The 461,373-nt window shown below is 70.4% G+C and carries 312 protein-coding genes, 2 tRNA genes and 19 pseudogenes (1 of these 333 only partly in view); 174 read left to right on the top strand and 159 right to left on the bottom strand.

Annotated elements, in window-relative coordinates:
• Window positions 1-615, top strand: partial view of an MFS transporter gene (locus ACH41F_RS05805; RefSeq protein ID WP_398833652.1) — the final stretch only. Its footprint begins 897 nt before the window's first position; the window shows 615 of its 1,512 coding nt (coding positions 898-1,512); the start codon falls outside the window, past its left edge; the stop codon is at window positions 613-615.
• Between the two features lie 88 nt (window positions 616-703).
• On the opposite strand, the gene ACH41F_RS05800 is transcribed toward ACH41F_RS05805, so the two are convergent.
• Both ACH41F_RS05800 and ACH41F_RS05795 read right to left on the bottom strand, forming a co-directional pair.
• Complete coding sequence (locus ACH41F_RS05800) at window positions 704-1,267, bottom strand: hypothetical protein (RefSeq protein ID WP_398833276.1); 564 nt, start codon at window positions 1,265-1,267, stop codon at window positions 704-706.
• Between the two features lie 3 nt (window positions 1,268-1,270).
• Window positions 1,271-1,636 (bottom strand): hypothetical protein, encoded by a 366-nt coding sequence (locus ACH41F_RS05795; protein WP_391232198.1) that lies wholly within the window; start codon window positions 1,634-1,636, stop codon window positions 1,271-1,273.
• A 162-nt stretch (window positions 1,637-1,798) separates the two neighbouring features.
• Here ACH41F_RS05795 and ACH41F_RS05790 point away from each other — a divergent pair, with 162 nt between their 5' ends.
• The 4 genes from ACH41F_RS05790 to ACH41F_RS05775 all read left to right on the top strand — a co-directional run bounded on the left by ACH41F_RS05790 (window position 1,799) and on the right by ACH41F_RS05775 (window position 4,496).
• Entirely contained in the window at window positions 1,799-2,791 is a 993-nt protein-coding gene (locus ACH41F_RS05790) for an ArsR/SmtB family transcription factor (protein WP_398833273.1), read from the top strand.
• Window positions 2,792-2,987: 196 nt separating this feature from the next.
• Window positions 2,988-3,566 (top strand): sigma-70 family RNA polymerase sigma factor, encoded by a 579-nt coding sequence (locus tag ACH41F_RS05785; protein ID WP_391232200.1) that lies wholly within the window; start codon window positions 2,988-2,990, stop codon window positions 3,564-3,566.
• Window positions 3,538-3,849, top strand: coding sequence for a hypothetical protein (locus ACH41F_RS05780; protein ID WP_398833270.1), 312 nt, complete (start codon window positions 3,538-3,540; stop codon window positions 3,847-3,849). Before ACH41F_RS05785 ends, ACH41F_RS05780 begins: the two co-directional genes overlap by 29 nt.
• A gap of 89 nt (window positions 3,850-3,938) precedes the next feature.
• A complete protein-coding gene (locus ACH41F_RS05775) occupies window positions 3,939-4,496 on the top strand; it encodes a YcxB family protein (RefSeq protein ID WP_398833267.1) in 558 nt (185 codons plus the stop codon).
• Window positions 4,497-4,557: 61 nt separating this feature from the next.
• On the opposite strand, the gene ACH41F_RS05770 is transcribed toward ACH41F_RS05775, so the two are convergent.
• The gene (locus ACH41F_RS05770; RefSeq protein WP_398833264.1) at window positions 4,558-5,757 is read right to left on the bottom strand and encodes a phosphatidylserine/phosphatidylglycerophosphate/cardiolipin synthase family protein; all 1,200 of its coding nucleotides are present in this window, start codon (window positions 5,755-5,757) and stop codon (window positions 4,558-4,560) included.
• 399 nt (window positions 5,758-6,156) lie between these two features.
• Here ACH41F_RS05770 and ACH41F_RS05765 point away from each other — a divergent pair, with 399 nt between their 5' ends.
• Window positions 6,157-7,386, top strand: a complete 1,230-nt coding sequence (locus ACH41F_RS05765) for a hypothetical protein (RefSeq protein WP_398833261.1) — start codon at window positions 6,157-6,159, stop codon at window positions 7,384-7,386.
• On the top strand, window positions 7,370-8,140 hold the full coding sequence (locus ACH41F_RS05760) for an alpha-ketoglutarate-dependent dioxygenase AlkB (RefSeq protein ID WP_398833259.1): 771 nt from the start codon (window positions 7,370-7,372) through the stop codon (window positions 8,138-8,140). Before ACH41F_RS05765 ends, ACH41F_RS05760 begins: the two co-directional genes overlap by 17 nt.
• 119 nt (window positions 8,141-8,259) lie before the next feature.
• Here the strand turns inward: ACH41F_RS05760 and ACH41F_RS05755 are convergent, their stop codons facing one another.
• The 5 genes from ACH41F_RS05755 to ACH41F_RS05735 form a co-directional block, all read right to left on the bottom strand.
• Window positions 8,260-8,682 (bottom strand): DUF350 domain-containing protein, encoded by a 423-nt coding sequence (locus ACH41F_RS05755; RefSeq protein ID WP_398833256.1) that lies wholly within the window; start codon window positions 8,680-8,682, stop codon window positions 8,260-8,262.
• A 174-nt stretch (window positions 8,683-8,856) separates the two neighbouring features.
• Window positions 8,857-10,008 (bottom strand): alpha-lytic protease prodomain-containing protein, encoded by a 1,152-nt coding sequence (locus ACH41F_RS05750; protein WP_391232208.1) that lies wholly within the window; start codon window positions 10,006-10,008, stop codon window positions 8,857-8,859.
• Between the two features lie 250 nt (window positions 10,009-10,258).
• Complete coding sequence (katG, locus tag ACH41F_RS05745) at window positions 10,259-12,451, bottom strand: catalase/peroxidase HPI (RefSeq protein ID WP_398833254.1); 2,193 nt, start codon at window positions 12,449-12,451, stop codon at window positions 10,259-10,261.
• A 342-nt stretch (window positions 12,452-12,793) separates the two neighbouring features.
• Window positions 12,794-13,141 (bottom strand): PRC-barrel domain containing protein, encoded by a 348-nt coding sequence (locus ACH41F_RS05740; protein ID WP_391232210.1) that lies wholly within the window; start codon window positions 13,139-13,141, stop codon window positions 12,794-12,796.
• A 585-nt stretch (window positions 13,142-13,726) separates the two neighbouring features.
• Window positions 13,727-16,000: a catalase gene (locus tag ACH41F_RS05735; RefSeq protein ID WP_398833250.1), complete on the bottom strand. Its 2,274-nt coding sequence runs from the start codon at window positions 15,998-16,000 to the stop codon at window positions 13,727-13,729.
• Window positions 16,001-16,384: 384 nt separating this feature from the next.
• Here ACH41F_RS05735 and ACH41F_RS05730 point away from each other — a divergent pair, with 384 nt between their 5' ends.
• Genes ACH41F_RS05730 through ACH41F_RS05710 form a run of 5 tightly spaced genes read left to right on the top strand, consistent with a single transcriptional unit; the run spans window position 16,385 to window position 20,291 of the window.
• Window positions 16,385-16,567, top strand: coding sequence for a hypothetical protein (locus ACH41F_RS05730; RefSeq protein ID WP_391232213.1), 183 nt, complete (start codon window positions 16,385-16,387; stop codon window positions 16,565-16,567).
• Window positions 16,568-16,589: 22 nt separating this feature from the next.
• On the top strand, window positions 16,590-17,306 hold the full coding sequence (locus ACH41F_RS05725) for a hypothetical protein (RefSeq protein WP_398833247.1): 717 nt from the start codon (window positions 16,590-16,592) through the stop codon (window positions 17,304-17,306).
• Complete coding sequence (locus ACH41F_RS05720) at window positions 17,303-18,283, top strand: DUF6895 family protein (protein ID WP_398833244.1); 981 nt, start codon at window positions 17,303-17,305, stop codon at window positions 18,281-18,283. The genes ACH41F_RS05725 and ACH41F_RS05720 overlap by 4 nt, the downstream gene beginning before the upstream one ends.
• Window positions 18,280-19,203 (top strand): DUF6895 family protein, encoded by a 924-nt coding sequence (locus ACH41F_RS05715; RefSeq protein ID WP_398833241.1) that lies wholly within the window; start codon window positions 18,280-18,282, stop codon window positions 19,201-19,203. Before ACH41F_RS05720 ends, ACH41F_RS05715 begins: the two co-directional genes overlap by 4 nt.
• Window positions 19,200-20,291, top strand: coding sequence for a serine hydrolase domain-containing protein (locus ACH41F_RS05710; protein ID WP_398833239.1), 1,092 nt, complete (start codon window positions 19,200-19,202; stop codon window positions 20,289-20,291). Before ACH41F_RS05715 ends, ACH41F_RS05710 begins: the two co-directional genes overlap by 4 nt.
• A gap of 89 nt (window positions 20,292-20,380) precedes the next feature.
• Here ACH41F_RS05710 and ACH41F_RS05705 read toward each other — a convergent pair.
• From ACH41F_RS05705 to ACH41F_RS05675, 7 genes and pseudogenes are all read right to left on the bottom strand, one after another.
• Window positions 20,381-21,754, bottom strand: a pseudogene (locus ACH41F_RS05705) (alpha-lytic protease prodomain-containing protein).
• A 313-nt stretch (window positions 21,755-22,067) separates the two neighbouring features.
• A complete protein-coding gene (locus ACH41F_RS05700) occupies window positions 22,068-23,273 on the bottom strand; it encodes an acyl-CoA dehydrogenase family protein (RefSeq protein WP_398833237.1) in 1,206 nt (401 codons plus the stop codon).
• Window position 23,274: 1 nt separating this feature from the next.
• Window positions 23,275-24,240 carry a 3-hydroxyacyl-CoA dehydrogenase NAD-binding domain-containing protein gene (locus ACH41F_RS05695; RefSeq protein WP_398833234.1) on the bottom strand — a complete coding sequence of 322 codons (966 nt, stop codon included), beginning with the start codon at window positions 24,238-24,240 and terminating at the stop codon, window positions 23,275-23,277.
• A complete protein-coding gene (locus ACH41F_RS05690) occupies window positions 24,237-24,986 on the bottom strand; it encodes an acetoacetate decarboxylase (RefSeq protein ID WP_398833232.1) in 750 nt (249 codons plus the stop codon). The genes ACH41F_RS05695 and ACH41F_RS05690 overlap by 4 nt, the downstream gene beginning before the upstream one ends.
• A 7-nt stretch (window positions 24,987-24,993) precedes the next feature.
• Window positions 24,994-25,785, bottom strand: a complete 792-nt coding sequence (locus ACH41F_RS05685) for a crotonase/enoyl-CoA hydratase family protein (protein WP_398833230.1) — start codon at window positions 25,783-25,785, stop codon at window positions 24,994-24,996.
• A 19-nt stretch (window positions 25,786-25,804) separates the two neighbouring features.
• On the bottom strand, window positions 25,805-26,974 hold the full coding sequence (locus tag ACH41F_RS05680; protein ID WP_398833228.1) for a CaiB/BaiF CoA transferase family protein: 1,170 nt from the start codon (window positions 26,972-26,974) through the stop codon (window positions 25,805-25,807).
• A 154-nt stretch (window positions 26,975-27,128) separates the two neighbouring features.
• Entirely contained in the window at window positions 27,129-28,040 is a 912-nt protein-coding gene (locus ACH41F_RS05675) for a LysR family transcriptional regulator (RefSeq protein WP_398833226.1), read from the bottom strand.
• 354 nt (window positions 28,041-28,394) lie between these two features.
• Here ACH41F_RS05675 and ACH41F_RS05670 point away from each other — a divergent pair, with 354 nt between their 5' ends.
• Complete coding sequence (locus tag ACH41F_RS05670; RefSeq protein WP_398833223.1) at window positions 28,395-30,410, top strand: prolyl oligopeptidase family serine peptidase; 2,016 nt, start codon at window positions 28,395-28,397, stop codon at window positions 30,408-30,410.
• 126 nt (window positions 30,411-30,536) lie between these two features.
• Here ACH41F_RS05670 and ACH41F_RS05665 read toward each other — a convergent pair whose 3' ends face one another.
• Window positions 30,537-31,442 (bottom strand): LysR family transcriptional regulator, encoded by a 906-nt coding sequence (locus ACH41F_RS05665; protein WP_398833221.1) that lies wholly within the window; start codon window positions 31,440-31,442, stop codon window positions 30,537-30,539.
• A gap of 140 nt (window positions 31,443-31,582) precedes the next feature.
• On the opposite strand from ACH41F_RS05665, the gene ACH41F_RS05660 reads away from it, so the two are divergent.
• From ACH41F_RS05660 to ACH41F_RS05645, 4 genes are all read left to right on the top strand, one after another.
• Window positions 31,583-32,401 (top strand): inositol monophosphatase family protein, encoded by an 819-nt coding sequence (locus ACH41F_RS05660; RefSeq protein WP_398833219.1) that lies wholly within the window; start codon window positions 31,583-31,585, stop codon window positions 32,399-32,401.
• Window positions 32,402-32,442: 41 nt separating this feature from the next.
• Complete coding sequence (locus ACH41F_RS05655; protein ID WP_398833217.1) at window positions 32,443-33,039, top strand: NADPH-dependent F420 reductase; 597 nt, start codon at window positions 32,443-32,445, stop codon at window positions 33,037-33,039.
• A gap of 216 nt (window positions 33,040-33,255) precedes the next feature.
• Window positions 33,256-34,098, top strand: a complete 843-nt coding sequence (locus ACH41F_RS05650; protein ID WP_398833650.1) for a phosphotransferase — start codon at window positions 33,256-33,258, stop codon at window positions 34,096-34,098.
• A gap of 535 nt (window positions 34,099-34,633) precedes the next feature.
• Complete coding sequence (locus ACH41F_RS05645) at window positions 34,634-36,364, top strand: SpoIIE family protein phosphatase (protein ID WP_391232234.1); 1,731 nt, start codon at window positions 34,634-34,636, stop codon at window positions 36,362-36,364.
• 124 nt (window positions 36,365-36,488) lie between these two features.
• On the opposite strand, the gene ACH41F_RS05640 is transcribed toward ACH41F_RS05645, so the two are convergent.
• Together ACH41F_RS05640 and ACH41F_RS05635 are read right to left on the bottom strand one after the other, a co-directional pair.
• Window positions 36,489-37,016, bottom strand: coding sequence for a hypothetical protein (locus tag ACH41F_RS05640; protein WP_398833214.1), 528 nt, complete (start codon window positions 37,014-37,016; stop codon window positions 36,489-36,491).
• Window position 37,017: 1 nt separating this feature from the next.
• Window positions 37,018-37,482 carry an ATP-binding protein gene (locus tag ACH41F_RS05635; RefSeq protein WP_391232236.1) on the bottom strand — a complete coding sequence of 155 codons (465 nt, stop codon included), beginning with the start codon at window positions 37,480-37,482 and terminating at the stop codon, window positions 37,018-37,020.
• Window positions 37,483-37,666: 184 nt separating this feature from the next.
• On the opposite strand from ACH41F_RS05635, the gene ACH41F_RS05630 reads away from it, so the two are divergent.
• Window positions 37,667-37,897 carry a DUF397 domain-containing protein gene (locus ACH41F_RS05630; protein ID WP_391232237.1) on the top strand — a complete coding sequence of 77 codons (231 nt, stop codon included), beginning with the start codon at window positions 37,667-37,669 and terminating at the stop codon, window positions 37,895-37,897.
• A 104-nt stretch (window positions 37,898-38,001) separates the two neighbouring features.
• Window positions 38,002-38,922, top strand: coding sequence for a Scr1 family TA system antitoxin-like transcriptional regulator (locus ACH41F_RS05625; RefSeq protein ID WP_391232238.1), 921 nt, complete (start codon window positions 38,002-38,004; stop codon window positions 38,920-38,922).
• A gap of 34 nt (window positions 38,923-38,956) precedes the next feature.
• On the opposite strand, the gene ACH41F_RS05620 is transcribed toward ACH41F_RS05625, so the two are convergent.
• From ACH41F_RS05620 to ACH41F_RS05605, 4 genes are all read right to left on the bottom strand, one after another.
• The gene (locus ACH41F_RS05620) at window positions 38,957-39,775 is read right to left on the bottom strand and encodes an SAM-dependent methyltransferase (protein ID WP_391232239.1); all 819 of its coding nucleotides are present in this window, start codon (window positions 39,773-39,775) and stop codon (window positions 38,957-38,959) included.
• A 155-nt stretch (window positions 39,776-39,930) separates the two neighbouring features.
• Window positions 39,931-40,347 carry a VOC family protein gene (locus tag ACH41F_RS05615; RefSeq protein WP_391232240.1) on the bottom strand — a complete coding sequence of 139 codons (417 nt, stop codon included), beginning with the start codon at window positions 40,345-40,347 and terminating at the stop codon, window positions 39,931-39,933.
• A 53-nt stretch (window positions 40,348-40,400) separates the two neighbouring features.
• Complete coding sequence (locus ACH41F_RS05610; protein WP_398833208.1) at window positions 40,401-41,006, bottom strand: dihydrofolate reductase family protein; 606 nt, start codon at window positions 41,004-41,006, stop codon at window positions 40,401-40,403.
• A gap of 207 nt (window positions 41,007-41,213) precedes the next feature.
• Complete coding sequence (locus tag ACH41F_RS05605) at window positions 41,214-43,478, bottom strand: ATP-binding protein (RefSeq protein WP_398833206.1); 2,265 nt, start codon at window positions 43,476-43,478, stop codon at window positions 41,214-41,216.
• A 105-nt stretch (window positions 43,479-43,583) separates the two neighbouring features.
• On the opposite strand from ACH41F_RS05605, the gene ACH41F_RS05600 reads away from it, so the two are divergent.
• From ACH41F_RS05600 to ACH41F_RS05590, 3 genes are all read left to right on the top strand, one after another.
• Complete coding sequence (locus ACH41F_RS05600) at window positions 43,584-44,417, top strand: alpha/beta fold hydrolase (protein ID WP_391232243.1); 834 nt, start codon at window positions 43,584-43,586, stop codon at window positions 44,415-44,417.
• Window positions 44,418-44,717: 300 nt separating this feature from the next.
• Complete coding sequence (locus ACH41F_RS05595) at window positions 44,718-45,599, top strand: SpoIIE family protein phosphatase (protein ID WP_391232244.1); 882 nt, start codon at window positions 44,718-44,720, stop codon at window positions 45,597-45,599.
• 8 nt (window positions 45,600-45,607) lie between these two features.
• The gene (locus ACH41F_RS05590) at window positions 45,608-46,630 is read left to right on the top strand and encodes an MASE1 domain-containing protein (RefSeq protein WP_398833203.1); all 1,023 of its coding nucleotides are present in this window, start codon (window positions 45,608-45,610) and stop codon (window positions 46,628-46,630) included.
• A 126-nt stretch (window positions 46,631-46,756) separates the two neighbouring features.
• Here the strand turns inward: ACH41F_RS05590 and ACH41F_RS05585 are convergent, their stop codons facing one another.
• Window positions 46,757-47,116 (bottom strand): hypothetical protein, encoded by a 360-nt coding sequence (locus tag ACH41F_RS05585; protein WP_391232246.1) that lies wholly within the window; start codon window positions 47,114-47,116, stop codon window positions 46,757-46,759.
• Between the two features lie 413 nt (window positions 47,117-47,529).
• On the opposite strand from ACH41F_RS05585, the gene ACH41F_RS05580 reads away from it, so the two are divergent.
• Entirely contained in the window at window positions 47,530-47,970 is a 441-nt protein-coding gene (locus tag ACH41F_RS05580) for a hypothetical protein (protein WP_391232247.1), read from the top strand.
• 170 nt (window positions 47,971-48,140) lie between these two features.
• On the opposite strand, the gene ACH41F_RS05575 is transcribed toward ACH41F_RS05580, so the two are convergent.
• A complete protein-coding gene (locus ACH41F_RS05575; RefSeq protein ID WP_391232248.1) occupies window positions 48,141-48,908 on the bottom strand; it encodes a GNAT family N-acetyltransferase in 768 nt (255 codons plus the stop codon).
• A gap of 1,001 nt (window positions 48,909-49,909) precedes the next feature.
• Between ACH41F_RS05575 and ACH41F_RS05570 the strand changes: the two genes are divergently transcribed.
• From ACH41F_RS05570 to ACH41F_RS05555, 4 genes are all read left to right on the top strand, one after another.
• On the top strand, window positions 49,910-50,233 hold the full coding sequence (locus ACH41F_RS05570; RefSeq protein ID WP_391232249.1) for a MerR family transcriptional regulator: 324 nt from the start codon (window positions 49,910-49,912) through the stop codon (window positions 50,231-50,233).
• 419 nt (window positions 50,234-50,652) lie between these two features.
• Entirely contained in the window at window positions 50,653-50,856 is a 204-nt protein-coding gene (locus ACH41F_RS05565) for a cold shock domain-containing protein (protein ID WP_391232250.1), read from the top strand.
• A 323-nt stretch (window positions 50,857-51,179) separates the two neighbouring features.
• A complete protein-coding gene (locus tag ACH41F_RS05560; RefSeq protein ID WP_398833200.1) occupies window positions 51,180-52,685 on the top strand; it encodes a DEAD/DEAH box helicase in 1,506 nt (501 codons plus the stop codon).
• A 53-nt stretch (window positions 52,686-52,738) separates the two neighbouring features.
• On the top strand, window positions 52,739-53,143 hold the full coding sequence (locus ACH41F_RS05555; RefSeq protein WP_391232252.1) for a CBS domain-containing protein: 405 nt from the start codon (window positions 52,739-52,741) through the stop codon (window positions 53,141-53,143).
• A gap of 174 nt (window positions 53,144-53,317) precedes the next feature.
• Here ACH41F_RS05555 and ACH41F_RS05550 read toward each other — a convergent pair whose 3' ends face one another.
• The 3 genes from ACH41F_RS05550 to ACH41F_RS05540 all read right to left on the bottom strand — a co-directional run bounded on the left by ACH41F_RS05550 (window position 53,318) and on the right by ACH41F_RS05540 (window position 56,541).
• Window positions 53,318-54,247 carry an ADP-ribosylglycohydrolase family protein gene (locus tag ACH41F_RS05550; RefSeq protein ID WP_398833197.1) on the bottom strand — a complete coding sequence of 310 codons (930 nt, stop codon included), beginning with the start codon at window positions 54,245-54,247 and terminating at the stop codon, window positions 53,318-53,320.
• Between the two features lie 112 nt (window positions 54,248-54,359).
• A complete protein-coding gene (locus ACH41F_RS05545) occupies window positions 54,360-55,478 on the bottom strand; it encodes a fatty acid desaturase (RefSeq protein WP_391232253.1) in 1,119 nt (372 codons plus the stop codon).
• A 7-nt stretch (window positions 55,479-55,485) separates the two neighbouring features.
• Entirely contained in the window at window positions 55,486-56,541 is a 1,056-nt protein-coding gene (locus ACH41F_RS05540) for an FAD-binding oxidoreductase (protein WP_391232254.1), read from the bottom strand.
• 86 nt (window positions 56,542-56,627) lie between these two features.
• On the opposite strand from ACH41F_RS05540, the gene ACH41F_RS05535 reads away from it, so the two are divergent.
• The gene (locus tag ACH41F_RS05535; RefSeq protein WP_391232256.1) at window positions 56,628-57,767 is read left to right on the top strand and encodes a helix-turn-helix domain-containing protein; all 1,140 of its coding nucleotides are present in this window, start codon (window positions 56,628-56,630) and stop codon (window positions 57,765-57,767) included.
• A 189-nt stretch (window positions 57,768-57,956) separates the two neighbouring features.
• Window positions 57,957-58,295 carry a thioredoxin domain-containing protein gene (locus ACH41F_RS05530; protein ID WP_391232257.1) on the top strand — a complete coding sequence of 113 codons (339 nt, stop codon included), beginning with the start codon at window positions 57,957-57,959 and terminating at the stop codon, window positions 58,293-58,295.
• A gap of 122 nt (window positions 58,296-58,417) precedes the next feature.
• On the opposite strand, the gene ACH41F_RS05525 is transcribed toward ACH41F_RS05530, so the two are convergent.
• Entirely contained in the window at window positions 58,418-58,783 is a 366-nt protein-coding gene (locus ACH41F_RS05525; RefSeq protein ID WP_398833193.1) for a DUF6083 domain-containing protein, read from the bottom strand.
• Window positions 58,784-59,148: 365 nt separating this feature from the next.
• Here ACH41F_RS05525 and ACH41F_RS05520 point away from each other — a divergent pair, with 365 nt between their 5' ends.
• Complete coding sequence (locus ACH41F_RS05520; RefSeq protein WP_398833191.1) at window positions 59,149-59,835, top strand: beta-glucanase; 687 nt, start codon at window positions 59,149-59,151, stop codon at window positions 59,833-59,835.
• A 134-nt stretch (window positions 59,836-59,969) separates the two neighbouring features.
• Here ACH41F_RS05520 and ACH41F_RS05515 read toward each other — a convergent pair whose 3' ends face one another.
• Together ACH41F_RS05515 and ACH41F_RS05510 are read right to left on the bottom strand one after the other, a co-directional pair.
• Window positions 59,970-60,968, bottom strand: coding sequence for a YdcF family protein (locus ACH41F_RS05515; protein WP_398833188.1), 999 nt, complete (start codon window positions 60,966-60,968; stop codon window positions 59,970-59,972).
• A 520-nt stretch (window positions 60,969-61,488) separates the two neighbouring features.
• Window positions 61,489-63,393, bottom strand: coding sequence for a BTAD domain-containing putative transcriptional regulator (locus ACH41F_RS05510; protein ID WP_398833186.1), 1,905 nt, complete (start codon window positions 63,391-63,393; stop codon window positions 61,489-61,491).
• Between the two features lie 229 nt (window positions 63,394-63,622).
• On the opposite strand from ACH41F_RS05510, the gene ACH41F_RS05505 reads away from it, so the two are divergent.
• The 7 genes from ACH41F_RS05505 to ACH41F_RS05475 all read left to right on the top strand — a co-directional run bounded on the left by ACH41F_RS05505 (window position 63,623) and on the right by ACH41F_RS05475 (window position 107,515).
• Complete coding sequence (locus ACH41F_RS05505; RefSeq protein ID WP_391232263.1) at window positions 63,623-64,141, top strand: hypothetical protein; 519 nt, start codon at window positions 63,623-63,625, stop codon at window positions 64,139-64,141.
• Window positions 64,138-66,267, top strand: a complete 2,130-nt coding sequence (locus ACH41F_RS05500; protein WP_391232264.1) for a PfaD family polyunsaturated fatty acid/polyketide biosynthesis protein — start codon at window positions 64,138-64,140, stop codon at window positions 66,265-66,267. The genes ACH41F_RS05505 and ACH41F_RS05500 overlap by 4 nt, the downstream gene beginning before the upstream one ends.
• 72 nt (window positions 66,268-66,339) lie before the next feature.
• On the top strand, window positions 66,340-67,200 hold the full coding sequence (gene fabD, locus ACH41F_RS05495; RefSeq protein WP_398833183.1) for an ACP S-malonyltransferase: 861 nt from the start codon (window positions 66,340-66,342) through the stop codon (window positions 67,198-67,200).
• Between the two features lie 5 nt (window positions 67,201-67,205).
• Window positions 67,206-79,973: an SDR family NAD(P)-dependent oxidoreductase gene (locus ACH41F_RS05490; protein ID WP_398833180.1), complete on the top strand. Its 12,768-nt coding sequence runs from the start codon at window positions 67,206-67,208 to the stop codon at window positions 79,971-79,973.
• A 3-nt stretch (window positions 79,974-79,976) separates the two neighbouring features.
• Window positions 79,977-92,267: an SDR family NAD(P)-dependent oxidoreductase gene (locus ACH41F_RS05485; RefSeq protein WP_398833177.1), complete on the top strand. Its 12,291-nt coding sequence runs from the start codon at window positions 79,977-79,979 to the stop codon at window positions 92,265-92,267.
• A complete protein-coding gene (locus ACH41F_RS05480) occupies window positions 92,264-106,432 on the top strand; it encodes an SDR family NAD(P)-dependent oxidoreductase (protein ID WP_398833174.1) in 14,169 nt (4,722 codons plus the stop codon). The genes ACH41F_RS05485 and ACH41F_RS05480 overlap by 4 nt, the downstream gene beginning before the upstream one ends.
• Before the next feature lie 3 nt (window positions 106,433-106,435).
• The gene (locus ACH41F_RS05475) at window positions 106,436-107,515 is read left to right on the top strand and encodes a MupA/Atu3671 family FMN-dependent luciferase-like monooxygenase (protein ID WP_398833172.1); all 1,080 of its coding nucleotides are present in this window, start codon (window positions 106,436-106,438) and stop codon (window positions 107,513-107,515) included.
• Between the two features lie 59 nt (window positions 107,516-107,574).
• Here the strand turns inward: ACH41F_RS05475 and ACH41F_RS05470 are convergent, their stop codons facing one another.
• Window positions 107,575-108,330, bottom strand: coding sequence for a thioesterase domain-containing protein (locus tag ACH41F_RS05470; RefSeq protein ID WP_391232271.1), 756 nt, complete (start codon window positions 108,328-108,330; stop codon window positions 107,575-107,577).
• A 215-nt stretch (window positions 108,331-108,545) separates the two neighbouring features.
• Between ACH41F_RS05470 and ACH41F_RS05465 the strand changes: the two genes are divergently transcribed.
• The 8 genes from ACH41F_RS05465 (at window position 108,546) to ACH41F_RS05430 (ending at window position 116,763) form a co-directional block, all read left to right on the top strand.
• Window positions 108,546-110,369 (top strand): amino acid adenylation domain-containing protein, encoded by a 1,824-nt coding sequence (locus tag ACH41F_RS05465; protein WP_391232272.1) that lies wholly within the window; start codon window positions 108,546-108,548, stop codon window positions 110,367-110,369.
• A 35-nt stretch (window positions 110,370-110,404) separates the two neighbouring features.
• Entirely contained in the window at window positions 110,405-110,887 is a 483-nt protein-coding gene (locus tag ACH41F_RS05460; RefSeq protein ID WP_391232273.1) for a hypothetical protein, read from the top strand.
• Between the two features lie 49 nt (window positions 110,888-110,936).
• On the top strand, window positions 110,937-111,722 hold the full coding sequence (locus ACH41F_RS05455) for an alpha/beta fold hydrolase (protein WP_391232274.1): 786 nt from the start codon (window positions 110,937-110,939) through the stop codon (window positions 111,720-111,722).
• A 74-nt stretch (window positions 111,723-111,796) separates the two neighbouring features.
• Window positions 111,797-112,282, top strand: coding sequence for a MarR family transcriptional regulator (locus ACH41F_RS05450; protein ID WP_391232275.1), 486 nt, complete (start codon window positions 111,797-111,799; stop codon window positions 112,280-112,282).
• The gene (locus ACH41F_RS05445; RefSeq protein ID WP_398833168.1) at window positions 112,279-113,187 is read left to right on the top strand and encodes an ABC transporter ATP-binding protein; all 909 of its coding nucleotides are present in this window, start codon (window positions 112,279-112,281) and stop codon (window positions 113,185-113,187) included. The genes ACH41F_RS05450 and ACH41F_RS05445 overlap by 4 nt, the downstream gene beginning before the upstream one ends.
• Window positions 113,177-113,968, top strand: coding sequence for an ABC transporter permease subunit (locus tag ACH41F_RS05440; RefSeq protein WP_398833166.1), 792 nt, complete (start codon window positions 113,177-113,179; stop codon window positions 113,966-113,968). The genes ACH41F_RS05445 and ACH41F_RS05440 overlap by 11 nt, the downstream gene beginning before the upstream one ends.
• Before the next feature lie 132 nt (window positions 113,969-114,100).
• A complete protein-coding gene (locus ACH41F_RS05435) occupies window positions 114,101-114,763 on the top strand; it encodes a YitT family protein (protein WP_398833164.1) in 663 nt (220 codons plus the stop codon).
• 407 nt (window positions 114,764-115,170) lie between these two features.
• Window positions 115,171-116,763 carry a cation acetate symporter gene (locus tag ACH41F_RS05430; RefSeq protein ID WP_391232280.1) on the top strand — a complete coding sequence of 531 codons (1,593 nt, stop codon included), beginning with the start codon at window positions 115,171-115,173 and terminating at the stop codon, window positions 116,761-116,763.
• A 54-nt stretch (window positions 116,764-116,817) separates the two neighbouring features.
• Here ACH41F_RS05430 and ACH41F_RS05425 read toward each other — a convergent pair whose 3' ends face one another.
• From ACH41F_RS05425 to ACH41F_RS05380, 10 genes are all read right to left on the bottom strand, one after another.
• Complete coding sequence (locus ACH41F_RS05425; protein ID WP_398833162.1) at window positions 116,818-118,131, bottom strand: RICIN domain-containing protein; 1,314 nt, start codon at window positions 118,129-118,131, stop codon at window positions 116,818-116,820.
• Window positions 118,132-118,230: 99 nt separating this feature from the next.
• Entirely contained in the window at window positions 118,231-120,162 is a 1,932-nt protein-coding gene (locus ACH41F_RS05420) for a glycosyl hydrolase 53 family protein (RefSeq protein ID WP_398833160.1), read from the bottom strand.
• A gap of 86 nt (window positions 120,163-120,248) precedes the next feature.
• Window positions 120,249-122,486 (bottom strand): family 43 glycosylhydrolase, encoded by a 2,238-nt coding sequence (locus ACH41F_RS05415; protein ID WP_398833158.1) that lies wholly within the window; start codon window positions 122,484-122,486, stop codon window positions 120,249-120,251.
• On the bottom strand, window positions 122,446-123,795 hold the full coding sequence (locus ACH41F_RS05410; RefSeq protein ID WP_398833156.1) for a right-handed parallel beta-helix repeat-containing protein: 1,350 nt from the start codon (window positions 123,793-123,795) through the stop codon (window positions 122,446-122,448). The genes ACH41F_RS05415 and ACH41F_RS05410 overlap by 41 nt, the downstream gene beginning before the upstream one ends.
• A 110-nt stretch (window positions 123,796-123,905) precedes the next feature.
• The gene (locus ACH41F_RS05405) at window positions 123,906-124,706 is read right to left on the bottom strand and encodes a carbohydrate ABC transporter permease (RefSeq protein WP_398833647.1); all 801 of its coding nucleotides are present in this window, start codon (window positions 124,704-124,706) and stop codon (window positions 123,906-123,908) included.
• Between the two features lie 25 nt (window positions 124,707-124,731).
• On the bottom strand, window positions 124,732-125,748 hold the full coding sequence (locus tag ACH41F_RS05400) for a carbohydrate ABC transporter permease (RefSeq protein ID WP_398833153.1): 1,017 nt from the start codon (window positions 125,746-125,748) through the stop codon (window positions 124,732-124,734).
• Window positions 125,749-127,032: an extracellular solute-binding protein gene (locus tag ACH41F_RS05395; RefSeq protein ID WP_391232287.1), complete on the bottom strand. Its 1,284-nt coding sequence runs from the start codon at window positions 127,030-127,032 to the stop codon at window positions 125,749-125,751.
• Window positions 127,033-127,337: 305 nt separating this feature from the next.
• Complete coding sequence (locus tag ACH41F_RS05390) at window positions 127,338-128,207, bottom strand: SGNH/GDSL hydrolase family protein (RefSeq protein WP_391232288.1); 870 nt, start codon at window positions 128,205-128,207, stop codon at window positions 127,338-127,340.
• A 34-nt stretch (window positions 128,208-128,241) separates the two neighbouring features.
• Window positions 128,242-129,315 carry a rhamnogalacturonan acetylesterase gene (locus ACH41F_RS05385; protein WP_398833150.1) on the bottom strand — a complete coding sequence of 358 codons (1,074 nt, stop codon included), beginning with the start codon at window positions 129,313-129,315 and terminating at the stop codon, window positions 128,242-128,244.
• A 68-nt stretch (window positions 129,316-129,383) separates the two neighbouring features.
• The gene (locus tag ACH41F_RS05380) at window positions 129,384-130,442 is read right to left on the bottom strand and encodes a glycosyl hydrolase 53 family protein (RefSeq protein ID WP_391232290.1); all 1,059 of its coding nucleotides are present in this window, start codon (window positions 130,440-130,442) and stop codon (window positions 129,384-129,386) included.
• A gap of 765 nt (window positions 130,443-131,207) precedes the next feature.
• Between ACH41F_RS05380 and ACH41F_RS05375 the strand changes: the two genes are divergently transcribed.
• The 5 genes from ACH41F_RS05375 (at window position 131,208) to ACH41F_RS05355 (ending at window position 138,913) form a co-directional block, all read left to right on the top strand.
• Window positions 131,208-133,025, top strand: coding sequence for a rhamnogalacturonan lyase (locus ACH41F_RS05375; RefSeq protein ID WP_391232360.1), 1,818 nt, complete (start codon window positions 131,208-131,210; stop codon window positions 133,023-133,025).
• 744 nt (window positions 133,026-133,769) lie between these two features.
• Complete coding sequence (locus tag ACH41F_RS05370) at window positions 133,770-134,447, top strand: 2Fe-2S iron-sulfur cluster-binding protein (protein ID WP_391232291.1); 678 nt, start codon at window positions 133,770-133,772, stop codon at window positions 134,445-134,447.
• Window positions 134,448-134,453: 6 nt separating this feature from the next.
• Window positions 134,454-135,434, top strand: coding sequence for an FAD binding domain-containing protein (locus ACH41F_RS05365; RefSeq protein WP_398833147.1), 981 nt, complete (start codon window positions 134,454-134,456; stop codon window positions 135,432-135,434).
• Entirely contained in the window at window positions 135,431-137,635 is a 2,205-nt protein-coding gene (locus ACH41F_RS05360; RefSeq protein WP_398833145.1) for a xanthine dehydrogenase family protein molybdopterin-binding subunit, read from the top strand. Before ACH41F_RS05365 ends, ACH41F_RS05360 begins: the two co-directional genes overlap by 4 nt.
• A 135-nt stretch (window positions 137,636-137,770) precedes the next feature.
• The gene (locus tag ACH41F_RS05355) at window positions 137,771-138,913 is read left to right on the top strand and encodes an XdhC family protein (RefSeq protein WP_398833143.1); all 1,143 of its coding nucleotides are present in this window, start codon (window positions 137,771-137,773) and stop codon (window positions 138,911-138,913) included.
• 37 nt (window positions 138,914-138,950) lie between these two features.
• Here ACH41F_RS05355 and ACH41F_RS05350 read toward each other — a convergent pair whose 3' ends face one another.
• The 5 genes from ACH41F_RS05350 to ACH41F_RS05330 form a co-directional block, all read right to left on the bottom strand.
• Window positions 138,951-139,838, bottom strand: a complete 888-nt coding sequence (locus ACH41F_RS05350; RefSeq protein ID WP_391232296.1) for a helix-turn-helix domain-containing protein — start codon at window positions 139,836-139,838, stop codon at window positions 138,951-138,953.
• Window positions 139,839-140,007: 169 nt separating this feature from the next.
• Window positions 140,008-141,246, bottom strand: a complete 1,239-nt coding sequence (locus ACH41F_RS05345; protein ID WP_391232297.1) for a cellulase family glycosylhydrolase — start codon at window positions 141,244-141,246, stop codon at window positions 140,008-140,010.
• A gap of 245 nt (window positions 141,247-141,491) precedes the next feature.
• Window positions 141,492-142,376 carry an alpha/beta hydrolase family protein gene (locus tag ACH41F_RS05340; RefSeq protein WP_398833140.1) on the bottom strand — a complete coding sequence of 295 codons (885 nt, stop codon included), beginning with the start codon at window positions 142,374-142,376 and terminating at the stop codon, window positions 141,492-141,494.
• A gap of 473 nt (window positions 142,377-142,849) precedes the next feature.
• Window positions 142,850-143,818, bottom strand: a complete 969-nt coding sequence (locus ACH41F_RS05335; RefSeq protein ID WP_391232299.1) for a PaaX family transcriptional regulator C-terminal domain-containing protein — start codon at window positions 143,816-143,818, stop codon at window positions 142,850-142,852.
• Between the two features lie 636 nt (window positions 143,819-144,454).
• Window positions 144,455-146,464, bottom strand: a complete 2,010-nt coding sequence (locus tag ACH41F_RS05330; protein ID WP_391232300.1) for a GDSL-type esterase/lipase family protein — start codon at window positions 146,462-146,464, stop codon at window positions 144,455-144,457.
• A gap of 665 nt (window positions 146,465-147,129) precedes the next feature.
• Between ACH41F_RS05330 and ACH41F_RS05325 the strand changes: the two genes are divergently transcribed.
• Window positions 147,130-147,804, top strand: coding sequence for a LysE family transporter (locus ACH41F_RS05325; RefSeq protein ID WP_391232302.1), 675 nt, complete (start codon window positions 147,130-147,132; stop codon window positions 147,802-147,804).
• A gap of 343 nt (window positions 147,805-148,147) precedes the next feature.
• On the opposite strand, the gene ACH41F_RS05320 is transcribed toward ACH41F_RS05325, so the two are convergent.
• Complete coding sequence (locus ACH41F_RS05320; protein WP_391232303.1) at window positions 148,148-148,504, bottom strand: anti-sigma factor antagonist; 357 nt, start codon at window positions 148,502-148,504, stop codon at window positions 148,148-148,150.
• 198 nt (window positions 148,505-148,702) lie between these two features.
• On the opposite strand from ACH41F_RS05320, the gene ACH41F_RS05315 reads away from it, so the two are divergent.
• Window positions 148,703-149,182 carry an ATP-binding protein gene (locus tag ACH41F_RS05315; RefSeq protein ID WP_391232304.1) on the top strand — a complete coding sequence of 160 codons (480 nt, stop codon included), beginning with the start codon at window positions 148,703-148,705 and terminating at the stop codon, window positions 149,180-149,182.
• A 289-nt stretch (window positions 149,183-149,471) separates the two neighbouring features.
• Here ACH41F_RS05315 and ACH41F_RS05310 read toward each other — a convergent pair whose 3' ends face one another.
• The gene (locus ACH41F_RS05310; RefSeq protein ID WP_391232305.1) at window positions 149,472-149,975 is read right to left on the bottom strand and encodes a GNAT family N-acetyltransferase; all 504 of its coding nucleotides are present in this window, start codon (window positions 149,973-149,975) and stop codon (window positions 149,472-149,474) included.
• 328 nt (window positions 149,976-150,303) lie between these two features.
• On the opposite strand from ACH41F_RS05310, the gene ACH41F_RS05305 reads away from it, so the two are divergent.
• A complete protein-coding gene (locus ACH41F_RS05305) occupies window positions 150,304-151,131 on the top strand; it encodes a MarR family transcriptional regulator (RefSeq protein WP_391365991.1) in 828 nt (275 codons plus the stop codon).
• A gap of 173 nt (window positions 151,132-151,304) precedes the next feature.
• On the opposite strand, the gene ACH41F_RS05300 is transcribed toward ACH41F_RS05305, so the two are convergent.
• The 3 genes from ACH41F_RS05300 to ACH41F_RS05290 form a co-directional block, all read right to left on the bottom strand.
• Entirely contained in the window at window positions 151,305-152,495 is a 1,191-nt protein-coding gene (locus ACH41F_RS05300; RefSeq protein ID WP_398833133.1) for a PP2C family protein-serine/threonine phosphatase, read from the bottom strand.
• 313 nt (window positions 152,496-152,808) lie between these two features.
• Complete coding sequence (locus ACH41F_RS05295) at window positions 152,809-153,678, bottom strand: alpha/beta fold hydrolase (RefSeq protein ID WP_391232308.1); 870 nt, start codon at window positions 153,676-153,678, stop codon at window positions 152,809-152,811.
• 184 nt (window positions 153,679-153,862) lie between these two features.
• Window positions 153,863-154,615 (bottom strand): phosphotransferase family protein, encoded by a 753-nt coding sequence (locus ACH41F_RS05290; RefSeq protein WP_398833130.1) that lies wholly within the window; start codon window positions 154,613-154,615, stop codon window positions 153,863-153,865.
• Between the two features lie 671 nt (window positions 154,616-155,286).
• Here ACH41F_RS05290 and uppS (ACH41F_RS05285) point away from each other — a divergent pair.
• Window positions 155,287-155,973 carry a polyprenyl diphosphate synthase gene (uppS, locus tag ACH41F_RS05285; protein WP_391232310.1) on the top strand — a complete coding sequence of 229 codons (687 nt, stop codon included), beginning with the start codon at window positions 155,287-155,289 and terminating at the stop codon, window positions 155,971-155,973.
• Window positions 155,970-157,433, top strand: a complete 1,464-nt coding sequence (locus ACH41F_RS05280; protein ID WP_398833128.1) for an oxygenase MpaB family protein — start codon at window positions 155,970-155,972, stop codon at window positions 157,431-157,433. Before uppS (ACH41F_RS05285) ends, ACH41F_RS05280 begins: the two co-directional genes overlap by 4 nt.
• 253 nt (window positions 157,434-157,686) lie before the next feature.
• On the opposite strand, the gene ACH41F_RS05275 is transcribed toward ACH41F_RS05280, so the two are convergent.
• The 3 genes from ACH41F_RS05275 to ACH41F_RS05265 all read right to left on the bottom strand — a co-directional run bounded on the left by ACH41F_RS05275 (window position 157,687) and on the right by ACH41F_RS05265 (window position 160,591).
• A complete protein-coding gene (locus tag ACH41F_RS05275; protein WP_391232313.1) occupies window positions 157,687-158,424 on the bottom strand; it encodes a dienelactone hydrolase family protein in 738 nt (245 codons plus the stop codon).
• A gap of 74 nt (window positions 158,425-158,498) precedes the next feature.
• Complete coding sequence (locus ACH41F_RS05270) at window positions 158,499-158,873, bottom strand: hypothetical protein (RefSeq protein ID WP_398833124.1); 375 nt, start codon at window positions 158,871-158,873, stop codon at window positions 158,499-158,501.
• A 695-nt stretch (window positions 158,874-159,568) separates the two neighbouring features.
• Window positions 159,569-160,591 (bottom strand): substrate-binding domain-containing protein, encoded by a 1,023-nt coding sequence (locus ACH41F_RS05265; protein ID WP_391232315.1) that lies wholly within the window; start codon window positions 160,589-160,591, stop codon window positions 159,569-159,571.
• 659 nt (window positions 160,592-161,250) lie between these two features.
• On the opposite strand from ACH41F_RS05265, the gene ACH41F_RS05260 reads away from it, so the two are divergent.
• Both ACH41F_RS05260 and ACH41F_RS05255 read left to right on the top strand, forming a co-directional pair.
• Window positions 161,251-162,384: a methyltransferase gene (locus tag ACH41F_RS05260; RefSeq protein WP_398833122.1), complete on the top strand. Its 1,134-nt coding sequence runs from the start codon at window positions 161,251-161,253 to the stop codon at window positions 162,382-162,384.
• A 578-nt stretch (window positions 162,385-162,962) separates the two neighbouring features.
• Window positions 162,963-163,178 carry a hypothetical protein gene (locus tag ACH41F_RS05255; protein WP_391232318.1) on the top strand — a complete coding sequence of 72 codons (216 nt, stop codon included), beginning with the start codon at window positions 162,963-162,965 and terminating at the stop codon, window positions 163,176-163,178.
• A 152-nt stretch (window positions 163,179-163,330) separates the two neighbouring features.
• On the opposite strand, the gene ACH41F_RS05250 is transcribed toward ACH41F_RS05255, so the two are convergent.
• On the bottom strand, window positions 163,331-164,809 hold the full coding sequence (locus ACH41F_RS05250; RefSeq protein WP_398833119.1) for an MFS transporter: 1,479 nt from the start codon (window positions 164,807-164,809) through the stop codon (window positions 163,331-163,333).
• A gap of 126 nt (window positions 164,810-164,935) precedes the next feature.
• On the opposite strand from ACH41F_RS05250, the gene ACH41F_RS05245 reads away from it, so the two are divergent.
• The gene (locus tag ACH41F_RS05245; protein WP_398833117.1) at window positions 164,936-165,931 is read left to right on the top strand and encodes an Lrp/AsnC family transcriptional regulator; all 996 of its coding nucleotides are present in this window, start codon (window positions 164,936-164,938) and stop codon (window positions 165,929-165,931) included.
• Between the two features lie 250 nt (window positions 165,932-166,181).
• Window positions 166,182-166,526 (top strand): VOC family protein, encoded by a 345-nt coding sequence (locus tag ACH41F_RS05240; RefSeq protein WP_391232322.1) that lies wholly within the window; start codon window positions 166,182-166,184, stop codon window positions 166,524-166,526.
• 610 nt (window positions 166,527-167,136) lie between these two features.
• On the opposite strand, the gene ACH41F_RS05235 is transcribed toward ACH41F_RS05240, so the two are convergent.
• A complete protein-coding gene (locus ACH41F_RS05235) occupies window positions 167,137-167,547 on the bottom strand; it encodes a hypothetical protein (RefSeq protein WP_398833115.1) in 411 nt (136 codons plus the stop codon).
• A 759-nt stretch (window positions 167,548-168,306) separates the two neighbouring features.
• On the opposite strand from ACH41F_RS05235, the gene ACH41F_RS05230 reads away from it, so the two are divergent.
• From ACH41F_RS05230 to ACH41F_RS05215, 4 genes are all read left to right on the top strand, one after another.
• A complete protein-coding gene (locus ACH41F_RS05230) occupies window positions 168,307-169,890 on the top strand; it encodes an FMN-binding glutamate synthase family protein (protein ID WP_398833113.1) in 1,584 nt (527 codons plus the stop codon).
• A 14-nt stretch (window positions 169,891-169,904) separates the two neighbouring features.
• Window positions 169,905-171,668 (top strand): thiamine pyrophosphate-dependent enzyme, encoded by a 1,764-nt coding sequence (locus ACH41F_RS05225; protein WP_398833110.1) that lies wholly within the window; start codon window positions 169,905-169,907, stop codon window positions 171,666-171,668.
• Window positions 171,669-171,859: 191 nt separating this feature from the next.
• Window positions 171,860-172,003: a hypothetical protein gene (locus ACH41F_RS05220; RefSeq protein WP_398833108.1), complete on the top strand. Its 144-nt coding sequence runs from the start codon at window positions 171,860-171,862 to the stop codon at window positions 172,001-172,003.
• A 50-nt stretch (window positions 172,004-172,053) separates the two neighbouring features.
• Window positions 172,054-172,590: a TerD family protein gene (locus tag ACH41F_RS05215; RefSeq protein WP_398833105.1), complete on the top strand. Its 537-nt coding sequence runs from the start codon at window positions 172,054-172,056 to the stop codon at window positions 172,588-172,590.
• A gap of 199 nt (window positions 172,591-172,789) precedes the next feature.
• On the opposite strand, the pseudogene ACH41F_RS05210 reads toward ACH41F_RS05215, so the two are convergent.
• A pseudogene (locus tag ACH41F_RS05210) lies at window positions 172,790-173,311 on the bottom strand (DM13 domain-containing protein).
• 320 nt (window positions 173,312-173,631) lie between these two features.
• Between ACH41F_RS05210 and ACH41F_RS05205 the strand changes: the two are divergent.
• Window positions 173,632-174,831 (top strand): PP2C family protein-serine/threonine phosphatase, encoded by a 1,200-nt coding sequence (locus ACH41F_RS05205; protein ID WP_398833103.1) that lies wholly within the window; start codon window positions 173,632-173,634, stop codon window positions 174,829-174,831.
• A gap of 400 nt (window positions 174,832-175,231) precedes the next feature.
• On the opposite strand, the gene ACH41F_RS05200 is transcribed toward ACH41F_RS05205, so the two are convergent.
• On the bottom strand, window positions 175,232-175,876 hold the full coding sequence (locus ACH41F_RS05200; protein WP_398833100.1) for a carbonic anhydrase: 645 nt from the start codon (window positions 175,874-175,876) through the stop codon (window positions 175,232-175,234).
• Window positions 175,877-176,120: 244 nt separating this feature from the next.
• Here ACH41F_RS05200 and ACH41F_RS05195 point away from each other — a divergent pair, with 244 nt between their 5' ends.
• On the top strand, window positions 176,121-176,438 hold the full coding sequence (locus ACH41F_RS05195) for a hypothetical protein (RefSeq protein ID WP_391237713.1): 318 nt from the start codon (window positions 176,121-176,123) through the stop codon (window positions 176,436-176,438).
• Window positions 176,439-176,951: 513 nt separating this feature from the next.
• The gene (locus tag ACH41F_RS05190) at window positions 176,952-178,595 is read left to right on the top strand and encodes a right-handed parallel beta-helix repeat-containing protein (protein WP_398833097.1); all 1,644 of its coding nucleotides are present in this window, start codon (window positions 176,952-176,954) and stop codon (window positions 178,593-178,595) included.
• Window positions 178,596-178,823: 228 nt separating this feature from the next.
• Here ACH41F_RS05190 and ACH41F_RS05185 read toward each other — a convergent pair whose 3' ends face one another.
• From ACH41F_RS05185 to ACH41F_RS05170, 4 genes are all read right to left on the bottom strand, one after another.
• A complete protein-coding gene (locus tag ACH41F_RS05185; RefSeq protein ID WP_398833094.1) occupies window positions 178,824-180,245 on the bottom strand; it encodes a UDP-glucose dehydrogenase family protein in 1,422 nt (473 codons plus the stop codon).
• Window positions 180,246-180,297: 52 nt separating this feature from the next.
• Complete coding sequence (gene galE / locus ACH41F_RS05180) at window positions 180,298-181,320, bottom strand: UDP-glucose 4-epimerase GalE (protein ID WP_398833092.1); 1,023 nt, start codon at window positions 181,318-181,320, stop codon at window positions 180,298-180,300.
• Window positions 181,321-181,355: 35 nt separating this feature from the next.
• A complete protein-coding gene (locus tag ACH41F_RS05175) occupies window positions 181,356-183,245 on the bottom strand; it encodes a glycosyltransferase (protein ID WP_398833090.1) in 1,890 nt (629 codons plus the stop codon).
• A gap of 112 nt (window positions 183,246-183,357) precedes the next feature.
• A complete protein-coding gene (locus ACH41F_RS05170; protein ID WP_398833088.1) occupies window positions 183,358-184,455 on the bottom strand; it encodes a UDP-glucuronic acid decarboxylase family protein in 1,098 nt (365 codons plus the stop codon).
• A 761-nt stretch (window positions 184,456-185,216) separates the two neighbouring features.
• Between ACH41F_RS05170 and ACH41F_RS05165 the strand changes: the two genes are divergently transcribed.
• The 3 genes from ACH41F_RS05165 to ACH41F_RS05155 all read left to right on the top strand — a co-directional run bounded on the left by ACH41F_RS05165 (window position 185,217) and on the right by ACH41F_RS05155 (window position 187,969).
• The gene (locus tag ACH41F_RS05165) at window positions 185,217-185,447 is read left to right on the top strand and encodes a hypothetical protein (RefSeq protein WP_398833086.1); all 231 of its coding nucleotides are present in this window, start codon (window positions 185,217-185,219) and stop codon (window positions 185,445-185,447) included.
• A gap of 328 nt (window positions 185,448-185,775) precedes the next feature.
• Window positions 185,776-186,687 carry a GntR family transcriptional regulator gene (locus ACH41F_RS05160; RefSeq protein WP_391237695.1) on the top strand — a complete coding sequence of 304 codons (912 nt, stop codon included), beginning with the start codon at window positions 185,776-185,778 and terminating at the stop codon, window positions 186,685-186,687.
• Between the two features lie 175 nt (window positions 186,688-186,862).
• A complete protein-coding gene (locus tag ACH41F_RS05155) occupies window positions 186,863-187,969 on the top strand; it encodes a phosphotransferase family protein (protein ID WP_398833083.1) in 1,107 nt (368 codons plus the stop codon).
• A gap of 46 nt (window positions 187,970-188,015) precedes the next feature.
• On the opposite strand, the gene ACH41F_RS05150 is transcribed toward ACH41F_RS05155, so the two are convergent.
• Window positions 188,016-188,333 carry a hypothetical protein gene (locus ACH41F_RS05150; RefSeq protein ID WP_398833081.1) on the bottom strand — a complete coding sequence of 106 codons (318 nt, stop codon included), beginning with the start codon at window positions 188,331-188,333 and terminating at the stop codon, window positions 188,016-188,018.
• 338 nt (window positions 188,334-188,671) lie between these two features.
• The gene (locus ACH41F_RS05145; RefSeq protein ID WP_398833078.1) at window positions 188,672-189,577 is read right to left on the bottom strand and encodes an NADP-dependent oxidoreductase; all 906 of its coding nucleotides are present in this window, start codon (window positions 189,575-189,577) and stop codon (window positions 188,672-188,674) included.
• A 426-nt stretch (window positions 189,578-190,003) separates the two neighbouring features.
• Between ACH41F_RS05145 and ACH41F_RS05140 the strand changes: the two genes are divergently transcribed.
• The 10 genes from ACH41F_RS05140 (at window position 190,004) to ACH41F_RS05095 (ending at window position 238,615) form a co-directional block, all read left to right on the top strand.
• Window positions 190,004-190,360 (top strand): MerR family transcriptional regulator, encoded by a 357-nt coding sequence (locus ACH41F_RS05140; protein WP_398833075.1) that lies wholly within the window; start codon window positions 190,004-190,006, stop codon window positions 190,358-190,360.
• A 1,162-nt stretch (window positions 190,361-191,522) separates the two neighbouring features.
• Window positions 191,523-191,861 carry a TfoX/Sxy family protein gene (locus tag ACH41F_RS05135; protein WP_391237679.1) on the top strand — a complete coding sequence of 113 codons (339 nt, stop codon included), beginning with the start codon at window positions 191,523-191,525 and terminating at the stop codon, window positions 191,859-191,861.
• 638 nt (window positions 191,862-192,499) lie between these two features.
• Window positions 192,500-193,237 carry a thioesterase II family protein gene (locus ACH41F_RS05130; protein ID WP_398833073.1) on the top strand — a complete coding sequence of 246 codons (738 nt, stop codon included), beginning with the start codon at window positions 192,500-192,502 and terminating at the stop codon, window positions 193,235-193,237.
• Between the two features lie 1,812 nt (window positions 193,238-195,049).
• On the top strand, window positions 195,050-196,258 hold the full coding sequence (locus ACH41F_RS05125; protein WP_391237673.1) for a cytochrome P450: 1,209 nt from the start codon (window positions 195,050-195,052) through the stop codon (window positions 196,256-196,258).
• A gap of 212 nt (window positions 196,259-196,470) precedes the next feature.
• Window positions 196,471-197,820, top strand: coding sequence for a serine hydrolase domain-containing protein (locus ACH41F_RS05120; protein WP_398833069.1), 1,350 nt, complete (start codon window positions 196,471-196,473; stop codon window positions 197,818-197,820).
• Window positions 197,821-197,979: 159 nt separating this feature from the next.
• A complete protein-coding gene (locus ACH41F_RS05115) occupies window positions 197,980-216,708 on the top strand; it encodes a non-ribosomal peptide synthase/polyketide synthase (RefSeq protein ID WP_391237667.1) in 18,729 nt (6,242 codons plus the stop codon).
• 13 nt (window positions 216,709-216,721) lie between these two features.
• The gene (locus ACH41F_RS05110) at window positions 216,722-236,788 is read left to right on the top strand and encodes a non-ribosomal peptide synthase/polyketide synthase (protein WP_398833066.1); all 20,067 of its coding nucleotides are present in this window, start codon (window positions 216,722-216,724) and stop codon (window positions 236,786-236,788) included.
• A gap of 111 nt (window positions 236,789-236,899) precedes the next feature.
• Complete coding sequence (locus tag ACH41F_RS05105) at window positions 236,900-237,103, top strand: MbtH family NRPS accessory protein (protein WP_391237662.1); 204 nt, start codon at window positions 236,900-236,902, stop codon at window positions 237,101-237,103.
• Between the two features lie 263 nt (window positions 237,104-237,366).
• Window positions 237,367-237,873, top strand: coding sequence for a GNAT family N-acetyltransferase (locus ACH41F_RS05100; protein ID WP_391237659.1), 507 nt, complete (start codon window positions 237,367-237,369; stop codon window positions 237,871-237,873).
• Between the two features lie 451 nt (window positions 237,874-238,324).
• A complete protein-coding gene (locus ACH41F_RS05095) occupies window positions 238,325-238,615 on the top strand; it encodes a hypothetical protein (protein WP_391237656.1) in 291 nt (96 codons plus the stop codon).
• Here ACH41F_RS05095 and ACH41F_RS05090 read toward each other — a convergent pair.
• A pseudogene (locus ACH41F_RS05090) lies at window positions 238,596-238,805 on the bottom strand (transposase); the annotation flags it as partial. The gene ACH41F_RS05095 and the pseudogene ACH41F_RS05090 sit on opposite strands and share 20 nt — an antisense overlap.
• A gap of 199 nt (window positions 238,806-239,004) precedes the next feature.
• Between ACH41F_RS05090 and ACH41F_RS05085 the strand changes: the two are divergent.
• Window positions 239,005-239,472, top strand: a complete 468-nt coding sequence (locus ACH41F_RS05085) for a hypothetical protein (RefSeq protein WP_398833675.1) — start codon at window positions 239,005-239,007, stop codon at window positions 239,470-239,472.
• Between the two features lie 148 nt (window positions 239,473-239,620).
• On the opposite strand, the gene ACH41F_RS05080 is transcribed toward ACH41F_RS05085, so the two are convergent.
• Both ACH41F_RS05080 and ACH41F_RS05075 read right to left on the bottom strand, forming a co-directional pair.
• Window positions 239,621-240,169, bottom strand: coding sequence for a hypothetical protein (locus tag ACH41F_RS05080; RefSeq protein WP_398833062.1), 549 nt, complete (start codon window positions 240,167-240,169; stop codon window positions 239,621-239,623).
• Window positions 240,170-240,363: 194 nt separating this feature from the next.
• Window positions 240,364-240,963, bottom strand: coding sequence for a TetR family transcriptional regulator (locus tag ACH41F_RS05075; protein ID WP_398833060.1), 600 nt, complete (start codon window positions 240,961-240,963; stop codon window positions 240,364-240,366).
• A 169-nt stretch (window positions 240,964-241,132) separates the two neighbouring features.
• Between ACH41F_RS05075 and ACH41F_RS05070 the strand changes: the two genes are divergently transcribed.
• The 3 genes and pseudogenes from ACH41F_RS05070 to ACH41F_RS05060 all read left to right on the top strand — a co-directional run bounded on the left by ACH41F_RS05070 (window position 241,133) and on the right by ACH41F_RS05060 (window position 244,355).
• Window positions 241,133-242,581 (top strand): FAD-dependent monooxygenase, encoded by a 1,449-nt coding sequence (locus ACH41F_RS05070; RefSeq protein ID WP_398833057.1) that lies wholly within the window; start codon window positions 241,133-241,135, stop codon window positions 242,579-242,581.
• Between the two features lie 48 nt (window positions 242,582-242,629).
• Window positions 242,630-242,784, top strand: a pseudogene (locus ACH41F_RS05065) (sodium-independent anion transporter); the annotation flags it as partial.
• Window positions 242,785-242,924: 140 nt separating this feature from the next.
• The gene (locus ACH41F_RS05060) at window positions 242,925-244,355 is read left to right on the top strand and encodes a protein kinase (RefSeq protein ID WP_391237641.1); all 1,431 of its coding nucleotides are present in this window, start codon (window positions 242,925-242,927) and stop codon (window positions 244,353-244,355) included.
• Between the two features lie 481 nt (window positions 244,356-244,836).
• Here the strand turns inward: ACH41F_RS05060 and ACH41F_RS05055 are convergent, their stop codons facing one another.
• Window positions 244,837-245,853 carry a substrate-binding domain-containing protein gene (locus ACH41F_RS05055; RefSeq protein ID WP_391237637.1) on the bottom strand — a complete coding sequence of 339 codons (1,017 nt, stop codon included), beginning with the start codon at window positions 245,851-245,853 and terminating at the stop codon, window positions 244,837-244,839.
• Between the two features lie 283 nt (window positions 245,854-246,136).
• On the opposite strand from ACH41F_RS05055, the gene ACH41F_RS05050 reads away from it, so the two are divergent.
• From ACH41F_RS05050 to ACH41F_RS05035, 4 genes are all read left to right on the top strand, one after another.
• Window positions 246,137-247,447, top strand: coding sequence for an extracellular solute-binding protein (locus ACH41F_RS05050; RefSeq protein WP_398833055.1), 1,311 nt, complete (start codon window positions 246,137-246,139; stop codon window positions 247,445-247,447).
• Between the two features lie 98 nt (window positions 247,448-247,545).
• On the top strand, window positions 247,546-248,517 hold the full coding sequence (locus ACH41F_RS05045) for a carbohydrate ABC transporter permease (protein WP_398833053.1): 972 nt from the start codon (window positions 247,546-247,548) through the stop codon (window positions 248,515-248,517).
• Between the two features lie 13 nt (window positions 248,518-248,530).
• Window positions 248,531-249,472 carry an ABC transporter permease subunit gene (locus tag ACH41F_RS05040; protein ID WP_391237627.1) on the top strand — a complete coding sequence of 314 codons (942 nt, stop codon included), beginning with the start codon at window positions 248,531-248,533 and terminating at the stop codon, window positions 249,470-249,472.
• 91 nt (window positions 249,473-249,563) lie between these two features.
• A complete protein-coding gene (locus ACH41F_RS05035) occupies window positions 249,564-251,003 on the top strand; it encodes a GH1 family beta-glucosidase (protein ID WP_398833050.1) in 1,440 nt (479 codons plus the stop codon).
• A gap of 256 nt (window positions 251,004-251,259) precedes the next feature.
• On the opposite strand, the gene ACH41F_RS05030 is transcribed toward ACH41F_RS05035, so the two are convergent.
• Complete coding sequence (locus tag ACH41F_RS05030; RefSeq protein WP_398833644.1) at window positions 251,260-252,051, bottom strand: MBL fold metallo-hydrolase; 792 nt, start codon at window positions 252,049-252,051, stop codon at window positions 251,260-251,262.
• Window positions 252,052-252,144: 93 nt separating this feature from the next.
• Here ACH41F_RS05030 and ACH41F_RS05025 point away from each other — a divergent pair, with 93 nt between their 5' ends.
• From ACH41F_RS05025 to ACH41F_RS04970, 12 genes are all read left to right on the top strand, one after another.
• Window positions 252,145-252,753 (top strand): ABATE domain-containing protein, encoded by a 609-nt coding sequence (locus ACH41F_RS05025; RefSeq protein ID WP_398833048.1) that lies wholly within the window; start codon window positions 252,145-252,147, stop codon window positions 252,751-252,753.
• Between the two features lie 521 nt (window positions 252,754-253,274).
• Window positions 253,275-254,408 carry a cellulose binding domain-containing protein gene (locus ACH41F_RS05020; RefSeq protein ID WP_398833046.1) on the top strand — a complete coding sequence of 378 codons (1,134 nt, stop codon included), beginning with the start codon at window positions 253,275-253,277 and terminating at the stop codon, window positions 254,406-254,408.
• A gap of 120 nt (window positions 254,409-254,528) precedes the next feature.
• Window positions 254,529-256,769: a glycoside hydrolase family 3 N-terminal domain-containing protein gene (locus ACH41F_RS05015; protein ID WP_398833044.1), complete on the top strand. Its 2,241-nt coding sequence runs from the start codon at window positions 254,529-254,531 to the stop codon at window positions 256,767-256,769.
• 43 nt (window positions 256,770-256,812) lie between these two features.
• Complete coding sequence (locus tag ACH41F_RS05010; protein WP_398833041.1) at window positions 256,813-259,023, top strand: glycoside hydrolase family 6 protein; 2,211 nt, start codon at window positions 256,813-256,815, stop codon at window positions 259,021-259,023.
• Between the two features lie 100 nt (window positions 259,024-259,123).
• Window positions 259,124-260,206, top strand: coding sequence for a lytic polysaccharide monooxygenase (locus ACH41F_RS05005; RefSeq protein WP_398833039.1), 1,083 nt, complete (start codon window positions 259,124-259,126; stop codon window positions 260,204-260,206).
• Window positions 260,207-260,552: 346 nt separating this feature from the next.
• Window positions 260,553-260,882 carry a hypothetical protein gene (locus ACH41F_RS05000; RefSeq protein WP_391237607.1) on the top strand — a complete coding sequence of 110 codons (330 nt, stop codon included), beginning with the start codon at window positions 260,553-260,555 and terminating at the stop codon, window positions 260,880-260,882.
• Window positions 260,883-261,075: 193 nt separating this feature from the next.
• Window positions 261,076-261,315: a hypothetical protein gene (locus tag ACH41F_RS04995; protein ID WP_398833036.1), complete on the top strand. Its 240-nt coding sequence runs from the start codon at window positions 261,076-261,078 to the stop codon at window positions 261,313-261,315.
• On the top strand, window positions 261,299-263,563 hold the full coding sequence (locus tag ACH41F_RS04990) for a heavy metal translocating P-type ATPase (RefSeq protein ID WP_398833034.1): 2,265 nt from the start codon (window positions 261,299-261,301) through the stop codon (window positions 263,561-263,563). Before ACH41F_RS04995 ends, ACH41F_RS04990 begins: the two co-directional genes overlap by 17 nt.
• Window positions 263,560-264,081 (top strand): copper chaperone PCu(A)C, encoded by a 522-nt coding sequence (locus tag ACH41F_RS04985; protein ID WP_391237601.1) that lies wholly within the window; start codon window positions 263,560-263,562, stop codon window positions 264,079-264,081. The genes ACH41F_RS04990 and ACH41F_RS04985 overlap by 4 nt, the downstream gene beginning before the upstream one ends.
• A 266-nt stretch (window positions 264,082-264,347) precedes the next feature.
• Complete coding sequence (locus ACH41F_RS04980; protein ID WP_391237599.1) at window positions 264,348-264,983, top strand: ATP-binding cassette domain-containing protein; 636 nt, start codon at window positions 264,348-264,350, stop codon at window positions 264,981-264,983.
• Window positions 264,980-265,858, top strand: a complete 879-nt coding sequence (locus ACH41F_RS04975; RefSeq protein WP_391237596.1) for a metal ABC transporter permease — start codon at window positions 264,980-264,982, stop codon at window positions 265,856-265,858. Before ACH41F_RS04980 ends, ACH41F_RS04975 begins: the two co-directional genes overlap by 4 nt.
• Window positions 265,807-266,631, top strand: a complete 825-nt coding sequence (locus ACH41F_RS04970) for a metal ABC transporter solute-binding protein, Zn/Mn family (RefSeq protein WP_398833031.1) — start codon at window positions 265,807-265,809, stop codon at window positions 266,629-266,631. Before ACH41F_RS04975 ends, ACH41F_RS04970 begins: the two co-directional genes overlap by 52 nt.
• A gap of 67 nt (window positions 266,632-266,698) precedes the next feature.
• Here ACH41F_RS04970 and ACH41F_RS04965 read toward each other — a convergent pair whose 3' ends face one another.
• Window positions 266,699-268,366 carry an AMP-binding protein gene (locus tag ACH41F_RS04965; RefSeq protein ID WP_391237591.1) on the bottom strand — a complete coding sequence of 556 codons (1,668 nt, stop codon included), beginning with the start codon at window positions 268,364-268,366 and terminating at the stop codon, window positions 266,699-266,701.
• Window positions 268,363-270,102 (bottom strand): CoA transferase, encoded by a 1,740-nt coding sequence (locus tag ACH41F_RS04960; RefSeq protein WP_398833028.1) that lies wholly within the window; start codon window positions 270,100-270,102, stop codon window positions 268,363-268,365. Before ACH41F_RS04960 ends, ACH41F_RS04965 begins: the two co-directional genes overlap by 4 nt.
• Window positions 270,103-270,227: 125 nt before the next feature.
• On the opposite strand from ACH41F_RS04960, the gene ACH41F_RS04955 reads away from it, so the two are divergent.
• Entirely contained in the window at window positions 270,228-271,409 is a 1,182-nt protein-coding gene (locus ACH41F_RS04955) for an acyl-CoA dehydrogenase family protein (RefSeq protein ID WP_398833026.1), read from the top strand.
• 111 nt (window positions 271,410-271,520) lie between these two features.
• Here ACH41F_RS04955 and ACH41F_RS04950 read toward each other — a convergent pair whose 3' ends face one another.
• Together ACH41F_RS04950 and ACH41F_RS04945 are read right to left on the bottom strand one after the other, a co-directional pair.
• Complete coding sequence (locus tag ACH41F_RS04950; RefSeq protein WP_398833024.1) at window positions 271,521-272,549, bottom strand: sugar ABC transporter permease; 1,029 nt, start codon at window positions 272,547-272,549, stop codon at window positions 271,521-271,523.
• Complete coding sequence (locus tag ACH41F_RS04945; protein ID WP_398833022.1) at window positions 272,546-273,688, bottom strand: MFS transporter; 1,143 nt, start codon at window positions 273,686-273,688, stop codon at window positions 272,546-272,548. Before ACH41F_RS04945 ends, ACH41F_RS04950 begins: the two co-directional genes overlap by 4 nt.
• 256 nt (window positions 273,689-273,944) lie before the next feature.
• Between ACH41F_RS04945 and ACH41F_RS04940 the strand changes: the two genes are divergently transcribed.
• The 3 genes from ACH41F_RS04940 (at window position 273,945) to ACH41F_RS04930 (ending at window position 276,201) form a co-directional block, all read left to right on the top strand.
• The gene (locus tag ACH41F_RS04940) at window positions 273,945-274,664 is read left to right on the top strand and encodes a hypothetical protein (protein ID WP_398833020.1); all 720 of its coding nucleotides are present in this window, start codon (window positions 273,945-273,947) and stop codon (window positions 274,662-274,664) included.
• A gap of 193 nt (window positions 274,665-274,857) precedes the next feature.
• The gene (locus tag ACH41F_RS04935) at window positions 274,858-275,478 is read left to right on the top strand and encodes a sigma-70 family RNA polymerase sigma factor (RefSeq protein WP_391237576.1); all 621 of its coding nucleotides are present in this window, start codon (window positions 274,858-274,860) and stop codon (window positions 275,476-275,478) included.
• Window positions 275,479-275,706: 228 nt separating this feature from the next.
• Window positions 275,707-276,201 carry an ATP-binding protein gene (locus ACH41F_RS04930; protein WP_391237573.1) on the top strand — a complete coding sequence of 165 codons (495 nt, stop codon included), beginning with the start codon at window positions 275,707-275,709 and terminating at the stop codon, window positions 276,199-276,201.
• A 165-nt stretch (window positions 276,202-276,366) separates the two neighbouring features.
• Here the strand turns inward: ACH41F_RS04930 and tkt are convergent, their stop codons facing one another.
• The 5 genes from tkt to ACH41F_RS04905 all read right to left on the bottom strand — a co-directional run bounded on the left by tkt (window position 276,367) and on the right by ACH41F_RS04905 (window position 283,974).
• Window positions 276,367-278,577 (bottom strand): transketolase, encoded by a 2,211-nt coding sequence (gene tkt / locus ACH41F_RS04925; RefSeq protein WP_398833017.1) that lies wholly within the window; start codon window positions 278,575-278,577, stop codon window positions 276,367-276,369.
• 348 nt (window positions 278,578-278,925) lie between these two features.
• On the bottom strand, window positions 278,926-279,348 hold the full coding sequence (locus tag ACH41F_RS04920; RefSeq protein ID WP_391237567.1) for an anti-sigma factor antagonist: 423 nt from the start codon (window positions 279,346-279,348) through the stop codon (window positions 278,926-278,928).
• Window positions 279,349-279,430: 82 nt separating this feature from the next.
• Entirely contained in the window at window positions 279,431-281,866 is a 2,436-nt protein-coding gene (locus ACH41F_RS04915; protein WP_398833012.1) for a SpoIIE family protein phosphatase, read from the bottom strand.
• Between the two features lie 283 nt (window positions 281,867-282,149).
• Entirely contained in the window at window positions 282,150-282,887 is a 738-nt protein-coding gene (locus ACH41F_RS04910) for an ABC transporter permease (protein ID WP_398833011.1), read from the bottom strand.
• A gap of 58 nt (window positions 282,888-282,945) precedes the next feature.
• On the bottom strand, window positions 282,946-283,974 hold the full coding sequence (locus ACH41F_RS04905) for an ABC transporter substrate-binding protein (RefSeq protein WP_398833642.1): 1,029 nt from the start codon (window positions 283,972-283,974) through the stop codon (window positions 282,946-282,948).
• Window positions 283,975-284,245: 271 nt separating this feature from the next.
• On the opposite strand from ACH41F_RS04905, the gene ACH41F_RS04900 reads away from it, so the two are divergent.
• Window positions 284,246-285,031, top strand: a complete 786-nt coding sequence (locus tag ACH41F_RS04900) for an ABC transporter ATP-binding protein (RefSeq protein ID WP_398833009.1) — start codon at window positions 284,246-284,248, stop codon at window positions 285,029-285,031.
• Complete coding sequence (locus ACH41F_RS04895; protein WP_391237555.1) at window positions 285,028-285,972, top strand: TIGR03560 family F420-dependent LLM class oxidoreductase; 945 nt, start codon at window positions 285,028-285,030, stop codon at window positions 285,970-285,972. The genes ACH41F_RS04900 and ACH41F_RS04895 overlap by 4 nt, the downstream gene beginning before the upstream one ends.
• An 88-nt stretch (window positions 285,973-286,060) precedes the next feature.
• Here the strand turns inward: ACH41F_RS04895 and ACH41F_RS04890 are convergent, their stop codons facing one another.
• Entirely contained in the window at window positions 286,061-286,987 is a 927-nt protein-coding gene (locus ACH41F_RS04890) for a LysR family transcriptional regulator (protein ID WP_398833006.1), read from the bottom strand.
• A 234-nt stretch (window positions 286,988-287,221) separates the two neighbouring features.
• On the opposite strand from ACH41F_RS04890, the gene ACH41F_RS04885 reads away from it, so the two are divergent.
• Together ACH41F_RS04885 and ACH41F_RS04880 are read left to right on the top strand one after the other, a co-directional pair.
• Entirely contained in the window at window positions 287,222-288,187 is a 966-nt protein-coding gene (locus tag ACH41F_RS04885; protein ID WP_398833003.1) for a hypothetical protein, read from the top strand.
• 34 nt (window positions 288,188-288,221) lie between these two features.
• A complete protein-coding gene (locus ACH41F_RS04880; protein ID WP_398833002.1) occupies window positions 288,222-288,686 on the top strand; it encodes a hypothetical protein in 465 nt (154 codons plus the stop codon).
• 318 nt (window positions 288,687-289,004) lie between these two features.
• On the opposite strand, the gene ACH41F_RS04875 is transcribed toward ACH41F_RS04880, so the two are convergent.
• Both ACH41F_RS04875 and ACH41F_RS04870 read right to left on the bottom strand, forming a co-directional pair.
• Window positions 289,005-289,775, bottom strand: a complete 771-nt coding sequence (locus ACH41F_RS04875) for an isocitrate lyase/phosphoenolpyruvate mutase family protein (protein WP_398833001.1) — start codon at window positions 289,773-289,775, stop codon at window positions 289,005-289,007.
• Window positions 289,765-290,487, bottom strand: a complete 723-nt coding sequence (locus ACH41F_RS04870) for an SDR family NAD(P)-dependent oxidoreductase (RefSeq protein ID WP_398832998.1) — start codon at window positions 290,485-290,487, stop codon at window positions 289,765-289,767. Before ACH41F_RS04870 ends, ACH41F_RS04875 begins: the two co-directional genes overlap by 11 nt.
• 104 nt (window positions 290,488-290,591) lie before the next feature.
• Between ACH41F_RS04870 and ACH41F_RS04865 the strand changes: the two genes are divergently transcribed.
• The gene (locus tag ACH41F_RS04865; protein WP_398832996.1) at window positions 290,592-291,569 is read left to right on the top strand and encodes a sigma-70 family RNA polymerase sigma factor; all 978 of its coding nucleotides are present in this window, start codon (window positions 290,592-290,594) and stop codon (window positions 291,567-291,569) included.
• A 161-nt stretch (window positions 291,570-291,730) separates the two neighbouring features.
• On the opposite strand, the gene ACH41F_RS04860 is transcribed toward ACH41F_RS04865, so the two are convergent.
• Window positions 291,731-292,039: a hypothetical protein gene (locus ACH41F_RS04860; protein WP_391237535.1), complete on the bottom strand. Its 309-nt coding sequence runs from the start codon at window positions 292,037-292,039 to the stop codon at window positions 291,731-291,733.
• Between the two features lie 258 nt (window positions 292,040-292,297).
• On the opposite strand from ACH41F_RS04860, the gene ACH41F_RS04855 reads away from it, so the two are divergent.
• Complete coding sequence (locus tag ACH41F_RS04855; protein ID WP_391237532.1) at window positions 292,298-292,738, top strand: SPW repeat protein; 441 nt, start codon at window positions 292,298-292,300, stop codon at window positions 292,736-292,738.
• Window positions 292,739-293,237: 499 nt separating this feature from the next.
• Here the strand turns inward: ACH41F_RS04855 and ACH41F_RS04850 are convergent, their stop codons facing one another.
• From ACH41F_RS04850 to ACH41F_RS04840, 3 genes and pseudogenes are all read right to left on the bottom strand, one after another.
• Entirely contained in the window at window positions 293,238-293,594 is a 357-nt protein-coding gene (locus tag ACH41F_RS04850) for a hypothetical protein (protein WP_398832993.1), read from the bottom strand.
• Window positions 293,595-293,643: 49 nt separating this feature from the next.
• Complete coding sequence (locus tag ACH41F_RS04845; protein ID WP_398833640.1) at window positions 293,644-294,282, bottom strand: hypothetical protein; 639 nt, start codon at window positions 294,280-294,282, stop codon at window positions 293,644-293,646.
• A pseudogene (locus ACH41F_RS04840) lies at window positions 294,279-294,527 on the bottom strand (hypothetical protein); the annotation flags it as partial. The gene ACH41F_RS04845 and the pseudogene ACH41F_RS04840, both read right to left, overlap by 4 nt.
• A 731-nt stretch (window positions 294,528-295,258) precedes the next feature.
• Between ACH41F_RS04840 and ACH41F_RS04835 the strand changes: the two are divergent.
• Together ACH41F_RS04835 and ACH41F_RS04830 are read left to right on the top strand one after the other, a co-directional pair.
• Window positions 295,259-296,458, top strand: coding sequence for a hypothetical protein (locus ACH41F_RS04835; protein WP_391237517.1), 1,200 nt, complete (start codon window positions 295,259-295,261; stop codon window positions 296,456-296,458).
• Between the two features lie 11 nt (window positions 296,459-296,469).
• Window positions 296,470-297,060, top strand: a complete 591-nt coding sequence (locus tag ACH41F_RS04830) for a hemerythrin domain-containing protein (protein WP_391237515.1) — start codon at window positions 296,470-296,472, stop codon at window positions 297,058-297,060.
• A 285-nt stretch (window positions 297,061-297,345) separates the two neighbouring features.
• On the opposite strand, the gene ACH41F_RS04825 is transcribed toward ACH41F_RS04830, so the two are convergent.
• The 3 genes from ACH41F_RS04825 to ACH41F_RS04815 form a co-directional block, all read right to left on the bottom strand.
• Window positions 297,346-297,879 (bottom strand): hypothetical protein, encoded by a 534-nt coding sequence (locus ACH41F_RS04825; RefSeq protein ID WP_398833638.1) that lies wholly within the window; start codon window positions 297,877-297,879, stop codon window positions 297,346-297,348.
• Window positions 297,880-298,028: 149 nt separating this feature from the next.
• A complete protein-coding gene (locus ACH41F_RS04820; RefSeq protein WP_391237512.1) occupies window positions 298,029-298,574 on the bottom strand; it encodes a DUF1360 domain-containing protein in 546 nt (181 codons plus the stop codon).
• A 106-nt stretch (window positions 298,575-298,680) separates the two neighbouring features.
• Window positions 298,681-299,775, bottom strand: coding sequence for a glutamate--cysteine ligase (locus tag ACH41F_RS04815; protein WP_391237508.1), 1,095 nt, complete (start codon window positions 299,773-299,775; stop codon window positions 298,681-298,683).
• Between the two features lie 395 nt (window positions 299,776-300,170).
• Between ACH41F_RS04815 and ACH41F_RS04810 the strand changes: the two genes are divergently transcribed.
• From ACH41F_RS04810 to ACH41F_RS04795, 4 genes are all read left to right on the top strand, one after another.
• The gene (locus ACH41F_RS04810; RefSeq protein WP_391237505.1) at window positions 300,171-300,845 is read left to right on the top strand and encodes a hemerythrin domain-containing protein; all 675 of its coding nucleotides are present in this window, start codon (window positions 300,171-300,173) and stop codon (window positions 300,843-300,845) included.
• Window positions 300,846-301,889: 1,044 nt separating this feature from the next.
• The gene (locus ACH41F_RS04805; protein ID WP_391237502.1) at window positions 301,890-302,357 is read left to right on the top strand and encodes a hypothetical protein; all 468 of its coding nucleotides are present in this window, start codon (window positions 301,890-301,892) and stop codon (window positions 302,355-302,357) included.
• Between the two features lie 400 nt (window positions 302,358-302,757).
• Window positions 302,758-303,768 carry a helix-turn-helix domain-containing protein gene (locus ACH41F_RS04800; protein ID WP_398832986.1) on the top strand — a complete coding sequence of 337 codons (1,011 nt, stop codon included), beginning with the start codon at window positions 302,758-302,760 and terminating at the stop codon, window positions 303,766-303,768.
• 216 nt (window positions 303,769-303,984) lie between these two features.
• Entirely contained in the window at window positions 303,985-304,404 is a 420-nt protein-coding gene (locus ACH41F_RS04795; protein ID WP_391237497.1) for a hypothetical protein, read from the top strand.
• 212 nt (window positions 304,405-304,616) lie between these two features.
• On the opposite strand, the gene ACH41F_RS04790 is transcribed toward ACH41F_RS04795, so the two are convergent.
• Together ACH41F_RS04790 and ACH41F_RS04785 are read right to left on the bottom strand one after the other, a co-directional pair.
• The gene (locus ACH41F_RS04790) at window positions 304,617-306,359 is read right to left on the bottom strand and encodes an endo-1,4-beta-xylanase (protein ID WP_398832983.1); all 1,743 of its coding nucleotides are present in this window, start codon (window positions 306,357-306,359) and stop codon (window positions 304,617-304,619) included.
• 117 nt (window positions 306,360-306,476) lie between these two features.
• Complete coding sequence (locus ACH41F_RS04785; protein WP_398832981.1) at window positions 306,477-306,953, bottom strand: hypothetical protein; 477 nt, start codon at window positions 306,951-306,953, stop codon at window positions 306,477-306,479.
• Between the two features lie 519 nt (window positions 306,954-307,472).
• Here ACH41F_RS04785 and ACH41F_RS04780 point away from each other — a divergent pair.
• The 3 genes from ACH41F_RS04780 to ACH41F_RS04770 all read left to right on the top strand — a co-directional run bounded on the left by ACH41F_RS04780 (window position 307,473) and on the right by ACH41F_RS04770 (window position 310,125).
• Complete coding sequence (locus ACH41F_RS04780) at window positions 307,473-307,718, top strand: hypothetical protein (protein WP_391237489.1); 246 nt, start codon at window positions 307,473-307,475, stop codon at window positions 307,716-307,718.
• Window positions 307,719-308,359: 641 nt separating this feature from the next.
• Window positions 308,360-309,019: a response regulator gene (locus ACH41F_RS04775; RefSeq protein ID WP_391237749.1), complete on the top strand. Its 660-nt coding sequence runs from the start codon at window positions 308,360-308,362 to the stop codon at window positions 309,017-309,019.
• The gene (locus ACH41F_RS04770) at window positions 309,016-310,125 is read left to right on the top strand and encodes a histidine kinase (RefSeq protein WP_391237486.1); all 1,110 of its coding nucleotides are present in this window, start codon (window positions 309,016-309,018) and stop codon (window positions 310,123-310,125) included. Before ACH41F_RS04775 ends, ACH41F_RS04770 begins: the two co-directional genes overlap by 4 nt.
• 585 nt (window positions 310,126-310,710) lie before the next feature.
• Here the strand turns inward: ACH41F_RS04770 and ACH41F_RS04765 are convergent.
• Together ACH41F_RS04765 and ACH41F_RS04760 are read right to left on the bottom strand one after the other, a co-directional pair.
• A complete protein-coding gene (locus ACH41F_RS04765; protein ID WP_398832976.1) occupies window positions 310,711-312,498 on the bottom strand; it encodes an ABC transporter ATP-binding protein in 1,788 nt (595 codons plus the stop codon).
• 45 nt (window positions 312,499-312,543) lie between these two features.
• The gene (locus ACH41F_RS04760) at window positions 312,544-312,759 is read right to left on the bottom strand and encodes a hypothetical protein (protein WP_398832975.1); all 216 of its coding nucleotides are present in this window, start codon (window positions 312,757-312,759) and stop codon (window positions 312,544-312,546) included.
• Window positions 312,760-312,974: 215 nt separating this feature from the next.
• On the opposite strand from ACH41F_RS04760, the gene ACH41F_RS04755 reads away from it, so the two are divergent.
• Entirely contained in the window at window positions 312,975-314,237 is a 1,263-nt protein-coding gene (locus tag ACH41F_RS04755) for a DUF418 domain-containing protein (RefSeq protein ID WP_398832972.1), read from the top strand.
• 311 nt (window positions 314,238-314,548) lie between these two features.
• Here ACH41F_RS04755 and ACH41F_RS04750 read toward each other — a convergent pair whose 3' ends face one another.
• The gene (locus ACH41F_RS04750) at window positions 314,549-315,538 is read right to left on the bottom strand and encodes a hypothetical protein (protein WP_391237746.1); all 990 of its coding nucleotides are present in this window, start codon (window positions 315,536-315,538) and stop codon (window positions 314,549-314,551) included.
• Between the two features lie 553 nt (window positions 315,539-316,091).
• Between ACH41F_RS04750 and ACH41F_RS04745 the strand changes: the two genes are divergently transcribed.
• Genes ACH41F_RS04745 through ACH41F_RS04735 form a run of 3 tightly spaced genes read left to right on the top strand, consistent with a single transcriptional unit; the run spans window position 316,092 to window position 320,506 of the window.
• Entirely contained in the window at window positions 316,092-317,735 is a 1,644-nt protein-coding gene (locus ACH41F_RS04745; protein WP_391237473.1) for a ricin-type beta-trefoil lectin domain protein, read from the top strand.
• Between the two features lie 38 nt (window positions 317,736-317,773).
• Window positions 317,774-319,204 carry a glycoside hydrolase family 43 protein gene (locus ACH41F_RS04740; protein WP_398833636.1) on the top strand — a complete coding sequence of 477 codons (1,431 nt, stop codon included), beginning with the start codon at window positions 317,774-317,776 and terminating at the stop codon, window positions 319,202-319,204.
• A gap of 18 nt (window positions 319,205-319,222) precedes the next feature.
• The gene (locus ACH41F_RS04735; protein WP_398832969.1) at window positions 319,223-320,506 is read left to right on the top strand and encodes a cellulose binding domain-containing protein; all 1,284 of its coding nucleotides are present in this window, start codon (window positions 319,223-319,225) and stop codon (window positions 320,504-320,506) included.
• Between the two features lie 72 nt (window positions 320,507-320,578).
• Here ACH41F_RS04735 and ACH41F_RS04730 read toward each other — a convergent pair whose 3' ends face one another.
• From ACH41F_RS04730 to ACH41F_RS04720, 3 genes are all read right to left on the bottom strand, one after another.
• Window positions 320,579-322,090 carry a family 43 glycosylhydrolase gene (locus tag ACH41F_RS04730; protein WP_391237467.1) on the bottom strand — a complete coding sequence of 504 codons (1,512 nt, stop codon included), beginning with the start codon at window positions 322,088-322,090 and terminating at the stop codon, window positions 320,579-320,581.
• A gap of 41 nt (window positions 322,091-322,131) precedes the next feature.
• Complete coding sequence (locus ACH41F_RS04725) at window positions 322,132-324,267, bottom strand: alpha-galactosidase (RefSeq protein ID WP_398832967.1); 2,136 nt, start codon at window positions 324,265-324,267, stop codon at window positions 322,132-322,134.
• A gap of 135 nt (window positions 324,268-324,402) precedes the next feature.
• On the bottom strand, window positions 324,403-326,754 hold the full coding sequence (locus ACH41F_RS04720; protein WP_398832965.1) for a xyloglucanase: 2,352 nt from the start codon (window positions 326,752-326,754) through the stop codon (window positions 324,403-324,405).
• A 560-nt stretch (window positions 326,755-327,314) separates the two neighbouring features.
• On the opposite strand from ACH41F_RS04720, the gene ACH41F_RS04715 reads away from it, so the two are divergent.
• Window positions 327,315-330,251, top strand: a complete 2,937-nt coding sequence (locus tag ACH41F_RS04715; RefSeq protein WP_398832962.1) for a glycoside hydrolase family 3 C-terminal domain-containing protein — start codon at window positions 327,315-327,317, stop codon at window positions 330,249-330,251.
• A 195-nt stretch (window positions 330,252-330,446) separates the two neighbouring features.
• On the top strand, window positions 330,447-331,829 hold the full coding sequence (locus tag ACH41F_RS04710; RefSeq protein ID WP_398832960.1) for a condensation protein: 1,383 nt from the start codon (window positions 330,447-330,449) through the stop codon (window positions 331,827-331,829).
• Between the two features lie 103 nt (window positions 331,830-331,932).
• Here ACH41F_RS04710 and ACH41F_RS04705 read toward each other — a convergent pair whose 3' ends face one another.
• The 8 genes and pseudogenes from ACH41F_RS04705 to ACH41F_RS04670 all read right to left on the bottom strand — a co-directional run bounded on the left by ACH41F_RS04705 (window position 331,933) and on the right by ACH41F_RS04670 (window position 344,263).
• Window positions 331,933-333,363, bottom strand: a complete 1,431-nt coding sequence (locus tag ACH41F_RS04705; RefSeq protein ID WP_398832957.1) for a glycoside hydrolase family 43 protein — start codon at window positions 333,361-333,363, stop codon at window positions 331,933-331,935.
• 201 nt (window positions 333,364-333,564) lie between these two features.
• Window positions 333,565-334,983, bottom strand: a complete 1,419-nt coding sequence (locus ACH41F_RS04700; RefSeq protein ID WP_391237449.1) for a non-reducing end alpha-L-arabinofuranosidase family hydrolase — start codon at window positions 334,981-334,983, stop codon at window positions 333,565-333,567.
• A 168-nt stretch (window positions 334,984-335,151) separates the two neighbouring features.
• Complete coding sequence (locus tag ACH41F_RS04695) at window positions 335,152-337,461, bottom strand: beta-L-arabinofuranosidase domain-containing protein (protein WP_398832954.1); 2,310 nt, start codon at window positions 337,459-337,461, stop codon at window positions 335,152-335,154.
• 1,073 nt (window positions 337,462-338,534) lie between these two features.
• Window positions 338,535-338,769: pseudogene (locus ACH41F_RS04690) on the bottom strand (MFS transporter); the annotation flags it as partial.
• A gap of 5 nt (window positions 338,770-338,774) precedes the next feature.
• Entirely contained in the window at window positions 338,775-340,586 is a 1,812-nt protein-coding gene (locus ACH41F_RS04685) for an ABC transporter permease subunit (RefSeq protein WP_398833634.1), read from the bottom strand.
• A 74-nt stretch (window positions 340,587-340,660) separates the two neighbouring features.
• Window positions 340,661-342,160, bottom strand: coding sequence for an ABC transporter substrate-binding protein (locus ACH41F_RS04680; protein WP_398832951.1), 1,500 nt, complete (start codon window positions 342,158-342,160; stop codon window positions 340,661-340,663).
• A gap of 293 nt (window positions 342,161-342,453) precedes the next feature.
• Entirely contained in the window at window positions 342,454-343,116 is a 663-nt protein-coding gene (locus ACH41F_RS04675) for a response regulator (protein ID WP_398832947.1), read from the bottom strand.
• On the bottom strand, window positions 343,091-344,263 hold the full coding sequence (locus tag ACH41F_RS04670) for a sensor histidine kinase (protein WP_398832945.1): 1,173 nt from the start codon (window positions 344,261-344,263) through the stop codon (window positions 343,091-343,093). The genes ACH41F_RS04675 and ACH41F_RS04670 overlap by 26 nt, the downstream gene beginning before the upstream one ends.
• A gap of 176 nt (window positions 344,264-344,439) precedes the next feature.
• Between ACH41F_RS04670 and ACH41F_RS04665 the strand changes: the two genes are divergently transcribed.
• Both ACH41F_RS04665 and ACH41F_RS04660 read left to right on the top strand, forming a co-directional pair.
• Entirely contained in the window at window positions 344,440-346,713 is a 2,274-nt protein-coding gene (locus tag ACH41F_RS04665; RefSeq protein WP_398832943.1) for an MMPL family transporter, read from the top strand.
• 87 nt (window positions 346,714-346,800) lie between these two features.
• The gene (locus ACH41F_RS04660; protein ID WP_398832941.1) at window positions 346,801-347,220 is read left to right on the top strand and encodes a TetR/AcrR family transcriptional regulator C-terminal domain-containing protein; all 420 of its coding nucleotides are present in this window, start codon (window positions 346,801-346,803) and stop codon (window positions 347,218-347,220) included.
• A gap of 376 nt (window positions 347,221-347,596) precedes the next feature.
• On the opposite strand, the gene ACH41F_RS04655 is transcribed toward ACH41F_RS04660, so the two are convergent.
• A complete protein-coding gene (locus ACH41F_RS04655) occupies window positions 347,597-348,985 on the bottom strand; it encodes a M1 family metallopeptidase (RefSeq protein ID WP_398832938.1) in 1,389 nt (462 codons plus the stop codon).
• Window positions 348,986-349,048: 63 nt separating this feature from the next.
• Window positions 349,049-350,068, bottom strand: a complete 1,020-nt coding sequence (locus ACH41F_RS04650) for an AraC family transcriptional regulator (protein WP_398832936.1) — start codon at window positions 350,066-350,068, stop codon at window positions 349,049-349,051.
• A gap of 59 nt (window positions 350,069-350,127) precedes the next feature.
• Between ACH41F_RS04650 and ACH41F_RS04645 the strand changes: the two genes are divergently transcribed.
• Complete coding sequence (locus ACH41F_RS04645) at window positions 350,128-350,808, top strand: NAD(P)H oxidoreductase (protein WP_391237423.1); 681 nt, start codon at window positions 350,128-350,130, stop codon at window positions 350,806-350,808.
• A 201-nt stretch (window positions 350,809-351,009) separates the two neighbouring features.
• Entirely contained in the window at window positions 351,010-351,420 is a 411-nt protein-coding gene (locus ACH41F_RS04640; protein WP_391237420.1) for a TIGR03618 family F420-dependent PPOX class oxidoreductase, read from the top strand.
• Between the two features lie 248 nt (window positions 351,421-351,668).
• Here ACH41F_RS04640 and ACH41F_RS04635 read toward each other — a convergent pair whose 3' ends face one another.
• The 4 genes from ACH41F_RS04635 to ACH41F_RS04620 form a co-directional block, all read right to left on the bottom strand.
• Window positions 351,669-352,082: a hypothetical protein gene (locus ACH41F_RS04635; RefSeq protein WP_391237417.1), complete on the bottom strand. Its 414-nt coding sequence runs from the start codon at window positions 352,080-352,082 to the stop codon at window positions 351,669-351,671.
• 21 nt (window positions 352,083-352,103) lie between these two features.
• Window positions 352,104-352,583: a hypothetical protein gene (locus ACH41F_RS04630; RefSeq protein WP_398832931.1), complete on the bottom strand. Its 480-nt coding sequence runs from the start codon at window positions 352,581-352,583 to the stop codon at window positions 352,104-352,106.
• A gap of 63 nt (window positions 352,584-352,646) precedes the next feature.
• Window positions 352,647-353,966, bottom strand: a complete 1,320-nt coding sequence (locus ACH41F_RS04625; protein WP_398832929.1) for a helix-turn-helix domain-containing protein — start codon at window positions 353,964-353,966, stop codon at window positions 352,647-352,649.
• Between the two features lie 530 nt (window positions 353,967-354,496).
• Window positions 354,497-354,727, bottom strand: a complete 231-nt coding sequence (locus ACH41F_RS04620) for an excalibur calcium-binding domain-containing protein (RefSeq protein ID WP_398832928.1) — start codon at window positions 354,725-354,727, stop codon at window positions 354,497-354,499.
• Window positions 354,728-354,768: 41 nt separating this feature from the next.
• Between ACH41F_RS04620 and ACH41F_RS04615 the strand changes: the two genes are divergently transcribed.
• Both ACH41F_RS04615 and ACH41F_RS04610 read left to right on the top strand, forming a co-directional pair.
• Window positions 354,769-355,605: an aldo/keto reductase gene (locus tag ACH41F_RS04615; RefSeq protein ID WP_398832926.1), complete on the top strand. Its 837-nt coding sequence runs from the start codon at window positions 354,769-354,771 to the stop codon at window positions 355,603-355,605.
• A 58-nt stretch (window positions 355,606-355,663) separates the two neighbouring features.
• Window positions 355,664-356,410 (top strand): SDR family oxidoreductase, encoded by a 747-nt coding sequence (locus tag ACH41F_RS04610; RefSeq protein WP_398832925.1) that lies wholly within the window; start codon window positions 355,664-355,666, stop codon window positions 356,408-356,410.
• Window positions 356,411-356,749: 339 nt separating this feature from the next.
• On the opposite strand, the gene ACH41F_RS04605 is transcribed toward ACH41F_RS04610, so the two are convergent.
• The 5 genes from ACH41F_RS04605 to ACH41F_RS04585 all read right to left on the bottom strand — a co-directional run bounded on the left by ACH41F_RS04605 (window position 356,750) and on the right by ACH41F_RS04585 (window position 362,489).
• Window positions 356,750-358,336: an oxidoreductase gene (locus tag ACH41F_RS04605; RefSeq protein WP_398832922.1), complete on the bottom strand. Its 1,587-nt coding sequence runs from the start codon at window positions 358,334-358,336 to the stop codon at window positions 356,750-356,752.
• A gap of 721 nt (window positions 358,337-359,057) precedes the next feature.
• On the bottom strand, window positions 359,058-359,999 hold the full coding sequence (locus tag ACH41F_RS04600; protein WP_398832920.1) for an aminoglycoside phosphotransferase family protein: 942 nt from the start codon (window positions 359,997-359,999) through the stop codon (window positions 359,058-359,060).
• A 112-nt stretch (window positions 360,000-360,111) separates the two neighbouring features.
• Window positions 360,112-360,348 carry a hypothetical protein gene (locus tag ACH41F_RS04595; protein WP_398832917.1) on the bottom strand — a complete coding sequence of 79 codons (237 nt, stop codon included), beginning with the start codon at window positions 360,346-360,348 and terminating at the stop codon, window positions 360,112-360,114.
• Window positions 360,349-361,205: 857 nt separating this feature from the next.
• Window positions 361,206-362,192, bottom strand: coding sequence for an RICIN domain-containing protein (locus tag ACH41F_RS04590; RefSeq protein WP_398832914.1), 987 nt, complete (start codon window positions 362,190-362,192; stop codon window positions 361,206-361,208).
• A gap of 24 nt (window positions 362,193-362,216) precedes the next feature.
• Window positions 362,217-362,489 (bottom strand): family 43 glycosylhydrolase, encoded by a 273-nt coding sequence (locus ACH41F_RS04585; RefSeq protein WP_398832912.1) that lies wholly within the window; start codon window positions 362,487-362,489, stop codon window positions 362,217-362,219.
• Between the two features lie 929 nt (window positions 362,490-363,418).
• Here ACH41F_RS04585 and ACH41F_RS04580 point away from each other — a divergent pair.
• Window positions 363,419-366,307: a tetratricopeptide repeat protein gene (locus ACH41F_RS04580; RefSeq protein ID WP_398832909.1), complete on the top strand. Its 2,889-nt coding sequence runs from the start codon at window positions 363,419-363,421 to the stop codon at window positions 366,305-366,307.
• 264 nt (window positions 366,308-366,571) lie between these two features.
• Here ACH41F_RS04580 and ACH41F_RS04575 read toward each other — a convergent pair whose 3' ends face one another.
• The 3 genes from ACH41F_RS04575 to ACH41F_RS04565 form a co-directional block, all read right to left on the bottom strand.
• Entirely contained in the window at window positions 366,572-367,882 is a 1,311-nt protein-coding gene (locus tag ACH41F_RS04575) for a cytochrome P450 (RefSeq protein ID WP_398832907.1), read from the bottom strand.
• Between the two features lie 82 nt (window positions 367,883-367,964).
• Window positions 367,965-368,147: a hypothetical protein gene (locus ACH41F_RS04570; RefSeq protein ID WP_391237381.1), complete on the bottom strand. Its 183-nt coding sequence runs from the start codon at window positions 368,145-368,147 to the stop codon at window positions 367,965-367,967.
• Window positions 368,144-370,114 carry a prolyl oligopeptidase family serine peptidase gene (locus tag ACH41F_RS04565; RefSeq protein WP_398832903.1) on the bottom strand — a complete coding sequence of 657 codons (1,971 nt, stop codon included), beginning with the start codon at window positions 370,112-370,114 and terminating at the stop codon, window positions 368,144-368,146. Before ACH41F_RS04565 ends, ACH41F_RS04570 begins: the two co-directional genes overlap by 4 nt.
• Window positions 370,115-370,345: 231 nt before the next feature.
• On the opposite strand from ACH41F_RS04565, the gene ACH41F_RS04560 reads away from it, so the two are divergent.
• Both ACH41F_RS04560 and mscL (ACH41F_RS04555) read left to right on the top strand, forming a co-directional pair.
• The gene (locus ACH41F_RS04560; protein ID WP_391237377.1) at window positions 370,346-371,623 is read left to right on the top strand and encodes an MFS transporter; all 1,278 of its coding nucleotides are present in this window, start codon (window positions 370,346-370,348) and stop codon (window positions 371,621-371,623) included.
• Window positions 371,624-372,094: 471 nt separating this feature from the next.
• On the top strand, window positions 372,095-372,538 hold the full coding sequence (mscL, locus tag ACH41F_RS04555) for a large conductance mechanosensitive channel protein MscL (RefSeq protein ID WP_391237375.1): 444 nt from the start codon (window positions 372,095-372,097) through the stop codon (window positions 372,536-372,538).
• 45 nt (window positions 372,539-372,583) lie between these two features.
• Here mscL (ACH41F_RS04555) and ACH41F_RS04550 read toward each other — a convergent pair whose 3' ends face one another.
• Complete coding sequence (locus ACH41F_RS04550) at window positions 372,584-373,084, bottom strand: transposase (protein ID WP_398832899.1); 501 nt, start codon at window positions 373,082-373,084, stop codon at window positions 372,584-372,586.
• Window positions 373,085-373,215: 131 nt separating this feature from the next.
• On the opposite strand from ACH41F_RS04550, the gene ACH41F_RS04545 reads away from it, so the two are divergent.
• The 4 genes from ACH41F_RS04545 to ACH41F_RS04530 all read left to right on the top strand — a co-directional run bounded on the left by ACH41F_RS04545 (window position 373,216) and on the right by ACH41F_RS04530 (window position 379,121).
• The gene (locus tag ACH41F_RS04545) at window positions 373,216-373,356 is read left to right on the top strand and encodes a hypothetical protein (RefSeq protein WP_391237371.1); all 141 of its coding nucleotides are present in this window, start codon (window positions 373,216-373,218) and stop codon (window positions 373,354-373,356) included.
• Between the two features lie 55 nt (window positions 373,357-373,411).
• On the top strand, window positions 373,412-374,485 hold the full coding sequence (locus ACH41F_RS04540) for a HesA/MoeB/ThiF family protein (protein ID WP_398832896.1): 1,074 nt from the start codon (window positions 373,412-373,414) through the stop codon (window positions 374,483-374,485).
• Window positions 374,482-375,693, top strand: coding sequence for a hypothetical protein (locus ACH41F_RS04535; RefSeq protein ID WP_391237367.1), 1,212 nt, complete (start codon window positions 374,482-374,484; stop codon window positions 375,691-375,693). The genes ACH41F_RS04540 and ACH41F_RS04535 overlap by 4 nt, the downstream gene beginning before the upstream one ends.
• 65 nt (window positions 375,694-375,758) lie before the next feature.
• On the top strand, window positions 375,759-379,121 hold the full coding sequence (locus tag ACH41F_RS04530; RefSeq protein ID WP_398832893.1) for an AfsR/SARP family transcriptional regulator: 3,363 nt from the start codon (window positions 375,759-375,761) through the stop codon (window positions 379,119-379,121).
• Here the strand turns inward: ACH41F_RS04530 and ACH41F_RS04525 are convergent.
• The 11 genes and pseudogenes from ACH41F_RS04525 to ACH41F_RS04475 all read right to left on the bottom strand — a co-directional run bounded on the left by ACH41F_RS04525 (window position 379,097) and on the right by ACH41F_RS04475 (window position 390,894).
• A complete protein-coding gene (locus ACH41F_RS04525; RefSeq protein ID WP_398832890.1) occupies window positions 379,097-379,873 on the bottom strand; it encodes a BTAD domain-containing putative transcriptional regulator in 777 nt (258 codons plus the stop codon). The genes ACH41F_RS04530 and ACH41F_RS04525 overlap by 25 nt on opposite strands.
• 95 nt (window positions 379,874-379,968) lie before the next feature.
• Window positions 379,969-380,733: a hypothetical protein gene (locus tag ACH41F_RS04520; RefSeq protein ID WP_398832888.1), complete on the bottom strand. Its 765-nt coding sequence runs from the start codon at window positions 380,731-380,733 to the stop codon at window positions 379,969-379,971.
• Window positions 380,730-381,578, bottom strand: coding sequence for a DUF692 family multinuclear iron-containing protein (locus tag ACH41F_RS04515; protein WP_391237356.1), 849 nt, complete (start codon window positions 381,576-381,578; stop codon window positions 380,730-380,732). Before ACH41F_RS04515 ends, ACH41F_RS04520 begins: the two co-directional genes overlap by 4 nt.
• Window positions 381,575-383,368 (bottom strand): ABC transporter ATP-binding protein, encoded by a 1,794-nt coding sequence (locus ACH41F_RS04510; RefSeq protein ID WP_398832884.1) that lies wholly within the window; start codon window positions 383,366-383,368, stop codon window positions 381,575-381,577. Before ACH41F_RS04510 ends, ACH41F_RS04515 begins: the two co-directional genes overlap by 4 nt.
• Window positions 383,365-384,003, bottom strand: coding sequence for a nitroreductase family protein (locus ACH41F_RS04505; RefSeq protein WP_398832882.1), 639 nt, complete (start codon window positions 384,001-384,003; stop codon window positions 383,365-383,367). Before ACH41F_RS04505 ends, ACH41F_RS04510 begins: the two co-directional genes overlap by 4 nt.
• Window positions 383,994-385,691, bottom strand: coding sequence for a TOMM precursor leader peptide-binding protein (locus ACH41F_RS04500; RefSeq protein ID WP_398832879.1), 1,698 nt, complete (start codon window positions 385,689-385,691; stop codon window positions 383,994-383,996). The genes ACH41F_RS04505 and ACH41F_RS04500 overlap by 10 nt, the downstream gene beginning before the upstream one ends.
• On the bottom strand, window positions 385,684-386,310 hold the full coding sequence (locus tag ACH41F_RS04495) for a TOMM precursor leader peptide-binding protein (RefSeq protein WP_391237344.1): 627 nt from the start codon (window positions 386,308-386,310) through the stop codon (window positions 385,684-385,686). Before ACH41F_RS04495 ends, ACH41F_RS04500 begins: the two co-directional genes overlap by 8 nt.
• Window positions 386,289-387,503, bottom strand: coding sequence for a YcaO-like family protein (locus tag ACH41F_RS04490; protein ID WP_398832877.1), 1,215 nt, complete (start codon window positions 387,501-387,503; stop codon window positions 386,289-386,291). The genes ACH41F_RS04495 and ACH41F_RS04490 overlap by 22 nt, the downstream gene beginning before the upstream one ends.
• 235 nt (window positions 387,504-387,738) lie before the next feature.
• Complete coding sequence (locus tag ACH41F_RS04485) at window positions 387,739-387,870, bottom strand: hypothetical protein (RefSeq protein ID WP_391237338.1); 132 nt, start codon at window positions 387,868-387,870, stop codon at window positions 387,739-387,741.
• Window positions 387,871-388,106: 236 nt separating this feature from the next.
• Window positions 388,107-388,523 (bottom strand): annotated as a pseudogene (locus ACH41F_RS04480) (NADP oxidoreductase); the annotation flags it as partial.
• A gap of 454 nt (window positions 388,524-388,977) precedes the next feature.
• The gene (locus ACH41F_RS04475; protein WP_391237335.1) at window positions 388,978-390,894 is read right to left on the bottom strand and encodes an NAD-binding lipoprotein; all 1,917 of its coding nucleotides are present in this window, start codon (window positions 390,892-390,894) and stop codon (window positions 388,978-388,980) included.
• Between the two features lie 293 nt (window positions 390,895-391,187).
• Here ACH41F_RS04475 and ACH41F_RS04470 point away from each other — a divergent pair, with 293 nt between their 5' ends.
• Window positions 391,188-393,215, top strand: a complete 2,028-nt coding sequence (locus ACH41F_RS04470; RefSeq protein WP_398832875.1) for a flavin monoamine oxidase family protein — start codon at window positions 391,188-391,190, stop codon at window positions 393,213-393,215.
• Window positions 393,216-393,497: 282 nt separating this feature from the next.
• On the opposite strand, the gene ACH41F_RS04465 is transcribed toward ACH41F_RS04470, so the two are convergent.
• Window positions 393,498-395,978 carry a SpoIIE family protein phosphatase gene (locus tag ACH41F_RS04465; protein WP_398832872.1) on the bottom strand — a complete coding sequence of 827 codons (2,481 nt, stop codon included), beginning with the start codon at window positions 395,976-395,978 and terminating at the stop codon, window positions 393,498-393,500.
• A gap of 513 nt (window positions 395,979-396,491) precedes the next feature.
• Between ACH41F_RS04465 and ACH41F_RS04460 the strand changes: the two genes are divergently transcribed.
• From ACH41F_RS04460 to ACH41F_RS04445, 4 genes are all read left to right on the top strand, one after another.
• Window positions 396,492-397,100 (top strand): ABC transporter ATP-binding protein, encoded by a 609-nt coding sequence (locus ACH41F_RS04460; protein WP_398832870.1) that lies wholly within the window; start codon window positions 396,492-396,494, stop codon window positions 397,098-397,100.
• A complete protein-coding gene (locus ACH41F_RS04455; protein WP_391237324.1) occupies window positions 397,097-397,960 on the top strand; it encodes an ABC transporter permease in 864 nt (287 codons plus the stop codon). The genes ACH41F_RS04460 and ACH41F_RS04455 overlap by 4 nt, the downstream gene beginning before the upstream one ends.
• Window positions 397,961-397,976: 16 nt before the next feature.
• Window positions 397,977-399,860 (top strand): polyprenyl diphosphate synthase, encoded by a 1,884-nt coding sequence (gene uppS, locus ACH41F_RS04450; protein ID WP_398832866.1) that lies wholly within the window; start codon window positions 397,977-397,979, stop codon window positions 399,858-399,860.
• Window positions 399,861-400,197: 337 nt separating this feature from the next.
• Complete coding sequence (locus ACH41F_RS04445) at window positions 400,198-401,541, top strand: cytochrome P450 (protein WP_398832864.1); 1,344 nt, start codon at window positions 400,198-400,200, stop codon at window positions 401,539-401,541.
• Window positions 401,542-402,016: 475 nt separating this feature from the next.
• On the opposite strand, the gene ACH41F_RS04440 is transcribed toward ACH41F_RS04445, so the two are convergent.
• Window positions 402,017-402,577, bottom strand: a complete 561-nt coding sequence (locus tag ACH41F_RS04440; RefSeq protein ID WP_398833632.1) for a hypothetical protein — start codon at window positions 402,575-402,577, stop codon at window positions 402,017-402,019.
• Between the two features lie 288 nt (window positions 402,578-402,865).
• Between ACH41F_RS04440 and ACH41F_RS04435 the strand changes: the two genes are divergently transcribed.
• The 6 genes from ACH41F_RS04435 to ACH41F_RS04410 all read left to right on the top strand — a co-directional run bounded on the left by ACH41F_RS04435 (window position 402,866) and on the right by ACH41F_RS04410 (window position 408,739).
• Window positions 402,866-402,935: transfer RNA gene (locus ACH41F_RS04435), tRNA-Gly, on the top strand.
• 480 nt (window positions 402,936-403,415) lie between these two features.
• Window positions 403,416-403,489 (top strand) — tRNA-Met (locus tag ACH41F_RS04430).
• Between the two features lie 349 nt (window positions 403,490-403,838).
• Window positions 403,839-404,465 carry a hypothetical protein gene (locus ACH41F_RS04425; RefSeq protein ID WP_398832863.1) on the top strand — a complete coding sequence of 209 codons (627 nt, stop codon included), beginning with the start codon at window positions 403,839-403,841 and terminating at the stop codon, window positions 404,463-404,465.
• Window positions 404,466-405,515: 1,050 nt separating this feature from the next.
• A complete protein-coding gene (locus ACH41F_RS04420) occupies window positions 405,516-406,370 on the top strand; it encodes an alpha/beta hydrolase (protein WP_398832861.1) in 855 nt (284 codons plus the stop codon).
• A gap of 1,056 nt (window positions 406,371-407,426) precedes the next feature.
• Window positions 407,427-407,957, top strand: coding sequence for a SigE family RNA polymerase sigma factor (locus tag ACH41F_RS04415; RefSeq protein WP_391237309.1), 531 nt, complete (start codon window positions 407,427-407,429; stop codon window positions 407,955-407,957).
• Complete coding sequence (locus tag ACH41F_RS04410; protein WP_398832859.1) at window positions 407,954-408,739, top strand: hypothetical protein; 786 nt, start codon at window positions 407,954-407,956, stop codon at window positions 408,737-408,739. Before ACH41F_RS04415 ends, ACH41F_RS04410 begins: the two co-directional genes overlap by 4 nt.
• 605 nt (window positions 408,740-409,344) lie before the next feature.
• Here the strand turns inward: ACH41F_RS04410 and ACH41F_RS04405 are convergent.
• A complete protein-coding gene (locus tag ACH41F_RS04405) occupies window positions 409,345-409,503 on the bottom strand; it encodes a hypothetical protein (RefSeq protein WP_391237303.1) in 159 nt (52 codons plus the stop codon).
• A gap of 933 nt (window positions 409,504-410,436) precedes the next feature.
• On the opposite strand from ACH41F_RS04405, the gene ACH41F_RS04400 reads away from it, so the two are divergent.
• On the top strand, window positions 410,437-411,309 hold the full coding sequence (locus ACH41F_RS04400) for a pentapeptide repeat-containing protein (RefSeq protein ID WP_398832856.1): 873 nt from the start codon (window positions 410,437-410,439) through the stop codon (window positions 411,307-411,309).
• A gap of 465 nt (window positions 411,310-411,774) precedes the next feature.
• On the opposite strand, the pseudogene ACH41F_RS04395 reads toward ACH41F_RS04400, so the two are convergent.
• Window positions 411,775-412,159 (bottom strand): annotated as a pseudogene (locus tag ACH41F_RS04395) (transposase family protein); the annotation flags it as partial.
• A 422-nt stretch (window positions 412,160-412,581) separates the two neighbouring features.
• Window positions 412,582-413,625: a GlxA family transcriptional regulator gene (locus ACH41F_RS04390; protein WP_398832853.1), complete on the bottom strand. Its 1,044-nt coding sequence runs from the start codon at window positions 413,623-413,625 to the stop codon at window positions 412,582-412,584.
• Window positions 413,626-413,761: 136 nt separating this feature from the next.
• Here ACH41F_RS04390 and ACH41F_RS04385 point away from each other — a divergent pair, with 136 nt between their 5' ends.
• The 3 genes from ACH41F_RS04385 (at window position 413,762) to ACH41F_RS04375 (ending at window position 416,456) form a co-directional block, all read left to right on the top strand.
• Window positions 413,762-414,688 carry an NADP-dependent oxidoreductase gene (locus tag ACH41F_RS04385; protein ID WP_010982638.1) on the top strand — a complete coding sequence of 309 codons (927 nt, stop codon included), beginning with the start codon at window positions 413,762-413,764 and terminating at the stop codon, window positions 414,686-414,688.
• 122 nt (window positions 414,689-414,810) lie between these two features.
• Window positions 414,811-415,806: an NADP-dependent oxidoreductase gene (locus ACH41F_RS04380; RefSeq protein ID WP_398832850.1), complete on the top strand. Its 996-nt coding sequence runs from the start codon at window positions 414,811-414,813 to the stop codon at window positions 415,804-415,806.
• Window positions 415,807-415,853: 47 nt separating this feature from the next.
• Entirely contained in the window at window positions 415,854-416,456 is a 603-nt protein-coding gene (locus tag ACH41F_RS04375; protein WP_398832848.1) for a TetR/AcrR family transcriptional regulator, read from the top strand.
• A 691-nt stretch (window positions 416,457-417,147) separates the two neighbouring features.
• On the opposite strand, the pseudogene ACH41F_RS04370 reads toward ACH41F_RS04375, so the two are convergent.
• The 3 genes and pseudogenes from ACH41F_RS04370 to ACH41F_RS04360 form a co-directional block, all read right to left on the bottom strand.
• Window positions 417,148-417,898 (bottom strand): annotated as a pseudogene (locus tag ACH41F_RS04370) (transposase family protein).
• Window positions 417,899-418,071: 173 nt separating this feature from the next.
• Window positions 418,072-418,476: an FKBP-type peptidyl-prolyl cis-trans isomerase gene (locus ACH41F_RS04365; protein ID WP_398832846.1), complete on the bottom strand. Its 405-nt coding sequence runs from the start codon at window positions 418,474-418,476 to the stop codon at window positions 418,072-418,074.
• A gap of 507 nt (window positions 418,477-418,983) precedes the next feature.
• The gene (locus ACH41F_RS04360) at window positions 418,984-419,391 is read right to left on the bottom strand and encodes a transposase (RefSeq protein ID WP_398832843.1); all 408 of its coding nucleotides are present in this window, start codon (window positions 419,389-419,391) and stop codon (window positions 418,984-418,986) included.
• A gap of 231 nt (window positions 419,392-419,622) precedes the next feature.
• On the opposite strand from ACH41F_RS04360, the gene ACH41F_RS04355 reads away from it, so the two are divergent.
• A complete protein-coding gene (locus tag ACH41F_RS04355; protein ID WP_391237280.1) occupies window positions 419,623-420,840 on the top strand; it encodes an FAD-dependent oxidoreductase in 1,218 nt (405 codons plus the stop codon).
• 129 nt (window positions 420,841-420,969) lie between these two features.
• On the top strand, window positions 420,970-421,515 hold the full coding sequence (locus ACH41F_RS04350; protein WP_398833630.1) for a beta-propeller fold lactonase family protein: 546 nt from the start codon (window positions 420,970-420,972) through the stop codon (window positions 421,513-421,515).
• Between the two features lie 175 nt (window positions 421,516-421,690).
• Here ACH41F_RS04350 and ACH41F_RS04345 read toward each other — a convergent pair whose 3' ends face one another.
• The 6 genes and pseudogenes from ACH41F_RS04345 to ACH41F_RS04320 all read right to left on the bottom strand — a co-directional run.
• Window positions 421,691-423,454 carry an FAD-dependent oxidoreductase gene (locus ACH41F_RS04345; protein ID WP_398832841.1) on the bottom strand — a complete coding sequence of 588 codons (1,764 nt, stop codon included), beginning with the start codon at window positions 423,452-423,454 and terminating at the stop codon, window positions 421,691-421,693.
• 456 nt (window positions 423,455-423,910) lie between these two features.
• Window positions 423,911-424,279 carry an anti-sigma factor antagonist gene (locus ACH41F_RS04340; RefSeq protein WP_391237274.1) on the bottom strand — a complete coding sequence of 123 codons (369 nt, stop codon included), beginning with the start codon at window positions 424,277-424,279 and terminating at the stop codon, window positions 423,911-423,913.
• A 5-nt stretch (window positions 424,280-424,284) separates the two neighbouring features.
• On the bottom strand, window positions 424,285-425,745 hold the full coding sequence (locus ACH41F_RS04335; RefSeq protein ID WP_391237271.1) for a SpoIIE family protein phosphatase: 1,461 nt from the start codon (window positions 425,743-425,745) through the stop codon (window positions 424,285-424,287).
• A 314-nt stretch (window positions 425,746-426,059) separates the two neighbouring features.
• Complete coding sequence (locus ACH41F_RS04330; RefSeq protein WP_398833673.1) at window positions 426,060-426,677, bottom strand: hypothetical protein; 618 nt, start codon at window positions 426,675-426,677, stop codon at window positions 426,060-426,062.
• 67 nt (window positions 426,678-426,744) lie between these two features.
• Window positions 426,745-427,185, bottom strand: a pseudogene (gene mscL, locus ACH41F_RS04325) (large conductance mechanosensitive channel protein MscL); the annotation flags it as partial.
• A 292-nt stretch (window positions 427,186-427,477) separates the two neighbouring features.
• Window positions 427,478-427,798: pseudogene (locus ACH41F_RS04320) on the bottom strand (transposase family protein); the annotation flags it as partial.
• A 428-nt stretch (window positions 427,799-428,226) separates the two neighbouring features.
• Between ACH41F_RS04320 and ACH41F_RS04315 the strand changes: the two are divergent.
• Window positions 428,227-428,397, top strand: coding sequence for a hypothetical protein (locus ACH41F_RS04315; RefSeq protein ID WP_391237268.1), 171 nt, complete (start codon window positions 428,227-428,229; stop codon window positions 428,395-428,397).
• A gap of 122 nt (window positions 428,398-428,519) precedes the next feature.
• Here the strand turns inward: ACH41F_RS04315 and ACH41F_RS04310 are convergent, their stop codons facing one another.
• Both ACH41F_RS04310 and ACH41F_RS04305 read right to left on the bottom strand, forming a co-directional pair.
• Window positions 428,520-428,999: an RICIN domain-containing protein gene (locus ACH41F_RS04310; protein WP_391237265.1), complete on the bottom strand. Its 480-nt coding sequence runs from the start codon at window positions 428,997-428,999 to the stop codon at window positions 428,520-428,522.
• A 334-nt stretch (window positions 429,000-429,333) separates the two neighbouring features.
• Window positions 429,334-430,134, bottom strand: a complete 801-nt coding sequence (locus ACH41F_RS04305; RefSeq protein WP_398832836.1) for a hypothetical protein — start codon at window positions 430,132-430,134, stop codon at window positions 429,334-429,336.
• Window positions 430,135-430,307: 173 nt separating this feature from the next.
• Here ACH41F_RS04305 and ACH41F_RS04300 point away from each other — a divergent pair, with 173 nt between their 5' ends.
• From ACH41F_RS04300 to ACH41F_RS04290, 3 genes and pseudogenes are all read left to right on the top strand, one after another.
• On the top strand, window positions 430,308-430,508 hold the full coding sequence (locus ACH41F_RS04300) for a hypothetical protein (protein WP_398832834.1): 201 nt from the start codon (window positions 430,308-430,310) through the stop codon (window positions 430,506-430,508).
• Window positions 430,509-430,588: 80 nt separating this feature from the next.
• A pseudogene (locus tag ACH41F_RS04295) lies at window positions 430,589-431,367 on the top strand (transposase family protein).
• Window positions 431,368-432,006: 639 nt separating this feature from the next.
• A complete protein-coding gene (locus ACH41F_RS04290) occupies window positions 432,007-432,426 on the top strand; it encodes a hypothetical protein (RefSeq protein WP_391237767.1) in 420 nt (139 codons plus the stop codon).
• An 87-nt stretch (window positions 432,427-432,513) separates the two neighbouring features.
• Here the strand turns inward: ACH41F_RS04290 and ACH41F_RS04285 are convergent.
• Window positions 432,514-432,714, bottom strand: a pseudogene (locus tag ACH41F_RS04285) (transposase family protein); the annotation flags it as partial.
• Window positions 432,715-433,670: 956 nt separating this feature from the next.
• Here ACH41F_RS04285 and ACH41F_RS04280 point away from each other — a divergent pair.
• Window positions 433,671-433,878 (top strand): annotated as a pseudogene (locus tag ACH41F_RS04280) (glycoside hydrolase family 2 TIM barrel-domain containing protein); the annotation flags it as partial.
• A 257-nt stretch (window positions 433,879-434,135) separates the two neighbouring features.
• On the opposite strand, the gene ACH41F_RS04275 reads toward ACH41F_RS04280, so the two are convergent.
• The 5 genes and pseudogenes from ACH41F_RS04275 to ACH41F_RS04255 form a co-directional block, all read right to left on the bottom strand.
• Window positions 434,136-435,035: a LysR substrate-binding domain-containing protein gene (locus tag ACH41F_RS04275; protein WP_391237256.1), complete on the bottom strand. Its 900-nt coding sequence runs from the start codon at window positions 435,033-435,035 to the stop codon at window positions 434,136-434,138.
• Window positions 435,036-435,191: 156 nt separating this feature from the next.
• Window positions 435,192-436,049 (bottom strand): NAD-dependent epimerase/dehydratase family protein, encoded by an 858-nt coding sequence (locus tag ACH41F_RS04270; RefSeq protein WP_398832831.1) that lies wholly within the window; start codon window positions 436,047-436,049, stop codon window positions 435,192-435,194.
• A gap of 204 nt (window positions 436,050-436,253) precedes the next feature.
• Window positions 436,254-436,474 (bottom strand): annotated as a pseudogene (locus tag ACH41F_RS04265) (IS21 family transposase); the annotation flags it as partial.
• A 308-nt stretch (window positions 436,475-436,782) separates the two neighbouring features.
• Entirely contained in the window at window positions 436,783-438,537 is a 1,755-nt protein-coding gene (locus ACH41F_RS04260) for a cellulase family glycosylhydrolase (protein ID WP_398832828.1), read from the bottom strand.
• A 280-nt stretch (window positions 438,538-438,817) separates the two neighbouring features.
• Window positions 438,818-440,803 carry a beta-galactosidase gene (locus ACH41F_RS04255; RefSeq protein WP_398832826.1) on the bottom strand — a complete coding sequence of 662 codons (1,986 nt, stop codon included), beginning with the start codon at window positions 440,801-440,803 and terminating at the stop codon, window positions 438,818-438,820.
• Window positions 440,804-441,403: 600 nt separating this feature from the next.
• Here ACH41F_RS04255 and ACH41F_RS04250 point away from each other — a divergent pair.
• A complete protein-coding gene (locus ACH41F_RS04250) occupies window positions 441,404-441,889 on the top strand; it encodes a hypothetical protein (RefSeq protein WP_398832824.1) in 486 nt (161 codons plus the stop codon).
• Here the strand turns inward: ACH41F_RS04250 and ACH41F_RS04245 are convergent.
• Window positions 441,882-442,199, bottom strand: a pseudogene (locus tag ACH41F_RS04245) (transposase); the annotation flags it as partial. The gene ACH41F_RS04250 and the pseudogene ACH41F_RS04245 sit on opposite strands and share 8 nt — an antisense overlap.
• A 601-nt stretch (window positions 442,200-442,800) precedes the next feature.
• Between ACH41F_RS04245 and ACH41F_RS04240 the strand changes: the two are divergent.
• The gene (locus ACH41F_RS04240) at window positions 442,801-442,926 is read left to right on the top strand and encodes a hypothetical protein (protein WP_398832822.1); all 126 of its coding nucleotides are present in this window, start codon (window positions 442,801-442,803) and stop codon (window positions 442,924-442,926) included.
• A gap of 841 nt (window positions 442,927-443,767) precedes the next feature.
• Here ACH41F_RS04240 and ACH41F_RS04235 read toward each other — a convergent pair.
• Complete coding sequence (locus tag ACH41F_RS04235) at window positions 443,768-444,265, bottom strand: cupin domain-containing protein (RefSeq protein WP_391237238.1); 498 nt, start codon at window positions 444,263-444,265, stop codon at window positions 443,768-443,770.
• Window positions 444,266-444,430: 165 nt separating this feature from the next.
• Here ACH41F_RS04235 and ACH41F_RS04230 point away from each other — a divergent pair.
• From ACH41F_RS04230 to ACH41F_RS04220, 3 genes and pseudogenes are all read left to right on the top strand, one after another.
• Window positions 444,431-444,757 (top strand): annotated as a pseudogene (locus tag ACH41F_RS04230) (ABC transporter); the annotation flags it as partial.
• A 140-nt stretch (window positions 444,758-444,897) separates the two neighbouring features.
• Window positions 444,898-445,155: a hypothetical protein gene (locus ACH41F_RS04225; RefSeq protein ID WP_391237235.1), complete on the top strand. Its 258-nt coding sequence runs from the start codon at window positions 444,898-444,900 to the stop codon at window positions 445,153-445,155.
• Window positions 445,156-445,174: 19 nt separating this feature from the next.
• Entirely contained in the window at window positions 445,175-445,735 is a 561-nt protein-coding gene (locus ACH41F_RS04220) for a hypothetical protein (RefSeq protein ID WP_391237232.1), read from the top strand.
• Window positions 445,736-446,351: 616 nt separating this feature from the next.
• Here the strand turns inward: ACH41F_RS04220 and ACH41F_RS04215 are convergent.
• Window positions 446,352-446,558 carry a hypothetical protein gene (locus tag ACH41F_RS04215; RefSeq protein WP_391237229.1) on the bottom strand — a complete coding sequence of 69 codons (207 nt, stop codon included), beginning with the start codon at window positions 446,556-446,558 and terminating at the stop codon, window positions 446,352-446,354.
• A gap of 639 nt (window positions 446,559-447,197) precedes the next feature.
• Here ACH41F_RS04215 and ACH41F_RS04210 point away from each other — a divergent pair.
• The 8 genes and pseudogenes from ACH41F_RS04210 to ACH41F_RS04175 form a co-directional block, all read left to right on the top strand.
• The gene (locus ACH41F_RS04210) at window positions 447,198-448,043 is read left to right on the top strand and encodes a TIR domain-containing protein (protein ID WP_391237226.1); all 846 of its coding nucleotides are present in this window, start codon (window positions 447,198-447,200) and stop codon (window positions 448,041-448,043) included.
• A 35-nt stretch (window positions 448,044-448,078) separates the two neighbouring features.
• Window positions 448,079-448,363, top strand: coding sequence for a hypothetical protein (locus tag ACH41F_RS04205; RefSeq protein ID WP_391237223.1), 285 nt, complete (start codon window positions 448,079-448,081; stop codon window positions 448,361-448,363).
• Window positions 448,364-448,428: 65 nt separating this feature from the next.
• Window positions 448,429-450,498, top strand: coding sequence for an MMPL family transporter (locus tag ACH41F_RS04200; RefSeq protein WP_398832817.1), 2,070 nt, complete (start codon window positions 448,429-448,431; stop codon window positions 450,496-450,498).
• A gap of 108 nt (window positions 450,499-450,606) precedes the next feature.
• Complete coding sequence (locus ACH41F_RS04195; protein WP_398832813.1) at window positions 450,607-451,956, top strand: sensor histidine kinase; 1,350 nt, start codon at window positions 450,607-450,609, stop codon at window positions 451,954-451,956.
• A complete protein-coding gene (locus ACH41F_RS04190; protein ID WP_398832811.1) occupies window positions 451,953-452,624 on the top strand; it encodes a response regulator in 672 nt (223 codons plus the stop codon). The genes ACH41F_RS04195 and ACH41F_RS04190 overlap by 4 nt, the downstream gene beginning before the upstream one ends.
• 429 nt (window positions 452,625-453,053) lie before the next feature.
• Window positions 453,054-453,434: an AQJ64_40280 family protein gene (locus ACH41F_RS04185; RefSeq protein ID WP_398832808.1), complete on the top strand. Its 381-nt coding sequence runs from the start codon at window positions 453,054-453,056 to the stop codon at window positions 453,432-453,434.
• A 550-nt stretch (window positions 453,435-453,984) separates the two neighbouring features.
• Entirely contained in the window at window positions 453,985-454,302 is a 318-nt protein-coding gene (locus tag ACH41F_RS04180; RefSeq protein ID WP_398832806.1) for a transposase family protein, read from the top strand.
• 179 nt (window positions 454,303-454,481) lie between these two features.
• A pseudogene (locus ACH41F_RS04175) lies at window positions 454,482-455,018 on the top strand (transposase family protein); the annotation flags it as partial.
• A gap of 225 nt (window positions 455,019-455,243) precedes the next feature.
• Here the strand turns inward: ACH41F_RS04175 and ACH41F_RS04170 are convergent.
• From ACH41F_RS04170 to ACH41F_RS04160, 3 genes are all read right to left on the bottom strand, one after another.
• Window positions 455,244-458,042 (bottom strand): tetratricopeptide repeat protein, encoded by a 2,799-nt coding sequence (locus ACH41F_RS04170; RefSeq protein WP_398832803.1) that lies wholly within the window; start codon window positions 458,040-458,042, stop codon window positions 455,244-455,246.
• Between the two features lie 932 nt (window positions 458,043-458,974).
• The gene (locus ACH41F_RS04165; RefSeq protein WP_391245496.1) at window positions 458,975-459,397 is read right to left on the bottom strand and encodes a DUF6093 family protein; all 423 of its coding nucleotides are present in this window, start codon (window positions 459,395-459,397) and stop codon (window positions 458,975-458,977) included.
• Window positions 459,394-459,660, bottom strand: coding sequence for a DUF6093 family protein (locus ACH41F_RS04160; RefSeq protein ID WP_398832800.1), 267 nt, complete (start codon window positions 459,658-459,660; stop codon window positions 459,394-459,396). Before ACH41F_RS04160 ends, ACH41F_RS04165 begins: the two co-directional genes overlap by 4 nt.
• 61 nt (window positions 459,661-459,721) lie before the next feature.
• Between ACH41F_RS04160 and ACH41F_RS04155 the strand changes: the two genes are divergently transcribed.
• Window positions 459,722-460,471, top strand: a complete 750-nt coding sequence (locus ACH41F_RS04155) for a transposase family protein (RefSeq protein ID WP_398832798.1) — start codon at window positions 459,722-459,724, stop codon at window positions 460,469-460,471.
• Here ACH41F_RS04155 and ACH41F_RS04150 read toward each other — a convergent pair.
• Window positions 460,449-460,694 (bottom strand): transposase domain-containing protein, encoded by a 246-nt coding sequence (locus ACH41F_RS04150; protein WP_398832796.1) that lies wholly within the window; start codon window positions 460,692-460,694, stop codon window positions 460,449-460,451. The two genes, ACH41F_RS04155 and ACH41F_RS04150, sit on opposite strands and share 23 nt — an antisense overlap.
• A 472-nt stretch (window positions 460,695-461,166) precedes the next feature.
• Between ACH41F_RS04150 and ACH41F_RS04145 the strand changes: the two are divergent.
• Window positions 461,167-461,280, top strand: a pseudogene (locus ACH41F_RS04145) (IS5/IS1182 family transposase); the annotation flags it as partial.
• Window positions 461,281-461,373 lie beyond the last annotated feature (93 nt).

Genomic DNA, 461,373 nt, shown 5'->3' with positions numbered 1-461,373 from the left:
GGCTTCAGCGGGGTGTGGCTCGTCTTCGCGCTCTTCTACCAGCGGGGGCTCGACTTCACCCCGTTGCGGTCCGGGCTGGCGGTCACCCCGTTCGCCCTCGGCTCCGCAGCCGCCGCGGTGGTGGCGGGCCGGCTCGTGGACCGCTTCGGCCGGCTGCTCACGGTGTGCGGGCTGAGTGCCGTCATCGTCGGCATGGGGGGCGCCGCGCTGCTGCTGTGGCTCGTCGCGGACGAGTCGGCGCCCTGGGCGGCCGCACCGGCGCTGTTCGTCGCGGGCATCGGCGGGGGCTTCGTCGTCTCCCCGAACATCACCATGACCCTGCGAGACGTGCCCGTCCGGATGGCGGGGGCGGCGGGCGGCGCCCTGCAGACAGGCCAGCGTCTCGGGGCGGCCGTGGGTACGGCGGCCCTGCCCGGCATCTACTACCTGGTCCTGGGCAGCACCGACCACTACCGCACGGCACTGGTCACCGCCCTCGGCGTGGCCCTGGTCGGCATGACCGCCTCGTTGGCACTGGCCACCGCCGACTGGCTGCGCGACCGCGGCGGCGACGCCGGGCACCGCTCCTGCCCGGACGAGGTCGCCAACAGCCCCGTCCATTCCCGGCACGCCTGACCTGGAGGCCGTACGGGGTCCCGTCCGCTCTGCGTTGCAGAGCGGACGGCAGGAGTCCGGATGCGGGCGGGGCGGGTTCCCTCAGGGTTCAGATGCGTACGACGGCGAAGTCGGGCAGGTCGGGGTAGAGCTCCTGCCGTGTCTGCGTCACACACTCCACGACGACCGGCTCGTCGCGGGCGGTGGCGGCGAAGTCCGTGGCGTTGTGCTCGGTGCCCGACAGGTTCACCCCGCGGCCTTCGAGGCACTCGCCGACGGCTCGTCTCAGCGGCTGGTCCATCACCTTGCGGTGTGATTCCACGTACGTGGGCTCGATCATCGACAGATGGCCGAGGTTGCAGCGCTGCACCCGGTCGTTGTAGGTCGCCGGTTCTCCCGACGGGGTGATGTCGTACAGCAGGCTCAGTCCGTCGATGGGGCTGAGCACCGGGTTTCCGGTGCGGTAACCGCTGTCCTCGACGCAGGTGAGGAAGCGTGTGATCGCGGTGCGGTACTCGCCCGGCGTCACCCGGCCGTCTCGTAGTGCCCAGCGCTGGCCCGGAAGGGGCACGTCCTCGTTCGCCCCTTGTGTACCGCTGTCGGTGCTGCCGGGGGAGCAGGCCGCCACCGCGACTGCCGTCAGCAGCGCGGTGGCGACGCATCGGAAGCGCACCTGCTAGCTCCGGGTCACGTTGCACGAGTCGCAGCCCCAGTGCAGCCCGTTGGCGGCCCTGGTGGTGGAGGTGTGCGAGGTGTAGGCGTTCTCGCTCGTGCCGTAGGCGCGGGGCGTCCACCAGCCGGTGCCGTACTCGATGGCCGAGCTCAGCCGGCCGCTGCAGTCACCGCTCTGCTTGCGGGTCTGGGCCCAGTTGTAGCTGCCGGTGAACCCGCTGGAGACGTAGTTCGTCCCGCAGGAGCGGCTCACCGCCCGGTTGTTGCCGAGTGCGTTCGCGGACGGTGCCGCGAGAGTCGAGACCACGATGGCGAGGACTCCTGTCGCCGCCACTTTCGAAAGCCGTCTGCCCGCGAGAATTCGTCCCATCACTTCTCCTCCTCGATGGAAGCCAGAGCCGGCGGTGGCCCCGCGAGGCGCACGGACCGGTTGGCGCGAACTCATGTTCCCGGGCCCTGACCTCTGCTGTCATGCTCATGCGACCCTGCTGACACATGGCAGATGAGAGATCTGAGCACAGGGGGGACCACGTTGCTCCGCTTTCATTTCACGCCTGAGGACCTGACCAGACTCAGGATCGCCACCGCACCGCACCCGCTGTGGGAGATCGCAGCGAGCCTCCACCGCTTCCAGACCCAGGAAGGACGATGGGCCTACGCGCCCTGGTACCGCACCGCGCGCTCGGTCCTGTGCGGAACCGGCCTGGACCGCATGGTACGAACCGTCCTGCTGCCCCTCTTCCCGCGGGCGCACTACTTCCCCGACTTCCTCACCCCGGCCGACGGCATCGCGGGCCTCGACGCCGGGCTCGAATCCATCCTGGCCGCGCCGGCACGACAGGTCGCCCAGGAGGTGACCAAGCTCCGGGAGATCGTCGGCGCTCCCGCCTGGACCCGCAAGCTCACCGACGGCGGGATGCGGGACCAACTCGTGCGCGCGTTACGCGCCTACCACCACGCCGTGATCACCCCGTACGAGGAGTGCCTCGACGGCCGTCTGCACGCCGAGCGCGCCCGGCAGACCCGCACGCTCTGCGGTACGGGCATCGAAGGCGTCCTCAACACCCTGGCGCCCTCCATCCGATGGCGCCCGCCCGTCCTGGAACTCGGCAGATACCCGACCGAGGGCGACATCCACCTCGGTGGTCGCGGACTGCTCCTCATCCCCTCCTACTTCTGCTGGAACACCCCGGTCTCGCTGGCCGACCCCGACCTGCCTCCCGTACTGCTCTACCCCCTCCACCACCCGCCCCCCGCGCCCCAGCACGCCGCCGGCCACGCACCGCTGCACGCCCTGCTCGGCAGCACCCGCACCGGCATCCTGCGGGCCGCGGCCATCGGCGCCACCACCACCGAGGCGGCCCGGCACGCCGGTGTCACCCCGACGACAGCGAGCCACCACACGACCGTCCTGCGCGACGCGGGTCTGATCACCAGCCACCGCCACGCCAACACCGTGCTCCACGCCCTGACACCCCTCGGGGCCTCCCTGCTGCAACAAGACGGGTGGCAGCGCATCCCCTGACCCCGCTGGACGGCGCGATCAAGTTTTCCGGGTGCAGGCCGAATCCTTTCGGCGGGCCCGTGCCTCCTATACATGTGCCGACGAACGTCGGGACGGAACGAGGAGGTTGTCATGCTCGTAGGTGTCGCCATCGCCGCCGGAGCCGTACTGCTCTGCACGTGCAGCTACGTCGTCATGCGCAAGCGAAAGCACGCCCGTGGCTGAGTCGTCCTGGCCCGCTGAGCAGCTGATCGTCGCCGCCCAGCGCGGCGACGTCGATGCGATCACCGCGCTGGTGTCGGGTTCGCACCCGAACGTGCGGCGGTTCGCGCGCTCCCTCTGCGCCACACCCGAGGACGCCGAGGACGCGACGCAGGAAGCCTTGATCATCCTCTATCGCAAGATCGGGATGCTACGGGCGTCCGGCGCACTGGCGTCGTGGATGTTCCGCATCGTCCGCAACGAGTGCCTGCGACGGGTGCGGACGACGCGGGTCCACGCACCCCTGCCGGATGCCGCCGTGCGCTCGGCCGAGGAGGTGGTTCTGCAACGCATCGAGGCGGGGAGGGTGGCAGCGGCCGTCGCCGCTCTCCCGGAAGAGCAGCGCAGCGTGTTGATCATGCGGGACATCCAGGGCTACAGCGGACGCATGACCGCCGATGCGCTCGGCCTCAGTACCGCCGCGATGAAGTCCCGCCTGCACCGCGCCCGCGCCGCGGTTCAGCAGTCCCTCCGTGTCCCACCCGAACCCGAGCCTGGAGATACGCATGACGACAACCAAAGCCGACCGTCCTGACTTCGCGAGTTCCTCCCTGCCCCGGCACCTGCTCCGGGGCGTGATCGGGTTCGGCAGCCTGATCGGCTCGGTCGCGTTCCTCTCGACCGTCGGTCCGGTGAGTCTGCTGCTCCTGCCGGTCGGCCTGTTGGCGCTGCGGGGCTGCCCGATGTGCTGGACCATCGGCATGATCCAGACCATCTCGCGCAACCGCCTTCAGCGCACCTGCGAGGACGGCCAGTGCAGGCTGGCCGTGGCGGATCGCGACCACGGGGAACGCCCGAGCGAACTGGTCTCGCCGTAGCGGAACCGCGGGTTCGGTGTCCGTCTCCGTGATGTCCGGGCCGGTGAGTCACCGATAGGATCCGCGGGTTGTCTCAACGGGGAGGGACCATGGCCGAAGGCCAGGAGATGATCAACAGCGGCGGGGAAAGTATCGCCGAGACGCAGGACCAGGCGGCGGTGCAGGTGGTGTACCGGCCTCAGCCGGCCGACACGTTGGTCGCGCTGCGGGTCCGGCAGCGGATCAAGCGGTGGGGGCTGGTGCTGCGGAGCGTGTTCCTCGTCCTGTGGGTGGGACAGTGGCTGCTGGTCACGATCGGCCGCGGCCGTGTCGACTTCGTGGCCACCGTCCTGTTCCTGCTGGTCGTCCTGTTGACAGTCGGCTATCCGCGCTTGCAGGCCGCCCAGGTGCAGCGTGTCGTCGCGGGACAGGGCGAGTACCGCACCACCGTGTCCGGTGCCGGCCTCACTACCAGCAACGACCACAGCACGCTCATCCAGAAGTGGTCGGTCCTCCAGGGCTACCGGGAGACGCCGGGCCACTTCGTCCTGCTCAGTCGGGATCCCAACGTCCTGTGCCTCGAGGTCCTGCCCAAGCGCGGGTTGAGCGGGGCCGAGGACGTCGACCGGCTGCGTGCCCTCCTGGATCGCCACTCCGTCCGGGTCTGAGCCGCGCGCCCACGCGGAGGGATGTCTCTCGCCTCGTGCACTGGGCGTGCGGGGGAGCGGTTCACAGGAAGCGGCGGATCGGAGTGACCGCGGCTTCCTTGGCGCGTTGCAGCGGTGCGCGTCGTTCCCAGCGGGAAAGGTCGATGTCCACGCTCTGTTCGAGGTCGGCGTCGTAGTCGCGGTCGAGCGCGGCGGTGAACGTCTCGTCCAGGACGGCGAGCATGACTTCCTCGTCGTGTTCCATGGAGCGGCGGTTGAAGTTGGTCGATCCGATCAGTGAGGCGACCGAGTCCACCGTGATGATCTTGGCGTGCATCATCGTGGGCTGGTACTGGCGGATGTGCACCCCGGCTTCCAGGAGCCGTGTGTAGTGGTGCTGGCCGGCGAGTTGGCAGGCGCGCTGGTCGGTATGGGGGCCGGGCAGGAGTATCTCGACCCGCACGCCGCGACGTGCGGTCTGGCACAGCAGGTCGATGAAGTAGGTGTCGGGCGCGAAGTAGGCGGTGGCGAGCCGGAAGCGCTCTTCCGCGGAGGTGAGCATGATCCGGACGAGGGTCTGCATGTCCTGCCAGCCGATGCTCGCCGATCCGCGCACCACCTGAACCACCGACGAGCCGACCTGCTCGTGTTCCGTGAAGCGGTCGCAGTGGTCGAAGAGTTCGTCGTGGCACTCCGCCCAGTTCTGCGCGAACGCGGCCGCGATCCCGTCCACCGCCGGGCCGCGTACCTGGACGTGGGTGTCCCGCCATTCGGCAGGATTGCGGGCGTTGCCGCACCACTCCTCGGCGATCCCGACGCCGCCGGTGAAAGCGGTGTGCTCGTCGACGATGAGGGCCTTGCGGTGGCAGCGGTGATTCTGTTTGAACGGCGAGAGCCACACGGGTTTGCGGAACCAGGCCACCTTCACGCCCGCGCCGCTCATGAGGTCCAGCAGTTCCGGCTCTATCTCCTTGGCGCCGAAGCCGTCCAGCAGCAGTCGCACGCGGACCCCGGCGGCGGCGCGTTCGGCCAGCGCGGCGGCGAAGGTGTGCGCGATGTCACCACGCCAGTACACGAACGTCATCATGTCGATGGTGTGCCTGGCCGAGCGGATGGCCTGGAGCATCGCGGGGAAGATCTCGTCACCGTTGCGCAGGGGGACCAGGTCGTTCCCCTCGGTCGCGGCGATGCCGATGAGCCGTTCCAGACGGCGGCGCAGGCGTTGCTTGCGCGCTGCCTGCGCATCGACAGGTGAAGGCGCAGGTCTGCCGTCGAGTCTCACGCGGAACCTCCTGTTGGGGTAGGGAGTCGAAAGGCTCGCCCCATCGGACGAACCCGAACAACCTCCTGCCCTGCGCTTGCCTCGGCATGCCGCCCACCAACGGGGGCCGCACGGTCCGACCGGCGGTGCCCCCGCTCGCTCCCGAAGCAGCGGCACAGCCTGTTGGCCAGGCCCTGCCGTCTCGTCCACCTCGGTCTCGCCGCGGAGCGTCGCGCATCCGGCGTGCGGCCATCCGGCGTGCGGCACAGGCCGTTGCCCGCTGTAGGGCCCCATGAGAGCATCAAGCCGGTCCGTCTGCTTTCTCTTGCGTTGCGCGACGTGAGCGAAAGGGGGCGGGCCGTCGCCGTGCCGAGGGTAAAGCACCATCCATCAAGGTCTGCGAATGACGGGTACCGCCTGATGTCCACAACTGAGCCGAGGGAAGCGCGTATCGAGGACGCGGGCAACGTTCTGGTGGCGCCTTCGGCGCTGCGGGACGATGGCTCGGTCCGGGATTTCTTCGGATCCGTGATCACCCCGGAGGACCTTTCCTCTGCCGCATTCGACCTTGCGCGGAAGACCGTCTACCTGTGTGGTGACATCTCCGGGATCAATGGCGTCCAACTGCGCGAAGCGGCGCGGGTGTTCGTGGTACGTCAGCTGTCGCACGGCTACGTCGAGGATGCCGCCCAGGACTGGACTGTGGTCGATCTCGGCCGAGTTCCCGTCCGTGTGCAGAGCGTGGGCGTGTACTACCGCCGGTTCTTCGACACGGGGGCCGATTATTTCGGACGGATCCGTGCGGAGCACGCGTTCCAGTCCCTGACCGAGTCCACCAAACCCGGAACGGCCCGTCGCAGCGGGATCTACCTGACGCCCGTGACGCGCGACGGCGGCGAACTGCATTTCCGTCTGCTCCGCTGCTCCACGAATCTTTCGGGGCCGACGGAGGGTTTCGGTCCGACCGACGCGCACATCGTCGAGGAGTTGAACCGCGAGGCTGATGCCGTCTTCCGGGACCATGCGCCGCTGAATCACGTTCTGGCGCAGATCTACCACAACACCCGTGCCACCGCTGAGCGCAGACAGTCAAAGGCCAAGATCTCGGCCCACGCCGACAAGACCAAGGACATGCCCGTCAACGGCGTCATGGCCTTCTGTACCTTCTACGATCGGCTCGACGGGATGGAACCCCTGGACGAAGACGCCTTCGATCACGGAGTGAGGGGGGTCAGTGGACTGACCAGACTTCACTTCCGGCTCAAGGAGGGGGCCGAGGAACGCGAGGGGAAGGCGCTGCCCGCGCATTTCACCCTGACGCTCCATCCCGGCTCCGTGTTCTTCATGCCGTTGTCCACCAACCGTCTGTACACGCACGAGATCCGTCCCTCGGCGCTGGACGCCGAGTCGCTTCCGACCCGACTCGGGTATGTGGTGCGCTGTTCCCGCACCGAAGCCGTGCACAAGGACGGGCAGACGTTCCTCAAAACGGCGGGAGGCCCGGTGCCGCTGGAGCCGCCCACACAGGCCGGCATGGACGAGCTGCGCAGGCTGTACGCGGAGGAGAACCGGACCTCGTCGTTCGTCGACTACGGCGACGGATTCGTCTTCAGCATGAACACGGGAGACTATCTTGCCCCCCGAGCCTAGGATCCCGGACGAGATCCTCACGTACGGGTTTCCGGCTGTCGAGAATCCCTTCACCGAGCTGTTCGCCTCTGTCCGTTGGGAGGACGTGGGAAAGGGCCGACGGGGCGCCGTGCTCACCAAGTCGGACGAGGCGGGTGGCGTACCGCTCGTGCGCACCACCACTCGATACCGCAATCCGGCGCAGCGCTTCAGGACGGTGCACGAACGGCTGGCACGGCAGGTCCAGGAACACGCGGCACTCCCGGTCGCCTTCAACAACGCCCTGATCGAGTGCTACACGAGCGCCTACACCACCATGGGGAGCCATTCGGACCAGGCTCTCGATCTGGCTGACGGCTCGTTCATCGCCGTCTTCTCCTGCTACGAGCGTCCTGAGGCGGGTCTGCCGCGGCAACTGATCATCGAATCGAAGGGGAGCGGCGGCGAAAGGTACGAGATTCCCCTCGCACACAACACAGTTGTCGCGTTCTCCCTCGATACCAACCGGCGGTTCAGGCACAAGATCGTATGGGACGGGTCCGCGCGGGCGGCGGACAACCAATGGCTGGGCGTGACGTTCCGGACGTCGAAAACCCTGGTCCGCTTCGACGACGGGCAGGTGCAACTCCCGCAGGGCGCGCGCCTCGTGGTGGCCGACGAGGAGCAGAGGCGCGAGTTCTACCGGCTGCGACGCCGTGAGAACGAGGAGACGGACTTCGTCTATCCCCCGCTGACGTACACCGTCAGCGAGAGTGATCTCCTGCCACCGCTCTGACCTGAGTGCGCTGCGGGTGTGCGATGTCGCGGTAGGGATGAACCACCGGGCTCCGGGCCGCGCCCGCGCCTGAGTACCGCCTCGGCGCGGCCCGAAGGGATGCGAGCCCGGGACAGGCCTCAGGCGATGGATGCCGAGATGATGGCGGAGACGGCGAGGTTGCAGGAGGCCGTCACCCAGACCGCGGGGTGAGGTTCCGTCTCGACCAGGGTCGCACCCAGGCGCCCCGGGGTGATCAGGTCCACGATCCAGAACGCCACGGCCATCATCACCAGCCCGAGCAGCCCGAACGTCCCGGTCGAGGCCAGCCCCTTGCCGAAGTCCTCGTACGTCGTCCAGATCGACGTGAACACGATGCCGCCTATGCCGAGCAGTGCGGAGCTGAGCACCAGGGCGGCGTTGCGGTTGCGCTCTTCCCAGATCTGTCGGCCGAGCTTTCCGGGCGTCAGTACGTCGACCAGGACGATGCCGAGAACCAGCAGGACCAGGCCCAGGCCTCCGTATGCGGTGGCCCGTCCGAGGCCGTTGACGATGTCGCTCATGAGGTTGCCGACTCCGTGAGGTGAGGGATCGTGAGTGATCGCGGTCAAGGAGAGGCAAAGTTAGCGCACCCGGGTGGTCCGCTGACCGGCGCCCGGGCCCGGGCGGGAGAGGAGGCCCGAGCGGGCTCCGGCGCCGGCCGCCGACGGAGCCCGCTCGGTGATGCCGGTGAGTGGTCAGGTGGTGTGCAGGGTCAGCCCGTAGCGGTTGAGGATCTCGTTGACGGGCTGGTGCCAGGTCTGGCCACCGCTGCCGCAGTTGCCCCAGCCGCCGGAGGTGACGCCCTGGGCCTGGTCGCCGCTGATGAAGGAACCGCCGGAGTCGCCCGGCTCGGCGCAGACGCTCGTCTTGGTCATCTGGTAGACGGCGCCCTGGCTGTAGTTCACGGTCTCGTTCTTTGCCAGGACGGTGCCGCAGTGCCAGTGAGTGGTGGAGCCCGAGCGGCATATCGAGGCGCCGACAGGGGCCTCGGCGGAGCCGCGGACGAGTTGGTCGGGGACCGTGCCCCAGCCGAGGACCACGGGCACGGTCCACCAGCCGCTGCCGACGTTCACCCAGGCGTAGTCGTCGCCCGGGAACGAGGAGCCCTGGAAGTTGCCGATGTAGGAGCGGTCCCAGCCGTACACGGCGGCGCTCGGCCGACCGCAGTGCCCGGCGGTGACGAAGCCGCCGTGCACGGAGAAGCCAATGGAGCAGCGGACGTTGCCCGTGTAGTAGGGGTCGCCGCCCACGGTGCCGGCGGCGAAGGTGCGTGGCGCCGTGGGCACGTCCCGCACGGTGACGGGTCCGGCCTGGCGGGCTCGGGTGAGGAAGGAGCGGACATCGTTGTCGTCCCGGTGCGCGGCGACGACGTTCACGACGACGGTGTTGGTCCTCGCGTCCACGTGCCAACTGCCGACTCCGGCGGGCGCGGACAGCGCGTCGATGCGCTTCTTCGCGGCGTCGAGTCGTGCCGCGTCATGGCGTACGAGGCGTACGTTCGCCCCGGCCGCGCGTACGGCGTCGGCCCGTGCGGGGCTCGTGACGGCGACGGTGAGCCGGCCGCGGTCGGCGTCGAACCAGGAGCCGGCGTAGGCGGAGCCGGCGGCGCTGCGGGCCTTGGGTTCGACGGCTGTGGCGGTCTTCTCGGCGGCCAGGCGGGTCTCGGCCTCGTCCCGGGTGAGCCCGAGGTCGCGCTGCATCGCGGCCAGCAGGTCGGCGGAGGCCGGTGCCTGGGGTGAGCGGGTGGGTGTGTCCGCGGCCGAGGCCGGCAGGGTGCTGGCGGTCGCCCAGGTGCCGAGGAGCAGGAGGGCGGACAGGGCGGTGCGCGGAAGTGTGGTGCGTCTCAAGGGAGTGACCCTTCGTTGTTCCAGCAGGGTGGGGGTGGAACAGCCGTGCTTGAGAGCGCTCTCGTGCGGGCAGAGCCTAGCCCGTGATCATGGATTGGTCCATGCCAACTTCAGCCGTCTGTCATGACGTTGGCGTCGGTGTCGGTGTCGGTGTCGCCAGGGAAGGTCGGCGGACCCGTTGGCGTCGTGCCCCGGAACGCCCACCGGCCAGGAGCTCGGGGGCTCCTGGCCGGTGGGCTGGGCATCGCGCTCAGCGGCGGACGTCGTACCGGTCGAGGTTCATCACCTTGTCCCACGCGGCGACGAAGTCCCGTACGAACTTCGCGTCGGCGTCACCGGAGGCGTAGACCTCGCTGAGGGCGCGGAGCTGGGAGTGCGAGCCGAAGACGAGGTCGACGGCGGTCGCGGTCCACTTCACCTCACCCGTGTTCCCGTCCCGGCCCTCATAGACGTTCTCGTCCGTGGCCGACGTGGACCACTGCGTCCTCATGTCGAGGAGGTTGACGAAGAAGTCGTTGGTCAGGACCTCGGGACGGTCGGTGAGAGCGCCGTGTGCGGAGCCCTTGTAGCCGGTGTTGAGGGCTCGCATGCCGCCGATCAGGACGGTCATCTCGGGGGCCGTGAGGTTCAGCATGTTCGCACGGTCGAGCAGGAGAGTCTCCGGGGAGAGCTTCTCGCCCGCCTTGAGGTAGTTGCGGAACCCGTCCGCCTTGGGTTCGAGCACGGCGAACGACTCCACGTCGGTCTGCTCCTGCGTGGCGTCCGTACGTCCGGGAGTGAAGGGGACGGTCACCTTGTGCCCGGCGTCGGCCGCGGACTTCTCGATGGCCGCACAACCGCCCAGGACGATCAGGTCGGCGAGGGAGACCCGGGTCCCGCCGGTCTGTGAGCTGTTGAAGTCCTGCTGGATCTGCTTGAGGGCGCGTACCGTCTCGGTCACCTCGGGAAGGTTGTTGACCTCCCAGTCCTTCTGCGGTGCGAGCCGGATGCGGGCCCCGTTGGCGCCGCCACGCTTGTCGGTGCCGCGGAAGCTGGCCGCCGAGGCCCAGGCGGTGGTGACGAGCTGGGAGACCGACAGGCCGGAGGCGAGGACGGTGGCCTTGAGGGCGGCGATGTCCGCGTCGGTGACCAGGTCGTGGTCGACCGGGGGGACCGGGTCCTGCCACAGCTGCGGCTCGGGGATCCACGGGCCGAGGTAACGCGAGCGCGGACCCATGTCGCGGTGCAGGAGTTTGAACCACGCCTTGGCGAAGGCGAGCGCGAACTGGTCCGGGTTCTCGTGGAAGCGCTTGGCGATCGGCCCGTAGACGGGGTCCATCCTCAGCGCGAGGTCCGTCGTCAGCATGATGGGGGCGTGCCGCTTGGACGGGTCGTGCGCGTCGGGCACCTTGTCCCGGGCGGAGGGGTCGGTGGGGGTCCACTGCTTGGCGCCGGCCGGGCTCGTCGTGAGTTCCCATTCGTAGCCGAACAGGTTGTCGAGGAACCCGTTGTCCCACTTCGTCGGCTCGTACGTCCACGCCCCTTCGAGCCCGCTGGTGAGCGTGTCCCCGCCGACTCCGCTGCCGCAGGTGTTCCGCCAGCCCAGGCCCTGCTGCTCGATGGGGGCGCCCTCGGGCTCGGGGCCGAGGTAGCTGGGGTCGACCGCCCCGTGACACTTGCCGAACGTGTGGCCGCCGGCGATGAGCGCCACCGTCTCCTCGTCGTTCATCGCCATCCGCCCGAACGTCTCACGGATGTCCCGGGCGGCGGCCAGCGGGTCCGGGTTGCCGTTGGGGCCTTCCGGGTTGACGTAGATCAGGCCCATCTGTACGGCGCCGAAGGGGCCGGTCAGTTCCCGGTCGCCGCTGTAGCGCTCGTCGCCGAGCCAGGTGTCCTCGGGTCCCCAGAAGATCTCCTCGGGTTCCCACTGGTCCTCCCGCCCGAAGGCGAACCCGAACGTCTTGAACCCCATGGACTCCATGGCGCAGTTTCCGGCGAAGACCAGGAGGTCCGCCCAGGAGATCTTCTGCCCGTACTTCTGCTTCACCGGCCACAGCAGGCGGCGCGCCTTGTCCAAGCTCGCGTTGTCCGGCCAGCTGTTCAGCGGGGCGAATCGCTGCGAGCCGCTGCCGCCGCCGCCCCGGCCGTCCGCCGTCCGGTAGGTACCGGCGGAGTGCCAGCTCATACGGATGAAGAGCGGACCGTAGTGACCGTAGTCGGCGGGCCACCAGTCCTGCGACGCGGTCATCACCTCGAAGACGTCGCGCTTGAGCGCTTCCACGTCAAGGGTCGCGAACTCCTTGGCGTAGTCGAAGTCCTCGTCCATCGGATTCGAATGCGATGAATGCTGATGGAGGATCTGGAGGTCGAGCTGGTTCGGCCACCAGTCACGGTTCGTCCGAGGACGGCTCGCCGAGGGGGTGGGGGAGGGGATTGCCGGGTTCTCGCTCTCACTGCCGGGCATGCGCGCAACCTGCTTCCTGCTCGGATGTGTCCTTTTGCCGGTTGTTGGTCCTGACGTTGTTCGCTTTGCCGGAGCCGGGCAATCCGACACGCACGCGGAGGGCGCCATGGCGCCCACAGGATGGAAACCCCGGCCCGGGCCGCGTCTCGTTCCGCTGTAGCGGCAGCACGGTAGAGACTCCTACGGGCGAGACTCCTACGGGCGAGGACGGGTCTCAAGGGGGCAGGTTCGCCGCCGTGGCCGTCGAGCGGCCGAGCGGGGCGGCTGAGCGGCCGGGAGGGCCGGGAGGGCTGCGCCGAGGCGGCCCCCGCGGCCCTTCTCAGGGGCCCTTCGCGCGCCCGGTCAGTGGCCCGAGCCCTGGGTGCCGCCGAGCTGGTCGCGGTAGCGGGGGTCGCCGAGGTACTTCTCCTCGTCGAAGACGGGCGCGGCCTTGACCTGGTCCTTGGTCCAGCTCAGGTGCACGGTCCGGGCCGCGTGGTCGATGCCCGAGACGGCCTCGGACGGGATCACCACGTCCTTGCCCAGCAGGGGGAGGCCGGTGTGCACCACCGCGTGGTGCGGCCCGAGGTCCGCGGAGTGCGCGCCGATCTTGCCGACCTCGGCGTCCACCGCGTGCACGTGGTAGCCCGTGAGGTCGTCGTCCGGGGTGTGGCCGGCGGTCGGCACCTGGTCGCTCTGGAACTCGTTCACTTCGTCCTCCCTGTTGTCCTGGACCTGCGTCTGCCCACCACGAGCCGCGGCAGACGTCCGCCGACCGGCTCGTTCGGATGTCCGTTCGGATGACCGACCACGCTCGCGGGCGCCGGGGACGTGACCACAGGTGATGCCCATGGCCTCGCACACCCCAGGACGGCAGCACGAGGTCGTGCCGCCGCCCGCCTGCCGCAGGGGCCCGCCCTGGGCACCGAGGTGCACGGGACCAGTCGGCCGCTTGGCGTACGCATAGCCGAAGGCCACCGTGTGGCGGCGAGCGCGCCCCGACCCGGTCGCCCCGGCCGCCGACAGCGAGGGCGCCCCGCGTCCGTGCGGTGGGGCACCCCGATCGTGAGGCCGGCCCTGCGATGGGGCGTGCCGCGACCTGCCCGTCGCGCCCTGGGAACGCACGAGATCCCGGCGGCGCCGTCATGGACAGCTGCCGCCGGGACCTCGCGGGGACGACCCTGGCCGGTCACCGGCGTGAACCGCTCCCGGCCCGGGCGGACCGCTCACCGACCCGGGGTGGGGCAGCGGGGGAGGGGAACCGCTGCGAGCCGCGCCCCGCCCCCGGTCGGCCGGTCACGCCGCGGTGAACCGTTCCCAGACGCGATGCGCGCCCAGCAGTTCGCCGAGCTTCTCCAGCGTGGCGGTCACGCTGTCACCGACGACCACACCCGGCCCCGCGGTGGGCAGCCCCGCCCACTCGAGCACGGCCTGGGTGCCGTTGAGCCCGCCGATCGCCTTGCCGTGCCGGAAGGCCTCCGACAGCAGTAGCGCGACGCGCGGGTCGTAGGCGGCCTGCTGGGCGTCCGTCAGAGGTGACTTGGCGTCCCGGCCGCCGAACGCGTCGCCGCCGACGCCCGGCACGGCCACGAGCAGCAGGGCGTCGAACTCGACGGAGCGTGCGGTGGCGTAGGTGCGCTGCACGGTGACGGCGCTGTCGCCGGAGCCGAGGACGCCGCCGGTCGGGGCGACGACGAGGGGCACCATGCCGGCGGCGAGGATGGTCTCGCGGGCGCCCTGGACGGCGTCCAGATCGGCGTCGGGTCCGGTGACGATGCCGATGAGGCGTCCGTCCGTCGGCCAGGTCTCACCGACCTGCGAGAGGGCGGGGCTGGGCGTGACGTCCGCCAGTGGGACCGTGGGTTCCGGGGCGGGCAGTCCGAGGCCCTCGGCGACCTGCGCGCACAGATAGGGGTCGATGTTGGCCAGGACCTGCAACGCCCTTTCCCTGATGGCCTGTTCGTAGCACTTGCCCAGTTCGAAGGTGTAGGCGCCGATGATGTGCTCGCGCTCGATCGGGCTCATGCTCAGCCAGAACCGGCGGGGTTGGCTGAAGTGGTCGGCGAAGGACTCCGGTGCCTTGCGTACCTTGGTCGCCTCCGGCACCCGCACCGGTGTCTCGACGTAGGCGCTCATGTCCGCGCCCGCCGTGAACGGGCAGCCGCCGTCGAGGGTGTTGGGCCGGTAGGGCGCGCTCCCGCGGTGCACGGCGGTCTGGTGCATGCCGTCGCGCAGCATGTCGTTGACGGGGGAGTGCGGGCGGTTGATGGGCAGTTGCGGGAAGTTGGGGCCGCCCAGGCGGGTGATCTGGGTGTCGAGGTAGGAGAACAGGCGCCCGGCGAGCAGCGGGTCGTCGGTGATGTCGATGCCCGGGACGAGGTGCCCGACGTGGAAGGCGACCTGCTCGGTCTCGGCGAAGTAGTTGGAGGGGTTGCGGTTGAGCGTGAGCAGTCCGATGGGCTGCACCGGCGCGAGTTCCTCGGGGACGATGTTCGTCGGGTCCAGCAGGTCGATGCCTTCGAACGTCTGGTCCGGGGTGTCCGGGAAGGTCTGGATGCCGAACTCCCACTGGGGGTAGGCGCCCGCCTCGATGGCGTCGGCGAGGTCCCGGCGGTGGAAGTCGGGGTCGACGCCGTTGATGATCTGCGCCTCCTCCCAGACCAGGGAGTGGACGCCCAGCTTGGGCTTCCAGTGGAACTTCACCAGGGTCGTCTCGCCCGCGGCGTTGACCAGCCGGAAGGTGTGGACGCCGAAGCCCTCCATGGTGCGGTAGGAGCGCGGGATGCCCCGGTCGGACATGTTCCACAGCGTGTGGTGGGTGGCCTCGGTGTGCAGGGTGACGAAGTCCCAGAAGGTGTCATGGGCGCTCTGGGCCTGCGGGATCTCGCGGTCCGGGTGCGGCTTGCCGGCGTGGATGATGTCCGGGAACTTGATCGCGTCCTGGATGAAGAAGACCGGCATGTTGTTGCCCACCAGGTCGAAGACGCCCTCGGTGGTGTAGAACTTCGTCGCGAACCCGCGGGTGTCGCGCACGGTGTCGGACGAGCCGCGCGAGCCGAGGACGGTGGAGAAGCGCACGAAGACCGGCGTCTCCACGTCCTTGGCGAGGAACGCGGCCTTGGTGACGCCCTCGGCGGTGCCGTAGGCCTTGAAGACGCCGTGCGCGGCGGCACCGCGGGCGTGGACCACGCGCTCGGGAATGCGCTCGTGGTCGAAATGCATGATCTTCTCGCGCAGGTGGTGGTCCTGGAGCAGGACGGGACCGCGCGCGCCGGCCTTGAGCGAGTGGTCGGTGTCGTACAGCCGGGTGCCCTGCGCGTTGGTGAGGTAGGCGCCGCCCTGGGCCACCTGAGCCTGGTCGGTGCCCGTGGGCTGGCCGGTGGGCGAGTAGGTGTCCGGGCCGCTCTGGTCGTGCTTCGGCGGCAGCGGCTCTCTGGGCTCGGTCGGCTCGGCGACCGTGGGGGACTGGGGGCCGGGCTTGCCGGGGACGCCGTCCTCGGGTCCCGTGTCCGAGGGCAGGCTGTCGGCGATCTTGTGTGCGGCGCGCTTGAGGGGATTGGCTTCGCTCATGGGGGGTGACCTGTCTCCGTTCTCCTCGGGCACCTGCGGTTGCGGTGGCACCGAGAGGGGTGATCTCCGTGGACACGGAGTCCCCAGCGAGGACGCCGCCAAACGATCTGTCCCATGAGGCGGTGCGCGGTTCCGTGCTGCTGGGGCGTGACGCCAGGTCAGTCGGGGGTCCGCGTGCGTGTGTTCGATCGGTGCGGGTGCGGTGGTTCTGGGGGGCGGGGCGTGACGGTTCGTGACTCAACTTCCGCGTCCGGCAGTAGATCGATCACTTTGATGTTGAAGACAACATCAACAAATTCCGAAAAATCCTGCATCAATCCCCATGAAGCGGACACCCCGAACGATGAAGCCGAATCCACTTCTAGACATCGAGGAGATGGTGGTATGGCTGCCGAGAAGATCGCTCAGGAAACCCGCCTGGCGGACATCGACATCGAGGCGGTGCTCGACCCCGCCGAGCCGGACGGCGTCTACCGCGACAGCAGGCAGTGCGGCGCACTGGCGCTGTCCTCCGGGACGACCAACCTTCTGCTGTCGCCGCCGACCCCGCGGCCGAAGAAGGGCTGAACGGATCGACGGGAGCAACCCCATGAAGCAGTCAGGTACCTCCGCCCTCCTGCAGGGCGCGGTGCAGGACCTCGCTTCGAGCGTGGTCTCCGCCCTTCGGGGCGGAGGCCACGCGCCTTCGGCCGCTGCGGCCGCGGGCGCCTCGCTCGGCGACGACCTCACCTTCGCGGCCGCCCGTGTGCTGGGCGCCGACCTCCTGCTGCCAGGCATCCTGCGCCGCACCACGCCCCCGCAGGAGCACCTCGCCGTCATCCGGCGGACCCTCGCCCTCTTCCCGCCCCGGCCGCAGGCCGCGCCCACCGTCCAGTGGAGCCACTGGGCCATGCGGCGCTCGCTGCGTCTGGCCGGCGACGCACCCACGACCACCGGCTCATGGGCGACGGGCCCCGAGGAGCCGGAACCCGACACCGCCTGGATCGACGGCGTCCCCTGGCCCCAACTGACCCACCAACTCGCCGTGCTGGCACCCCTAGCGCTGCCGGGCGAGGGCTGCGCGGTCGCCCGCGTCGCCCGCGCCCGCCCCCTCGACGTCTCCCGGGGCTTCGTCCGGGCCGTACGGCGCCGGGACTGGCAGCAGGCGGCCGGCGCCGGACGATGGCTGGCCACCCTCGACGACGTGCCGCACACCCTGGGCCTGGACAAGGGCCTCGACTTCGTCGAACTCATGAGCGACGGCGATCCCCGGGTGCTGCTCCAGGTGCAGGCGGCACGGCTGATGAGAGCCGGAGCGTACGCGTGACGGCGGCACCGGCCGCACGGGTGCGCGACGCGGCGCTGCACTGGCTGGGGCGCAACCGGGAGCGGTTCGCCCTGGACGCCGACGCGCTGTCCCCGGACGGCCGCGCGGACCGCAGCTGGAAGCCACTCGGCGAACTGGCCCAGGTCGGCGCCACGCTCACCCTCCGCACCCCGCCCGGCGACCCCGCGCAGGGCCGGGCACGCGAACTCCTCGCCTTCGCCTGGCAGCAGACGCATGACGGCGCCCTGTTCGTCCGCCTCCAGCGCGCGGAGCCCTTCGCCACCTACCCCCTGGAGGTCTACTCCGCCTTCGCGGCCGCCGGGCTGCGGCACCCCGACTACGAGCGGGTCGCCGCCACCATGGCGCGCATCCGCGGCTGGCGGTGCGCGGAACAGGACCCCACCCGGCGCCTCGGCGTCCTCCAGGCCGAACGGCACACGGGCGCGGACCGCGGTGCGCCGCTGGAGCCGATCCTCGCCGCCACCTGGCTCGGCGGACTGCCGGAGCCCTGGAGTTTCGAACGCTCGTCCGGCTACGCGCTCACCCACGTCGTCTTCCACCTGACCGACTGGGGACGCGGCGGTCCCGGCACACCCCCCGCCATGACCGCCTACCTTCACGACTGGCTGCCCGCGTGGCTCACCACCTGCCTGGAGGCCGGGATGTGGGACCTCGGGTGCGAACTGCTGGCCGTGGCGGCGAGCCTCCCGCGCCCCGACGAGGCGCTGCTGCGCGAGAGCTGGACGCGACTCGCCGACGCGCAGGACCCGTCCGGGGCCCTGCCCGAGCAGGACGGGCTTCCCACCAGCGGCGAAGCCGACTTCATCCACACCTACCACTCCACCCTGATGGCCGCCTTCGCGGCCGGCCTCACGGTCGCCCCGGCGGTCCGGACCGACGCCTCCCGCACGCTGCGGCACCCGCAGCGGGCACGGGCCGTGCGAGTGGTGCACGACGCACAAGGAGTGTCCGGATGACCGACACCCGCCTGTTGCACACCGTGGGCGCTCGGGCCGTCGAATGGCTGTGGGCCCACCGCGACGGATTCCGGCTCGAAACCGACGTGGACCCGGAGACCGGTTTCCTGGAGCGGTTCAAGCCCATCGGCGAACTCGCCCTGGTCTGCAAGGTGCTCTTCCGAGAGGGGGCCGCCGGCTCGGTCCAGGCCGAACTGGCCCGCCGACTGCTGGACCACGTCTGGCGCGACACCCTGGACGGCGGACGGATGCTGGTCCGCGGGCAGCGCATCGAGCCGATCTCCCCGATCCCCTTCGAGGTCTACCTGCCGTTCCGTGAACTGGGCTACAGCCAGCCCGACATCGAGCACGCAGCCCGGCTCAACCACCGCCTGGAGAGCTGGACGTCCTTCGAGACGACCCCCACCCGACGACTGGGCCTGTCGACGTTCCAGCGCCGCTTCGGCCTCACCCCGCACCCGTCCGAGCACGAGGCCCTCACCACGACCTGGCTGGCCCGCACCCCCGAACCCTGGACGGTCGAGGGACACATCGCCTACGACGTGACACACGCCGTCTTCCATCTCACCGACTGGGGCGAGAACCCCGACGGCCTGCCCCCCGACCTCGCCGACTACCTCGCCGCCTGGCTGCCCGCCTGGATCGACGACTGGCTGGACCTCCAGCGCTGGGACCTCCTCGGCGAACTCCTCGTCGTGGACGCCTGTCTGCCCCGGCCGACCCTCCACGAGGACGCCTGGGCGGCCTTCGCCGCGGCGCAGCAGCCGGACGGCGCCATGCCCGCGGTGCGCGCGATGCCGGTCACCGACGACCGCGACGAACTCTTCGACCTCATCTACCACCCCACCCTGGTCGCCGCCTTCGCCTCCACCCTGGCCACCTCCCGCTCCCTGAGCCAACTCGCGCAGGCCGCCTCATGACCGGCAACGACCTGCCCTGGCTCGCCCTCGACGACCTCTCCGTCGGGCTGGTGAGCGTGGGCCGGACGCCCGAGCCCCGTCGTGAGCCCGAGGCGGAGCTGGACGCGCGCCTGGCCGCCGCCGTGGACGCCGTCGGCGCCCCCGACGCCGTGTTCGCCCTCTCCCGCCACGGCCGCCGCCTGGTGCGCTCCGGCGGCACCGCCCCCGCGCCGGCGGCCAGCCGCGCGGAACGGCGCTACGAGATCGGCTCGGCCACCAAGACCTTCACCGCCCTGCTGCTCACCCGGCTGATCGACACCGGAGCCGTCACCGGCAGCGAACCCGCCGCCACGCTCCTGGCACCCGCCGACTCCGCCCCGGCGTCCCCCGCCACCCTGGCGCACCTGATCACCCACACGGCGGGACTGCCCCCGCTTCCCAGGGACTTCTACGTCAACGCCCTGCCCGCCTGGCGCACGAACCCCTACGCCCGCTATCCCGCCCCGCGCGTACGGGAGGCCTTCCTGCGCCACCACCCCCGGCACCGGCCCGGCACGCGCTGGCGCTACTCCAACTTCGGCGTCGCCGTCCTGGGCCTGGCCCTGTCGGCGGCCACGGGCACCACCTGGGAGGAGCTGCTGGCCGCCGAGGTCCTGCACCCCCTGGGCCTCGCCGACACGGCCACGCGCGGGGATCACGTCCGCGACGCGGTCGGCCACCGCAAGGACGGTGTCACCCCGACCCCCGGGTTCGACGCGGGCGGCTTCCAGGCGGCCGGAGCGCTGCGCTGCACCCCCAACGACCTGCTGACCTTCCTCGAAGCCCATCTCCAGCCCGCGGCAACGCCCTTGCGGGAGGCGCTCACCGCCGTACAAAGGCCCGTGCTGCGCCGGGGCCTGACCCACCGGCACGTCCACACCGCGGGCTGGTTCCGGCACCCCACCGAGGGCGGGCCGATGTACTTCCACAGCGGCGCCACCCTCGGCCAGCAGGCGTTCCTGGGGTTCAGGCCGGACACCGGGACGGCCCTGGCGGCGGTGTGCACCCGCCGCTTCGGCGCACGGGATCCGTTCATCCCGACCGCGTACGGGCTGCTGGCGGGGCAGTAGCGCGAGCCGCTCTCAGGCGGCCACAGGGCCTGCCGGACGCGACCCGGCCCGGGCGCGCGCAGGTGCCGCGCCCGGGTGCGGACCGGTCGTCACAGACGCTGCCACAGGGCGGGCGTGACGTCCGGGGCCCAGACGCCCTGCGCCTGGTGCGTCTGGAGGCACCGGTAGCTGTACTGGCCCTGCGTCACCGTGGCGCCGACCTCGTAGACCCGGCCGGTGCTTCAGGCGTCGGCCGCGCCGCCGTTCTGCTCGGGGGCCGCGCCGCTCTGCGTGGTGGTCTTCAGCGTCAGTCCGTAGTCGCCGAGGATGGGGTTGACCGGCTGGAAGAAGGTGGTGCCGCCGCCGGTGCAGTCGCCGGAGCCACCCGACAGGACCCCTTGCGCCTGGGCGCCGGCGACATAGGACCCGCCGGAGTCGCCGGGCTCCGCGCACACGTTCGTGCGGGTCACCCCGTCCACGGTGCCCTCGGCGTAGCTGACGCTGGTGTCCTGCTGCTGGACGGTGCCGCAGTGCCAGCCGGTGGTGGAGCCCGAGCGGCACACCGCGGCCCCCACGACCGCCTGCACGGAACCGGCGACCTGGACCTTCTCGCCGTTCTCGGCCTTGACGTCCGGGGTGGCGGTCCAGTCGGCGTTGACGGCCACCCACGACATGTCCTTGCCCGGGAACGCGGAGCCCTGGAAGGTGCCCTGGGCGCTCTTGTCCGCTCCGGCGGTCGTGGAGCCCGCGGTGCCGCAGTGGCCGGCCGACACGAAGCCCTGCTGTTCGGCCTTGGTGGCGGAGAAGCCGATGGAGCAGCGTGCCTTGTCGTCGATGTAGTAGGCGTCGCCGCCGACGAGGTCCTTCAGGACGCGCGGGCGCTGCGTGGTGAGACGGACGCTCGTCATGTCGGCGTCGACGTCGGCCGCGGCGAGGAAGGCGGTGGCCGCGGCCTGGCTGGTGGCCTCGACGGTGACCCGGTTGCTGGGGATGTCGACGTACCAGACGGGGGTGGCGGTGGTGTCGGTGTCCGCGGCGGCCTCGCTGAGCTGTTTCTTCACGTCGCGCAGGTCGCCGAGGCCGAAGCGGACGACCGCGGCGGTGGCGCCCTGGGCCTCGATCAGGGGGACGTCGGCCTTGTCGGTGGTGGCGACGGTCAGTTCGGCGGAGGTGGCCCCCGTGACCCAGGCGCCGGCGAAGTGCGTACCCAGGGCGTTGTGCAGGATGCCCGCGCGGGTGCCGGCCTCCGCCTCGTTGGCCAGCCGCTCGGTCGCCTCCTCGGGGGTGAGGTGGAGGTCGCGCTGGAGCGCCCGCAGCACCTGGGGCGCGGGTCTGTCGGCCCCGAGGGTCTGGGCGGCGCTCGGGAGGGGGCCCCGGACGGGCGGCGGCTCGGCCGACGCGGCGGAGTGGACGGCGGTCAGTACGAGCGTGCCGAGAGCGACGAGGGCGGCGCTGCGTCCGCCGATGCGATGTCTGCCTGCCATGGGCATGCCTTTCGGAAGCGGTGAGCCATGCGAACAACAGGCCTAGCCGCCGCCACCAGGGGTGCTATCGGGAGGGCGGTCCTTTTGGGTACTTCGGGGGACACCGGAGGGGGCATGTGCAGTAGCCGGGGCCCGCGGCGCCCTTGACCGAGGCCTCCGTGTCTCGCGTGTAGCCGGGCCGACGCGGACAGGCGGGACACGACGCGGAACGCCCCGGGGCTCATGGCCCCGGGGCGTCGAGCGGCGCGGTCCGCCGCGGGACCGCCGGGTGCCGGTACGGCCGGTCCTTGGTGCGGCCGAGCGGCACCGTGTCTCACACGAAGGCGCTCTGGCCGGTGATCGACTTGCCCACGATCAGGGTGTTCATCTCGCGGGTGCCCTCGAAGGAGTAGATCGCCTCGGCGTCGGCGAAGAACCGGAAGATGTCGTGGTCCAGGAGGATGCCGTTGCCGCCGAAGATCTCCCGGCTCCAGCCGACGACCTCCCGCATCCGCGCGGTGACGAACGCCTTGGCCAGCGAGGAGTGTTCGTCACGGAAGATCCCGGCGTCCTGGAGGCGGGCGAGCTGCACCAGCATGCCCCAGGAGGCGGTGACGTTGCCGAGGCTCTTGACCAGGAGGTCCTGCACGAGCTGGAAGCCGCCGATGGGACGGCCGAACTGCTCACGTTCCCGGGCGTAGTCGAGGGCCAGTTCGTAGGCGCCGGCCATGACACCGAGCGCCTGCCAGGCCACCCCGGCGCGGGTGGCGCGCAGGATCTCGGCGACGTCGCGGAAGGAGTTGATGCCCTGCAGGCGGTTCGCCTCCGGGACGCGGACGTCGGTCAGCGTGATCTCGGCGTTCTCGACGATGCGGAAGGCGACCTTGTGCTGGATCTTCTCCGGGGTGAACCCGGGAGTGCCCTTCTCGACGACGAAGCCCTTGACGTGGTTGTCGTCGACGTCCCGCGCCCACACGACGACGTAGTCGGCGAAGGTGGCGTTGCCGATCCACTTCTTGGCGCCGTTCAGGATCCAGTCGTCGCCCTCGCGCCGGGCGGTGGTCCGCATCCCGCCCGCGACATCGGAACCACCGAGGGGCTCGGTCATCGCGAAGGCGCCGATCTTGTCCATCGCGGCCATGGCCGGCAGCCAGCGGTCGCGCTGTTCCTGGTCGCCGCCGGAGTGGATCGAGTACATCGCCAGTCCGTTGTGGACGCCGAAGAACGTCGACACCGAGGCGTCGGTACGGGCCATCTCCATGGCGAGCGTGCCGGACAGGAGGTTGCTCGCGGCGGGCTTGTGCTCGCCGTAGCCCTCGTAGGGCAGGCCGGCCAGGCCGCTGTCGCGGAACAGGTCGATGAGTTCCGTGGGGAACTCGCCCTTCGCCCAGTGGTCGTTCACCAGCGGCTTGACCTGGTCGCGCATGAGGTCACGGGCCTTGAGGAGGATCTTGCGCTCCTCGTCCGGGAGCAGCGACTCGAAGTGGTAGAAGTCGGCGGTCAGTTCGCCGGTGAGGGGTCCGGCTGTCGGGGTGGTCATCTCAGTTCTCCTCCTTGGGCTGGGTCGTTCCGGTCGCACTGTCCAGCGCGTCCAGGACGGCCAGTTGCTTGCGGTCGCGCGTCTCGGCGAGTTCCGAGTACGTGGAGGAGCCGTAAGCCTTTTCCACGGCTTCGATGAGCCGTTCCTGCTGGGCGGGGGTCTGTGCGGGGCGGTCGAGGCCGTCCCCCATGGCCTGCATCGAGGCGCCGATGTGTTCGACCAGGTGCCGGTAGCCGCCGGGGCCCCCGCCCAGGTGGGAGCCGAGGAACGGACCGACCGTGGCCCAGCGCAGGCCGAGGGAGTTGGTCACGACCCGGTCGAGGTCCTCGGGGGTGACCACGCCCTGCTCGACGAGGTGCACCGCTTCGCGGCTGAGCGCGTTCTGCAGGCGGTTGCCGACGAAGCCGGGGATCTCCTTGCGCTCGACGACCGGGGTGCGGCCGACCGAGGTGTAGAAGTCGAGCGCGGCCTGTATCGCGTCCTCGCCGGTGCGTTCGCCGGGGACGACCTCGACCAGCGGGAGCAGGTGCGGCGGGTTGAAGGGGTGGCCGATCAGGACGCGGGCGGCGTCCTCGTCCGCCAGCTCCCCCGTGAACGCCGTGGACGCGATCGCGGACGAGGAGCTGAGCAGCAGCGCGTGGGTGGGCGCCTCGCGGGCCAGCGTGGCGAACAGGTCCTTCTTGAACTCGACGCGCTCCGGGCCGTTCTCCTGGACGACGTCCGCGTCCCGGACCGCCTCGGTCACGTCGGCGGCGAGGTGCACCCGGTCGGCGAGGCCGGTCACATCCAGGTTGCGGGCGGCCAGATGCGGCGCGTACCGGGCGAGGGCCTCGTCCACCGCCCCGGCGAGGTCCTCGCGCGGGTCGCTCACCCGGACGGTCAGGCCGTACGCCGCGAACAGCGCTGTCCAGGACAGTCCGATGGTGCCGGCGCCGATGACGGCGGCCGTACGGAAGGGGCGGTTCATGCGGAAGCGCCTCCCTTCAGGTAGTCGTGGACCGGCTCGACGCCGTTGAGCGTCAGGTCGGTGAGGATGTGGCTGGCGGAGACGACCTCCAGCACCGGCAGGTCCGCCAGCGGCGCCAGCACGTGCTGGAACAGCTGGAGCCGGGCCGGTCCGGTCCAGGCCTGCTTGACGGTGAGGTCGGTGATGCGGGTGCGCACGAGTTCCTGCACGCGCGGTGTGCCGTCGTAGCCGGGGATGGTCTTGAGCATGAACGTCGGCACGCCGACCTGTTCCTCGGCCTCGCGCCGGTCCAGCTCGTGGTGCTTGTAGCCCATGGTCGCGGTGGCGACCCGCAGTGAGCCGTGGTCGAGGGTGCCGACCAGCGCGCCGGAGTCGACGTACAGCGACGGGGAGCCCATGACCTTCGGGTACGCGGAGACCTCGCGGCCGGAGGCGGTCGCCGGGAAGTTGTCGAGGTACATCGCGTGCAGGTACTCGCCCCGCTCGCCCTCGAAGCTGACGGGGATCGCCTGGCCGGCCTCCGTGTAGGGGCCGTAGCCGCTGACGTCGCCCATCTTCATGACCTCGAACCGGACCAACGGCTCGTCGATCCGCAGCGGTTCGGGGACGACGGCCCGCAGGGCGCCGGGATCGGTGCGGTAGACGATGTTGAGGTACTCGCGGTCGGTGAACCGCGGGACCATCGGCGCGTACGCGGGGCTGGTGAGCGGGGTGGTGAGGTGCTGCCGTACGTCCTGGGTCCTCATGCCTGCCTCACCGCCCCGTCCAGCGCGGCGCGCGGCGCTCGGCGAAGGCGGTCATGCCCTCGGTCACGTCGGCGGAGGCCATCAGGGTCCTCATCTCACCGCGCTGGAAGGCGAAGGCCTCGGCGTCCGGGGCTCCGTCGGCCGCACGGACGACGCGCTTGACGGCGGCCAGCGCCAACGGGGCGTTCGTGGCCAGCTGTTCGGCCAGGCGCACGGCCTCGGCGACGGCCAGGCCCTTGGCGGTGACCCGGTTGGCCAGACCCAGCTCCCCGGCGCGGCGCCCGTCGACGGGCTCGCCGGTCAGCAGCAGCTCCATGGCCAGGTGGTGCGGGATGCGCTTGGGCAGCCGGATCACGCCTCCGCCCGCGGCGATCAGGCCGCGCTTGACCTCGGGCAGGCCGAACCGGGCGTCCTCGGCGGCGACGATCAGGTCGCAGGCCAGGGCGAGTTCGAAGCCGCCGCCCATGGCGAAGCCCTCCACGGCGGCGATCAGCGGCTTGGTGGGCTCGGCCTCGGTCAGGCCGCCGAACCCGCGCCCCTCGACCTCGGGTGACTCGCCGCGCAGCGCGGCCTTGAGGTCCATGCCGGCGCTGAACGTGCCGCCCTCGCCGGTCAGGACGCCGGCCCGCAGTTCGGAGTCGGCCTCCAACTCGGCGAGCGCGGCGGCCAGTTCGGTGGCGACGGCCGCGTTGACGGCGTTGCGTGCCTCGGGGCGGTCGAGGGTGATGAGGAGGGCGGTCCCGACGCGTTCGGTGCGAACGACGGGAGGTTGGGCCTGGGTGGGGGTTGGGGTGCTCATGGGGTCTTCTCCTGCCCGATCAGTGGGTGGTGGCGGCGAGTTCGGCGAGGACGTCCTCGGTGTCCTGGCCCGCGACCGGGGCCAGCCGGCGGATCGAGCCCGGAGTGGCGGAGAACCGCACCGGGATGCCGATGGTGCGGACGGTGCCCTCGGTGGGATGCTCGACGCTGTCCAGCAGGTGGCCGTCCTGGACGTACGGGTCCTCGTGGGCGCGGTCCAGTTCCAGCACCGGGGCCATCGGGATGCTGTGCTTGGCGCACACCTCCGCCCACTCCTCGGTGGTCAGCGCCGGGGCGCAGGTCTCCAGAAGCGCGGCCAGGGCCTCGTGGTCGGCGCTGTCGATGCTCTCGCCGTTGACACGCGGGTCCTCGGCGAGGTCCGGGCGTCCCGCGGCGGTGAGGAAGTCCCGGTAGTTCTGCGGGTTGTACGGCATGACGCAGGCCAGGCCGTCCTTGGTGCGTACCGCCTTGTGGCCCTTGAGCATCGACAGGGCGAAGCCGGTGGGGCCGGTCTCGGGCACGTGGGTGTGGCCCGCGAGGTGCTCGACCAGGTTGAACGCGATCAGGGTGTCGGTCATCGGGATCTCGACGAGCTGGCCCTGGCTGGTGCTGTTCCGGTGCAACAGGGCGGCCAGCACGCTGTAGGCGATGGTCAGTGAGGAGACCTTGTCGCCGATGATGGTCGGCAGGTAGACGGGCTCGCCAAGGGCGCGGTCGGCGATGTCGACCAGACCGGAGGCCGCCTGGACGGTCTCGTCGTACGCGGCGTTGCCTGCGCGGTCGGAGTCGCTGCGGAAGCCCTGGGCGTGCGCGTAGACCAGGCCGGGGTTGCGGGCGGCGACGTCGTCGTAGGACAGGCCGAGGCGGTGCAGGGCGCCGGGCCGCATGTTGGTGATCAGCACGTCCGCGGTGTCGATCAGCTGGAGCGCGCGCTCGCGGTCGGTGTCGTCCTTGAGGTTGAGGGACACGCTGCGCTTGTTGCGATTGACGTTGAGGTTCAGCGGGGTCATGCCGGGCGTGGTGCGGTAGTGGCCGACGCGGACGGTGTCGGCGGGAGACTCGATCTTGATCACGTCGGCGCCGAGGTCTCCGAGGATCTGGGCGGCGTAGGGGCCCATCACCACGGTCGAGAGGTCGATCACGCGGGTGCCCGCCAGGGGGCCGGTGACGGTGTCTGCGGAATCCGTCATGGCTGTTCCTCACTCCTTGCTTAAATGTTCTCCGTGTATCTGCCAACTAAGTTACGCCGGATTGTGTCGCGAATGAAGTCGAGGGAATGACCGAATAGCGAAAGACGGTATGACCGCAGCGGTCACACCGTCTTTCGTGAAGGATGTGTGGCGGTTATGAGTGGAGTGGATCGGTGAAGATCTCGCGAGCCGCCTGAGCTACTTCTTGCAGGTCACCGCCATCGCCCCGGTCCTTCCGCCATATCAGGCCGGTCTCCAGTCGAGGATGGAAATCGGAGAACGGGAGGACCGTCACATTGTCCAGATGGAAATTCCTGACCGGACTTCTGTCGTCCAGCATGGAAATGGAGAAAGCCAGCCCGCTGGACACTATCTCGGAAATGCCGTCGAATGTGGTGCTGCTGATCTCGATGCGTTTCTTGATGCCGAGGCCGGACAGCTGCTGGTCGAGTCCGCGGAAGTACGCCGTGGTCATGCCCGCGGGGGAGACCACGTAGGAGAGGTCGGCCAGTTCCGCGAGGGCGACGGACTCCCGTCCGGCGAACCGGTCCCGGGGAACGACCGCTCCGAGCCGTTCGGTCATCACCGGCAGCAGCTCCAGTGCCGGGTCGCCGCCGACCGGGAGGCGCGCCAGCGTCAGCGCGAGTCTGCCGTCGCAGACGGCGTCCACGAGACGGTCGTTGCCGCCCGGCCAGCGCTTGATCTCGTAGCGGTCGCCGACCCGCTCGGCCAGGGCGTCCAGCCGCTCACGCAGATCCGGATGGATACCGGTGGGCACGCCGACCAGCAGGGTGGTCCGCTGCGGGCGCGCCGTCTCGTCCAGCCGCCACTGGATGGAGTCGACCTGCTCCAGTACGCCCCGCGCGATCGGCAGCAGCGCGTTGCCGGCCGGCGTGAGGGCCACATGGTGGGTGTCGCGGTCGAAGAGACGGTGCCCGAGCTCCTTTTCGAGATCCTTGATCCGTCTGCTCAGTGGGGAGGCCGCCATGTGCAGCTTGCGTGCCGCGGTCGAGAAGTTCAGTTCCTGGGCGACGGCGACGAAGTAACGCAGATGCAGGAGTTCCACGGTGCCACGGTAGAGGGCCGCCCGCAGGACATGATCAAGGGCCTCACCGGAGGCCGACCGGGTGGGGGGCGCGGCAGCTCGGTCGCGGAGGGCCGGTGGGGTCGAACTGGTCAACAGCCGTTCTCCGCCGGGGCCTGTTCCCTCCGCTATTTGTCCTTCTTGAGCTTGTGCTCCCGCCAGAGCGAGATCGATCCGCTGAGGACGGTGATCACGATGATCATGATGGCGGCGCAACTCGCAGACGGTGAAGGCGATCCCGTCCGACCGAACCGATAGGGCGGGATCTTCGTGTTGAGCTGTGCGTCGGCCCGAACTCCCTGGCCGGGGCGTCGCCTTGGGGCGACAATCACCCGCATGACCGAGTCCTCCGGTGGCGCATCCACCTTCCGTGACCTGTCCGCCTTCGTCGCCCGCCCCCGCGTCACCTCCCTTGCCCTGTCCTGCGACGGCAGTCGTCTCGTCGCGGCCGTGCAGTCGTTGTCCGGGGACGGAACGCGCTACGTGTCGGGTCTGTGGGAGATCGACCCGGCCGGGAAGCGGGACGCGCTGCGGCTGACCCGCTCCGACAAGGGGGAGGCGGCGCCGGTGTTCGGTCCGGACGGGACGCTGTATTTCCTGTCCGGTCGCGCCGCCGCGGACAGTGACGGCGACGAGGACGAGGGCGCCGCGCTGTGGGCGCTCCCCCCGCGCGGCGAGGCCGCCATCGTGGCCCGGCACCCGGGCGGGATCACCGCGGTCACCGTCGCCCGGGCCTCCGGGGCGCTGTGCCACACCGCGGGCCTGCTGCCGGGTGCTGCCGACGCCGAGGCACACGGCAAGCTGCGCGCGGCACGCAGGGACGCGAAGGTCACCGCGATCCTCTACGAGGCCGGCCCGACCCGCGCCTGGGACCACGACCTGGGTCCGGCGGAGCCGCACACCTTCGTCCGCGCCGGTGTGGACGCGGAACCGGTCGACGCCGGTGGACAGGGGGTCGGCCTGGAGGACCCGGGGGACACGGCGCTGTCGCCGGACGGCACACGGGTCGCGTACCGCCGGTTCGTGCCCGGGCGGGTCCCGGACGAGCACCGCACCGCCGTGGTGGTGGCCGACGCGGCGAGCGGCGAGGAGATCTACGTCGTCGGCGATCTGGAGCACCTGTATGAGGCCCCGCGGTTCACGCACGACGGTTCGGCCGTCGTGTGCCGCCGGATGCGCTACCCGACGTATGACGAATCCGGGGACGTGACCCTCGTCCGGATCGACCTGGCCGACGGCCCGGTGCGGGACCTGCTGCCCGGATTCGACAACTGGCCCGGTGACGTGGCCTGTTCACCGGTCGACGACACCGTCTTCTTCACGTCCGACGAGCAAGGGCACGCGCCCGTCTTCCGCCGCGACCCGGACGGCGGCGTCACACGACTGACCGCGTCGGGCGCGTACGGCTCGCTGACCGTGGCCCCCGACGGGCGGACGCTCTACGTCCTGCGCCACGCGGTCGACGCCCCGCCGACACCCGTCCGGATCGCTGCCGATGCCGTCGACCAGACTCCGGTCGAGCTGCCTGCCCCGGGGGACGTCGGGGAGCTGCCCGGCACGCTCACCGAGGTGCACGCGGAGGCGGACGACGGGTTCGTCCTGCGCGGCTGGCTCGTGCTGCCCGAGGGCGCGTCCGCCGAGCGGCCCGCGCCGCTGCTCGTCGCGGTCCACGGCGGACCGCAGTTCAGCTGGAACGGCTGGACCTGGCGCTGGAACCCGTGGCCGTTCGCCGCGCGCGGCTATGCGGTGCTGCTGCCGGACCCGGCCCTGTCGACCGGTTACGGACAGATCAACCACCGCCGGGGTTGGGGGCAGTGGGGCGGGCGGCCCTTTACCGATGTGATCGCGCTGACGGACGCGACCGAGGCCCGGGACGACATCGACGCCGGACGCACGGCGCTCGCGGGCGGCTCGTACGGCGGTTACATGGCGAACCGGGTCGCCACCAGCACGGACCGGTTCAAGGCGATCATCAGCCATGCGGGCCTGTGGGACCTGCGGATGTTCCAGGGCGACACCGACGTGCCCTGGTACTTCCAACGGATCTTCGGCGACCCCCTGACCCACCCCGAGCGCTACGAGGCGGACTCCCCGCACCTGGACGTCGCCACAATCCGCACCCCGATGCTCGTCATCCACGGGGCGAAGGACTACCGCGTGCCGGTCGGGCAGGGCGCCACGCTCTTCCAGGAACTGCAACGCCACGAAGTCCCCGCGAAATACCTCTACTTCCCGGACGAGAACCACTGGATCCTGAAGCCGAACCACGCGCGCGTCTGGTACGAGACGTTCCTCAACTTCCTCGACCACCACGTCCTCGGGGCCGAATGGCAGCGACCCGGACTGCTCTGACCGGCCGAGCCGGGTGCGGGCACGCCCGTCCCCGCGTGCCGGTGATCTGATCCGGGGTTCGCTCAGCGGGTGGCCGTACGACCCAAGGGGGTTGTATGGGCGTAGAAGTGAGGCGGGCGGCGCCGATTACGACTCTTCGCGCATGGCCAGTGCGTTCCGTGCCAGCTCGCGCAGCCAGGTGTGGGCGTGGTCGGTGTCGTAGCGCTGATGCCACGACAGGTACAGGAGGGCCGGTGGCAGGTCGAGCGGGAGGGGGAGCGCGACCAGGCCGAGGTCGGCGATCGATGACCGCGTGGTGACTTCGGGGACGCTGACCAGGAGGTCGGACGCGCGCGCGAACTCCAGCGCGGCTGCTTCCGTGGGCGCCGTCGCCACCACGCGGCGGGTGAGGCCGAGTTGGGCGAGGGCGTCGTCGAGCGCGTTGCCGAGGTTTCCGCGGCGCGAGACGCTGACGTGCTCAGCGGCGGCGTACTGCTCTGCGGTGACGGTCCCGGCGCGGGCGAGAGGGTGCCCCTGTCTCGCGACGATGACGAGGCGGGTCTCGCCCACCTTCTCGGCACGGATCTCAGGTGCGCTCGGCCGGTTGGCATTCGCCTCCAAGTCGACCTCGCCGCGCCGCAACTCGGGGGTGTCGCCGCTCGATTCCGAGAGGAAACGCAGCCGCACGCCCGGCGCCCGTGCGCGCACGGCCGCGAGCAGGGCAGGGCCGCTCAGGGTGACCAGGGAATCGTGCCAGCGGAGTGTGAACGTGCGCTCCAGCGTGGCCAGGTCGAGTTCGCGGCTCGGTGCCAGCACCGCCTGGACCTGGTGCAGCAGTTCGTGCACCTGTTCCCGGACGGCGATCGCGTACGGCGTCGGGGTCATCGTGCGGCCGGTGCGCACCAGGATCTGATCCCCGGTCGTGCGCCGGATGCGGCCCAGGCTCCGGCTCATCGCGGGGGCGGTGACGTGCAGGCGCGCGGCCGCCCCGGCCACACTGCCCTCCTCCAGCAGGGCGTCGAGCGCGGCGAGCAGATTCAGATCCAATTGCATGCGAGTAATCCTAGGCGTGCTTGACATGCATTTGAAGTTAATCGTCGGGCTCTCTACCGTCGATGCGAGAGCGCAGGACGGAACGCACAGCGTGGTCCCGCCGGCCTCCTCATCACCCCTCCTCACACGGGAGTTCCACCATGTCCGAAACGCCCCAGGCCCCCGATGGCGCCGCTTCCGACGCCGATGTGCTCGACCACACCGCGAGCGCCGTGCGCGCGGCCGGTTCGGTACTGCGCGAGCGCTTCGGCGAGGTGGTCCGCTACCAGAGCCGCGAGGAGTTGATGCGCGCGCTCGCCGCCAACGACTACGCGGCGCTCGACATCCTGCGCCCCCGCCTCACGCGCCTGCGCCCGGACGCCGGCTGGGTCGAGGACGAGCTGGACGGCGGGGCGCTGCCGCCCGGCGAATGGTGGGTCGTGGATCCAGCCGAAGGCAACGTCAACCACCTGCACGCGCTGCCGGAGTGGGCGGTGACCGCCACCCTCGTACGCGAGAACCAGCCGGTGCTCACTGCGGTCCACCTGCCGTTGACCGGCGAGACCTACACCGCGCTGACCGGAGCGGGCGCCTACGTCGACGGCCGGCCGCTGCGGGTCTCCCCGACCGAGGATCTCGCCTTGAGCATCGTGGCCACCAGCCAGGCCCGGCCGGACGAGGACGAGCAGGTCGTGCGGCGCGTCGGCTCCTCGATCACCGCGATGCTCTTCGACGCGCTCGTCGTCCGCACCGCCGTGCCCGCGACCCTGCACCTGCTGAACGTGGCCGCCGGACGGATCGACGCGTTCTGGCAGTTCGCCGCCGCCCGCGCGGACCTGCTGCCCGGGGCACTGCTCGTCACCGAGGCCGGCGGACAGATCTCCGACGCCGAGGGCCGCCCCTGGACCCCGCAGAGCGAGAGCTTCCTGGCCGCCGCGCCCGGCGTCCACGCCGAGGCCGTCGCCACGCTCTCGCGCTGATCGCGCACCACACCACGTACGTACGGAAGGACCAGACCATCATGAGCACGATCGCAGTCCTCGGCAACGGCCGCGTCGGCGGCAACCTGGCCGCGGCTCTCACCCGGGCAGGACATGAGGTGACCGTGGCGGACCGCACGCCGGGCGCCTCCGCCGACGCCGCCCGGGGCGCCCAGATCGTCATCAACGCCACCCCGGGCGCCGGTTCGCTCGACGCACTGGTCGCCTTGCGCGAGGAACTGTGCGACAAGATCCTCATCGACGTCTCCAACGCCACCGTCGACGGACCCGACGGACTGCCCGCCGACCTGATCTACCCCGGCTCGAGCCTCGCCGAGCAACTCCAGCAGGCGCTGCCCGAGACGCGCGTCGTCAAGACCCTCAACACCATGCTCTTCCCGGTGATGACCGCGCCGAGCACGCTCACCCAGGCGCCGGACGCCTTCCTCTCCGGCGACGACCCACAGGCCAAGCAGACCGTCCGCGAACTGCTCATCGACCTCGGCTGGCGCAAGGAGTGGATCACCGACCTCGGCGGCATCCAGACCGCCCGCGCCACGGAGGCCGCGATCCTGTTCGTACCGCACGTGATCCGGTCCAGCGGATTCGCACCCTTCGCGATCTCGATCGCCCGCTGACCCGGCCCGGACGGCAAGCCGGGACCGACCATGTCCGGAGCCATGCGACCCGGGCCGCCGAGCCGGCCCGGCCGAAATTCCCAGGCTCATGCAGGCCGCTCCTGCGATGCTGTTCGCCGCCGCGGAGGTTTGGGCGCTGCATGCTCCGCGAAGACGGCAGGGACGCCGCAGTCGTTCTCAAGACGTGTACGCGTGCTCGACCATGAGGGGGACGACATGGAGCCGCCGGAACTCAGTCGCGCAGTGGAAGCGGGACGTACGACCGCTTCTGCACTGGGCCTTCAGGTCGACGATGTGTTCGTCATCCACAACTCGGATCGCGTGGCACTGCGCCTGGCTCCGTGCGATGTGCTGGCTCGGGTCGCGCCTCCAGGGCATCTGGCTGGTTCCGAGTTCGAGGTGGAGGTCGCCCGCCGTCTTGCCGACGTCGACGCTCCCGTGGGCGAACTCGATCCTCGGGTGGAGCCGAAAGTCTTTGTGCGTGACGCCTTCGCCATCTCGCTCTGGACCTACTACGAGCCTGCGGAGTCGGAGATCGCTCCGGCCGACTACGCAGACGCGTTCAAACGGCACCACGACGCCCTGCGCCGAATCGACCTGGACGCCCCGCACGTCACCGATCGGGTCGCGAGGGCACTCGGAGAGGTGAAGGACCGGGAGAGGACCCCCGCGCTGCCCGAGTCCGACCGAGAACTCATCATCAGCACGCTCAGCGTCCTGGGCGCCGCGATCGGCCCTGACCGAGTCGGCGGCCAGCTGTTGCACGGCGAGCCGCATCCGGGCAACGTCCTCGACACCCGCAGGGGGCCCCTCTTCGTGGATCTCGGTACGTGCTGCCGCGGACCGATCGAGTTCGACCTCGCCCACGCGCCCGAAGAGGTGGCGACGCACTATGAGGGTGCTGGTCACGGGCTGATTCGCCAGTGCCGCGCCCTGAACTGGGCGATGTTCTCAGCCTGGCGCTGGCGCCGAGATGACCAGATGCCGGACCGGCACCACTGGAGAGCGGCGGGGCTCGACCATGTCCGCGCGGCACTCGATCGCTGCGAGCTGGGCTGAAGCGGAGAGTCGGCGATGGTCACGAAGGCGTCAGTGGGGGAGCGGATGCCGGCCGACGACCGCACCTGGGTGCTGGAGGCAGCCCCCCCGGCACGGCTGGCGTCCTCGGCGCGTGTCACCTCATCGGCCCTGTCACCGGCAAAGGACTGCTTATCGCCTGCCGTGAGGACGAAGCCGCAGCTCACGCCGTCCGCGCGGTGATCGAGAGGCGCACCGGGGGGATCTGGGACGTGGGACGCCAGCTGCGAGGCGTTCATCCAGCCAGCGATCTGCCAAGACATCCGGCCACGGGTGACGCGGCGCCATTTGGCCACGGGTAACGCGGCGCCATCAAGCACGTGCGCGAGATGATGTAGCTCCCGACCCACGCCTCGACTGGGCCTCACGCCCTGCCATCCATGACGTGCCGTCGGGCACACCGCGTGCTGGTGTGACTATGTTGGGGCACTCGCTCAAGGAACGTAGGACTGGAAGCGGACGCGGGTGCCGATGTGCAGTGGGTGGCGCGGGTCGGCAATCGCAAAGGAGGACGGGCGTGACGGGGCCAGAAGGGGCCGAAAGAGCCGATCAGTGGTCTCGCAGGGCGGCTGACACCGCCCTGGTCGGGGCGCTGGCCGCGATCGGCGCGGGGGCCTACGTGGTGGACGCCAAGGGTTGCATCCTTGCCGTCAATGCCCGCGCGGAGCAGCTGCTGGCCCGTACCGCCGAGGAGCTCGTGGGGCATGACGCGCATGATCTGCTGCACCGGGATGCCCGTGGCCAGGCCCTGCCGACCAGCCGATGCAGCATGCGACAGGCGTTCTACGCCAGGCACACGGCTCAGACCGAGGGGGACTGGTTCGCTCGCGGTGATGGCTCCCTGCTGCCCGTCTCCTGGATGATCGCCCCCTACGACATGGGCGGTCCGGACGCGGCCACGCTGGTCATCTTCCACCGTGACCAGCAGCACCAGGAGGCGGACCGGCGCTCGGAGCAGGCAGCCGAGCCGCTGACGGAGCTCGAGCGGCTGGCCTTGTTGGCGGAGACCACCACGCAACTGACCTCCACCTTGGACGTCGACGAGACGCTGCGTCGGCTCGTGGCCCTGGTGGTGCCGCGCTTGGCGGACTGGGTGATCATCGACATGATCACCGAGCGCGACGAGGTGTGGCGCACCGCCGTCATCCACGCCGACGGCGACAAGCTGGTGCACCGCGACGACCTCGAAGGACCCATGCCGCCGGTACCGGAGGAATCTCCGATGCCCCTGTCCAGAGCCCTGCGCGGGGTGGCGTCCACCGTCGCCAGTCCGCAGACCTACGAGGGCAGCCCGGACTCCGGCATCGCGGTCGAACAGCGCCGCCTCTTCGAGGCCACCGGTATCCGCTCCGCGGCCATCGCTCCCATCCGCAGTACCCGCGAGGTCCTGGGCGCCCTGACCCTGGGCCGCGCGGACCAGGCGAGGGACTTCACCAGCGCGGACCTGGCGCTGATCGAGGACATCGCGCGACGGGCCGCGGTCGCCCTGGACAACGCCCGCCTCTACCAGCGTCAGCGCACGGTCGCCGAGACCATGCAGAACCACCTGCTGCCTCAGTTGCCTCGGGTGCCCAGGCTGGAGATGGTCGCCCGCTATCTGCCCGCACCCGACGCCTCACAGGTCGGCGGCGACTGGTACGACGCCTTCCGTCTGCCCCAGGGCGCCACCGCACTGGCCGTCGGCGACGTCGTCGGGCACGATCTGGAGGCCGCGGCCGGTATGGCACAGGTGCGCAACATGCTCCGCGCCTACGCCTGGTCCCAGAAAGAGCCGCCGAGCAGGATCGTGGAGCGGCTCGACGAGGCGCTCACGCACATCACCAATGTGCCCATGGCCACGATGATCTACGCCCACCTCGAAGACACGGGGGACGGCCAGTGGGAGCTGTGCTGGACCAATGCCGGGCACCCGCCGCCCCTGTTGATCACCCGTGACGGTCTCACGCGCTACCTCGACGAGGGCCACGGCATCCTCCTGGGCACCGGGACCCGCAGGCCCCGCCCCGACGCCACCGTCGTGCTGCCGCCTGGCTCCACCCTCCTGCTCTACACCGACGGCCTCATCGAAGAACCCGGGCACTCCCTGGACGAGGGACTCGCACGCCTGCGCCAGCACGCCGCCGCCCTCGCCCACCGCTCCCTGAAATCCCTCACCGACCAGCTCCTGCGCCGGGTCCGCCCCGCCGACAACGACGACGACGTGGCCCTGCTGGCTCTGCGGACCCCGTTCAACAAGCGGACGAGGTGAGGAGCGGGGTCCGGCAAGGCGACCACGCGCCCACCCGCTCCGACGGCGGCTGCACGCTCCTCGCACGCGAGCCATTCCTTCGCCGACGCAGCGGTTGCCCGTCAGGCCCGGGCCGCCGTGGCCGTCACCGGGCCAGCGTGGAGGCGAGCGCCTCGGTCGCGTCCACGAGCTCGCTGTCCCGCTCGGCCAACAGGCGCGGGATGACACTGCGTTGCGCGCGCACGGCCTGGCGGGCGTCCGACTCCCAGGCGATGTCGTCGCCGTGGTGGCGGCGCAGCTTCGGGTAGGCGGCGGCCGTGGTCTCCCACTGGCGAGCCTCGGCTATGTTCCGCAGCAGGTGCAGGATGTGCACACGACACGTGATCTGCGGTCGTTGGGCCAGGTCCCACAGGAAGGGGACGGTGACGGCTGTCGCCTGTCCGACGAGGAAACCGTGCCGGCAGATGCGGTGCCGCAACCGGCCCAGCGCGTCGCGCGCGGCGGCCTCGTCGCCTGAGGCGATGGCGGCGAGCAGGAAGGGGATGGCGGCGGCGGACCCCGACGAGTCCTTGATGTCGCTCCAGGGCACGAGACCGGCGTCGCGGAGCGCGAGGGCCTGATACGGCCGCGGCGCGGCTCTGTCACCGCTACGGACGTCGGAGGACCGCTGCATGTCAGGCCCGCGGACCTATGGGCAGCATGGCCCAGACGGTCTTGCGCAGGGGCGAGTGCCGGGTCCAGCCCCAGTGCCGCGACAGCGCCTCCACGATGAACAGTCCACGCCCGCTCTCGCCGAGCTCGTCCGGCGCGTGCGGGGGGCACGGATGTCCCTCGCCCTGGTCGGTCACGGCGCACACCAGGTGCGCGGTCCGGCGCGTAAGGCGCAGCCACACCTCGGACTCGGCGTCGGCGTCCAGGTCGCCGCTTCGGCCGTGCAGCACGGCATTGGCGGTGAGTTCGGAGACGACGGTCAGCGCGTCGTCCCGGTATTCACCCAACCCCCACTCGCCCAGGACGCGTTGGGTGAACTCGCGCGCCTGTGCACAGCCCTCGTTGTTGCCGGGCAGTCGCAGGGTGGCGCTTGTGCTGGTGGGGCGGGGGTGGGCGCTGGGGGGTGCGGGCCGGTGTGCCGGGAGCACGGTGGGGCCAGACCAAGGTGCTGGGCGTGCGGGCTGCGACACGGCATCTCCTGAGGTGACGTCAGGACTGGGCGCCAGCACGGATGTTGGCGACGGGGTTATTATCCATCTCGTCAGCCGGTCCGTGCAATTTCACGGGAAATTGCGCGTGCGGATCGAGCCAGTCATGCGCGAGGAGACTGCGATGCCATCTTTTCCGAACGGAGTGCAAGCGAGTTCCTTGGACGTCCGCTGGACCAAGAGCCGACACAGCAACGCCGAGGGCAACTGTGTCGAGGTGGCTCCCCTGGCCCAGGGAGGCGTGGCCATACGCAACTCCCGTGACCCGCACGGCCCGGCGCTGGTCTACACGTCCGCCGAGGTGGCGGCGTTCCTGGCAGGGGTGAAGGACGGCGAGTTCGACGACCTGATGTGACAGGGGGCGCGCGCCGTCCGCACCGAGCTGGGGACGGAGCATGCGCGCAGGGGCCAACCGGTGCGATAATGCGGGCTGTTGCCTTCTGTCCACCGGGAGTCAGGATGCCCTCCGAGTCACCGCGCGTCTCCCGTCTCGAACCGTACCTGCAGCGCACCGAACCCGCGCCGACTTTGCTCAAGATGCTGGTCGGCGTGCAGTTGGCGGGCTTGCGCGAAGACGCGGGCATGGCGCAGGAACAGGCGGCGCGTGCCGTCGGGTTCAGCGCGGCGAAGCTGTCCCGCATCGAGGCGGGCAAGGGCCGCCGGCCACCCTCCGAGGGTGACGTCCGCGCCCTGCTGGACCTCTACAAGACGGAGGACTACGAGGCGTCGGTCCTGCTGCAACTGCTGCGGAGGGCCGGTGAACCCGGATGGTGGCAGCGCTTCGACAAGCGGCTGATGCCGGAGTGGTTCGATCGGCTCGTCGGCCTCCAGGAAGCGGCCGATTTCATCCGTACGTTCGAGATCCAGTACGTACCCGGACTGCTGCAGACGCCGGCCTATACCCGCGCCGTGGTGGAGCGCGGCCTGCCCTCGGCCCCGACCCGCGAGGTGAACCGCCGCGTGGAGCTGCGCATGAAGCGGGCGGAGCTGCTGGGACGGCCGGACGCACCGCAGCTGTGGGCGGTCGTCGACGAGTCGGTGCTGCTGCGGGTCCTGGGCAGCCGCGAGATCATGCGCGAACAGGTGGAGTACCTCATCGCGATGGCCCAGCAGCCGCATGTCGTCGTGCAGGTCGTCCCCCTGGACGTGACCAACGCGTCCGCACCGGCCATCCCGGTCACGTACCTGCGCTTCGGCGGTCTCGATCTCCCGGACATCGTCTACCTGGAGCACATCAGGAGCGCCACGTTCCTGGAGGACCGCGACGAGACCGAGCAGTACCGCGTGGCACTGGACCAACTGGCCGACGACGCGCTCAGCCCTCGTGACACCCTCGACTGCCTGCGCAGGACCGTCAAGGAGCGCTACGGGGGCCAGTGAGCCGGTGCGGCACCGTCACAGCGGTGCCGCACCGTCACAGCATGCGGCCGACCCCGCCGAACTCGACCCACTCGTGGGTCTGCTGACGCGGCGCCACCTCGGTGTCGGGCCGCCAGGTGGACACCTCCACCAGGCCCGGTTCGAGGATCTCCAGCCCCTCGAACCACTGCGCCACGTCCTTCTCCTGGCGCACCCGGCCCCAGTGCCCCTGAGTGGCCTTGTCCATGAAGTCGGTGACGAACTCCCGCACCTTGGGGTCCTCGCTGACCAGTTGGCACATCACCAGGCAACTGCCGGGCACGAGCCGCTCGGTCACCCGCTTCACCACCGCGAGGGGGCCGTCCGTGTCGCTGTCCGGGATGCAGTGGAAGACCGAGTTGAACAGCACGCCCACCGGCTGCGAGAAGTCGATCAGCCGCTGGGTGTCGGGGTGGGAGAAGATCACGTCGGTGTCGCGCAGGTCGGCCTGGATCACGGCCGTGCGGTCGTTCTGGTCCAGCAGAGCCCGGCCGTGCACCAGAACCATCGGATCGTTGTCCGCGTACACGACGCGCGAGGTGGGATCGATGGCCTGGGCCACCTGATGCACGTTGTTCTGCGTGGGCAGACCGGACCCATGGTCCAAGAACTGCCGAATGCCGTACTCCTGCGCCAGCGTCCCCACCACCCGCTGCAGGAAGCGCCGGTTGTTCAGCGCCAGCGCCCGGGTGCTGGGCACCACCTTGTCCAGTTCCTCGCAGGCGGCACGGTCGACCGCGTAGTTGTCCTTGCCGCCCAGGTAGTGGTCGTACATGCGCGCGGCCGTCGGAACCGTGGCGTCGATCTTGGTGGACAACCGCTTCCCGGATTCCATCGTCTCCCCAGTCACCTACCCGCACCGGCCCGACCGGCGCGTCAGGCAATACATCCTAGGGACAAGGCACTTGAGGCAGCCACCGTCTCCACGAAGTCCAACCGCCGGGTGCCCGCGAGGTCTCCGGTGTCCGGGTCTTTGTGGTCGACGAACCGTTACCGGGTGCCGTTGGTGGGCCAGATGAGGCCCTGATCGGTCCAGATGACGCCCTTGTTGCGGCAGAGGCAGAAGGGGTGGCCGACGGGGTCGGTGTAGACACGGAAGCCGTAGCCGTCGGAGTCGGTGCAGTCCCGCTTCAGGGTCGCGCCGAGGGCCAGCACGCGACGCTGTTCGGCCTCGATGTCGTCGACTTCGAAGTCGAGGTGGAACTGCTTGGGATGCTCGCTGTCGGGCCACTGCGGGGCCCGGTAGTCGTCCACCTGCACGAAGGCCAGTTCCAGCTCGCCGAACCGGATACCGGCCCAGTGCTCGTCACTGTCCTCTTTGACGGGGACTCCCGTCACCTCGGAGTAGAAGGCTGCCAGCTTCATCGTGTCGGGGCAGTCGATGATGAAGTCGGTGAGTCGTAGCATCCCGTGATCTTGCCACACGACCACATGAACCGAAGTCCGGGCCGGGCCCAGGCCTAATAGCTGTCGTGGCTCGGCTTGCCGTGGGGCCGGTAGACGCCGACGATGGTGCCGCTCTTCGTGCTCGACACGCTGACCGGCTCCAGCGCGGTGGGGATCGCCCTGTCGGCGAACAGCCGCTTGCCGGTGCCGATGATCACCGGATGGATGCAGAGCCGGTACTCGTCGACGAGGTCGTGCCGCATGAGGGTCTGGGCGAGGTCTCCGCTGCCGACCACGTTGATGTCGGCGCCGTCGGACGCTTTGAGCTCGCGTACGGCAGCGGCGAGGTCGCCCTCCAGCAGCGTGGAGTTCTGCCAGTCGACGGACGTCAGAGTCCGGGACGCCACGTACTTGTGCATGCCGTTCATCCGGTCGGTGAACGGGTTCTCAGGATCAGCGGTCGGCCAGTACGACGCGAAGATCTCGTACGTCTTGCGGCCGAGCAGCATGGCGTCGGAGCCTTCGTACCAGCCGGCGACGGCCATACCGACCTCGTCGTCGCTCACCGGCTTCTGCCAGCCGCCGTGCTCGAAGCCGCTCTCGGCGTCCTCGTCCGGACCGCCCGGCGCCTGCATGACGCCGTCCAGCGTCAGGAAGGTACAAACGATGATCTTGCGCATGGTGCGCTCCCTTCGTCGAGGGGTAGACCGCACAGCCGCCGGAGACTCATCGGTGAAACTCGCGGGGGCCTGGTTCACTCATGGAACTCGCCGAGTCGGCGCTGCGGCCCGCGGCTGGTGAGGCGGCGCTCACGACGGTGCGGGTCGGCCGCATCCGCTTGTTTTTCCTCGACCACGAGGACGGCCGCCGGGGCCGGGCCGACGCCCTCACGCAAGCCTGGCCAGGGCGGTCGCCGTCTCGTCGGCTGAGGTCGTGTCGCCGGCCGTGACGAACAGGCGGTGGGCCTCGGTGAAGCGGGCATGGGCCTCGGTCAGCTCGCCGCACCGCTCCAGGGCTGTGGCGAGACCGGCGAGGGCCCGGGCCTGAAACCGACTGGTGCCGCCGTGGGTGACGGGGGCTATGACGGTGCGGAAGGCCTGTACCGCCTCGGGCCACCGCTCCAGGGCGAGCAGATCTTGGGCTATCTGATGGCGCACGATGGCCTCCGCGAACTCCTGGAAGCCCGGCACGTCACCGGCCCGGACGCCCAGCAGCGCCAGGTGGACACTCAGTGCCTCCTCGGCGCGCCCGGCCTCACGCAGGGCGCTGCCGAGGACACGGCGGGAGACCGCCTGGCCCGCCTCGTCACCGGTGGTCGCGAAGAGCCGCACAGCGCTCTCGGCGGCCTCGGCAGCCTCCGCCGGGCGGCCCAGGGACATGCAGGCCCCGGCGATGTACGTCGACGCCCAGGCCTGCTGCGCGATGTCGCCCGCGTCCGTGGCCAACTCCAGTGCGCGGCGGGCGTGTTCCTCGGCCTCCTGGTGACGGCCGTCGCTCACCGAGTATGTCCAGGCCAGGCAGTTGAGCTGGTGGGCCTCGGCCGGCCGGTCACCGAGCGCCGCCGCCGCGCGGACGCCGTGGGAGAACAGGGTGCGCCACTCGGGCCAGGAGTCCCAGCGGTCGGAGAACCAGTACAGCGTGCGGGCCGCGTGCAGGATCTCCCGGTGCCGGCCGGCCGCCGACATCACCGGCAACGCGCCTGCCCAGTGGGCGCGTTCGGTGGTCAGCCACTCCTCGGCCTCCGCGGCGGACGAGGGGGTGAAGGGTGCGGGCTCGCCCTTCCACGGCTCCGGCGCGGTGTCCGGTGCCTCGAACAGGCGGCCGGCTGCCGAAGCCGAGCGCAACAGCCAGTCCGCCACCTGGAGATGGACCGTGTCCGCGTCCTCCTCCTCGTCCCGCAGCCGCTCACGGGCGAAGAGCCGCACGAGATCGTGCAGGGCGTATCGGTGGGGTGTCGTCTCCTCCAGCAGGCCCCGGTCGACCAGCAGGTCGAGGGAGGCCTCGGTGGTGAGCGGGTCCTCGCCGCCGAGGACGGCCGCGAGGTCCGGGCCGGCGTCGTGACCCGGCAGCAGGGCGAGTCGGCGCAGCAACCTTTGGTGAGCAGGCGCGAGTTGGCCGTACGACAGGGCCAGCGCGCTGCGGACGGCGAGGTCGCCCGCGACCAGTCCGCTCAATCTGCGTTCCTCGTCGGTGAGTTGGCTCACCAGTCGGGCCGGGGTCCAACTCGGGCGGCTGGAGAGGCGGTTGCCGACGATCCGCAGGGCCAGGGGGAGGTGGCCGCACAGTTCGGTCAGCCGGGTGATCGCTTCCGGCTGGCCGTCGGTGCGCGGGGTCCCGAGGATCCGTTCCAGCAGTCGTGCCGACTCGCCGCCGCTGAGCCCGCCGAGCCTGATCCGCCGGACGCCTTCCAGTCCGGCCAGCGGCCGTCTGCTGGTGACCAGCACGAAACTGCCCTCCGCGTCCGGCAGCAGTGGTCTGGTCTGACCCTCGTCGGCCGCGTCGTCCAGGACGACCAGTGCCCGCCGGCCCGCGAGCGTGGCGCGGTAGAGCGCCTCCCGGGCGACCGGGTCGACCGGGATCCGGTCGGGTGGGTGGCCGAGCGCTGTGAGCAGGAGGACCAGGGCCTCGGCCGGGGGCAGCGGGGAGTCGCTCATGCCGTGCAACTGGACGCAGACACAGCCGTCCGGGAAGGCGCGCGACAGCCTTCGTACCGCCTCCGCCGCCAGTGTCGTCTTGCCCTGCCCGCCCGGCCCGAAGAGCACCACGGCCCGCGTCCGGGCCCCGCCGGCGAGGGCCTCCAGGTCGGCCAGTTCCTGTTCCCGGCCGGTGAAGTCCGGGACCGTGCGCAGGAGATACGGCGATGTCGGCGCCCCTCCGCGTTCCCGTCCGGCGTCGGCGAGGCGCTGGAGGCGCTCGCGCTGCTCGGCGTCGAGACGGAGGGCGGCGGCGAGCGCCTCGACGGTACGGCGCTGCGGTCCACGGCTGCGGCCGCGCTCCAGGTCACCGAGGGCGCGCACGCTCACTCCGGACGCCTCGGACAGCTCCTCCAGGGTCAGCCGGGCGGCCCTGCGCAGGGAGCGGAGCAGCCCGCCGAAGGCGGTGCCGCCGGGGGAGGAGTCGGACTGCGGGGATTCAGATGTGTGACTGGTCATCACGACAATTAGAACAAGCGTTTTCTACTTCCGCCTGTACTTCTGCCTGGCGGGCCGGGGCCGCCCCTGATGAGCTGGAGTCTCCCTACGACAAGGACGACCGACATGCCGTACATCACCGTTGGCCAAGAGAACAGCGCGCCCATCGAGCTCTACTACGAGGACCACGGCACCGGACAGCCCGTCGTGCTGATCCACGGGTACCCGCTCGACGGCCACTCCTGGGAGCGCCAGGTCCCGGCACTGCTGGAGGCCGGCCACCGGGTCATCACCTATGACCGCCGCGGCTTCGGCCGTTCCTCGCAGCCGACCACGGGCTACGACTACGACACCTTCGCCGCCGACCTCAACAAGGTGATCGAGAAGCTGGACCTGACCGACGCGGTCCTGGTCGGCTTCTCCATGGGCACCGGTGAGGTGGGCCGCTACCTGGGCACGTACGGCTCGGGCCGGATCGCCAAGGCGGCCTTCCTCGCCTCGCTGGAGCCCTTCCTGCTCAAGACCGACGACAACCCGACCGGCGTCCCCCAGGAAGTCTTCGACGGCATCTCGGCCGCGGTCACCAAGGACCGGTACGCCTACTTCAGCGCCTTCTACCAGGACTTCTACAACCTGGACGAGACGCTGGGCAGCCGGATCAGCGAGGAGGCCGTGCGCCACAGCTGGAACGTGGCCGCGGGTTCCTCGGCCCACGCCTCGGTGGCCTGCGTGCCCACCTGGATCACCGACTTCCGGGCCGACGTGGCCAAGGTCGACGTACCGTCGCTGATCGTGCACGGCACCGGCGACCGCATCCTGCCGATCGACGCGACCGGACGGCCCTTCCACGCGCTGCTGCCTTCCGCCGAGTACGTCGAGATCGAGGGCGCCCCGCACGGGCTGCTGTGGACGCACGCGGAGGAGGTCAACGCGGCGCTGTTGGCGTTCCTCGCGAAGTAGTTCCCAGCGGGACACCCCTGAGCCAGCGGGACACCCCTGAGCCAGCGGGACACCCCCTTAGTCAGCGGGACACCCCCTGAGGCGGTCACCGCCGACAGCCCGGCCGCCATCGCCGGGTGGTGATGACCGCCTTCACCCATCGCATCCGTGCCCCGGCACCGCCGTCTCCGGTCGGTGCCGGGGCGCCTGCGTCAACGAGAGAGGGCCTTGGACCGGCGATTCCGAAAGTTCCGCTAGCATTCGATATGACTGCTTTTGGGCTAATGTCCGACAAAGGATGAACATTTTTCGGAGTGGCGCATGTCCCGCAAGGGCCCCGCGTACGACGGCGACGAGCTGCTGGCCAGGCTCGGCTCGCTGACTTCTCGGGCGCGTGAGCACGCGGAGCTACAGCGCTCCCAGGTCGAGCTGGCCATTGCCCTGCAGCGTGGCATGCTTCCCGCGGAGATGCCGACCGCGCCCGGCTACCACCTCGCGGTGCGCTACGCACCGGCCTTTCACGGCCTGAACGTGGGTGGGGACTGGTACGACGCCTTTCACCTCCCGGACGGCCGGATCGGGCTGTCCATCGGGGACGTCCAGGGCCACAACATAGAGGCGGCCGCTTTCATGGGGCAGGTGCGTGTCGGGTTGCGCGCCCTCGCCTCGGTGACGAGCGAACCCGGCGAACTCCTCGCGCGGACGAACGACCTCCTCCTGTCCCTCGGCACCGATCTCTTCGCCACCTGCACCTTTCTGCGCCTCGACCCGACCACCGGCGTACTGGAGAGTGCCCGGGCCGGGCACATTCCCCTCGTCTGGGCGACGGCGGACGGCAGGAGCGGTATCGGCGGCGACGAGGGCGGTCCGCCGCTGGGTGTTCAGGCCGGCACGACCTACCCCGTCACCTGTTACCGGCTCACCACGGGCGGCGTGCTCGTCCTGCTCACGGACGGTGTGGTGGAGGGGCCGTCCATGGAGCTCGGCCAGGGCCTGGACCAGGTCGTACGCCTTGCCGGGGTCGCCGCCGTGGCGGGCATGGACGCCGGCGCGCTCGCCACCGCCGTGATGCGGGGCGCGGACCAGGTGGGGCATGAGGACGACGCCGCCGTGCTCGTCGTCGGGTACGAAGGGGCCGAAGCTCAGCCGTGGGGCGGCATGCGGCCGCTCCCGCCTCGCCGGAGCGGCGGCCTCGGTGTCTGATGGCTGGTGTGGTGGGTACCGAGAATCTGCGCCGGGACGGCGTCTTCGCCCTCCAGACGCTGGCCGTCGCCGGTTGCTACTACGCCGCGGGACGACTCGGACTCCTCTGGAACCTGGCCGTCGAAGGGGCGGTGTTCACTCCCATCTGGCCGCCGACCGGTATCGCGGTGGCCGGACTGCTGATCTTCGGGCTGCGCGTCTGGCCCGGAATCGCACTCGGAGCCCTGCTCGTCGTCCTGCACCTCACCTCGCTCAGGCCCGAGGTGCTCGGGAACCTGGCCGGCAACACGGCCGCGCCCGTCTGCGCGTACCTCATGCTGCGTGCGGTGGGCTTCCGTACCGGCCTGAGCCGGTTGCGGGACGGTCTGGCGCTGGTGTTCCTCGGGGCCCTGACCGGCATGCTGATCAGTGCCACGGTGGGTGTCGGCATGCTCGTGGTCACGGACCGGCTGCACACCCACAGCTTCTGGGGGGTGTGGCTGGCATGGTGGGTGGGCGACGCGATGGGTGTCTTGATCATTACGCCGCTTCTGCTGGTGCTGTACGAGGCACGCTGGCCCCCGCCGCTGTCCCGTTGGCCGGAGGCCACGGCGCTGACGATCGTCACCTGCGCCGTCATGCCACTGGTCACCCACAGCAGGCTCAGCGTGCTGTTCCTCGTCTACCCGCTGCTGATCTGGGCTGCCCTGCGCTTCCAGCTGGTCGGCAGCATGCTCTGCGCTCTCATCGCGTCCGTCATGGCCACGGTCTCCGCCGCGGAGGAAGTGGGCCCTTTCGAAGGCCTGAACCAGATCGAGATGATGATCAAACTGCAGGCGTTCAACGGCACCATCGCCCTGACCGCCCTGCTTCTCTCTGCCGTGATGACCGAGCAGCGCAACACCCGGCGCTCGGTGGAGCGGGCCTGCCAGGAGCTTGTCGAGGTCCTCGAACATCTCACCGCGGGTGATGCGGCACGAGGCAGGCCGTCGCGGCCGAAGGGGGAGGCGGAGACCGACGACGGGCCCCGGCAGCGGGAGGGCGGACGTTGAACCTCGCGCCCGTGGCATGCCGCGCTGCCAAGTGCGGCTCACTGCCCCGGGTCGGGACGCCGCCCTACCGGCGCGCGCCGGTAGGGCCCTCGATGCGTTCCGTGCCGTTCTCGGCGCGGCGGCGGATCAGTGGTCGGAGTAGCTGAAGTCGCCCACGGTCCAGGCGCTGACGTCCTCGATCGCCACGCGGTACATCCCGCCCGTCTCCGGGATCCCCACGGTGCCCTGCAGGATCCGGGCGACATGGAAGTGCAGATGCGTGGGCGGCCCCTCCTCCTTCGTGGGGGTGTCGAAGACGGCGGAGAAATCGCCGAGGTCGGAGGAGTCCGCAAGCACCTCCGACACCCGCTGCCTCCACACGGCTTCGGGAGCCAGGCGACCGGTGATGACAGCACCACCGGTCACCACGGTCAGGGACATCTGATTACTCTGCCCGGACTCCACACGGGCGGCGATATCTACGATCAGCGCGTCAGGCTTCGACATGAGATCGGATTCTACGCACCGACCCGCTCGGGCAGGCCGAGTGGTGGCCCTACCTGGCAGAACAGGCGCGCGAGGTGCTGCTGCCGACGGGCGGAGGAGGACTGCGCTGGTGTCGACGCCACTGACTCGGCTTCCAGGAGTCCGCGGGATGACCAAGTCAGGCTGCCGACCGCAGCGTGCCTCGTACGGGGCGCCACCGTAAATAGCCGTCAGGCTTGCTCGGCGGCCGAGGAAACGGACCTGGTGACGGCCGCACGAGCGGGCGGACAACCCGCAGTTGGCGTAACGACCCTTGTGACACCAGTGACAGGACCGCGACAAAAAAGGCCACAACTGTCAGTGGGGCTTTCCGGTCTCACTCTGCGTGGACGGCAACGACCGGCCGTCCCGATGACATCAACAGGGGGAACACCATGAAGTCGATCCGCAACAAGGCAGTCACCGCCGGCGCCCTTGCCGTTCTGGCCCTGGGCGGCACGCTCGCCGCGACCACACCGGCCTCGGCCGCCACCACAGGCGCGTACAACGGAGCGTGCGGCCAGGGGTACGAGGTCTTCATGTCGACCCCGATCAACTCCTCGCAGACCACCGTGGCCGCCACCACGTACGTGGCCTACAGCTCCGCGGACGAGCAGTGGTGCGCTGTGACCGTACGCAACAAGCCCGGCGCCCGCGTGTTCATGGAGGTCACGCTGGACACCTGGCCGACCAGCAGCTCCCCGGCCAGGGACGCCGGCTCCTACACGACCTACGCCGGCCCGGTGTACAAGGACCTCCCCGACGCCGGTCAGTGCATGACCTGGAGCGGTTCGATCGACATCTACTACAACTCGGACAAGGGCCTGTGCCCGTGACCTGACGGCAGCCGACGTGGTCGACCTTCGGGTCGGTCACGCCGCTGACATGCAAGAGCAGAGCCCCCGGCGCGGCCGGGGGCTCTGCTCTGTCCGCGGGGTGCCGCTGACCAGAGTGTGCATTTCGGTGGCGTCCCGAGCGTGAACGGGCCCGCGCTCGGCTGGTGCTGTCAGGGTTGCTGCGCAGGCGGCAAGGAGAGGTAGAGGCGCGTGCCTTGCGGGCGGAAGCCGACGCGTTCGTAGACGCGGCGGGATCCTTCACCGGAGTACTCCAGCCAGACTGATCCGGCTCCCTGGGTGAACATCGCTTCGCTGAGCACGGCGGTGACCGCAGCGGCGATGCCGCAGCCACGGCAGGCGGGGCGGGTGCCGACGCCGGTCAGCTCTGCGGTGTTCTCGGCAGGAGGGGAGCAGGACGCCCCGCCGGCGATGCCGCCCCGTGGGTCACGCACGAAGCGCACCGCGCCGCCGCTCTGCTGGGTGTGACGCAGCCGGGCCGCGCCCTGTGGGGAGGGGGAGAAGAGGCCACCAAACGCTTCGGCCAAGGCGGCATCGAGCTCGGCGAACTCCTTGTCGGTGGTCGGGGTCTCCACCTGCGGGGAGTCGGGGGACTGGGGGAGCACCAGCGTGCGGGGTGTGCAGACGAGGTATTCGTGCGCGGCCTCGGTGCCGAAACCCGCCGCCCGCAGGGCCGGTGCCACGGCGGGGGCGGCCTGGGGGACGAACTCCAGGCGTGGCAGCAGACCCCGTTCCCGGAAGGCCCCGATGAGCGCGGCGACGTCCCGGGCCGTGGGTGCCGTGCCGGGTAGTGGCGTCGCGTAGTTCATGTAGGGGTTGTCGGTATCGGGGGTGAAGCCGGCTACGAAGCCGCCGGTCTCGACGACCACGGGACGGCGGCGGAGGTTGATGACGGCAAAGCTCTGGACCTGGGTGTCCATGGTGGGTATGACCTCACGGAGTCTCTGGAGGAGCCCCTGGTGAACTTGGGAAGTCCGGGGCGCGAGAGCGGCGATGCGTCAGGCATCGCGTCGTGGGGTCGCCGTAGCCAACAGCGTGGCCGGCTGAGGCTGCCGCGAAGCGGGGGCTCAGGGCCGACGGCGACCGCTGGGGGACGCCGAGCACATGGACTTCGTTCCTCACCGTGAGTGTGTCTGCGAGGTCGCAGCGTGCGGGACACGCTTCCACGACCAACCGCCATGGGCAAGCAGTTATTTGCGCTGCGGGCAGGGGGTGGCCGGGCTCTCCCCGGAGCCACCACCGCCGCAGTCTCAAGGGTGGGCTGGGACTTCAGGCGGGCCGCACCTGGCACACGCTGAGAGGCACTCAGGAAGGGAAGCTGTACGCAGTCTTCGCACCCGGGCTCGTCCCGATCTGGGCCGCCGACAGCCGGCCGCTCGCTGTTCCGTTCGAGGCGGACTACCTCATGGTCAAGGGCGCGAAAATCTACAGTGGCGAGAGTAGACATTGGATGCCCGGCCAGTTATGGTTTTTCTCGTAGCCGAGATCTAGAAGGGCCCGGCAGAGACGAACTGCCGGGCAGCAGTACGCAGGACGGTGCGGCAGTGGAGTTCCGAAGCCAGGGTTGTTGCATGACGGCGACGGGACTGACGGCCGGACCGGGTGGCCCGCAGTGATCAGGGGCCGCCACGAGCAGGACCGCAATACCAGTTCGGCAAGTGATTGATCAGAGGGAAGAACGGAGGAGCCGAGCGCCATCAGGATCGCCCGGACGAGTAGTGGGTCCGGGTACCGCAGGACATCGATAGTGAGGTGGTCTCCGGTCACGCATTCGCGATCCCCGCACCCCCGGCAGTGTTCAGGCCGAGCACGCGGAAACAGAAGGCCGGCGCATTACTGGGGCCGGCAGATGGTGTAGTTCCTTCGGGGTCCTGGTGCCGATGGCACCAGGACCCCTCCACGTGTTCCACAGAGAGGTGCGATGACGGCAGACGACTCCTTCGGGCGACTTGATGACGACGACTACCCCGCCTACACCATGGGCCGCGCTGCCGAGATGCTCGGGACCACCCAGGGCTTCCTTCGCGCCGTCGGCGAAGCGCGCCTCATCACCCCGCTGCGCTCCGCAGGCGGACACCGCCGCTACTCCCGCTACCAACTGCGCATCGCCGCCCGGGCCCGCGAACTCGTCGACCAGGGCACGCCCATCGAGGCCGCCTGCCGCATCATCGTCCTCGAGGACCAACTCGAAGACGCCCTGCGGATCAACGCCGAACACCGCCGCGCAGCCGAAACGTCCACGTGACCCGCAACCTGAGACAGTGCGCCACGGGGGTGCACGGGGCAAGCGGGGGGCGCGGCGGGCGGAAAATCGCCGCTGGAATAAGCGCTCTTTGAGCGCGTAAGCGAGACCCCTGTTCCTGAAACGCTGCGCTGCTGCTCGGCCAATATCTATGGCCGCGAAGTGAGAATTTGCCGCGTCGCGCAGAAAATATTGCTGCCGGGGTGGGCGGGGCTGGAGAATTTATCGGACTCGGTCCGCCATCCCGTGCTACTGTTGATCTCAGTTGCAGTTGTGGTTCCCAAAAACTTCAAACGCCTTCACCGGCATTTCAGCCGGTGGCGGTGTTTTTTTGCCGGTCATTTCCCGGACGGGGCATCATCGCGGCGACCCGGTTTCCGTGCATCGCGGGTCCCGGCGTACTGCCCAAGAGGAGATATGACATGGCTTCAGGCACTGTGAAGTGGTTCAACGCGGCCAAGGGGTTCGGCTTCATCGAGCAGGACGGTGGGGGCGCCGACGTGTTCGCCCACTTCTCGAACATCGCCGCCCGTGGCTTCCGCGAGCTGCTCGAAGGTCAGAAGGTCACCTTCGACATCGTGACGGGCCAGAAGGGCCCGACGGCGGAGAACATCGTCCCCGCCTGACGCTGACGCGCGCTTCGTAGCTGGGGCCCGCACCCCGAGGGGTGCGGGCCCCAGCTACGGACATTTCCCGCAGTGGTGCGACCTGCGGGACGAGAAATGTCCGCGGTCCCCTGTCCGGGGCGGGCACCTCGTCGAAGGCGCAACCGGTGGAACGTCCGGGATTTCACATTCCGACGACATTGAAAACTCTACCGATGCAATTAGCGCCAAATCTATCGCATTCCTCATTCTTTTTCATGTCCATTCGGTCCGGTCTTGTGATTCCCAGCGCTGCTTTCGCTGCGGGAATTCCTTGATACGTGCCGTATCAAGGAGGGTTCTCAATGAACTTTGCACGCACCACTGACCGTTCTTCCCGCCGCGGCCGCGGCGAGGCCGCCGCTTTCGGTACCGGCTCCGGCGCCAGGCGCAGCAGCCGTTTCGCCTCGTCCGCCCCGAAGGGTTCAGGGGGTCCGAGCCGTTCGGGCGGCTACGGCCGGCGGCCCGCAGCGGTTCAGGGGGAGTTCGCGCTGCCCAAGACGATCACTCCCGCGCTGCCCGCGGTCGAGGCGTTCGCTGACCTCGACATGCCCAAGCAGTTGCTGGCGGCACTGACCGTGCACGGCGTGAGTGTCCCGTTCCCGATCCAGGGCGCCACCCTGCCCAACACCCTCGCGGGCCGCGACGCCCTGGGACGCGGACGCACCGGCTCCGGCAAGACCCTCGCCTTTGGCCTGGCCTTGCTCGCCCGCACCGCGGGCCAGCGCGCCGAGCCCCGCCAGCCCCTGGCCCTGGTCCTCGTACCGACACGCGAGTTGGCCCAGCAGGTGACCGACGCGCTCACCCCCTACGCCCGCTCGGTGCAACTGCGACTTGCCACCGTCGTCGGAGGAATGCCGATCGGCAGGCAGGCCCATGCGCTGCGCAACGGTGCCGAGGTCGTCGTCGCGACACCGGGCCGGCTCAAGGACCTCATCGACCGCGGCGAGTGCCGGCTGAACCAGGTCGCGATCACCGTCCTGGACGAGGCGGACCAGATGGCCGACATGGGGTTCATGCCCCAGGTCACCGCGCTCCTGGACCAGGTCCGCCCCGAGGGCCAGCGGATGCTGTTCTCCGCCACCCTCGACCGCAATGTCGACCGCCTGGTCCGCCGCTACCTCACCGACCCGGTCGTCCACTCCGTCGACCCGTCCGCGGGTGCGGTCAGCACGATGGAGCACCATGTGCTGCACGTCCACGGCGCGGACAAGCACTGGACGACGACGCAGATCGCGGCACGCGAGGGCCGAGTGATCATGTTCCTGGACACCAAGCACGCCGTCGACCGGCTGACGCAGGACCTGCTCAGCAGCGGGGTGCGGGCCGCCGCGCTGCACGGCGGCAAGTCGCAGCCGCAGCGCACCCGGACCCAGTTCAAGACCGGGCATGTCAGCGTGCTCGTGGCCACGAACGTCGCCGCCCGCGGCATCCACGTCGACAACCTCGACCTGGTCGTCAACGTCGACCCGCCGACCGACCACAAGGACTACCTCCACCGCGGCGGTCGCACCGCGCGGGCCGGCGAGTCCGGGCGTGTCGTCACCCTGGTCACCCCCAACCAGCGGCGCGAGATGACCCGTCTCATGGATGCCGCCGGCATCGTGCCCCAGACCACCCAGGTCCGCTCCGGCGACGAGGCACTCAGCCAGATCACCGGCGCCCAGACGCCCTCCGGCATCCCCGTGACGATCACCGCGCCGGTCACCGAGCGGCGTCAGCGCAGCACGTCGCCGTCACGCGGCCGTCGTAGCCCCGCCTCGGCTGCCCGACGCAAGACCCGGCAGTCCACGCTCAACGCGGCGGCGTAAGGACTTCGTGTTCAGGTTCAGCACCCCTGGTCCACCTCTGTAGGAGGCACGTTTTGACGATGGTTCAGATGCAGCCCCGCTCGACAGGCGCCGACTTCGTTCCCAGGACGGTGGCCGACGCCATGGACACCGCCGGACCGCAGGTGTGCGACGACATGACCGTCGAGGTGGCCCTGTCCGTCATGGCCAGCGCCCGCACCACGCACCTGCTCGTCTGCGACAACGACGGCGTGTGCACCGGACTTCTCACGCAGGCTCAGCTCACCGCGGTCCGCGAAAGCGCCGTGTACACGGACCGGGTCCAGCTGCGGGACATCGCCGTCGACCCGGGGCCTTTCGCCTCTCCCGTGACCACGATGGCCGAGGCCGAGCATGCGATGCGCTACCGCAGCCTCCACGCCCTGCCCGTGGTGGATGCCCAGGGCAATGCCCTGGGCATCCTCGCCCTCGTCCGGTGATCCGCCTCGATCGCGGCAGAACCATCCCGTCGTTCTTCTCCCCCTTGCAGAAGGCATCCGCGATCCTCGGAGCCCCGGCGGCCGTGTGACCGACGTCGCAGCAGCGGCGAGCGGTGACGCTGCTGCCGCGGGCTGGAGTCCGTGGAGGGTGCCCGCGCCCGAGCAGCACCCGGCTCAGTGCCCGAGGCGGTGTGCAAGGTCGAGCAGATCTGCCAGGCGCAGCACCCGCCCGTCGAAGCCCGGGAGGGGGACATGGAGTGGCCGTGTCCAGCGGGCGGGGATGGCGTCCAGCCCGTAGTACGCCCCCGCGAGGCCTCCGGTGACCGCGGCGACGGTGTCCGTGTCGCCGCCGAGGTCGATCGCCGCGCGTATCGCGTCCTCGAAGTCCGCGGTGGTGCGCAGGGCCCAGACGGCGGAGCCCAGGCAGGGCCAGACGGCACCGTTGAACTCGGTCGCCTGATCGGGGTGCCAGTCAGGCGCGAGGACGGTGGCGTAACGGTCGCGGTGGTCGGGGTGGACGAGGGCCAGGATGTCCGGGAGCGCGGCGAGGGGGTCGGTCTCCTCCAACGTGAGACGGACGAATTCGTGGAAGATCGCGGTGCCCTCCCAGGCAGCGCGGTCGCCATGGGTGAGGGCGGCGATCCGACGTGCCGCGTCCATACTGGCTTCTGGGCCGGCGGCCGCGAAGTAGACCGCGGAGGTCGACGCCCGCATCAAGGAGCCGTTTCCCGCTGCTCGTTGGTTGACCTGGAAATGGATCGCGGCGGCGAGGTCCCAGGGCATGCCGTTGGTCAGGACGTCCTCGGTCTGCAGGCCGATGTCCTTCGGCTCTGACGCTGCCCACCGCTGGAAGCGGCCGAAGATGTCCGGCAGATCCAGGCCGCACCGCTCCAGCAACGACTCCGCGACCAGGACGGCCATCTGTGTGTCGTCGGTCGCCTCGCCGGGCTCCCAGCCACCGCCTCCGCACATCTCGCCACCGGCGCCAGGCACGGGAAACCGCGCGGAGAACGCTCCCTGGGGACCGAACTCGAACGGGCCGCCCAGGGCGTCACCCACCGCCGAGCCGACGACCGCGCCGGCCGCTCGCTGAATCCGCTTCATGCGCGGAGGCTATCCGCGGCCGCGCTTTGCCGCGCCGAACGGCGGTCGCAACAGACCTCACCGGACCCGGCGTTGGCGGGATCCGGTGAGAGGTCTGAGGCAATACCGGTGATCAGGCCGCGACGAGTTCCTGCTCGCGCACCGGTGTCGTGGCCTTGGGCTTGCTGTTCGGCAGCGAGAGTCGGATGACCTTGCGCCACGCCGAGAACACCTGCTTGGGCAGGGGGCCGGTCACGTACTCCAGCTCGTACTTCTCGAACAGCGCGCGCACCTTCACGGCGACCTCGGCGTAGCGGTTGCTCGGCAGGTCCGGGAACAGGTGGTGCTCGATCTGGTGCGAGAGGTTGCCGGTCATGAAGTGCATGGCCTTGCTGCCGCTGATGTTGGCCGAGCCCATCATCTGGCGCAGGTACCACTGGCCGCGCGTCTCGCCCCTGATCGACCGGCGCTCGAAGACCTGCACACCCTCGGGGAAGTGCCCGCACATGATCACCGAGTGGGACCAGATGTTGCGGACCAGGTTCGCGGTGAAGGTGGCGGCGAGCGTGGGGAGGAACGACGGGCCCGACAGCGCCGGGTGGATCACGTAGTCCTTGAGCACCTGCTTGCGGATCTTGCGGCCCACGGCCTTGGCCCGCTCGCGGAACTCCGGGTTCTTGCGGCGGCGCTTGCTCAGGTTCTTGCCGAGCTCCAGGTCGTACGCCGCGATGCCGTACTCGAAGAAGCAGGCGTTGATGAAGTTCCACAGCGGCTGACCGAGGTGGAAGGGGTGCCACTTCTGGTCCTCGTCGACGCGCATGATGCCGTAGCCGAGGTCGTTGTCCTTGCCGAGCACGTTGGTGTACGTGTGGTGCAGCTCGTTGTGCGAGTGCTTCCACTGCTCGGCCGGCGATACGTGGTCCCAGTCCCAGGTGGAGGAGTGGATCTTCGGGTCCCGCATCCAGTCCCACTGGCCGTGCAGGACGTTGTGGCCGATCTCCATGTTGTCCATGATCTTCGCCACGGACAGCCCGGCAGTGCCGACCAGCCACGCGGGCGGGAAGAACGAGAACAGCAGCACGCCCCTGCTGGCCAGCTCGAGCTTGCGCTGCGCCGAGATGACCTTGCGGATGTAGGCGGCGTCTTTCTCACCGCGGCTGGCGATCACTTCGTCGCGGATCGCGTCCAGCTCGCGGCCGAGCTCCTCGATCTGCTCCGCGGTCAGGTGGGCTGTGGGGTCGATAGCGGTCAAGGTGTTCCTAACGTTCGATGTCGCAAGGGCCCGCGGCAGCGGACACGCAGGTCTGGATGAGGACGCCCGGTTCGGCCTCGGTGATCTCGCCGGTGCGCAGGTCGCGGACGGCGCCCGCTTTGAGCGGCGTGATGCAACCGAAGCAGATGCCCATGCGGCACCCCGACGGCATGAGCACACCGGCCGCCTCACCGACGTCCAGCAACGGGGTCGCACCATCCGCGTCAACCGTCTTGCCGCTGGTGCTGAAGGTAATCTCGCCGCCGTCACCGGTGACGACGATGCTGGGGCGGAAGCGTTCGATGTGCAGGCGCTCCGGGACGCCGTGTTCGCTCCAGTGCTTCTCGGCGGCGTCGAGCAGGCCCGTGGGCCCGCAGGCCCAGGTCTCGCGCTCGGCCCAGTCGGGCACGAGCGCGTCGAGACGGGTGATGTCGAGGATGCCGTCCGTCTCGGTGTGCACCTCGGTGAGCCGCAGTTTGTCGCCCGCGACCAGGTCGTGCAGTTCGTCGCGGAAGATCACGTCCTGCGGCCGTGGCGCGCAGTGGACCATGACGACGTCGTCGAACGCGGTGTCGCGCAGCATGCCCATCACGGGCGTGATGCCGCTGCCGGCCGTCAGGTAGAGCACCTTGGCGGGCTTGGCCGACGGCAGCACGAAGTCGCCGGTGGCCTGGTCGAGCTGGATCAGTGTGCCCGGTCTCGCCTTGCGGACCAGGTGGTTGCTGACCTTGCCGTCCGGGATCGCTTTCACCGTGATCGTGATGCGGCCGTCCGGGCGGTTGGTCGGCGAGGTGATGGAGTAGGCGCGCCACAGGCGCACCCCGTCGACGTCGACCCCGATCCGTACGTACTGACCGGGCGTGTGGCCGCGCCAGCCCCGTCCCGGTCTGATCACGATGGTCGCGGCGTCAGGCGTCTCGGGGTGCACGGCCTCGATGCGCCCACGAAGGTCAGCGCCCGCGCGCAGCGGGCTGACCAGGTCGAGGTAGTCCGACGGCAGCAGCGGCGTCGTGACCATCTCGAGCAGTTTCCACGCCCTGCTGCGGAGGGCTGTACTCGTCATGTCTCCAGCTTGCTGCGCTTCAGGGCGTAAAGTCCTGTCCGTAGGACGTAAATCTGGACGGTTGAATTGTTCGCAGGGAACAAAACATGAGTCATGCGATCCAGCGGGCCAGCGAACTGGCCCTGGATGAGACGACGGTCGCCGCGCTTCGGGCCGCGGTGAGGACCACCGCGGACGAGGTCGTCCAGGCGATCATCGACGAGGTCCCTTCTTACGCCAACGCCCTCTCCGGCCGCATGGGTGGCACCATCCGCCGAGCCGTCCGCACCGCTCTTGGGCACTACCTGGACCTCGCCAGCGGGAAGGCCACGGGTGGCGACGCCGGTGACGCAGCCTACGAGCTGGGCCGCGGTGAGGTCCGCGACGGGCGCTCGATGGACGCGCTGCTCAGCGCCTACCGCGTCGGCGCCCGCGTGGCCTGGCGATGCCTGGCAGCGGGTGCCGTCCCCGCGGGCCTGCCCGCCGCCGAGGTCGCCAAGTTCGCCGAGCTGACCTTCGCCTACATCGACGAGCTCTCCGCCGCGAGCGCCGCCGGCCACGCCGACGAACTGGCCGCCCGGGGCCGGGCCCAGGAGCGCCACCTGGAACACCTGGCCCGCGACCTCCTCAGCGGCGCGAGCCCGGAGGTGCTGCTGGCCTCCGCCCAACGGGCCGGCTGGCAGCCTCCCGTCTCGCTGACCGCGGTGCTGTTGCCCGCAGCCCAGGCCCGACCCGCCTACCGCGTGCTCGATCCGAGCACTCTCGTCCTCGACGATCAACCGGACGCCACCGGTGTGCTGCTCGTCCCCGACGCCGACCGATCACATCTGCTGCGGCAGCTGACCGACCGCACCGCCGTTGTCGGCCCGGCCCGGCCGTGGACGCGTGCGTCCGCCTCGTACGCACGAGCCGCACGCGCGCGTTCCCTGTCCTCCGAGATCCGCGACACCGAGGACCACCTGCCCGAGCTGGTGCTGAGCGCCGACGCGGAGGCGTTCGCGGACCTGCGTGCCCGTGCCCTCGCACCGCTGCGGACCGTGCCCGAGGCGACCGCGCGGCGGCTGGAGGAGACGTTGCGGGAGTGGCTGCTGCACCAAGGCAGGAGGGAGGAGGTGGCGGCGGCGTTGTTCGTCCACCCCCAGACCGTCCGGTACCGCATGTCGCAACTGCGGGAGCTCTTCCCGGACCTCGCATCGCCCCAGCGGGTCCTTGAACTGACGCTGGCCCTGGGCCTTCGGGACAGCTGACGCGTGCCGCGTGAGCCGGCTGATGGGACCGAGGGCGAGGCGCGTCTCCTGGGCCGCTCACCGCGTGCGGCGAAGCCCGTGCCTGGCTCCCTGCCCATCCGGTGCGGCCGGACATCCGTCCGGTCGGCCCGGCGTACCGGGCGGGAGATGATGGGGGCGACATGACGGAACGCGAGGTCAGGAGCTTCCATGGCGAAGCCGGTTCACCGGCCCCGTGAGGACGCGGAGTTCGACTTCATCCTCGGGATGAGCGCGGTCCCGGTCCTCGCGTACTTCACCGGGACATGGCCCAAGGCGATCGAGCCCTGCCGGGTGATGGACCTCGTCGTGGGTGACCTCGCCGATCACTACGCGGGCCGCCTGACGACCGTCCGCACCGACATCACGCGGTGTCCGGCCGCAACCACGCGATACGGGGTCACCGGAGCCCCCTCCTACGTCCTTCTGAAGGACGGAGAGGCGGTGGCGCACGGCACAGGGCCCATGACCACCGCCGAGCTACGGACGTTCCTGGACGGCCACCTCTGAGTGGCCGCTGCGGCTCGCGTTCTTTGCCACCGCTCACGTCGGCCACTTCCTGGTCCGCCTCCCGCGCCGGCAGACGAAGCACGCGGTCTGTGGACCTGCCGCGCACCTATCTGGACCCCGTTCTAGTCGGGCACGCACATGACGTGGTGCGCCGGTACGACGGGCTCACCAGGTGCCGGATCGAGTCCGCGGACCCGCACAGCGACGATGTCGGTGGCGATGAGGGAAGGGCCCGGCAGCTTCGTCAGTCGCCACCTGAAGGGCTCCGGGACGTCCTTGGCGGGCAGTTCGACCGTACTGAGGCTCACCCAGCGGTCGTAGTTGGTCGGGTACACGCGGACCGATGCTCCGCACTCGGGGCAGATGGGCGGCTCGATCCATGACGTGTCGTCGGGGTCAGGCTCAGGTCTTGGTGCGGCTGTGGCGCCGTCGGCTTCGGCCATCTCGTTCGCGAGGATGTTCCAGCACCGCTCACAGAGTCTCGCCATGAGGTCGATCCGCCCTCGATCGCGCACTGTCGGGTTTGTCTCCCCGCAGCGATCGCATAACAACTCTTGATCCCTTAATGCCCCCATGTGTTCGAGTGTGAGTGAATCTGGCCGGATCGCAGTAGGTGGCGATTCGGCCTCGTTTGGTGACTTCTCGCCGGTGAGGTCGAAATGGAGCCCTGTCGATCGAGTTGCGCGGCTGTGTCGCACTCACGACGACCGTGATCACCTGTCAGACCCGCTTATCGGTGTTGTCACCCGGGAGGCTGAATTGCACGTCGGGTGTGGGCAGATGGCGCATGAGGGCGGGCGGGTGAGGAGATGCAACGGGGGCGGGGTTGTGGCTGACAGCAAGGAGAGCGCAGGTGACAGCCGTTGCGTTCAGTGCCGATTTCTCCTCGGAACGACAATGGGTCGCGGGCCGCTCCTGGGCCTATCCGGACGGAGGGCCCACGAATCCGGGCGACAACAAACTCGATCACCTCACGGTCGACCCCGCCTATTCCCGGACGGGGACGTTCAGGGCCCGGCGCAGGGCGGACGGCTTGTGGGACGCGGGGTTGCTGACTACGGAGGAGAGTTCCGAGGGGTTCATGGTGGCCACCGGGGACCACCTGGACGCCACCGTACGGCTCCCTACCCGGCTGGGTGCCTGGCCCGCCATCTGGACCTGGCGGGACGGCGGCAACGAGGTCGACGTCTTCGAGTACCACCCTGACAACCCTGACCTTCTGGAACTGACCAACCACGTACGGCAGAGCCAGAGTTACGTCCGCCACGACGCGGTGCGTCCGGGCGCCGTCCTGGACGTGGGCGTGACCTTCGGCCGACGCAGCGTGGTGTGGACCCTCGACGGCGAGCGGATTTTCGCCGACGGACGCGGCGTGGGATCCGACTGGCAGGCCTACCTCATCGTCAACCTGTCGGTGTGCGCGGGCCGTTACCACCCCGCCCCCGAACCCGAGACCACCGAGATGTCCTTCGAGGTGCGCCGTCTCGTGGTCACCCGGCCGTTCGGGGGTGTCTCGGACGACCCGGCGGAGGGGGACTGACCCGTGGGCGCCTCGTCGCGGGAGACCTGTCGAGATCGTCAGCCGCGCGCGCCCGGTGCAGCGGGCTGCGCGCACCGGTCGGGCAGCCTAGCCAACGTCAACCGCGCTTTGCCTGCGGCAGGGCCTTTGCGAGGTCAGCGCTCGAAGACCGCCGTCGCCACGGGCACGGCCAGCAGCAGGCTGAGTCCGATCAGGGGGAGGCGGTCCAGCCACAGGATGGCGGCGAATTCGCGCAGGGTCGCGGCCAGCCAGTAGGCGGGGGAGGTCGGCGCACCCACGACGTGCACGGGCACGCCGACGCGGCGGGCCAGCAGGCTCGTGCGGTAGACGTGGAAGCCGCTGGTGACGACCGTGGCACGCTGGTCGGGTGTGGTGCCGTCCACCAGGGCCGCGCTGAAGCGGAGGTTCTGCCCGGTGTTGACGGAACGGTCTTCCCGCACGATCCGGTCGGCGGGCACCCCGCGTCCGCGCAGATAGTCGGCCATCGCGTCCGCCTCGGAGCGGACCTCGTCGCTGCCTTGACCGCCCGACACGACGAACACCACTTGCGACGTGTCCGGTGCGTGGGCGGCGTCGATCGCGAGGGCGCGCTCCAGCCTGCGTGTCAGCAACGGGCCGGGCCGGTCGCCGTTGAGCCCGGCGCCCAGGACGACGACGTGGGTGGTTTCCGGCAGGGGGGTGCTACGGCCCCGGACGAACACGTAACCGGCGAAGACGAGGAAGAGCAGGGAGAGATATCCCGCCGCCGCGTTCACCGCGATCACGAGGGCACCTAGCGCCTCGCCGCCCACCGCGTGGAAGACCACGTCGAGGCCGAGCACCGCCAGCACCGCGCAGCCGGCGGCCCCGGCCGCCAACAGGGCTGCCTGCGGTCCGTAGCGCCGGACCAGGAGGACGCCGTCGGCCAGCAGCAGCAGGCCCAGCGCGAGCCCCAGGAGCAGGGCGGTGACGGCAAGGACGGTGGCGACGGTCGGGTGGGCGGCCGCGCTGCGAACGGCCACGCCGAGTCCGCCAGAGGTCACCGCGAGGCAGAACAGGACGGCGGTGGAGAACCGGTGCGGTGCCAGCAGGGCGTTGACGCCGCCGCCGACGGCGAACACGGCCGCGGCGAGGTACTCCGGGTACTCCAGCATGTGCCGCACCGCTCCGCTCTTCCGCCCGCCTCTCGTCGTCCGCACTTCCCGGACCCGGTACGGACAGCTGCCGGCCATCCTCCCAGACCTGCTGTGGTCCGCCGAACGCGGGCGACTTCATGGCCTGGTCTCTGTGGAAGGTCACCCGGCAGTGTCGCTGCGGCGCTGCCGAAACCACACGGTTACGTATCCCGCGAGGGCGAAAGCGAACAAGACCGACATAGCCATACGCAGGACGAGCCATGGCTGTCCGTCGGGATCCCACAGTGCCTCTGCCAGATTGAGAAGCAGTGTGAGGCACAGTGTGACCAAGAGGGCAGCCTTCGCCCATGCGGGCTTCTGTCGTGTGGTTTCCATCAGTGGTCTCTCACTCCGTGACCCGCGCAGCGGCCGTTCTTATGGAGGGTACGACTGGGTGGTTCCGTCGGCGGTGTGCGGTCCGGGGCCCGTGCCGCTTGTGTCATCGGACTGACCGCTACCCCGGTGGCCCGACGGTATTCGAGCGGCGTGTGCGTGTGGGTCAAGTGGCCGGCGGTGCCGTGCAGGCGTTCGCGCAGGCCATCGACCGAGGGTCGGGCTGCGGTGACGGGGAGGGGCGGGTCGGTCGGGTGTGGTGTTCCGCGGCGTAGAGGCGGACCAGGTGGTGCACGACGTACTCCTGTGGGCCGTCCTCGGCCAGCAGGTGCTCCCGGGCGAGGGCGGCCAGCGCGCGCTCCGCCTGCGCCGGGGTGCAGCGAGCGTGCGCGGCGAAGTGCTCCGCGCGGAAGGAGGGGGTGGGGACAGAGGCCAGGTAGGGGAAGAGGCGCTGCGCGTCGCCGGGCAGGTGCGCGAAGGATGAGTCGAGCAGGGCGCGGACCGAGAGGGTGTCGGACGAGTCGGTGCGCAGTACGTTCAGCGGTGAACACGTGTCGAGTTGCCGGGACGCGGTGGCCAGGGAGGCTTCTGGGCGCAGTTGCAGTCGGGCGGCGAGTACCTGAAGGGCGAACGGCAGCCCTCCGCACGCCTCCGTCAGCCGGGCGGCGGCCTCCGGCTCCGCCCGAGTACGGGACGGGCCGAGGAGCAGCTTGAGCAGTTCGGTGGACTCCGGGCCGGTGAGGGCGGGCACCGTCAGCCGTTGGGCGTGGTGGTGGACCACGAGACGGTCCAGGCGTCGGCGGCTGGTGATCAAGGTGGCGCATCCGCGTCCGGCCGGCAGCAGGGGTTCCACCTGTTCCGCGTCGGCGGCGTCGTCGAGCAGGAGGAGCAGGCGCCGCTCCGCCACGACCGACCGCCACAGCGCGGACAGTTCGTCCCAGTCGCCCGGGTGTGGGGTGACGGAGATGCCGAGCTGCCGCAGACAGCGGGCGAGCGCGGTCGCGGGGTCGAGCGGGGGCTGCGAGCCGCTGCCGTGCAGGTCGACGTACAACTCGCCGTCCGGGAACTCCGCTCGGGAACGGTGCGACCAGTGCAGGGCGAGTGCGGACTTGCCGACGCCCGCCAGTCCTTCCAGGATCAGGGTCCGTCTCTGGCTGGATCTGTTCGTCAATACGGCGTCCAGAACGCGCAGTTCTGGGGAACGGCCGGTGAACGTGGGGCAGGCCGGGGGCAGCTGGGCCGGGCGGGCGACCGCCGGAATCCCCGAAGCGGCTTCGGTGAGGGGGGTCGGGGGTTCCGGAGCGGGGCTCGCCAAGGGAGTTGAGCGGAGCAGTTCCTGGTACAACTCCTGCGTGGCCGGGCTGGGGTCGAGTCCGAGTTCGTCGGCGAGGAGCCGGCGGGTGTGGTTGTAGCGGGCGACGGCTTCGGCGCCGCGGCCGCACCGGTGCAGGGCCGTCATCAGGTGGCGCAGTGAGGCCTCGTCGTAGGGGCGTTCGGTGGCAATGGCCTCCAGCTCCGGCAGGAGCGTGACGTGCCGACCGGCCCGTAGCTCGGACGCGTGGCATTCCGTCAGTGCGGCGGTCCGTTCGCGGGTGAGGGTCTCGCGCACCGCTTCCACCCAGGGGCCCGTGAGGCCGAGCAGGGGCTCGCCCTGCCACAGACCCAGCGCGGCGCGGTAGCGCTCGGCGGCGAGCGCCGGTTCGGACGTGGCGATCGCGCGGGCGGAGGCGACGAGCCCGCGGAAGCGGTGCAGGTCGACATGGGAGGGGGAGACCTGGGCCATGTAGCCGCCCGCGGAGTGGACGATGGCCGGCCCCTCGGGCTCGGCTGAAATACGGGGCAGTAATCGGCGGATCCGTGCGACATAGCTGTAGAGGACCGCGCGGCCCGTGGCGGGGGGTGTGTCGTGCCAGACCCGGTCGAGGAGGGCGTCGACCGGGATGACGCGGTTGGCGTCGATGAGGAGGGCGGCCAGTACGCACTGCTGTTTCGCGGGGCCGAGTCTGATGTGACGAACCCCCTGGCGTGCGGTTATGGCTCCTAGCAGGCGAAAGTTGAAGTCAGCGGACACAGCCGTTCCTTCGTCAGTTGTGGGGGACTGCATCACCGCGCTCATCAGAACACGTGACCGAGTCGTCACGGTAGGAGGCACTGGCCTCTACAGGGCGTGCAGGGCATGTGATCAGCCATTGCAGATTTCTGTCAGGTTCGTTCCAGACCGGTCGGACATGATGTGGCACACCCACTGCAAACCAGTGCTGCCTGACACGGGCCACCGCCCGAAGGGATGGGGGATACCTATGGGAACCGATGCGAACGAAGCCAGTGCCGCACTGGCCGGTCTCAGCGCGGCCGAGCGCATCATCGTCGAGGGCGTCGCCGACTACTACTGGCGCAACGACGGCATGCCGCACGAACGCGGCCATGTCATCGGCTGGCTCATGATCAGCGACCCGGTGGAGCAGACCACCGCGGAACTCATCGCCCGGCTCGGCACCACGCGTGCGGCCATCGACCGTGTCGCCGACCAGCTCGTCCCGGCCCGCGTGGTCCTGCGCAGGGACATCCCGGGCACCGACGAGTACGCCCTGCACATGAACGACGAGTCCTGGCCCAACGCCGTTCTCAACGTCTTCGCGAACATCCCGGAGTTCGACCGCATCCTGCGCGACGCGCAGGAGATCCTCAAGGACGAGGACCCCGAGCGCCGGCAGCGGCTCGACCGCACCCAGCATCTGTTCGGCTTCATCGCCCGAGAGATCCCCCAAGTCGTGACGACCTACGCGGAGCGCGAGAAGGCCGCCGCCCAGGGCGGGTGATCGCGGCCACCGACGCCCGGAACCGGGCGGTCCAGCAGCCGGCCTCGCCCGAACCGGACATCGTGCTGCACCTCGCCCGGCCCGTACCGGGCGAGGGGGACGCCGTCCGCCAGGACCGCCTGCGGGTGCTCGCCCCCCAGGAGCGGCAACGCGCCGAAGGGTTCCTGCGGTCCGCCGACCGGGACGAGTTCGTCCGCGCCCACTGGCTGCTGCGGCACGCGTTGTCCGAGGGGACGTCGGTGCCGCCCGGGGACTGGGACTTCACCCAGGACCGGTACGGCAAGCCTCGTATCGCCGAACACTTCGGCGACAGCCGGGAGTTCAGCCTCTCGCACTCGGCGGGTGTCGCTCTCGTCGCGATCTCCACGGGCAGGCCGGTCGGGGTGGACATCGAACGGCTCGCGGACGACGACCGCTCCCTGCTGCGCAGTTGCCTGACACCTGCCGAGTGGACAACGCTGTCAGCGCTGCCGGGCCCGGACCGGTATCCCGCCTTCGTACAGCTGTGGACGCTGAAGGAAGCCCTCGCCAAGGCCATGGGCATCGGACTGCGTCTGCCGTTCGGGGACGTGGACTTCACCTGGCGGGACGGGCGCCCCGTGCTGCGCCCGACGGCCTCCGTACGCGAGCCGCATCTGTGGACGTGCCACCGCCTTGACGCCCCCGTGGGGCTGCGCGCCGCGCTCTGCGTACGCGGGCCGCGCCCCCGCGGCCGCACCTATCCGAGGAGTACGCGCGAGATGACCACCCTGGACGGGTTCGCACCCACGGGCGTACGGCAGGCCGACGGCGAGGCGCTCGGCAGCGCCGCGTTCCGCCGTCGTCACGGTGTACGCCTCGCCTATGTCAGCGGTTCGATGTACAAGGGGATCGCCTCCGCCGCGCTGGTCGCGAGAATGGGCCGGTCGGGGCTGCTGGGCTACTTCGGCACCGGTGGGCTGCGCCCCGAGCAGATCGACGAGGCCATCACCCGCATTCGCGCCGAGGTCGGAGCGGACGGCCCGTTCGGCATGAACCTGCTGGCCCACCCGGACCATCCGCGCCGGGAGGAGCAGGCGGTCGACCTCTTTCTCGCCCGCGGCGTCCGGCGGGTGGAGGCCGCCGCTTTCCTCCAGCCCAGCGCGGCCCTGGTCCGCTACCGCCTCACGGGCGTGCGGCGGCGCGACGACGGCTCCGTGGCCGCGCCGAACAGTGTGCTCGGCAAGGTCTCGCGCCCCGAGTCCGCCCGGGCCTTCCTCGGACCTGCCCCGGCCCACCTGGTGGCCGCTCTCCTGGACAGTGGTGCGCTGCGTGCGGAGGAGGCCGCGCTGGCGCCGTACCTACCGATGGCGGACGACCTGTGCGTGGAGGCGGATTCCGGGGGGCACACCGACCAGCGGCAGTTGATCACCGTGCTCCCGGAGATCGTCCGGCTGCGCGACACGGCCGCGGGCGTCGGGCATTCCGTGTGCGTCGGCGCGGCGGGCGGCCTCGGCACTCCCGAGGCGATCGCGGCGGCCTTTCTGCTGGGCGCCGACTTCGTGCTGACGGGCAGCATCAACCAGTGCACCCCGGAGGCCGGCACCGCCGACGACGTCAAGGACCTGCTCCAGTCGGCCGGGGTCCAGGACACCATGATGGTCCCGGCAGGCGACATGCTGGAGATCGGTGCCCGCGCCCAGGTGCTCGGCAAGGGGCTCTTCTTCCCCGCCCGCGCCAACAAGCTCTACGACCTCTACCGGCGCTACGACTCCCTGGACGCCATCGACGCGCCCACCCGCCGCCAGCTGCAAGAACGTATCTTCCGGCGGCGCTTCGAGGAGATCTGGCAGGAGACCGCCGCCTACTACGCCACGCGTGACCCGGCGGAACTCGCGCGCGCGGACGCCGACCCCAAGCACCGTATGGCGCTCGTCTTCAAGTGGTACTTCGTGCAGTCCACCCGGCTCGCCATGTCCGGCAGCAGCGACCGGCGGGTCGACTACCAGGTGGCCTGCGGTCCGGCCATGGGCGCCCTCAACGGCTATCTCGCCGGCACCGAGCTGGAGAACTGGCGCGCCCGCCATCCCGACATCCTCGCCGACCTGCTGATGACGGAGGCCGCCCGCCTGCTGCGGGCCCGGCTGGCGGCACTGGTCCGCGCCTGAAGAAACCGGCCCCGCCGTCCGTCCGGCCCCGCGCGCCCCACCCGCGCCTACCTCTTCTCGGAGGGACCCCTCATGACCCTTGTCCACCTCTTCCCCGGCCAGGGCGCCCACCGGCAGGGCATGGGACGCGAGCTGTTCCCTCGCTACCCCCACCTGGTGAGGCGCGCGGACGCGCTGCTCGGCTACTCGATCGAGGAACTCTGCCTGGAGGCGCCGGCGGACAAACTGGCCGACACCCGCTACACCCAGTGTTCGCTCTACGTCGTGGGCGCGCTGGGCTACCTGGACCTGGTGCGGGAGAGCGGCGAGGTGCCCGATCTCGTGGCCGGGCACAGCCTGGGCGAGTTCGTCGCCCTGTTCGCGGCCGGTGCCTACGACTTCCTGACCGGCCTGGAGGTGGTGCGGCACCGCGCCGAAGCCATGGCCAAGGTAGGGCCGGGTGCGATGGCGGCCGTGATCGGACTGTCCGAGGAGCAGGTGCGTGACGTGCTCGCCGCGCACCCCGAGGTCGACATCGCCAATCTCAACGCCCCCACCCAGATCGTCGTCTCGGGCGCCGAGGGCGCGGTCCGGGATGCGAGCCGCGCTCTGCGCACCCATGCCGAAGCCGTGATCCCGCTCAGGGTCAGCGGGGCGTTCCATTCCCGTCACATGGCAGCGGCCGCCGAGGAGTTCGGGCGGGTCCTGAGCGGGTACCGCCTCGCCCCCCTGCGCATTCCGGTCGTCGCCAACACCACCGCCCGGCCGCACACCGACGACCAGCTGACGAGCGAGCTGAAACGGCAGCTCACCTCGCCGGTGCGGTGGACCGAGTCGGTGCGCTACCTGCTGTCGCTGCCGGCGCCGCAGCTGCGCGAGGTGGGCCCCGGCCAGGTGCTCACCGGGCTGGTCGAGAAGATCCGTGACGCGGCGCCGGTCGGCGCGGAGAGGTGACCGAGGTGTCGTCGAGCGAGTTCCGCATCACCGAAGAGGACATCCGGCGCTTCGCCGCCGCGAGCGGTGACGCCAACCCCCTGCACACGGACGCCGAGTACGCCGCCCGCACCTCCTTCGGCCGCCCCATCGCGCACGGCGCGCTGGTGACCCTGCACGCCCTCGCGGCCCTGCCCGCCCGGCGCACCCCCCGTCGCCTGACCGGGATCGCCGCCCGGTTCCACGCGCCCGCCTACCCGGGCCAGTCCTACCGGCGCACGCTCGAACGCACCGAGGACGGCTTTCGCGTACGGGTCATGGACGGCAGCAGACTGCTGCTCGACCTCACCGTCACCGCGACGGCCGGCCGCACCACGGCGGACGCTCCGGCGGACGTCCCCGGCCCCCGCCGGGCGACCGCCGCGACCGTGACCGCCGACCGGGCCCGACCCGGTCGGCGGTACCGTGCCGGCTGCCCGGCGGCCGCCAACCTGTGGCGGGAACTGCTGAGTGACATCGGCGCCCACGCCGCCGGAATCTCCGTCCGCCAGGCCCTGCCGCTGGGCTGGGCCAGCTACCTGGCGGGCATGGAACTCCCCGGCCGGGACGCGCTGGTGTCCGGCCTCACCGTCCACTACGACGCCGCGGACGGCCGGGGCAGCAGGGACAGCGGAGACAGCCGGGACAGCCGGGACGGCGGGGATGGTCGGGACGCCGAGGACGGCCGGGGCAGCAAGGACAGCGGAGACAGCCGGGACGGTGGGGAGTGGGAGGTCGCCTCGGCCGACGCCCGCTACGGACTGATCGACCTGGCCGGCACGCTGCCCGGACTCGGCCGTGTGGAAGTGCGCGCCCTTGCGCGGCGTACGGCCCCGCGGTCCGACGTGGGCCGGCTGCGCGAACTGATCCCGGCAGGCGAACCCGGCGCCGCCCGCACGGCACTGGTGGTCGGCGGCAGCCGGGGTCTCGGCGCCAGCCTCACGCAGGCCCTCGCCCTGGCCGGATACACCGTCTACCTGGGACACCGGCGCAGCGCCGACGACGCCGCCCAGGTCCGTGCCGACCTCGGCGACGCGGCCGACCGCGTGCACCTGCTGCCCGGCGACGCCGCCGATCCCGCCTGGGCCGAGACCGCCCGCGACCGTATCCTCGGCGCCCACGGGCACCTGGACGTACTGATCCTCAACGCCTTCCCGCCGGTCACCTCCCTCGCCCTGGAACCAGAGACCGACGAGCGCGCCGCCGACTACCTGCGCGACGCCCTGCAACTGGCCAGGGCGCCCCTCGCGGCGCTCCTGCCCGCGCTCGCCACGCACGCCGGGCACCTGGTCGCCGTGTCCACCGCCTGGGTGGACTCACCGCCACCCGGCTGGTCGCACTACGTGAGCGCCAAGCTGGCCCTGGAGGGCCTGGTACGGGCCGCCGCGGCCGAACACCCCGAGCTGGCCTGCACGGTCCTGCGCCCGGGGCGGATGCCCACCGCCTTCTCCGACTCCGTCCTCGACGCCGAGCCCGCCCTGACCACCGAGCAGGTCGCCGCGACGGTGATCGCCCGGCTCGGCACCGCGTCCGAACGGGGACAGGTCGCCGTCGTCGACCACTTCGACACCCCCGGTACCGAGGAGGCGCCCCAGGAGAGCACCGGGCGCCTGGTCGTCGCCGCCACCTTCACGACCGACCCGCTGCACGAGGACCTGCGCTCCTGGACAACGCGCCTGGACCTCGGCCTGGAGCCCGTGTTCGCCGACTACGGCCAGGTCTTCCAGCAACTCCTCGACCCGGCCGGCGACATGGGCCGCAACCGGGCCGGCTGCAACCTGATCCTGCTGCGCGTCGAGGACTGGCTCGGCGACGACGCCGCGCGGACCGTCGACGAGTTCGCCCGCGCCGCGGCCGGACTGTGCGCGCGGTCCGCCGTACCGCTGCTGGTCCTGCTGTGCCCCGACGCCCCGGAGGCGGACGCCGCGGCGACGGCGCCGCTGCGCACCCGGCTCGCCGAGGCCCTCGCGCCGGTCGCGGGAGCGCATCTACTCGACGCCGACGAGTGGCGTGGCGGCGGCCCCGCCCTCGCCGCACTGCACGACCCCGGACGGCTGCGCATGGCACACATCCCCTACACCGCCGCCGGATACGCCGCCCTCGCCACCGCCGCCGCCCGTGTCACCCGTGCCGCGCTCGTCCCCGCCGCCAAGGTGCTGGTGCTGGACTGCGACAACACGCTGTGGCGCGGTGTGCTGGCCGAGGACGGCCCGCACGGCGTCACGGTCGAGCCCGGACACCGCCGACTGCACGAGTGGGCCCTGGAGTTGCGTGCCCGCGGAGTGCTGCTCTGCCTGGCCAGCAAGAACGAGGCGCGCGACGTCGCCGAGGTGCTGCGGCTGCGCGAGGACATGCCCCTGGGCGAGGAGCACCTGACGGCGCGCCGCGTCGACTGGGAACCCAAGTCCGCCAACCTCGTGAGCCTCGCCCGAGAACTCGACCTCGGCCTCGACTCGTTCGTGATGATCGACGACAACCCCGTCGAGATCGCCGCCCTGCGCGCCGCCTGCCCGCAGGTGCTCGCCCTCACCTGCCCGGCCGACCCCGCCGCCCTGCCCGCGTTCCTGGACCGCGTCTGGGCCTTCGACCGGCTCCAGGTCACCGCCGAGGACCGCGGTCGCGCCACGTTCTACGAGATGGCGGGCCGACGCCGGGAGCTACGCGCGTCCTCCGCCACGCTCGCCGACTTCATCCGCGACCTGGACCTGCGCATCGAGGTCCGTGAGGCGGCGGGCGACGCGCTCACGAGGGTCGCCCAACTCACCCAGCGCACCAACCAGTTCACCATCGCGCCGATCCGGCGACAGGTGTCCGAACTGCGCGCCCTGCTCGCGGACGACTCCTCGCTGCGCTGCCGCACCGTACGGGTCTCCGACCGGTTCGGCGACTACGGCGTGGTCGGCGCGGCCCTGCTGCGCACCGCAGGCGAGGCGGCCGTCCTGGAGACGTTCCTGATGAGCTGCCGGGTGCTGGGCAAGGGCGTCGAGCACGCCTTCCTGGCCCACCTGGCCGAGGAGGTCCGCGACGCGTGCGCGGTCCTGCGCGTCGTGCACCGGCCGTCCGAACGCAACGCGCCCGCACGGCGGTTCCTGGACTCGGTGGCCGGTGACCCGGTACGCGAGGAGACCGACGGAGCGGTGGTGTACGAGCTGCCCATCGAGGCGGCCGCCGCCGTGACGTTCAGGCCCGATTCCTTGGCGGAGGAGCCCCAGGAGCAGCAACAGGCCACCCCCGTACGGCAGTCGGCGCGCCCCGGGCACTCCGCGCTCGTGGAGATCGCCGAACAGGCGGCGGGCCCGGCCTCGGACGCACCGGTCGCTGCCGCCGACGCACCTGCCCCGACCGGCTCGACCGAGCCGTCCGGCGCGGGCGGACGCGGCACGGCGCTCGCCCGGATCGTGGAGGTGCTCTCCCGCACCCTCGGCGTGCCGGCCGCGACCCTGGACGCCGAGACCACGGTCGAGCGACTACGGCCCTCCTCCCTGGCCGTCGTGGACGCCACGGTCGCGCTGGAGCGGTGGTACGGCGAACTGCCGGCCACGCTGCTGTACGAGCACCGCACTCTCGGCGCGCTCGCCGACACCCTGGCCGCCCGGCGACACCCCGACCCCGCGGACACCGGCGAGCACCAGGCGCCCGTTCCCGGCCCCGCCGCGGGTGCACACCCCACTTCCGTCCCCGACCTCATGGGCTCCGGCGCGCACCCGACTCCCGTCCCTACGGCCGCCGGTGAACACCCCACTCCCGCCCCCGACCTCGCGGACGCCGACGAACACCCCACTCCTGCCCCCGCCTTCGACACCGATGCGCGGTACCCCACGCCCGTCGCGGCGCACCCGGCGCACCCGGCGCCACCGCCCGACGCCCAGGACCCCATCGCGGTCATCGGTTTGGCCGGGCGCTACCCCGGTGCCCGTGACATCGACGAGCTGTGGCACAACCTCCTCGCCGGGCGGGACTGTGTCGGCGAGGTCCCGGCCGAGCGCTGGGACCACACCGCCCTGCACGACCCGGACGGCGGCCCCGGCCGTACCTACTCGCGCTGGGCGGCGCTCATCGACGGTGTCGACGAGTTCGACTCCCTCTTCTTCGGCATCTCACCCGCCGAGGCCGAACTGATGGACCCCCGCCAGCGGTTGTTCCTGGAGACCGCCCATCAGGCCCTCCAGCACGCGGGTTACACACCTGCCGGCATCGGCCGCGACACCGGTGTGTACGTGGGCGCGATGGCCAACGACTACGGCCTGTTCAGCGCCCTGGGCGCGCTCACGGGTGACAGCCCCTACCCGTGGGCGGAGGGCTACCAGATCGCCAACCGGGTCAGCTACCTCTTCGACTTCACCGGCCCGAGCCTGACCGTGGACACCGCCTGCTCCGCCTCCGGCACCGCCTTGGAACTGGCCTGCGGCGCGGTACGGCGCGGTGAGGTCGGCGCGGCCGTCGCCGGCGGGGTCAACCTGGTGCTGCACCCGGCGCGGCACGTGCAGTACGCGCAGATGGGCATGCTCTCGCGCACCGGCCGGTGCCATGCCTTCGGCGCCGGGGCGGACGGCTTCGTACTCGGCGAGGGGGTCGGGGCCGTGGTGCTCAAGCGGCTCGACCGGGCGCTGGCCGACGGCGATCACGTGCACGGCGTGATCCGCGCGGCCGTCGCGGGCTCCGACGGGCGGACCAACGGTTTCACCGTGCCCAGCCCCACCGCCCAGGCCGAGTTGGTGCGCCGCGCGCACCGCGCCGCGGGTGTCGAGCCGGGTTCCATCGGTTACGTGGAGGCGCACGGCTCCGGCACCGCGCTCGGTGATCCCATCGAAGTACGCGCCCTGACCGAGGCGTTCGGCGCACCGGCGGCGCCCGACGCCTGGTGCGGCATCGGCAGCATCAAGAGCAACATCGGCCATCTGGAGTCCGCCGCGGCCGTGGCCGGACTCACCAAGGTGCTGCTCCAGTTGCGCCACCGCACCCTGGCACCGACGCTGCACGCGGACCCGGTCAACCCGCGCCTCGACCTCGCCCGCACCCCGTTCCTCCTCCAGAGCGCCGCCGAGCCGTGGCAGGGCCGCGGCGGTCCGCTCCGGGCCGGACTCAGCTCGTTCGGCGCCGGAGGCGTCAACGTCCACCTGGTGGTGGAGGAGGCGCCGACCTCGCGTACGGTCGGCACGGATCACACGTCCGGACCCAGCCTCGTCGTGCTCTCCGGCCGGGACGAGGCGGACGTACGGGACTACGCGGGCCGACTGCGGGCCGCTCTTCTGGACGCCCCGGACCACCGGCTCGCCGACATCGCCTTCACTCTCCAGGTCGGCCGGCCCGCGCAGGACGCACGGATCGCCTTCCCCGCCGCGGACCGCACACAGTTCCATGCCGCCCTCGAACTCGTCGCCGCCGGGCGCCCCGAGGACGTGCCCGGCCTGGTGAGCGGGCGGCTCGGTGGACAGCAGGGACTCGGAGACCTGTTCGGGCCCGGCCAACAGGGCGCGGCCTTCCTGCGGGAACGGATGCGTGCCGGGGACCTGACCCAGGCTGCCCGGCTCTGGGTCCATGGCGCGGAGCTGCCCTGGGCCGACCTCGCCGAGCCTGGTCGCCGCCGAGTACCGCTGCCCCCGACGCGCTTCGCTCCCGTACGGCACTGGTTGCCGGACCGCCTCACGGCGTCACTGCTGCCGGGCGGGGTGAACGGCAGCGACGAGGACCGGCCCGCGGGGGAGAGGGACGGTGGGCCCCGGTCCGCGGGGGAGAGGGACGGCGAGTCCCGGTACGAGACGGTGCTCTACCGCTCCGCGTGGGTTCTCGCCGGTGCCGCGCCCGTGCCGGTCGTCGACGCCGGGCTGCTGGTGGTGACGGTCGGCGCAGAGGTGCCGGAATCCGCTCCGGACGGGTTGCCGGCCGGTGTACGGGTGGTGCGCGCGGCGGACGCGGACGTCGTGGAGGGGCTCCTGGACCCCGGCGCGGACCGGATCGTCGTGGTGGATGTGCGGCAGTTCAGCGGACCGCCGCTGTCACTGGAGGCGGCGGCCGAGCTGCCGCTCGCCCTCGCCCGCTGGTCGGGGCGGACTGGACGACCGGTCGACTACGCCGTGGTGTGCGGGCCGGGTGAGCCGGCCGTGGTCGCACTGGACGCGCTGGGCCGGTCCCTGGCTCTGGAAGGGGTGAGGTTGCGGCTGGGCCGGGTCGAGGTCGCCGACGGCGTACTCCCTTCGCTGTCCCGCCTGTTGGCCGAGGCGCTGGGCGCGGACCGCGAGGTCCGGCTGGACGGGGAGCGACGCTGGACACCGCGGCCCGAGCCGGTGCGACCGGTGGCCGGGCAGCCGTCGCGCCAGGGCACCGGGGGCAGGGGCGCCGTCGTGATCACCGGTGGGGCCGGAGGGCTGGGGCGGCTCATCGCCCGGCATCTGGTCGAGCGGCACCGCGTCGATGCCCTCGTCCTGCTCGGCCGTTCACCCGCTTCCACCGACACCGAGCGGCTCCTGGCCGACCTCACACGGCAGGGGGCACGCGCCCAGTACGCGCGCGCCGACATCACCGACGAGGACTCCCTGCGCGCCGCCCTCGACCGTGCCCGTGAACTGGGCGGTGGTCTGCGCGGCATCGTCCACGCGGCGGGAGTCCTGGAGGATGCCCCCCTGGCCGCCAAGACAGCCCTGTCCGTGCGCCGGGTCCTGGCGCCGAAGACGGACGGCACCCTGCTCCTGGACCGCCTCACCAGCTCCGACGACCTGGACTTCCTGCTGCTGACGTCGTCCTTCGTCGGCTGGACCGGCAACGCCGGGCAGTGCGACTACGCGGCGGCCAACCGTTTCCTCGACGCCTTCGCCGAACAGCGCGAGCAGCTGCGCCGGCGCGTCCTGCGGCACGGGCGCACCGTCTCCGCCGCCTGGCCGCTCTGGCGGGAGGGAGGCATGCACATGCCGCCGGACGTCATCGAGCTCACCGCGGCCACCACAGGTCTTCGGCCCCTCACCACCGAACAGGCGCTGCGCGCCCTGGACGAGCTGCTCACGGTCGAGTCCGGTGCGTATCTGGTCGGCCATGGCGACCAAGCCCGCATCAGCGCCGCGCTCGGCGGCGAGGTGGACGCGCGGGCCGCGGGGGAGCGGGCGACCGGTGAAGCCGTCCACGAGCGGGTCGCCGCCGAGGTGTGCGCCCTGCTCAAGCTGCCCGCCCAAGTGCTCCGCCCCGACGACCGGTTCGGGGACGTCGGCATGGATTCGGTGCAGACGGTCCGGCTGGTCAACCGGCTCAACGAGGTGTACGGGCTGGCCCTGACACCGGTGGCGGTCTACGAGCACCCCACGGTCGGGGAGTTGAGCCGGCACCTGACACAGGCGCACGGAGTCGTCGAGACGGCGGCCCCTGCTGCCGTCGGTACGCCAGAGCCCCCCGTTGTCACCGGCGCGGAGCCGATCGCCGAGACGGTGCCCCCAGCGGCGGCGTCCCACGCCCCCAGCCGTACGCCGGAACCGCCCGCTGACACCGGCGCGGAGCCCATCGCCGTCATCGGCATGGCCGGACGCTTCCCCGGGGCCGAGGACGTGGACGCGTTCTGGACGAACCTCCTCGCCGGACGGGACTGCGTCACCTCCGGCGCCGCGGACACGCCCGGTGAGCGGGTCGGCGGCCCGGTGCGGGCCTGGGCGGACGGGACCGGACCGCAGGGTGGGTTCCTCGCCGACGTGGACGCCTTCGACGCGGAGTTCTTCGGGATCTCGCCGCGCGAGGCCGCCCTGATGGACCCCCAGCAACGGCTGTTCCTCCAGGCGAGCTGGCATGCCATCGAGGACTCCGGCCGCGATCCGCGGACGCTGGCCGGTTCCCGCACGGGGGTGTATGCCGGGGCGACCCTCAGCGACTACACCGAGCTGCTCGCCCGCAGCGGCGACACCGCGCATCCCCACCTCGCCACCGGCAACGTGCACAGCGTCATCGCCAACCGGGTCTCCCACCAACTCGATCTGCGGGGCCCGAGCGAGGCGGTCGACACCGCCTGCTCCAGCTCGCTGGTGGCCTTGCAGCACGCTGTCACCGCGCTCCGCTCGGGCGACTGCGACCTGGCTCTGGCCGGGGGCGTCAACGTCCTGCTCTCGCCCACGTACTTCGCGTCGCTGACCGGAGCCGGGATGCTCTCCCCGACCGGACGCTGCCACACGTTCGACCGGGCCGCCGACGGCTACGTCCGGGGCGAGGGCGTGGCGGCGGTGCTCCTCAAACCGCTGGCCCGGGCCCTGGCTGACGGTGACCCCGTGCACGCCGTCCTGCGCGGGATCGCCGTCGGGCACGGCGGCCGGGCGCACTCGTTGACCGCGCCGCGCCCGTCCGCCCAGGCGGACGTGGTCACCGCCGCGCTGCGGGACGCCGGGGTGCCCGGGCATTCGCTCGCGTACGTCGAGACGCACGGCACCGGCACCGCGCTGGGCGACCCGATCGAGATCGAGGGGCTGCGGATGGCCCTCGGCGGTACGGGCTCGGAGCCCGCCGGCTGCGTGCTGGGCGCGGTCAAGGCCGCCATCGGGCACCTGGAGTCGGCATCCGGCATGGCCGGGCTGATCGCCGTGGTGCAGGCCATGCGCCATCGCACACTGCCCGGCACGCCCCTGCTGAAGGAGGTCAACCCGCACATCGACCTGTCGGACGGCACCCTGCGGCTCGCCACCGCTCCGGAACCCTGGGAGCGGCGCGGCACACAGCCCCGGCGGGCGGGCGTCAGCTCCTTCGGCTTCGGCGGCACCAACGCCCACGCCGTCGTGGAGGAGGCGCCGCCGGTCGTCGCCGCCACGCCTTCCGCCGATCAGGGCCCGCAGATCGTCACGCTGTCGGCCACGGACGACGAACGGCTGCGTGCCTACGCGGCCCGCCTGTACGACTTCCTCGCCGACAACGGCACCCCGCTGGCAGACCTCGCCCACACCTCCCGCACCGGGCGCACCGAACTGCCCAGGCGGCTGGCGCTGGCCTGCCGCGACACAGCCGAACTGCGCGTGCTTCTCGCCGACTTCCTCGCGGGACGCGAGTCCGCCGCGCGGACGTCACTCCCGGGCCCCCTGGAAGAGGCGGTGCGCGAGTGGACGGCGGGCGGCAGCGTGGACTGGTCGGCGCTGTTCCCGCAGGGCGGCCGGCGTGTCCGCTTCCCGCTGTATCCGTTCACCACCAGTCGACGCTACGGCCCTCCAGGCGCCGCGGACACCGGCGGGGCGAGGTCCGACCACACTCGCGACACGCCCCGGCGCGCCGATCGGCCCGACGCCGGTGACGCGGCGGCCGCACTCCCGCACCGGAGCACCAGCCGTCCCGAGCGGGACGACGTCCAACTCTCGGGAAGCGCTGACCCGTTGAGCGCGCCGACCGCGGTCCGGTACGAGCCCGCCTTGTTGAGCCGTTCCTGGGAAGCCGTACAGCCGGTACCCGCCGCGCCCACCGGATCGCGTCCGGTGTGTGTCCTGTTGCTCGGCCGTGGCACCACGCTGCCGGTGACCGCCGCCCTGCCCGGTGCCGACTCGGTCGAGTGGATCGTCGTACGGGAGCGCTCCGCGCTGCCCCGGCTGGGTCGTGACGAGCATGAACTCGATCCGGACGACGGCGTGGCGGGCCGGTCCCTGGGCGAGCGGCTGCGCTCGGCGCACCCACGCCTCGACGTGGTGGCGGACCTGACCGATCTGACCGCCCCGGCCGTACCGAGTGCCCTGACCGGCCAACTCGGGCGCGTGGGGCTGCTGCAAGCCCTCGTGGCGTCGGCCGAGGGCCGTCCGCTGCGGCTGCTGCACCTCACCTCCGCCACGGGCGGCTCGCCCTGGGGTGCCGCTCGCATGGCCACCCTGGTCCGCTCGCTGGGGGCCGAGTACTCCCACGTGTCCGCCACCACGCTCACCTGCGACACGCCCGCGGATCACGGTGAGGCCCTGCTCGCCCTGGTGACGACCGAACTGGCCCTGGCCGCAGGCGAGTCCGAGATCCGGTTGAGCGGGGGCCGGCGGCTTGTGCCGCGGCTGATCCGGGTCCAGCGGGCAGAGCCGGCGCCGGTGCGGGTCGAACCGCTGCGGAGCTATCTGATCACCGGGGGCACCGGTGGGCTCGGCATGGCCGCGGCCCGGCGGCTGGCCGAACGCGGTGCGCGGCGACTGGCCCTGCTCGGCCTGCGCCCGCTGCCCCCGCGCCCCGCCTGGACGGCGGACAGCTCCGACCCGCGCGTCGCCGGACTCCTTGAGCTGGAGCGCATGGGCGTACAACTCCTGGTGCATTCCGGCGAGTTGACGGACGCGGTCGGTCTGCGGGCCTTCCTCGGCCGGGTCCGGGAGGAACTCGGGCCGCTGGGCGGGGTGTTGCACTGCGCCGGGTCCGTCGACCGCGTCACGCCCGCCTTCGTCCACAAGGACCTGGACTCCGTACGGGCCACCTGGCGGCCCAAGGGGGAGGGGACGCTGACGCTTTTGACCGAGCTGCGCGAGGACGCACCGGAGTGGATCGTCCTGTACTCCTCGCTGTCGGCCGCCCTGCCGGAACTGGCCGTGGGAATCGCCGACTACGCCGCCGGCAACGCGGTGCTGGACGCCGTGGCCGAGCAGCACTCCGGCTCCCCCCGGATCCTCTCCGTGGCCTGGGGCAGCTGGGCCGGCGCCGGCATGGGCGAGGTGCGCAGCCCTCGGTACGCGGAGCACGGCTTCGCCCCGCACAGCGTCGAACAGGGCCTTGATCTCCTGGAGGCCGCCCTGGCATCGGGCCGCTCCCACTGCGTGGCAGCCGCCGTCGACCCGGCCGTATGGCCCGAATCCGATCCCGCCCCCGGACCCGAGGAAGCATTCATGCCCGAGCCGGACACCGACGGCGCCGCACAGCCGGCCGTCGCCGAGGCCCTCGCCCGACTGCTGGCCCGTGCCCTGCTGATGCCCGTCGAACGGATCGGCCCCGACACGCACTTCACCCGGCTCGGCGTCGACTCCATCCTGGTGGCTGCCATCGTGGCCCAGCTGGAGGAGCTCGTCGGGGAGTCGCTGTCACCTTCGCTGGTGCTGGAGTACCCGACCTGCGCCGAGCTCGCCGCGCATCTGTGCGACGAACATCCCACGGGCACGGCCCGCTGGATGCGCGAGGAGTCGGGGGCCGGGCAGACGCGGGTGACCGTGAACCCGCGGAAGGACGCCGCCGAGGTGCCCGCGGCTGCCGCACCCGCCCGCGAGACACGTTCCGACCTGGTCGCCGTCATCGGCGCCGCGGGCCGCTACCCCGGTGCGCCCGATCTGGAGAGCTTCTGGCAGCTGCTGCGGGACGGCCGCAGTGGCATCACGGAGGTGCCCGCCTCCCGCTGGGACCACCGCCGGCTGTGGTCCCCCCAGCACACGCCCGGGCGCACCGTCAGCAAGTGGGGCGGTTTCCTGGACGGGATCGAGGAGTTCGACCCGGAGTTCTTCGAGATCGACCCGGCCGACGCCAGCCATGTGGACCCGCTGGTGCGGCTGTCGCTGGAGACGGTCGAGCAGACGTTGCGCGACGCCGGCTACTCCCGCGCGGACGTGGCCGGGCGGCGGATCTCGTTCTTCATGGGATCCGGCACCAGCACCTACGGCAGCCGGGTGGCCGTTCCGCACCGCAACACCGTCACCGGCCTGAACCAGAACTTCATCGCCGCCCACGCCGCCCACGTGTACGACCTGCGGGGCCCGCACGTCACCGTGGACAGCGCCTGCTCCTCGTCGCTGACCGCGCTCCAGCTCGCCCTGCGCGCACTGGCCGCCGGTGACTGCGAGGCGGCGCTGGTCGGCGGCGGTGATCTTCTGCTGGACGAGACACCGTTCCTCAAGCTCAGCGCATCCGGCGCGCTGTCCCCGGACGGCGCCTGCCACGTCTTCGACGCCGCCGCCAATGGCATCGTGCTGGGCGAGGGAGTCGGGGCGGTGCTGCTCAAACCGCTGGACCGGGCGCTCGCCGACGGCGACCGCGTGCACGCCGTGATCGAGGCCTGTCTGCTCAACAACGACGGCCGCACCATGGGGCTGACCACGCCCAACCCCCAGGCCCAGGAGGAGCTGGTCGCCGAGACGCTGGCCGCGGCCGGAGTCGGCGCGCAGACGGTGACGTACGTCGAGGCGCACGGAACCGGCACCATGATCGGCGACCCGATGGAACTGCAGGCGCTCACCCGTGCCTTCCGTCGTACGACGGACGCGGTCGGCCACTGCGCGGTCGGCAGCGTGAAGTCCAACATGGGCCATCTGCTGATGGCCGCCGGGATGGCCGGGCTGCACAAGGTCATGCTCTCGCTCGTCCACGGCACCATCCCACCCACCCTGCACTGCGAGCGGCCCAATCCCCGCTTCGCCTTCGACACCTCGCCGTTCCGGCCGGCACTCACCGCCGAGCCCTGGACACCGGACTGCGGTGTGCGACGGGCGGGGCTGAGCGCCTTCGGGTTCGGCGGCACCAACGCCCATGTGCTGCTGCGCGAACTGCTCCCCGAGGAGCGGGAGCGCTACCACCCCCGCCGCACACCGCTGCCGCCCGCCCCGTACCGCCGGACCCGGCACTGGCTCGACCGGCCGGAGACCCGTCCGGCGGCGCGGACGCTGCTCGCGCTGGAACCGGACCCCAGCCTGCCCACGCCGTCCGTCCCGCCGGTGCCGTCCGTTCCGTCACGGGCCGCGCCGGACACGGCGGCCCGAACCCCGGTCCCGGCCGACGTCCCCGCGTACGCCGGCCCGCCCGAACCCCGCCCCCGGCCCTCCGGTGCGGTCCGCCGACCCATGCTCGAACTCCACGAGGAGCTGACCTGACCTATGTCGACCGTGGTTGATCCCCGCTTCGAGGCCGATCAGCACCGACTGGCCGGCCGACACCTGGTCACCAGCGTCACCGCCCAGGACGAGATCGTGCGTGGCCACCTCGTGCACGGCACGCCCGTCCTGCCGGGCGTCTTCTTCCTCGACCTGGTCCTCAGGCTCCTGCGGCACGCAGGCGTGGACCCGGCCGCGGCCGAACTGCGCCGCTGCCTGTTCATCGCCCCCGTGGTGGCCGCCGGGGACCGCGACCGGCAACTGCAGATCGCCGTGGACTCCCCGTCCCCGCAGGGTGTGCTGCCGGTGACCGTGCGCAGCAGGCCGGTCAGCGCGGGAGTCGTGCTCGACGAGGCCTGGGAGACCAACTTCCAGGCGGAGATACGCCTTTCCGCGCCCGAACCGGCCGGACACGTCGACACCGACCGGCTCAAGGCGGCGGCCGACCAGATCTGCGACGCCGACGCGCTGTACGCCTTCGCCCGCCAAGTGGACATCCACCACCGGGACTTCATGAAGGTGGACGGCACCGTCTACCGCGGCGACGGCTACTCCCTCGGCGACGTCCGGCTCGGCCCCGACGCCCAGGAGTACCTGGACCACTTCCACATCCACCCGGTCACCCTGGACTTCTCCACCCTGGTGCCCTTCCTCCAGTTCGAGTCCGCACAGCGGGAACAGGCCGCGCGCCCCTTCATCCCGATCTACATCGAGTCGTTCCGCGCCCACGCCCCGCTCGGCGCCGCGGCGCAGGTGTACGTGCCGCGCGTGGAGCAGCGCGAGCTGGACGCCGAGACCGTCACCGCGGACCTGCACATCTGCCACCCGGACGGCAGCGTCGTCGCCCGCATCACCGGGTTCCGCGCCAAGCGCGTGCGCAGCGCCGACCTCATCACCCGGCTCGCCGAGGGCGCCACGACCCCCGCACAGCTCCCGCCCGCACCGCGCCCGCCGAAACCGGCCGACCCGCCGGCCGCGGAAGGGCAGCGCACGCTGGAGACGGCCATCAGCGACCTCGTGGCGGAGGCGCTCGGGAGCGGCGACGCGCCCATGGACCAGGACCGGGGCTTCTACGACCTAGGCCTGGACTCGGTGAACCTGCTCACGATCGCCGTGTCTCTGGAGAAGCTGCTCGACACCGAGCTGTACCCGACCCTGCTGTTCGAGTACCCCACCGTCAACAGCCTGGCCGCCCATCTGCGCGGCCAGGGACACACGCTGCCCGGCGGCACCCCCGCCCCCCAGGAACCGGTCGCCGATCAGGCCCCCGCCCCGCGGGCCGAGCCCCAGGGGGCGCCCCGGGCGGAACCGGCCCCGCACGCCCACGACGAGCCGATCGCCGTGGTGGGCCTCGCCGGACGCTACCCGGGCGCCGCCGACATCCGTGAGTTCTGGCAGGTGCTGCGGGACGGCCGCGACTGTGTCAGCGAGGTGCCGCCCACGCGCTGGGACCACACACCCTGGTTCGCGCCCGGCCGGCACATCAGCGGCAAGACCCATGGCAAGTGGGGCGGATTCCTCGAGGGCGTCGAGGACTTCGACCCGCTGTTCTTCAACATCTCCCCGCGCCAGGCCGAGTTGATGGACCCGCACGAGCGGCTCTTCCTGGAGACCGCCTGGCAGACCGTCGAGGACGCCGGATACACCCCCGAGCAACTCGTCGGGCAGACCGGTGGCGCGGTCGGCGTCTTCGCGGGCGTCATGTGGAACGACTACCAACTGCACGCCCTGGAGCAACTCGCCCGCGACAACCCGCAGATCGTGGCCTCCACCTTCTCGCTGATCACCAGTCGCGTCTCCTACGCCTTCGACTTCCGCGGCCCCAGCGTCTCCCTCGACACCGCCTGCTCGTCCTCGCTGACCACCATCCACCTGGCCTGCGAGGCGATACGGCGCGGTGAGTGCCGGGCGGCCCTGGCCGGCGGGGTCAACCTCTCCCTGCACCCCTTCAAGTACCTGCGGCTGGCGGAGAACAACCTGCTGTCCACCGACGGCCGTTGCCGGGTGTTCGGCGAGGGTGCCGACGGCTACGTGCCCGGCGAGGGCGTCGGCGCCGTGCTGCTGCGCCCGCTGTCCGAGGCCGAGGCGGCCGGCGACCACATCTACGGCGTCATCCGCGGCTCGGCCGTCCAGCACTCAGGGCGTACGAGCGGTTTCGCCGTGCCCAGTCCGGACGCGCAGGGCCGCGTGGTGCTGGAGGCGCTGCGCCGCGCCGACGTCGACGTCGAGACCATCACCAGCATCGAGGCGCACGGCGCCGGCACCACGCTAGGCGACCAGATCGAGATCGCCTCGCTCACCAAGGCCTACCGCCGCTCCACCGACCGGCGCGGCTTCTGCGCGGTCGGCTCGCTGAAGTCCAACGTCGGCCATCTGGAGGCCGCCGCGGGCATCGCCGCCCTCACCAAGGTGCTGTTGTCGATGCGGCACGGCACCATCGTGCCGACGCTGCACACCGAGCGGCTCAACCAGGAGATCCCCTTCGACGACAGCCCGTTCTACGTGGCGCGGGAACGCTCCGCCTGGCCCCGAGTCGTCGACCCGCGCACCGGACAGACGGCCCCGCGCCGCGCCGGGATCAGCGCCTTCGGGTTCGGCGGGGCCAATGTCCACATGGTGCTGGAGGAGTACCAGCCCGAGGGCGCCGCACCGTCGGACCGGCCCGCCGGGGCGCAGGTCGTCCCCCTGTCCGCCCGCACGCCAGAGGCCCTGCGGGTGCAGGCCGACCGGCTGCGCCGGTTCCTGAGCGAGGATCCGGACCTGCCCTTCGCCGATGTCGCCCACACGCTGCGCACCGGCCGCCGCGCCCTGGAGCACCGGCTCGCCGTGGTGGCCCACGACACCGCGGAGCTGGTGGAACTGCTCACCGCGTACGGCGCCGGACAGGCCGACCCCGCCCGGGTGTTCACCGGCCGCCCCGGGCGGGACGGCGGCGGCCGCGCGGACGGCGCCGACCCGGCGCGGACGGCCGCGGCGTGGGTCCGCGGCGCCGAGACCGACTGGGCGACGCGCAGCGGACGCCGCGTGCCGCTGCCGACGTACCCCTTCGAGCGCAAGCGGTGCTGGATCCCGATGGCTGACCCGGCCGCTCCGAGCCCGGCGCCGGACGGGGTCCGAGCCGTGACGGACGCCCCGGACCCGGTGGCCGTCACGTCGGGCCCGTCAGCGAACGGTGACGGTCCGGCGGTCGGTGGCGAACCGACGGCTCCCCCCGCGGCTCCTGCCGCCCACGCCCCCGCACCCGCTCCCACCGCCGTACCGGACGGCCTGCTCGTCTACGAACCGGTGTGGGCGCGGCGGGACCCCGAGGGGGGCACGCTGCCCGACGGCGTGCTGCTGGTGCTGGACGACGACTCCGCACGGGTCGCCGAACTGCGCCGCCGGGTGGCGGCGCGGGTGGTGGCGGTGCGTGCCGGGACGGGGTTCGCCCGGACGGGCGCGGATGAGTTCACCGTCGATCCGACCGCCGAGCAGGACCACCGAGCCGTCGCCCAGGCCCTGCGCGCCGAGGGCGCCGACCCGGCGGCGGTCCTGGACCTGTGGCCCCTGTCCGGGGCGCTCGGTCCGTCGGCGGCGCGCGACAGCGCCTTCGCCCTGGCGCGTGCCTGGCTGACCTCGTGCACGGCCACCGTGCCCGTGGTCTACGCCTACGCCTCGGACGCCGAGGACCCCGAGCACGCGGCCGTGGGCGGCCTGGCGCGCGGTGTCCGGCGTGAACAGCCCAAGCTGGCGCTGAAGACGGTGTGCCTGGACCCGGCGTTCGGCGTCGAGGAGCAGTGCCGGGCGGTCCTCGCGGAGGCCGTGGCCTGGCAGGACATCGAGGTACGGGTCCGGCGGGCGGGACGCGAGGTGCTCGGCTTCCGACGCGTGACGACCCCGGCCGCCTCCGATGTGCCCCTCGCCCGCGACGGCGGCACCTATCTGATCACCGGGGGCGCCGGCGGACTGGGCCGGCTGGTGGCCCGCCGCCTGGCCGAGCGGGCGCGCGTGCGGATCGCCCTGGTGGGCCGATCCGTACCCGGCGCGGAGCAGTCCGCGGCCGTCGCCGAACTCACCGCGCTGGGCGCACAGGCCCGCTACTACCCCTGTGACGTGACCGACCGCGCCGCCGTGGCGGACACCGTGGCGGCCGTCGTCGCCGACCTCGGCCCGCTCACCGGCGTCCTGCACGCCGCCGGAGTGGTCGAGGACGGGCTGCTGCTCCACAAGGACAGCACCGGCATCCAGCGGGTCACCGCGCCCAAGATCCTCGGCACCCGTCTGCTGGACGAGGCGACCCGGGACGCCTGCCTCGACTACTTCCTGCTGTTCTCCTCCACCACCTCGGTGCTCGGCACCATCGGCACCACCGACTACACCACCGGAAACCGCTACCTGGACTCCTTCGCCCACCTCCGCCAGGACCTGCGGGCCCGCGGCGAACGCCACGGCCGCACCCTGTCGGTCAACTGGCCCCTGTGGGCGGACGGCGGCATGCAGATCAACCCCGCGGTGGAGCAACCGGTGTTGGAGGTCAACGGCCTCGAACCGCTGAGTACGAGCGACGGACTGGCCGCGCTGGAGTTCGCCCTCGGCCACCCCGCCGCCCAGCTCGCCGTGTTCCGTGGGGACGTGCGGCGGCTGGAGCAGCGCCTCACCCTGCACCCCGACGCCCCGCCCGCCGCGCGACCCGGTGTCGACGCCGACGCGCTCTGCCAGGAGCTGGCGGGCATCTTCGCCGACGTGCTGAAGGTGCCGGTGGCGGACCTCGATCCGGAAGAGGATCTCAGCGACTACGGCGTGGACTCGATCGCCGCCATGCGGGTCCTCGATGTCGTCGAACAGCGCTACGGCACCGCCATCGTGCCCTCCGTGGTGGCCCGGCGCCGCACCCTGCGCGCCCTGGCCGATCACCTCGCCGGTGAACTCCCGGCGACGGTCAGCGACCCTGTCAGCGATCCGGTCAGCGCCGCGGTCCCGCAGCCGGACGCCCGCGACCGGGCTCCGCGAACGGCTCCCACACCGTCCGTCGCGCCGACACCGTCCGTGGCGCCGACACCTTCTGTCGCGCCGACAGCCCCGGCGACCGTGCGGCCCGACGCCGTCCGCGAGCGGCCCTCGGCCTCCGGGCGGATCGCTGTCGTGGCCGCGGCGGTGCGGCTCCCGGGTGCCGCCTCCGTGGAGGAGTTCTGGCAGAACCTCGTCCGTGGCATCCACTCCGTCTCCCGCACCCCGGCCGACCGCTGGTCGCCGGACTGGTTCGACAGGGCCGATCCGGACGTCGTCGAGGCTGCCCGGTGGGGTGGGTTCATCGAGGGGATCGACCGGTTCGACGCGGAGTTCTTCGGCATCAGCGAGCAGGACGCCGCCTGGATGGACCCCCAGCAGCGACTCTCCCTGGAACTGGCGCAGGAACTCCTCGACCGGGCCGGCTACGCCCGCAAGGAACTCGCCGGGGAACGTGTCGGGGTCTTCCTCGGCGTCGGTGCCAACGACTACGTCCGCCGCAACTGCATCGGCGGCCCGCCCACCACGCCACAACTCCTGGTCAGCGCCCTGCCCAACATGGTGGCGACCCAGATCAGCCACGTGTTCGACTTCCGTGGCCCGTCCCTGGCCGTGGACACGGCCTGCTCGTCCTCGCTGGTCGCCGTCCACCAGGCCGTGCAGAGCCTGCTCGCCGGTGAGTGCGACCACGCCGTCGCCGGCGGCTGCGAGCTGCTGCTCGATCCCTTCGTCTACCTCGGCCTCGGCCGCGCGGGGGTCCTCTCGCGGGACGGCCACAGCCGGGTGTTCGACCGCGAGGCCACCGGCACCGTGCCGGGCGAGGGGCTCGGCATGGTGCTCCTCAAGACCGAGGAGCAGGCCCTGCGCGACGGCGACCAGGTGCTCGCCACCCTGCTCGCGTCCGCCGTGAACAACGACGGCCGCACCCTCGGCCTGACCGCGCCCAGCCACGAGGCACAGACCGAACTGCTGCGCACCGCGTTGCGGGCGGCGCGCGTCGACTCGCCCTCGATCGGCTACCTGGAGGTCAACGGTTCGGCCAGCCGGTTCGGCGACCCGATCGAGATCCACGCGGCCGCCGAGGTCTACCGCGGCCTCGGCAGCGACTCCCAGCACTGCGCCGTGGGCTCGGTGAAGTCCAACGTGGGAGCGCTGCTGCACGCCGGCGGCATCGCGTCCCTGGTCAAGACGGTGCTCGCCGTCCAGCACGGCTATCTGCCCGCCACCTTGCACTGCGACGACCCCCACCCCCGGCTCGGCTTCGAACGCACCCCCTTCTACCCCGTCACCTCCGGCCGCCCCTGGCCGGAGACGACCGGGAGCCCGCGTCGCGCGGCGGTGTCCTCCTTCGGGTTCGGCGGCACCAACTGCCATGTGGTGCTGGAACAGGCCCCCGAGGGGCACACCCCGCGCCGCACCCCGCTCGCGCTCACCCGCTTCGACCGCAGGCGCCGTTGGATCACCGCCGGCGCGGGCAGCCCCGGCAGCGATCTGCCCCCGGCCAGCACCCCCCGCACCTACGGCGAGCCGCCCGCGGCCCGCACCGGACCAGACACCGCCACTGCCGCGGAGGCGACCCCCATGACCTCGGGCGACCCCGTCCTCGACGCCGTCACCGACCACCTCGACGAACTGGTCCGCGAACGACTGGGCACCCCGGTCCCGCCGGACCGGGCCGGATTCCTCGACCTCGGGCTCACCTCGGCGGACCTGATGGCCCTCAACGACCGCATCGAGAGCGACCTGGGCTGCGCACTCGTCCCGACCGTCTTCTTCCGCCACCCCGACGTGCCCCAGCTCGCCGCCCACCTGCGCGCCGAGTTCCCCGAGGAGACCGCCCGCCTAGCCCAGGCCGCCCAGACGCGACAGGCGCCGGAACCGGTCCTCGCCCGTACGGCGGAGCCGGTCACCTCGGGGCAGGCGGCCCCGGCACGGCCCGCCGACCGCCCGTCCGACGGGGCCATCGCCGTCATCGGCATGGCCGGACGCTTCCCGGGCGCCCACGACACCGCCACGCTCTGGCAGCGCCTGCTGAACGGCGACGACCTCGTCACCGATGTCCCGGCGGAGCGCTGGGACCACCGGGCGGTGTACGACCCCCAGGGCGGGGACGGCCGTACCGACTGCCCGCGTGGCGGCTTCGTCGCCGACGCCGACAGCTTCGACGCCGGGCTGTTCGGCATGTCCCGTGACGAGGCGCAGACCATGGACCCGCAGACCCGGCTGCTGCTGGAGGTGCTGTGGGAGACCGCCGAGGACGCCGCGGTCGCCGGGCGGCTGCGCGGCTCCGACACCGGTGTGTTCGTCGGCCGCTCCTTCCGCGACTACGAGGAGGAGATGATCCGCGCCGGGCACGCCGAGGGCCCGTACGCGCCGATCGGCACGGCGGTCTCCATGTCCGCCAACCGGCCCTCGCACTTCTTCGACCTCACCGGTCCGAGCCTCACCGTCGACACCGCGTGCTCCGGCTCGCTGTACGCCGTCCACCTCGCGGTGAACGCGCTGCGGCGCGGCGAGTGCCGGATGGCCCTCGCCGCCGGCACCAACCTCATCCTCACGCCCCGGCACTACACCCAGCTGTCCGCGATCGGCGCCCTGTCGCCGAGCGGCGCCTGCCACGCCTTCGACGACCGCGCCGACGGCTACGCGCCCGCCGAGGCGGTCGCGGCCGTCCTGCTCAAGCCGCTCGCCGACGCCCTGCGCGACGGCGATCCGGTGCACGCCGTGATCAAGGGCAGCGCCGTCAACCACGGCGGCCGAGCGGGTTCCGTCACCGCGCCCAACCCGGCCCGCCAGACAGACCTGTTGCGCGCCGCCTGGGCGGATGCGGGCATCAGCCCCGACACCCTCGGCTACCTCGAGGCCCACGGCACCGGCACCAGGCTCGGCGACCCGGTGGAGGTCGACGGTCTGACCGCCGCCTTCGCCGAACACACCTCCCGCAGCGGCTTCTGCGTCCTGGGCACCGCCAAGGCGCACCTCGGCCACACCGAGGCGGCCGCCGGCCTGACCGGCCTCATCAAGGCGGTCCTGACCGTCCGGCACGGCGTCCTGCCCGCCATGCCCGGCTACGCGCACCCCAACCCCTACTGCACGCTCGACGACGGGCCGCTGCGCGTCAACCGCTCCACCGAGCGGTGGGAAACCGCCGCCGGTACGCCGCGGCGGGCCGGGGTCAGCTCCTTCGGCTTCGGCGGGGCATACGCCCACGTCGTCCTCGAACAGGCCCCGCAGGCCCAGGAGTTCCGAGCGCCGACCGACGGGGTGATGGTGTTCCCGTACTCCGCCGCGGACGACGCCCGGTTGCGGGAGGTGATAGCCCGTCAGCGCAGCTTCGTCGCCGACTCGGACGTGCCGCTCGCCTCGATCGCCGCGACGCTCCAGCACGGCCGCTTCCCGCTCCCCGCCCGGGCCGTAGTGGTCGCCGCGGACCGGCGCTCGCTCCTTCGCGGCCTGGACGAACTGCTCGCCACGGGACTGACCGGTGACCGGGTACGGGTGATCGGCGGCAATCCCGAGGACGCCCCCGCGCGGGCCGCCCGCCTCTGGACGGACGGCACCACCGACACCTGGCCCGCGCTGCCGGAGGCGACGGCCCCACGCGTGTCCCTTCCCACGTACCCGTTCGCCCGCGAACGCCACGGACTGACCAGGCCGCCGGCCACGCTCGACCGCACACCCGCGCCTGCCTCAGGACCTGCGCCCACCACCCCGCCCACGGGACCCACCAGGCCCGACACCGTGCCGCACCCGGTGCCGGGCACCGCGCCCGGCACCTCCCTCGGGTCGGCCTCCGCCGCCGCGGCGGAACGCGCCGCCGACGCCTACCTGCGCGACGCCTCCTACGACGGCCGGAAGGTCGCCGCGGCCCTCAGAGAGCTCGGAGTCACCGCCGGCCGGATGCTCGACGCCGACCTGCGGGCCCGACTGGGCCGTGACCCGCTGGCCCCGGGAGCGCTGGACACGCTGGCCGCGGACCCGTCGTACGAGCGGCTGACCCGGGTGATCGAAGGCGTGCTGCGCCGCAGCCGCGCCGCCGATCCGAGCCCGTTCGCCGCGGGGGAACTGAAAGCCCTGCTCGCCCGGCACCCCGAACTCTCCGCCCACGTGCGTCTGGTGGCCGAGTGCCTGCCCGCGCTCCCCGACGTACTGGCCGGGCGGGTCGACCCGCTGGAGCTGTACTTCTCCGGCGAACACCCGGACGTCCTCGCGGACATCTACCGGGGCAACGCCATCGCCGACCACTACAATGAACTCGTCGCCCGTGCCGTGCACGGCTTCGTGAGCGCACGGCTCGCCGCCGAACCCGGCCGGCCGGTGCGGATCGTCGAGGCGGGCGCGGGCACCGGAGGCACCACCGACCGTGTGCTCCAGCTCCTCGCGACCCTCGGCCAGGACGTCGCGCGCGTCGACTACCGCTACACCGACGTCTCGGCCTCCTTCTTCCGCGCCGCCGAGCGCGAGTTCGGCGGCCGCGGGGTGCCGCTGCGCTTCGACGTGCTGGACCTGGAGGCCGATCCGGCGGAGCAGGGCTTCGCGCCCGGCTGCGCGGACCTGGTCCTGGCCGCCAACGTCGTGCACGCCACCCGACGGGTCTCCCGCAGCCTCGGCAGGCTGCGCGGCCTCCTGGCCGACGGGGGAGTGCTGGTGCTCAACGAGGTCACCTGCAATCTCGACTACCTGGCCCTGATGTTCGGGATGATCCCGGGCTGGTGGGCGTTCGAGGAACCGGCCGAACGCCTGCCCGGCGCCCCGCTCCTGGACGTCCCGCGCTGGCGCACGGCATTGGCGACGGCGGGATTCGACGGCGTGCGCGCGCTCGGCGCCGCCGGGCTGCCGGAGGACGAACTCGACCAGTCCGTGCTTCTGGCGGCGGCCAGCGGGCCGGTGCCCACCCCGGCCACGGGAGCCACACCCGCAGCGGCCGACTCGTCGACCGCCGCCGCACCGGTCGCGTCCGGAGCCGCCGCCGGGGACGGTGTGCTCCACCATCTCGCAAGCGTCTTCGCGGAGTTCCTGCGCGTACCCCTCGCCGACATGGACCCCACGGCGACCTTCGACCGGTACGGGCTGGACTCGCTCGGCGCGATCCAGCTGGTGCGAAGGCTGGAGCAGGACTTCGGCCCGCTGCCCAAGGTGTTGCTCTACGAATGCACCACGCTCGACGCTGTCGCCCGCCACCTGCGCGAGCACGCCCCCGACGCGTGTGCCCGCTTCACGGTCAGCGCGGCGGACACCCCTACGGCGGACTCTCCTTCGGCGGGCACCCCCGCGCCGCAACTGCGGCAACCGGACCAGGAGCCGACGCACACCGACGACCCGGCAGCCACCGACGATCCGGCAGTCACCATCGATCCGGCCGTCACCAAGAACCCGCCCGTCACCGACGACCCGGTGGTCATCGTCGGCCTGTCCGCCCGCTTTCCCGGCTCACCCGACCTGGACACCCTGTGGCGCAACCTGCACGACGGCGCCGACCTGGTCACCGAGATCCCCGCCGAGCGGTTCGACTGGCGGCGCATCTACGGCGACCCGGTGCGCACCCCCGGTCGCACCAACAGCAAATGGGGCGCCTTCATCGACGGTGTCGCCGAGTTCGACGCCGGGTTCTTCGGCATCTCCCCGCTGGAGGCCGACCTGATGGACCCCCAGCAGCGCCTCTTCCTCCAGGCCGCCTGGGCGGCGGTGGAGGACGCCGGGCACAGCCCCTCCTCGCTGCGTGGCACCCGCACCGGCGTGTTCGTCGGCGCCACCTCGCACGACTACGACGGCCACCTCACCGCGCTCGGCCGCGACCGCGAGGCCCACTCCAGCAGCGGTCTCGCCCACTGCATCATCGCCAACCGCGTCTCGTACCTGATGGATCTGCACGGGCCGAGCCAGTCCGTCGACACCGCCTGCTCCAGCTCCCTGTTCGCGTTCCACGCCGCCGTCCAGGCCATCCGCAGCGGTGACTGCGACCAGGCCATCGCGGGCGGCGTGCATCTGCTGCTCACCGAGCCGCTGTATGTCGCGCTCGGTCAGACCGGCATGCTCTCGCCCACCGGACGCTGCCGCACCTTCGACGAGTCCGCCGACGGATTCGTCCGCGGCGAGGGCGTGGCCGCCGTGCTGCTCAAGCCGCTGAGCCGGGCCCTGGCGGACGGTGACACCGTGCACGCGGTCGTCCGGGGCAGCGGCACCGGCCACGGCGGCCATGTCCAGTCCCTCACCGTGCCCAACCCCGCCGCTCAGGCCGGTCTGGTCTCCTCCGTGCTGCGCGGGGCCGGCGTCGACCCCCGCACGGTCAGTTACGTGGAGGCGCACGGCACCGGCACGGTCGTCGGCGACCCGATCGAGGTCCGGGGTCTGCGGCTGGCCTTCGCCGAACTCACCGGTGAGCGCGAGGTGCGCGAACCTTGGTGCGGTCTGGGCACCATCAAGTCCAACATGGGCCACCTGGAGGCGGCGGCCGGCATCGCGGGCCTGGTGAAGGTCGTCCTGGCGATGCGGCACGGCATCCTGCCCGCCAGCATCCACTACCAACGGCCCAACCCCCTGCTGGAGTTGGAGGGCAGCCCCTTCCACATCGTGGGCGCCACCCGGCCCTGGCACCGGCTCAAGGACGCCTCGGGCCAGGAAATTCCGCGCCGGGCAGGCATCAGCTCGATGGGCTTCGGTGGCGGCAACGCCCACGTCCTGCTGGAGGAACCGCCCCCGCGTGAGCCCGCCACCAGTGCGCCGTACGGACCCCGGCTCTTCGTACTCTCCGCACGCGACGAGGACCGACTGCGGGCAGCGGCCCGGCGCCTGGACGAACACCTGGGTCGTCATCAAGTCCCCCTGGACGACCTTGCGTTCACCCTCCAGGAGGGCCGCGACGCGATGACCGTGCGGTTGGCACTGGTCGCCGCTGATCAGGACGGACTGCGCGAGCAGCTCGACGCCTACCTCGAAGGCCGGCCCGGCCGGTACGTCACCGGGACGGCTTCACCGGGTGTCACGCTGCCGACGGGGCCCGTGCCGGCGGACCCGCTGGACTGGGGCCGGGCCTGGACCGCGGGCGCCGACATCGCCTGGTCCGCCTTGCGTGCGCCCGGCCTGTCCCCCCGGCGGGTCTCCCTGCCCGGCTACCCCTTCGCCCCGGAACGCCACTGGGCGGACCCCGTGCCCGGTGGTTCCCCGGGCGCCGCCGGCGCCGCGGAGCAGGTGTCCGCGGTGCCCGACACACGGCTTCAGGACGTCCTGGAGGCCTTGCAGCGCGGCGAGTTGACGGTCGACGAGGTCGACCGACTGATGGCCACGAGTGAGAACGGATCCCACGCATGAGCGCTGACTCCGCCCCCCCGCAGGGAGGTTCCCTCCGCCGCAGCATCCTCGCCCGGGTCGACGCGGGCGACCTCACGCCCGCCGAAGCCGTAGAACTGCTCAAGCCCGACGCGCACAGCCTGGCCCTGTTCCGCTCCCGGTGGTCGCCGAGGCCCGCCTCCCCGGCGTCGCGGCCCGGACCGTCCCGCGGGCTGGCGGTCGTGGCGAGCGACGCACGGTCCCTCGCCGCCGCCCCGGCCGGAGCGCTCCGTGTCGCCCTCGGCCCGGCGGAAGGGCTGCCCGAGGACGTCCACCGCATAGCCGACCGGGCCGACACCGCGGCCTGGGCAGCCCTGTGGGCGCGGCGCCGCACTGCGGGCGAGCCCGTGCGCCAGGCCGTGTTCCTGGTCGACGTGGCCGCCGAGGAGGCGGAGTACGCGCTGGACCCGGTCTTCGCGGCCGTGAAGGCACTGATCGCCGACAGGCAGGGCGACCCGCTGGACCTCGCCTGTGTGGTCGCCGGGCCCGGTCGCGAGTCGGTGGCCTCGGCCCTGGGCGGGTTCTGCCAGATCGCGGGCTTCGAGGACCGCCGCGTGCGCGCCGTCGCCATCGAGGCCCCGGACCTGCCCGCGGGAGGGGCCGGAGCCGAGGACGCCGTCCGTCTCGCGCTCGACGAACTCTCCCTGGCCCGGCCCGGATCCGCCCAGGTGCGCCGCGACCGGACGGGGCGGAGCCTGCGCGACGTCGAGCTCGTCGAGGCCCCGGCCGCGGACCGACCGGTCTTCCGGCGCGGCGGCACCTATCTGATCAGCGGCGGCGCGGGCGGTATCGCGCTGCGCCTGGCCGAACTGCTTGCCTCCCGCCACGGCGCCCGCTTCGTCCTGATGGGCCGCTCCGAGCCCGGCGAGCGGCAGCGCGCCGCCTGCGCGCGCATCGCCGAACTCGGCGGGCAGGCCCGTTACATCAGCGGCGACGTCCGCACACCGGCCGACGCCGAGGCCGCCGTCCGGCTGGCGGTGCGGGAGTTCGGCGCGCTGCACGGCGTGCTGCACTCAGCGGGCATCAACAACGACACGTACGTGGTCAACAAGGACCCCCGTGACGTCCTCGCCGTCACCGGCCCCAAGCTCGCCGGCGCCCGGAACCTCGACCTGGCCACCGCCGACCTGCCCCTGGACTTCTTCGCGCTGTTCTCCTCCACGGCCGCCTACCTGTGCATGGCCGGGCAGAGCGACTACGCCGCCGCCAACCGGGGCCTCGGCGGATTCGCCGCGACCCGTGAGGCCCTGGTGGCCCGGGGCGACCGCAGCGGACACACCGTGTCGGTGTGCTGGCCGCTGTGGAGCGGCGGCGGCATGGATCTGGAGGCGAGCGACAAGCGGGTCCTGCGCGAACTGCAAGGTATGGTCGCCATGCCCGCGGCCCAGGGCCTGGCCGCGCTGGAGGCGGCCCTGCGGGGCGAGGGCCCGGAGTGGCTCGTCGTCTACGGCGACCGGACGCGCGCGGCCGACTTCATCGCCGGGCGCATGGCGGACCGGACCCACGACACCGGCTCGGACGCCGAACCGCCGCACAGCACAGCCGACTTGACCACCGACGTCGAGCAGTGGCTGCTGCGGCTGGTGTCGGACACGGTGCGGCTGCCCCCGGGACGGCTGCGCCGCGAGCAGGAGTTCGCCACCATCGGCGTGGACTCCATCCTCATCCGCAAGCTCACCACCGTCCTCGAGGACGAACTGGGCCCACAACCCGTCACCCTCTTCTTCGAGTACCGCAACGTGGCCGAACTGGCCGCCCAGCTGATCCGCACCCACCGGGCCGAGCTGGCCCGACGCTTCACCACGCCCATGCCGGACGAAAAGACTCCGGCTCCGGCTCCGACTCCGGCCATCGTGCCCGCGCCCGCGCCCGCGCCGCCGTCGGACGCCATCGCCGTCGTCGGCCTGGCGGGACGCTATCCCGGCGGCGAGGACCTGGAGGAGTTCTGGCGTTCCCTGTCCGAGGGCCGCGACTGTGTCGGTCCCATCCCCGCGGACCGCTGGGACCACTCGGCCTACCACGCGCCAGGCGGCCGCCGGCCGGGCCTGGCGTACGGGGACCACGGCGGCTTCCTGAACGACGTGGCCCGCTTCGACGCCGCCTACTTCAGCATCTCCCCGCGCGAGGCCGAGCGCAGCGACCCCAAGGAACGGCTGTTCCTCGAGGTCGCCGCGAGCGCTTTGCAGGACGCCGGCTACTCCCGGAGCCTGCTCCAGGCGCGCACCCGCGACGCCCGCGGCCGACACGCCATCGGGGTGTTCGTCGGCGTCACCGGCTCCTCGTACGGGCTGCTGGGGGCGGAGGAGTGGGGCCGGGGCAATCGTGTGATCGCTCCGGCGATGGACTTCTCGGCGGCCAACCGGCTGTCGTACTGGCTGGACGCGCACGGGCCGAGCATGGTCGTGGACACCGCCTGCTCCGCCTCGCTCACCGCCCTCCACCTGGCCTGCGAGAGCCTCAGGTCGGGGGAGAGCCGGATCGCCGTCGCCGGCGGCGTCTGCGTCAACGTCCACCCCAGCAAGTGGGTGGTCCTCTCCGAACTGCGGATGCTCGCACCCGGCGGCCGCTGCCGGGCCTTCGGCGCGGGCGGCGACGGGTTCGTGCCCGGTGAGGGCGTGGGAGCCGTCGTCCTCAAGCCGCTGGCCGCCGCGATCGCGGACGGCGACCCGATCCGGGGCGTGATCCGCGGCACCGCCGTCAACCACGGCGGCCGCACCAACGGCTACACCGTGCCCAGCCCGAAGGCCCAGGGCTGGGTGGTCGCCGACGCCCTGCGCGCCGCCGGCGTCGACGCCCGCGACATCGGCTACGTCGAGGCCCACGGCACCGGCACCCCCCTCGGGGACCCGATCGAGGTGGAGGGACTGCGCCGGGCTTTCGGCGAGTACACCGACGCCACCGGCTTCTGCGCCCTCGGCTCGGTGAAGTCCAACATCGGACACACCGAGTCGGCGGCGGGCATCGCCGGGCTCACCAAGATTCTGCTGCAGATGGAGCACGGCACCCTCGCGCCCACCCTGCACTGCGACGAGGTGAATCCGGCCCTGGACCTCGCCGGCACCCCGTTCGTGCTGCCCCGCACCGCCCGCTCCTGGCAGCGGGCCGAGGGCCGGCCGCGGCTGGCCGCGCTCAGCTCGTTCGGCGCGGGCGGCGCCAACGGCCATGCGGTGGTGGAGGAGTACGTGCCCGCCCCCGCCACCGGGCCGGATCGGTCGGAAGGGCCCGAGCTGATCGTTCTGTCCGCCGACACCGAGGAGCAGCTGCGGACCGCGGCCGAGCGCCTGGCCGACCGGTTGGCCAGGCCCGGCGCCGACGCCCTGCCGCTCGCCTCCGTCGCCGTCACCCTGCAACAGGGCCGTGAGCACCTGACCCACCGGCTCGCCCTGGTCGCGCACAGCGTCGCCGAGATCCCCCCTGCCCTGCGCGATCACCTCGCGGGACGCGAGGTCCCCGGCCTGCTCACGGGGCGCGCCGATCCGGCCGCGCCGGGCGAGGAGAACCCCGACCGGCTGCGGCAGTTGGCCCGCAGTGGCTCGCCCGACAGCCTCGCCCGCGCCTACACGGCCGGGGCCGACATCCCCTGGGAGCAGGCGGACCGGGCGGGTGTGCGGCGCCTCGCCCTGCCGACCTACCCGTTCGCGGGCGGACGCCACTGGATCCGTACCACCACCTCCGGCCGGCCCGAGCCGGTGGCCGCGCTCACCTCGGCAGAGGCGCCCAACACGGTGACGGTCCGTCTGGACCCCGCCGATCCGCTCGTCGCCGACCATCTCGTCGACGGACGTCGCATCGTCGCTGGCGTCCTCCAACTGGAGCTCGCCCGCGCCGCCGCCGGCGCCCGAGCACCCGTGGCCCTGACGGACGTGCGCTGGCGGGTGCCGCTGGAGGTGGCCGAGGGCGGCACGGACGTACGGGTCGTCCTGACCGAGGTCCCGCACGGAACGGCGTACGAGATCGTCACCGGTGACGGCGGCACGCGAACCGTGCACAGCACCGGCACGCTGGTCGTCGCAGACCAGGAGCCGCCCGGAACGCTGCTGCTGCACGCCCTTCGCGCCCGCTGCCGCAGCACGGTTCCCGGCCACGAGCTGTACATGCGCGCTGCCGCGGCAGGCCTGGAGTACGGGCCCGCGTACCGCCGGGTGCGGACCCTGCTGTGCGGCGACGGCGAGGCGGCGGTCGAACTCGAGCCGGACGGCGCCACCGGAGCCCCGGGCACCCTGCCCGCCGGGCTGATCGACAGCGCCCTGCACGCCGTCCAGGGCATCCTCCCGGAGGCTCTCGCCGCCCGCGCCCCGGTCCCGGCGACCGCGGGGGCAGTGCGGCTGCTCGGCGACCCCACCACCGCTCGGCACGCCCACGCCCGGCTGCTGCGCGCCGACGACACGAGCGCCCGTTGCCAGGTGGTCGTCGCCGACGACAGCGGTCGACCGGTGCTGGTCCTGGACGACTTCACCGTCGCCGCCCGCCCCGGCGGGGACCCCGTCCACTACCTCAGCCCGCGTTGGACCGCGATCGGGGCACCGCCCCGCGCGCACGGGACGCGGGGCCGTGCCCTGGTGCTTTCCACCCCCGACGACTTCCGTCTGGGCGCACGGCTCGCCGCACGTTTCCCGGGCGCGGTGACCGCCGACCTGAGCCGGCTCGACGCCGCCACCGATCTGCCGCGACTGCTGGACGCGGCGGGACCCGAGCCCGATGTGTACTTCCTCGGCGGAGTCGACGCCGTCCGCTACAGCCACGAGGACCTGGCCCACCTGGAGCGCAGCCAGCAGCACGGCGCGATCGCCCTGTTCCACCTGGCGCGCGCCCTCGCCACGGCCCGCCCGCGCGGAGCCCGGCTGACCGTGGTCACCAGCGGGGTCCAGCAGATCGACCCGGCCCGCCCCGCGCGCAACCCCTTCGCCGCCTCGCTGATCGGGCTCACCAGATCACTGTCCAGGGAACTGCCGTTCCTCGACACCGGACTCCTCGACCTCGACCCGGACGAACTGGCCTCGCACCAAGGCGACATGGACGGTGAAGCCGGGGCCGCCCTCCTGGACGCGGTTGCCTCGGCCGCCGCCGAGGGTCCCGTGGCCGAGCGCGCCCTGCGAGGCGGGGTGTTGCTGGAGTGCGAGCTGGGCGCGGTGGAGCTGCCCGCCGTCCGCGAAGAGGCCCTGCCGCTGCGCAAGGCCGGCCGGTACCTCGTACTCGGCGGAGCGGGTGGGCTCGGCTCGGTGATCGCCCGTCACCTCGCCGAGCGGTACGGCGCACGCCTGTTGCTCGTCGGGCGTCGGCCCGCCGACGCGCTGACCGAGGGATACCTCGACGGACTGCGCAGGGCCGGAGGTGACGTGCACTACGCGTCGGCCGATGTGGCCGACGCCGAGGCCATGCGCCGGGTCGTGCGGACGGCGGACACGCGTTTCGGTGGCGTCGACGGCGTCATCCACTCGGCGTTCGTCCTCGCGGACCGCACGCTGGAGCGAATGGACGAGCCGACCTTCCGGGCCGTCCTCGACCCCAAGGTGCGCGGCACGGCCGTACTGGAACAGGTCCTCGCCGACCGGGAACTGGACTTCATCGCCCTGTTCTCCTCCGCCATCTCCCACACCGCCAACGCCGGCCAGGCCAACTACGCCGCCGGATCCACCTTCCAGGACGCCTTCGGCCGCTATCTGGCCGCCCGGCTCGGCCGTCGCGTCCGCCTGTTCAACTGGGGGTTCTGGGGCGAGAGCGGCTCCGTCGCCACCGACGACTACCGGACGCGGATCAGCCGCTCCGGGGTCGAACCGCTCACCGACGAACAGGGCCTGGGAGCGTTCCGTCGGGTCATGGGCGCCCCGGTCACCCAGGTCGCGCCGATCCGGCTCACCACGCCGCCCGGCGGGGACATACGGCTGCTCGCCCCGGTCCCGGGTCCCGACCTGGCCCGCGCCTCCGGCCGTGGCGCCGCGGACACCCTGACCAGCGTGGACGCGGGGTCGCTGCCGGGCGGCGACTACTTCGACCGTGTCGAGCGACTCGCCCGCCGGCAGATCATGGACGCGCTGCGCGGCCCGGCCGGACTACGGGCGGGGGCGCGGGCCGAGCCGGACCGGCTCGCCGAGCGGCTGGGCGTCGTCCCCGGCCAACGCCGCCTGCTCGACGCCACCTTGACGGCACTGCGCCACGGAGGCCACATCACCACCGAGGGCACCGTCACGGACACCGGTGAGGACGCCGGTGCGCTGCGCGCCGAGGTGGCCGCCGCGTACCCGCACAGCGCGGGCGCCCTGGAACTCATCGCTGACTGCGCCGCAGCGCTGCCCGACGTGCTCGCCGGCCGCCGCAGCGGACTGGAGGTGCTGTTCCCCGGCGGCTCCGACCACCGCCTGGCGCCGCTGTACCACGACGACCCGAGGTCGGCGTACTTCAACGCCGCCTGCGCGGGCGCCGTCCGGGCGGCCGTGGCCCGCGTGCTGGACGCCGACCCCGGCGCCCGGGTGTCGGTCCTGGAGGTCGGGGCCGGCACCGGCGGCACCAGCCGACCCGTACTGGAGGCCCTCGCACCGTACGCGGACCGGATCGGCTACGACTACACGGACCTCGCCACCGGCCTGGTGCGCCGCGCGGAGCAACGCCTGGGCGCCGAGCATCCGTTCGTCCACTTCCGGGTGCTCGACATCGCCGCCGAGCCGGAGCAGCAGGGCTTCCGCGACGGCGGCTGGGACGTGGTGCTCGCCGCGAACGTCCTGCACGCCACCCCCGACCTGCGCCGCACCCTCGCCCACGCCCGCCGACTGCTGCGGCCGGGCGGCGTGTTGATACTGAACGAGGCCACCCGGGTGCTCGACTCCGTCAACGTCGTCTTCGGACTGACCGACGGCTGGTGGGCCTACACGGACGGTGAACTGCGGCTCCCGCACTCGCCGTTGCTCGGCCCCGGTGCCTGGCGGGCCGTGCTGGCCGCAGCCGGCTTCCGTGACGTCCAGGCCTACGGCGTGCCAGGCGTGCCCGGCGCGGAATCGGGTCAGCACATCGTGATCGCCGAGCGGGACGCGTGGGCCCATGTGGGCCCTGCGAAGGCGGTCCCGGTTAAGGCACCCTCAGTGACCGACACGCAGGTGACGGCAGGTCCGGCACGTGCGGGCCGTCCGGCACGGGAAGGCGCGGACGACGTCCACCGCAGGGCGGTCGTCTGGCTGACCGAGGCCTTCGCCGACAGCTTGCGCATGCAGGCCACGGACCTGGACGCGGGTGCGCCGCTGGAGGTCTACGGCGCCGACTCGCTGATCACCATGGAGATCGCCGACCGCGTGGAGCGGGAACTCGGCGCGGTCAGTGGCCCGTTGCCGTTCATCGGGGGGACGATCGGCTCCGTCGCCGAGGCTCTCGTCGCCTCGGGGGTGTTCACGGACGAGGGCCGCGGGGACTCCACGGAGCCCGTCCAGGCGGCGCCGACAGAGCAGTCCGCCGCGGTCCAGGAGCCCGTCGCGGCCGGACAGGCCCTGGCCTCCCCGGCACCCGAGGAGCGGCCCACGGCCACCGGCGGCGAGCGCCCCGCCACCGGCCGACGTACCGCCGTGGCGCCGGACCCGTCCGATGGCGCGCGCCGGGCCGAACCCGTGGCCATCGTCGGGATCGCGGGCCGCTACCCCGGCGCCGACGACCTGGAGACCTTCTGGGAGAACCTCCGCAGCGGCCGACGCTGCCTGGTCGAGGTGCCGACGGAGCGCTGGACGGCTGCCGAGCACCAGGACGCTCCCGGCCGTACCCCGCACCGCTGGGGCGGCTTCCTGCACGGCGTGGACCTGTTCGACCCGCTGGTGTTCCGCATGTCGCCCCGCGAGGCGGAGCGGACGGACCCGCAGGAGCGGCTGTTCCTGCGCTGTGTCTGGGAGGCACTGGAGGACGCCGGCAGCACCGCGGCGCGGCTGACCGCCCAGGCCGGCCCCGCGGGCGTCGGTGTGTTCGTCGGCGCGTCCGGCGCCCCGTACCAGCAGCTCGCCCTCGAACGCTGGGGTCGAGGGCACCGTGAGGCGCCGCCCTCCGGTCCCTGGTCGGTCGCGAACCGGGTCTCGCACGTGTTCGGGTTCGGCGGGCCCAGTCTGGCCGTGGACACGGCCTGCTCGTCGTCGCTGACCGCCGTGCACCTGGCGTGCCAGGCCCTGCGGGAGGGCGACTGCGAGGCGGCCGTGGTGGGCGGGGTGAGTCTGATCCTGCACGCGTCCCACCATCTGGCCCTGTCCGCGGCGACCATGCTGTCCTCCGACGGCCGCAGCCGGGCCTTCAGCACCGAGGCCGACGGATTCACCACAGGCGAGGGCGTCGGCGCGATGGTCCTCAAACCCCTGCGTGCCGCCCTGCGCGACGGTGACCGGGTGCACGCCGTACTGCTCGCCTCCGGCGCCAACGCCAACGGGCCCGAGGGTGCCTACGCCTCGCCCGACGGCACCGCTCAGACGCGCCTGCTGCGCACCGTGCTCGACCGGGCGGGGCTGGGTCCGCATGACATCCAGTACGTGGAGGCGGCCGCGTCCGGGTCCCCGCTGGCCGACCCGCTCGAGGCGGCCGCCCTCGGTGAGGTGTACGGGTCCGGTGGGCGCGGCCTGTCGGTGGGGTCCGTCAAGCCCGCCATCGGCCACCTGGAAGCCGCGTCCGGCATGGCGCAGTTGACCAAGGTGGTCCTCCAGATGCGGCACGGACGCCTGGCGCCGACCCTGGACTGCGATCCGGTACGTCCGGACGTCGAGGCAGCGGGGCTGCGCCTGGTCCGCGAGGAGACCGAGTGGGCCCGGCCGACCGATGGTCAGCGACGGGCCGCGATCAGCGCCTTCGGTGCCGGGGGCGCCAACGCGCACCTCATCGTCGAGGAGGCGCCACCCGTCCCGCCGCGCGCGACCGGTGGTCCCGCCCGCCCCCAGGTGATCGTGGTCTCGGCGAACCGGGAGGAACAGCTCCGCGTCGCCGTACGGCGGCTGCGTGACCGGCTGGCCACCGCCGACCCCGCGCTGCCGCTGCCGGACGTGGCCCGCACCCTCCAACTGGGCCGCGCCGCCCTGCCGTACCGACTCGCCTTCGTCGCCCCTGACACCGTCGCCGCTGTGACGGCGCTGACCGCCCATCTCGACGGCCACGGGAGGGAACACGGCGTGATCACCGGCCGTGCGGGCCGTACCGCGCGCCCCTTCCATCGAACCGACGATGTCGCGGCGCTCGCCGCCGCCTGGGTCTCAGGCGAGGACGTCGACTGGACCGAGCAGGACCGCGACCAGGAACGCGCGGTCGTCTCGCTGCCCCACTACCCCTTCGCCGAGGAGCGTCACTGGATGCCCGACATACCGGCACCGCACCCGACTTCGGACATCGCCGCCGCCGTACCGCGGCTCACCCCCGACACGTGGTCCGCTCAGGCCGCCGTACCGGGGCTCGCGCCCGAGCCGGGGCCCGCTCTGGCCGTCCTGCCGCCCGACCCGGCCTCCGGCTCCGCGCCCGTCACGCACCCTGCCGTCTCGTCCACCGAGCGGGTACGAGCCGCCGTCGTGGCCGCGATCGGCGAGGTGCTCGGGGTCAGGTCCCAGGACCTCGACTTCGCTGACCGGCTCAGCGACTACGGGTTCGACTCGGTCAGCGTGATGACCCTGGCCGCGCGACTGGAGGCTGATCTCGGCGTACCGGTCAGCCCCACGGCCCTGTACGCGGCACCTGATCTGGCGGGTCTGGTCGACCTGCTCGCGGTGCCGCCCGCGGCACCGCAGATCGCGCCCACGGCACCGCAAGTCGCGCCCCATGCACCGCAAGTCGCACCCACGGAACCGCAGGCCGCGCCGCCCACCCTGGTCGGCGAGCATGCCGCCCGGCTCGGTCCCGGGGCCGGCCCGGAAGTCGCAGAGCCGCGTACCGGACCGGAGCCCGTGGCGATCGTCGGCATGGCCGGCGCGTTCCCCGGCAGCCCGGACCTGGAGTCCTTCTGGGCCAACCTCGTCGCGGGCCGGGATCTCGTCGGCGCCGCCCCGTCCGGGCGCCCACAGGCGAGCACGCCCGGTGGGACCGGCGGATTCCTCAGCGACATCGACCACTTCGACGCCGAGTTCTTCCGCATCTCCCCGCGCGAGGCACGGCTGATGGACCCCCAGCACCGCCTCTTCCTCCAGACGGCCTGGCACGCCGTCGAGGACGCGGGGCACGACCCGCGCCGCCTCGCCGGCAGCGACACCGGGGTGTTCATCGGGGTCGCGTCCTCGGAGTACTCCCAGCTGCTGCTCTCCCGCGGTGTGCCGGTGGACGGGCAGATGGCGACCGGCAACGAGCACAGCGTGCTCGCGGGCCGCCTGTCCTTCCTGCTGGACCTGCACGGCCCCAGCGAGCCGGTGGACACCGCCTGCTCCAGCAGCCTGGTGGCGGTGCACCGGGCCGTGCGGGCCATCCAGGACGGCGACTGCTCGGCGGCCCTGGTCGGCGGCGTCAACCTCATCCTCAACGCCAACGGCTACGAGGCGTTCGGCAGTTCGGGGATGCTCGCCGGTGACGGGCGCTGCAAGACCTTCGACCACCGGGCCGACGGCTACGCGCGCGGCGAGGGCGTCGGAGCGCTGTTCCTCAAGCCGCTCAGCCGGGCCGAGGCCGACGGCGACACTGTCCACGCCGTGATCCTGGGCAGCGCGGTCAACCACGGCGGCCGGGCCACCTCCCTGACCGCGCCCAACCCGGCGGCCCAGGCGGCCGTGATCGGCGCCGCGCTCAGGCGGGCCGGTGTCGGAGCCGACACGATCGGCTACGTCGAGGCGCACGGCACGGGTACACCGCTCGGCGACCCCATCGAGGTGGAGGGCCTGACCCGGGCGTTCCGCGACCACGGGTGGGACGGTTCGGGTCGGCACTGTGCCCTGGGCACGGTGAAGACCAGCGTCGGCCACCTGGAGACGGCGGCCGGCATCGCGGGTCTGATCAAGACCGTGCTGGCGATGCGGCACCGCATCCTGCCGCCGCTGCTGCACCTGGAACGCCCCAACCCGCTGCTGGAACTGGAGCGCAGCCCCTTCCACCTGGTGGACACGGCCGTGCCCTGGGAGCGGCGCTCCACCGGGGACCGGGAGCTGCCGCGCCGCGCCGGAGTCAGTTCCTTCGGCTTCGGGGGCGCCAACGCCCATGTGGTCCTGGAGGAGTACCCCGACCGGCGCTCCGCTCCGGCCGCCGGCGGAGCGCAGCTGATCGTGCTGAGCGCCCTGGACGAGGAGCGGCTCGGCGCGTACGCAGCCCGTCTGCTGGACCACGTACGACGCGTCCTCATGCGGGGCTCCGACGGGGGCGCCGCACTGGCCGACCTGGCCTGGACCCTCCAGACGGGACGCTCCGAACTGCCCAGCCGGCTGGCGTTGGTGGTGTCCTCCCTGCCCGACCTGGTCGCGGCGCTGGAGGCCGTGGCCGACGGCACACCCGGGGAGAACCTGTTCCGCGGCCATGCCGGTGCCTCGGCCGACGACCTGGCCCTCGCCGACCCGGACCCGGCGCGCCTGCTGGCCGACGGCAGGGAGGAGGGCCTACGGCGGGTCGGCGCGCTGTGGGTCCGCGGCGCCCGCTTCGAGTGGCCCGCGCTGCACGACAACGACCGCCGGCCCGTCCGGCTCCACCTGCCGACCTACCCCTTCGCCCGGCAGAGCCACTGGCTGCCCGAAACGGCCTCGCAGAGCGCCGGCACGGCCCCGCTGCCCACACCCGTCGCGTCCGAACGCAAGGCAGCTCCCGCCCGGACGGCACCGGAGACAGCGCCGCTGCCGACGCCCGAGCCGCCGACCCCGAAGCCCGTGACCACGCGGCGGGTGCCGCAGCCGACGGGAGAGCGGCCGCCCGTGGAGCCGGTGACGGCGGAGCTGCCTCCCTTGGAGCCGGTGACTTCCCAGAACCGGCCGACGGCAGAGCTGCCGCCCCTGGCGCCGGTGACGACTCCCCAGGACCCGCCGACGGCCGGGACCGCGGCCTCGGAACCCATGACAACACCCTCGTCGGTGACCGCGTCGCCCACCGACGCCGTGCAGGACCTGCGGGCCATCATCGCCGAGGGCGTCGGCATGCCCCCTGAGAGCCTCGACGTCGACCGGGACTTCGCCTCGTACGGCATCGACTCGATCGCGGCGCTGCGCATCATGCAGCGTGTACAGGCGCACTTCGGTGACGACGTCCCGATGGCGGCCATCTTCGAGTTCGCCACCGTCAGGAAGCTCGCCGCACACCTGGCCGAGGAGGGCCTGGCGTCGCAGGCGGCGCCGGTCGCGCAACTCCCCGACCGTTCCGGCGAGGCGCCCGGTGGTGCGGGGCAGCCGTCCACCGCCCCGACGCCGGGTGAGGCCGCCGACAAGGGGACGGGTGGTGCCCGGTCGCCGCAGTCGGTCCCCGCCCCCGAACCGCCGGCCGTTTGCAGGGTCTTCGAACTCACCGACCCGGCCGACCCGGACGCGACCCCCGTCTTCGCCGTCCACGGCGGCACCGGTGAACTGAGCTGGCTGACCCATCTGCTCGACGGTCTCAGTGACGGCGGAGCCGTCCTCGGCGTCCAGGCGCCCGGATTCCCGAACCGGGCGCCCGACCCCGGCCTGTCGATCGACGCACTCGGCGGCATGTACGCCGCGGAAATCCTCAGGACGCGGCCGGCGGGACCGTTCCGGCTGGCCGGGCACGCCACGGGAGCGCTCGTGGCGATCGAGACGGCCCGTGCGCTGGCCAGCCAGGGGCATGAGATCGAGCGCCTGACCCTGATCGACCCGGCCACCCCGGGCGGCGACGAGGCCGGATCGGAGGCCGATCACCTGCGGGCCGCCGCCCTGGTCCTCGGCGAGGCCTGGGGAGCCCAGGAGTCCCTGGCGCAGCGGCTCGCGCCCGCCCGTACCGCTGCCGAGGCCGCCGGTCTCCTGCGGGAGCTGGCCGAACCGCCCATGTCGCAGGAGAAGTTGACCACGTGGCTGACGGCGGCGGGCGCGTGGCACGCGGCGCTCGCCCGGGCCGCGACCGCGTACGCACCGGCTCCCCTCACGGACGCGGACCGCACCCTGGTCGTCACCACCGCCGACGCCGAGCCCACCGACTGGCAGCGCCTGATCGTGCCGCCGCCGCTGGTGCTCGAACTCCCCGCCGGGACAGGTCTGTTGAGTGACCACGATGTCGTCACCTGGCTGCGTGACGCCGATCGGGGCGTGGTCGCCGGGTCCGGAACGAGCGCGGACGACGACACGGCGCCGGCTGGAACGGACGAGCCCGTCGAGTTCGACACCGCCGACGAGAACGAGGACGAGGACGAGGGCGCCCACCTGGTCTCCGTCAACGGCGGCGGCCGGCGCCCTGCCACCTTCTGGACCCACCACCTCTTCGGTGACGTCAGCTACTGCGTCTACCTCTCCCGCCACCTGGGCTCCGACTACCCGGTCTTCGCCCTGGAACAGGTCGACTACCAACTCGCCTTCCGTTCCTTCGACGACATCCAGCAGATGAGCTCCGCCTATCTGGCCGCGTTGCGGGAGCGTCGGCCGCACGGCCCGTACCGGATCGGCGGCTGCTCCTTCGGCGGGGTGGTCGCCTACGAGATGACCCAGCAACTGCTGGCGGCGGGGGAGGAGGTGTCGCACCTGTACCTGGTGGACCCGCTGATGCCGGGCACCGGCGCGTGGGACGGCGTGGACGCCAGCGGGATCGAGGAGAGCGAGGGGGAGAACCTGGCGCTGATGCTGATCGGCAACTCCGCCTGCCAGTTGTGGCGGGTGGACGAGCAGATCGGCGTCGAGAAGCTGCACGGCCTCACCCTGGACGAGCAGTTCACCGCGATGGCCGAGCACGTCGTCGCCAACTCGCCCGCCACGCTGGCCCACGACCACGTGCTGAAGCTGATGCGCAGCAAGTGGGACGTGCTTCAGCTCAACGGCAAACTCCTCGACGGCTACCAGGCGGTTCCCCTGCGGGCGCCGGTGGACGTCACCGTCTTCCACGCGAGCCGCGGCTTCTCCGCGGAGGGCAACCCGTTCGGCATGCCGGCCATCCCCCGCACCGACGGGGACACCAGCAACGGGCTCGCCGGGCTGGTCCCGGAGCGTGATCTGACCGTCCATGTCATGGACGCCGACCACTTCACCATCGTGCTGGAGGAGAACCTCCAGCGGATCGCGGGCCTGCTGCGCCCCTCACTGGACGGGGAGTGACCGATGGAGTTCAGCGTCTACTTCTTCGCGGCGGACGACCGCCAGTCACCGCGTGACCGGTACCGGTTCATCCTCGACGTCGCCCGCTTCATCGACACCCGCGGCTTCCGGGCGATCTGGGTGCCCGAGCGCCACTTCCAGGAGTTCGGCGGCAGCTTCCCCAACCCCTCGGTGCTGGCCGCGGCCATCGCCGCCGTCACCGAGCGCGTCGAGCTGCGGGCCGGCAGCGTGGTCGTACCGCATCATCACCCGGTGCGGATCGTCGAGGAGTGGTCGCTGGTGGACCAGCTCTCGGCCGGCCGGGTCGGGCTGTGCCTGGCGACCGGCTGGCACAGCGGGGACTTCGTGTTCCAGCCCGGCCACTTCGCCGACCGGCGCGAGTACACCCTCGACACCGTCGACACCCTGCGTGCGCTGTGGCGAGGGGAGGAGCGGTCCTTCCCCGGCCCCGAGGACGGCACGCTCTCCGTGCGGACCTTCCCCCGGCCGCACCAGCCGGAGCTTCCCCTGTGGCTGGTGCACACCTCCAACCCCGCCACCTGGCTGGAGGCGGGCCGCCGTGACCTCGGTGTGCTGACGCTGCTGGACAGCTGGGAGCGGCTCGCGGACAACATCGCCGCCTACCGCAAGGAGCGGGCCGCCGCCGGACTCGACCCGGCGGCCGGCACGGTCACCGTGGGTATGCACACCTACCTCGGCGACGACGAGGACCAGGTGTGGGACGTCGTCAGGGATCCGGTACGCCGGTACCTGTCCACCTTCCTCAACCAGAAGCGGAGCGACGACAGCTCCGCCGCCATGTCGGACGCGGAGCAGGAGCAGCTGGCCACGCTGGTGGCCCGGGACTTCTACGACCGGCGCTCCCTGCTCGGCACGCAGGGCAAGTGCGCCGAGGTGGTCGAGCGGCTGGCCGGCATCGGCGTGGACGAGGTCGCCTGTCTGGTCGACTTCGGGCTGCCGTTCGCCGACGTGCTGGCCGGCCTGCCCCGGCTGGACGACCTGCGCCGCGCCTGCGCGCCCACCGCCGGGCGCACCCGGCCGACGCCGCCGGCGCGTCGGCTGGGCAGCTACTACGACCAGTGATCCGCGTCCGGACACTACGGTGCCCCCGCCAGAGAAGGACGGGGGCACCGGGCCCGGAATCAGCCGGCCTGTTCCACCAGGAGTTTCACCACCGATTCACGGGAGGTCTGGAAGAAGAAATGGTCGCCCGGTAGCACGTTGAGGGTGAACTTTCCCGACGTGTGGACCTGCCATGCCTCCAGGTCGGTAATTCTGCATTCCGTGTCGGATTCCCCGCCGAAAGCCGACACGGGACATTCGAGCGGAGTTTCCGGAAGGTATTCGTAGGTTTCCTCCACGGCCACGTCGGCGCGCATGGCGGGAACGTACACCTCCTGCATTTCCCTATCGGTCCGCAGGGCGTGCGGAACGCTGTGGCAGCGCTCGTCCAGCGCGTTGAGGAAGCGCTCCACGGGCAGGTCGTGGATGGGTCCGTAGCGCGGCGGGAGGTGGGGTGCGGGCTGCGCGCTGACGGCGAGCAGGGCGGGCAGGCGGCCGTGCTCCCGGCGCAGCCGACGGGCCACGTCGAAGGCGACCAGTGCGCCCGAACTGTGCCCGAAGAGGACGAACTTGCCGGTCAGAGCCTCGGCGCAGGCGGCGGCAGCGGGTCCGGCGAGTTCGCTCATCGTGGTGGCGAGCGGTTCCTGGCGGCGCACCTCGCGGCCCGGCAGGCGCAGCATCCACAGGTCGACGTCGGCGGGCAGTTCATCCGCGAGGCCGTGGTAGGCGGCGGTGCCGCTGCCGGCCCAGGGCACGGCGAGGACGGTCAGCCGGGGATTGGTTCTGCGCCCGGCACGGAGAAACCAGCGGTCGGGATCCAGCCGAAGGGAAGTCATGCAGCGAAATGATAGAGCAGTTCAGGTGGGTGTCGGTCAAGAGCCCGAGAATGTCCGGAACCGTGGGTGCCCCGACGCGGGAGAGGGCGGAAATTTCGTCAAGACTTATTCCGCGCTATTGATCGGGTGCGACGGCATGGCTAGTGTCGGGATGCGACAGAGATTCACGAGGCCCTGTACGGCCCTTTTCTCGCGGCCGGAGGAGGAATTTCTTCATGCGCGCTCTCAGCGGTGACGTCGACGCGGACCCGAGCGGCCCGTCGACACTGCACGGACTGGCGCTGGTCCAGGCCCGGCAGCGGCCGGACGCCGTCGCCGTACGCCACGCCGGGCGCGCCACCACCTACCGCGAACTCGACGACCGCAGCGCGGCCCTGGCCCGACTGCTGCTCGACCGCGGCCTCGGCGCCGGCGACCTGGTCGGGGTCTCCATGGCGCCCAGCGACCACATGGTGGTCGCCGTACTCGCCGTGTTGCGGGCCGGAGCGGCCTACGTCGCGGTGGACCCGGCCTACCCCGAGGAACGCATCCGGTTCATCCTGGCCGACAGCGGAGCCCGAACGGTCCTGGTGGACGAGGCGTCCGCCTGGGTGCCCGGTCTCCTGGGCCTGGAGGGACTGCGCGCGGACCGGCCCGCCGAGCCGGGTGCGCCGGTCCCGCTGCCCGAGGTGGACGCCTCCCAACTCCCGTACCTCATCTACACCTCCGGTTCCACCGGGCGCCCCAAGGGCGCCATGAACCGGCACGGCGGTGTCGCCCTGACCATGCGGGGCCTCGCCGCGGCGATAGGCCTGGACGACACCGACCGGGTGCTGCAGGTGTCGTCGCTCAACTTCGACCTGTCCGTCATCGAGATCTTCGCGACGTTCGCGGTCGGCGGCACCGTGGTCGTCCCGCTCGCGGCGGAGCGCGGTGACCCCGGCGCGCTCCTCGATCTGCTGAGTGCCGAGTCGGTGACCGTGTGGTCCTCGGCACCGGCCCTCCTGCGCCCCCTCACCGACACCGCCCGGCGACGCGGCGGGGCCCTGCCCGAGGCGCTGCGCACGGTGGTGCTGGCCGGTGACCGCTTCCCGCCCGTCATGGCCGCCACTCTCGGTGAACTGGCGCCCTCGGTGCGGGCGTTCAACGTGGCCGGGATGACCGAGGTGTCGTGCTGCAGCACCGTCTACCCGGTGCGCAAGGAGGACGCCGAACGGGAGTCGATCCCCTGGGGTCACACCCTGCCCGGCCACACCGCCTACGTCCTCGGCGCGGACGGCCGGCCGGTCCCGCAAGGCGAGCGCGGCGAGTTGTACATCGGCGGGGCCGGCGTCGGGCAGGGCTACTGGCGGCGCCCGGAGCTGACCGAGGAACGCTTCGTGCCCGACCCGTTCGCCGAGGCACCGGACGCGACGATGTACCGCACCGGGGACCTCGCGGCCGTCCGGCCGGACGGCGGCATCGAGTTCTTCGGCCGGTTGGACGGCCAGGTGAAGATCCGCGGCGTCCGGGTGGAGACGGGTGAGCTGGAGACCGCCCTGGAACAGCACCCCGACATCCGCGAGGCGGCCGTGGTGGCCCGCCACGACCGCGTCGGCGAGGGGTTCCTGGTCGGCTACGTCGTACCGGAGCCCGGTCGGCTGCTCACCGCCGCCCAGTGCCGCGAGCACCTGGCCCGGACCGTCCCCGCCCACTCCATACCCGGCCGGTTCTTCTTCCTCTCCGGCATCCCGCTCCTGCCGAACGGCAAGGCGGACCGCTCCGCCCTGCCCTTCCCCGAGGAGCCCGTCTCGCCCGCGGCCGAGACCCCCTCGGCGGACGACGCGCTGGTCGCGGCGGTCATCGGGGTGTGGGAGGACGTGCTGGGCCGTCAGGGCATCGGCGCGCACGACGAGTTCAGCGAGATCGGCGGGCAGTCGCTGGCCGCCATGGAGATCGTCGGCCGTATCCGCGAGGGCTGGGGAGCGAGCACCGGCCTGGCGGCCTTCCTGGACCACTCGACGCCGACGCGCTACGCGGCGCACCTGCGTGCGGCCGGGGCCGTGGCGCCCGAGAACTGACACACCCGCAACCCACAACCCACGAAGGGCATTCCGTGACCACAGCGAACGCCATCCCCGCCGCCGAGCGTGAGATCGTCACCCGGATCGGCGCCTACTACGAGAAGGACGGCATGGCCGCGGACCGCGGCGAGGTGATCGGGTACCTGCTGATCTCCGAACCGGCACGGCAGCTGGCCAGTGAGATCAGCGCCAAGCTCGGCATCCCCCGCGACGCGGTCGACAAGATGTCCGACCAGCTGGTTCCGGCGGAGTTCTTCATCCGTGAGGAGGCCGAGGACGGTGACTACTACCTGACGCTCCAGGACGCCACCTGGCCGCGGGTCATCCAGCACACCTTCCTCAGCTGGCCGAACTTCCACGAGACCATGGCCGAAGGCCTCAAGGCCCTTGAGGCCGAGGGGGCTTCGGCGGAGCGGCTGGCCCGGTTGCGGAACATGGAGAAGCTCTTCGGTTACCTCGCCCAGGAGATGCCGGCGCTCTGGCACCGCTACGAGAAGTCCGCAGCCGATTCCTGACCGGGCCCTCGGGCGGTCCGTCTCGCGCACGCACACAAGGGGGAGTTCCATGCAGACACCGGCTCCGATCACCCGCCCGGCGGTCGATCCCAGGTGGGTGCTCCGTCCGGAGCCCCGGGACGGGGCCGCGGTGCGACTGCTGTGTGTGCCGTACGCGGGTGGCGGCACCACGGTCTTCCACGGCTGGGCGGCCGGGCTGCCCGACTGGATCGACGTGTGGCTGCTGCGGCTGCCGGGCCGTGAGGTGCGGCTGCGGGAGAAGCCCCGTACCGACCTGCTCCGCCTGGCGCGTGAGGCCGCGGACGCTCTGGCACCGGGTCTCGACGGCCCGTTCGCGGTGTTCGGCCACAGCCTCGGCGCGCTCATCGGCTTCGAGGTGGCCCGGGAACTGCGCCGCCGTCACGGCCTCGAGGTGTCCCATCTGACCGTGTCGGCGCGCGGTACCCCGGAGATCCCGCAGGCGGAGCGGATGTCCCACCTGTTGTCGGACGAGGAGTTCCTCGACGCGCTGGACCGCCGCTTCCGCGCGGTGCCGCCGCAGATCCGCCAGGACCCGGAGATGCGGGCCCTGTACCTGCCGGTGCTGCGTGGTGACATCGCCATGCTGGAGACGTACCGCTACCGCGCCGAGCGGCCGCTGCGGTGTGCGATCACCGCGCTGTCGGGCACCGAGGACCAGGAGGCACGCGAGGAGGACATGCGCGGCTGGCGCCACCACGGGGCCGGCGGTTTCACCCAACACGCCTACCGGGGCGGCCACTTCTTCCTCCAGGAGCACCGGGCCGCCCTGCTGGGCCTACTGGCACAGGACCTCGCGCGCACCGTGGTGCCGTGACCTGCTCACTCGTACGGGTGGCTGAGGTTCCGCTTGTCTTGTCAGTTCAGTACGTTCGGAATACGCTGAACGACATGGCAATCACACACGACGAGGCCCTGCGCTTCGCCGAGGACGTGGCTCTGTACTTCGAGCAGGACGCCGGTCTTCCCAGGATCACCGGCCGCGTCATCGGGTGGCTGCTGATCTGCGAACCGTCGGAGCAGACGGCGGGGCAACTGGTGGAGACCCTGGGCGCGAGCAAGGCATCGATCTCGACATCGACCCGGCAGCTGATGCAGGCGGGCCTGGTGGAGAAGGTGTCCGTCCCCGGAGACCGGCGTACGTACTACCGGATCAACGACGAGGGGTGGGTCAACTCGGTCTTCGAGCGCCTCGCCGCCGTCACCAACATCCTCAAGGTGCTGGACAAGGGCAGCGCACTCCTGGCGCACGAATCCCCGGCTCGCCGGGCGCGCCTGGAGAACGTGGCCGACCTGTACCGGTGGATGCAGAGCGAACTGCCGCCGTTGCTCGCCCGCCACCGCGAGCAACGGCTTCACGATGGAGGAGAGAAGTGACCTTAGCGGCGATCGAGACCAAGGGTCTCACGAAGCGGTATCCCGGGGGCCGCGGCGTCGCAGACCTCGATCTCACCGTCCGGCGCGGGGAGATCTTCGGTTTCCTCGGCCCCAACGGGGCCGGGAAGACGACGACCATGAAGATGATCCTGGACCTGATCCGCCCCACGTCGGGCACGATCCGCGTCCTGGGACTCGACCCCGTGGCCCAAGGCGCGGAACTGCGTACGCAGATCGGCTACCTGCCTGGCGAACTCGTCCTGGAAGGTGCCGAGAACGTCGGCGAACTGCTCGGGTTCTTCGCGCGGTTGCAGGGCCATGTGGACCCCGCCTGGGTGAGCGAACTGAGCGAGCGCCTGGAACTGGACCGCACCCGCAAGGTGAAGAACCTGTCCAAGGGCAACAAGCAGAAGGTCGGCATCGTCCAGGCCTTCATGCACCGGCCCGCGCTGCTCGTGCTCGACGAACCCACCAGCGGCCTGGACCCCCTGATGCAGCAGGTCTTCCTGAACCTCGTCACCGAGGCCAAGGCCGCCGGACAGACGGTCTTCATGTCCTCCCACATCCTCAGCGAGGTCCAGGAGGTCGCCGACCGGGTGGCCATCATCAAGGACGGCCGTCTGGTGACCGAGGGCACCGTGGAATCGCTCCAGCGGCAGGCCGTCAGCCAGGTCGAGATCCACTTCGGAGAGCCCGTCAGGACCGACGACTTCACCGCGCTGACCCATGTCGCCGGTGTCCGCGTCGAGGGGAACACACTGCACTGCAGTGTCGACGGCAGTGTGGACGCCCTGATCAAACAGGCGGCCCACTACCGCGTGGACGCACTGTTCTGCCACAAGCCGGACCTGGAAGCCATCTTCATGGACGAGTACGTCAAGGAAGGCGCCCCCGTTGTCCACTGAACTCCCCGTTTTCGGCAAGGCGATCCGCGACCAGCGGCGCGGACTGCTGCTGTGGGCACTGGGCATCGCGGTCGTGATGGCCATCTACACCTCCTCCTACGCCCAGGTGAAGGACCAGGGTGACGCCCTGGACTCGATCCCCTCGGGCATGGCGGGCGCCATGAACTTCGACGACCTCACCAGTGGCGCCGGCTTCCTCGAAGGCACCGTCTTCGGCCTGCTCGGGCCGCTGCTCCTGCTCATCTTCGCCATCTCCACCGGTACGCGGGCCATCGCCGCCCCGGAGCAGGCCGGGGTGCTCGACCTGTACCTCGCCTACCCCGTCACCCGCCGCCGCCTCGGCCTCGAACGCTTCGGCGCGCTCTTCGCCGCGGTCCTCGCCCTCACCCTGCTGATCGCCCTGGAGGTGACCGGCCTGGCGTCCTCGCAGGACATGAACGTCCCGGCCGGCAACATCGTCGCCGGAGCGGTCCAACTCGGCTTGCTGGCCCTGTTCTTCGGCGCACTCGCCCTGTGCATCGGAGGCGTCACCGGCAGCAGGCCCGTCACCCTCGGCGCGACCAGCGCCGTGGCCGTCGGAACGTATGTGCTCAACGCGATCGCCTCGCAGATCGACGGCCTGCACTTCCTGCAGCGCATCTCACCCTTCTACTGGGCGCAGAGCACCCATCCGCTGCGGGAGGGTCTCTCCCTCGGCGGCGTGATCGTCCTGCTCGCCGCGACCGGGGTCGTCCTGGCCCTCGGCATGCGGTCCTTCTCCAGGCGCGACATCAACAGCTGACCCGCGCCGCGCCCCTCGCTCACCGCGCATTCCCGCACAGAACCCTGTCGGGGCCGGACCCCTTTCCCGGCCCCGACAGGGCTTGCAGTGCTGTCCCGTGCCGCTCGTCCGACCGTGTGGAGGTAGGCGTCCATGGCAAGGCCGGTGATCTCACACCAGCGTGGTCCTGACCGTTCGCAGTACGTGGCGTACCTGGCCGGTTGCGTGACCTTCTCCTACGGGGCCTCGTGCTTCATCGCGGCGGACCTGGGCACCGACCCGCTCGACGTCTTCGCGCTCGGCCTGCTCGAGCACCTGCCGTTGACGATCGGTATCGCGCAGGCGCTCTTCGCGGCCCTGTGCATAGCGATCTGGGCGGCCTGGAATCGCCGCCGCCCGGTGATCTCGCCGTTCGTGACTTTCTTCTTCTGCGGCAGCCTCATCGACATCGCCCGCGCCGCCGACCTCGCCGAACTGCCCGTGCCGAACACCGTCCTGATGTTCATCGGCAGTCTGCTGTGCGCGTACGGCTCTTCCCTGATCATCATCAGCGGCATCGGCATCCGGGCCATGGACCTGATCGCCATCAGCATGACCGAACACTGGCGACTGCCGTTCTGGGCCGCCAAGTCCAGCACCGAACTCGTCCTGCTGGTGACCGGCTGGCTGCTCGGCGGGCCCGTGGGCATCGGCACGGTCTGCTTCCTCGTCGTGGTCGACCTCCTCGTGCAGCCCCTGATGCGTCTGAACGGCACTGTGCTCCGCCTGCGCAACGCGGGCATCCCCAGCCTGAGCGTGGCCGAGAGCCGTGCCTGACGAGTGCCGAGCCGCCGTCCGGTACGCCAACCGGCGCTGATCGGCGCGCAGACGACGGTCGCCTGCCGAAAGCCTGCTCCAGAAGCCCCGCTGCGGCCCGGGTGAGCCGGAGCAGGGCGGGGCAATGTGCCCGCGAGGGGCCGTCACTGTCCCCCTCAGGCCGTCTGTGCCCGCGCACACACCTCGTCCTGACCCGTTGTGCGCGGGTCTCGCGATGCCGAGGAGTCCTGGACCACGTATCGGGCGGCTGATGGCATGACCGCCATGTCAGCCGCATCCGTCGTCGCGCAGTCCCGGTCCGCGCGTACGCGACCCACAGGCCACGCCCTCGCCGTCACTCCGTCCACTGGCCCGGAACGGGACGTCCTGGCCGTTCACGGCACCGCACGGGCAGCGGGGCGGGGCCGGTGAACTCCACGGACGGGCAGTCCCTCGCCGCGATGGTCTTCCTCGTCTTCGTCGCCGGATCGCTGTTGCTGTGCGGGCTCGCCGCCGCCGACCTGGACGAGCCCGAGCACTTCTACGCCGGTGGCGGCGCCGCCTTCGGCCCGGCGGGCAGCGGTCTCGCGATCGCGGGCGACTACGTCTCCGCCGCCACCTTGCTCAGCACCACGGGCGCGGTCGCGCTCGACGGCGCCGACGGCCTCCTGTTCGCGACGGCCACCGTGGTGTCGCTGTGGCTCGTGCTGCGGATCCTGGGCGAACGCCTGCGCGGCGAGGGGGTGTTCACCGTAGGCGACTTCGTCGCGGCCCGGCTCGGCGATCCCTCCGCGCGCACGCCACTGGGAGTGGCCGCTCTCGTCGTGCTGACCCCGCTGCTCCTCGTACAGCTGTCGACCGCCGGCCACATCGTCGTGGCCATGTTCGGCCTGCCCGAGGCAGCCATCACGGGGTGCACCATCGGGAGCGGCGTCCTGATGATCAGTTACGCCGCGTTCGGCGGGATGCGAGGCATCGGGTACATACAGATCCTCAAGATCGTCGTGGTGCTGGTCGCGGTGCTGCTGCTCGCCGGTCTCGTCCTCGCGCGCCACGGCTGGTCGCCCCCGGCCCTGTTCGAGGCCGCGCGCGATCAGTCGGGAGCGGGGACCGACTACGCCGTTCCCGGACTGCACTTCGGGCCCTCGCTCGTCGGCCGGCTCGACCTGCTCGGCTTCGCCGTCACCCTGCTGCTCGGCGCTGCCTGTCTGCCGCACCTGACCATGCGTCTGCATCCGTTGCGCGACGCCCGTACGGCGCGCCGCGCCGTGGGGTGGGCGGTGGTCCCGGTGACACTCGTCTGCCTGGGCGTGGCGGTCGCGGGGCTGGGTGCGTGCGCCCTGCTCGGCCGGGACGCGATCCGGGCGGCCGACCCCACCGGGTCCACCGCCCTGCTCATGGTGACCGGCGCGCTCGACCCGTCCGCTGCCGGCACCCGGCACAGCATGCTGTTCGCGATCGTCGCCTGCGCGGTCTTCGCGACCACCCTCGCAGCCGTCGCCGGCATCACCCTGGCGGCAGCGGCGGGCCTGGTGAGGGACTTCGCCAACCGCCCCCACCGCGGGCGCCGTTCGGGCGGCGAGGTCCGTCGCGCCAGAGCGGGAGTCGTCCTGTTCGGCGCCGCCGCCGTCCTGCTCGCCGTCCTGCTGCGGGATCGCGGCACCCTCACCCTGATCTCGCTGTCCCTGACGACAGGCGCGTCCGTTCTCGCCCCGGTCCTGCTGTACGCGATGTTCCTGCCCCGGTTCACGGCGGCCGGGGTGCGATGGACCGTGTTCGCGACCCTGCCGCTGATCGTGACCATCATGCTTCTCTCACCGGCGGTTTCGGGCACCCCGACGGCCCTGTTCCCCGACCGCGACTTTCATCTCTTCCCCTTGCAGACACCCGGCCTGCTCACGATTCCCGTCGGATTCCTGCTCGGGCTCCTCGGCAGGGCCCGCACCCCCCGCACGCGACCGGCGTGGGGGAGGCGGCCGACGGGGGCGGGGGCGGGCCGAGTAGGCTCGGGGTCGGCCTGACGTGTCGGGACACCGCCCGCCCTGCTGCCCGGGCGGTGCCCCGACACGGTCCGGTCAGACGCGGCGGCGGGTGAAGCGCTGGTTGGGGTTGCCGCTGTAGGTGTACTGGGCGATGCGGGCGCCGTCGGCGGTCGAGTGCTCCCAGACATCCATCGCCAGACCGGACTCCCGGTTGACGAGGCTGATGACGCCGCCACCGTGCTCGACCACGCGCCACTGCTGGCCGGTGGCACCGGTGTCGGCCTGCTGGACGACATCCGCTCCGGTCGCGGTGCCCGTGGGCTGGAGGAACAGGCCACTGTGTCGTGCCCTGACGCGGACGTGGCCGTTGCCGGCGTCGATGAACTCGAACTGCTGGTTGGGGCGAGTGTTGCTGGTGCGCTGGACGAGTTGTGCGCCGGCGGCGGTGGAGGCCCCGTTGATCTCGGCGGCCTTGCCGCTGTGCTGGGCCAGCAGGGTGTAGAGGCCCGGGCCGCCGGGGGAGTCGCCCAGCTGGGCTTCCCACCTGGTGTTGGACCCGGACGCGTCAGCCGGGAGGCGGTCCCGTGCGGCGGTGTCGCCGTACATGGTCCAGCGAGCCCAGTCGACGACGGTCCTGGGGAAACGCTGGTCGCTCCAGAAGCTGGTGTGGCTGCCGCCGACGAAGGTGAGGAACGCCTTGGGCCAGGTGGTCTCCGAGTACGCCTGCCGGGCCGAGGAGTACGACGTGGTCGAGTCCCGGTCGCCGTGGACGAACAGGACCTTGGCCGAGACCGAGCCGGCCGGGTTGCCCATGTCCACGCAGGACTGGGGGTTGGCGGAGACGATCCGGCTGTCGGGCCAGGAGGTCAGCAGACCGTGCGTGACCATTCCGCCCAGGGAGTGGCCCGAGACGCCGACGCCGATCCCGGTGTTGATGTGCCCGGCCAGCGGTCCGCTCGCGTTGAGCGCGAGGGTGTTGGTGAGGATCTGCGAGACGTCCTTGGAGGTGTTGCCGTTGTTGACGTCGGTGAAGTTGTGGTTGAAGTGCGGGGCGGGGACGATGAAGCCCGCCGAGGCCAGGGCCCGGATGATGAACAGGGAGTTCTGCGGGCTGCTGCCGTAGCCGTGGGTCATGTTGTAGACGGGGAAGACCCCGGCCGCGACCGGGGCGTCCGTCACCGGGTTGCCGCCGGCGGTGCCGGTGGCCGGGTAGTAGACGTAGGTGGTGCACGGGCGGCTGCCGCGGGTCCAGTTGTACCGGCGCACGCCGACCGCGAACGGTGTGGTCGGCGCGGTGTCCAGCGGCCCGGCGGCGGCCGGTGCCTGGCCTGTTCCTAGCAGGGACAGGCCCACGCCCGTCGCTCCGGCCGCGCTCAGGCTGAGGAAGGTTCGTCGGCGCAAGGTCATGGTGACTCCTTGGGTGCGGGGATGGGGTGAGCGAGGGGCGTACGGCTGGACTCGTTGCCGGGTGGAGGCGCGGTGCGGGCAGCCGGCGGCCGGGGGAGGCTAGGAGGGGGTCACGCCGTGTCCACCGCGTCTGGGAACGACGTCGACGACCGCGGTGACCGGTCCTGCGTCGGTCGTCCCGGTGACGGTCACCTCACCCGGCCTGTCGGTCGCGCCAGGAGGCAACGGCTGCCAACGGACGGGTACGGTGCTGATCTTGTTGTTGGCGGTGGTGAGCATGCGGAGGGAGGAGGGCAGCTTCGGGGCGGTCCCCACCACGGTGCCGGTGTAGACGGTGTCCTGGAGGATGCGCCTGGCGCGGCTGGCGTTGAAGACGTCGATGGACGCGTGCGGCTCCCACGTGTTCGCCAGTCCGGGCACGGCCCGGAACATCGGCTGGTAGCCGGCCGGCTCCCACACCAGCACACCTGAACCTCGGTTGTCGACCACGTCATTGGCGGCCTGGAACACCCTGCGGATCGCGTCCGCCTGCCCCTGGATGGTGCGCGGGTACGGCGAGTTGGGCAACGGCGAGCCGTCGCCACCAGAGGCGGGGTAGGCGGTTTCCGCGATGTCGATCTCGTAGTCGGGATAGGTGGTGGCCATCGTGTTGAGGTTGAGGTCCAGCGCCTCGGGCGTGCCGTGCCATTCCGGGTAGTACGAGATGGCCAGCACATCGGGGTTCTGGCCCTTTGCCTTCACCCGGGTGAGGAACTGGTGCCAGAACTCCATCGTCTTGGCGAGCTTGTCCTTGTCGACGATCACGTGTATCTCGACCTTGGATCTCGGTGACGCGTCGCGGACGGCCTTGATCCCGGCCGCGGCCAGCGTGGTGAACCGGTCCCACGACTGGTCGTAGAGCTGCCGCTCCACCGGGTCGGTGGACCGCCAGTACTTCCACAGCAGGCCACCGCCGGGCTGCGACTGGTAGACATCGGCCTGGTCGACGAAGTACGGCGGATTCGTCGTGCCGATCTGGGCCGCCTCGCTCCCGTACATGAACCCGTTGATGATCTCGTTGCCGACGGCCACCTTCTCCGGCGTGGTGCCCTGGCGGATCAACCGCTTCAGATAGTCGGCGGTGAAGCCGTACACGGCCTGGGACAGGTCCGCGAACTCCAGCTCGGCCCAGGCGCGTGGCTTCGGTTGCTTGCTCGGGTCCGCCCAGGAGTCCGCGTAGTGGAAGTCGATCCCCAGGCTCATGCCCCGCTGCTTGATCTGCTGGGCTGAGACCAGGGAGCGCTCCGGGCCCTGGCGCGGTACCGGCGTCGGTTGGCCGGTGCTCTCGCTGCGCGGCTCGTTGAATATCCGCAGCCGGGTGTGCTGCATGCCGCGGTCCTTGGCCACGTCGAGCAGGTGGGGGCCGGCGCCGCGGTCCTGGGCCAGGGGGTTGACCCAGTACTGCTGGTCCTGGACATCGTCCATCCAGGACAGGTCGGCGCCGAGGGTGAGGTCGGCGCGCAGGTAGTTGAAGACCTGGAGCTCGCTGACACCCGCCGGGGCACGGCCCGGTCCACCGGTGAAGGTGAGCCGCACGAAGCGCGTTCCCGGCCGGGTGAACAGGTGGACTTCCCCTCGTGACACGGCCCGGTTGTGGGACCTGTCGGCGAGGGTGCTCCACCGGCGGCCGTCGGATGAGGCCTCGACGACGTACCGGTGTGCCGTGCCACGGTCCGGGAAGAGCACCTTGACCTTGCGCAGGTTGTCGTAGGTCCCACCGAGGTCGACGGTGAGCCACTGACGGGCGCCGGCGCGGTCCGGGTTCCAGGACGTCGTGGGGTCGCCGTCGATGGCCAGAGGGGCGCTCGACATACCGGTGGCGGCCGTTGCCGAGGCCCAGGGCTTGGCAGCGATATTGCTCTCGATCGGCTTGATGTCCGCGGTTCCGTAGATCGCGTGGGCCTGCTCGGGCACCATGAGTAGGTTCGCGGACACCATGGTGACCAACGTCGTCGTGACCGCGAGGGCGCGGGGCAGACGCTTGCTGCTCATGTCCTTCTCCTGACGAGGTGACGTATGCGCGGCAGGGGCCGGTCCGGACGCTCCGCCGGTCGCGAAGACCGGCGGAGCACGGGATGTCAGCCGGCCGCGGCACCGACATCGAGGTAGTCGACGTTGGGTAGCCCCGCCGCCGTGGTCGGATCCAGCCGGATGGTGTTGCTGCCCGCGTTGAGCGAGACGGTGGCGGTCTTGGTCGCCCACGTGGTCCACGCACCGGTGGACTCGAACGAAAGCGTCCCCACCGTGGATCCGTTGACGACCAGGTTCGCCAGCCTCGCACCGGTGCTGGCGCCGTTGGCGAATCGGATGCCCAACGTCGCCGTACGGGCGGTCTCGGAGTTCACGGTGAATTCCGCGAAGGCCCCCACAGCGCCGTCGCCGTTGCAGAACCCGCTGCCGGAATAGCCGGCTTGATTCGAGTCGATCGTGCCCCGGCACTGCGCCGGAGCGGTCTCTGCCTCGTGACGCCCCGGAGCCGGGGGTGTGTCGGCCGAGGTTTTGACGAGTGAGAGCTGGTCGACGATGACACCGCCCGAACCCGACGCCCGCACGGTGACGGTGGCGGCCCCGCCGGGCAGCTCGATGCCGGTGAGTTCGCGCTTGGCCCAGCCGCTCGACGACGGGATACCGAGGGTGCGTTGGCTGCCGTTGGCGCCGGTGATCACGACCTGTCCGGCGCTACCGCGAGCGTGCAGGGCCAGGGTGTAGGTGCCTGCGGGCACCGACGCTGTCCGCTGCTCGACGCCGCCGCTGTTGCTCACCTGGAGGGCGAAGCGTGATCCGTTCACGCCACCGTTGACGTTGGTCACCGAACCGCCGAGGTTCCGCCATCCCCGTACGCTGGAGACGATGATGCGGTCGGCCTGGATGTCGGGGTTGAGGATGTAGTTGTTCGCCGGGCCGACGCGCCACTCCCCGGTGGTGGCGTTGAACTGCCACTGGCTCACCGAGTGGAACTGTGGCCGTGTGCCGGTCTTGGTGATCGGCACCCACTGGTTGTACCCGATGCCGTTCCAGGCGAAGTCGGCCCAGCGGTCGCCGGCGTAGATCACCGTGTTCTGCTTGGTGCCCTTGACCGTCACGAAGAACCCGGTCTGGGTCACGTGGCTGTAGTCCATCTCGGTGCCGGCAAGGACGTACTCGCTGCTGTAGGAGCCCTGGACATTGCTGCCGGTCGACTCGTTGACGTAGTTGACCGAGGTGTTCCAGCCGTGCAGGTCCGACGCCGCGTGGTAGTACTTGCCGTCGAGCTTGAACATGGCGTTGCCCTCGCGACCGGCACCGCTGCGGATCTGCACGGCTGGCTCGATCCGCAACGAGTCGGACTCCCGGAACTTGGCCACGAAGCCGCGAGAGCGTCCTTCGCGGTTGGAGAAGATCAGGTAGTCCTTGCCGTCGTCGTCGGTGAAGACGGTCTGGTCTCCGGTGCCGGTGGTGGGCGAGTTGGTGATCTGGGTCTGGAAGTAGCCGTAGTCGAAGGTGTCGGTGGGGGAGTCGCCCTGCAGCAGCAGAACGCCGTGCCCGCCTCCGACATAGGCCTGGGTGGCGAGCACGTACTTTCCGGTGTTCTCGTTGTACGAGACCCCGAGCCGCCCGACCCACCCCGCCTGGCCGAGGGTGGCGCCGTTCTGGATCTGGGTCGAGCGCGTCGCGACGCGGTTCTCGAACTTCCAGTTCACCAGGTCCTTGGACGAGTACACGGGGATCGAGGCGAAGCTGACGTTGCCGTCGTACTTCCTCGTCGGATTGGCCCGGTAGAGCTCGGCGCCGGTGTAGTGCACGCCGTACCAGTAATAGGTGTCGCCGAACTTGAAGACCCCTCCGCCCTGCGAATAGATGGGGTTGCCGCTGGTGTCGTTCCAGAAGGTGTTGTTCGTGATGGTCTGGAACGTGCCTTCGTCGGCGGCCTTCAGATCGGCGGCGGCGGTCATCAGGGCCGTCTTCGCGTCGGCGACCTCCGACGTGGTGGCCGACGTGTCGTCGGCGACATCGGCGGCGGTGGTCAACGCCTTGGCGAAGGGCTTCCAGGAGTCAGCCGTGTACTTAGACGGAGTGCGTGTCCGGTAGTCCGACACCAGGTGTTTGAGGCCGCGGTCCACCACCGGTGCGGCGGCGGCATTCCCATCCTGGAGGGCTGTCGCCGAGGTCTTCGTCGCAGGTGTCTCCGCCGCAGCCGTGCTCGCTGAGAGCGGTGCCGCCAACGCCACGGACAACAGTGTGGCGGCGGCCACCTTCCAGTACTTCGCAATGACGCGCGATCTTTGCTTCACAGAATCACCTTCCCTCGTTCTCAAAGGCGCCCAGATCCGGCGCATTTCCGATGAATGGCAGTCCCACGTCGGTGCCCCTGTCGATCAGGGCGCTGCTCGTCGCGAGACGGAGGTGGGGCAGCACGGGGAGGCTTCCGTTGGTCTGGCGGGGCGCGTCCCAGCCGGACGTCGACACACTCTGGAAATCGGAGTTCGCCAGGGGGACGCCGAGGTTCCAGGAGTTGTACGTGGCGTTCGTGCCGGTCAGATACGACGTCGGCGTTCCGGTGTAGGCGATGTTGTTGCGCAGGTTGCCTCGGCCGACGGCGGCGCCGCTCGAGTCGACGCCACGCATGTTGAAGTTGGGGTGGTTTCCGTAACCGGTGTTGTTGAAGAAGTCGTTGGCCACCGGGTGGTGGTTGGCGTAGAAGCCGGCCGCCTTGTTGAGGAACGCCACCGACGAACGGACGGTGTGCTTCGGCGCGTTGGCCTCGTAGTCGCCCCCGTAGCCACCGGACTTGAAGCCGGCTCCGTTGCCGGAGGGCGTCGTCGTCCCCGGCACGTACCCGTTGCGCCAGGCCCACGAGTTCTCGATGAGCACGGGCGAGTAGGTGGAGATGAGGTCGAACCCGTCGTCGGCGTTCCACCACGCGCGGCAGCCCCGGAACACGTTCGCGGCGCGGCCGGTCGGCGTGTAGTGCGAACCGAACCCGTCGGCGTTCTCGCCCGGGCCGTCGCTGCTGCGCGGGTCGTAGTTGTCATGCGCGTCCGAGTTGAGGACGAGGTTGCCGGCCCCGCCGCTGATGAACAGGCCGGTGCCCATGTGGTGGTGGGTGTTGATCTGCTCGAAGACGTTGTTGCTGCCGGACACCCAGAGTCCCCAGGACTCGGCGTTGCGGTTGTTGTTCTGGGGAACACCCTTGGCTTCCAGTCCTTTGAGGTGGATCCAGCTGCCGGTGACGTTGAAGCCCTTGATGCGGCAGTTGTCCGTCATCCGTGAGAAGTCGAAGACCGGCCTCTCGCCCGGCTGGGCCCAGTACCGGATGGGGTTGCCCGAGCTGCCGCTCTTGTTGAGGGTGATCGCGTCGACCTTGGCGGTCTGGCTCGAGCAGGCGCTGTTCGCGCGGGTGTAGGCGTAGGTGCCGCCCCGGAAGTAGACCGTGTCGCCCGCCTTGGCGACGGCCTGTGCACGGGCGATCGATGCCCACGGAGCGGCCTGCGTGCCCGCTGCTGCGTCGTTCCCGTTCGGGGCGACGTAGTAGGTGTTTCCGGCCGCCGCGGTGTTCGCGGACGCCACGGCGGGGGGCACTGTGACGGAACTCGCGGTGACCACAGAGAGCAGGAGGGCAGGGGTGGCGAACTTCACGGTTCTCACAGCGTCATCTCCCGAGTCAGGTGCGTTCCCGTGTGGCAGCGGGGCTCGTGCCTGGCTGAAGAACTCAGCGCAGGTGTGGAAGCTGGTTTCGAAGGGCGGGACCACGGGCTTCAGAACTTCATGGCGCCGGCTGCCAGGTTGGCGATGAAATGGCGCGAGCCGATCAGGAAGACCCCGATGAGCGGGATCACGGACATGAGCGCTCCGGCGATGACCATCGACTGGTCGGTGGTGTAGACGCCGTTCAGTTGCTGCACGGCCACCTGGAGAGTCACCTTGCCCGGGTCGGTCATCACGATGAGCGGCCACAGGTAGTCGTTCCAGATGTGGAAGAAGGTGAAGATCCCCAGGAACGCCAGCCCCGGGCGCAGTACCGGCAGCCCGACCGTCCACCACTGGCGGAAGAAGCCCGCGCCGTCGACTCTCGAGGCCTGGATCAGCTCGTCGGCGATCGCCCCCTGCGCGTACTGGCGCATCCAGAAGATCCCGAACGCGTTGGCCGCACCGGGGATGATCAGGGCCTTGAGCGAGCCGACCCAGCCGAGCCAGGCCAGGGTGACGAACTGCGGCACCAGCGCCAGCTGCATCGGAATCATGAAGGTGGCCAGCACGATCCAGAACAGCACCGTGCGCCCGGGGAAGTCGTACTTGGCGAAGGCGAAGGCGGCCAGCGAGTCGAAGAGCAGCACCAGGAACGTCACGGTGGTGGCGGCCACGACGGTGATGCCCATCGACCCCCAGAAGTCGATCCCGTCGAACACCTTGTTCATGTTCTCCCACAGGTGGGAGCCGGGAACGAGCTTGGGCGGGTAGGCGAAGATGTCCCCGGTGGTGTTGGAGGCCATCACGAACATCCAGTAGAACGGGAAGATCGTGATCAGCACGCCCAGCAGGAGCACGGCGTGGCCCATGATGGTCCGCGACCGGGCGGCGGTCTCAGCGCGCACTAGACTTCCCCTTCCGCTTGCCGGTGCCCAGCACGTCCTCGTCCCTGCCGCCGATCAGCCGCCAGTTGATGACGGAGAACACCGCGATCAGCAGGAACAGCGCCCAGCCGACGGCAGCGCCGTAGCCGAACCGGTTGAAGACGAAGGCCTGTTGGTACAGGTAGAGCACGATGGTGGTGGCCTCGCCGCCGGGCCCGCCGACGTTGCCGTTGTCGTCCACCGGGAACAGCACCTGCGGCTCGGTGAACAGTTGCAGTCCGCCGATGGTGGAGGTGATGGCGACGAACAGGATCACCGGGCGGAGCATCGGGATGGTGATCCGGAAGAAGGTCTGACGGTTGTCGGCACCGTCGACCTTGGCCGCCTCGAACACGTCGCTGGAGATGGCCTGCAAGCCGGCCAGGCAGATGATGGCGTTGTAGCCGACCCATCGCCAGACGGTGATCGCCGCCACGGAGATCTTCATCGCCCACGGGTCGGACAGCCAGCCGACCTCGCCGGAGTTGATCGCCCGCAGCGCACTGTTGAGCAGTCCGGAACTGTCGCTGAAGACCGAGCCGAGCACCAGGGTCATCGCCACGATCGAGGTGATGTTCGGGACGAAGTAGGCCACCCGGTAGAACGCCTTGAACCGCACCGCGGTGTGCAGCGCGTAGGCGATGACCAGGGCAAGAAAGACCATCGGGACGGTGGACAGGATCCAGATGATCAGGGTGTTGGCGATCGACTGCCAGAAGTCGGAGTCGGTCACCAGGTACGCGTAGTTCTCCCAGCCGATCGACCGCATCTCTCCGATGCCGTCCCACGACATGAACGACAGGTAGACGGAGAAGCCGACCGGGAAGACACCGAACACGGCGAAGAGGAGGAAGAACGGGGAGACGGCTGTGTACATCGGCCAGTAGCGGTGCCAGCCGGGCAGCGGCCTGGACCCGTCCGGCGGTGGCGTGGCGGTCCTTCCGCGCCGCTCGACGGGCTTCCCGCGCGGCACTTGGGCGAAACCCATTCAGATCGCCCCCTCGCGGGTGAGTTCACGCTCGATGGTGTTCTGGGCGTCCCTCCATGCCGTGTCGACGTTCTTGCCGGACTCCACGTTGGCGAGCTCGGCGGCGAAGACGGGGTCCATCACCCGGTCGTAGGGGCTCCTGTAGACGGTCCTGACCTGCCGCGCCGACGGTCCGAACACCTCGATGGTGCGCTGTCCGCCGTAGAAGGGCCGCGCCTCACGCATCTCCGGCCTGGTGAAGGAGTGCGGGGAGGAGGGGAACAGCGACATCTCCGTGAACGCCTTGACCTGGTTCTCGGGAGACTGCAGCCAGGTGATGAACTGGTAGGCCGCTTCGGGGTTCTTGGAGTACTTGGTGATCGCCAGGAAGGACCCGCCGACGTTGCCGGCGCCGCCGGGCGGGTCGGTCACCCGCCACTTGCCCTTGGTCTTCGGCGCGGCCGACTCGGGGAAGGCGAGGCCCCACCAGACCGCGCCGATACCGACGGGCTGGCGACCGCTGGTGATCACTCCGTACAGGTCGGGGGAGCCCTCCGGGGCGCCGGCCGACAGGCCGTCCCGGCCGACCCGGTAGGCCAGTTCGAACGCCTCGCGCAGTTCGTCCCGGTCGCCGATGTACCGGCCGTCCTCGGTCATGAACCTGCGGCTCAGCTGGCCCAGGCGGATGCTCCAGACGTGGCGGATGTTGGGGCAGATCACCGCGCGCTCCTGTGACTTGCGCAGTTCCTTGCCCAGGGCGATGAAGCCGTCCCAGTCCGGGGCTCGGGCGGCGAGTTCCTTCGGGTCGGTCGTGATGCCGGCCTCCTGAAGCAGGTCGGCGCGGTAGAACAGCCCGGTGGGGCCGGTGTCCATGGGGAACGCGATCATCCGGCCCTCGGGCGTGACGCACTCGTTCCACTTCCAGTCCAGGTACCGGCCCTTGAGCTCGGCCGCGCCGAAGTCGTTGAGGTCGACGAACACGTCCTGGTTGGGGAAGTAGGTGGCCACGTCGGAGTTGATGCCGATGATGTCCGGCACCAGGGACTTGCCGGCGAGTGCGGTACGCACCTTGGTGTTGAAGTGGCCGCCGATGTTGGTGCGGCTGAGTCTGAAGCCCGGGGCCCCGGGAATGCCCTTCGTCTCTGCCCGGGCGACCAGTTCGTCGCTCACCGACCGGTCCCAGGTCCACAGCGTGATCTCATCCGGGTCGCCGAGCGAGCGCTGAGACCCGCAGCCGAGCGGCCCGAACCCTCCGGCCACCGCTCCGGCGCCCAACGCCAGAAGCCGTCTTCGTGACACTGCCATGGACGCGTGTACCACCTTCCGAGCGAGCGGCCCACCCCTGATCACTCAGGCGGTGGCCGAACAGACATCACGAACAGCTGCTCTGGTAGGACGGGGCGGTGTATTCGAGGCAGCCCGGGCCCGAAGGGATCAACCGGCGGGCCCACGGTGCGTGTCCGGGCTGCGTCGGCCGTCCGGGCGGGGGGAGGAGTACGGCGCGCACGTCGTGTCCCACGGCACCGCGCGAGCGCCGTACTCCCGTCCCTTGCTCCCCCTCGTCGAGGCCACCCGCGAACCGGCCGGACTCGGTTCGCGCCCACCGCGTGCTATCGGAGATACGCGGCGAGCGGGAGGTTCTGGCGGCGCACGTCACCGGCGACGAGCCCGGCGATCCGCTGGGCGCCGTAGGTGTCGAAGTGGGTGTGGTCGTTGCAGAAGAAGGTGCCCAGGGGGCCGCTGCCTCCGTAGTCGCCGTTGTTCGGGCAGAACCGCAGACTGTTGTAGAGCGAGACGCTGAGCGTCTGCAGGTCGATGACGGGCGCCCTGGTGGCGGAGCCGGCGGCGAACGTCTCGTTCACGAAGCCGCGGTTCTTGGTCGCTGTGCCGCCGGAGCAGGTGATGGCGGCCACCGGGGTGAGCAGCACCGGGTGCGCGCCCCGGGCCAGGGCTGCCTGCGCCATCATGGTCATCAGCTGCTGGTACCGGGCCCGGCCGACGTGCCGGGGGCAGGTCGAGGAGGAGTCGTTGATGCCGAACTGGATGAAGAGGTAGTCGCCGGCCTTCATTCCGGTGGTCGCGTTCAGCATCGCCTGCCAGCGGGAGGAGTAGGTGGTGGAGGTGAGGCGGCACTCACCGTCGGTGCCCTTGGTGCTGCTCACGTTCCCCTCGTACAGCCAGGTCTGGATGCTGCGGCCTCCGACGGCCTGGTTCTTGACGGTGACGTCGGTGTTGAACAGGGCGTCGAACTGGCTGCCCCAGCCGACCGGGCAGCGGCCGGAACTGGGGTTGGCCATGGTGGAGTCGCCGGCCAGCCAGACGGTGACCGGTGCGGCGGCCGCCCGTGCGGCCGGGGTCTGGGCGCCGGAGGCACTGGGGCAGTGCGCGGCGACGCGGTCCGCGGCGGATGCGGTGCTGACACCGAGGCTCGACAAGGCGATCACGAGCGCGGTCGTGATGACGGTCCGTAAGTTCCTCAACGGGTCCCTCCTTGGGACGGGCGCCGGGTGTCGGTCAGCGCAGGTGTGTGGCCAGGGGCAGGCGCTGTTCGCGGATGCTCTGGAGCACCAGCCCGCCCATCTGGCTCGCGCCGTACTGCGAGAAGTGGGTGTTGTCCGTGACACCGTCGACGGATGAGCGCAGGAAGAGCTGTGCGGAGGCGGACGGACCGAGGGACTCGACCAGCGTCTTGCTCTTGGTGGTCAGATCGATCACCGGCACGTTCTGCGCGGCGCCGACCGAGCGCATCTCGGCCGGCAGGTTCACTCCGACGCCGTTGACGTGCAGTGCTGTGGGCGTGAGCCGGCTGCCGTTGAACTGCCGACGGACCGGCGGGGTCACCAGGACGGGGACGCCGCCCTTCGCGCGGACCTGCGTGATCATGGAGTTGAGGTTGCTGCGGAACGCTGACGCGCTGGTCTGCTTGTCGTTGTGGCCGAACTGGATGAAGACCGCGTCACGTGCCTTGACCTTCGCCAGCAGCGCCGGGAAGAGCGCCGAGTTCCTCAGGAAGCTGCCCGAACTCTCCCCCGAGTCCGCGTAGTTGGCGACGGACGCGCCCGGGCCCACCGCCGGCGTGATCATCTGGCCCCATCCCGTGTACGGGGCCACGGACTGGTCGCACACGGTCGAGTCACCGGCGAGGTAGGCGACCAGAGGTTGGGCCGCCGGTTTCACGGAGAGGGCCGACACCTGCGGGTTGGCCCTCGCGAACCGGATGTCAAGGCCGGGGTTCCCGGTGCCGCCCTGGCCGGTCGGCTGCCCCTCCGGCTGCCGCACATTGACCGTGAACGAGTACGTGGCGGTGGCGCCGGCGGCGGTCTTCGTCGCCGGAAGCATCTGGCGCCGGGACTCCACCCACATGTCGGTCTCGGCGGCAGCACCGCCACCACCGATGGAGACCGTCACGTCGTAGTTGCCGGGGGAGAGCGCATAGTGACACTTGATCGGCGCAGTGCCGGAACAACCGGCCGGCAGCGCCCGCGTGGCGGAGTCGGCATGCGTAGCACCGGTGCTGACCAGTGTCGCGAGGGTCAGCAGACCCACTGCTCCCAGCCTGGCCCCGTGCCGTTCGGAACGCACTGTCATGCTCATTACAATCACCTCTCGATCGTTCACCGGAGAGTTGCCCGCGTTGAGGTTCCGTGGCCTGTCGCTCAGGCTTGGGTGAAGCCGTTCATGATGACGGAGGGCCGCTTCGTGGCGGAGTCCCAGGCGCCCATGGTGTAACCGGTGAACGGGGACATGCACTCCGGCTCCCAGTAGAAGATGCCCTGCCCGCCGTTGGCCTTGAGGGCCCTGATGTAGGCGACAAGCGCGGCCTGGGTGGAGGAGGCGCGATCCACCCGACCACCGAACTCGCTCTGCAGGAACGGTTTGCCGTAGGCGTCGGAGATCCTCCTCATGTTCCCCACGATCCCGGCCGCGACGTCGGCGCTGCCGTAGGAGGAGAACACCGACATGTCCCACTTGCCGCCGTTCGCGGCGAAGCGACTGAAGAACGTCGTCATCACGTCGTACTTCTGCGGCTGGGCCAGGTGGATGCACACGGTCGAGTTCGGTGACACCGCCTTGACCTGGTCGTATGCGGCGTTGAGGAGCCCGGTCATCTGTGCCGGGCTGGAGACGCTGCCCACCGGGCGGCAGATCCCGCTGTTGATCTCGTTGCCGATCTGCACCCAGGTGGGCAGCACGTCGTTGTTCCTCATGACCGTCATGGTCTGGTTCACATACGTGCCGATCGCGGTGCGCATCTGGCTGTAGCTCATGTTCCGCCAGGCCGCGGGCGGGTTCTGCACGCCGACGGAGTTCCAGGTGTCGCCGAACATGTAGTCGAGCATGATCGACATCCCGGCGGCCTTGACCCGCTTGGCGAAGGCGGCCACCTCGTTGATGGAGCAGTGTCCGTTGGCCGGGTCGTTGGAAGGGTTGACGAACGTGCGCAGGCGTACGGCGGTGATGCCGTAGCCCTTGAGGATGGTCAGTAGGTCCTGGGTCTGCCCGTTGGCGTTCTTCCAGGAGTAGCCGCGCGCCTCCATCTGAGGTGCCCAGCTGATGTCGACGCCCTTGACGAAGCCCGCCGCGGCCTCGGCAGGGGTCTCGAGTTCGGCGAACGCGACGGCGGTGGCGACCGCTCCGGCGGTGGCGGTGGTGGCCTTGAGCAGAGTTCGTCGGCTGATGCGTCCGGCAACTGGTGTGGGGGGTTGCGGGGACATGGTCGGTCCTTTCCTTCCGTCGGCCTTGGGGGAGACGTCGCGGTCGGCGGAGAGCGGGCGGTGGGAGAGAAGGTCGAGGAGCGGGACGGACGGGGTGGAGAAAACAACTGCTTCCTGGACGCGTGGAGTTGGTGGGATCGCGTGCGGTCCAGGCGATGCGCCTCCCTCGGTGCGGCGAACAACTACGGCAGGAGTGTTGATGAGTGGCACGTGTCGAAGGGGGCGGCCTGGGCGTTCCGGGGACGCTCCCAGAGGTCGGATCTGTGAGCGATCACAGCGGTGCGGTGACGGAAGTGCGCAACCGCATCACGACGAACTCGAGGTGCATCACGCAGCTTCTCGACCGGACATCAAACTGTCAACCATTGCTCACCAATCCTTGGAAGAAGCAGTGTGATCCTGTGGGCGGGGATCGCTGCGCCTCGGCTGCGAGCAGTTGGAAGCGCAGGGACTAAGCCCCAGTTCAAGTGCCCTTCGAGGAGGCATGCGGCAACGCGGCGAGGGTGCGCGCCGGACATCTGGAGAACTCGCATCCGAACACGCTCGAACAAGGAAAGCCAACATAATGCTTGACGGGCTATCAGTGGATTCCTACCCTCGCAGCGAATGGGAGCGTTCCCACGCTGTGGTCAGATCGCCGTCCCCGCGATCTGCACATCACCCCCCACATCGGAGGTCATCGTGACCGACCCGCACCGGCATTTGCCCACCTCATCGCGTCCATGGCGAGTCCAACGCCGTTCGACCAAGAGGCTGTTCGGCGGCCTGACGGCCGCCACCGCCCTGGCCCTCTCCGTACTCGCCGGGCCGCAGACCGCGCAGGCCGCGACCGCGCGGCAGGTGGAACGCCTCGACCGGGGTCTGACCAGCGTCCACACCGGCAGCGGGAACCTGGTGTCATGGCGGTGGCTGGCCACTGACCCGAACGACGTGTCCTTCAACGTCTACCGTGGCGGCACCAAGCTCAACTCCTCGCCCCTGACCACCTCGACGAACTACCTGGACGCCGGCGCCCCGGACGCGGCCGACTACACGGTGCGCGCGGTGGTGAACGGCATCGAGCAGGCGCCGTCCGAACGCGCGCTCCAGTTCCGCACCGGGTACAAGGACGTGCCGATATCCCCGCCGCCCGGGGGCACGTCACCGGGCAACTCGCCGTACACCTACGAGGCCAACGACGCCTCCGTCGGCGACCTCGACGGCGACGGCGCCCTGGACATCGTTCTGAAGTGGCAGCCGACGAACGCCAAGGACAACGCCCAGTCGGGCTACACCGGCAACACGATCGTCGACGGCGTCAAGCTCGACGGCACGCGGCTGTGGCGTGTCGACCTGGGCCGCAACATCCGCTCCGGCGCGCACTACACCCAGTTCCAGGTGTACGACTACGACGGCGACGGCAAGGCGGAGGTGGCCATGAAGACCTCCGACGGCACGAAGGACGGCACCGGCGCGGTCATCGGCAGTTCGTCGGCCGACCACCGCAACTCGAGCGGGTATGTGCTGTCCGGCCCCGAGTACCTGACCATGTTCAACGGCCAGACCGGCAAGGCGATGCAGTCCGTCGATTACGTCCCGGGCCGAGGCACGGTGTCGTCCTGGGGCGACTCCTACGGCAACCGCGTGGACCGGTTCCTCGCCGGCACCGCGTACCTGGACGGCGCCCGCCCGTCACTGATCATGGCGCGCGGCTACTACACCCGCTCGGTGATCGCGGCCTGGGACTGGCGGAACGGCCAGTTCACCCGCCGCTGGACCTTCGACTCCAACGCCAACAGCGGCTACGCCGGCCAGGGCAACCACCAGCTGTCGGTCGCGGACGTGGACGGAGACGGCAAGGACGAGATCGTCTACGGCGCCATGGCCGTCGACGACAACGGCAACGGCTTGTGGACGACGCGGAACGGCCACGGGGACGCGATGCACGTGGGCGACCTTGACCCGTCCAGGCCGGGTCTGGAGGAGTTCAAGGTCGACGAGGACAGCTCCAAGCCGTCCTCCTGGATGGCGGACGCGAGGACCGGCCAGATCCTCTGGTCCACCCCGTCCGGCGGTGACAACGGCCGGGGCGTGTCCGGTGACATCTGGTCCGGCAGTGCCGGCGCCGAGTCATGGTCGTCCCTCGTGAGTGGCGTCCGCAACCCCAAGGGCGCGGTGGTCACCAGCCGTAAGCCCGGGTCCAGCAACTTCCTGTCGTGGTGGGACGGCGACCCCACGCGCGAACTCCTCGACGGCAACCACATCGACAAGTACGGCACCTCCGGCGACACCCGCCTGCTCACCGGGTCCGGGGTCCACTCCAACAACGGCACCAAGGCCACGCCGTCCCTGTCCGGCGACATCCTCGGCGACTGGCGCGAAGAGGTCATCTGGCCGACGTCCAACAACACGGCCCTGCGGATCTACTCCACGCCGTACCAGACCACCACGCGGATCACGACCCTCCTCCACGACACCCAGTACCGCACGGCCCTTGCCTGGCAGAACACCGCCTACAACCAGCCCCCGCACCCCAGCTTCTTCATCGGCAGCAACATGGGCACTCCGCCCCGCCCCACGGTCATACTCCCGAACCGCCTCTGATCTGGACGGCCGACTTCCCTGGTGCTTGCGCGGGTTCAAGCACCAGGGAAGTCGGCGTTTTCGAGCGAGTGAAACCCGGGCGGGTGCCTGAGCACCGGCTGCAGGGCATGTGGCCGGGCAAGGGTGTCCGTCATCCACGACCAGTCCGGCCACCAGCCCGGCACAGGCGTACCGCGTCGTCGCCGCCGGACCGCTCAGCCTGCTACTGCCAGAGGTACGAACGCCGTTGGTACCTGCCGGAGTCGTCCCAAAACCGTGCGCTCGTTGTATCGCGCCGGGTGCCGCAGAGTGGACGTCGTGCCCCATCGAAGTCCCGGTGGCACGAACGCCGAGTGTGATGAGCGCCGGCGGCCCACCTACAGCAGTCGTCCACGCACCGAGCAAGGAGCCCCCGCTTGTCGCGCCGCTTTCTGGATCCCGCTCCCGGGCATCCGTTCCCAGACCCCACATCCTGCGGTACGGCACGCGGCACCTTGCCGCGCGGTCACGACACCCGCACCTGACGGCCCCAGGGGCACCACGGCACCGGCGCCCGCGAAGAGGTTCTTCGCCCAGGGCACGCCACCGCCCATCCCCAGGCGGCCGCACACGGCCCGAGCCCCGCCCACAACCCGCCGCATCACCGTCCTGCGGCACCACCGCGCCCCCACCCGCATGTGCGCCGTGATGTCTCGCCTCACACATATCTGCACATGACGGTACCGGGAACCGCCCCTCCGCCTTCCGTCGACCGAGAGAGTGGTCATGTCACCCGAGGCCCCCGAGTCAACCGTTTCTCCTCCCGCCGGATCTCCTGAGCAGTCATCCGATGAGCAGTCTTCCGAGGGATGCGTGCCCGCGCCGTCCCGGCGCACGTTCATCGCGACCAGCACCGCTGTCGGTGGTGTGGTGGCGGGTGGCCTGGTGGCGGGGCCGTTCGTGGTGGGTGCCGTGCCCGCGGCGGCCGCCCAGGCACCGCCCGGCAGCCGCGTTTCCCTGGTCGTCAACGGCAAGCAGCACACCGTCACGGTCGACAACCGGACCTCGTTGCTGGACCTGCTGCGCGAACACCTGAACCTGACCGGCGCGAAGAAGGGCTGCAACGCCGGTGCCTGCGGCGCCTGCACCCTCCTGGTCGACGGCCGCCGGATCAACTCCTGCCTGACGCTGGCCGTCCGTCTGGAGGGCGCCGAGGTCACCACCATCGAGGGCCTGGCCGATGGCGAGCAACTGCACCCGCTGCAGCAGGCGTTCATCGACCAGGACGCCTTCCAGTGCGGCTACTGCACCTCAGGCCAGATCATGTCCGGCGTCGGCTGCATCGACGAGGGACGCACCGGCTCACCGGAGGAGATCCGGGAGTTCATGAGCGGCAACATCTGCCGCTGCGGCTGTTACGTGAAGATCGTGCGCGCGGTCGAGCAGACCGTCCGCGGAAAATGAGGGCCGATGTACCCCTTCGCCTTCACCAAGGCGTCCGACACCCACCAAGCCCTCGACGCGGGCCGCGCCGGCGGCCGTTACATCGCCGGCGGCACCACCCTGGTCGACCTGATGCGCGAGACCGTCGAACGCCCCCGCACGCTGGTCGACATCAGCGCCCTGCCGCTGCGCGACATCATGGTCACCCGGCGCGGGGGACTGCGCATCGGCGCCCTGGTACGCATGTCCGAGGCCGCCACCCACCGCGGGGTGCGTGCCCTGTACCCGGTGATCTCCCAGGCCCTGGAGTTGAGCGCGTCCGCCCAGTTGCGCAATATGGCGACCATCGGCGGCAACATCATGCAGCGCACGCGCTGCACGTACTTCCGTGACGTGAGCGCCGACTGCAACAAGCGCGAGCCCGGCTCGGGTTGTGCGGCCCTGCACGGCGTCAACCGCACCCACGCCATCCTCGGCACCTCCGACGCCTGCGTGGCCACGCACCCGTCCGATGTCGCGGTGGCCTTCGCCGCCCTGGAGGCGACCGTGCACCTGCGAGGGCCGGCCGGCGAGCGGACCGTGCCCTTCGCCGACTTCCTGCTCCAACCGGGCAGTACACCGAACCGTGAACAAGCTCTGGGTGACGGTGAGTTGATTACGGCGGTCGAGCTTCCACCCCTCCCTCGCCCGCTGAGTTCGGGTTACCTGAAGGTGCGGGACCGCCAGTCCTACGAGTTCGCGCTCACCTCCGCGGCCGTCGCCCTGCACATCCGCCGAGGGGTCATCCAGGAGGCGAAGGTGGCCGCGGGAGGCGTGGGCACCGTGCCCTGGAAACTCGCCGCCGTGGAGCGTCAGCTCATCGGGAGGCGGCCGTCCGCCGCCCTGTGGACCAAGGCCGCCGAGCGGGCCGCCGACGGCGCCCGCCCCCTCCAGCACAACCGCTTCAAAGTCGAGTTGCTCCAACGGACCGTCGAGCGCCAGCTGCGCATCGTAGGAGGTGGCAAGTGAGCCGGCAGCCGCAGTCAGCCGTCGGAGCACCGCTGACCCGGGTCGACGGACGACTGAAGGTCACAGGCCAGGCCGAGTACGCCGCCGACCACGACATCGACGGTGTCGTCCACGCCGTCGTCATCGACAGCACCATCGGGCGCGGCCGTATCACCGGCATCGACACCCGCGCCGCCGACGCCCAGCACGGCGTCCTCGGCGTCATCAGCCACCTCGACAAGCCCACGCTGGCCTACCGCGACAACCCGGGAAACCGCATTCCGGGCCAGCGCCTGCGCGTCTTCCAGGACGACGCCGTCCGCTTCTTCGGCCAGCCGGTCGCCGTCGTGGTGGCGACCACACTGGAGGCCGCACAGCACGCCGCCCATTTGGTCGAGGTCACCTACGACGCCGAGCAAGCGTCGACCGACCTGACCCGCAGCCCGGCCGTGGACGGGCCCGCGCCCTTCGCACGGCCCTACGCGCGGGGCAACGCCACGCAAGCACTGGACTCCGCGGACGTCCGCCTGGACATGACCTACCGGCTCTCGCGCAACCACCACAACCCGATGGAGACCCAGGCCACCATTGCCCGCTGGGACGGTGACCAGCTCACCCTGTGGGACAAGACCCAGCACGTGATCGGCACGCGGGACGAGATCGCGGCCGTGTTCGGCATCCCGCAGGAGAACGTGCGCGTCCTGTCTCCGTTCATCGGCGGTGCCTTCGGCAACGCCCTGCGGGCCTGGCCGCACGTCACCATCGCGGCCCTCGCCGCCCGCGCGACCGGCCGCCCGGTCAAACTCGTGCTCACCCGCAGACAGATGTACTTCACGGTGGGCTACCGGCCCGCGTACGAGTACAAGCTGAGCCTGGGCAGCACCCGGCGCGGGCGGCTGACCGCGATGACACACGAGATGAAGTACGAGACCTCCCGCTACGAGCAGTTCTGGGAGGCCAACCAGGCGCTCGGACAGATGCTCTACGCCGTGCCCGACGTCAGCCAGAACGTCAAGATCGTGCCGCTCGACGTCAGCACCCCGCAGTGGATGCGCGGCCCCGGCTACAGCAGCGCGGCCTTCGTCATCGAGACCGCGGTGGACGAAGTCGCCCACCAGCTCGGCATCGACCCGATCGAACTGCGGCTGCGCAACGAACCCGGTGAGGACCCGTCCACGCAGCAGCCCTTCTCCACCCGGCGACTGCGCGAGTGCTTCCGTACTGGCGCCCGGGAGTTCGGCTGGCACCGGCGCGACCCCAGAGCACGGGCCACACGGGACGGCGACTGGCTGATCGGCACCGGGGTGGCCACCGGCTGCTACGACGTCCTCCGGGGGCAGGCACAGGCCCACGTCAGGCTCGACGCCGACGGTACGGCGGTGCTGCAGTCCGCGACCCACGACACAGGCACGGGTACGTACACCTCCATGACCCAGGTCGCCGCCGACGCCCTCGGCCTGGCCGTACGCAACGTCGAGTTCCGGCTCGGCGACTCCGCCATGCCGCCGGCCCCTGCCCAGGGCGCCTCGCAGACCATGCTCAGTGTGGGATCCGCCGTTCAGGACACCTGCGACAAGCTCCGGAAACAGGCCGTCACACTCGCGGTCAAGGACGAGCGCTCACCACTGCACGGCGTCGAGACAGGCGATGTCGTGGTCCGCGGCGGACGGCTGCACGTCAAGGGTGACGCCGCGCGCGGGGAGAGCTACCGGCAGCTCCTCGCCCGCAACAACCTCACCCACCTGGAGGCGCGCGGGTCGTACACGCCGGAGGCCGAGAGGCGGTTCTCGATGTACGGCTACGCCGCGATGTTCGCCGAGGTCGCCGTCGACGCCCGACTCGGCCTGGTCCGGGTACGGCGGATGCTCGGGGTGTACGACGCGGGCCGCATCATCAACCCCAGGCTCGCCGAGAGCCAGGCGATCGGCGGCATGGTGGGCGGCATCGGCGCGGCGCTGCTGGAGCACACGGTCACCGACCACCGCGACGGCCGGATCGTCATCGCCAACCTCGCCGACTACCTCGTGCCCGTCAACGCCGACATCCCCGACCTCAAGGCCGTCTACCTCGACGGGGAGGACTACGACGCCGACCCCATCGGCGTGAAGAGCCTTGGCGAACTCGTGCAGATCGGCGTGGCACCCGCCATCGCCAACGCGGTCTTCCACGCCACCGGCCGTCGCGTCCGCGAACTGCCCATCACTGCCGAAGCCCTGCTCTGAACCCGGGCGGCAGGGCCCCTCCCGCCACGCGGACAGGTGCTGAACGCCGTCCCACCGACCGACCCGCCACCGTGCCCCGTGCTCCCCCCCGGTGGCACAGTGGCGAGCCTTCCACTCCCTCCAGGAGAACCACTCATGCTGAACATCGCGGACACGTTGTACCGCTGGTGCCGCGAGAACCGTCCCTTCGCCCTCGCGACCGTCGTCCAGGTCAGCGGCAGCGCACCCCTGCCACCCGGCACCGCACTGGCGGTGGACACCACGGGCGCGGCAGTCGGCAGCATCTCCGGAGGCTGCGTGGAAGGCGCCGTCTACGACCTGTGCCAACAGGTGCTGGAGACGGGCGAACCCCCGTTGCGCAGCCGTTTCGGCTACTCCGACGACGACGCCTTCGCCGTGGGCCTGACCTGCGGCGGTGAGCTGGAGGTCCTGGTCCAGCGGATCGACCCCGCCGGCCGGCCCCACCTGACCACCGCCCTGGAGGAGGCGCTGGCAGGCCTGCCCGTCGCCGTGGCACAGGTCGTGGACGGCCCGCGGCGCCTTCTCGGCCACACCCTGTCCGTGCTCGGGGACGGCGGCGGCTACGTCGGGACACTGGGCGACGAGCAGGAGGACCGCAGGGTGGCCACGCAGGTGCGTGCGCTACTGCGCGCGGGCCGTACCGTCCGCATCGAGATCGGCGGGGACGCCGCCACCTGCCCGGAGAAGATGTCGCTCCTGGTCCACACCCAAGCGCCCCGGCCCCGCATGCTGATCTTCGGTGCCGTCGACTTCGCCGCCGCCCTCACCCAGGCCGGGCGCTTCCTCGGCTATCACGTCACCGTCTGCGATGCCCGCCCCGCCTTCGCCACACCCGAGCGCTTCCCGCACGCCGACGAGGTCGTCGTCGACTGGCCCCACCGCTACCTGGAGCGCACGGAAGTCGACGCCCGTACCGCGATCTGCGTCCTCACCCACGACGCCAAGTTCGACCTCCCCCTGCTGCGCCTGGCCCTCGGTCTCCCGGTCAGCTACATCGGCGCGATGGGCTCCCGGCGTACCCACGAACACCGCCTGAGGCGACTGCGCGAGGCCGGTGCGTCCGAGGGACACCTCGCATCCCTGCGCTCGCCGATCGGACTGGACCTCGGTGCCCACACCCCCGAGGAGACAGCGATCTCCATCACCGCCGAGATCATCGCCCACACCCGCCACGGCACCGGCCTGCCCCTGTCCCGCGTCCCCGGCCCCATCCACGGTTCCGCCCCGCTGCCACCGGTCTCGGTGCCGGTGGAATGACGGCCCGCGGCATCCTCACCCCGGCCGGTTCTGTGCCTCAGCCCTGCGACTCCGTCTCCCCACTGGCCAGCACACGCAGGGCCTTCGCCGACGGGGACCCCGGTTGTGCGTGGTAGGTGTTCAGCCGCATGGGGGCGCCCCCGGGCAGCGCCATGGGCTCGTACACGAGGTCGAACTCTCCCACCAGCGGATGCCGCAGGCGCACGACCTCGCCGGCAGAACCGCAGCTCACCTCATGGCGCGCCCACGTGCGCCGGAACTCCTCGCTGTTCTGCGACAACTCACGGATCAACGAGGAGAGATGGGGGTCGTCGGGACTTTTACCGGCGTTCCTCCGCAGAACGCCGGCGACCTTCGCCGTCATGCGGTCCGGTTCGGCGAACCGGTCGCGCACTTCGGGCGAGAGGAAGAGCAGCCGGGCCATGTTGCGTTCCCCGGGCGGTACGTGGGCCCAGTCTCCGAAGACGGCGGTGGCGAGCCCGTTCCATCCGAGGATGTCCAGACGCCGACTGACGACGTACGCGGGAACGCCGAGCGTGTCCAGGAGGTTCTGGACACTGGGCCGTAGCGGCTGGGCCGGGGGCGCGGGCTGCGATGCGCGGTCGCGATCGGGCTGGGCCAGCCGGATCAGATGGTCCCGTTCCTCCTCATCCAGGCGCAGGGCCTGGGCCACGGCGTTCAGCACCTCGGCCGACATGGTCTCACCGTGACCCTGTTCCAGCCGCGCGTAGTAGGCGTAGGACACTCCCGCGAGTTGCGCCAATTCCTCGCGCCGCAAACCGGGTACCCGCCGTCGCTCGTACGAGGGCAGGCCGATGTCCTTGGGTGTGATCCGGGCCCTGCGAGAGCGCAGAAACTGCCTGAGCTCGGCGCGCCGGTCCAGGCCGGCAACCACCTTTTCACCGGGCGCCACAGGTGAAGACATCGCTGTTCTCCGCTTGGTCAAACGTGCTCGCAGATGCGAAGCAGCCTAGCTTCTCCGTCTGGTCGGCGCGCAGTTGGACGAGATCGACACCATGTGGCATCGCCATGCTCGCCCGAACTGCGCGCCCACCGAGGTCCGTTCCGACCCGTTGCCGGGTCTTGCGGTCCTGCTATGCGCCGGACGGAAGGCCCTGATCGGCTGCTCGGACGCCGACGCCGCTCATGATGCCGTTGATGATGCCCTGCTGGGTCACCGCGAGGGAGCGCCGGTCGAACAGCCCGAACCCGTACCGACCGGTCGCGCCGTTGTCCCAGTAGATGCTGGCGGCCCCGTATTTCTTGGCCGTGGCAGCGACGGCCCGGGCGAAGTCCGCGCGATACCTGTTGTTCGATGAATCGAACGACGACTTGTCGATCGCGCCGTACTCGCCGACAACCACCGGATACCCCTTCGTGACGAACACGTCGTGCATCAACTTGAGCTGGGCATCCAGATAGTCTTCCTGCCCCCAGGTCGACTTCCTCGCGGGATTGGTCGCTGCCCGTCCCCACTGCGTGATGGTGCCGTTTTCCTCTCCGGCGAAGTCCCACGGGCTGTAGTGATGGACGGAGATCATGATCCGCCGCTCACTGGCGGGAATGGAGGAGGAGCGGTACTGGTCGGTCGGGAGCTTGAAGCCGTAATTCCCCGCGGTGTAGTCGATGTTCGTGTTCCAGCCGGCCACGAGCAGCCATCGTGAACTGTTGTTGCCGCCCGTCTTCCGCACGGTGTCCACGAAGACCTGGTTGTAGCTGTTGATGTTGGAGTAGCACGGCTGGGTCGGACGGCCGAACTGCCCGTCGAACTCCTCGTTCATGGACTCCAGGATCAGGCGCTGGTCGTAGTTCTTGAACCTGTTCGCGATCTGCTGCCAGGCCTTCTCGTACTTGGCCTTGATCGTCGTCTGGGAGGACGAGTCGCAGATCAGCCAGGAACCGGCCACGTTCTTGTAGCCGTCACCGTGCATGTTGATCAGCACATGCAGGCCCCTGTTGTAGGCGTAGTTGACGACCTCCTGGATTCTGTTCAGCCAAGAGGCGTTGATCGTGTAGTTCGGGCCGGGTCCTATGTATCCCAGGTAGGAGACGGGGATGCGGATCGTCTTGAACCCCGCCGCCCGCACCTTGTCGATGAGGGCCTGCGTCACGGCCGGCTGGCCCCACGCCGTCTCGCTGGGGTATCCGTTGGTGGTGGCTTCGAGTTGGTTCCCCAGATTCCATCCCGCGCCCATGTCGGCCACGATCTGCGAAGCGCTCGACTGTGCCACGGTATCGGCTGATGCCTGATGCGTCGCACCGTACACAGATGCGGAAACCGCCATCAGGACGGCAAGGAAAATGACTCTGATCTTCCCTGCTGGTGAAGTCATGGGCTTTCCTCTCTTGCAGTCTTGGGGGTGTCGGACCCCCAAGTGGACCTTTCTGCCCGTGAGCGGGCGGCCGGAGCCGCCCGGCTGTTCGGGGGGTGTGAGTTGCGGGGCCCGGGCCTGGGGCCGTACACGGTCGGCCGGGCGTCCGCGGGCGCGCGTCCGCGGGCGGTGGCGCATCCCGAGCGGCCCGGTAGTGCCGCGCTCACGGCCGGCGCGCGCTCCCGGGGTCGTGCGTGGCGGGTTTCTCAGCTCAGGGCGGATTCCCAGGTGGTCGTGCTGGAGGTGGCGTCGGAGCGAAGGCGGTCGCGGGCCGCGGTGTCGCCGTACAGACTCCACCGCATCCAGTCGACGCACGTGTTGACGGTCCGGGAGTCACCGAAGTAGTTGCTGTGGCCCGCGCCGCGGAAGGTGAGGAACGCCTTGGCGGCGGGCAGTTCCCGGTACGCCTGGCGGGCGGAGGAGATCGGGCACGTGCCGTCCCGGTCGCCGTGCGTGAACAGGACCTTGGCGCGGACCGACGGGCTCGGGTTGCCCATGTCCACACAGGACATGGGGATCGCGGCGGTGATCCGTGCGTCCGGCCAGGCCGTGAGCAGGCCGTGGGTGGTCATGCCGCCCATCGAGTGGCCGGAGACCCCGACTCCGACCGCTGTGTCGAGGTGGCCGGCCAGCGGGCCCCCGGAGGTGTTCAGGGCGAGGGTCCGGGTGATGACCTCGGAGACGTCCTTGGACTGGTTGCCGTTGTAGACGTCCTGGCCGCTGAGGTTCGTGAAGTGGGGGGCGGGGACGACGAAGCCGGCCTCGGCCAGCGGGCGGATGATCGCCAGGGACTTCTGCGGGCTGCTGCTGTAGCCGTGCATGAACTCGCAGACCGGGAAGACGCCTTGCGCGACGGGGGCGTTGGTGACCGGGGCACCGCCGGGGGCGCCGGTGGCGGGGTAGTGGACGTAGGTGGTCCACCGGCGGCTGCCGCGGCTCCAGGCGTAGGGGCGCACGCCGACCGCGAACCGCTGGGTCGGAGCTCCCGCCCGCGCGGCGGCGTCTGCTTGGCCCGTGCCGAGCAGGGGCATGCCCACGCCGGCGGCTCCGGCCGAGCTCAGGGTCAGGAAGCTACGCCGTCGCATGGTCATGAGGACTCCTGGTGTGGGGGGTTCGGAGCGCTGCTCGGTCAGGTGCAGGGAGGAGGCATCGGCGATGCCGGGGGGCGTACTGACCGAGGTGGTGGTGGGGTTGTAGCCGTGGGGTTGGTCAGGCGGGCATATCGCGCACGGTGGGGGACGTTCCGGTCCTGCACGTGGCAACGACCGTGGTGGTGATCGATGCGGCGTTGCCTTGCGTGCGGAGACAGGGCGAGCCGGTGAACACCTGCCGACCCCGCGGGGGCGTGCCAGAGGGTGCCTCTCCTTCCACGTGCGGTGTGCTGCGCCTCTGGGAGCGTTCCCACGTCGGGTTGCAACAGTCAGAGTCCCGATCGGGTGCCAATCTGTCAATCATTGGCGCCCAACTCTGTTGTCTTCGACGCGCATTCGACAGATCAAGGGGCGGATGGCGCGGTGTGACGTCTCCGCTCACCATCCGGGGTCACGCTCGCGACGGCCCCTCGTCAGGCGTGACCGACACCCGCACTCATGCCGGCGATCGTATGGGCCTTGATGTCGAGGTGCGGTCCCTCGGCGAACCGGGACACCACGGCGCGGACATGGTCCTGGGCGGGCTGGAGCAGCCCGTCGTACACCGCGACGCAGACTTGCCGCGCCCGTGGCCGGGGCCAGTCGGACGGCAGTAACCCGATGGGGAGCAGCGGGTCCAGGATGGGGAAGTGCCGGTAGGCGTGCATGACCTCGGTCCGGGCCCGCACCGCGTCGGCACCGGTGACGCCGCCGGCGCTGATGCGCGCAAGCAAGCCGCTCCAACGGCCGATGAAGGCGTGGTAGTGCTCGGCGATGCCGGTCAGGTCCCACGCCTGGACCGGGTTGCGGTCCACCTCCGTGTCCAGTTCCTCCTGCCGCGCGCGGAACACGGTCACCGCTCCCCGCGCCAGGTCGGCCACCTCGATCCGCCCTTTGGGGGTCAGGGGATGCGGCGACACCCAGAGCGCGTCGTACAGCGGCGCGAATCCACGCCAACGCAGCGCGGTGCGCAACGCCCGCCGCCGCGTGCTCTCCTGTTCCGGGACGGAGAAGGCGATCAGTGTCCACCGTCCGTCCCACGAGTCGGGCTGGGTGGTGAAGGTGGCGATCGAACTGGCCCCGCTCCACAAGTCGGCGGCGGCCTGCGACGTCAGCCGGTAGGAGCTGTACCGCCCTTGCCGGCTGCCCTCCAGCACTCCACGGCGCATCAGCCTGCTGATCGTCGTGCGGGCGGCACCCGCGCTCACGTGGAACTCGCCGAGCAGCGCCACGATCGCCGCCGACGGCAACCACGCCCGCGCGGGGAACGTGTAGTCGGCGATCAACGTCACCGCGAGTCCCTGCGGTGAGACGGTGCTCTGCCAGCCGGGCGACCGCACGGGGCCGGCGGCGCCGTCACCCGCGTCCGAGAAGATCTCCTCGAGATGGGACAGGTTCGGCAAGGTCGGCTCCGACGCGGTGGACAGGGTCGGCCTCACTGTAACGGTTGGGAAATCGCCGGGTGGGACTCCGGCGGGATTGCCCCAGCTGCCAGGGCAGCAGGGCCAGATGCCGGACTCGCCGTGCTTCCTTCGACCCCGAGACCGGGGGAGGGGAGTGGATCTTCAGCACGTCGATCTCGGACCCGGCGAGGATGCCCCGGCGATCGCCCCGAGAGCTCGAGCTCGGTGATCCACTGCTCGTAGGTCTGCCCGGCGGGGGCTGCGACACGCTCAGCTGTGACCGGGCACGCACTTCCGGCGTGCCGTGCCCACATCCATGTCCAACGGTCAGGAGACGATCTTGCTGCCGTACCGGGGCAGGGAGGCTGCCAAGGCGGCCGGATCGGGGCCGGTTCCTGGAAGGCGAGCGGGGGGAATGCTGCCGGGGCGGGGACCGTGGTGCCTGTCTCGAAGAGATGTCAGGGCCAAAAGCTGAGCACCGCGCGCGCTCCCTGAGCCGGCGGATCACAGTGTGATCATCAGGTGCAAGCGCGGTGCGGCGATCTCGCCGTCGAGCCGGGCCGGGGGCCGGGCGCCCGCGCAGGCAGCGGAGGCGCCGCCTGCGCGTCGCGGTCCGAACGGCCCCGGCCGCCCCCGTCACATACCGATCCGCGCCGCGATGATCGGTGCCAGCCGGTCCGCGATGGCGCGGTGCCCCTGGTCGTTGGGGTGGACCGAGTCCGACAGGTCGCCCGAGCCCAGCCAGCCGGTGGTGTCGACGAAGGAGACCCGGGAGTCGCCGCCGTCCACAGCCGCCTTGACCGCCGCCTGGGTCTGCGGGACGTACCGCCCGCGGAAAGTCTCCAGTGCGAAGATCCACGCCTGCGGGTACGCGGCGCGGACCTTGCGCAGCAGGCTGGTGTACGCCGTCTGGAACTGCGCGGAACTCACCCCGTGGCCCACGTCGTTGGTGCCGAGGTTGATGACGACCGCGTTCGCCTGGTAGCGGGCGAAGTCCCAGTCGGGGGTGGCCGCGTTCGGGTTGAGCTTGGTGAACTGCCGCTCCAGACCGACGCATCCGTCCGCGGCGGCGACCAGACAGGCGCCGCCCTGGGCGATCTGGGTGTGCTCGGTGCCGAGCCGTTCCCCGATCAGCCAGCCGTACGCGGTTCGGGCGTTCTGCGACGACGTCGTCCCTACCGTGATCGAGTCGCCGACGAACTCGATCAACTTGCCGGGTGACGGCGGGGCGAAGGTGGTGGCGCCACTGTCGAGGACCAGCCCCTGGAAGACGGCGTCACCCCGGTACGAACCGGCGACCACCTGGTAGTTGACCTGGAGGGTGTGGTTGCCGGCGGACAGCGGGGAGGGCGTCAGGTTCACCGTCCCTTTGACGTCGTCGTAGAACTTCACCGGGCCGTTGTCGATCCTCGCCCAGAAGTCGATCGTCCCGCGCTGCTTGAGCTGGACGGTCCGGCCGGTGAAGCCGACCCGGTAGTAGGCGCCCGCCCAGTACGGGGTGTAGGCGGTGGAGGTCCTGGTGTCCCAGCGGCCCACGAACTTGATGTTCGGGTCGCCGGGTTGGCCGGGACCCGCCGCCAGGGTGGACGCGGGGTCGCCGAGCCGGGCGGCGATGACGGGGGCGAGACGGTTCGCGAACTTGGTGTGGCCGGCCTCGTTGGGATGCCCGTTGCCGTCCTCGTAATCGGTGCCGTCGGTCAGCCAGCCCGTGGTGTCGACGTAATGCACCCTGCTGTCACCGGCGTTGGCGCGAGCGGTGACAGCCGCCTTGGTCTCGGTGACGTAGCGCTTCTTGAGCGTCTGCACGGCGAACAGGTGCGCGTCGGGGTAAGTGGCGCGCAGGTCGGCGAGGAACTTGGTGTACGCCGACCGGAAGGCGGCGCCGGTCACGCCGTGACCGATGTCGTTGGTGCCCAGGTTGATGACGACAGCGTCCGCCCGGTAACGGGAGAAGTCCCAGTTCTGGGTGCCGGTGCTCGCCGTCCTGAAGAACTGGGTGCTCAGGCCCGTGCATCCGGACTGGGCGACGAGGCAGTAGCCGGAGCGGGCGATCTGGGTGTGGCGCGCCCCCAGTTGCTCACCTGCCTTCCAGGCGTACGAGTCCAGTGCGAGCCGGTCCGTGAGCGCGCCAGCGGTGATGGAGTCGCCGACGAACTCGACAAGCCGGGAAGGGGTGTTCGGTGCGACCGTGCGCGCACCGGCGTCCAGCACCAGGCCCTGGAAGACGGTGTCGCCGGAGCGGTACGAGATGCGCAGGGTGTGGGTGCCGGCCGACAGCGGTCGGGGAGTGAGGTTCACCGTGCCGCGCACGCCCGCGTGGAAGACGTCGGGGCCGCCGTCGATGCTGACGTACAGGTTGACCGCGTCTCTTGCCTTGACCTTCACCGTGGTACCGGTGAAGGCCGTCTGCAGATAGGCCCCGGTCCAGGAGGGCACCGCCGCCGTGCCTGCGCTGGTGTCCCAGCGCCCGACGTAGACGATGTTGGGGTCGGAGACCGAGCCGTCACCCGGCGCGGCGTGGGCGGGGGAGTTCCCCGTCCAGGACAGCAGACAGGCGACGAGAACGGCCGCGACGAGCGCGGGGAGGGTTCGAGCGTGGCGGCGTAAAGAGGTGACGTGGGGGGTGGTGTGGGGGGTGGTCTGCACGGGGGATCCCTTTCGGCGTGGGGTGGGAGCGTTCCCAGAGGCAGCCTCTCGAGAGAAGCAATGAAACGGTTCAGCGTCAAGGGTTCGCGTGAGGCGGGCAATTCACCGATAGGCGGGGGGAGTTGCTAGGGCCGTCTCTGGCCATCAGGGCTTGGCGGGACGCTGGCGTCTGCGCTGCGTTGCACTGCGTGAGGCGTGAATGTCGTCCAGCCGTCCTGGGCCCGGGGAGGGGGCAGCGGGTGATCCGGTGGCCGTCGCCGGGTGAGTCAAAGGCGGGTTCGGGGCTACTCGGGGGGTATGACAGGACTGCGTCTTCCAGGGATGCGCTGCGGGCGCACCGTACCGTCCTGCTCGCTCGGAGCGGCGGAACTGGTCCCCGACGTGCATCCCCGCGGTGCCCACCGCTGTCCAAGTCCCTGCTGGAGACGTCCGGGCCGCGGTCCGCGCCACGAGGTGGCCAAGGCCTTGCCGCCGCCGCTGACCGTGGCGGACGAGCAACCGGGGCGGGGCTTCGATACTCGGGGAGCCCGTCGCCTCGGTGGTCGGCAGGCCGGCCCGCGCAGCCCGACGAATCCAGCCACCTCACCTCTTGAACTGACGATCTTCGCGCGGCGGACCGGCCGCGGGGCCGGCGGAGCCGGCTGGGCCGGCGAAGGGGAGGACAGGTGTCGGTCGACCTCGTCGGCTTCCTAGGCGTAGTGCTGGTGGCGTATGTGGTCCCTGGCCCGGACTTCCTCGTGGTGGTGAGATCGGCCGGCGAGAATCCCGCCAAGGGGCGGGCCGCGGCGCTGGGCGCGCAGACCGGACTGTGCGTCCACATGGTCGCCGCTGCGGTCGGACTGTCCCTGATCGCTGCCCGATCGCCGGCTGTCTACGACACCATCAAGCTGTTGGGCGCGGCCTACCTCGTCTATCTCGGGGTCCGGGCTGTCCTGGCCGCGCGACGGGCCGCCCGTGAGCGGGCCGCCGGGTCAGAGGCAGTCGACGGTCTGGCAGACGGCGTTCCTTCGCGGGCTTCGGCCGAGAAGGGGCGAGTCCATGGCGAGTGGCGTTCGGGCTTCACCCAGGGCTTCTTCACCAATGTTCTGAACCCCAAGGCGGCCCTGTTCTTTCTCAGCATCTTGCCGCAGTTCGTCAACGGCGGCGGCTCCGCAACACGGCAGATCTTTCTCCTCGGCACCCTGGACATCGTCCTCGGTGTCGCCTACTGGTTCATCGTTGTCGCGGTCACCGCGCGGCTACGGGCCTTCCTGGCCCGCCCGAAGGTTCGTCACCGCTGGGAGTTGACCACTGGCTGGCTCTTCATCGGCATCGGCCTGGGTGTTGCCGTGGCAGCGTGAGGGCGCTGCTCCGGGTTCCCGCCGGCGCGGCAGTTCCTCACGCCCACCGATGCGGAACGGGGCGCCCGAGCACGGCACCTGACGGTACGTCGGATCAGCCGTGGTCTATCAGTCATGCGGGGCTGATTGTGCGCGGGTGGCGGAAAGCCCGGCGTGCCTGCGTCCCCTGCTGCCAGTGTCCCGGTTGGTCACTGCGCGCGCCGAATGTGACTGTCCACAATGGCGCTGTCGCAGGCAGCGACACCCTCCTGGTCAGCTGTAGGAAGCACGGCTGGCGGTGGAGCACGCCGTGGAGTGGCCCCGGGCGGGGCCGCCGGGTCGAGCCGCCTGTGCCCGGAGGGGATCAGGCGGCGCCCTGTGCGGTGAGGGCCCCGTTCAGGGTGGGGTAGAGCGGGAGGACGGCGTCCAGTCCGACGATGTGCAGGAGGTCCAGGACGCGTGCCGGAATGTGGGCCAGGCGCAGCCAGCCGCCTTCGGCGCGGGCGGCGTTGTTCGCGGCGACGAGGACGTTGATGCCGCTGGAGTCCATGAAGGTGACGTCGCAGAAGTCGACGACCGTGCAGTGGGAGGACCCGTGGTCCGCGGTGAGGGCCTGGCGGAAGGTGTCGGCCGTGGTGTGGTCGATCTCGCCGAACAGGGCGAGGACGTGCACGCCGTCAGCGGTGGTGTGCCGGGTGACGGTCAAGTGGGCCTGTCGCATACCGTCTCCTGTCCGTCGTAGGCGGGCTCGCCGCTACGAGGCCACTGCCCACGCAAACGCATGCCGCCCTACGATGTCAACTGTCCCACGGTCGGACGGGCCTGAAGAGGCTCAGACGGGGCAGATGCCAGGCGCTGTGGGGCAATGGGCAGGCACAGGATGAATATCGTGTGCTGATCATGTGAGGCGGGTGGGTGCATGGGGCAAACCGCGGGGGATGAGGGACGAACGGCCAAGGATCGCGATCTGCTGTCGGTGTCGGCCGCCTTTGACGGCGACTCCTCTTGCATCAGCGCCGCGCGTCATCTGGCCACCGGCTTCCTCGCCGAGGTGCAGGCCGTTCACGGGCTGCCGGTGTCCGAGCGGGCGATGGGTATGACGGAGCTGGTGGTCAGCGAGCTGGTCACCAACTCGGTGAAGTACGCGCCGGGGCCGGTCATACTCGACCTGCAGATCAGCCAGGGCTCGGTCCGCGTGTCGGTGTGGGACAGCGATCCGGTCCTGCCGGACGTCGCGGCCACCGATCCGGAGCGGGTCGGGCGGCACGGGTTGGAGATCACCCTCGCCGTCAGCCAGGGCTATGAGGTCCACCGTGAACCGGTCGGCAAACGCATCACGGCGCTGATCGCGCTGGCCGACGACCCCGGCGGCAGCATCGCCGGCCGCACCGCGCCATAGAGCCCGACCGGGCCGGCAAGTACGACGGGCTAGATCCGGGGAGTACGGGCGCGCGAGGGCGCCACCCCCGTCCGTACAGGCAGGTCGCGAATGCCGTCGGCCGTCGGACTCTGGAACAGCACGAGCCGATTGCTCGGCGCCGAGGCGACGGCCTGCGTGAGGAAGCCGACCGCAGAGCCGTTCTGGAGGCCCTCCGCGCACGTGCCGAGCGTCCGCCTATCACCCGTGAGCATCCGATCGAGACGGCAGTTCGATCACCAAGGCCCCAGAGCATTACGACCCAGGCTGCTTACGCGTCGGGGTGCACCGGCAGGGCGAGCCAGTCCGACCAGGAAATCTCGCGGCCGAGGAAGCGCGGCTGCTCGAACGGCCAGTCGGCGGCGATCCACTGCGGCACCAGCTCCTCGAGGGCCTGCTCGACCTCGCTGCCCACCAGCTCGTCCACCACCCACCAGGAGATCTCTCCGTCCGCGCCGACCCTCTCCGGCGGGTCGATGTAGACGCAGCCCAGCAAAGCTGTCTCCGCCGCGTCGAACAGCGCGTAGTTGAACGACTGGTGCGCGGCGATCTCCTTCTCGTGCCGCACCAGGTCGGCCTGGTCGGCCTCGTAGGTCATGGTGGCCGCGGGCCAGCCCCAGGCCGGGCCGAAGATGGTCCACAGCCGCTCGCGCGAACCCATCACAGCCGGGTAGTCGAGCGGGGTGTCCGACTCCCGGATCGGCCGCAGATGATGACGACCGCCCGGCAGCGGTACCAGGACGGGATGGACGAAGTCTTCAGGGAGCCAGCTCATAGCGCCCGACCGTAACAGCGCGCAGGCGTTCGTTCCGCTGGATTTCCCCCGCAGACCGCCAGGCCCCGCTCTCATCCGGGGCAGTGCCCGCGATCATCCGATGGAGACTCCCGCTCAATCGACCCGGCTCCATGATCCCTAACCTCATCCTCAGCCTTGACCCCGATCGTCTCGACCAGGACCGCTGCGCCGCGCCGGCACCAGCTCGCTTTCTCCCGCTACCCGGCGATCCGGTCCGGTGGCGCCGATGAGTTCGGCTGTGCCGGACGGTCCAAGTCGGCACACCTACCAAGGGGAGAACCCGATGGACAAGACGAGCGTGCATCCGATGACTCACATCGCCCGGCGCATGTACGAGCTCCTGGAGCCGATCTGCCTGGTCACCTACTTCGCTGACGAGTGCAATGAGGAACTGGCCGCACTCGGGCACCGCACCTACTGGGACGGCTATTTCGCCAGCAGGGCCGCTCCGCTGGGGCGGGTACCGGCCGAGGTCGTGCACGCCGCCTTCTACAACTTCGCCGACGGGGAAGCCGCACGGCACATTCCCAGTGCCTGGGAGACCATCCCACCCGAGGCGTCCGTCGCCGCACGGGAGCGGGGCAGCGCCGCCTCCCTGCGGCGGATCCTGGGCGAGGAGCTGGCTGGTTCCCCAGGCCTGGTGCGCGCCGCTGACTTGACCACCAAGGCCGCGACGAGCGCGCCCATGGAAGGCCGGATGATGTACGCCGGGATGCGCACCCTCGCCGTGCCGAGCGACGCCGTCGCCCGCCTCTGGCACTCCGCGACCATGCTGCGCGAGCACCGTGGCGACGGGCACATCGCCGCTCTCCTCGGGGTGCGCATCGGCGGCACGGCAGCTCATGTCCTGTCCGCGCTGGAGATGGGCATCCACCCGCCGGAGTCGTTCGGGCGCATCCATCACCTACCGAAGGAGCGGTTGGCCGCGGTCATGGACGACTTGCGCGAGCGCGGGCTCGTCGACACCGATGGCCGCTTCACCGACGCCGGTCGCGAGACCAAGCGGCGCATCGAGGCTCTGACCGACGAACTCGCCGCACCGCCCTACGACGCCCTGACTCCCGCCGAACTCGACGAACTGATCACCGAGCTGGAACCCATTGCCGCGGCCCTGCTGGCAGAACGCGCGCAGTGAGGCGCGCGCCCGCTGCCTCACGCCGCCCCTCCGAAGTCGCGCGGATCACCGAGCACCATGAGGCGTGGGCGCCCTCGCAGCAATTGACCGGCAGCTGCCTCCCGAGGAGATGGCGCTGCCGGCCAACCGCTGCTTTCCATGGCCGGGGCCAGACACAGGAGACCCAGCGCGGGTCAACTCCCCGCCTCCGGCCCGGTTTCGTCCGGGCGACTGCGGTTGCTGTGCCAGTCCAGTATCAGGACGGTGGCGTCGTCCCTGAGATTGCCGTGGCAGGCGTCGAGCACCGCGGTGGTCAGACTCTGGACGGCTTCTCGCGGATGCAGCGCACGGGTGTCGTGCACGATCGATGCCAGGTCGACGGCCGCGGCACCACGCTCCTGCATTCCGTCGGTGAGCAGGACCAGGCGGTCCCCGGGAAGCAGTTGCAGCTGCTGCAGACGGTAGGAAGTGGGCGCCGCCACGCCAAAGGGCAGATTGACGGCGAGTTTCACCTCTTCAACCACGTTGTCACGCAGTCGCAACGGCCGGGGGTGACCGGCGTTGACCAGTTCACACAGACCCGTATCGAGGTCGACGCACAGCAGTTGGCCGGTGGCCAGGCCGCGGCTGTGACTCAACAGAGCCTGGTGGGCATGGCTGGCTTGCTTGAGGGCGTCACAGCCGCTGCGGCGCGCCCGCCGCAAAGCACCGACCAGCAGGGTGGCCAGGAGCGCGGAATTCGTGTCGTGGCCCATGGCGTCGGTGATGGACAGGTGCAGGGTGTCGCGGTCGAGGGTGTAGTCGTAGGTGTCGCCACCGATGTCATCGGCCGGGACCAGCCCGGCGGCGAGGGTGAACTGGGCCGCCTCGCAGCAGGACGCCGAGGGAAGCAGCTGGTGCTGGATCTCCGCGGCCAGGCTGGTGTCCGTGGTGCGCCGGCCCAGGTGGTAGAGATCGGTGAAACGGCGGTCCGTGACGATGATGTAGGCGAGCGCGTGGGCCGCGTCGCGGACCTGCCTGAGCACGGTGTCGTCGGCGGATTGCAGGGTCACCTCCAACACCCCGAGGCAGTCACCGCGGTTGGTGACCGGGGTGATGACACGCCGTCCGCCCTGTCCGTCCTCTTCCACAAGCTGACGCTGGCTGCGCAGAACGGTGTCGTAGACGGTGCCCTGCAGGTCGATCGGACGTTCACGGTCCACGCCGGCTTCGGTCGCGGCGAGCCGTACCAGCCTCTGCCCTATGAGGTCGACGAACAGGAACGACACGGCCTCCGCACCGAACCGCTTCCGCAGATCGTGCGCCACCACATCGACGGACTCACCGGGCGGCGCCGCTTCTGCTGCGGCCAGCAGCTCGCCCAGTTCAAGGTCTCCACCCTTCACGACAACCTCCATTCGGCTGTCGCCTCTTCTTCCCCGAGTCTTCGCAACCTCACCTGTCAGGTACGTTCTGCCTGGTCAAGGCAGGGAACGGCGTGTCCGGTGCCCTGGGCGACGGTCGTGTCCGCAGGCGGAGCGGCCTGAGGGTCGACGTCGCCGATGGCGCCTGTGGGCGGTGGAGTGGACGAAGCGGTTGTCGGTACCGGACACCGGGACACCGGCCCGTTCGAAGGCGGCCGCGGACCGGCTGATCGTTCGGCGCGAGATGTGTTTGGGGGAGTAGGCGTACCCGGCAAGTTCTCCGGCCGCCGGTCGTCTACAGGGTGCCGTCCAGGACCTGGCGCAGTCGATGCGCGAACTCGTCCGGCTTCCCCCCATGACCGTACTCGCCGTCGCAGAACCCGCCGTGATGGCTCGGGAAGACGGTCACCCGCTGCCCGAGCAGTTCGGCGGTTGCGAGGGAGGTTCGTCCGGTCAGGACGCCTTCGGACTCCTCGCCCACGGCGATCACGATACGAGTGGGCGCAGCGGCGAGCGCGTCGACATCCGGCCGATAGCTGCTGATCGCCCAGGACCGGTCGGACAACAGCGGATCGTCACGTGAGCCATCGTCTTCCGTGGGCATCCCGAACGCGGCGGGATCGGCTTGCGGTTGTGCGAAGTACGCGTCGGTGAACTCGCCCTTCCACGAGATCATGGTCACGAACGCAGCCATCCCGGCCCCCCATCCCCGCTGCTCGTAGGCCTCCCGGACTCCGGCCCGCGCCCGTGCGGCCGCCGGGCCGTCCGGAACGAGGGTGATGAGTGGCGGTTCGTGAGCGAGCAGGGTGGACACGTCTGCGGGATACGTCGCCACGAGCGCGAGCGCGGTGACCGCTCCGCCGCTGCTGGCGAACATCTCGACAGGTCCGGCACCGAGCGCCTCGATGACGGCGTGCACGTCGTCGGCCTCGGGCTGGGGCGCGTGGTCGACCCGCCCGTCCTTGCGGGTGCTGCGCCCGAGCCCGCGCGGATCGTAGGTGATCACGGTCCGCTCGGGGAAGCGTGCGGCGAGCGCGGCGAAGCCGGCGGCGTCCATGGGCTGCCCGATCATGAACAGCGGCGGGCGCCCGTCTGCGGTCGGCAGCGGTCCTCGAACGTCATACACGAGGTCCGCACCGGTTGTCCTGAGGGTATGAGTCTCCATGGTGGTGCAGACCGGCTTCGACTCGAAAACTAATCGGCCCGGCGGGCGTGGCTCGAGGGTCCGGCGGACCTTTCACCCGGGTCAGATCTCGGGCACGCCGCTACCCAGCGGGGCGACACCGGGCGCAGCGGCAGAAGAAGGCTGATCATCTGGATGTGGGTGTCCGTGCGAGGGCTGCGCGGGCTCACATCCGGGATCGCAGCGCGTCGACCTCACAGCCCGGCGCGAAGGGGTCGAAGCCCTGCTCGATCAGCGAGCGCACTGCCAACAGGCTTCGCAACGACGACCACGCGCGGATCACACCGAGGTCGATATCGATGTCGGTGCCGTACCCGGCGAGGACGTCGTCGAGGTGCTCCTCGTGTCCGAGTACGAAGGTGGCCAGGTCGTACAGGGCATCTCCCCGGCCCGCCTCGGACCAGTCGATGATGCCGGTGACCTCGTCGCCGTCGACGAACACGTGTGCGATCTGCAGGTCGCCGTGCGTGAACACCGGAGTCCACGGCCGCAGCGCAGCCTCGGCGACCTGGCGGTTACGGGCGACCAGGTCGGCTGGCAGGACACCGTTCGTCACCAGCCACTCGCACTCGTCGGCGAGCTCCTTCGCCCACTCGTCGATGCCCCGGCCGGCCCGTCCAGGCCAGGGCGGCAGCGGTGCGTCGTGCAGCTTCCGGATGGCGGCACCCGCCGCGGCCCACGCCGCCGGCGCCCCGGTCGCCGGGCCGCCGAGGCGCCCGAGCGTCGTGCCACGGAGTGCGGTGGTCGCGAGCACGGGCGGCTTGCGCCACAGCACCTCCGGGGTCGGAACCGGCGCGAGGGACATCGCCTCGACCTCGACGTCGATGCGCGCCTGATCGGCGTCCACCTTCAGGAACACATCACCGACGCGCAGAGTGGCGCGCTCGGAATGGGCGACGACGACTTCGGCCTCATCCATGGGCGACCAGTATCCCGGGCCTCTGACCGCCGACGCCGCCGGATTCAGCGCATCCGATCACGCGACGGACCGCGTCCGGGCGATCTTGCCAACGTCCTTGAATCGCGCCGTCCGCCCAGCAACGGCCCGCGCACATGCGACTGCCGCCACCGCCGCTGATCGGCACCGAGCACCCAGCGAAGGAACCAGTCGAGCAGCTGCGCCGCGAACGCCTCCAGGCCCTCCCACACCCCGGCCAACTCCACCGGTGTCACACCCAACTCAGCGGCACCCACGAGCAAACAGAACGCCACGCACGAGCCAATACTCAGCCCTACGAGCCCCCGAGAAAGATCCGAACGTACGAGTCAAGGGTGGCGGCCACTCGTTCGGCCGGTCAGGGCCCGTCGGCGCTGTCAGACTCCAGAAGGAAGTGCGCCGGTGGAGCGTGGATGCGGCGGGAGCAGCGAGGCAGGGTGGGTGTGACCGAGGGCTGTACGGGCGGTCGTGCCGCTGCGGACGGGGCGGGGCCGGACATGACGGACCACAGCGTTCCGCACGCACGCGCGGCCACGGAGGACCGGCTGGGCGGGAGACAGCGCGACGACGGTCTCGGCGGGCAGTGGCGGGATGTCGGGTCGGTGCATGCGGCGCCTTCAGTGCCTTTGGTACCGCGGCACGTGGCCTGTGTGATGGACGGCAACGGCCGCTGGGCGCAACGGCGTTCGCTGCCTCGTACGGCGGGTCACCTGGCTGCTGAGAGCACGGTCATCGACATCATCGAGGCGGCCCGGGCCGCTGGTGTCGAATGGCTCAGCCTGTACGCGTTCTCCACCGAGAACTGGAACCGCCCTGGTCCCGAGGTCGAATTCCTGATGCGCCTGGTCCGTCGGGTCGTGCGCAAGCATGCGCCGCTGTTGCTCGCCCGTGGCATCCGTTGCCGTTTCCTGGGGGTTGCCGACCCGCGCATCCCCCGCGAACTGGCCCGGGACTTCGACGATCTGGCCACGCTGACGGCCGAGAACCGGGGGATGACGCTGACCGTGGCCTTCGACCACGGGGGGCGCCGGGACATCGTGGAGGCCGCCAGATCGCTGATCCGCAGCAAGACGCCGGCCGATGAGGTGACCGAGCAACTCTTCGCGGAGCACCTGCCGTTCCCCGACACCCCGGACGTGGATCTGGTGATCCGCACCTCTGGTGAGCAGCGCATCTCCAACTTCATGCTCTGGCAGGTCGCTTACGCCGAGTGGGTCTTTCCCGAGTTGCTGTGGCCGGACTTCCGGGCTCCCGACTTCCTCGCCTGCCTGCACACCTACCGGCGCCGCGACCGCCGCTTCGGCGGCGTGCCGCCCCGGACGAACGGAGATCTTTCATGACCACTGAAACCACGGGGACACACAACGGGATGCCCCTGTTCGGGCCGCAGTCGAAGTTCAGCGGCTTCTTCGACGACCCGCGGTGGGCGCTGGCCATCATCCGCGCCACCGTGCTGGAGGCCGCACACCCGCAGATCGGCGCCGCCCTCGTCGACAACTCCACCTTCGTCGCACACCCCTGGCGCCGGCTGCGCAACACCTTCCTCAGCATGCGGCGCATGTTCGGCGACGACCCGGCGGTACGCGAGAGGGAGGCCGCTCGGCTCAACCGGCTGCACGCCCGCATGAGTGGCACCGACCCCCGCGGCCGTGCCTACGACGCCATGGACCGCGCGACCCGCGCCTGGGTGGTCGCCACCCTCTTCGAGAGCGCCGTCACCATGTGCCGACTGAGCGGTCAGCCGCTCGACCAGGACACCATGGAGCGGATGTACGCCGAGTACCGCACCTTCCTTGCCGCGCTCGACGGCGACGCCACGGAACTCCCCGAGGACCTGAACGACTTCTGGCCGTACTTCGACCAAGTCGTCGAGAACGAGCTGGAGAACACCGAGGCGGCCCGTGTCATCCTCTACCGCCTCTTCGACCACCTGCCCGCCCCCGCCCTGCTCGACGGCGCGCCGACACTGTGGGCGGCCGGCCGTGCTGTCGTCGGACCGCTGCTCGGTACGATCACCGTCGCCTCGCTCCCGGAGGCATACCGGCGCCGGGCCGGCCTGCCGGAGATGCCCGGCGCCGAAACCCTCATGCAGGGTGCCTATCTCGCCGCTGGGCTCGCCCGTTTCCTGCCTGAGGGCTGGATCAACGCAGAAAGCATCATCGAAGCGGTCTCCCTCTCGCCCGACAGCGACGACCCCCGTGCCCGGACCGTCGCAGCCCTGCGCACTCGCATGAAGCGGGCATCGGCCCTGCTCCGCCTCCTCACACCACTGAGCGGCGACCCGGCCCCTGCCCAGGCGCCTTCCGCGGGTACAGAAGAGAGCCGACGCTCGGCGGAGGAGTTCTTCCGAAAGGTGCTGGACCAGACCGGCGACGGCCACCTCGACTGGCCCGACCTCGCTGCCATGGCCCGCGAACTCTCCACCCGCCTCGACCTGGACGAACCCGAAGAGAGCCGCCTCTACGACGCCTTCGCCGCCTGGTGGCGCGAGCTCCAGGCCGCCCTCGACACCGACGGCGACGGTCGCGTCAGCGCCGACGAGTACGCCGTCGCCGTCCCCTCCCTCGCCGGTCCCGCGCTCATCCGCGTCGCCGAGATCCTCTTCGACGCCACCGACAAGGACGGCAACGGAACCATCGACGCCGACGAATACCGGGCCCTCTTCCGCACCGCCTTCCACCGCGACCTCACCCTCACCGACGGCACCTACGGCCGAAGCGTCTTCGTTGGAGACTTCCTCTCCTTCATGTCCGGCCGCCGCCCAAGCAGCCCGTATGACCCCCTCCTCGCCGACGCCTAAGGAACTTCAGCAGGGGAGGGGGACAGCCCGGCCCCTTCTCGCGACACGCCCGCGAGCCGCAGGCCGCGCCGCGCACACGGCCCCGCCGCTGGAGCCAGCCGCGGAATGCGCTGGAGCTGTAGCATCTGTCGCCCAGGACGTGGGCGGCGACGCACGCACCCGGCCCGCACTTGGTTCTGTGTACGGACTTGAGGGGGAGGGGACTGCCAGTGCGCGACGCGGACCAAGCCTGGCGCTGACCTGTTTGCCTAGGTCAGGCCCCCACCTCCGCCGTCACGGGCAGGCACTCGGTGAGCAGGTCGATGACGTCGCGCCAGGCTCGCTGTGCGTGCTGTGGGTGGTAGCCGACGGCGGGGAGGGTGGGGTGGTCGACCGGCGGATGGTGGAAGGCGTGCAAGGCACCGCCGTAAACCGTGAGGCGCCAGTCGACGCCCGCGTCCTGCATCTCAGCTGTGAACGCGTCCCGTTGCGTGGGCGACATGATGGGGTCTTCCGACCCGACCCCGGCCCACACCGGGCAGCGAATGCGCGCCGCCTCGCCCGGTCGGCCCGTGAGTGTCGCGTTGACTGTCCCGATCGCACGCAAGTCGACGCCGGCGCGCCCGAGTTCCAGCCCTATGGCACCCCCGGTGCCGTAGCCGACAGCGGCTATGCGGTCGGGGTCGGTTCTCGGTTCGGCGCGCAGCACGTCGAGTGCGGCATTGCCGATACCTCGCATCCGGTCGGGATCATCGAGCAGTGGCAGGCAACGGGCCAGCATCTCCTCAGGGTCGCTCAAATAGCGGCCGCCATGAATGTCGAAGGCCAGCGCTACGTAACCCAGTTCGGCGAGAGCGTCCGCCCGCCGGCGCTCGACGTCGCTGAGCCCGATGCCCTCTGGTCCGAGCAGCACCGCGGGCCGGCGGTCGACACCGGCCGGGAGCGCGAGGTGCCCGATCATCGTCAAACCGTCCGCCGGATACTCGACCGTGCGCGTCGTGATCGTCGTCATGAGACTGGACTGTAGGGAACATCGGGCCCGGTCAGCCGATCTTCTGCCGCTGGCAGAACCGCATCGCCTGACGGTCACACAGGGATCGGATGGGGCGGAGACACGTCTGACGCCTCAACACCGTCTGTGACCGGGGCGGTCCGGGGCGGCGTCTTCTCGGCGACGTCCGCGTCCTCCCCGGTGCGCAGCTTCGTCTTGCGGTCGTCGAACCGGCTCTTGACCTTCATGGCGGCGAGGGTGGCCGCGACGGACGTCACCGCCGTGGCGCCGACGATGCCCGCGACAACCCGTCCCGCGGGAAACAGGTCGGCGTGCCCGACGAGATTGTTGCCGCTGCCGCGCAGAAGACTGCTGAATGCGCCTGCCGTGCTGGAGTTGGACAGGGACGTCCACTCCGGCCGCTTGACCAGCATCAAGGACCAACTCGCGCCCTTCCAGCGAATGTTCATGGCGCCACTGTAGGGTCGCTACCGCACGCTGCGGCGCGGAACGTGATGTTCCTGAATCCAGGTCAGCTACGCATTGAGCTGGCGAGACCGCTCTTCCTGTCGGAGTCGCACCCCTCTCAGCATCTGATTGGGTCGCGTCACACACCGTCAAGGCGGCTTGGCCCATAAAGAGTAGAGGGAAAGAGCGGGACTTCGATTGCCGCCGGGGCTCTTGTGGGTGCGGTAGGCAGCAAGGTGGGAAGGGGAGCAAGGGTGCTCGGCGCTTCCAGAACAATGGATCAGGGCATCGACGTGGCCGACTGGGCCGGGGGCGCAGGTGTCGGTCTATTCATGTGACCGGCTTGTGACAGGCTGAGGGGATGGACATGTCGTTACCGCTTGCTCGTTCCGGCGCCGCTGTCGGGGGCAGCGTCGGAGCCGCCATAGCCATCGTCATCATCGGGCTTCTCATCTTCGCGATCCTCACCCTGCGGCGCCGCAGGAGAGACGGGAAATGACAGCCGTCTGTCCGTGAAGTGGGAACGACGTGCTGATCGGTGGTTAGCGTGTAGGAAAATCCGCTGAATGAGGGCGTTCGACCGCCACTGGTCGAGCGCCCCGTCGGACATGCGACGGGAAGAAGCGGCGCATCAGCGATTACTGCCCGTCGGACGCGCATCCGATGACCGCCCCGGGGCAGCCGGTGCGGACGACCCTCAGGTCGACTCGCGGACCACCAGCTCCGTACGGAGGATGACGTGACGCCAGGCCACGGCGCCCTCCTCCATCTCCTCCAGGAGCAGTCGGATCATGGCCCGCCCGATCTCCTCGAGCGGCTGACGGACCGTCGTCAGCCGTGGTTCGGTCCGCTGCGCCAGCGGAAAGTCGTCGAAGCCGATCACGGCGACATCCTCGGGCACCCGGCGTCCGGCCGCGCGCAGGGCCTCCAGTGCCCCCGCCGCCGTGGTGTCCGACGCGGCGAGGACGCCGTCGATGTCCGGGTGCCGTTCGATGAGTTCGGCCATGGCACGGCGTCCGCTCTCCGCCGTGAAGTCGCTTTCGGCGACACGAGTTTGATCAACCTTCAGACCTGCCAGGGCCAGGGCCTCTTCGTAACCGCGCAGTCGGCACTGGGCGGCGTGCAGGTCGAGCGGCCCGGTGATGGTGGCGATGACCCTGCGGCCCCGCTGCAGCAGGTGGGAGACGGCGCTGCGGGCTCCACCGACATTGTCCGCGTCGACGTAACTGACGTACTCGTCACCGGAGCGGCGCCCCAGCAGCACGGTCGGCAACCGGGCCTCGGCGAGCATGTCGGGCAGCGGGTCCCCGGCGCGCACGGACATCAGCAGCACGCCGTCGACCCGGCCGCCGCGCGCGTACTCGAGGAAACGCTGCCGATCGGCGTCGGAGCGGACCAGGGTCAGGAGCAGCTGTATTCCGGTGTCGGTCAGGGCGTCCCCGAGCGAGGTGACGATCTCGGAGAAGAACGGTTCCGCGAACTGCCGCCAGTCCGGCTCCGTCATGACCAGGGCGACGGCGTCGGCCCTGCGTCCGGCCAGGGAACGGGCGGCGAGATTGGGGACGTAACCCAGCTCCTCGATGGCCCGTTGCACGGCCAGGCGGGTGGATTCCTTCACGCCCGCGGCGTTGTTGATGACGCGGGAGACCGTGCCGCGCCCCACCCGTGCGTGGGCGGCCACCTCCTCCAGCGTCGGTGCCTCCGGGCGCCGTCTGCCCATGCCACCTCCCCCCAAGAGATCACCGATCTTACCGGCCGGAGGGGATCGAGCACATGACTTCACCAGGCCATGGCAACATACGGTCGTCCTGCCCCGATCGTTGGGAGCGTTCCCGGTCCAACGCAGGGAGGCATGAGCGCGATTGCCGGTGGCCGGTAGTCGAACTCGCCCTGTAGGTCGCGTTGGCAGCGCAGTGGCCGACCCGGGCTTGGTTCTCCGCCCAGTTCCAGCAGTTGGTCCAGAACGCGTACCCGCCGCTCTCATGACCTGCTGGCGCGATGCGCGATCCGCCGGGATCGGTCCTGCGGTTAGACCCGGGGGGCCGATCCTCGTGATGTCCGCAGTCCCCACGCCAAGAGGAGGACCAGGACCCGGCGGGGCAACAGCCGTTGTGATGGCGGGACAGCTCTCCCGGTTCAGCCCATGGGCTGGTTTGCCAGGGGAGCGAGGGCTGTGCGAGCCTCTTACCTCGTCTCTCTGAAAGGGCTGGTCGTGACGCTCGGTATGGTTCTCGGCGACTCCTCCTCTCGCGCTTCGACGCGGGAGCGGTAGCCCTACCTGCCCTGACACGCGCCCGTGCTGCAGCATGGGCCGTTTGCCCTGCTCCTCGTCGAAGTGCTCTTCGTGCCCCCCGCACGTTCGATCACGAGGAGTATGTGGTGTCCACGATCTACTGGACCGAGACGAACACCCGCCGTTCCGCCCGCTGGCATTCCGAGAGCAGCACCCCGCCTCCCAGCCGGGTCATCCGCGCGGACGACCGCATGAAAGCCGACGCTGCCTACCGTCTGGCCTGCGAAGGAACCGCCTTGCTGTGGCAGGGCGACTTCCACACCGCACGTCAACTACTGCAAGCGATGGGTCGCCGCATCGCCCGGAAACCTTCCCGGCAAGGCGACAGCCCGACAGACTCGTTCCACCTGCACCGCAGGGCACGCGGTCACCGTGCCCGCGTGCTCGGCAGGCTCCTCGTCGTGCTGGGCGAGGACTACGGCCTGAACCTGCGCAGGGCCCCCGATGTGCGCCAGGCATGCATCGAGGCGTACGGTCCCGCGTCCGAGCCGATGGCCGTCTCGTTTACCGAACTCCTGGGCGTGATCGGAGCGCACCAGTGGCGCACGAAGGGCGTGGAGGTGCCGGCGCTGAAGGCTCGCATCCACCCGCACTACGGCGTGTTCTCCCCGGTCAGAGGCGAATACGTCGACCTCGTCGCACAGGCACCGCTCCCTGCGTTGGCGGCGCGTCGCGAGGACCGCGGCACCGCGTTCGACCTCGGGACGGGGACGGGAGTACTCGCCGCCGTCCTGGCCCGCCGGGGGATCGACCGCGTCGTGGCCACCGACATCAGCCCGCGTGCCTTGGCCTGCGCACGCGAGAACGTCCGCCGACTGGACCTCGCCGGGCGCATCGCCATCGAGGGCCCGGGCCTGTTCCCCGAAAGGCGCGCGGACCTGATCGTCTGCAACCCACCCTGGATTCCAGCCCGGCCCACCTCAGCCGTGGAGCAAGGTGTCTACGACCCGGACAGCAGCATGCTCCGCGACTTCCTGAACGGGCTCACCGCGCACCTCGAACCGGGAGGTGAAGGATGGCTCATTCTGTCGGACTTGGCGGAGCGCCTCGGACTCAGGACGCGCAGCGAACTTCTGGCCGACATCAAGGCAGCGGGCCTGCGCGTGGTGAACAGGACCGACATCCGGCCGCGTCATCCGCGAGCGGCGGACACCGCAGATCCCCTCCACGCCGCCCGCGCCGCGGAGGTCACGTCGCTTTGGCGCCTCGCCGGCGCTTGACGTTCAGGGTTGTCCGTCGCCGGGGGCGAGCGGGTTGTGCCCTCGGTGTGTTCCTTGGCCGAAGCACGTGTTCCGCCGAAGGCCGCTTCCGTGTACCCCTCGATGGCCCGGCGGACCTTGGCCCGCATCTCGGCGCTGGCCCCGTACGCGTTGCACAGGACCTTGGACACCGCGGTGGTGGACACCTGGACCTGGCGGGGCCACGTCGACGATGGCGACGCGCGAGGCTGTACGGGCGGTGCTGCACGCGAGCACGACCAACTCCGGGCCCACGAAGGTGGGTTCGGCGTCGTTCCACCACCCCGCGCTGGTTTGGCGGCCACGACGACGAACGGCGTGGACGCCGGATTCATCCGTGAGTCGGCGGGCACGTTGAATCCCATGACGATCCGGGGGAGTCGTACTCCTACCTCACCGACGCCACGGGGAATGTGCCCGACCTGGTGGACGACGCGGGCAAGCGCACTCACATGTGCGCCCGTTCGAGCCCGCACACCTATGCCGACCGCCTCTGAGGGGCAGACACAGGGAAGTGCTCGCTGGGCGGGCAATACACCTTCTGGACACGAGGAGCATCAGTGAACGTCGCCGTCGGTATTTTCATGGCCGTCTTTGGCCTGTCATTCGCGATCTTCGCGCCTCGCTTTTCAAGGGCCAGTGCCGCCAGCTCCAAGGAATTGTTCGGGACGAGCGGCGGCAGGCCGATGTACATCTGGAACCGGACAGTCTTCGTGGTGGTTGGACTCATTCTGGCCGCGTTCGGGATCCTCTACGCCGCCGGTGTAGTCGGATGACCGTGATGTAGCGCCCCGTTGGGCCTGCACCGGTTCCAACGGAGCACACACAATCCGTAGTTCGGTACACACGGCCGAGCCCGCCAACTGACAAGCGCCGGAATGACCTTGTGACGGGGGCTGCCCCGCGGATGCGACAGCCGGTGCACCGGTCAGCCCGCCTCGTTCTCCGCCTTGTTGGTGGGAACGGATGGTCGGGTACGACGCGCCGTCAGCACACCGGCGGCCGCTGCGGTGGCGGCCAGGAGCACCGCGGCTGTGCCGAGGGCGTGTTCGGCCGCGGTGCGCGGGCCGCCGGTCGTGTCGAGGTAGATCCCGCCGATGAGAGCGACGCCGAGCGTTCCGCCGAGTTGTTGGACGGCGTTGAGCAGTCCGGCTGCGGACCCGGTCTCTTGCGGTCCGACGGCTCTCAGCGCAATGGTGAAGAACGGCGGCGTGAACAGCCCGGAGCCCGCCCCCACCAACGCGAGGGCGAACGGGAGGGCCGTCGGGTAGGCGTCGGGGGCGGCGGCGCGGTAGGAGAGGGCGGCGGCGGCCAGGCCCCCGGCGAAGGTTGCGAGGCCGGCATGCATGACACGCCCGCCGTACCGGGGGACCAGATGGCTTCCGGCGGCCCAGGAGGCGACGGCCAGCCCCGTGGACCAGGGCAGCAGGGTTAGCCCGGCGGTGAGCGGCCCGTCGTGGAGGCCGAGTTCAAGGTGCAGCACGACCGTGATCATGACGCCGTTCATCACGGCGAAGAACAGCGTGGACGTGGCGAGTGCTGCCGGAAAGGAGCGTCCGCGCAGCAGAGCGGGTTCGATCAACGGGGCTTTGCCGCGACGGGCGGTGCGGCGTTGCTGGGCGACGAACACCGTGAGGACGACGGCACCGGCCGCGGCGGTCGCCCACGCTGCGGGCCCGGGGCGGCTGGTGGCGAGCGGGCACACCAGCAGGGCCGTGCCGAACATGGCAAGTGCGGTGCCGGTCGGGTCCAGGCGTGGACGGACGGGGGCGCGGTCCTCGCGCAACCGGGGTGTGGCGACCAGCACGGCCGCGGCGAGGGGGAGGTTGACGAGGAAGACGGCGCGCCAGGAGGCGCCGAGCAGGTCGGCGTGGGTGAGAACGCCGCCGAGCGCGGGGCCGGCAACGGCGGACATCCCCATGACAGGGCCGATCATGCCGAGAGCCTTGGACAGTTCGGTGCCGGTGAACATGGCGCGGATCAGCCCGAACGTCTGCGGGATGATCGCGGCCGCAGCAGCCCCTTGCAGGGCGCGCAGGATGATGAGGACAGTGGCGGTGGGCGCGAGTGCGCACGCCAGGGAGGTCGCGGCGAACGCGACGACCCCGGCACGAAAGACGCGCTTGCGGCCGTGAATGTCGCCAAGGCGGGCGCCGGTGAGCAGGCCGAGGGCGAAGGCGAGGGTGTAGGAGGCGCTGAACCACGGGATGGTGGCGTCCGCTCCACCGAGATCGGTGTGGATGACAGGCGCGGCGACCTGGACGATGGTGACGTCGAGCAGGTTCATGGCCTCGGCGGCGAGGAGTGCGGCGAGCGCTGTCCAGCGCCACCGGTACGGCGCGGGCGCGTCGGCGGGGGTGCCTGCTCCGGCGGGCGCAGTCGGGGGCGTGCCGGTCGTGCGAGACATGCGGTCTCCCTAGGAATACGGGTCGTGACAAACCGGCGACCACCGTGCCCGCACACCCGCAACAGCTTCCATTTCTTCGCACCAGATGTGCGATAACTTCCATTGAAGTCAGCTAATTTGCTGGATATGCTCGTACTGGATGACCTGGACCGAGGCCTGATCCATGCCTTGCAGGTGGACGCGCGGGCGCCGTTCACGCTGATTGCCGAGATCCTCGGCTCCTCGACGCAAACCGTCGTCCGCCGCTACCGCCGCCTGCACGCGCAAGCCGGGCTGCGGGTGGTGACGCTGCCGACACCGCGCAGCGCGGGCACACACCAGTGGTTCGTGCGGCTGACGGCCGCGACGCGCAGCGCGCACGACATCGCGGTCGCGCTCGCGCGCCGGCCGGACACGTCGTGGGTACGACTGACGTCCGGCGGCACGGAGATCGTGGCGATCATCCACACGGCACCCTCCGGTCCGGACGCGCACGCGCTGCTGCTACGCGACATCCCACGCACTGCCGGGATCACCTCGGTCTCCGCGCACTACCTCCTGCACACCTACCTCGGCGGGCCGACCGCCTGGCGAGGACGGGTGAACGCCCTGGACGAAGAGCAGCAGGCCCGACTACGCGCTGAACGGGACACAAGCGGCGCCGGCGGGCAAGCCGCGCACCCTGCGGAGGAGCCGTACCTACTCACCGACGCGGACCGGGTGTTGCTGAACGCGTTGCGTGAGGACGCACGCGCCAGCTACGCAGAACTGGCGGCGGCGACCGGCACGACGGCGTCGACAGTGGCCCGCAGGCTCGCCGAACTGCGGGCACGCGACGCATTGTTCTTCGACGTGGACGTGGACCCGGCGCTGGTGGGCATCACGGTGTCGGCGCTGTTGTGGATGCAGGTCGCGCCCGCGCACCTGGAGACGGTGGCCACCGCCCTGGCGGGCCATGACGAACTGGCGCTGGTCGCGGCGACGACCGGGCCGACGAACCTGGTCGCGCACGCGCTGTGCCGGGACGGAGAGGCGCTCCACGCATACCTCACGCGACGCGTGGCATGGGAGGCAGTGGCACGGATGGAAACGGCGCCGGTGCTGCGTACATACAAGGCAGCGGTGGCAGTGCGGACGCCCTGAGCGTCTTCCAACCTCCGCTGCCGACTGTGCAGTTGGCCCGGCAGCCGGATGGAGCTCCTATTGACCACCCCTCCGTAACGGGCGCCTTATGCCAGCTCGCGGCAGGCTCGGGACGGCACCACCAGCGTCTACCACTGCGTCACCGGGGCCGTCGAACGCCTGAGCCGCAGCCGAGCACGACATCATCGACCGATGAGTCTGGGTCACGGGAGCGGTCCGACTTCTGAAATGACTGTGAGGAGTGAGCCGAGTGGACCTGTACAGCGTCATGTGTGTAAGTGACCGGATCAGGGCACGTGAGTGGTTCGAGGCCTTCTTTGGGCGCCCGGCAGACGAGCTCATCGGCGAGGAATACCTGTGGCAGGCCGGTCAAAACGCATGGGTCGTCGTTGACGATCGGGACATCCGCGCTGAGCGGGTGGGCCGAGCCATGATCACGCTCGGCGTGAACGACCTCGACGACATCCTGTCCCGGCTCGCCGCACACGGGATCGACCACGAACCGGTCGAGACCTACAGCAACGGCGTGCGCCACGTCGTCGTGCTGGACCCCGACGGGAACAGCCTGTCACTTGCCGAGGCGCCCGCTCGGTGAGTTACCCACCTGTGCGCTGCGCTGCACCTGACCTGCTCAGAGGGGGAGACAGAGCGCATCGGATATCGCCGGAGAAGTGTCACAGCAGGCGAAGTTGTGAAGGAGTGTCGAATGACCTTGTTGAGCGCGGCAATAACTGACAACCCGCCCGTGACCGTCGCCGTGCTCGTCATCGGCTTGTCCATCACGATCTTCGTCATGATCAGGGGCCGAAACAAATAGGGGGGCGCTGCATCCTGGTGGACTACGCATCCACCTGTGCATGCGGGCCGCCTCATAGTGTGTCCTCTGCCGCTGTGACCGTCCCGCGGATGGAGACCGATTACCGGTACCTGATCCGTGGCGAACGGCGAACGCGCCGGTCTTGCCGAGCGTCGCGACCGTGGCGAGCAACGTGCCTTCCGTGCGGAGGCAGACACGGAATTCGCCGGCCGGGGTTTGACAGCGCGACTGGCCCAGAGGCACGACGGCGCGTGCTCGGGAATGGGTCGTTGGCGTGACAGTGGATCGCCACGCCAACGATGAGGGGCTCCGAGCTGTGCCACTCATGCCGAAGGCAACCTATTTCATGCGTGTCTTACACCTAGAAGGATGGAGTTCCGGTGAGTGTTCAGCGGTAGACCCAGCTGCAGCGGTCCTGTACCAGCCAATCGTCCTTCTCGAAAATGGCGACGTCGACAGTCACAGCCGCTATCCCGGCCGGGTCAGACGCGTGCGTGTCCCAGATGTCGGCGGCTCCCTTGCCGCCGTAAGTGTGGTGCCAGGACCACGTCTTTACGGAGCCCCCATTGGTCTTCGTCACCAGACGAATTGCTGGGTGGTGGCCATCGGCGGCCGTGTCGTACAGGTGGAGCTCCAGAGGGTCCAGTTCGGTGCTGCTCGACCAGTCTCCCCACCAGTACCCATAGGAACCGTCCACCTCACATCCCGACGATGAAGCAGCAGACGCTGACGGTGTCGAGAGCGAAATCAGCCCAGCCGCCATCACTACAGTGCTCAGCAATGCAGGAAGTTTGCGCATATCATTCCCTTTTCCTTGGCCCACCAAGTAAACGCACTAGACGCCCGGTCGTGATCAACAAGAATTCGGACGCCGCACCGATGGACGTCAGAAGGACGAACAATCAGCGCCGGGCGAACCGAGTTGCAAGGCATTTTGGTGCTGTAGCCGGTGGGATCACCTTGGCCGGTGATGATCTTAGGTTCGGATAGCGGTTCGCCGGAAGACTCAAGCGTGCACAGCCCTCCTCGCTCACGGCTCACTTGTGCACAGCTCGTCACTAATTTCTCAGCACAGACCCAGACCCAAACTCAGGCAACGCCGTCCCGGCGTCTTCGGAGAAGCGCTCGGTCGGTGGGTATACCGCCGGTCAACTCGTGCACGGCGTTCTTCCCACTGTTGGTGTGATCGCTGTTATCGTGGTCTTTTCCCTCTCACTTGAAATCTGGTTCACCAAATTCTTCATTGAGCGCTGGGTCGGGATGAGGATGCACTCCCATCAGGCCTGAAAATCTAAGCCAACCCAGCAGCACGCACCATGCGCGCTCCACCGAGCCGCAACTGGGAGCCGGTGAGTGCACGGGAAAGGGGTGGCCCCCGGGATCCGGAGCCCTGCGCGGGCGAGCGTGACACCCCGCCGCTTCTGCTGCCGGCAGGCCGTTCCACGGCGCAGTGCTTCGGGCACTGCCGAGGAGCGTGCGCGTACCGCTACATCCCGCCTTGCCGGTTTCTTGACGAAACCGCAGGACTGGAGGGCCGATCATGGGCAAGGAGCGGAACGTGACTCGTATGGCAATCGTCGTCCTGACTCTGGCCCTCGGCGCGCTGGCGGCCATCGCAGCGGTCGGTCTCTCGCTGTGGTGGTGCGCTGCCGCCGTGCCGCTCGTCCTGCTGGGTCTGCTGGGTGCGGCGGACCTGTTGCAGCGCCGGCATTCGGTGTTGCGCAACTATCCCGTCGTGGGGCACGCCCGCTTTCTTCTGGAGCGGATCCGTCCTGAGTTGCAGCAGTACTTCGTCGAGCGGAACTTCGACGGGCGTCCCTTCGACCGGGATGTCCGCACCATCGTCTACGAGCGGGCGAAAGGTACGGACGCCGAGCAGCCGTACGGCACCGAGCGTGACGTGTATGAGCCCGGTTACGAGTTCCTGGTGCCGTCGATGGCTCCGTGCCCGGTGCCGAAGTCGCCTCCGCGGGTGCGGGTCGGTGGGCCCGACTGCAGCCGTCCCTATGACATGGCGCTGCTTAACGTATCGGCGATGAGCTTCGGCTCGCTGTCGTCCAACGCCATCCTCGCGCTCAACGGCGGCGCCGCGGCCGGCGGCTTCGCCCACGACACCGGTGAAGGCGGCCTCTCGGAGTACCACCTGAAGCCGGGCGGGGACCTGGTCTGGGAGATCGGCACCGGGTACTTCGGGTGCCGTACCAAGGACAGCGACTTCGACCCCGCCGAGTTCGCCGAGAAGGCCGCGCACGATCACGTCAAGTGTGTGTCCCTGAAGCTCTCGCAGGGCGCCAAGCCCGGCATCGGCGGTGTCCTGCCGGGCACGAAGGTCAACGCCGAGATCGCGAAGGTGCGGGACGTGCCCGAGGGCCAGACGGTCATCTCGCCGCCGTACCACAAGGTGTTCTCCACGCCGCGCGAACTCGTCCGCTTCATCGCCCGGATGCGAGAGCTGTCCGGTGGCAAGCCGACCGGGTTCAAGCTGTGCGTCGGGTCGCGTCGGCAGTTCCTCGCCGTGTGCAAGGCCATGCTGGCGGAAGGCACGGCCCCCGACTTCATCGTCGTGGACGGCGGCGAAGGCGGCACCGGAGCCGCGCCTCTGGAATTCGCCGACCACGTGGGAACACCGCTGACCGAGGGCCTGCTCACCGTGCACAACGCCCTCGTCGGCGCGGGCCTGCGCGACCGGATCAGGATCGGGGCGAGCGGCAAGATCGCCACGGGCACCGATCTGGTCAAGCGCCTGGTGCAGGGCGCCGACTACGGCAACGCGGCGCGGGCGATGATGTTCGCCGTCGGCTGCATCCAGGCTCAGCGGTGCCACACGAACACCTGCCCCACCGGTGTGACAACCCAGGACCCCCGACGCGCCCGCGCCCTCGACGTCCGTGACAAGACGCCGCGCGTCCAGCGCTTCCAGGAAGCGACCGTGGCCAGCGCCTTGCAGCTCATGGCGTCCATGGGCGTCACCGATCCTGCCGACCTGCGCCCGCACATGCTGCGCCGGCGCATCGATCCCTACACCGAGCGCTCCTACGAGGAGCTGTACGAGTGGCTCGAACCGGGCCAGTTGCTCGCCGAGCCGCCTGCCGCCTGGGCGGCCGACTGGCAGGCCGCCGACCCCGACCGATTCACCGTCTGACCTGGAGGACTCAAGTGTCCCGAACCGTAGCCCGCGTCATCGTGGACGCCCTCAGCGAACTCGGCGTGCGCCAGGTGTTCGGCGTCGTGGGAGATGCGCTCAACCCCCTGACGGACGCCATCCGCACCACCGAGGGCCTGGAATGGGTGGGCTGCCGGCACGAGGAGGCGGCGGCCTTCGCCGCGAGCGCGCAGTCGCAACTCTCGGGCACCCTCGGTGTCTGCATGGGCACGGTCGGTCCCGGTTCCGTCCATCTGCTCAACGGGCTGTACGACGCGGCCAAGAGCCACACCCCCGTCCTGGCGATCGCCGGGCAGGTACCGCTAGCCGAACTGGGCACCGACTACTTCCAGGAAGTCGACAACGACGCGCTCTTCAGCGACGTCGCCGTCTTCCGCGCCACCATCACCTCTCCCGACCAACTGCCGCAGATGCTCGAGACGGCGGTACGCCACGCCCTGGGCCGCAAGGGGGTCGCCGTCCTGACCGTGCCCGGCGACCTCGGCGAGCGCGAACTGACCTCGGACCGCCCTGCCCGGTTCTCCCTGAACCCTCCGCTCAGCCGGCCCGAGGAGTCCGCCGTACGGCGTGCCGCCGAACTCCTGGACCGCTCCGAGAAGGTCTCGCTGCTCGTCGGACGGGGCGCACGCGCCGCACGCGAGGACGTACTGGCCCTCGCCGACCGGCTGGCCGCACCCATGGTGCTCACGCTCAAGGCGAAGGAGGGCTTCGAAGGCGACACCAATCCCTTCCAGGTCGGCCAGACCGGGCTGATCGGCAACCCGGCCGCCGCGTCGGCCCTCCACGACGCGGACACCCTGCTGCTCCTGGGGACCGACTTCCCCTACCGGGACTGGTATCCGGAGGGGAAGACCGTCATCCAGGTCGACACCGAGGCCGCCCACATCGGGCGGCGCGTACCGGTCGACGTCGGCCTCGTCGGCGACACGGGCGAGACCGTCCGTGACCTCCTCACCCACCTCGCCACCGCTCCCGCCGGGACGGAAGGCGCCCGTGACCGCACACATCTGGAGAAGGCGCGTGAGCGGTTCGAGCACTGGCGCGAGGGCCAGGCACGGCTGGCCGACCCGGCACACGACAAGGGCCTTCTCGGCCGTGTGCGTTCCTCGCTCGACAACCGGACCCACGACATCCGGCCGGAGGCGTTGGCCGCGGTGGTGGACCGGCTGGCCGACGACGACGCCATCTTCACCTCCGACACGGGCATGGCGACGGTGTGGCTCTCCCGATTCGTCGAGATGCGCGGCGCGCGGCAGCTCATCGGTTCCTACAACCTCGGCTCCATGGCCAACGCGATGCCGCAGGCGCTGGGAGCCCAGTGCCTGGACCGCGAACGGCAGGTCGTGGCCTTCTGCGGGGACGGCGGACTGAGCATGCTCCTCGGCGACCTCATGACACTGAAGACACACCAGCTCCCCGTGAAGCTCGTCGTCTTCGACAACCGCCGTCTGGGCATGGTCAAACTCGAGCAGGAACAGGTCGGGCTCCCGGAGTTCGGCACCGTCCTGGACAACCCCGACTTCGCCGCCGTGGCCACCGCCATGGGCATCCCCGGCATCCGCGTGACGGACCCGGACGACCTGGAGAAGGCCGTACGCCGCGCCTTCGACACCCCCGGGCCGGTGCTGCTCGACGTCCTCACGAACCCGGACGAGATCGCGGTGCCGGCCAAGCCGACCGTCGAGCAGGGCTGGGGGTTTGCGGTGGCCAAGGTCAAGGAGGTCGTGCGCAGCCACGGGGATGACAGCCCGCACTGATCTGGCCGCGAAGGCCTGCCCCGACGTCCGGCATACCTGCCGCGTCGGGGTGGGCGGGCGGACGTCGGTGAGTGAACCGAGGGCACGACGACTGGACTGGCCCGCCCAGGAACTCTGACGCGCTCCGCGGATGAGGTCAGGTGCGGGTCACTTCGCCGGAGCCTTCGCGGGCTGCCCTGGGCGCCCTCGCTGTGGAACACCGCATCCTCGTCTTCGCCGCCGCCAGCCGTCCGCAACGCGAACGACACACCATCGCCAAGTCGTTCGAAACCGGCTCCTGGCGGGTCGCCGCGCTGCAGGCCGGGTTCAACACATCGGCCGACAGCCATACTTGAGTATGCGGGGCCCTCCCGTGGTGGCGTGACTCGGGAGAGGCTGCAATCCGGTGAACAGCGACAGCACTCAGCGTGTGAGCAAAATCGAGGTACGGCTCAAGTGGGACCCGAGTCCCTGGAACCAGCCGTCTCACCATCTCGACATCATCGCCACGACCTACTCGGCGGAATCGCCCTTCAGCCGGCCCGTGTACGTCGTCCACTTCGACAGCCGCTCACCGGACGGCACCATCAACATGGGCCGGCACAGCCAGACCGGTCAGGGTTTCGGCTACGTCGAGGTCATGACCCTGGAGCTCGATCGCCTCGGTTCCTCCTTCGCACGGGTGGTCGTGGGCGTGGCGATCCACCAGAACAACGGCCCCAAAACCTTCGGCGACGTCTCGAACGCCGGCGTACTGGTCGTCGAGGGGTACAAGGAGCTCCTCAAGGACGACTTCACCCAGCTCTCGGGAGCCACCGCGGCGACGGTCGCGGAGTTCACCCGGGATACGTCCGGAGCCTGGAGGTTTCACGAGATGGTCCGCGGGTTCGACAGCGACCCCACGCTCTTCACCGCCGAGATGGGCCACGCCCCGCAGTCATGACCCGGATCCGGAGCACTCCGCGGTGACCAGCACGGTGGGGCGGCGCTGACCAGAGCCGGTCCGAATCCAGGGGTGCGGGGAAGGGGCGAGTCCGCGACGAGGCCGCCCCTTGGCAGCCGGCCTGCCCGGCGCACCGCCCCGTGCTGCGGACCGCGGTGATCAGCGCACGCCATCTGGCCCGCCGAGGAACTGCGGCGCCCTACGAGAGAGGCGAGGTGCGCGCGAGTTCGGCGGCGCCGAAGGACACGTCGAAGCGATCGCACCAGATGCTCACGCCGGTGAACCGGGACGGGTCGACATCGGCGGGCACGGTGTAGTTCTGACTGCCCTTGTTGCCCTTGAGCTTGCCGAGACTCACGTACGCGCTGTCATCGAAGACGTGCCAGCCGGCCCGCCCCTCCTTCACCGGCGCGTCGGTCAGTCACACGCGCAGATCCGGACCGTTGCTGGTGTCGAGGTCCTCCAGCCGTACGACATGGGATGCGTCGGTGAGCCGTACGAGCTTCACCCGGCCCGAGGTGGCGTGCTCATGGCTGATCAGTTCGCCGCCTGCCAGCGTCCGGGGCCGGGGTGCCGGGGCAGTCGACGCGGACGGCGCCCCACCCGGAAGGGCCGCAGGGGCTGCGGCACTGGGCACGGGCTCCTGCACGGTCTCGTCCTGCCACAGCTTCCACGGCTGGAACCCTTCTCGACAATGCCCGCTCGGAAACCGTTCCGGAATTGTGCTGGCGTGGCGCGGGGCGCGGGCAGGCTGCGGCGCCGTGCGCCGAGCGAAGCAGGCGAGGTAGTGACAGGCACGGACATGCGTGCTGGCGGCAGCCAGGGTGGGAGACTGGCGGGGACCGTCGTCTTCTCTGCCCCGTCGAGGGGCCAGGGTCGGCTGGTCACGCCGGTGGTCGCTCATTCGGGCTGGGTCCTGTGCTTTCCGGTGGCATGCGTTCGCCGGTTCGCGGGCCCTCGTGGTCTTGCGCTTGTGGGGGGATAGGTCATGGCGGAAAAGTGGAATATCGGCGGGCCGGGTCCGGCGCTGCGGAGGCGGGTATGACGGCGCAGAGCTTGACGCGTGCGCTGGCCGGGCTTCTGGAGGCCAGTCACGCGGCGTCCTTCGAGCAGCTGCCCTGTCTGCTCGACAGCGCGGCGAAGGATGCCGGTGCGGGCGGAGCGCGGCTGTTCGTGGCAGATCTTCAGGAGGCTGTGCTGCGCGAGGTCACCGGCATCGGCTTGAGCGCCGGCGAAGGTGGCGAGGAGTGCCGGATCGAGGGCACTTTGCCAGGCCGCGCGTACCAGCTCACAGAGATCATGGTGTCGCCGCGTGATGGGGTGTGCTGGGTGCCGGTGCGGGACGGCACTCAGCGGCTGGGGGTCCTGCAGGTCGAGCCCGGTCCCGGCAACGGGGGAAAGCCCGACGAGGACGTGGTGCGGGCGTTGGCGTCGATGGCCGGATTGCTGTTGGTCTCCAAGCGGGCCCACAGCGACTCGCACGCCCGGCTGACCCGCACCCGGCCGATGGGAGTTCCGGCGGAGCTGCAGTGGGCGCTGATGCCGCCGCGTACCTTCTCCGACCATCGGGTGACGATCAGCGCCTTCATGGAACCGGCCTACCAGGTGGCCGGGGATGCCTTCGAGTACGCGGTGGCCGGCGACATCCTGCACCTGGCGGTCTTCGACGCGATGGGGCACGACACGTCCGCGGGTCTGACCGCGGCCTTGTCGATGGCCACCTGCCGCAGCCACCGCCGGGCCGGCGCAACCATTCCCGAAGCCAGCGCGGCCATCGAGGACACCCTGGTCGAGCAGTTCGGGCACAGCCGTTACGCCACCGGCATCCTCGCCGATCTTGAGCTGAACACCGGCAAGTTCAGCTGGGTCAACCGAGGTCACATGCTGCCGGTACTGATCCGCGGCGGCCGCTGGGCCAGCACCCTGCACTGCCCGTCGGCCGGTCCGATGGGCAGCGGGTTCAACCTGCCCATCAACCAGAGCACCGAGCAGTTGGAGCCAGGCGACCGGCTACTGCTGTTCACCGACGGCATCACCGAGGCCCGCGACAGAGAGGGCCGGGAATTCGGCGTGGAGCGCTTCACCGACTTCATCATCCGCCACCACGCCGACGAGTTGCCCGTCGACGAGACGCTGCGCCGCCTCATGCACACCGTCATGGACTACCACCAGGGACGGCTGGAGGACGACGCCACCGTACTGTTCTGCGAATGGCACGGTCCGGGCGCCCCGGTGGGATGAACGGCGCGGGCCTGTCCGAGGCCGTCGCCGGCCGGGATCGCGCCCGCCGGCCTGGCGTGTGAAGGCCGCGAGGCCCGCTGACGTCCGCGGGGCGGCTTCACCGCCCGGCCATTACCGGCATGTGCGCACGGCTGGTCAGCGGGCTGGTGACCAACGCGCGCCAGTACGCGCTCGGCCTTGTCTGCTGGATCTGGAGATCAGCGACAGCGCGGTGGGCGGCGCAGTGGGGGAGCCGAGTTCCGCCCGGCCAGCGCGCTGAAGAGAACGGCGGCGGAGCACGCCCTGGTCCGGCAGCTCGTGCCGCCCGCCGTCAAAAACGACCGCTGCCCAGCCCGGGCCCGCGCTCCGCGCCGACAGATCGCGGGCCCGGGGGAAAGACCGGGCCGGTGGATGAGCGTGGTCAGGACGCGGTGGGAACCGGCACGTCGAGGCCGCGAGAGGCTACGAGCTGGGCACTGCCGTCGGTCAGCCGGTACGACATCCCCACCACGCCGAGGCGGCCCTCGGCCACCGCGTCGGCCAGGATGCGGGAACGCTCCAGCAGCAGGTCGACCGTGTGCTCGATGTGCTCGGCCAGGATCTCGTCCGGCTCGACCCGTCCGGCGGCCCGTGCCGCGAGAACACTGGGGGTCACCCGTTCGACGACGTCGCGGACGAAGCCGCCCGGGGTCTGCCCGTTCTCCAGGGCGGAACAGGCTGCGGCGACCGCGCCGCAGGAGTCGTGGCCGAGGACGACGACCAGCGGCGCGTTGAGGACAGCGACGCCGAACTCGAGACTTCCGAGCACTTCGGTGCCCGCGACATGTCCGGCGGTGCGGACCACGAACAGGTCGCCCAGACCACGGTCGAAGATGATCTCGGCGGCAAGCCGGGAGTCGGAGCACCCGAACAGCACCGCGAAGGGCTTCTGGGACGGTGCGGTCTCGGTGCGGCGGGCGGCGTCCTGGTTCGGATGCTCGGAGGCGCCGGAGACGAAGCGCTCGTTGCCGGCCATGAGCAGGTCGAAAGCGTCACGGGGCGTCGGTGTCAGGTTCTTCTCGGTCATGGCGGCAGCCTACGAGGTGCCACCACCCCTTGTGCCGTACGCCCCCCGCTCCGGTCCGCCGGAGCTGTACCCGCCGTCAACTCGTTGACCAGCGCCCGCCGGTGCGCTCCACACGCAGCCGGCAGCGGCCACATGAGCACGCCGTGACCCCCGGACCGCGCACCGGACCGGCCGCCGCTCGGACCGACTCCGACTTCCAGCATCGGGATGCGTCGGGCGTGGGGGTCCTGAAGGATCGTGAGCCATGCCGGAACATCGCCCCCCGCCCATGACGCCCGACGGCCGCTATGTCGTGATCAATGGCCGTAGGTGGCGTGCCACCGATCCGTCGTTGCCCCCGGAGGTCGCCGCCGTTCTGCGTCGGCACCTGATGTCGGCGCGGCGCGCGGTCCGTTCGGCCCTGTCCGCGGGTGACCCGGCCGCCGAGCGGGCGGCGCGGGCTCGGGTGACCACGGCGAAGACCGCACTGGGCGAGCGCGGCACCCCTTGGTGGGAGCAGGACGAGGACGAACGGCGAAGGCGCTGGGAAGAAGGTCTCACGCAGCTCGACGCGCAGCCGTAGCGGCCGTGACTACGAGGATGACGACATGGTGAACGGGGCAGCCTCGCCGATTTCTGAACGCAAGGCCGGACGCCGATGTCTCGCCCTCCCGCCGAGCAGGTGACGGCGCACGACATCGCCTGGGCGTCCTGGAGCGGGCCACCCCATTCGCCGACGAGTACGCCGCGTCACCAGTGCGGACAGCGGCACTTACGTGACCCGGATGTCGCACTGTCATCGGCGTTTCGCGCATGCCTTTTCTGACACTCTGTAATGTGACGTGCAATTTGTCGGTTTAACACCGATATGACGCAAGGGGTGGCAGTGAGAGCGGTGAAGCGGAGCCGGACGTCGAGGACCGCCGCGGGAGTCTTGGCGGCAGCGCTGTTGCTGCTGACGGGGTGTGACGTACCGGGCCTCTACCGTCCCGCCCGTCCCGCCACGGGAGGGCCGTTCACCTTCTATGTGAGCCCGGACGGCGACGACGGGAACGACGGGATGTCTCCTCAGAGGCCATGGCGGACCCTCGACCACGTGAACAGCGTGCGGCTGCGGCCCGGCGACCGGGTCCGGCTCAAGGGCGGCGCACGGTTTCTCGGAAGTCTGACCCTCGAGAAGGGCGAAGCCGGCAGCGCGAGTGAGCCCGTGGTCATCGAGTCGTACGGGACCGGCCGTGCCACCATCGCGCCGCGGCGCACGTCGGCGATCACGGTGCGGAACACCGCGGGAGTGGACATCCGGAACCTGTCGCTGGTAGGCGATGCCAAGGCCCTTCGAGAGGGGGTCGGTGTCGCCTTCCGGAACAGTCTGCCCAACCACCGGCGGCTCGGTCACGTCAGGATCTCGAAGGTAGAGGCCAAGGGCTTCCAGAACGGCATCAGCGTGGGCGCGGACCGGGACGGTGCGGCGGGTTTCAGCGACGTACGGATCACCGACGTCTCGGTGCATCACAACCTCGAAGCAGGGCTCACCTTCTACGGACCCGCTTTCGACGCCGACCGCCCGGCCTACGCGAACGAAGGGCTCCGGATCGAGCGAGTGAGGGCATACGCCAACGCCGGCGATCCGCACAGCGTCGACCGCAACACCGGCAGCGGCATCGCCCTCGGCAGCGTGCGGGATGCCAGGGTCGCGCGTTCGTTCGCCTATGGCAACGGCGCGAGGTCCGCCGCCACCGCGGACGAGGGGCCTGAAGGGGTCTGGGTGTACGACTCCACACGCGTCGTGCTGGAGCACAACACGTCCTACCGCAACCGCACGGGTTCCCGTGTCGACGGCGGCGGCTTCGGCCTGGACAACAACGTGTCGGACTCGGTCATGCAGTACAACCTTGCCCACGGCAATGACGGGGCCGGCTTTCTCGTCTACTCCGGGCAAGCGACCGGCGCCCACAGGAACAACACCGTCCGTTTCAACATGAGCTGGGACGACGCCCGCAAGCTGCCCGATTACGGCGGCATCGTCGCCTACGGCACCCGCATGAGCGACCTGGACATCCACCACAACACGGTGGTGATGCGGACCGTCGGCCTGGCCTCCGCACAAGCCGTCGGAATCAGGCCGCCGGCGCTCCGACTGCGTGACGGCATGCGTGACGTACGCGTCCACCACAACATCTTCGCCACTGACGGCGGCCCTCTGGTCGAGGCCCAGTCCCCCTACAACCCCTCCCACCTCAGGCTGCAGGGCAACGACTACTACAGCAGCGGTCGTTGGGACCTGGGATGGGGGCCCCAGCGCCACGCCACGCTGGCCGCGTGGCGCACCGCGTCGCTCCAGGAAGTGCTCAACGGGGAGCCGATCGGCTCCGACGAGGATCCCTGCCTGCCGGGCCTGACCGCACCCGTCCCCGAGGGGGTCGACGCCATGAACCTGGTGCCCCGCTGTGCGAGCGCAGCGCCCCTGGGCCTGGAAGCCGGGACCTTCGGAGTCGCCCCGGGGCTCGTCGACTACTTCGGCAACCGGCTCGGACAGATCTTGGTGGTCGGGGCCGCCCGGCCGGTGATCGCCAGCCCGTCGCCCGACTCCGGCGCAGCGGGCGCCGAGGACCCGAACCTCCTGCCGGACCCGACGCCCGTGGCGCCCGGAGACGTCGAGGACACTGAGGACACCGAGGACACCGACGGCAGTCAGTTCGACGACCCGGGTGCGGACGAGAAGCCCCTGTCGCGGCGCTGACCACCCGCAAGGGGCCGCGACGGGTTGCCCGTCGCGGCCCTTCACCGCTGTCAGGGCCCCGGGGCACCCTGGGCTCCCTGACTCCGGACGGCAGACGCCGAGCGGCCGGAGCCGTTCAGGAGGATCACGTGCCTTCACAGCCCGCGTACGGCTCTGCCCCGGCCCCGCGGTGGAGTTCGCGGTGCCAGGGCAGTGAGGGGCTGCCTTGAGGGGCTGCCTTGATCGGGCCTATGCGCGGGCCACAGGGCGGTCGGCGGGGGCCGGCGCGGTGGCTGGGGCGACGATCGTGGTCCGCAGTGGTTCGTGCGGGCGGTCGGCGTCCGGGTGGTCTGACGGGGCCGGGCGGCCCAGGGCCTTGACCGTCCAGCCGGCGGCTCGCCACTGGGCGTGGGCGAGCGTGTTGCGGCCGTCGATGAGGACCGGTGCGCGAACGACGCGGGCGAGCTTGACCGGGTCCAGCCCGCCGTACTGACTCCACTCGGTGAGGTGCAGGACCAGTTCGGCGCCCTGGCAGGCGCTCAACGGGTCTGCGTGGTAGCTCAGCTCCGGGTGGGCGAGTTGGGCGTTCGCCGTGCCTTCCGGGTCGTGGACGCGAACGTCGGCGCCCTCGTGGCGCAGCGCCGAAGCGACGGCCAGGGCAGGGGAGTCGCGCACGTCGTCGCTGTTCGGCTTGAACGTGGCACCCAGCACCGTGACCGGGCGTCCGGTCAGGTCTCCGCCGGCCAGTCGGCGGGCGAGCGCGACGGTTCGTGTCCGCTGGCGTTGGTTGATCTCGTCGACCTGGTGGAGGAACGCCACCGCTGCCCCGGCGTCCAGTTCCTGGGCCCGGGCGGTGAAGGCCCGGATGTCCTTGGGCAGGCAGCCGCCCCCGAAGCCGATACCGGCGTTCAGGAACCGGCGGCCGATTCGGTCGTCGTGGCCCAGCGCGTCGGCGAGGGTGGCGACATCCGCGCCCGCCGCGTCGCAGACCTCGGCCATGGCGTTGATGAAGGAGATCTTCGTGGCGAGGAAGGCGTTCGCCGCGACCTTCACCAGCTCCGCCGTGTTCGGGTCGGTGCTGATGTATGGCACGCCCGCAGCGAGCATAGGGGCGTACACCCGGCGCAGTGTGTCGTCGGCGGTGCGGCTGGTGGTGCCGACGACGAGCCGGTCCGGGTGCAGGGTGTCCTCGACGGCGAAGCCCTCGCGCAGGAACTCCGGGTTCCACGCCATCTCGGCTCGTACGGCGTTCGGTACGAGACGCGCGATGCGGGTGGCGAGCTGGGCCGTGGTGCCCACCGGGACCGTGGACTTGCCGACGACCAGGCAGGACGCGGGCAGGTGTGGTGCGAGGCCGTCGACGACGGCGTCCACGTAACTCAGGTCCGCCGCGTGGGAGCCGGCCTTCTGCGGGGTGCCGACGCAGATGAAGTGGACCTCGCCGTGCGCCGCCGCCTCACGCAGGTTGGTGGTGAAGCGCAACCGGCCGGAGGCGAGGGCGCGGGTCAGGATGTCGTCGAGCCCCGGCTCGTAGAACGGGGGTCGGCAGTCGGCGAGAGCGTTGATCTTCTCGGCGTCGACGTCGACACCCAGGACGTCGTGCCCGATGTCGGCCATGCACGCGGCGTGCACAGCTCCGAGGTATCCCGTACCGATGACGGTCAACCGCATGCGGCGTACTCCTGTCTGGGTGGAAGGGGGCAGAGACCACGCGCCGAACGCGTCAGGGGGCGTAGCCGTTCGGGTTGAGCCGCTGGAAGCGCCAGGCGTCGCGGCACATCGCCGCCACATCGCGGCGGGCCGTCCAGCCCCAGGCTGCCGCGACCTTCGCGGGATCGGCCACCAGCTCCGCCACGTCGCCCGGACGGCGCGGCGCGACGCGGTGCGGGACGGGCAGGCCGCACGCCTCCTCGAAGGCCCGCACGAGTTCCAGGACGGACGAGCCGTGCCCGGTGCCGAGGTTGAAGACCTGCAGCCCCGGCTCGTCGTCGAGGTGGTCCAGGGCGGCCACATGGCCCTCGGCGACATCCATGACATGGATGTAGTCGCGCACTCCCGTGCCGTCCGGCGTCGGGTAGTCGTCGCCGAAGACGCTGAGCTCCTTGCGGCGGCCCACGGCGACCTGGGCGAGGAACGGCATGATGTTGTTCGGCACGCCGCTGGGGTCTTCGCCGAGCAGCCCGCTGGGGTGCGCGCCGGCCGGGTTGAAGTACCGCAGCGCGAGCACCCGCAGCTCGGGTACGTGTCGGCACAGGTCCGCGAGGATCTGCTCGCAGGTCCACTTGGTGGTGGCGTACGGGTTGGTGGGTGCGGCCGGGGAGGTCTCGGTGAGCGGGACGACCGTGGCGTTGCCGTAGATCGAACAGGACGAGGAGAAGACCAGCCGATGCACACCGTGGTCGTGCATCACCGAGGCGAGCGCGGTGGTGCCGCCGACGTTGATGTCGTAGTACGTCAGAGGGATGAGCACCGACTCGCCAACGGCCTTCTTCGCGGCGAAATGGATCACCGCGTCGATGGCGTGGCTCGCAAACACGGCGTCCAGCGCACGCCGGTCGCGGACGTCGGCGGTGTGGACGGCGGCGATCGGCCGGCCCGCGATCTTCGCGACGCGTTCCAGGGCCTCGGGGGAGCTGTTGGAGTGGTCGTCGAGGACGACCACCTCGTGACCGGAGCGCAGGAGTTCGACGCAGGTGTGGCTGCCGATGAAGCCGGCACCGCCGGTGACCAGGACGGTTCTGGGCATGGGGACCTCGTCTCTCGAGCGTCTGTGGTGGGCCGTCACCAGGAGTAGAAGCCGGTGAGGTACGTGGGGAAGACGGCGACGGCAAGCGTCAGAGGGAGCAGGCAGAACACGCCCGCCATCAGAGGGATCACGGCGGTACGCAGCGCGCGAAACGCGGTGACGCCGGTCGCGCGCGCGGTCTCCTTGACGTGCAGTGCGCCGATGACGAGCGTGACGGCGGCGTAGGAGGCTGCGCCCAGGAGGCACAGGAAGACGTAGCCGACGGCCGGTCCGGTGAACTGTCCGACGAGGGCCGAGCCCGACAGAAGCAGAGTGATCACCAGGTACGGTGCGACGGCGCGCAGCGGGAGCCGCTCCAGGCCGTCGCGCTTCTTCGGCGTGACCTTGAAGGTGATCTGGCGGGGCCGCAGCTTCTGTACGACCGCCGCCAGTACCCCCCAGGCGACGTAGGGCCAGCGCGACAGACCGAAGAGCCAGATCTCCCAGCTGAAGAGCGGGACATTGTTGGGCCGCAGCAGGCCGCGGCGCCGGCACAGCAGCGTCAGCGGGAGCAGCCAGAGCGACATGCTCCAGAAGTGTGCGAGGAACTCAAGGTAGTTGACATTGATCCACGGTGCACCGGTGATCGCGGCGATGGGCGGCAGCAGGATGCCCGTGACGGTGGCGACGGCGAGCAGGGGGTAGTACAGCAGGGCCACGCCGAAGCGGATCTTCAGCTTCAGAGGCATGCGTGTCAGATGGCGTGGCAGCATCCCCAGGAGCATCACGGTCAGGCTGCGCGACCACTGGAACTCCTGTGTGACCATCGCGCCGAAGGTGATCGGGCCCTCGCCGTGCGCCTCCGCGTTGATCGCGAACGCGCCCTGCCATCCGGCCGAGGTGAGCAGGAACGTGGTGGAGAAGTCCTCGGCGAGTTCCGGGCCGAGACCGCCGATGTCTTTCAGAGCCCGGGTACGGACGGCGTAGTGCGAGCCGATGCACACCGGGGCGAGGCCGGCGGAGTGGCCCAGCTGCACGGGGCCGTGGAAGAGGGCCTCGCGCTGGAGACGGCCGCGGGCCGACCAGGACTGCTCGGCGTTGGAGTCGCAGACGCTGGGCGCGGCGACATAGCCGATGGACGGGTCGGCGAACGGGCGGATGACCTCCGCCAGGTAGCGCGGGCCGGGCACGTGATCGCAGTCGAGCTGGGCGACGACGTCGTAGTGCTCATAGCCCCAGTGGTCGTAGAAGAAGGCGAGGTTGCCCTCCTTGCAGCGGGTGCGCCGCGGCCACTGGGCCCGGTGGTAGTCGCCGCGGCCGTAGCGGCAGGAGACGCCGACGCCTTGCGTACGGCACCAGGTGAGGATCTCGTCGCTGGGGTCCTCGTCGCACAGCCACACGTCGTAGGCGTACGGGAACTCCTGGTCGAGCATCGCCTCCAGGGTGCCGCGAGCGATGTCCCAGCTCTCGGACGGGGCGCGGGTGACCACGAACGCGGTGTGCAGGGCGGGCACTTTGACGGCCGGGTTGAAACGCCGCATGCGGTTCAGCGCGACGAGAAAATGCAACGGCAGGTAGGTCAGGTAGAGCAGCAGGGCGCTGTTGATGACCAGTCCGAGCCAGCCGACGCGGTGGGAAGGCTCGAGCCACCATGCCCAGAACCAGACCAGGCAGACCGCCCAGCCGAGACTGAGGACTGCGACCTGGAAGCGGTCCCAGTGTGAGAAGGCCCGTACGAAGCTGGAGGGGAGCGGTGTGAGCCTGCGCGCGGGCCGTGTGAGGACCGGCCCATCCGGGCCGATGGAAGCCACTGCGCCGTTCGACAGGGCCTTGATCTCCCTGCCCAGCGCTTTCCATTCCTGCGGGGAGCCGGACGTGGGTGCTGCGAGCGGGAGATCTGTGACGGTGCCGGTCCCTCGGGCGGGACCTTGCTCCAACGACGTCATGACAGCGCGTTCTCCAGGCGGTTGGACAGTGGGCCGCGAGGTGCGGGGCAGGCAGGAACAGGGCGCAAGGGCTGCCGCGGCCGGCCCCTGTGGTCCGGCCGTGGCATGCGGATCAGCCGGCCGTCGCGGACGGCCCCCCGGGTGCGGCGGGAACCCCGCGGGCGACGGTGACCGGGCAGGGGATCGTCTGAGCGGTCAGGGCGGCCGGATGCGTGACGGCGGCCAGGGGCACGGTTTCGTCCTGGCCGCCCCGGATCGCCGCGGCAGACGCGCGCAACCGGTCCGGGCGGGCGGCGAAGTACGTGACGGTCCGACGCAGACCATCGCTGATGTCGAACTCTGGCTCCCAGCCCAGGACTTCACGGGCTCGGGTGATCACGGGGCGTCGGCGGACCGGATCGTCGACCGGCAGCGGGTGGTACTTCACCTCGGACGCGGAACCGGTCATCGCGAGCACCAGATCGGCGAGCTCGACGACGGTGTGCTCGACAGGATTGCCGAGATTGAACGGGCCCAGTTCGCAGGAGTCGAGCAGGGCGAGCAGGCCGCGGACCAGATCGTCGACGTAACAGAAACTGCGGGTCTGTTTGCCATCGCCGTAGATCGTGAGCGGCTCACCGGTCAGTGCCTGGGTGATGAAGCTGGACACCACGCGGCCGTCGTGAGGCCGCATCCGCGGACCATAGGTGTTGAAGATCCGGGCGATGCCGACGTTCACATCGTGAATGCGGCGATACGCGGCCGACACCGCTTCGGCATAGCGTTTCGCCTCGTCATAGACGCTGCGCGGGCCGATCGAGTTGACGTTTCCCCAGTACGTCTCCTCTTGAGGATGGACCAGCGGGTCTCCGTAGATCTCACTGGTCGACGCGAGAATGAAACGGGCGTCGTGGCGCAGAGCCAGCCGCAAGGCGTTCTCGGTGCCGCGGCTGCCGACCGCCAGGGTCTCCAGTGGCTGCCGCAGGTAGTCGGGCGGGGACGCGGGAGACGCCAGGTGAGCGACTGCGTCGACCCGGCCGGCGACCTCCACGGCCTCGCTCACATCAGCGAGCCGGAACTCGAATCCCGGCTCGCTGAGAAGGTGGGCGATGTTCTCGGGGGCGCCCGTCGAGTAGTTGTCCAGGCACACCACCGAATCGCCGCGACGCAGGAGCGCCTCGCACAGGTGGGACCCGAGAAAGCCACCGCCACCGGTCACGGCAACGCGCATTTGTTTCTCCAGGAATCGGAACCGGAAGTGCCTTGCACCCCGCCGCACGGACGACCTGAAAGAACATCACCGGACGAACCGAGAAGCGGAGCGATCTGTCACACAACGCACGGACGAGGATATGGACATAAATTGCTATTTACGTGAGAGCGAATCGAGCGCTGGGCCGTTCGGCAGACACCGCACGCGGGGCACACGCAGCCCGACTCTCCCGTTGCATGGGGCTTCTCCTTCGAACGGCTAGGCCGAGCGGCATCACCCGCACGTGTGAGACGGCGGCGGGCGCGCTCCCTGCCGGACCGACGGGCATGCCGGTGCGCGGCGTGGACGGGCCTGTGGTTGCGCGCGGCCGCCTCATGGGGTGGTCGTGCCGCGGACGCTGAGGGTCAGGCCGCGACGGGGGCTTCGCGAAACGGGGGGCGGAGTCGGGCGCATTCCTGGCGTAGCCGGGGTTCTGGGCCGCCCCCATCTGGTGGGGATGGATGAAGACCCGCAGCCCGCTCGCGGGCGGGCACAGCATTGTTGTGCACTACAACAGTGGTGAGGGGGACACCTGGGTCGACTACTTCATCGTCAGCGCAGGGCGGCTGATCCAGTCAGGTGGCGCTGGCTGGCAGCGCTGGCTGGCGGTGACATGCTCAATCGTTGGAGATCCGGGTGGGCGCGGCCCGTGTGACGGGAGGGGCGCATGGCTTCCTGATTCTCCCGTTCCGTGGGTACGGCCTCTGGGCAACCGCAGCCACTGATCCCACACTCGCCTGATGACCCGTGACACGACTCCACGCACCTCTGCCTCGACCGAGTACTTGTGTGATCTGATCCCGCGGGTTCGATATGTCCTGTGGGATCTCGACGGCCCGATCTGTCGCCTGTTCGCGGTGCACTCCGCGTCGGATGTCGCCAAGGAAATGATCCCGCGGATCCATGAGTTGGCTGGGCCCTCAGGAGTAGAGCATCAGCAGCACGAGCAGCGCCGCCAACCAGTGGTATGACACGACGCCCTTCCGGTTCGTTTCGGACGGTTCCCGGCTTCCCGAGGGCTCGATGGCCCCGTTACGGGGCGGACGCATGATCCCGACGCTGACCAGCATCAGGAGCAGCGTCCCCAGGCGATCTGTGCCAGTAGGCGTAAGCAATCCCAGAAGATCACGACGACTCCCGTCCACTTGGGCGAACTTGACGATGGACCGGCAAATTGGACTGCTCCGGCCTGTTATTGGTCTCCCCGGACTGGTCGATCCAATAACGCGCCGTACTCTTCGCCTGCCAACTTGACTGAAACTGGGTCTCTCCAACTGCTGTGCGCGGTACGGTCGTTGTGTGAGTGGCGAACGGAGTGGTGCAAGCGGCAAGGAGACTCGGCGCGTTGCCCACGAGTTGCGCGAGCGGATCATCGCCCTGAAGTACCCGAAAGGAACGAGGCTGGCGGCCCAGCGTGAACTGGCCACGGAATTCGGCGTCTCCCGGGACACGGTCCAGCGCGCTTTGCGGGAGCTGGCCGACGAGGGGTGGATCAGGTCCCAGCAGGGCAGTGGTTCGTACGTCATCAGAGGGCCAGAAGCCACGTCCGAGGTGGACAGCGTCCCCCGAATGAGGAGGCTGGGGCTGCGTCCGTTCCTTGAGCAGGCCCTGGCCGAGCAGGAGATGTCACTCGACGTCTATTGCTTGACGTCCGAGTCGCTCGATACCTACCTCAGTGCCCTGACGGGGCACCTTCAGGGTGAGGCGCCCGTCGAGCCCGGTCACGACGGGCTGGTCGCCGTACCACGCCGGATCCGTATCAGGATGCTGTTGCCGACCAGGACCACGCACCTGCCGTATCCGCGTAGCGTGGCCGAACCGGACGACACGCGCGTGACAGAGCGCCTGTGGGACATCTCCGATTTGCGCCTGCGGTCACTGGGGAGAACGCTCCGCAACCTCCTGGCAAACGGCCTGGTTGAGCACCTCGACTTCGAAGTCAAGCGCGTCCCCATTCCTCCGGTGTTCAAGCTTTACATCCTGAATCGGAGGCATGTCTTCCAGGCGCCCTACAAATTGGTGCAACGCCGCATTCCTCTGGACGGCGCCATGCAGCAGGACACGGAGTTCGTTGATGCGATCGACGTACTCAGCCTCGGTGCCACGGGGACCTACTTCGACAAGGGCACCGAAACGACCGACGCCCAGGCGGCATGGGTGGATGGCCACCAAGCGTGGTTCGATTCGCTCTGGGAACATTTAGGTGAATAATTCAGGCTCCCTCACAACCACTTCGGGTCGACGGAATCAGGCTTTCCGGGGAAATCTCTGTGGTGGCCTCCAGCAGTCGTCGACCCGACATAAGGTGTGCCCCACCTTTACTGGATCAGATCAGGTCAGGGCGCCTTTCGGAACCACCTGATGCTCTAGGTGTTCCGGGAGGACCGTGCTCGCCCCATTCTTTGCCGACGACGAGTTCGTCCGGCTAGCGCAGAGGTCCAGCCTTATCGGCGCCGGCCACCACCATCAGAACCACGTGGTGCGGCTCAACGAACCGATGCCGGCCTGCCTGCCGGACATCCAGCCCGGAACCCCCGTGCTGGTTCGTATTCCCCGGCCCGAGGCCATCCCGGTGGTCATCAGGACCTGGCCGGACGAGGCCGAACTTCTGCGCTCCCTGGACGGCCGCCTGTCGCAGGTCCCGAAGTGCCTGGCCAGGACACCGTGCGCGACGGTGCTCAGCTATACCGAAGGTGTCCCGCTGTCCACGCCACACCCGGCGACGAAGGGGCTGCCTCGCTTTCGAACTCTTGAGCTGGCGAGTCTTCTTGCCCGTACCACGACGGTCCCTCGGGACGCACTGCCAGACCTGCCGGCTTTCTGGCCCCGCCGCGACAACGACAGCCGAGGCTTTCTGCATGCCTTGGTACGGCTGACCGACGACCAGATCTTGCTCCCCAACTGGCCGCGCTACGGTGCTCTGTTCACCGAGCTGGGCGTCCCGAAGGACGCTCTGCACCAGCTGGTCGAGAGGCTGCCGCCCCTGACGGACCGCCCCTTCGGGCTGGTCCACGGGGATCTCCACCGGGACAACGTCGTCGTGACAGACGCCCGCAGGCCTCCGCTGATCGCCGTCGACTGGGAACTCGCGACGTTCGGTGACCCCCTGCACGATCTCGCTGTCCATGTAGTCCGCATGCGCTACACGAAACGACAGGCGAGTCGGCTGATCAGGGCGTGGACCAAAGCCGTCGAACAGGTCCGCGCGGCGGCGACCGCGGGCCTGCGGCGCGACCTGCTGCACTACCTCAACTTCGAAAGGGCGCAGTCGGTCTTCCCCGATGTCATCAGAGCCACCCAGCTTCTGCAGTCCACGCCATGCGACGAGCGTACGGCTGACCTCCTCATGAGGAAGGCGGTGAGAGGCGTGCGCCAGGCGCTTGAGACGGCCGCAGCCCCGCTCGGTTTGCGTCGCCTCCCAGACCCGGAGAATGTCCGCGACATCCTGCACCAGTGGCACCCGTCCACACTCTGCCCGTCGTACACGGCCTAGCCGTCACCGTCGGTAATGCCCACGCGCTCACCTTCCAGGCGTCTCGTCAATCACAGGCCCCCGGTGAGGTCGAGGCGACGGTGACCTGGGCGGTCCAGGACCCCGGTTCTCGGGGCGGATCCCAGGTCACGTCGACGCGTACGTTGTGGGACTCATGTGCGAGTCCCGCCACCATGGCCGCCGCGGCGGTCCGTGCCTCGGTGGGGCTGGCGTTGAGCGGAACGTCGGCGAGGCGCCCGCAGAGCACTCCGCCTTCCACGGTGAGGACACTGAGTCGCCAGCCTTCTGGCGTCGCGAGCAGGACGATGTCCTTCGGCATGCCGGAGGGAGGTCGTCTCTTCTTCTCGCGCTTTCGTCTCACCACGGAGCCACCGTAGAGGCAGCAGGCACAAGGACCGCCCCCGCCCACCGTGATGGGCCGGGCCGTCACTCTGCTTCAGGCGGGCCAGTTGACCTGCTTTGTCGGGGCGGTGAGTGTCGCCGGACGAGCCGCACGACGAGGGACACCATCTGCGGCTTTCGTCGTACAGGCCAGCGATTGACTCGACACTGATCCAGCGGATCACGGAGAGAGCCAGCTGCTCGGGTGCCACGTGCGGTGCCCGAGTGGTCCGCTTCGGACCGCCAGCTCGACGGTACCGATCGCGGGCACGCTCCCAACGCGCCTGCGCACGTTGCGAGTTACCTACCGCGCAGGCCTGGTCAGATGCAGATCACGATCTTTCCTCGGGTGCGTCCGCGCTCGGCGTGCGCGTGGGCGTCGGCGATCTGCTCCAGGGGGTAGGTCCGTTCGATGCGGGGTGTGTAGCGGCCTTGCTCGCCCAGTTCCGCCGCCGCGGACAGGAGAGTGGAATCGTTCTCCGCGTTGACGACATGCGTGCCCAGGCGGTGCCCGGCCGCGTGGTCGGCGACCGTCGCGACGCGCTTCGGATCACCTGTGATCGCGACGAGGTCGTCCAGAGAGCCGGAGGCCGCGGTGTCGAGGGCTATGTCGATGCCGTGCGGAGCGAGGGTGGTGAGGCGCTGTGCGAGGCCTGGGCCGTAGGTGGTGGGGACGGCGCCGAGAGACGTGAGGAACTCGTGGTTGCGTTCACTGGCTGTCCCGATCACAGTGGCGCCTTGCGCTACCGCTATCTCGACCGCCGCGCTGCCCACGCCTCCGGCGGCGCCCTCGACGAGAAGGGTGCGCCCCGAGAGGGAACCGAGCGCGTTCAGTCCACCCATCGCGGTCACGGACGCGAGACCGGCACCAGCGGCCTGCTCGTCGTTCCACGTGGCGGGAGTGTGCGCCCAGGCCGAGAGGATGAGCAGCTCTGCGATCGCCCCGGTGACACCGCCCAGTCCGAAGACACGGTCACCGATGCTCACCCCCCGCACCCCGTCGCCGATCTCGTCGACCACACCGGCGCCGTCGCGCCCGGGAACAGCGGGCAACTCCAGGGGAATCAACTGGTGCAGGGCGCCGGCGCGCAGCTTCCAGTCGATGGGATTGACGCTGGCCGCCGCGACGCGGACACGGATCTCACCGGGTCCGGGGTGGGGGTCGGGAGCCAGCTCGATCACCAGGTTCTCCGCTCCGCCGTATTCGTGGAATCGGGCTGCGCGCATGATGGTCTGCCTCACTTTGATGGGCCGGAATGACGTGTTCATCCGACGCCTCGTCACCCTAGAACCTGACGTTGACGTGAGGTGCAAGCCCAAACTCCGCCCGGCCGGAAGAGGGCAGGCGCGGATGGGTGAGGTGGCCGAGCGGGCGGGGTGAGGGCGGGGGCCCGGGCCCTTACGAGGGAACACGCCGCCCGTCACGGTCTACATCCATGTGCCCCCGGGTGGCTCGGCGATCCCGGCGCGACGCGAGGACTGCCGTGCGTACGTGAAGCGGGTGAACGCCCTCGGATCCCCGCCGCCAGATCATGATCAATTTTGGCGTCGCTAACGGCTCGATCGGGCCCAAGAGGTCCTCCTGAAGCGGGTATTGCTAGCCTAAACCTGACGTGAACGTGAGGTATGAGTGGGAAGGGAGTGGCCTGCGCCATGCGCATCGGACAGCTCGCCAGGCGGTCAGGGGTCAGCGTGCGGGCCCTGCGCTACTACGAGGAACAGCGGCTCCTAGAATCGATGCGGACGCCCGGCGGGCAGCGGGACTATCCCGACGAAGCCCTGGAGCGGGTCCAGCTCATCCAGGACCTCTTCGCGGCCGGCCTCTCCAGCCGTACCGTCGTCGAACTCCTGCCGTGCGTGAGCACCGGCGTCGCGACTCCCGCCATGCTCGACCAGCTCATCGTCGAACGCGACCGCATCGCCGCACGCATCCAGGACCTGACCCGGGCCAAGACCAAACTCGGCCGCGTGATCGAGAATGTGACCGCGGCGAACGTGGCGCAGGACTGATCAACCCGCCGTGAGGGGACGGGGCCCTCATCTATCCGGCATCTACCGGGCGACGTCGCGCGTGCAGGCCGGGGGCTCGCTACGCGGTCGGGTCCGTGAGCGCCATCGCCACGCCGGGTCAGCGGCGAGGAGGCGGCGTCCTCGCCATCGGCCCCGACGAGGTTGCTGGCAGGGGTGGCGGACCGCTGCCCGTGGAGGCCCTGCACGGCATCGGACCCCGCCAGGCGTCGGTGCGGTGCTGCGCGACTACGGCATTCACTGTGTCGGCCCGCTGGCCGCGGTTCCGCCTGCCACGATGCCCGCCTGCTGGGCGGGGGCGCGGCGCGGGCCGGATCGCCGCCGAGCGTGCCCCCGGCCTTGATCCCCGCCCCGTCATCTTCCGCGCCCTGGCCGCCTTAGCCGCCGTCCGCCGTAGTTTCCGACCGGCACGTCATCGACTGTGCCGCCGTTCACGCGGTCCGGGTCGACCTCCTCATCAGTGGCGATCAGCCCGCCGAGCAGATCAGCCTCGACAGCGCATGCGAGGACCGCTTGATTGCCGAAGACGCCATCGACCGTATCCGCGGGAAGTTCGGCCCCCGAATCGTCGGCCCGGCCGCCATTTACCGCCGCGCCTCATGACCGGCCCACGCACGGGAGTTGAAGGGTGATCCTCAACCCGCCCGTCCTGAGCCCCGCTGCGGCACAGCAACTGCCGCACAGGCCCTACGTCCAGGCCGTCGACGCAACCCTCACCCGCCGGGGCGTCCCACCCGGGCAGATCGGTGCCGACCGCAGCCACCCCCCCGATCCGCGCCTTGTTGTAGCTCGTCCTCAACTGGGGCATCAGCCGCACCGCGAGCAGACACGGCCTGCGCAGCTGCAGAACCTGCGACAGCCACCGAGGCGCGAACACCGATCCAGCGCTGCTCAGCGCCGCCGGTACGGCCACCCGGTCGGGTCCGCTCGGACAGCCGCAGCAGGTCCGTCGATGAGACGCTGAAGGCGGGGCGCCGGGGGTTGGTCGATGACCATCCCGACACTGTGCGCACGGCAGTGCTGTCGCTGTTCTCAAGCTGATGAGCGGAGCCGACGTCCCCCTCTACGATGGCGGCCTGGCCGCCGTATGGAGCGGCGAACCGACGCTGGCCCGTTGCGAGGCCGGCTAGGAGGACGGTGGCTCATGGCGTACGACAGGGAGCTCGCAGACCGCATTCGTGAAGCCCTTGCAGGAGTGGCGCAGGTGCGCGAGGTGCCCATGTTCGGCGGGCTCAGCTTCATGGTCAACGGCAAGATCGCCGTTACCGCGAACGCAGGTGGTCAGCTCATGGTCCGCTGTGATCCCAACAGAATCGAGGCCCTGCTCGAGCGCGAAGGTGCCAGCTGGCCGGAGATGCGTGGCCGCAAGATGAGTAAGGGCTGGATCGTTGTCGGCGATGGCGGCACTGCGTCGGACCAGGCATTCAACTTCTGGTTGAACGAGGCGCTCGAATACAACACGAAGGTAAGCGCCGACGGTTGACCTGGCCCTGCTTGGCGTGTGCCCCCCTCGCGGACCTGGGACGCTGGCTGGAGGATCAGACCCAGATGCGCTGAAAGCCCTTCTCCCGCCTGGAGGAGGCCCGCGCATCGAGCGCTTTCTCGCAAGTCCGCCCACTGCTCGCGCGTGTCAACGCGACCGCAAGCCAGGACCGCACCGCCACGGAGATCACCCTTGTCGACATGGCGGCAGGGCACCTCGCCGAACAACAACCGGCCTACGCGGAACAGCTGCAAGCGGAGACGGCCGAGCAGCAGGACGTGCGGGGTCTGTGGGCCACCAACCGGGTGCGGACGCCGTTGGCGACGCTGCGGGGGACCAAGTCCCGGTGGGTGATGCGCAAGCTGGTGTGGGAGCTCCTGCACGCCGCATCAGAGGCCGGCGACCACATCGCCGCCACCAGCCCACTCATCAGCCGGTGCGCAGTCATGGCAGGGTGCACGCCCAGCCCTGGACAGGAGGATGTCGCCGGGGGAGGGGGCACGCCGCCGCGATCCTCCGCGTATCCATGGCATTGGTCTCGTTTCAACGAATGGACCGCGTCGCCCAGGGTATTGACCGGCTCGGCGAGGCACGTGGAACGAGCTGCGCATGAGTGCGCGAGGCGGGGAGTGAGATCAATGGGTGAATGGTTGCGCCGACATCCGGTGGAGGAGCCGGTGGCCAGCCGCCTGGTTTGCCTGCCGCACGCGGGCGGGACCGCTGGTTCCTACGCCGGCTGGGCAGGTCGGCTGCCGGCCGGGGTGGAACTCGTCGCGGTGCAGTACCCGGGCCGACAGGACCGGCTGGCCGAGGAACCCATCGGGGTCATGGCGGAGATGGCCGACCAACTGGCGCAGGCACTACGTCCGTTGACGGACCTTCCCATGGCACTCTTCGGGCACAGCATGGGAGCCATCGTGTCCTACGAGCTGGCCAGCCTGCTGGAGCGCGCGGACGGCTTCGTGATGGACCACGTCTTCGTCTCCGCGCGGCCCGCCCCCCACCGGGCCCACGGGGAGCAACGGCACCGGTTGGGCGACGAGGACCTGATCGCGGCGATGCGGCGGCTGGGTGGGCCGGACGTCGTGGTGTACGACCATCCGGAGCTGCTGCCCGTCATCCTTCCGCCGCTGCGGGCGGACCTGGCCCTGCTGGACCGCTACCGGCCGGAGCAGTTGACACCGCTTCGGGCGCCCATCACGGCGTTTGGCGGTGAGGCGGACGAGACGTGTCCGGTCGCCGAGCTGGCCTCCTGGGCGGAAGTCACGAAGGCCGGCGCCCGGGTCCGGACGTTCCCAGGGGGGCACCACTACCTACGGGAGCGCGAGGACGAGGTACTCAGAGCCGTATGTGCGGACCTGGCGCCGACCCCATGATGTGACGCGAAGGGCGCCGGGCGTCCAGAGATTCTCTCGGCGTCCGGCGTCATGCCGCGAGTTCGGCAGAGACCGCGCCTCGTCGCGGGTGCCTCGGAGTCGTAGCCGAGGTGGCCGGGCGGGGGAGGGCGACGGTTATGAACGCGCCCCCGTCGCCAAGGCGATGTCTTCCTCGGCGGCGACGGCCGGGTCGGGGCCGACAGCGGTCCGGTTCGCGGGTCGCCCGTTGGCCCGCAGGGGGCGGCGCCGTTCACCGTGACTGGGGAGGTCTCCACTACTTCTCCTTGCGAGCCGCTGGGGCTCCCGGCGGTGACGGTCTTTCGATGCCGCGGTGACCGGCGGAAAGTGCTGCCTCACGCACGTGATCGGCACGCGTGCCACGGGGTCCGGCCAGGCAGTCGGGAACCAGTTAAGTTCACCCCGCTTCCCTGCTAACGGCCCGTCGTTCATTTGGTGACGCCGACTCAACTCGGTCGGCCACCCAACAACAACATGGCGCACGCGCACATCAGGCGAGTGCCACCGAAGGATCACGGCGAGGGCCCGCTGCCCACCCGCCCCAGACCGCATCGCGTCTCACCGCGACTCGCGGACCGCCGGAACCCCCGCGGGGCATCGCCCCGTGGTCACGCCACGCGGTATCGCTCGGCTCGATCCGGACGGCGGCTAGCCTCGCCCCGCCTCGCCTCGTCCGCGTGTCCTGGGTGCGCCCCCGCCCTTCCGCACGCCTTCCCGCCGACCATCGATGGCGCCAGGCGCTCACCCCGGTGGCTTCAGCGCGGCGGACCGGCAGGCAGGTGTAGTGATCGCAACTCCCGTAGCGGCGCCCGACGCTGGCAGAGCCGGGCGCACACCCGCGCACACCGCGCACAGGAGAGAGAAGTGCGCCCAGCGCGCCCCCGATGCGCTCCCGGCGGGATTCGGCCGAAAGCAGTGTCGAGACTCGGCCGTGCTTCCGTGGCGGCAGCAGTCGACTACCGGGCTCCGCGAGGAGGGTCCCCGGCGGCGGACGACCCTGGAATCAGGTGTTCCGATTCTTTCCACGTGCGTTCGTACCGCCGTGGCGAACGATCTCTGTGCAGGTGAGGCGAGTTGCGGGCGGTGTGCGCTTAAGGGGAATTGTGGGTTCAGCATGTGGGGTTGTTTAGCCATCTGTTCGCCGGGCACGCGTGCAGGGCGATGTCGACGGGTTTGCTTCGGCCTGCCCGAGGTCCCTGAGAGATGCCTTGTCGGAATACCCCTCCGTTCAACTTGAGGGGGTTGCCGTCGGTTGACCCACCGTGAAGACTATCGCCGAGTTCGACCGGGTCGAAGGTGCTCGTCGCGAGTAAGGCCCTGCCCTGACCGGCGGGGATGCGCAGCCTTGCAGGGAGCCGCAAGGGCGGGACCACCCAAGGGCCCGCCCTATATAAAGGCAAGCGGAAGTCGCCGTACGGCACTTGCGCGGTGCGTTCACTGGAGATGTGTGATGTCGGCTTGGTGTGCACCACAAGTACCGCCGTTTGTCCAAGGGATGGTATGGAGTCGATGTGGTCCGCAGTGCATGGGGTGAGGCGGGTGGCGGCCCCGGGTAAGGCACGGCAAATGGCTGTTCGAATCGGTCGGAGCCGCGCCGGTTCGCGAAACGCTTGACGCGGCAATTCGAGCTGCTCACTGCTCCGAGGCATCGGCCGTTTGGCCACTCGTGCAGAGCCGGTTGCCTGTCATGAGCGCCCCGGGTCCCATGCGCGACCCGCGTCCGGGGCCGCGGCTCCCCGTCGACCGACCCGCTTGTGGATGCGCTGTCCCCGCGTTCCCCACGAAGGAGAAAAGGTGACCGGCAACCCATCGGTCCAGAAGAACTCGCCGTTCGACAGACTGAGCGAGCGATGGCAGTCCTTACGTGCCTGCGGTCCCGTTCATTACGACGAACGGCAGGGCGCGTGGCAGGTGGTGGACTACTCGTCGGTGGCCGGGATTCTCGCGGACCCGGCGACGTATTCCTCCGACTTCTCGTCGATCGGGCCCACCCAGGAGGACTTCGAGGTCTTCCGGCAAGGCAATTTCGTCGGCATGGACCCGCCGGAGCACCGCAAGCTCCGGACGCTTGTCAGCCAGGCGTTCACTCCCCGCACGGTGATGGGGCTGGAGCCGCGTATCGAATCTGTGTGCGGCCGGTTGCTGGATGACGTCGCCGACCGTGACCGGTTCGACCTGGTCGACGCCCTCGCCTACCCGCTCCCCATCATCGTCATCGCCGAACTGCTCGGTATCCCGGCCACGGACCACAAGCTCTTCCAGGAGTGGGCGGCCACCCTGTTCGGCGGGGACGAACTCGGCGAGTCGCCCAGCATGGCCGACCTGGAGCGCGCCCTGAACGCCATCGCCCCGACGGTGCGGGAGATGAACGGCTACGTCCTGGACCATATCCGCAGGTGTCGAGCGCGGCCGGGGGACGATCTGACCAGCAAGCTGGTGGCTGCCGAAGTGGACGGTGTCCGCCTGGAGGACCAGGAGATCGTCGGTTTCGTCGCGTTGCTGCTGGTCGCCGGGCACATCACCACCACGGCCCTGCTGGGCAACGCTGTCGTCACGTTCGACCGGCACCCCGGCACACTCCAGGCGTTGCGTGCCGACACCGGGCGGCTGCCGGAGGCCATCGAGGAGGTGCTGCGCTGGCTGCCCCCCTTCGCGGAACTCGGCCGGCGCACCACGCGCCCGGTGGTGATCGGGGATCAGGAGATTCCCGAGGGCGCGATGGTGGTGGCTCACCTGGGCGCCGCCAACCGCGATCCCGCCCGCTTCGACGAACCGGACGTCTTCGATCCGGCCCGAAACCCCAACCCCCATCTGACCTTCGGTCACGGCATCCACTTCTGCTTCGGCGCCCCCCTGGCCCGCCTGGAGGCGCGGATCGCGCTTCGGATGCTGCATGAACGTTTCTCCAGCGTGGCTGTCCCTGACTACGACGAGGTCACCTTCCAGAACCCGGCCGTCATCGTCGGCGTACGCCACCTGCCGGTCGAGGTCGCAAGGCCTTAGCGCGCACCGAAGCGCACCCGCATCGAAGCGCACCGCGCCGCACCGAAGAGCGCCCACCGCACCAAAGCGAACCCGCACCGCACCGCATCGAAGAGCACCCGCAAGGAAGCGCACCCGCACCACACCCGCACCGACGCGTCCGGCCGAACCGCTCATCCCCATCGGCCCTCGCGTCATGTCCATGGAACACAGTCATCGGGAGTCCCCTTCACATGCACTACCCCACCGCCGCTCTAGACGCCGCCTCACGACCGTCCCTCTTACGTCAGGCGTTGCAGCACAGTCTCGACACCCTCGCGCGAACCCACCGCGTGCCCGGCGCCCACCTGGCCGTCGACACCGGGACGGAGGTCGTCAGCGTGCACACCGGGACGGCCGACGCCATTCGCGGCACCGCGTTCACGGCCGACACCGCCGTGCCGCTGGGGAGTGTCACCAAGACCTACACGGCCGCCACCGTGATGCTGCTGGTCGACGACGAGGATCTCGACCTCGACGAGGCCGTCGCCGACAACCTCCCGGAGTTCGAGGACATACCCAAGGTGACCGTGCGTCACCTTCTTTCCCACACGGCCGGTCTGCCCACCGGCCCCGACTCGGACACCGCGGCGGGCATGACGGCCTCCCGCTATCTGTCGACACAGTGCACCGCGGAGAACGCGCTGTTCGCACCCGGGACGGACTTCTCCTACTCCAACGTCGGTTACGTGGCGGCGGGACGGCTGATCGAGGCCGTGACGGGCATGACCTGGCAGGAAGCCGTCCGGGTCCTGCTCCTGGAGCCCCTGGGCACCACGCCCGCCTTCCTCGGCGCGAGTGCCCCCGGCCGCCCGACCGCCACCGGACACGCCCTCAACACCGCGACGGGCGCCATGCGGCCGGCCCGCCAGAACCTCGCCCCCGTCGAGGCCCCGGCGGGCGCCCTCCTGGCCGGGGCCCATGATCTGCTCGCCCTGGGCAGGGCCCTGATCGGCCGGTCCGCCGTCGTCCCGCCCACCGTCGCCGCGCTCATGCGGCGCCCCGAGCCGGACATCGAGGCCGGACCCCTGGCGGACGCCTGGGGGCTGGGGGCCGCCCTCTACCAGCAGGACGGCCGATGGTGGTGTGGCCACGACGGGAACGCCCAGGGCACCTCCTGCCATCTGCGCGCGGAGCCGCGCAGCGGTGTCGTGGTCGCCTTCACCGGCAACGCCGGTGGTGCCACCGCCCTGTGGCGGGACCTGGCCGACACCCTCACCCGGCTCACCGGCATGCGCGTGCCCGCCACTCCCGCGAGCGTCGACCGGGGTCAGCCCGTCAGCCTCCCCGAATGCGCCGGGACGTACCGCAACGGGACGACCGAGTACCGGATCAGCCTCGACCCGGACGGCCGGCCCTCGCTGTCGATCGACGGTGACCTGCCGCTGCCGCTGGTCTGTTATCCCGATCTGACCTGTGACCTGGTCGACCCGGTCACCGGCCGGAGGGAACCCGGCGGACGTTTCCACCGCGACCCCGTCGACGGAAGCGTCGACCGCGTGCAGATCTCCGGTCGTACGGCCCGTCGCGTCGGCACCGCCTGACCCACGGCGGTTCCGGCAGCCCCACCCCAGCCGTCCCGGCGTATCCGGACGCACCTCTCCCCGCCTCGAAGAGCAGCCAGCGCGGGGGGTTCCGGTGCGCCCGGGCGGCTCCCCGCGCCCGCGCGTCCCCGCATCGTCACCGCTTTCCGAGGACTCCCCATGACGGACCTGCACAACTCGCCCGACTCGACGTCCCCCTCCACCCGGGTACACGACGTCACCGCAGCCGGCGGCACGGCGGTGCCGCCCCGGCCGCTCGGTGAACTGTTCGAGGCGTGGGTGAGCCGTACGCCGCACGCCCCGGCGGTGACCGACGGCCGACGGACGTGGTCCTACCGGGAGTTGGCCGAACGGACCGGGCGCCTGGCCGCCGATCTCGTCCGGCGCGGGGCCGGGCCGGAGCGGACGGTCGCACTGGTCCTGCCGCGCTCCCTCGAGCTGATCGCCGCCGAGCTGGCCGTGGCCCGGGCGGGTGCCGCGTTCCTGCCCGTGGACCCGCAGTACCCGGAGGAACGGCGCGCGTTGATGCTGCGGGACGCGGCACCGGCCGTCGTCCTCGACGACCCGGCCGGCGTACGCGCCGTCATGGAGGCCGCCGACGACGCCCCGAGACCGTGCCCGCGGGTGGACGCCGACCATGCCGCCTACGTCATCTACACCTCGGGCTCGACCGGAACGCCCAAGGGCGTGACCGTCACCCACCGGGGCATCTCCGCCTTCACCGCGGGCGCGGCCGAGCAGTACGCCGTGGGCCCGGGCGACCGGGTGCTGCAGTTCTCCTCGCCCAGCTTCGACGCTTCCGTGCTGGAACTGTTCATCTCCGTGCTGTCCGGCGCCACCCTCGTCGTCCCGCCGGACGGCCCCTGGCTGGGCGACGAACTCGCCTCCGTGGTCAACGAGCACCGCATCACCCACGCGCTGATCCCGCCGGCCGCCCTCGCCACCCTGCCCGACCCGGCGCGGATCGACGCGGGCCGCCTGCGCACGCTGATCGTGGGAGCGGAGGCCTGCCCGGCGGAACTCGTGGACCGCTGGGCGCCCGGCCGCCGGATGATCAACTCGTACGGGCCCACCGAGACGACCATCGTGGCGTCCTGGACCGGGCCACTGGCGGCGGGCAGCGGGACCCCGGGCATCGGCACCCCCCTTGCCGGCACCGAGGTGCACGTACTGGACGCGGCCCTGCGGCCGGTGCCGCCCGGAGCCGACGGTGAACTGTTCGTCGGCGGCGCGGGAGTGGCCCGCGGCTACCTCCACCGGCCCGGCCTCACCGCCGGACGGTTCGTCGCCAGCCCCTTCGGTCCGCCCGGTGCCCGGCTCTACCGCACCGGCGACCGGGCCCGCTGGAACGCGCGCGGCGAACTGGAGTACCTGGGCCGGCTCGACCGCCAGGTGAAACTGCGCGGCTACCGTATCGAGCCCGGCGAGATCGAGGCCGCGCTGCGGCGCTTCACCGGTGTGCGCGACGCGGTCGCCGTGGTGCGCGAGGACGAACCCGGGCGGCGTCGGCTCGTCGGTTACGTCACCCCCGCCGATCCCGAACAGCCTCTCGACTCCGATGAGTTGAGAGAGAGGGTCGCCGCTGTCCTGCCGCCGCACATGGTGCCGTCCGTCGTGGTCGTCCTCGATGCCCTGCCGCTCACCCCGCAGCACAAGATCGACCTGGGTGCCCTGCCCGCGCCCGTCCGCGCGGCCGGCCGCAGGCATGTGGCGCCGCGCACCGAGCGGGAACGTGTGCTCGCCGAGGTCTGGGCGGACGTCCTGGGGGCGGATGCCGTCGGCGTCGAGGACGACTTCTTCGATCTGGGTGGGGACTCGATCCTCGCCGCCCGCGCCCTGGCCCGCATCCGCGAGGAACTCGGCGCCCGCCTGTCCATCCGGGACGTGTTCACCGCGCGTACGGTCGCCGCCCTGGCCCGGCTGCTCAGCGCCCCCTTCGACGCGGTGGCCGAGGACCCGATCCCGGCCGTCCCGCGCGACCGGCCGCTCCCGCTCTCCAGCGCCCAGCGGCGCCTGTGGTTCCTGAACGACCTCGCCCCGGGCAGCACCGAGTACAACACCGGCGCGGCGCTGCGGCTGCGCGGCGACGTGGACACCGCGGCGCTGGCCCGCGCCCTCGACAAGCTGGCAGCCCGTCACGACGCGCTGCGCACCACCTTCGCCACCCAGGACGGACACGGCGTACAACACGTTCACCCGCACGCCGACCTGCCGCTGCGCACCGCCGACGTGACGCACCTGCCCGCCGCCCGGCGCGACGAGGAGGCCGAACGGCTGCTCACCGAGGAGCTGGAGCACCCCTTCGATCTGGCGGCCGGCCCGCTCACCAGGGCGCTGCTCGTCCGCCGCGGTGCCGACGACCACCTCCTGCTGCTGGCCCAGCATCACATCGTCACCGACGGCTGGTCCGTGGGCATCCTGACCCGTGATCTGGCAGCGCTGTACCGGGCCGAGGTGACCGGCACGGCGGACGGGCTGCCCGCACTCGGCGTGCAGTATCCGGACTTCGCGGTGTGGGAGCGGCGACAGGGCTCCGCCGACAGGGAAGCGGAGGACCTCGTCTACTGGAAGCGGCACCTGGCGGACATGCCGCAACTGGAGCTGCCCACCGACCGGCCCCGGCCCGCCGTGCGCACCACGGTCGGCGCCGCGCACCGCCGGCACCTTCCGACGGAGCTGGTCGCGCGGCTGCGGCACCTGGCGGGGGAGCGCGGTACGACCGTCTTCACGCTGTTCGCCGGGGCGGCGGCGGTGCTGTTCTCCCGGTTCTCCGGCCAGCGGGACGTCGCCTTCGGCACCGTCACCACGGGGCGGGAGCGCCGCGAACTGGAGGACGTGGCCGGGTTCTTCGCCAACACCGTCGTACTGCGCAGCGAAGTGGACGACGCCGCGACCCTCGACCGGTTCGTGGAGAGCATGCGGGCGACGGTGCTGGACGCCTTCGCCCACGACGCGGTGCCCTTCGACCGGGTGGTGGAGGAACTCGCCCCGCCCCGGGATCCCAGCCGGACCCCGCTGGTGCAGGTGCTCGTGGTGCAGCAGACCGCCCTGAGCGACCCGCCGCCCGCCGGCGGGGTGCGGATCGAACAGCATCCGCTGCCCCGCCCGGCCGCCCGCTTCGACCTGGTGCTGGAGTTCACGCCGCGTGCCGACGGCAGCTGCGAGCTCACCGCCGAATACAGCACCGGCCTGTTCGACGCGGAGACGGTCGCCCGGATGAGCCGCCACCTGCTGCGGCTGCTGGAGGGCATCGCGGACGGATCGCACCGCACGGTGGGCGAGCTGGCCCTGCTGTCGGAGGACGAACGGCGCACCATGCTGGAGGTGTGGAACCCGCGGGCCGCCGACACCCGCCGCGCGCCGGGCAGCACCCTGCCGGCGCTCTTCGAGGCGCAGGTGGCACGGACACCCGAGAACACCGCCGTGGTGTGCGGCGCCGAGCGCCTGGACTACGCCGAGGTCAACCGGCGCGCCAACCGGCTCGCCCGCGTGCTGGCCGCCCGCGGGGCCGGGCCCGAGACGCTGGTGGCGCTGTGTCTGCCGCGGACGGCGGACCTGCTGCCGGTGCTGTGGGCCGTACTCAAGTCAGGCGCGGGCTACCTGCCGGTGGACCCCGCCTACCCCGTCGAGCGCATCCGCTTCATGCTCGACGACGCCGCTCCCGCTCTCGTCCTGGCCACCCGCGAGACCGCCGGCGCGCTGCCCGAGGACCGCGCCGCGCTGCTCCTGGAGGACTGCCTCGCCCAGGACGCCGCCGACGGCGACCTCACCGACGCCGACCGGGCGCGGCCCCTCGACCCCGAGCATCCCGCGTACGTCATCTACACCTCGGGCTCGACGGGACGCCCCAAGGGTGTCGTGGTCACCCACCGCAGTGTCGCGGCCCTCGCGGCATGGGCGGGGGAGCGCTTCGGCCCCCGGCGGCTGGCCCACGTGGTGGCCTCCACCTCGCTGAACTTCGACGTGTCGGTCTTCGAGATGCTCTGCCCGCTGCTCGTGGGCGGCGGCGTCGAGGTGGTCGCCGACCTCCCGGCCCTCGCCGACTCCACCGAACCCCGGCGCGCCGGACTGGTCAGCGGCGTGCCGTCGGTGATCTCCCGCATGCTCACCGAGAGCGGGGCGGCCGTGGCGGCGGACACCGTCGTCCTGGCCGGTGAGGCGCTTCCCGCGCAGACCGTGCAGGACCTGCGGCGGGCCATGCCGGACTGTGAGATCGCGAACATCTACGGCCCTACCGAGGCCACGGTCTACGCCACCGCGTGGTTCGCCGGCCCGGCGGTACCGGACCAGGCCCCGCCGATCGGCAGGCCCGTCGCCACGACCCGGGCCTACGTCCTGGACCGCCTGCTGCGCCCCCAGCCGCCCGGTGTGACGGGAGAGCTCTACCTGGGCGGCGGGGGGCTGGCGCGCGGCTACCTGGGACGCCCGGGGCTGACCGCCTCCCGGTTCGTGGCCGATCCCTTCGGCGTGCCGGGGGACCGCATGTACCGCACCGGAGACCTGGTGCGGTGGACCACCGACGGTGAGTTGCAGTACCTGGGCCGTACCGACCAGCAGGTCAAGGTGCGCGGCTTCCGCATCGAACTGGGCGAGGTGGAGGAGGCGCTGCGCGGTGTCGACGGTGTGGCGGAGGCGGCGGCCACCGTCCGGGAGGACGACGGCCGTCGTCGTCTGGTCGGCTACGTCGTTCCCGCGCCGGACGCGCACCTGGATCCGGAGGGGGTGCGCCGCACCCTCGGCCGCACCCTGCCCGACTACATGGTGCCGGCGGCCGTCCTGGTCCTGGCCGACCTGCCCCTGAACCCCAACGGCAAGCTGGACCGGAGCCGTCTGCCGGACCCGGGGCCCGCACGGAGCGGTACGCACCGCGTGCAGCCGCGCACGCCCACGGAGCGCACCCTCGCCGCGATCTGGGCGGACATCCTGCGCGTGGACCGGGTCGGGGTGGAGGACAACTTCTTCACGCTCGGCGGCGACTCCATCCTCAGCATCCAGGTGGTGGCCCGGGCCCGCCAGGCGGGGCTCACCGTGACCTCCCGGGACGTCTACCATCACCAGACGATCGCCGCCCTCGCCCGCTGCGCCGACGCGGCCGGCGACCGGCGGCCCGCCCTCCCGGACGCGGTGCCCGCCACCGGCCCCGCGCCGCTCACGCCCATCCAGCGCTGGCTGTTCGACAGTGCGGCCGACCGCGCGGACGTCTTCGCCCAGACCCTGTCCGTCCAGCTTCCCGACACGGTGGACCCGGTGGCGCTGGAGGACGCCCTCAACGACCTCGTCTCCCACCACGACGCCCTGCGCTCCCGCTTCCTCACCGAAGAGACCGGCGAGGACACCGGCGACGGCCCCGACGCAGCGCCCCGCACCGCATGGCGCGTCGAGGACCGGGCACCGCGCCTCCGTCTGGGCCGCCACGCCGGCCCCGACACCGACACACCGCACCACGGCCCCTTCGACCTGCGCCACGGCCCGCTGCTGCGTGCCGTACTGCACGACCGCGGCCCCGGCCTGCCCCGCGTGCTGCACCTCGCCGTTCACCACCTCGTCGTGGACGGCGTCTCCTGGCGCGTGCTCCTGGAGGACCTCGACCGCGCCTACCGCGCCCGCCGGGAAGGCCGCCACGGGCAGACGGCGTTGCCCGCCAAGACCTCGCCGCTGCGGCACTGGGCCCGGCGCCTGTCCGCCCACGCGGCCGACGGCGGCTTCGACGACGAGGTCGCGTACTGGACCGACGCCGTCGCGGGCGCCGGTGCGGCGCTCCCGGCAGACGGGGAAGGCGCCAACACCTACGCCTCGGCGCGTTCGGTGACCGTCCGCCTCACCCCCGAGGACACCTCCGCCCTGCTGCGCACCCTGCCGGACACCTACCGCACCCGGGTCAACGACGTGCTGCTGAGCGCGCTCGGCCGGGTGCTGTGCGCGTGGACCGGGCAGGAGCGGGTGCTGGTGGACGTCGAGGGACACGGCCGCGAGGAACTCTTCGCCGACGTGGACACCAGCCGTACCGTCGGCTGGTTCACCACCCGCCATCCCGTCGCCCTCGCCGTCCCGCCCGACGCCGACTGGGACGTCGTGCTCAAGCAGGTCAAGGAGCAGCTGCGGGCGGTACCCCGGCACGGGGTCGGACACGACGCCCTGCGCTACCTGACCCGCCCGCAGGCCCTGTCCGGGGCGCCGCAGGCGCAGGTCAGCTTCAACTACCTGGGCCGGTTCGGCCTCCCCGACACCGGGGGCCTGTACGCGGGTGCGTTCCGCCCGCTGGAACTGGACGCCCACCCCTCGGCGGTACGTCCGCATCCTCTGGAGGTCGTGGGCCAACTGGACGGCGACGCACTGGAGTTCACCTGGTTCTACTCCGAGGACCTGCACACCGGGACCACCGTCGCCGATCTGGCCGCACGCTTCGCCGACGCTCTGGCCGGCATCGCGCGCCACGCCGGCCGGCCCGGCAGCGGCGGACGCACCCCGTCGGACTTCCCCCTGACCCGCCTCGACCAGGCGACCGTGGACCGGATCGTGGGGGACGACCCGGGTGCGGTGGAGGACGTCCACCCGCTCACCCCCACCCAGACCGGCATGCTCTTCCACGGGCTCTCCCAGGCCGACGAGGGCGTCTACTTCCAGCAGTTGACCTTCGAGCTGGACGGCGTGGCCGACCCGGCCGCGCTGGCGGCGGCCTGGCAGCGCGTCACGGATCACACGCCCGTGCTGCGCGGACGCGTCTGCTGGCAGGACGTGCCCGAGCCGCTGCTGGTGGTGCAGCGGCACGCCCGCGTCCCCGTGACCCACCTGGACTGGCGCGACCTGCCGGAGCGGGAGCGCGAGACCCGGCTGCGGCAGCTGCTGGACCGGGACCGTGAACAGGGCATCGACCTGACCCGGGCCCCGCTCCAGCGGCTGGTGCTCGCGAGGATCTCCGACAGCGGCGTACGCGTCGTGTGGTCCTTCCACCACCTGCTGCTGGACGGCTGGAGCCTGTTCCAGGTGCTGTCCGACGTCTTCGCCGGGCACGCCACGGGCGGCAGTGAGCCCCTGCCCGACCGGCGCCCGTTCCGTGACTACGTGGCCTGGCTGCGCGACCGTGACGGGGCGGAGGCCGACCGGCACTGGCAGTGCCGCCTCGCGGACCTGGACGAGGCGACCGCGCTGCCCTACGACCGCGAGCCACGCGAGAGTCACCGCGCCGAGTCCATGGCGGCGGTCCGCGGCACCGTGGACGCGCCCACCACCCGCACCCTGGAGGAGCTGGCCAGGACGGCGGGGCTGACCCTCAACACCCTGGTGCAGGGCGCGTGGGCGCTGCTGCTGAGTCGGCAGGCCCGCAAGCCCGACGTGGTGTTCGGCACGACCGTCTCCGGGCGGCCGCCCGAGCTGCCGGGAGCCGACGCGATGACCGGCCTGTTCATCACCACCCTGCCCACGCGGGTCACGGTGCCGCACGACCGGGCGCTGCTCGACTGGCTGCGCGACCTCCAGAAGGACCAGAGCGAGGACCGCCGCTTCGACCATGTGCCGCTCACCCGCATGAAGGACTTCACCCGACTCCCGGAGCGGGCACCGCTGTTCGACAGCATCGTCGTCTTCGAGAACTACCCGGTCGACGACGACCTGGCCGCCGCTCACGGACTGCGCCTGACCGGACTGGACGGCATCGAGACCACCAACTACCCGCTGAGCCTCGTGGCCTATCCGGGTGCCGAACTGGGACTGCGGCTGGGCTACGACCCGCGGTTGTTCGACGCCGGGACCGTCGAGCGGATGGTCGAACACCTCACCGTTCTGCTGGCGGGCATGGCCGCCACTCCCGAACTCCCGCCCGCCCGGCTGCCGTTGCTCACGGACGCCCGCCGCCGCCAGGTGGTCGAGGAGTGGAACGACACCGCCACCACCACGCCCGAGACCACGGTGGCGGAGCTGTTCGCCGCACAGGTGCGCCGCACACCGGACGCCGTGGCCGTGGACGCGGACGAGGAACGGCTCACCTACCGGGAGCTCGACGCCCGAGCCGCCCGGTTGGCCGCCCGGCTGACCGCGCTCGGTGTGACGGCCGAGGTCGCCGTGGGCGTGCTCACGGGGCGTTCGGTCGATCTCGTCGTCGTGCAGCTGGCGCTGGTCCGCACCGGGGGCGTGTACGTCCCGCTGGACGGCAGGGCGCCGCGGGAGCGGCTGCGCAGGATGCTCGCCGAGGCGGGCGCGCGGCTGCTGCTGACCGACGCCGAGTGGCAGCGGACGGCGGAGGAGGCGCTGCCCGACGGCACCGTGCTGCGCGCGGCGGACCTCCTGGCGGGTGAACTGCCCGACCCGGACGGCGCCTTCGTGGCGGACGTGCCGGCCGCCCGCCCGGTCCACCCCGACAACGTCCAGTACCTGATGTTCACCTCCGGTTCCACCGGCACTCCCAAGGGCGTGGCGGTACGCCAGCGGGACGTCGCCGCGCTCGCCCTCGACCGCGCCTTCACCGGGCACGACCGGGTCCTCGTGCACTCCCCGCACGCCTTCGACGCCGCCACCTACGAGGTGTGGGTGCCGCTGCTGCGCGGCGGGACGGCCGTGCTGGCCCCGCCGGCCGACGTGGACGCCGCCGTCGTCCGTCACGCGATCACCGAGCGGGGCGTGCGCTGCCTGTGGCTGACTGCGGGACTGTTCCGGCTGCTCGCCCAGGAGGACCCCGCCTGCCTGAATGGCGCCCGCGAGGTGTGGACCGGCGGCGAGGCCGTTCCGGGCGCCGTGGTCGGCCGCGTGCTCGACGCCTGCCCCGGCCTCACCGTCGTCGACGGCTACGGCCCCACCGAGACCACCACCTTCGCGACCCGGCGCGTCTTCCGCGCCGGTGACCCGCTCCCGCCGGTGCTGCCCATCGGGCGCCCGCTCGACAACACCCGCGTGTACGTCCTGGACGACGTCCTGCAGCCGCAACCGCCCGGCATTCCCGGGGAGTTGTACATCGCGGGATCCGGACTGGCCCGTGGCTACGCCGGACGTCCCGGCGCGACCGCGGCGCGCTACCTGGCCGACCCGTTCGGACCGCCCGGCGGGCGGATGTACCGCACCGGCGACATCGTGCGGTGGAGCGCCGACGGCGAACTGCACTTCGTGGGACGCGCCGACGACCAGGTCAAGATCCGCGGGTTCCGGGTCGAGCCCACCGAGATCGAGGCCCGCCTCACCGCCCACCCGGCCGTCGCCGAGGCGGTGGTCTCGGTGTACGAGCCCGCCGGACGCAAACGGCTTGCCGCCCACCTCGTGCCCGCGCCCTCGGCCACCGTGCCGTCCGCCAGCGAGCTGCGCGCGCACGTCGTCGCCGAGTTGCCCGACTACATGGTGCCCGCCGCCTTCGTCACGGTGACCGAGCTGCCCCTGACCGCCAACGGCAAGGTGGACCGGCGCCGGCTGCCCGCTCCCGACTGGGCGGCGGCCGGCGACGCCGAGTACCGCGCGCCGCGCACCGAGGCCGAGCGGATCCTCGCCGGCATCTGGGCGGAGCTGCTCGGCACGGACCGGGTGGGCGCCGACGACAACTTCTTCATGCTGGGCGGCGACTCGATCATCAGCATCCAGGTCGTCTCCCGCGCTCGCGCCGCCGGGATCGCGCTCACCCCGAGGGACCTGTTCCGGCATCCGACGGTCGCCGCTCTGGCCGCCGCGGCGGCCTCGGGCACCGCCGCACCCGTGGCGGGGACGGGCCCGGTCAGCGGTGAGGTCCCGCTCACCCCGATCCAGCACTGGTTCCTCGATCCCGGACCGCGGCGGCCGGAGTTCTTCAACCAGTCCGTCATCGTGGACACACCCGACGACGTCGACCCGGCCGCCCTGCGCCGTGCCCTCGCGGCCGTCTACGCCCACCATGGCGCCCTGCGCTGCCGTTTCACCCGGTCCGCCGACGGCACCTGGCGCCAGGAGTGCGCCGGAGCCAACGAGGAGGCTCCCGAGCTGCTGGAGGTCTGCGACCTGAGCGGACTGCCGGCGACGGCGGCCGAGGAGACCGAGGCCCGCGTCACGGCCGAGGCGCACGCCGCCTTCCGACTGCCGAGCGGACCACTGCTGACGGCCCGCCTGTTCACAGGAACAGGAACAGGAACCGGAAGCGGAAGCAGCACCGGCACCGGAACCAGCGTCGGCACCGCAACCGGAACGGAAACCAGCACCGGAACGGAAACCGGCACCGGCGACACCGAAGGGACCGGCGCCCGGCTCCTCCTCGTCGTTCACCACCTGGTCGTCGACGGCGTGTCCTGGCGCATCCTGCTGGAGGACCTGGAGACCGCCTACGGGCAGGCCCGTGCCGGGGAGCCGGTGCGCCTGCCGGACCGGACGACCTCCGTCCAGGAGTGGGCGCGGCGCCTGCACGCCCACACCGAGGCCGGCGGTTTCGCCGCGCAGCGCGACTACTGGGATGAGGTGGCCCGGCACTGCGCCGCACCGCTGCCGGTGGACGGCGACGGCGGCAACACCATGGCCGACGTGGACGCGGTGACCGTACGCCTGGACCGGCGGCACACCGACGACCTGCTGCGGAAGGTGCCCGGCGTCTACCGCACGCGCGTCGACGACGTCCTGCTGGCCGCTCTCGGCCGGGTGCTGTCCGGATGGACCGGACGGCGTGCCGTCGCCGTCGGCCTGGAGGGGCACGGCCGCGAGGACCAGCTCTTCGACGACGTCGACCTCTCCCGTACCGTCGGCTGGTTCACCACCCTCTTCCCTGTCGCCCTCGACATCCCGGACGGCGACTGGGGAGCGGCCCTGAAGTCCGTGAAGGAGCAGCTGCGTTCCGTGCCCGGGCGGGGCCTGGGACACGGCGCCCTGCGCCGGCTCGCGCGCGACGAGCGGCTGGCCCACGCGCCGATGCCAGCAGTCAGCTTCAACTACCTGGGCCGGTTCGACTGGTCCGCCGGGGGCGGCACGCTGGTGCGTTCCGTACCGGGCGGGCTGGACGGCGCCGAGGCGCCCGAGTCGGTGCGCCCGCACCTGCTGGACGTGGTGGCCCGCGTCGAGGACGGCGAGCTGGAGGTCACCTGGCACTACAGCCGGCACCTGCACCGGGAGGAGACCGTCAGCCACCTCGCGGCCGGCATGCTGCGGGCGCTGGAGGAGGTCGTCGCGCACTGCGCCGACCCCGGGGCGGGCGGCCGTACACCGTCGGACTTCCCGCTGGTCCGCATCGACCAGGCGGCCGTGGACCGGGTGGTCGGCGACGGCCGCGGCGTCGAGGACCTGTACCCGCTGACGCCGATGCAGGCGGGCATGCTGTTCCACAGTCTCATGGACCCCGACAGCCGCACCTACGTCAACCAGGTCCAACTGGTGCTGTCGGGCGTCGGTGATCCGCACGCCCTGGCCGAGGCGTGGCAGGAGACCGTGGACGCCAACGCGATGCTGCGCACCCGCCCGGTGTGGCAGGAGACCGCCGAACCGCTCCAGGCCGTGCAGCGGCGGGCGGCCGTGCCGGTGACCCAGCACGACTGGTCCGGGTGGTCCGACGAGCGGTGCGAGGCGGAACTCGCCCGGCTGGTCGAGGAGGACCGGCAGGCCGGCATCGAGCTCGGGACGGCTCCACTGATGCGCCTGGCCCTGATCCGGCTCTCGCCCGAACGGGTGCGGATGCTGTGGACGTTCCACCATCTGCTGCTCGACGGGTGGAGCGCGGCCCAGGTCTTCGACGAGGTGTGCGAGCGGTACGCGGCGCTCACCACCGGGCGCCGACCCCACGTGCCCGACCGTGCCCGCTTCAGCAACTACCTCGCCTGGCTGGCCCGGCAGGACACCGAGCGGGCGGAGGCGTACTGGCGCGAGGCCCTGGCCGGTTTCCCCGTCGCCACCGAACTGCCGCGCGACCGGCGGCCGGCGGAGGCGCACCGCAGCTCCTCCTCGGGGTCGGTGCGGGTGACGCTCGACGCGGAGGTGTCCGCGAGGCTGCGCCGGACCGCGCAGGAGGCCGGCCTGACCGTCAACACCGTGCTCCAGGGCGCCTGGGCACTGCTGCTGTCCCGTTACGGCGGCGGGGACGACGTGGTGTTCGGCACCACCGTCTCGGGGCGTCCGGCCGACCTGCCGGGCGTGACGTCGATGGTGGGCGTGTTCATCAACACCCTGCCCACCCGGGCGCGGATCGACGGGCGGCGCCGGCTGCTGGACTGGCTGGGTGACCTCCAGGCCGCCCAGTCGGAGTCCCGGCGCCACGACTTCGTCTCGCTCGCCCAGCTCCAGACGTGGAGCGAGGTACCGGGCGGCACCCCCCTGTTCGACAGCATCGTGGTCTTCGAGAACTACCCGTTCGACGCGGACGCCCTGGCCCGGCACGGCCTGGCCATGGAGCAGGAACGCGATGTGGAGCCGACCAACTACCCGCTCAGCGTGGTGGTCGCGCCCGGCGACACCCTGACGGTCACCCTCGACTACGATCCCGCCGCCTTCGACGCCACCACCGTCGACGGCCTCGGCGCGAGCCTGCGCACGCTGCTGACGGAGATGGCCACCGACCCCGAGCGCGACCTGGCCGACCTGCCCCTGATGTCCGGCGAACAGAGCCGCCGTCTGCTGGAACGATTCGGCGGCCCGGTGGCCGAGGCACCGCTGCAGACCCTGCCCGAGGCGTTCCGCGCGCAGGCCGCGCGCGTCCCGGACGCCGTCGCCGTGCTCGGCGACACGGAACAGCTCACCTACCGGCAGCTCGACGAGCGCGCCAACCGGCTGGCCCGGCTGCTCATCGAGGCCGGAGCCGGCCCCGAACGGTTCGTCGCCCTCGCCCTGCCGCGCACCCCGGACCTGATCGTGGCCCTGCTGGCGGTCCTCAAGAGCGGCGCCGCCTACCTTCCCGTCGACCCGGGCTATCCGGCCGAGCGCGTCGCCTTCCTCTTCGACGACGTGCGGCCCGAAGCCGTCGTCACGAGCGCGCAGACGTCCAGCCGGCTGCCGGACGGCCCGTTCACCCGGATCGCCCTCGACGACCCCGCCTGCGCCGCACGCCTGGCCGCGCTGCCCGGCGACGACATCACCGACGAGGAGCGGCACGCAAGGCTGCTGCCCGACCACCCCGCCTACGTCATCCACACCTCCGGTTCGACCGGCCGGCCCAAGGGAGTCGTCGTCGCCCAGGCGTCGGTGCTGGCGCTGACCGACTGGGCCGCGGCCGAGTTCGGCGGGCGGGGCCTGGACCACGTCGTGGCCTCCACCTCGCTCAACTTCGACGTGTCGGTGTTCGAGATCTTCTCCCCGCTGCTGGCCGGCGGCCGTGTCCAGATCGTCCACGACCTGCTGGCCCTCGCCGAACGCGAGGAGCCGTGGCGGGCGGGACTGCTCAGCGCGGTGCCCTCCGCGCTGGGCCGGCTGCTGGCGGAGGACACCGTCCGCGTCACCGCCGACACCGTCGTCCTCGCCGGTGAGGCGCTGCCCGTGCGGACCGTGAGCCAGGTGCGCGCGGCGGTCCCCGGCTGCCGGGTGATGAACATCTACGGCCCCACCGAGGCCACCGTCTACGCCACCGCCTTCACCTGCGACCCGGCCGACCCCGACCGTGTCCCGCCCATCGGCAGGCCCGTCGGCGGAGCCCGCGCCTACGTCCTGGACGCCCGGCTGCGCCCGGTCCCCGCGGGTGCGCCCGGCGAGCTGTACCTGGCCGGAACCGGCGTGGCCCGCGGCTACCTGAACCGGCCGGGACTGACCGCGTCCCGCTTCCCCGCCGACCCGTTCGGACCGCCCGGCAGCCGCATGTACCGCACCGGAGACGTCGTACGGTGGACCGCCGACGGCGACCTGGTGTACCTCGGCCGCTCGGACGACCAGGTGAAGGTCCGCGGCTTCCGCATCGAACTCGGCGAGGTCGAGGCCGCGCTGACCCGGCATCCCCAGGTGTCCGCGGCCGCCGCCCGCGTCGTCGAACACGACGGCCACAAACGGCTGGTGGCGTACGCCGTACCCGACGGCGGCGAGCTGCCCGACTCCGCCGGACTGCGGGACTTCCTCGCGCGTACCCTCCCCGACCACCTGGTGCCCGCGCTCGTCCTTCCGCTGGAGCGGCTGCCGCTGGGGGCCACCGGCAAGCTGGACCGGCGCGCGCTGCCCGACCCCGTGTGGTCGGCTCCGGGCGGGTCCGGTGACCGCCCGCCGCGCACCGAGGCCGAGCGGGCGCTCGCCGCGATCTGGTCGGAGGTGCTGGGCGTGCCCGACGTGGGCGCGCGGGACAACTACTTCGCACTCGGCGGCGACTCCATCCTCGGCATCCAGATCGTCTCCGCCGCCCGCAGGGCCGGCCTCGCCCTGACCCCCCGGCACCTGTTCCAGCACCAGACCATCGCCGAACTCGCCCTGGTCGCCCAAAAGGCGACGGACCGGCCGGCCGTGGGGGAACAGGGCCCGGTCGTGGGAGAGGTACCGCTCACCCCCGTCCAGCACTGGCTGTTCGACACGCTCACCGGCGACCCCGCGCGGCTGACCCAGGCGGTCTCCTTCCACCTGGCCGCCGACACCGACGAGGCCCTGCTGCGGGCCGCCCTGGCCCGCGTACTGGAGCAGCACGACGCGCTGCACCTGCGGTTCGAGCAGAGCGACGACGGGCGGTGGCGGCAGCACGGCACCGCCCCCGGCGAGGCGCTGCCGCTGGAGGTGCACGACCTTGGCGAGGACACGGACACCTCGGTGAGCGACCTGGCCGACCGCCTGTGCGCCGGGTTCGACCTGGCCCACGGCCCCCTGCTCAGGGCCGCGCTGTGCAGGACGGGCGACGCACGGCGGCCCGTGCTGCTGCTGGCCGCCCACCACCTGGTCGTGGACGCCGTGTCCTGGCGGATCATCCTGGAGGACCTCGAGACCGCCTACCGGGCGCTGCGCGCCGGCGAGCCGGCGGACCTCGGGCCGAAGACCACCTCCTTCCGGGCATGGTCGCGACGCCTGAGCGCTCACACCGCGTCCGGCGGCTTCGACGACGAACTCGCCCACTGGCAGGCCCTGTCCGCCGACCCGGCACCGCTGCCGACCGACCTGCCCGGAGCCAACACCGCCGCCGACGAGGAGACGGTGACGGTGAGCCTGGACAGCGACGAGACCCGACGGCTGCTCCAGGACGTGCCGGACGTCTACCGCACCCGCGTCAACGACGTCCTGCTGTGCGCCCTGGGCCGCGTCCTGACCCGCTGGACCGGGCGGGACCGGGTCACGGTGGCGCTGGAGGGCCACGGCAGGGAGGACCTGTTCGACGACATCGACCTGTCGCGGACCGTCGGCTGGTTCACCACCATGTTCCCCCTCGCGCTCGACCTCCCCGGAGACACCGGCACCGGGGCGGCGCTGAAGTCCGTCAAGGAGAGCCTGCGGGCCGTGCCCCGGGGCGGACTGGGCTACGGCGCCCTGCGCCACCTGCACCCCGACCGCGACCGGCTCGGCCTTCCGGGGTTGCCGCAGGTCGGCTTCAACTACCTGGGCCAGCAGGACTGGACCGCCACCGAGGGCGGCCCGCTGCACATGCCGTACGGGGGGCTGACCGGCGGCATCGACCGCGCGGCGGACCGGCCCCACCTCCTCGACGTCCTCGGCCGAGTCGTGGACGGACGGCTGGAGTTCACCTGGTCGTACTCGCGCCAGGTGCACCGGCGGGAGACGGTGGCCCAGCTGGCCGCGGGCATGGCCGGGGAACTGCGGACCATCGTGCGGCACTGTGCCGAGCCCGGCGCGGGCGGCCGTACCCCGTCGGACTTCCCGCTGGCGCCGCTGGACCAGACGGCCGTGGACCGGCTGGTGGGCACCGGCCGCGACATCGTGGACCTCTACCCGCTCACCCCGACCCAGGCCGGCATGGTCGTGCACGGGCTGGACGAACCCGGCCAGGGCATGTACGTCGAGCAGATCACGTTCGTCGTGGACGGGGTGCGCGACCCCGGCCCGCTCGCCGCCGCCTTCCAGCACGTGGTCGACCGCACCCCCGTCCTGCGCACCACGGTCGCGCTGCACGGCGTCCCCGTCCCGCTCCAGGCCGTTCACCGCGGCGCCGTGCTGCCTGTCACCGAGCACGACTGGAGCGCCCTGACCCCGGCCGAACGCGACACGGCACTGGAACGGCTCCTGGCCGAGGACAAGGCCCGCGGCATGGCACTGGACCGCGCCCCGCTGCTGCGCCTGGCCCTGATCCGGCTCGGCCCGGACCAGGTACGGGTCCTGTGGACCTTCCACCACGTGCTGCTGGACGGCTGGAGCGTCTTCCACGTCCTGGCGGACGTCATGGCCGCCCACGAGGCGCTCGCCCGCGGCGAGGAACCCCGGCTGCCGGACCGCCGCCCCTTCGCCGACTACGCCGCCTGGCTCGCCGCCCGGGACACCGCGCCGGCCGAGGAGCACTGGAGGAGCGTCCTCGCGGACCTCACCGCCCCCACACCGCTGCCCTACGACCGCAGGCCGGCCCACGGCTCCGCAGCCCGCTCCGACACCTGGCTGTCGCAGTGGCTGGGAACGGAGGAGACCAAGCGGCTGGAGGACTTCGCCCGCCGCAACCGTCTGACCCTCAACACCGTGGCGCAGGGCGCCTGGGCGCTGCTGCTGTCGCGCTGGAGCGGCGAGCGGGAGGTGTGCTTCGGCACCACCGTCTCCGGGCGGCCCGCCGACCTGCCCGGCGCCGACACCATCACGGGCCTGTTCATCACCACCCTGCCCGCACGGGTCACCGTGGACGGCGGCGCGTCCTTCGACGCCTGGCTGCGGGAGACGCAGACCGCCCGGGCCGAGGACCGCCGCTTCGACCACGTGCCGCTGACCGACCTGCAGGCATGGAGCGCGCTGGACGCCGGCACACCGATGTTCGACAGCCTGCTCGTCTTCGAGAACTACCCGGTCGGGGACGCCACGGCCGGCGCCCACGGCGTCCACGTACGCGACCTCGACGCCCGCGAGGCCACCAACTACCCGCTCACCGTGGTCATCTCGCCGGGTGAACGGCTCGGCGTCGAACTCGGCTACGACCCGCGCTGCTTCGACGCGTCCACCGCGCGGTCCCTGGCCGGTCAGCTCCTGCACACCCTGGGCGAACTGGCGGCCGCCCAGGACGCCGACCGCCTGGACGCGCTCGACATCCTGCCGCCCGAGGAACGGGCACGGCTGCTGCGCGGCCCCGCGCGCCCGCAGCTCGCCCCGGTGCCCCCGGCGACCCTGCCCGCCCTGATCGAGGCGGCGGTGGACCGCCGGCCGACCGCCCCGGCGCTGAGCGCGCCCGGCCTGTCGCTGACCTTCGCCGAGACGGAGGCGCGGGCCAACCGCCTGGCACACCGGCTCGTCGCGCGCGGCGCGGGCCCCGGCACCCTGGTCGCGCTGGTCCTGCCGCGCTCGGCGGACATGGTCCTGGCCCAGCTGGCGGTGGCCAAGACCGGCGCCGCATTCCTGCCGGTCGACCCCGACTACCCGGCCGAGCGGGTCGCGTTCATGCTGCGGGACGCGGCGCCCGCCGTCACCCTCGACGCCGCCGAGGTGGCCGCCCTGCTCGCGGCGCCACCGGACGGCACGGCGGACCACCGGCCCACCGACGCCGACCGCACCCGCCCGCTGGACCTGGACGACCCGGCCTACGTCATCTACACCTCCGGCTCCACCGGCACCCCCAAGGGCGTGGTGGTCACCCACCGGGGCCTGGCGGGCTTCGCCGCCGCCGAGGCCGCCCACTACCAGGTCGCGCCGGGCGACCGGGTGCTGGCCTTCGCCACACCCAGCTTCGACGCCTCGGTCCTGGAGCTGTGCATGTCCCTGCCGCACGGCGCCCGCCTCGTCGTACCCCGGCCCGGCCCGCTGCTCGGCGCCGAACTCGCCGACGTGCTGCGCGAGGAGCGCATCACCCACACCCTGCTGCCCCCGGCCGCGCTCGCCACCCTGCCGCAGGACGCCCCCGGCACCCTGCCCGACCTGAAGACCCTGACCGTCGGCGCCGACGCGTGCGGCCCCGACCTGGTCGCCCGCTGGGCCCCGCACCACCGCCTGGTCAACTCCTACGGACCGACCGAGGCCACCGTCGTCGCCACCTGGTCCGATCCGCTGGAGGCGGACGGCACCGCCCCGCCCATCGGCCGCCCGCTGCCCGCCACCGGCGCCTACGTGCTGGACGCCCGGCTGCGGCCCGTCCCCGACGGGGTGCCGGGCGAGCTGTGGCTGAGCGGACCGGCGCTGGCCCGCGGCTACCTGGGCCGGCCCGGGCTCACCGCGACCCGGTTCACCGCCGACCCGTTCGGGCCGCCCGGCACCCGCATGTACCGCACCGGCGACCTCGTACGACGCGACGCCCGCGGCGAACTGCACTACCTGGGCCGCACCGACCACCAGCTCAAGCTGCGCGGCCACCGCATCGAGGCGGGCGAGGTGGAGGCCACGCTCGCGCGTCACCCGGCCGTCCTCGACGCCGTGGTGAGCGTCCGGGAGGACGAACCGGGCCTGCCGCGCCTGGTCGCGCACCTGCTGCGCGCACCCGGCGCCGAGACGCCGTCCGCCGCCGAACTGCGCAAGCTCGCCGCCGCCACCCTGCCCGGGCCCATGGTGCCCTCGGCGTACGTGGTCCTGGAGAGCTTCCCGCTCACCGAGAACGGCAAGACCGACCGGGCCGCCCTGCCCGCGCCCGCCTTGGACACGCCACGGGCGGCGGAACACATCGCTCCCCGCACCCCCACCGAGGAGGTGCTGGCCGCCCTGTGGGAGGAGGCCCTGCACACGCCGGTCGGCGCGGAGGACGACTACTTCGACCTCGGCGGCGACTCCCTGCGGGCCCTGCTCATCGCCTCACGGGCCAACGACGCCTTCGGCGTCACGCTCACGCCCCGCGACGTCCTGGTCCACCGCACGGTCGCCGCCCTGGCGGACCTGGTGGAGGAACAGGTGCTCAGCGAACTCGAAGACGCCGCACGCGGCGACAGCGACCACGACGAACGGTGAGGACCGGCAGACCATGACGTCTTCGAAGCGAGACCGCACCAAGGCCCTGCCCCAGGACCTCCAGGAGGCGATGCGCCGCCGGCTCGCCGGCCGGGCCGCCGCCGCACGCCAGGGCATCCCGCGCGCCGACCGCTCCCGGCCGCTGCCGCTGTCCTTCGCCCAGCAACGGCTGTGGTTCCTGGACCGGCTGCGCCCCGGCGACGCCCGCTACAACAGCGCCGTCGCGCTGCGTCTGACGGGCCCGCTGAACCACACCCTCCTGAGCCGCGCGCTGGACACCGTCGTCGAGCGGCACGAGGCGCTGCGCACCACCTTCGAGGAGAACGACGGACGGCCCGCGCAAGGGGTGCGCCCGGCGGCCCCGGTGCCGCTGCCGGTGGCCGACACGCCGTCGTCCGCCCTGGAGACCGCCCTGCTCGCCGAGTACGAGCGGCCCTTCGACCTAGGCACCGGTCCGCTCCTGCGCGCCCTGCTGCTGCGCGAGTCCGACACCGCGCACACCCTGATGCTGACGGCCCATCACATCGTCACCGACGGCTGGTCGATGGGCATCCTGCTGGAGGAACTGTGCACCGCCTACGACGCCCTGTCCCGGGGCGCGGCCCCGGAGCTGGAGCCGGTGGCGACGCAGTACCCGGACTTCGCCGCATGGCAGCGCGAACAGCTCACCGGTCCGCGCCTCGAGCGTGACCTCGCCTTCTGGACCCAGCAGTTGTCGGGCGCCGTCCCGCCGCCGCTGCCGCTCGACCGCCCCCGCGACGGGGAGGAGTCCGGTGCGGGGGCCGTGCACACCTTCACCGTGCCCGCGGACATCACCGCACGGCTGCGCGAGCTGGCGGCCGAGCAGCACACCACCCTGTTCACGTCCCTGCTCGCCGCCTGCCAGGCCCTGCTGGCCCGCTGGTCCGGGCAGGACGACATCACCGTCGGCTCCCTCAGCCCGGGCCGCTCCCGCACCGACCTGGAACGCGCCGTCGGCTTCTTCGCCCACACCGTCGTGCTGCGCACCCCCGTCGACACGGACGGTTCCTTCCGCGACCTGCTCGGGGCCGCCGCGAGCACCGTCAACGACGCCTTCGCGCACGGCGACACGCCGTTCGAGCGGCTGGTGGAGGCCGTGGGCGCGACGCGCGAGGCGGGCCGCAACCCCCTGTTCGACGTGATGGTCCTGCTGCACCCGGCACCGCCCGCAGCGCCCGCCCTGCGCGCGCTGACCACCGCCCCGGTCGCGATACCCCGGCAGGCGGCCACCTTCGACCTCAGCGTGGAGTTCGTCCCCGACGGGGACGGGCTGACCGGCCTCCTGGAGTACCGCACCGACCTGTTCGACACCGCCACCGCCGAGCGGATGGCCGGCCAACTGCTGCGCACCCTGGAGGGCGTGGCCACCGCACCGGACCGCCCCCTGGGCACCGTGCCCCTGTTCACCCCGGGGGAGGCCCGGCGCGTCACGCAGGAGTGGAACACCACCGCGCCGCCGGTCCCGGCCACCACCCTCCAGGAGCTCTTCGCCCGGCAGGCGGCCCGCACCCCGCACGCCACCGCCCTGGTCGCCGGGGACGACCACCTCGACTACGCGACCCTCGACGCCCGCGCCAACCGGCTCGCCCACCACCTCCTGGCCCAGGGAGCCGGACCCGAACGCCTGGTCGCGCTCCGGCTGCCGCGCACCGCCGACATGATCGTGGCGATGCTCGCGGTGTGGAAGTCCGGCGCCGGATACCTGCCCCTGGACCTCGCCCTGCCCGAGGAACGCGTCCGGTTCCTGCTCGACGACGCCCGTCCCGCCCTGGTGCTGGACGAGGCCGCACTGCGCGCGGTGCCCACGACCCTGCCGGACACCGCCCCGGCCGCCCCCGCGTCCCCGGACACCACCGCGTACGTCATCTACACCTCCGGCTCCACCGGCCGCCCCAAGGGCGTCGCCGTGACGCACCGCTCGCTCGCCCACCTGCTGGCCGCACACCGCGCGGGATTCGTCGCGGATGCGGGCGGCGGACCGCTGCGGGTGGCGCTGACCGCGTCGTTCTCCTTCGACACCTCGCTGGAGGGCGTGCTGCTGATGGCCGACGGCCACCCGCTGCACCTGGTCGACGAGACGACCCGGCTGGACGCCGCCGCCCTGGTGGAGTACGTCGTCGAGCACCGCGTCGACTTCCTCGACCTGACCCCGTCCTACCTGCGCCAGCTGCTGCCCGCCGGACTGCTCACCGACCCGCGGCACCGTCCGCGCGTACTGATGCTCGGCGGCGAGGCGATCGGCCCCGCCCTGTGGCGGGAGCTGGCCGGCCACCCGGACGTGGCCGCGTACAACTTCTACGGGCCCACCGAGTGCACGGTCGACGCCCTGGCCTGCCGTATCGAGGGCGAGGGGCGCCCGCTGGTGGGCCGGCCGCTGCCCCACGTGCGCGCGTACGTCCTCGACGACCGCCTCCAGCCCGTGCCGCCCGGCGTCGGCGGCGAGCTGTACCTGGCGGGCGAGCAGCTGGCGCGCGGCTACGCGGGCCGCCCCGGGCTGACCGCCGCGCGTTTCCTCGCCGACCCGTTCGGCCCGCCCGGAACCCGCATGTACCGCACCGGCGACCTGGCCCGATGGACCGCCGACGGGCGCGTCGACTACCTCGGGCGCGCCGACGACCAGGTGAAGGTGCGCGGCCACCGCATCGAGCCGGGCGAGGTGGAGGCGGCACTGCTCGACCTGCCGGACCTCACCGGCGCCGCGGTCACCGCGGTCGAGGACACGCACGGCCACCTGCGGCTGGCCGCCTACGTCGTACCCCGGCAGGGCGCGAAGCCGCCGGCCGCCTCGGAGCTGCGGGCGGCCTGCCGCCGGGTCCTGCCCGACCACATGGTGCCGTCGTCGTTCACCGTCCTCGACGCGCTGCCGCTGACCACCAGCGGCAAGCTGGACCGTCGTGCCCTGCCCGCCCCCGACGTCGACGCGGCCCCGCGCGAGCGGGAGTTCGTCGCACCGCGCACCCCCGACGAGGAGACCCTGGCCGGGATCTGGACGGAGGTGCTGGGCGTCGAGGCGGTGGGTGTCACCGACAACTTCTTCGAGCTCGGCGGCGACTCGATCCTGAGCATCCAGGCCGTCTCCCGCGCCCGTGCGGCGGGCCTGCGCCTGACCTCGCGGGACGTCTTCCGCCACCAGACCGTCGCGGACCTGGCCGCGGCGGCGTCCCGGCGCACCGCCGAGGTGCCCGCGCCCCGCCTCGCGCGGCAGGACGGGCCCGCCCCGCTGACCCCGGTCCAGGACTGGTACTTCGCCAAGCACGGCGACCGGGACGGCACCCCGCGTCTGTTCAGCATGTCGATGCTGATCGACCTGCCGTACGACGTCGACGCGCCCGCGCTGGAACGCGCCGTCGACGCGCTGGCCGCCCACCACCCGGCCCTGCGCACCCGCTTCGCCCGCAGCGGCGACACCTGGACGCAGCACCCCGGCGAGGGCCCGACCACCGGGCTGACGACCCGCCACGACCTGACCGGCGCCGCCGATCTCCCGGCCGCCCGCACCCAGGCCGCCGACGCCGCCCGCGCGGCCCTCGACCCGGCGACGGGCGCACTCCTGCGCGCCGCCCTGCTGCTGCCGCCGGCCGGCGAACGGCCGCAACTCTTCCTGACCGCGCATCACCTGGCCGTGGACAGCGTCTCCTGGCGCATCCTCCTCGCCGACCTGGAGACGGCCTACCGGCAGGCGTCGGCGGGCGAACCGGTCCGCCTGGAGGCCGTCCCCTCGGCGTTCACCGACTGGGCCGCGGACCTGTCCCGCCGGGTGCGGGCCGGCGAACTCGACGACGACCTGCCGTACTGGACGGCCGAGGCCGCCGAGCCCCGGACCCCGCTGCCCGTGGACCGCCCCGGGACCCCGCTCGCCGGATCCGTGCGCACCGTCCGTACCCGGGTGGCCCGCGCCACCACCGAGGCGCTGCTGCGCCGGGTGCCCGCCGCCTACCGCACGCAGGTCAACGACGTCCTGCTGAGCGCGCTGAGCCGGGTCCTCACCGACTGGACGGGCACCGAGCGGGTGACCGTCGCCCTGGAGGGCCACGGGCGGGAGGACCGGCTCTTCGAGGACGTGGACCTGTCCCGCACGGTGGGCTGGTTCACCACCCAGTACCCCGTCACCCTCACCCCGGCCGGGCCGCCCTCCACACCCGACTGGGGCGGCACCCTGAAGGCGGTCAAGGAGCGGCTGCGGGCCGTGCCGCGGCGCGGACTGAGCTACGAGGCGCTGGCCCGCCTCGGCTCGCCCGCCCCCGCCGCCCGCGCCCTGGCGGACGTGCCGCTGCCGCAGGTGTGCTTCAACTACCACGGGCAGTGGGACGCGAGCCCCGGACAGGACTTCGCACCGGCGGCCGAGGTGCCCGGCCGGGACATGGCGGCCGACGAACCACTGGACCACCTGCTCGACGTCTCGGCCGTCGTGGTCGACGGCGAGCTGGAGATCACCTGGCACTACAGCGACCACACCCACGACACGGACACCGTCCGGGGCCTGGCGGACGGCATGGTGGCCGCGCTGGCCGCGATAGCCGAGCACTGCGGCCGCCCCGGCGCGGGCGGCCGCACCCCCTCCGACTTCCCCCTGGCCCGCCTGGACCAGGCCGCCGTGGACCGTCTGGTGGGCGACGGCCGCACGGTGGAGGACCTGCTTCCGCTCACCCCGCTGCAGGAGGGCATGCTCTTCCACCGCCTGGTCGGCGGACCCGACGACGTGTACGTCGACCAGGCCGCCCTGCTCCTGGACGGCGTGGCCGACCCGCACGCCTTCGCCGTGGCCTGGCAGCGGGTCACCGACCGCACGCCCGCGCTGCGGACCTCGGTGGTGTGGCAGGACGTGCCCGTCCCGCTCCAGGTCATGCACCGCGACGTCCGCCTGCCGGTGACGCAGCTCGACTGGCGGGACGTGCCCGCGGGGGAGCGCGCCGACCGCTTCGCCCGGCTCCGGGCCGACGACCTCGCCCGCGGCATCGACCTCGCCTCGGCACCTCTGATGCGGCTCACCCTGGTCCGGCTGCCCGACGCCCGCGTCCATCTGCTGTGGACCTCCCACCACCTCATACTCGACGGCTGGAGCCTGGCCCAGGTGCTGACGGAGGTGTGCGGGGAGTACGCGGCGCTCACCGACGGAACCGAGCCGAACCCGCCGGTGCGCCGGCCCTTCGCTGACTACGTGCGCTGGCTGGCCGACCAGGACGCCGAGGCCGGGCGGGCCCACTGGCGCCACGCCCTCGCCGGGTTCGCCACCCCCACCCCGCTGCCCTTCGACCGCCCGCTGACCGGCGGACACGAAGCCCGGTCGGCGGACGTCCACACGGCCGAACTGCCCGACGAGGTGTCCCGGGCGCTGGCCCGCACCGCCCGCGAGGCCGGGCTGACGGTGAGCACCGTGGTGCAGGGCGCCTGGGCGCTGCTGCTGGCCCGCTACAGCGCCGAGCCGGACGTGGTGTTCGGCACCACCGTCTCCGGACGCCCCGAGGAACTGCCGGGCGTGGAGTCGATGGTGGGCATGTTCATCAACACCGTGCCCACCCGCGTCCGGGTCGACGGCCACCGCGCGGCCGTCGACTGGCTGCGTGAACTGCAGTCCGCGCAGGCCGAGTCGAGGCGTTTCTCGGCCGCGTCCCTCGCCGAACTGACCGCCCTGAGCGACGTGCCGTCCGGCAGCCCGCTCTTCCACAGCATGGTCGCCTTCGAGAACTACCCCTTCGACGAGGCCCGCACCTCCGGCTCCGGCATCCGACTGGCGGACGTCACCTCCCGGGACGCCACCAACTACCCCCTGGTGCTGCGCGCCTACCAGGGCGAGCGGCTCGGCTTCGACCTGGCCTACGACCCGCACCTGTTCGACGCCGGCACCGCCCGGGCGCTCGCCGACCGGCTGCGCCTGCTGCTCATGGAGTTCGCCGAGGCCCCCGGCCGGCCGTTGCGTGCCCTGGCGTGGACGACCGCCGAGGAACGACGGCGGATGCTGGTCGACGTCAACGGCACCGAGCGGGGCCGCCCCGCGGACACCCTGGTGGACCTCTTCGAGGCCCAGGCCGCCCGCACCCCCGACGCCACCGCCGTCACCTGCGGCGCCGACCGCCTCGACTACGCCACGCTCGACGCGGCGGCCGGCCGCCTCGCCCACCGGCTGGCCGAGGCCGGCGCCGGACCCGAACGGTTCGTGGCCCTGGCCCTGCCCCGCTCCACCGACCTGGTCGTGGCGATCCTGGCCGTGCTGAAGACGGGCGCCGCCTACCTGCCCATCGACCCGAAGCTGCCCGCCGAACGCGTCGCCCACCTGCTGGACGACGCCGCCCCGGTGACCCTGGTGACCACCACCGAGGCCGCCGGACGCGCACCCGTCACCACCGTGCCGCTGCTGGTGCTGGACGCCCCCGACATCCCCGCCGACCTCGCCAGCCGCCCCTCCACCGGCCCCACCACCCCGGGCCACCGCCCCCTGCCGGAGAGCCCCGCCTACGCCATCTACACCTCCGGCTCCACCGGCCGGCCCAAGGGCGTGGTCGTCCCGCACGCCAACGTCGTCCGCCTGTTCACCCGCACCCGCCACTGGTTCGGCTTCGACGAGACGGACGTGTGGACGCTGTTCCACTCCTACGCCTTCGACTTCTCCGTCTGGGAACTGTGGGGGGCCCTGCTGCACGGCGGCCGGCTCGTCGTCGTCCCCGACGACACCGCGCGCTCCCCGGAGGACTTCCTGCGCCTGCTCGTCGACGAGCAGGTCACCGTCCTCAACCAGACCCCGTCCGCCTTCTATCCCCTGGCCCGCGCGGACGCCGAACACCCCGAACTCGGCGCACGACTCGCCCTGCGCACGGTGGTCTTCGGCGGCGAGGCCCTGGACGTGTCCCGGCTCGCCGACTGGTACACCCGCCACCCGGACACCACGCCGCGCCTGGTGAACATGTACGGCATCACCGAGACCACCGTGCACGTCACGTACGCGCCGCTGGACCGCACGACGTCCCGCTCGGGCACCGCCAGTCCGATCGGCACCGGCATCCCCGACCTGAGGGTCTACGTCCTCGACGACGCGCTGGCCCCCGTACCGCCCGGCGCGGTGGGCGAGATGTACGTGGCGGGGGAGGGCCTGGCCCGCGGCTATCTGAGACGACCCGGTCTGACCGCGACGCGTTTTCCCGCCGACCCGTTCGGCACGCCCGGGACGCGGATGTACCGCACCGGCGACCGGGCCCGCCGACGGGCCGACGGCACGCTGGAGTACCTGGGCCGCGCCGACCAGCAGGTGAAGATCCGCGGCTACCGCATCGAGCCCGGCGAGATCGAGGCGGCCCTGCACTCCCACCCCGGGGTGGGCGAGGCGGCCGTGGGTGTCTACGAGGACGGCACCGGAACCCGGCGGCTGGTGACCCACGTCGTCGGCCGCGGCGGCGCCGAACCGCCGTCCGCCGCCGAACTCCGCGCCCACCTGGAGCGGTTGCTGCCCGCGCACATGGTGCCCGCCGCCTACGTACCGCTGGCGGCCCTGCCGCTGACCGCCAACGGCAAGCTCGACCGCCGCGCCCTGCCCGCCCCCGGCCCGGACGGGTTCGCCACGGGCACCGGGCACAGCGCGCCGCGCACTCCCGCCGAGCGGGCGGTCGCCGCCGCGTGGGCGGACGTGCTCGACACCGGCGAGGTGGGAGCCGACGACGACTTCTTCGCCCTCGGCGGCGACTCGATCCTCGCCGTCCGCGTCGTCTCGCGGCTGCGCGCCGCCTTCGGCACGGACGTCTCGCCCCGGCTGCTGTTCACCCACCCGACGGTGTCCGCGCTGGCCGCCGCACTCGGTGACCCGGCCGAGAACGGCACCGTACCGGCCGACGTCATCCCGGCCGCGGACCCGGGCACCCCGGCGCCGCTGTCGTACGCCCAGCAGCGGCTGTGGTTCCTCGACCGCTTCGAACCGGGCAGCACCGAGTACACGACGCTGTCCGTGCTGCGCCTGCGCGGCCCGCTCGACGAGACCGCCCTGCGCACCGCCCTCTCCGGCCTGGTGGCCCGCCACGAGGCGCTGCGCACCACCTTCGCCGAACAGGACGGCCACCCGACGCAGATCGTGCACCCGCCCCACCCGGTGGACCTGCCGCTGGACGACCTCACCGGCGCCCGCGACCGGCTGGACGCCCTCGTGGAGAGCGAGGCCGCCGTCCCCTTCGACCTGAGCACCGGACCTCTGCTGAGGGCACGTCTCGTGCGCCTGGCCGACGACGAGCACGTGCTGGTCCTGGCCGTCCACCACATCGTCACCGACGGCTGGTCCGTCGGTGTGCTGGGCCGGGACCTGGGCGAGCTGTACGCGGCCGCCCGCGAGGGCCGGGCGCCCCGGCTGCCGCACCTGCCCGTCCGGTACGCGGACCACGCCACCTGGCAGCGCGCCCGCACCGACCACGTGGACAAGCAACTCGCCTACTGGCGGGACACGCTGGACGGCATCACCCCGCTGGAACCGCCCACCGACCGGCCGCGTCCCGCCGTCCGCACGCGCGACGGGGCGCTGGTGACCTTCACCCTCCCCGCCGCGCTCACCGACCGGCTGCGGGAGACGGGCCGCGAGGCCGACGCCACCCTCTACATGACCCTGCTGACGGCCTGCACGATCCTGCTGTCGCGCTGGGCGGACCAGGAGGACATCACCGTCGGCACGGTCACCGCGGGCCGGGAGCGACCCGAACTCCACGACGTGGTCGGCATGTTCGTCAACACCCTGGTGCTGCGCAACCGGGTGGAGCCGGGCCTGTCGTTCCGCGCGCTGCTGGAGCGGGTCCGCACCACCGTCCTGGACGCGTTCGCGCACCAGGAGGTGCCGTTCGAGAAGCTGGTGGACGCCCTCCAGCCCGAGCGGGACACCAGCCGCACCCCGCTGTTCCAGGTGATGGTGGCGCTGCACAACCTGGGCGCCGAGGCACCCGACCTGCCGGGGCTGGACGTCGAACCGCTCACGCCACCGGTCCGGTACGCCGCCTTCGACCTCGCCTTCGACTTCGTCGAGAGCGACGGCGGTGTCACCGGCTACCTGGAGTACGACACCGCCCTGTTCGACGCCGACACCGCCGAACGCCTCGCCGCGCGACTGCGGTTGCTGCTGGAAGCGGCCGCCGAGGACCCGCACCGGGACGCCCGTGCCCTGCCGTTGCTCACGGACGCCGAACGGCGGCAGGTGCTCGACGCGTGGCAGGGCGGCCGCCTGCCCGTGGCGGACACCGCCTTCCCCGCCCTCTTCGAGGCGCAGGCGGCCCGCACCCCGGACGCCACCGCCCTGGTCGCCCGGGACGAGACCCTCACCTTCGCGGCCCTCGACGAGCGCGCCAACCGGCTGGCCCACCACCTCATCACCCTGGGTGTCGGCCCCGAGCACGTGGTCGCCGTGCGGCTGCCGCGCACCTCGCACCTGCTGGTCGCCGTGTTCGCCGTCCTCAAGGCGGGCGGCACCCTGCTCTGCCTCGACCCGGACCTGCCCGAGGAGCGCGTCGCGTTCCTCCTCGCCGACGCCGCGCCGCACACGGTCCTGACGGCCGACGCCCTGCGTGCGGTGCCCTGGGACCGGCTGCCCGCCCACGACCCCACCGACGCCGACCGGCTCGCCCCGCTGCACCCGGACAACGCCGCCTACATCGTCTACACCTCCGGCTCCACCGGCCGTCCCAAGGGCGTCACGGTGGAACACCGCCACCTGGTCAACCTCTGCCACGACCACCGGGAAGGACTCGTCGCCCCGCACACCGTCGACGGGCGCCGCCTCAAGGCCGCGCTCAGCGCCTCCTTCTCCTTCGACACCTCCTGGGAGGGGCCGCTGCTGCTCGCCCTCGGCCAGGAGGTCCACCTCGTCGACGAGGACGTGCGCCTGGACCCGGAGGCGTTCTGCGCCCAGGTCGACCGGCGGGAGCTGGACCTGGTGAACGTCACCCCGTCCTTCCTGCGCGAACTGACCGCCGCCGGACTCCTCGCCCCCGGCCGCCACCACCCCCGCCTGCTGCTGGTCGGCGGAGAGGCGATCGGCCCGGACACCTGGGCCGAACTGTGCGCGGCCGGGACCGACTCCGGCGTCACCGCGTACAACATGTACGGCCCCACGGAGACGACCGTCGACGCCGTCTACGGCCGCTGCGCCGACCGCCCCGAGCGCCCCGTCATCGGCCGGCCCGGACACAACCTGCGCGCCTACGTCCTCGACAGCGGGCTCCGCCCGGTCCCGCCCGGTGTGCCCGGCGAGCTGTACCTGGCCGGGGCGCAGGTCGCCCGCGGCTACCTGAACCGGCCCGGCCTGACTGCCGCCCGCTTCCTCGCCGACCCGTTCGGGGCGCCGGGGGAGCGGATGTACCGCACGGGCGACCGCGCCCGCTGGGACACGTCCGGGACGCTGGAGTTCCTCGGCCGGGCCGACGAGCAGATCAAGATCCGCGGCTTCCGCATCGAGCCCGGCGAGGTGGAGGCGGCCCTGCTCGCCCTGCCGGACGTCACCGACGCCGCGGTGGCCGCCCGCGAACACGCCGGGCGCACCATGCTCGTGGCGTACGTGGTGCCCGCCGGGGAGCGGCCCCCCTCGGCCGACGCCCTGCGGGTGGCGCTGCGGCGGACCCTGCCGGACCACATGGTGCCGGCCGCGTTCGTGCCGCTGGCGCGGATACCGCGCACCAGCAGCGGCAAGACCGACCGCCGCGCCCTGCCCGCGCCGCCCGTCCAGCCCGACGGCGGCACGCCCTACGTGGCACCCCGCCCCGGCACCGAGGAGCGGCTGGCCGCCATCTGGGCCGAGGTGCTGGGCGTGGAGCGGGTCGGCGCCCGGGACAACTTCTTCGCGCTCGGCGGCGACTCGATCCTCAGCATCCAGATCGTCTCCCGCGCCCGCCGGGCCGGCCTCGCCCTGACCACGAAGGACGTCTTCCGCCACCAGACGATCGGTGAACTCGCCCTCCAGATCGGTGAGTCGGCGCCTCGCCCGGCGGCCGGCACGGACGACGCGCCGCCCGCCGAGGCACCGCTGACGCCCATCCAGCGCTGGTACCTCGACGACCGCCGCCCCGGCGACACGCTGCGCTTCACCATGACCCAGCGCCTCGAACTGGCCCCCGGGACCGACCTGCCGGTCCTGGAGCAGGCGGTCGACGCTCTGGTACGCCACCATCCGGCCCTGCGTACCCGGTTCCGGCACACCGGTGACGGCTGGCACCAGGAGGTGCTCCCACAACCGCCGGACGGCGTGTGCACGCGCCATGACGTGGCCGGTCTGGACGCCCCGGCGCTGGAGGCCGAGGTGCAGCGCGCCGCGGACGCCGCACAGGCCTCGCTCGATCCCGTCGAGGGCCGGGTCGTACGGGCCCTGCTTTTCGACCGGGGCCCGGAGCGTCCCGGGCAGCTGCTGATCACCGTGCACCACCTGGTCGTCGACGGGGTGTCCTGGCGCGTCCTGCTCGCCGACCTGGAGAGCGCCCACCGCGCCGCCGCGGCCGGGCGGCCCGTTGAACTCCCGCCCGTGGGCACCGCGTACGGCCAGTGGGCGGCGCGGCTGGAACAGCACACGCGGTCCGGCGCCCTGGACGCCGACCTCGCCCACTGGAGGCGCACCGCCGCCGCCCCGGCCGCCCTGCCCGCCGGACGGCCCGGCGACAACACCCACGGCACCGCCGCCACCGTCACCGTGTCGCTGGCGCCGCGGGAGACCGAGGCGCTGCTGCGCCAGGTCCCCGAGGTCTACCGCACCCAGGTCAACGACGTGCTGCTCAGCGCGCTCGGTCGCACCCTGGCCCGCTGGTGCGAGCGTGACACCGTCCTCGTCGGGGTGGAAGGACACGGCCGGGAGGACCTGTTCGACGACCTGGACCTGTCGCGGACCGTCGGCTGGTTCACCGCGGAGTTCCCCCTCGCCCTGACCGTCGCGCCCGACGCCGACTGGCGCGCCACCCTGCGGTCGGTCAAGGAGCAGCTGCGCGCGGTGCCCCTGCACGGCCTGAGTCACGGCGCCCTGCGCCACCTGCTGCCGGACAGCCGGCTCGCCGACGCCCCGCCGCCGCAGGTCGGCTTCAACTACCACGGCCGTTGGGACGCGGGCAGCGGCACCGAGGAGGGCCTGTACCGGGCGGCGCTGGCGCCGGCCGGCCGCGACACCGACCCGGACGAGACCCGCCCCTACCTGCTGGACATCACGGGCGTGGTCCAGGACGGCCGGCTCGAACTCGGCTGGACGTATCCGAGCGCCGTCTACGACGAGTCGCTGGTGCGGGAGCTGGCCGAGCAGATGTGCGCGGCGCTGCGCGAGATCGTGGCGCACTGCGCGGACCCGGACGCGGGCGGCCGCACCCCCTCCGACTTCCCCCTCGCCGACCTCACCCAGGAGCAGCTCGACCAACTGGTCGGCGACGGACGGCACGTGGCGGACGTCCTGCCGCTGACGCCCCTGCAGTCCGGCATGCTCTTCCACGGCCTCGTCGACACGGCCGGCGCCTACTTCGACCGTACGGCGGTCCGGCTGACCGGGGTGGCCGACCCCAGGGCGTTCGCTGCGGCCTGGCAGCAGGTCGCGGACCGCACCCCGGCCCTGCGCACCAGCGTCCACTGGCAGGGTCTGCCGCACCCCGTACAGGTCGTCCACCACCGGGTGGAGTTGCCCGTCACCCACCTCGACTGGCGCGCACTGACGGCAGAGCAGCGGGCGGAGGCGACCGAGCGTCTGCTCGCCGAGGACCGCGCGGCGGGCATGGAGCTGACCGCCGCGCCGCTCACCCGGATCACGCTGGCCGCCCTTCCGGGCGACGAGGTCCTGCTGCTGTGGTCCTCCCACCACCTGATCCTGGACGGCTGGAGCTCCGGGCAGCTGCTCACCGAGGTGTGCGAGCGGTACGCCGCGCTCACCGGCGGTCAGGACACCGCGCCGCCGGTGCGGCGGCCGTTCGCGGACTTCCTGCGCTGGCTGCGCGAACAGGACACAGAAGGAGGCACGGCCGAACGCCACTGGGCGGACACCCTCGCCGGTTTCACCGAGCGCACCCCGCTGCCGTACGACCGCACTCCCGCCGAGGCGCACCGGGCCCGCTCCGCCGAGTCCGTCCACCACGAGCTGGACGCGCGGATGTCACAGCGGCTGCGGGAGACGGCAGCCCGCGGCGGACTCACCGTCAACACGGTCGTACAGGCCGCCTGGGCGCTGCTACTGGCCCGCTACAGCGGGCGCGACGACGTCGTGTTCGGTACGACCGTCTCCGGCCGGCCCGCCGAACTGCCCGGCGTCGACACCATGATCGGCATGTTCATCAACACCGTGCCGACCCGGGTGCGCGTCCGGGCCGGCGGTGTCCTGCCGTGGGTGCGCGGTCTTCAGGAGCGGCAGAGCGAGGACCGGCGCTTCGACCACCTCTCCCTCGCCCGCATCCAGGCGCTGTCCGAAGTCCCGGCCAAGGAAGCCCTGTTCGACAGCATGGTGGTGTTCGAGAACTACCCGGTCGACGAGTCGGCCGCCGCCCGGACGGGCGTGAACGTGGCGGAGGTACGGGCCGACGACGCCACCACCTTCCCACTGTGCCTACGCGCCCACCTGACCGACCGGCTCGGCTTCGACCTGGCCTACGATCCCGCCTTCTTCGACCGCGCCACGGTCGAACAGGCCACGGCTCGCCTGGCCGCCCTGCTCACCAGGTTCGCCGACGGCCTCGACGGCGACGTGGGCGCCCTCGAACCGCTCACCGCCGAAGACCGGCGGCTGCTGGCCGAGTGGAACACCACCGCCCGCCCGACCCGGCCGCTCAGCCCGGTGGACCTGTTCGCCGACCAGGCCCGCCGCACCCCGCACGCCCTCGCGCTGGACGACGGTGTACAGCCGCTGACCTACCGCGAACTCGCCGACTGGTCCGACCGCGTGGCGTCCCGCCTGCTCGCGGACGGTCTGGCCGCCGAGGACGGGGTGGCCCTGCTTATGGACCGCGGCACCGAACTCGTCGTCGCCCAGCTCGCGGTCCTCAAGGCGGGCGGCGCCTACGTCCCGGTCGACGCCCGCGCCCCCGAGGAGCGCCGCCGGACCATGCTCGCGCAGGCCGGTGTCCGGGCCCGGCTCACCGCCGAGGACGTCACCGCGGCCCGTCACGCTCCCCTGGAGGGACCGGCCGCCGTCCCGGCCGATCCCGACCGGTTGGCCTACGTCATGTTCACCTCCGGCTCCACCGGACTGCCGAAGGCCGTGGCGGTACGCCACCGCGACGTGGCGTCGCTGGCCACGGACAGCCGTTTCGCCGACGGGGTGTGCGCCCGCGTGCTGCTGCACTCACCGGTCGCGTTCGACGCCGCCACCTTCGAGGTGTGGGCACCCCTGCTCACCGGCGGCTGCGTGGTCGTGGCCCCCGGGGAGACGGTGGAGGCGGGCCTGCTGCGGCGCCTGACCGGCGGCACGGAGCACAGCGGCGACGGCGGGCTGAGCGCCCTGTGGCTGACGGCGGGCCTCTTCCGCCTCCTGGCCCAGGACGCGCCGGACTGCTTCGCGGGCCTGCGCCAGGTGTGGACCGGCGGTGACGTGGTCCCCGCGGCGGCCGTACGCCGGGTGCTGGACGCCTGCCCCGGCCTGACCGTCGTGGACGGCTACGGCCCGACCGAGACCACGACCTTCGCCACCGCCCACGCCCTCGACGACCCGGCAACCGTGCCCGAGACCGTGCCCGTCGGACGGCCGCTGGACGACAAGCGGGTCCACGTCCTGGACGCCCGGATGCGGCCCGTTCCGCCGGGCTGCGCAGGAGAGCTGTACGTGGCCGGCGAAGGCGTCGCGCGCGGCTACCTGGGCCGCCCCGGCGAGACCGCCCGCCGCTTCCTCGCGGACCCCTCCGGACCGCCCGGTGCCCGCATGTACCGCACCGGCGACCTGGCCCGACGCCGCCCGGACGGCACGGTCGAGTTCCTCGGCCGCGCCGACGACCAGGTGAAGATCCGCGGCTTCCGCGTCGAACCCGGCGAGGTGGCGGCCGTGCTGGCGGCCCACCCCGGTGTCGCGGACGCGGCGGTGGTGGCCCGCGAGGACCGGCCCGGCGCCCGCCGCCTGGTCGCCTACGTCGTGGGCCCGGCCGGGGACGACCCCGAAGCACTGCGCGCCTACGCACGGCGCACGCTGCCCGACTACCTGGTGCCCTCCGCGTTCGTCGCGCTGGCGGCCCTCCCGCTCAGCGGCAACGGCAAGGTGGACCAGGCTGCCCTCCCGGCGCCGGAGCCGGACACCGACGCTGCACGGGACACGCGGACCGCCCCGCGCACCGAAACCGAACGCCGTACCGTCGCCGTCTTCGCGGACGTGCTCGGCGGACAACTCCCGGGCGTGGAGGACGACTTCTTCGCGCTGGGCGGCGACTCCATCCTCAGCATCCGCCTCGCCTCCCGCCTGGCCGAGGAGTTCGGCACCACGCTCTCCCCGCGCGCCGTGTTCACCCACCCGACCCCCGCCGCGCTCGCCGCGCTGCTCACCGGCGACCGGACCGCCGAAGGGACCGCTCCGGCGATCGTGCCGGTGGCCCGGGACGCGGCGGCACCGATGTCGTACGCCCAGCAACGCCTGTGGTTCCTGGAGGAGTTCGAGCCCGGCGGCACCGAGTACGTCACCGCCCTGGCGCTGCGCCTGCGCGGCCGGCTCGACACCCGCGCCCTCACGGCGGCCCTGGGCAAACTGGTGGCCCGGCACGAGTCGCTGCGCACCACCTTCGACACGGTGGACGGCCGGGGCGTCCAGATCGTCCACCCGCCACGCGAGGTGCCGCTGCCGCTCGACGACCTGTCCCGACTACCCGAAAACGACCGCAAGGCCCGCCTGGAGGAGCTGCTCGCGGCCGACCGCGCCCGCCCGTTCGACCTGCGCGAAGGCCCCCTGCTGCGCACCGGCCTGATCCGCCTGACCGACGACGAGCACGTCCTGACCCTCACCCTGCACCACATCGTCACCGACGGCTGGTCCACCGCCGTCCTCACCGGCGACCTCGCCCACCTGTACCGGGCCGAGCTGGACCCGGCCACCGGGCCCCTGCCGGCCCTGCCGGTCCAGTACGCCGACTACGCCCAGTGGCAACGCACCACCAGCGGCAGCGAACAGCAACTGGACTACTGGAAAACGCAGTTGGCGGACATCGAGCCGCTGGACCTGCCCACCGACCGGCCGCGCCCGCCGATCCGCACCCGGTCCGGGGCGACCACCCGGCTGACCCTGCCGCCCCGCACCGCCCGCCGCCTCGCGCAGGTCGGCCGGGACCGCGGAGCCACCCTCTTCACCACGCTCGTCGCCGCCGCCCAGACCTTCCTCGCCCGGCTGAGCGGCGGCCGGGACATCGCCGTCGGCACCGTCACCTCGGGCCGCGAACACACCGAGATCCAGCAGCTGATCGGGTTCTTCGTCAACACCCTGGTGCTGCGCTCGCACGTCGACGCCGGCCGGCCCTTCCCCGAGTTCCTCGACGACGTCCGGCGGACCGTGCTGGACGCCTTCGCCCACCAGGAGGTGCCGTTCGAGCAGGTGGTGGACGAGGTGCGACCGGTGCGCGACACCAGCCGCACCCCGCTGTTCCAGGTGATGGTCGTCCTTCAGAACACCCCGGCCGCCGACCTGGACCTGCCGGGCCTGGAGGTGTCCGCCGTCGAGACCCAACTCCAGCACGCCGCGTTCGACCTCACCCTGGAGTTCGCCGAGACGGACTCCGGCGCCCTGGACGGCCTGCTCACCTACAACACCGACCTGTTCGACGCGGCCACGGCGGGGCACATGGCCGACCAGCTCGCCACGCTGCTGACCGCCGTAGCCGACGACCCGCACCGCCCCCTCGGGGCCCTGCCCCTCGCCTCCGACGAGGAACTCAAGGCCCTGCTGGACCGGGGACAGGGCACGGCCCCGCCAGTACCGGTGGCGACACTGCCGGAGCTGTTCGAACGGCAGGCGGCCGACACCCCCGACGCCGTCGCGCTGCTCGACGGGGAACGGCAGCTGTCCTACGCGGACCTGGACCGCGCCGCCAACCGGCTCGCCCACCGGCTGATCACCCGCGGGGTCGGACCCGAGCAGACCGTCGCCCTGGCCCTGCCCCGAGCCGCCGAGACGGTGGTGGCACAGCTCGCCGTCGCCAAGGCGGGCGGCGCCTTCCTGCCCGTGGACCCCGACTACCCCGAGCAGCGGCGGGAGTTCATGGTGCGCGACGCGGGCGCCCGGGTGGTCCTGGACGACCCGGCGGACGTCTGGGCGGCGGACGGCCCGGACACCGCGCCCACCGACGCCGACCGCACCAGCGCCCTCACCGCCGACCATCCGGCCTACGTCATCTACACCTCCGGCTCCACCGGCACCCCGAAGGGAGTCGTGGTGACGCACCGGGGCCTGGCGGGCTTCGCCGCCGCCGCCGCGCAGCGGTACCAGGCGGGCCCCGGCGACCGGGTGCTCCAGTTCGCCTCACCCAGCTTCGACGCCTCCGTCCTCGAACTGTGCGTCTCCCTGCTCAGTGGCGCCGCCCTGGTGACGGGGGAGGAGGGACCGCTGGTCGGTGAGCGGCTGGCCCAGGTGCTCGCCGAGCGCCGCATCAGCCACACCCTCGTCCCGCCGGCCGCGCTGGCCACCGTGGACCCGGAGACCTCCGGAGCCCTGCCGCACCTGCGCACGCTGATCGTCGGCGCCGAGGCGTGCCCGTCCGACCTCGTGGAGCGGTGGGCACCCGGCCGCCGGATGATCAACTCCTACGGGCCCACCGAGGCCACCGTGGTCGCCACCTGGACCGGCCCGCTGAGCCCAACAGGCGACGCCCCGCCGATCGGCCGCCCGGCCGGCGCCACCCGCGTGTACGTCCTGGACGCGGCCCTGCGACCCGTCCCGCCCGGCGTGACGGGGGAGTTGTACGTGGCGGGGCCGGGCCTGGCCCGCGGCTACCTGGGCCGGCCGGGCCTGACCGCCCAGCGGTTCGTCGCCGACCCGTTCGGCGCTGCGGGCGACCGGATGTACCGCACCGGCGACCTGGTGCGCTGGGGCGCCGACGGCGAACTGCGTTTCACCGGGCGCGCGGACGACCAGATCAAACTGCGCGGTTTCAGAATCGAGCCGGGCGAGACGCAGAGCGCGCTGCGCCGCAGCCCGCACGTGCGCGACGCGGCGGTCGTCGTCCGCACCGACGGCCCCGACGGACAACCCTCCGGCGGTCCCGGACGACTGGTGGCGTACGTCGTCCCCGCCGACGGTGACCTCGACCGGCTGCCCGTCGCCGCCTTGCGCGAGCACCTGGCCGAGCTGCTGCCCCCGCACATGGTCCCGGCCGTGTTCGTGCCACTGGAGCGGTTGCCGCTGACCCCCAACGGCAAGACGGACAAGCGGGCCCTGCCCGCACCCGGCCCCGCGCACACCGTCACCGGCTCGCGCACCGCGCCCCGGACCGACACCGAGCGCCGCATCGCCCACGTCTGGACCGACGTCCTCGGCGTGGCGGACATCGGCGTGGACGACAACTTCTTCCACCTCGGCGGCGATTCCATCCTGAGCATGCAGGTGGTCTCCCGGCTGCGGCGCGAGGGCCTGCACCTGGCCACCAGGGACCTGTTCACCCACCAGACCGTCGCCGAACTGGCCACCGTCGTCGGCACCGCGCCCCAGCACACGGGTGACGGCCCGGTGACCGGCGCGGTGCCGCTCACCCCGATCCAGGAGTGGTTCCTGACCACACCGCGCGCCGACCACACCCACTTCAACCAGTCGACGCTGCTGGAACTCGACGGCGCGCCCGACCCGACCGCCCTGACCGCCGCCCTGAACGCCCTCCTGGAACACCATGACGCGCTGCGCATGCGCTTCACTCAGGACTCCGACGGCTGGCACCAGTTCAACCCGCCGCCCGGGGAGACCCAGGCGTTCCTCGTCCGGCACGACCTGACGGGCCTGTCCGCGCAGGAGGCCGACACGGCCATGGAGAAGGCCGCCGACGCCCTGCACACCGGGTTCGACCTGGGCCGGGGGCCGCTGCTGAGGGCGGCGCTGTTCACGGGCGCGGGCGCGGGCGCGGGCGCGGGGGCGGGAGAGGGCGCGGGGGCCGGAGAGGGCGAGGGCGCGGGCGCCGGCGAGGGTGCGGGGGCCGGAGAGGGCGAGGGCCCGGCGTTCCTCCTCCTGGTCGCCCACCACCTGGTCGTGGACGCCGTGTCCTGGCGGATCCTCGCCGACGACCTGGAGACCGCCTACCGGCAGGCGGTACGCGGTGAACCCGTCAGCCTGGGGGAGCGCACCACCTCTTTCCGCGACTGGGCGCGCAAACTCGCCGCCCACGTCGCCGACGGCGGCCTGGACCACGAACTGCCCTACTGGGAGCAGGCCGTGACCGCCGACCAACTGCCGATCGCCTCCGCGTCCGACCCGGAGGCCCAGGAGGTCCAGGAGGTCCAGGAGGCCCAGGAGGAGGGCACCCTCACCGTCGAACTGGGGGAGGAGGACACAGCCGCACTGCTGCGGGCCGCGCCGGCCGCCTACCGCACCCGCGTCAACGACGTCCTCCTGGCCGCGCTGGCCCTGGCGCTGGCCCGCTGGACCGGAAGCGACCGTGTCCGCCTGGACCTCGAAGGGCACGGCCGGGAGGACCTGCTCGACGACGTGGACCTGTCCCGGACGGTCGGCTGGTTCACCACTGTCCACCCGGTCGCCCTTCAGGTGCCCGAACCGGACCACCTCGGACCCGACCGGAACTGGCGTGCCCTGGTGAAAGCGGTGCGCCGCCAGCTGCGCTCCGTGCCCGGCAACGGACTGGGCTTCGGCGCCCTGCGCACCTTCGGGCCGCCCGAGGTGCGCGAGCGGCTCGGCGCCGCGGCCCACGGGCAGGTGGTCTTCAACTACCTCGGCCAGTGGGACGCCGGCCCCGCCGCCCCCGGCGATGGCCTGGTCCGCGCGGATCACGGCTCCTTCGGCCAGGACCACGACCCCCGGGACAGCGGATCGCACCCGCTGGAGGTGGTCGGCGCGGTCCGGGACGGGCGCCTCGCCTTCACCTGGCATCACCGTCCCGGTACCTACGACACGGCGACCGTGCGGCGCGTCGCCGGGGAGTTCGCCGCAGCGCTGCGCCACATCGCCCGGCAGGCCAGGGAGAGCCTGTGACCCCATCCCCTCCCGGCGCCCGGGAACCCCCCGCGCCGTGAACGTCTTCAGCCAGACCGGCCGCCGACGGCGGCCGACCGGACCGATTCACCCACGACGGGAGCACACGACATGGACGAGAACACCCGCTACCAGGTACTGCGCAACGACGAGGAGCAGTACTCGCTCTGGCCGGTCGACGTGGCGGTGCCCGCGGGCTGGCAGCCCGTCGGCAAGGAGGGCACCGAGCAGGAGTGCTCCGCCTACGTCGACGAGGTGTGGACCGACATGCGCCCGCGCAGCCTGCGGGAGCGGATGCAGAACACGCAGGCCTGACCGCCGTCCGCAGTCGCCATGAGCCGTGGGCACGGGGGCGGGGTACACCACCTCCGTACCCACGGCCGGCACCTCCCGGAGCGGTGCCCGCCCCACAGGACCGCGGGCCCCCGCCGGACACTCTCCGGCCCCGCTCACCGAGGAGGGCCCGCCGCCCGAGCACGCGGGGGCGGGACACCGCCCCGGGAGGACCCCCTCGCTCACGCAGGCCCCGTCCCGCGGGGCGGGCCCCAACATCCGCCGCACGCCCGAGGAGTTCGCCGATGACACCTGCTCTGAGAACCGAACGGCTGGAGTTCACGCCCTACCGTCCCGAGGACGAGGACCACTTCGTCGCCCTGCTCCGCACGGAGGAGGTGTGCCGCTGGATGGGACAGGACCAGGTGCCCGAGGCCGACCTGCGCGCCGTGTTCCGTGCCATCCTCAACGACGTCTACCCCACGCAGCGCTTCGACGTGTGGGGCGTGTGGTGCCAGGGCACATACATCGGCCACGCGGAGGTGAAGAAGACCGGCAACGTCGACGGTCACGAACTCATCGTCGCCCTCATCCCCGAGTACTGGGGACAGGGAATGGGCACCGAAATCGTTCGCGGCCTGCTGCGTCACGCCGCCGACAACCTCGGGCTCAAGGAGGTCTACGGCATGGTGGGCACCGAGAACACGGCAAGCCTCGCCCTGTGCCGACGCATGGGCTTCCGCGACGTGCGCGACGTGGTCGGCGAGGACGGCTCGGTGACCCGGATGGTCGTCATCCCCACCACGGGGTGACGCTCCGAGACCGGGCACGCCCCGGCCGCGGGCGGACGCCGTGGGCGCGGCGGGCTGAGGGCTCGGAGTATTCCTGGACCGCGCTTGCGTTCGTCGACGCCGGCGATGTGCCCGTACGGCACCAACTCCGTCTCGAGGTCGCGGACCCTCGTCATGCAGCGGCGGACGTTGTGCCATCCAGACCCACGGCCACGGACGACGTGCCACTCTGCGGCGGAGATCGGCAGTACGGTCGCCGCTGGTGAACGCGGGGCGGTTCGAGGGGGCCGGAAGAATCACGTGCCACTTACTGATGGTTCGAGAATGAGGTCGCGAGCGTAGGGGTGCCGCCGGATGAGGCGAGGGCCTGTCCGGCCTTCCCCATGTAGTTCTGTCTCATGGCCTGACCCACGACGGCCGGGCCGCCGTGCAGGCTCAGCCGGTCGGTCGAGCCACTGTGCATAGTGTGCTCATGGATCGATTCGTGGGTCAGGGCCGCCTCGAGTGGTGGGCCAATCACTCGACTTGCCTTGAGACGTACGAGATCGACATCACCGTCGCTGTCGACGCGGTCGACAAGTGGCAGGCAACCGGGCGGCATGCCAACGCCCTTGACCCGACCCAACGCGAGGGCTGGAACTTCCTCATGGAGATGGACCCCCACTTCGCCCTTGCGTTTCCCGGTGAGGACCGCGGCGGGATCACGGTGCGAGTCGTCGAGGCCGAGGATGGAACTCTCACGCTTATGGAGGCACCGGACTGATTCGCAGGCGGCGAAGACATATGAGGCAGCAGGCCAGTTGAAGCATGCCCTGGTGGAGATCTGCGCGTCGTTCGTAGCGGATGCGGAGCCGCTTGAACTGATGCAGCCACGCGAAGATGCGCTCGACCACCCAGCGAAGCTTGCCCAGTCCGGAGCCGTGCGCGACGCCGCGTCGGGCGATCACCGGCTGGTCCACAGACCCGAGCGGGTCATGGCCACCGTGTTCGACGACGCTGCCGCAACGACAGGGGCCATCTGCGCGACTGGGTCGTCCTGGTCGGCGGCGCCCGCCACCAACTCGGCCTGATCCAGGCCGAGAGAAGACTGACCGAAGGGTCGTCGTGTGACTGGGCGGGCGCCCAGGTGACATGGTCTGTCAAGCTGATTCGGTGTTCGAATACTGTCTCTGGCTTGCTGCCGTCCCGGAACCGATTCCTGAAGCCGAAGCCGGTATCTACTGGAACCTCAAGGATCTCCCCACTGCGACCCTCGACGCAGCATTGAGGCAAGCGCACTACGCATACGTCGGTTCCTGGCAAGACACGCATCTGGCGGAAATTCCGCAGTCTGGCCGTTGCTCGGCCGTCCGGGTCTTCGACTGGCTGTTCTATCGAGGGACCATCGACCGCTACCAAGTACCGATCCTGGACGCTCGGCTGCGAGCTGAACTGATTGGGCTTTACCGTCCCCGGCCAGACGACCTGCCTGCGGAGTCCGTCAACACGGATGAGTTCGCCATGTTCCTCACCGCGCACCTCGGTTGGTGCCTGCTGCCCGAGGAAGCGCCCTCACCAACCACGGCAACGTCTCCGGCCCCCCAGGGGCAATCTGACCGACGAGCAGGATGGCTGAGCTGACCTTTTTGCCGGGCTGCCGATTTCTGCGAAAGCCATGTCGTTTGAGAATGCGGCGGGGCAACGTTCTCAAGTGACACGGCACGCCAGCAGGTCAGCCGCTCTCTACCCGCCCGGTGAACAGCGACGGGACAGCAGCAGGAGAACCGCCCTATCCGCTGTACTCAACGGTGGCCTTGTCGAGGACCTCTGCCAGATCGTCGGCCGACTCGGGCGTCAAACGGTAGAACCCCTGCAGGCTGACCGCGCGCTCAAGGCGGCCGTCCACCACGTACTTCAGCCCACGGGTCTGTCCTCGGCGGTTGCGCCAGGTGAGCCGTCCCAGGAGATCGCCGGGTATCGGCACATCGAAGCGCACGGGCGTGGCTTGCACGTGCACCGCCTCAGCGCCGCAGCCGTTGGCGCCGAGCGCCGACCAGTCGTCGTGCCCGGGAAACCCAGGGTCCTGCCATGTCGCGGGAGCGGCACCGCAACAGTCGCGTCTTCCCACGCCTTCCACTCGCATGCGGCTCACCAGGAAGACCTCGCCCCGGTTCACGTGCAGCGCGTACACCTCGTCCCCGGCGCGTGCGCCCGACCAAGCGGGAAGAGAGGAGTGGGCGCCGCTGAAGGCGATTGGTGGCCGCTCGCCCACGCGACCTGCCTTGCGCAGGGCACGGCACGTGTCGTGGGTCCACAGGACGGTGAAGGCAGCAGACATGCCAGGATCCTACGAACGGGCACTGACAACCTCGCTCGGGGACGGTTTTCTCGGTCAGCCGACGCCGAGGACGGCTCCGCACGAGGCCGGATGTGGTTACGGCGGATAAGGCGTACCCATCCTGCGCGACCCGCGACCCGCGACCCGCGACCCGCGACCTGCCAACCCCTGCGCCAGCACGGCATCCGCGCCCCTCAGGGACTCGGCGCAGTCAGATACCGCTGGATCGTCGGCGCCAGCCACGCCACGATCTCCGCCCGCGCCAGCCCCACCGCCGGCGGCATCCGCAGCACGTACCGCGTGAGCGCCAGCCCGAGCAGCTGCGACGCCATGAGGGCCGCCCGTGCCGGGACCTGCTCGGGGTCGGGGCACACCTGGCGGGCGACCGGCAGCAGTTGGTCCCGCAGGATGCCCTGCATGCGCTCGGCCCCGGCCTGGTTGGTCACGCCGACCCGCAGCAGGGCGGTGAGGACCTCGTTGTTCTCCCACATGTCGAGGAAGTGCTCGACGAGGATGCGCCCGGTGTCCTGTCGGCGGTCGGCCCCGCTCACGTCCGGCAGCCGCAGGTCGATGGCGACGGCCGCCGCGAAGAGGCCCTCCTTGTTGCGGTAGTACCGCATCACCATCGACGGGTCGATGTTCGCGTCCTTGGCGATGGCGCGGATGGTGGCTCGCTCGTAGCCGTCGGTCGCGAAACGCTCGCGGGCCGCCGCGAGGATCGCGCCGCGAGTGGCGTCGGAGCGGCGGGGGGCGGCTGAGCCGGAAACCGTGGAGGTGCTGTCGCTGCCGTTCATGCCAACAAGCGTAGGCCAACGAATGTAGGTCAACAAGTGTTCGCCAACGCTTGTTTGCCAACAGTCGTTGACATCGTCGTCGGCACCTCGCTACCTTCGTCAACGAGCGTTGGCCAACATCCGTTGGCGACAAGTGACGGCAAACAAGCGATCGCAACAGGAGGCCACCATGGACGGCACCACCACCCAGCGCACGGTGATCGTCGTCGGCTCCGGCCCCACCGGTCTCCTCCTCGCCGGTGACCTCGCCGCAGCCGGCGTCCCCGTGACCCTCGTCGAGAAGCGGTCGCGCAAGATCAGCAACCTCTCCCGTGCCTTCGGGGTGCACGCGCGCACCTTGGAGCAGCTCGACGCCCGCGGCCTCGCCGACCCACTCCTCGCCACCGGCGACACCATCACCGGCCTGCGGCTCTTCCGCCGCCTCTCCCTCGATCTGAGCACCCTGCCCTCGCGCTTCCCGTTCCTGCTCATCACCCCGCAGTACGAGGTCGAGCGGCTCCTGGAGAGCCGGGCCCGGGAAGCGGGGGTCGAGTTCGCCTACGAGAGCGAGGTCGTTGAGCTGCGGCAGGACGACGAGGGAGTCGACCTTGACGTGCGCGGCGCGGACGGGGCGGTCGTCACCCGCCGAGCGGCCTATGTCGTCGGCGCGGACGGTCACCGGAGCGCCGTGCGGGAGGCGATCGGGCTGGACTTCCCGGGTGTCTCCGTCATCAAGTCGCTGATCCTGGCCGATGTCCGGCTGGCCGAGAAACCCCAGGGCGTCCTCACCGTCAACGGCCGCGACGACGCCTTCGCGATGATCGCCTCCTTCGGCGACGGCTGGTACCGGGTCATGGGCTGGAACCGCCGCAACGAGGTCTCCGACGATGCCCCGCTCGACCTCGGCGAGGTCAAGGAGATCACCCGCCGTGCCCTGGGCACCGACTACGGCATGCACGACGCCCGCTGGCTCTCCCGTTTCCACAGTGACGAGCGTCAGGCACCGCACTACCGGGTCGGGCGGGTGTTCCTCGCGGGGGACGCCGCGCACATCCACTCCCCGGCCGGCGGGCAGGGCATGAACACCGGCCTCCAGGACGCCGCCAACCTGAGCTGGAAGCTCGCCGCCGTCGTCCAGGGCCGGGCGTCCGAAGGGCTCCTCGACAGCTACGAGGCCGAGCGCCACCCCGTCGGCAGGGCGGTGCTGCGCAGCAGTGGCGGACTGGTCCGGCTGGCCCGCGCGCAAAATCCGTTGGTGCGTGCCGCCCGCGCTCTCGTCTCCGCGTTCGTCGACGTGGCCCCGTCCGTCCAGCGCAAGGCTCTGGGGCAGATCACCGGGATCGGCTACGCCTACCCCGCCCCCCGCGGCGCCCATCGCCTCACCGGCACCCGTGTCCCCGACGTCGCCCTGGAGGGCGGCCGGCTCTACGAAGCGCTGCGCGGCGGCCGATTCGTACTGATCACACCCGGAGCGTACGAAGGTCCGGGTGTCCGCGAGGGGTGGCTGACCGTGGAGCGCTGGGCGAGCGACCGCCGGACGACCGTCCTGGTACGACCCGACGGATACGTGGCCTGGGCGGCCGAGGGCGCGGACGCGGCGGGGATCGCGGAGGCGGTGGCCCGGTATCTGGGTCACTGACCTGGCATGCGTGATCGTCACCGTGGTTGGCGTCGGAGGCCGGTGCCCGTGGCCGGGGCCCACCCCGCGATCGGCCTGTTCGCGACGTTCACCAGGGCCGTGACCATCCAATCGGCGGCGGCCGACGAGCGATGATCTCCTCCGCCACCGGAGCCGCCACCCTGGTCATCGCCTCACTCAACCGCGAGCACGGCTTCGGATGGCGGCGACGCGGCGCGGGACCCGGCGTCAGATGTGCATAAGCCCGTGTGCCGGGTAGGCGGGGGAGAAATGCGGGGATAGCGGTGTCCCGCCTGGGTACTGGGGTGCGGGTGGCCGCGAAGGGCGCCGGCCGGTCAGGTCTGTGACGCAGGGGAGTAGCGAGTTGGGGTTCGTCGAGTCGGGTTTCGCTCTCATCTCCCGCCACAGCGCCCGAGTGGTGGCGGGCCGCTACCGGCTGGACGAACTGATCGGTTCTGGCGGTGCCGCGGATGTCTACCGGGGCTTCGACCTGCGACTGCGCCGCCCGGTCGCTGTGAAGGTCTTCCGGCCCGGGACCGGCTTCGACACCGAGGAGAACTTGGGCGGCGAAGCGGTGATCCTGGCCCGGCTGGAGCATCCGGGAGTGGTCAGCGCCTTCGACGCCGGGCACGACGGCGACGGCTACCTCGTCATGCAGCTGGTCGACGGCCCCACTTTGAAGGCCCGCATCTCCGAAGCGCCCCTGCCGTGGCAGACGGTGGCAGTGCTGGGCGCCGGGCTGGCGGACGCGCTGGCACACGCGCACGGGGCGGGCATCGTCCACCGGGACGTGAAGCCGTCGAACATCCTCCTGGACGCCTCCGGACGTCCCCATCTGACCGACTTCGGCATCTCGCGGCTGCTGGACGGCACCACTCGCACCGCCACCGGCACCCTCATCGGAACGGCTGCCTACCTGGCCCCCGAACAGGTCCTCGGCAGGCCCGTCGGCCGGCCCGCCGACGTCTACGCCCTCGGCCTGGTCCTCCTGGAATGCCTGACCGGCCGGCTCGAGTACGACGGCGGACCGCTGGAGGCAGCCATCGCGCGACTGCACCGCGGTCCCGGGATCCCCGACGGCATTCCCGACGGCTTCGCGGCCCTGCTGCGGCAGATGACCGACCTGGACGAGCACGCGCGGCCCCCGGCCGGCGACTGCGCCCGGACGCTGGCCCTTCTGGCAGAGAGCAACCCAGGGACAGAGGCCACCCCGTCCGCGCCGCGGCCGACAGAAGTGCGGGCGCCGGTGACAGCGGGCGGCACAGACCGCGCCCTGTCACCAGAGTCCCCGCCGGCCGACACCTCGACGGCCGCTTTCAAGCAGCCGGCGCCCGCCTTGGCCGCACGGCACCGAGTGCGGATGGCGGGCGCGGCCGTGGCCGTCGCTGCGATCGCCGCCCTCGCCGTAACCGAAGGCACCGCTGGGTACACCACGGGGGATGACAAAGGCGCCCCAGCCGCCCCGGTGACGCCGCACACGCAGGTCGAGGAGACCCCCTCTGGCCCGGAGGCCTCGCCCACCGATGAGCAGCCGGTTCCGGCCCGCGAGCTCCCTGCCGCCGCGCCGGGACAGGGCGCTACCGGCACCGCCGGGCAGCCTGCCGCCGGGTCGGCACGGGTCCAGCGCCAGCCCAAGCCTGCGCACACACCCGCAGCCGCCCCGGGGAAGACGAAGGCCGCCGACGCACCGCGAGGATCCGCGAAGCGTCAGAAGGCCAACAAGTCGGGCGAGAAGGGTTCGGCCCAGCAAGTCGAGAAGCGTCAGCGCCGCTGACCGGGCGCCTTGGACAAGCCCTACGTCCCCCCCCGACACGCGACGGATGGGACCCTGCCGACCCGGGAAGCGAACCACGCGTTCTGGAGGTCGCGTACCGCTCGGCAAGCGTGTCCTGCACGACCGCCAACTCGCTCTCAAAATGGTGCTGCAGGACGGGCCGCCCTCGTCTCGACCGGCAGGCCATAGCCGAACTCGTCATCAAGACCCGCGGCCCGCACACCCTGGCCCGCGGCGGCGCCCAGGCCCTCCTGGACATCCCTCACCGCCAACTCGACGGCTGCGTGGCCGCCGAGACTGCCCGCCGCCTCATCCTCCGAGTGCGGGCCCTGACCCACCAGTTGGAACGCTTCCGCAAGCCCACGCGCACCGACCCTGCCGAGCCAGCCCACCGCTACGTGGTGCCCCCACGCGTCAACCCGGAACAGTCAGGCGGGCGTTCGGGGCGTGCGCAAGCGGTGCAGCAACCCCCGTCATGCACTCACGACGATTCGCGGACGACGAGTTCCGTGGGAAGCGTGACGCGCCTGCGCGGCGTTTCGGGATCGTTGATCTCTTCCAGGAGGATGCGGGCGATCATGGCGCCGATCTCCTCGACGGGTTGACGCACGGTGGTGAGGGGCGGATTGGTGTGCCGGGCGATGATGGAGTCGTCGAACCCGACCACGGCCACGTCGTCGGGGACGCGTCTGCCCTGCCTGCGCAGTTCTGCCAGAGCCCCTGCCGCCATGACGTCCGAGGCGACGAACACGGCGTCCAGCTCGGGTACCCGTTCAAGGAGTGAACGCATCGCCGCCGCGCCGCCCTCCTCGGTGAAGTCGGCCGAGGTCACGAGCCGGTCCGTGCCCCGGTGGCCGGCCTTCTCGAGGGCCTCGCGCCATCCCTGGAGCCGACTGCGCCCTACCTCCATGTCGAGCGGACCACTGATCGTGGCGACGGTGCGCCGCCCCCGCGCGAGGAGGTGGTCGACAGCCGCCGCGGCCCCACCGGTGTTGTCGGAGTGCACGTGGCTGAGCGACTCGTCGGGGGAGCGGCGTCCGGCGAGCACCGTGGGCAGTCCCATCTCCTCCAGCAGCCCGGGCAGCGGATCGTGCTGGTGCACGGAGACGAGGAGCACTCCGTCGACACGGCGTTCAGCGACCGACTTGGTGAGTTGGTCCCGCTCTGACTGGTCGCGGATGAGGACCAGTTGGAGCTGCGTGCGGGTCTCCGCGAGGGCGGTGCTGACACCGCGGATGACCGCCGAGAAGTAGGGCTCCGAGCCCAGTCTGGCCTCGGACTCCGGGATCACCAGGGCCACGGAGTTCGTCCGGCTCGTCACCAGTCCCCGGGCAACGGAGTTCGGGACGTAGTTCAGTTCGGCGATGGCGGCGAGCACGGCGGCCCTCGCCTTCTCGCTGACGAGTTCGGAGCCGTTGATGACTCGTGAAACGGTGGTGCGTCCGACACCGGCGCGCGCTGCCACGGTGATGATGGTCGGGCGTTGCCTTTCCCCCATGGCACCTCCTCCGCTCGGCCCTGTCTGGACGGCTTTCACCTGCGCATTGTGCCAGACCCCGGGAGGGCGCCCGCAGCACGCGGAGGCAGGCCCGGGACATCTTTCGGCAACGAAGTGGATTCAACTTCTTGACAGACCCCGGAGACGACGGCGAGGCTGCGGGCTCCTGAGTGGGCACGTTCCCACCGCCAAATGGGAACGTACCCACCGAACAAATCGCGCCTGCGGAGCGGACCGCGTGGTGCGAACTCCGGTGCGTCAGCGCCGCCGCTAGGAGGACCAGATGGACAAGTTCCGAAGCGCCTTGCGTACGAAGGTCGTGGCCGCCGTGTCGGTCACGTCGGCTCTCGGCCTGCTTGCGGGCTGCGGGGGCAGCGACGGTGGCACCGGTGGAGGCAAGAAGGACGGCAAGGTCACCATCACCATGGGGCTCTTCGGCGTCATGGGCTTCAAGGAGACCGGTCTGCTCGACAAGTACATGAAGGAACACCCGAACGTCATCATCAAGGCGGACGTCGCGGGCGACGAACAGACCTACTACACCGCCCTGCAGACCCACCTGGCCGCAGGCAGCGGACTCAAGGACATCCAGGGCATAGAAATTGGTCGGGCCAAGGAACTGTCCGACACCCAGAAGGACAAGTTCGTCGACCTCTCCGGAGTGGCCGGGACGGACCACTTCCTTCCGTGGAAGCAGAGCCAGGTCACCACCGCCGACAACAAGGTCATCGGCCTCGGCACCGACATCGGCCCCATGGCCGTCTGCTACCGCAAGGACCTCTTCGAGCAGGCCGGCCTGCCCACCGACCGCGACGAGGTCGCCAAGCTGTGGGAGGGCGACTGGTCGAAGTACGTCGCCGCCGGCAAGCTGTTCAAGCAGGGCTCCAAGGACGACAAGGTCGCCTTCATGGACAGCTCCAGCGGACTGTTCAACGCCATGATCTACGGCAACTCCCAGCAGTTCTACGACAAGCAGGGCAAGCTCATCTACGCCACCAACCCTGTCGTGAAGGACGCGTGGAAGCTGGCCTCCGAGGCGGCCACGTCCGACCTGACGGCCAAACTCCGCCAGTTCCAGCCCGGTTGGGACCCCGGTCTGGCCAACAGCACGTTCGCCAGCACTGTTTGCCCGGCATGGATGCTCGCGCACATCAGCGAGAAGGCGGGACCGAAGAACAAGGGCAAGTGGGATGTCGCCAAGGCACCCAAGGGCGCCAACTGGGGCGGATCGTTCCTCGGGGTGATGGAGAAGAGCCCCGTCAAGAAGGAGGCTCAGGACCTCGTCGCCTGGCTCACCGCCCCCGAGCAGCAGGCCTACCTCTTCGAGAAGATCGGCAACTTCCCCTCGTCACAGACCGCGTTGGAGATGCCCGAGGTCGTCGATGCCAAGTCGGACTACTTCGGTGGCGCGCCCATCGGCAAGATCTTCGGCGCTGCGGCCCAGGAGATCCCCGACGAGCAGGTGCTCGGTCGCAAGGACGGCACCATCAAGGACATCTTCTCGCAGGGGCTGACCTTGATCGAGGCGCAGAACAAGAGCCCGAACGAGGCGTGGAAGACCACTGACGAGCGCATCGAGAAGGCCGCCGGCTGACCTGGGCCCTGCCTGCCGCCCGGCGCCCCACGCGCGGCCCGCACGGGGTCGCCGGGCCCCTGCCCGCCTCTCCCACCCTCCAGGAAGGACGCCTTCCGGTGGCCATCTCCACCTCCACATCCCCCAAGGGCGCGCCCGGCGTCACAGCGGAGCGCCAGCGCCGCCGTACGCTGCTGCACCGCCTCGACGTCCGCGGTGCCCCGTACGCCTTCGTCGCCCCGTTCTTCATCGTGTTCGCCGCCTTCAGCTTCTACCCGCTCATCTACACGTCGTGGATCTCGCTGCACCGCGTCGAACTGTCGACCCTGAACCTCATGGAGTGGGTCGGTTTCGACAACTACACGGCGCTGTGGGAGGACGACCGCTTCTGGAACGCGCTGCTCAACACCTTCACCATCGGCGTCCTGTCGACCGTGCCTCAGCTGCTGATGGCGCTCGGACTGGCGCACCTGCTCAACTACCGGATGCGCGGCTCGACGTTCTTCCGCGTCGCCGCCCTGACGCCGTACGCCACCTCGGTCGGTGCCGCCGCCCTCGTGTTCACGATGCTCTTCGAACGCGACTTCGGCATGATCAACTGGATGTTGAGCATTGTCGGCGTCGACAACCTCGACTGGGAGAACAACAAGTGGGCCGCGCAGACGGCGATCTCCTCGATCGTGATCTGGCGCTGGACCGGATACAACGCGCTGCTGTACCTCGCCGCGATGCAGGCGATCCCGCGCGACCGCTACGAGGCCGCGGCAATCGACGGCGCCTCGCGGTGGCAGCAGTTCCTGAAGGTCACCGTTCCCGGCATCCGTTCCACCATCGTGTTCACCATCGTGCTGTCGACGATCGGCGCGACGCAGCTCTTCGGTGAACCCCTGATCTTCGGCCAGGGCCCGAACGGCATCACGGGGGGAGCGGACAACCAGTACCAGACCCTGGGGCTGCTGCTGTACGAGGAGGGCTGGAAGAACTACCAGATGGGGCGGGCCGCCACGGTCGCCTGGGCGATGTTCCTGCTGCTCATTGTCGTGTTCGTCGTCCAACGCATCGTCAAGCGCTTCACCGCGCGCAGGACCTGACCGGGAGATCTTCATGACCACAGACAGCATCCCGGGCCGGGCGACGGACGCGCCTGCCGGGGCCGTGCGCACAACCCGCAAGGTCACCCCGCCCGGTGGGCGGCCCCTCCGACTGTTCCGGCACCCCGGTGCCGGGCGCCAGCACCACGCGGGACCCGTCGCCTACATCCTGCTGGGGCTCGCGGCGCTGGTCTCACTGTTCCCGCTGTACTGGACGATGGTGGCGGCTTCGACCGACAACACGCGCGTCACGCAGACACCTCCGCCCTTCCTGCCGGGACCCCATCTGCTGGAGAACCTCGGCAAGGCCTGGCAGGACGCCGCGCTGGGCAAGGCCATGCTCAACAGCCTGATCGTGGCCGGCGTGATCGCCCTGTCCACGGTCCTGTTCGCCACCCTCGCCGGCTTCGCGTTCGCCAAACTCCGCTTCAAGGGCCGCAACGTCCTGCTGATGCTCGTGATCGGCACGATGATGGTGCCGCCGCAACTGGGCGTCGTACCGCTGTTCATGATGATGACGGAACTGGGCTGGGGCCAGAAGCTGCCCGCCGTCATCTTCCCCACCCTCGTCAGCGCCGTCGGCGTGTTCTTCATGCGGCAGTACCTGTCCGAAGCGCTGCCTGACGAACTCGTCGAGGCCGGGCGGGTGGACGGTGCGCACTCCCTGCGCATCTTCTGGAGCATCGTGCTGCCGATCGCCCGGGCTCCGATGGCCGTGCTGTTCATGATCACGTTCGTGCACGCGTGGAACGACTTCTTCTGGCCCTTCATCGTGCTCGACATGACCAACCCGACGGTGCCGGTCGCCCTCACCCAGCTCAGCGCGGGCTATGTGCGCGATCAGTCGCTGATCATGGCGGGCGCCCTGCTCGGCACGCTGCCTCTGCTCGCGATGTTCATCGTCTTCGGCCGCCAGATCGTCGGCGGAATCATGCAAGGGGCGGTCAAGGGGTGAAGGGCGCACCGTTCTCCCGATGCCGCGCTCCCTGGACGCCCCTTGCCCCACTTCACCTCTTCCTGCCCGCACATCATCTGGAAGGACCCACGTGAGCACTGCGACCCGACACCTCGCGCCCGCCCCGGAGACCATCGCCGGCCGCACCTTTCCGCCGGGATTCACCTGGGGCACGGCGACCGCCGCCTACCAGATCGAGGGTGCCGCCGCCGAGGGCGGACGCACTCCTTCGATCTGGGACACCTACTCTCACACGCCCGGCAGGGTGCGCAACGGTGACACCGGTGACGTCGCCACCGACCACTACCACCGTTGGCGCGAGGACGTCGAGATCATGGCCGACCTCGGAGTGAGCGCGTACCGGTTCTCCCTGTCCTGGTCGCGTGTACAGCCGACCGGCCGCGGCCCGGCCGTCGAACAGGGGCTGGACTTCTATCGCGCCCTCACCGACGCACTGCTGGAAAAAGGCATCGAACCGGTGGTCACGCTGTATCACTGGGACCTGCCACAGGAGTTGGAGGACGCCGGCGGCTGGCCCGAGCGCGCCACCGCCGACCGGTTCGCCGACTACGCGGCCCTGGCGGCTCGGGCGCTGGGAGACCGGGTCAAGACCTGGATCACCCTCAACGAGCCCTGGTGCAGCGCCTTCCTCGGATACGGCTCAGGCGTCCATGCCCCCGGCCGCACCGACCCCGTCGCGGCCCTGCGTGCGGCGCACCATCTCAACCTCGCCCACGGCAAGGCCGTACAGGCGCTGCGCGCCGAACTGCCCGCACGCGCGCAGGCATCCATCACCCTCAACATTCACCACGTCCGCGCGCTGACCGAGGCAGCCGAGGACGTCGACGCGGCCCGGCGGATCGACGCACTGGCCAACCGTGTCTTCACCGGCCCACTCCTGCAAGGCCAGTACCCCCAGGACCTCTTCCAGGACACGGCGAGCCTGACCGACTGGTCCTTCGTACGGGACGGCGACACCGCCACCATCCACCAGCCGCTGGACTTCCTGGGCGTCAACTACTACACGCCGACGCTCGTCTCCGCGGCCACCGACGAGGCCGGCCACGGCTCCGACGGCCATGGTGCGAGCGAGCACAGCCCCTGGCCCGGCGCCGACAACGTCGCCTTCCACCGTCCGCCGGGCAGCACCACCGCCATGGGCTGGGCGGTCGACCCCAGCGGCCTGTACGACCTGCTGACCCGTCTCAAGGCGGACTTCCCCGCGACGCCTCTGGTGATCACCGAGAACGGGGCGGCGTTCGACGACTACGTCAACCCGGAGGGCGAGGTGGCCGACCCCGAACGCATCGCCTACCTCCACGGCCACCTGTCGGCCGTTTACCAGGCGATCAAGGCCGGTGTCGATGTACGGGGTTACTTCCTGTGGTCTCTCCTCGACAACTTCGAGTGGGGTTACGGCTACAGCAAGCGCTTCGGTGCGGTCTACGTCGACTACCCGACCGGCAAGCGCATCCCCAAGTCCAGCGCGCGCTGGTATGCCGACGTTGTTCGTACCGGCAGCCTGCCGTAGGGCTGTGGCTGGCACCAGTGAGCGCGGGCAGCGTATGCGCTGGTGGATCCTTGAAGAGGGATGCACGACATCACCTGCTCGCGGCGCACCTCATCGATCTCGGTGAGGTGCGCGACGAGCGACAGCCGGTGAAGGGGCGGAGGTTGTCGGGGCCGGGTGGCAGGGCCTTGCCAGGCTGGAGAGTTGGGGCGATCCGTCAGTCGATGCAGGGGCGCGAGCAGCCGTAGTCGCCCTGCTGAAGCGCTGTGGTCCGGGTTCAGGCGCGCTGTGCCCAGTCCTGGTCCAGGCGGTCGGTCAGGCCAGCGGCGGCGAAGGCTGCCTCCAACTCGTCGCGGCCCTCGGTGAAGTGGGCCCAGCTGTCGTGGTGGACCGGGACGACGCGGCGGGCGTCGAGTATCCGGGTGGCCTCGGCGGCCTGGGCGCTGTCCAGGACGAGCGGTCGGCCGTCGAAGAGCATGGGGAAGCGGGGTGCGCCGGCGAACAGGAGGGCGGTGTCGATCGGGCTGAAGCGGTCGGCGATCTCCCTGACCGCGTCGAGCGAGGCGTTGTCTCCGCTGACGTAGACCGTCGGCAGTCCCTCGCCCGTCAGGACGAAGCCGACCACCTGGCCGGTGATGGGCTCGATGTCCTCACGCGCGCCGGGGCCGTGGACGGCAGGGACCCCCGTCACCGTGATGGTGCCGCCGCCGGGGCGCTCCAGCTCGGTCGATTCCCAGTCGGCCAGGCCCTTGGCGTTCCCCCCGAGGCGCTTGCCGCCGCCGGGGGTGGTGAGGGTGAGGGGGACGTCGGCGAGCAGGGCGCGACCGGAGGTGTCGAGGTTGTCGGCGTGCTCGTCGTGGGAGAGCAGGACCACGTCGATGGGGCCGAGTCCGGCGGGGGTGGTGGTGGAGGGGACGGTCTTGGTCAGGGTCGGGCGACCGGGTGAGGGGTAGTCGCCAGGGCCGTCGAAGGTCGGGTCGGTCAGGAAGCGCAGGCCGCCGTACTCGAACAGGGCGGTCGGGCCACCGAGCGTGCGGACCGGGAACTGGCTGGCGTTGAGCTGGGACATCACGTCTCCGCTTCTCACGAAAAAAACCTGTGGTTAACGTGAGTCCAGGCTAGGCAGGCATCACGGAAAAAGGCAAGCGTTACCATGAGGGGTATGGACGACACCCTGGCCACCGACGTGGCACCGACCGCTCTGCCCCCGGCGCCGGGTGCCGACCGGTACCGCTCCCTGGACTTCGCCGACACCACCGCCACGCTGCCCGCCGGCCAGAGCTACGACCTGCTCGCAGCCCCGGAATCCGCCATGCGCTGGCTCGCCACCCACGACCTGACCACCCCGGAGGTGCAGCTGTACGAGGTGTGCGCGCAGCGGATGCGAACGTTGCGCGTGCACATCCGTGCCCTGTTCGCCGCCCGCGTCGACGCCACCACGCCGCCCGAGGAGTCCCTGAGCGCGGTGAACGAGGCCCTGACGGCCGTGCCCACCGCCCCCCTCCTGGCCTGGGACGGTGCCCGGGGGCTGCGCCGCATCCAGGCGCACCCCACCGACCAGGCCGTCACCCACGCACTGGCGGCCCTCGCCGCCGACGCCGCCGACCTGCTCACCGGTCCCGACGCCGACATCCTCGCCGCCTGCGGCTCAGCCCCCTGCGACCGGTTCCTCCTGCGCACCCACGGCCGGCGCCACTGGTGCTCCACACGCTGCGGCGACCGTGCCCGCGCCGCCCGCGCCTACGCGCGGCGCAGCGGCGCCTCGGACTGACGAAGCACCCCTACGGCTCTCCTGCGGACCGCCCTGCGGTCACGCGAAACACCCGCGGCAGGCTTCCGGTTGCTGACCGGCAGAAGAGCGCGGGTCGGAGATCTCGGCCGGGCCGGTCCCAGGCGTGCCCGCACGCCGAAACCGGTCGTCATGGCAGCACCGCTTGTCCCGGCGGCGGGAGGGAACTCTGCCACCCGCACCGAGGGACGGAACAACCGGAGGTGGCTCGCCTGCCCGGGGGTTCCGCGGCTCGATCTAAGAGCCGCAGACGGGCCCGAGCGAAACCTTTCGGGAGCGCTCCCAACTCCCGGCGCCCATCGAAAGGTTGCGACGTGCCCGCCTGGCCTGCGACTTCGAAATCCATTCGACGCATTCGCGCGCACAGGGTTGTCAGGGACATGGGCGGACTTCTACAGTCCGACCCGAACCAGTGGGGTGGGAGCGCTCCCATCAGTGGGGAGGTGGGAGCGCTCCCGTACCGGCCCCGATACAGCCGAGCCACGTTCACGAGAGGCACCCGCATGCGACCCTTATCGCACCGTCCCCGCCCCGTGCGCGGCCTGTTCGCCGCGCTGCTCTCCGCTCTTGCCGCGCTCGCGGCTCTCCTCGTCGCCGCACCGCAGGCCCAGGCCGACACCACGATCTGCGAGCAGTTCGGCTCGACCGTCATCCAGGGCCGCTACGTCGTGCAGAACAACCGCTGGGGCACCAGCGCCACCCAGTGCGTCACCGCCACCGACAGCGGCTTCCGCCTCACCCAGGCCGACGGCTCGGTGCCCACCAACGGCGCCCCGAAGTCGTACCCGTCGGTGTTCAACGGCTGCCACTACACGAACTGTTCGCCGGGCACCAACCTGCCGGCGCAGCTCAGCACCATCTCCAGCGCGCCCAGCAGCATCTCCTACGGCTTTGTCTCGGGCGCCGTGTACAACGCCTCGTACGACATCTGGCTGGACCCGACGCCCCGCACCGACGGCGTCAACCGCACCGAGATCATGATCTGGTTCAACCGGGTGGGCTCCATCCAGCCGATCGGCTCGCAGGTCGGCACCGCGACCGTCGGCGGCCGCACCTGGCAGGTGTGGACCGGCAGCAACGGCTCCAACGACGTGATCTCCTTCGTCGCTCCCTCGGCGATCAGCAGTTGGAGCTTCGACGTCATGGACTTCGTCGACCAGACCGTGGCCCGGGGGATGGCGCAGAACAACTGGTACCTGACGAGCGTTCAGGCCGGGTTCGAGCCGTGGCAGAACGGCGCCGGACTCGCGGTGAACTCCTTCTCCTCCACCGTCAACCTCGGTGGCGGCGGCGACCCGGGTGGCCCCGGTGGGCCCGCCACGGCCTGCCAGGTGACCTACGCGACCAGTGTCTGGCAGGGCGGCTACACCGCCAACGTCACCGTGAAGAACACCGGTACCACCGCCCTCAACACCTGGCAGCTCGGCTTCACGCTGCCCTCCGGACAGCGCGTCACCAACTCCTGGAACGCCACCCTGTCCGGCTCCTCCGGCGCGGTGACGGCCACTCCCGTGGCGCACAACGCGCAGATCGCCGCCGGCGGCAGCCAGAACTTCGGCTTCCAGGGCACGTACAGCGGCACCTTCGCCAAGCCCGGCAGCTTCACCCTGAACGGGACGGCCTGCACCAACGCCTGACCCGGCCGGTGCGCCGCACCGGCCTCCTCCGGGGCCCGCCCCGCCTTCCCGCACCGACGGGGGGCGGGCCCCGACCCCCACGTCCGCCCCTCCGGCCCGCACCCGGAAAGGCCGCACCCCATGAGCCCGAGCCGCACCGTGTCCGCAAGCCCTCCTGTACCTCTGCGTTCCCGGACCCGTCGCCCCGCCCTCGTCGCCGCGCTGTGCGCCGCGACCCTCGCCCTGACCGGCCTGGCCGCCGCCCCGCCAGCCCAGGTCCCCACGGCCACCGCCGCCCTGCCGTACCAGGATCCCTCCCTTCCGGTGGCTCAGCGGGTCACCGATCTGCTCTCCCGGATGACGCTCGACGACAAGCTCGGGCAGATGACCCAGGTCGAGAAGGACGCGCTCGTCCCGCAGTCCGACCTCGCCACCTACCGCATCGGCTCGGTGCTCTCCGGCGGCGACTCGACGGTCAGCCCCAACAACGCCCAGACCTGGGCCGACACCTACGACTCCCTCCAGCGCACCGCCCTCACCACCCCGCTCGGCATCCCGATGATCTACGGCATCGACGCGGTGCACGGCCACAACGCGGTGCGCGGCGCCACCCTCTTCCCGCACAACATCGGCCTCGGTGCCACCCGTGACCCGGCGCTGGTGCAGCGCGTCGGACGGGCGGTGGCCGAGGAGGTGGCCGGTACCGGCATCGACTGGTCCTTCGCGCCGTGTCTGTGCGTGGCCCGCAACGACCGGTGGGGCCGCACCTACGAGTCGTTCGGCGAGAAGCCCGAACTGCCCACGTCCATGGCCACGTTCGTCACCGGCATGCAGGGCACTGCCCTGGGCGGCGACCCGGCGTCGGTGCTGGCCACCGCCAAGCACTACATCGGCGACGGCGGCACCACCGGAGGCGTCGACCAGGGCAACACCGAGCTGTCCGAGGCCGAGCTGCGCGCGATCCATCTGCCGCCCTTCCAGGAGGCGGTACGGCGGGGCGTGGGCTCGGTGATGCTGTCCTACAGCAGCTGGAACGGCGTGCGCTCGCACGGGAACAAGTACCTGGTCACCGACGTCCTCAAGGGCGAGCTGGGCTTCACCGGCTTCGTCGTCTCGGACTGGGCCGCACTCGACCAGCTGGACGGGCAGAGCGGCTTCACCGGCGCCGAGATCACCACGGCCGTCAACGCGGGCGTCGACATGGTGATGGTCCCGCACGACTACAAGAAGTTCCTCACCCTGGTGCGTGGCGAGGTGAGCGCCGGGCGGATCCCCCTGGCGCGCGTCGACGACGCCAACCGGCGCATCCTCACCAAGAAGTTCCAGCTCGGCCTCTTCGAAAGGCCGCTCACCGACCGGTCGTTGACCCCGACCGTGGGCTCAGCGGAGCACCGGGCCCTGGCCCGGCAGGCGGTGCGGCAGTCGCAGGTGCTGCTGAAGAACGACGGCGCGATCCTGCCACTGGCGAAGAACGCCAGGCTGTTCGTGGCCGGCAAGTCCGCCGCCGACATCGGCAACCAGAGCGGCGGCTGGACCCTGGGCTGGCAGGGCCGCAGCGGCTCCGTCACCGAGGGCACGACCGTCCTCCAGGGCATCCGCGCCGCCGCGACCGACCCGTCCCGGATCACCTACGACCGCTACGGCAACGGCATCGACGGCAGCTACACCGCCGCCGTCGCGGTGGTCGGGGAGACGCCGTACGCCGAGATGCACGGCGACCGGCCCGGCAGCATGGGGCTGGACCAGGAGGACCTACAGACCCTCAGCCGGCTCAAGGCCAGCGGGGTGCCCGTCGTGGTGGTCCTGGTCTCCGGGCGCCCGCTCGACATCGCCGCCCAACTGCCGGACTGGCGCGCCCTGTTGGCGGCCTGGCTGCCCGGCACCGAGGGCGCCGGAGTGTCGGACGTGCTCTTCGGCGACTACGCCCCGACCGGCAAGCTCCCCATGACGTGGATGCGCAGCGCTTCCCAGCAGCCCATCAACGACGGCGACGGCAAGAGCCCGCTCTTCGCCTACGGGCACGGCCTGACCTACGGCACCGGTCCCGACCCAGACCCCGACCCGGACCCGGAGCCCGAGCCGCAACCCAAGGCCTGCACCGCCCAGTTCAAGGTCGTCTCGGCCTGGTCCGGCGGCTACCAGGCGGAGATGACCGTCAAGAACTCCGGCACCGGCCCGCTGACCGGCTGGTCCGTCGCCTGGGACCTGGGCGGCTCCACCATCAACAGCTTGTGGAACGGCTCCCTGACCGTGGCCCAGGGCCGCGCGACCGTCCGCAACGCCGCCCACAACGGCGCCCTGTCTCCCGGCGCCACCACCTCGTTCGGCTTCACCGCCAACGGCGGCGCGGGCACGCCCGCTCCGCAGTGCACCGGCTCCTGAACGTACGACCGGCATACCCGCACGTACCACCGAGGAGGGCACGATGACCCACCCGACCAAAACCGACGGCGCCTCGCTGCCGCGCATGCGCCGACGACGGTCGGCAGCTCTGGCCACCGCCCTGGCCACCCTGATGCTCGGGGCGGCCGGCCAGCTCGCGGGACAGCCCGCGGCAGCGGCGGAAACTCATGTCGACAACCCCTTCGCGGGGGCGACCTTCTACGTCAACCCCGACTACGCCGAGCTCGTGAACACGTCCATCGCGCAGACCTCCGACGCCACGCTCAAGGCGAAGATGGAGAAGGTCAAGAGCTATCCGACCGCCGTCTGGCTGGACCGGATCGCGGCCGTCCACGGCGGTACGGCCAACGCGGGGCGCAAGAGCCTGGCCGACCACCTCGACCTGGCGCTCGCCCAGAAGAAGCCCGGACAGCCGATCACCGCCACCTTCGTGGTGTACGACCTGCCGGGACGGGACTGCGCCGCCCTCGCCTCCAGTGGTGAACTCCCGCTCACCCAGGCCGGGTTGACTCGCTACAAGAGTGAGTACATCGACGTCATCGCGAACGTCCTCAAGAACCCCAAGTACCAGGACATCCGTATCACCACGGTCGTCGAGCCCGACAGCCTGCCCAACCTGGTCACCAACACCTCCGACCCCGAATGCGCCCAGGCCAAGAGCAGCGGCATATACGTCGAGGGCATCCGGTACGCCCTGGACAAGCTGCACGCCATCCCGAACGTGTACACCTACCTCGACTACGCGCACTCCGGCTGGCTCGGCTGGGACAACAACCTCACCCAGACCGTGCAGCAGTACACCGAGGTGGCCAGGGGCACCGCGGCCGGGCTGAGCAGCGTCGACGGGCTGGTCACCAACGTCGCCAACGCCACGCCACTGGAGGAGCCTTTCCTGACCAACCCCGACAAGAGCGTCGGCGGCAATCCGGTCAAGTCGGGCAAGTTCTACGAGTGGAACCCGAACTTCGACGAGGTGGACTTCACCAAGAACGTGCACCGGGCGCTGGTCTCGGCGGGCTGGCCCGCCTCCACCGGCATGGTGGTCGACACCTCCCGCAACGGCTGGGGCGGCTCGGCCCGGCCCACCGCCGAGAGCACCAGCACCACCCTCGACACCTATGTCGCGGAGTCCAAGGTCGACCGGCGCGCCCACCGCGGACTGTGGTGCAACGTGAGCGGAGCCGGACTCGGACAGCCGCCGCAGGCCGCACCCTCCGGATACCCGGACTCGCACTTCGACGCCTTCCTGTGGGTGAAGCCGCCGGGGGAGTCCGACGGGGCCAGCAAGGACATCCCCAACGAGGAGGGCAAGAAGGCGGACCCGATGTGCGACCCGGACTACACCGCGCCCAACGCCGGCAACAACAAGACCGGGGCGCTGCCCGACGCACCCCTGGCCGGCCACTGGTTCCACAACCAGTTCCTGATGCTGGTGCGCAACGCCTACCCCGCCGTGCCGACGGGCGGCACCGACCCGGGTGACACCACCGCCCCGACCGCCCCGACCGGACTGCGGGCCACCGCGAAGACCGCGAGCAGCGTCTCCCTGGCCTGGACCGCGGCCACCGACGACGTGGGCGTGACCGGGTACGACGTGTACCGCAACGGCACCCGGGTCGGCTCGCCGGCCTCCGGCACCACGTACACGGACACCGGACTGAGTGCCGCCACGGCCTACAGCTACGCCGTGCGGGCCCGTGACGCGGCCGGGAACGTCTCCGCCGCCTCCGCAGCGCTGAGCGTCACCACCGAGACGGGCGGCGGCGGTCCCGACCCGGCGGGCGGCCTCAAGGTCGCCTACAAGAACAACGACTCCTCGGCCACCGACAACGGCATCCGTCCGGGCCTGCGGATCACCAACACCGGCAGCGCCGCTGTCGACCTGACCGGGGTGACCGCCCGCTACTACTTCACCCGTGACGGCGGCTCGCCGACCGTGAACGCCTACTGCGACTACGCCGCGGTCGGCTGCTCCAACGTCAAGCTCAGGGTCGTCCCGCTGAGCACCCCGGTCGCGGGCGCGGACGCCTACCTGGAGGTCGGCTTCTCGGCCGGCTCGCTGGCCGCGGGCCGGGACACCGGTGACCTCCAGCTCCGTATGGCCAAGTCCGACTGGTCCGCGTTCAACGAGGTCGGCGACTACAGCCGCACCACCGCCACGTCCTACACCGACGCCCCGGCGATCCCCGGCTACCTCGGCACCACCCTGGCCTGGGGCGCACCGCCCGCCTGATCCGCCTACCTCCCCACACTCCCTCGCCCGCCCGGAGCGACCTGTTCCCCGGGCGGGCGGGGGCTCCACAGCGGACAGCCACGGAACGACAGGAGGCACCATGGTTCGACGCAGAAACCGGCTCCTCTCCTGGGCGGCGGTGCTCGCCACCCTGCTGAGCGGTCTCGGTCTGGCCTTGCTCGGACAGGGCAGCGCACAGGCCCACGGGGTGGCGATGATGCCCGGCTCGCGGACGTATCTCTGCTACCAGGACGCCAAGACCGGCACCGGCGCCCTGGACCCGACGAACCCGGCGTGCAAGGCCGCGCTGGCCGAGAGCGGATCGACGGCGCTGTACAACTGGTTCGCCGTGCTCGACTCCAACGCGGGCGGCCGCGGCGCCGGTTACGTACCGGACGGCAAGCTGTGCAGCGCCGGTGACCGCTCCCCGTACAACTTCACCGGCTACAACGCCGCCCGCTCCGACTGGCCCCGCACGCATCTGACCTCCGGGAAGAGCATGCAGGTCCGGTACAGCAACTGGGCGGCGCACCCGGGTGATTTCCGGGTGTACCTGTCCAAGCCCGGCTACTCGCCCAGCTCCCCGCTGGGCTGGGGCGACCTGGAGCTCATCCAGACCGTCACCAACCCCGCCCAGTCGGGTTCGGTGGGCAGCGACTCCGGTCACTACTACTGGAACCTGAACCTGCCCGCGGGCCGCTCGGGCAACGCGATGCTGTTCATCCAGTGGGTGCGCTCGGACAGCCAGGAGAACTTCTTCTCCTGTTCCGACATCGTCTTCGACGGCGGCAACGGCGAGGTGACCGGCATCCGCGGCTCGGGCGGCACCCCGACGCCCACGCCCACGCCGACCCCCACCCCGACCGACCCGCACAGCGGCTGCATGGCCGTCTACTCGGTGACCAACGCCTGGAACGGAGGCTTCCAGGGCTCTGTGCAGGTGATGAACCACAACACGACAGCGATGAACGGCTGGGCCGTGCGCTGGCAGCCGGGCACCGGTACCCGGCTCAGTCAGGTCTGGAACGGCACGCTCAGTACCGGCACGGACGGCACGGTCACGGTCAGAAATGTCGACCACAACCGCACCGTCGCACCGGACGGCAGCGTGACCTTCGGCTTCACAGCCACCTCCACCGGCAACAACCTTCCGATCGGCTCGATCGGCTGCGTCGCCCCGTAAAAAGTCCTACCGAAACGCCGGCTTCCCGCACCGGGGGGAGCCGGCGTTGTCGCGTGCGCGGCGGGCGGGGGAGGCGGGCGCGCAGGCGTGGTAGTCGACGGGCTGCGGGGTGTCGGCGGGCGAGTTCTGCATCCACCTGCACGGTGAACGCTGGCGACGGGAGGCTGTCCCGTCAGCGACTTCAACGGCGGCGCCATGCGGGACGACGCGCAGATACGCGAGGGCCTGTGCGCGCAGACCGCGCTCGGCCGTGTCGGCGAAGCGGGGAGTTCCCTGGGCGCAGGAAACTTGCGGGACATGGGCACTGGCCATTCACTACCCTCGCCCCTGAGGAAGGGACGTGGGCATGGCACTGGTGAAGAAGGGGTCGCGGCGCATCACCGTCGACGGCACCACCTACCGATGGAGGCTTCGCGGAAGGCCCACCTACGACCAGGGACTGGTCTGGTCGCCGCTGACCTATGCGGTCGAGCACGCCGAGACTCCCGGCACCACTCTGGTGATCACGACCAACCAGCCACACCCCAGCAACTGGTTCGGCACACAGGCCAACCCGGTCCTACCTTCCGACGTTGCTGACAGCATTCGAACCGCTCGCGCCAACGGATGGATTCCCGAAAGCTCCGGCTCGCCATTCCATCTCGACCAGTCGGAGGGCTTCGTCTCCTCCCACTGAACTCGCCCCGCGTAGAAGGACTCACCGACCGAGTGACGGTGAGTCCTTCTGCTTTCCGCTCCATGGACACGCGGCCGCTCGCGTGTGGCGCACGCCACATATCTGCTCGGAACCCGCTCCTCGGCCGTTCCGACTCCTTCATCGGTGCGGCTCGATCCGACGGACGCCGTACGACGCGATCTGGAGACCGGTGATGGACGAGTCCAGGCAATCTCCCACCAGCGCGGGCGTGGTGCTGCGCAAGCTCATGCCCCCGCCCGCGCTGTGCGGCTTTCTCCTGCTGCTGGCACTGGTGTTCGCGGTGTCGTACGCCGTGGGGGCCGCCGCTGGGCCTGTCGCGCCCGGCATGCACGGCACGTCCGACAGCGAGGGCGGCGGCACCGGCGGCGGCGAGGACATGGGGGACATGGACATGCATGGGGGAGGCCACTGATGGGTGCGAGCCGGTGACCGCCCTGGTGACGACCGACCTGACCGTCGGCGGTATGACCTGTGCGGCCTGCGTGACACGCGTCGAGAGGGAACTCGGCAAGCTGGACGGGGTCACGGCGAGTGTCAATCTGGCGACCGGGCGGGCCCGGGTGAGCCATCCGGCGGAGATCAGCGCCGAGGAACTCGTCGCGACGGTCGAGAAGGCCGGATACACGGCTGCCCTGCCCCAGCCGCCGAAGCTGCGGCAGCGGGAGGAGGAGAACCGGGAGCCGGAGCGGGACCGTCTGCTGATCACGGCCCTGCTCGCACTGCCCGTTCTCGTCCTGTCGATGGTGCCCGCGCTGCAGTTCCGCAACTGGCAGTGGCTGTGCTTCGTGCTGGCCGCGCCAGTGGCCGTGTGGGGCGCGTGGTCGTTCCATGCGCGCGCGGTGCGGGGGCTGCGGCACTCGGCGGCGACCATGGACACCCTGGTGTCGCTCGGTGTGATCGCCTCCTTCGCATGGTCCTCCTACGCGCTCTTCCTCGGCGGCGCCGGTGATCCCGACATGCGCATGCCGTTCAGCCTGGTGCCCTCGGCGTCGGAAGGCGTCGCTCACGTTTACCTCGAAGCGGCCGTCGCCGTACCGCTGTTCGTGCTCGCGGGGCGGTTTCTGGAGGCACGGGCCCGGCGCGGGACCGGGGCGGCACTGCGGTCACTGGCCGACCTGGCGACGAAGGAGGTGTCACTCCGAGACAGCGACGGCTCCGAACGGCTCATCCCTGTCGAAGAATTGGGCGTAGGGCAGGTATTCGTCGTACGTCCCGGGGAGCGGGTGGCCACCGACGGGCAGGTGGTGGAGGGCAGTTCGGCCGTGGAGCTGTCCCTGGTCACGGGGGAGAGCGAACCGGTCGAGGTCGGTCCCGGCTCGGACGTCGTCGGGGGAGCCGTCAACGCCGGCGGGTTGCTGCTCGTACGGGCCACCGCCGTCGGGGCGGACACCCAGCTCGCCCGGATCACCCGGCTGGTGACCGAGGCGCAGGCCGGCAAGGCGAAGGCACAGCGGCTGGCCGACTCGGTCGCCGGTGTCTTCGTCCCGGTCGTCCTCGCGCTGGCCGCCACCGTGCTCGGGTTCTGGCTCGGCGCCGGGGCGGACCCGCAGGCCGCCGTCACCGCGTGCGTGGCCGTCCTGGTCGTCGCCTGCCCGTGTGCGCTGGGACTGGCCACGCCGACCGCGCTGATGGCCGCAACCGGACGCGGGGCCCAACTGGGCGTCCTGGTCAGCGGTCCGCAGGCATTGGAAGGGCTCCAGCACCTGGACACGGTCGTACTGGACAAGACCGGCACGCTCACCTCGGGGCACATGAGTGTCGCCCGCGTCACGGCCACACCTCAGGGCCTGGGCGGGAACACGGTGCTGCGGCTGGCGGGGGTGGTCGAGCAGGGCTCGGAGCACCCGCTGGGGCGGGCGATCACCGCGTACGCCCGACGGACGCTGCCCGAGCGGCCGTTGCCGCAGGTGAGTGGGTTCACCGCGGTGCCGGGGCGGGGCGTGCACGGACACGTTGAGGGACGACTGGTGGAAGTACTCGCCCCGGACGACGACGTGCCCGCCGCCTTGGCGGAGGCGATGGTGGCTGCCGAGGCCGCCGCACACACGCCCGTGCTCGTCCGCGTGGACGGCGTGAACGAGGCACTGATCGAGGTGGGGGATGTCGTACGGCCCGGCAGTTACCGGGCTGTGGACCGGCTGCGGCGCCTCGGCGTGCGGCCCGTGCTCGCCACCGGCGACCGTCGGGCCCCTGCCCAGGCCGTCGCCAAGGCCCTGGGCATCGACGACGTACACGCTCGTTGCACCCCCGAGGACAAGGCTGCTCTCGTACGGGACCTGCAGGAGCAGGGGTACCGGGTCGCGGTCATCGGCGACGGTGTGAACGACGCCGCCGCGCTGGCCGGCGCGGACCTGGGCATCGCCATGGGCACCGGTACCGACGTCGCCGTCGAGGCCGCGGACGTGACGCTCGTGCGCGGCGACATCGAGGCCCTGGCGGACGCCGTACGGCTGGCCCGGCGCACGCTGGGCACCATCCGTGCCAACCTCGTGTGGGCCTTCGGCTACAACGTCGTGACCGTGCCGCCGGCCATGGTCGGTCTGCTCAACCCGATGCTCGCCGCGGCGGCGATGTCGGTCAGTTCGCTCCTGGTGGTCGGCAACAGCCTGCGGCTGCGCGCCTGGCAGCCCGCTCCCGCGGTCCGGAGGCCCACCCGATGACCGACCAGAACCTCTGGCGGCCGACGCGCCGCCGGCTCACCGACACCCTGCTCGCCGCGCTCGCGCCCATCGCCGCCTGCGGGCTCGCCCTCGGCGGGCTGAGCGTGTGGACCGCCTATGGCCACGCGGGCAGCCCGGCGCGGATCACGGTCACTGAGGGACGGGTGTTCCTGCCGACGGGCGGCAGCTCGGTGACAGCGGCATTCTTCCGGATCACCAACAGCGGAGGCTCGCAGGACCGGCTGCTGAGAGTGACCTCCGCCGAAGTCGGCGGCGCCGGCACGCTCAGCCGTCACCGTATGGTCACCGCGAACACGGCTTCCAGGCAGACGGTGACCTCGGTGCCTGTCCCGGCCGGCGACAGCCTCGCCATGTCCCCCTCCGGCCTCGACGTGATCGTGCCGGTCGACAGGAAGTGGCAGGCCGGTGATCTCATCGCGTTCACGCTGCACTTCGAACGCAGCGGGCCCATACATGACCTCGCTGTGGTGGTCCGCCCGGGCCAGGACGGCGCGTAGATGCCCCGTGGACGCGACTTCAACGAGTGTTCCATGGGGAGGGGCGTGACGTCAGGCCGCGTGCCACCTCGTCACGTCCGCGCGCAGGCCGATGCGGCACCGCCGCCGTCGACCTTGGCGGCTCGCGCCGTTGCGCTGCCGGCCCCCGGCCGTCGCTCACTGTGCCGGTGCCGACTGGCGCGACAAGACTTCGCGAATTCGCCTCTTCCCCGGGAACTCACGGACCTCCTCCGCCGACTCCTTCCGGGGAACGAGCAGGAGGTGGGATGGACGGTCTGGATGTGCGGATGCGTGACGTCACCTGCCGCCACGGCCGCGTCGAGGCCGTGAGCGGTGTGGATCTCGACATCGGGGCGGGCGAGCGGGTCGCGCTGACGGGCACGAACGGGTCGGGCAAGACCACGCTGATCCGCGCGGCGCTGGGCCTGCACCGCCAGGCCGGCGGGCAGATCCTGGTCGGCGGCCGGGGCACGGGTTCGGCGGCCGAGTGGGCGTGGCGGCGCCGGACGTGTGCCTGGATTCCGCAGAAGCCCGCGGTGGGCCGATTCCCGCTGCTGGCACACGAGTTGCTTGCCAGCAGCGGGGCACAGGCACGAGCCGTGGAGGCGGCGGAGAAGCTGGCCGTCGGGTCGTTGACCCGACGGCCGCTGCACACGCTGTCCGGGGGCCAGTTGCAGCGCATGTATCTGGCCCGTGCGGTCGGATGCGTCGCCGCCGGAGCCGGCGTGCTCCTGGCGGACGAGCCCACGGCCGCCCTCGACTTCGCCGGACAGGAAGAAGCCGCCGACGTTCTGCTGTCCCTGCCGGTCACCGTCGTGGTCGTCACGCACGACCGGGTGCTGGCCGACCGCTGTGACCGGGTGCTGGAGATGGCCGCCGGCCGGCTGAGGGAGGTCCGATGAACAGCCTCGTCGCCGCCGACCTCGGCCCGCTCCTTGAGCTCGTGCCCGTCCAACGGGCCGGTGCCGCACTGCTGCTGGCGGCGATCGGCTTGCCCGTGATCGGCGTCGTCATCGTCGGGCTCGACATCATGCCGGTGCGGTTCGCGATGATGCACGTCGCCCTGCTGGGCATCGCGGTCGGGCTGCTGACCGGCCTGGACCCCATGCTGTGCGCGCTCGTCGCCTGCGCGCTGGCCGGGGCCGGGGTCGCGCCCCTCGCCCGCACGCCCGATGGCCTGTCCGGTGCGATGGGCCTGCTGATGAGTCTGGCGATCGCCGCCGCGCTGCTGCTCCTGTCCGTCTCCGGAGTCAACGCGCAGGGCGCGTTCGCGCTGCTGTGGGGCTCGATCCTGTCCGTGGGCACGGCCGATCTGTGGCTGCTCGGCGTGCTCGCCGTCGTCGTACCGGCCCTGTTCTGGTGGCGCCGCCGAGACCTCGCACTCCTGCTCTACGACCGTGAGCTCGCCCTCTCGGCCGGGGTGCGCGTCGACCTGCTCACGCTCCTGCTGCTCGTCCTGGTCGCGGTGTCCGTGGCCGGGGCCATCAAGCTGACCGGCGCGCTGCTCGTCGACGCGCTGACCCTCCTGCCGGCGCTGGCCGCGCGGCGGCTGGGCACCTCTCTGAAGTCCATCACCGCCTGGGCGGTCGGCATCGGTGTCGTCGTGAACCTCACCGGGTTCCTCGTCGCGCTGAAGCTCGACTGGCCGCCCGGGCCCGTGCTCGTCCTGACGGCCGGCGTTGTGGTCCTGGCCGTCCATCTCATTCCCGAACGGAGAATCAGCTCATGGCGCGCATCCGCGTCCGCATCGCTCGTGTCCCTTCCGTCCTCGCACTGAGCCTGAGCACGGCGCTCGTCATGACCGCCACCGCGTGCGGTTCCGACACGGCCGACAGCGCCGACACGAGCACGAGTGGGAGGAAGAACGGCGATGCTCCTGTCGTCGTCGCCACGACCACCTGGGAGGGCGCCTTCGCCAAGGCCGCCGGCGCGAAGGATGTGACGGTCATCGTCCCGTCGTCCGCGCAGCACGCTCCGGACTATGACCCCAAGCCGTCCGACCTCGCGGCGGTCGCGGGCGCCGACCTCGTGCTCTACGCGCCCTTCGAGCCGTACGCGGCGAAGATCAAGGAGGCCGCCGGGTCGGACGCGAAGCTGGTCGAGGTCAATCTCGACAACGACGCCGACAAGGCGAGCACCGAAGTATCGCGCCTGGGCAAGCTGTTCGGGACCGAGGACACCGCCGCGAAGTGGGACACGTCGTTCAGGAGTGAGTACGCCACACTCCGCAAGGAGCTGAAGGCCGCGTGGCCGGGCGGCAAGGCCCCGGCGGTCGTCGCGCAGGTCTTTTCCGTGTGGTCGGCGAAGATGACGGGCGCTCAGGTGGTCGGCACGTACGGTCCTGAGGCCGTGACCGCCCAGCAGCTGTCCGACCTGGCGAAGCAGAAGCCCGCCTATGTCTTCGACAACGTGCACATGACGACCGGCGAGGTGCTGCCCGACTCGGGGGCGAAGCAGGTGGACATCGTCAACTATCCGGGCAAGGACCTGGACCTGCTGGCGGTCTACAAGAACGCGGCGGACACGATCACCAAGGCGATCACCTCGTGACCAACTGTTCGTCCTGATCCGAGGGAAGGGCCGCCGGGAATCTCCCGGCGGCCCGCTCACGTACGGGTCAGACGGCCTGGGCGAGGAAGTCCGGCTCCTGCGCGGTGCACCGCTCACGCAGCAGCGCCCGGTCCGGCTTGCCCGCCGGGGTCAGCGGCAACTCGGTGACGACAAGCAGCCGTTCGGGGTGCTTGCGCCGCTCCAGGCCACGTGCGTCCAAGTGTGCGCACAGGTCCTCCAGCGTGGGCGCTTCGCCCCGTGGCACGAGGCAGGCCGCGAGCCGCTCGCCCATCAGCGGATCCGGCACCCCGACGCACACCACGTCCCGGACGAGCGGATGCGCCGCGAGCTCGATCTCCACCTCGGCCGGGCTGATGTTGGCGCCGCCCCGGATGACGACGTCCTTCAGGCGCCCGACGATCCGCAGGGTGCCGTCCTCCTGGATGAGGCCGAGATCGCCGGTGCGTACCCATCCGTCGGCGGTGCGGTAGCGGGCGTCGAGGTCGGGCGCGGCGACGTAGCACAGGGGGGTCATGGGGCCGCGGGCGACGATCTCGCCGACCGAGCCCTTCGGTGCCTCCTGCACTTCCAGGGCGTCGGGGACGGCGATACGTATGTCGGCGACCCGCGGATCCGGCCGGCCCGCGAGGATGCCCGGCCCTTCCCCGCGCAAGGATTCGTCGCCCAGCCCGGTGTGGCAGTTGACGCCGTCGGCCGAGCCGTAGAGGTTCACGACCGGGCAGCCGAAGACCCGGCGGGCTTCGTCGGCGGTGTCCTCGTCGAGCGGTGAGCCGCCGACGATGACCGCCGTCGGCGCAGCGAACGCGTGAGGGTGGCCCTCCGCGATCCGGTCCAGCATCATCCGGATCATGGTCGGCACGCCCAGGACGTGGGTGGGTTCGTGCTCGGCGAGCGCGTCCAGTGCCCCCTCGGGGCTGAAGTGGTCCAGCAGAACCAGCGTCCCACCGTGGCGCGCGAGGGTGACGGCGGTGCCGTTGCTGCCGAACGCCGAGGCGAGCGGGACAAGGAAGAGGCAGCGCGGCGGCCGGTCGTCGGGCATGAGGGAGGCGAGGAAGTTGCCGCGGCCACCGGCCAGGGCGTTGTGCGAGTACGCCACCATCTTCGGCTCGGCCTCGGAGCCGGAGGAGACGAGGATGCGGGCGGCGGAGTCCGGGTCGGGACGGACGGGGGTGAAGGACTTCGGGTCCGTGCGAAGAAGCGTCGCGAAGGCGACGGTGCCCTCGGGGGTCGAACCGGGCCCGACGGCGATCACGGTGCGCAGCGCGGGCAGCTCACCGGTCAGCGTGAGCAGGCCGGCGGCGTGGTGGTTGCCGCGGTGCTCCGTGGCCGCGATGACGGCGGCCGCCTCCGCTCTTCGCAGCAGCGAGGCCGCCTCGCGCTCGCCCCGGCCGACCGGGAAGGGCAGCGCGACGGCGCCCAGCGCGGCCAGGGCGAGATCGGCGATGACCGCGTTTCGGCCGTTGGGCAGCTGTACGCCCACCACGTCACCGGCGCGTATGCCGAGCTCGGACAGCCCGGCGGCCAGACATCGCACCTTGCGGTCGAGGGCGGTGTAACAGAGTTTCCCCTTGGCGTCGAGGATGGCGGTGCGGTGCAGGTCGGCGATCTGGCGGGCACGGAACAGGCTGTACAGATCGAGGTCGGGGCAGGTGCCGTCGAGGGCCCAGGAGCGGCGCAGCTCGGCGGGCAGCAGGTCGTGCAGTTCCACGGTCATGCGAAGCTCCAGGGAGTCGGGACGGCGGGCGCGCCGTGGGCGTCGCGGCTGATCGGGGCGGCAGAGAGGAGATCGGCGAGGTCGGTGACGACGGGGACGGCGGCCAGGCCGTGGTCGCGCATCCGCCCGAGTGCCTGGTCCGTGGACTGTCCGCTCAGGTCGTGGGGGATCGCGGAGTGGTCCGGGAGGGCGATCCAGCCGTCGGCGGTGCGCAGCGGGCGGCGGAAACCGGCAGGCCGGCGCGGGTCGAGTCCCTGCGCGGCCCGGGCCCGGGCGGGGGCGGTGAGGACGTCGGCGGCGCCGAGCAGGGACGAGTCCACGCGGACCCCGTGGCCGGTGCGCTCGCGCAGCAGCAGCCCCGCCAGGACCGCCTCGGCTCCGAGCAGTCCGCCGAGGACGTCGAGCAGGGTCATCAGGGACGGTGCGGGGGGTTCGTCGGCGGGCCGGACGGCCTCACCCACTCCGGTGCGGGCCTGGACCATGAAGTCGGTGCCCATGGGGGCGTCGGCCAGTCGGCCCGCCCAGCCGCTGGTGTAGGCGTAGACGAGGGCGCGGTTGGCCGGGGCCAGGTCGTCGTGGTCGAGTCCGAGCTCGGCGGCCTTGCCCGGCGCCCAGTTGTGCAGGAACACATCGGAGTCGGCGGTCATCTCACGCAACCGCTTCCGGTCGGAGGGGGATTTGATGTCCACCTCGACGGCCTTCTTGCCCCGGTTCAGCGCCAGCCACCGCGCCGAGATCCCCGAACAGGCAGGCGGCATACCGCGCAACGGGTCGCCGCCCGGCGGTTCGATCCGGATCACCTCCGCGCCCAGCAGGCCCAGCAGGTGGGTGGCGAGCGGGGCCTGGATACGACGACCGGCTTCCAGGACGGTGAATCCCGCCAGGGGCAGGTCGTCGGGCACTCGTGCAGCGGCGTACGTGGCCTCGTGCGGGGTCAGTTGCCACGGAGGGGCCCCGTCGTACTCGGCCGCCCTGTCGCCGAGTGAGCGCAGCGGGCACACATCTGCCCCCGATGAGGTGGCGGCGTCCCGGATGCGCTGCCAGGGGCTGGCCCGTACCGCCTGGTGCAGCGTCTCGGGGAAGGGCGCGCAGGCGGTGGCGTAGCGGAACTGGAACGGCCGCCAGCCCCGGCGTATCGCTTCCTCGGGGGCGCCGAGGGCACGCCAGAACGCCGCCCACACCCCGGGGTCCAGCGTCTCCAACTCGAAGACCGTGCCGTCGACGGAGGTGAACGGCGGTCCACCCGCGGAGAGTTCAGCGGCCTCACCTTCCTCGGCCCCGGCGGCGGCCAGGTACTGAGAGACCGTCAGCAGACCGGCCCTTTCGGCACTCGCCTCCACCTGCGCGATGCGTCGGCCCCCGCGTAGACCCGCCAGCAGTCCGGCCAGCAGGCCCTGCACGGCGAGGACACCGGTGGCGGTGGCGGCGTAGTCGACGGCGAGGCCGCGCGGGGCGCCGTCGCGTCGGCCGTGCACCGCCATGATGCCGGTGGCCGCCTGCGCGGTGGCCTCGTCGGTGGCCGTTGCGCCCCAGGAGGTGCCGGTGATGACCTCGCCCACGTCACGCCCGGTGACGGTGAACCGCCCTCCCGAGGCGCCGTGAGACTGCGCGCCGAGCAGCCGCAGATGCTCCGCGACCAGCGCGTCCGCCGCACCCGGTGGACCTGAACCCTCGAAGCGGAGCCCGTCGAGCGGTCCGGCCGTCCGCCCGACGGCCGATATGGCTGGAGTCGCCATGCCTCTTCCTTCCTGACGCACGGGAACCCGGGGGCGATCGCCCCCGACCAGTTCCACGGAAGAGGGAGTCGGACGGTCAGCGGCCGGAGTTCCCGTGAGACCTGAGGAACTGAGGAGAAATCCCCATGGAGAACATCACCGGCGCACCTCAATGCCCGCCGGACACCGTTGAGTTGCGGGCTCGCGTCGCAGCCTTCGTGCGCGACCGGGTGCTGCCCCGCGAGGCAGTGCTCGACGCCGGCGGGCCCGATGCCGCGGCCGCCCTGGACCAACTGCAGCAGGAGGCCAGGGCCGAGGGGCTGTGGGCCCTACCGCTTCCCACGGAACTGGGCGGCCAGGGACTCCCCTTGCGCTCGTACGCCCATGTCGCCGAGGCCGAGGGCGCCAGCGACCACGGCCCGGCCGCCCTCGGGTCGGCACCACTGCTCGACGCGCTGATGCTGTCGCGCCATGGCAGCCCCGCCGTCCGAGAGCGGTACGCCGAGCGCCTGGTCGCCGGCGAGATACGGGCGTGCTACGCGATGACCGAGCCGGACACACCGGGTACGGATCCCTTCCTCACGGCCACCCGCGCTGTGCCGGGGGAGGACGGCACCTGGCGGGTGAGCGGACGGAAGTGGTTCACCAGCGGGGCGGCCCATGCCGATCTGGTCACGGTGCTCGCCCGCACCGACGGTGAACCGGCGGACCGGGAAGGGCTGTCGTTGCTCCTGGTGCCGTCGGACTCGCCCGGCTTCCGTGTGGTGCGGGAACTGCCGGTGTTCGGGATGGGCGGCCAGTGGGAGATCGCCCTCACCCAGGTCGTGGTCGACGGCGACCACCTGATCGGCGAGCGCGGCAAGGCCCTGGCCGTCGCGGGCGAACGCCTCCAGCTCGGCCGCACCCTGCGCTGCCTGCGCTGGCTGGGGCAGGCAGCGCGGGCCTTCGACCTGATGCGCGAGCGCGCGGTGACCCGTACCCGCTCCCGCGGCCCGCTCAGCGACCTCCAGCTCGTGCAGCGACACGTCTTCGAGTCGCTGCTCGCCCTGCGAACGACCCGTCCACTCGTGTACGAGGCGGTGGCCCGCCTGGACGCGGGACTCGACGCCCACATCGAGGTGGGCCTGGCCAAGGTGGCCGCCGCCCGCACCCTTCAGCAGGTGGCCGACGCGGCGATCCAGGTGCACGGAGCCGCGGGCCTCGGCCCGGACACCGCGCTGCCCGCCCTGTTCCGCACCGGCAGAGCGGCCCGGATCCTCGACGGCCCCGACGAGCTGCACATCACGTCGGTGGCGCGGCGGGTCCTGCGCCCGACGCACAGTGCCTGAGCAGGCAACCAAGCCTGTCGCGCCCTCGGGTCGGTGAACTGCCCGCGCCCCAGCGGTCGTTGCGGGCGACGGCCGGGTTCCCGCGCGGGCGGCTGTGGCTTGAGGCGGTCCCTATGCCTCGTGAGGGTCGACGAGGCCCGTGAGTGCGGCGAGCGCGTACGCGAGGAAGAAGTCCCCCCAGATCAGCTCGTGCTGGGTCGCTGTCCCGGAGGCGAGGTCGTAACAGCCTTTCAGCAGTCGGCCGTCCGCGGTGACATGGGTGCTGACCAGTTCGTCGAGCAGCGTTAGGGCCCACTCGCGGTGGCCGAGCTTGAGCAGGGCCGTCGCGGTGATGGCGGCGGCAGAGGTGTCGAGAGGGCCTTCGGGATGCGCCGCGTCGGCCGGCGGCACGGCTTGCTCCTGAGGCAAGTGGCTCATGGCCCCCGCGAGATCGTCGGTGCCGAGACGATGCGTCGCATCGGCGACGGCCAGCCGCAACCAGGCGGGACCGCGGCTCCAGCCGGGCGGTGGATCGTCGCAGGGCATCCAGCCGACGGGCGTCTCGTACCGCCAGGACCAGCAGCGGCGGCTCTCCTCCACACAGAGTTCGAGGTGGCGACGCAGATGGGACCGGGCCGCCTGAGGATCCACCGAAGCCAGCAGCGGAACCATGCCGGGCACGCCGTCCACGCGTGCCAGGAGCCGGGGGCCGCCGAACGCCGAGCCCCAGGGAACCAAGCCGAGTTCGCGGTCGTATGCGTTCCGGCAGGCTTGAGCCGCCCGCGTGCGCAGAGCGGCGGCCTGAGGTGTGTCGGCGAGCGCGGTGCCGTACCAGAAGATCAGTCCGCGCGTGGCGGTGTCGGCGTCCACCCAGTGGGTGAGTCGGTCTGTGAACCGTACGGCGTCCTCGCGGTCGCTCCCTGTCCCCGTGTACCGGGCGCGGAGCCACAGCAGTCCCGCCCAGAAGCCGCCCGTCCACGAGCCCCGGCCGGTGCTGGTCCACTGGCCGGTGCCGGGGTCCGCGAACAGCGGGAAGCGGTCGCCGACTTCGGTCCGGGTGACAGCGACCCGGCCCAGGACACGCTCCAGCGCGGCATCGGCCCACGAGGGGGCGGCGGCAGTCCGGTCCTGAGGGCCCGTGGCCGCAGGCACCGTGCTCATGGCTGTACGACCGATCGCCGCTCCCGCACCGCCCAGACCGCCGCCACCGAGCCCGCGCCCATGAACTCGGCGGCGACCAGCACCCACCCCGCCCCGTAGTGCCCGGCTGCGGCCAGCAGCCCGAACAGCGGCGGACCGATCGCGAACCCGGCGAAGAACCCGGCCGAGACCAGGGCCGAGTCCTGTCCGGCCCGGCCGGGTGCGGCACGCTGCATCACCAGCACCATCGAGACCGCGTTCGCGGCGACGGCGAACACGCCCACGGCCACCGCCGCGACCCAGGCCAGCGGAGGCGCGTAGGCCGAGGCCGCGAGCAGCAGTGCCGCCGCCACAGCTCCGGCTGCCAGGCCGCCGGGCAGCCACACCGCGCGCCGAGGCTGCCCTGCGACCTTGGACCAGCCCACTCGCCCGGCGATCCCCGCGACGCCCAACACCGCCACCAGGGCGGCGGCCGCTGTCGGGCCGAGATCGAGCCGCCGCACGCCGTACAGGGCGAGATAGGTGTTCACGGAGGCGATGCCGCAGCCCAGCAGCAGCGAGAAAGAGGCAAGCCAGGCGATGGTGCCCCGGGGGATCCAGGAAGGGGGCGCGTATTTGGGGGGCGGATCGGCGGGCAGCGTACGTGCCGCCCATGCCGCGGCCACCACGGCCGCCGCGGCGGCCGCCCACACGGCGCCCCGCCAACCGACGATCCCGGCCAGTGCGGCCAGTGGCAATCCGGCGGTGAACGCGCCCAACTGCACGCCCGACTGCTTCATCCCGGTCACCGAGCCGCGGCGTTCGGCGGGAACGGCCGCCAGGATCGTCTTGTTCGTCGCGGGGTTGGCCAGCGCCTGCGGCAGCCCGCCGAGCGCGACCGCCGCCAGCAGGAACCACACCCCCGGCGCCGACCCGATCAGCGTCAGGGCCACCGCCGACACCACCAGCAACGCGACCAAGCAGCGGCGCGGCCCGACCCGGTCCACCACGCGCCCGCCAACCGGGGACAGGACGGCGGCCGCCCCGAAGCCGACGGTCGTGGTCAGGCCCAGCATGGTCGGGGACACGTCCAGGTCGTCCACGAGCCGTGGGCCGAGGGCGCCGAGGAGGAACAACTGCATCATCGAGAACGCCATGGCGCACGTCAGCAGCGCGGTCATGGCCGTGAACCCGCGCGCAGGGCGGCTTTCGGCCGCGGTCCGGATCTCACTCTGCTCCGCCGCCACTGGCGCCCTCCTCAACCCCGTTCGCCCCGGCGGCACTTCCGGGGTTCTTGCCAGCAGTCGGCGGTAACAGCCTCTGAGTTCCCGCCTGTTGATATGGCGTGGATCACAACGGCTGGATCGAGTCGGCCACCGGGGTCAGTTCCGTACCCTCCCGTGACGCGTGGGACCCGGACTGCCAGGATGAGGCGCCATGACCGTTGGGTGGTGTTCTCGCGCGATCAGGGCCGCTGTGTTCGCGGCCGTCTGCGTGCTGCTCGCCTCCCTGGGTCACGTCATGATGTCCGGGACCGCGGTGCCCTGGTGGGCCATGGCCGCGGGAGCGGCGGTGACGGGCGGCACGGCCTGGCTGCTGGCCGGCCGGGAGCGCGGGCCGGTCGCGGTCGGCTCCGTCGTGGTCGCCGCCCAGGCCGTCCTCCACGCGTCGTTCTCGCTCGCCCAGGCAGTCGTGCAGCCGAAACCGTCCGGCGGCAGGTCGCTGATTCAGCAGTGGTTGGGCTATGTCCTGTGCGGTTCGCCGTCGGGCGCGGAGCACGGCGTCATGTCGATGTCCATGACGTCCATGGATCACGGGATGAGTGCCATGGGGTCGGCGGGCCACATGGGGGCCTCCCATGCTGTGGACCACGGCATGGGAGGCATGTCCTCGACCGGCATGCTCGCAGCCCACCTGCTGGCCGCGCTGCTGTGCGGCCTGTGGCTGGCCCACGGTGAGCGTGCCGCGTTCCGCATCCTGCGAGTTCTCGCCGGATGGCTCGTCGCTCCGCTGCTCCTGCTCCTGCGGCTGCCCACCCCGCCGCACCGGCCACGCGTCCGCACCCGCCGCGGCGGTTCGCAGCGCAGGCCGCGGCAGTTCCTTCTCACCTACGCGATCACTTCTCGGGGTCCACCCATGGGGACCGCTGTCGCCTGACGACAGCCGGCTTCCCGAGGCCGTGAACGGACACGACGAACCGTCAGTTCACCGCCTCGGGCATCGGCCACGCACACCCGCGTCCGGCCGTTCACCCCATCACCCCTTCACCGGTTCCGCCGTGCCGCGCGTGCTGCCTGTGTGCGCCGGCCCGGACACCGGTCCCTGGGATCCCGAGAAGGAGAGACACCAGGTGCTCACGCCTGCCCTGTCCCTGTCTGCGACGCGCGAAGAATCGGAAGAAGGGCCGAGAGACGACTCGGTCACGGCCTGGGCACTGGCCGCCCGCGGCGGCGACCCCGACGCCGTCGACCTCTTCGTCCGAGCACTGCACCGAGACGTCCGCCGCTACGTGACGTTCCTCGGTGCCGACCCCCAGAGCGCCGACGACCTGACCCAGGACACCTTCCTGCGCGCCCTGGGCAGCCTGCACCGGTTCGAAGGCCGCTCCTCGGCTCGCACCTGGCTGCTGTCCATCGCCCGCCGCGCGGTGATCGACAGCATCCGCTACAACATGTCCCGTCCCCGGTTGTCGGACACGGACGACTGGCAGTCGGCCGCCGAACGCTCCCAACCCCGCGGTCTGCCCGGCTTCGAGGACGGCATCGCCCTCGCCGAACTGCTGGACATGCTGCCCGACGACCGTCGAGAGGCATTCGTCCTCACCCAGATGGTGGGCCTCCCGTACGCGGAGGCGGCCGGTGTCAGCGACTGCCCGGTGGGCACGGTGCGCTCACGGGTGGCCCGCGCCCGCATCTCGCTGATCGGATGGCTCGACGACGCCGAGGGCTGTCCACCGATGGCCGCCGCCTGACCGGCCGCACCTCGCCGCCACCCGACCGTGGTCCGGGTGGCGGCGCGGTGCGCTACGGACCGACCGGACCCGGCGCGTCGTGGCCCTGGCCGGCCTGGGGGCCGCGGCTCCAGGGGGGCAGCGCCCCGATCGGCGCTCCCACGGTGTGTGTGGTGGGCAACCGGGTACGCGAGAGGACAGGACGGCGAAAAGCACCGAAGAGCCGTGAGCGGGACGAAAGGGCGCCACATGGTGATCGCGCTGAGGAAACAGACGGCCGACCAGCACGGTGGGGATGAGGACGCTCCGCTGCGCTACGGCGCGACCTGGGAGGAAGGCGCGGCTCGTGCCGCTGACGCTCGTCAGGCTTTGCGCGCCCTGCTCGGCCACGCCCCTCGGACCGGTCGCGCAGCAGTGCCGGCGGCCCTGGCCGCCGACGCCGAACTCGCCGCCAGTGAGCTGGTCACCAACGCCGTCCGGCATGCTCCGGGCCCCTGCGGGATGACCCTGCAGTTGTCCGGCGACCAATTGACGATCACCGTATGGGACAGCTCCACCGAGAAGCCGGCGGCGAAGAAGGCCGACCCGCGGCGCATTGGCGGTCATGGACTGCACCTGGTGCACACGGTCAGCGACAAGGTCGTCGTCGCGCTGCGGGAAACGGGAAAGCGGATCACCGCCCATCTGTCCCTGAGTCCGGAGCGGAGCACCATCGGTCTTCCCGGAGTCGTGCTTCCGGGCTGAACGTCCGCGTCTTTCGGTCCCATAGCGGCGAACTGGCATCTGGTCAGTGGGTTGACCGGCCGTGCGCCTGCTGTGTGACCTGATGGAGAATCACGCCCAAACGCGCCATAGAGCAGCATCGGGGGCCTGCCCGGCAGCACGCCGGGCAGGCCCCCTTTGCCGGAGTCAGGGGCGGTCGCCGGTGCCGCCGTCGGTGGGGGCGGAGGTGCGCTGGTGGCCGCCGGGACGTGGTGCCTGCCGGGTGTCGCGGACGCTGTCGTGGGCGGCTTCCGCGACGGCTTGCGGCGTGATGCCGAACTCGGCGTACAGGCGCTGGTAGTCGGCGGAGGCGCCGTAGTGCTCCAGGCTCACGATCCGTCCGGCGTCGCCGACCACCTCGCGCCAGCCCTGTCCGACCGCGGCCTCGACGCTGACACGCGCGCGCACGGTCGGCGGCAGCACCTCGTCCTGGTAGGCCGGGGACTGGGCGGCGAACCACTCGCGGCACGGCATCGACACCACCCGCACCCCGAGACCGTCGGCCGCCAGCAGTTCGCGGGCCTCCAGGGCGATCTGGACCTCGGAACCTGTCGCGATCAGGATGACGTCCGGCGCGGCGCCGTCCGCCGTGTCGACCAGGACGTATGCGCCTCGGGCCGCGCCTTGAGCGGGGGCGTACGCTCCGCTGTCGCGGTCGAGGACGGGCAGGTTCTGCCGGGTCAGGATCAGGCCTGCGGGCCGGTCCCGGTGTTCCAGGACGGTTCGCCAGCAGGCAGCGGTCTCGTTCGCGTCGGCGGGGCGCACCACGTCCAGACCGGGGATGGCGCGCAGGGCCGCCAGGTGTTCCACGGGTTGGTGGGTGGGGCCGTCCTCGCCCAGTCCGATGGAGTCGTGGGTCCAGACGTAGATGGCGGGCAGTTCCATCAGCGCGGCCAGGCGTACGGCGGGGCGCATGTAGTCGGAGAAGGTCAGGAAGGTGCCGCCGTAGGGGCGGGTCAGGCTCTGCAGCGCGATGCCGTTGAGGATGGCGCCCATCGCGTGCTCGCGGATGCCGAAGTGCAGGGTGCGGCCGTACGGGCCGCCCTTCCACTCCTTGGTCTGCCGGTCGGAGGGGAGGAAGGAGGGCTCGCCGTCCATGGTGGTGTTGTTGCTCTCGGCGAGGTCCGCCGAGCCGCCCCACAGCTCCGGCAGTACCGGCGCCAGTGCGCTGAGGACCTGGCCGGACGCCTTGCGGGTGGCCATGCCCTTCGCGTCGGCCGGGAACGTGGGCAGCGCGTCGGCCCAGCCGTCGGGCAGTTCCTGCGCCTGGAGCCGGTCGAGCAGCGTGGCGCGGTCCGGGTTCGCCTCCCGCCAGGCCGTGAAGCGGCGCTCCCACTCGGTGTGGGCTTCGCGGCCCCGTTCGGTGACGGCGCGGGCCCGGCGCAGGACGTCGTCCTCCACGGTGAAGGTGTGGGCCGGGTCGAAGCCCAGCACCTGCTTGGTGGCGGCGACCTCGTCGTCGCCCAGCGCCGAGCCGTGCGCCTTTCCGGTGTTCTGCTTGTTCGGCGCGGGCCAGCCGATCAGGGTGCGCAGCATGATCAGTGACGGGCGGTCGGTCTGGCGCTTGGCCTCCTCGACGGCGGCCAGCACCGCGTCGACGTCCTCGACGTAGGAGCCGGTGCGGGTCCAGTCCACGGTCTGCACGTGCCAGCCGTAGGCGGCGTACCGGGCGGGGACGTCCTCGCTGAAGGAGACGTCGGTGTCGTCCTCGATGGAGATGTGGTTGGAGTCGTAGAAGGTGATCAGGTTGCCCAGTTCCTGGTGGCCGGCCAGTGAGGCGGCCTCGGAGGTGACGCCCTCCATCATGTCGCCGTCCGAGGCGATCACGTAGACATGGTGGTCGAACGGGCTGGCCCCCGGCGCGGCGTCGGGGTCGAGCAGCCCGCGCTCGCGGCGGGCGGCCATCGCCATGCCCACGGCGCTCGCCAGACCCTGGCCCAGCGGGCCGGTGGTGATCTCCACGCCGCGGGTGTGGCGGTACTCCGGGTGGCCGGGGGTGGCCGAGTCCCAGGTCCGGTACGCCTCCAGGTCGGAGAGTTGCAGCCCGTATCCGGAGAGGTAGAGCTGGATGTACAAGGTCAGGCTGGAGTGTCCGCAGGACAGGACGAACCGGTCGCGCCCCAGCCACTGGTCGTCGTTCGGGTCGTGCCGCATGACGTTCTGGAACAGCAGGTACGCGAGCGGGGCCAGGCTCATCGCCGTCCCGGGGTGGCCGTTGCCCACCTTCTGGACCGCGTCGGCCGCCAGCAGGCGCGCGGTGTCCACCGCGCGCACGTCCACCGCGTCCCATCCGGCGCGCTCCGCCACCGGCAGGGGTACCGACCTGTTCCGCTGGATGCTCGATTCCTTGCTTGTCATGCAGTTACTCCTGACACATCGATTCAGCCGGACTTCGGATCCTGTGCCCGGCTCTGCGCGGATGACGCTGGCCGGCCACGGCGCGAACGAGAGAAGGCCCGCCTGGCGCGGTGCGCCTGGGGCGGGCCTGGTAGTACGAGGGGGAAGAGTTTTCCTCTGCCCCCGGTGGCCGCACTCCGGTGGGTTGCTGCCTGAAATTCGGCGTGCTTCTTCCGAGTACCCACAGCAAGGGGGGCAAACAGGACTCGTGCTGCGGGCTTTCTGGCTCTGACCAGCTGTGGGGCAGGGCTGTCCGGGCCCGTCCCTTGTTCCTCCGCGGTGCGGGCATCGGACAGGATCGAGGGTGGGTCAGTCTTCGCGGAGCACGTCCTTGACCGTCTCGTGCAGTGGCAGGACGGTCGTGAGACGGGTGAGTTCGAGGATGCGTCTGACTTCCGGTTGGGCACCGGTCAGCGCGAATCGGTGCCCGGCGTCGGACCGCCGGCGGTGGATGTCGACGAAGGCTCCCAGCGCGCTGGAGTCGCAGAAGTCCACGTGGGCGAGGTCCAGGATCAGCAACGGGACGTTCTGCATCTCCGTGGTGGTGAGATGCCCGAGCAGCTGCGGGGCGGTGTGGTAGTCGATGGGGCCGTCCACGGCGACGATCGCGTGACGTGGGCCGCGGTGCGATGTGAGGGTCAGCGTCGGGCCGGTGGGGAGCAGGCTGTTGGCGTCGACCGGTGGTGAGGTGCCGGTGGGCTGGTGCGCCTCGGGGCCGGGGGAGGAGGTCATCGGGGGCGGCTCTCCTGTGTCCGGGGCGAACGGGTGGGCTGATGGTCCTGATGGCGGTCGAGGAGCCGACCGGGGTGCGTCTTCATGAGGTCTTGACCTCCGCCCACACGACCTTTCCTCCGTCGATGGGGCGGGTGCCCCATCGTGTCGCGATGGCGTCGATGAGGAATATGCCCCGGTGCCCGAACTCCCCAGGCTGGGAAACGATGAGCCGGGGCTCCTCACGACTGCTGTCCGTCACCTCCAGGACGACACGTTCACCGGCTCGCCGCAGCTCGACGCGCAACGGTGTCCTGGCGTGGCGGACGGCGTTGGCGACCATCTCGTCCGCGATCAGCATCATGTCGTTCGCCAGATGCCGCAGGCCCCACTCGCGCATGACCTTGGAGACCAGGTCGCGGGCGTCGGGGACGGCGCTGGAGACCGGGGCGTAGTCACGCGCGACCGCCACCACCTGGTGCGCGGCGTCCTCGGGCCGATGCAGGTACAGCATGGCGATGTCGTCGTCGTGCTGACCGCCGGCCAGGGCGTCCAGCCAGGAGTCGCAGTCCGCCTCGATCTCGCCGACGGGTCCAGCCAGCAGCTCCCGCAGGTGCCGCAGCCCGTCGTCTATGGGTCGGCCACGGCGTTCGACCAGGCCGTCGGTGTACAGCAGCAGCCTCGAACCGGGCGGCACAGCGACCGTCTGTTCCGCGTAGCGCCGCCTGCCCACTCCCAGCGGCGGCCCGACCGCCCCGTCCAGGAACGTCACCCTGCCTGCCGGGTCGCGCCAGGCGGGCGGCAGGTGCCCGGCGACGGCAGCGCGCAACTGGTCCCGGCGCGGGTCGAGCACCGCGTACACGCAGGTGGCGATGGAGCCGGGAGCGATGTCGTCCACCAGGACGCTCAGTTGTTCCAGCACGTCGGCGGGGGCGAGACCGAGCTGTGCGTAGGCCCGGCAGGCCGTGCGGATCTGGCCCATGACCGCTGCCGCCCTAACGCCCTTGCCCATCACGTCACCGACGACCAGCGCGACCTCACCGTCCGGGAGAGGTACGAGGTCCACCCAGTCACCGCCGGCGCCGCGGTCCCGGGCGGCGGGCAGGTAGCGTGACGTGACGGCGATCCCGTCGACGTGGGGGAGTGTCGGCAGCAGGTGGCGTTGCAGCTCTGCGGCCGCTTCCCGCTCCTGGCGGTAGGACTGCGCGTTCTGCAGCGCCACGGCGGTCTGCGCTGCGAGGCCGGTGACCAGGCGTTCGTGCCGCTCCGTGAAGATCCCCCGCTCGGGATGGCCGAAGAAGAACCCGCCGAGCACCGTGCCCCGGGACATCACCGGCACGGCCAGGTAGCTGCGTACCGGCAGGTGGCCTTCGGGCATGCCGTGGTGGGGCGCGTTGTGGCCGTAGCGCGGATCGGCGGTGATGTCCTCGGATCGCACCACGCCGAGGCCCCGGAAGGTCTGCTCGAACACCTGTGTGTTGCGCGGCATGGGGAACTTGTCGAAGGCGGACCGGTCGACACCGGAGATCACGTAGAGGAGATACGACTCCCCGGTCTCGCCCAGGACGTTGTAGAAGAAGGCGCCGAACGCCGCTCCGGCCAGGCGGGTGGCGGCGTCGACCGCGTGCTGGACCAGCGCGTCGAGGTCGAGTTCCGCCGCCAGGACACTGCCGACCTCCTGCAACAGCTCGACGATCACCGCTTCCTCGCGCAGCTCCCGCTCCCGCTGCTCCAGCTCCTGCTGAGAGCGGCGCAGGTCCGTCGTGGCGGAGCGCAGCTCGGCCACGACCGTTTGCAGGTGGGCGGCCCGCTGCCCCACCAGCGCCTCCGTGCTTTCCAGGAGGGCGCGCGCCGCGTCCGCCTCCTCGGCGGGCGACGGCCGGCGGGCGGACAGCAGCGCCAGGCGCGTGCCGGCGGTCACGGTGCGGAAAAGCGTGGCGACCTCAGCGGGCAGCGGAACACGGGAGAACAGCACCACCGCGAACGCGTCGCCCGGGGACAGGGTCCCGCCGAACGCCAGGACGGAACGGACGTCCTGCCCCGGGAGGAGTTCTTCCAGCCCGTCCACGTGGCCGGACAGGTGCACGACCTCGACGTCGTCTGTCGGCGTCCCGGCGCCACCCGCGTCCCCGGTCGTGACTCCCAGGCGTTCGAGCAGCCGGTGCACCCACGGTGTCTCCCCGGCCCCTGCGGACGAGGGCAGCGCCACGCGCAGCGGACCGGCGCTCCGGGCATCGGGCCAGTGGACGTCCGTGCCACGGAATCCGGCCAAGGTCAGAGGCCGCGCGTGCTCAACGGGGGCTTTTGCGGCTGCGGGTGGCTCGGAGGCGGCGTTCCGCGGCTCCGCGAGGAAGACGCCCACGGCTGGACAGGCCCGTCCGGCATCGCTGTCGACCAGGCTGTCGTAGAAGAAGTCGGCGACCGACTGCGCCGCCGCGTCCGGTGAGGGCGTACCACTGACGGCCTGCCGCAGCAGGGCATTGCATCGGGCCGTTTCGCTCAGCTCGAAAGCCGACAGGTCGAAGCGGGCGTCCTGCACGCTGTGTCACACCTCGAATTACTGAAGAGGGGGTAGTCCATGGATGACAGCAGGACCATGGAGGTCAAAGATTATCCCCCGATTCTGGTTCGTCACCATCCGTGCTTCGATCTCGTACCCCGGCTGACCGTGTGGATGCGGTGGAGGCCGAGTTCAGTGGTGCAGCGCGGTGGGGGAGTACTCGACAGTGGGGTAGAAGGTGAACACCTGATCGAGGCCCACGGTCTGGAAGACGCGGGCGAGGCGGAGTTCTACGCCCGGGACCGCGTCGAAGTCCCGTATGTCACTCCTGCCAGGTCGTGTCCCTGACCCAAGGCAGTGCGAACCGTTCCAGCACCACCAGGGCGAAGTAGAGAAGGATGCTCATCAACCCGATCAGGATGATCGCGGCCCAGGCGGTGGCGGTGTCGCCCACCCCTCCGGCTTGCACTATCAGATAGCCCAGCCCCACCTCACCGGCCTGGAACTCGCCGATGACCGCACCGATCGCGGCGAGCGGCATGGCCACCTTCAACCCGACGAAGATCTGCGGCAGCGCGGCGGGAAACCGTACCTTTCGGAATGCCTGCCAGCGAGAGGCGTCCAGCGAGCGCGCCAACTCGGCCAGGTCCGCCGGGGTGGAGGTCAGGCCGGTCGCGGTGGACAGCACGATCGGGAAGAAGCAGAGCAGGAAGACCATGGTCAGGACCGGCTTCTGCCCCCATCCGAGCGCCCCCACCAACAGGGGCCCGAGCGCGATCTTCGGAACCGCGTTGACGGCGACCAGCAGCGGCGTGAACATGCGCTCCAGCACCCGCGAGGCGGCCAGCGACAGTCCGATCAGAACCCCGCAGACGCTGGACAGAACGAACCCGACCACCGTCTCCACCGTGGTGTCGCCGGTGTGTTCCAGGAACCGGGCCGGGGTCGCGGTGAACGCCGAGAGCACGGCACCCGGCGGAGGCAGTACCGCCGGGTGGATCACCTCCAGCGCCGACGTGAGAAGCCACCACACGCCGAGCGCGACAAGCAGCCCGGCCACCGGCAGCAGTACGAGGCCGACACCCGTCCCGCGACGTGGACCGACGCGTGGCACGGGGTCAGGCCTTCGGCACCAGGCCGAAGTCGATGATCTGCTCAGGGGCCATCCCCTTCGGCAGCGCGCCCGCGTCCTCCAGAATCTTGATGCTCCTCGCCACCCGCCCGGAGTCCAGCGTTCCGAGCGCCGTGCCGGAACCGTCCTTCGGGGTGACGTACGCGGCCATCAACTCCAACTCGGCTGCCGCGGCGGCCGGATTGGTGGTGTCCACGTTCCGCTTCAGGATCTCGGAGGCTTCCTTCGAGTGGGCCAGGCTGTATTCCAGACCCTTGAGCAGCGCGGCCGTGAACCGCCGCACCATCTCCGGGTCCTGCTCGGCGATCTTCTTCGACGTGATCAGCACGTTCCCGTACAGGTCGGGGATCACGTCGCTGTACGGCAGCAGCACGGCCTTCTTCTTCGTCACCGCCTCGATCGTCGGCTTGCCCACCACGAACTGGCCGATCCCGTCCACCGAACCGCCGGCGAGCGTGCCCATCAGGGTCTGCGCCTCGCCGTTGACCCAGGTCACCTTGTCGGCGTCCACGCCGGCCAGCCGGGCGTACGTCGGGAAGAGGTTGCGTACGACAGAGCCGGGCGTGTCGGCGAGCCGTTTGCCCTCGAGATCCTTCGGTGTGGCGATGCCGTTGCCCTCGGTGGTGGCGATCGCGGCCATGGTGCGCTGCTGGATGGCGGCCACCGCGACGAAGTCCTTCGCCTGACCGTTGCCCATGTGCAGCAGACCTCCCGTCAGGTCGATCGGGCCGAACTGCGCCTGGCCGCTCACGACGGCCGGGATCACACCGCCGGTGCCCTGCCCCGGCCTGATCCTCACCTCGAAGCCGGCCTCTTCGAAGAACCCCTTGTCCTTCGCGACCCAGGCGTACGCGTCCCGGCCGAAGCTGCCGAAGGAGGTCAGGTAGGTCACCTTCTTCAGCGCCTTGCCGTCGTCACCGGCGTCCGCGTCGGAATCCGAGCCGCCGCAGCCCGCCATCAGCGCCAGCGCGGTGGTCAGGGCTGCCGCGGTGACCGTACGGGCGAACCGGAGCATGCGCACAGTGGTGTCCTTTCCGGCCGCCGAACGCGCCGGCGGAGGGGCGTCGAGACGGACGAGACGGAACGGCGGCACGGAGCTGCCGAGGGCATGACACGTGGTGCAGGCAACAGCCTACGAGGGATGGGTAGTTGTGGGCCAGGTGTCCGTCATTCGGGCATGCATCGACCGGACGGCAGGTACCGCCGATCGGCCTGCTGCGGGTAGCCTGATCAGGCGACAGGACCCAGCCGGCACGACGATGGCCCGTGGATGGGGAGACCGCCGGATGATCAGACTCACCGGTGTGTCCCGGAGCTTCACCAGCCGGTCCGGCTCGACCGCGGCGCTTCAGGACATCGGCCTTCACGTCGCCGAGAGCGAGTTCGTGGCGGTGGTGGGCCGGTCCGGGTGCGGCAAGTCCACGCTGCTCCGGCTGATCGCCGGTCTCCTGCCGGTCACCGAGGGCGAGATCACCATCGGCGGCGAGCGAGTCACCGGAACCCGGCGCGATGTCGCCATGCTGTTCCAGCGGCCGGCCCTGCTGCCCTGGCGGTCCGTCCTCGACAACGTCCTGCTGCCCGTGGAGATCTTCGGCTGGGACAAGGCCAAGCACCGCGAGCGGGCATACCGGTTGCTGGAGACGGCCGGACTGAACGGCTTCGAGAAGCACCGGCCGCACGAACTGTCCGGCGGTATGCAGCAGCGTGTCGCGCTGTGCCGGTCGCTCATGGGCGAGCCACGGGTGCTGCTCATGGACGAGCCGTTCTCCGCACTCGACGCACTGACCCGCGCGGATCTCGCCGTGGAGCTGCAACGCATCCACCTGGAGAATTCCTCCACCGTCGTCTTCGTCACCCATTCGATAGACGAGGCCGTGCTGCTCGCCGACCGGGTGGTGGTGCTCACCCCGCGCCCGGGCCGGATCCGCAAGATCGTCGACATCGCCATACCCCGGCCGAGGACGCTGGGCCGAACCGAGCACCTGGGTGAAGTGGCCCGGTGCAGCGCCGATCTGCACGAACTGCTGATGGAACGGGACCTGTCCGGGACGGCCGAAACGGAGCGGCGATGAGCCTGCGGATCTGCGTCTTCACCGAGCCGCACCGCGGCGCCGACTACGAGGATCAGCGGCGCTTCGCACAACTCGTCGAGGCCGCCGGATTCGAGGGTTTCTTCCGGGCCGACCACTATCAGACGATGGGTGCGGACCCCGGCCTGCCCGGCCCCACCGACGCCTGGCTCACGCTCGGCGCGCTCGCCCGGGAAACCTCCCGGATCCGGCTGGGCACCCTGGTCACCTCGGCCACCTTCCGGCTGCCGGGACCGCTCGCCGTGATGGTGGCGCAGGTGGACCGGATGAGCGGGGGGCGGGTCGAACTGGGCCTCGGCGCGGGCTGGTACGAACGGGAGCACACCTCGTACGGCATCCCGTTCCCGCCCGCCCCGGAGCGCTTCGATCGGCTGGAGGAGCAACTCCAGGTGATCACCGGCCTGTGGCGGACACCGGTCGGCCAGGGCTTCAGCTATCGCGGCGACCACTACCAGCTCGTCGACGCGCCCGCCCTCCCGAAGCCTGTGCAGGTGCCGGGGCCGCCCATCATCGTGGGCGGCCGCGGACCCAAGCGCACCCCGGAGTTGGCGGCCCGGTACGCCGATGAGTTCAACATGCCGTTCAAGTCGGTGGCCGAGACCGCCCGGGCGTACCGACGGGTTGCCGAAGCGTGCGATCGGACCGGTCGGGTCGGCGCCGGCCGGCCACCACTGGTGCTGTCGGCCGGTGTCGTGGCGGCCATCGGTCGTACGGACGCTGAAGTGCGCCGGAGGGCCGCCCCGCTCCACGCCAAGAGCGCGTTGCCGCCGGAGGACGCGGTGGTCGGATCCCCGGCCCAACTCGTCGATCGGCTCGGTGAGTTCGCCGCGATCGGCGCGACCCGTATCCATCTGCGGCTGATCGATTTCGATGACCTGGACCATCTGGAACTCATCGCCGGTGAGGTGCTCCCGCAGGTGTAGAGCGGGAAAGCCGTGGGACGGTGCCGTGGCGAGGTGGCAAGGGTTCTTCCGGGGGAGCCAGGCGGCCCGCGGGGGTCAAGCGCGGTGTCTACTGGCCGGACTCAGCCTCTGAGGTGACGTGTCGCGCAGCCTGGCGCACAGCTCTGATCACGGGTTCGGAACGTCTTTGCCGTAGCCAGGCGAGAGCGGATGTCGAGGGCGGGAGGTCAACGACCGTGCTGTATCGGATATTTGGGCGTGGGAAGTAATCGCGGGCGGCCGCCGGCAGAAAGTACATGGCCTCTCCGGTAGCCACCGTGTGCATCAGGGATTCCATGTCGGTGGCCACGGGGCCATATCGAACGTCACTGCCGTCAGGGCGTGGGTCAACCGCCCAGAAATCCCGCCACGGCCGCGGAATCTGCTCGGGCATGCCGACCACCGGGATGCCGGCGAGCTGGGCCAGGGTGAGCTGGGGAAGGGCTGCCAATGGGTGGTCGGCGGGGAGGCAGGCCACGCGCGGTTCGGTGGCCAGGTGGTGCAGCTCTATGTCGTCCGTCACCGGAGGACGGAGGAAAACCACGTCGGCCTCCTGATGTGCCAGCGCCGCCATGTGATCGGCGAAGCTGAGGTTCATCAGATGCAGGGTCAGTTGAGGGTGGCGATCTCTGAGCAAGCCCAGCACGGCGCGGGTGTGCGCCATTGAGGCCTCGGCACCGATGGCTCCCACTATGAGTCGGCCGGAGATCTGTCGCCGCTGTGCAGCGGCGACACGCTTCAGTCGATCGACGGCTTCGACCGCGGCACGGGCTTCAGGAAGCAGGGCTCTCCCTTCCTCGGTCAGGGCGAGCGTCCGACTCGTGCGTTCGAGCACACGCACCCCCAGGCGCTTCTCCAGCTCTCTGATCTGCTGACTGAGCGCCGGCTGAGTGATGAACAGGCGCGCAGCGGCGTTTCCGAAGTGAAGCTCCTCGCACAGTGTGAGGTAGAGCCGAAGCTGATGGATGCTCGGTTCCCTTGCCAGGGACGCTCCCATTACCGTGAACCCTTTCGCCGGTTCGACTTGCGACCATAACTACTTCTTTATCGATCAGCACACATAACGCCCCCCCGGCTTCGGTGACATGACTGAGTCGACCATGTGATAGTCAAACCGCGGGGATGGCACTCCTTCAGTTGAAGGACGGTTGTCGAAGCGCGGCTGATTCCCGCAGCCAAGCGAATGTCCCCCGATTGACCCGGGGATGGGTGACACAGGGGGCCACCACGAATGTCCGCGCAACTTCGCCTGTACAAAGCGCATTTCCGCGCATCCCGGAAAGCCGACGGCAACAGCGACGCAACCTGCCGCATCCGACGTTCCGGCCGAACGGCCTTCCTCGCCGCGCTCCTGGCCGCGGCACTCGCGTGCATGACGGCCTGCGAATCTGCCGGCTCGCAGACAGCTCAGGCGCGGCAGGAATCGCCGCGACTCCTCACCGTCGAGGAACGAGAGGTCCTGGCCCAGGCGGAGAAGATTCTCACGCGTGACTGCATGAAAAGGGAGGGGTTCTCTTTCTGGGTCACCCCGGAAATTCCCGAGCCTCTGGAGCGCCTGTTCCCGTACGTCATCGACGACAAGGAGTGGGCCGCCGCGAATGGTTACGGCCGCGGCATCCGAGAACGCCGGGAGGCGTTGGCTCGCAGCGACCCCAACCGCCGCTATTTCGACCGGCTTTCCGCCGACCGCAAAGCGGCAGCGATCACGGCACTCAACGGGCCGACCTCGGAAGGGCTGGAGGCCGACGTCCCCGGGATGGGCAGGATCCGGCACAGCGACAAAGGATGCGTCTCCTACGCCCAGCGTGAGCTCTACACCGACCTGCGTGCCTGGTACCGGGCCAAGAAGGTCACCGACGCTCTTGACCGAACGGCCCGGGTGGCGGTCGTAGGCGATCCCAAACTTCTTCCCGCAACCCGCCAGTGGGCCGCCTGCATGCATGAACGGGGCCTCCCCTACGACATGCCTCAGAAGACACGCGAACGCTTCGCGCTCCGCCCCGAGGCCGGTGAGTTCGCCACGGCTCAGGCCGAAGCCGCCTGCGCGCGATCGACGGGCCTTGCCGCAACGCTCCGAGAGCTGAGCCGTGCACATCGCCAGCGGATGGACTCGCGCCATCCCACTGAGGTGAAGAACCGCGCCTTGCTCGAGTACAAGGCGCTCAGCCGTGCCCGCGACATCGTCCGCCGCGGCTGATCAACCCGACAGCAGACAACGAGAGGTACAGGACATGAGCAAGCTCGCTTCACTCGCCGGGGTGGTCGCCCTGACGGCCGTCGCACTCACCGCTCCCACGGCTCAGGCCGCTGAACCGACACCGGCGAAGGCCCGCGCGCTCACCGCGGCCGCGGCAGACGGCAAGCTCCACGCCTGGACGGAGCCCTACCGAGGCGGCGCCCACTGCGCCTGGAGCGGAGCCAACCGCAACTGGGACTATCCGGGCCCTGGGTGCCAGCCGATGCGTAACCTCGCTTCCTCGGTGGAGAACCGGGGATACGCCGGCGGCTACGACGACGTCGACCTGTATTACAACGAGGACCAGAGCGGTCCGTACGCCTGTCTCGGCAACGGCGACATGTGGTTGGACCTGTCGCTCGGACGCGAAGTCTTCAGCCACGGCTGGCCGTGGTGGGAGGGTTATGGCAAGTCCGTGGACAACAACATCGCCTCCCATAGCTGGACGGACAGCTGCTGATCGGTCAGTCGAGCTACGGAGGGCCCTCAGGGCCCTCCGTAGCCCTGTGCACCCGCCGGGCCGTCGTGGCGGACCGGCGGTCTGGCGGAGCACCCTGCACGCGATCATCTTCACCTCTGCAGAAAGGGCACTGATCGGCTTCGTCGTGGGTCACGCCTGCAACCGCTTCGCAGCCGAACCGAGCACGAGCGTAGTGACGAACGGCGTCCACCGGTCCTGACACATGTCTGGGTGGAACCTTGCTTCAAGCGCCCAATGCCCCCAGCAGGTCACGCCGCGCAACCACGACAAGATGGTGCGCGGCGTGACCGTGACCCGTCAGGTCGGCAGTTCCTCACGGACCGCGGCCTCCAGACGGCTCAGGGCCTGGCGGTAGAACCGCGGCCCGTAGGAAACCCGTGCCACGCCCAGCTCGCGGAGCTTGGCCAGGCTCAGTACTCCGGGCCTGGTGTTGCCGTTGACCGGTCCGGGCAGCTCGGCGACCAGAGTGGCGATGGCCCGCTCGTCGCCGACGCCGATCGGGTAGACGCAGTCGGCCCCGGCTGCCAGGTAGCGGCGACCTCGGCGGATCGCTTCCTCGACCCGGTCGTCCTCGGGCACACCGGACGTCGCCAGGAAGACGTCGACACGGGCATTGATCACGATTGGAATCCCGGCGTCCTCCGCGGCGGACCGGACGGCCGCCAGCCGCTCGGCCTGCGCATCGGCGTCGACGAGTCCTCCCGCGCGGTGGTCGGTGTCCTCCAGGTTGCAGCCGACTGCGCCGATGTCCAGCAGCCGGTCGACGAACTCCCGCGGCGGCAGGCCGTATCCGGCCTCGGCGTCCACGGTGACGGGAACCTCCACCGCACGGGCGATCCGTCCGGCCAGGGCGAACATCTCCGGCCACGGCGCGCCTTCGCCGTCCGGGTAGCCGAGCATCGCTGCGAACGCGGCGCTGCTGGTGGCGATCGCCGGGAACCCGGCGTCAGTGATGATCTTTGCGCTGGCCGCGTCCCACGCGTTCGGCAGCACGAGCATCTCGTCGGCGTGATGCAGTGCGCGCAACTGCCCGGCATACGCCTTCAAGTCCTTGTTCTCAAGTGGCATTGTCGCTCCCCAGCAGTGCCATGTTCTGGCGTTCGAGTGCCTTGACCGGGCCGTTGCGCCAGCCCTCGGCCAGCGCTGCCGAGATCGCGTCGGGGAAGATTTCGTCCTCGCCGTTCTCGACGCCGTCGACGATGGCTCGCGCAACGTCGGCCGGCGAGGTCTTCGGGATGTCCCAGTCGCGGATCATGTCCGTGTCCACGGGCCCGGGAAGCACGGCGTGCACGGCCACGCCCTGCCGTGCCAAGAGGGCTCGCAGCGACTGGGACAGGGAGAACGCCGCCGCCTTGGAGATCGCGTACGACGGGGTGATCGGCACCGTGGCGAGCGACGCGAGCGACAGCACGTTGACGATCGCGCCCCGCGAGCGGACCAGCAATGGCTGGAAGGCCCGGGTCACGGCGTAGGTGCCGAAGAGGTTGACGGCGAGATGCTGTTCGAGCGCGGAAACCTCGCTCAAGTCGTCGATCAGCGCCATCCCGGCGTTGTTGATCAGTACGTCGAGCTCGGTCACGCTCTTGGCGGCTGCCTGCACCTGCGCCGCGTCGGTCACGTCGAGGGTGACGGGCGTGACCCTGGGGTCCGGATACGGCACGGGCCGGCGTGCGGCGGAGTACACGCGCCTTGCGCCGCGCCGCAGGGTCTCCTCCACCAGCGCCTGGCCGATGCCGCGATTGGCGCCGGTCACGAGAACCGTTTTGTCGGTGATAGTCATGCCACTACTGACACGGCCCCCTCTGAAAACTGGGCGCTGCGACGGCGACCAGTTCCGCCGACGGTCGGTGTCAGTACGGGGGAGGACGCAGACGGAGGTGTCGGATGGAACTGCTCGATCGGGCCCGCAGCGGCGACCGGGACGCGTTCAGTGCCCTGGTCGAGCCGCACCGCGGCGAACTGCGCGCGCACTGCTATCGCATGCTCGGTTCGTTGCAGGACGCGGAGGACGCGTTGCAGGAGACTCTGCTGTCGGCCTGGCTCGGTCTCGACGGCTTCGAGGGGCGGTCGTCGGTGCGCACCTGGCTCTACCGCATCGCCACCAACCGGTGCCTCAACCACCTGCGCTCGGCGAACCGGCAGCCGGTCACGATTCCCGAGTCGGTACCGCTGCCGGAGCCGAGTCGCCTGGGCGAGGTGAGCTGGCTACAGCCCTATCCCGACATGCTGCTGGCGGAACGCCCCGACCAGGCGCCCGGCCCCGAGGCCCGGTACGAATCCCGCGAGGCGATCTCGCTCGCATTCGTCACTGCCGTGCAACTGCTGCCGCCGAACCAGCGCGCGGTGCTGCTGCTGCGCGATGTGCTCGGCTACCGCGCCGGCGAGGCCGCCGAGCTGCTAGGGCTCACCGAGGACGCCGTCACCAGCGCCCTCAAACGCGCTCGCTCCAGGATGAACTCGCCGCGAACGGCACCGCCCGCACCCGGCGGGCCGGAGGAGCGTGAACTGCTGGACCGGTTCGTCGCCGCCTTCACCGAACTGGACGTCGACGCCCTCATCGCGCTGATGACCGACGACATCTGGGTGCGCATGCCACCGCTGCCGTTCGAGTACCGCGGAAGCGAGGCCGTGCACCGCTTCTTCAGCGTGATCCGCACCCTGCTGGGACGGATCGACCGGCTGGTGCCCGTACGCGCGAACGGCCAGCCCGCCTGGGGCGAGTACACGCGTGACCGGGTCACGGGCGTCCTCCGGCTCGCGGGCGTCGTGGTGATCGGCCTCGCCGGCGACCGGATCTGCGAGTTCACCCGGTTCGAGACGTCGGTCGCGCCGTACTTCGGACTTCCTCGGACACTGAATTAGCTGGTGTCGCGGCGCCATTCCCTTGGCGCCCACACCGTTGCTGTTGTGGAGCGCCGTTGGGGAAACCGGTGGGCCGGTGTGGGCGTCTGACCCTGTTCCGGACCCGTCCTCCGGTGCCCTCGGACCAGCCCGCCGACCGCTCCGGGAAGCGGTCCGCGCCCTCACGGCCGCGGGTTGACGCGGTGCCACCTCGGGCGAGCGTCGGTACCACGGCGTCCGGCGACGGAGGCGCAGCGCGGGCACAGGCGCTGTACCCGGTCCGCGGCTCCGCCCGACTCCGGGAAGGTGTCCAGCCAGGGGACGTGTGGGAACCGGATCAGCCGGGAGCGGTTGAGGGACAGCCCGCAGACGGTCTGGTTCATGCCTTGCTCCCAGGCGTGGACCTCACCGGCGGGCAGTCGGCGCCGCCCCTCCTCCTCGTCGGTCCACTGTCCGGAGGCGGCGACGGTGTAGCGCTTGACTCGTCCCATGGCGCGCCGGGTACCCCGCGGCCGACGCCTGGAAGCCTGCGCGGCCGACATCGTGAGGCCACCTCCGCGCCCGCCCCGGAACGCGCCGCACCCGCCCCGGAACGCGCCGCACCCGCCCCCCACGAAGCGCGGGACAGCCGGGACGGAACGCAGCCGAGACGGGTTCGACCGCCGGACAACAGGGGTACTCGTGGAACTCCACAAATCGGTCGAAACTTCCCGGAGGTGATGGGAGTGACAACCACGCCCAGGTCGTCGATGGAAACCCATCCCGACATCGTCGCCATGCGCAACCGTCACGAGATGGCGGAGCGTGCCACCAGTACGCCGAGGGCCCAGGCCATCGAGGCGATGGCCTTCCTCACCGGCGTGTACCTGGCGGCGTCCCCGTGGATCGCGGGGTTCAACAACCTGACCGTCCTGGCAGTCAACAATCTCATCGTCGGCATCGCGTATGCGTTGCTGATGAGCGGCGGCTTCGGCCGCGCCTACGAGCGCACACACAGCATGGCGTGGGCGGCCTGCGCGCTGGGCGCGTGGACCATCATCGCGCCCTGGGCCGTCTCCGGTGACGTCAGCACCACCAGGACCATCTGGAACAACGTCATCGTCGGGGTCATCGGCCTGCTCCTGGGTCTCGCGGCCAGTGCCGTGGCGGCCGAGAAGCGCTCTTCCCGGGGCGGGGCGCCCGCCCGGTAAGGTCGGCGCACCGAGGCGAGCCACGTAAGGCCCCGCGTGCCGCTCGCCTGTCGGCGGACACTGTTGGCAAATACAGGGCCTGCGTGACGATGGCTTGCACGACCCCGTTGGGGTGGTGCAAGCCATCGTCGTCCCAGGGGCGGGTTGGTCGTTCCCATGGAGTGAAGGCGGTGATTCAGGAGGAGACCGTGCGGGTGGCGCGTGCGGAGTGCGGTGCTCCTGGAGGGGTGTCTGGTGACGCCACGCCCCGGCCGTGAGCCGCACGGGGGTTCCCTCGGCCCCGGGGGTGCGGACCGCGCCCACGCCCCGTACTCGGTCCGGTTCAGCCGTCCCGGGAACCTTGCCGGCGACCGACGCGGGAGCCCCGGTAGGCGGCGCGGCGGGTCCCCGTGGCCAGGGCCCGGGTCAGGCTCGCCGGGTCGCCGTGCACCGGTGCGCGGTCGGAGCGGCGGGGAAAGGCGGCGAGCACTGCTCGACGCCGCGATGCAGACCGGGTGGATCACGGCGTGGCCGCGGCCCCCCGGTGTACGGAGCGCCAGGGGCGCGGGTACGTCGGCCGGATCCGTCCCTTGGGCACGTAGAGCAGGTCGATGGCCAGCAGGGTCAGGGCGGTACCCAGACCGATGCGGCGGGCGTGCGCCGACCCGTGCGGGTCCTCGGCCGCGGCGAGTTGGGCGAGGCCGGCGGAGACCAGCAGCCCGCCTGTCGTCCTCTGGAGCCACACGTCGGTCTTCGGGCCGAAGACCCACTCGAAGCTGCGCAGGTGCACCAGTGGCCACAGCCCGCCCACGACGTTGAAGGCGCCCTGCGCCACCGTCAGCACGTCCGCCGGTTCCGGTGTTCTCCTGCTTCCCATGACACCGTCCCTCCGTCAGGCGGACCGGGTACCCGCACGCCGGATCTCCTCACGCCGGGGCCGGTGCCACCGTCGTGGTGACCCGGGTGAGGGCGGGGGAGCGCGGCACCGAACCGAAACCGAACCGCACGGGAGGATCGACCGGTGCCAGTCCGCCGAGGTCACGGCCCTCGAACACGGCCGACGCCGCGCGGATCGGCCACAGGTCCCGGGCGCCGTACCACTCCCGGCGGCCGGAGCCCGCGCTGCCACGGGTCCGTACACCGGGCATCAGGACCCGGGCGGGTAGGTCCGTCAGCACGCTCCACGCCGGACGACCGGCGAGCCCGCCGGGGACGGCACGCAGCAGAAACCCCAGAGCCCCCCGGCGGCCCGTGCTGAAGCGCAGGGCCAGGGTGCCGGCGGTGACCGTCCAGGTGCCGTCGGCGACGCCGACCTGGACCGGGACGACCCGCACAGTGTCGAAGACGTAGGTGCCGCTGACGAAGTCCGCCGTCTCCGGAGTGGGCGCCAGCAGCAGCCGCTCCCCGTCGGCGCGCTCCAGCATCACGTCGCTGAAGGACCCGAACGGCGAGCGCGGCCAGTGGCCCACGACGACACGTGTGCCGGAGGTGGTACCCACGCCCGCGATCCACCCGTCGAACCGCAGCCGCGGGCCCTGCCCGGCCCCGCTGAGAGTCCTGCTCATCGGCTCGCTCCTGCTCGACGGCATCGGACGGATCGGGTTCCCGGGGCGGACGACCAGGCGGGGTAGGAAGCCCCGCCGCCCCGGCGGGCACCGCTGTAGGAGACGCCGCCGCCGTCCCCGGAGACGCTCAGCGTGCCCAGACTGTACGGGCCGCCGATGGTGCGCGCCGCCAGCATCAGCGGACAGGCCACCTCGATGGACAGGAACCACAGTCCGTCCCGCCCGTTCCGGTGGCGGATGTAGGTCCGCGGGTTGGTCTCCGCGAACGTCGGGAGCCCGGGTAGGGGCTGCCGGAACCCCGTGCGGAACCCCGTGCGGGCGCACGTCCGCCATCACGAAGGGCGTCAGCCCCACCCAGGCAGCGCCCTCGTACGCGTCCACGGTCAGCTCCGCGGGCAGCAGCGCCTGCACCGCCTCCGGGGGGAAGGCCCAGTGCACGAACGTCTGCGTCGACCAGCCCGCCCGCAACGCCGGCCAGGGCACGCGCTGTTCCGCTCCGTACGCCACCACAGGGGACAAGTCCCCCGGTGGCGTACGGGAAAACGGGGGGCGCCGAGTGGGGGACCCGGGACCGCGGGCGACGTGCCCACGCGGTCCCGCCAGCCTGCAGGGAGACCGCGCCCACCAGGAGCGCCGCCTGTTGCACGGGAGTGCGGATTCTCCGACTACGGGGATGCGTCGTCATGGCAGACGTGCCTTCCTTCCGGCAACTGGGATCACTTGCGCGCGGCGAACCCGTCGAGCACCGGCTTCCTGCGCGGTGTCGCGACCTCGCGGGCCCTTCGTACGGTGCCGCCGATCGGGTGGCCGTCGCCGAGCGGCCCGGCGGGGGAGACCGGAACCGCTCCCCGGGCTGTCAAGGATGACTGCGGCTCAGGACGGACGCGGGTGTCACCCCGGCACCCGTCACTTCCGACGAGTGATCTTCTTCTCGTGGGGGACCTGCGATCCACCATCGACTGCCCAGGAGGCACAGATGACCTTCAATCCCCTGGAACAGCGCGGTATCCCGCTGGATCGTCAGCTCAGGAACTGGCGCGAGCTGAACGTCACGCCCATCGACCCCGACCACGGTGACCCGTACACCCGCTGCCGTGTCATCACGATGAACGGCATCGAGGTCGAGGCGATCATGTTCAGCCATCAACTGTCACGCAACACCGTCGACCCGGACGTCAAGCGGCAGCTGGCGGAGGTCCGCTACATCGAGCACCAGCAGCAGAAGGTTGTGAACTGGCTGCTGCCCGGCGTCTCGTCGGTGCTGGAGACGACCATCGCCTACGAGCAGGTGGCCGTCGACCTCACCGCCTGGATCGCCCGGATGGAGCCGGATCCCTACCTGAAGCAGGCGTACGAGTTCGGTGTGCTGGAGGACTTCGACCACCTGTACCGGTACGCGAACCTGTACGAGATGATCGAGCACCGCAAGGCGGAGGCGATCGTCGAGGGCCTGACCGAGGTGATGCCGGGCCGGCCGACGAAGTTCCACCACCGTCACCCGGCCGACAACGTCCGTGACGCGTACGACAAGGACACGACGGACCCGCTGTCGAAGCTGCACGCGCTGACCATCATGTCGGCGGAGCAGCAGACCATGAACTTCTACATGAACGTCGGCCCCCAGTACATGGAGCCGATCGCCCGCCAGCTCTACCAGGAGATCGGGCTCATCGAGGAAGAGCACGTCACGCACTACGAGTCGCTGGTCGACCCGGGCGAGACGTGGTGGGAGCAGCTCGTCAACCACGAGTACAACGAGTGCTACCTGTACTACTCCTTCATGGAGCAGGAGAGCCACCCGAAGGTGAAGGCCATCTGGGAGCTGCACCTGAACATGGAGCTGGAGCACCTGCACATCGCCTGCGACCTGATGCGCCGGCACGACGGACGCGACCCGGAGTCCGTCCTCGCGCCGCAACTGCCGAACGTCCTCACCTTCGAGCCGAACAAGGCGTACCTGCGGGAACTGCTCGACACACAGATCGACCTGACGACGCTCGGCGCCGGATACGTGCGGGACGCGCACGAGCGGTTCGAGACGATGCAGGAGCAGATCCACGGCGGTGAGGAGCCGCCCAGCGAGCGCGTGATCACGCAGCACGAGGAGATGTTCGGCCGCGAGTACCGCATCGAGACCGAGGGCGAACACCCCGACCCCGCCCTGCGGGAGAAGTGAGGAGACCAGCGATGGCTGAAACACGCACGCCGCACGCCGGCGACGACGCCGCTCCCGACGCCGACGTGGTGGGCCTGCTCATGCGGCAGCACGGGGACATCCGCAATCTCTTCGACGAGGTCGAGGCCTGCCAGGGCGACGCCCGGCAGGAGGCGTTCCGCCGACTGGTGCGGCTCCTCGCCGTCCACGAGACAGCGGAGGAGGAGATCGTGCACCCCTTCGTCCGCCGCACCGTCGAAGGCGGTGAAGAGGTCGTGGACGCCCGGCTCGCGGAGGAGCGGTCGGCCAAGGAGAGGCTGAGCGCTCTCGACGACATGGACGCGGGCGACCCGAAATTCATGCCCCAGCTGCTGGCCCTGCGCACCGAGGTGCAGGCACACGCCCGCGCTGAGGAACGCTACGAGTTCATCCACATCCGGCGCAGCGCCGACGCCGGGACGCTTGCCACCCTGGCCAAGGGCGTGAAGGCGGCTGAGGCCATGGCGCCGACCCGCCCGCACCCGGGCGTGGAGTCCGCCGCGGCCAACTTGGCCCTGGGCCCCGTCGCCGCGCTGATGGACCGCACCCGGGACGCCGTACGGAAGGCCATGGGCCACGGCTGACCCTCATCTGCGGTCACCGGCGCCCGGGCCCGGCGGCGCACCATCACGCACAGCCCGTCGCCCCGGCTGCGGGTGAAGTGCCGGGTCCGCGGCAACATCCCGGCAGCCGCGGCGGTGACCAGCGGCGCGTGCACATGGATGAGCCCCATGCGCGTGCCCGAGCATGAGATCTCCCGCTGGGAGACGCGCCGAGCGGGGCCGTCCGCATCGAAGTCGATGACGTCGTCCGTTCGGATCACGAGAGGGGCGGTACCACCTGCCCCTGCCTCCCGAACGTTCGGGTTTTCACCGGCTGTAGGCGTCTCCGCGGGGAAGGGGTCCCACGCCGGCGCGGCGGCCGGGGCGAAGGGCGGCATGGCGTTGTCCGGGGCCGGGGCCGCCGCGAGCGGCGAGCGCGTCGGCCACGGCGCCGGTGACGAAGGCGTATACGGCCTTGTGCAGGACGTCCACGACGAGTTCCCCGCGCGGCCAGGTGGAGGGCGGGGCACCGACGCCGGTCGCGTTCTCCAGGATCTGGTCGTTGGTGAGACGGACGACGGTGAACTTGGCGGAGGCGAGCGGGCCCCGCAGGCCGGCCTGGGCCATCACCGAGCGCAGCACCCCGAGCAGGGCGGCCTGACCGTAGTGCATGGCCCAGTTGACCGGCAGCGGCTGGGTGCCGGGACGCTCGGGCAGTCCGGTCAGTCGCTGCAGCACCCGCGCGGGCACATGGGAGTCCGGCCGACCGGTGACTGCCTGCTCGACCTTCTCGCCGAGCGTCATCACGACTCCGCCGGCGGTACCGGCGACCAGGCCCTGCCACAGCGCGCGTGTGATCATCATGCCGGATGAGTACCCGGCGCCGACGCCTTCACCCGCCCGCCTGGCCCCCCCTCCGGCCGGCGCGGCCCGCCGACCGGGGGGTCGCGTGGTCGAGAGGTCCTCTGGGCCGACTGTCCGGCAGTCTCGCGGTTCCGCTCGGAGTCGGGTCACTCGTCGCCAGTGGTCTTCTCCACCAGCGCGCTGTACGCCAGCTGCAGTGAATCCGACACGGCCAGGGCGGCCAGCGCGCCCATCGCGGTGCGGGTCGCCCGCGGCCAGAGCAGCTGACCCGCGGTCAGGGTCGAGGCCACCCAGACGCTCACGCAGAACGGGCAGGTCACCAGCTCGCCCGCAGTGTTCTTACCGGCCTCGGACCGCGCCTCCTCGTGGAGTTCGGCCGGCCCCTGCGGGCCCACGTACTCCGTGAAGGGGGCCCGCAGCGGACTGGTCACCGATGCCTTGCTCAGCAGTCGGCTCAGACGGAACACGGCAACCGAGGTGAGCATTACGTCCCACGGTTCGGGGCGCTCGGGCAGCGGGCGCCCACGGAGCCGTACGGCCGTTGCCCAGGCCGTCGTGTAGGCCCCGAAGCCGGCCATGGCGGCGAGGTAGCCGCCCAGTGGCCGTTCCGCCCGCGCTGAGTACTCCTCGGCGGTGCGTCGCAGTATGCCGTGCAGTCGTTTGGCGAAACGGCTGTCAGTTGCTGTACCCATGTGCCCTGTCCGCTCCTGTCCCGTTCCGCTCCAGGCCTGCTTCCCCGTCGTTCGCGGCCCGCGCGGCCGGGTCCCCACCTGGTCAGCGGGCAAACGGAGGGGCGGGTCACGGTGTGCCGCCTTCACTGATGATCAGGTCGATGGCCGCTCCCAGACCGCCCTCGGCGAGGGCGGCGCGCTGCCGGTCCGCCCCGGTGCCGTCCTGGAGGAGCCGGTGGATCAGGCTGGTGACCTCCCGGCTGTCGCCGGATGCCTCCAGGGCCGGGGCTACGTGGCGCAGCAGCTGGCACAGGACGTCGCCGGCGCGGTGCCGCGTGCCGCCCGGATCGATCAGGGTGTCGCTCAGACCGTGCCGGGCGGCGTGCCACATGGCGGCCTGCAGCAGTTCCGGCGCGCACTCCGGCGCGGGAGCTCCGGCGGTGGCTTCGCCCAGGGCGGTCTCCGCCAGGGCCCGGACGAGTCCGGCGAACATGACGGCGTCGTCCACGCGCAGCTGCACGTCCAGGCAGCGCACCTCGATGGTGGGGTACCGCTCCGACAGCCGGGCCTGCCAGTACAGCTGGCCGGTGTCCGAGATCAGACCACTCTCCAGCAGTTGCTGCACGCGCCGGTCGTAGTCGGCCTCGTCCTGGAAGAGCGGCGGCGGGCCGCTGACCGGCCAGCGGCTGAAGATCACGGTGCGCCAGCTGCCGAAGCCGGTGTCGTGGCCGTCCCACAGCGGAGAGTTCGCCGACATCGCCGTCAGGGTCGGCAGCCACACCCGCAGCCGGTTCAGGACCTGCACGCCCGCTTCCCGGCTCGGTACGGCAACGTGCACGTGCATGCCGTTGACCAGCTGCTCCGCCACCAGCTGCGGAGCCTGCGTGCGCATGGCCCGGTACCGGGCCTCGTCGGTGACGGCCACCGGACGCCGGTCACGCACCGGCGGTGTCCCGCAGGCCGCGATCCGGCAGCCGTGCGCCTCGGCGGCCGCCACGACGGCGTGCCGCAACCGCAACAGGTGACCGCCGACCTCCTCCAGGGTGCCGCACACCGGACTGGCCACCTCTACCTGCGCCTGCAGCAGCTCGGACTGCACCTTCTGGTCGTCCAGGAGATGTGCCATGCCGGTCGCCATGCGCACCTTCTCCGCCAACGGCACAGGGAGGCCCGTGACAGGGTCAATCAGCAGGTATTCCTCTTCGACGCCGATCGTCGTCATCACTCGTCCTCTGTTCCGCTCGCTGCAGTGCACGGCTCACGACGCATCTGGCTGACACCCCTCGCGGCGGTGATCACCTCGGCAGGAGGCACCCGTTGTGGGGCTCCCCGAGTGCCGCGACCGCCTCATCACAAACCCGTCACAGCCGAGGAAGCGCTGTGTACGCGAGGTGAGCGGCAGCAGGCCGTCGTTCTCCGTGATCATGCCCGTGTCCTGCGCGGACGCGGGAAAGCATCACGCGTGCCGGCTGTGCGGTGGGCCGGGCCGCGTGGGGGTACTCGCCTCCGTCCCGGGACCCTCGTGTGGCGGGCAAGGGGTCTGGGGGCGATCTCGTCCCCGGATCTCGTCGCCGGTCCGCAGGACGTCGCGGGAAGTTCTCAGGAAGGGAGCGGTTCATGCCCCGGACCATCGCAGAAGAGACCGTCGAGCAATTGGGTGGCCGGGACAGCGTCCTGGCGCGGCAACGCCGCGATCACGCCGAGATGGACCGCCTGATGAACGCCTACGACATCGCGGACGGGGGCGAGGAGCGTGAGCGGCTGCTGAAGGACCTCGTCCAGCTCGTCTTCAGTCACGCCTTCGCCGAGGAGACCGTGCTGTGGCCGGCCGTACGGCGCTCCGTCGTGGACGGGGAGGAGCTGACCTCCCGTGTCGAGGGGGAGCACCAGCAGATCAACGACCTCGTCGCCGACATCGAGCACGCGCCCGGACAGCCGGAGCGTGAACGGAAGGTGCAGCAGGTATTCGCCCTGATCCGAGAGGACATCAGGGACGAGGAGGATCTATTGCTGCCCCGCCTCCAGGAGTCCGTCGACACCGCTCAGCTGCGCCGGCTGGGCACGCTCTGGGAGACGGTCCGTCTGAGCGCACCCACCCATCCCCACCCGGTCATCCCCCGGCGCCCGCCCGGCAACGCGGTGCTGGGCGTCCCCTTGAGCGTGTACGACCGGACACGGGACGCCTTCGGCCCCGGGCGTTCCACGGCCACCGCCAAGAAGCTGGTCGGCGGACTGGTCGGCCTGCTGGTCTCCGCGGCCACGGCCGCCGCGCTGCGAGGCAGGCGGCACTGAGTCGGAGGGAGCGGCCGGGGAGAGGCGGAGGTCCGCGCTGGGAGAGAGCCGACCCGCGAGCGAGGGGCGCGCGGCTGAGGGGGCGGCGCGGGAGCGGCGGGCCTCCTCCCCGCGGCACTTGAGGTGCAAGGCGGGCGCGCGCTCCGGGCGGAGAGCCGGCAGCGCGACCAGGCGTGGCCGCCATGGACGACGGGCTCCAGCGGCTCCGCCGCGAGCTGAGCACGCTGAGCTGCACATCCGTGGCTCCCGCCCCGAAAACAGCAGCGGTACGTCATGCCCATGTGCTCCCAGTTCCCTGTGCCCATGGTGGTTCAGTCCCATATGTGCACTGTGCACGAACTGGAGAGTCACGGTGCACATATGGGTGCTTGCGGATCGCGGGTTGCGCCTACGGTCGTCAACGAGCGATCAACCGCCGGGCGGAGGAAGCCGGCGGCGCATGGACATCTCGTCGACACCTGGGAGATCTGCATGATCAAAGGTCGTATCGCAAAGGCAATGGCCTCAACGGCGCTCGTCCTGGGCGGAGCGATGACGCTCGCACCGAGCGCGGTGGCGGACAGTGGCTCGTCGGTGACCGCCCTCCCCGCGTCCAGCGACTCCGCACTGGCCTCATGTTGGGGCCAACGGGTGACGGGCAGTGCGGGCCATCAGGGGAACAAAGTCTGGTGCGACTCGGGACGGTACCGCGAAGTGATCAGGTGCCAGACCCTGGGCGGCTACCAGTACACGCACTACGGCCCCTGGGTATGGGCGAGCGCGGAGAGCGTCGCATGGTGCAACCTCGGCGACAGGATCATCGGAGACCACGCGGAGTGGGGGGCCTGAGGCTCCTTCTGCGGACGCCTGATCGGTACGCATCGACCCATGCAGCGGAGTTGAACCAGAGATTGTCCGTATCCGGTGCTCGGTCGGTGCGTCTGCCGGACCTTGAGCCATGCGGTCACGCGATGACTCAGTACTACAGCGGCCACCTCGGGCGCCGCACCCAGCACGTCCGCGCCCCTTTGCCCAATCCACGGGATTGACCAGGAGGAGACACCTGTGAGAAGCATCGCCAAGTCAACTGCCGCATCGTTCGCCGCCATCGCCGCAGCCCTCGTCACGAGTCTGGGCGTTACGGCTGCGCCGGCCACCGCAGCATCGACTGGGGCGCAGTACGACACGGCCTGCAACGTCACGTATTCCTACATAGAGGCCGGGGCCCACCACGGTGCCGGTGAGGTGAACTACTGCCGTCTGTGGGGCGGCAGCATCGGAGTGCGCTCAGCGCCTGGGTCCAGCACGCTTGTCGGCACCGTCAACAGCGCCAACAGCAACTGGTTCCGCGGGGATACGCTCGCGTCCAGGTTCTGTTCCGGCGCCTACTGCAACAACGCCTGGGCCTTCACCGAGGCTGACAATGGCGCCTGGGGCTGGGTGCCGGAAGTGTACTTCTCCAGTTCCAACACCACCTGGGACCCCAACCTGCGTTCCTGCGACGGCAATCCGGGCCTTTGCGCACCCTTCTAGATTTTGGCTGATGCGACGGGGTTCCAGCGCGGGGACCGACAGAGCTGCGGCGTCTTCGCGCCGCAGCTTTTCCGCGCTGGCAGTCGTCGTCCGAGCTGACCTCCCCGCTGAGATCGGGGCCGAGGCTGTCCAGTAGGTACTGCGCGGCTGGCGCCAGCGTGTCCCATGCCGTTGCCTGTCGGCGACCCACACGCATGGCTGTCGAGTTCGCCGGGGCGCCGCCGGCCCCGAGCCCTCAAGTGGTGGAGGGCAGGTCGTTCGTCAGGAGGGCAGTACTGTAAGGGTGTTGGGGAGTCGATCTGGACGTCCGAGGGGGAGGGTTCGTGTTCTCCGTCATTGTCGACTTCGACGAGCGGGAAGCCCGGCTCGTCGTTGCGGGCCGTTCAGGGCCGGCCCCGGCATGATCGGAACGGTCTTCCGGAGCGACGATGTCCCCAAGGAGCACCGGTTTGAGTACTGGTGCGAGTTGATGCATCAGGCGATTGCTCCCAGCCATATGAGCAGCGACTTTGCCGACGATTTCTGGGCGCGGCAGCGGCTGTTGGAGCTGGGGTCGGTGCTGGCGTGGCCGACGTCGTATCTGCCGACGGAGTTTCGCCGTACCGAGAAGTTGGTGCGGCAGTCCGATCCCGAGATGTACCACGTGTCGCTGGTGCTCGGCGGCGGGCTGGGTTTCGAGCATGCGGGGCGAGCCGAAGCGTATGGCCCCAGCGACCTGTGGGTGAGCGACACGTCGCGGCCGTACGAGGTGCACGTGCCGGCTGGCCCGGGCCGTCAGGTGCTCACAGGGGTGGGCGTGGACTTCCCCAAGGCGCTGTTGCCGCTGCCGCCGGCCCGCGTCCGACAGTTGCTGGGGCGGCGGTTGTCGGGGCGCGAGGGGGTGGGGGCCCTGCTGACGGGGTTCCTCACCGGACTGGAGCGGCAGGCCGACACCCTCCAGCCATCCGATGCACCCCGCCTCGGCGCTGTTCTGATCGACCTGTTGTCCGCCTGGTTCGCCCAGGTGCTGGAGGCGGAGGAGGCGCTGGCGCCGGAGACCCGCCGGCGGGCTCTGGCGTCGCGCGTCCGGGCGTTCATCCGCCAGAACCTGCACGATCCGGAGCTGGCCCCGCCCGTGATAGCGGCCGCGCACCACATCTCCCTGAGCTATCTGCACCGGATCTTCCAGGAGGAGACCCCCGGCGAGACGGTCGCGGCGTGGATCCGCGCGCAGCGCCTTGAAGGCGCCCGCCGCGATCTGGCGGACCCCAACCTCGACTCCGCGCCTGTCCACACCATCGCCACCCGCTGGGGCCTGGTCCGGCCTTCCGACTTCACGCGCGCCTTCCGGAGCGCGTACGGGGTGTCCCCCACGGAGTACCGCCTACGGGTACAAGCGGAGGCCGCAGGGGAGTTGGGGGAGTCGGAGTAGTCGCGGTGATGGGCGAGCGGGCAGCGCGGCGCGGCAGGCGAACCCCTCGATGACATCCGGCGATTCCCTCGGTGTTGGCGTTGCGTCCACAGTGCGTTGGCACAGCGTCCTCAAGCCTCACCACCGGCTTGCTCTGGCCGTGCGCACGGCGAAAGGATCACCGAAAGGTGAATCGTCGGTGCCTCCGATGGGGCAAAAGGGCAACGGGAGAGAATCATGCGAGTCCTGCGAAAAGCCTCGATGGTGATTGCGATCGCGGCGACGGCGACCATGGGCTTCGCCACCCAGGCGCAAGCGTCAACGAACAGTGGCTGGGTATACACGAGCAATTCGAGTGGCGCAGCCTATTTTGATGCCGATTTGAACGGCTATCCGGGTGTGGAGAAGGTCACGGTCTGTGACAATACGTCCAACAATCGCGGCGTTCAGGTCATGCTCATAGGCAAGAGCGGTGACGGTTCGGAAACCTCGGTCGTCTACCAGTCCGACCCGTCCAACGACGGCCACTGCACGCCACTTCAGGGCAACTGGTTCCTGGAGGAGACACACGTCAGCGTGACCGTGTACGAGTACTGGACTGCCAACGACGGAACCTACGACTATGCCAACTATGGGTACGGGTCAGGTGTCGCCTGACGATAGGTAGTCCCCGGTAGGCGGGGGCGACGGGCAGGCGCCGCCCATCCGGGCGCTGCGAGCAGCGCTGCCAGTTGTCGGTGGCCGGTTACGCCGTCACCTTCGGTGCAGCGCTCGCCGCCGCCACGTTCGTGGTCGCCGGGCCGGGCGGTCACGGCCAGCGGCACTCCCCGGGTGCGGATCAGGCCGATCCGGCGGAGCAGTCCGCTTCCTCACGCCTCGTCAAAGGTCTCGAGCAGGCGCTCGTACGCCAGCTTCGGTCGCAGGGCCGCGTCCCAGGGCAGGGAATCGGCCGTGCGCGGAGGATAGATCTTGGTGTCGGCGGTGGAACCGTAGCGGTCGGTGAATCCCCATGTGGAGAACGATGTGCAGTTCGGCTCCTCCAGGCATACCCGCAGCTTGCCCGCCATCTCATCAGCCTGAGTCTGGCGCCCGTCCTCCTCGTCCTCACCTATGGGGACGTCCATCTCCGACACCCGCGCCTGGACCCCGAGCTCTGCCAGATCCCGCACATGGCTGCGGAAGGTCTCCGGGGCGGTGCGGTCGCCGGGTGCGTACTCATGGTTCTGGAAACCCACGCCGTCGATCGGTACGCCGCGTTCCTTGAGCCGCTTGACCAGATCGTAAAGGGCGTCCCATCGCTCGCCTTCCTCCTCGACCCCGTACTCGTTGAGGAACAGCCGTGCCTTCGGATCGGCCCGGTGGGCAGCCCTGAACGCCTCGTCGATGTACTCCTCGCCCATGGCCTCGAACCACGGGCTCTGCTCGGAGCGCAGACCGAGATCCCCGTTGGTGTAGCTCTCCTCGTCGTCGGACATGGGCTCGTTGACCACATCCCATTCCGCGACTTCTCCCTTGAAGTGCGCGGCGACCATGGCGATGTGCCGGAGCATGGTCCGGCGCACCTCCTCGGGGTCGTCGTTCTCCCGCATCCAGTTGGGCAGAGCCTCGTGCCAGACGAGGGTGTGCGCGTGCACCTTCATGTCGTTCGCGCGGGCGAAGCGTACGAGCAGGTCCGCGTCGCGGAAGTCGTAGACGTCCCGACGTGGGTGGAGGAACTGCGGCTTGAACGCGTTCTCCGGGGTGAGCATGGAGAACTGGCTCCCCGCGAGCGCCCGGTAGCGTGAGTCGGTGAGCAGCGGGTTCTCGGCCAGGGCGGTGCCGACGTCGAACGGCCGCCCCACGTCCGCGGCCCGCGCACGCAGCGAGTCGTCGGACCGCTCCTGGCGTAGTTGCGGCGCCTTGATCACGCGAAGCGAGTCACCGCTCTCTGCGCGCGCGGTCAGCTGCGTCAGACGCCATCCCTCGCGGCGCTCGTCTTCGCCCGGGTCCGCCTCCAGACCGAACCAGACCGTGCCCTCCGCGAACACCCCCGGGTCCTGCACGGTTCCCAGCCGCCGCCCGTCGGCATCTACGCGGAAGGTGTCACCGATGCTCGACACGGCGAGCGTCACTGTCCCGGAGCAGCCGCAGTCGAAATCCTTGGAGGTGGCCGGCTCATCACCTTCGCCGTCCCATATCTGTACCTTCACCTGTCCGTCCGCGGTCACGCCGACGCGGAGTGAGGGCCGCTCCTGTCGCCACTCGTCGTAGATGACCGGTACCCGTCCGTACAGCCGCAGCCATGAGTCGCCGCCATCGTCAGCCACACCGGACATGCGCGCGGTGACGGTGAAGTCGCCATCGGACCTGAGATGCGGGCCGGCCAGGTTCAGCGGGGGATTGGGCTGGCCGCCGGAGGAGTCCTGCTCCACGATGTGCCGATCCAATGCGCTGACCCGCAGGGCGTCATTCCGCGCGGTGGTGCCCGGCATCTGCGTCCAGTCGTGGTTCCGCAGCAGGTCTACGTCGTTTCCGCCGTCTGTGTCTTCGCCCTGCCCCGTACACCCGGCCGCCACCGCCATGACGAGCACCACGGCGGTCAGCCGCTGCCACGTTTCCCCGCCAAGGCCCACGGCCCCTCCCACTCTCTTGTTCGAGACGAGATCAACGTCTCGAAGCCGGGCCACAGTTCATCACGCATGACTTGTCATTCACCGGTCGGCGTTGAACGGGCGCTCCCCGCCGGTATGTCAGTCCCAGGCGTTGAAGAGGATTCCGCCCAACGAGGTGACGCCGTAGAAGCGGACCTCACGCCACTCGCCCTGGGCGAGCACCGAGGTGTCCAGGTCGGAGAGGGGTGTGGCGAGTCGTCCGCTGCTCAGGACCGTGAAGCCCGCGTCGGCGAAAGCGTTGGCCCACGGCGGCGGGGCGAGGAAGTCCTCTCCGTACCAGTCCCGCCGCTCCTTGACGAAGGCGACCCAGGGGTGGTGAGCGTGGCACAGGACAGTGCTCTCGCCCTCGCGTCCGACGACCGTTGCGGTGTGGAAGGTCCGGGGGTACACCCGTTCCTCCACTCCACCCACCTCGCCTCCAACTATGCGGGCAGCGGCATACAGGGCGGCACGGAACGCCGACAGGTCGGTCTCGGGAAGCGGGCCGTCCTTGGGCCAGTAGAAACCCGTCGCTCCCCGCGGCAGCGCGAAGCCATCGTTCCCTTCATTGACCATGCCGCTCATTCTCCCTGTAGCGCGGCATCGTCGGAGAGGGGAGTGGTGCTGCCGGCGCGCAGGTGGAGGAAGCACAGGGCGGAGGTGACAGAGGCGGGGCGTCGCGGCGGGCGTTGGAAGCTTCCCAGACGCGACGTAGGACTTCGAGGTCTGCGGCGCGGGCGATGATCGGCGACAGGACATCCCGTGGCTCATGACGCCGGAGCAACCGGCTGCATGCGCTACAATCGATCTTGAGCTGGTCGCCGTAACCCCGGTCGACTGTTCGCGCGTTGGTGGTCCAAGGAAAGACGCCCCGCTTCCTGCGGGGAAATGCAGGTGCAAGGCCTGCCCGGCGCTCTGATCCGAGCCTCATCCCGCTGTCATCGGGATGAGGCTCGCGGCATTTCGGAACTGTTCGGCGCGCTGCCAAAGTGGTCCGTCGACGGAAGGAAACCAGCTCTGACGCGGGGCCCTGTGTGCTCGGCCACGGGGGGGGCGCGAGGTTCAGTAAGTTCGTTTGGTTGAGGGTGGGGGCGTATGAGCGAGAGCCAGATCATGATCAAGCTCACGAGTGATCAGGCGTTGGTGCTGTCCGAGTGGCTGGAGAAGCTCCAGATGACGGACCTGAGTCGTGTCATCGACGATCCGGCCGTGTGGTCGCCGATCCATCGCATCGCGGGGACGCTGGACAAGGCGCTTCCGGAGCTGTTCGCGTCGGACTATGGCCAGCGGCTCGAGGCTGCTCGGCAGCGGCTTCGGGCGGAGAACGACTGGGCGAGCTGAGCTCCACAGCTGGTCACGAGGGTTGGCGGTGGGTAGAAGGTGCCGTCGCAGAGCATCGCGAGCGCACGCCCTCCAGGGGCGGCTGGGGGGGGGCGGCGGCTGTGGCTGGAGCGCATCTCGTACTACGACGTTGCCCGTATGGAGCCGCTGCTTCTGCTGTCCTGCTGCATCGTGATCGCCTGCCCCTCCGGCATACGCGACTCCGAGATCGAGCACCTTGAGCGCGGGTGGCTGAGCGTCCAGCAGGCACCGGACGGTCGCGTCTACCGGCACCCGGCTGGCCGACCTCGTCGTCAAGGGCGAAGACGGCCGAGTCGTGGGCCAGGTCCAGCCCGATCAGTCGGCCCGTCCCGGGCGCACAGGTCGAGGTCTCGCCACGCTCACGGTCAGGGGACGCGGCGTCCGCCGGGAACAGCCGGAGTCCGGGTGATGGACCATGACCCTCAGGCTCGATACCGGGCCGATCATGGACTATCCAGCGGCAGGCTGCCGAGTCCCTGCCGACTGGTGGGTGCTACCCCGCCGTATGGCTGGAGCTGCGGCCGGAGGGGCTACGGGGAGTCATCGGGGCTTTAGGGTCGAGATGGCAATGAGGCAGACGGCATGAACGAAGGTGAGGCGGAGCGCACGTGATCCGGGTAGTGGTGGTCGACGACGAGGCGCTGGTCCGCTCGGGGTTCGGCCTCATTCTGGGAGCGTCCGAGGACATCCAGGTCGTCGCGACCGCGAGCGGCGGCGAGGCCGTCGAGACGGTCCGCCGGGAACAGCCGGACGTGGTGCTGCTGGACATCCGGATGCCGGACGTCGACGGGCTCACCGTACTGCGCGAACTGCGGAAGGCGCCGGACGCCCCGGTCGTGGCGATGCTGACCACGTTCGACGCCGACGAGTACATCCTGACCGCACTGCACTCCGGCGCGGCCGGTTTCCTGCTGAAGGACACCGAGCCGGAGCAACTCGCCCATCTGGTGCGCACGCTGGCCGCCGGCGGTGTGGTGCTCTCTCCCAAGGCCTCGCAGACTCTGCTGCAGAGCCACCCCGGCACCGAGGCCACCGTCGACGAAGACGCCGCCCGGGTCCGGCTGCTCACCGCACGTGAACGCGATGTCCTCGTCCTGGTGGCGGAGGGACTGTCGAACGCCGACATCGGAGCACGCATCCACCTGGGTGCCGGCACGGTGAAGGACCACGTCAGCGCCATCCTGACGAAGCTCCGAGTGACCAGCCGGGTGCAGGCCGCGCTGCTGGCGCAGCGGGCCGGACTGCTCGACGAGCGCCCAGGGCCAAGGGCGCGACGATGAACCGCGCCCCCGCGCTGTGGAAGCGGGTGCCCGCGCCGGTCATCGACATCGTGCTGGTGGCGGTGGCGGCCGTGGATGCATGGCTGAACATGTGGGAGCACACGCGCCTCGGTGTCGCGCTGGCCGTGATCGGCTGCGCCGCGTTGGCCTTCCGGCGCCGATTTCCGCTCGGCGTGTTCCTGCTGACCCTGCCCGTCGCGCTGATGCAGGATGTCGCCGTCGCTGTGCTCGCGGCGCTGTTCACCCTGGCCGAACGCTCCCGCAACCGCCGTCTCCTGGCGGGGTGTGTCGCCCTGGCCGCCGTCGCGAGCAGTACTCCGTGGCCCCTGGCCGAGGTCGACCGGACCATGACACTGGTCTTCTTCGTGTACGGCCTGGCGACCGCCGCTGCCCCGGTCCTCTTCGGCCAGCTGCTCCAGGCGCGACGGGACCTGGCGCGGCGGCTGGCCGAGATCGAGGAGGCCAGGGAGCACGAGCGGGCCCTGCACGCGCAGGCCGTGCTCGCCCGCGAACGCGCCCAACTGGCCCGCGAGATGCACGACGTCGTCTCCCACCAGGTCAGCCTGATCGCCGTACAGGCTGGGGCACTTCAGGTCGCCACCAAGGACGCGGACGCCAAGGAAGCCGCCCGCACGATCCGTTCGCTGAGCGTCACCACGCTCGACGAACTGCGCACCATGGTCACGCTGCTGCGCGCCTCCGGCGGCAACGCCACCGAGCTGACACCTCAGCCGACCCTGGCCGACCTGCGCAAACTCGTGGAATCCAGCGGCACTCACGCGCAGTTGACGGGCGAACTGCCGCCCACCGTGAGCACACCGGCCCAACGGGCCCTCTACCGCACGGTTCAGGAAGCGCTGACGAACGTCCGCAAGCACGCCCCCGGCGCCAGAGCGCGCGTCGAGCTGTGGCAGGACGGCGAGGGCATCGGAGTGACCGTCACCAACGCCCCGCCCACCCGGCCTTCGCTGTCCCTGCCCGGTTCGCAGCAGGGCTTGGTCGGTCTGCGGGAACGAGCCGACATCCTGCGCGGGACCCTGGAGGCGGGCCCGACCGCGGAGGGCGGCTACCGGGTGCGGCTGCGCATTCCCCTCAGCGCGGACTGACCGAGCAGGCGGATGGGCAGCACAGCCGCCGCCAGGCCGCCGAGCACGGCGCTCCGGCTCATGCTGAGCCGTGGTGGTGACTGGACGAGCCCATCGGTCACGTCCAGACCTCATGCCGTGAACCGCAGTTCCGCTCGTCTGCCGCCCGGCGGCGGGATGTGTCCTGCCAGAGCGGTGTGAGTCCTCGGCTCCTCGGCTGATCCGCGTGGATCTCGTACGCTCGCCGACGCCCCGGCCCGGCGTCAGCGCCTGACGGAGGCCGGACAGGGGCCGATACGGGGCCGACGACATCGGCCCCGCCCCTCATCAGCGGCATCCGCGACATCGCCATGTGACTTCAGCAGGGTGCTGATCAGGGCGACGGCTACTCTCACAAGCGCGGCGACAGCCGATCCTGACGGCTCGTCCCTACGTCCGCCCCGCGAGCAGGCCTTAACCCAGCAGCAGGGTGGTGTTGAGCGACGGCGACGTACTCGATGCCTGCCGAGCGCCACCGGTTAAGGCCGTGCGCGTGGGCCCCGATGCCTGGGGCTGTCCGGCCGGGACCGCGGCAGTGGAGGAGCGGACAACGCTGCGAGTGGTGCGTTATCGCGCGGGGGCCAGGAACTGGGTGGCCGCCAGTCGCGCGTACAGCGGGTCCCGGGCCACCAGTTCCTCATGGGTGCCCACGGCCCGGACCCGTCCGCCGTCCATGACGACGATCCGGTCGGCGCCCGTCACCGTCGACAGACGGTGGGCCGCCACCAGCACGGTGGTCTCGCGAGCCACCTCCGCGACGACGTCCCGCAGCGCCAGCTCGTTGACGGCATCGAGCTGCGAGGTCGCCTCGTCCAGCAACAGCAGGCGTGGCCTGCGCAACAGGGCGCGGGCGATGGCGACGCGCTGCCGTTCACCGCCGGACAGCTTCGAGCCGCGGTGTCCGACGGGGGTGTCCAGGCCGTGGGGCAGGCGCTCGACGAGGGTGTCGAGCTTCGTGCGGGCCAGGACGTCGCGGATGGCGTCGTCCGTCGCGCCGGGCGCGGCGAAGACGAGGTTCTCGCGGAGTGTGCCGGCCAGCACCGGGGCGTCCTGCTCCACGTACCCGATGGCGGACCGTAGCTCGGACAGGGACCAGTCCCGGACGTCCTGGCCGTCGATCAGGACGCGGCCGCCGGTGGTCTCGTGGAACCGCTCGAGGAGTGCGAACACCGTCGACTTGCCCGCGCCGGAGGGGCCGACGAAGGCCGTCATCCCGGTGCCCGGTACCTCGAAGCTGACCTGTTGATGGACGTACGGTTGGCCCGGGCGGTAGCGGAAGCACACGTCCTCGAAGCGGATCGACGCCGGACCCGGGTCCGGTGCCCCCTGCCCGGGGAGGGCCTCGGTCCGGCGGCCGGCCGGCTCCGTCGCCAGGCGTTCCACCTGCGCGATGCGGGACAGCGCGGCCGCCCCCTCCTGATACGAGGACCCGGCTTCGATCAGCGTGGACACCGGCTCGATCAGGTAGAAGAGGTACAGCAGGAAGGCGACGAGGGTGGACACGGGGATATCCCCGGACGCCACCCGCGCCCCGCCTACCGCGAGCACTGCGAGGAAGGCCAGCTGGACGGCGAGTTCGTCGGCCGAGCCCGCCACGGCCTCCCACTTCGCGCTCTTCACGCCGTGCCGCCACGCCCGCCGCGCCGCCGCCTCCACCCGGACGGTCTCCCGCTCCTCGGCACCGGACGCCTTCACCGTGCGAAACGCCCCCAGAGCCCGCTCCAGCGCGACGGAGATTTCCCCGACCGCCGCCTGCACCCGTTCCGTGGCCTGCGCGATCTTCGGCATCACCAGCCCGACGGCCCCGCCGACCAGCACGACCACCAGGAGCGTCACACCCAGCAGTACGACGTCCAGGTACGCCATCATCACGATGGCCGCCACGAAGGCCACCGCGCCGGTGGCGGCGGAGACGATCACCTGGGTGCTGACCGCCCGCAGCAGCGTGGTGTCCGAGGTGACCCGGGACATCAGGTCGCCCGGCGGGATCCGCTCGAACTCCGCGATCCGCAGCCGCAGCAACCGCCCCACCAGGGTGCGCCGCGCGGCCAGGACCACGGACTCCGCCGTCCGCTCCAGCACATACGCGCCGACCGCCTCGACCGCCGTACCCACCAGCACCAGCACGGTGAGCCCGATCAGGATCCCGGTGATGGTCTCCCCGGCGGCGAGCCGGTCCACCAGCGCCTTCGTGGCCAGCGGCTGCAGCAGCCCCCCTGCGGCCCCGGCCAGGGCGCACAGCAGACCGAGGGCGACGGCCCACCGGTGCGGTCGGACGTACGAGCCCAGTGCCTTGAGTGTCTGTCGGGCGGACGGGGACGTCTCATCCGTCGTCGGGGCGGATGCGGTGTTCACGGAATGTCCTTCTTCACGTGTGACGGGGTGTGAGCATGTGCCGGGTCAGTGGACGAGTCCGGCGGTGTGCACGGCGAGGTGGTGCACCAATGCTTCGGTCACCTCCGGGCGGACGACGCACAGGACGAAGGCGCCCGCCGCCAACGCCATACCGAGGAACTCCAGAAACGCGCCCCTGCCAGGGACGGCGTCACGGCCCGGTACGGTCGCCGGTGTTTCGCGCAAACCGTCGCGCTCGTCGTGTCGCACTCGTTGTGTCATGCCTCCAGCCTGGAAGCCCGCCCACCCCGTTCCCATCCGGCACCTGTCGGGACCACCCCCGCCGAGTGGCTGGAGAAGGACCGCCGTCCGGTCGCGCCGGACCGGCCCGGCACCGACGTTCCACTGGTCGGCAGGGCGCTGCCCGCCGATCGGCGGGGGCGTTACCGAAGACTGCCGGATGGTCCGCCCCCCGGCGTCTGCGCGAGGTTCTCCGTATGACACAGACACAGCCGCCACAGGAGACGTCAGCTCCGCAGGAGAACTCGCCTCCGCCGCCCCGAACCTCCCCCGAGTCCGCCGTGCCGGTCTCAGCCGGTCCCTCGACGGCACGCCTCGTCGGGGTGGATCTGGCCCGCGCGCTGGCGGTGTTCGGCATGTACATCGTGCACATCGGACCCTCGCTGTCCGCCACGACCGGTGTCGGCAGCTGGATCCGGTACATGGCGGATGGTCACTCGTCGGTCCTGTTCGCCACCCTCGCCGGGTTCTCCCTGATGCTGCTCGCCGGCCGCCGTGAGCCGAAGACCGGCCTGGCGGGCCGGCAGGCGAGGGCTCGGATCGCGATCCGGGCCGTGGTCCTACTGGCGCTGGGCACCGTGATGGCGATGGAGTACGGGGGAGTGATCATCCTCGGCTTCTACGGTGCCTACTTCCTGCTGGCCTTGCCCCTGGTGCGACTGAGCGCCAAGACGCTCGCGATCATCGCGGCCGCGTTCGCGCTTGTCACACCGCAGCTGGCGTTCGTCCTGACCTCGTTGGTGACTCCGTCGGTCCAGGAGAGCATCAACGCCTATGACCCGCTCCGCCGCCTCAGCGAGGTGGGAGTGCTCGACCTGCTGTTCACCGGCTTCTACCCGGCGCTCACCTGGATGTCGTTCGTGATCGCAGGTATGGCGCTGGGCCGGCTCGACCTGTCCTCCGGCACTGTCCGGCGGCGCCTGGCCGCGCTCGGTGCCTCCCTCACCGTGGCCGCGTACGGCATGTCCTTGCTGCTCGCCGGCAAGGACGCGCTGAGGAGCATGGCGGAAGACGGGTCGGCGTCCAGCGGCTCGGGTTCGATGCCCTCCGGCAGCGGGTCGATGCCCCTGGACGGCGGGTCGTTCCCCGATGTGCCGGCGTCGTCGCTGCTGTCGGCCGGGCCGCACAGCGGCACCACGTTCGACATCATCGGCAGCGTCGGAGTCGCGATCCTCGTGATCGTGGGCGCGACGGTGCTGATGGACCGTCTGCCGCGACTGCGCCGTCTGGCCAAGCCGGTCATCGCTGTGGGCACCATGTCCCTGACCGCCTACGTCGGCCACTTCGTCGCACAGTCCCTGCTGCCCTCGGTCCCCGGCGCCCCGGGATCCTGGATACCCGTACTCACCTACATCGTGGGCGCGATCGTGTTCGCCGCGCTCTGGTCCCGCTTCTTCCGCCGCGGCCCGCTGGAGTATCTCCTCAACGCCGCCACCAAGCCTGCCAAGTACATTCGATGAGGTCAGCGATCACATCGAGAGGACCGCCACCCAGACTTTCGTCATCCGGGTGAGCGAAGCCGTCGAGCAGTGAGGGCATGCACGGCGAAGCGGATGTGATCACGAATGGTGCACTTTGCTACGTGGGGTGGCGGACAGGGCCGCTGAGGGGACCGGGGAGGGGGGGTGGCCGAGCCGGGCCGGCCTGCCGGAGGGCACCGGCTGGATCGACGGCCCGGACGCCATTTCGTCCCAGATCTCCAGCCGGGCACTCATCGGAAGCGCGTCGCTGATCACCAGCGACGCGCGCATCCCGTGCCCGGAACTCAGCCCTACAGCGCGCCCTCGTAGGCGAGATCGCTCGTGTCGACCTCGGTGTCGGTCATCGCCGGTCCGCCGAGGAAGCTGTTCATGAGGTCCTCGAGATCGAGCGTCGTGGCTCCGGCCGGGGCGGTGGGCTTGGCGCCCTCGCGCATCCGCAGTGTCAGGCCGAGCTTCTTCACCTTGGCGTTCTCGGCCAGCTTGGCGAGGTCGAGATCCACCTGGGTCAGTTCGCCGTTCTTGAGTGTGAAGTCGGCTGTGACCTTGGCGTTGGGTGCGTCCTTCAGGTCCTTGTCCGTCGGCAGTTCCATCCCCGGCGGCAGGTCCTTCACCACGGGCCGGATTTCGCCGAGCAGTTCGGTGACCAGCGTGCGGAAAGGAGCGGTGGCGGTGACGTGTTCGGTATCGCCCCCGTCATCGGTCGTCTTGAACTTCACTTCACGGGCGATGACTTTGCGGAGGGACTGGACGAGCTTCTGCTGCGTCTTGGCGTCGATGGGGCCGGGTCCGCTCTCGGCTTCCTGACCCTCGCCGGCGGCCTTGTTCATCTCCTCGGTGCTGAACTTGACCCACTTGCCTTCGAGGACGTCCTTCATCGCCCCGGCCTCCGGGGGCAGTTCGTCGGCGTCCGGCAGGGGGCTGCCCATGGTCTCGCCCAGGGCGTCCATGTCGGCACGGAGGTAGGTGTAGTCGCCGATCACCCGATACTCGACGAGGTCGCCGTCTGCGGTGCCGACCTTCACGGCCGTGCCGACGAGGTCCTTCTCGCCGGACTTCGCCAACGGCTTCTTGGACTGCACGGTCACCGTGATCTTCGCGCCGCTGAGCAACTCGGCGACCTCGTCCGGTATTTCCTCACCCGGTTCGGGGTCGGACGCGGCGTCCAGAGCTTTCAAGGACGCCACGTCGGTGTCCAGGTCGAGTTCGAAGGAGAGCGTGTTCTTCTCGCCGAGCTTGTCGAAGGCCTGCTCCAGCTTCCTGCCGGCAGACAGCTGCTCCACCGTCCCGCAGGCGGCGGAGCCCGCGAGGACGGCGCCGACGACGGCGGTGGCGGTCAAGGTCTTGCGTAGGGCGTTGATGATGTCTCTCCTCGTGGCTGCGATCACGATGTGACCACTCAGAAGACTCACCACGCACCCACAGGGTTGCCCTGTTCCTCCCGCGACCCGTATCCGAGGCTTCAGCGGCCTGGCGGCGTCCGATCGCCGCCCGCCGGACGCGTGGGGTGCTGCGGCGAGGCTCAGGACACGCTCTGGGTGACTGGAAACTGGATAGGAGGCCGGTTGAACGTGTCAATTCCTCCCGCATGATTCGCGGTAGCCATCGAAAGGTTCGAAGCCGCCGCTGCCGTAGTCGCCTGCCGAATACCCCAGATCGTGGGCGGTTTTGGCCATTGCGAGTAGGTGGCGAAGTTCGATGGGCGGGAGGTGTTGACATGCTCGGGCGTCTCCCTAGTATCCCTGAGGCCACAACTTTCCGAATGGTGTTCGAAATTTCGTAACTCCCAGAAGCCTCCCACGTCCATGTCATGGACCTGACCTACAGGGGTCCTCAGTGCACAGACGATCAGGCAGACGACTGCTCCACCTCCTCGCGGTCGCCGCGCTGACGGTCACCGCCTCCGTGACGGCCTCCGTCGGCACGACCGCCGAGGCGGCGCCGGGCAGCCCGGCGCTGACACCGCCGTTGGGCTGGAACAGCTGGAACAGCTTCGGATGCGGGATCACCGAAGCGCAGGTCCGGCAGGCCGCTGACGCGATGGTGTCCTCGGGCATGCGGGAGGCTGGATACCGGTACGTAGTCGTCGACGACTGCTGGTTCGACCCGCAGCGTGACAGCGCGGGCAACCTGCGGGCCAACCCGACCAAGTTCCCCAGCGGGATGAAGGCGCTCGGGGACTACATCCACGGCAAGGGCCTGAAGTTCGGCATCTACCAAGTGCCGGGCGACCGCACCTGCGCGCAGACCACGGGCGCCTACCCGGGCTCCACGGGCAGCCGAGGGCACGAGGTCCAGGACGCCAGGACGTTCGCTTCGTGGGGCGTGGACTACCTCAAGTACGACTGGTGTTCCTCCAGCGGTACCCGTGACGAGCAGGTCGCGCGGTTCTCGCTGATGCGGGATGCCCTGCGGGCCACCGGCCGGCCGATCGTCTACAGCATCAACCCGAACAGCTTCCACGCGATCACCGGCGCCACCTACAACTGGGGTGAGGTCGCCGACCTGTGGCGGACGACCGAGGACCTTCTCGACATCTGGCAGAACGGCAACACCAACAGCTACCCGATGGGCGTGGGCAACGTCCTGGACGTCACTGCCCCGTTGGCCGCGCAGTCCGGCCCGGGCCACTGGAACGACCCGGACATGCTGGTCGTCGGTCGCCCCGGCCTGTCCCTGACCGAGTCCCGCTCCCACTTCGCGCTCTGGTCGCTGATGGCCGCCCCGCTCATGGCAGGCAACGACATCCGCACCATGTCCGCCGACGTGAGCGCGATCCTGCGCAACCCCCGCCTGCTGGCCGTCAACCAGGACTCGCTCGGCGCGGGCGGACGCCGAGTGCGTGACGACGGCAGCACCGAGGTGTTCGCCAAGCCCCTGTCCGACGGCTCGGTCGCAGTCGGCCTGTTCAACCGGGGGAGCGGCACCGCCACGGTCACCACCTCAGCCGCTCAAGTCGGCCTGTCCGGCACCTCGTTCACCCTCACGGACCTGTGGACCGGCGGCACGTCGAGCACGTCCGGCCAGATCTCGGCGAGCGTCCCCGCGCACGGTGTCGCCGTGTTCAAGGTGAGCGGAGGCAGCCCGCTGACCTCCACCACCGCCCGCCTGCGCGGCACTGCCTCCGGCCGCTGCCTGGACGTCGACAACGCCGCCACCGCGGCCGGCACCAAGACGCTGCTCTGGGACTGCCACACCGCCGCCAACCAGCTGTGGACCACCTGGGCCGGTGGCGAGATCCGCGTCTACGGCGACAAGTGCCTGGACGCCTCCAACCAGGGCACCAGCAACGGCACGCCGGTCATCATCTGGTCCTGCAACGGCCAGGACAACCAGAAGTGGACCACACAGGCCGACGGTTCGATCCGCAATGTCCGCGCAGGACTGTGCCTCGACGCCAACGGCGCCACCGCCAACGGCACCCCGCTGGTCCTGTGGTCCTGCAACGGCCAGGCCAGTCAGAAGTGGAGCCGCGCATGAGCAACGTCGCACCCCCGCCACCCGCCCGGGGAGGCATGATGGTTCCGGCTCGGCCATTGCCCGTCACCGGTACGAGGCTCACCCGGGCAGTCGCCTGGACCGTAGGCCTTCTGCTGGCCTTCGCCGTCGTCCCCGCCGCGGTGCAGCCCACGTCGGCCAGGGCCGACAATCCCATCGTCCAGCACGTCTACACCGCCGACCCGGCCCCGCTGGTCCACAACGGACGGGTCTACCTCTACACCGGCCATGACGAGGACGGCTCCACGTACTTCACCATGAAGGACTGGCGGGTGTGGTCATCCGCCGACATGGTCAACTGGACCGACCACGGCTCCCCGCTCAGCCTGGCCACCTTCAGCTGGGCGTCCGCCGACGCGTGGGCGGGACAGGCCGTACAGCGCAACGGCCGGTTCTACTGGTATGTGCCCGTGAAGAACCGGGCGACCGGCCGCATGGCCATCGGCGTGGCGGTGGCGGACAGCCCCACCGGCCCGTTCCGGGACGCCATCGGCCGTCCGCTGGTGGAGAACGGCGAGATCGACCCGACCGTCTTCATCGACGACGACGGCCAGGCCTACCTGTACTGGGGCAACCCGAACCTGTCGTACGTCAGGCTGAACGCCGACATGACCTCCTACTCGGGCGGCGTCAACAGAATCCCGCTCACCACCGCGGGGTTCGGCACCCGCACCGGCGACGCCAACCGTCCCACGCTGTACGAGGAGGGACCCTGGGTCTACAAGCGCAACGGCCTGTACTACATGGTGTTCGCGGCCAAGTGCTGCTCGGAGTTCATCGCCTATTCCACGGCGCCCGGCCCGACCGGGCCCTGGACCTACCGGGGGACGGTCATGCCCACCCAGGGCAGCAGCTTCACCAACCACCCCGGGATCGTGGACTTCAAGGGCAATTCGTACTTCTTCTACCACAACGGCGCGCTCCCGGGTGGCGGTGGCTTCACCCGCTCGGTCGCGGTGGAGCGGTTCTCCTACAATGCCGACGGCACGATCCCGGTGATCAACATGACGAGCGGCGGGGCACCCCAGGTCGGCACCCTCAACCCGTACGTACGCCAGGAGGCCGAGACGATCGCCTGGGGGGCCGGGATCGAGACCGAACCGGCGGGTGAAGGCGGGATGAACGTCGGCTGGATCGACAACGGCGACTACCTCAAGGTCAAGGGAGTGGCCTTCGGGTCAGGGGCGTCCTCCTTCACCGCGCGCGTGGCCTCGGGCAGCGGGGGCGGCACCGTCGAACTGCGCCTGGGTTCGCCGAGCGGGACGGTCGTCGGCCGGTGCGGTGTGCCGAGTACCGGTGGCTGGCAGAGCTGGACGACGGTGACCTGCCCGGTCACCGGCGCGACCGGAACCCAGGACCTGTACCTGCGGTTCGCCGGCGGCAGCGGCTACCTACTCAACATCAACTGGTGGCAGTTCACCCCCGCCACCACAGTCACGGCACCGAGGTGATCGCAGAAGAGCAGTCGCATGCTGACTAGGACAAGGTTCCTCTCAGGGCCCGCCATGGTCGCGGTGCTGCTCGTCCTGAGCCTGGGCGGCACGGCACTGGGCCGCGGCCAGGGCGAGAACACAGCGCTCGCCGCACCCCCCGTCACCGCCGCCGCGACCCCCGGATGCGGCAAGGCTCCCACCCTGACGAGCGGTACGCACACGATCCAGAGCGGCGGCAAGAACCGGAGCTTCATCCTGCGGATCCCGGACGGGTACGACCGCAACCGCGCCTACCGGCTGGTCTTCGGGTTCCACTGGCTGGGCGGCACCTCCACCGACGTCGCCACCGGGCGCACCGTGGAAACGGGCACCTGGGCCTACTACGGGCTCCAGCGACTGGCGAACAACAGCACCATCTTCGTCGCCCCCCAAGGCCTCAACAACGGCTGGGCCAACAACGGCGGTGAGGACGTCACCTTCGTCGACGACATGCTCCGGCGCATCGAGTCCGACCTGTGCGTCGACACGACACAGCGCTTCGCTCTCGGATTCAGTTACGGCGCCGCCATGTCGTACGCCCTCGCATGTTCCCGCGCGACGGTCTTCCGCGCGGTCGCGGTGCAGAGCGGCGGGCAGCTCAGCGGATGCAGCGGCGGCAGCCAGCCGATCGCCTACCTCGGAGTGCACGGCCTCAGGGACAACGTCCTCGGAATCTCCGGCGGACGGGCACTGCGGGACAGGTTCGTCAGGAACAACGGCTGCACTCCCCAGAACCCGCCGGAACCGGCGCAGGGCAGCCTGACGCACCGGGTCACCACCTACTCGGGGTGCTCGGCCGGGCATCCGGTCGCCTGGGCGGCGTTCGACGAGGGGCACATCGCCGCCCCGCAGGACGGGGCCCCCGGTGACAGCGGCAGGACCTGGGTGCCGCAAGAGGTGTGGAAGTTCTTCACGCAGTTCCAGACCTCCGACCCGCCTCCGGATACGGCGGCCTGCCGGGTCACCAGCACCGTCAACGCGTGGAACACCGGCCTGACATCGAACATCACCATCGCCAACACCGGTACCACCGCGATCGACGGCTGGTCCCTCGCCTTCACCCTGCCCGACGGCCAGACCATCACCTCCGGCTGGAACGCGGACTACACGCCCGCCGCCGGCCGGGTGACGGCCAGGAACGTCTCCCACAACGCCACGATTGCTCCGGGCAGTTCGGTCGACATCGGCTTCCAGGCAACCCACACGGGCAATCCCGCCCCGTCGACGTCCTACACCCTCAACGGCACGGCCTGCGCGGTCACCGGGAGTGCAGCGAAGTGACCGGGTGGCCCGGCCCCTGGACAGTGACGTCACGTCCAGGGGCCGGGAATCCGAACGCCTCCTTCGGCCGGTTCAGCCTTCGAGGGGTTCGTAGTGGAACCAGTCGAAGTGGACGGTGCCCTCGGCCGCGTACATGCCGATGACGCGTCCGGTGAAGCCACCGGCGACCTCGGTCGACAGGTAACGGCCGTCGAGAACGGCGAGTTCGGTGAACGTGCCGTCGGGCTGCTCGATGCCGAGGGAGACGATGTCGGGTCCGGTGCACGGTCCGTGCGGAGGCGGCGGGTCCGTGATCGTCACGGCGAGGGTCAGTGGCCCGGCGGGTACGGGGCGTTCGGCCACGACCGTGCGCAGGGAGCCGACGCGGGCGATCACCCGTACGTCCGTTGCGGACGCCTCGATCGCGTAGTGGTGCCGCTCGTCGAGTCGGACAGCGAGGCCGCCGCGCCCGTCGGACGGGTCGACCAGGGTGCGGGCCCGGCAGGTGAGGTGCTGCTGGCGGCGGCCGGTGAACACCACGTCGGGCTCGTCCAGGGAGCCGCCCCGCGCGTGGAGCGTCAGCCATCCGGGGCGCTCCTTGGTGGTGCAGAGCTCGGCGGGGCGGTCCCGCACGGAGATCCAGGACGGGCCGAGTTCGCTGAGCCCGAAGTCGTCGCGCCCTTCCTCGACGGGGGCGGGGGAGAGCGGCCACGGGAGCGTGGAGAGGTCCGTGGTGACCTCGCCGACGACCGGCCAGTCGTCCTGCCAGGTCACGGGTGCCAGGAAGGTCTCCCGGCCGAGCACGTGCCAGCCGGGGGTGCCGCCGCGCGGCCGTACGCCGAGGAAGACCATCCACCACGAGCCGTCGGGGCCCTGGACCAGGTCGGCGTGGCCGGTGTTCTGGACGGGGTGGTCGGTCCCGCGGTGGGTGAGGATCGGGTTGGCCGGGCACGGCTCGAAGGGGCCGGTCGGCGTGCGGCCGCGGGCGATGGACACGCCGTGGCCGCGTTCGGTGCCGCCCTCGGCGATGAGCAGGTACCAGTAGGCGCCGATGCGGTACAGGTGCGGCGCCTCAGGGGCCTTGGCGCCGGGGCCGCCGGACCAGAGCTCGTGCGCAGTGCCGTACGTCTGACCGGTGGACGGGTCGAGGCGGACCTGCGCGACCCCGGCGACGGTGCACCAGCAGGTGCCGTCCTCGTCCCAGGCCAGGTCGGGATCGATGCCGGGTACGCCGGGTGCGGGGATCGGATCCGACCACGGTCCGGCGGGGTCGGTGGCGGTGACGATCAGGTTGCCGCCACCGTCGTGGCAGTTGGTGACGATCAGCCAGAAACGGCCGTCGTGATGGCGCAGGGTGGGGGCGTAGATGCCGCCCGAGGACGCCATGGAGGCCGGCAGCCGCAACTGCTCCGGCCGGTCCAGGGCGTTGCCGATCTGCCGCCAGTGCACGAGGTCGCGGCTGTGGAAGAGGGGGACGCCGGGGAAGTACTCGAAGCTGGAGCAGGCGAGGTAGTAGTCGTCGCCGACCCGGCAGATGCTCGGGTCGGGGTGGAACCCGGGGAGCACGGGGTTGGTGGCGCGGGCGGGCTGGTTGTGGGCGGGCACCCGTGGTCGTCCTTTCGTCGGGTGGGCGGCAGGGGCGGCGTTCAGGGAGCGTCCGGCTGCGTGCGGGTGATGCGGAGCAGCGCCGCGGAGGGCGCGGTGGGCAGGGTCACGGTGAGGTCGGCGGTGTCCGGGTTCCAGACGGCAGCGGCCTGACCCGCGGCGGGAAACAGCACCTCGGCACGGGTCGCGCCGTCCGCCTGTCCGGGCAGCCGGAGGGTGGTGGTTGTCTCGCCGCCCGGTCGGCGCCAGACGGTGAGGTAGGTGGTGGCGGGGGTGTGCAGGGCCAGGGCGATCCAGGGGTCGTCCCAGCCGGGGAGGCCGAGTGGCCAGGACGGCACGGCGCCTGGCAGGTCGGCGCGGACGGCCTTGTACACGGCGACCGCCTCGTGGACCAGGGCGCGGGCCTCGGGCCCCAGGTCGGGCAGGTGGCCGGAGAGGTGGATGCGGCCGAGGAGGGCGCTCGCCATGGTGAAGGCGACCTCGTCGAGGGAGTCCTCCGGCTGCGGATAGGCCCACACGGCGCTCTGCTCGGGGGTGACGGCTGTGGGTGCGGAGGCGGCGATGGGTGCGTACAGGAGCAGGTTCTGCTGGTCGCTGGTGGACTGGAGTTGCAGCCGGGACAGCAGGGCGTGGTCCCAACGCATGCCGCCCGAGGCGCAGTTCTCCACCACCAGGTGTGGGTGTCGGTCGAGGACGCCGTCGAGCCAGTCGAGTTGCGCGCGGTTGTGGCCGAGCAGGCCGGCGCCCGGGGTCTCGCCGGGGTGGGCGCTGGTGCCGGAGCCGGGGTCGATGTTGTGGTCGAGCTTGAGGTAGCCGACGCCCCACTCGCCGACCAGGCGGTCCACGACCTGGTCCAGGTGGGCGCGGGCGGCCGGGTGGCGCAGGTCCAGGTGGTGGCGGCCGGTCTCCGTGAGGCGGACGCCGTCGCGGCGGAAGAAGGCCTCGTCGGGCAGGGACTTGGCCATGGGGCTGTGGATGCCGATGACTTCCGGCTCCAGCCACAGGCCGGGCACCATGCCGCGTTCGCGGATGCGGTCCAGCACCTCGTGGATCCCCTTGTCCCCGGGGAAGCGTGAGGCGGACGGTTCCCAGGCGCCGACGCTGGTCCACCAGCCGCCGTCACCGTCGTCGTACCAGCCCGCGTCGATGACGAAGTACTCGGCGCCGGCCTCGGCCGCCGCGTCGATCAGCGGCAGCAGCTTGTCGGTGGTGGGGTCGCCCATCAGGCAGTTCATGTAGTCATTGAAGATGACGGGCAGACGCTGGTGGTCGGTGTGCGGGCGGCGGTGGGCGCGGCGGTAGCGGGTCAGCGCGGCGAACGCGTCGTCGGGGCCGCCGTCGGCGCTGAAGGACAGGGCCACGGGCACGGTGCGGAAGGCGGCGCCGGGCTCCAGGGGGTGGCGCCAGCCGTGGTGGGTGTCGGTGGGGCCGAACAGTGCCGCGTAGGCCGCCTGGTCGTGCTCCTGGCACTCCCAGCGCCAGCCGCCGCCGTTGTGCTCGATCTGCCACACCCAACTGCGGCCGGTACGCCGGTCCGTGAGGCCGCCCATGGGCAGGTGTCCGCAACTGGACCAGGTGCCCTGGCCGTTGACGGCGAAGCCGGCCTTGCCGTGCCCGTACGTCACGCGTCCGCTGACGCCGGGCGTGGTCCGTCGCATCGGCTGTCGCTGCCAACGGCACTCGGAGAGCCAGTCGTTGTCCGCCCACAGCACATCGGCGGCGTCGATGGCCGCCGGGTCTCGCGGGGTGAGGCAGCCCACCACGAGCGAGCTGACCGACTCCAGGTGCAGTGTGGTCGGCCCTTCGTTGCGCAGGGTCACTTCGCTGCGGAGCACGGGGATGCCGTCGGGCGACCGGTAGGTCACCTCCGCGGCCAGCCCGGTTTCCGGGTCGTGCAGGTCCACGGTCAGGGTGTGCCAGTCGCCGTCGCGGGCCGAGTGGTGGGAGCGGTGGCGCAGCCGCTCGCCGAGAGCGGTCCCGATCAGGCGGCTGCCCGACCATGCGCGGCCCTGACCCGCGGCCGTCACCTCCACCAGCGGCAGGGACGCGCCGTGGTCACCGCCCGCTTCGCCGGGCAGTCCGAGGTGCGTCAGGCGGGCGCTGCCGTCGTCGCCGAGGACGAACTCGAGATGCAGGGCGTCATGACCCCAGCGGAAGCTCCGCTGTTCGTTCTCCATGGTGTCCTTTCCAGGTCAGTGGCCGGGCTGTGGGCCGGTGTCCCAGCGTTGAGGGTGCGGCCACTCAGGGGGACGTCGGTCGCGGCCGGGATCGCGTCGCCGTTCGCGTCGTGGCGGTCGGCCGGGAGCCGAGATTCACCGGGGGTCGCCGTAGATGATTCCGCGTCCGTTCGTCCCGAAGTAGACACGGCCGTGGATCCGGGGGTCTCCGGTCATGGTGTTGCCGGTCCAGGCGTACTGGTGGCGGTCGTCGTTGATGCGGGTCCAGGTCCGGCCGGCGTCGTCGGACCGGAAGATGCCGCGCACGCCGCGGATCTTGGCGCTGGTGTAGACGGCGGGGTACGTGGCGCGGGGTGCGGCCTTGCCGAAGCCGACGACGTCGCCCTGGTCGACGGCCTCGAACCTGGTGAAGGACGTTCCGGAGTCGGTCGACCGCCACAGCCCGTACGGTGTGGGGGTGGCGGGCTTGGTGGTGCCGCCGGCCAGCCAGATGTCGCCCTCGTGGCCGGGTACCGGTTTGAACCGGACGTTCCCGGCGGTGGGCAGACCGGTGGCCGCCGTGGCGGTGAAGGTCTTGCCGCCGTCCGTGCTGAGGTAGAAGACGCCGGAGTCGTAGGCGTAGAACGTAGCGGGGTTCACCCGGTCCGAGCGCACGGGGGCCCCGGCCGGCAGCCCCTTCGAAGCCGTCCAGGTCGCCCCGTGGTCGTCGGACCAGCTGACCGGCGCACCGGCCGGTGACCAGACGATCCGCCTGCCGTCGGCGCTGATGGCGACGGCCTGGTCCTCGACGCCGGGCCCGGTGACGCCGGACGGCTCACTGAGCGACGGCGTCCAGGTGTCGCCGCTGTCGGTGGAGATGGCGAAGTGCTGGGTCCAGCCGCTGGTGGGGTGGCCGACCCGGACGAGGGTGTGGGGTGCCAACTCCGCGTAGTCCAGGGCCGGGGTGCCGCCGAAGGTGGGGCTGTCGTACATCTTCGGCGCCTTGCGGAAGTCCGTGTGCCGGAAGCCGCCGACGTCGCCCACGCCGGAGAAGAGGTGTGCCGCGCCGACGGGCGGGCTGATCAGGCACATGACGGCGGTTTCCTCCAGGCCCTGGGCGCGTACAGACAGGTGCACCTTGTCGCCGCTGTCCCAGTCGGTGAGGTTGTCGGCGCCGTAGATCGTCGCGCCGGTGCCGTACATGAAGTGGTCGGAGTCGAAGGGGTCGATCTGGACGGACTCCATCATCCAGCCGAGCTTGGGGGTCATCTCGGGCAGCGATGGCGAGGCGTTCCAGGTCAGCCAGGGGGCGGCGGAGATGTCGATGTCGTAGCGCAGGGTGCGCTCGGAGTTCGGGCCGAGTTCCCAGGCGGGGGTCCAGCTCGCGCCGCCGTCGGTGGAGCGGAACAGGAGGCAGTCGGGGTACCACTTGACCTGGGTGGAGACCATCAGGGTGTCCGGGTTCTGCCGGTCGATGGCCAGACCGCTGTAGCCGTACTGGTTGTCGTCGCTGGTGGAGGGGACCGGGCTGATGCGGGTCCAGGTGTCGGTGGCGGTGTCCAGCTTCCACACGTCGCCCTTGGAACCGTCGTAGGGGCCCGCGGTGTTGCTGGTCGCGAGGTACAGGTAGCCGCCGACGTGGTCGAAGACCGCGTGGTGCGGGATGAATCCGGTGGGCTGGCCAGGGACACGTTCCCAGGTCGCACCCGCGTCGGTCGACCGGTACAGGATGTTGTCCTTGTCGGCGACGGTGACGTAGAGGGTCCGGGTCGCCTTCCCCCGTTTGCCGGTGCGCTTGTCGAAGACGACTTGCAGCACGCCCAGGTTGTCGCCGTTGTAGCCGTCGGGGTCGGAGGGGTCGGGCACGAAGTTGCCGACATTGGGAAAGTTCGCCACCTTGGCGAAGGTCTTGCCGTGGTCGGTGCTGCGCCACAGCCCGTGGCCGCCGCGCACGCCCAGGTAGAGGATCCTGTTGCGGTTGGGGTCGATCACGAGGCGCTCGCCGATGCCCCGGCCGGGCATGTTGCCGCCCAGCCGGAACGGCAGGGGCGTGGTCTTCCAGGTGCGGCCGCGGTCGGTCGAGCGCAGGATCGCCGCCAGACTCGGGTCCCACTCGGGCATGGTGTAGGTGCCCGCCGCCAGGTAGACGCGGTCGGGGTCGACCTCGTCGGTGGCGATGCTGATGATGCCGGTGTGTCCGTACCTGTCCCAGCCGATCCAGTCGGTGAGCGGGATCCACCGTCTGGTCTTCGTGTCGAGGCGGTAGGCGCCGCCGATGTCGGTACGGGCGTACACCAGGCCGGGCTCGCGCTGGTTGAAGACGATGCCGGTGACGAAGCCGCCGCCGACTATCTCCGCGTTGCGGAAGGTGTAGGGCGTGGGTCGGACCTTCCCAGCTTCGTGAGCAGATGCGGCTGACGCCGCGGAGGGGGCGAGCAGGGGGAGTGCGGCCGTGGCCGCGCCGGCGGCCAGCAGGCCTCGGCGGGAGAGGTGCGGGGCGTGGGTCATGACGGGTCCTTGCCTTTGGGGTGCGGGTCCGTTCGGGGCCTGCGCACGAGCAGCGGTCCGGCCGGCTACAGAAGGCGATTCCGCAGGCCTTGTCGAGAGGGGGAGGTCCGCACGACGGCTCGGCGGTTCAGCTCACGGCTCATGTCGTTGCGGCCCTTCATGTGCGTGGAGCCGACCGGCGGGCGGGCCGACACCGCGTCGTCCGGTGGTCTCGTGTCGACAGGGCGGGAGGATCCCGAACAGGGCGGGAGCAATCCCACTCCAGTCGACGCGCTTCGACGTTTCGGTGACAGTAAGCCCGTGTTTCCGGGGGCGACAACGGTCCGGTAAGGTCACTTTCCGGTAACAGGCACGGTCGGGGATGAGGGTGCGCTCCGCCTCCGATGCGGCTTCACCCCAGGTGAACTGCCTTTCTGGGCGAGGACTTCAAGAGGAACGTCAACGCCGAACAAGTAGCCCGCGACGATCCCGGTACCCGTGATTGACACATGACTCAGCGTCATGCCACCGTCGAAGCGCTTCGACTCCCCTTCTTCGACCTCCTGCAAGGGACTTCTCAGGTGAGTACCGCCGCCACATCCCCCGAGCCGCCCACCACCGACCTGCCGTTCCGTGACCCCGCGCTACCCCTCGCCCAGCGAGTCGACGACCTGATCTCCCGACTGACGATCGACGAGCGCATCGAGCTGCTCTACCAGCACTCGCCAGGAGTCCCGCGTCTCGGACTGGCCCCCTTCAAGACCGGTACCGAAGGGCTGCACGGCGTGTCCTGGCTGGGGCCAGCCACCGTGTTCCCGCAGGCGGTAGGCCTGGGAGCGACCTGGGACGAGGAGCTGCTGCACGAGGTCGCGACGGCCGTGGGCACCGAGGCCCGCGCCCTCCATCAGCGCCCCGCAGCCGACGGCCGCCGTCCCAGCCTCCAGATCTGGGCCCCCGTGGTGAACCTGCTGCGCGACCCCCGCTGGGGCCGCAACGAGGAGGGGTACGCGGAGGATCCGCTGCTCACCGGCCGCCTCTCCGTCAGCTTCTGCCGCGGACTGGCCGGGGGCCACCAGGTCTATCTGCGTACGGCACCGCTCCTGAAGCACTTCCTCGCCTACAACAACGAGGACGAGCGCGACATCACCTCCTCCGTGGTGCCGCCCAGGGTGTTGCACGAATACGACCTCGCCGCCTTCCGCCCGGCGATCGCGTCCGGCGCCGCCACCGGCGTCATGCCGGCCTACAACCTCATCAACGGCCGCCCCTGCCACGTCAGTCCACTGATCGAGACCGAGGTACGGCGCTGGGCCGAGCCCACCGGCCACGAGCTGTTCGTGTGCAGCGACGCCGGAGCGGTGACGAACCTCGCCGAATCGGAGCGCTACTTCGACGACCACCCCACCTCGCACGCGGCGGCGGTACGCGCCGGCGTCGACAGCATCACCGAACTGGACGAGGACGGCAGCGTCACCCTCGACCGGCTCCGCGCGGCGGTCGACCGCGGGCTGCTCACCGAGGAAGACATCGACCGCGCCGCGCGACGCCAGCTGTCGATACGGTTCCGCCTCGGCGAGTTCGATCCGGACCTCGACCCCTACGCCGGCATCCGCGACGACGTCGTGGACAGCCCCACACACCGCACGCTCGCTCTGCGTGCCGCGACCGAGTCGGTCGTGCTGCTGAAGAACGACGGCGCACTGCCGCTGTCACCGGCGCCCGGCGTGCGCGTGGCCCTCGTCGGTCCGTTGGCGGACACCCTCTTCGAGGACTGGTACAGCGGCACCATGCCGTACCGGATCACCATCGCGACCGGCCTGGAGGCGGCCCTCAAGGAGCACGGCGCCGAAGCGGTCCGCGCGGAGGGAGTCGACCGGATCACGCTGCGCGCCGCCTCCACCGGAGGCCACCTGCGCGTGCCCGCGCTCGACCCCGGCGGGCCCATGGTGGCCGGTGCGCCCTCGGACGAGCAGGAGGCGGGCGACAACGCCTGCCACGACCTGTTCGACTGGGGTGAAGGCGTGCTGACCTTCCGCAACGCGCGCACGGAACGCTACGTCACCCTCAAGGACGGCGACCTCACCCTCGCCGCCGACCAGACGCAGCCGAACGGCTGGTTCGTCCACGAGACCTTCCGGCTGGAACCCCAGCCCGACGGCACGGAACTGCTGCGCAACATCAGCAACGGCCGCTACGCCGCCGTGGACCCCGCCACCGGCCGGGTCACCCTCTCCGCCGAAGCCCCCGAACAGGCAGAACGCTGGACGCGAACGGTCGTCAGGGACGGAGTCGCCGAAGCCGTCGCGGCCGTCGCCTCGGCGGACGTCGCCGTGGTCGTCCTCGGGAACGACCCGCACATCGACGGCCGCGAGACCGAGGACCGTACGGGCATCTCGCTGCCGCCCGCGCAGGAGGCCCTGCTGCGTGCCGTCGCCGCCGAGCGCCCCGAGTCGGTGCTGGTCGTGATGAGCAGCTACCCGTACGCCGTCGACTGGGCGGACGAGCACCTGCCCGCCGTGGTGTGGACCTCCCACGGCGGGCAGGAGACGGGCCGGGCACTCGCCGCGATCCTGCTCGGCGAGGCCGAACCCTCCGGACGGCTCCCGCAGACCTGGTACCGCGGCGACGACCCGCTGCCCGGTCGCCTCGACTACGACATCATCAGCGCCGGCTGGACGTACCAGTACCACGAGGCCGCACCGCTGTATCCCTTCGGGCACGGCCTGTCCTACACCAGCTTCGCCTACTCCGACCTGCGGCTGTCCGCCCGGGAAGCCGCGCAGGACGACACCCTGACCGTGAGCGTCGAGCTCACCAACACCGGGACCCGCACGGGCACCGAGACCGTGCAGCTCTACACCCGCGCGCTCGCCGCCCGCCACTGCGCGCCCAGGCGCAGACTGACGGACTTCCGCAAGGTCTCCCTCGCCCCCGGTGAACGGCGGCGGCTGGAGTTCGAGCTGCCCGTCGAGGCCCTGGCCCACTGGTCCGTGTCAGCCGGCGCCTTCGCCGTGGACCCGGGACCGTACGAGATCCTGATCGGACACTCGGCCGAAGCCATCGCCCTCACAGCACCCCTCACCGTGACGGGGCCGGCGCTCCCCACCCGCCGTCTCGTCGGTGGACGACTGGAGGCCATCGACTTCGACGAGTGCGAGGGCGGCACGCTCGTCGACGCCAGCCGGGAGAAGGGGGAGGCGGTCACCCCGGCGACCGGCGCCACCCACTGCGCACTGCGCTACGGCTCGGTCGACCTGGGCAGCGCGGCAGACGGGCCGCGGGTCATCACGGCCGAGGTGTCGTGCGCGACGGAAGAGGACGCGGTCGTCGAGATCTACGCCGACGGCGCTGCCGGTACCTTGCTCGCCGCCCTCCACGTCCCCGCCGACACCGACGGCCGGTACGACTGGCGCACGGTCAGCGCACCGATGCCGGCGGAGGTGACCGGGGTGCACGACCTGCGTCTCGTTCTGCGGGGCGGCGTCCACCTGGCCGCGATCGCCGGTGGGACGCGGTAAGGAGCGGCACGGAGTGGTGGGCGCGGCACGAAGGCGGTTCGCTGCCGCGTTCCACACTCCGCGAGCATTGACGCACGCGGCCCGCGCCGATCTATCCTCTGCGTGAACAGGGGGCGCCCGCCCTCCGGCCGCGTCCTCGTTCCTCCGGACGGTGTGGAGGATCGGGGTCCGTACCGGAGGAGGGCCGGGGCGGGTATGCGACAGACCGCACGCCATGACGTCGTCTTCGTCGCCGGCACCGCCGGAGAACATGAACTGACCTGGTCGCAGAAGGCCCATGAGCGCGAAGGGTGCCGCCCCCATCTCCACGGACCCCGCAACAGGAACGTACGGATGGGGCGGGCACTGGACGGCCGGCCCGACATGGCCGCGGTGTTGCATGCCTTCGCCGCTGTCATGGCTCGCTTCGAGGCGCTGCGCACGCTGTATCCACGTGACGCGGACGGGCATCCGCGCGCGGTAGTCGTGGCTTCCGGCGTGCTCCAGGTCGACGAGTACGCCTCCGACGCCCCGCCGACCTTCGACGAGCTGAGCGCCTTCACCGTGCGGCTGGCCGAGCCTGGATTCGCCGCGGACGACCTGCCGTTGCGGGCCGCCGTCATCACCGTGGACGGCAGGCCCATCCATATCGCGTTGTCCTTGCACCACTTCTCGGCGGACACGACGGGCGCCCGGATCGCGGCCGAACACATAGCCCGACTGGCCGCCGATCCGGGCGCCGACCTCGGCTCGGGGTGGCAGCCGCGGCAGATCGCGAGCTTCGAAGCCAGTCCCTCGGGGCTGCGGCACGCCCATCGTGTCGACACCCATGACCGAGCCATGCTCCGCCGGTCCGCCATGCCAGAACTCCAGACGTCCCCGCGCCCCAGGGGCGGCGTCTACAACTTCGTATGCCTCGACTCGGCGGCGGTCGCCCTCGCGGCCGCCGGGCTGGCGAAGCAGTACCGGACATCCGCGACCGCCGTCCTGCAAGCCGCGTACGCGTGCACGCTCGCCGAGCATCTCGGTATCGGCACCTGTGTGTTCAACACCGTGATGCCCAACCGGCAGACCACCTTCGCCCGCGAGGCGGTGGCCCATGTCGCCGGCAGGGCCCTCGTCCCGGTGGACACGTCCCTGGGCGGCGACCGGTTCCCGGCGCTGTGCCGAGCCGTCGACGCGGCACTCGCCAGATCCTCCTCGGTCAGCCTGCGAGAGCCCGACCGCTTCGCCCGATCCTTGGAGGAGGTCTCCGCCGAACTCGGCCGCTCCGCACACAACCCGTACGTGGTCAACATCCGCCCCATAGCGCCCCGCACGCTGATCCGGGCTCGCGCGGACACGGCACCGCAGGACCTCGACCGCGCCATGGCGGCCAGCCGTTACCGACGTTTCCCCAAACGCGTCGACGCGTACTCCGGGAACCTCTCCTTCGATGTGTGGGGCATGTCCGAGACGGCCGGAATCAGTCTCGGGACGGATGCGACGACGTTCGACGCGACGGATCTCGAACAGATACTGAGGTCCTTCGAGAACCGGCTGGTCGAAGCCGCGATCAGCGGCCACGCGGCAAAGCGCGGCTCCTTCGCCGGCGCGTAGAGGCGGGGGAGACGGCACCGGGTGTGCGGCGGCGCGGGGATCGTCCAGCGCGTCAGGCTTCAGCCCCATCGGCTGCCCGGTGCGGCGTCCCTGTCGGTGCGGTTCAGTTCGTCACGCGGAAGGTGGCGTCGCTGCGCCCTGTCGCGGTGGTGATCGGGTCGAGGCGGAGTTGGTAGGCGTAGTGGCGGATGTAGCGGTCGGGGTGGTTGTACGACTGGAAGGACGACCAGCTCGCGTCGGCGAGCCCCGCGACCTGCCGGAAGGTGGCGTCCGCGGCGAACTGGGCGGTGCCGTCGTTGCGGACCAGTTGGAAGTCGTATCCGGAGTGCCGCAGGAAGTACCCGCGGTGGTTCACCGATTCGAAGGAGACGGTGCCGGAGCCCGCAAGGCCGGGCCGCAGCCGGAACTGGGCGTCCGGGCCGGTGATGTTCTGGTCGATGCGCACGTCGAAGTCGGCGTGCCGCACGTACCGGTCCTGGAAGTTGTACGACTGGAGCCGGTTGGCCGGGATGTCGCTCCAGCGTGCGAGGAGGCGGGACTCCTCGGCGGCCGTGAGGTTCAGGATCGAGCCGTGGCGCTTCTTGAGGGCGCCCATGTCGTAGCTGCCCGACGCCGGAATGCGGTAGGTCCCGGGGGCGGAGGGGTTGGTCGTCGTGACCGGCATGTACCCGCGTCCGGAGGAGTACTGGTCGAGGTAGAGCGCCCACTCCTTGCGGTCGCGGAACTGCATCCACATCGGGCCCTCGACCTGGGCGCCGGTCAGGCCGATGCCGGAGAGGTTGCCGAGATTGGTCCAGGTCCCGAGGATCGAGTTGCTGCCTTCGAGGGTGATCTGCCCGTCACCGGAGGCCCGCACATAGCGGTGGTCGCCGACGCCGGCCGGCATCTCGACGATCTGGGTGTCGATGATTTCCTGCATGCCGGGACGCTCGATGTAGATCTGCGGGGTGGTGACGGAGCGGAAGTCGCTGGTGTGGGCGGAGTAGATGCGGTGCTTCTTCACGCCGTCGACCGGCTTGTTGGTCGCCCAGTACAGGACGTAGTCGTTGGAGGCCGGGTCCCAGATCGCTTCCGGCGCCCAGGCGTTGCGTCCGTCGGGGATCGCGCCGGCGACGTTCAGCAGCCACGGTTCCGACCAGTTGATCAGGTCCGTCGACTCCCACACCACGAGGTTGCGGCTGCCGTTGTACACGGCGGCCTCCCAGTTCTGCCCGCAGCTGATGCACAGGTCGGTCGCGATGATCCAGTACTTGTCACCGTTCGGGGATCTCACCAGTGCGGGGTCGCGCACCCCCTTCGTACCGACCGTGGAGCGAAGGGCGATTCCGCCGCCGTTGAGCTCGGTCCAGTGCAGGCCGTCCGTGCTGTACGAGAAGTAGATCTGCTGACCGTTCGACCCCTCCCCGATGAAGTGCGTCATCAGGTAGCCCGGGTCGGCGGCGGCCGCCCGGTCCGGTGTGATCAAGGCTTGGCCTGTGAAGAGCAGGCACGCGGCGAGCAGTATCGCCGCCAGCCGGGCGCGAAGTGCGGACATGGATGTCTCCTGTCGTTCTGCGAGGCCGTCACCGGGCGCTGTGGAGACCGACTGATTCCGGGTGACGCATGTCTGCCAGGAGCGGTGCGCTCGCGGATTCCCGGCCGCGTCGAGCTGCCTCCGTCCCGGGAGGCACAGCGGAAGCTGCTGTGCCTCCCGGGAACGGGCAAGGTCACGAGCTGCTGGTCAGGTGCGCGCGGGTCAGCGCTGAAGGGTGAGGACACCCGGCCGGTACGGCCACTTCAAGTAGTCGGTGCCGCTCGCGGTGGCGCCCCTGCCCTGGTAGAGGAACTGCAGGTTGCAGGGGTCGATGGTCTTGGTCTGGTCGGGGTTGTTGCGGACCAGGTCACCGTGGCTGATGTCGTTGGTCCAGGTGGCGCCGCTGTTGGCCTTGCCCGCGAAGGGGCTGCTCTCGCTGCCGGCCTGGACGCTCCACGGGCCGTCCAGACTGGAGGCGGTGTAGGAGCGGAAGTAACGCCCGTTCGCGCCCCGTGCCTCGACGATCATGAGGTACTGGTTCCGGCCCTGGACCTTGTAGACCTCCGGCGCCTCGAACACCTTGTCCACGGTGTCGCTCAGGACCGTCGTGTACGACGAGCCGAAGTTGCCGGGGAAGTTCCCGATCGGCATGCGCGACTGGTAGATCTTGCCGTTGTCACCGGCGAAGAACAGGTACATGTTCTGGTCGTCGGCGATCAGGGTCTGGTCGATCGGGCCGGTGCCGGAGTTGTCGGTGCTGGGCAGGGTGCCGGTGAAGAGCGGCTGGGGCGCCGACCAGCTGTTGGGGTTGGTGGGGTCGGTCGACGTGCGGTAGTTGAAGGGCCAGCCGCCGGCCCACTGGGAGGCCATCACCCAGATGTTCTTGGGCGCGAAGTAGATCAGCGTGGGCGCCACCGCGCCCTGGCTCATGGCGGTCTGGGGGGCCGTCGCCATGTCCGACCAGTTCGTGAAGGGGCCGAAGCCCATCGAGCGCCAGTTGCTGCCGTCGGAGTACGTCCCGTAGACCAGGTGCTTGCCCTGGTACGTCACGGTGGTGAAGTCCTTCAGCGAGGCCCATCCGTTCGCCGGTTGCGCCAGCGCGCTGGTCGAGGTCCACCGGTACGTCGACGGAAGAGAACACGTGGTGCCCGACGGGGCCAGGCCGGTCCACTTCTGGTTGTTGCCGCCGTTGCACGTCGCCAGCTCCACCGCCGTGCCGTTGGCCGTGCCGGAGCCCGTGACGGCCAGGCACAGGCCGGACTCCACGCCGACGATCGTGCCGTCGGAGTTGGCCCGCCACTGCTGGTTCGTACCGCCGTTGCAGGACCAGATGACCGGACGGGTACCGGTTGTGGTGGCGTGACCCGGGACGTCCAGGCACTTGTTGCCGTACACGGTCAGCTGGTTGTTGTCCGTCAGCGTCCACTGCTGGTTCGTGCCGCTGTAACAGTCCCAGATCTGCACGTTCGTGCCGTCGGTCTGGGCGGCACCCGACACATCGAGACACCGGTTGGAAGCGACACCGCGCACGGCGCTGGTGGTGGCCGCCTCCGCGGGGTTGGCGACGACCGTCGCCGCCGACGCGACCAGGGTCGCGAGCGCCACGGACAGATGTCTGCGGCTGAAACGTACTCTGCGCAATGCGGGCCTCATTCGTCGAGTGAGCGTTTCCGGTTCAGCCCCGTCGGAGGCTGTTCGGACGTTCGGTGGGTTGCGTCTCGACCCTCTTTGTTCGCCATATCGAACGATGGTCGAAAAGTCGAGCGCGGCGGACAAGGAAGATCGACCAGGAGGTGCCTTTTCGGCGGCCTAGTTCCTCACGATGCGCCACCGGTTGTCGGCAGTGCCGTCGTCGGAGTCCTGGACCGCGAACGCGCCGACAGCGGTGGAGTTGTTGGCGATGGCGAGCAACTTGCCGCTGTTCGCGTTGCGGATCTTGTAGGTGCCGTCTCCCTGGTCGAGCAGCGTCCATCGGTGATCGGCGGTGCCGTTGTCCGACCACTGCAGGACGGTCGCGTCGTCGGCGGTGGACATGTCCTGAACGCCGAGCACCTTGCCGCTGTGGGCATTGCGGAAGCGGAACCCGTCACCGTCGGTGATCATCTGCCAGTCGTGATCGGCGGTGCCGTTGTCCGACCACAGCAGAGCGCGGCCGCCGTCGGCCGTGGACATGTTCTGGATGCCCAGCAGGAGACCGCTGGCCACGTTGACCAGATGGAAGGTGCCGCCGGCGTTCCAGTAGACGGTGTAGTTGTGGCCGTGCGCGTCGTGGAACGGGCCCAGGTTGACGGTGGAGCCGTTGGCGGTGGCGGTGAAGGCGAGCGAACTGCTGCTGGTGCGTGTGATCGAGGACGTGTTCAGCGTCGGCAGGGAACTGAGCGCGGTGTCGCCGTAGTTGCCGGACAGGACGACCGGGCCGTAGGTGACTGCGGCGACGTTCCTGTTGTCGTTGGCCGCCTGCATGACGACCCGCATGGGCAGGCGGACGGTGACCGTGTCGCCGGACGTCCACGAGCGGTTCAGGGTGGCGTAGCTGCCTGGGTCGGTGGCGATGTTCTGTGCGACGCCGTTGACGCTGATGGTGGCCCCGGTCGTCCAGCTCGGGATGCGGATGCGCATCGCCCAGGTTCCGCTGAGACTGCCGGTGACCTTCAGGGTCGTGGTGTCGCTGACGGGGTACGTCGTGGTCTGGGTGACCGTGATGCCGCGCTCCGACCAGGTGAGCACCGACGGCACGAACAGGTTCACGATGAGGGTGTTGTCACTGCGGAAGTAGATGGAGTCCATCAGCCTGGTGTGCATCTCCAGGCCCGTGCCCTGGCAGCACCAGAAGGTGCCGTAGTCGGTGCTCCAGGTGCCGCCGCCCCACGCCGGGCCCACACCGCGTCGGCCTCCCGGGTTCAGCGGGGTGAAGTAGGTGACATGGCCGTGGCTGTCGGCCGGGTTCTGCTGGCCGATCATCTGGTTCAGCCACGCCCGCTCGTAGTAGTCGAACAGCGCGGCCCGGTTGGGATCCAGCGCGTACAACTCCCGGGTGAGGGTGAGCATGTTGAAGGTGTTGCAGCTTTCGCAGGTGTCCTTGTTCAGATAACCGGCGATGGCGTTCGGGGCACGGAAGTGCTCCGCCTGGCTGTTGCCGCCGATGGCGTAGGTGTGCGCGCCGACGGTGATGTTCCAGGCGTTGGTGGCGATGTCCCGGTATCGGGTCGTGCCGGTGGCCTTGTACTCCCGGGCGGCCCCGATCCACTTGGGAACCTGGGTATTGGCGTGCAGTCCGCTGAGCTTGTCCTGGTTGGCGGCGAGCGGGTCGAACACCGCGGCGTGGTCGAACCGTTGGGCGACGGTGAGCCATCGCGCGTTGCCTGTCTGCTGGTAGAGGTCGGTCAGCACGGTGTTCATGCCGCCGAACTCGGTCTGCAGCATGGCCTGCATCTGCTGGCCGCTCAGCCGGCCGGTACGCCAGTCGACCCATCCGGCCAGGGCGAGCAGCACGTCCCGGGCCTGCGTGCTGCCGATGAGGCGCCACACGTCTAACAGGCCGGCAAGCGTCTTGTGGATGGTGTAGTACGGCACATTGCCGTTGCTCAGGGTCCGCTGCTCCAGAGCGGTGAAGTCGGACTCGGGGTAGCCGGAGAGGTACCCGGTGTTGAACCCGGCGGCGTTGTTGTTGGCCTGGCACTTGGCCAGCTCCGCGACCATGTAGGTGGCCTTGTCGCGGCAGACGGTGTCCCCGGTCACGGCGTACAGCTGAGCCCAGGCCGTGAGGAAGTGGCCTTGTACGTGGGTGCGGAAGGGGAAGTCCGGCGCGTCCCAACCGCCGGTGGTAGCAGCGCCGTTGGTGGAGAGCCGGTGGTTGGCGCGGAAGTTGTACAGCAGCCGGTCGACGTCGACGAACCGCAGGTAGTTCTGCGTTCGGTTCTGGTTGTCCAGCCACCGGCTCGCGGTGAGCCGGACCTGACCGAGCTCGAAGGGGTGCGCCGAGACCCCTATGTCGGCCCGTGCGGGAGGAACGGTCGCCGCGTAGGCGGGAGATGCGCCCATGAGGGATCCCGTGGCAGATGCGGCGACCGTGGCCCCGGCTGCTTGCAGCAGGCGCCGTCTGCTGATGAAGGAAGACATCTTGCACCTTTCGATGACGAGAGAGCGTTTGTCCCAGGTGGCGCGCAGCCCCACGGCGTTCTGCGTGATCGCCGGACCGTGGGTCAGAGGGGCGGCGGCGTTGTCCGCGCACGAACGCCTTCAACCAAAGGTGGCTGGCGCGCTCGGTCAACGACCAATGGCCCGGGCGGGGCTGGTAGTTCCACCCGCACTGCGGCCGATGGCGGGTGTCGTTGAGCAGGTCGGTGGTCACCACGGTGGAGGCTGTCCGCGGCCACCTCGCCCAGGATCGGCCGACCGCCCACTCGGGTCACCGGCAGCGCTGGCGACCCGGCGTCGACCGCGGTGAGCCGGCCGAGCTGTCGTCTGGTGACGTCCAAGAACCGTCCCCTTCCAGAAGTCATCGCGTGGACGGGCGATTTGCCCACGCGAGACATCGCCTGGACTTCGAGGGCGCCGAAGCCCGGTGTCCCGGCTGTGGAGTTGAGGAAGGGGGCGCGTCTGGAAGGCGCGTGATTCTGGGCATGGGGGGTGGGTTCCTTCCGGAGGCGGGACCGCTCTCGCACCGTGAATGACTGATATTTCGAACGTGGGTCGACTTACCGGACGGGGTTGGCGCTGAACGTAGAGGGTGTCCCGTTCGGAAGTCAACGTGTGTGACAGCGCGGTTTCTCGACATTCGGGCGGCGGAGAAACGCGCCGGGCGATACTCGCCGGAAACATTGACGGAACGGAGGCCCAAACTTATCTTCTGCTCGAAGTTCCGCACGTTGATCGTGATTTCGGACAGTTGCATTTGTCGTCACGTCGATCAGCTCAGCGGACTGGCCGAGCCCGGAGGAAGAGCTGAGCAGAACCGCAAGAACGCTGCTCGCCCTGCTGGACCCGCTGCTGCCGGCCCGATTAGGGCAGCCGTCCGGATGGTGACCGGAATCGGCATGGGCGCCGGGTACGTCGGAGCGCAGTGGGTCAGCAGGTTCCGAACCTCGCCGGGCCGAGCGACCTCCTACAGATCTGGACGAACAACGACGGGACAGCGCGCCGGTGTAATGGCCGAGTCGGCCGTCCGCGGCGAGGTCGGGTACCCAGGCGCGGCCGACCAGGACGACGGGGCGTACGCCGTACCGGTCGACGAGCCAGCCGCCGACTGTGAACAGGCCCTGCTGGCTGAAGGTGCGCAGCCCGAGGACGACGCCGACCAGCCAGCTGCTTGGCGAGGAAGGGCAAGGCGGCGTAGAAGCCGGGCCTTGGTTCCTCCCTCCTGGGTGTGTCGTCCTCGGGCGTACGGGCGGCTCGGCGGGCCAGGACGCGGGAGATCAGATCTGGCACGGGGCTTATTCGGAAGAGGCGGGCACCAGGAGTGTGTCGGGGCGGCTCGGCTGCTCAGGCGCGGGTACGGCCCTCTCGGCCTCGCCGGGCGTTCCGAAGGGGCGTACGCGCCGCTTCCGTCGCCGGGGCAGTCGTATGCCGCCCGCGGCGGTCACCGCGAGGGCGCCCAGCAGGGCGAGGACGGCGGCCGGGAAGAGGACCGCCCACGGGGCGCGTTCGGCGTAGGGCTGGTTCTCGGCGAGCAGCAGGCCCCACTCCGGGGACGGCGGCTGGGCGCCCAGGCCGAGGAAGCCGAGGGCGGCCAGGGCCAGGGCGACGCCGGGAAGCCGGAGCAGGGCGTGCCGGGTGACCGGTGACAGGACGGCGGGCAGCAGTTCGTGGCAGAGGAGGTACCAGCGTCCGGCGCCAAGCGCCCGGGTGGCGGTCAGGTGGGCGGTGGCGCGCTCCTGCTGGAGGAGAGCGGAGGTGTGGGTGGCGAGGGGTGCCCAGGCGACGACGGCCACCGCGAACGCCGGGGTCCAGGGGCCGCTGCCCGCGATGCCGGTGACGAGGAGGCCGGCCGGCACGGCGGGTACGGCGTTGACCGTGTCGACGAGCGGGGCGGACAGCCGGGGGAGCAGTCCCAGCAGCACGCCGACCACGAGCGCGGTCACACTCACCGCCAGGGCGATGGCGAGGGTGTCCAACGCCCCGTGCGCGATACGGGCCAGCAGATCCCGGCCGAGTGAGTCCGTGCCGAACGGGTGCGCGGCGGACGGGGCCTGGAGCCGGGCGCCGGTGTTCAGGGTGAGCGGGTCGCGCGGCAGGCCGAGGCCGATGACCGTGAGGAGCAGAGCCCCGTACAGCAGGGGCAGGATCCGGGGCGCGGGCGGGGTGGGCCGGTGCAGGGAGTGCAGGGCGCCGTCGCGCAGCGCCGGCCCGATCAGCCACCGGGCCGCGAGCCGGGCGAGGAGCCCGGCGGTCGCCGCGAGGAGCACCAGGGCGAGCGTGCCGGTCTGGAGGACGGGCAGGTCCTGGGCGAGGGCGGCCTGAAGCGTGAGCCGGCCGAGCCCCGGGATGTCGAAGATCTGCTCGACGGCGACCGATCCGCCGGTCAGGCCGACCACGAACAGCCCCAGGCTGGGCAGGAGTCCGGGCACGCACCGGCGCACGGCCTGCCGGACCACGGACTTGGGCGGCACGCCGCGCGCGGCGGCGGCCAGCGCCCACGGCTCGGCGAACGCGCAGGGCAGCAGGTCGTCCAGCATCCGTCCCAGCACGGCTCCGGCGGGCAGGCCCAGGGCGAGCGAGGGCAGCACCATCCATTGCGGCCCGTACCAGCCCAGCGCCGGCAGCCAGCCCAGTTGCACGCCGATCACCGAGGCCAGCACGGAGGCGAGGAGGAATTCGGGCAGTGCGGCCAGGACGGCCGTCGCGGTACCTCCGGGTGTGCGGTCGCCGAGTTGCCGGCGGGAGCCGAGTCGCAAGGTGCGCGTGCAGACCGCCGCGGCCGTGGCGACGGCGACCGCGATGGCTCCGGCCATCAGCATCAGGGAGACACCGAGGGCCTGTGCGACGTCGGGCAGCACCTCGCTGCCGGAGACCCACGAGGTGCCGGCGTCCCCGTGCAGCAGGCCGCCCAGCCAGCGCCCCAGCAGTGGCAACGGGCCGTCACCCAGACCGAGTTGGTCCCGGATGGTCCGCAGTGTCTCGGGCGCCGGGTCGCGCTCGGCCGAGCGGGCTCTGAGCACGGTCAGCGCGGGGTCGGTGCGCGACAGCCAGGGCAGCAGGCCGATCCCGCACACCAGGGCGGCCGTGAGGGCGGCCCGCCACAGCAGCGCCGGGCCGCCGCTGCGCGCGAGGGCGCGCAGGGCGGCACCGATACCGCTGGTCACGGTGGTGTTGGAGCTGTTCAGCGCCGGGTCCCCGTTCCGATGAGGGAGCGCTCGTACGGGTCGAGGAGCGCGCCCTGCACGGACTTGGCCATGCCTGTGACCAGCTTCAGATGCACCAGCGGGATCACCGCGTCCGTGCCGAGGATGGCGGCCTCCGCCGTGAGCGCGGCGTCCTGCCGCTTGGCGGTGTCGGACGTGGCCTGGGCGGCGGTGACCAGCTTGTCGACGTTCTTGTCGCACAGGAACGACAGGTTGTTGGAGCCGTCGCAGGTGTAGTCGCTGCCCAGGACGGTGACCGGGTCGCCGGTGTCCAGCATCATGTTGCGGCCGTAGACGACGGCGTCGAACTTCCCGGCCATCATGTCGCCTTCGAGGCGAGCGTAGGTACGCACCTCGAGCTTCACCTTGAAACCGGCCTTGTTCAGCTGCTGCTGGAGCACCTGGGCCACCTCCGGCATCTCGGGCCGGTCGGTGTAGGTGGCGATGGTGATGCTCTTGCCGTTGGGGTCGGTCGCCTTCGCCCGCCCGGTCGGCTCGGTCCGCTTGCCGGCCGCCCAGGGGAGGGCCGGCCCGTAGAGGCCCTGGGCGGGGACGGCGTACCCCTCGTAGGCGCCCTTGGCGATGACCGAGGTGTCGATCGCCTCGCGTGCGGCGGCCCGCAGTCCCGCATCGGTGAAGGTGCCGGACGTGGTGTTGAGGTACAGGCTGGTGTTGCGGGCGGTGTTGATCTCGTGGACGGTGCCCTTGTCCAAGGAGGCGACCTGGGCGAAGGGCAGGGACTCGGCGATGTCGACATCCCCGGTGCGCAGGGCGTTGGCGCGGGCGGTGCCGTCCGAGACGAACTTCGCGTCGACGCCGGACGCTTGGGCGCGTCCGCCCCAGTAGTCGTCGTACCGGTCGAGGGTGGCCGCGGTGGCACCGGTGACCTTGGTGAGTTCGAAGGGGCCGGTGGCGGTACCGAGCACGTTCACCGTGCCGTTCTTCCGGTACGCGTTGGGGGCGAACACCGCTAGGGACGGGTTGGACAGCCGCAGGGGCAGTACGGGGTCGGCCTCGGCGGTGTCGACACGGACCCGCTTCTTGCCGACGGCCTCGACGGTGAGCTTCACGCCGGAGATCGCGGAGGGGGCCGGGTCGGCCTTGCCGGCGGCGGTGAGGGCGGCGGCGACGGCCTTCGCGGTGACGGCCTCGCCGTCCTGGAACTTCGTCTCCCGCAGGGTGAACACCCAGCTCTTGCCGCCGCTTTCGCTGCTCCAGGACTCAGCGAGCGCGGGGACGGCGGTGCCGTTGGCGTCCAGCTTCGTGAGCCCCTCGGCGACGCCCAGCCGGGCAAGGAGCATGGCGTCCTGCCCGAACGGCCGGTAGTTCTCGGTGGGACCGAAGGCGAGGGCGACGCGCAGGCGTGCGCCGTCGGCGGAGCCCGCGGACGAGGAGTCGTCGCCGGAGGAGGCGAAGCAGCCGGAGAGCAGGGGGGTGAGCAGCAGGCCGGCTATCAGCCGACGGCGGGGAGTTCTCATGGTCCTCGTCGTTCTGTGTGGTGGTTCTGCGTGCGGTCGTTCCAGGTCCGGCACCGGAGGGAAGTATATGAATATCATTTTCGTTTAGACAACAGGGATCTCGCACGACGCGCTCCCGCCATGGATCCATCGCACTGGGCGAGTGCAGACACGGGTGGAGACGCGCATGCCGGTGTCCGCCGTCCGCCCTCGCGAACTCCCTCAGAGCTGCGCCGAGTTGCCGGGGCAGTCAGTCCGCGCCGCCGCTGCTCGGGCCACGGGCACACTCGCGGCGACTTCGGCCGGGCGGCGGCTCAGGTTCCGGGGAGGATGCGGCGCGTTTCGTAGGCCCACATCGCGATCTCGACCCGGTTACGGGCGCCGAGTTTGGCCATCAGGCTGGCCAGATGTGTCTTCACCGTGCTGAGGCTGATGTGCAGTGCGTCGGCGATCTCGGTGTTGGTCAGACCGCGGGCCACGGCGAGGAGGACTTGCTCCTCGCGGGCGGTGACGGGGGAGACCGGTTGGGTTGTGCGTCGGCCGGTGGGCAGGTCCGCGAACGTTTGGAGGAGGCGGACGGTGACGCTGGGCGCGATGAGCGCCTCACCGTCGGACGCTGACCGTACGGCCTGGGCCAGCAGGTCCGGTCCCGTGTCCTTGAGGAGGAATCCGCGGGCGCCGGCTCGCAGTGAGCCGTAGACGTACTCGTCGAGGTCGAAGGTGGTGATGACGACGACGGCCAGCGGGTCGGCGACGCCCGGGCCGGCGAGCAGGCGGGTGGCCTCGAGCCCGTCGAGTGCGGGCATGCGGATGTCGAACAGGCAGACGTCGGGGCGCAGTTCGCGGGCCAGGCGTACCGCTTCCCGTCCGTCGGCGGCTTCGCCGACCACCTCGATGCCGGGCTGGGCGTTCAGCATGATCCGCAGCCCGTTGCGGATGATCGTCTGGTCGTCAGCGACGAGGACGCGAATGGGCATCGCTCTCGCTCCTCGCTCTGGGCAGTTCGGCTTCGACATGCCAGCCCCGGTCGGTTTCCGGGCCGGCTCGTAGTGTGCCGCCGAGCAGGGTCGCGCGCTCGCGCAGTCCGGTGAGTCCGTATCCGTCGCGGCCCCGGCTGGTGCGCCGGCCGTTGTCGCGCACGCTCACCCGTACCGTGTGCCGTTCCGCGGCGACCCGGACGACGAGCTCGGTCGCATCGAGCGCATGGCGCAGCGAGTTGGTCACCGACTCCTGCACGATCCGGTAGACGGCCGCGTCCACAGCCGGGGGCAGCGCGTCCAGTTCGCCGTCGAGCCCCAGGTCGACCCTGAGGCGACCGCCTGGGGTGCGCACCAGGCGCTCCAGATCCGCGACTCCGGCAGGGGGTGCCAGTTCGGCGCCGAGCCCGCGGTCGCGCAGCGCGGCGACCATGGCGCGCATCTCCTCCAGCGTGCGCGCCCCTTCCTCCTCGACCCCCTCCAGCGCCTCGACGGCGGCGGACGGGTCGGTGTCCGCGAGCACCCGGCCCGCCTGGGCGATGATCACCATGGCCGACACGTGGTGGGCCACGGTGTCGTGCAGTTCCCGGGCGAGCTGCTCGCGCTCGCGGGAGCGCACCTGCTCCACCTGCCGCTCGCGAGCGGTCACCCAGAACCGCACGGCGGCCCCGACCACGCCGGGCAGCAGCAGGAAGACCAGGCCCACGACGTTTTCGACGACCGGGGTCTCGTCCGTGACGGAACACAGCGCGCCGACCGCGAGGATCACCACGCCGCCCAGCACGATCTCGCGTCCCGATCCCCACCGGGGCAGCGCGTACACCAGCACGAGCACGATCGCGCCGGTGTACAGGCCGACGGGCTCGCGCGGTGCGGCGACGAGCGAGGCCGCCTGAAGCAGGACCACCGAGCCGAACGCCAGCGTCACCATCGTCAGCGGGCGGGTCCGGCGCCACAGGGGCAGCAGGCACAGCCATACGGCGAACACCACCGCCATCGGCCGCCACACGACGTTCTCGCGCAGGGCGGCCTCCAGCGCCACCCCGGCAAGGCCCGCGGCGAGCAGCGCCCAGTCCCGCCGGACCCGGGCGGGCGCGTCGGGTGGCCGGGGTTCGGTCCACAGGGTTCGCAGGTCGTCTCGGAGCACGGTTCTCAGCCTAGGGACCACGGCGTGCCGCGCATCGGCCGAAAGGACGGGTCGTCTCTCCGACTTGGGGGCGAGGGATCCGCGGCCCGGGGGCCGATGTCGCGCGGCGCCATGGCGGCGAGTCTCGGCTTCGACGGCCGTGCAAGGACGGCCGACGAGGTGGTTGGAGGACCCCGATGCTCTCGAATGCCCTGCTGCGCCTGGGCGCAGGCGCCGCCCGTCATCCCTGGCGGGTGATCGCGGCATGGCTGATCGCCGCCACGCTCGCCGTCCTCGCCGCCGTCGCCTTCGGCGGGCGCACCGCGGACTCGATGACCGCTCCGGGACTGGACTCCGGGCGGGCCGCGGAACTGATCGAGCGGGCAGGCACCGGCGAGGAGGGGATGACCGCCCAAGTGGTCCTCACCCCTCTCGACGACGGTGCGACGTTCTTCGACGACGACGACGGCGCGCGCACCGCACTCACGCGGCTGCGGGCCGAGGTGAAGCGGCTGCCGGACGTGCTCGGCACGAGCGACCCGGCGGGGGCGCTCGAGGCGGGCGGGGACTCCGCCGTGCGCGGCGGCCTCGTCTCGGCCGACGGGCGGATCGCGGTCGTCCGGGTGCAGTACCCCGACCAGAGTCGGCTGTCGGCCGAAGACCTCGACGCCCTCGTCGATCTCGGTGAACGGCTGCGCGCCGAGCTGCCGTTGCGCATCGAGATGGGCGGGAGTCTCTTCTACGCCTTCTCCGACTCCGGCGGTGGCGCGAGTGAGCTGATCGGCCTCCTCGCGGCGGCCGCGATCCTGTTCCTGGCGTTCGGTTCGCTCGTCGCCGCCGCGCTGCCGGTCGGCATGGCGGTCTTCGGGCTGACCGTCGGGGTCGCCACGATGACGCTGCTGGCGGGGGTGACGGAGGTCCCCACCTTCGCGCCGGTCCTGGGCAGCATGGTCGGGCTGGGAGTGGGCATCGACTACGCGCTGTTCGTGCTCGCCCGGCATCGGGAGTACCTCGCGTGCGGGCTCGATCCGCAGGCGGCGGCCGGACGAGCGGTGGCCACGGCGGGGCGGCCGGTGGTCTTCGCCGGCGGCACCGTCGTCGTGTCGATCCTCGGTCTGGCGGTCGCGAACGTGCCGTTCATGACGGTGGGCGGGATGGCCGTCTCGATCGTGGTCCTGACGATGGTGCTCGCGTCGGTGACGCTGCTGCCGGCCTTCCTCGGCGCGGCGGGCCCGCGACTGGGCCGGACCGGCCGGATCGGCCGGGCTCTGCGCACCAGGAAGTCGGGCCTGCGCGCACGGCGGCCGGGCCCGGCGGCCGGCTCCGCTCCCGCCGCCGGTTGGCGGCGCTGGATCGGGCACGTCAACCGGCACCCGGTGCTGTACGCGGTCGGCGCGGCGACGCTGCTGCTGACCGCGACGCTGCCCGTGCTCGGCCTGCGCGTCGGCCTGCCCGACGACGGCTCACTGCCGCAGAGCCGTACCGAGCGCCGCGCCTACGACCTCGTCGCCGAGGGATTCGGCCCGGGCACCAACGGTCCCCTCGTCATCGCCGCGGACCCTGCCGGCGATCCGGGAGCGCTGGACCGACTCGTCGGGGCGGTCTCGGCGGATCCGGGCATCGCCTCCGTCGCGCCGGCGCACATCGATCGGGCCACCGGCATCGCGACCCTCGTGGTGTTCCCGACCACCAGCCCGCAGGACAAGGCCACGGCCGACACCATCGCCCGGCTGCGCACCGACGTGCTGCCGGCGGCGATCGGGCACGGCCCGGCCAGGGCCCACGTCGGCGGCGCCGCGGCGAGCCTGTCCGACGTGGGCCAACGCACCAGCGAACGTCTGCCGATGTTCGTCGCCGCCGTGCTGGCGATGTCGTTCCTGCTGCTGATGCTGGTCTTCCGCTCGGTCGTCGTACCGCTCAAGGCGGTACTGCTGAATCTGCTGAGCATCGGCGCGGCCTACGGCATCATGGTCGCGGTCTTCCAGTGGGGCTGGGCAGGCGCACTCATCGGGTTGGAAGCGACGGTTCCGATCGTGTCGTTCATCCCGATGTTCCTCTTCGCCATCCTGTTCGGCCTGTCGATGGACTACGAGGTGTTCCTCCTGTCCCGCGTACGCGAGGAGTACCTGCGCACCGGCGACAACGGCACGGCGATCGTCGAGGGCGTCTCGCGCACCGCCCGGATCATCACCTCGGCCGCCTCCATCATGGTGGCGGTCTTCCTGTCCTTCGCCGTCGCCGAGGACCCCTCCACCAAGATGTTCGGGCTCGGCCTGGCCACCGCGATCTTCATCGACGCCACGGTCGTCCGCATGGTGCTGGTACCGGCGACCATGACACTCCTCGGGAGGAGCAACTGGTGGCTGCCGAAGTGGCTGGACCGGATGCTTCCCCGTGGCCCGGTCGGCGCCGACGACACCGACGCGCAATCCCCGGGTGAGGTTCCGCGGGCCCGGCTGGTCGACCGCTGACTCGGCTCCTGCCAGTCCTCGGCGTCTGGCACCTGGGTCGCGTCGTGTTCCGGGCTTCTACCGCCAGTGACATCGCGTGTCCATCCGATGGAGCGCCGGTCAGGAGCGGTGCGGGCGGTCGCACACACCATGTTCGACGCCTTGTCCCGACACCGGAACGCCGCGCGCCCGCTGGTTGAACAGATCCCCCTGGGGCCGAACGCCATGGCCCTGCGCGAGCGCTGCGCCGCGGTGCTGCTCGACAGCGGCCTCCCGCCCCGGGGGCCACCCGCGCGTACGCGAGCCTCACCCTCCATGTTCTCCGGATTCGCCGTACAGGCCGACGGGCACGGCACCGCGGGGCCGGAGGGCGAACAGCAGGCCGGCGTCTTTGCGAGCGGGGATCCGGCCCTGTACCCCGCGACTCTCACTGTCGCCACGTCGTTGCCCGTTCCGATCGAGGACGAGTTCTCCTTCGGCCTCGGCCTGCTCATCAGCGGGCTGGAGCGTCTGGGTGACGACGCCTGAGCGCGCTGGAGGCGTGAACCGACCGATGGCGGAGCATTCCTGCGGGCTGCCTGCCAGGCGGCCGGCCACCTCACGCATGCCCCGTCGGGGCTCGTGGAGCGCTCACTGTCCTGGATGACCTTACGCAGCCGGTCCCGCTGAACCGTCGGCCTCCGCTGCCTGGCGGGTCAGGCACGGGTGGCGAGTCCGGCTTTGACACCGTCGAGAAGCGACTGGAGGCCGAAGGACACATACGGGCCGGGTCCGGCCCGAGGGCGGAACCGATCGCGAAGGTGACGATGCGCTGTGCGGCCTGTTCGGCATCCCGCCTGTCGAGTGCGGCCGGCACCCACCACGTCCCCTGAGTGATGCGTCGGTTTCGCGGCGAGCAGTCGATTCACCGGATGCGATGCTCCGTCCAGAAGGGGGTGAGGTCGTGGTCGGTCATGGACTGCGCGGCCGCTTTGAAGTCGGCGGTGGTGGAAATGCCGTACCAGTGGTCGTGGGCGTAGAGACGGAGGAGTCGCCTCATCGTGTCCGCTCCGATGGTGCGCTCCAGGTCGGCCAGGGCGCAGGGGCCGGCAGTGTAGACGAGGTGGTACTCGCCCGGATGCGTACTCCAGTAGGCCATCGAGTTGGTGATCGCGGCGTCCTCGCTCGACCAGTCGACCTCCGACCAGCAGGCGCGTGTGTCCCAGCCGTAAAAACGTGCGTTGGCATACTGGGCGAAACTCTCGTCCAACCAGGGTGAGCCGTACTGGTCGTTGCCCACAATGCCGTACCACCACTGGTGCGCCACTTCGTGGACGACGGCGCTGCCGTCCTCGGTGGTGCCCAGGAGGACCAGGCCGGGATACTCCATACCGCCACCGAAGTCCTTGGTCATCACCAGGTCGAGCTCGCCGTAGGGGTAGCGGCCGAACTCCTTGCCGAACCGGTCGACGGCCGCGACGCCGTCCTGGCGATTGAGGCGTACACCCGCCGCGGGCGTGTTCGGCGCCCAGTACATCTTCACGCGCACACCACCCGGCGAGGTTTCCGTCGCCGTGCGGAACGGGCCCGCTGCCCACGCGAAGTCCCGGACCCGGTGCGCGGTGCTGTGCGTGACGGTACGACCGGGTCCGCCGGGACTGGTACGAGTGTGGCCCGTGGCTGGAACCTTGAGGGCTGAGGGGTGATCGAGCCGCACATGGAAGTCACTGGCCAGGGCATAGAAGCTCTCGCCGGTCGAGACGTATGGGTCGAGGTGCCATCCGGTCGTGTCGTGCACGGCGAGTACCGGGAGCGCGTTGCCCAGGAAGCGGAATGCGCCTTCGCGGCCGAAGCGGCTGTTGCGTTGGGGGACGGTGATGGAGACGTCGAAGGAGAGGACCGTCCGCTGCCCGCGTGCGAGGGGCTTCGGCAAAACGATGCGCAGTGCGGTGCAGTTCTCGGTGAGCTGGTCCGCCGTGCCGCCGCGGAGGTGGGACACCTCGACCGGTCGCGGACTGCCGGGTGGGCCACACGTGTCCTCGCCGTTGCCCCACAGGCGTACGTACACCTCACGCAGGGGCCGGCTGGAGACATTGCTGAACGACACCCGCTGGCGGCCTGTCCAGTGGGAGCCGTCGAGGTCGCTGCGCAGGGCCACGTCGTAGCGAAGCCGGTCGGGTGTCGCGGCATCCGCACCCGCTGCCGGTGCCGTCGACGCACTGGTGGCGCCTGTCGTCACCAGCACGGTGAGGGGGACAACGAGCAGACCCCGTACGGCTTTTGACCACCAGGCGCGTGCACGAGTCGACGGCATGACAGCGGATCATGCCACACCGGTTCGACGATCGGCAGGTGCCGGACAGCCCCGAACGAGCGATCATGAACCGAGCCGGGAGGGACGTGGCGCCCTGTCAGGGGCTGTCGCGGCGCGGAAGGCGCTGGGGCTCACGCCCCGTTGGCGTTTGAAGGCGGCGCTGAAGCCGAACGCATCCGCGTAGCCGACGGACTTGGCGATCAGAGCGATGGAGGAGTCGGTGTCGGACAGGAGTGTCGCGGCCTCGTCCATGCGGCATTCGGTGAGGTAAGCCAACGGTGGGCGACCCATCACCTCGGTGAAGCGTTTGGCGAACAGCGCCCGGGAGACACCGGATTCGGTGGCGAGCGCCTCTACCGTCCAACCCTTGGAGGGCCGGGCGTGGAATGCCTCCAGGGCCGGGGCGAGGACCGGGTCGGACAGTCCGCGGTACCAGTTGGGGGCTTCTGGGCCCGCCCGGTCGAACCAGGTACGCAGCGTGCACACCAGGGCCCAGTCCAGCAGCCGGTCCATCAGGGCCTGGGAGCCGGCCGACCGCTGGGCGGCATCAGCGGCGGCCGTCTCCAGCCAGGCGCAGACTTCGGTGTCCTCGTTGACCACGAGTACGGGCGGCAACGCACGCAGAAGCCGTTCATGGCGATGGCCCGAGGCGCGGTAGGCGCCCACGATCAGCGCGGTTGCTCCGTCCGGTTCGTTGCCCCAACGGATGCCGCCGAGGTCTTGGGCAGTGCATTCGGCATCCGCCGCGAAGCAGGCGATCTCGTACTCGAAGTGTGGGCGGTCGAGGGTGGCAGGCTGGTCCACGAGATGAAAGGTGTCGGGGCCTCGCACGATGACCGTGTCGCCGACGCCGACCGCTTGTTCGGCACCGTCGGAAAGCAACAGGACGCCACCGCCCCGCAGCACGGTGACCATCGTGAGCGGGGCGCCGTCGGCGAAGCGGATGCTCCAGGGCGCTTCCAGCACGGCGTGACTGACGACCGAGCCCTCGGCCCGGATGCCACTGAGAAGCGCACTCAAAGGATCCACGGATGAGAGCGTAGACGAACTCCTATGCAGCGGAGCGTTTCTCCCATGGATCATCTAAATGATCAAGGGTGTACTGGACTGGTCGAACTCACCGAGACCAGCCAGGAGAACCCGTGTCACACCGCAGCAGCGCTGCCCGGACCGCCCTTGTGGTCATCGCACACCATCGGGCCGATTCCCTCACCGCGCACACCGCCCGCCGTACGGCCGCGCGACTCGAGACCGCCGGATACCGCGTCGACCTGCTCGATCTGCACGCCGAAGGGTTCGACCCGCGGATGAACGTGGCGGACCAGCCGGACTGGGGCAACCGGGAGAAGCCGTACTCGGACGAAGTCCGGGCCCATATGCAGCGTGTTCTCGACGCCGATGTCATCGTCGCCGTGTTCCCCGTGTACTGGCAGAGCGTGCCCGCCCTCCTCAAGGGCTGGATCGATCGCGTGTGGAACTACGGATTCGCCTACGGCCGCAGCAAGCCCCGCCTGGCGGGCAAGCGCATGCTGTGGCTGGGCCTGGCCGGCGCCACCTCCGACGACCCCATCACCGAGGGAATGCAGGGCGTGCTGGAGACCAACCTGAGCGAGGGCATCGCCTATTACTGCGGATTCTCCTACTCCTCCGTCGCCCTGCTCCCCGACGCCGAGGAGCGCCCGCAGCGCATTGACGCCGAGGGCAACCTGCTGATCGGTGACGCCGTCGCGGGAACCGAGCGCGAGGCGCAGTACGCTGAGTTCGACCGCCGCGCGCGGAAGGCCCTGGAAGGGTTCCTTTCAGCGGAACTGGTGACGGCCTGATGACGGGCGCGGGCTCCCGTGCTGCCGGTTGCCACGCGGAGCCCATCTGATCGACACGACGGCCCGCCCGCAGTGATGAAGCGGCGGTGCGGGCCGTCGTCTTGCGGCCTGGGACCTTGGTCGGTAGCAGGCGCTGGGCGTGCGTATGGATGCGGGATATCTCGGTCGACACAGTCTGGTGGCCTGGTTAGGGTCGCGGGCGTGACGATTCAGCTGAACGATGCTGCCCGCAGGCTTCTTGACGATGTGAATCCCGCGGTGCTGGCGACCGTCAACCCCGATGGCAGTCCGCAGAGTTCGGTGGTCTGGGTCGCCCGGGACGGCGATGAGCTGCTGCTCTCGTCGGCTGCCGGTCGCCGCAAGGTCACCAACGTGGAGCGCGACGGCCGCGTCAGCCTGACGGTCTACGACCGGGCCGATCCGCTGCGATACCTGGAGGTGCGCGGCACCGCGACGGTGGTCGAGGACCTGGGCCGGGAGCTGGCCGTCGCTCTGGCCGAGCAGTATGAGGGGGCCGGTGCGGGGGAGGAGTACCTGGAACTGCCGGCGGAGGTGGTGCGGGTGGTCATCAGGATCACCCCGCAGAGACTGATCGGCACCTTCGCCGACTGACTGGCCGCTTCCATGAACGTCTTCAGCGGATGTCGTCCCAGCCGTGCTGGTCGTCGCCCGACGGTCTCCTGATCGACGTCCACTGCCTTCTCGTACCGGTGCATGTTCCCGTGGTGGCGCAGGCATTCGCCGTCACGTGATCACTCCCGGCCGATCACGAGAAGCGCCCGCACCACCCGTCAACGCTTTCACAATGCATCGAGGGTGTTCCCGGGTTACGCCCCTTTCGTCACGGCAAGAATTGTCGACTACTCAGTGATCAACGACGTCGCGCACGTGGATTGGATGGGCTGGCTCTTCTCGCTGAGGCAGTATTCGATCCACATGCTTTGGCCGTTTGCGAGGTTGGGAGGCTTGAAATCGACGCCACCGCCCCCGTAGCCGTGATTGAATGCCTTGAAGTACGTCTGACCGTTCGGGTGATCGACTCTCAGGAATACTCCGTGGCCGTCTTCGCGAGTGTCGGAGACGGTGAAACTGTCCGCGTCATCCGTCGGGTGAGGAGGGATGTAGTCATTCCAAACGATCTCCCCTCCACCGCCAATGGGTGAGTACTGTGCGCCATGGGGAGTGTCCCCGGCCGCTAATGCGGGGTTCTGCGAGCCTATGGCCAGGGCTATTCCTGCGACTGTCGTGACGACAGTCTTGATGCGGTTTTTCATGCCCGGCTTTCCTTTCTCGAGTTATTCAGTGATGTTCCATGGATGGCACAGGGTGGAAATCGGCCTACCGTTCTCCGTCAAGCAGATTTTGAGTTTCCCTGTCGTGTTGTCCCTGAGATTAGGGATATCCAGGTGAACTTCGTTGCCGCCTGCTCCGTTGGTGTTTGTGGCTGAATACGTCTCCCCGTTCGGGTGGTGGAATGACGCGTAGACGCCGTGGCCGTCGCTGAGGGTGTCGTAGAGGTAGAAATCGTCCAGATCGGCAAGTGTGTCCGGATGGAAATCCCACCAGTCAACCCGAGCCTGCGCCCGCAGAGGGGGGTCTATGTAGTAGTACTCGGTCGGATTGGCGTCGAGCAGTTGTGGCTGGCCGGAGGCAGCTTGCGATGGAGTTGCGCCGGCAGCCGATGAGAAGAGAATCGCGGCGAGAGCGGCCGCAACACCGAGGGAGGACTGTGCGATCTTGTGCGTTGTGCGCGTGCAGGAGCGGCTCTTGAGCATGGCGGGTTTCCTTCGGTCTACAGCGTTCTGCGCGTGATGCGGTCATCAGGCCTTGCGATCACGCTAGGTGGAGCTGTGACGTCTGGGCCACGGTGCACGGTGACCACCTTCGTTCCCTGGCTGTGCACGATGCCCAGTCGCCGTCAGAGCATGGACGAGGTCATGGACACCCGATCCCGTCGTCAACAGGTCCCGGTTGAGGAGGCGTTCGACGGCCCGGAGGCGACTTCGTACGGTGTTGCGGCTCAGTGAGAGTGCCTCGGCCGTTCGTTGGGCGTCCGTATTGTGGTCGATCCATGCCCTCGCAGTGACGTCGAGATCGCTGCGCTGAGGATCTGTCAGGGGATGCAGAAAGGTGGCCGCCCAGGCCATGGCGGCCGGTGTGGTGAGCAGTTCATCGAATGTCGGCGTGGCCTGCTGGGCGACCGCGGGCCCGGGCGCCACGTTGTCGAGGGACAGCGCGAGGTCTAGTTCGGCCCGGACCCGGACTTGGCCGAGGTCCCGATCAAGGGCACGCTCCGCTCGGCGGCAGTGCGCGACGACAGTGGTGCGACTGAGATTGAGAAGACGGGCCACGGCGGATCGGGGGAAGGTCACTGCCAGGCGGATGATGTCCATGGTCAGTTTGGGTTCGGCGTGCAGGGGCGCGACAACGGCGCGAGACCAAGCGCACGCCGTCTCCTGCGGCAGCACGCGTACCAGCGAGGGCCGACCGGAGTAGACAGCAAGCCGGTCATGGGAGTTGCGTGCAACGGCCAGCGCATGCAGGCTCTCGCTGTACGCCGCACCCGTGGCGGCCAGTGGGTGCGCTCTGCTGACGCCAAGGGCGTAGTCAGGGTTGTCGCGGACCAGTTCGCGCAGCACCTCCCCGCCCCGCAGAGGATCGCCCGGACCCGCGTCCTCCGCGATCGGACAGATCAAGTGATCCTCGAAGGCGGGGCATCGGACCATCAGACCGGCCCCGTGATACCCCGACGCGTCCTGATAGGTCCTGACCAGTCGCTCCCGATCGTCAGGCGGACAGTGCAGCAGGTGCACGCGCACGCTGTCGGCCTCCAACAGAGGCGGGGGCGCGGCACCGGTCATCCGCCGCACCAGGGTGACGTCCCCGGTCATCAGCGCGGTCAGCACGGCGAATCGCAGCACCCGCGCGCTCTCGCCGTGCGCACGCGCGTTGCCGGTGGCTGCCGATGCCTCGTCGAGCAGTTGCAGCAGTCCACCGGCGTGAGAGGCGAGTGACGCTGCCTCTCGCGACAGCCCCGACGTACTGACCGTCACCAGCACCGAACGCGGGGCACGGCGTCCAAATGCCTCAAGGCGTACCTCCCGCTCCGCCAGGTACATGGTGGCGGCGCTGAGCGAGCCGTCGATCAGCCGCGCCACATCCCTCTCCAGGGCCCTACCGAATGAGAAGCCCGCTGTTGCGATGCGAACTCGGCCGTCGGGGCCGAACCACCCGGCATCAGCTCCGCTCCGCTGCCCGAGCCACTCCAGCACGTCTGCGGGCCGGCGGCGCCGGTGCACCACCCGCAGCAGCTCGTCGAGCGCCTCTTGGCTGGCTGTGTCCCCCACAGATACGTATTCCCCGTCGTCGATGTCGGCTCATCCTCCGAATGGACATGCTTACACCACCTCAAGCGGCCGGGCTGCGTAGAACGCTGGGCCCGGAGCCTGGCCGTCTCCCACTTCGTGGTGTGACCTCGGGTGTTGGTTGATCGACGGCGTCGACCTCGGCCTGACCCAGCCCCGCGCCGCGGTCTCGGTCAGGCCGAATTCCTTGGCGACCTGACCGACTGAGCGGTCACCGCGCCGGCACAGCTCGACCTGGGCCGAAGCCCTTGACCTGGGCCCTGAGTTTGGGCTGGTGATGCCCCGGGCGACGGCATGCTGGGGGGAGAGGGGGGCGCGCTGGTTCATGGACCGGCATAGGGCTCGCAGGCCACTCCGTCGCCATCCCTGTCGAGGTGAGCGTCGTATCCGGGGTCGCCCACGTCGAGCGGGGCGTCTCCCGCAGCCCGCGCCTCGTCACAGTTGTTGTAGTAGACGTCTTCCGGCGGCTGCGTTGCCTCCGGCTCGGGCACCGCCGGCTCCTGCTCGATGCCGGTGTCATCCTCCGCGGACCCCTCCGTGACGGTTTCGGTCACGACGACGGCCGGGATGTCGTATGTCTGTGTCCGCGTGACCGGTGCTGGCGACGAAGTACTCGACGCTGCGCCGGCCCGGTGACCCGAATTCCGGGGGTACCCACCGCAAGAGCATGCTGGCCTTGGTGGAAGCCAGTCTGCGGCAGCTGAACACCGACTACATCGATTTGCTCTACGTGAACGTATGGGACTTCAGGACACCGGTGGAGGAGATCCTGCGGGGCCTGGACGACCTGGTGAGGCAGGGCAAGGTGCTGTACGTGGCGATCTCCAGCGCCCCGGCCTGGCAGGTGTCACGCATGCAGGCGATCGCCGACCTGCGCGGCTGGTCCCCACTGGTCGCCCTTCAGACCGAGTACAGCCTGATCGAACGCACCGCGGAGCGTGACCTGATCCCGATGGCACGCGAAATGGGACTCGGCGTGGTCCCCTTCTCCCCGTTGGGCGGCGGGGTGCTCACCGGCAAGTACAGCCGGGAGGACCAGAACCCGGCGGGCTCCGTTGCCGGCGAAACCGCCAGCAACCGCAAGAGCCTCAACGTCGCCCTGGGATGGGTCACCGACCGCAACCTCGCCATCGCCGATGCGGTGAAGGAGGTGGCCTCGGAGCTGGGCCGCACACCCGCCCAGGTTGCACTGGCCTGGACCCTGAACGCCCCGGGCGTGACAGCACCCATCATCGGCGCCCGCGCCCTCGCACAGCTGGAGGACAACCTGGGCGCCCTGCAAGTCGACCTCACTCCCTCCCAGCTTGCCCGCCTCGAAGAGGTCAGCGCCATCGACCTCGGCAATCCGCACGCCCTGCTCGCCAGCGAACACATCCGCACGGTCACCACAGGCGACATGACGATCGAAACCCTCGACCGATTCGCCTCATGATCGGCGACATCCCAGATATATCGACATGTCTTTGATGATGGAACGGAGCACCCTCGGTATGGGTCAGTACAGCGACAAGAACGTGGTGATCACCGGTGGCAGCAGCGGCATGGGGCTCGCGCTGGCGGAGCTGCTGGTACAAGGCGGAGCCCGCGTGGTGATCACCGGCCGTTCTCAAGGCAAGCTCGACGCGGCACGCGAGCGGCTCGGCGAGAATGCCGTGGCCGTCCGGGCGGATGTCGCCTCACTGCCCGACCTGGATATGCTCGCCGACCGTGTAGAGAGCGAACTCGGCTCGATAGAGGCTTTGTTCGTCAACGGCGGCATATCCGCCCTCACGCCCCTCGAGTCGACGACCGAGGAGATGTACGACGAGTTGTTCGCGATCAACGTCAAGGGCGCCTTCTTCACTGTGCAAAAGCTCGCTCCGCTGCTGAGCGCGAACGCCGGCATCGTCCTCACCACCTCGATCGCGAACGTCATCGGAATGGTGGACACCAGCGTCTACGCGGCCGGCAAGGCGGCGCTGCGCTCGATGGCCCGCACCTTCTCCCGCGAGCTGCTGCCCCGGGGAATCCGTGTCAATGCGATCAGCCCGGGTCCCATCGACTCGGGGATTCTGGAAACGATGAACTTGTCCAAAGAGGCCGCTGAGCAGTTCAGGGCGGAGCGGACCGCGAGCAACCCCATGAAGCGCTACGGCACCGTCGAAGAGTTCGCCAGGGCGGCCGCGTTCCTCGCCTTCGACGCCACGTACACCACCGGCATCGAGCTGGCCGTGGACGGAGGCGAAACCCAGCTCTGAACTCGCTCCTCTGCTTCAGATGGTCGCGCAGCACGCCGTCTGCCGTGTCGGACACCGCGTGGCGCCGATCGGGCAAGCAGGAGCGCGCCCCCGTGCCGGACTGGCCGCCCACCGCTTCGCGGAGTGCACAGCGGTGCGCGCAGGGCGCGGGCCGGGCTGCGCAGTCGGTCATGTGCACGGATTGCGCAGCAGCGCCGGGACGCCTGTACGGCCCGATCATGGGCCGTACCAGGCCCACCCAGAGCGCACGTTGTCGGATCGGAACCATTGGTCGGGGCCGGTGGTCGGCAGTCTGGTCGATGGTCTGCTTCCTCCACTCTTCCGCCAGACACAAGACAATCACTGGCGGTTGATCGCCCGTGAGATGCCGGCGGCGACGGCCGTAGCCAGGATCCACCCGGCGGCGGTCAGTGCGTAGGCGAGCCATTGCCCAGTGTTTCGTGGCGCGAAGGCGACGTCCTGTCCGAAGGCGGTGATCGGGACGAGCAGGTCGAGCGTGTAGACGACGGCGTTGAACGGCGGAGCCTTTTCGGCCTCGAGGGGTGCGGGAGGGTGGGCCGTGAAGAAGAGTGCGCCGCAGGCGAGCAAAGCGGTGAGCCAGAGGCCGGCGCGCAGTGGCCGGTAGCCGTAGCCGACGGTCGCGTCCTGGATGTAACCCCACAGGCGGGTGTGCAAGGGGAGCAGGGCACGGCGATGGCGTTGCTTGGCGAGGAGCACCGTGCGTGCTTCGTCCTCGTGCCCGAGCCGTCTGTAGGCGGCTGCGAGCTGCTCGTACGGCTGGGGGAGGTAGGTGTCGGTGCCGCGCCGGAGCCAGTCGAGCCGTTCGGCGGCCGACAGGGGGCTGGCGATGGCGTCGTAGGTGGTCTCGGCCAGTCGGAGGTCGGCGGGCCAGGTGCCGGGGGTGTCGTACAGGGTGCCCAGATGGGCGTTGGTCGCGTCGACGGTGCCGGCGATCGGCTGCTGGGTGCGCAGATCGGTCTCCCGGGCCTGGACCAGGCGCAGGGACAGGGCAGTGCCGCCGGGGTTCGTCAGCGTGGCATCGCGGAAGCTGAGCTGCGTGCCGATGTTGCTGCCGTCGAGTTTGATGCCGCCGTCGACGCGGAGCCCGTGGTCGAGGTCGAAGTTGCGGGAGACGTTGACGTCAATGGCCTCCAGCGCAATGTCGCCGGCGTTGTCCAGCCGAGCCCCGCAGAATCCGATCGCCGCCTCGACCGTGGCGCCGGAGAGGATGATCCGTCCTTCGGCGCTGAAGCCCGGGTGGAAGGTGAAGTCCTCGGCGATCTGGACGTGGTAGGCGTCCAGGGCGTGGCCGTCGGGGTTGCGCAGAAAAGCGCCTTCCAGGTCGAACTCGCCGGATATGGCGGCGCCGGAGCAGCGGAAAGTTCCTCGGACCGCCAGGTTGGTGCACAGCACGTCGCCGCCCGCGATGAGGCGGACAGCCGATATCGCCTCGGCACCGGGAGCGGTGATCACGGTGTCGCGGAGGTCGAGGTCGCTGTGGATCTGGGTGCGGGTGAGTACCAGGGGCCCGCTCAAGTTGCAGCGGGACAGAACCAGCCGGCCGTCGACTTGGGCGGTATCGGCGGCGAGACCTGGCAGGGTGCATCCGGTCAGGGCCAGCTCGCGGATTCTCGCCCCCCGGAGCAGGGGCACTTCGTCGAAGCGACACTCGTCCAGCATGACCCGCACGGGAATCTCGGCGAACTGCAGATCCAGCCTGCCCGTGATGCGGGCGCCTGTCAGTAGCAGGGCCGGGCGGTCGCCCGGGGCGGTATCGGTACCGGCACCCAGCAGCAGCGCCGCAATGACCTCGGCCCGCACCGCGGGTTCCGGCGATTCCGGGGTGTCGCGGACATCGACAGCGCGGCCCTGGGCGAAGGAGTTCCACAACTGGCGTTCAACAGCGTTGAGTTCGTCGAGACGCATGATCGAGGATCATTCCGGTTCGGGCCCGCCCACGACAAGTCCGATATGCCCCCCCGGCCCCGCGAACGCGGCAGCGATGAGCCCGTCGACACCCACAAGCGTCCCGACACCGTGCAGGCGAACACTCCGAGGTGCCAGCCGCAAGACCCCGGGCGCTGCCCCGACTCAGATTTCGGCACAGGTTCTGTGGTGCATCCACGCTGCGCAATTGTTGCCCTTCGTATCGGTTCGCCTTGATCATCCCGGCATGCCTCAGGGAGGCTGCATGCAGGCCATCTTGGTCGAAGGGCACGCGGCCTCCGGGCTGTGCGAGGAAGCGGGCGGTCTCGGTGGCCTGTGGCTTCCCGGGCGCGACCGCCCTGGAAGAGGCGAAGTCCGCGGGCACGTTGACCCCGGTCCATGACGCCTGGTGGGCCGCGGACTGCAAGGTTCACGGAGACCGGGACGGCACCCGGGGCGCTGATCGAGTACAGGCGGCCACCTTTGCTGCGGCCCGCGACACTGCTTGCAAGAACACCGCTCCGCACCTGTACGCCGTCTCGCTCCTGGCCGACACCTCGGTGACTCTGGCCAACGCGCCGGACATCCTCGACCAGCCAGAGCGGCAGCCCCTTCGTTGCAGGTCTCGATGTCAAGCCCAGGAGCTGGCAACACGCTCTCGTTGGGGCCTGGTCGAGCGCAGCGGTGCGGTTAGGGGGTGTGAGGAATCAGCTGTGGATCTTCAGTTTCCACGGGACCGGGAGCGGTTCGGCAGGGATTGTGCGATGGCGATGGAGGACGGTGCCAGCGCAGTCTCGCCGTCAGCGATGTCCCAAAGGGTGTTCTGCAGCAGCCGGCCCCGGGTCCAGCCCGCCGCCCGCCCACGGTCCAGGCCGAGAACCTCGGTGAGGATGTCAAAGCGGCGTCGCACAACGCGCGTAGGGTCACCTTTCACGACGACGTCGTCCCACCGGCTGTCCAGGGCTGGCCACAAATCGAAGCCGGGATCTCCGGCGAGCGGCTCGGGATCAATGGCGAGCCACGGCTCGCGCTCCGCGGCGAGGACGTTGTCGTAGTGCAGGTCCCAGTGGAGAATCCGGTCGCCGGGTTCCCTGACGAGTTCGGCCACGGCTGACGCCCAGCCTCGTACGAGTTGCTGGTCGCCGGGGTCGGCCAGAGCCGTGATCGCGTGCGGGACCTGCTGTAGCATCTCGGTGGCGATGTCGCTGAGGTGTCGTAGTTCCTGCGGAGCGGGGACGGAGACCAACCGGGTCTGGAGCTGGGCGAGGATGGTCATCGCGACGTCGTCGTCCTCGATCGAGGACAGGGTGCGGGCACGGTCCAGGCACTCCAGCAGCATGGTGCTGCTCTCGGGGTCGTGATCGAGCAGTCGTACCATCCCCTCGCCGTTCCAGGTGCGTAGCCCGATGAGTGCGGCGGTGGTCTCCTCCCTGGGCATCTGGAACTTGAGGACCGCCCGCGTGCCGTCTTTGCGCAGCACCGGCAGCACCAGCGAGGCTTCCCCGGCTCTGGTCTCGCCGTCGCGTTTGAGTTCCCAGCGGTCCAGGAGGTCAGCAGCCAGCGCGGGGAGTGCGGCGACCCAGGCCCTGCCTGCCGCGCCGAAGCCTCTGGCGTATGACTCCGCCAGGGGCTTTGGGACCTCGACCGCAGTCGGCGTGGTCACTTCGAATCTCCTTGGCGAGTGGAATGACGTCACGCCGTGGAGCATGGCAGCCGACCTGTGGGAGCATCCAGCGAGTTGATTGTCTCTCCGATGGCCCTGACGCGGGGCGTGGTCATCCAGCTTCTCCGTCGAGACGGGCCAGCACGCTGTCGAAGATCTGCTTGCGTACGACCTGCTTGGCGACGGCGCCGTCTCGCCGGCGTTCGAGAGTGGGCCGAAACCCGATCGTGGTGACGAAGAACGTGCAGGCCGCGCAGATCGACTCGAAGTGGCAGTCCATCTCGACGGGACGAGCGCGGTAGCCGTTGCCGAGCATGCGGCGGTGCATCTTCCGGCGGAGCTTGGCCATCTCCGCGCAGGTGGCGCATGGTGTGCAGCGTGGTGGTCAGCCCGCCGTGCCGTCATTGAGTGGCCGGCCGGGTCTCGGTCATCAAGGTAGCGGTGGCGGCGAGCCCGTCGTACAGGTCGCGCCGCCATGCCGATCATGAAGGCGGTCAGGGTGAGCTGGGTGACGGTCTGTGAGACGTGCAGGTCTGCGCTGACCTGGGGGAGGGCCGGCAGAAAGAGGTCGATGGGGAGCGGCCCGAGTGCAGTCAGGGAGCCCAGGATTAGGACGAGGGACAGACGGCAGGTCTTCCGAGATGCCGGTGCCGGCCTGCGGGGTTTCGGGCATGTCCGTTTCCAGGGGCCCCGGGGGAGTGGAGGGTGCCCGTCAGCGGTCGAGGTGCGCGACGAGGAGGTTGGGGTCCTTGTTCGTGAGGTATGCGGCGCTGGGGACGTACACCGATCCGGTGGGAGCTGCGGGAAGCGCATCTCACCGTGGAGACGACCGTGCCCACGGGGACCACCGGACGGATCGAGTGGCCCGACGGCGGCGTGAGCACCCTGCCGACCGGGACCACCACCACCCGACGACCGTATCCCGGCTCCGACTCGCGCTGACCGGTGCGTGCCCCCGGACGGTGTGCTCCAACACCCCAGCGAAACAAAGGAGTTCTCGCATGAGCAGCTCCTCCCCCGCGCGAACGGTTGCTCATCCTGGCCTCCTGGGCCTCCGACCAGAAGCTGCCAGCCTCCTCCGCCGTCAGCTGACCGCGACGGGCCACCGCCACACGACCCGCGCCCCCTGACCGCCGGAGTGTTCCGTTCGTCAAGACCTCGCCTGCCAGGCCCGGAGTCCCCGTCGGTCGGCGGTGGCCCTGTGCGTCAGACGACCATCCACTGCTGGTTGGCGCCGGCGGTGCACGCTGCCTGGTCCAGGGCGGCGCCGTTGGCGGTCGACGCCCCGGCGACCTCCAGGCACTTGCCGCTGCGCACGTTGGTGAAGGTGACGTAGCCGCCGATCACCGCCGTCCTCGTCCACAGCTGATGCGAGGCCCCGGTACACGTCGACTGGACGGCCACCGCACCGTCGGCGGTGGAGGCGCCGGAGATCTGCAGACACTTGCCGCTGTTGACGTTGACGAGTTGGTAGGCGGAGCCCACGGCGGTGGGCACCCACTTCTGGTTGGCCCCGGAGTTGCAGTTGCCGGAGTTCACCGCCGCTCCGTCCGCCGTGCTCAGGGACCAGACGTCCGCGCACTTGGCGCTGTTGCGGTTCAGCAGGTGGTTGTTCGCGGCGCCGAGCGGGCTGGCGAGGACCGGCCAGCCGTTCGCGAAGGTCACCTGGCGGATGTCGAGGGTCTCCTGCCCGGAGTTGTCGCCGTCGTAGTAGTGGTAGGCGAGGAACTTGGACGTGCCGTCGGCGTAGGCGTCGGCACCGCCGGCGGCCACCTTGGGGTAGGCGCCGGTGAGGACTGTGGTCCCGCCGCCGGAGGCCATGTCGGTGCCGTTCTGGTCGAGGTAGGGGCCGGTGAGGCTGGTGGAGCGGCCGACCACGGTGTAGTAGGTGCTGTTGGTCCCGCTGCAGCACAGGCCCTTCGATCCGAAGAGGTAGTAGTAGCCGCCGTTGAGGATGATCGTCGGGTTCTCGATGCCGACGGCGATGTGCCACAGGTTGTTGTCGGTGGTGGACAGCTTGCCCGTGTTCTGGTCGAGGACGTGCATGTACGTGCCGCTGCCGGTCCAGGAGCCCCAGGAGATGTACAGCCGGCCGTCCGGTCCCCAGTCGACGTTGGGGTCGATCGGGTAGTTGACGTCCGTGACCATGCCCTGGTCGGTCCACGGGCCCTCGATGTTCGTGGCGGTGGCCAAGCCCATCACCGCGTAGTTCGAGCCCTACAGCGAACCGGCGTAGTACAGGTGGTAGACGCCGTTGAAGTACTTGATGTCCGGAGCCCAGATGTTCGGCGGGGTCGAACCGAGCTTGGCAGTGATCCAGGACGGGGTCGACGACCAGACGTTGCCGACCTTGGTCCATCCGGAGGCCGCGGTGCCGGCGCACGTCTTGCGGAGGGTGATGGATCCGCTGGGGTTGAGCGGGTCGTTCTCGAATCCGGTGGAGAAGCCGTAGTAGCAGCTGCCCACCTTGATGACACTCGGGTCGTGCATGCGGAGATCACCGCTGAGCGCCTGTGCGGGGGACGCGGTGATCAGACCGAGAACCGTCAGGAAAGCGACGACGATCGTGGCGAGGACAGAGCGCCGTCGATGCCTGCCTGTTGCGGGGCGGGACTCATCGGCGGCGTGATGGGACCGGGCTCGGAGGTCCAGCTTCTGGTCGGGGGTTCGTCCTGGCGGTGCGATGAGGCGGTGCGAGACAGGGAGGAGGCCGACCGTTTCGCGCCGTTCATCATGCTCACGGTCATCGTGTCGGCACGGCACGGCGTCTGCGTTCCGACCCGCGGCGGGGGAGTGCTCAGACGGTCGCCGCGCCACGTTCGTGCTCGCGATCGACGACTCCCGGCACATCACTCGGGAAGTCCGACTGCAGGACACCCTCTCCCGCACGTCTGCGCCGAGCCCACCCGAGCCGCCTCCCTCGAAAGGGTGAGCCGCGGGGCCGGCCTCCCCGTACAACGGACCCTGCGAAACCGCCCCAGGTGGGCCGTGGAGGATCTCGACGGGGGCGCCGCAGCGGCCGACGGGCGCCGAGGAGCGGCGACATCCGACCTGTACACGACGTGGAGGTTCTACCGCCACGGCAGAGACGGGTAGCCCCGACCACACCTGGCCGCCTTTCACAGTGCCGGTGCAATTGGCCCGCCCGTCACGCGCGGTGAACTTCGGCGGGCCGTACGTACTGCGCGGCGGGACAGACCCCATACCGCGATCGGTTTCGGGTCGGGCTGTTTGGGACAGGGCTGTGGGACGGGGATGACCCGGCGACTGCCATCGGCGAGGCACCTCGAGGCTGCACACGGCGATCCAACGCGACAACACCGCCGTCCCGCGTGGTCACCCGGACCAGAAGAGTTCCTGAGCCCGACATCGTCTCTCTGCTCAGCTATACCTCCCTCACACGCCGACCGTCCGACGCGATGAAGAAGAGCCGAAGCCGCCGAAACGATCAGTACAGGCAAAAGGGGAAACGGACCATGAGCAGCGACAACGTGCTGGGCACCGTGGTGATTTGCACCGCCCTGGACATCGAGTACATCGCCGTCCGTGAGCACCTTGAGGGCCCGTTCGGCGAACGGGAGGAACGCGGCACGATCTATCAGATCGGCACCTTCTCCACCGACCGCGGCCGCTGGACGGTCGCCCTGACCCAGACCGGTGCCGGCAACACCCAGGCCGGCATCCAACTCGATCGCGCCATCGCGGTGTTCCAACCCACGCTCGTGCTGTTCGTCGGGGTGGCCGGTGGCCGCAAGGACGTCGCCCTGGGCGACGTCGTGATCGCCGATGCCATCTACGACTACGAATCCGGCAAGGACACTGCCGAGGACTACCTGCCCCGCATCAAGACCACCGCGCCGTCCCACCGCCTGCTGCGCCGCGCCGGACAACTCGCCCGCGATGGCGGCTGGCAGCACCGCATCCTGCCCGCCGAACCCGAGAACCCGCCGAACGCGGTGGTCAAGCCGATCGCGGCAGGCGGCAAGGTCGTCGCCGATGAGAACTCGGCCACCGCACAGTTCCTCAACCGGCACTGCGGGGACGCCGCGGCGGTGGAGATGGAAGGCCACGGGTTCCTGCACGGCGCCTACGTCAACGACACCGTGCAGGCACTGGTCGTGCGTGGCATCTCCGACCTGCTCTCCGGCAAGACCGAGGCCGCCGACGCTCATTGGCAGCCGGTCGCCTCCCGCCACGCCGCCGCGTTCGCCGCCGAACTGCTGGCCCGCTACACAGCCCCATCGGCCATGGCGGCGGGTGCGGTTCCGCGCCAGCTGCTCGCAGCCCCAGCGGGGTTCGTCGGCCGCACCGATCAGTTCGCCGCTCTCGACCGCCTCCTGCCCGCCACCGACGGTGCGGTGGACCTGCACGGCGGCCACGAGGCGGGGGGAACGGCGGTGATCTCCGCGATCGGCGGCACCGGCGGTATCGGTAAGACCTGGCTCGCCCTGACCTGGGCCAATCGCAACCTGCACCACTTCCCTGACGGGCAACTCTCGGTGGACCTGCGCGGTTTCAGCCCAGGCGAGCCGCGCCACCCCGCCGATGTGCTGGCCGACTTCCTCGCCGCCCTCGGCGTTGACCGCGATCACCAACCCGCAGACCTCGACGCCCGAGTCGCGCTGTACCGCACCCACACCAGCGGCAAGCGGATGCTCATCCTGCTCGACAACGCTGCCACCCCTGACCAAGTCGTCCCGCTGTTGCCCGGCGGCACCACTTGCACTGTCCTGATCACCAGCCGCGACCGGCTCCGTGGCCTCATTGCCCGTCATGGCGCCCGCCCCGTGCACGTCGACGTGCTGACCGACACCGAAGCCCGCACCCTGCTCAACACAGCCCTCGGGGACACCCGCCCCAGCGACGACACGATCGGACCGATCACCGAGCTCATCGGTCTGTGCGGCGGATTCCCGCTGGCGCTCGGCTTGATCACCGCTCGGGTACGGACCCACCCCGAACTGCTGGAGGACCTCGTCGCCGAACTGCGCGACCTCGGCCTCGACGCTCTGGACTCTGACGACCCCGAGTCCAGCCTGCCCACCGTCCTATCCTGGTCCCTGCGCCACCTCGCTGACGAGCAACGCACCTTGTTCGGGCTGCTGGGCATCGCCCCCGGCCCTGATGCCACCTTGCCGGCCGTCGTCTCCCTCGCGGCCCTGCCCCCGGCTCGTGCACGCAGGGCATTGTCCGCGCTAGAGGAGGCGTCTCTTGTCGAACGGCGTCCGGGCGATCGCTACTTCATGCACGATCTGGTCCGCGACTACGCCGCCACCGCCGCCCGCGAACTGCCCGACGACGTGCGGCAGTCGGCCCTAGTTCGAGTGACGGAATTCCATCTGCACACCGCCCACGCCGCCGACCGCCTCCTGAATCCCCACCGCCAGCCCGCGCAGCCCGAACCGCCCGCACCTGGCGTCCACCCGCAACCGCTGCCCAACGCCGCGGCCGCGATTGCCTGGCTGGAGGCCGAACACGCCACCCTCCTCGCCACCCAGCGCACCAGTGCCGTCCTCAACCGCTACCGCGCCGTCTGGCACCTCGCCTGGGCACTCGAAACGTTCCACTACCGGCGGGGACACCGGCGCGACGCGCTCTCCTCGTGGCAAGCCGCGCTGGACGCCGCCGCTCACCTAACCGATCCCGGCATCGGCAGCCGCACTTACCGATTCCTCGGCCGCGCGTATTCCCGACTGGGCCTGCACGAGGAAGCCACTCGATTCCTGGACCAGGCCCTCGAACTGGCCGTGTGCCACGACGACCTCACCGAACAGGCACACACCCACCGGGTCCTCGCGGCCGCCTGGGAGCTCCGGGGCGAGGACCAACAGGCCCTGAACCATGCCCGACACGCCCTCGCCCTCTATCGCACCCTCGGCCAATCGACAGGAGAAGCCGAGACGCTCAATCAGGTGGGCTGGTACTCCGCGCGCCTCGGCGACTTCGACACCGCTCGCGACCACTGCAGCGCCGCCCTCACCTTGCATCGAGACAGCCACAACTACACCGGCGAGGCAGCCACACTGGACAGCCTCGGGTTCATCGCCCACCGCACGGGCGAGCACCGACAGGCCCTCGACCACTACCACCAGGCCCTCACCTTGAGGCGCAGTCTCAGCCATACGTACCAAGTCGCGGACACCCTCGAGGGTGTCGGCCATCCGTACACCACCCTCGGACAACACGACCAGGCCCGGGCGGTATGGCGGGAGGCTTTGGACCTGTATCAGGAGCAAGGCCGCGACACCGACGCGCAGCGCGTCCAACGGAAACTCAACGAACTCGACGACCCGAATGCCGTGATGTAACCGTCTCTCAACTTGGGCCCGTCCTTAGGCCTGAGGGCTGAGAGCTATCTGTGGGCGTGTCAGGTCTTCTGCCGGATGGCAGTTGAGGAAGGTGACTGCGGGGGACGTGAGATGCCGACGGATCGTGAAGCCGCTGACGTACTGAGGCTGATACCTGCCGGAATCCGGAGGGCCCGACTGCCGTCTCGGGCTTCCACGAGCACGCCACCGAGGCGGCGGACCGCAACGCAGAACGCGGTGAGGCCTGCCGGGGCAGTGCGGGGATCAGCGGCGCAGGGTGAGGGGCAGCGCCTCCAAGCCGCGCAGCATCATCGTGTTGCGCCAGCGCAGGTCGCGCTCGTGGCAGGCCAGGGTCATTGCGGGGAAGCGGGTGAGGAGCGCGGTGAGTGCGATCTCGGTCTCCAGCTTGCCGAGCAGGGCGCCGAGGCAGCGGTGGATGCCGCCGCCGAAGGCGAGGTGGCCGGCGTCCTGGCGGTCGAGGATGAGGCGGTCAGGGTCTTTGAAGCGTGCCGGGTCGCGGTTGGCCGCGCCGAGGGACAGCAGCACGAACTCGTCCTGTGGGATCTCCACCCCGCCGACGTCCACCGGTTCGGTGGTGAAGCGGGTGGTGGCCATGCAGATGGGGGAGTCGTAGCGCAGGAACTCCTCGACGGCCCCGGGCATCCGGGTGAGATCGGCGCGCAGCCAGGCGGCCTGGCCGGGATCGCGCAGCAGCGCGAGGCAGGAGGTGCCCAGCAGGTTCACGGTGGTCTCATGCCCGCCGATCAGCAGCAGGGCGACCATGCCCACGATCTCGTCGTCCGTCAGCTCCCCGCGCTCGCGGGCCGCCAGCAGTTCGGTGAGCAGATCGGCGGGACGGTCATTGCGGCGGATACGCCGGTCGGCGATGGCCAGGACGTACGAGCCCATCTCCTGGACGGCTCGCTGGAACGCCGCGTGGTCGCCCTCCTGGGTGACGATGACGGTCGACCACTTCCGGTAGAGGTCGCGGTCCTCGGGCGGGAAGCCGAGCAGTTCGCAGACGACGAGGATCGGCAGCGGGAAGGCGAAGTCACGTATCAGGTCCACCGTGGCGGTGGTGGTGCGGGTCGTGTGGTGCGCGGCTGCCGCGTCCAGCCCGTCGAGGAGTTCGAGGGTGATGCGCTCGACCATCGGCCGCATCGCCTCGACCCGCTTGCGGCTGAACGCCGCCTGGACCACGCGGCGCAGGCGGGTGTGGTCGGGCGGATCGCTGCTGAGCATATGGGTGATGTCGGTGCCCAGGTTGACGCCCTCGACCTGGCTGTCGGCCAGGGCCTGGGCGCGCCGCACATCCTGCGCGAGGCGGCGGTCGAAGAGCGCGGCCCGGACATCGGCGTAGCGCGGGATGATCCACAGCCGCAGGCCGCCGTCGCTGTGCAGCACGGAGACCGGGGCCGATTGCCGCATCCTGGCCAGGGTCGGGTACGGGTCGCTGAGGAACGTCGGCGGGTTCTGGCGCGGTTGCGTCGTCGTCTCGGGCTTGTACGGCCGGTGCTTCTGCGGCCGGGGACTGTTCGTCCGGGGTGCTGTCGTCGCTGCCGTAGCTGTGGTCATGTGTGTTTTCCTGTCCTCACCGGCACGGCCGGCGCCGTAGCGGGGTGCCGGGCGTGGCACCCCGCTACGGCGCTGCTTGGGCTCACTGCAGAGGCGACTTCTTCTCCGTGTTCTTCTTCGTGCGGGTGGTGCAGGCCCGCGCCGGGCCGTTCGGCCGGACCGGGACCGCCTTGTCCAGGGTGGCCGTGGTGTCCGGATGAATGATGAGCCCGCGCTCGCGCTCGGTGGCGCTGATGGGGTCGACGCGCAGTCCGTGACGCTTCATGGGGTTGCCCTTTCTTCGGTCTTTTCGGTGTGGTGGACGGGGTGGTGCGAGCCGGTCCGCACGCTGTCGCGGCGGTCGGCGGTTCTGGGGGAGGGGCGCAGCGTGTCGTCGGCGTAGCGCACCATGGCGGCCCAGGCGGCGGCGTATCCGGCTGGGTCACGGCTCACGTCGTGCCCGCCGCCGAGCCACCGGACGCGATGCGGGACGCCGCGGCGCCGCAGCGCGGCGAGATAGCGCTCGATCTGTTCCGGCGGGCACTTCTCGTCGTCCGCCGAGGCGGCGAGGAAGAGCGGGCCGCGTACGTGGCCCACATAGGTCATCGGGCAAGCCGCTCGATAGCGGTGGGGCACCTGCTCGGGGGTGCCGCCGAAGAGGCGGTCGTCGACCTCCCGCAGCGCCGGCGTCGTCGCCCGGTACGCCGCCGTGTAGTCGGCCACCGGGGCGACGGCCAGCCCCACGTCCCACAGCCGGGGCTGGACGCCCATCGCCAGCAGCGTCAGATAGCCGCCCCAGGAGTAGCCGCACAGGCCGATACGGCCCGGCTCCGAGACTCCCGCGTCGATGAGGTGGCCGCGCACCGCGGCGAGGTCTTCGAGCTGAGCGAGGCCGACCCGGTGGCCGAAGTCGTCCCGCCAGCGGGGGCCGTAGCCCGTCGAGCCGCGGTAGTTGGTGCGCACCACGGCGAATCCGGCCCGCACCAGGTCCTCGGTCCGCGCGTCATAGGCGTCCCGGTCGTGGGTGTGGGGCCCGCCGTGGACGAGGAAGACCGTCGGCCAGGAGCGGTGGCCCTCCCTGCGGCCGGGCGGGGTGGCCACAAAGCTGTGAATCTGCCCGTACGGCCGACGCGTCCACAGCTCGCGGCGCGAGGATCCGGTCGTTCCGCCGGGCGCCGTGCCGCGTGACGCCGTCATGGAGCGGCCGAAGTGGCCGGAGCGGTCGGGACGGTCGAGGGGTTCCCGGTGCCCCGCACTTTCCGAGCCTTCCGCGCTTTCCGGGTGGCAGATCAGTGGCCGGGGCGGTTCGCCGTCGCGGCTCCACAGGCAGTGGACCGTGCGGTCGGGTGCGCAGGAGAAGTCGATGATCGTGCCCTCGGGCGTGGGAAGCACCGTCGTCGTGCCGCAGTCGAGGTCGGCGCGGAGCAGGCGGCTGCGGCCCGCCCGGTCCTGCTGGACCAGCGCCGTGCGGCCGGGCCCGTACCAGCAGGCGGTGATCTCCGTATCGAAGTCGAGGTCGGAGCCGGGACCGTGTGTACGGATGCCGTCGCCCTGCCGCCAGAAGGCCAGGGTGTAACGGCCCGCGCGTTCGAGGACGAGCAGCAGTTCCGGCCGTGTGGTGGTGAGTTCCGGCCGTGCGGTGGTGAGGTCCGGGCGGAAGCCCAGCGCCCACACCGCGCCGTCGTCGCCGTCCCCCGCTGTGCCGGGGATGGCGTCCACGAGGGCGCCGGAGGCCGGTGACCACAGCCGGACCGCGGCCGGTCCGGCCGCGTACCCCGCGGTGGCCAGCAGCCGACCGCCTGGGGCCAGGCCCACCACTGCCGCATAGCCGGGCTCCTCGGCCACCAGGCGGGCACGCTCGCCCGGCCGGCCGAGGTAGAACCGCGAGCGGTCCGCGACCCCGACGCCGACGGCAGCGAGACCGCTGCGGGGGTCGAAGGCCAGGCCGTGCATCCGCCCGGCGGGTACGCCGTCGAGCGCCGGGCGCGGGTGCCCGCCCTCGAACGGCCCGCGCAGCCAGCGGCCTTGACCGCCGGGAGCGGCGTCGAACCACCACAGGCCGTGGCCGTCCGGCTCGATGGCGGCGGTCTCCACACCCAGCGGTGCGGTGGTCGCCTGGCGGCGCTGACCTGTCGTCAGATCCCAGGCCACGATCTGCGGGAGACCGTCCACATACCGCGTCTCGACCGCTCGCTGTCCGTCGCGGGCGGCGAAGGACGGGACGTGCACCGCCGTTCCGATACTGCCGCTCATCGCCGTCCCTCCCTTCGTTGGTGTCCGCTTGTGCCGCCGGTTGTCTTGGCTGTGGTGGGCTCCGACGGCCATCACACTGCCGGACGGGCGGGCGGCGTGGCAGGGAAGAAAGCGCAGCACCACCGGCTGTGAGCCACTGCCGGTCCTTCCCTGGCACCGGACGGTGGGCGGGCGACAGGGTGCGGGGGCGACCACATGGTCCGGACCCACCGAGGAGAAAGGGGCGATGCGATGACGTTCGCGGTGACCCGGCCCGGCGCAGCCCCCGTCCCGCCCGGCGGAGCGCCGAACGGCACAGCCGGTGGCAGGCCGAGCCGTGCGCTGACGGCGGTCTATGTCGCGGGCGCGGTGACGGCGTTGGGCACTCAGATGACCATGCTCGTGCTGCCGTGGCTGGTGCTGGAGACCACCGGTTCGGCCACCCGGGCGGGCGTGGTCTTCGCGGCCCAGGTGCTGCCCATGGCGTTGCTCGGCTTCGCGGGCGGGGAGGTCATTCAGCGCCTTGGCGCCCGCCGGACCATGGTCGTCTCCGATCTCGCCCGCGCTCCGGTGGTGGCGCTGATCCCGCTGTTGCAGACCCTGGGCGCGCTCAATCTGGCCGTGCTCGTGGCGATCGTCGTGGCGCTGGGGGCGCTGGCCGTTCCGTACCACGCGGCACAGCGGGTGTTGGCGATGGAACTGCTGAGCCCGCACGTCCGCTCTCTGGCCCGCGCCAACAGCGCGCTGGCAGGTGTGCAGAACGGTTCGGCGTTCGTCGGACCGGCGCTCGCGGGCGCGCTGATCCCGCTGGTGGGGACCACATCGGTGGTGTGGCTGGACGTGGCCTCGTTCGCCTTCTCCGGGTTGCTGCTTCTGTGCCGTGTCCCGGCAGGGGGTGGCGGGGCCAAAGGGTCCGCGGCCGGGCCCCGCGGCCTGTGGGCGGGGGTGCGGCATCTGCGCGACGACTGGTTCCTGAGCCGGGCGATGCTGTCCACCGTGGTGTTCGGGCTGATGCTGCGAACCCTGATGATCACCATGCCGGTGCTGGCGTTCACCCGGTTCGAGGGGGACGCCAGGATCGGCGGCCTGCTGATCGGCGCCCATGGCGCCGGTGGCCTGGTGGGCTCGGTGGCCGCCTATGTGCTGGCGGCACGCATCGCCCCCGTACGACTCGCCTGTACGGCCCTGGTCTGCGTCGCTCTGCCCCTGTGGGCGCTCCTGGTGCCCGTGCCGGCCGGCGTGCTCGTCGTCGCCGTCGGTCTGTCATCGGCCGCCGGGCCCTTGGCGAACGCGCCGCTGATGGGCCTGCTCTCCGCCCGGCTGCCGGACGGCTTCGGGCCCAAGGTGTTGCAGGCCGTGGTCACGATCAGCACCCTGGCCGGGCCGCTGGGATTCCTGGTCGCGGGCGCCGTGCTGGACCGGGCCGGTGTCGCGGCGACCCTGTGCGGCGTCGCCGCGCTCGCGACGTTCGGCAGCGGCAACCTGATCCTGGCCCTGCGCCGCCTCCAGGCCACCGGAGTCCCGGACTGACCTGGCCTTCCGAGAAGACCCCGGTGACCGAGGGGCACGCGGCGGCGGAGTTCACCGGAAATCCCTGACGCCGATCTCACCAAGGCGCGACTTGGTGAGATCGACCTTGCAGGGATCCGTTGGGGCGATCCTCTGCCACGCCCTGCCCTCACGCTCACCAGACGCTTTCTGCGCCCGGCGGCCCGACTCCTGCCGGCTGGTGATCCCAACTCACGGTGCACGGTGGCGAAGACGCCCCCACCTCCTGGGTCCGCCCGAGAGGGCGGTATGCGAACCAACCCCTGCTCCGGGGTGCGGCCCGGGCTGAGCCACCGGTCGTGGTGGCGTGCTTGACATCACTGCGCCGGGCGGCGGAGCGCGGCATGGGGGAGGGGTGGCAGGGCATGCGAGGCGATGGAAGTGGGCTGGCCGCGCTGTTTCGGGGCCGCCCGTCGACGTCAGAGCCTTCGAGGAGTGAGGAGGAGTGAGAAGGTGAAGGGCTTTCGCAGCTTCATCCTGCGCGGCAACGTGGTCGACCTGGCCGTGGGCATCGTCATCGGGGCAGCGTTCACCGCTGTGGTGAACGGCTTCGTCAGTGCCTTTTTGACACCGCTGGTCGGGCTGGCCACCGGTGCCACCGGCGACATGAGCCGTAAGACCTTCACCGTGGGCGCCATCGAATTCCCCTACGGCGCGTTCGTCAACGCGGCGATCAGCTTTCTCCTGCTCGCCAGCGCCCTGTACTTCCTGGTCGTGCTCCCGATCAACAAGCTCCACGAACGCCTGGCCCCGCACCAGGACGTCCAGGCCCCCAAACGGGACTGTCCCGAATGCCTCAGCCCCGTACCCGCCCAGGCCCGACGCTGCGCCTCCTGCACGGTCCCTCTGCCTGCCCTGCCTGCTCAGGCCGGGGAGACGACCCAGCGCGCTGGATGAGCTGAGCCGACCTCTTCCGCGTCGGCGTCGGCTTCACCGCGGACGCTACGGAGACCGTGCCCGTCGACCAGCGGCATGCCCCGATGCGTTGCACCGGCTGTCCACATCGTCCGCAGGCCACCAGTCACAGAAATCGATGATCAGGACACCGTCAGGATTGCCGAGCCGCTCGGCGACGTACTGCCGCAGGTTGCCCCGGACCGCGTCAGCCTCCCAGGAGGCACCATTCAGGAGATGCTGGAAGCGGGCCGGTCCACGGTGACCTGCGTACTCAGCGAGTTGCCAGCCGTTCTTCCGTTCCACCGGTGCCAACAGACCACGCGTGTAGTCCCGCATCCGCCATCGCAGATCCACCCTCGAGAAGCGGCCCGTAACCCGCGCGAAGACGGACTCCAACTCCTCGGCCCACAAAGCGGCTTCATTTATCCCCGCCATGCTCAGAACGACGAAGCCGACCAGCTCAGGCAACGATTGTGACTGGAGTACCAGAAGCTCCGGCACCAGAAATCCCTCGACGTCGACCAGTTCGACGCCTGCGGCGCGCACGTCATCCCCGTCCTCGGCTGGACCGCGGGGAGGACAGGGGTCGGGGGGCGCTGCCGACTGAAAGGTCGGTGAAAGGTGCCGGGCGGACGATTGCCGCGCACCCTCACCCGATCCAGCGAAGGGAAGTGACCATGGAGCGCAACGAGCACGCCCGGCCCCTCGACACACCGTCCGAGCGAGTTGAGACGAGTCCTGCGGAGTCGGCCGAGTTCATCGAGATCCGGCTGCTGGACAAGATCGAGACGATCGAGAACAAGGCCGTCTCGCGGTAGTGGTCCGCGTGCCGACGGTCTCGCCCGTCGGCACGCCCTTCCCGAGGGGAGCGGCATGAAGTTGCCACGCGTCAAGCCGGAACACGCGCCGCAGCGCTTCGCGGACGGCACCGTCCGGATCGGCGGGGCCGTGTACGGAATGGCGGCGGAGATCCGGGATCCTGGCGCCTGGGTGTGGGACGCCCTGACGCGGATGGACGGCGTCACGCCCGCCGAGGAGGTGGCACGGGCGCTCCTCGGAACATATCCGGATCTGGGCGAGCACGGCGTGCGTGTCGTGCTGGACAGTCTGTTCCGTTCCGGCTACGTCGAGGACGTGGCCGCGTGCGACACGACAGGGCTGTCGGATCAGGAGCGGGAACGGTACAGCCGGAACCACTCGTACTTCCGTCGCGTGGACCTGCGTCCCGGAACCGACTCCTGGGAACCTCAGCGCCGCCTGAAGAGCGCCCGCGTCGTGGTCCTGGGGCTCGGCGGCACCGGGAGCCACGCGTCCTGGGCGCTCGCCGCCACCGGTGTGGGGCGCATCCATCTGGTCGACCACGACGTCGTCGAGGAGTCCAACCTCACGCGCCAGGCGCTCTACACGGAAGGCGACCTGGGTCGGCTCAAGGCCGAAGTAGCCGGCGAGCGCCTGCGGTCCGTCAACTCCGCCGCCGAGTTCACCTGGGCCGCGCGCAAGGTGGACACCGAGGACGCCTTGCGCGAACTCGCCGAGGACTGCGATGTCTTCGCGCTGTGCGCGGACGAACCCCGCAACGACCAAATCGCGAAGATGGTCAGCCGGGTGTGCGCCGCCTCCCGGACACCGTGGGTGTCCGCCGGGTACAGCGGCCCTCTCACCACTGTGGGCGTGTACGGTCCGGACGGACCGTGCTACGAATGCGTCGGCGCCGGTGAGGAGGCGAAGCTCAAGCCCGGCTGGACGCCCGACATCGGGGGCCTCGGCGTGCTGGCCGGCACCGCGGGGATCTCCGGCCACCTCCTTGCGCACGAAGCCGTCGGCCTCATCACCGGCGTCTCCCGGCTCCGCCCGGGATATGTGCGCGGGGTGAACCTGATCGCCCCCGACCACCTCGTGTACGTTCGGCACCCCGCACGGCCCGACTGCCGGATCTGCCACCCGTGACCGGTACACAGGCACCCCCGCAGGTCCGTGTCACGCTTCACGCGCTGGAGTTCCGCCAGGACCGCGACGAGTGGATCGTGGGGCGCCAGGGCCACGACCGGATCGTCGCCCTGCCGCCGGTCGGCGTGGACGCGCTGCGGCTGCTGGAGGCCGGCCACACCGTCGGTGAGACGCAGGAACGGCTGCGTGCGGACACCGGGCGACTGATCGACGTCGGCTCGTTCGTGGAAGGGCTCACCGCAGCCGGCCTCGTGGCCACCGTCGGGGACCGCTCCTACCCGGCCGCACCTCTTCAGCAGCCACACCCCTGGCTCGACGGCGGACGCTTCCGCTGGACGCTGCACCCAGCCGTGCATGCCGCGGCGCTGACCGTACCGGTGCTGGGAGCGGCCGTGCTCCTGCTCAGCAGCCGGCCGCTGCCGTCCTTCGGCGGACTGCTGTGGTCCCCGTACGGTTCGGTGAACCTGCTCGTGCAGTCGGCTGTCACCTGGTGTCTGATCGCCCTCCACGAACTCGCGCACCTGCTGACCGCGCGGGCCGCGGGCGTCTCGGCCCGCGTCCGGCTCGGCACCCGGCTGCAGTTCCTCGTGGCCCAGACCGAGGCCTCCGGCATCTGGTTGAAGGGACGGCGGGAGCGCCTGACCGTCTACCTGGCGGGTCTCGCCTGCAACGGGGTGATCTGCGGCGCCTGCCTGCTGGCCATGGGACTCGGGGCGCGGTCGTTCCTGATGGACGTGATCGTGATGACGCTGGTGCTCTCCTTCGCGAACCAGTGCATGATCTTCATGCGGACGGACGTCTACTTCGTGCTCCAGGACCTATCCGGCTGCCGCGACCTGTACGGCGACGCCGGTCGCTACCTGCGTCACCTCGCGAGGCGCGCGGGTCGCAGGCTGGGGGACGATCCGCTGCGCGCCCTCCGTCCCGCCGAACGGTCCGTCGTCCGGGCGTACGCCCTCTTCGCCTCCGTGGGCTCCGCGGTCTGCGTCTACTTCGGCCTGCGCGTGCTCCTCGACGTCACAGTGCCCCTGCTGAGGCGGTCGGCGACCCGGCTGACGAGCCCAGAAGACATGGTCTTGTGGCTCGACAGCGCGGTGACGCTCTCGCTCCTCGTGGCCCTGCAGGTGCTGTGGGCGCGCATGTGGTGGGGGAGCCACGGGCCACGCGTGCGGGCGCTGGCGCGCAAGGCGGCCGGAAAGCGCACCTGACCACGGAGGGTGCACAGACCGTCGTCCATTGACGATTCGTAGACCGCTGGTCTACGTTCCGGCGAATGATCTCCGATGGCGTTCGCTTCCGGCTCCTCGGACCGTTCGAGGCAGTGGTCGACGGACGGATCGTCGAACTGACCGCACGTCAACGTGCGTTATGCACCCTCCTGCTGCTCGATGCCGGTCGCACGGTCTCGGTCGACCGGATCGTCGACCAGCTCTGGGAGGACCGGCCCCCTCAGTCCGGCGCCGCTCGTGTGCGGGCCCTGGTCACCGAGGTGCGGCGCGCGCTCGACGATGCGGGCCGGACGGTGCTCACGACCAGGAGCCCCGGCTACGCTCTGTGCGTCGGCAGCGACGGCGTCGACGTGTCCGGGTTCGAGGAGTCGGTGCGGCGCGGCAACGACGCTGAAGCGCGTCGGGACTGGGCCGCCGCGGCAGCTTCCTACCGTGACGCCCTCGCGCTGTGGCGCGGGGATCCGATATCGGACCTGTCCACGGTCGCCGCGGCCGTGGAGCGCCGCCGATTGGAGGAGCTGAGGCTCGGCGCCCTGGAAGGTGCGGCCTCGGCCGAGATCGAGGAGGGGGAGCATCGGCAGGCCGTCGCCCGGCTCCTCCGGATCACCGCGGAGCATCCGCTGCGCGAACGCCCGCACGCCCTGCTCATGCGCGCGCTCCAGCGTGACGGTCGCGTGGCCGAGGCTCTCGACGTCTACGCGGCACTGCGCCGCAGGACGGTGGACGAACTCGGGGTCGAGCCCTCCGCCGAACTCAAAGCCCTGCACCTCAGCCTGCTGGGCGCGGATGACCGCTTGCAGGAGGTGACCGCGCCCGCCGGGCCCGCGGAGCGTGTCATACCCCGGCAACTTCCCACGCCGCCTCGGCACTTCGTCGCCCGGGAAGCCGAGCTGGAACGGCTGGAGACCTACCGGCGCGAAGGGGAGCCTCTCGTCCTGATCGTCGGTCCGGCCGGGATCGGCAAGAGCGCCCTGGCGCTCCACTGGACCGGCCGCACCGCTCCCCAGTTCCCGGACGGCCAGCTGTTCCTGGACATGCGAGGCTTCGACGACGCCGAACCCATGACGCCGGAGGAAGCCCTTCCGGTGCTGCTGCAAGGACTCGGCTGCGCTCCCCGGGACATTCCCCTCGGGCTGGCCGCGCAGACCGCCCTCTATCGCACTCAGCTGGCCGGCCGTCGTGTCCTCGTCGTCCTCGACGACGTGGCGGACCCCTCCTATGTGACGCCCCTGCTGCCCACGTCCGCCGGTTCCCTGGCGGTGGTGACCAGCCGGAGCAAACTGGGCGCCCTGGTCACTCTGGCCGGGGCCCGCAGGATCACCTGCGGTCTGCTCGAAGCGCCCGATGCGCTGCGGCTGCTGGGATCGGCGGCTGCGGCGGAGGCGGTGGCCGCGGAACCGGAGGCCGCCCGCCGCCTCGTGGACCTCTGCGACGGGCTGCCCCTTGCCCTCTGTATCGCCCGCTCCTGGCTCGACAGCGGACGTCCCGGTGAGCTCGGTGCCTATGTCGACGAGCTCACCGGCATCGGACGGCTCGCTCGACTGCACGCGGACCACGACGCCGGCGTGGCCGTCCGGGCGGCGCTCGACCTCTCGTACAACAGCCTCGCCGACGAGCCCCGGCGAATCTTCCGCGCGCTCGGCCTGCTGCCGGGCACAGGCCGGTCCGCGGCGGCCGCCGGAGCGGCGGTCGGCATCGACGCGGGGCACGCCAGGGAGCTGCTGCGACGCGCCGAAGGCGTGCACCTGGTCCAGGACCAGGGCGGCGGACGTTGGTCCTGGCACGACCTCGTGCACGAGTACGCCGGGGCGCGGGCGCGCCAGGAGGACGACGAAGAGAGCAGAAAGGCCGCCCTGGAGCGCATCCTTGCCCACTATCTGCACAGCGTCGTCGCCGCGGCGCGGATCTCCGGCTACTACCTGCCCCGGCTGGAACTACCGCAGATCGCGGGGGCCGGGCCCCGGGAGTTCGGCACCCGGGAGGAGGCCGCCGCTTGGTTCGGGGCCGAATGGGACGACCTCGCGGCGGCCGTCCACCACGCGGCCGAGCACGGTCCGGCCCACTACGCCTGGCGCTTGGTGGACGCCCTGCAGGACCTGTTCCACCACGGGCGCCCGCTCGCGGACTGGACACGGCTGGCCAGCGTGGCGCGGAGCGCGGCCGAACGGTCCGGCGACGAGATCGGGCAGGCCTGCATGTCCCTTTCGCTCGGGCACGCCAGATGGCGCAACGGCGAACTGCGCGAGGCGATGGCCGAGTACGAGCGTGCCACCGCGGCCGCCCGGCGCGCGCGGTGGACGCACGGAGAGGCCATCAGTCTCCAGGGAAAGGGAGTCTCCCTGAAGGTGCTGGGCCGGCCGCGGGAGGCCCTGCCCTGTTACGAGCAGGCGATCGCGCTCTACCGCTCGCTCGGTGACACGGCCAGCGAGGCGGTCATGATGATGAACATGGCCTCGCTGAACATCGCGCTCGGCCGCCTCGGCGAGGCCGACTCGGCGGCGACCAGCGCGCTCGACATGACGACGAAGCAGTGGCATCTGCGTTCGGTCGCCCTCGTGTCGCTGGCCCGGATCCGGCAGAGCGAGGGCCGGCTCGACGCGGCCCTGCCGCTCCTGCGCGAATCGCTGCTGCTGGCGCGGGAATCTGATTTCCCTTACGCGGAGGCGCTGACCCTGGAGGCCCTGGGTCGAGTGCACGCCGACGCGGGCCGGGACCGGGCGGCACGGCTGACGCTCACGGACGCCCTGGCGACCGCCCGCCTTGCGGAGAACCGCAACTGCCAGGTCGACTGCCTCGTCGAACTGGGCCACCTCGCGCTGCGCGCCGGGCTCCGTGACGAGGCGTGCCGCCTGCTCGACCGGGCCGGGGACCTGACCGACGCGGCTGGGTACCCTTCGGGCGCCGTCGGACTGCTCTTCACCCGGGCCACGCTACTCGGGGCCCAGGGCGACATCGACGAGGCGCTGTCCTTGCTGGAGCGCGCCGTCCGCCTCGCGGAGGGAACCGACGTGCTCAGCCTGCCCCGGCTGCACGGTGCCTTGTCCGCGCTGTTGTTGGCGCGCGGCGACGCTGCGGCGGCGATCCGCGCGGCCGAGCAGGCGACGGCGCTCGCACGGGGCACCGGGCAGTCTCTGTGGCTCGCGCGCGCCTGCCTCGGCCTCGCCGAGGCGCTGGAAGCGGCCGGTCGGGAGGCCCCGGCCGGAGCCGCCCGCGGGGAGGCGCGGGATCTGTTCGACCAGGTCGGCACGCCGCCGACACACCGCTCCGCCGTCTCCTGGCGCGCGGCGGCCGACCAGGCGCCCGCCCCAACGGACGCCTGGCGCGTGGATGTCCCGGAACCCGCGGTGGCCGGCCGGTCGCGCACGGTCCGGGATCCGGCGGACTACTTCGCCGGCACGGACGCGTAGGCGAGGTCCCGGGCGGCCTCCTCCCCGCACAGCAGCCGTTCGTGCAGACGGCGCAGTTCGGCTCCGGGTTCGCAGCCGAGAGCGTTGACGATGCGATCGCGCAGCTGCCGGTAGAGCCCGAGGGCCTCGCTCTGGCAGCCCCCGTGGGCGAGCGCCAGCATCAGCAGTCCGGTCAACCGCTCGTCGAACGGGTCCTCGGCCACGCACCGGTACAGCGCGGGCACATGGTCCGCCGCGCGGCCCGAACGGAGCGCCACCTGGAGGGCACCGGCCAGAGCCTCCCGGTACTCGTGGCGCAGCGCGACCCGCACCGTGTCAGCCCAGCCGGTGCGGACGTCGGAGAGCGGCTCCCCGCGCCACAGTGCCAGCGCCTCGTCGTACAGGAACGTCGCACGCTCGTCGGAGCCGAGACGGGTGCTCTCCTCAGCCCGCCGCACCAGCGCCCGGAATCTGGCGACGTCGACGCGCTCTTCGCCCACTTCCAGGAAGTACCCTCCGCCCCTGCGAATCACGTGCTCCCCCCAGGAACCGAGCGCCTTGCGCAGCCTCGTGGCGACGATGTACAGCGAGTCCCGCGGGTTCTTCGGCTCCGCTCGCTCCTGCCAGACCCGGTCGATGGCCACCTCGTCAGGCACGAACCGTCCGGGGGTCCAGGCCAGCACCGCCAGAAGCAGCCCGGCGCCGCCCGGGACACGGATCGCCCTGCGGTCCGGGGTGTGTGTCTCGACGCAGCCCAGAAGTTGCACGTTCATGTGGTTCCCCGTCGCCTCGATGATCGGTCGGCGACCACTGTGGTTCTCGGGCGCTCGGATCTCGCATGGAACCCGCATGGCCGGTGTCCGGCTGCTCACCCGCCGATCTCCACCCCTTTGGCCCGCAGGCCGTGCAGGGCACGGTCCACCGCCTCCACGGAGTACCCGAGACGCTCCGCGAGAGCGGTGACTGCTGTCGTGCCGTCGCATGCGGTGAGCAGCGCGTACACGCCTGCGGAGACCTGCATCGGTCTGATGCCGCCGCCCGCCCCGGGGAGCAGCACGAAACGAGTCGGTACGTCCCGCAGTTCATCGAACGGCGCTCCCGCGATGAGCCTGCGGCGCACCTCCGCCACTGGACAGCCGAACTCCGCCAGGACCGCGCCCCCTCCGAGGAGCGGACCACGCGGGGAGCCCGGCACGGCGGAACGGGGGCGGCTGCGGATCTCGAAACCGAGAGCCTCGTAGCGCACGACGTCGGCCACCAGCCGGCGGTCCGCGTCGGCGGCGGTCTCGGCGGCGAGTGCGCCGAGGCGGTGCGCGGTCCGCACGATGCCTCGCGGCGTCGTCATGTCGGCGGACGCCAGGACCCGCGTCAGGATGGTGTCGTCGTCCCGCACCCGGCGGCAGAGCCGCATCGTGCCCGGCAGGGCGCCCTCCGCATTGGTGAGGCGCTTCCACCGGGTCAGCACGGCGGTCAGGTGCAGCCGGGGTGCGTCGTCCCGGCAGAGCCGGCGCACCTCCTCCACGGGCACACCGAAGCGACGGGCATACTCCTCCGGCGCCGCGGCGGCCTCCTCGCGGGCCGCGCCGTCCGTCAGGAGGTGCGCGAGCAGCGTCTGCACGCCCGCCGCACTCACCGCGTCGCTCCCGCCGCCCACACTGCGGACGTACGGCGCAGCTCGGCCAGGATCTCCGCGAAGTCCTCCGGGAAGTTCTCGTCGCGCTCCAGCAGGACGCCCTTGAGGTCCGCCCGGTCGCGCACGTACGCCAGCAGGGCCAGCACCTGGTCGTTCACGGGGGCGTCGTGCCGATCCAGCTCCATCCACCCGTCCCGGTCCGCGGGCGTGCTGCCGGCCACGTGGATCTGGACCACCCGGTCCAACGGCACGGCGTCGAGGAACTCGTACGGGTCGAAGCCGAAGTTGCGTGCGTTGATGTCCACGTTGCTCAGGTCGAGCAGCAGCCCGCAGTCGCAGTGTTCCAGGATCTCCCGGAGCATCTCGGCTTCGCTCAGCTCGCCGCTCGGATCCACGTACGAGGCGATGTTTTCCAGCAGGAACGGGCGTCCGAGGATGTCCTGAACGTGCTGTGCCTTCTGCGCGATCCGCCGCGCGTGCTTCCGCGTGCGGACCACTGGCGTCAGATTGCCGAGGTGGACGCCCGCCTCGCGGGTGAAGCAGAGATGGTCGCTGACCCAGGGGGCGTCCACGCAGTCGGCCACCTCCGCCACCGCTCGCAGGTAATCAGGGTCCACCTCGTCCGTCGAACCGATCGACAGCTCCAGACTGTGTGGCACGATCGGGAAAACCTCGGCCAGAGCGCGCAGTTCGCGCTGCGCGGCCGGTGCGTCGAGGTAGAAGTCGGTGATCACCTCCAGCCAGGCGATGTCCGCCCGGTGCTCCATGATCCGGTCGTGGAGTTCGGGCCGGTATCCCAGGCCGGTGCCCAGGTTCGGCAGCGGGACTGCGGAGGTCCGGCTCATGCGGGTGCGCCTTCCATGGGGGTCTTCACGTTCTGGGCTTCGACCAGGGCCGCATAGGCCCCGGCGCGGGTGACCAGCTCGTCCGCAGACCCCTGTTCGGCGATCCGGCCGGCGTCCATGACCACGACGCGGTCGGTGGGGTCGAGCCGGGGAATGCGATGGCAGATCACCACCAGCGTCCGGTCGTCCCGTACGGTGCGCAGCCTGTCCATGACGCGCTGGGCCGTCAGGCCGTCCAGGGCGCTGGTGGCCTCGTCGAGAATCAGAACGCGTCCTCCGCACAGCAGTGCCCGCGCGATGGACAGGCGCTGCCGTTCGCCGCCCGAGAGCCGGTACCCGCCCTGGCCGATCCGGGTGTCGAGTCCGAGCGGCAGCCTGTCGACCAGGTCCTCGAGGCACGCCGCACGGAGGGCCTCCGCCATCTCCGGCTCCGACACGGTCTCGCGGGCGAATGCGAGGTTCTCCCTGATCGAGCCGCTGAAGAAGGTGGTGTGCTGCGGGACGAGCGTGACATGTTCGGGAAGAGCCCGTGCCGGCACCGGGGTCCCGCCGAGCGAGAGGGTTCCGGACCCGGCGTCGATGAGCCCGGCCAGCACCATGGCCAGGGTGCTCTTCCCCGACCCGGTCGCCCCCAGAATGATGTTCACCGTTCCGGGCTCGATGTCGAGGTCGACGGAGTCGAGGGCGGGGCGGTCGGCGCCGGGGTACCGGTGGTGCAGTTCGAGGGCTTCGAGTCCGACCGCCGGTGCGACCGCCTTCGTCGTGGAGACAGGGGTGGGGCAAGGCAGCCCGGTGTACTCCATGACCCGGTCGAACATGGCCATCGAGGACTGGATGCCGGCGCTCAGCGACAGCAGCGTCATCATCGGGTCCGCGAGCCGCATCTGCAGCAGGACGAGAGCCATCACCATGCCGACGGAGAGGTCCTGCAGCAGCGTTCCGCTCAACAGGTAGATGATCGGTGGGATGGCACTGAAGCAGAACCCGATGAACGTCTGCGTCCGTGCGCCTACGACACGTTGCCGCACGGTGACCTTGCGAATGTCCTCGCAGATCTCCAGGTACTGGCCGCGCTGACGCTCGGATCCGGCCAGCGTCCGCCCGAGGATGACGCCATGAAGGGACAGGGTGTCGGCCACCTTCCCCGTCAACTCGGTGAGCCTCTGCTGTCGTTCGCGGGCGAGACCCCTGCGCACTGCGGCGAACTGGTTGTTCAGCAGCGCCAGCAGGACGGTCAGGCTCAGGGAGATCAACGCCAGCGGCCACGACACGTACACCATCACGGCCGCAGCGGTGAGCCCGCTCGTGAACGCGGCGACCGCCGATCGCAGGGTCTGGCTGATGAAACGGTCGACCCCGTTCAGGTCACTGACGAGCCGGGTCTGGAGTTCGCTCGGCGCATGGCCGGTGAAGAAGCCGAGCGGTCGGCCCTGGGTCTTGTCGAACACCTCCTTGCGCAGATCCGCCACCAGTCGCTGGCTCAGCCAGCTCGAGAGGGCCGCCTCGCCGACGCTGAGCGCACTGGTCAGGGCGGCGCTTACGAGCAGGACCGCACAGAGTGCGAAGAGCAGACCGGTGTCCTGACGCGGTAGTGCGGTGTCCACGAGGATGATGACGCAGATCGGGCCGGCCGCGCCGAGCGTCACCCGGAGCACCACCATGAGCAGGATGGCGGCGGTCTGCCACCGCCAGGGGCGGAGTCGTGATCCGAGGAATCGCATGACCTCCGACGCGGTCGAGGACCGGTACACGTCCTGGTCGTCACCGGGCTGTGTGTCGCTCGCGCTCATCCGCCGACACCCCCGGCCGGCTGTCCGTCCGTCCCTCGGCCGAGGGCGACCGTGAAGAGGTGGCACAAGCGCCGGTCCCGTCGCTGCAGGGCGGCGTTCACCCGGTAGTGCGGCAGTCCGTAGACGGAACAGTCGAGTCCATGGGTTCGCGCGGCCAGCCAGACGGCCTGGCCGAGTGCGCCCGCGTAGGTGAGTAGCCCTCCGTACGCACGGGCCGGCGCTTGCCCGACCGCGGCGCAGAGGAAGAGCAGCACGGGGGCGTCAACGTAGTCCTCAACGCAGTCGACGGGTATGTCCCCGAGCGGCTCGCTGTCGCCCCACGCGTAGAGCGCCGGGGCCGTTTTGGAGACTCGACGGGCGGCGACGAACATCGAGATCCCCCGGTCCGTCGCCTGGGGTGCCGCCGTGACGGCACGAGCCAGCACCGCGTCCACGAGCCAGGAGGGCAGGTGCTCCCCGGAGAACTCGCGTACGGACCGCCGTCCTCGCTGCACCTCTTCGAGCGGCAGGAGACGGCCCGTCCCGGCGGCGAGAACGGCAGGCGGGCGGCGGCCCATCCCCGCGGGTACGGCGGCTCTCGTCCGTATCAGCTCGTCGACGCGGCCGCGGTGCGCGTCGTCCGCGATCAGAGGCATGTGTCGGCTCCGATTCCTCGATGGGCCCGGTGCAGCAGTGCCGCACCGGTGACGATCTGGTCCTCGTCGTGGAGACGGAGGACCTGGGCGGGTCGCTCGTCCCAGCACTCCGCCCAGGTTGTCTGCCTGCCCAGCCCCGTGGCGGTGGCGTCGAGCTGGGTTCGGGCGCATCCCGCGTCGAGATGGACGAGGCGGTGTGCGTGGGAGTACTTGACGGCGGCCCGCCCGAGAGCGGCGACGAGCACGATCACCGTCGCCGGCGTCCCGTCCGCCGCAAGATCGGTGCCTGCCAGCAGTTGTGCCGCCGGGACGGCGTCCGGGCGTACCGCGATCAGTGCGTGCGCCAGGTCGTCGTAGCGGAACAGCGTTCCCGGCAGCCCGGGAAAGCCGGGCTCGTGCAGCACGTACAGCTCGACGGAGCCCAGGTTTCCGCCGGTGGGCGTCCAGCGCTGCATCGGATCCCCGTCGCAGTCCCGTCGTCGGCCGCCCACCCGTCGCAACAGCTGGGACAGGAACGCCTCGTCCTCGAGGGCGGCCGGACGATCCGGCGCATCCTCTCCGAGCACGCCGTGCACGGTGTGCTCGGCCGAGGGGAGTGGTCGCGAGGGATGGGTCGTGAAGCGGGGGCGTTCGGCCGGCAGCGCTCTGTTGCGCGCATCCTCCTCCCTGCTGAAGGGTTGTCTGTCCTGGAGAAACGCGGGTGCCAGCCGGGTGAGCCATTCGTTGCGGAGCGCCAGCTCCGCCGCCTCCGGCGTGTCCTGCTCCGGTGAACCGAACCCGCAGTCAGGGCAGGCGGGGTAGGGGACGACGAGGTAGCGCTCGGCGGTGAGGTCCGGGAGCGAAATGCGCAAGACCTGGTTCACGAGTCTGCTGCCCGGCGCGCCCAGGATCCGGGACACGACCTCGGCGCAGGCCAGACCCGCGGCCAGTTCGCGCACGGCCGCGGACGGCGCCCCGGCCGGCCCGTCCCAGCCCATGTCCCGTCGGCTCCGGGCGAGGCAGTCGGCGCAGGTTCCGTAGCCGGGATACAGCCAGGGGCCTGCCTCGATGTGGTCCTGCGTGACGGTGAAAGGGAGCACGGGGACCCCGCTGCCGGTGAGAGACCGGACATCCTCGCTGATGAAGCGGATGCCTTCGGGTGTCTCCACGACGACAACCAGGTCGTGGTCCTGCCACGCCGGGGGCTCGTGCCCGGTCCCGTCGTCGCTGCTGAGGGGCCACGGGACTCGCCGGACCTCGGACACGCCGCTGCGGAGGAGATCCTGCACCATCCTGTCGGCCAGATCGTCCTCGGCGACTACGCACACGCGTGCCGCGCCCAGTACGTCGGCCATCTCGCCGACGCCCGCGTACACCCTGCCGTCCCTGAACCGTCCGTAGTGCGCGACGACTTCGTCCGGCAGCGCGTCCAGGGCGGGCGTACCGGCGGCTGGCTCCAGCAACCCGCAGCTGTCGAGTGCGGCGACGACCCGGTCGAACTGACCTCGCGGCGCCCCGAGTTCACGCACGATCTCCTCCTCCGTCCGGGTGCCGTCGAGGAGCGGAAGGATGCGCGGAACGACCTGCGTCGCGGTCTTGCCACGGAGCACCTGCCGACGCGGAGTGCCCGCGATGACGAGCCTTCCGTCCGCGGGGAGAGCCATGATGCCGGGGATGAGCTTGCGGTGGTACACCACGCGATCAGCCATGGTTCCTCTTCGTGAATCGTTCGGGAAGCAGCGCCCGCACGTCCAGCCGCGGCGGCGTCTCGCGGCAGCGGCGGCAAGCGTGTTCGGACACCACCCGGTCGCGGGAGAGCGACAGGTCGGGCAGCCGCACGGTGACGACGTGCCCGGCGGCCGGCCGCTGTAGCTGGTCGACGGCCAGGCCCCCGGCCACTCTGACGTGGAAGGGCAAATGGCCGGCCGGTCCCAGCTTCGGGTCGCGCTCGTAGGCGGCGCGTACGACACTGCTGCTGTTCCCGTGCGCGTCATGCTGCTGCTTCCGCCGGTCGAAGCAGCGGAAGCAGGGGCCCGCGCCCGGGAGGACCAGGGGACCTACCCGGAGCACCGCATGGTCCTGGACCACGGGAAGCCACGCCACGCCCGTGTCGTGAGCCAGACGATCGGCGCGCTCGCACACGGCGTGGTCCGCACGCCACAGGGCGGCGACCACGATGTCGGGTCGCCCCGCGAAGGCCTCGTCCAGCTCGGAGGTTGGGACGTTGTGCGAGGCGGGCAGGGCGGAGGCGACGACGTCGTTCACCCGGTGACCGAAGTCACCGACGGAGAACAGCGCGACCGTGCTCAGGCGAACGGCTGTGGCCATGGGTTCAACTCCTCTTCCGGCAGGACTCTGTGGCCCATGTGCTTCGGCGCCGTGAAGAGCCTGCTGTGCCCTCTGAACTGGGCCCGCGGGTCGACGCTCATCGGTTGGAGATCAGGAATCACGACGGTCACGGCGGTGAGGCCCGCTTCTCTTACGTCCTGGGTGGTCCGGTCGACGACCGCGACCTGCATCCCGGCCTGGGAAAGCCGGTCGACGAGGACGTCCAACGCTTCCACGGGGTCCTCGGGAAGCATCGGGGCCGCCGAGCGGGAAGCGCTTCTGCCCTGACCTTCGAGCAGAAAGTCGAAGGCGTGCGATCTGCTGCCGACGGCCATGAACCGGGCGGAGTCCACCACGTTCCCCGTGATTTCCTCGATGCTGTCCGCTGCCTCGCCGGCGTGGATCAGATCACCGAGGTTCATCGCTTCGAGCAGGGCGCTCTCGGCGGCCCCCGCCAGGGACCGTCCCGCACTGGCCGTCACGAATCTGGAGGCACGGGGGTCATGGTCGGCCGCGATCAGGCAGTAGACCGTGGGCACACCCAGCTCCGAGGTGGCGTCGAGCAGAACCGGTTCCATGAACCGGCCCTCGAACCAGGCGATCAGCTCTCGCGTTTCTTCGGTGAACTCGTCCTCGGCGACCGGACGAAGGGGCAGCCGCTGCAACCAGGTGACCGCCACGCTGTCGCGCTCGATCACCTCGAACGCCGCGCGCAGGACGGCCTCCACGGGATCGGTGTGCACCGCGTGCCCGGTCGAGATCCGATTGCAGAACCGTTCGGCGGGGACAGCGGGGGCCAAGGCGTAGTTGACCATGACGGCGGGTACCCAGAGCGGCTCGCCCTTGATCAGGTCCAGGCCGCGGACCCATCTGACATCCGCCTCTTCGTCGAACGGGGCCAGGGGCGCCTTCTCGTGGGCGTATTCCCCGGCCGAACAGCGGGGATACCGGTGCGGCTCCAGGCATTCCCCGGCCAGGTCCACCGCGCGCGCCCAGATCGGCTCCTCGTCGAACGGCGCCATACTGGCGTACCGCTCGGCCCCTTCGGCGATGGCCACGAGCTCCGCGTGCCCGGCCGACTCCAGTCTGACCCCCTTGCACAGCTCAGGGTCCTCGCACGCGGCAGCGACTCCGGCCAGGCCGCTGCCGATCACCGACAGGCAGCCGTACACGTTCCGATCCGAGACGCGCACCCGTGTTTCCTCGGTCCGCGCCACAATCCCGTACGGGGAGACGATGCGACGCAGCGCGGCCAGCGTCCCGTCCGTGCCCTGCCCACTCCGGCCCACTGCACTTCTTCCTTCCACCTCAAGCTCCACGACCTCATCCGAGATCGAGCACACCGGACCACCAGGACTCAGCCTGCGATGTGGTCCGGTGTGGCTCTCTCGGGGATCAGCTCCCCATACCGCGCCTAAGCGCCGTGGTTCACGGGCAGAGGCCGGCGGGGGTGCAGGAGTTGGTGGCACACGGGCCGGAGCACCCGCTGCACGGGATCCCCATGGGGACGAGCTCGCTCTCCTCGAACTCCTCGATCTCGAGGTCGAATTCCTCGGTCATCTCTGACTCCTCTTCCGTCGGTCGGTACGGCGGAGCGGACTTGCTCCTGAAGATCAGCATCGGGACCGGATCTGTCAGCGATCTGTCAGCGATCTGTCACGCCGTACCGAGGGATGTCGGTGCACAGGCCGCTCCCGTCCTTTGGAACACCGCAGCGGTGCCATTGCCGGGCTGCAGGCGCCCCGCGACATCAATTCGCGGAAAGCCGTCAGATCCGTGCCCGGCGCCCCGAACTCCTATCGCAAAGCCTTTTCGGCGTCTTCTGGTTCCTCGTGTCCCGGTCCGGCGGCGTAGGCCAGCGGGGGTGCGATGGCTTGGGCATCGGCTCCCTCGCCGACCCATAGCCCGATGAAGAGCGCGGCGGTAGCTTCCAGGAGTCCCGCTCGTTCGAGACCGCCGCCGGCCACAGGCTCGCAGCCGACATGCCGTACCAACTGGTGCACAAGAGCGAGAGCCGTTTCGTCGTCTCCGCAGACCGGAACGGCCAGTGGTCGCCCGTCGAAGACGGGCGGCGACATGCGCCACACGTCCTCGTGGCAGAGATTGAACGCCTTGACTACATGCGTTCCCGGTGCCGCCGCGGCCAGTTGCTGTGCAGCCGAGAGGCCGCCCTGTGTCAGTAGCAGGAAGCCCGGACCGACCGGGTTCGAGCAGCTGCCCGGTGAGCGGCGTGACGGGAACCCGTGACCTGTACCTGACGTTCAGCGGCGGCAGCGGCTTCTTGTTCAATGTCAACTGGTGGCAGTTCACCCGCGCCGCGGAACCGCACCGCGTTGACTTGCTCCTCGGGTTGAAGCCCGAGAGTTCCGTCCTTCCCGTCCGTGCTGTGCCACTACATGACACAGCACGGACGGGAATCCGTGGCTTCCTGCTTCATTGCCGCACGGTGAGGAACTCAACTCGCACCGCGCGGGGCTCCACTCGGACGCCGAGCCCGTCTGCGTCGTCGCCACCAGGGCTTTATGGGAAACCCGGCACGTTCTCAGTCGAGCAATACGTCCTGCTGACCACCCCGTCCGAGCTCGACCCTGAGATGCCCACCGACGCCGAGGCCGCCGTTGCCGCAGCCGCAGCCGCTCCCGTCCCCGTCCCTCGCCGCGATCGCGGTCACCCATCAGACGCCGGGGCGGTATCGGTCCGCGTGATCACGACGACTTCGTCGCGATCGGTCCAGCACCGTCGTTCGTTCTTGTCCGGGTTGATACGCACCCCGTGGTCGGGGACGGCCGTGGCGCGGTCGTGTCGGCGGTAGCCGATGGCGCATTCGCGGCGCTGCTGCGCCGCTGCGACGACCGTGGCGAAGGACGCGTCACAGCCGGGCAGAACGTAGGACGCCGCCGGTCGCAGGTGGATCTGACTGCCGGTGAGGGAGAAGAGTTCCTCGAACACGGCGGCCAGGTGCCGGTTCTGGGAGATCTGAGCCATCAGCAGGCCGATGAGTTTTCCGCTGATGATGACGTCGGCTCCGGGGCTGATGGGCGCGAGCATCCGGTTGCGGTCGTCGGTCATCTCGGTGACCACCGGCAGCTCCCGTCCGGTCTCCCGTTCCAGCATGTGCAGGACGAGGAGCGTGACGAGGGTCCGGTTGTCGGCCTCGTCGGGCCGCTGTCCCGGAACGGGGTCCGGGCCGAGCACGACGACGCTGTCGTACGAGTCGATCTCCAGGCACCGTAATGTCTCGGGTCGGGTGACGTCTCCGGGGCGGAAGGTCATGGTCAGACGGGGAGCGAAGTCTCTACCGGCGTCCCGTACTTGCTCGGCTGTCACCTCCTCCGGGTCCGCGACCACGGCGATGACCGAGCCGTGCACGGCGTACCGGCCGAACTGGTCGACGATGAGTGAGGCCCGCCGGTTCCAGCCGAGGATCAGGACCCGCTCGGGCCGGGCCTTCGCCGGCTGCCAGGGAGTCATGACCGACTCGTCGACGAGCCCGGAGCAGTCGCTGAGCCGCGCGGTGTCGTCGTCCCGTGTGATGACGATCAGCTGGTCGCCGGGGCCGAGCAGGGTCTGCGGCGGCGGGTTCAGCAAGGGCCTGCCGTCACGCAGCAGGCCCACCACGCTGGAGGCGGCGTAGGCCAGCAGCGTGTCGCCGAAGGAGCGGCCGGTCAGCGCCGGATCGGAGGTGAGGTAGAACTCGTCTCCCGCGAAGTCCAGGAGATCGCGGTACACCAGGGAGATTCCCGGACGGCGGGCGGACTGAACGATCAGCCGGGCGATGATCGCGTCGCTCTCCAGGACGGTGCCGTTGGTCCCCGCGGCGAGGGAGGCCGCCAGCCGGTACCGGTCATCTCTGACGGCGGCGGCGACGGGCGGCCCTTCCTCCCCGCCCAGTGCGGCCCGCAGCGCCAGCAGTGTCTTGACCACTTCCGGATCCGCTGACGGATCGTCGTGAGGCAGCACCAGCACGGCACTGGCCGCACCAGGGTTGGTCAGGGAGAGCAGATCGGGGTCGGTGGGAGAACCGCTGCGGCAGACCAGCCGGGTACGGCCGGTGGCGCCCACCTTGCTGCCGAGGGCCTCCTCCATCGTGGTCTTGTCCCGGTCGGCCAGTACGGCCACCGCGCCGTAGCGCTGATTGGCGTTGGCGGCCACCAGTTCGCTCACTACCGTGAACACCTGCTCGGACCAGCCCAGCACCACCGAGTGCCCCTGCTCGATGACGGTGGAACGGCCCCGCCGCAGTGCGGTGAGCCGCTCGGTCAGTCCGGTGGTGATCAGACCGACGAGGGTGGAGACGTACACCAGGGCGACCAGAGCGAGCAGGACCGACAGCAGCACGCGCAGGAGCGGGCCTGTCGTCCCACCGAGCCGCAGTGTCTCACCGCTGAGCCGCCAGACCGCTGCCAGCCTCCCGGAACGGGACGTGGGTGCATGCGGGTCCGTCCACACCAGCACGGCGCTCACCGGGAAGACGACGACGAGACAGCCCACGGCCAGCCAGCCGACGAGCGCGGAGGTGCCGCGTGTCAAAGTGGTGTCGAACCAGTAGCGTGCCTTGCCTTTGAGTGAAGTCCCTCGTCCCACGCCTGCCCCCTGTTCTGCCGGGAGTTCCGGCGGCGGCAGCCGTGCCGCTCCGGTTCGCCCCGCCCGTCCCCGCGCCCACCACGCACGGCCACGCGGCCATCTGGAAGTGTGCCGATGAGCTGGCTCGACACGCGGGTCACCGGCTGTCTTTCATCCCTTCGGGGATGTCGCCGAGGGGACCGCTCCGCAGGCATCCGGCTGCGCGTCACCGGTTTGACGCCGGAATCGCTCGTTCGGGGCAACGTCGCGGCCCAGTCGGGCGAGTCGGATCGGCCCGCCGTTACAAGTGGGTCATGACTGAAGATCACAAAGCTGGCGTGGCACGTTCAGGCCTGTCCAGGCGAAGCTTCACCACGGCGACGGGAACGGCAGCGGCGGCCACGGCACTGGCCAGTGGCACGCCCGCCACGGCCACGCCCGTACAGGCCGTCCCGGCCGCACCGGCGCCCACTCGGGGCGCGGACTTCGACAGGTGCCTGGCTGTGGCCCGGGCACTGCTGGTCGTGGACGACCACGACCGCCCCTTGGTCCCACACTACGAGCGCGTACTCAAGGAGGGACTGCCCACCGGGCGGGGTGCCGCCCCCAGGAAGGTCCTGGTCGTCGGAGCCGGCCCGGCGGGTCTGGTGACGGCGTTACTGCTGAAGCGGGCCGGTCATCACGTGACCGTTCTGGAGGCGAACGGCAACCGGGCGGGCGGACGCATCAAGACCTTCCGCCGTGGCGGCCACGAACGGGCGGCGCAGCCCTTCGCCGACCCCCGCCAGTACGCCGAGGCGGGTGCCATGCGCCTGCCCGGCAGCCATCCGCTGGTGATGGGTCTGATCGACCAACTGAGCCTGAAGAAGCGGCGTTTCCACTACGTCGACGTCGACGGTGACGGCCGGCCCGCCAACCGCACCTGGATCTACGTCAACGGTATCCGGATGCGGCGTGCGGAGTACGCCCGTGCGCCCCGCCGCATCAACCGGTCCTTCGGCGTGCCGCGCGCCCGCTGGGACACTCCTGCCGCGGCCATCCTCCGGTCGGTACTGGACCCGGTGCGCGACGAGTTCAGCACCCTGGGCGCCGACGGCAAGCGGGTCGACAAGCCGCTGCCGGAACGGGTGCAGGGCTGGGCCAGGGTCATTCAGCGGTTCGGCGACTGGTCGATGTTCCGCTTCCTGACCGAGCACGCGGGGCTGGACGAGCGCACGGTCGACCTGATCGGCACCCTGGAGAACCTCACGTCGCGCCTGCCCCTGTCGTTCATCCACAGCTTCATCGGCTCCTCCCTCATCAGCCCCGACACCGCCTTCTGGGAGCTGGAGGGCGGTACCGCGGTGCTGCCGGACGCGCTGCTGACGCGGGTGCGCGACACGGTCCGGTTCGACCGCAGGGTCACTCGCATCGAGTACCACGATCCCGAACGCCCCTCCTCCGACACCCGGCACGTCGGCCGCACGGGCCCTCAGGTGTGGGTGGACACGGTGTCCGAGGGGCGCGACGGCCCGGTGGTGCGCGAGCAGTTCACCGCGGACGCCGCCGTGGTCACCGTGCCCTTCTCCGGTCTACGGCACGTACAGATCAGCCCCCTGATGTCGTACCGCAAACGCCGCGCCGTCGCGGAGCTGCACTATGACAGCGCCACGAAGGTGCTGCTGGAGTTCAGCCACCGCTGGTGGGAATTCACGGAAGCCGACTGGAAGCGCGAGCTGGGCCGGATCGACTCGAAGCTGTACGACGCCTACCGCACCGGCCGCGCACCCGCCGACGGCAGTCTGCTGGGCGCCCATCCCTCCGTGCCGGCCGGCCACATCACCCCGGGCCAGCGCACCCACTACGCCGCGAACCGTGCCGTCTCCCGTGACCAGCCCGAAGCCACACACGTCGTGGGCGGCGGCTCGGTGTCGGACAGCGCCAACCGGTTCATGTACCACCCCTCCCACCCGGTGCCCGGCAGCTCCGGCGGAGTGGTGCTGGCCTCCTACAGCTGGGCGGACGACGCACTTCGCTGGGACTCCCTGGACGACGAGGCCCGCTATCCGCACGCCTTGTGCGGATTGCAGGAGGTCTACGGCCAGCGCGTCGAGGTCTTCTACACCGGCGCCGGACGCACCCAGAGTTGGCTGCGCGACCCCTACGCATACGGAGAAGCCTCCGTACTACTGCCCGGCCAGCACACCGAGTTGCTGCCTTCCATCCCCGTGCCCGAGGGCCCGATGCACTTCGCGGGTGACCACACCTCCCTCAAGCCGGCCTGGATCGAGGGCGCCCTGGAGTCCGCGGTCCGCGCCGCCTTGGAGGTGCACACCTCGTCACCCCTTCGACGGCCCGCCTAGTACTCCAACAGCGGTTCGCCATCTGGCCTGCTCTGAGGCGTTGTCGGGAGTGCAGGTGGCTGGTGGCGTTGCCAGGGGCGGTCTTGCCGGACCGCCCCTCCGGCGAGTGGCAGGGCGTGGATGCGAAGCGGCGGGCAGGGGCGGTGCGCGAGGCCAACTGCCTGCAGCCGGTGGTCGTCTCGGGTGGGGTGCCGGCCATCACCGGGTGGCGGGATCGCCGACGGACGAGCAGCCGTCGCCGTGTCCTGGCACGCCGCCGGCGCCGCTCCGCGAGTTCAGATCTCAGTACGGCCCAGAGACAGGAAGGGTCTGCGCGCACCAGATCGTCTTGCCGTTGCTGGTGTGCCGGGTGCCCCACCCTTGGGTGAGCTGGGCGACCAGCAGCAGTCCCCGCCCGCCCTCGTCGAAGGCGCGGGCCCGGCGCAGGTGCGGAGCGGTGCTGCTGGCGTCGGAGACCTCGCAGATCAGGGAGGTGTCGCGAATCAGTCGGAGCCTGATGGGCGGCTCGCCGTATCTGATGGCGTTGGTGACCAGCTCGCTGACGACCAGTTCGGTCACGAACGCCGCCTCCTCCAGGCCCCAGACGTCCACCTGATCGACAGCGGCCTTCCTGACGCGCGGCACCTGCGCGGTGTCGGGTTCGACGTCCCAGTCGGCGACGTGGTGGGGATCGAGCGCATGACTGCGAACGAGCAGCAGGGCCGCGTCGTCGGTGCGCCGGTCGGGGAGCATGGCGTCCAACACCGTGTCGCACAGGGCCTCCAGCGAGGGGGCCGAGGGGTCCAGGGCGCGCTGCAGTTCGGTGGTCCCCTGGTCCACGTCGCGCTCGCGGCTTTCCACCAGTCCGTCGGTGTAGAGGGCGAGCAGGCTGCCCTCGGGCAGTTCGAGCTCGGTGGCCTCGAACGGCAGACCGCCGATGCCGAGCGGCGGTCCCGGCTGGACGGGTACCGGGACACTGGTGCCGTCCGGGTGGATGATCAGCGGCAGGGGATGGCCGGCACTCGCCAGCGTCAGACGCCGGGAGACCGGGTCGTAGACGGCGTACAGGCAGGTGGCCCCGGTCTCGCCGGTCGGCTGGAAGTGGCTGGCGGGCTGGACGTCGCTGGCGAGGTGGAGGACGAGGTCGTCCATGTGGGTCAAAAGCTCGTCCGGCGGCAGGTCGACGTCGGCGAGAGTGCGGACCGCCGTCCGTAGCCGGCCCATGCTGGCCGAGGCGTGCAGGCCGTGTCCGACGACATCACCGACGACCAGCGCGACCCGCGCGCCGGACAGCGGAATGACGTCGAACCAGTCACCGCCCACTTCCGTGCCGGTCCCGCCGGGCAGGTAGCGGGAAGCCACCTCGACCGCCTCCTGGATCGGCAGTCCCTGCGGCAACAGGCTGCGTTGCAGGGTCAGAGCGGTCGTGCGCTCGCGTGCGTACCGGCGGGCGTTGTCGATGGCACCGGCTGCCTTGGCGGCCAGTTCCTCGGCGAGGATCAGATCGTCGGCGGTGAATGCCTCGGGCCGGTCCAGGCGGGAGAAGGCGACGACACCCAGGAGTGCGCCACGTGCCCGCAGCGGCACGGTGATCCGCCCCGTCAGCCCGTTGCTGGCGATGGACTCGTCGATCACCGGGTTGCCCGGAGGCCAGTGGGCCGGGTCGGCGGCGAGCCCGGGCCCGAAGGCCCACTCGCCGCCCTGTCCGGGCTCCGCCGCGAGCTCAACCGTGGACCTGCCGGCGACCATGCAGCGGGCGGCGACGGAGCCCGCAGGGTGACTGACCGGCGTCGTGGGCCCGGCAGCCGGGTCGGCGCCCTCTTTCGCGCTGTGCTGGGCGGCACGGCGGAGCGTGATCGTCTCGTCGGGGTCGAACGTCGAGACGGAGGGCGGTTCCTCTCCGCGCAGCACCTCGTCGAAGAGATCCACGCTGACGAGGTCGACGAATCCGGGCACCGGGGCCATGGCCAGTTCCTGGGCGGTGCCGGTGACGTCGAGGGTCCGGCCGATACCGGCGCTGGCCTCGTTGAGGATGAGCAGGCGTTGCCGGGCCCAGTACTCGGCGCTCATGTCGAATCCCCAGTTGGCGACCGCGCGGACCCTGCCCTTGGCATCCCGGACGGGCCAGATGCTGGTGGCCCAGGCATTGGCGTAGTCACTGCCGCGAGGGCGGAAGACGGTGATCAGACGCGTGGCCTCGCCCGTCCTCACCACCTCGGCCAGCGCGTCGGTGTAGGGCTTGTCGTCCCTTTCGGGAAACAGTGTGCGGTCGAATTCAGGAAGCACCTCGCGGTACTTCTTACCGAGCACTTGCTCCTCGGAGTGCGCGATCACCCGGCAGGAGGAGGCGTTGATCCACAGGAACCGCAGCTCAGGGTCGTAGACGCCCAGGGCGAAGGGAGACTGCTCGAAGGCCCGGTCCGCGATCACCGGGCGGCGTCCCCACCGCTGGACGGTCATCACGTGACCCAGTGCCCGGCCGTCGGGGCCGGACAGCGGGTGAGCCGTCACGACGGCGTCCACCGTGAAGCCGTCCCGGTGGCGCAGGGTGATGAACCCCGTGGGGTCGGGGCCTGTGCCGTAGCCCTCGGGGAAGCCGGGCGGCGCGGGATCGACCAGCAGCTCCGTCACGGCGCGTCCGACCGTGTCCTCCGCCGTCCAGCCCAGCAGCAGCCGGGCCCCCTCGCTCCAGCCGCTCACGGTGCCGTCCGGGTCCACCACGGCAACGGCAGTGGGCGCGTCCTGCTTGCCGGATATCTCCACCCGCCACGCCTCCGTCCGCATCGCCGAGCCCGTCAGTGCTGGTTTCAGCGGTTGCTTCCAGCCTAGATCGGGCCCCGCTCCGCTGCGAATGGCCCGATGGGGGGTGCCAGGCGCTGGGAGCTGGGAGCTGGGTGCCGGAGCGACCGGGGCCGGGGCCTGCGCGTCCTCGCGGCAGCGGCCGTGGTGCGCCCACCGAGGTGGGACGCTTGTCGTGTACGCACCATCAGGCCCCAGGGTGCTTTTCACGCCAGTGTCGGCTGGCTGATCCTCAGCGGACTCGGGTCCGGGAGGGCCTTCAAGTTCCTCTCCGGTGCCGGGAGGAGTTCGAGCTGGTCGGCGTCGATGAGGTGCCGAGGCCGGTAACGAAGCTCTGCCCGGAGCTGTTGAGCGTGCCGGTCCTCGCGAGACTCGCCAGGAAGCAATCCGCAGTCCCCCCGCGGAGACACAGGGGCATGGGCGGCGTGTCTGCGACGCGTCGCGAGCGTTAGGCCATCCGGACGTGGTGGGTCCAGATGGTGAGGGGGAGGAGAGGGCGTGGAGATCAGGGATGTGCATCACGCCTACCGTCGGCGTGTGGTCCTGCGGGGCGTTGACTTGCGCCTTCGGGCGGGAACTTTGTGCGGGATCGTCGGGGAGAACGGCGCCGGCAAGTCCACGTTGCTGAAAATCCTGTCCGGCGAACTGGCGCCCACGCGGGGATCGGTCCGTCATAGCGGCCGGTTCGGCTATTGCCCGCAGCACGTGGTCCTCAACGACGCGCTGACCGTCCGGCAGCACCTGACGTTTTTCCAGACGGCGCACCGCCTCACTGATGTGCGGTACGCCGAAGAGATCATGGACGTGCTGGGCTTCACCGGGTACGCCGATGAGCGGGCCGGGGTTCTCAGCGGCGGCACGCGGCAGAAGTTGAACGTGACGCTGGCGCTCATGCACGATCCGCAGGTCCTGTTGCTGGACGAGCCGTATCAGGGCTTCGACTGGGACACCTATCAGCGGTTCTGGGATCTGGCCGCGCGGCTGCGGGATGCGGGACGCTCGGTCCTGGTCGTCTCTCACCTGGCGTACGACACTGAGCACCTGGACGAACTGTGGCGCCTTGACGGCGGAATGCTGCACGCGGGCGAGGCGGGGGTCGCCGCGTGAGGTTTCACTGGACCCGCTTCGCTGTCGCCACCCGATTCACGCTCCTCGAACACGGTCGCAATCGCTTCGCGATGGTCCTGGTGATCCTTTTCGTCCCTGTGTGGACGACCCTGGCGTACCTGGCGATGCCCGACACCCCGGCCCGGATGCGGCTTCGTGCCACCGGGGAAGCGCTGACCCCGCACGGCAACGAGCTGACCGCGATCAGCGGCGCGCTCAACGCCGTCACCCTGATCACCGGTTTCATGATGTTCGCCGCCACGTTCTCCGGCAGCGGCTTCGACCGTCGGCTGGCCATGGCCGGCTACCCGCGCGCCCATCTGGTCCTGGCCAAGGTCACCGCCTTGGCCCTGGTCTCGGCCGCGGTCGCCGCCTACGCCACCGCCATCACCTGCCTGGCATGGACACCCCGCCAGCCTCTCTTGCTCGCCGCCTCCCTGTGCTGCGCCGGACTGACCTACGGCGCGCTCGGTGTCGGTTTCGGCTCCCTGCTGCGCCGGGAGGTCGAGGGAATGTTCGCCATCGTGATGACCAGCATCATCGACCTCGCTCTGCAGAACCCCATCACGAGTTCCGGAGCCGACAACCCGGTCATGCGCTACCTGCCTTCCTACGGGGCCATGCAGACCAGCACGGCGGCCGGCTTCTCCACCAGCCCGGTCCCCGGGCATCTGGCCATCCAGCTCACCTGGTTCGGGCTGGCCGCCCTTGTAGCTCTGCTGGGCTTCCGCCGCAGCACCCGCAACTGCCTGTCGGCCGCCCCCACTCCGCCTGGGCCCAGAAGCAGCACGGCCGGCATTCCCGCACTGCGTCACACGGCCAGTCCATCGGCCACGGCGTCCGACACGAAAGCACACTGAGGTCCCGGCTCCCGACATGCGCACCACCACGCACTCCACCACGGCAGACCTCGACGCCGCGCTGGCGACACCACGAGGGCGCCCCACCCACCGGCCGCCCACCGGCGAAGACCCGTCTCTGCGGGCGGCGTACCGGCTGTGCCGGCGCACCACACGAGTGAACGATCCCGGGATCTACGCCCTCATCCAGCTGATGCCGGCCGTGCTGCGCCCGGCCGGGTGGGCCTTGTGGGCGGCAGCGACTGTTCTGGACGACTTGGCCGACCAACGGGATGCGCAGCCAGCCGAACGTGCCGCCCGCGTCGAAGCATGGACCCAAGCCCTGCAATTGGACCTGGCGGCCGGCACGAGCAGGGATCCGGTCCGGCACGCTCTGGTGGACACCGCCCTGCGATGGCACCTGGACCTGTCCAGCCTGCGAGGTGCCGTGGACAGCACACGCGAGGACAGCCGCGGCCGGCACTTCGCCGACTGGGCCGCGTGGCGGTCCTGGTGCAGCGAGGGAGTCGTGCCCTGGGTCGACCAGGTACGGCACCTGTTCGAACGGGCCGGGGCGCCGATGACCCTTCGGCTGGGCGGACAGCAGGACTACCAGCGGTTCATCGACGGCGCCCAGCTCACCGACATCCTCACCGACCTGAGCGCCGACCTGGCCCAGGGCGACCTGCTCCTGCCGCAGGAGGCCCTGGACGCCTTCCCCGGCGCCGAGGACGACCTCCGGCAAGGAAGCTGGAGCCGGGCCACAGCGGCTTTGATCCGTCAGCTGACAGCTCTGGCCCGTCAGTGGGTGACCAGGCCCGCGATGACCACAGGCATGCACCCAGGCGCCGCCACCATGCTCAACACGGCCGCCCGCCTGATGCGCGCCCAGCTCGATGCCGTCGATGAGGCCGGCCACACCCTGCTCAAGCGCGCCCCGCGCCCGTCTCCAGCGGCCCGCGCCCGCATCCTCGCCCCCGCCCGCATCCGCTCGAAACTGGCCTGGAGTCTGACGCCCCTGACTGTGCCCGGGCCCCGACGACCAGCGGTGACCGTGAGCGGTCCGAGCCCGGGGGCCGAAAGCACCACCCTCCGGCCCCCGTTATCGCACCCGGGCGATGCCCGGCCTCCGCACATCCCGGCCGACCGGATGCCCGCCCACGTGGCGGTCATCATGGACGGCAACGGCCGCTGGGCCGAGCAGCGCGGCCTGCCCCGCCCGGAAGGCCACCGCGCCGGCACCGCCGCCGCCCACGAGATGGTCTACGGCGCCCTGGAGATCGGCCTGCGCCACCTGACCCTCTACGCGTTCTCCACCGAGAACTGGAAACGCGACACCAAGGAGATCACCACCATCCTGGAAGCGATCCGACGCGACCTCGACGAGGGACCCATCCGTGACCTCGACGTACGCCAGCGCTGGTTGGGCCGCCCCGACAAACTGCCCGAGGAACTCGTCCAGGCTCTCCTGCGCGAGGAGCACCGCACCCGCAACCGCACCGGCCTGACCCTCACCGTCTGCATCAACTACGGCGGCCGCGACGAGATCACACGGACAGCAGCAGCCCTCGCCCAGGCAGCCCGCGCAGGCGACATCGACCCCCACCTCATCGGTGAACACGACTTCGCCCGCCACCTGCCCCACCCCGACATGCCGGACGTCGACCTGCTGTGGCGCACCGGCAATGAACAGCGCACCTCCAACTTCCTTCCCTGGCACACCGTCTACGCCGAGCTGTACTTCACCCCCGGCCACTGGCCCGACGTCGACCGGCGTGACCTGTGGCAGGCCATCACCGAATACAGCCGACGCCAACGACGCCATGGCAGCGCCGCGATCGTCGACACCTCACGGGAAGAAGCTGCCCCACGTATCGAAGATCTCGAGGCAGAACCGACCGGGGCGGAGACGAGCACATGACCACGGTCGGCGAACCCACCAACGCCCTTCCCGTGCCGCTGGCCGGACGGGTAGGGCCGCCCGGCCTGCCCGACGAGCCACAGGTACGCCACCGAGTGGAGGCGAGCGTTCCTGGCCGCCTTCAGCGAAGCCAGAGCCGCAGGGCAGGGCGGCGGATGCCTGCCGAAGCACCACACGTGCCGGCCGAGTTCCCAGCCGCCGGCGGGAAACGCATCCGCCCTCTGCCGTGTGTGCCGGGCTGGCAGGCCGCCGGTGGAGCAGGCGATGCGGCGCAGGTGGTGCGGGCGGCCGCGCTGGAGATGTCCCTCAGCGGTGCGCCGGTGGAGGGTTCGTGGACATGACGAGGAGCATCCCCAAGGCCCCCGGTGCTCTGCCGCTGCTCGGCCATGGGGCGGCTCTGCTCCGCGACCCGCTGGGCTTTCTGGAATCCCTGCCCGACCACAACGTGGTCCGGTTGCGCATGGGCAGAAAGCCGGCGCTCCTGGTCCGTGAACCAGAGCTGACGCGCCAGGTACTCGTCAGCGACCGCACCTTCGACAAGACCGAGTGGTACGACAAAGGCCGTGAGGTGATGGGTGACGGCCTGCTCATCTGTCCCCACAGCGCGCACCGCCGCACGCGTCGGCTGCTTCAGCCGCTCTTCCACCCGAGCCGTCTGCCCAGCTACGCCACGACGATGACCAGCGAGACGGAGGCCGCCGTCGGTGCCTGGCGCGACGGGCAGGAGTTCGACGTCCCGAGCGAGATGACGCTACTGATCACGCGCGCTCTGGTGCGCGCGATGTTCTCAGATACCCCGTCACCCGGCATGCTGCGTCAGACAACCGAGGACATTCTCACCCTGGCCAAGCTCAGTGGCCCTCTGTCCGTCCTGCCTCCCGCCCTGGCTCGCCTGCCGCTGGTCGGCAATCGCCGCTTCCGCCAGGCAGGCATCCGCCTGCGGGAGGTCACCGACGGCATCCTCAACAACCGTCGCGACGACGTGGCCGGCCCCGAAGATCTACTCACCGCCCTTATGGCCGCCCGGCCCTCGCCAGGCACAGAATCGGAAGATCAGAGCTTCACCCGCCGAGAGATCGTCGACCAGCTCACCGCCTTCTACTTGGGCGGGACGGACACCACTGCCACCACGCTGTCTTGGGCACTCCTGTTGTTGGCGCAGCAACGAGAGGTCGAAGACCGAGTCCACGCCGAGGTGGATGGAGTCCTTGCAGGCACCGGGGCAGGTGTGGAACACCTGGCCCGCCTTCCGTTGACCGCTCAGGTCATCAAGGAAGCGCTGCGCCTGTACCCGCCGGCCTGGCTGGTTCCCCGCACCGCCACCGCTGACACCCGGCTGGGCAGCCATCACGTTCCCGCCGGAATGACCATCATCTACAGCCCTTACGTCATTCACCGTCGGCGCGACCTGTACGAGCAGCCCGACCGCTTCGATCCCGACCGCTGGGACCACGAACGGCGTCCACAGCCGCCCCGCCACGCTTTTCTCCCCTTTGGAGGAGGTGCCCGCAAATGCATCGCGGAAGGCTTCGCCATGACTCACGCCACCATTGCCCTGGCCACCATCGCCGCCCGCTGGCGTCTGACCCCGGTTCCCGGCTGCCGCGTCCGCCCTTCCATGGCGATCGCGCTGTCCCCCAACGGACTGCGCATGCAGGTGACTGCGCGCTCTCCCCGGTAGACCGATCGAGATCAGGGCTCTGCCCCGGTTCCGGGCCGGGCATGCCCGGCGCATCCTGGGGCCTGACCTTTACGACGACGACCATCAGAGTCGCTCCAGGTCAACACCAATTGGGAGTGTGATCTGGGGTGTTGCGTTGATCGATTGAGTCAACCGTGGCCCGCTTGAGGATCTCCACACCATCCGCAGCCTGCGGTTCTCCCGCCGCGGTGCGGTCAGTTCCTCGCGTTCGCTGCTCGGCAGGCCGTCTCAGCTCGCCGGCGTCGACCGCAGCCTGCGTGATCCGGTCCCGCACCGCGGTCGCGGGCAGGCCGAAATCCTTCGTGACCCGAGCATCAACCGGCTGTGCAAAGGCGCGTTGTCGCCGCAGGGGCCCTCACCGTCCACACCCGTGGTCATGTTCGAGGAGAGCCATTCATCTGCGGCTCGAAGGCGGCCGGGTGCGTCGTCCTCAAGGCTCCGTCCGGCCATAGGCTCAGAGAGTGAACGCCTCGGTCAGACTCACTCGATAACCGTCTTCTTCCATCAGCACGACGGTGACACCGAACGGCGACGGGTGGTCGATCTCGATCGGGATGAAGGAGTAGTTCACTGCCGCCTGGATCGGCGGAACCAGTTCACCGGCGGGTTGCGGCCGGGGTGCTGGCTTCCAGTCGGGGACAACTGCCGCCCGATCCTTAGGGCTGTCGGACAGGACCTGCTCGGTGTAGGGGAACTGGTGCAATACGTGCCCGTCGCGCGTGGCGAGCACCATGTTCAGGCACGGCGCCGGACCGACGATCGGCAGCTCGCAAGCCGTGGCGACGTCGAAGGTCTCCCAGACCAGGACCACCTCGTCTGCGTCGGCCGCGGCGGCGATGTTCGCGAGTTCCGCGATGCCGGTGAGCGCGTCCTGGCCGACCTTGAGCGGGCGAGCCCAGATCATCCCCACCAGCTCGCCGTGGACCAGCGGCATGATGAGCGGACGCGGGACAGTGCCCGCGCCCAGCCCGGCGGTGTATGCGTCCTTCGCCACGCCGACTAGCGCGTCCCACATCTGTACTTCCACGAGAGCCCCTGCGTCTGCCGTACCCGGTCCCCGCAGCTTGCCACGGCGATTGAGACCGTGTCAGCCCAATGATCAACCAACCCCCCACGGCGTGCGCCAGGCTCGGGAATAAGCGTGGCTTCACACTGTCTGCTCTCGCGAGGGCGGCACCGCTGTGCCGCACGCACACCGCTGATGATCGGCGAGAAGAGCTCTCCGGCATGACGCCGGAGCAATCGGCTGCGTGCGCTACAATCGATCTTGAGCTGGTCGCCGTAACTCCGGTCGACTGTTCGCGCGTTGGTGGTCCAAGGAAAGACGCCCCGCTTCCTGCGGGGAAATGCAGGTGCGAGGCCTGCCCGGCGCTCTGATCCGAGCCTCATCCCACCGATCACGTCAAGATCACCGACGGTGTCCGACATGCCGATGGCGAAGAGACCGCCGTCGACCCACTTCTTGGTCTGCACGGCAGAGTGGCAGGAGTTGAGCACGACCAGCAGCGGCGGCTCGTCGACGGCCACAATGGCGCTGGCGAAGGCCGCGGCTGTGACGATGGCGTACGGGCGTCCGTGTGCGACTTCCGCCCGCAGGAGCGCTCCACTGTACTGGCCCGGCAGACGCGGCAGAGTACGGAGCAGCGCACCGTGTGCGTCTGCTTCTTCACACGGCTCTCCGCGATGCGGCGCCTGGAGATCGCCCCTCCGTCCTGCGAGAAGCCGGCGGATCTGATGCGGCCCAGGCGTTTGCGAAGCAGGCCTCGCTTGAGCCGCGCACTGCCGCCGGAGAAGCGCTCGCCGAACTCCAGATGCTGACCAACGACCTGCGCGTCGTGGAACTGGTCTACCGGTGCGGGGTGGGGCAGCTCGGTAGCTCGCTGGGCTCATGACCCAGAGGTCGCAGGTTCAAATCCTGTCCCCGCTACTGCGATGCAGGGCTCGGATCCGTAGGGATCCGGGCCCTGCCGCGTTTCAGGTTGCAGGTCGGTGTGGGGCACGGTTCCTGACGTTGTTACACCCGGCAGGAGGGCCAATTTCGCGGCGTGAATTGTCACGACTGGAGGGCTGCGACGTCGGAAACTCGGGGCGCCCGTGGGGGCCGTGCTGACATGATCGGCCCATGCTCATCACACCGCGCCCCGGCGCCGACCGGAAGCACATCCGGCAGGTGCTCAGAGGCGTCCACACCACGGCGATGAACCTTGCAACGGCCGTACGACACCGCCTTCAAGGGGCTGCTGGCGTGTCTTGAGTGGGCTACGGAGTCCGCGCGGTTGCTGCGCTCTCAGATCAGCGACCGGGACCTTGACCAGCTCGTTTTCACCGACCGCTACCGCGCCCTGTTGGGCAGCTGCGGCACGCTCACCAACCCCGCCCAGGAACGCCTCGTGAACGGTCTGGTGCAACTGGAAGTGACCGAACGAGTCGAGGCGTTCGAGGCGGCGGTGTCCGCGTTGGATACGCGGATCGACCGGTGGAGCCAGCGCGAGGAGTTCGTCGTCGCCGACTCCAGCTTCTACATTCAGAACGACGTGAAGCTGGCCGACGTCGACTTGCACGAGATTCTGGACGTCCCGCGCTGGAAGTACGTGCGCCTGCTGTTCCCGATCGTGGTGGTCGACGAGCTGGACGACCTTAAAGACACCAGCAACCAGCGGGGCCGCTGGCGTTCTGGCCACACGCTCGGTCGCCTCGACGAAGTCCTCAACGGCGGCACGCACGGGATCCTGCACGAGGGGGAGTACACAGCCAAGGACCGTGAGACCCGCGGCAGGGTCAACCTGGAGATCGTCCTCGATCCTCCCGGGCACGTGCGCCTGGACCGCCCCGATGTCGAGACAATCCCGGACGGTAGCCATCCAGGGCCTGGCCGGCCGCGACGTGCGCTTGCTGACGTGTGATACGAGTCAACACACCCGCGGCCGGGCTGCTGGGCTGACGGTGACCAAGGTGGCGACGAAGGACCCTGGGGAAGAGCCGGACTGGTCGGCCCCGGACCAGCCTGGCATGGTGTACGCGCGCAGCGGCGCGCCCGACGAGCCGAAGCCGACGCTCAGACGACCAGCGGAGAGCTGAGTGTCCTCCCCGAACAACGGCACGCCGTCGCCCCATGTCGTTGCGGCTAGCTGGGGCCTGGCACGTGATCCAAACACGAGGTATACCTCCGCGGGCGACGCGCAGATTCTCATGCCGGGGCGGGGGACGTTCATGGCTCTTTCTCAGACCACCGCCGTTCCGCCGACACCAGGTGCTGCAGGAGTACGAGCCTCGGGCACCCGGTTTGTTCCATCTGTTGCAGCTTCATCTGTACAACCGGGTCTCGGATGGCGGAGGTTGGCAATGGTGGGAAAGCCGTGTGCAGGCAGTTGCGCTTGGCAGCTGTCGGAGTCTGTTTTGCGCGCTCACGCGTGTCGCCGGTTCTGTTCCGGGCGCCCGTGACAACGGTGCTCGGCCAACTGAGGACATGAAGGACAGCTGACCTGCGGCATCCGGTGCCTGATCAGGATCGGCTGAACCGCAGGTATCGGCAGCTGCTCGCGGTCGGTCTCGTCCTGCTGGCCTCACTGGTATGCCTGTGAAACCGCGACCGTGACGCGTCGTCCTGGCGAGACGAGACTGAGCCTTTTTCCACCTGACGTTGCTGCTGGCCGGGGGGTTGCGGCCAGCTCGCCTGGTGTCAGGCAACCGCTCTCTCACTCGTGCGACTGTGGTCACCTGCCGACAACGGCGCACGAGTCGGCAGGGCATGCCGGCGCAGAGGCCGTGCCAGTGGGGCAGGTTGGAATAGGCTCAATGTCGTACGTGCCGGGCCCCGTTCGTCGCCAGAGTGAGAGGCCCGGCGGTGGGCCGTTCGGTGTGCAACTCCTGACCCGTCGGCCGACCGGGGTGCTCTCCGACAGTGAAGAACCCCTGATCGAATGTCCGACCATCGGCTTCAGCAGGAGGTAGTGGTGTCCCTGCCCCGGCACACGTATCAGGTGCTGCCCACCAGACGGACGCAGGGGACCGATGTGCCCTGGCCGCATGACGTGCACATCGCGCTCCCTCCGTCGTACGAGCACGGTGACCGCAGCTACCCCGTCCTCTGGGTGACGGATGCTTCCCTCAGCTTCCCGCTCGTCGTCGGCCTGATGAACTGGCTCCACACCGTCCAGGAGATCGCCGAGCTCATCGTGATCGGCGTCGGCGCGCCCGACGAGAGCGATCCCGCCGAGTTCGGTGCCCGTCGAACATACGACTTCTATCCGATGCCGAGATGGGTCAATGCAGGGCCCGGCGGCGCACGCATGGAAGCACTGTCCCGCGAAACGCCGACGAGCGGTGGCGGCGCCGATGCGCTGCTGTCGTTCCTGGTCGACGAGTTGCGCCCGCGGTTGGCGACCGAGTTCCGGTTCGACGACGACCACGGTCTCGTGGGCTTCTCCGGCGGCGGCCACTTCGTCGGCTACGCACTGCTCTCCCGGCCGACGGCCTTCGGCCGCTATGTGGCCAGTAGCCCTGCCCTCAGCGGATGTGAGGATCTGCTGTTCACTCTGGAGGCCGACTACGCCACGACCCACGACGACCTGGCAGCGCAAGTGTTCTTCGGCGCGGGCGAGGCGGAGCTGGCCGATCCCTACGTGGCCGCCGCCGACATTGTCGGGTCGATGACCCGCATGTCGCAGCTGCTGCGACTGCGGAACTACCCGTCCCTGGAGCTCACCTCCCGCCTGTACCCCAGGCAGACCCACGGGTCGGCGTTGTCGTACGCGTTGAACGAGGGCCTGCGCACGCTGTACCCCCTCACCACTCCCAGCACCAAATGAGCAGATCCACAGCAGCAGCGCGGATCGCGTCTTCCGCCGGACCGAAGCCCCTGCGTGAGCCTCGGTCTCCGTTCTCGCCGCGCGGCCGGACCCCACCGTCGCGTGCCGAGCTGCTCGGCATGCCAAGGGACATGCGTCAGCGTGTTTCCCCGACCAGGCGCGGCAAGTCGTTCGATGCCGCGAAGACGCTGATGTGGCAGCCCAGCCGCGAGCTGAGGCAATGCGCAACCTCGACGCATCACTATTTTTTCAACCTCGCGTGCGGGCTAGGCGGTTGGCCTGACAGACGGAGTGGTTGCCACAGTGGCCGCCCCGCGGCGCGGGCAGGTCCAAGGTGGCTTGGGCAGGACCGCGTTGTTGGTGGCGGCTGCGAGTGAAATCCAACGCGTTGCGGGCGAGGCAATGTGGGCGGCAGACCTGTCCGCCGCGAAGCAGCACAGCCGACGCCTTGAGCCCTTGCACGTTCAATCCAACGCCACAGCCAGGATCTTCGCGTCGCTCTTCTGACCCGGGCTCCGGCCTCCAGCTCACCCGGCGCGGATTCGGGCCGTGGGCGCGCGTCTACCGCGAGCCCGTGGGCTCCAAGTGGCGTTGGGTCCAGCTGTTGCATCCCGCCGGATAACGCGCTGAACGCGAGGGAGTGGGACAAGAAGGACGACCGACCCGCAACTGCCGTCCGTGCAGCCTGCGTCCCTCGCCCGCTACCCCGGCTTGTACGCGGCGGCAACCTTCTCTTCCTCTGCGGCAACTGGGAGCCGGAAGGTCGAGTCGCACTACCGGGTGGACGGGCATGAGGGCATCGAAGCGCGCCGCGCCGCAACCGTGGCGCAGGCGCAGGCGCGGACCGGTCACGGCGCCGCCGTGCAGCCGGACGTCGGGCAGCCGACCGGCGACCGGTTCGGCCGGCATTGACCGGCCCGCCGGTCAGCCCTCACCGCCCCGCGACCGAGCACGACCGCCGTTCGAATCCCGGGCCGGGCACTGTTAGGCTGCGCCCCGTTATTGTTTAAGGTGCAACTAACGCGCACATCATGGCAAGGAGAGGGCGACCGGGGGATGGTCCTCGACGACGCGTCCGCGGAGTTCCACGAATTCTTCGAACGCCACTACGCCGAACTCGCCCGTCTGGCACACCTGCTGACCGGCGAGACCGACGCGGCGGACGACCTCGCGGCGGATGCCCTGGTCGCCCTGTGGCAACGCTGGGACCGGTTGCGGCAGGCCGACCACCCGCTCGCCTACGCCCGCGGTGTGGTGGCCAACCTGGCGCGGAGTCGGATCCGCAGCACGGTGCGGGAGCGACGTCGGATCACACTGTTCTGGTCCCGCAGCCCCGAGACGGTGGAGGGGCCGGACACGGCGGCCGTGCTGGACGTCCGCGCGGCGCTCGCCCGGCTGGCGTTCCGCAAGCGCGCCTGCGTGGTGCTGCGACACGCTCTCGACATGTCGGAGAAGGACACGGCGGCGGCGCTGGGCATATCGGTCGGGACGGTGAAGAGCCAGACCTCGAAGGGAATGGCCGAGCTGGAAAAGCTACTGGGCGCACACGCGGCCGGGGACCTGACGCCAGGAAGGAGGAACCGGTGAACGAGGACATCGACCGTCGGCTGCGCGAGGCCGCCGAGGCCCACCGGCCCGACCGCGCGCGGATGCTGGCCCGGGTGGAACGCGGCATGGCCGGCCCCGCCGTCCGTCACCGCGCGCGCCCGTTCGCGAGGTCTGGGACCAGAGTCGCGCTCACCGGGCTCGCCGCCGCCGGCATCCTGACGACTGGCGGCCTCGCCGTCGCCGCCATCGTCGCGACCCCGTCGCCGTCGCCCACCGTGACCACGCCCGCCACCCCGTCCCCGACTGTCAGCTCCCCGCCCCCGACATCGGCCCGCCCCACCCCTGTCGCGCCGCCCACGGACACCACCCCGGGCAGCTCGCGCCCGGCTCCGTCGGCCACCAGTCCCTCGCCGACCGGCGGCGAGAACCATGACGGGCCGCTGTGGTCGGCCGGCTCGCTGGATCCGAAGAGCACCGTCTACTGGACGCAGAGCAACCTCGCCCTCAAGACGACCCAGCCGCTCACCTCGCTCACGGTCGAGATCCGGATCGTGCAGACCGGCAAGGCGAAGAACACCGGCACCTGGCAGACCCTGCCCAACGACGACTTCACCGTCACCGTCCAGGAGGCCGGCGGCGCGCTGGTCTACCGATGGCTCCTCAAGCCGGGCCTGACCGTGCCGGCCGGAAGCCATGAGTTCGCGGCGCAGTTCAACAACGGCCCCGGCGTGCGCAGTGCCGCGGGCGACGGCTACCGCGTCGATGCACAGGGTTCGGGCGGTTCCGCGTCGGTCCGGGGAGAGTTCGTCCCGGCCCGGTGAAGGCCGCTGTACGGCAGGGCGACGGCGGCGGCCGCCAAAGTGCTGCCTGCGATCGCGGCAACCTTTGTGTGCGGGGCGGCAACTGACAGGCACCCGCGTCTGATTCAAGGCCCGCTGTGAGGACATACCGCTGTCAGGTCAGAACCGCTCTCATCGCCGGCGTCCGGCAGCGCGCCGCGTGACCGCCGCCGCGGGTGCCGCCGCACCAATCGTCGCCCCGGCCGCACGCACGCCGGAGGCCGCCGCACCGGCCACGGCCACTGACGCGGCGGCCGGCAGCGGCCGTTACTTCGGCACAGCGGTGGCGGCGGGCAAGCTCGGCGACTCCACGTACTCTTGGGCTGTGCCATGTGCCGCCCACCCGACCGCAGTCGCGGCGGCCGCCCAGGCCTCCTCTGGGACGAGGTCGAGACGCGCCTCGGCGCGGCCTCACGCACAGGCGTCGCCGTCGAGCTGGCCGCGGAGCGGTTCTCCAGACACTTACTGATGGTTTCAGAATGAGGTCGCGAGCGTATGGGGCGCCGCCGGATGCGGCGAGCTGCCCCGCCTGCGGCCACCTGTTCAACACCGGCCGCTGACCCCGCCGCTGCTACAGACTCCTGCGGTCATCCCCGCTCGCAGTACTCGTCTCCGCGCTCCACGGTGCACCAGTCGAGGGGGTCGCCGAGACCGTCCGCGTCAGCCAGTGCGATCTGCACCCATCCGGCCCCTCCGGGCACGTCCGCCTTGAGCTTGATCTCCCGGGGAACGGGCCCGTTGCACACTTGGCCCGTCCCTCCGCTGCCCAGGAGGCCGGTGTTCGCGAACGCGTATGCCCATCCGTGACGGCATCCCGTGCCGGTCAAGCCCCGGATTTGGCCCCGGACGGTGACCGACCGGTTGTGGAAGTCGACCGTGCCACGGAAGTACGTCGCGCCATATTTGAGATCGAACGAGGCCAGCTCGTCGGCAGCCGCGCTGGGCGCGCCCCCCAGGGTCAATCCCGCGGTAGCCATGAGCGTGGCTGCGATCGCAGTCGCTCTTTTCGCTGTGAGTCTGATGACTGGAAACAAGTCAACCCCCTGTCTGCTGCACAATTGTTGAGAACTCTCGGCCGCCGAACCCGGCCCACGTCCAAGCTACAGGTCCGTCGCGTAATTGCTGGTCAACGAGCGGAACGAATGCTGGCGACCGGCGCGGCCCTGGAAGGCCGGCGCCCCCGCCCGGCACTCCAGGGCCAGGCCCTGCACCACACCAGGTGCCTCCGCCATCCCACCCCTGACGCTCACCCAGGCCAAGGCCGTCCGGCCAGGCGCCGTGGGAGGCCGCGACGGCGCCGGGTTGGGCGCACAGGGACGGCCGGGGTCACCCCGTCCGGGCTGATCGGTACGCGTACCGGCCGGGGCGCGGCCACGGACCGGCTGCCACACGACCCGATCCCGGCATGGAGCGGGCCTGAGGTTCCCGCGACAGCACCCGGGCGGCACGAAGCCCTCCCTCACTACATCGGGTGAGCTGTGACTGTCCGGCTCCCGATGCCGCAGGGTTCACGCTCGAATACCGGCATGCCGTCCTCGCCAGTACGCCGCCCGCGTATACGCCGCACACCTCGACGTGTTGTGTCACCTCGGACACCACAGCACTCTCCGTCAGGTCGGCTAAGCGGCCGTGAGCCGCGTGAAGGCCTGGACTGGGCCCGCCGGATTGAATTGCTGTCGGTGCTACTTGCCTCCCTGGTGGCTGTCGCCGGCCTCTGGTACTCCAACATCCAAACCACGCAGGCAAATAGCCAGGCGCAAGCGGACAGGGCGCTCACCAAAGAGGGACAGATCACTGACCGATACACGGCAGCAGTCGGAAACCTCGGAGCGAAAGAGATGGATGTGCGTCTGGGCGGAATCTACGCCCTTCAGCGCATCATGCAGGACTCTCACCGAGATCACCCCACTATCGCCAATGTGCTCGCCACCTACGTACGTATCCACGCCGACGCTCGACCCGCTAAGGACAAGGACGTCCCAAGCGACGTGCAGGCAGCCATCACCGTCCTCAGCAGCCGCGATGTCGTACACGACAGAGGATTTCGCCCGGATTCCCATGGCGCAAACCTGAGCCATGCGATTCTGGTGAACGCTCATCTGGCTGATGCAGATCTACGCGGCACAGATTTGAGGGGCGCGCATCTCGACGGCGCGAACCTGCGTCGCGCGAACCTGAGGAATGCGGACTTGCGGCAGGCGCACCTGGACACCGCAGATCTATCCGAGGCATTCCTCACCAAGGCAGACCTGCGCGGGACCAGTCTGGACGGGGCAAACCTGTACGATGCGGGCCTCGTCAGAGTGGATTTGAGCCGTGCGAACCTGATCAATGCAGATCTACGCGCTGCCCACCTGTCAGGTGCGGACTTGAGCCGCGCGCAGTTGATGAGTGCGGATCTGCGTGCCGCACACCTGGTTGAAGCGGACTTGAGCCGAGCGAACCTCAAGAACGCAGACCTACGCGACGCATTTCTGTACGGCGCGTGCCTGAGGGGTGCGTACCGGTACAACGCACGCGGCGTTCCCTACGACAAGTGCGCCAGCTCGTAACCCGGACCCCGGCGACTGCGCCAGCGCTCCTCTCCTGCGACATCTGCCGCACAATCTCCTGCGACATCATTGCGCGAGCCCTGAGGGACGCTGCGCGTTGCCGCTGGGCACTACGCCTTTTTGAGCATCGTCTGGGGACTGCCCTGTTGCGCCTGGGTGTTGCGCTGGAGGTTGCGCAGCCTCATGACGAACGCTCCCGTCAACCCTGGTCAGAGCCCTACCCGAGCATGATCGGGCTGCTGACATCCCCCTCTGCACGCCCCCCCACGCCCCCGGACGAGATAGAGAAGGAAAGGGTTGGGGCCGGGTGGGTGCGCCTCGGGGGATCGGGCCGCCGGCCTTTTCTGCGCGCGAGGTGTGGCGCCACCGCTGTCCTGGATGTGGCTGCAGCGACCGCAAAGATCCTGAAGCGTGTTGCAAAGGGTCGTGTTCGGGGAGGTCAGGGCCGCTCTGGGAGCGGTCTGATCACGCTGCGAGGGTGAGGTTGTGCATGTGGGCGACGGCTTGCACTGCGTGGTGAAGGCCGTTGCCGCGCTGGCGGCGGTCGCGGACAACTTCGTAGTGGTTCATGGGGGGCGAAGGCGTGTTCAACGCGGGCTCGGACTTTGCGGTGCTCTGCGTTGTCCTCCTCCTCGCCGGGTAGCAGGGCCCGTCCGGGACGTTTGCGGTGCGGGACGACGAGCCCGGTGTTGATGTACGCGCCGTCGCCGAGGACGGTCACCCCTTCGCAGTGCGCGGCCAAACCGGAGTCGCGCCATGGCTTCGCATCCGCGGTGTTGTTGGGGACCGGGCGGGCCTTAGGGACGACCAGCTTGGTTTCGGCGTTGATGATGATCTGCACGTTTCCCGAAGCAGTCGGCTGATCCCCGCGTCCTTCGCTGCTTCCACAGGTGTCGCGGTCCGAACCGGCGGCGCCTGCATCAAAAGTGAGGGACGGTGTTGTCTGACGCTCACCACGAAGGACCGAGGCTGAAGATCTGCGCGCCCTTTACGATCTGCCTGATGTCCGATGGCCACTGATCGGGCCAGAGCTGCTAGTGCTGTGACCGCATAGGTTCGCCGGGTCGGCGGTCGTGGCGGTTGGATGTGCGGTGACTGGCCGACCACGAGGGGCAGAATCTGCAGCAGATCGTGCGCCGGGGCAGCACGAGTTCGGTGCGCTACCGGCGGGCGATGATGCTGCTGGCCTCCGCTGGAGGGGGCACCGGCAGCGGATGATCAGGCGGATCCCGGCCGGCCCGCGGAGCGGGTATGTGCGGCGCTGATGTGTCCTCAGACGCCCGCTTCCACCAGGTCGTCGGTATGGAAGGTGCGACGGTAGGAGGCGGGTGAGACACCGAAGGCGGTGCGCATGTGGGCGCGCAGGGAGTTGGCGGAGCCGAAGCCACAGCGGTGGGCGACCAGGTCGATGGACAGGTCGGTGGTCTCCAGCAACTGCTTGGCCAGTTCCAGGCGTTGCGCGGTGAGCCACTGCACGGGGGTCATGCCGACCTCGTCGCGGAAGCGGCGGGTGAAGGAGCGCAGGCTCATCCGGGCGTGTTCGGCCAGGCGGTTCAGGGAGAGGGGTTCGCCGAGGTGTTCCAGGGCCCAGGCGCGGGTGGCGGTGGTGGTGCCGACGGTGGGTTCGGGCACCGGGCGGTCGATGTACTGGGCCTGGCCGCCGTCCCGCCAGGGCGGGACGACGCACATGCGGGCGGCGCGGTTGGCGGCGGCGGTGCCGTGGTCGCGGCGGATCATGTGCAGGCACAGGTCGACGCCGGCGGCGACGCCCGCGGAGGTCAGGACGTCGCCGTCGTCGACGAAGAGGACCTCCTCGTCGACCTTGACGCGGGGGTAGGCGCGGCGGAACTCGGGAGCGAGGCCCCAGTGGGTGGTGGCGGGCCGGCCGTCGAGGAGGCCCGCAGCGGCCAGGACGTAGGAGCCGGCGCAGATGGACACCAGGCGGGTGCCGGGCCGGATGCCGGCGATGGCCGCGGTGACCTCGGGCGGCAGCGGGCCGCCGCGGCCCAGCTCGGGCATGGCGTGCGTGGGCGGGATGATCACGGTGTCCGCGGCGGCCAGGGCCTCGGGACCGGCCGCGGGCTGCACGGTGAACCCGGCGTCGCTGAGGACCGGGGCGCCGTCGGCGGTGCAGACGGTGACCTCGTACAGCGGGCGTGAGCCGGCGTCCAGGACGCTGCCGAAGACGCGGGAGGGGATGCCGAGTTCGAAGGGCGGGACGCCGGGCAGGGCGAGGACGGCGATGCGGTGCCGCCCGGCCGCGTCGGCGCTCGGGTCGGGGAGGGGGTCGGTGCACGGCCACTGCATCTCACTCATGGCCAGATCCTGTCACATAGTGGCCAGACGGCCAACACCATGGTGGGGGCGGATGCCGGATCGTGGACTGCGTCGCGCCGGGAAGGGCCCGGGCGGCCGGTATCCGATCAAGACGGAAAAGAGTGAGGCGGACAGCATGCGTGCGGTGGTCGTGGAGCAGTGGGGCGGACCGGAAGTGCTCGTGGAGCGTGAGGTCGCCCGGCCCGAGCCGGGACTGAACGAGGTCCTGGTGCGGGTCCACGCGGCTGGTGTGAATCCGGTGGACTTCAAGACCCGGGCCAGCGGGGCCCTGATCGAGTGGGGAGAGGTCCCGGCGGTCGGCTGGGACGTCTCCGGCACCGTGGAGGCCGTCGGACCGGGCGTGGGGATGTTCCGCCCCGGGGACGAGGTGTACGGCATGCCGTTGTTCCCGCGGCAGGCCGGCGCCTACGCCGAGTACGTCGTCGCCCCGGCCCGCCACCTCGCGCCCAAGCCGGCGAACCTCACCCACGTGCAGGCGGCGGCGCTGCCGCTGGCCGCGCTGACCGCCTGGCAGGCTCTGGTGGACACCGCCGGGGTGCGCGCCGGTGAGCGGGTGCTGGTGCACGCGGCGGCCGGCGGAGTCGGCCACCTGGCCGTGCAGATCGCCAAGGCCCGCGGCGCGTACGTCATCGGCACGGCCAGCGCCGGCAAGCACGACCTGCTGCGGCAGCTGGGCGCGGACGAGGTGATCGACTACCGCACGGTCCGCTTCGAGGACGCCGTCGGGGACGTGGACGTGGTGCTGGACGGGCTCGGCGGCCAGAACGCCGAGCGGTCCCTGACGGTGCTGCGCCCGGGCGGCCGGCTGATCACCCTGCCCGGCCCCGACGACGTCCCCGCCGACGTCCCCGGCCACGTGCGGGCGGTGTGGATGCTGGTCGAGCCCGACCACCTGGGTCTGCGCGAGATCGCCGCCCTGGCCGAGCGGGGCGCGCTCACGCCCGTGGTCGAGACCGTCGTCCCGCTGGCCGAGGCCGCGAAGGCGCACGAGATCGGCGAGCAGGGCCGCACCACCGGGAAGATCGTCCTGAGCGTCGCCTGACGCCGGCCGCCCCGGCCGGGTCGGCTGCGGGCAGGTGGAGCGGGACTGGAGCCCCGGGACCCACCGGTCCTGATCTGGCCTCACGCCTGGATAAATAGGATGAAGACAAGGAGTAGTGCCCCATGCGAGCGTTCGTCGTCACCAAGTACAAGGAGCCGCTGCAGGAGGCGGACGTCCCCGAACCCACCGTGGGGGAGCATGACGTGCTCGTCCGGGTGGAGGCCGCCGGACTGAATCAGCTGGATGAGAAGATCCGCGCCGGTGAGTTGAAGCAGGTCCTGCCCTACAAGCTGCCGCTGATCCTGGGCAACGATGTCGCGGGCACTGTCATCAGCGTCGGGACGGCGGTTCGCGGCTTCAAGCCCGGAGACGAGGTCTACGGTCGGCCCGACCAGGACCGCATCGGCACGTTCGCCGAGCGCATCGCCGTAGCCGAGGGCGACCTGGCGCTCAAGCCCGCTTCGATCAGCATGAATGAGGCCGGCTCGCTGCCGCTGGTGGCGCTCACGGCGTGGCAGGCGCTGGTGGAGCGCGGGAAGGTGCGGCCCGGGCAGAAGGTTCTCATCCACGCCGGGGCCGGTGGGGTCGGTTCGATCGCGATCCAGCTCGCCGCGCACCTCGGTGCGAGCGTCGCCACGACCGCCAGCGGGTCCAACGCGGACTTCGTGCGCGCGCTCGGCGCGGACACCGTGATCGATTACCGCAGCCAGGACTTCGAGCAGCTCCTGACCGGCTACGACCTGGTGCTGGACAGCCTTGGTGGGGAGACTCTCGAGAAGTCCCTGCGGGTGCTCAAGCCCGGCGGCAAAGCCATCGAGATCGCTGGTCCCCCGGAGCCCACTTTCGCGCGTGAGGCCGGCCTCAACCCGCTGCTGCGCCTGGGGGTCGCCGTCCTGAGCCGCAAAATCCGCAAGCAGGCGAAGAAGCTCGGCGTGACGTATGAGTTCATGCTCATGCGCGCCAGCGGCGACCAGCTCCGCCAGATCACCACCCTCATCGACCAGGGCGTGGTGCGTCCGGTCGTGGGAAAGGTGGTCGGCTTCGACCAGACCCCGCAGGCGCTGCAGTCCCTCTCCCAGGGCGGCATCCGCGGCAAGGCCGTCATCGGCAGCAGCTGACCCGCCGCAACCGCGACGGGCGACACAGAACGCACGAGACAACACCCATGTCTGTCGCCTCCCAGTCGGTCGGACGGCGCGAGCGGAACAAGCAGGAGAAACTCGACCGCATCGTCGCTGCCGCCCGTGAACTGTTCGCCGGACACGGCGTCGATGAGATCACGACCCAGCAGATCGCGGACCAGGCCGACATCGGCACCGGGACCCTGTTCCTTTATGCCAAGACCAAGGGCGAACTCCTCCTGCTCGTCCAGAACGCCAAGTACGTCGAAGCACTTGAGCAGGGCCTTGCGGACGCCGAGGCCGTCCCCGGCGTGCTGGACGCGGTGCTGGCGATCGTCCGGCCGATCGTCGAGTGCCACCGCATCCAGGTCGACAACGGACGCACCCACCTGCGAGAGATGGTCTTCGGCGACCCCGAGGAGCCCCGGCACAGCGCGGCACTCGCCATCGTCGCGCAGACCGAGGAGGCCATCGCCGCCGCGCTGCGCCGAGACGATCGGGTCACGGAGGGCGACGCCGCGACGCTGGCACACATCGTGTCCGCCGTGATGTTCCTCAGCATGGCGGCGGGCGTGAACATCGCCTTGAGCGTCGAGGAGATCGTGCAGGACATCCGGAGGGAGGTTGAGGTCCTGCTGCCTCGCTGAAGCGCGGCCCCAGCCTCAGGTGCAGGTGACCATCCGGGTAGTCCTCGGCCGCGGCATGGCCCGAATCCCCACATGGCAGTTCATCCGGCCGTTGCTGCCCATACCGGCATGACCGGACGGCTGGGGCGGCCGGCCGGAGGACCACCGCCACCGCGTGCTGCTGGGATTTCGGAGATTGCCCACCTACGTGGCGTCGAGTCCCCGTCGCACAGTCCCTGTCCGCAGGATTCCGGGTCGAGGCCCGTGTGGTGCGGTCAGGGCTTTGTGGGTCGATTCAGCAGTTCAAGGGCGCCTTCGACGCGATGATGCCGTCCTGCCGCGTCGTGCGTGGCGCAGGCGGCCAGGTCGGGGCGCAAGTAGGGCTGCCGGCAGACATGGCAGTCGTAGGTGACCGCCCCACCACTCGAACGCCGCTCGCCGGTCGTCCATGGGCGCATCACGCCAGTCCCGCCTGCCTCGCGTGAACCACAGGAAGTCGAAGTACGTGCGCAGGTCCCGGGCATGGGCGGCCTGGGTGTTCCACGGCGAAGACGCCGACCACACCGAGAAGTACCGGTTCGACTCGACGTCGTACATGCCGACCGGCCTGATCAGGAACGGCTGCACCTCGGGCTCACGCATCCCGCGGCCACATCAGCTCAGTCGATCACTGGATGGCGGGTGCACTTCCCCCGCCATCCAGTGAGCTCTTTCAGCGTTGCCGCTCCAGAGTGAGAACGGCTGCCGCGATTGACGTCATTCGATTCGGGCTGCAACGCGCCTTGCGGAAGATCCGCCATCGTTTGAGTCGTGCCGGGCCGCGCTCGACCGCTGCGCGGGCCTGGGACAGCGCTCGGTTGACGGTCCGCTGCGTGGGGGACAGTTCGCCTTTGGGCGGGCGTCGCCGTGGTGTGGTCACCCACGGTCCTGCGCCGATGTAGGCACAGTCGGCCAGGACCGGGACTCCTTGGCGTTCGCAGATTCGGATGATGGGGTGGGTGCGGGCGGCGGTCAGGTCGTGCGAGCGGCCCGGCAGTGCGGGCGAGATCCACAGCAGTGCGCCGGCCGGGTCGGTGACCAGCTGCCAGGTTCACTCCGTGCAGGCGGTGCTTGGCCGAGTAGTCGGCCCGGCTGTCGCCGACCCGGTCGCACTCCGCCAGGGTTCCGTCGAGCAGGACGTACTCCGGGTCGGTCTCACGCAAGACCTTCAGCAGTCCCGGGGCGCGCTCGGCGAGCAGGCCGATGACCGCGGTGGTGTAGGCGTGTGCGGTACCGACAGAGATCCCGAAAGCGGCGGCGATCTGGGGCAGGGGTTCGTTCTTGCGCAGGTACACCAGGGCGACCAGGGCACGCTGGTGCGGAGGGAGCTTGCAGCGCCGGTCACCCTCGCGGGTGACGATGAGCATGGTGACCCACTCGACCAGCGCATGCGGGAGGTCGAGTACGGCAGGATGGCGAATCAACGAGGCACCTGAGCTGACGAGTTGAGACTTCGAACACCTCCCTCAACGGCGCGGGTGCCTCGTGCGTTGCGACCTCGACGCCGTCACCCCATCGGTGGCCACTCTGAAACAGCTCAATGATCCACCTCGCCATGACCGACATTCCGGGATGAAACAACAGGATGAAGCGACCGCTAAGCGTTGCTCCACCCGGTTGTCCTGGAATACGAGTCCAGCAGGTCCACCACGAAGACGAGGGTTGAGCCCGCTGGGATCAACGGCGAGGGCGACTGGTTGCCGTAGCCGAGACGCGGGGGAACGATGATCTCGCGCCGACCGCCGACCTTCATACCCCTCACGCTCCGGTCCCAGCCTTTGATGACCTTGCCGCTGCCCAGGGTGAACTTGAACGGCTGACCACGGTCCCAAGAGGCATCGAACTCCTTCCCGGATTCGAAGGTCACCCCGACATAGTGGACTTTGACCACCATGCCCGGCTTCACCTCAGTGCCGTGGCCGACGACCAGGTCCCGGATGGTCAGCTCGGTAGGAGTGTCGATCTCCGGAACGTCGACCTGGGGCTTTGTCAGTTCACTCATTACAGCCTCATCACTGTCGGCTGGAAGCCGCTGCACGGAGCAGTCGGACACATAGACGTTCCAAGCCGTAGATGGTCACGTTACCGAAAACGTCCGCGCCCGGAGCACCACTGATGCAGCGGCCACGCCCGTGCCGCGCTGTCGCCATCTACGCCCAGCGCGTGCCGACCGCATGTAGCTGATGAACCCGTTCCGGGACCAACGTCCAGCTCTGCTCACCTGGTTGCTGATCCAGGCTCCGAGACGAAACCGCAGCGCCCATCCCTCCTCGGGGAGCAGTGGCTCGACATGCTGCGGGGAGACGACCAGACGGCCTGTCGGCCGCGGTTCCTGGCAGCACCACATCACCCCACATCAGCTCGCCGCTCGACATAGAGGCGTCAACGGCCTGCTGCGGCAATGCTTTCCCATCATTTGGGGTCCTCGCTCTCCCAGGGGAAGACGAAAAGGCCAGGCCGAACGCCCCATGCGTTGAGCACAGTGATCAGTTTGGACTCGTCTGTGGCGTCAGCGGACCTGATGAGACTGCTCCGACGTCGTCGTCGAAGCCGTCGGTGCGTTCGCGGTCGTACTCCCAGTGCTCAAGATGGAAGCTGCGTTCAGTGTGGCGCGGGGTGCGCTGAGTTTGTCCACCGGCCAGCTCGATCCGTCGCCCATGAGGCTTCGTTCTGGACTGGTCACCCAGGGATGAGGAGCGCGGCCAGGCGGCGGCTTCTGGTGATTCCTCAACCGGCGGCCACCAGAGCGCAACACCTCGAGGTCCTTGGAAATCTGATCGACCGAGCGGTCGCCGCGACGGCACAACTCGACGATCTCGGCCTTGAACTCTGGCGTGAAACGAACGGCGAGGGCGTGGCTGGCTTCTTCTTCCCCATGCTCTCCAGGATGGATATCCTCCAGGGCAGAACTCCCCATCCCAGATGTCCATCAAAGAGGATGAGGCCCAACGGCACTTGCAATCCGCGTGTGGAGAACCGGGCATCCATCGACGTCGGGTACATCGCACGCCGGCAACTGACCACGTGGCCACGTGATCCAGCCCGCCCGCCTTGGAGACCTGATCTGGCTCATAAATCTCTCCCTTCTGTCACAACCGTTGATGGCGCGGTGACTTATGGCCGAGCACCTGGGAACTGAGGAGGCACCATGGCAGGGAACACACATGTGGTCGTGATCGGTGGCGGATACGCGGGCGTGATGGCCGCGAACCGACTGACGCAGCGCGCCGACGTGACCGTGACGCTGATCAACCCACGCCCGGACCTTGTCCACCGAGTCCGCCTCCACCAACTGGTGTGCGGGACCGGCGAAGCTGTCGTCGCCTATGAGGACGTGCTGTCCGAGCGTGTCCGGCTCGTGGTCGACACGGTGACCCGGCTGAGCGCGGCCGAGCGCACCGTGACGTTGGAGAGCGGCGGCACGCTCGACTACGACTACCTGGTCTACGCCGTGGGCAGCGGCAGCGCCGCACCGGACGTGCCCGGAGCCGCTGAGTTCGCCCACCCGGTCGCCACTCTGGAAGAGGCCCGGCGACTGCGGACGGTCCTCGACGGCACACCCGTGACGGCCCCCGTGACGGTGATCGGCGCCGGTCCCACCGGCATCGAGACCGCCGCCGAACTGGCGGACGCGGGCCGCCGGGTGACCCTGGTGTGCGGCGCCCTGCTCGGCCCGTACCTGCACACCCGGGGACGGCGCTCGGTCGCCGGGCGACTGGCCAAGCTCGGCGTGACGGTGCTCGACGGCGTCGAGGCGAAGGCGACGGCCGTCTCCCGGGACACCGTACGGCTCGCGAACGGCCGCGAGGTGCCGAGCGAGGTCATCGTCTGGGCCGCCGGCTTCGGCGTTCCCGATCTGGCCGCGCGCAGCGGGTTGCGCACCGATGCCATGGGGCGGCTGCTCACGGACGAGACGTTGACGAGCGTGGACGACGAGCGGATCCTCGCGGCCGGGGACTCGGCGGCACCGTCGCATCGACCGCTGCGCATGAGCTGCCTGAACGCGACACCGCTGGGCGCGCGAGCCGCCGACACGATTCTGAGTCGACTCGCGGGCGAACGACCGGGCCCCATCCACCAGGGGTTCTACGCCCAGTGCATCAGCCTGGGGCGGGGCGGGGGCATCTATCAGTTGGCCAACCGGTCGGACGTCGCCGTGGGGCTGCACATCGGCCAGGGGCTGGGCGCCAGGATGAAGGAACTCATCTGCAAGACCATCCCCGAGCACCTGTCCGCGGAGGCGCACCGGCCCGGCTCGTTCCGCCTGCACCGCGTGCCGGGTGGAGCGGCCAAGCGCCGACGGCTGCTGTACGCCGACGGCACTCAGGGGATCGAGGCACCGGCCGCCCCTGACCGGACGGCCTGACCGGTGTGCGCTCCGGGAGCCCGCCGCGGACGCCCGCGCAGGACGAGGACACGGGCCGGGAGGTGAGCGGCGGCGTCCGACGGCGCGGTGACCGAGGCGTTCCTCGCCTACGGCGGAGAGTTGGTTGCGATGGGCCAGGGCCGACCGGGAGCAGGTACGCGATCAGCGCTGATCGGAAAGCCCCTCGATCACCCAGTCGTTCCTTTACGCCGTCCATGGCAGCCTCGACCAGGTCAGCGCCTACGCCATCAACCACTGCACCGGACGCCTCACCCCACTCGGCAGCCAGCCGAGCAACGGCACGAACCCAGGCCACCTCGCCCCGCACGCGACAACCAGTGTCTCCCGGTCGCCAACTACGCCACCAGCACCCTCGCAGTCCTGCCCTGCGGTGCAGACGGCCGCCTCCGGCCGGCCGACCAAGCCATCGAACTGACCGGTACCCCCGATCCCCACCGCACGCAGCAAACCGACCCTCACCCCCCACCACATCCCCTTAGCCCCCGACCAACGCCACGTCCTTGTTCCGACAGGCATCGACCCGCCACCCTCGCGACCACCACCGTCCGCTCCGGCGCAGGTCCCGGCCACATCGCCTACCACCCCCACCTGCGCTTGGCCTACGTCGCCGACGAGCTGAACTCCCAGATCACCACGTACATCTGCCGGGGGTGAACGTTGTTGCTGCGTCGGGGGTTCAGCTCCAGTGCCCCAGGTTTATGAAGGGGATCTCGAAGGCTCTGCGGGGTCCGGGCGGCGGCCTGCCGGTGTACCGAGACAGGGGCTGATTCGCCGGAGCATCGGGAGAGCCCAGGGATCCCCGTCGCCGGGGACGCGTTCAGCATTGCTGTCAACCGACGTCGAAGAGGTTCGGCAGTCGAAGGAGGTAACGGGTGCGGTCGTGGCGTCTGATCCGCTCCAACTCGGGGGCCCGGTACAGCGGGGTGACGGTGCAGCGTTCCGCGGTCGAACCGATCTCGTCCAGGAGGGCGTTGACGGCTTGCCGGGCCGAGGTGTTGGCGCCTTCCATGGTGGCCAGATCGATGGGCACGGCCACATAGTCGCCGGACAGGAAGAGGTTAGGGATCTTCGTAGCCGATCGTGGACGATGGTGGAAGGTCCCTGTCGGATGGATGAGCAACTGCTCCTCGTTGACCGGGTTCGGAGTGCCGAGGCCGTCGACGGCCGGATCGAGGAACCAGGAGTGCAGCACGGAGTCCTTCAGGACCGTACGGCCGCTGTCATTGAGCGCCGCCTTCAACTGGGCCCACACCTCGCGGGCGACTTCGGCGCGGGTGCACTGCTTGGCGGTCTTGCCGTACAGGATGCCCGGCTGGTCCCACTCGGAGACGTCCACGGACAGACAGTCCGCGACCGTGCCGTCGCCGAAGTCGGCAGGGAAGTCGTGGCCTGGCCAGTGCTGGGCCTGGGCGATCGCGGTCAGGGACCAGGGGGAGTCGATGAGGTCGAGGTGGCCGTGCAGTATCGGCGTACGTTCGGTCAGATAGAACTGGATGCCGGTCATCCAGTCCGTCTCCAGCCGGTCGCATGCGGCCAGTTGGGGATCGGCGGCGCGCACGGCGGAGTTCCAGGTGCGGCGCGCGTGCTCGACCGGCATGGCCGAGATGTAGTGGTCGGCGGTGACAGTGCGGCGGGCACCATCCGGGTCCTCCACGACGGCGCCGGCGATCCGGCCCGCGTCGAGGATCAGGTCCCGTACGGTCCAGCCGATGTGGAAATCGACCCCGAGTGACTTCAGGTACGTCACCCAGGGGTCGATCCAGGCCTCGTTGGTGGGCGCGTTGAGAATGCGGTCCAGCGGTCCGTCCGCGCCCCGGCCGAGGAGGTTGAAGGCGAAGGCCTCCAGCAGGGTGGCGACGGTACGGGTGCTGGCCTGTTCCGCCTTGGTGGCCACGATGTTGCGGGTGATGCCGATGGCGAGGATCCGCTGGTAGTCGTACGACATCCGTCCGGCCCGGACGAACTCCCACCACGGCATCCGCTCCCAGGCCTCGTCGCGGCGTTCATCACAGCTGGTGAGGAAGACCAGGGAGCGGTTGGCGAAGTAGAGGGCCTCGTGGAGAGGGAGGTGGAAGGCGGTGTCCAGGACCGAGACGAGGGCGCGGCGGATCTCGTCAGGGGTGAGTTCGGCCGGGGTGTTGCCGGGCCACGGAAGCGGGATCCGGATGTCCTCGCGGCCGCCCGACCGGGCGAACAGCATTTCCTTGGGGGCGACGAGGTTGTCGTGGACCCCGTTGGGGTTTCCGGGGAAGGGGATGCGCCGCATGGTGTCGGGCAGGTTGTGGTAGATGCCGGGGATGAAGCGGAAGCCGTGCTCCCCGGGCAGGGGCCTGCGGCCGCCCGTGCCGCTGTCCGGTACGTCCATGCTGCGGGCCTTGCCGCCCAGCGCCTTGCGTTCGTAGACCGTGACCCGGAAGCCGCGTTCGGCGAGTTCGTGGGCGGCCGTGAGGCCGGCGACGCCTCCGCCCAGTACGGCCACGGTCTGTGCGGTGGCGCCGTTTCGGGCCACGGCCCGTTGGGGGGTCGCGAGGGCGACTCCGCCGCCGGCGGCCGCGGCCGAACCCAGGAACCCTCTGCGTGTGGTGCCGCCCATCGCTACCCCTTACCGTAGGTAACCACCGGCGCACGAGGATATGGGCGACGCACCGATCTCGGAAGACGGCCAACGGAGCTTGGGCCTCTTTGGCTTGATGCCGCATCACCTCGGCGCGCCCGACGGCGTGCGGCCAAGGGGTTCCAGATCTGACTGCGGCCGGCCGCAGGCCGGCCAGTATGGCTCGTGGCTGTCGGAGGCTGAGCGCGAACTGCTCATAGGGTTGAGCGACTTCGGACCTCGGTGGGGGAGGAGGTTCTGGAGACCGTACTCCCACAGGACGCGCAAAGCGTGCAGAGGCCGCCCGCTGCGCGGCCTGCGCCCGCTGCGCGGCCTGGACGCCGGTGAGCACGCCGAAGACTGATCCGCGCTCGAGACGCCTGGCCGTTCGTTGTACCACGCGCAGGCCGGGCTCTCCGCCCCGGGAGCGACGCGAGATGGGGGCGACGGAGCGGTTCAGGCGGGGTCGGGGGCGCCTTGGTGGGCGCTGAGCGCGTCGGCGGTGCTCGGGTGATGGGGCAGGAGGCTGTCCACTCCGGTGAGGGTAAGCATGCGCATCAGCCGGTCGGGGACGGCGGCCAGGGCCAGGGAGCCGCCCGCTTCCTGGGCGCCGTGCCAGATGCCGATCAGTGCGCTGAGGCCGGCGGAGTCGCAGAAGCCGACACCCGACAGGTCCAGGATCAAGTGGTGGTGGCCCTGGTCGATCAGCTCCAGTGCGCGGGTGCGCAAGCCGGGTGCGGTGTGCAGGTCGATCTCGCCGGTGACGGTGGCGACCGCCGCGGGACCGGGGGTAGCGGTCAGGGTCAGCTTGATGTCGTCGGTCATGGCGGTCAGTGCTCCTCGCCGGCGGGCGCGGCGGTGGTGTGTGCGGTGAATGCGGCCCCCGGCGCGGCGGCGGCCTGGTCGGGCGCGGGTACCGACAGGGCCAGCAGGGCGACGTCGTCACTCGCGCCCTCGGGCAGGGCGTCCAGCAGACCGACGGTGTCCTGGACCAACTGCGCCGCCCCGCACGAGGCGGGACGAGCGGTGAGGAAGGCCGTAAGTCCCTCGTCTCCGAGCATGGTGTCGGTGCTGGTGTGTGCCTCGGTCAGGCCGTCGGTGTAGAGGAGCAGGGCCTGGCCTGGGGCGAGGTGAAGGGTGGTGGAGGCGAAGCGGGCGCCGGGGAAGGCCCCTATGAGCATGCCGCCCTTGGGACTGACCGCTTCCACCCGGGTGTGCGTGGCGGGCCCGGCTTCGGGCGGGGCGGGGCTGAGATGGTAGGCCGGGGGATGCCCACCGGAGGCCAGCTCCACGGTGAAGCCTCCGTCCGCATCAGGGGTGAGGGTGGCGAAGAAAGCTGTGCAGAACCGGCTGCCCGCCCACACATCGGCCAGCAGAGCGCCGTTCAGCGCCTCGAGTACCGCGACGGGATCGTCCGTGTGCTGGGCCGAGGCCCGCAGGGTGTAGCGGGCCAGCGAGGTGATGGTGGCCGCCTCGGCGCCCTTGCCGCACACGTCCCCCAGGAACATTCCCCACTTCCCGGCGGGCAGAGGGAAGACGTCGTAGAAGTCGCCGCCCACGTCGTGCACGGACGCGGTGTGGTAGTGACAGGCGAGCTCCAGGCCGGGCACCGTCGGCAGCGCCGGCGGCAGCAGAGTGCGCTGCAAGGTGGAGGCGAAGGAGGCGATCGCCGCCTTGTCCCTCTCCGCCTGCTCCCGGGCCGCCCGCTCAGCCTCGGCGGCCCGCTGCTCCTGGCGCACGGTGCGCAGCGCGGACAGGCGCAGCTCCATCTCGTCCATCACGATCGCCGCCAGATCGGTCAGGGTGGCGGTCTGTTCCGAGGTGATGGAGCGGGGCTTGGTGTCCAGGACGTTGACCGTGCCCAGCTTGTGCCCGTCCGTCGTGGTGATCGGCGCGGCGGCGTAGAACCGCACGCCGAGCGGCCCGGTGACCAGCGGGTTGCCGCAGGCGACGTCGTCGAGCAGGGTGTCGGGAATGACCAGCGCATCTTCCCGCAGGACCGCGGAGCCGCACAGGCCCGGGTCCCGGCCGATCTCGCTGACCCCGTCCAGGCCGTGCGCGGCTTTGAACCAGATCCGGTCCTCGTCCACGATCGTCACCGTCGCCACGGGGACGTCGAACAGGCGGGCTGCCAGCGCAGCCACCCGGTCGAACGCGCCGTCGGGCGGGGTGTCGAGGATGTCGTAGCGGCGCACCGCCTCCATCCGGCCGACCTCGACGACCTTGTCGGGCACCAGATGCAGGCGCTTGGCAGCAGCGCCGTCCTCGGATGCCGAAGCCTGCTCGGGCATCGGCCTTCCACCTCCTAGACCTCCCGCAGCCACCGAGCGCGGCGCGGGCCAGCGGCAAGCCTAAGCGGGAACGGAGTGTGCGAAGGGCCATCGGATGGCACCTCACAGGATCACCACTGATATCGACGGGCGGTGCCGCCCGGTGAAACCCGGTGAAACCCGGCGACGGCGCCGCGCTGGACTGCGCTCCCCTCCTCCGGGCGCCAACGCGCTGGGTGCCCCGCCCTTGCCGAGTGATCAGACAGAAGGCCCCCTGACGCCATATCGCTATGCCTTCAGATCGCCCTGACCAGGGCTCCACCGAGTTCCTCGAACTACGGCACTTGCATCGGATGCATCTCCGCCCGGAATCGGTGCCAGCGTGCCGGGTGGCGCCAGCGGCTGGAGGAGTCGCGGGCGACGTCAACGCCGACTTCCACCACCAGCTCGGATTCCACGACCGTGACGCCCAGCCTCTCGCGGTTGCCCCACCCGGCGGAGAACGGCCAGCCCCTCCGGGGATGACCGTGCTGCGCCGAAGCGAGCTGGCCGGCGACCGTAGCGCTGGCTGCCCGGGCGAGGGCGGTGGTGCGCCCGACGTACGGCAGGCGCCCGTGATCGTCGTATCTGCCGAGAAGCAGCCCACGGGGAGCGGTCAGGGAGCCGGTGACCGTGCTGACGATCGCCTTCGTGGTCTCGTGCACCTTGTATTTCTGCCACCCCCTCAAGGGCCGGTAGGGATCCCTCAGCCGTTTGAAGAGCACGCTTTCGATCCCGACCGAGGTCCACGTCAGCCACTTGCGCACGGTGTCCGGGTCGGTGGTCGACGGACACAACACCCACGGCGCCGACAGCCGACGGGCGGCGAACCCGGACTCCAGGGCGGCTCTGCACCGCCGGTAGGGCCATCCGGTCGTGTCCGTCCCGGACAGCCGCAGGACATCGATCGCCACGAAGTGGGCCGGCCCAGGCGAGGCTGTGGAGGTCAGGTCGCCCGGCGCGCTGGGTCGTCTCTCCGGTCTGAGCGGGTACGGCGGGCAGGGAGACAGTGCAGGAGGCGCAGCGTCGGGCCTGGGCGGGTACGGGGCTGAGGCATTCGGGGCAGTCCCGTTTGGGGGCTTGAACGTCTTGGTGCGGGGCGAGGCGTTCGTGGAGCTTGTTGATCGGGAGCACGACCAGGAAGTACAGGGCGCTGGCCAGGAGGAGGAAGCTGATCGCCGCGTTGACGAAGGCGCCGTAGGGAAACTCGATGGCGCCGACGGTGAAGGTCTTGCGGCTCATATCGCCGGTGGCCCCGGTGGCCAGCCCGACCAGGGGTGTCAGGAAGGCCCTGACGAAGCCATTCACCACGGCGGTGAACGCTGCCCCGATGACGATATCGACGGCCAGGTCGACCACGTTGCCGCGCAGGATGAAGCTGCGGAAGCCCTTCACCTTCTCACTCCTCAGAGACTCCGACATCGACGGGCGGCACGGAAAGCGCCGTCAGCCCATCCACTTGACCTGGGATGCCCTGTCGCCCTTCACCCATGCCGACTCCGCAACGCGGCGCGGTGCTGCAGGTCAAGCACACCATCGCGACCGGTCGCTCAGCCTGAGCTGCCCCTGAAATAGACCTTGGCTCGCATACCGTCCTGCCATGCAGACCGGGATGTGGGTAGGGGGCTGCTCCCTTCACCGTGCGCTGTGACCATTGCGCGTTGGGTCAGCCGCTGGCGAGTATCGGGCCGGCGGCGGCAGAGAGTGAGGTCTTTCAGTGTTGCCTCTCCGGGGTGAGTACCGCTGCTGCGGTTGACGTCATGCGCTTCGGGCTGCACCGAGCTCGTCAGAAGATCCGCCAGCACTTCAGGCGGGCAACGCCGCCCTCAACAGGGGTTCGCGCCCTCGATAGCGCCCGGTTGACGGTCTGTTGGGAGCGACAGCTCGCCTCCGGCGGGCCGTCTGGCCGGTGTCGTCACCCACGCGCCGGCACCGATGTAGGCACGGTCGGCCCAAAATCGGTATCCCTTGGCGCTCAACAGATCCGCATGATCCGATGGGCACGGGCCGCGGTCAGGTCATGGCAGCGAGGCGGTCAATCAGGTCGAGCTCTACGCCCTCACTCACGACCAGGACGACCAGCCCCCCGGACGCACCAGGAGCTCCACGACAACCGCTGAAGGCTCAGCCGACTCCGATACGCCCTCGCGCGTGGCGTGTGCCCGGTCGAGCGGGATGACGACGGCTGCGCGTTGGGTGATCTGCTCGCGCAGGGCCGTGTTCTCCGCGAGCAAGGCTGCGATGACCGTGGCGGCGGCATTGACTTCGTCTCGGAGCCGTTGTCGATCGTGTCGGTTGTCTCGCAACTGGCGGAGAAGGCGGGCAATCTCCGCAGCCTGAGCCTGGTGATGTTTGCTCGTCCGGCCGGGCCTGCCCCCTGCACAGGCATGCGTTGTGACGGTCGCATGCCCAGGAGTGACGGACGCCCTCATTGCCGCTTCCAGTGCGCCCACACTGGAGGGGGTGGCGCGCGCCGTCGCTCAACCCTCCCTGGCCGCTGCCCGGTTGCGGGAGATCGCCGGTGTACTCGCCCCTGACCCGGACACTGAGCGCCGCATGCGCGCCCACCACGTCTGCGTCGCCAAGGCCGTGGACGTGCAGACCGAGCCGAGCGGGGAGTTCTACGGCTGGTGACGCCGGATGCGGGTGTCCGCCGTTGCATCGCTGTCCCGGCTGACGCTCGGCGGCCACCCGCAGACGGGCCGGCACGCTTCAGGTGCAGCTCCCGCGACAGCGGCGTTCGTGCTGGTGGGGAGTCAGCCCTGGTCCTCGGACGAGGGGTAGATCCGCCACAGCTGGGAGAGATTGGGTCCGCCCCACATGCGGGTCAGGCCCACTAGCCGGTCGTTGCCCTGGAGGTGGTCGGCGATGGCCAGGGCGTATCGCGGGTGCACGACCGAGACCAGGTAGAAGTCGTTGCCTCGCTCTGCGTGGGAGACCAGCCGCCAGTGCTGATTGAGGCTGTCCGTGCTTTCTCGAAGGGTCACGATGTCGGGCGGGTTGGCGCCCGCGGTGAGGCAGCGGTGGTTGGCGTACGACTCGATGCGCACGGTGCCGTCGGCGTTCTGCCGTAGGAACCAACGGTGCGCACTGTTGTCCTTGGCGAAGGGGTCCTGAGCCCAGGTCTGGGTGTGGTTGCCGACACCGTCGTGCCAGTCGTTGCACATGAAGTAGGTTCCGGTGACGTGGTGGGTCATCGTCACCGATCCACCCGCGAGCAGTACGAGGTCGCTCAAATCATGCTCCTCAGCCTTGAGATTTGTTGCCAGAGCAGGCGCGTCTTGCAACTCAGCGTAATCAACGGGCGGTTGCTTCACAGCGTGGCTAACCGGCCTTATATCGAGCTCAGAGCCAGTCCGGGAGGGCTCGAACGGGCGGGCGGCACTACTCGAACTACTTAACCGAGCGTCACCCACATGTCCCCGCACACGGCGCAGCGCTTTGGCAGCGCACCGCCGGATTCGAACGGGCCGGGCGGTACACCACGCGGCAGGTAAGAGCGTCAAGGCCGAGAAACTGACAGCGGTCCGACGAGCCGCCTGTCTCATACTGCCGGCACGCCCCGGCGGACTATCTCCGGCCCTTGGCCAGTACTGCCGCATCATGCTGCGCATCACCCAGGCACGTGCTGTGGCGGCAGCTCGAGGACGAGCACGACGTGGGGTTCATCGGCGACGTGTGCAACGGCGTGTGGATGATCACCAAAGGCGATGCCGCACAGCCGGCGAGAACGCCCTCGGCCGCTTCGGCCCCGGCAACGCTCAGGGCGATGACGTCGTGGGGCAGCGCGGGGTCGACCCTGCTGAGCCACACCAGTGCCCCACCGACAAGGCCGGGCTTGTCCCGGGTGGCCAGGGCCGGGGCTTGGAGCATGTCGGCAGCCTCTTCCAGGTAGGTGACCAGCGTGTCGAGTTGTTCGCCGGGGACGTTGTTGTGGCGGGACCAGTCGCCCAGGTAGCCGGTCGCTGCGTCCAGGTGCAGGCCCGAGGTGCGGTCAGCCGCGCCGTGGGAGACGACCGGAATCCAGGTTGCCTTCCACACGGTGATCCGGTCGTACTCGGGGCGGCCGGCGTTGTGGGCGTCCTCGTGGGCCTGGGCGTCCATCTTCTGCCGGTAGATAGCGGCTACGGCGTCCAGGGGCATCAGAGTCTCACCGCCCGGAAGGCATCCCCAGCCCCAGCCGTTGACCCCGTCGTCACCGGCCGTCAGCTGCCACAGGACGCGCAGCTCGACGGGTATCTCAATGCCGAGATCGCCTTCCAGGGCGCCGATGGCGGCGGAGCCGGCGCCGGCACGGAGCGCAGCGTAGGAGTCGGGGGCGTTGCGCTGCAGCCAGCCGGTGATGCGACAGGCGTCGGCGAGCTCCCGCACGGTCAGCGCGGCGTCAGCATGGCCGTCAGCGCGAACGCGATCGAGAGCGCCAAGGCGCGCGTACTCAAGGCCGTCCGCGCCGGTGCGGCACCGCGCGTCGCGATCCGACCGGCTTCCTTGGCGACGATGCGACAGCCAACACGGCGGACGCTTCGTCCTTGTAGGTTCGTTCGATGAACATCGAAGACTTCTCCCACCTCTGGACGGCGCCTCCAGGAAAGTATGTGCTGGAGAAATACGACGTCGAGGGGCAGGAGACGTTGCCGATCCATTGCCCGCAAGATGACGCAGTGGTCCTCATCGATGCCGACGAACTTATTGCCGAGATCGCGCAACGGATGATCGCGGCTGGTGTTCAGATCGTCGATGAGTGACTGAACCTCTTTCATCCTGGGCTGTCGGGTGAACCAGGCTGGTCAGGTGCGGCGATGTGGCGAAGCCCCTCGTCGTTGGTGTGGTGATCTCACTCAACACGCCGACGGCCGGGGGGTTCGTTGGTTCCATATCCTTCCACGGTTGGTGTCCGGCACGAGCTGGTCGAGCATGTCTCATGGCTCATCTACGCCCGAAGGTGTGAACGCCGCACTCGCTGGCGCAAGTTGAGCTGTTTCCGTCAGGCACAGCTCGCTCTTGCCTACCTGCGCAAGAACGAGACGCTCGCCCAGCTCAGCGCAGGGTTCGGCGTCTCCGAAGCGACGGCCTGGCGGTACGTGGACGAGGCGGTCGATGTCCTCGCCGCCTGGGCGCCCGGTCTGCGCGAGGCTCTGGCCGGCCGAGGCGAAGACGATTTCGTGGTCCTGGACGGCACTCTGATCCCCACCGACCGGGTCGCGGCGGACGAGCCGTACTACTCCCAGAAGCACAGGAAGCACGGTATGAACGTGCAGGTCGTCACTGCACCCGACGGCACACCCCTGTGGTTCTCGCGGGCCTTGCCCGGACGCACTCGCGGCGTGATCGAGAACTGCCACACGCGACAGATCCTCGTTCTGGCCGTCCGCGCCTACCAGGTCGCTGGCGCCACCGTCCGTGCGTCTGCTACCACCACCACGAACTGCCGGAGCACTACCAGCAGTACAACCTGGACCACGCCCGACTACGCACCCCTGGCTAACGCGCCTTCGCACGCTGAAAGCCTGGCGCCTGCTTCGTCGAGCCCGATGCTCGACCAACCGCATCGGACGCATCGTCGCCGCCGTCCACACCCTCCTGATCTGCGGATACGGAGGATGAAAGAGGTTCAGTGCCTTCGGAGCTGGTGACACCCCCCGGGCCATGCACTCGACAAGGGGAGGTAGTCATGCCAACTCCGAAGGCCGGTAACCCGTTGCGGGGCTACGAAGACGGTAAGGGGAGGGGGAGTTCCTCGACTGCTCCACGCTCGGCCTGCTCTGCCGGACACGGCGCAGGGTCCTGGAACGCGGCGGCCGCCTCGCGCTGGTCTGTGCCCGGCCCTGGCACCTGCGGATCCCCAAAGCCACGGGGCTGAGCGCGCTCAGGCCTTGGGTCCGGTGGCTAATGCCGAGTGAGATCACCGCTGTGCAACACCCTTTGGAACTCCATGACTCCTGCGTCTTCTTGGGCTGCGGCCTCATTTGCTGGAGGCGGCTCAAGAAGGTCCGATCATGATCAGGTTAGGAGTTCACGACGGCCCTGGAGACTGGCGCAAATACGCCAGTCTCACCCCGTCGGTTGTGCAGGGTGATTCAAAGTGATTAATCTGGCATAAAATGAGGAGGGCGCTTTTTTTCGCCAGGGCGCCCGTACGTAGAGAAGTTGTTGATACACCTTGCTGTGTAATGCGGGATGCGTCTCACTCCTGCATGGCGGGTTTCGGTAATACTGGAATGACAGATCAGAGAGAAGGGCACTATGCGCACGCTTCTGCGAGTCGGACTCATCGGAACTACGGCCACAATATTGCTGGGCGCTATGGCGGGGGTGTCATGGGCAGACACGGCGTCCGTTAGCTGCTTCGTTGGCAAAGACACCAACGGGCTAGATTGCGAGACGTGGTTTAAGAAAGATTCCGGCATATCCGTCTCTCACGCGGTCTTCACGGCCGACGGGGAGACTCTGTGGGTCGACGACAGATACGTTGACGGGCGCGGCGTGTTCCTCTCGGCCTCGTGGGGGGCAAACGGCTATGCGCAGATTTCCGCCACGGGAGGTGCTGGCGACAGCGAAGGAAAAGATCTCTCCATTACGGACGGCACAACGGTACACTTGAAAATGTGCCAAACCGATAACGGAAGTCTGCTGAACTGCGTTTACCCCAACGCCATCGCCTGAGAATGGCCAACGAGGTCTTCTCGGCAACAGGGATGGATGCGCTGCGTGTCGATCCTCAATCTGGATGGCAGCTGACCTGCGCAGGACGTGTGCGGTGCCAACCGAGATGCCGAAACCGGCGGCGATCTGCGCGAGGGGCTCATGCTTGCGCAGGTACACCAGAGCGACCAGGGCACGTTGGTGCGGCGGGAGTTTGCAGCGGCGGTCACCTTCACGGGTGACGATGAGCATCGTCACCCACTCGATGAGCGCATGGGGCAGGTCGAGTGCGGCAGGATGAGGGACCAACAAGGCTCCTGCGCCGATGGGTTGAGACTTCGAACACCTCCCTCAACGGCACGGGAGCCTTGTGCGTTGTGGCCACAGCGTCTGTCATTCGATCGGTGGGCGCCCCGAAAGACCTCAATGATCCAGGCCAGCTCTGTCACCGCCTGGTCGCCATCCGTGGAACGACCGTACGGTGCACCCGAGCTCGAGCGGGCGTGATCCATGAAGTCGCCTCACCTTGAGGCGCTGACCCGCGTCACGCGGGGGTGTGGCAGATCAAGGGTGCGGGATCAGCTCCGGCATGGAGGATGCGACGGTGTGCCGCCACATCATCGCGTCCGGGACCCGGCTGACCGGCGTGGCCATGTTTTGCGCAGTGGGCGGCATGTACGCGGTCCAGAAGGGCGGTCGGGGCAGTCGGCTCGAGGGTTGCTCGGGGGCCTTCGGTCAGTTCGGCGGCGAGCACCAGGGCCCGGCAGGCGGTCATGCTGGCGGCCGCCACCGCGCTCAGTGTCGGCCGACGCGGAAGTGTCAGTGGTCGGTACTGCCGCGACAGGGCACGGTGCGCATCCTGGGGGCCGACGGGTGGTCGTTGATCGGCTTCGATCTCGCCGCGGCCTACGCCCCCTGCCGTCGCGGTGACTTGGAACGGGCCGAGCAGTGGCGGCTGCAGACACCACACCGCCACACCACCGGCCCTGCGGAGGTCGACACCCTCGTGATCGTGGCTCGCCCGACGCCGGGGCGAGGGGTGCCATCTCGCCACGGTGCTGGAACGCCTCGCCGACACGCGAGGTGCTCCGCTGGCGGTGGAAGGTTTCAGGCCGCGTTGGGAAGTTGGCGTCCGTCCTCCCCATCGGGCCAGTTCCTGGCCGATCGCGTTGTCAACGTCCGTGAGAGACGATCGGGCGGGCCCCAGGACGGCCTTGGTGATGACGCTCATGCGCTCTGGGGCTGATGCGGGATCTGCGGAAGACAAGGGTGTCAACCGCCACGAGTGGCACCCGGAGAAGGGCCGCGCCCTCGACCTGGAGACCATGCGCGAGGACGTGCTGCTGACGAAGTGGCACAACCTCAAAGCGGTGCGCACCCCGCACTACCCGCCGCACCCGGCCTTCTGGGGACCTGTGCGACGAGTACGGCCTGTGGGGCATCGACGACTGCACCCGTCCCGCCCACGGCTACCGGGCCTTGTGCGGGGCGGGCGTCAGCGGCCTGCGACCCGTCCCGGTTCGGTCGCCGTGGGCCTGTATCGCCGGGACGGGCTCCGCTGCGCGAGCCGCGGGTGTGCGGTGACTGTCGTGGCGCCGTACCGGGTCCGTGCTGTCCGGTGTCGGCACAGGCTCGGACCCGCCGAGTCAGTCCGTGTCCGCCGTTCGCTGGGACACATGGGCCTTGCGGGTTCACGGCGCCGCTGGGCGGCGGTCCGCATGAAAACCACCTCAGTCCGAGGGCGGCTGCGATTCCTCGGCGTGGGGTCGGGCGAGGGTGTCGGAGGCGGCCTGGGCGAAGTCGTGGATGAGGCGGGAGCGGCGGGCCGCTACCCAGGCGAGGGCCACCTGGTTGGGGCCGATGTCCTTCACGCGCAGCGGGATCACGTCCGGCCGGGTGTAGAAGCTGGCGGTCGACAGCGGGAGCACGCAGATGCCCGCTCCGGCCGCAACCATTTCCAGTTTCTCCTCCACCTGGTGGATCACCGGGACTTCGGGGCGCCGTCGACCCCGCAGTTCCAGTGCCACATCACGCCACTCCGGAACGGCGTCGGGATCCTGAAGCAGGTGCTCGGCGGCAAGATCCTTGATGCTCACCGACGTCCTGCCGGCCAAGGCGTGCCCGGCCGGTACCATGACGACGCGGGGCTCCCGGAAGAGCGGACGCATCTGCAGACCGTTGCTGTCGATGGGCAGGCGCACGATGCTGACGTCGGCGCGGCCGTCCAGCAGCACCTCGACCTGGTCGGCCCACGTGGTGCGCAGAAGGCGCACGTGCACGTCCCGATGGTGCGTGGTGAAGGCGACCATGGCCGGGGTGACGGTGATGCCTGGCATGAAGCCGACGGTCAGCGACTGGGTGCCCTGGGCCGCTGACCTCACGCGTCTCGTCAGTGCCTGGGCCGAGGCGAGCAGGGGTAGGGCGTCCTCCAGCAGCTGCTCTCCGGCCGCAGTGAGCAGCGTTCCGCGGCGGCCCCGGTCGAACACCTCCGCTCCGAGGTCGTCCTCCAGACTGCGGATCTGCCGGGACAGCACCGGCTGGGCGATGTGCAGCCGCTCCGCCGCCCGCCCGAAATGGAGTTCCTGCGCCACGGCCACGAAGTAGCGCAGCTTCCGCAGATCAAGATCCATCCGGATTCACCGCCCGCTCTGTCGCCACGGCACCCCGGGTCGGTCGGCCGCTGTGGGCCATGGCCGTCCCGGAACTCCTTCGGAACGCCCATGGCAGTCGATCATCAATCTACCGGGCGAGTGCATGCCGCCGCAGACGCTGCCGGCCGGGTGTGCTCAGCCACGGGCCAGAACGGCCAGGGGGTCGGTGTGGGCGGGAGTCCAGCCCAGTTCCTCCCTGGCCCGGGCCGGCGTGAACTGCTGGTCCAGAGCGAAGGCGTCGGCGACCGGGCCCATCTGTTCACGGGCCTGTTCCAGGCTGATCGATGCGACCTTGCCCTCGATGCCCGCGGCCCGGCTGAGGGCGAGGGCGCACTCCTTGGCGGTGGGGTTGACACCGCCGACACCGACGTACACCGAACCCGGCTTCGTCTTGAGCGCGGCGACGTACAGCTCGGCGATGTCGTCGATGTGCACCAGCGCCCAGCGGTTGGTCCCGTCGCCGATGTAGGGGATGGCGCCGGCCTCCTTGCCCGGGGTGGTGTAGAAGATGTCGATCAAACGGTTCTCGCCGCCGTACAGCAGGCCGGGCTGTACCACGACGGGGCGGCCACCGTGCTGGGCGCGTGCGAGGACGGCGTCCTCCACGGCCTTGCGCCAGGCGACCAAGGCCGGCGGGTTCCACGGGGCGCTCTCGTCCGCCACGCCCTGGGTGTCGCCGTAGACCCAGGTGCCGCCGGTGTGCACGTAGGGGCCGCTGCCGATGCCGTCCTGCATGGCCCCGGCCGCCTCCAGATCCTCGGCGCCGGTTTCGGCCTGCGCCAGGTGGACGACGGCTTCCGCGCGGGCGGCCGCGGCGTTCAGCACGCCGAGGTCCCCAAGCCCGCCGCGCACCGGTGTCGCGCCGAGGGCACGGACGGTCTCGGCGGCGCCGTCGCTGCGGGCCAGGGCGTCCACGGTGTGTCCCTGCCGGATCAGCGCGCCGATGGTCGCCCTGCCGATGTATCCGGATCCGCCGGTGAGGAAAACCCTCATGGTCTTCAGCTCCTGTCAGTGGCTCAATGGCTTGCCCCCACAGCCTCCGTCCGGCGGCGTCACTCCGTCCAAGACCTCTTTCGACGCCTCTGATACCCATCAGGCATCACGCGCGTGTCGATGGCCGGACGCACCTTCGCTGATGCCCGCCGGGCATCAGCGAAGGCAGAAGAGGTCTTGGACACCCGCCCCTCCGTGCCCGCGGATGCGGTGCTTGAGCACACTTCTGCCGCGGCCCCAGCCGATCCGCTCAGCGATCACCGTCGCCGGCATCTCCGGCCGCTGTTCGAGCAGTTCACGGATCTGCGGCTCGACCGCGTCCCCGATCGAGCCCTTCGGCGCCCGCTGGTATGCGGCGGCGCATCATCCACGATCGTCCTGCGCACGGTGTTCCTTGAGATCCCCAGCTTCTTCGCGATCACCACTCCTCCCGGTCTGGCTCAACGAGCCGGACCCCTTGGAGGGGGCAACTTGGTGATGTCCTTCTCTCCCAGTGCGGCTCGATCAACTACACGTCGATTTCCATGCGGTGGTCAGAAACCAGCCCGCCGCCGGTTCGCGCCGGTGGTGATCCGACCCCGGACCTGCTCGCCCAGAACCAGCAGTTGCTTCTCGCAGCGCCACGCCCAGCGGGCGCAGGGGCAGGCCAACTGGACGGGGATGGTGAACTGGACCGTGACCGGGGCAGGAAGACACCCCGGGCGCCAGGGGACACCCGGGGGGCTGGGAAGGGTCAGGTGACGGTTCCGGTCACCGAGCCGGAGGTCTTCGTCACGGTGTACGTCACGGTGGCTCCGCTCCAGAAGTGGAAGACGAGCGTCGCCGGGGTGTTGTCACGCAGTGAGTTGACGAACTTGGAGGTGAGGTGAAGACCGTTGCCCGGGTAGTCGGGAGAGAAGGCCTCGTTGAACTCCTGGTAGGGAGTCCACTCGGTCGGTCCGGCATTGCCGCCGTCGGCGTATGTGGCCTCCATGGTGGCTAGTTGGTCACCGCGGTACTGGGTGGGGATGGTGAGACCGTTGGTGTCGCCGGTCGCGTCGGAGAGCACCGGTTTGTCGTACGTGGTCACGTAGATCTTCCAGGGCAGCCCCCGGGAGAAACGGGCCTCGATCGTCGCGTTGACCCCGTAGCCGCGCTTGCCGGCTAGCCGGGTCAGCGCGGTGGCTGTGAGCGTGAGCTGGTTGCCGGAGACGGTGTAGTCCTTGCCCTGAACGAGCTTTTTGCCGCCCTGCCACACGTCGCGGAAGGTGGTGCCGTTCGGGTTCAGGGTGAGTGTCCTGGCGGTGATCGGACTCGACTTGGCCAGGAAGACTCGGTCCGAGGAGGCGGTGCCCGAGCGGGTGGTCCAGCTCGACTTGATCTGCTTGATCAGCTCGGGCTCACGCCACTCCAGCGTGGAGCGGTTCAGGAAGTTGTAGGCGTCCCACAGAGCCGTGGTCACCCCGGAGATGCGGGCCTCGTATCCGAACATCTCGAAGTACTTCAGTGCCTCGCCACGTTCGATACGCGGCGCGCGTTGGAAGTGGTCGGGGTAACTCAACAGGCCGTACTCGCCCAGGTAGACGGGGATTCCCTTGGAGACAAGGGTGTCGCGGATCCGGGCGAAGTTGTCGGTCAGGTCCTTCTGCGCGGTGGCGTCGAACCGGGTGCCGCCGGCGATGTTCACGCTGAACGGGTACCAGCTGTAGTAGTGCGTGGTGGCCACGAGGTTGGGGTCGTTCAGCGACTTCATGTTGCCGACCAGGGCGTCCAGGAAGACCTGGCCGGAATTGGTGTGCAGGCTGGGCAGGACGAGCAGCCGGGTCGCGTTGTTGCCGCCGGACTGGCGCACCACGGTGTGGAACGCGGTGTTCAGTTCGTCGTTGTACTGGATGCCCTGGGCGTCGGTGGTGTTGTTGAACTGCGGCTCGTTGTTGCTCTCGAAGAGCAGGCTGCTCGGTGAGTCCCTGAACGTGGCGGCGATCTGGGTCCAGGTGGCCTTGAAGCGGGCCAGGACTCCGTCATGGTCGGTGGGCATGTCGGCGATCCACTGCCACGAGTCGTGATGGACGTTGATCACGACGTGGAGACCGTCGGCCAGCGCCCAGTCGACCACCTGCTTGACGCGGTTCATCCACGTCTCGTCGATCGTGTAGGGAGCGGTGGAGGACTGGTGGCCACTCCAGGTGACCGGGATGCGTACGCTGCGGAAACCCTGCGCCTTGATGGTGTCGAACAGGGCCTTGGTCGCCGGTGGGTTGCCCCAGGACGTCTCGTCGGGGATGGCGTCCAGGGTGTTGCCGAGGTTCCAGCTGGGCTGCATCGCGGCCACGGTGCCCATCGGAGTGAGCGCGATCTTCTTCGTTGCCGCGTGCGCGCCCCCGTGGGACGGTACGGCGAACGCGGCGGTGCTGGTCAGCCCTATCACGGCGACCAGCGCCAGCAGCAGACCGAGCACCCGGCTCGGGCCGCCTCTGTGCCGGTCGGTGGGGTGGTGCGTTCCCTTCATCTCTGACCTCTCTGTGTTGGCCGAGCGGTTTTCGCCCGTGGGGGATGGGGTGGCGGGCAGCGAGGAGGGGTGGGGCGTCTTCGGAAGCCGGGTGGTGCCTTGGCTCGCCGCGCCGTTGAGAGACTGAGCGGCTCGTGGTCGAACCAGTCGAAGTGCCCGGTGCCGGCTGCCGCGTACAGGCAACGGAGAGCCTTCGGTGCGCCGTTCATGATGGCCTTTCTGGTAGGGGTCAGAACGCGCGAGGCGGGCCCGATGGCAAGGGTGGGACCTGGTCGGAGAGTCAGGCGGTACGGAGCACCGCGCAGCCGCCGGGCGGCAGTTCGGACAATGTGCTGCCCGTGAGCAGGTCGTGGGCGGGTTCGGGCAGGGGCACGGGCTCGGGGCGGTGGTTGATCAGGACACGCCAGCGACGGCCGTCCGCGGCGCGTCGGATGACGGCCTCGACCTGAGCCGGCAGGCCCGGCACCCCGGGACCCACCCCCGCCTCGTCGAGCAGCCGGGCGACCAGGGCGGCGTAGCCGGCGTCGTCCAGGCGGGTCGAGAGGTACCAGCCCGTTCCGGTGCCGAAGCGGTGACGGGTCAGCGCCGGGCTGCCGGCGAGCATGCCCTCGGCGTAGGCGGCGAGCGTTTCCGCTCCTTCGGCGCGAAGCGACTCGCTCCAGACGGTGCCGTGTGATCCGTCCGACAGGGCGATCCGCTCGTCTCGTCGCAGCGGCCGGTACTCCTCGACGCGGATGCCCAGCGCCTCGCGCAGCGGCTCGGCGGGGTAGCCGCCGAGGCGGGCGTGCATGCGGTCGTCGACGTATCCGCTGGCGTGCTGGACGAGGAGCGTTCCGCCGCCGGCGACGTAACGGCACAGGTTCTCGGCCGCCCCGTCGGACAGGAGGAACAGGGCCGGTGCGATGACGAGCGGGAAGCGGCCCAAGGCGTGCTCGGGGTGCGCGAAGTCGACGGTGACGCCCGCGTCCCACAGTGCCCGGTGCGCCCGGCCGAGTGCCGCGTGATAGTCGAGGTCCGCCGAGGGCAGGCCGTCCACGCCGAGCGCCCACCAGGCATCCGCGTCGTGCAAAACCGCCACCGAAGCGGTGACCGTCGATCCCGCCAGCTCGCCGAGCCGGGCGACCGCCTCGCCGACCTGCGTGACTTCCCGGAAGATACGGCTGTCGGGGCCCGCGTGCGGGACCATCGCCGAGTGCCACGTCTCGGCGCCGGCCCGGGACTGCCGCCACTGGAAGAAGAGGGCGCCCTCCGAACCGCGGGCGATGTGCCCGAGGGTGTGGCGCAGGATGTCCCCGGGCGCCTTGGCCAGGACCCGGTCGCGGTCGTAGACGGTACTGGTGCCCTGTTCCATCAGCAGCCAGGGCTGGCCGCCGGCCAGGGAGCGGGCGCGGTCGGCGTGGAAGGCGGCATCGGCGGCGGCGTCCAGACCGGGAGCGCTCGGGTACTGGTCTGACGTGACGACGTCGAGTTCGCGGGCGAAGGCCCACAGGTCGACGTTCTGGTAGGCCGGGAGCATCAGGTTGGTCGTCACCGGCCGGTCGCTGTGTGCGCGGATCGCGTCGCGTTGCTCGCGGTAGGCGGTGATGATCTCGTCGGACCAGAAGCGGTGGAAGTCCAGGGCCTGGCCGGGGTTCTTGTGCCACTGCGTCGCACGGGGCGGCAGTACCTGCTCCCAGGAGGTGTAGCGCTGGCTCCAGAAGGCTGTTCCCCAGGCCTCGTTGAGGGCGTCCAGCGAGCCGTGGCGGGTGCGCAGCCACACCCGGAACGCGGCGGCCGTGTGGTCGCAGGAGCAGAGCGTGCCGTACTCGTTGTGGACGTGCCACAGGGCGAGGGCGGGGTGCTCTCCGTAGCGTTCGGCCAGGGCGGAGGCGAGTCGGCGGGCCGCGCTGCGGTAGGCGGGCGCGGTGAGGCAGTAGGTGTCGCGGCTGCCGTGGGTGAGGCGGGTGCCGTCCGGGGTGACCGGCAGCGCGTCGGGGTGGGCCAGGGTGAACCAGGGCGGCGGGGAGGCCGTCGGGGTGGCAAGGTCGACGGCCACGCCGTTCGCGTGGAGGCGGTCGATGTGGGCGTCCAGCCAGGCGAAGTCGTAGCGGCCCTCGTCCGGTTCCAGCAGGGCCCAGGAGAAGACGCCCACGGTGGCCAGGTTGACCCTGGCCCGGCGCATCAGAGCGTCGTCCTCCTTCCAGACCGGTTCGTCCCACTGCTCGGGGTTGTAGTCACCGCCGAAGGCGAGGCCGCCCAGGCGGTCGGTCAGGCTGCGGGTGGTCATGACTGATCCTCGGGAAGAAGGGACTCGGCAACTGCTGGGCGACTGCTCTGCCCCTCCCGACGGTGGTGGGGGAGCGGCTCCGCTCCAGCAGCGGGGCATGGACGGGCGGACCCGCTGCCGGTCACAGGGCGGGGGCGCGGACGGACGGCCGGTTCGCGAGCCCTCCGGTGCGGTCTGTGCGCGCCCGGAGCCGACCCTGCTGTGCGGACGAAGCTTCCGCGGTTCAGCTCATTGCCCAAGGCGGCTTGCCCTTCCCTACGTATTGTCGAAGCGCTTCACCTGCCCGGGAACGGTAGTGACACGTCCCTGGCTGGACAAGAGGGCAGGCATCAGGAAAATCCCCATGGCCCAGGTCGTTGACAGCGTGATGCCACACACTTTGAGCGTCGAAGCGCTTCGATGATGCGCAATGCGCATGTCTAGAGGCTTCCTCGTGGCTTCTGCGTCCCTGCCCGCCGCCCGGCTTCCGTTCCTCGAGCCGGTGCCGCCGATCGAGCGCGCCGACGACCTGCTCGGGGCCTGGATGCCGGGGGTGCCCTATGTCTTTGGTCAAGGGAAACGGGGGTGCGGTGTGTCGATGAGCCGGGGCAGCATGGCGGGGTGGCTGATCTGCTGTGGGATGACGTGAGGTGCTTCTTCCACCCGGACTTGATGGGGTCCTTGCCGGACGTGCGTGTCCCGGCTACGTCGGTGGAGGACTGGCAGGCGGTCCTCGATCTTGTCGTGGAGAAGGGCTGGAAGTGCCAGTACTCCGAGGGAGAGAGGGTGCTTCCGGTGCCTCGGGCGGAGGCCGTGCTGTCCCGTCCGGCGGATGCCGATTGCCCGGACCTGCGGGTATGGCTGGCTGCCGAGGTGCTGGCGATCTTCCGTTTCCATGCGGACGATGAAGTCGACTTTGACGTCGACCTGCGGGAGTTGCAGGGCCAGGAGCGACTTGATGTGTTCTGCGGCTTTCTTCGGGAGATCGGCCGGCGGCTGGGTAAGCCGGTGCTGATGGACCCGGAAGGCGACTCCGGCCATCCGGTGCTCGGCTTCGACGTCGAGGCCGATCGAGTCGTTCTCCTCGCAGACCCGCAGGTCAGGTGACCGCGGTCGACGGCTGCGGTTGGTAGAAGGGTCCGTCGCGGAGCATCGCGAACAGCACTTCGGCCCGGCGCCTGGCGAGGCGGAGCAGGGCCTGGGTGGGGTGCTTTCCCTGGGTAATCTTCTTGTCGTAGGAGGCCCGGGAGGCCGGATCGCTCAAGGTGGCGAACGCGAAGAGGAACAAGGCCCGTTTGAGCTGCTTGTTCCCCCGCCGGGAGGGCTGTTCACCGCGGATCGATGAGCCCGAGCTCCGGGTCGCCGGGGCGAGACCCGCGTAGGCGGCGAGGTGGTCGGCGGTCGGAAAGGTACTGCCGTCACCGACCTGTGGGCAGCGGCTTCGGCCGGGTGTTCCGCCCATGCTCGACTTCAGGTTCGCGCTGCCGGACGGCCGCGATCTTGCGGTCGATGCGCTCGACCCACGGGGCGTGCCAGATCCGCGTTCTGTGGAATGAGCTGTGTCAAGTGCGCGGGATAGGGTCCTGGGCTGGCGAGGTCAGCGAGACCAACTGCAGGTGAACCCAGTGAAGGTGCTCATCTATGACGACGCGTCGGCTCTACCCCTCGCCGGCCTGCGCCAGCTGGTCAGTATCACTTTGCTCAACATTGCCGTCAGGCTGCCGACCACCGAACCCACCTGCCAAGACGTCCCCCAGGGCTGTGGCGGCCCGCTCAGCCAGACCTTGTTCGGTGTGCTGGTGGTGGTCTTGGGCAGGCGTGCGGCATGGGACCTTCCTCTGCGGCGGCTGTGCAGGCTTGCAGCTTGTGCAGCACAGGAACGCTGCTCGCGGCGGTTGCCAGACCAGCCGCGACAGCCGCGGGCACGGGCGTGTCGTGGAGGAGCACGAGGACGCTCATGGCGGGGCCGATGACGACGGCCGTCCGGAGTCTCCTATGAGGTGGAGGAACAGAGACAAGTGGCCATAGCGGTAGTGGGTATCGGATTCGAGGACAACGCAGCAGCCACCGTCACCCTCGGAGTGACAGTGCTGGTGGTGGCCTTCGTGCTGCTCTACTGGCGCCTCAAGCGTGAGAAGAAGTAGCGAGGCGCTCTGACTGGACTTCTTTCAAGCTGTCCTGGCCGGGTGGCGGGGGTTGAGCTTCTGCAAGCAGGCGTTGCTTGTTCTGGCGCAGATGCGGAACAGCGAGATGCTGACCCAAATTGGCGCCGGGACGGGGGGAACTTCTGGAGGTTCGTCGCCTTCAACGTGGCGCACTTCTCCGCGTCCGTGCCAAGCAGGGCGATCGTCTCGCTCGTGGCCTTGAAGGATGACCTCGACGGCCAGGGGCGGGTAGAGGAGGACCTCCAGACCGCCAGCCTCCGCGACCTGAATGACGTCGCGCGGCATCGCCGTCGGGTTCGACATCGTGAGAGCGATGGACACGGGGGCCTGCGGTCGATCCGCGCGTGCACCTGCCGCGAGGCGGGTGATGCGGGCGCTGGCGGCAGCGCGCCCGCCTCGACGCCGGTCTGCTTGAGCAGCTCCTCGAGGCTCATGTGGTCCACGCTTCATCCTGGGCTGCTGGGGTGACTGAGCGCCATAGTTGGCCCGACTGCACAACTACGGCGCTCAGTGTGATCGCCTCAGGCCGTACTGCTGGTTGGGTTGCCCGGGCGGCCCTACGCTCGACTATCAGAGGACACCCTTGAGGATATTGGCGAAGATGCCCTCCTTGCCCGGAGTAACCTCGTTCTGGTTCGCCCAGTTCCCAGAGCCCAACGTGTTGTTCGGGAGGTTCTGCAGGGCCACGTCACCAGGTGCGACATATCCGGAAGACCCGGGTACGGAAGCACCCCCGATACAGACGGAAGCACCCCTGATGCTAGAGGGGGGGTATGGAAGTGGAGCCTGCGCGGCGGCTCGGGAAGCCTCCGATGCCGCTTCACCCGGTGGTCAGCGCAGCGTTCCACACAGGGCTGTCCACGTAGTGGTTGTCGTAGAGCTCCGAGGATGCCTGGATCTCCTCGAAGCCGGCCTCGCCGCGCATGACCCGCCCCAGCAGTCGGAGGTAGTCGAAGCGGGCCATCCCCGGAGTGAAGGTGAACAACACGTCCGCCGTGCACCCCGGGGCAGCGGTGAAGGCGTGTGGCGTGTGCGGCGGTACGAGCAGGAAGTCACCCGCGCTCAGCACGGTGATCGTTTCGTCCAGCAGGACGCGCAGGGATCCGTCGATGACGAAGAACATCTCCGCGGCCCGGGTGTGGAAGTGTGCCGGTGCTCCCACCGCTCCCTCGGCGAAGGTCGAGCGGTAACTGGTCAGCAACCCGCCTGTCGTTTCGGAGTCCGCCAGCAGCGACATCTCACTGCTGGGGTCACTCGTCTTCTCCGCCTCAGCGGCGCGGGTCACGACCGGCACAAAGTCTGTACGGATGCTGCTCATCAGGTGTGCTCCCTTGATAGCCGGCGCCATTGGCCGCCGTGTGATTACTATTCTCGGCGACCCGTTGACCGGCCTTTGGGTGCAATCTGACCCTCATATTGTGGGTCAATCGGGGGGGCGGGTGGAGGCGTCGAGACCGCGGCAGCGCAATGCCGGCAGGGAGCGAGCCAGGGGGAGGGCTTTCTCACGGCGTTTCGCGAGAAGTTCCGGCACGCCGGGCTTCATGTTCTGGACGAGCCGGAGGCAGCGCAATCGTTCTCGTCGTCATGTCTCGAGCTGGTGGGACATATCGACCGGGCTGGCTCAGGAGGGCGGCCAGGTCATCTGCGCCACGCACTCCCCACTGCTGACCGCGCTACCGGCTGCGACATCATCGAGGTCGGTGAGCACGGCATGCGGAGGGTGGCGTGGCGGGAGCTCGGCGTGGTGGATCACTGGCGCCGGTATCTTGCCGACCCGCAGGCGCATTTGCGGCACATGGTCGAACGGTGAAGGGCATCCCTTCACCAGCACGTTCTGGGGACCGCTGTCTGGAACGTCAACTTCCGTATACGAGGGCCCGTTTGGGTGCGTGTGGTGGCAGAGCCCGGGTAGTCGAAAGGTCCGGTTTCGGATGAGGGGAGTGACGGCTCGTGGAGCGGGAGAAGACCGCGGAACGAAGGCTCGGCACCTTGCAGCGAGGAACGGCTCAGCGTGCGCAACTGCGTGTCCGGCTGGCCGACATCGCGTGGACCTGCCTGTGTGTCGTCCTCGTGCTGTGGGCGGTCGTGAGCTCGGTCGGGGCCGCACGCGGGACGACGGCCTGGGCCTACTGCGCGGTCGCCTGGATCCTTTTGGCCTTCGCGTGCGCCATGGTGCTCGCCGGCTACAAGCGCCGGAAGCGGATCTGACGACTGAAGGAGGCGGGGCATGGAACGGATTCGGGACTTCCTGGCGCGGCACCTGTGGGTACAGATCGCCCTGTCGGTCCTGGCCGCCAGCGTGCTGGTCGCGTTGCTGTATCCGGGGCGCTCGTTCGCGACCGTGGTGCTGCGTACGGCCATCGTGTCGGCCGGTGGAATCTGCATCATGGTGATCATGCGCCGTAAGGAGAAGCGAGCCGCGGGCGGGAAGACGAACGACCTCCTCTCCCTGGACCAGAAACTGCGCAAGGGCGAGGTACCGCAGGACCCGCGGGAACAGAGCGCGATGCGTGACCTGGTCGCGCAGCGGTTGTACCGCACCCGCCACCGCGTGGCCGCGCTGATCTTCCTGGCCGTGCTCTTCACCACGGTAACGGTGGGGACCGCCTTCACTGCAGGACTCCGGCAGACCATCGGGATGACCGTGCTCAGTGTGGGGTTCATCGTGTGGATGATGTACTTCAGCAACCTCCAGAACCGCCGACTGCACACCATGCGTGCGGCACTTGAAGAGCGGGTCCCGAGCGTCGCCACCAGCGGCGCGCCCTCGCATCGCGCCTCGCAGTGATGCCATCGTGCGGCGTGACCGAGACGAGATGCATCGCCTGGCTCTGCTTGAGCAGGCCATGGACCTGTTCCTCGCTTCTGGGGACAGCGTTGCCCTAGAAGACATGCACAGCATGACGCCAGCCGCATTCGAGCAGACGGTAGCGGCATCGGCGCGGCGAGATGGGCATGAAGTCATCCGGGGGGCGGTGCTCGCGACCTCGGAGCAGAGGTCATAGCCGTAACGCCCGACGGCCTCCACTGGGCGTCGCCAGTGCCCAAGCCGCCGAAGCCCCGTCGGCATCCCCCGCACCTGCGAATACCGTCGACTTGGACGGCCTCCTGGGCCCGGTGACTGGCCTCCTCGAAGGCGTTCTCGGCGGCGGCTCTGTCCCGGATGCGCTCCTGCTGCCCGGCGGCATCCTGGGGGCGACGCCCTGACGCACACGAAGGTCTTGGGGCCCACCAATGCTGGTCTCCCAAGACCACTTTGTGAGGCCCAGATCTGGAGCTGACCCGGAGGTGGATCGCCGACGAGGAGGGTCGCGAAGCCGAACGGCAACGGGGCCTCGCGGCCCCGCCTCCGGCGCCGGACTCGTTCGATCCGCACGTTCCAAGATCGGTTGAGGGGTGGCTCTTCAGTCGGCAGCAGACCAAATCTGGACAACCCACACCTCAAGCGGATCCTCGTGCGGCCCGTCAGGCGGGAAGGGATCGAGTGCCAGCGAAGCCTCTACATGATCTCGCCCTCGGCAGAGTAAACGCAGGTGATAACGCCCCGGCCGCAACTGGATCTCGCCGTAGCAGACGCCGCCCAAGTCGACCACCGCGAGGTGATCTGCCATCGGAGAATGAAAAGCCCGCTCATACTCCCAAGAGCCTGATGGCTGAGGAGCGGGCCCGTCCCACACCTCTAAACGCACCAAGGGTAAAAGTCGTTGTCGCTGGAGGTAAGCCTCCAGCCTTTCCCGGGGATCTGGACAATGTCGTCCTCCGCCGGCGCTTGCTCGAAGAGGATGGGGCCGATCTGGATGGTCCTGTAGTACACACGGGGACGGACATCAACAGCGTTGATCAGAGTCGACACTTACTCTCCTCACCATCGAGCGAGCAGGGCCCGTCAGGCTAGCCCGGATCTGAACTGAAAGACCCCTCAACTCATCTCGCAACGATGGCAAACGGGCACTCACCCCTGCCACAGCGCAGCGGCAGACATCGCTGTCATGCCCACCGCCGCGCCAAGGGTCTGCTACCCGAGCCATCGGCCGCTGCCGCCCCCGACGACGAGAAGCGAAGGCCGAGAACCGGGGGGCGATGCGCAGCTGCCCTGGGGAGGGCGAACAACTCCCCAGCCAGGAGCGGCGGTCCTACGCTGAGTGGTCCAGCACGACGTGGGGTCACAGAGGACGGAAGCAGTATGGGCACGGGGGCGTCTGACGGTGCGTCGGAGCGGGTGTGGTTCATCAGTCACGCGGGGGCTGATCGTGCCTGGGCGGAATGGGTACGGCTGGCAGCTCCTGGACGCCGGGCACCAGGTCGAGTTGGATTACTGGGACTGGGGTGCGGGCGAGAACTTCGTGCTGAAGATGAATGCCGCGCTCGAACGAGGCCGTCTGCTCGCGTTGTTCTCCTCGGCCTACTTCGAACCGGAGCGGTTCACTACCCCGGAGTGGACCGCGGTGGTGGCGATGCGGGAGAAGATCACGCCCGTGCGCATCGCACGGGTGGATCCGCCGGCGATCCTGCGCCCGCTGCTCAGCCGCGACCTGTTCGACCTGGACGGCGCGGAGGCGCGCAGGGTGTTGCTGGAGGCGGTCGACGGCCCGTCCCGCCCGGAGACGGAGCCGCCCTTCCCCGGTACCCACAGCGTGTTACGTCAGGTCGGCGCCAGTGGCCCTCGCCTGCCCGGAAGCTTGCCCCGGGTACGCAACCTGCCCGCCCGTAACGCGGCTTTCACCGGCCGCGACAGCCTCCTGGTCCACCTGCGCCAAGCACTCGCGTCCGACCAACGCGTCGCGGTCCAGGCCCTCCACGGCCGCGGCGGGGTCGGCAAAACCCAGCTAGCGATCGAGTACGCCTACCGGTTCGCCGGTGAGTACGAACTCGCCTGGTGGATCACGGCGGAAGACCCGGCCCTGATCCCCGGCCAGCTCGCCGCGCTCGCTGCCCGGATCGGCGCCGCGCCCGCCGGCACACCGCCCGCCGCCGCGGTCGAGCTACTGCTGGCAGAGCTGGGCACCATGTCGCGCTGGCTGCTGGTTTTCGACAATGCCGAAGACCCCAGCACCCTGGCCCCGTTCCTGCCCGGCGGCACCACCGGGACGTCCTGATCACCAGCCGAAACCCCCACTGGCGTACCTACGCCATGCCCCTGGACGTTGACACCCTCGCCCGCACCGAATCCATCGCCCTGCTCCGCGCCCAAGGCGCCGACCTCCCCGACAAGGACGCCGATCACCTCGCCCACACCCTGGACGACCTCCCCCTGGCGCTCGCCCAGGCCGCCGCTTACTCCCCCGGGAGTAATCCGCACCCGCCGTCACCCCTGGCAGTACGCGTCACCTCGCCCTTCCGCTCGACGAAAGCCGTGGTTCTCACCGGAAGTCTGGGGACCGAAGCAGACGTCAGCCGGAGGGAGATCGGTCGATGAGGGCCGGAGAGACAACCGCTACGACGAGGTTGGGGACGCGGCGCGGGCGAGCCGTTCCATGGGCGATGCTCGGGCTGTGGATTGCCGTGATCGCACTCGTCGGGCCGTTCGCGGCGAAGCTCGGCAGCGTGCAGCACGACAAGGTCACCGACTACCTGCCGGCGAGCGCGGACTCGACGCAAGTAGCGAAGATCGAGGAGAAGTTGCCCGGGGGCGAGACCACCGAGATGGTGCTCGTCTACCACCGGGACGGCGGGCTCAGCGCCGCCGACCGGAAGACCGCGGCCGGGCAGGTCGCGGAGATCACCCGACAGCACAAGCTGATCGGCGGTACTCCCGAGGGGATTCCGTCCAGGGACGGCACGACCCTGATCTATCCGATCGCCAGCAATGAGCCCGGGGCGAACGAGGAGCTGCAGGACAAGCTCGTCAACGACGTCCGCAAAGTCGCCCAGGACGAGGGCGGGCTGAGCGTCGATGTGGGCGGCACCGGCGCGCTGGCCACCGACTCGGGCGCGGTCTACGACTCGCTCGGGGGACCGCTGCTCTACACCACCGTCGCCGTCGTCGCCCTACTGCTGATCCTGATCTACCGCAGCCCCGTGCTGTGGCTCGTGCCCCTCGTCGTCGCAGGGATCGCCGACTACATGTCGATGGGCGTCGCCTACGGCCTCAACCAGGCCTTCGGCACGACCGTCTCGGGGCAGAGTTCGGGTGTGATGACGATCCTCGTGTTCGGGGCGGGCACGGACTACGCGCTGCTGCTCATAGCGCGCTACCGGGAGGAGCTGCGGCGCATCGAGCGACCGTACGAGGCCATGGTCGCCGCCCTGCGCGGCTGCGGGCCCGCCGTGCTCGCCTCCTCCGGCACCGTCGCCGCTGGACTGCTGTGCCTGCTCGCCGCCGACCTCAACAGCAGCCGGGGTATGGGCCCGCTCGGCGCCGTCGGCGTGCTGTGTGCGCTGATCGCGATGCTGACCCTGCTCCCCGCCGTCCTCGTACTGGTCGGACGGCGGGTGTTCTGGCCGCTCGTGCCCGCCTTCGGGAGCACGCCCAAGCAGCGGCGGAGCCTGTTCTCGGCGATGGGCAGCTCTGCCGGACGCAGGCCGCTGACCGTACTCGCGAGCGGTGCCGTACTGCTCGGCGCCCTCGCCCTCGGCTCACTCAACCTGCCGGGACCGCTCAAGCAGGAGGACTCCTTCGTCAAGAAGCCGGAGGCCGTCGTCGCGATGGAGACCGTCACCAAGGCCTATCCTGGGCAGGGCAGCCAGCCCATCGACGTGATCACCCCGCAGGGGCGCGCCGACGAGACCCTCGTGACCGTCCGCGGCACACCAGGCGTGGGCAGCGCGGAGAAGGGGCGTACGGGAGACGGCTGGACCGAGATCGCCGTCTTCGCGAAGAGCGCGCCCCAGTCGGCGGAGGAGACCGCCACCATCAAGTCCCTGCGGAACGAACTGAAGGGCTCCTACGTCGGCGGGGACAGCGCCCAGCAGATCGACCTGGAGGTCACCAACGCCCGGGACATGAAGATCGTCGTACCGCTCGTCCTCGTCTTCGTGCTGCTCATCCTGATCGGGCTGCTGCGGAGTCTGGTCGCACCGCTGCTCCTGGTGGTCGCCGTCGTCGCGGTGTGGGGCGCATCCCTCGGGATCGGCGGACTGGTCTTCGAACCGCTCCTCGGTCTCAAGGGCACCGATCCGGGGCTCGGATTGCTGTCCTTCGTGTTCCTGGTCGCCCTCGGCGTCGACTACGGCATCTTCCTCATGCACCGGATGAGGGAGGAGTCGCTGGCGGGAGCGGAACCGGGCACGGCGGCGCTCACCGCACTGCGCACCACCGGCGGCGTCATCGCTTCCGCCGGACTCGTCCTCGCCGCGACCTTCGCCGTGCTGACGAACATGGGCCTGGTACAGCTGGTCCAGCTGGGCTTCGTGATCGCCGTCGGCGTCCTGCTCGACACCTTCCTCGTACGGACGTATCTGGTGACCAGTGCCAGCGTCGCCCTGGGCCGGAAGGTGTGGTGGCCGGGCGTGCTCTCACGGCAGCCCGGGCCGGCCGAACCGGCCGGGTCGAGCGGAAGGGGCGGACCGACCGAGCCGCCGCGGCAGGTGGAAACCGTCGGCGCACCCTGAGCACGCTGATCGAACGCTCTGATCCAGCACGCTGATCCGCGGGCCCGCCCGGGTGCCTCCTTCCGTGGGGGCACCCAGGTTCCCGCACGAGTACCGGAAGATGGAGCCGTGGAAGAACGGGGAACGACCACAGAGGTACGCGACCGGTCGGCGGCGGAGACGGCGGCCGGTGGCGGCGGACGGTCCCGTCGCGGCGAGCGCATCATGTCCGCCATCAACCGCGAACCGCTGACCGCACCGCACCGCACCCGCAACGACGCGGTCCTCGCGCTGGGCGTCGTCGTGCTCGCCTTGGCCATCACCCTGACGGGCGGCGAAGGGACACGGCCCGACCATCTCAGCTGGATGCTGCTGCTCGCCGGGCACGTGCCCCTCGTATGGCGGCGCCGCCGTCCGTTGGTGGCCCTGCTCGGGGTGGTGGCCTGCATGGCTCCGTACTACGCCTTCGACTACAACCCTGCCCTGCCCGCCCCCGCGATCGTCCTGGCGCTCTACACCGTGGCGGCGACCGGCACCGTACGCCGCACGCTGCTCACCGGTGTCGCCGTCCTCGGCCCGACAGCCATCAGCAACGGCCTCATGAACCAGGACGAGGCGCTGGAGTCCCTGGAGATCTCCGGCTGGATCATCGCGGTCCTGTTCATCGGTATCGCCGTCCGCTACTACCGCTTGTACGTCGCCTCCATCGTCGAGCGGGCCGAACGGGCGGAGCGCACCCGGGAGGAGGAGGCCAGGCGCCGCGTCGCCGAGGAACGGCTGCGGATGGCCCGTGACCTGCACGACCTGCTCGCCCACAGCATCACGCTCATCGGCGTCCAGACGTCCGTGGCGGCCCACGTCCTCACCGCCGACCCCGAGCGCCTCGACCGCAAGGCCGTCGCCCAGGTACTGGACGACATCGCGGGGACCTGCCGGATGGCCCGGGGGGAACTGCGTACGACGCTGGAGGTGCTGCGGGCGCATGACACGGTCGTGGGAGTGGACGCGGATCCGGCGCCCGGCTCTGCTTCCGGAGCCGACGACATGCGGGGGCCGCTGCCCGGGATCGACGGACTGGCCGATCTCGCGGAGACCGGCAGGGTGGCCGGGGCCAAGGTCGAACTGTCCGTCCGCGCGGACGACATCCCGCCCTCCGTGGGCGCCGCCGCGTACCGGATCGTGCAGGAGGCGCTCACCAACGCCGTACGTCACGGCGGCCGCGAGGACCTCACCGTGCGCGTGGGTCTGTGGACCGCGGACGGCGCACTGCGGGTGAGTGTCAGGGACGACGGGACGGGCGGGGACGACGGCCCGGGCGGCGGAGCGGGCCGGTCCGACGGCACGTCGGGGTTCGGGCTCATCGGAATGCGGGAGCGGGCCCGTAGTGTGGGCGGCACGCTGGCCGCCGGCCCGGGGCCCGCCGAGGGCTTCGAGGTGACCGCCACACTGCCGCTGTCCCGGGAGGACGAGGTTCGATGACCATCCGCGTGCTGCTGGCCGACGACCAGAACCTCGTACGGGCCTCGTTCGCGATGCTCGTCTCGTCGGCCGGGGACATGGAGGTCGTCGGCGAGGCCGGCACCGGGCGGGAGGCCGTGGCGCTGGCCCGGTCGGCGCGGGCTGATCTCATCGTGATGGACATCCGCATGCCTGACCTCGACGGGATCGAGGCGACCCGGCTCATCGCCGCCGACGAGGATCTCGCGGGGGTGAAGGTGCTCGTCCTGACGACGTACGAGACCGATGAGCATGTCGTCGAGGCACTGCGGGCCGGGGCGTCCGGCTTCCTCGTGAAGGACATCAGGCCTGCCGAACTCCTCGACGCCATCCGGACGGTGGCTGCGGGGGAGTCCCTCCTTTCGCCCGGTCCCACCTCGCGGCTGATCGCCCGCATTCTGCGCACGCCGAACACCGGGACGCCCCCCGCGGTGGGCGGGCCGAGCGAGTTGTCCGAACGGGAACGGCAGGTGCTCGCGCTGGTCGCGCGCGGTCTCAACAATGCGGAGATCGGCGACGCGTTGGGGCTCAGCCCGCTGACCGCGAAGACCCATGTCAGCCGGATCATGGGCAAGTTGGGGGCGCGGGACCGGGCGCAACTCGTGATCGTGGCGTACGAGTCGGGGCTTGTGATACCTGGGACTGTCTGAGTTCGGGCCGACTGTGGGGCGGGTTCGGTTTGCGTTCCGGGGGTCGGTTGCATGGTCCCTCAACTCCCTGCGGTTGTACGGGCATCGCACCCGGGTCACCTCCCACCCGAGAAGGAGCAGGCAGCGGCGACCTACAAGCGCGGCTTCGGCTACCACCCGCTGCTGTGCTCCTTGGACAACACCGGCGAAGCCCTGGCCGGAGTTCTTACTGATCGTTTGCCAATGAGGTCGCGGTGTCGGCTGGTGATCTGCCGTGATCCGAGAGGGAGGGCAGACAGTCGGAAGTGTTCGGTCCGCGTCGTCCCGGCTCACTCAACCTGCGCAAGCGCCGGGCAGTCCTACCGGATGCCGAGATCGGTACAACCGTCTTGCCGGTGTGCGGGCGCATGGGCGAAAAACAGGCATCCGAACGCTTGACTGAGGAGAGGGATGGCGAATCTGATCAGCCAGACAACCTGGATCGACGCACGTGAAAGGCTGCCGCAGGACGGTGTACCGGTGGCAGCTGCGGTCACGGGCCGGTACCCAGCTGACAGCGCCGAGTCCGAGAACCTGGTGAAGGAGGCGTTCTGGCTGGTGAGGCCCATGTACTTCACGACTCGGCATTTCAGTGAGGACGGAACGGAACACAGGGACTGCTTCGTCGACTCTGACGGATATGTCCGTCTGCCCTACGGTCTTGCCGACGATGACACGGTGACTCACTGGGCTGAGCTGCCCACCCTGCCGGGCAGGACGACACACCTCGTTCTCGGGGAAGACGTGCAGTCGGCGCTCCAGGAAGCGTGGCGTGCTCGCCCTGGCACCTGACACACATCCCGCGGTTGGCCAGGACCAGTTGACTGGCGTCGCAGGAGCGGGGCAGGCGGCCCACCACGGTGACTTCGCCGGTGCGGCAGCCGGCCGGCTCGGCGTCCAGCACGAGGCGCGTGCCCACCTCGATCAGGCAGGCCATCCGCACTTGGGGAAGGGAACTCTTGTCGTGGCCGCGGCCGTTGTCGAGGCGGCCGAAGGCGGCCTCGTTGGCGGGACTGTCGGCAACATCCCAGCAGGCTCCGTCCACCGCCAGTAGCCGCAGCCCCCGCCAGAACGCCCCCGGAGTGGCCTCGGTGTCCATCGGTCTCGCGGTCGTGGTGAACAGCACTCGCAGCGGCTCCGGGCCGAACCGCTGCCGGGCCCGAAACAGTGAGCGTTTTCAGAGTGGCCACCGGTCGGGTGACGGGGTGGCCTTGCGCAACGCACGGGGCTCCTGTGCCGTTGAGAGAGGTGTTCGACGTCTCAACTCATCAGCGCAGGAGCCTCGTTGGTTCCCTATCCTGCCGCACTCGACCTCCCGCACGCCCTGGTCGAGTGGGTAACCATGCTCATCGTCACCCGTGAGGGTGACCGCCGCTGCAAGCTCCCGCCGCACCAGCGTGCTCTCGTCGGCCTGGTCTACCTTCGCCGGCACGACACGCTCGCGCAGATCGCCGCCGGTTTCGGCATATCCGTCGGCACTGCCCACGCTTACGTCGCCGCCGTCTGTGGAACGTCGCGTAATTCCCCAGCCGGAACTTCACGGAATGGGCCAGGGACATCGCGCCGCCGACGCCTTCGACCCCATGCGGACGCCGGAGCCGCTCCTCGTTCCCCACGGTCGCCAGGGTTTCCGGGCCGCCTGATAGCCGCCGATCATTAGGGCTGGTCAGGGCGGTCAAGGGTGGGCGAATGCCCAGCGCGAAGCGTCGCCGAAGGCGCCCTTGAGGGCACTGTCCAGCCCCACACTCAGCAATTGGGCGGCCCGTCACCGGCCGCAGCCAAGTGGGGAATTACGTGGAGCTGAAGGTGCCTCCGATGGGGAATTGCATGAAGGCTCACACCGTCGTCGGCCATCTGTCCCGCCGGGCGCCCGGGCTGCTGCGGGTCCTGCGGGAGACGGATCCCGATCACGTCCTGCTCGACGGAACGCTCGCCGAGTGCGACCGGGTCGGTGACAGCCGGGCCGACTTCTCCCAGAAGCACCGCCGCCACGGCGTGAACGTGCAGGTCATTGCCGATCCTGCGGGCAAGCTGCTGTGGATCTCGCCCGCACTGCCCGGCCGCACCCACGACCTGACCGCGGCCCGCACCCACCGCATCATCCGAATCTGCGAACGCCAGGGCGTACCCATCCTCGCCGACCGCGCCTACATCGGAGCCGGCTCATGGGTGACCACGCCGATCAGACGTCTTCCGCAACAGGACCTCACCGCGACCCAGCGGACGATCAACCGGGCCCTGTCAGCGGCACGAGCACCGGTCGAACGAAGCGTCGCGAGACTGAAGTCCTGGCGCGTCTTCCGCAGAGCCCGCTGCAGCCCCAACCGCATGACGGTCATCGCCGCCGCCGTCCTCACCCTGGAGCGTCAACGCTGAAAACGCTCACTGAGTACCCGGCAAGGTCCTTGGAGACGTCGTGGCCGCCGATCTCCACGACGGAGGTACGACCACGACCAGTGACACGGACTGGCAGGCGCTCACCTTCAGGGAAGATAGGCTTCAAACTCTCATGTGTTTGCATCTATATATCTTACGGTTTCCCCTGCTAGTTCCGCTCGATCTCCACTAAGACACCCCCGTGGCACTCGCCGAAAGCAACAGTTACCCGACACGGTGATCACCTTCTTGGCGTGCGACGCTCTGCCAGTGAGCGAGGTCGTGCCGGGCTCCCACGGTGTGGGGGTGTTCCGGGCCGAGCACTCGCTCCCGATCGGCCAGTAGTTCGACGAACCCGGCGACAGCACCCGCCAGATCCCCAGCCTTCCCCCGGTACCAGGCAAGGTCGTGCCGGGTGACGAGGACGTCAGGGTGTTCCGGGCCGAGCACCCGCTCCTGATCATCCAAAAGCTCGGCGAGCCCGGCCACAGCACCTGCCAGATCCCCAGCCTCTCCGCGCCAATACGCCCAGCTGCCCCGGGTGGCGAGGGTGTGGGGGTGGTCCGGACTGAGCACTCGCTCACGATCGGTCAGCAACCGGGCGAACGCGGCCGCGGCACCGGCCGAGTCCCCGGCCTGCCCCCGATACCAGGCGAGGCTGTGCCGAGCGGAGAGGGTCTCGGGGTGGTCTGCGCCCAAACGGTTTCGGGTTGTCTCCATGAGGTGGTAAAAGCGAAGGATAGCTGCATGGTTCTCGATCTCTTCTGCCGCCGATTCCAGGGCCGCCAGCAGGTCGTGATCATCATGCGACAGCACCCGGTCAAGCATGTGTAGCGTTTGGGCAACGTCCGAATCGTGAGTGCGCGGAGTTTGGTTGGCCAGTCGGCGGAGGATGGCCGAGGTCTCGCGAAGGGTATTGGTGGCGTCCTCAAGGCGACGGAGCTTGACAAGCGGGATGCTGAGGATCATCAGGAGCTCGGCCAGTGCCGGATCGAGGTCGTCACTGCTGGTTTCGGCCGCGCTGCGGGTGAGGAGGGTCGCCTCGTAAATCGCATCCGCAGCCTCCTGGTGGCGCTCCTGGGCTATCAGGGACGTCCCAAGGACCGTGAACGCCTCCGCTGCGCGGCCAACATCGCCCGTCTTTTTGGAGAGCTCGGCAGCCTGCTGGAACGAGAGGCTTGCCGTATGGTGCTGTTCATCCTCCTCAAGAAGCATTCCCATGAAAAACGCCGCCTCCGCGGCATTGATGGTTTCCCAACGTCCGCCCACTTCAAGGGCACGCGCCATCGCCTCTCGGAGGAAATCAATGGCTTCGGATCGACGACCAACTCCGTCCAGTGCCGCAGCGAGGTTCCTCAGCGCGAGCGATTCCACGCTCCGACTGGTCTGGGACAGCACCACCAGTGCCTCCTGCAGGGCATCAATTGCCTCGTCATATCGCTCGGCACCCGCAAGAAAGACGCCGTAGTCCATGAGTGCTACCGCAGCGACATGTCGACTGGAACCTTGCCGCAGCAGAGGGACGGCTTGCTGGGACATCAGGAGTGACTCCTCGTGTCGCCCGGCGCCCGCCAGAGCCGAGGCAAGGGCACGCAGGGCCGTTCCTAGGCCGGGTTGGTCACCAAGACTGCGGAAGATCTCCTCCGCCGTACGCGCCTCAGTGATGGCTTCGTCGAGGGCATCCAACTCGCGCAGTGCATCGCTGAGTGCCACACCAGCGCGCGCTTGTGCGCGCCGGTCGCCCAACGCGTGCGCTGCGCGAACTGCGAGTGCAGCATTGGCACGACGCTCTTCTCGGTAGCCGTACATGGCCAGGTACTCATCCAGTGCCAGGGGCAAGTCGCGTGCAATGTCGGTGTGCCTGGAGGTTGTCGCCAAAGTCGCTGCGGCGAGCAGGTTGTCTCGCTCCGCCTCCAGCCATGCGAGTGCATGGGTTCGATCGGGAAACCCGCTGGGCGTCCGCTCCGTCAGGTCGAGTAGGTAGTCATCCGCTTGCTTCGCGCGTTCCAAGTAGTAGGTGAGAAGCCGTCGAACCCCATCTGCGGTCGCGGCGTCCTCGTCGGCCCGTTCCTTGGCGTAGATCCGCACCAGGTCGTGCAGGCGCCAACGTCCATACACAAGCCCCCGTTCGATCAAGTGGGCGCGGGCGAGTTCCTCCAAAAGCTGCTCCGTGTACCGCGGGTCGGTTGCGGCCAAGTGAGCGGCTGCCTCGGTTGATAAATCGGGGCCAGGGTTGATGGCGACGAGTCGGAACATGCTGGCCTGAGGCTGGCTCAGTTGCCCGTAAGACAGGTCCAAGGTGGCACGGACAGCGCGGTCCTCGCGCCTGAGTTGGTCTAGTCGGTGATGGACGTCGGACAGGGCATGACTCAAGGAGGCAAGGGGACGGCTAGGCGCATCGGCAAGCAGGGCGGCGGCGATCTGCAGGGCAAGAGGCAGATATCCACACAGATGCGCGATCTGCTGCGCGTGATCGGGGTCTTGGTCCAAGCGAGCGTCGCTCGCGCCTTGAAAGTCCTGCAACGACTCGCGGATCAGGTCGACGGCGGCCTCGGGGGCAAGCACGTTGAGTTCAAGACGCTCCCCTAAAGCCAAGTTGTGGCGCGAAGTGATCAGAACTGTGTTGCTGTCATCAGAGGGTAGGAGCGGCTGGACTTGCTCGAAGGTCGCAGCATTGTCGAGGATCACTAGAATCCGACGACCCTCGCGGGCGTACGTGCTCAGCACAGACCGGTACTTCGCGGCACGGCCATCGAGGTCACGGGGTATGTCTTCGCTGGGAATGCCCAGGCTACGCAGCAGGCTGTCCAGCGTCACGTCGGGGGGCACGCGGCGGCCGGGATCGTATCCGTGCAAGTCGCGGAAGAGGACTCCGCCGGAGAACCAGCCAGGCTCCTTCAGCGCGCACCGGGCGGTCTGCAAAACGAGTTCGGTCTTGCCGACGCCAGCCAGTCCTGCGACCGCCGCCACCAGCACCGGCCGCTGACGCTGGCCGGGCTTCAGCAGTACCAGCAGGCGCCGCATGTCGCTATCGCGCCCAGTAAAGCTCGGTGAGGCCGGCGGCAGCCCGGACAGCGCCGGGGCAGGCTGGGCAGGTGACTGCCTGATGCTGAGGTGATGGATGTAACCGCTGTTGGCGATCGCACCCTCGGAAGCAGTCGCATTCCCGGTTCCGGATATCCGTACGCCACCAGGGGCGCTATCGGTTCCCGGTGCCGGTCCGCGATAGCCGGACACGGCCGATGACCCGTGTACGGCTGTGGCGTACCCAGTGTCGGACACCGTGATCTTGGCGGTGTCCGTGGCATCCGCGCCGGGCCGATCCGGGCGTTTGTCTCCTTGGCCCACGCGACCGCTCCCCCTCTATCTCCGATCTGCGCCCTGGGAGATCAGTCGCTGTAGTCGATGCCGCTGACACTGTGACTACCTTCGTCGCTGGCGATGGCAGGTCCGGTCCTTTCCGCCCTCGCAGATCCGCTGCCCCGGCCCCTTGGACGCTTGATGCCCGTGACGGCCGTGCCTCCGCGGCTCGCGCGGGCCTCCCCAGTCCGGACTGCCGCATCATCCGTACGACTCCCCGACGGCTGGAACAGCGCCCAGACTAGGGTCGCGACACCGACGGCAGCCTGTACGGAGGCCGCGGTCAGCTGACCCGCATCAGGGCTGTTCACCAGCCAGATGAACGGAGTGGAGCCAACTCCCACCGCAGCCACCACGATGACCGCGATCTTCCACACCTGCGACATACTGCTTCCCCCGACCACGAGACGCCTGGGACCAGTCGAGTGACGGGTCGCCATTTCGGTTTATTCCGCGTTGTTATCGCCCGAAACAGGATGCGTCCCTGCATCTTCTCGGCTTCTGCAATCGGGCAGCCGCCCCCGGCGATTTCCCGGCCCAGGGCTGCCCGGAGGGGTCGGCGAGCGGCCGCCCCGGTATGGCCACCTTGGGCACCCCTACGGAGGGGTGATCTCGTCGAGACGGGTCACCCGAACGATCTCGACCGTCGAGGCTTCCGACGGATCGAGGACCGGCCACACCCGATTCGCTGTCGCCGCGTGTTCGCCCGCTGCGGCTACAACTTCCACACGGTCGTACCTCGCGGGAACGGGCGCCGAGATCGGCGTAAGGAGCCGATACCAGCTGACCGTGTCGTCCAACCATTCCCGCCCGAGAACATGCTGCGCGGTGACCTGTCCATGGCCGGACAGGACAGCTCCCGGTCCCTCGTAGACCGGCTCCGCCGGCACCGACCCCAAGAGACCGGTCGAGAGGTCGAGTTGGGGAGTTCCCGTTGGGCGAGTGATCCGTACCGTATCCACCAGCAGCGTCGACTCCAGCTTCTCCCGCTCCGCCTCGGTGTCGATTGGCGCACTCACGAGGTGCCACCCGAAGTGCTGGATTGAGTGTTCTGATCCAGGAACGTCGTGCGGACCACGGCAAGAGTGGAGGTCTGCCCGACATCGAGGACCCGCCACGTACGGCCGATCGCTGCCGGGTCAGCGGCGTTGACGACACTCACGGTGTCCTCGCGCGAAGCTACCGGGGCGTCCAGAGGCGTGATCAGCTTGAACTTCGACGATGAGTGAGCGTTTTCAGAGTGGCCACCGGTCGGGTGACGGGGCGGCCTTGCGCAACGCACGGGGCTCCTGTGCCGTTGAGAGAGGTGTTCGACGTCTCAACTCATCAGCGCAGGAGCCTCGTTGGTTCCCTATCCTGCCGCACTCGACCTCCCGCACGCCCTGGTCGAGTGGGTAACCATGCTCATCGTCACCCGTGAGGGTGACCGCCGCTGCAAGCTCCCGCCGCACCAGCGTGCTCTCGTCGGCCTGGTCTACCTTCGCCGGCACGACACGCTCGCGCAGATCGCCGCCGGTTTCGGCATATCCGTCGGCACCGCCCACGCCTACGTCGCCGCCGTCGTCGGCCATCTGTCCCGCCGGACGCCCGGGCTGCTGCGGGCCCTGCGGGAGACCGATCCCGATCACGTCCTGCTCGACGGAACGCTCGCCGAGTGCGACCGGGTCGGTGACAGCCGGGCCGACTTCTCCCAGAAGCACCGCCGCCACGGCGTGAACGCGCAGGTCATTGCCGATCCTGCGGGCAAGCTGCTGTGGATCCCGCCCGCACTGCCCGGCCGCACCCACGACCTGACCGCAGCCCGCACCCACCGCATCATCCGAATCTGCGAACGCCAGGGCGTACCCATCCTCGCCGACCGCGCCTACATCGGAGCCGGCTCATGGGTGACCACGCCGATCAGACGTCTTCCGCAACAGGACCTCACCGCGACCCAGCGGACGATCAACCGGGCCCTGTCAGCGGCACGAGCACCGGTCGAACGAAGCGTCGCGAGACTGAAGTCCTGGCGCGTCTTCCGCAGAGCCCGCTGCAGCCCCAACCGCATGACGGTCATCGCCGCCGCCGTCCTCACCCTGGAGCGTCAACGCTGAAAACGCTCAGTGACGACTTCGCCGGGATGTGCCAGTCGCCCAGCAGGCCCTGGCCCCGAAGGCCCTCGACCACATGCCGCATCACGTCCAGATACGGAGCCGGCGAGAACCGGGCCAGCCCGAGCACGAAATACATCACCAGCCGGGGCGGCAGCAGGAGTCTGCGTTGTCCCGCCCGACTGCACGCGGCTACCGCACGATCCACCAGACCTGACGGATACACCCAGCCATGAGGGCTGGGCCTGCCAAAGGTGCAGTGCACCCTCCGGGCGGAGGTAACGCTGGCCCGCCCGGAGGGCCGGACTCGTAGTGCGTGCAGGGTGGTTCGAGACGCCTTGCTGTCCTCGGATGTGTGGTCGTGCGGAGAAGACTCGCCTCACCCATTCGACATCGGCGGACGGCCTGCGACATGACCGGGTTGCGGGGACCGGGCTGCTCATTCAGGTCATCGAGCGCGGCGATGCCGTCTCATGGGTATATGCGAGCTCACCCGGGGTCAGTGTCCTCCCTGCGGATGTGTCCGGTCGGCGGTCATGGCCATCACACTGCCCGTTGACGGTCTTCCGCCTCGTGCAGCAGGTGCCAGGCGCGGGCGAGCAGTTTGCGGGCGATCGCCGTGGTGGCGATCTTCTTGCCCCGGCGGTGAGCGATCCGAGTTGTCGGCGAACCCCGCGGACCGCTTGGCGGTCTGAGCGATCTGGTCGCGGCGGGTGTGGGGCCGGCCGCACGAGGCGGTGCTGCACCGAATCGATGACGCCGACCTCATCGACGTCTCGCGCGTGGTCCTTGACTCCGCTCACGTGGGGGCTAGTGTCCTGAGTCGTTAGTTCGCTTGCGGTTGTAGGGTGTGGTGATGCCTGGTCCGAAGCCGCTGCTGCTGGAGTTGTCCGATCACGAACGCA

Source organism: Streptomyces sp. NPDC020489 (assembly GCF_044386545.1).
Lineage (GTDB): Bacteria > Actinomycetota > Actinomycetes > Streptomycetales > Streptomycetaceae > Streptomyces.
The sequence above is the reverse complement of the archived record's forward strand: the minus strand, read 5'-3'. Positions and strand labels throughout refer to the sequence as shown.

What these genes read in the sequence shown, in the direction of transcription:
- ACH41F_RS05795 (WP_391232198.1), bottom strand. Translation starts at nt 1,636, where the DNA reads ATGGGACGAATTCTCGCGGGCAGACGGCTTTCGAAAGTGGCGGCGACA.
- ACH41F_RS05780 (WP_398833270.1), top strand. Translation starts at nt 3,538, where the DNA reads ATGACGACAACCAAAGCCGACCGTCCTGACTTCGCGAGTTCCTCCCTG.
- ACH41F_RS05775 (WP_398833267.1), top strand. Translation starts at nt 3,939, where the DNA reads ATGGCCGAAGGCCAGGAGATGATCAACAGCGGCGGGGAAAGTATCGCC.
- ACH41F_RS05765 (WP_398833261.1), top strand. Translation starts at nt 6,157, where the DNA reads ATGTCCACAACTGAGCCGAGGGAAGCGCGTATCGAGGACGCGGGCAAC.
- ACH41F_RS05755 (WP_398833256.1), bottom strand. Translation starts at nt 8,682, where the DNA reads ATGAGCGACATCGTCAACGGCCTCGGACGGGCCACCGCATACGGAGGC.
- katG (WP_398833254.1), bottom strand. Translation starts at nt 12,451, where the DNA reads ATGCCCGGCAGTGAGAGCGAGAACCCGGCAATCCCCTCCCCCACCCCC.
- ACH41F_RS05735 (WP_398833250.1), bottom strand. Translation starts at nt 16,000, where the DNA reads ATGAGCGAAGCCAATCCCCTCAAGCGCGCCGCACACAAGATCGCCGAC.
- ACH41F_RS05730 (WP_391232213.1), top strand. Translation starts at nt 16,385, where the DNA reads ATGGCTGCCGAGAAGATCGCTCAGGAAACCCGCCTGGCGGACATCGAC.
- ACH41F_RS05725 (WP_398833247.1), top strand. Translation starts at nt 16,590, where the DNA reads ATGAAGCAGTCAGGTACCTCCGCCCTCCTGCAGGGCGCGGTGCAGGAC.
- ACH41F_RS05715 (WP_398833241.1), top strand. Translation starts at nt 18,280, where the DNA reads ATGACCGACACCCGCCTGTTGCACACCGTGGGCGCTCGGGCCGTCGAA.
- ACH41F_RS05710 (WP_398833239.1), top strand. Translation starts at nt 19,200, where the DNA reads ATGACCGGCAACGACCTGCCCTGGCTCGCCCTCGACGACCTCTCCGTC.
- ACH41F_RS05700 (WP_398833237.1), bottom strand. Translation starts at nt 23,273, where the DNA reads ATGACCACCCCGACAGCCGGACCCCTCACCGGCGAACTGACCGCCGAC.
- ACH41F_RS05695 (WP_398833234.1), bottom strand. Translation starts at nt 24,240, where the DNA reads ATGAACCGCCCCTTCCGTACGGCCGCCGTCATCGGCGCCGGCACCATC.
- ACH41F_RS05690 (WP_398833232.1), bottom strand. Translation starts at nt 24,986, where the DNA reads ATGAGGACCCAGGACGTACGGCAGCACCTCACCACCCCGCTCACCAGC.
- ACH41F_RS05685 (WP_398833230.1), bottom strand. Translation starts at nt 25,785, where the DNA reads ATGAGCACCCCAACCCCCACCCAGGCCCAACCTCCCGTCGTTCGCACC.
- ACH41F_RS05680 (WP_398833228.1), bottom strand. Translation starts at nt 26,974, where the DNA reads ATGACGGATTCCGCAGACACCGTCACCGGCCCCCTGGCGGGCACCCGC.
- ACH41F_RS05670 (WP_398833223.1), top strand. Translation starts at nt 28,395, where the DNA reads ATGACCGAGTCCTCCGGTGGCGCATCCACCTTCCGTGACCTGTCCGCC.
- ACH41F_RS05665 (WP_398833221.1), bottom strand. Translation starts at nt 31,442, where the DNA reads ATGCAATTGGATCTGAATCTGCTCGCCGCGCTCGACGCCCTGCTGGAG.
- ACH41F_RS05660 (WP_398833219.1), top strand. Translation starts at nt 31,583, where the DNA reads ATGTCCGAAACGCCCCAGGCCCCCGATGGCGCCGCTTCCGACGCCGAT.
- ACH41F_RS05655 (WP_398833217.1), top strand. Translation starts at nt 32,443, where the DNA reads ATGAGCACGATCGCAGTCCTCGGCAACGGCCGCGTCGGCGGCAACCTG.
- ACH41F_RS05650 (WP_398833650.1), top strand. Translation starts at nt 33,256, where the DNA reads ATGGAGCCGCCGGAACTCAGTCGCGCAGTGGAAGCGGGACGTACGACC.
- ACH41F_RS05640 (WP_398833214.1), bottom strand. Translation starts at nt 37,016, where the DNA reads ATGCAGCGGTCCTCCGACGTCCGTAGCGGTGACAGAGCCGCGCCGCGG.
- ACH41F_RS05630 (WP_391232237.1), top strand. Translation starts at nt 37,667, where the DNA reads ATGCCATCTTTTCCGAACGGAGTGCAAGCGAGTTCCTTGGACGTCCGC.
- ACH41F_RS05625 (WP_391232238.1), top strand. Translation starts at nt 38,002, where the DNA reads ATGCCCTCCGAGTCACCGCGCGTCTCCCGTCTCGAACCGTACCTGCAG.
- ACH41F_RS05620 (WP_391232239.1), bottom strand. Translation starts at nt 39,775, where the DNA reads ATGGAATCCGGGAAGCGGTTGTCCACCAAGATCGACGCCACGGTTCCG.
- ACH41F_RS05615 (WP_391232240.1), bottom strand. Translation starts at nt 40,347, where the DNA reads ATGCTACGACTCACCGACTTCATCATCGACTGCCCCGACACGATGAAG.
- ACH41F_RS05610 (WP_398833208.1), bottom strand. Translation starts at nt 41,006, where the DNA reads ATGCGCAAGATCATCGTTTGTACCTTCCTGACGCTGGACGGCGTCATG.
- ACH41F_RS05605 (WP_398833206.1), bottom strand. Translation starts at nt 43,478, where the DNA reads ATGACCAGTCACACATCTGAATCCCCGCAGTCCGACTCCTCCCCCGGC.
- ACH41F_RS05600 (WP_391232243.1), top strand. Translation starts at nt 43,584, where the DNA reads ATGCCGTACATCACCGTTGGCCAAGAGAACAGCGCGCCCATCGAGCTC.
- ACH41F_RS05595 (WP_391232244.1), top strand. Translation starts at nt 44,718, where the DNA reads ATGTCCCGCAAGGGCCCCGCGTACGACGGCGACGAGCTGCTGGCCAGG.
- ACH41F_RS05585 (WP_391232246.1), bottom strand. Translation starts at nt 47,116, where the DNA reads ATGTCGAAGCCTGACGCGCTGATCGTAGATATCGCCGCCCGTGTGGAG.
- ACH41F_RS05580 (WP_391232247.1), top strand. Translation starts at nt 47,530, where the DNA reads ATGAAGTCGATCCGCAACAAGGCAGTCACCGCCGGCGCCCTTGCCGTT.
- ACH41F_RS05575 (WP_391232248.1), bottom strand. Translation starts at nt 48,908, where the DNA reads ATGGACACCCAGGTCCAGAGCTTTGCCGTCATCAACCTCCGCCGCCGT.
- ACH41F_RS05570 (WP_391232249.1), top strand. Translation starts at nt 49,910, where the DNA reads ATGACGGCAGACGACTCCTTCGGGCGACTTGATGACGACGACTACCCC.
- ACH41F_RS05565 (WP_391232250.1), top strand. Translation starts at nt 50,653, where the DNA reads ATGGCTTCAGGCACTGTGAAGTGGTTCAACGCGGCCAAGGGGTTCGGC.
- ACH41F_RS05560 (WP_398833200.1), top strand. Translation starts at nt 51,180, where the DNA reads ATGAACTTTGCACGCACCACTGACCGTTCTTCCCGCCGCGGCCGCGGC.
- ACH41F_RS05550 (WP_398833197.1), bottom strand. Translation starts at nt 54,247, where the DNA reads ATGAAGCGGATTCAGCGAGCGGCCGGCGCGGTCGTCGGCTCGGCGGTG.
- ACH41F_RS05540 (WP_391232254.1), bottom strand. Translation starts at nt 56,541, where the DNA reads ATGACGAGTACAGCCCTCCGCAGCAGGGCGTGGAAACTGCTCGAGATG.
- ACH41F_RS05535 (WP_391232256.1), top strand. Translation starts at nt 56,628, where the DNA reads ATGAGTCATGCGATCCAGCGGGCCAGCGAACTGGCCCTGGATGAGACG.
- ACH41F_RS05530 (WP_391232257.1), top strand. Translation starts at nt 57,957, where the DNA reads ATGGCGAAGCCGGTTCACCGGCCCCGTGAGGACGCGGAGTTCGACTTC.
- ACH41F_RS05525 (WP_398833193.1), bottom strand. Translation starts at nt 58,783, where the DNA reads ATGGCGAGACTCTGTGAGCGGTGCTGGAACATCCTCGCGAACGAGATG.
- ACH41F_RS05515 (WP_398833188.1), bottom strand. Translation starts at nt 60,968, where the DNA reads ATGCTGGAGTACCCGGAGTACCTCGCCGCGGCCGTGTTCGCCGTCGGC.
- ACH41F_RS05505 (WP_391232263.1), top strand. Translation starts at nt 63,623, where the DNA reads ATGGGAACCGATGCGAACGAAGCCAGTGCCGCACTGGCCGGTCTCAGC.
- fabD (WP_398833183.1), top strand. Translation starts at nt 66,340, where the DNA reads ATGACCCTTGTCCACCTCTTCCCCGGCCAGGGCGCCCACCGGCAGGGC.
- ACH41F_RS05485 (WP_398833177.1), top strand. Translation starts at nt 79,977, where the DNA reads ATGTCGACCGTGGTTGATCCCCGCTTCGAGGCCGATCAGCACCGACTG.
- ACH41F_RS05480 (WP_398833174.1), top strand. Translation starts at nt 92,264, where the DNA reads ATGAGCGCTGACTCCGCCCCCCCGCAGGGAGGTTCCCTCCGCCGCAGC.
- ACH41F_RS05475 (WP_398833172.1), top strand. Translation starts at nt 106,436, where the DNA reads ATGGAGTTCAGCGTCTACTTCTTCGCGGCGGACGACCGCCAGTCACCG.
- ACH41F_RS05470 (WP_391232271.1), bottom strand. Translation starts at nt 108,330, where the DNA reads ATGACTTCCCTTCGGCTGGATCCCGACCGCTGGTTTCTCCGTGCCGGG.
- ACH41F_RS05465 (WP_391232272.1), top strand. Translation starts at nt 108,546, where the DNA reads ATGCGCGCTCTCAGCGGTGACGTCGACGCGGACCCGAGCGGCCCGTCG.
- ACH41F_RS05455 (WP_391232274.1), top strand. Translation starts at nt 110,937, where the DNA reads ATGCAGACACCGGCTCCGATCACCCGCCCGGCGGTCGATCCCAGGTGG.
- ACH41F_RS05450 (WP_391232275.1), top strand. Translation starts at nt 111,797, where the DNA reads ATGGCAATCACACACGACGAGGCCCTGCGCTTCGCCGAGGACGTGGCT.
- ACH41F_RS05435 (WP_398833164.1), top strand. Translation starts at nt 114,101, where the DNA reads ATGGCAAGGCCGGTGATCTCACACCAGCGTGGTCCTGACCGTTCGCAG.
- ACH41F_RS05425 (WP_398833162.1), bottom strand. Translation starts at nt 118,131, where the DNA reads ATGACCTTGCGCCGACGAACCTTCCTCAGCCTGAGCGCGGCCGGAGCG.
- ACH41F_RS05420 (WP_398833160.1), bottom strand. Translation starts at nt 120,162, where the DNA reads ATGAGCAGCAAGCGTCTGCCCCGCGCCCTCGCGGTCACGACGACGTTG.
- ACH41F_RS05415 (WP_398833158.1), bottom strand. Translation starts at nt 122,486, where the DNA reads ATGCGCCGGATCTGGGCGCCTTTGAGAACGAGGGAAGGTGATTCTGTG.
- ACH41F_RS05405 (WP_398833647.1), bottom strand. Translation starts at nt 124,706, where the DNA reads ATGGGCCACGCCGTGCTCCTGCTGGGCGTGCTGATCACGATCTTCCCG.
- ACH41F_RS05400 (WP_398833153.1), bottom strand. Translation starts at nt 125,748, where the DNA reads ATGGGTTTCGCCCAAGTGCCGCGCGGGAAGCCCGTCGAGCGGCGCGGA.
- ACH41F_RS05395 (WP_391232287.1), bottom strand. Translation starts at nt 127,032, where the DNA reads ATGGCAGTGTCACGAAGACGGCTTCTGGCGTTGGGCGCCGGAGCGGTG.
- ACH41F_RS05385 (WP_398833150.1), bottom strand. Translation starts at nt 129,315, where the DNA reads ATGACAGTGCGTTCCGAACGGCACGGGGCCAGGCTGGGAGCAGTGGGT.
- ACH41F_RS05380 (WP_391232290.1), bottom strand. Translation starts at nt 130,442, where the DNA reads ATGTCCCCGCAACCCCCCACACCAGTTGCCGGACGCATCAGCCGACGA.
- ACH41F_RS05370 (WP_391232291.1), top strand. Translation starts at nt 133,770, where the DNA reads ATGTCACCCGAGGCCCCCGAGTCAACCGTTTCTCCTCCCGCCGGATCT.
- ACH41F_RS05365 (WP_398833147.1), top strand. Translation starts at nt 134,454, where the DNA reads ATGTACCCCTTCGCCTTCACCAAGGCGTCCGACACCCACCAAGCCCTC.
- ACH41F_RS05355 (WP_398833143.1), top strand. Translation starts at nt 137,771, where the DNA reads ATGCTGAACATCGCGGACACGTTGTACCGCTGGTGCCGCGAGAACCGT.
- ACH41F_RS05350 (WP_391232296.1), bottom strand. Translation starts at nt 139,838, where the DNA reads ATGTCTTCACCTGTGGCGCCCGGTGAAAAGGTGGTTGCCGGCCTGGAC.
- ACH41F_RS05345 (WP_391232297.1), bottom strand. Translation starts at nt 141,246, where the DNA reads ATGACTTCACCAGCAGGGAAGATCAGAGTCATTTTCCTTGCCGTCCTG.
- ACH41F_RS05340 (WP_398833140.1), bottom strand. Translation starts at nt 142,376, where the DNA reads ATGACCATGCGACGGCGTAGCTTCCTGACCCTGAGCTCGGCCGGAGCC.
- ACH41F_RS05320 (WP_391232303.1), bottom strand. Translation starts at nt 148,504, where the DNA reads ATGCGACAGGCCCACTTGACCGTCACCCGGCACACCACCGCTGACGGC.
- ACH41F_RS05315 (WP_391232304.1), top strand. Translation starts at nt 148,703, where the DNA reads ATGGGGCAAACCGCGGGGGATGAGGGACGAACGGCCAAGGATCGCGAT.
- ACH41F_RS05310 (WP_391232305.1), bottom strand. Translation starts at nt 149,975, where the DNA reads ATGAGCTGGCTCCCTGAAGACTTCGTCCATCCCGTCCTGGTACCGCTG.
- ACH41F_RS05305 (WP_391365991.1), top strand. Translation starts at nt 150,304, where the DNA reads ATGACTCACATCGCCCGGCGCATGTACGAGCTCCTGGAGCCGATCTGC.
- ACH41F_RS05295 (WP_391232308.1), bottom strand. Translation starts at nt 153,678, where the DNA reads ATGGAGACTCATACCCTCAGGACAACCGGTGCGGACCTCGTGTATGAC.
- ACH41F_RS05290 (WP_398833130.1), bottom strand. Translation starts at nt 154,615, where the DNA reads ATGGATGAGGCCGAAGTCGTCGTCGCCCATTCCGAGCGCGCCACTCTG.
- uppS (WP_391232310.1), top strand. Translation starts at nt 155,287, where the DNA reads ATGGACGGCAACGGCCGCTGGGCGCAACGGCGTTCGCTGCCTCGTACG.
- ACH41F_RS05280 (WP_398833128.1), top strand. Translation starts at nt 155,970, where the DNA reads ATGACCACTGAAACCACGGGGACACACAACGGGATGCCCCTGTTCGGG.
- ACH41F_RS05275 (WP_391232313.1), bottom strand. Translation starts at nt 158,424, where the DNA reads ATGACGACGATCACGACGCGCACGGTCGAGTATCCGGCGGACGGTTTG.
- ACH41F_RS05270 (WP_398833124.1), bottom strand. Translation starts at nt 158,873, where the DNA reads ATGAACATTCGCTGGAAGGGCGCGAGTTGGTCCTTGATGCTGGTCAAG.
- ACH41F_RS05265 (WP_391232315.1), bottom strand. Translation starts at nt 160,591, where the DNA reads ATGGGCAGACGGCGCCCGGAGGCACCGACGCTGGAGGAGGTGGCCGCC.
- ACH41F_RS05250 (WP_398833119.1), bottom strand. Translation starts at nt 164,809, where the DNA reads ATGTCTCGCACGACCGGCACGCCCCCGACTGCGCCCGCCGGAGCAGGC.
- ACH41F_RS05245 (WP_398833117.1), top strand. Translation starts at nt 164,936, where the DNA reads ATGCTCGTACTGGATGACCTGGACCGAGGCCTGATCCATGCCTTGCAG.
- ACH41F_RS05235 (WP_398833115.1), bottom strand. Translation starts at nt 167,547, where the DNA reads ATGCGCAAACTTCCTGCATTGCTGAGCACTGTAGTGATGGCGGCTGGG.
- ACH41F_RS05205 (WP_398833103.1), top strand. Translation starts at nt 173,632, where the DNA reads ATGACGGCGCAGAGCTTGACGCGTGCGCTGGCCGGGCTTCTGGAGGCC.
- ACH41F_RS05200 (WP_398833100.1), bottom strand. Translation starts at nt 175,876, where the DNA reads ATGACCGAGAAGAACCTGACACCGACGCCCCGTGACGCTTTCGACCTG.
- ACH41F_RS05195 (WP_391237713.1), top strand. Translation starts at nt 176,121, where the DNA reads ATGCCGGAACATCGCCCCCCGCCCATGACGCCCGACGGCCGCTATGTC.
- ACH41F_RS05185 (WP_398833094.1), bottom strand. Translation starts at nt 180,245, where the DNA reads ATGCGGTTGACCGTCATCGGTACGGGATACCTCGGAGCTGTGCACGCC.
- galE (WP_398833092.1), bottom strand. Translation starts at nt 181,320, where the DNA reads ATGCCCAGAACCGTCCTGGTCACCGGCGGTGCCGGCTTCATCGGCAGC.
- ACH41F_RS05175 (WP_398833090.1), bottom strand. Translation starts at nt 183,245, where the DNA reads ATGACGTCGTTGGAGCAAGGTCCCGCCCGAGGGACCGGCACCGTCACA.
- ACH41F_RS05170 (WP_398833088.1), bottom strand. Translation starts at nt 184,455, where the DNA reads ATGCGCGTTGCCGTGACCGGTGGCGGTGGCTTTCTCGGGTCCCACCTG.
- ACH41F_RS05165 (WP_398833086.1), top strand. Translation starts at nt 185,217, where the DNA reads ATGACCCGTGACACGACTCCACGCACCTCTGCCTCGACCGAGTACTTG.
- ACH41F_RS05145 (WP_398833078.1), bottom strand. Translation starts at nt 189,577, where the DNA reads ATGCGCGCAGCCCGATTCCACGAATACGGCGGAGCGGAGAACCTGGTG.
- ACH41F_RS05140 (WP_398833075.1), top strand. Translation starts at nt 190,004, where the DNA reads ATGCGCATCGGACAGCTCGCCAGGCGGTCAGGGGTCAGCGTGCGGGCC.
- ACH41F_RS05135 (WP_391237679.1), top strand. Translation starts at nt 191,523, where the DNA reads ATGGCGTACGACAGGGAGCTCGCAGACCGCATTCGTGAAGCCCTTGCA.
- ACH41F_RS05130 (WP_398833073.1), top strand. Translation starts at nt 192,500, where the DNA reads ATGGGTGAATGGTTGCGCCGACATCCGGTGGAGGAGCCGGTGGCCAGC.
- ACH41F_RS05120 (WP_398833069.1), top strand. Translation starts at nt 196,471, where the DNA reads ATGCACTACCCCACCGCCGCTCTAGACGCCGCCTCACGACCGTCCCTC.
- ACH41F_RS05115 (WP_391237667.1), top strand. Translation starts at nt 197,980, where the DNA reads ATGACGGACCTGCACAACTCGCCCGACTCGACGTCCCCCTCCACCCGG.
- ACH41F_RS05110 (WP_398833066.1), top strand. Translation starts at nt 216,722, where the DNA reads ATGACGTCTTCGAAGCGAGACCGCACCAAGGCCCTGCCCCAGGACCTC.
- ACH41F_RS05105 (WP_391237662.1), top strand. Translation starts at nt 236,900, where the DNA reads ATGGACGAGAACACCCGCTACCAGGTACTGCGCAACGACGAGGAGCAG.
- ACH41F_RS05100 (WP_391237659.1), top strand. Translation starts at nt 237,367, where the DNA reads ATGACACCTGCTCTGAGAACCGAACGGCTGGAGTTCACGCCCTACCGT.
- ACH41F_RS05095 (WP_391237656.1), top strand. Translation starts at nt 238,325, where the DNA reads ATGGATCGATTCGTGGGTCAGGGCCGCCTCGAGTGGTGGGCCAATCAC.
- ACH41F_RS05080 (WP_398833062.1), bottom strand. Translation starts at nt 240,169, where the DNA reads ATGTCTGCTGCCTTCACCGTCCTGTGGACCCACGACACGTGCCGTGCC.
- ACH41F_RS05075 (WP_398833060.1), bottom strand. Translation starts at nt 240,963, where the DNA reads ATGAACGGCAGCGACAGCACCTCCACGGTTTCCGGCTCAGCCGCCCCC.
- ACH41F_RS05070 (WP_398833057.1), top strand. Translation starts at nt 241,133, where the DNA reads ATGGACGGCACCACCACCCAGCGCACGGTGATCGTCGTCGGCTCCGGC.
- ACH41F_RS05055 (WP_391237637.1), bottom strand. Translation starts at nt 245,853, where the DNA reads ATGGGGGAAAGGCAACGCCCGACCATCATCACCGTGGCAGCGCGCGCC.
- ACH41F_RS05050 (WP_398833055.1), top strand. Translation starts at nt 246,137, where the DNA reads ATGGACAAGTTCCGAAGCGCCTTGCGTACGAAGGTCGTGGCCGCCGTG.
- ACH41F_RS05040 (WP_391237627.1), top strand. Translation starts at nt 248,531, where the DNA reads ATGACCACAGACAGCATCCCGGGCCGGGCGACGGACGCGCCTGCCGGG.
- ACH41F_RS05030 (WP_398833644.1), bottom strand. Translation starts at nt 252,051, where the DNA reads ATGTCCCAGCTCAACGCCAGCCAGTTCCCGGTCCGCACGCTCGGTGGC.
- ACH41F_RS05025 (WP_398833048.1), top strand. Translation starts at nt 252,145, where the DNA reads ATGGACGACACCCTGGCCACCGACGTGGCACCGACCGCTCTGCCCCCG.
- ACH41F_RS05020 (WP_398833046.1), top strand. Translation starts at nt 253,275, where the DNA reads ATGCGACCCTTATCGCACCGTCCCCGCCCCGTGCGCGGCCTGTTCGCC.
- ACH41F_RS05015 (WP_398833044.1), top strand. Translation starts at nt 254,529, where the DNA reads ATGAGCCCGAGCCGCACCGTGTCCGCAAGCCCTCCTGTACCTCTGCGT.
- ACH41F_RS05010 (WP_398833041.1), top strand. Translation starts at nt 256,813, where the DNA reads ATGACCCACCCGACCAAAACCGACGGCGCCTCGCTGCCGCGCATGCGC.
- ACH41F_RS05005 (WP_398833039.1), top strand. Translation starts at nt 259,124, where the DNA reads ATGGTTCGACGCAGAAACCGGCTCCTCTCCTGGGCGGCGGTGCTCGCC.
- ACH41F_RS05000 (WP_391237607.1), top strand. Translation starts at nt 260,553, where the DNA reads ATGGCACTGGTGAAGAAGGGGTCGCGGCGCATCACCGTCGACGGCACC.
- ACH41F_RS04995 (WP_398833036.1), top strand. Translation starts at nt 261,076, where the DNA reads ATGGACGAGTCCAGGCAATCTCCCACCAGCGCGGGCGTGGTGCTGCGC.
- ACH41F_RS04990 (WP_398833034.1), top strand. Translation starts at nt 261,299, where the DNA reads ATGGGGGAGGCCACTGATGGGTGCGAGCCGGTGACCGCCCTGGTGACG.
- ACH41F_RS04985 (WP_391237601.1), top strand. Translation starts at nt 263,560, where the DNA reads ATGACCGACCAGAACCTCTGGCGGCCGACGCGCCGCCGGCTCACCGAC.
- ACH41F_RS04980 (WP_391237599.1), top strand. Translation starts at nt 264,348, where the DNA reads ATGGACGGTCTGGATGTGCGGATGCGTGACGTCACCTGCCGCCACGGC.
- ACH41F_RS04975 (WP_391237596.1), top strand. Translation starts at nt 264,980, where the DNA reads ATGAACAGCCTCGTCGCCGCCGACCTCGGCCCGCTCCTTGAGCTCGTG.
- ACH41F_RS04970 (WP_398833031.1), top strand. Translation starts at nt 265,807, where the DNA reads ATGGCGCGCATCCGCGTCCGCATCGCTCGTGTCCCTTCCGTCCTCGCA.
- ACH41F_RS04965 (WP_391237591.1), bottom strand. Translation starts at nt 268,366, where the DNA reads ATGACCGTGGAACTGCACGACCTGCTGCCCGCCGAGCTGCGCCGCTCC.
- ACH41F_RS04960 (WP_398833028.1), bottom strand. Translation starts at nt 270,102, where the DNA reads ATGGCGACTCCAGCCATATCGGCCGTCGGGCGGACGGCCGGACCGCTC.
- ACH41F_RS04955 (WP_398833026.1), top strand. Translation starts at nt 270,228, where the DNA reads ATGGAGAACATCACCGGCGCACCTCAATGCCCGCCGGACACCGTTGAG.
- ACH41F_RS04950 (WP_398833024.1), bottom strand. Translation starts at nt 272,549, where the DNA reads ATGAGCACGGTGCCTGCGGCCACGGGCCCTCAGGACCGGACTGCCGCC.
- ACH41F_RS04945 (WP_398833022.1), bottom strand. Translation starts at nt 273,688, where the DNA reads ATGACCGCGCTGCTGACGTGCGCCATGGCGTTCTCGATGATGCAGTTG.
- ACH41F_RS04940 (WP_398833020.1), top strand. Translation starts at nt 273,945, where the DNA reads ATGACCGTTGGGTGGTGTTCTCGCGCGATCAGGGCCGCTGTGTTCGCG.
- ACH41F_RS04930 (WP_391237573.1), top strand. Translation starts at nt 275,707, where the DNA reads ATGGTGATCGCGCTGAGGAAACAGACGGCCGACCAGCACGGTGGGGAT.
- tkt (WP_398833017.1), bottom strand. Translation starts at nt 278,577, where the DNA reads ATGACAAGCAAGGAATCGAGCATCCAGCGGAACAGGTCGGTACCCCTG.
- ACH41F_RS04920 (WP_391237567.1), bottom strand. Translation starts at nt 279,348, where the DNA reads ATGACCTCCTCCCCCGGCCCCGAGGCGCACCAGCCCACCGGCACCTCA.
- ACH41F_RS04905 (WP_398833642.1), bottom strand. Translation starts at nt 283,974, where the DNA reads ATGCTCCGGTTCGCCCGTACGGTCACCGCGGCAGCCCTGACCACCGCG.
- ACH41F_RS04900 (WP_398833009.1), top strand. Translation starts at nt 284,246, where the DNA reads ATGATCAGACTCACCGGTGTGTCCCGGAGCTTCACCAGCCGGTCCGGC.
- ACH41F_RS04895 (WP_391237555.1), top strand. Translation starts at nt 285,028, where the DNA reads ATGAGCCTGCGGATCTGCGTCTTCACCGAGCCGCACCGCGGCGCCGAC.
- ACH41F_RS04890 (WP_398833006.1), bottom strand. Translation starts at nt 286,987, where the DNA reads ATGGGAGCGTCCCTGGCAAGGGAACCGAGCATCCATCAGCTTCGGCTC.
- ACH41F_RS04885 (WP_398833003.1), top strand. Translation starts at nt 287,222, where the DNA reads ATGTCCGCGCAACTTCGCCTGTACAAAGCGCATTTCCGCGCATCCCGG.
- ACH41F_RS04880 (WP_398833002.1), top strand. Translation starts at nt 288,222, where the DNA reads ATGAGCAAGCTCGCTTCACTCGCCGGGGTGGTCGCCCTGACGGCCGTC.
- ACH41F_RS04875 (WP_398833001.1), bottom strand. Translation starts at nt 289,775, where the DNA reads ATGCCACTTGAGAACAAGGACTTGAAGGCGTATGCCGGGCAGTTGCGC.
- ACH41F_RS04870 (WP_398832998.1), bottom strand. Translation starts at nt 290,487, where the DNA reads ATGACTATCACCGACAAAACGGTTCTCGTGACCGGCGCCAATCGCGGC.
- ACH41F_RS04865 (WP_398832996.1), top strand. Translation starts at nt 290,592, where the DNA reads ATGGAACTGCTCGATCGGGCCCGCAGCGGCGACCGGGACGCGTTCAGT.
- ACH41F_RS04860 (WP_391237535.1), bottom strand. Translation starts at nt 292,039, where the DNA reads ATGGGACGAGTCAAGCGCTACACCGTCGCCGCCTCCGGACAGTGGACC.
- ACH41F_RS04855 (WP_391237532.1), top strand. Translation starts at nt 292,298, where the DNA reads ATGGAAACCCATCCCGACATCGTCGCCATGCGCAACCGTCACGAGATG.
- ACH41F_RS04850 (WP_398832993.1), bottom strand. Translation starts at nt 293,594, where the DNA reads ATGGGAAGCAGGAGAACACCGGAACCGGCGGACGTGCTGACGGTGGCG.
- ACH41F_RS04845 (WP_398833640.1), bottom strand. Translation starts at nt 294,282, where the DNA reads ATGAGCAGGACTCTCAGCGGGGCCGGGCAGGGCCCGCGGCTGCGGTTC.
- ACH41F_RS04835 (WP_391237517.1), top strand. Translation starts at nt 295,259, where the DNA reads ATGACCTTCAATCCCCTGGAACAGCGCGGTATCCCGCTGGATCGTCAG.
- ACH41F_RS04830 (WP_391237515.1), top strand. Translation starts at nt 296,470, where the DNA reads ATGGCTGAAACACGCACGCCGCACGCCGGCGACGACGCCGCTCCCGAC.
- ACH41F_RS04825 (WP_398833638.1), bottom strand. Translation starts at nt 297,879, where the DNA reads ATGATCACACGCGCGCTGTGGCAGGGCCTGGTCGCCGGTACCGCCGGC.
- ACH41F_RS04820 (WP_391237512.1), bottom strand. Translation starts at nt 298,574, where the DNA reads ATGGGTACAGCAACTGACAGCCGTTTCGCCAAACGACTGCACGGCATA.
- ACH41F_RS04815 (WP_391237508.1), bottom strand. Translation starts at nt 299,775, where the DNA reads ATGACGACGATCGGCGTCGAAGAGGAATACCTGCTGATTGACCCTGTC.
- ACH41F_RS04810 (WP_391237505.1), top strand. Translation starts at nt 300,171, where the DNA reads ATGCCCCGGACCATCGCAGAAGAGACCGTCGAGCAATTGGGTGGCCGG.
- ACH41F_RS04800 (WP_398832986.1), top strand. Translation starts at nt 302,758, where the DNA reads ATGATCGGAACGGTCTTCCGGAGCGACGATGTCCCCAAGGAGCACCGG.
- ACH41F_RS04795 (WP_391237497.1), top strand. Translation starts at nt 303,985, where the DNA reads ATGCGAGTCCTGCGAAAAGCCTCGATGGTGATTGCGATCGCGGCGACG.
- ACH41F_RS04785 (WP_398832981.1), bottom strand. Translation starts at nt 306,953, where the DNA reads ATGGTCAATGAAGGGAACGATGGCTTCGCGCTGCCGCGGGGAGCGACG.
- ACH41F_RS04780 (WP_391237489.1), top strand. Translation starts at nt 307,473, where the DNA reads ATGAGCGAGAGCCAGATCATGATCAAGCTCACGAGTGATCAGGCGTTG.
- ACH41F_RS04770 (WP_391237486.1), top strand. Translation starts at nt 309,016, where the DNA reads ATGAACCGCGCCCCCGCGCTGTGGAAGCGGGTGCCCGCGCCGGTCATC.
- ACH41F_RS04760 (WP_398832975.1), bottom strand. Translation starts at nt 312,759, where the DNA reads ATGACACAACGAGTGCGACACGACGAGCGCGACGGTTTGCGCGAAACA.
- ACH41F_RS04755 (WP_398832972.1), top strand. Translation starts at nt 312,975, where the DNA reads ATGACACAGACACAGCCGCCACAGGAGACGTCAGCTCCGCAGGAGAAC.
- ACH41F_RS04740 (WP_398833636.1), top strand. Translation starts at nt 317,774, where the DNA reads ATGGTTCCGGCTCGGCCATTGCCCGTCACCGGTACGAGGCTCACCCGG.
- ACH41F_RS04735 (WP_398832969.1), top strand. Translation starts at nt 319,223, where the DNA reads ATGCTGACTAGGACAAGGTTCCTCTCAGGGCCCGCCATGGTCGCGGTG.
- ACH41F_RS04725 (WP_398832967.1), bottom strand. Translation starts at nt 324,267, where the DNA reads ATGGAGAACGAACAGCGGAGCTTCCGCTGGGGTCATGACGCCCTGCAT.
- ACH41F_RS04720 (WP_398832965.1), bottom strand. Translation starts at nt 326,754, where the DNA reads ATGACCCACGCCCCGCACCTCTCCCGCCGAGGCCTGCTGGCCGCCGGC.
- ACH41F_RS04710 (WP_398832960.1), top strand. Translation starts at nt 330,447, where the DNA reads ATGCGACAGACCGCACGCCATGACGTCGTCTTCGTCGCCGGCACCGCC.
- ACH41F_RS04705 (WP_398832957.1), bottom strand. Translation starts at nt 333,363, where the DNA reads ATGTCCGCACTTCGCGCCCGGCTGGCGGCGATACTGCTCGCCGCGTGC.
- ACH41F_RS04695 (WP_398832954.1), bottom strand. Translation starts at nt 337,461, where the DNA reads ATGTCTTCCTTCATCAGCAGACGGCGCCTGCTGCAAGCAGCCGGGGCC.
- ACH41F_RS04680 (WP_398832951.1), bottom strand. Translation starts at nt 342,160, where the DNA reads ATGAGAACTCCCCGCCGTCGGCTGATAGCCGGCCTGCTGCTCACCCCC.
- ACH41F_RS04675 (WP_398832947.1), bottom strand. Translation starts at nt 343,116, where the DNA reads ATGCCCATTCGCGTCCTCGTCGCTGACGACCAGACGATCATCCGCAAC.
- ACH41F_RS04665 (WP_398832943.1), top strand. Translation starts at nt 344,440, where the DNA reads ATGCTCTCGAATGCCCTGCTGCGCCTGGGCGCAGGCGCCGCCCGTCAT.
- ACH41F_RS04660 (WP_398832941.1), top strand. Translation starts at nt 346,801, where the DNA reads ATGGAGCGCCGGTCAGGAGCGGTGCGGGCGGTCGCACACACCATGTTC.
- ACH41F_RS04655 (WP_398832938.1), bottom strand. Translation starts at nt 348,985, where the DNA reads ATGCCGTCGACTCGTGCACGCGCCTGGTGGTCAAAAGCCGTACGGGGT.
- ACH41F_RS04650 (WP_398832936.1), bottom strand. Translation starts at nt 350,068, where the DNA reads ATGATCCATGGGAGAAACGCTCCGCTGCATAGGAGTTCGTCTACGCTC.
- ACH41F_RS04635 (WP_391237417.1), bottom strand. Translation starts at nt 352,082, where the DNA reads ATGAAAAACCGCATCAAGACTGTCGTCACGACAGTCGCAGGAATAGCC.
- ACH41F_RS04630 (WP_398832931.1), bottom strand. Translation starts at nt 352,583, where the DNA reads ATGCTCAAGAGCCGCTCCTGCACGCGCACAACGCACAAGATCGCACAG.
- ACH41F_RS04610 (WP_398832925.1), top strand. Translation starts at nt 355,664, where the DNA reads ATGGGTCAGTACAGCGACAAGAACGTGGTGATCACCGGTGGCAGCAGC.
- ACH41F_RS04605 (WP_398832922.1), bottom strand. Translation starts at nt 358,336, where the DNA reads ATGCGTCTCGACGAACTCAACGCTGTTGAACGCCAGTTGTGGAACTCC.
- ACH41F_RS04595 (WP_398832917.1), bottom strand. Translation starts at nt 360,348, where the DNA reads ATGGCCAAGCTCCGCCGGAAGATGCACCGCCGCATGCTCGGCAACGGC.
- ACH41F_RS04585 (WP_398832912.1), bottom strand. Translation starts at nt 362,489, where the DNA reads ATGCACGACCCGAGTGTCATCAAGGTGGGCAGCTGCTACTACGGCTTC.
- ACH41F_RS04580 (WP_398832909.1), top strand. Translation starts at nt 363,419, where the DNA reads ATGAAGAAGAGCCGAAGCCGCCGAAACGATCAGTACAGGCAAAAGGGG.
- ACH41F_RS04575 (WP_398832907.1), bottom strand. Translation starts at nt 367,882, where the DNA reads ATGACCACAGCTACGGCAGCGACGACAGCACCCCGGACGAACAGTCCC.
- ACH41F_RS04570 (WP_391237381.1), bottom strand. Translation starts at nt 368,147, where the DNA reads ATGAAGCGTCACGGACTGCGCGTCGACCCCATCAGCGCCACCGAGCGC.
- ACH41F_RS04565 (WP_398832903.1), bottom strand. Translation starts at nt 370,114, where the DNA reads ATGAGCGGCAGTATCGGAACGGCGGTGCACGTCCCGTCCTTCGCCGCC.
- ACH41F_RS04560 (WP_391237377.1), top strand. Translation starts at nt 370,346, where the DNA reads ATGACGTTCGCGGTGACCCGGCCCGGCGCAGCCCCCGTCCCGCCCGGC.
- ACH41F_RS04545 (WP_391237371.1), top strand. Translation starts at nt 373,216, where the DNA reads ATGGAGCGCAACGAGCACGCCCGGCCCCTCGACACACCGTCCGAGCGA.
- ACH41F_RS04540 (WP_398832896.1), top strand. Translation starts at nt 373,412, where the DNA reads ATGAAGTTGCCACGCGTCAAGCCGGAACACGCGCCGCAGCGCTTCGCG.
- ACH41F_RS04530 (WP_398832893.1), top strand. Translation starts at nt 375,759, where the DNA reads ATGATCTCCGATGGCGTTCGCTTCCGGCTCCTCGGACCGTTCGAGGCA.
- ACH41F_RS04525 (WP_398832890.1), bottom strand. Translation starts at nt 379,873, where the DNA reads ATGAACGTGCAACTTCTGGGCTGCGTCGAGACACACACCCCGGACCGC.
- ACH41F_RS04515 (WP_391237356.1), bottom strand. Translation starts at nt 381,578, where the DNA reads ATGAGCCGGACCTCCGCAGTCCCGCTGCCGAACCTGGGCACCGGCCTG.
- ACH41F_RS04510 (WP_398832884.1), bottom strand. Translation starts at nt 383,368, where the DNA reads ATGAGCGCGAGCGACACACAGCCCGGTGACGACCAGGACGTGTACCGG.
- ACH41F_RS04505 (WP_398832882.1), bottom strand. Translation starts at nt 384,003, where the DNA reads ATGCCTCTGATCGCGGACGACGCGCACCGCGGCCGCGTCGACGAGCTG.
- ACH41F_RS04500 (WP_398832879.1), bottom strand. Translation starts at nt 385,691, where the DNA reads ATGGCTGATCGCGTGGTGTACCACCGCAAGCTCATCCCCGGCATCATG.
- ACH41F_RS04495 (WP_391237344.1), bottom strand. Translation starts at nt 386,310, where the DNA reads ATGGCCACAGCCGTTCGCCTGAGCACGGTCGCGCTGTTCTCCGTCGGT.
- ACH41F_RS04485 (WP_391237338.1), bottom strand. Translation starts at nt 387,870, where the DNA reads ATGACCGAGGAATTCGACCTCGAGATCGAGGAGTTCGAGGAGAGCGAG.
- ACH41F_RS04470 (WP_398832875.1), top strand. Translation starts at nt 391,188, where the DNA reads ATGACTGAAGATCACAAAGCTGGCGTGGCACGTTCAGGCCTGTCCAGG.
- ACH41F_RS04465 (WP_398832872.1), bottom strand. Translation starts at nt 395,978, where the DNA reads ATGCGGACGGAGGCGTGGCGGGTGGAGATATCCGGCAAGCAGGACGCG.
- uppS (WP_398832866.1), top strand. Translation starts at nt 397,977, where the DNA reads ATGCGCACCACCACGCACTCCACCACGGCAGACCTCGACGCCGCGCTG.
- ACH41F_RS04445 (WP_398832864.1), top strand. Translation starts at nt 400,198, where the DNA reads ATGACGAGGAGCATCCCCAAGGCCCCCGGTGCTCTGCCGCTGCTCGGC.
- ACH41F_RS04440 (WP_398833632.1), bottom strand. Translation starts at nt 402,577, where the DNA reads ATGTGGGACGCGCTAGTCGGCGTGGCGAAGGACGCATACACCGCCGGG.
- ACH41F_RS04415 (WP_391237309.1), top strand. Translation starts at nt 407,427, where the DNA reads ATGGTCCTCGACGACGCGTCCGCGGAGTTCCACGAATTCTTCGAACGC.
- ACH41F_RS04390 (WP_398832853.1), bottom strand. Translation starts at nt 413,625, where the DNA reads ATGAGTGAGATGCAGTGGCCGTGCACCGACCCCCTCCCCGACCCGAGC.
- ACH41F_RS04385 (WP_010982638.1), top strand. Translation starts at nt 413,762, where the DNA reads ATGCGTGCGGTGGTCGTGGAGCAGTGGGGCGGACCGGAAGTGCTCGTG.
- ACH41F_RS04380 (WP_398832850.1), top strand. Translation starts at nt 414,811, where the DNA reads ATGCGAGCGTTCGTCGTCACCAAGTACAAGGAGCCGCTGCAGGAGGCG.
- ACH41F_RS04375 (WP_398832848.1), top strand. Translation starts at nt 415,854, where the DNA reads ATGTCTGTCGCCTCCCAGTCGGTCGGACGGCGCGAGCGGAACAAGCAG.
- ACH41F_RS04365 (WP_398832846.1), bottom strand. Translation starts at nt 418,476, where the DNA reads ATGAGTGAACTGACAAAGCCCCAGGTCGACGTTCCGGAGATCGACACT.
- ACH41F_RS04360 (WP_398832843.1), bottom strand. Translation starts at nt 419,391, where the DNA reads ATGGGGAGTTCTGCCCTGGAGGATATCCATCCTGGAGAGCATGGGGAA.
- ACH41F_RS04355 (WP_391237280.1), top strand. Translation starts at nt 419,623, where the DNA reads ATGGCAGGGAACACACATGTGGTCGTGATCGGTGGCGGATACGCGGGC.
- ACH41F_RS04350 (WP_398833630.1), top strand. Translation starts at nt 420,970, where the DNA reads ATGGGCCAGGGCCGACCGGGAGCAGGTACGCGATCAGCGCTGATCGGA.
- ACH41F_RS04345 (WP_398832841.1), bottom strand. Translation starts at nt 423,454, where the DNA reads ATGGGCGGCACCACACGCAGAGGGTTCCTGGGTTCGGCCGCGGCCGCC.
- ACH41F_RS04340 (WP_391237274.1), bottom strand. Translation starts at nt 424,279, where the DNA reads ATGACCGACGACATCAAGCTGACCCTGACCGCTACCCCCGGTCCCGCG.
- ACH41F_RS04335 (WP_391237271.1), bottom strand. Translation starts at nt 425,745, where the DNA reads ATGCCCGAGCAGGCTTCGGCATCCGAGGACGGCGCTGCTGCCAAGCGC.
- ACH41F_RS04300 (WP_398832834.1), top strand. Translation starts at nt 430,308, where the DNA reads ATGAACATCGAAGACTTCTCCCACCTCTGGACGGCGCCTCCAGGAAAG.
- ACH41F_RS04290 (WP_391237767.1), top strand. Translation starts at nt 432,007, where the DNA reads ATGCGCACGCTTCTGCGAGTCGGACTCATCGGAACTACGGCCACAATA.
- ACH41F_RS04275 (WP_391237256.1), bottom strand. Translation starts at nt 435,035, where the DNA reads ATGGATCTTGATCTGCGGAAGCTGCGCTACTTCGTGGCCGTGGCGCAG.
- ACH41F_RS04270 (WP_398832831.1), bottom strand. Translation starts at nt 436,049, where the DNA reads ATGAGGGTTTTCCTCACCGGCGGATCCGGATACATCGGCAGGGCGACC.
- ACH41F_RS04260 (WP_398832828.1), bottom strand. Translation starts at nt 438,537, where the DNA reads ATGAAGGGAACGCACCACCCCACCGACCGGCACAGAGGCGGCCCGAGC.
- ACH41F_RS04255 (WP_398832826.1), bottom strand. Translation starts at nt 440,803, where the DNA reads ATGACCACCCGCAGCCTGACCGACCGCCTGGGCGGCCTCGCCTTCGGC.
- ACH41F_RS04235 (WP_391237238.1), bottom strand. Translation starts at nt 444,265, where the DNA reads ATGAGCAGCATCCGTACAGACTTTGTGCCGGTCGTGACCCGCGCCGCT.
- ACH41F_RS04220 (WP_391237232.1), top strand. Translation starts at nt 445,175, where the DNA reads ATGGAACGGATTCGGGACTTCCTGGCGCGGCACCTGTGGGTACAGATC.
- ACH41F_RS04215 (WP_391237229.1), bottom strand. Translation starts at nt 446,558, where the DNA reads ATGGCAGATCACCTCGCGGTGGTCGACTTGGGCGGCGTCTGCTACGGC.
- ACH41F_RS04205 (WP_391237223.1), top strand. Translation starts at nt 448,079, where the DNA reads ATGCCCCTGGACGTTGACACCCTCGCCCGCACCGAATCCATCGCCCTG.
- ACH41F_RS04200 (WP_398832817.1), top strand. Translation starts at nt 448,429, where the DNA reads ATGCTCGGGCTGTGGATTGCCGTGATCGCACTCGTCGGGCCGTTCGCG.
- ACH41F_RS04190 (WP_398832811.1), top strand. Translation starts at nt 451,953, where the DNA reads ATGACCATCCGCGTGCTGCTGGCCGACGACCAGAACCTCGTACGGGCC.
- ACH41F_RS04185 (WP_398832808.1), top strand. Translation starts at nt 453,054, where the DNA reads ATGGCGAATCTGATCAGCCAGACAACCTGGATCGACGCACGTGAAAGG.
- ACH41F_RS04180 (WP_398832806.1), top strand. Translation starts at nt 453,985, where the DNA reads ATGCTCATCGTCACCCGTGAGGGTGACCGCCGCTGCAAGCTCCCGCCG.
- ACH41F_RS04170 (WP_398832803.1), bottom strand. Translation starts at nt 458,042, where the DNA reads ATGCGGCGCCTGCTGGTACTGCTGAAGCCCGGCCAGCGTCAGCGGCCG.